Here is a 461,373-nt window from a genome sequence, read left to right as displayed (position 1 = left end):
CCAGACGTTGCATCTCGCCGCCGGACAGCCCTGAGGTCTCGCGCATGCCCATGCCCGCGAGTCCCACCTCGGCCAGCAGTGCATCGACGTCGGGATGCGACTCGGGCGGAAGCCCCCAGACGACGTCATCGGCGACGCGGGTTCCGAGGATCTGGCTCTCGGGACGTTGGAGGACGACGGCGGTTCCGCCGTGTCGACCGAGACCGGCGGACCCGGGCCTCGTCAGGGTCCCGACGGTCGGTGCGCGACCGGCGAGCAACCGGGTGAGTGTGGACTTGCCCGAGCCGTTGTGGCCGACGACGGTGACGAACTCTCCTCGTCGGACCGTGAAGTTGACGTCGACGAGCGCCGGCGTCGATGCACTCGGATAGGTGAAGCCCACGTGATCGAAAGTGACCGGTAGCGGGTCGATCGGACGGTCGTCGGGAGCTGTCTGGAGCGGGTCGGCCGAGGGGAGTGCGGCCAATCGATCGAGGACGGCACCGAGGACAAAATAGGAGACGACGGTGCTGAGGACGATTCCGGAGCTGATCGACAGGCCGATCCACAACCACCAGTAGTCGATGATCGAGCCGATGCTGTTCTCGATCCATTCGGCTGCGCCGACCAGCGTCGGGGCACGCTTCAAGATTGCGGCCACGCCCAGCGCGGTGTTCTCCAGCGAGGTCAACAACAAGGTGCGCAGGGGCGCGAGAACAAGCAACAGGACTATGGAGAACAACGCCAGCGCGGGTCCGATGACAAGCGACGACAGCAACGCGGAGATGAAGCCGAGACCGCGCCGCTTGACCGTACCGATGATTCCGCCGAGGAGAGCGCTCAGCGCGACCGCCGCCGCAGATCCCGAACCCGCTGCGACGAAAGCGACCGCAGTAGCCGAGACGCCGGCCGTCATCACGGCGCGGACTCGAAAGCGCTGGGCAACAATTCCCATCGGAACGGCGGCCACGAGGTTGAGGGCGCTGGCCATGGGGATGACCGTGGCAATGACGGACAACGCGACCGTGAATCCGGCCATGACGGCACCCGTTGCCAACTCGAGTGGTCGAAGGTTGCCGGTTTCGCGGACTTGCGGACGGTTGCTCACTACGTCCAGTGTGCCAGTGGTGACATAACTCCTGCCCGACTGATGGTGAGCGCATCGGCACGATTGCGTAGGCTTCACCTCAAACAATGCATCGGACGGAGCGTGGAAGACGTGAGTGCAGCACCCATCAGGGTCGGGGTTCTGGGAGCCAAGGGCAAGGTCGGTCGAGCGATCTGCGAGGCAGTGGAAGCTGCTCCCGATCTGGAACTTGTCGCTCAGGTCGATACCGGTGATCGCATCGAGACGTTCGTCGACACCCGCACTCAGGTAGTCGTCGATTTCACGCACCCCGACGTCGTCATGGGAAATCTGGAATTCCTCGTGGCCAACGGAATTCACGCCGTGATCGGCACCACCGGTTTCGACGAGTCCAGGCTTGCGACTGTGCAGTCCTGGCTCGACGAGCAGCCTGCAACGGGTGTTCTGATCGCCCCGAACTTCGCCATCGGTGCTGTGTTGTTGATGCGTTTCTCGGCTGCCGCGGCGCGCTTCTTCGATTCCGTCGAGGTCATCGAACTTCACCACCCCAACAAGGCAGATGCTCCCTCGGGCACCGCATACCGAACGGCCGCCATGATCGCCGAAGCTCGCGCGGAAGCAGGCGTCGGACGCAGCCCTGACGCCACCACGACCGAGCTCGAGGGTGCGCGCGGAGCCGACGTCGACGGAGTCCGGGTTCACTCCGTGCGGATGGCCGGACTGGTCGCGCATCAGGAAGTGATTCTCGGAACTCAGGGCGAGACGCTGACCATTCGCCACGACTCGATCGACCGGAATTCGTTCGCGCCGGGCGTTCTGCTCGGTGTCCGCCAGATCGGGTCACGTCCGGGCCTGACGGTCGGTATCGATTCCTTCCTCGATCTATGAACAAGACCACCCGCACCCTCGCGCTGATCGTTGCGATCTGTATCGCGCTCGCGGTGTACTTCGTATTGCTCGGCCAGCGCGGAATCCAGCTCATCCAAGACGGAGGCGGCGCCGCGATCGGTCTCGGGATCGGCGTGCTGATCCTGCCGTTCCTGGGGCTGTGGCTCGTCATCGCCACCCTTCGTGCCGGCTTCACACACCAACGCCTCGCGCAGCAGATTCACGACGAGGGCCTCGCTGTCGATGCGTCTTCACTTCCGAAATTGCCTTCGGGCCGGATCGAGCGGGCGGCTGCCGACGAGTTGTTCGCTCAGATCAAGGTCGACTGGGAAGCAGACCCGGACAACTGGAAGCAGAACTTCCGACTCGCTCGCGCCTACGACTATGCCGGTGACCGAAGCCGGGCGCGGGAAACCATGCGCCGCGCAGTGGAACTGGAACGTCGGTCGCGAGGCAAGTAGTTTCTCCCTGCTGTGAACAGGGGTCTGCTGGGATGCTACCGCTCCGGAACTGTTGCGGGAGAAGACGGATCCGGAGTGGTGGGGTCGAATGGCGGCGGGTTGTTCGGGTCGAAGCTAGTCATCGGCACCGAACACGTCGCGCCCACTTCGGGATACGTGTTCGGGTTGACTCGTAGCGCCGAGACGAATTGATCGATGCGAGCGTCCTCAGCGTTGTCGAGTTTGAGTTGACGGCCCCAGGACTGCAGCGAGATCGGCGAATCCAGGGTCGGATACGGCGACATCAAGGTGTAGCTCATGCCTTCGACTCGCTGTGCCAAGCGCGCCTGATCCTCACTCGAGACCAGGTCGGGGTTGTACGTGATCCACACTGCCCCGTGCTCGAGGGAATGGACCGCATTCTCGGTTCGAATGGCTTGCGGGTAGACAACTCCGGTGCAGTTTGCCCAGACCGAATCATGGCGACCACCGAAGGGCGGTGAATGTGTGTACGCCACACGTTCGTTCGGCCGTACGTGTTGAGCTGCCGGGTAGTCGACCGTGACAACTCCGTCGATGGATTCGGACGGATCCGGATTGTCGACGCTCGGAACAAACGCATCCGGTCGAGGTGTTCCTTCGAGAGAATTCGCGCACGAAGCCAGCGCGAGAACTGTCGAGATCGCCACTGTTGCTCGAAGTTGTTTGTTCACTCGGCCATGATAGCGGCGCCTGTCCGCTTTCCCGAGAGGTGAATCGACTACGACCCGAGAGAGCTTGTGGTTCCGCCCGAGTGCGCGATGTCACTGGCGCCTCGAAGAATTCGGAGCGGAGGCAGCGGCCCTTGGTATGCCTCGGAGCCACTGATCAGATCACCGGCCGCGTCGAACGCGATCGCTTCACCTTGTGGCTCGTCGGGAAGGGGCACACGAATAGGCGTGGTGGTCAAGGCTTTCGCGACATCGCCGTCGGGAGCTGTGTAGAGGTAGACATCGGTGTAGGTGCGCAGCGCTACCACCGTGCCGTCTTTGCTCACGGCGCCTCCGGTGACAGCCATCGTTCCGGCGTGGGGGACCGGCCCACCGGAAGTGAGGGTGGGAGAAAATCTGAGCTGACCTTCCTTGGCCAACATGGTCGGCGACGCCGTCCTCGGATCCTGAACCTGCTGTCGCTCAGCGGTTGTGTAGACCACGCTTGCGCCCAGGTAATCCTTGGTGACGATGACGGGAAGCCCGTTGCTCTGGATCAGCAGTGTCTCGGCATCGTGCGCCCCGTCCGGATAAACCAGGGGGTAGGGGGTCGCGGCACCTGAAGTCGGATCGAGTTCGATCAGCCCGATCGACGTTCGTACCGCGTTGTTGTCGCCGATGTCTGCCAGCCACAGGTGGCCGTCGGGAGTCGACGAGAGATCCTCGACATCGACACGAGGGGTGCCCACGCTGATCCAGCGCTGAACGTGGCAGTTCGAATCGAGTTCGGCGACTCGATCATCGGAGCCGCTGTCGCCGATTGCGTATATCCCGGCCGCGGTGACGGTGAGTCCGGACAGCTCGGAAAGGCCTTCATCGGTGGGTGTGCACAGTACGTCGAAGACGCGCGGGGCCTGTTGCGCCGCCGCCGGAACAGTGTGAACGCCGACGACTGCGGCGGCGAGAAGAACCGATCCGGCAGCCGCAGCGACTGAATGGGCAAGCGGGCGATTCCACATCACGATGCAGTCCTCCGGGCCGAAGAATCGGGACTTAGTGCCCAGAGAATACTGGACGTCCGTCTCACTTTGTCCGAATTCCAAGAAATCGCGCTTGCCGAGACGTCGTGATGCGTCAGTGATTCGCTGAGTGAATGTTGGTGCAGGAGGGGATACTCGACTCACCGGAGATCGGCGGCAACGAGCAGGAAGTGACGAAGCGATGGCGAAGCGTGATTCCGAAAAGCAAGGCGCAGATTCCCCGTCTCAGTTGATCGACCAGCGAATCGAGGAACTCGGAGACTGGCGGGGCGAGATGCTCTCCCGGATACGAACTCTGATCAAAGAGGTGGATCCGGATGTGGTGGAGGAATGGAAGTGGCGAGGAGTTCCCGTGTGGTACCACGCTGGAATGATCTGTACCGGTGAGACTTACAAGAGTGCAGTGAAGGTGACTTTTGCCAAAGGCGCATCACTCGACGACGCCTCAGGTCTCTTCAACTCCAGCCTCGAGGGCAATACGAGACGGGCGATCGATTTTCACGAAGGTGAAGCCGTCGACGAAAAGGCGTTCAAGGCACTCGTTCACGCCGCGATTGCCCTGAACACCTCGAAGAAGTAATGCCTGGTCAGAGCTGATGTTCAGCGAGGTCGAACGCACTGAGTAACGTGCGGAATTTTGTACTGGTCTCTATCAGCTCGATTTCCGGATCGGAGGAAGCGACGATTCCGCCGCCTGCGTACGCCCGCGCCGAGAGGCCGTCTGCTGCAATCTCGGCGCAACGAATAGCCACCATCCACTCGCCGTCTCCGGTTCGGTCGCACCAGCCCACGGCACCGGCGTAGAACCCGCGGTCCCCTTCGGTCGCGGTGATGTGCTCGCGTGCGGCGCCCGTCGGTGTTCCGCAGATGGCGGGGGTCGGGTGCAGCGCCATTGCCAGCTCGAGCGAGGTCAGGTTCGGATCGGTCAGGACACCTTCGATCTTGGTCCCGAGGTGCCACAGTTGCGGTGTCCGAAGGAGTTCCGGTGCGCTGGGTGCATTGAATGATGTGCACAGTGGTCCGAGTATCGCGCTGATGGAGTCGACGACAAACGCGTGTTCGGCGAGATCTTTGGTCGACGCGCGGAGTTGCTCGGCATTCGCCTCGTCCTGATCCGAATTCGGGTGCCGTGCAATCGAGCCCGCCAACGGGTGGCAGGTGACGACGTCGCCTCGCCGTTCGATCAGAACCTCGGGCGTCGAGCCGACCAGCGAACGCCCGCGGTACTTTCCTCCGGCGGGGGACAAGTCGACGCAGAAACCGTTGTGCGCGTGATCGAGTGCAATCAGTTTCTCGGCCAGATCGGCGGGAAAGATCGTGGACTCGGCCTCGATGGTCAGGGAGCGTGCGAGGACAACTTTGTCGAGTTCGCCTGCTCGAAGACGTTCGATGGCGCCGCGGACCCTGTCGGTGTGGATCTGCGGGCTGGGTTCGAATCCGGCTACCCGCGAAGTGGGTAGCGTCGGCACGTTCGAGTGATATAGATCACCGCGGACTCGTGTGAAACTCAGTGGCGCGGTGAGGGCGGACGGCGTCTCCGGGGAGAACGGCAGGGCGCCGACGACCGAGTCGATGCGGCCCGTTTTGAGGGCTTCAGCGGCGTCGAAGGCCGAGTCGAATTCTTCGACTACTCCCGAAGTGCGGATCGACGTTTGCCTACGTGAGAGCAGGAAAACGGAGTCCGTTTCATCGTCAGTCCGGTTGTTGCGCAACGGGAATTCGGAGACTTCGGCGAGTGCTGACATGGACACCCTTCCAGTTCGACAGGATTACTTGCTATGTTGAGGCTAGCCTTAGTTTGGGTGAATTTGTGTCCTGAGCATCCGGGTTGTGTACTTCCGTACCGTTATGGTTAGGCTGGCCTAAAGTAAAGGCGTGCGGACGGGGTCGACACGAGGGGTGGGTTGGCTCGATCTGAGCGCGTCGACCACTACTCGAGGAGACCGATGAGCAACACCGTGGACCGTGACCAGATCGTGCGCGACGTCGCCGAGGTTCTGTCGATGAGGGCAGAACAACTCGGCGACGACGCGGACCTGGGTGACGAAGGCCTGGACTCGGTTCGCTTGATGACGCTCGTCGAACGTTGGCGAGGAGCGGGCGCGGATGCCGACTTCGCGGAGTTGGCAGAAGAACCGACGATCAATGCCTGGGTTCAGGTGCTGTGCCCGCAGTGAGCGATCGCCGAATTGCCGTAGTCACCGGTGCGGCGGCGGGGATCGGCGCCGCAGTGGCCCGGACTCTTGCGCGCGACGGGTATTCGCTGGCACTTCTCGATCGCGACGACGTCGAATTGAAGCGGGCAACTGCGGAATTGGCAGAAACAATCGTCGAAGGCGCCGATATCGAGAGTCACGTCGTGGACGTGACCGATCGGCAGGCAGTCGACGCTGCAGTGGCCTCCACGATGGACACGTTCGGCCGGATCGACGCGCTCGCGCACGTCGCCGGAATTCTCGACACCGGATCGGTGCTGGACTCCGATCCAGACCAGTGGCGGAAGATATTCGGCGTCAACGTATTCGGATTGCTCAACGTTCTGCAAAGTGTGGGACTGGAAATGCGTCGCCGGCGGGCTGGGTCGATCGTGGTGGTCTCGTCCAACGCGGCCGGTGTCCCACGTATCGGGATGGGTGCTTACGGTTCGTCCAAAGCTGCTGCCACCATGTTGGTTCGAACCGCGGGCCTGGAGTTGGCTGTCGACGGGATTCGCGTCAACGTTGTCGCTCCGGGTTCCACAGACACAGCGATGCAGCGGTCATTGTGGTCGGACCCTTCCGACGATTCGGGTGCCGACGCTGTCATCGAAGGCGATCTGGCGGGCTATCGCCTGGGCATTCCGCTCGGAAAACTTGCCACCGCAGACGATATCGCGGACTCGGTGCACTTCCTGCTGTCCGACCGGGCGGCCCACATCACCATGCAGGCGCTGTACGTCGACGGCGGAGCGACGCTAAAAGCGTGAGATGTATTTGCTGACAGTACTTTCGAAGAGGAGTCACTTGCATGACATCGAGGATCGCTCGCGAGCCCTTGGCGCCCGTCGCACAGTATCCACCCGAATTGGTGACGCATTATCGGGAACGAGGCTACTGGACTGACGAGACGCTGGCCGGATTCATCACGGCCGCGGCCGCACGGCATCCCGACAACGAAGCGGTAGTAGGCAGCGATGCCACCGGGGCACAAACACGGCTGACGTATTGCGACCTCGATCGTCGCAGCTCGGCAGTGGCCGGAGGCCTGTCCGGGTTGGGTGTTCGCGCCGGTGACCGTGTGCTTCTGCAGCTACCGAACATCGTGGAATACGTCGAAGCATTGTTCGGTGTGTTGAAGCTCGGCGCCCTGCCGGTATTCGGGCTGCCAGCGCATCGCCGAACCGAAATCGGATACTTCTGCCAGTTCGCTGATGTCGCTGCCTATATCGTCGCCGACCGTCATGGCGGGTTCGACTACCGCGCACTGGCGCGTGAGGTGAACGAAGGCCTCGAAACTCCGCCTGTTGTGATCGTGGCCGGCGACCCCGAAGAGTTTGTCGGTTTCGATTCGCTACGCGGATACGAGATTCCCGTTCTTGCCGACGTCGATCCGTTGTCGGTCGCCTTTCTTCAGCTTTCCGGTGGCACGACCGGTGTTCCGAAGCTGATTCCGCGAACGCACGCCGACTACCTCTACTCGGTGCGGGCATCCAACCCGATCTGCGGCGTCGACGATTCGACGCGCATGTTGGTGGTTCTCCCTGCTGCGCACAATTTTCCGATGAGTTCGCCGGGCATTCTCGGTGTCTTCCACGCGGGCGGCACCGTGGTTCTGGCGCCGGACACCATGCCGTCCACAGCTTTCGGTCTGATCGAATCAGAGCGAGTCACGCACGCGTCGCTGGTTCCGCCGATCGCATTGGCCTGGATGGCCGCCCCCAGCAAGGCAGATCACGACCTGTCGAGCTTGCGGGTTCTCGGCGTCGGCGGAGCGAAGTTCAGCGCCGAAGCTGCCGCACGCGTACCCACGGAGCTGGGCTGCACCCTTCAGCAGGTGTTCGGCATGGCTGAGGGTTTGGTCAACTACACCCGCCTCGACGACACGCAAGAATTGATCGTCAGCACGCAGGGCCGGCCCATTTCACCGGACGACGAGGTTCGTGTAGTCGATGACGATGGCGCGCTCGTCGAGCCCGGAACCACGGGGCACTTACTGACTCGGGGGCCGTACACGATCCGTGGCTATTACCGGGCGGATGCGCACAATGCCGAGGTCTTCGACGCCGAAGGTTTCTATCGCACCGGCGATCTGGTCAGCGTCACCGATACGGGACACCTGATTGTCGAGGGCCGCGCAAAGGACCAGATCAACCGCGGCGGCGAGAAGGTGGCCGCCGAGGAGATCGAGAACCACCTGCTCTCGCATCCTGCTGTCCACGATGCGGCCGTCGTCGCTGTTCCCGACGAGTACCTGGGCGAGCGAACCTGCGCCGTTCTGGTGATTTCCGGAGATGCACCGACCGTCGGCGAGATCAAGCGATACATACGAGGCCGAGGCGTTGCGGCGTACAAGGTTCCGGATCGAGTGGAGTTCGTGACCGAGTTCCCCGTCACCGGCGTCGGAAAGACCAGCAAGGCGGCCTTGCGCCGTGTTCTCAGCGAATCGATTGCCGCACAGACTCTGTCGAGTTGATCGGTTCCCACCCCCACATTTTCGAGGAGATTCATCATGGCGCTACCCACAGCAGTGCGATACGAGATGCCCACCGAGTTTCCGCAGAATCGGGTCGACTGGACTCTCGATCCTTCCCGAGCGGTGCTGCTTCTGCACGACATGCAGGAATATTTCGTGAACGCGTACGACCGAAGCGTCGACCCGCTCCAAACCGTGGTTCCGAACATCGACCGGCTTCGTTCGTCGGCGCGAGCTGCCGGAATCCCGATCGTCTACACCGCGCAACCCGGTGATCAGGATCCCGAGGAGCGTGCGTTGCTGTCGGATTTCTGGGGACCGGGTCTGAAGGCAGATCCCGCTCACACCGACGTGATCGCCGAGTTGGCTCCGCATCCGGACGACGTGATGCTCACAAAATGGCGCTACAGCGCCTTCATCAAAACGGATCTGCGTGAGCGGCTGCGCGAGAGTGGGCGTGACCAGCTGATCATCACCGGAATCTATGCCCACATCGGTTGCCTGACTACCGCTTTGGACGGGTTCATGCAAGACGTGCAGATCTTCTTCGTGGGCGACGCGGTGGCCGACTTCTCCCTGGGCGAGCATGTCGGCGCCCTCGAGTACGCGGCCGGGCGCTGCGCCTCGGTCACCCGAACCGATGACCTGGTCAAGGCGATGAGCGCGGAAACGGTTTCGGCGTAGGCGTGAACGGCGACGGGTGCGCCGCCCGTCGCCGTATTGTCAGGTGTGTGAAGACTTTGTTGGTGGTTCACCACTCGCCCTCGCCGACAACCCACGAATTGTTGGATGCAGTCCTTGCCGGTGCTCGCGATCCGGAGATCGAGGGTGTGGAGGTGAAGGTGGTGCCGGCGTTGGCGGTGACGGTGCCCGACGTCCTCGCTGCTGACGGCTATCTTTTCGGTACCACCGCCAATTTCGGATACATGTCGGGTGCGCTCAAGTACTTCTTCGACACCACGTACTACCAATGTCTCGGTGCGGTGTCGGATCGGCCGTACGGCCTGTGGGTTCACGGCAACAACGACACTGCTGGTGCCGTGTCGTCGGTGCGCAAACTCGCGACAGGGCTCGGGTTGGTCGCGGTGGCGGATCCGCTCGAAGTGACTGTGAGCGTGGACAAATCTGTCCGCGATGGTTGTTATGAACTGGGCGGAACCGTCGCAGCAACGCTGATGGACTAGCCTTCACTTTCTCGTTTCGGTTCACGAAAGAGACTGTCCCGCAAGCGGTTGTAGAAGCGCGTGTCCTCTGGTGAACGCGTCGGGAGCCGTCGGTTTTCGGGTCACCGGCGAGGCGGATTCCCCGATTCATTGACATTTAGTTTAGGCTACCCAAAACGACGTTAGGTCACCCTTGGGTGACGTGTGTCCACAGACGAGGGGATCAGTGTGAGCGTTCTTCCAGGTTCGAACTCCGGAGCGGCAAACGAAGCTACGTTTGCTCTCACAGGAGCTCAACTCGGGATTTGGAACGCACAGAGGCTTGATCCCGAATCTCGGAGCTATCTCGTCGGTGAGGTGCTCGAAATCTCGGGCGACGAACCGATCGACACCGAAGTTCTGACGGCCGCCATCAGGGCGACGATCGGCGAAGCCGAAACCATGCGGCTGCGGATGATCGAGACGGCGGACGGCCCGCGTCAGTACATCTCCGACGAGCCGGTTGGTGTCATCCCGATCACCGACGTCCGTGACGAGCGCGATCCCGTAGCCGTGGCGCACGCATTGGTCGACGCCGAGCGCAGCCGGGCGTCCGAGTACTGCCGCTTGATGGTGGAGCGCCCGCTTTACACGTACTCGCTGATCAGGCTGTCCGATCGCGAGATCTGGTGCATCCAGCTCTATCACCACCTGATCGTCGACGGATACAGCGCAGCCATGATTTCGCGTCGTGTCGCCGCGCACTACACGGCGGCGAAGAAGGGAACCGACGTCGCACCAACGCGATTCGGTTCGATGAGTGCGTTGGTCGCCGAGGACGAGGCGTACCGGGCGGGCAACCAGTTCGTCGAAGATCGTGACTACTGGCGTGATGTCCTGACGCCTTTGCCCGCGTTGGACGGACGGGGCCAGCAGGTCACCGGTCCAGCGGAACGAACGATCCAGGTTCGCGAGGTCATCAGTGCCGACGCCCTCGGCCGCCTCAAAGCGGTGGCAGACGCGACGGGAACAACGTGGGCCGAGGCACTGATCGCCTGCTACGGCGCGTTTCTCCACCGGTTGCTCGGCGAGACGGATGTTGTCATCGCGATGCCACTCATGGCGCGCGTAGGCCGCACGGCACTCAAGACGCCGGCCATGGCAGTCAACGTTCTGCCTCTCCGGTTGACGATTCGCAGCCACGATCGACTCGGTGACCTGAGCAAGCAGGTGGCCGCCACGATGAAAAGCCTGCGCGCACACCAGCGCTACCGCGGTGAGAATCTTGCTCGGGACCTGGGCGTCGCCGGCACCGGCGCACTGCTTCACGGGATCGGAATCAATCTCAAGGCTTTCGACTTCGCCCTCGATTTCGCCGGCGCTGTGGGTGTACTACGTAACGTCGCCGGAGGTCCGCCCGAGGACCTGGGTTTGACGGTCACCCCCATCGCGGACGGCGAAGTTCTCCTCGGGTTCGAAGTGGACGCGCGCACCAACACTCGGGATTCGGTTCAGCGTCGCCTCGCTGGTTTCGTGAGCATCGTCAACGCGATGGTGGGGGAGGGAGACCCTGCCGTCGGACAGGTGCAGATGATGCCGGCACCCGAAGCTGCGCGGATCCTTGCCGGCCGTGAAATTGAACCTGTGCCTGGCTCCGTCGCCCTCGTCCCGGACGTCTTCGACCGCATCGTCGCCGATCATGCGGATGACACGGTCCTGGTGTGCGGTGAGGAACGTCTGACAGGCGCAGAACTCGGTGGCCGCGTCCGCAAACTCGCCCGGTTGCTTCGGGCTCGCGATGTCGGCCCGGACGACATTGTCGGACTTGCGCTTCCGCGTACCTCCGAGATGGTGGTGGCTCTGCTCGCGACACTGAACGCGGGCGCAGCGTACGTGGCCCTGGATCCGCAGCACCCGGCCGAGCGGTTGCGGGATCTGATCGACGACGCGCAACCGAAGGTGGTGCTCACCACTTCCGCGCTGGCCGAGCAACTCGTCGGAGATTCTCGACCCGACCCGCTCGTACTCGATTCCGACGAAGTGCGCGAAGAACTCCGTGCCCATTCCGAGTTTCCACTCGAACTCGGTGAACTGGCGACGGCGCGGCATGGCGATCACCTGGCGTACGTCATCTACACCTCGGGATCGACAGGCAAGCCGAAGGGCGTGTTGGTCAGAAGCGGTGGATTGGCGCACCTGCTTCACCATCACCGCGCCACCATCTACCGGGACACGGCCGCGCGCGTCGGAAACCGGCAACTGCACACCGCGCATACGGCGTCGTTCGCCTTCGACGCGTCTCTCGATCAGCTGTTGTGGCTGCTGTGTGGTCATCGGGTGCACGTATACGACGAAGAACTGCAGAAGGACGCCGTTGCCCTGGTCGCGGCGTTCGAGCGAGATTGCGTCGACGTGGTCGACACGACGCCGTCGATGGCGGCAGCGATGGTGGACAACGGATTGCTGCGCACGCAGCGGCTGCACCTGCTTGTCGTGGGCGGCGAGGCGGCACCGCCCGCACTGTGGGACGCGATCATCGAATCCGGTGTTCCCGCTCGAAACCTGTACGGCCCCACCGAAACGACGGTCGACGCGATCGCGACCACGGTCGAAGGTGCCGGACCGCGTATCGGGTACCCGCTCGCGGGAACCCGCGCGTACCTGCTCGACAGCGCGCTCGAACCGGTCGCCGACGGCGAACGAGGTGAGCTCTATCTGGCCGGACCGCAATTGGCCAGGGGATACCTCGGTCGCGCCGGAGCGACCTCCGAGCGTTTTGTCGCAGATCCCTTCGGGGCTCCGGGAGATCTGATGTACCGCGCCGGGGACGTCGCGCGCTGGGTACCCGGGCGGGGATACGACTTCATCGGTCGTAGCGACAAGCAGGTGAAGATCCGCGGACATCGCGTCGAGTTGAGCGAGGTCGAGGCTGTTCTCGGATCGGTGCCCGGAATCGGCGCGGCCGCCGCGCTGATCCGTACGGATGGAGGACGGCCCAGCCTGGTCGGCTACGTTGTAGCCGCCGCCGGTACGACGCTTCCGCCGCAGGAAGAATTGCGCCGAGACCTCGCCGGTCGCGTACCGGATCATCTGGTTCCCGCCGCAATCGTCGTTCTGGACGAACTACCCGTCACGGTGAACGGAAAGCTCGATCGTGCGGCACTACCTGCGCCGGCTACCGAATCGGAAGGTCGCGCTGCATCCACACCACACGAGGAAATCCTCTGTGACGTGGTGGCCGAGGTGCTAGGCCGCGAGCGCGTCGGTGTGGACGAGGATTTCTTCGGCCTCGGTGGTGACAGCATCACGGCAATCAGTGTCAGCAGTCGCCTGCGGGTGCGCGGACTGGTCGTCGCTCCGAAAGAGCTACTGGCACAGCGAGATCTGGGAACCATCGCCGCTGCGGCGCGTGAGATTGCCGATGACGCCGACGCCGTAGCCTCGGTTGCGGACGTGGCGACCGGCACCGTGATCGCTCCGCCGATCGTTCGGGCACTGATCGACAAGAATCCGACAGACGAGGCAATCGCGGGCTACACGCAGTGGACCGCAGTGCGCATCGACGACGGCCTCTCGCTTGGCGACCTGCAGTCCGGCGTGCAGACGATCCTCGATCACCATGACGCTCTACGTCTGCTCCTGCGCCGTGACAATGACAGCGGCACTACCGAATTGATCGTCCGAGACGTCGGCGCGGTGCGCAGCGAGGGGCTCGTTCACGAGGTGTCCGACACCTCCGAGCCGTCCCGGATCAGAGAGCTCGCGGAGGCGTCGGCGGCGAGTCTCGACCCACGCGCCGGTGAACTCCTGCGAGTCGTACTGGTCAATACCGAGGCCGGTCGACCCGACCACTTGATCGTCGTGGCTCACCATTTGATCGTCGACGGTGTGTCCTGGCGAATTCTGCTTCCAGACCTCCACGAAGCTACCGATGCAGCGCGCGAGCGTAGGTCGGCCCGGCTGGGTGCGGGCGGAAGTTCGTGGCGCCGATACGCGGGGTTGCTCGCAGAATTCGGGACCTCGGGCAGCATGGCATCGGAGCTCGAGTACTGGAAGTCCGCGTCGGTACAGGCGGACGACGAGCCGATCGGCAGTCGTCGTCTCGACCCGAAAGTCGACCTCACCGCAACCGCCTCTCGCACGACAACTGTTGCACCCCCGGCTGTCACCGACGCGCTGTTGACCACGCTTCCGGCGGCGTATCGAGCCAAGGCCGACGAAGTGCTTCTCGCGGGTTTGATGCTTGCCTTGCGCTCATGGCAGCACGGCCGCGGCCTCATCGGCCTGCCCGCGCAGACAGTCACCGTCGAAGGCCATGGCCGCGACGCGCTCACCAGCGACACCGACTTCGCCGGAACCATCGGGTGGTTCACCAGTGAGTTCCCCGTCCGGGTTCCCACCGATGCACTGCTCACCGCAGACGATCTTGCCGACGCACTGAGCGGCGGAGCAGCTGCCGGGCATCTGCTTCGTGCGGTGAAGGAAGCAAAACGCGCCGTACCCGGAGGTGGAGTCGGCTACGGAGTTCTGCGGCATCTGGATCGCGACACCGCACGTGACCTTTCCGCGTGCGCTACACCTGAACTGTTGCTCAACTATCTCGGCCGCTTCCCGTCCCTACCCGGAACCGGATGGCGATTGCCGGAGCAGGATCCATTCGCGGTCATCGAACCGGCGAGCAAGGCAATGTCGGAAGTGCTGGCGCTCAACGCATTTGTCCGAGAGGACGACTCGACGACGCTGGCAGTCGAATGGACTGCGGCGGGTTCAGTGCTCGACGCCGCGACGATCGTCGAGCTGCAAGAGCATTGGGAACGTGCGCTCGCTGCACTGACCGCGCATGCCGCGCTCTTCGAGGGTGGTTTGACGCCTTCCGATTGCTCGGCGACGATCTTCGGCCAGGGCGCGGTGGTCGATCAAGCCGGGATCAACGAACTCGAAGCCGTCCACGGACCGCTTGCCGATGTACTTCCGCTCTCGCCGCTACAAGAAGGCCTCCTGTTCCACGCGGTCCGTGACGGCGAAGCAGACGTCTACACACTTACTGCACGCTTCGACCTCTCCGGCCCGTTGGACGAGGTGAAGTTGGCCGACGCGTTCGAGACCGTGATCGACAGGCACCCGAACCTACGCGCAGCTTTCCACTACGAGCAGTTCGAACGGCCCGTTCAGATCATTCCGCGCGGTGCAAAAGTCGAGTGGCGTTCGGTCGACCTGACCTCCGTTCCAGCTGACACTGCATTCCGCTCTGCAGATCAGCTCGAGGACGAGGCCGCCGATTACGTCTTCGATGTCAGTACACCGCCTCTGCTGCGTGCGCTGCTGATTCGGCTGCCCGGCGGGGTGCACCGTTTGGTCCTCAATGCGCATCACCTGCTCACCGACGGGTGGTCGACTCCGATCGTCCTGCGCGAGCTGATGAACGTCTACCACGACGGCGATGCGCACCTTCCTGCGCCGACGCCGTATCGCGACTACTTGGCATGGATCGCCGGCCGTGATCAGGACTCTGCCCGCGCAGTGTGGAGTGAGCGTCTGCGTGGGCTCACCGCGCCGACTCTCGTTGCCGACGCAGGGGCGCCGCGAAGTGTGCCCGTCGCGCTCGAGGTTCCTCTCGCGACATCGGACGCCGAAGCGCTGATCGAACTCGGTCGTGCGCGAGCGCTGACGGTCAACACCCTGGTTCAGGGTGCGTGGGCGGCGGCGCTCGCCGAAGCGACGGGACAGTGGGACGTCGTGTTCGGGGCCACGGTGTCCGGCCGACCTGCCGAACTCTCCGGGGTGGAGGGAATGGTCGGGTTGTTCAGCAACACGATTCCGGCCCGCCTCGACATCGTCGCGGATCAGCCCTTGCTGGATCAGTTCGTCGGTCTGCAGAACGCGCAGTTCGACATCGTGGACGTCGAGCACACCAGTTTGGCCGAGATCGAACGCATCGCCGGGATCGGTCAACTGTTCGACACGCTCCTGGTGTTCGAGAACTTCCCGAACTCCGGTGCGGGACAGCCTGCATCGCACACACTTCGAGTCGAGGGATTCACCAACCGCGGAGTCACGCACTATCCGATGACGTTGATGGCGCCGCCGAGCACCGGTCTGGATCTGGTCCTGTACCACGATCCGGCAGTTGTCTCCGAAGCCACGGCGCAGCGAATGGTCACACGGCTCGCGGAGATCCTGCGTGGGTTGCTGACCGAGCCGACAGCTCCCGCATCCGCGGTGCTCTCGGTTGTCCGACAGACCCGCCGCGTTGCCGATGCGGTGGCTGTCACAAAAATGGTGGCTGTCACGAAAAAGGCGGCCGCGTCTGATCAAGCGATCGATGTCGATCCAGCGGTCGTCGATGCAGTGTGCGCCTGTGTCGCAACGGTGTTGGAGATTCCCGACGTCGATCCGGGTGACAATTTCTTCACTCTCGGCGGTCACTCGCTCACAGCGATGCGGTTGGTGGGAAGTCTGCGGAAGCTGGGAATACGCGTCGTCGTCTCCGATGTCTTCGACACCCCGACCCCCCTCGGTCTTGCAATGGCCGCACGCGTCGATCAGAAGAAGTTCTCGCCGGATTCGGTTGCTGTCGTCGATCGACCCGCCGTGACCGTGGCGACGTTCCGCGCCCCGGCAGTGGCGGGAAATCCTGATCACGAGCGGTATTGGGTTCGCACGCTCGCGGGCTTGCCCCTCGAAACGGACCTTCCCTACGATCGCCCGCGCGGCGAAGAGTGCCGCCCGCACACCTACGTTCGTCAGCTACGCGATGCTCGGTTCGGTGACGGATCAGGATTCGACGCGGTGCTGTTGGCCGCAGTGGCGGCGACGCTGAACGGCTTCGGTGGCGGTCGGGACCTTGCGGTCGGACTGTTCTCGGAAGGGACTGACAGCCTGATTCGGGTCGATCTGTCCGGTCGGCCGAGAATTGCCGATGTCGTTCGACGAGTCGAAAACGCTGTCTCTGAGGCACTTGCGCATTCCGATGTCAGCCTGGACCGAATCGCCGATCTACTCGGGCGTCCCACCAGCAGTCTGTTCGCTGCCCGTGTCGGTCACTCGCCCGGAAATAGCGTCGACCTCGAATTCGTCCGAACCGCAACAGAACTTCGATTGACGGTTGATGCCGGGCTGTTCGACGCCGCGACTGCGGACGCATTGCTCGACGGTGTGATCGCGGTCCTCGGTCACGAAAACAGCACTGTCGTCGCGGATCTGCGATTGTCGGAAAGCAAGTGGGATCGCGATCCGGGCCGACGCGCGACGCCGCCGTCGGGGATCTCGCAGTTGTTCGCTCGACACGTCAGCCGTCACCCCGACGACGTCGCGGTGATCTCCGGCGAGGTCGGAATTACCTACGGGGAACTGTCGGCGCGCGTCGACGAGCTGGCCCGCGAACTTCTCGCGGCCGGCGCCGGACCCGAGAAGGTAGTCGCCGTCGCGCTCGATCGAGATGCGGATCTGGTGGCCGGACTGCTCGCGGTACTGCGTATTGGTGCGGCGTACCTGCCACTCGACGTCGACTACCCGAGTGAGCGGCTCGAGTTCATGATCGAGGACGCGGCCCCGGTGTGTGTCCTGACCAGTATCGACAGCGCAGGGCAACTTCCGTCGACGGTCGCCACGAGTGTCTTCGTGGACGGTGAGTTCACCAACTCGGGCGTTGTGCTTCCTTCACCGCCCGCGGCGGGTGATCACCTCGCATACATGATCCACACCTCCGGTTCGACGGGTCGCCCCAAGGGCGTGATGGTCTCGACGGGCAACCTCGCGGCCTTCGCGGACACGGTACTCGAGGATTGCTGGATCAGGCCGGGCGATCGCATCGTCGCGGTGACAACGGTGTCGTTCGACATCGCCGCACTCGAGTTGCTGTGCCCGCTCGCAGCGGGCGCGACTGTCGTGATCGCAGACCGCAGGACGGTTCGCGATCCGGATGCGTTGTCGGCGTTGATCATCGCAAGCGATGCGACAGTGATGCAGGCAACGCCGGCGCTGTGGCGAGTGGTCACCGAACACGAGAACGCAGTCGGACTCGCCATGGTGCGAGCCCTGGTGGGAGGGGAAGCCCTCCCTCAGGATCTGGCTGACGATCTGGTGGCCAACGCTGCTTCGGTCCGGAATGTCTACGGACCCACCGAGGCCACGGTGTGGGCGACATCTTCGGTCATCACGACCGGCGACCGAGTCACGATCGGTCAGCCCTGGACCGACGTGCACGTGCGAATCCTCGACGACGACCTGCGTGAGGTTCCGGAAGGCGTTGCGGGCGAGCTGTATCTGGGTGGTGCGCAGGTGGTCCGCGGATACCTGAATCGCCCCGATCTGACCGTCGCTCGGTTCGTTGCCGATCCTTCTCTGCCGGGGGCACGTCTCTACCGCACCGGCGATCTGGTCCGACGCAGGCGAGGGGTTTTGCACTTCCTTCGTCGTGCGGACGATCAGGTGAAGGTTCGCGGTTTCCGTATCGAGCTCGGCGAGGTCGAAGGCGCGCTCGGATCGGTGGCCGGTGTGTTCCGCGCGGCAGCCACCGTCCGTGTCGATGCGGCGGGCACCGGAAGTCTGCACGGATATGTGGTTCCCGAAGGTGGAACCACGCTCGATTCGGTACTGGTGCGCAAGGAGATTGCGCGGCTGCTCCCTGAGCACATGGTGCCGCAGAGCATCACGGTGCTCGAAGCACTCCCGCTCACCCTCAACGGCAAGGTGGACCGAAAGGCATTGCCCGACACCGCGCCGGATCGTGTGCCGAGCCCACTCGTAAACGTCGATGCGGATCGTCGGGCACGGCTCGAGTCGCTGAGCCCGGGCTGGCAGGACGTGTTGCCACTCGGTCCCTTGCAGGAAGGCATGTACTTCCAGTCGGTTCTCGACGGCGCGGGCGGTACGGATGTCTATCACATGCAGCCGCGATTCGAGTTCTCCGCCGATGCTGCCGTCGACGTTCGCTCACTCCGAGCAGCGGGGGATGCGCTCTTGCGGCGCTATCCGAACCTGCGGGCCGGCTTCACACACGCCGGTTTCGACACTCCGGTGCAGTTCGTGCCCAGGGCAGCCGAAATGCCTTTCCGCGAGATCGATCTGAGCGCAGTTGCGACCGAGGACATCGATCGCGAGGTTCGCGCCGTCGACGAGGCCGAATTCGGTACGCTCTTCGACTTGAGTGCACCACCACTCATTCGAATGGTGCTGGTCTGGTTACCGGGTGGGGGAGCGCATCTCGTCTTCACTCAGCACCACCTGCTGACCGACGGTTGGTCGCAGACCTTGATGTACGCGGAGTTGTTTGCGCTCTACGAGTTTGCTCGCACTCACGGCACGGACCCGGTTGGACTCGACGGCGCGCTCGACAAGCCTGCGGACTTCCGTGATCACCTGCGATGGATCGCCGAAGCGGATCGCACGGACGCCCTCTCGTCCTGGAAGGACTACCTCGCGGATCTCGGGCAACCCACACTCGTGGGTGGTACGGGATCAGGCGGACGCGCTCCGTTGCCGGTGTTCACCCGGGTTCAGCTCGAACAGAGCATCACCGAGCACGTTCGCGAGCTGGCCAGACGTAGCGGAGTGACGCTGTCCACCGTCGTCTCTGCGGCGTGGGGCCTGGCATTGCGCGCCGTGACGGGGCGTGACGACGTGGTCTTCGGATCGACGGTTTCGGGACGTTCACCCGAGGTCGAGGGCGCCGACCGCATGGTGGGCTTGGCGCTCAACACCATTCCCGTGCGTGTCCGGGTCCGGCCAGGCGAGGAGATCTCGGCGTTGCTCGGACGCCTGTTCCGTGAACAGGGTTCGCTGCTGGGGCATCACCAGCTCGGGCTCGGCGACGTGCAGCGAAGCGCTGGGTTCGCAACACTGTTCGACACGCTCTACGTCTTCCGCAACACGCCTCGTGACGAACAGGCACGTCGAGACACGTTCGGGCGCAGTGGAATCGTCGGGTTCGACGCAGTGGACGGCACCCACTATGCGCTCACGCTCGACGTGGATCCGGGGGTCGGGGATGCGCCGATGGCGCTCACTCTCGAAAATCGTCCCGACCTGATTCCCCACGACGTGGCTCGGGACGTTCTTTCACGCACCATCACGATCCTCGAAGTGATGGCGAATTCCGATACCGCCACGGTGGCGGACACGGCGGTTCCGCTTTCGCACACCCCCGCGGAATTCGCTTCGGAGCACATTGTGATGCCGCGGCCGGACCAGGCAGGCGGTAGCGTGGACGCCTTGCTCCGCGAAAGGGCAGCGGCAACTCCGGACGAGACGGCGCTGGTCTTCGGAGACGTCACACTGAGCGCAGCCGAGATGAACACTCGAGTGGACAGGCTGGCACGGATACTCGCTTCGGCGCTGGGGCAGTCGGTGCCAGGCGCGGGATCGACCCGTGTTGTGGCGCTCGCACTTCCGCGTACCGCCGATCACGTCGTAGCGATCTTCGCGGTCATGAGAACCGGAGCGGCATACCTTCCCTTGGATCTGGCTCACCCGCCGGCACGCCTGCGCGAACTGATCCTCGACAGCGATGCGGCGCTGGTGATCACCACGACTCAGACGCGTGACCTTGTTGTTCCGGACGGACAGGTATGTCTGGTCCTCGACGACCCGGACGTAACCGGGGTACTCGACGGGCAGTCCCCGGCACCTGTAGTCGACGAGGCCGCAGTGTGCGGGCCGACCTCACCGGACCAGCCTGCCTACGTCATCTACACCTCGGGCAGTACCGGAAAACCCAAGGGCGTCGTGGTGGGTCACCGCGGGTTGACGACGATGTATCACAATCACAAGGCCGAGATCTTCACTCCGACCGAAAACAGTGTGGGTGGCCGACGTTTGCGCATCGCGCACACAGTCTCGTTCTCGTTCGACATGTCGTGGGAGGAACTGTTCTGGTTGCTCGCGGGGCATGAAGTTCACGTGATCGACGAGCAGGCGCGACTGGACCCCGCGTCTCTGGTGAAGCATTACCGCGAAGTCGGTATCGACGTCGTGAATGTAACCCCCTCGTATGCACGGGAACTGATGGCCGCCGGTCTCCTCGACGGGGAGCGGACGCCTGTGTTGGTGATGCTCGGAGGAGAAGCTGTACCTGCCGAACTGTGGTCGCGATTGCGCGATCAGGACGGTGTCGACGGGTACGACCTTTACGGGCCGACGGAGTTCACGATCAACGCGATGGGATCCCCGGTTCAGGGGAGCGAGACACCGTGCTTGGGTCGTCCGATTCTGAACGCGTCCGCGCGGGTACTCGATTCGGGGCTGCGGGAGGTTCCGATCGGAGCGGCGGGCGAGCTGTACATGTCCGGTGACGGAACGGCGATGGGTTACCTTCACCGGACCGCGCTGACATCTTCCGTATTCGTCGCTGATCCCTACTCGGTCGGTCACCGCATGTACCGCACGGGTGACGTCGTTCTGCGTCGCCGCGACGGCGAACTCGAATATCTGGGTCGCGCAGACCATCAGGTCAAGATCCGAGGCATTCGGATCGAATTGGGTGAAGTGGAATCCGCGCTGGCGTCGTTGCCGGGAGTGTTGAGAGCGGCAGCGTCAGTCCGTAGCGAAGGCGGTGGGCCGCCGCGACTGGTCGGGTACGTCATCGAAGAACCCGGCGCTGATTCAACCGATCTGCGAGCTGCGTTGCGGGAACGCGTACCGGCACACCTGGTTCCGTCGGACATCGTCGTCGTGGATTCGATTCCGCTGACGCCCAACGGAAAACTGGACCGCGGTGCGTTGCCGGCACCCCCCGCCCGAGCAGCGGCCCGAGCACCGCGAACCGAGATGGAAAGGCAACTGTGCCAGGTCTTTGCGCGGGTACTCGGCGTCGAGGCCGTCGATCCCGACGAGAGCTTCTTCGATCTCGGCGGCGACTCGCTTCGAGCCATGCGACTGGTGGGGGAGATGGAGCATGACCTGTCGGTGAGCGTCGGTGTGGGAACGCTGATGGCCCGTCCGACAGTTGCAGAACTTGCAGCACACCTTGGCGAGTCGGCGTCCGAAATCGATTTAAGTCGCGATCGCCTTCTGACACTCCGAGCCGAAGGCAGCGAAGAACCACTGTTCTGCGTGCATCCGGCCGGTGGATTCGCTTGGCCCTTTGCACCTTTGATCGGTGTCCTCGAGGCTGACCGTCCACTGTTCGGCCTGCAACTTCCCACAGTTGCCGGTGAGCCACTCGAACCGACGAACGTGGACCAACTGGCAGCGATGTACGTCGACACGATTCGGGGCGTTCAGCCGAGCGGGCCGTACCACCTGCTCGGCTACTCGTTCGGTGGCAACGTCGTTGCCGCGATGGCGGCTCAGCTGGTCGGTATCGGCGAGAGGGTGGAGTTCGCCGGTCTGATCGATACTCATCCACTGGGAGATCGTGACGATCGCGGTCGCGACGATGCCGACGACCGAGATCTGGCCGCCGCCCTGCCACCCGAGATCCTCACTCAGGCAACGGGACTGGTCGAGGATGTTCGGGCGGGTTTTGATGCCACTCGTTTGCTCGTGGCCCGCTCGACTGACACAACCTACGACGGACCGGTTACTCTGATCACCGCCGACGCCGAGGCGTCCGGACAGCTGCTGGCCGATCGCTGGCGCAGAGTCCGCGGGGACCGGGACATGGCAGTACACCATCTGCCGTACGACCACGCCGGATTGGTGACCCCAGCCGGGTGGGCGGCAATTGCCCCGCTGCTCGACAGCCATTTGTCGAAACGCACGGCCACATAGTTTGAAAACCACACAGTTGAAACACAATGGGAGCTCAATGATGAAGTCCACACCGCCCCTCGCGATACGGAGTTGGCGACGATTCGTCGCCATCGCAGGGTTGCTGATCGTCGCACTCGTGGCGATGATCGGTTGCAGTAGCGATTCGAACGACGAACCGACCAAGGCTGCAGAGCCCACGACGCGCGTGATCGAAACCGAAAAGGGCTCGGTCACCGTGCCCGCGTCGGCGGAGCGCATCGTGGTTCTGAGCGGCGGTCTCGCCGGATACCTGTACGCCCTGGACGCACCGGTGGTTGCCACCGATACCCGCGTCCTCGGTGTCACGAACCTCGACGGTGGATTCCCGCCGGCATGGTCGGATGCCGCAAAGGCGCAGGGCACCAAGGAATTGCCGGCCGGCGAGCAGCTCAACATCGAAGCCGTCGCGGCGGCTGAACCCGACCTGATCATCGGCGGTGGACAGGGCATCACCTCGGTTCAGGCCGAGGAACTCTACGACCAGCTGACTGCTATCGCACCCACCGTGTTGGTCCCCAAGACGGTTGCCAACTGGGACAAGCAGCTCGAGATCGTCGCCGATGCCGCAGGTCGTTCGGACAAGGTTCCGGCACTGATCAGCGCGTACGACGACAAGGTCAAAGAGGTCAAGGGCAAGATCAAGGTTCCCGAGGGCAACGTCGTCTACATTCTCTCGCTCGCCAACAACAAGCCGTACCTCGTGCCGCCGACGGCAGCGCTCCCCGCAATGCTCGCCGAGCTCGGTTTCAAGGCCGACGACGTCATGGCCAAGGCCGGCAACCCGCAGCTCTTCGGCTCGGGTGACTCGTTCGAGGTCAGCCCGGAACTGCTCTCGCAGGTCGCCGATGCTCCTGTCGCCTTTGTGATTCCGGTGTCCGGTCGCCCGATGGCCGAACTTGCCACCGATCCGCTCTACTCGCAGCTGCCGTCCTTCAAGGCAGGCACGACGTTCGAGCTCCCCGCCACCAGCTACCGTCCTGACTACGACGGCGCAATGGCTACGCTCGACCTGATCGGCCAGACCTTCGCATGACTCGATTCGGTGGGCTGGTGATCGATGTTTCACCGTTGCGGACCAGCCGTCCATTCAGGTACGCGTTTTCCGCGCGATTGATCTCGCTGCTCGGGATCGGACTGCTCGTCGTAGCCGTTCCCGCACAGACGTACCAGCTCACCGGCTCGACCTTGCAGGTTGCCGGAGTGTCCACGGCGATGGCCATCGCCATGTTCTTCGGCAGCCTGTTCGGCGGTGTGCTCGCTGATCGTTACGACCGGCGACGCACCATCCAGTTGGCCCGCAGTGCTGCGGGTCTCGGCTTTGTCATTCTCGGGTGCAATGCGCTCTTGCCACACCCGTCGATGTGGGTCATCTACGTCGCGGCAGCCGTCGACGGCTTGGCCGGCGGTGTCAGCAGCTCGGCCTTGATGGCTTTGATGCCGACGTTGTTGCCGCGCAACAAGATGGCTGCGGCCGGCGCTTTGGTAGCGCTGACCACCGACATCGGGACGATGATCTCGCCGGCAATCGCCGGCGTGATCATCGCCTCCGGCGGCATCCCCGCGACACACTTTGTTGCTGCGGTGGCCACCGCAGCAACTGTCACGTTGTTCCAAGCCATCGGCCCTTCCCCTGCACCGGGCACGAATCACGAAAGCCCGATGCGCGCGCTTGTGACCGGCGTGAAATTCGCCGGCACGCACACAGTCATTCGCGGCATCCTGATCAGCGGACTGTTGGTCATGTTCGTCAGCGGGCCTATGGTGTTGCTGCCTGCCTTCGTCGACCAGGTTCTCGGCGGCGGACCCACCATGCTCGGTCTGCTCTACGGCGCCCCCGCTGTCGGCGCTGTGGTCGGTTCCCTCACCAGCGGGTGGACGGGACGAGTCCACCGCAACGGCGCCGCGATGTTGATCTCTGTTGCGCTGATGCCTCTCGGCCTGGTGGTACTGGGTGCGTCGGGAGCAGCGATTGTCGCGTTCCTGGGCCTGGCCGGATTCGGCCTCGGCCGCGCACTCAACGACATTCTGAGATTTGCAGTCCTTCAACAGAACACGCCGGACGAATTGCGCGGACGCGTGTCCAGTCTGTGGATGGTGCAAGCCGTCACGGGTACGGCGATCGGTTCGATGGCAGCCGGGTTCCTCGGGCAGTGGCTCGAGCCTGGCGCCGCGCTACTGGTCTTGGGGCTCGCCGGTGTGACACTGGGCCTGGTGCTCCTGGCAGCATTGGGTTCGGTGCGCCGGGTAACTTCGGAGATCAACGAAGTCGATCTCTCCGAAAACACTGTGCCGGTGGGGAATGCTCCGCCGGAAAAGGAAGGTAGTTCATGAACCGAGGAGACCACCTCGCGACCATCGCCGAAGTTCTGGCGGGAACCACCGGCGCAAAAGTGCCGTACCCCATCGGCATTCGCGAACTCGAAGTTGTTCGCAGCGAAATGGTCGGGACCGGACTGTTGCGTCTGACCTTGGGTGGACCGGAGTTGGCGGGCTTCGAATCGCACGCTCCCGACGAGCATGTCCGCCTGGTGTACCCGGATGCAGACGGAACTTTGCGTCTACCCGAACGCGACGGATTCAGCCTGAAGTGGCCTCGTCCATTGCCGATCTCGCGTGAGTACACCGTCCGTCGATACGACGCCGAGGCGGGGGAGCTGGACCTCGACTTCGCGCTCCACGAAGGTGGGTACGCCTCTGATTGGGCTCAGGCGGCCACCGTCGGCACTCGGGTGCACGTGGCAGGTCCGCCCGGCGGCGTCGTAGTTCCATGGACGTACGATCGCTATCTGCTGGCCGGTGACATCACCGCCCTTCCTGCCATTGCTCGTTGGCTCGAGATGATGCCCGCTGCTGCCGCCGGGTGGGTGTTCGTCGAGATCACCGACCCTTCACAGGAAATCGAACTCACTGTTCCGGAAGGAGTCGAGGTGCGATGGTTGCACCGTGGTGACGTCCCAGCCGGTCACTCGGATCTGCTCGAGCAGGCAGTCCGGACGGTCACCGTGCCCGAAGGTGAGCGCCTCTACGCCTGGATCTCCGGTGAGGCCACCAGTCTCAAGCCGATTCGCAGATTCGTACGCGACGAACTCGGCCTGAGTTCGGGCGACCACCTGATCACGGGCTACTGGAAGCGCGGAGTCGCAGACTTCGACGAGGACGACGACGACCACTGAACATCGGTTGACGCCGGTTTCGGCATCGTCACCGCGACAACGAGTCCGACAATCGCAACGATTGCCGCCACTCCGAAAGCCGTGGCGAATGCCGAGTGCTGGGGAAGGCCGCCGGATGAAGTCGCGCTCGCGATGATCCCGGCGGCAATTTGGGTTCCCACAGCAGAACCCAGCGATCTGGCGATCGTGACTATTGCCGTCGTGACACCTACGCGGTCTGCCGGTGCGCTGTCGGCGGAGATGACGAACACTGCCGTCGACGCGGCGGCAACGCCGGTACCCGCAAGGATCAGCACCACAACGATCTGCCACATCGTGGTTGCAAAGACCCCGGCGGCGCCGCTGAGGCCGAGAGAGGCAACTCCCGCTACCGCAATGGCTTTCGTGCCGACCCGTTGCGCGAGCTTTCCGGAGATCACCGACGCGATGACCGCTGCGCCGTAGCCGACGCACAGCAGGAAGCCGATGGCGCTGGTCGACGCACCGCGGCCGAATCCGCTCTCTGCCGGCACGGCGAGTTGCTGCGGAAGTAGATAGACAACAGCGCCGTAGGTGAACCCGAAAACCACGCCGACGACCACGGCGCTCCACATCGAACGATGCCGCATCATCGTCAGGTCGACCATCGGCTCGGTTGTCCGGCTCTGATACCTGGCCCAGATCGTGAACACGGCAGCGGAAGCGAGAAGCAGCAGCATCGACGTCGGTGCGCCCCACCCGTTGCTCGATGCGCTCGCCAGCCACGCCGTCAGCGTCAACAAGCCCAGAGCCAATCCGGCAGCTCCCGGCCAATCGAGTCGGCCGCCGACGTTCGACATATGATCTCGTGGTGTGCTCACGGCAAAAGCAATTGCGCCGAGCAAAACGAACGCGGTCGGAACTGCATACATCGCGGTGCGTGAGACGTTTTCCGCGACGGGTCCCGCCAGCACGACTCCCAGAGCGCCGCCGGCCACGACGACAGCCCCGAGCAAACCCGTGGCCGTCTTGAGTCGGTCCGAGGACAAAGTGCGTCGTAGGACCACGAAGCTCACGGGCAACAACCCGAGCCCGAATCCCTGGAGAAACTGGCCGAGGACGAACAGCGGGAAGATCGTTGCAAGAGCGGACACGCTGCCGCCCAGGACGACGATTGTCGTGATCGCGAGCAAGGTGGGGCGGGCGCCGTACACGTCGGCTATTCGCCCGGCCATCGGCGTGACGAGAACAGTGCTCAACGTCAGAGCGACGGATGCGAGCGCTCCGACGTCGGCCGTCACTCCGAAGTCTCTCTGTATCAGGGGGAGTGCGGGGACGATGATGCTTTCGAGCGCGGCGACGGCAGCGATCAGCAGGGTCAGGCTTGCGATAGTTGCTACCGGTCGCGGCTGATTTCCGGAGATGCTCTCTGTGGTCATCGTGCTCTCTTTCGATCGGGGAGTGAGGGGCTTCTGGACACGACGAAGCGCCGCCCCAGCAAGAGTCCGGAAGGGTTGTGGCACTGGGTATATAGGTCAGTGCGGTAGAGCGTCTTGTTATTTCGTTACGCGTACCGATATTGTGGAGAAATGTAATCGGATTCAGCGCACAAAGCAAGAGCCGGATGGGGCGGAATTGGCGCGAAGTATCGCGAGACCACAACCGGCAGACTTTCGCTGTTGTGGTCGGTCAGGGTCAGGTGATGTGACGATGAGGCGTATTTCTCGTCGAACATGACGCTGGTCACCAAAAGGGCTCTGCCAGCAGGGAGTTCATCTGCCGGACACATCCAAGGTCCCCGTTTGCATGCCGGGTTTGTTAGCTTTCTGCCTGTGACGCGACGTCACGGAAAGTTCACGAATCACGGAGGATCATCATGGGTTCTATTTCAACGATCATCGGCATCTTCGAGCTCTACAAGCTGCTCGAGCCGCTGCTGAGTTCGCTGAGCTGATTCAGGTGTGATTTCGCTGTCGAGCCGGGGCGCCGAGGGACTCGGCTCGGCAGCGGATCTCGAGGATCCGGCGCGATCAGGACCCGTGGAACGGATGTCGGCACCGGCAGAATTCCATCGCTCCGGTGTAGTGGTCCATCACCAGGATTTCTGCGCACCGAGCGGGCTGCGGTGCGAACCTGAGGCAGCGCTCGATCCAGCCGCGCTCGAGCGAAGGGGCCGGGTGCGCGCAGTTCCCGCATCGGCCGGGACGTTCGGCGACACGTACGGAACCGTGGTGCTCCGGGGGCATGCCAAACATCTTGGTGGTGCGATGTTTCCAGGGCAATGGTTCGGCTCGAGCGGAAGCTATGTCACGAAAGCGCGACGGCGATATGCGAGGACCGAACCCGATGAGGCTGCCCTACCTAGCTACCTGATAGATCCGATTGTCCAGACTGAGTTTTTTGGTGCAAGCTGCGGCTACTGCGCTGACGCCCAGAAATTCTCGGACTATCTGGGCAACGATCATGTGGTTGTAACCGCGAACAGAATCCGATCCGGCTCGCGTTGCATACGGGTGATCGCGACGCGGCCCCCGATCCAAGCACCAAGTGCACCAATCGCAACAGCGACAGGGATGGCGAAATAGTTCACCGGGTTCGGTAGCAGCGCCCCGAGTAGAACGCCGGGCGCCGTTGTCGCGGCGAAGATGACGATGGCGAGGATGATCAGTCCGAAGGACGAGCCGTTGAAGGACCCGCGGGTGTTGAAGGAGAACGTCTTCTTCATCTCCGGAACCGGGTAGGGCGCTTTGGCGGATATCGCCACTACCAATCCTGCACCGACTCCCATCATCGAAATGCCGACGGCGATCGGCACGGCCAGTCGGTCGGTCCCGAGGTCCCCGAAGATCCGTACAGCAGCTGTTGCGACGACCACGAAGGGTGTCATCACGATTGCCCACGCGATTTGTCGGCCCCGGACGTCAGCGGCAGCGGCTTCGGGGATCATCACCAGATGCCAGATCGATGCGCCGTCGAATCCGTACAGATTCGATCCGGCTGCCAATGCCAGGTAGATCAGGAACCAGGCACCCCATGCGGCGGAGAAGGGGATCGATGACGAGATCAGCGGTCCGAAGCCGGAGACCAAGGTCATGATGGCAACGGAGAGCAGTTGTGTTCGTCGGCGCATGTCTCCGTGCCAGAGCGAAAGCTCGCGAGAGATGACGGTGCCCAGTCGGGATGCGCGCCAACCGGTTCGAATGTCGCGGCCCTGGTTCTTCAATTGCACGGAAGTGGCGCCCGCTGATTCTGCGACCTTCCCGTTGAAGTAGCGAACGACCAGGCGTTGCCATGACCACAGCAGTGCGAGATCGACCAGCACCAGGGCGAGGACTGCTCCGGCGGCGAGGAGCCAGGCGCCTCCTGCTGCTGCGTCGACACTGGTGATTCCCCACGCGAACGGTATCGAATGCGCGACCGTGAGCGGCCACGTGACGTCGCCGTCCACGACCGTGCCGAGGCGACTCTGCAGCGGAAATTGCAGCAGATACAGCCCGCCGAAGAACGTGCCGAATGCCAACAGTCCCAGTTCGCGGCTGCGACGACTCCGCAGGAGCTGCGACATCGCCAGCATCGCGACCCGTGAGGTGCCGACAATGAGCAGGACCGTTGCGGGCCAAGCGATAATGGCCAATGGCAGTGCGGCAAGGTGGTGTGTAGCGGCATAAATTGGAATCGCTGCTGCAGCCAACGCGGTAATCGGCACGGTCATACCGACCAGCGACGTCGAGAACAGTGCTCTGGCGAGTCGGACGGGTTTCAGGGGGAGTAGTTGGAAATGTCTGGGGTGAAGATTGTCATCTGACAGACCAGACATGATCGGCATCAGGATCCACATCACGCCGATAGCCGACAGTGCGAGACTGGTTGTGCCGCTGACGAGTTCGGAAGAGCTCGCGCTCGTCCCCGAGGCTTGCAGGCACAGCAGAGCTGCCCCCATAACGCCGAAGAGTGCTGCCACGACTTTGATGACGGCTCTGCCGCCGGTGAATTGACGTTTGTAGAGGGTCACGCGCATGCGGAGAACAGTGCGCCACAGTGAGGTTGGGGCGCTGCGCGTCGTCGGCAAGCTCGTAATGCTCATGCGCGCATCCATGACAGTCCGTCGGGATTGGGACTGCGGCTGCCGACAAGGCGAACGAATGCCTCGTCGAGTGTGCTGCCTGCGCGCACCTCGTCGACCGTTCCTGAAGCCACGACGCGACCGTCTGCGATGACTCCGATGTGAGTACACAGTTGTTCGACAAGGGCCATCACGTGACTGGAAAGAATGACCGAGCCACCTGAGTGGACGAACGAGAGCAGAATGCTCCGAATTCCGGCCGAAGAAATGGGGTCGACAGCTTCGAACGGCTCATCCAGTACCAGTAAGCGAGGGCCGTGCAACAAGGCCGAGGCCAACCCGATTTTCTTCGTCATGCCCGCTGAATAATCGGCGATGACCGTTCCACCTGCATCGGCGAGATCGAGCGCGGCCAACAGTTCGTCGCGTCGTGACGCGATGACGTCCTCTGGCATGCCGCGCAGGCGTCCGAAATAGGTGAGTAGTTCATGGCCGGTGAACTGGGCGGGTAGCGCCAGACCGTCGGGTAGAACGCCGAGCAGACTCTTCGCTGCCACAGGGTCGTTCCACACGTCGTAGCCGTACACCAGGCTGCGACCGTAGTGCGGGCGAAGCAATCCGACAGCCATCGACAGTGTGGTCGTTTTTCCCGCACCGTTAGGGCCCACCAGGCCGAACAACGAACCTGAGGGCACCGCGAGGGAAAGGTCGTTCACAGCAACTTTCGCGCCGAACGCCATGCAGAGGTGTTCCACCTGTAAGGCCATCGGTCCGGGAGGCAACTGGCCTGTCTCGGGGAGAGGGTGCATCGATCGAGGGTAACTGTCCGGAGCCCTGTGCGCGGAGACAGAGCGGAGCGATGCAGGCTGCGTGCACCGAATGTCATTGGTAGGTGGTTGGTCGCGGCATGAGTCGCTGGTTCGCAAGCTGAGCGGATGGCAGGAGTCGAACCTGCGTGGACGGTTTTGCAGACCGCTGCCTTGCCGCTCGGCCACACCCGCATTGATCCAATTATGTTCGTAGTGAACAACAGTCGCCAGGATTGTGATCAGGGTGAATTGATCGCCATGTGACGGATTGTAGGGAAGGCGGTGAACTGGCGGGCTAGGCGCGGGAGAACACCGCGACCAGGAATTCGGAATTGTCCTTGAACGGGCGCAGGTCCCACGTGGACAGCAGCAGATCAGCCTCGAGGCCACTCGCGGCCGCGTCGGCGAGAAACTCGGGGAACTCGTAGCCACGGCCGGCACCGAATCCGATGACCACTCGGCCGCTCGGAGCGAGATGACGAGCAAATCCTGACAATACTGCTTGCCTGGTTGACGGAGCGAGAAACGCCATCACGTTGCCTGCCGACACGATGACGTCGAAATTCGCCTCGACACCGCGGGCCGGTAGATCGAGCTCGGAGAGATCGCCGACAAGCCACGTCGGGCCTGGGTGGTCCTCCTCCGCGGCAGCGATGAGAACCGGGTCAACGTCGACTCCGACAACCACATGCCCGACGTCGTGCAGATAACCGCCGAGTCGGCCCGGCCCGCACCCTGCATCGAGAACCCGGCCACCGCGTCCGAGCATCGCGTCGATCAAACGTGCTTCCCCGACAATGTCCTTGCCGTCCGCTCTCATGGAACGGAAACGCTCGACATATCGTGTGGAATGCGTCGAGTCGGCTGCAGTGATCTCTTCCCACTGGCTGGGGATGCGCTCGTTCGGGGCCTGTGCAGTCATCTTTCGAGGGTACCGACAGCTCACCGGGTGCCGACGACCGTCCCGTCTGCGGCATATCCGACGAGAGTTGGACGCGGGAAGGTGAGCGAGAGGGGAATCCATCCGTAGAAGCGGTCTTCGGCAAGAATTGTCGGATAGATTTGGCCGTCTGCGGTGTGAAGTTCGGCCCGAACGGCACCTCCCGCCCCTGCGTCGTAGGTCGCCTCGTGCGAACCGGCCTCGTACCCGGCGCCGCCCCCGAATGAATCTGCGCCGTACAAGTCGTCGTTCGATCTGCAGCCGTGTCCGAGGCTGATGAATTTCGACGGACCAACCTTGTCGGTCTCGGATGACGTCTCGAAAACCGGGGCGACGCACCTCCAGCCATCAGCGCCGTGGGCAACGAAGACGCTGAACACGGTTCCGTCAGGTCCGGGGATGGACCCGACCCGCTCGGCGGTGGACGGATCTATTCCGCCGTTGGTTCCCGGCATGGTCTGCCAACCCGAGTACATATCCGTAAACGGTTTAGGCATCATCGCCGTGGCAGCAGCGCAGCCCACCATTCCCGCTGCACAGAGCATCGCGACGAGAGCTACGGCGCCTACCCGGCGGCGTGGAACTCTGGGTGTTCCAATGTTGTTTTCGTCAGCGATGATTCGGATGCGAGCGGCAACCTGGACGTTCTCGGGCCAGAGTTCGGCGGAAAGAGAATCGGTCGGCCGCAGCTTCTCGAGGGTGGTCAGCAAATCTTTGCTCATGGAGTACTCCCGTGTTCGGCGGCAGCGCAAGGTCGGGCGGTGTTCATCGGGATCGCGGTGTCAGGTTCTGAAGCCAACCCGGTGCTCAATCGACGCCGAGCGCGAAAGAGTCGAACATGCATGGCTGGAACCGAACACCCGGCGACCCGCGCTGCTTCGGTGGCGGTCAATCCGTCCCAGGCAGTCAGGAGTAGGGCTTCACGCTCGGTGACGGTGAGTGTTGCCAGTGCTTCGAGCAGTTCCGTGCGGTCGGTGACAGTAACGTCGGCGCCCGGCGTCGATGCCGCGATCTGCTCGATTCGTCGCATCTTCTCGGTCAACGCATCGTGGCGCCGAACACTTCGACGGTTGTTGTTCAGGGTGTTTCGAGCCACCACCAACAGCCATGGAAGTGCCTGTTCGGGCACCTCGTCCAAGCGTCGCCAGACAACGAGGAACGTCTCGGAGACAACTTCCTGTGCGCTGTGATGATCAACGTGGCGGCAGGTGTACGCGAACACCCGACCGGCGTAGGCGTCCCACAGGACGGTGAAACGCTCTTCGTCGCTCGGTGGTGGCCCGTCCTCGGATTTCGGCGTCATAAGAAGAGATGTCCGGCTGGTTGCTGATCCTTACAGCGTGGGCGCCAATGGACGGTATGCCGTGTTACTCCGGCCGAGGATTCCGACGGTCAGGAGCAACAACGCAAGGATGTACAGCGTCATGATCCAGATGCCGGCAGCGGCAGGCTGCCACTTGTTCGCCTGACCGAGCAGGATCAGGGCGTCAGAGGTGAGGAACAGTGCGCCGCCGATACCGGTGATCGTGTTGTAGGCCAGTGCGGTGGACGCGGTTCCCACCAGGATTGCGGCGTACACAGGGACGGCAATCCGAAGTGCCGGTTCGAGACCGGTCCAGGCGTACGACACAAGGGCAATTCCGGCAACGGCGTACGCGCACAAAAACCATGGCCGCCTTCGTATCTCCCGAAGCGCGCCGTGCGAGAGAAAGAATCGGATGAAACAGACGTGACCGATCGCGAAGGCGGCCATCCCGATGACAAACGTGGAGTCCCAGATCAGGAACAGGTCTCCGAAAGCGCAGGCAATCAGCGCAGCAGCAACAATCCTCGGCCCGCCTTGGTCGACAACCCAGGCAGCCAGAATCGGCGCGAGCATGACCTTGGTGATCCCGTCCCAGGGCGCAGCATCAGCGGCATTGACGATCAGATGAAGAATCGCTACCGCGGAAAATCCGACAAACCATGGCGACCGGAAGGTACTCGGCAGTCCGGCGTCGCCAACAGATTCACGCATCGGCTCAGTGCACGAAGTCCGCTGCACGCTCGGCGAGATCGAGCGCCGGCTGGGGGAGTATGCCGAGGATGAGCGTTACACCGGCGCCGAGGCCGATCACACTGCTGGTCAGTGCACTTGGCACCACGACGGTCGGTGCGTCTTCCGCCGATTCGGTGAAGAACATCAACACGATCACTCGCACGTAGAAGTAGGCGGCGATCGCGCTGCACAGGACGCCGACGATCACGAGAGGCGCCGCCCCACCCTCGGCGGCCGCGCTGAACACCGCGAACTTTCCGATGAACCCACTGGTCAACGGAATCCCGGCGAAAGCCAGCAGGAACAGTGCAAACACAACGCCGACCAATGGTGAGCGTCTTCCCAATCCGGCCCAACGCGACAGCGCAGCGACCTCACCGTCAGCGTCCCGGACCACACTGACGACGGCGAACGCACCCACGGTGCTGAATCCGTAAGCCAGAAGATAGAACATCGCCGAGGCGAGGCCGGCATCCGAGTCCGCCACCACGGCGGTCAGAATGAATCCGGTGTGCGCGATAGCCGAATAGGCCAGCATTCGCTTCATATCGGTCTGCGTCACGGCAACGATCGATCCGACAACCATCGTGAGAATCGCGACCGCCCACATCAGCGGGCGCCAGTTCACGTATTCATTGGGCAGGGCCACGTAGAAGACGCGAAGGATGGCGCCGAACGCGGCAATCTTGGTCGCAGTCGCCATGAAACTGGTGATCGGCGTCGGCGCCCCTTGATAGACGTCGGGAATCCACGAATGAAACGGAACTGCACCGACTTTGAAAAGCAACCCCACTGCCACCAGGGCCGTTCCGAGCCAGAGGAAGGCGTCGGTGCCCGACCCGATGCGTGCTGCGTCGGCGATACCGGAGAGCGTGACCGTCCCGGCATAGCCGTACAGCAACGCAATTCCGAAAACGAAGAACGCCGACGAAAATGCCCCGAGCAGAAAGTACTTGAGCGCAGCTTCCTGGGAGAGCAGGCGACGTCTGCGTGCCAGACCGCACAGGAGATACAGAGGCAGTGAGAACACTTCGAGCGCAACGAACATCGTCAGTAGATCGTTCGAAGCCGGAAACAGCAACATACCGCCGACCGCAAAGAGCGTGAGCGGAAAGACTTCGGTCTGGGCGATACCGACCTTCACTGCTTCTTGCTCCGCAACACTTCCCGGGACGCTCGACGCTTGAGGGGTGAAACTGCCGAGCGCGTCATGTTGCGCAATCACTTCGGCAGTGTTGCCCGAGCCTCGCTCGGCAATCAGCAGTACCGCGGGGATCGACACAAGAAGGATCGTGGCCTGCAAGAACAGCGTCGGTCCGTCGACCGCAACAGAACCCATCATCGCCGTCGACCGCGTGCCGGCGAGCAGAAGCACTGCCACGAATGCGGCCGCCAAACCTCCGACACCGAGAACGAGCTGCACTGGGTACCGAATACGCCGGGGTGCAAAGGCTTCGATGAGTACCCCGACCACCGCAACACCGAACACGATCAACATCGGCGCGAGCAGGCTGTATTCGATACTGGGTGATGCCGCGTCGGCCGAGCCGAGGATGGTCACGTCGTTGAAGGAACTCATTTGTGGGCACCTCCTTCGTGGTCGGCGACGAGCGGCGTCGGTGCCTCGTAGACGACGGTGTGGCTCACTGCAGGAGTGATGACGTCCAAGGCAGGCTTGGGGTAGATGCCGAGGAGCAGGAGGAGTGCGATCAGTGGGGCGACCACCACGAGTTCGCGTCGCGCGAGGTCGCGGATCGTTCCCTGCCCTTCCTTCACCGGTCCGCCCATCATGCGCTGATAGAGCCAGAGTATGTAGATCGCGGACAGTACAAGCGCGACAGTCGCCGCGATAGCGGCCACGTGGTAGCGCGAGTACGTTCCGATCAGCACCAGGAATTCACTGATGAACGGAGCCAGACCCGGCAGCGACAGCGTTGCCAACCCCGCAACGAGGAATGTGCCGGCCAGGACGGGTGCGACTTTCTGAACGCCGCCGTACGCTGCGATCGATCGTGTACCTCGCTGCGAGACGAGGAATCCCGCGATCAAGAACAGCGCGGCAGTGGAGATTCCGTGATTGACCATGTACAGCGCGGAACCTGCCTGGCTCTGGCTGGTCATCGCGAAGATTCCGAGAATGATGAAGCCGAAGTGTGAAATCGACGTGTAGGCGATCAGTCGCATGACGTCTGTCTGCGCGATCGCCAGTATTGCGCCGTAGACGATCCCGATCACGGCGAGCGTGATGATCCATGGTGCAAAAGTCGACGACGACTCCGGGAACAGTTGCAGGCAGTAGCGAATCATCGCGAAGGTGCCTACCTTGTCCACGACCGCCATCATCAACACTGCTGTCGACGGAGTCGATTCCACCGCGGAGTCCGGCAACCAACTGTGCAGCGGCCAGAGCGGTGCCTTGACCGCGAACGCGAACATGAATCCGAGGAACAAGGCGTTGAGCACCCCGGGTCCGACGCCGAGTTCACCGCTGCTCGCCGCGGACGCGATCGCTCGGAAGTCGAAAGTGCCGCTGGTGAAGGGACTCTCGTCGCGCGTGGTGACCACGTACAGGCCGATGACCGCAGCGAGCATAACCAGGCCGCCGAGGAGGTTGTAGAGCAGAAACTTCACGGCGGCCCGCGATCGGCCAACTCCACCGAACCCGCCGATGAGGAAATACATCGGTATCAGCATTGCCTCGAAGAAAATATAGAACAGGAGAATATCCAAGGCGCTGAACGAAATCATCACCATGGACTCGACAACAAGGATCAGCGCGAAATAGGTGTGCGGCATCCGCTTGGGTGATGCCGGGTCCGCGGGGACGTCGTTCCAGCCCGCGATCAGTAGTAATGGCACCAGCACTGCGGTGAGAAGAACCAGAACGAGTGCGATGCCGTCAAGCCCGAGTGTGTAGCTGGTACCGAAAGCCGGTATCCAGCTGTGGCTTTCGACGAACTGATACTGCTCGCCGCCGCGGTCGAACGCAACTCCGAGACCGGCGGCGATCACCAGGACTGCCACGGACACTGCCAGCGCGAGAGATTTGGCAAATTGGTACGAACGTGCAGGCAGAGCGAGGACAACACCCGCTCCGATGAGCGGAAGCAGCCAGAGCGCCGTCAGCGCAGGGAAGCCGGCATTGGTCACAGAGTCGCTCACCGCCGCTTCGATCACCACAGTGTCACCGCCATCATTGTCGCGACCACGAGTGTTGCTCCGACAAACATCACCAGCGCGTACGAACGAACGAACCCGGTCTGCAGCTTCCGCGTGAGCGTGGACAACCCGGTGACGACCACCGCAAAGCTACCCACGACGCCGCCTATTCCCTTGGTGTCGACCACTTCCAGCGACTTGGTGAGTTGTTGTCCCGGCTTCATGAACACCGCCTCGTTGAAGGCGTCACCGTACAGATCGCGGCGAGCCGCAACGGTCAACGGTGAAACCGGAGTCGGTGCCACCACGGGAATCTCCCGGGTGGCGTACTCGCGATAAGCAATCGCGACGCCGGCGGCAACTGCGAGCAGCGCCAGCGCGGTGATCGACCATGCGGGTATCGGCGGTTCGACGTGATGGGAGCCGACTACCGGTTCCAGCCAGTTCTGCAAGCTGGACCCGATGGTCAGGAGCATGCCGGCCCCGACGGATCCCACCGCCAGAATGATCATCGGAGACGTCATCACCGCCGGAGATTCGTGAGGTTTCTGGTTCTCCCAGCGGGCCTTCCCGAAGAAGGTCATCAGCATCACGCGGCTCATGTAGAAGGCAGTGAGCGCCGCACCCAAGAGCGTGACGATGCCAAGCACAACACCCTTGACGCCGCCCTCGCCGATTGCAACCTCGATGATCTTGTCCTTGGAGAAGAACCCGGCAAACGGCGGAACACCGATGATGGCAAGATATCCGAGCCCGAACGTGACAAAAGTCAGTGGCATGAACGCTCGGAGTCCGCCGTAGCGCCGCATGTCGGTTTCGTCGTTCATCGCGTGCATCACGGAGCCGGCGCCGAGGAACAGGCCCGCCTTGAAGAATCCGTGGGTGATCAGATGAAGGATTGCGAAGGCGTATCCGGCTGGTCCGAGACCCGCGGCCAGGACCATGTATCCGATCTGACTCATGGTCGATGCGGCGAGCGCTTTCTTGATGTCGTCCTTCGCACAGCCGATGATCGCACCGAACAGGAGCGTCACGGCACCGACGATGACAACCACGAGTTGAGCGTCGGGCGCGAGATCGAAGATCGGATTGGAGCGCACGATCAAGTAGACGCCGGCGGTGACCATCGTGGCCGCGTGAATCAGAGCCGAAACGGGGGTGGGGCCCTCCATCGCGTCGCCGAGCCACGACTGCAGCGGCACTTGCGCCGACTTCGCGCACGCAGCGAGGAGGAGCATCAGACCGATCGCCGTCAGGACACCTTCGCTTGCGCCGGACGCGTCGCCGAAGACATTGCTGAACGAGAGCGAGCCGAACGTGCTGAACATCAACATCATCGCGATCATCAATCCGATGTCGCCCACCCGATTGACGACAAAAGCCTTCTTGGCAGCGGTCGCCGCCGACGGCTTGTGCTGCCAGAAACCGATCAGCAGGTACGACGCCAAACCGACGCCTTCCCAGCCGACGTAGAGCCCGAGGAAGTTGTCGGCGAGCACGAGGAGCAGCATCGCAGCGAGGAAGAGATTGAGGTACGCGAAGAACTTACGACGCTCGGGGTCGTGCGCCATGTATCCGACCGAGTAGATGTGGATCAGCGAACCTACACCGGTGATGAGCAGAACGAAACACATCGACAGTTGGTCCAGTTGCAGTCCGAACTCGACCTGAAGACTGTCGACCGGGACCCAACTGAACAGGTGCTCGGTGACGGTGCGGTCGGCGGTGTCGCGGCCGAGCATGGCGATGAAAAACACCACTGCGACGACAAACGACGCGATAGCCATGACGCAGGCAAGCAGGTGACCCCACGCGTTCGTGCGACGACCGGCCAGCAAAAGAACAGCCGCGCCGCACAGCGGCAGGGCGGGGAGCAACCAGATGGCGGACGTGATTCCTCCTGACATATCAGTACTTCAGCAGGTCTGCGTCGTCGACGGATACAGAACGCCGAGATCGGAAGATGATCATGATGATTGCCAGGCCGACGACTACTTCGGCCGCAGCGACCACCATCGTGAAGAAGGCGAAGATCTGGCCGTCCAGATTGCCGTGCATGCGCGCGAAGGTCACGAACGCCAGGTTGGCGGCGTTGAGCATCAATTCGATACACATGAACACCACGATGGCGTTGCGGCGCAGGAGGACTCCTGCAGCTCCGATCGTGAACAACAGGACGGACAGATACAGATAGTTCTCGGGATTCATCGCTGAGTCTCCTCACCGGTGCTCGGATCCGGGGAACGTGGAGTGAGCGCGCTGCTGACCGAGAGCGTCGAGAATGTTCCGTCCGGCAACAAGGCCGGCATGTCCACTGCGTTGTGACGTGCGTACACGCCGGGACTGGGGAGTGGAGTGGCCGAGCCCTTTTCGGGATTGTCTTCATCGCTGCCCAGGTACGCGAATCGTTGCTTGGAGAGTTCGCGTTGGCTGAGTGTGGCTCCGATCTTCTCCCGGTGTGCGAGCATCATTGCGCCGAGTGTCGCCGTGATCAGCAGTGCGCCGGTCAGTTCGAAGGCCCAGACGTAGCGGATGAAGATGAGATCGGCGAGTGCGTCGATGTTGCCCTGGTCGAGTCCGGTGAATCCGGTGAAGCCCGAGATCGACGCATTTCCGAGGCCGCCGATAAGGAGTAGCCCGAATCCGACGCCGATCACGATCGCGCTGACTCGTTGTCCGCGTAGCGTTTCGACCAGGGAGTCCGAAGAATCCACGCCCACCAGCATCAGGACGAACAAGAACAACATCATCACCGCGCCGGTATAGACGACGATCTGGACGACACCCAGGAACAGCGCGCCCTGGACGATGTAGAACACGGCCAGAATGATCATCGTCATCGCAAGGAAGAGTGCAGAGTAGACGGCCTTGGGAGCGGCGACGACACCCAAAGCGCTGATCACCGCAAGGGTTCCGAGGATCCAGAACTGCACCGCCTCGCCGGTGGAGGTCGATGTCATCGTTCCCTCCGCCAGGATCGTGGTCGTGACCGCCGCGATCATTTCTCGGTCTCCGGGTTCGGCTCTCGCTCGGGTGCTGGCTGTTCGGGTGCTGTTTGTTCGGGTGCTGCTTGTTCGGGTACTGCTGTGATGTCGCCGCGGTAGTAGTCGTCCTGAGTTGTGCCGGGACGCAGCGCGTGTGGTGGCGCTGTCATGTCGGGTTTCAGGGGCGCGAGCAATCGGTCCTTCTCGTAGATCAATCCAGCTCGATTGTCGTCGACCATCTCGTACTCGTTGGTCATCGTGAGGGCCCGAGTGGGGCAGGCCTCGACGCAGAGGCCGCAGCCGATGCACCGCAGGTAGTTGATCTGATACACCTGCCCGTAGCGCTCTCCGGGGGAGAACCGTTCTTCTTCGGTGTTGTCAGCACCCTCGACATAGATCGCGTCGGCGGGGCAGGCCCAGGCACACAGTTCGCAACCGATGCACTTCTCGAGTCCGTCCGCATACCGGTTGAGTTGATGGCGACCGTGGTATCCGGGCGCGGTGGGGCGCTTCTCCTCCGGATAGAACTCGGTCTCGGCTTTCTTGAACATGGTCGAGAGCGTCACTCCGAAACCCGCGATAGGTCCGAGGAATTCAGGCATGGGAGTCCTCCGATGTGTCGGAAACATCTGTGCGTCGAGGCGGTGGCACGTTCTGACCAGGCAGTTTTTGACCAGGCAGTTTTTGACCAGGCAGTTTTTGACCAGGCAGCGGTGGAACCGGGAAGCCGCCCGACATTGCATCGAAAGGCAAGGTCCCCGAAGCGGTGACCAACGCGGCAGTTCGGCGTCGGCCGCGGTAAGTCCCGGCCAACACGATCAGGAGCGCAGCTCCGAGAACCAGTGCGACGCAGAGAAGTACGACCCAGGTGTTGTAGCCCTCGTTGCGGAACGCACGAACGGTCGCGATCACCATCACCCATACCAAAGCTGCTGGGATCAGAACCTTCCAGCCGAGATTCATGAACTGGTCGTAGCGCAATCGAGGAAGCGTGCTGCGCAACCAGATGAATACGAAGAGGAAGCCCCACACTTTCGCGACAAACCACAGCACCGGCCACCAACCGGAATTGGCGCCGTCCCAAAGATTGAACGGGAACGGTGCGTGCCACCCGCCCAGAAACAGCGTGGTGGCCAGTGCGGATACCGTCACCATGTTCACGTACTCGGCCAGCATGAACATCGCGAACTTGAGGGAGGAGTACTCGGTGTGGAACCCACCTACCAGCTCACCTTCGGCCTCGGGAAGGTCGAAGGGAGCCCTGTTGGTTTCGCCGACCATGGCTGTCACGTAGATCAGGAAGGACGGCAGGAGGAGAAAGACGTACCAGGCTCCCTGTTGGGCGTCGACGATGCCGGACGTGGACATCGTGCCGGCGTAGAGGAAAACGGCAGCGAAAGACAGGCCCATCGCTACCTCGTACGAGATGACCTGCGCGGTCGATCGAAGTGCGCCCAGTAGGGGATACGTCGATCCCGAAGACCAGCCGGCAAGGACGATCCCGTACACACCGATAGAAGTGACGGCCAGGATGTACAGAACGCCGACCGGTAGATCGGTCAGTTGCAGGGGTGACCGGGTTCCGAAAATCGACACCTGTGGACCGAACGGGATGACAGCAAAAGCCATGAAGGCGGGCACGACCGCGATGACGGGCGCGAGGAGGTAGATCGGTTTGTCGGCGCCGGTCGGTGTGATGCCCTCCTTGAGGGCGAGCTTGATTCCGTCAGCGAGGCTCTGGAGCATTCCACGGGGGCCGACGCGGTTCGGTCCGACACGCATCTGCATGCGTGCCATGACCTTTCGTTCCGCGTAGATCGCCACCAGCGGGGTGAGTACGAGGAACACGAAGATTGCGAGAGCCTTGCCGATCACCAACCACCACGGGTCGTGCCCGAACGCCGACAGGTCGACCGGAGCTGCGACCGTCCCGTACTCGTGGGTGTTCATTGCGCTCCCGCCTTCGCAATCTTCACCACGGACCCCGCGGTGACGCAGAGCGTTTCGTAGATCGTGCTACCCGGTGAATTGAGCGGGAGCCAGACTGTTCGAGGCGGGAGGTCGGTGATCTCCAACGGTAATGTGATGGAACCGGATTCAGTCGACACCGCAACGTGATCGCCGTTGTCGGCGCCGATCTCGGCAGCGGTCTCGGCCGACAAACGCACGAGCGACGGCCGTGCCGTACCCGCCAGGTTGGGCTCGCCGTCTTGCAATCGGCCGTTGTCGAGCAACATTCGCCAACTCGACAACACTGCCTCGCCCAGTGCCGGTGTGGGCATGGTGCCTGACGGGACCTGAGGCGAGGTGGGGCGCGATCCGGACCAAGCTCCGAGGCGGTGTATCTCCGAGCGTGCGGAATCTGCGTCGGGTAGGCCCAGATCGATGCCCATCTCGGCTGCGATCGCGTGGAGAACGCGCTGATCCGGCATTACTCCTGTCGTTCTCAACGCGGTGTCGAACACGCGCTCGCGGCCTTCCCAGTCGAGGAAGGTTCCGGGCTTCTCGGCGACCGGTGCCACCGGGAAGACGACGTCGGCGAGTTCGGTGACTCCGCTGTGACGGACCTCCAAACTCACAACGAACCCTGCGGCTTCGATCGCGGCCCTTGCCTTCGCCGGGTTCGGGAGATCACTCAACTCGACGCCGCCGACAAGAAGCGCAGCAGTCGTCTGCCCCGGATCCAGCAGACTCGCGGCGTCGCGACCGTCGGATGCCGGGATGGAGGCCCCCCACACTGATTCCACCTCCTGACGTGCTGCCGGGTCCGCAACGGGGCGTCCGCCGGGAAGCAATCCCGGTAGCGCGCCGGCCTCGACGGCGCCGCGATCACCAGCGCGGCGTGGGACCCAAGCGAGAGATGCTCCCGTCGATTCGGCGAGTCGCAGCGCCGCGGCGAAGCCGCCTACTACCGCACTCAGTCGCTCACCCAGCAGGATCACAGCACCGGGCTGCCGGAGGAGCTGACCCTCCTCACTGCTGGGGTGGGACAACGAATCCATCAGAGCTGCTTCACTTCCGGGTACGGTCCGAAGTAGACCACCGCCCATCTTCTGCAGGCCGCGCGTAGCGAATGGCGCGCTGGAGAGCACCGCCGTCTTGCCGAAACGTGCGGCCTTGCGCAGTCGCAGGAAGATGATCGGTGACTCCTCCTCTGGCTCGAGAGCTACCAGCAACGCGGTCGGGGCAGATTCGAGGTCCTGGTACGTCACCGACCCTTCAAGTGTGCGGCCAGCGACGTGAGCTGAGAGGAAATCTTCCTCTTCGGCTGAGTGAGCGCGGATTCGGAAGTCGATGTTGTTGGTAGCGAGAGCAACTCGCGCGAACTTACCGTAGGCGTAGGCGTCCTCCAAGGTAGAGCGTCCGCCGACGAGTACGCCTGCGTCACCGCGGGCCTGCGCGAAGGATCGCGCAACGAGGTCGAGTGCCATGGGCCACGACGCCGGAATCAATTCGCCGTCAGCATTGCGGATCAGGGGAGTGGTGATCCGATCACCTTGGGTCGTGTACGTGAAAGCGAAGCGCCCCTTGTCGCAGTTCCATTCCTCGTTGACGTCGGGGTCGTCCCCGGCGAGACGACGGAGAACCTTTCCGCGACGGTGGTCGGTGCGCTGAGCACATCCGTCGGCGCAGTGTTCACACACGCTGGGGCTGGACACCAGATCGAACGGTCGCGCCCGGAATCGGTATGCCGTACTGGTGAGCGCGCCGACCGGGCAAACCTGGATGGTGTTGCCCGAGAAGTAGGACTCGAAGGGCTCGTTGGCGTAGATTCCGACCTGTTGAAGCGCGCCGCGCTCGAGGAGATCGATGAACGGGTCGCCGGCGATCTGACTCGAGAATCGCGTGCACCTGGCGCAGAGGACACAACGCTCGCGGTCGAGGAGGATCTCGGACGAGAGGGGGATGGGCTTGGGGTAGGTCCTTTTCTCCTCACCGAACCGGGATTCGGTGCGACCGGTCGACATCGCCTGGTTCTGGAGCGGACACTCGCCGCCCTTGTCGCACACGGGGCAGTCCAGAGGGTGGTTGATGAGCAGGAGTTCCATCACCCCGCGTTGCGCCTTCTCGGCCACAGGCGACGTGAGCTGTGTGGTGACGACCATTCCGTCCGCAACCGGTGTCGTGCAGGACGCCACCGGCTTGCGTTGACCCTCGACTTCCACGATGCACTGGCGGCAAGCACCGACCGGGTCCAGAAGAGGATGATCGCAGAACCGCGGAATCTGGGTGCCGATCATCTCCGCAGCGCGAATGATCAACGTGCCCTTGGGGACCTGGAGTTCCCGGCCGTCGATGGTGAGGGTGACGAGATCGGTCGGCGGTGCCGCATCGGTTCCAGTGGCGGCGTCGGCTGCAGTCATGAGACGAACGCTCCTGTCGCGAGAACGGACCGGTGAGGATCGAACGGGCATCCGTTACCGTCGAAATGCGCTACGTATTCCTCGCGGAAGTACTTCAAGGAAGACATGATCGGGCTGGTCGCTCCATCACCCAACGCGCAGAAGGACTTTCCGAGGATCGTGTCCGAGATATCGAGAAGTTTGGTGAGATCGGCCTCGGTTCCTGTTCCGCCTTCGAGCCGACGCAAGATCTGCACCAGCCAGTACGTGCCTTCGCGGCACGGCGTGCATTTACCGCAGGATTCGTGAGCGTAGAACTCGGTCCATCGCAACACCGCACGCACGATGCAGGTTGTCTCGTCGAATATCTGCAAGGCCTTGGTACCGAGCATGGATCCCGCGGCGCCGACGCCCTCGTAGTCGAGTGGGACATCGAGATGTTCGTCGGTGAAGATCGGTGTCGAGGATCCGCCGGGAGTCCAGAATTTGAGGGTGTGTCCAGCGCGGACCCCGCCTGCGTATTCGAGCAGCTCGCGCAAGGTGATCCCGAGTTCAGCCTCGTACTGGCCGGGGGTGGTGACATGACCCGAGAGCGAATACAGCGTGAATCCCGGTGACTTCTCACTTCCCATCGATCGGAACCACTCCGGGCCGCCCAGGACGATCGACGGAACACTCGCGATGGACTCGACGTTGTTGACGACGGTCGGGCAGGCATAGAGACCGGCGACAGCGGGGAACGGCGGCCGCAGTCGAGGCTGACCGCGTCGTCCCTCCAACGAATCGAGGAGGGCCGTCTCTTCCCCACAGATATAGGCGCCGGCTCCGGCATGGACGACGAGATCCAGATCGAAACCCGAACCGAGGACGTTGCGGCCCAGATATCCGGCCGCGTAAGCCTCGGCGACAGCGGTCTGCAGGCGTCGCAGAACCGGGACAACCTCACCTCTGACGTAGATGAACGCCTTCGCTGCTCGAATTGCGTAGGCCGCGATGATCACTCCCTCCACCAACGTGTGTGGGGTCGCCATCATCAACGGCATGTCCTTGCATGTGCCCGGTTCGGACTCGTCGGCATTGACGACGAGGTAGTGAGGCTTGCCGTCTCCTGGCTTGTCTGCGGAGACCTGGGGGATGAAGCTCCACTTGAGGCCTGTCGGGAAGCCCGCGCCGCCACGTCCGCGCAGGCCCGCGTCCTTGACGGTTTCGATCACGGCGTCGGGGGGCGTGGCCAGCGCTTTGCGCAGCGCCTGGTAGCCGTCGCGGCGAAGGTAGCTGTCGAGGGTCCATGAATTCGGTTGATCCCAGTATCGACTCAGGACGGGGGCGAGTGTCATGTCACTTCCCTTCGCCGGGAGCGTCGGCCGCGGAAGCCGAGCCGGGTGGATTGTCGTCGAGAGATCGGCTGATACGTAGTCCGGCAAGAGTTGCATCGCCGACGGTCTGCGCTTCGGCTGCCTCGATTCGCGTATCCGGAAAACCAGCCAGAGTGCGCGCAGTCTGCCGGAACGAGCACAGCGTGGCACCGCGATCGGGTGTCACGCGCTCTCCGGCGCGGAGCGCATCGACGAGTGAGCGCGCCGATTCCGGGGTCTGATTGTCGAAGAACTCCCAGTTGATCATCATGACGGGGGCGTAGTCGCACGCCGCATTGCACTCGATGTGTTCGAGGGTGATCTTACCGTCGGACGTCGAGATGGAGTGTCCACCTTCATCTCTGGAGCCTGTCGAGCCCAGGTGCTCTTCGAGTGCCGCGAGGATGTCGTCGCCGCCCATGATCGCGCACAGCGTGTTGGTGCAGACTCCGACCAGATACTCACCCGTCGGCCCCCGGCGATACATGGAGTAGAAGGTGGAAACTGCGGCGACCTCGGCGCCCGTCAAACCCAGCTTGGCACTGCAGAAATCGATCCCAGCCGGGGTGATGTACCCGTCCTCGGATTGCACGAGATGAAGGAGCGGCAAGAGGGCGGATCGACTGGTGGTCGCGGCGGCGTCAGGCTCACGGTAGCGAGCGATGACGGTTTCGGCGTCGGCGTCGAGTCGGGCGAGTACGTCGGGTGGATAGCTCGATCGTGCGCCATGGCGTACCAATTGCGTGGGCTCCTCCGGGCGCGGCCCGAGTTCGATGAACACGCGTGACGAGCTGTTCGGGCCGGTCATCGGTCCACTCCGCCCATGACGGGATCGATACTGGCAACCGAAGCGATCACGTCGGACACCATGCCTCCCTCACACATCGCGGCTACTGCCTGAAGGTTGGTGAACGACGGGTCCCGGAAATGGACGCGGTACGGCCGGGTTCCCCCGTCGCTGACCATGTGCACCCCCAGTTCGCCACGCGGAGACTCGACGGCGACGTACACCTGACCTGGCGGCACGCGGATACCCTCGGTGACCAGTTTGAAATGGTGAATCAGACCTTCCATGGAGGACTCCATGATCTTGGCGATGTGCTTCTGCGAGTTGCCGAGGCCATCCGGTCCCACAGCGAGATCGGCAGGCCAGGCGATCTTCTTGTCGTCCACCATGACCGGGCCCGGTTGTAGCTTGTCGAGGCACTGCTCCACGATCTTGAGGGACTCCTTCATCTCCTCGACGCGGATGACGTACCTTCCGTAGCAATCGGATCCGTCGTGTGTCACTACGTCGAACTCGTAGTTCTCGTAGCCGCAGTACGGCTGCGCTCGACGCTGATCGTGGGGGAGACCTGTGGCGCGAAGGACCGGCCCCGTCACCCCGAGCGCCATACAGCCGGTGAGATCGAGATATCCGATTCCCTGGGTACGTGCTTTCCAGATGGAGTTGTCGCTGAGCATCAGTTCGACGTCACGTAACCGTTTCGGTAGGACCTTCAACAATTCCCGAACCTTCGCGACCGACCCGTCGGGTAGATCCTGAGCGAGACCACCAGGCCTGATGTAGGCGTGATTCATCCGCAGTCCGGTGATCGTCTCGAACACGTCCAGAATCAATTCGCGTTCGCGGAATCCGAACAGCATCGCCGTTACGGCGCCGAGTTCCATTCCGCCGGTCGCCAGGGCCACGAGATGTGAGGAGATCCGATTGAGTTCCATCATCATGACGCGAATGACGGTGGCTCGCTCGGGAATGTCGTCGGTGATGTCGAGAAGTTTCTCGACTCCGAGGCAGTACGCGGTTTCGTTGAAGAACGGTGACAGGTAGTCCATTCGAGTAACGAAAGTGACGCCCTGCGTCCAGTTCCGGAATTCGAGATTCTTCTCGATTCCGGTGTGCAGGTAGCCGATTCCACATCGAGCTTCCACGACCGTCTCACCCTCGATCTCGAGAATGAGGCGCAAGACCCCGTGAGTGGACGGATGCTGTGGGCCCATGTTGACCACGATCCGTTCCGCCTCGCCGGTTCGCTGGCGGGCGGCCGCGGTGACGATGTCGTCCCAGTCCTGACCCGATGCCGTGACGACGGTTTCCGTCGTGGCACCGGAGTTGCTTCCTGTCGTCTCGTTCATCAGTTGTACGACCTACGCTCGTCGGGAGGCGGAGTCTGGGCGCCCTTGTACTCGACCGGGATACCGCCGAGCGGATAGTCCTTCCGCTGGGGGTGGCCTTTCCAGTCGTCGGGCATCTCGATGCGGGTCAGGGCCGGATGACCGTCGAAGACGATCCCGAAGAAGTCGTACGTCTCGCGTTCATGCCAGTCATTGGTCGGGTAGATCCCGACGATCGACGGAATATGCGGATCGGAATCCGGCACAGATACTTCCAGCCTGATTCGGCGGTTGTGCGTAATCGAGGCAAGTGGATACACGGCGTGCAGTTCACGACCGGTGTCCTGCGGGTAGTGCACTCCGTCGACACCCAGGCAGAGCTCGAAGCGAAGGTCCGGTTCGTCGCGCAGTCTTCGCGCAACCTGCGGCAAGTGGGAGCGTTCGACGTGCAGCGTCATCTCGTCTCGAAAGATCACCACACGCTCGACTGCAGCGGTGAAAGTGCCACCCGCGCTGCTCAATGCCGCGTCCAACGAATCCGCGACTGCATCGAAATAACCGCCGAAGGGTCGAGAAGCCTTGTCCTCTAGAGAGATCGGAGGGGCAAGCCTGCTGTAGCCCGAGGTGTCGCCAGTGCCGCGGACCCCGAACATCCCTCTCGCGCCGGTGTTACCCGAGGTCATCGCAGCAGCCCCTTCATGTCGATGGTGGGGGTGGATGCCAGTGCGGCGCGCTCGGCTGCCGCGCGTGCCTCTTCGCGGTTCACGCCGAGGGGCATTTCCTGGATCTTTCGGTGCAGTTCGATGATCGCGTTCAGGAGCATCTCCGGCCGCGGCGGACAGCCGGGCAAGTAGATGTCGACCGGCACGATGTGGTCGACGCCCTGAACCACTGCGTAGTTGTTGAACATTCCGCCGGACGACGCGCATACACCCATGGCCAGAACCCATTTCGGCTCGGCCATCTGGTCGTAGACCTGACGAAGTACCGGGCCCATCTTTTGACTGACCCGCCCGGCCACGATCAGAAGGTCTGCCTGTCGCGGCGACGCGCGGAATGCCTCCATACCGAACCGCGCCAGGTCGAAGCGACCCGACGTGGTTGCCATCATCTCGATGGCGCAGCACGCGAGCCCGAAGGTGGCAGGCCACAGTGATCCTTTGCGGGCATAACCTGCCAGGCCCTCGACCGTGGTCAGTAGAAATCCGCTGGGGAGCTTTTCTTCGAGACCCATATCCGACTCTTTTCAGTCGTAACAGCTGCGGTGTGACCGGTTTTGTCTGACTCGTGTGTGCTGTTCCTGTGTTCGCTGAGCTAGTCCCAACCGAGACCGCCTCGTCGCCATTCGTATGCGTATGCCACCGAGACGTTGACTATGAAAAGGCCCATCGCCGCGAGGCCGAACAAACCGAGCGAATCGAAATGCACCGCCCACGGATAGAGGAAAACGATCTCGATGTCGAAGATGATGAACAGCATTGCCGTCAGATAGAACTTGACGGGAAACCGTCCGCCACCAGCGGTACGGGGTGCCGGTTCGATTCCGCATTCGTAGGCTTCGAGTTTCGCCCTGTTGTACCGCTTCGGGCCGACCACGGACGCGAGAACAACCGACACCACAGCGAAGGCCATCGCGATGACCCCGAGAACGAGAATGGGGATGTAAGCGTTCATCTCACCCGAACTCCTCTCCGCTGTGCGGATGTCCGCCTAGCCCGAAGGTGCCGTTAACCCGAAGGTGCCGTTAACCCGAAGGTGCCGCTCGATTTCGATACTGCCAGCAATTCGACACTTATGTGACCTGCGACACCCACACTAGGGGAGGCCTCCGACATTGGGTTGATTTTCGAGGTGCCGAGTTTCGCTCTCGAAAGTCCGAAGTAGTCGGCGCCGCAACGAATCACCGCTGCAACGGGTGCTCACCGGCTCAGTTGCCGACGCAGAAGCGCGATGACGGTGGAAGAGAGTTCCATCGGATCTATCGGCTGCGGCACTGAGGCTTCCGCTCGCGACCACGACGCCAGCCACGCATCGTCGGGTCGACCGGTCAGTACGAGGATCGGCGGACAGTCGACGATCTCGTCCTTGAGTTGTTTCGCGACGCCCATGCCGCCCGCCGGACTCGCCTCGCCGTCGAGGATGGCGAGATCGATTCCGCCGGCATCGAGCTTGTCGACGACGATCGGCGCGGTCGCGACCTCGACGTAGTCGATGGTGGGCATCGAAGGATGTGGGCGCTCTCCGAGAGCGAGCCGAACTTGCTCGCGGGTGTGTGCGTCGTCGCTGTAGACGAGGATGCGCACGGGTGCCATGGAGTTGGGCTCTGCGGTCTCGGCGGACACGCGGCCGACGTTACTCCGGGCGGTCCACGGCTACCGGCGAATGTTCAACATCGGCAAGAACTTCCGAGAAATCGCAGCTGGGCTTCACAGCAAACGGCCCCTACCCGGCGATGAACGCCGAAGTAAGGGCCGCCTGAATTGCGTGTGCGCTCAGAAGTTTTCGACGAACTTCGTCAGGCCCTTGCTTGCAGTTTCCAGGGCCGTCTTCTGCGCCTTCTTCACCAGGAAGCCCGGCAGCGGGATCTTGGGATCGATGGTCAGTTCGAAGGTGACCTTGGTTCCACCGTCGGTGGGAGTCAAGACGTACGAGCCGTCCTGCTGGTTCTGCTGGCCGCTCTCGACGAGTGTCCAGGTCACCTTGTCGTCGCCCTCGAAGGTGTAGTCGACTACCTGCTCGTCGTTGATTCCCAGAATGGACACGGCCATGCGAACGCGATGGGGTCGACCGTCGTCGTGGGTGCTCTCGATGGTGATCTTCTTGTGCGCAGACGACCACTCCGGCAGCCGATCGACTGCAGCTACGGCCTTCATCACCGTCGCCGGATCAGCCTTGATCTCGAATTCCTTGACGCCCGAAACGGCCATGAACGTGCTCCTTCTCGCCTTGCGGCAACGGTTCGTGATTACTGCAGTTGCGCAATTAGATCATCGGCGATCAGGGTGGCGTCGAACTAGTCCATGCCGTTCTTGCGCATCTGGTCCCGCAATGCGCCCTGAACGGCTTGTGAAACCCACGAGTTGAGGGAGACTCCGTTCTGATTGGCTGCCTCCTCGGCGCGGGCTTTGATCTGCTCCATCATCCTCAACGTCACTCGGCTGATATCGCCGCTGACGTCGTCGAACGAGTAAGTGGAGTCCTTCTTCTCGTCGTCTGCCTTCTCGTTTCCGCCCTCGCCGCCGGTCGAATTCGTCGGGCGGACGACGTCGGTCACGATCTCGTTGCCGTCGAGATTGACCCTGACCTCGCGGCCGTCGAGTTTGGTCCCGATCTCCTTGGCCAACTCCGTCGCCGCGGCCAACAAGACCAGGCGGACCGAGGGTTCGATGGCGGCGGACAACGACGCCGCAATCCGGCGCGTGTGATCGTCGCCGAGTTCGGCTGCGGTGACGAGGTCATTCTGCAGCTTCGCGGTGTACTCCGAAATGTCCATGACACCAGAGTGGCGTCAAAAGTGACGTCAGTCAAGGGTGTGGTGACGTCACTCGATCTCGGGGGAGCGCAACCGCTATAGAGTTGCCCAGCACCTGAGGCGAACGGCGCCCGGGTTTCGTGCTGGTCGTTTCGTGCTTGTCGAGGAGTGGGTTGTGCCGAACACGGTGTCGCTGAAAGTGCAGTTGGTGGCGAAGTCCGAGTTCTTCCCGCCCGAGGACATTCCGTGGGAGACGGACGCGGACGGCGGCGAAGCGCTCGTCGAGTTCTCCGGCCGAGCCTGCTACCAGAGTTGGTCCAAGCCGAATCCGCGAACCGCAACCAACGCCGGCTACCTCAGACATCTGCTCGAGGTCGGACACGTTTCGGTGCTAGAGCACGCGACGGTGAGCTTCTACATCACTGGTATCTCGCGCTCGTGCACTCACGAATTGATTCGTCACCGGCACTTCTCGTACTCGCAACTCTCGCAGCGATTCGTTCGCGAGAATGATGCGAACGTTGTCGTGCCTCCCGCGGTCGAAGGTGATCCCGAGCTCGAATCACTGTTTCTGTCTGCCACCGACGAGAGCCGTCGCGCTTACGGCGAACTGCTGACCGCCCTCGAGGGGAAATTGCAATCAGTGCCCGGTGCCCCGATGCGTGGGAAGCAAGCCAGGCAAGCTGCGCGCTCGGTGCTGCCCAACGCAACCGAGACGCGCTTGGTCGTGACCGGGAACTATCGGGCCTGGCGGCACTTCGTCGAGATGCGCGCCACCGAACATGCCGACGTCGAGATCCGGCGAGTCGCGATCGAGTGCCTACGTCAGCTTCGTGACGTCGCCCCAAATGTGTTCGGGGACTACGAGATTCTCCGCGGAAGCGACGGATCGGAAATCGCCGTCAGTGCATTTGCGGCCGAGTCGTGACTCGTGTGCAGAAGTAAGAGCTGAACCGGGTAACCTTCTGACCATGACCTACGGTGATTCCGCTTCTCTTGTCGAGCGTCCGTTCGGCACCATTTCCGTTGCGATGGTGACCCCGTTCACTGCCGACGGGAAGTTGGACGTCGACGCGGGAGTGCGCCTCGCAGCCCATCTCGTCGACAACGGCTGCGACGGCCTCGTTCTTGCCGGCACGACCGGTGAGTCTCCCACCACCACCGAGTCCGAGAAGCTCGACCTGCTCCGCGCAGTGATCGACGCCGTCGGCAACCGCGCGAAGATCGTTGCAGGCGCCGGGAGCAACGACACCGCCCACAGTGTCGAACTCGCCCGTGACGCGGCTCGCGCCGGTGCGCACGGTCTGCTCGTCGTCACCCCGTACTACTCGCGTCCGCCCCAGGCCGGACTCTTTGCACACTTCACCGCCGTCGCCAACGCGACCGACCTGCCCGTCATGTTGTACGACATTCCGCCCCGCTCCGTCGTCCCCATCGAGACCGAAACGATCCGCCGACTCGCCGAGCACCCGCGGATCAAGGCCGTCAAGGATGCCAAGGGTGACCTCAACGCCGGCGCAGAGTTGATCGGCACCACCGAGCTTCAGTTCTTCTCCGGTGACGACCCGCTGAACCTGCCGTGGCTCGCTGTCGGTGCTACCGGCTTCGTCAGCGTCATCGGCCATCTCGTTCCGGGTCGCCTCCGCGACCTCCACACCGCGTTCGTGTCCGGCGACATCGCCCGCGCACGCGAGATAAACCTCAGTTTGATCCCTGTGATTCGTTCCGTTGCCCGCCTCGGCGGTGTCAGCGCTTCGAAGGCGGGTCTGCGACTCATCGGAATCGATGTCGGAGAACCACGCCTTCCGCAGGTTGCACCCACTAAAGAGCAGATCGACGGTCTTGCCGCCGATCTGCATGCGGCAGGAGTTTTGTAAATGACCCGTCCCCCCCGACGTCGTAGTGCCAGTCGTCAAGCCGGTCCGCCTTCGCCTCCGGCTCCCGAGACGGCCGCGAAGGCCGCACCGGTAGAGGCACCAGCTGCGCCGGCGGCAGAAGCGGCCCCCGCCGCAGCCGCCCCGCCCAAGAAGGCCGCAGCAGCCAAATCTGCAGCGACCAAGTCCGCCGCCACCAAATCTGCTGCACCCAAGAAATCGACCGAAGACAGGTCGCCACGCAAATCTGCCGGCGGCAACCGTCCGGCAGCGTCGAAGGCGGGCAACGGGCGCGGAAACAAGCGCCCCGAGAACCGTCCGGCCGTCGATCCCACCGGTCGCCTCGGAACACCCCCGAAGGCGCCGGCATCAGGTCTGCGCATCGTCGCTCTCGGTGGCATCGGCGAAATCGGTCGCAACATGACGGTGTTCGAGCACCGCGGCAAGTTGCTGATCGTCGACTGCGGTGTGCTGTTCCCCGAGGACCAGCAGCCCGGCGTCGACCTGATCCTCCCGGACTTCCGCTACATCGAAGACCGTATGGACGACGTCGAAGCCGTCATCTTGACTCACGGCCACGAGGATCACATCGGTGCTCTGCCGTTCTTGCTGCGCCTGCGCGCGGACATTCCGGTCATCGGCGCGAAGTTCACTCTCGCCCTCGTTGCCGCCAAGTGCCGCGAGCATCGCCTGCGACCGAACCTCGTCGAGGTCGTCGAAGGAAACACCACCACTCACGGCCCGTTCGACTGCGAGTACTTCGCCGTCAACCACTCGATTCCCGACGCGCTCGCGATCGCGATTCGCACCGACGCCGGAGTTGTACTGCACACCGGTGACATCAAGCTCGATCAGCTGCCTCTCGACGGCCGCTTGACCGACCTCGCCGGTTTCTCCCGCCTGGGCGACGAGGGTGTCGACCTGTTCCTCGTGGACTCGACCAACGCCGAGGTCCCGGGATTCGTCACGCCCGAGCGTGAAATCGGGGGAGTGCTCGACAACGTCATCGGCAAGGCGAAGCAGCGCGTCATCGTGGCATCGTTCGCCAGCCACGTGCACCGCATCCAGCAGGTCGTCGACGTTGCCGCTCGGTACAACCGTCGCATCGTCTTCGTCGGCCGCTCGATGGTCCGCAACATGCAGATCGCCCAGGATCTCGGCTACCTCACGGTGCCAGACGGACTGGTCGTCGACATCGACACCGCCGCCACCCTTCCCGACGATCGCCTGGTGCTCATTTCGACGGGTTCGCAGGGTGAGCCGTTGGCAGCGCTCTCGCGGATGGCACGCGGCGAACACCGCCAGATCAACATCCGTGCCAACGACCTGGTCGTTCTCGCATCCTCGCTGATTCCGGGTAACGAGAACTCCGTTTTTGCCGTGGTCAACGGCTTGGCCAAGCGCGGTGCCACCGTCGTGACGCAGCAGAGCGCCAAGGTTCACGTCTCGGGCCACGCGTCCGCCGGTGAGTTGCTCTACCTGTACAACGCGGTTCGGCCCACCAACGCCATGCCCGTCCACGGTGAATGGCGGCACCTGCGTGCCAACGCCGCCCTTGCCAAGGCCACCGGCGTTCCGGAAGAGCGCATCGTGCTGGCCGAGGACGGCGTCGTGGTCGACATGGTCGACGGCCTCGCCGAGATCGTCGGACGCGTACCGGTCGGACACGTCTACGTCGACGGTCTTTCAGTCGGTGACGTCGGCGAGCCGACGCTCTCCGATCGACTCGTACTCGGTGAAGGCGGCTTCATCGCCATCACCATCGTCATCAACGAGTCGACAGGACGCGCAGTCAGCACTCCCGAGGTGTCCGGCCGCGGTTTCTCCGACGATCCGACGGCACTCAAGGCCGCCGCGGATCTCGTGGAATCGGACCTGGCCCGATTGGCGAGCGAAGGCGTCATCGACGCTCATCGCATCGCGCAGTCCGTGCGCCGCGTCGTCGGACGCTGGGTCGCGGACAAGTACCGCCGCCGTCCGATGATCATTCCGACGGTCATCGCGGTTCCGTAGATTCGGCACAGCAGGTCGCTTCCGCTCGAACCCGGTCCGGTTCGAGTACTTTGGCGAAGGTGACCTTCGCTCATGACGAACGACTCGCCCTGGTGGACAGCATGGTCGAGTTCGGCCCCGATGCTCCGACACTGTGTGGGGAGTGGACCAATCGTGACCTGGCAGCACATCTGATTGTCCGGGAGCGGCGTCTCGACGCCGCTCCCGGAATCATGTTGAGCCCTCTTGCCGGTCACACCGAGAGCGTTCGAAAGGCCGCAGCGGCGCGTCCGTGGGAGGAGATCCTCGACGACGTTCGGAGCGGGCCGCCGCGATGGTCGCCGATGTACTGGCTCGACGCGCAGGTCAACACCACCGAGATGTTCGTTCACCACGAAGATGTACGCCGCGCACATCTGAACTGGGCGCCGCGTCCGTTGTCGGAGGGTCGGCAGGCTCAGCTGTGGAAGTACGCACGCCAGATCGGCAAGATGGGCTACCGCAAGGCTGCTGTCGAGGTAATTTTCGAACTTCCCTCCGGCGAGAGTGCGGTCGTCCATAAATCCGGCTCTCGCAGTGTTGTCTTGCAGGGCGAACCCGCCGAGTTGCTGCTGCACGCATTCGGTCGCAACGAAGTGAAGATCGAAGCCAAAGGTGAACTGGCCGACGTCCAATCCGTGATGGCGCTCGATCGCAGTTTCTGATTGCCTTTTTCTACCTGAGTGGCGCTCGAACGACGGGTTGCGAAGATCACGTTTCGCACTCGCGACCAGTGTTGCTGGTGTTGCGGATGGTCCAGATGGGGTCGCACAGACTAGCCTGAACTCCATGGCAGGTAAGTCGAGCGCCCGGGGATCCAGTACAAGCACGTCCACGTCCAGGGCATCGACCAGGTCGTCAGCCTCCACTCCGAGTGCGCGCACGACCGCAAAACCTCGCACCTCGCGCACCACACGGACCGTGTCGACTCCTCGGAACGTCACGACTTCGGCCAGGGCTGGTGGGCGCCCGGCCTCGGGCAAAGGCTCCAAGCCAGCGCCCAAGAAGGCCTCCGGTACGTCGTCGGCCGCGCGCCGCCCGGTATCGAAAACGTCTCAGCGGGCCAGCCCGTTGGCGGCTGTCGGCAAGGGAATCGGAGCCGGGTGGTCCCTGGCTGCCCGCGGCGTCGGCGCCACCACACGCACCGTCAGTAAGGTCGGCGAGATCGAAGCCGGCCACCGCCGCGACGGAATAGCGCTCGGCCTGATCGCATTCAGCGTCGTCATCGCCGGCGGCGTCTGGTTCAAGGCCGGTGGTCCGATCGGCGGCGGCATCGACACCCTTGTGCGCGCTATCTTCGGCGCGGCCTCGGCCGTGCTCCCCATCGTCGGCGTCGGCCTCGCGATCCTGTTGATGCGCACAGAACCGAAACCTGAGATCCGCCCCCGACTGATCATGGGATCGTTGCTGGTCGGTCTGCCGGCGCTCGGCCTCTGGCACATCATCTCGGGTTCACCGACAGACTCCACCGGTCGCTCCAACGGAGCAGGGTTCGTCGGGTACGTCGTGGGGGGCCCGCTCACCAACGGGCTCACCGTCTGGCTGTCTGCGCCGCTGCTGGTCATCGCCGCCGGATTCGGAATCCTCCTTCTGACCGGAACCACGCTGCGTGAGGTGCCGAGCAAGTTCCAGTCCTTCTTCGGTGCCTCGTATCGCTCGGACGAATACGGCGACTACGGATCCGAATTCGACGAGGATGGCGAGCACCACTACGGCGAATCTGCTTACGATCCTTCACTGTTCGACGCCGACGGCTACCCGGTCGACACCTACGCCGAGCCACCGCTCAAGCCCGCCAAGCGGACCAGCCGACGCGCACCGATCGACAACTACCCGACGGACGAGTTCGAATCCGGCGACAAGAAGACCGAAGTACTCGGTCTGTGGAACGCCGACGACACCGCAGTACCCGACGAGCCCGTCGTGGCTGCTGCCGCGCCCGTCGTGGAGACTCCGGCGCCGCGCCCCAAGGTGCCGGCCCGTTCCGTCCCTATCGCCAAGCCTGTGCCGAAACCCGAACCGGAGCCGGAGGAGAAGGAACACTTCGTCACCGATCGGGTCACCGACGGCGACTACAACCTCCCTCCGACGACGTTGCTGATCGAAGGGGACCCGCCCAAGCTCCGCAGTTCTGCGAACGACGCGATGATCGAAGCGATCAGCGAGGTCCTCGAACAGTTCAAGATCGACGCCGCCGTTACCGGATTCACCCGAGGCCCGACAGTGACGCGGTACGAGGTCGAACTCGGCCCAGGCGTGAAGGTCGAGAAGATCACCGCGCTCGCCCGCAACATCGCCTATGCAGTGGCTACCGACAACGTCCGTCTCCTGGCCCCCATTCCGGGTAAGTCCGCGGTGGGCATCGAGGTACCGAACTCCGACCGCGAAATGGTTCGCCTCGCCGACGTGCTGAACGCGCCGAGCACCCGACGCGATCACCATCCACTGGTGATCGGTCTGGGCAAGGACATCGAAGGTGACTTCGTCAGTGCCAACCTCGCGAAGATGCCCCACCTTCTGGTGGCAGGTTCGACCGGCTCGGGTAAGTCGAGCTTCGTGAACTCGATGCTCGTATCGTTGCTCACCCGAGCAACGCCGGAAGAAGTACGGATGATCCTCATCGACCCGAAGATGGTCGAGCTCACGCCGTACGAAGGTATCCCGCACCTGATCACGCCGATCATCACTCAGCCGAAGAAGGCCGCGGCAGCGCTGGCCTGGTTGGTCGAGGAGATGGAACAGCGTTACCAGGACATGCAGGCCAACCGGGTGCGTCATATCGACGACTTCAACTCCAAGGTCAAGTCCGGCGAAATCACCGCCCCGCTGGGCAGCGAGCGCGTCTACCGTCCGTACCCGTACATCCTGGCAATTGTGGACGAGCTGGCCGACCTCATGATGACCGCTCCCCGCGACGTCGAAGAAGCGATTGTCCGCATCACGCAGAAAGCCCGTGCTGCCGGTATCCACCTGGTGCTGGCAACGCAGCGCCCGTCCGTCGACGTCGTCACCGGCCTGATCAAGACCAACGTGCCGTCTCGTCTGGCGTTCGCGACGTCTTCACTGACGGACTCGCGAGTCATCCTCGATCAGCCAGGCGCCGAGAAGCTCATCGGTATGGGTGACGGCCTCTTCCTGCCCATGGGTGCGGGTAAGCCGACCCGTATGCAGGGCGCGTTCATCACCGACGAAGAAATCTCGGCGGTCGTCGACTTCGCGAAGAACCAGGCGGAGCCCGAGTACACCGAAGGTGTCACCGCGCAGAAGGCCGGGGAGAAGAAGGACGTCGACCCCGACATCGGCGACGACATGGATGTCCTCTTGCAGGCCGTGGAATTGGTGATCACCAGCCAGTTCGGTTCGACGTCGATGCTTCAGCGCAAGCTGCGAGTCGGGTTCGCCAAGGCCGGCCGACTGATGGACCTCATGGAAAATCGTGGCGTCGTCGGACCCAGCGAGGGCTCGAAGGCCCGCGAGGTACTCATGAAGCCTGAGGAACTCGACGGTCTGCTGTGGTCGATTCGCGGCGGCGACCCGGATGAGGCACCCGCAGACGAGTAGGGACACCTCGGCGGACAAGCCGTCGACAGACGACCGGAGGAACCCGTGCATGTGACGCCGTTGGCTTGGGGAATCACGATCGTGGTGATCCTCGGCCTGTTCGTCTTCGACTTCTTCGCCCACGTCCGCACGCCGCATGCGCCGACCTTCCGGGAGTCCGCATTCTGGTCGACGGTCTACATCTCGATCGCCATCGTCTTCGGCCTCGTCGTGATGTGGATCTGGGGCACCACGTACGGCGGTGAGTACTTCGCCGGCTATGTCACGGAAAAGGCGCTCTCGGTCGACAATCTGTTCGTCTTCGTGATCATCATGTCGACCTTCGCGGTGCCACGAGAGTTCCAGCAGAAGGTATTGCTGATCGGCATCGTCCTCGCGTTGGTGATGCGCGGAATCTTCATCGGTGTCGGTGCCGCCGCCATCAACGCATACAGCTGGGTGTTCTACCTCTTCGGTGCGTTCTTGATCTACACCGCGTACACCCTGATCCGCGATCACGGGCATGAGAAGGAAGCCGAGGAGAAGCGCGACAGTCGCATCATCTCGCTCGTGAAACGGGTGCTGCCGACTACCGAGGAATACGACGGCGACAAGTTGATTACCCGGATCGACGGCAAGCGCGTCGTGACTCCGTTGTTGTTGGCGCTCATCGCAATCGGCTTTGCCGACGTGCTCTTCGCGCTCGATTCGATTCCGGCGATCTACGGTCTGACTCAGGAACCGTATCTGGTGTTCACCGCCAACGCCTTCGCGCTGATGGGCCTACGGCAGCTGTACTTCCTGATCGGCGGGTTGCTCGAACGGCTGGTCTATCTCTCGTACGGGCTCTCGATAATCTTGGCGTTCATCGGTGTGAAACTGGTACTTCACGCGTTGCACGAGAACACCCTCTCGTTCGTCAACGGAGGTGAACACGTCTCCGTGCCGGAGATCTCCACGGCACTCTCACTCGGAGTGATCATCGGAGTATTGGCGGTGACGACGGTCGCGAGCCTGTTGAAGACTCGCGACCGGGCCGGGGAGTAGGCCGACGCTCTCAGGCGCTGAACTGACCCAATACCGGAACCCACTCGGTGATCCGGACCTTCTCGATCAAATCGGCGATCGCGAACGGATCGTGGGTGAAGAGGAGTGAAACGGTGTCGGCGTCAGCGGCGTCGACGATGATCAGCGCGCCGTTTCCATCTGCAAACGGGCCAGATGACAGAACGATCGAGCGGGAAACCAGATCCGCGAGCCAGGCGCGGTGATCGCTGCGGACTTCGTCGCGCTGAGGGTTCTTCTCGGGTGCGTAGGTGTATTCGACGAGGAACAACGACATCGTGAACCGCTTTCGGAGGCTGGTGATCGAGACGGGTGTGTTTGAAGAGTCTGAACGGTTCAAAGTGTCAGGAGCATGCGAGTATTGCCGAGTGTGTTGGGTTTCACATAGCTCAGATCGAGGAACTCGGCGACGCCGGCGTCGTAGGACCGACACATTTCCGCATAGACCTCGGCGGTGACGGGAGTGCCGTCGATCTCCGCGAATCCGTGACGGTGGAAGAACTCGGTCTCGAACGTCAAAACGAACAACCGTTCCAACTCCAATTCCTTGGCGACCTCGATGAGTTTGTCGACGACGTGGAAACCTGCGCCCTGCCCTTTCGCAGTCGGATCGACTGCTACGGTGCGGATCTCACCCAGGTCCGCCCACAGCACATGCAGTGCGCCGCAAGCGATTACCTGGTCACCCCGCTCGGCGACCCAGAACTCCTGGACTGCCTCGTACAGCGTCACGAGATTCTTCTCGAGGAGGATCTTGCCGGCGTAGATGTCGATCAGACGCTTGATTTCGGGGATGTCCGACGTTCGCGCGCGACGCACGATCAACTGGCTCTCGGTATAGGTCGGCGCGGTCGAAGTCATGTGGTGCACATTAGTCAATGGCCCTACCGATATTCTAAGTCGCGTGCCTGTCCGCCCCACGCAATTCCCGCGCCGCTCGGCTGTATCCCGGGTTCGGCTCACCGCCTGTGCGGTGATCCGATGAGTACCCCGCGTGATCAGACCGACGCCCATCGCGCCGCCGTCGGCCCGTCCGACGGCACACCTGTCGCGGACAACCCGGTTCCGTTGCTGAACATCGCGAACATTCTCACGATGATCCGAATGGTTCTCGTTCCGGTGTTTCTCGTTGTTCTGTTCGTCGACGGCGGACACTCGACGTGGTGGCGTCTCGGTGCGATGGGCGTGTTCATCGTCGCCGCGATCACGGATCGGATCGACGGCCAATTGGCTCGGAAGTACGGTCTGGTCACCGATTTCGGGAAACTCATGGACCCGATCGCGGACAAGGCGCTGATCGGAGCCGCGCTGATCGGTCTCTCGGTTCTCGGTGATCTGTCGTGGTGGGTGACCGGAGTGATCATCGCCAGGGAACTCGGAATCACGCTGCTGCGGTTCGCGGTTCTGCGGCACGCGGTCATCCCGGCGGGCAAGGGCGGCAAGCTCAAGACCCTCGTGCAGGCCGTTGCGATCGGGTTCTACCTCTGCCCGCTGCCGAGCAGTTGGGACATCGTCAGCGGGCTGCTGATGGCTGCTGCCGTCGTGCTGACGGTGGCGACGGGAATCGAATACATCGTGCAGGCGATCAGGCTTCGCGCCGGAGTTCGCGCAGTCGAGTCATGACCGACCCGCTGCTCGGACTCGGAGTGGTCGAACTTGTCGAGGCCCTCGGCGCCGCGAAGCAGACTGTCGCCGCCGCCGAATCTCTGACAGCAGGGTTGTTCACGGCTGCAGTCGCGTCGGTGCCGGGGTCGAGCGTGGTGCTGCGCGGGGGCCTGGTCGTGTACGCGACCGACCTGAAAGCAACGCTGGCTGGTGTGGATCCAGGCCGCCTGGCAACGGACGGCCCCGTGTCCGAGAGCACGGCGGTGGCATTGGCGCTCGGTGCCCGGACGAAGTGCGGTGCGGACTGGGGTATCGGTCTGACCGGAGTCGCCGGTCCGAGTGAGCAGGACGGACACCCGGTCGGAACAGTGTTTCTCGGTATCGCCGGCCCTGACGGAACCGAATGCGAACCGCTCGCGCTCGGCGGCGAACGGTGGGAGATTCGGACAACCGCGGTCGCGACTGCCGTGTCGCGGTTGCGTGATCGTGTCGTAGAGCGTGCGGCACGATAGGCTCGGGAACCAATCGGATGTGTTCGGACGTTGACGATTGTGAAGACGTACGACCATGCACGATGAGGTCACGGATGAAGGAGGAGCGAGATGGCGCTGCTATTGCGTGAGGCAATCGGTGACAGTCTCCGGCGTACGCGCGTTTCGCAGAGCCGCACGCTACGTGAGGTGTCGAACAGCGCGCGTGTGAGCTTGGGCTATCTGTCCGAAGTGGAACGTGGACGTAAGGAAGCATCGAGCGAATTGTTGGCGGCGATCTGTGATGCGCTCGCAGTCCCACTGTCCGACGTGCTGGTCGACGTGAGCGAGACCCTGGCCAAGAAGAAGAGCGCTCCGGTAGCTGGTCGGCAGGTTGCCGAACCGGCCGTGTCTGCTTCCGGCTCTGTCTCGGCTTCCGGTTCGCCGACTATCGCACGCGACACCCGCGTCGTGATTCCGGCACCGAACGCTCGAAGGTTGGCGGCGGCGTAGCCACTACCGGCCGTAACCGATAGATTTTGTACGTAACCGCCGGTTTCCAGCAGGTGGGGTCAGAGCAGATAGGGCGCAGCCCTTGTTTCGGTGCGCGACGGTCGCGCTCCGGGTCGCGTTCGGCGCGGCGCATCAGATGGAGGCAGGATCAAACCAATGGCTAATCCTTTCGTCAAGGGCTGGAAGTACCTGATGGCGCTCTTCAATTCGAAGATCGATGAGAAGGCAGATCCAAAGGTTCAGATTCAGCAGGCGATCGAGGACGCACAGCGCCAGCATCAGGCGTTGTCCCAGCAGGCTGCGTCGGTGATCGGTAATCAGCGTCAACTCGAGATGAAGCTCAGCCGTCAACTCGACGAGGTCGAAAAGCTCAACGCCAACGCGCGCCAGGCAGTCAACCTCGCCGATCAGGCCGCTGCTGCCGGCGACAACGACAAGGCGATTCAGTACACCAACGCTGCAGAAGCTTTTGCGGCCCAGTTGGTGACGGCCGAGCAGGGCGTCGAGGATCTGAAGGCACTGCACGACCAGTCCTTGCAGGCAGCCGCTCAGGCCAAGAAGGCCGTCGAGCAGAACGCGATGACTCTGCAGGCAAAGGTTGCCGAGCGCACCAAGCTGCTCAGCCAGCTCGAGCAGGCCAAGATGCAGGAGCGCGTGAGCGAGTCCCTTCGTTCCATGGACAGCACGCTGTCGGCTCCGGGCAACACACCCAGCCTCGATGCTGTGCGCGACAAGATCGAACGTCGCTACGCTGACGCACTCGGCTCGGCCGAGCTCGCCCAGAACTCCGTTCAGGGCCGCATGATGGAGGTCCAGCAGGCCTCGGTCCAGATGGCAGGGCACAGTCGCCTCGAGCAGATTCGTGCATCCATGAAGGGCGAGGCGCTGCCGTCCGGCGGCGCAGCAGCCACTCCCGCGACTCCGTCCGTCGAGAAGCAGCCCCCGGCTGCCGGTCAGACCGGGCAGTAGCCGAATCCTCGATGTCGGCAGTGATGCTCTGATGTTTTCTTCACGAGACGGTCGATCTGGGCGTGAGCCCCGGTCGGCCGTTCCCGTTTCCGTATCCGGCGCTTTCGGAGCCTTGGGACGCACCGCGGATACATTGCGCGAGGTCGGGCTTTCGGCGGCGGATGCCGCTCGGCGGTGGCAGGACCCGCGGGCCAAATTCGAGCGCAAGCGTGCCCGTGCGCGCCGACGCGCTCAGCGTTGGGGTTTCATGTCCGGCGGATCCGTGGTCGGCACGGCCGGCCTCGCCGTCGCGTCGGCTCCCGAGTGGTCGGTGGTCGTGGCAGGCGGGGGAGCGGCACTGTTCGCGGTTCCCGCCGTGATCGCGGTCGGCCGCTACCGTTCGATGAGTTCCGGCCCACCGCCGTCCGCGCCGATTCGCAGGCGGTTGCCACCGTCGTCGTCTCGCGCGTTCATCCCGATGTCGCGCCTCATCGGCGCCGAGACTTCGCTGTTCGAGATCTTGAGTGTGCTCAGACGCGCCGACACCATCGACCCCGGTGAGTTGGACGAAATCACTGTTACCGCCGATTCGGCACTGAGAGCGATGTTCGCGGTGTCTTCGGATGTCGTCGCGATGGAACGCGCCGTGGCCGCGACGCCGAAGGTAACCGAACCTCTTGATCCCACCATCGACGGCGCAGTCCGTGAGTTGCAGTCGGGCTTGGATCAGTACGAGGATCTGGTGACCTCGGCAGCTGCTCTGACAGCGCCTCACAGCCCGTCGGCGCTCGTGGGATTCAACCGAGAGCTTTCGGCGCTGCACGCGGCCGCCGAGCGGCTCTCGGCGCTTGCCGACGCCATCGGCGAGGTGGACGACATCACCCGCAAGTACAACTGATCGGCCCTCGCGCCGGGTCAATGCTCCCTGTTCGACGTCTCAGTCGTCGGCGCCGCGGGCCGCCAATGCTTCACCCATTGCGTCCGCGGTCATCAGGGTGCCGACGATGACCGGCACTGCGAAGGATCGCAGCGAGAATCCGAGCCCTCGCGCCTTGCGTGCCTCGGACACCTGTGTGATGACCTCGAACATCAGCGGGATACACCGGATCGTCATTGCGAGGAGCAAGGCGATCCGTTCGGGATTGACGCCGAAGCGTCGCAAGGGTGTCAGGAATCTGGTGATCGCGTCGAGCATCTCGGAGATCCGTGTGGTCAGACCCATGATCGCCGCGAAGGCGATCGAAATGATCAGAACCCCGCAAACGACGGCCGCTCGCTGCCATCCCGCGACTACCAGCTGAAACGCCCCGATGAAGAGCAACATCCACAGCGCTGGACGCAGCTGCCGGATTGCAGTCATCGGAGGAATGCGCGCAATCGCGTACAGGGCCACAACGACGATCGTGGGAGCAGCCAGTTGCCACGGCTCACGCACGAAGATCGAGACGGCGAGGATGGCCACGACCAAGGCGAAGAGCTTGATCCCCGTCGGCATCCGGTGCAGGAGTGAGCAGCCCGGTCGGTAGACGCCGAGAGTGGTCACGAGACCAACGACCGGTAGTGATCGATGGAGTCGGCGGGGGAGCCGTCAGCGACGACGCGGCCTTGGTCGACGACCAACACCCGTTCGAAGGATTCGAGGAGATCGAGTTGGTGGGTCACGACGATAAGTTGCTGATCGAGTGACTCGAATACCGAACTGATCAGCCGAGAGTTGCGAAGGTCGAGGAGCGTGGTGGGTTCGTCGGCGACGAGTACGTTCGGTTCCGTCACCATGATGGCCGCGAGCGCGAGGAGCTGTTTCTGCCCGCCGGAAAGCTGGTGGGTGGGATGGTCGGCGTGCCCGGCGAGGCCGTAGCGTTCGAGCACCGAGGCCACCTTTGCGGCGCGCTCGGCTTTGCCCAATCCGCTACGGCGGAGCGAGAATTCGATGTCCTCGGCAACCGTCGGCATCACGATCTGGTGGTTGGGATCGGTGAAGACGAATCCGACCTGCTTGCGTACGTCGCGGCCCTTCTTCGCCGTGTCCAAGCCGTTGACGTGGACGCGTCCTTCCGTTGGAACGACCAGTCCGTTGATCATGCGAGCGAGGGTCGACTTGCCGCTTCCGTTCGCACCCACGATTCCGATTCGCTGCTCGCTCAGTCGCAGATTTATCTGCTGCAGGACCGTTCGTTCACCGAAGCTGTGTCCGACGTTCTCGAAGACGATCTCACTCATCGGAGATTAATTCGCCACCACGGTCTTGTTCGACGAGATCACCGAGTCGCGCAGTAGTGCCGGGTATGCCCGATGGACCTGGGACGCGACCAACGCGGTGACGACCGCTTTTGCGGCGTCGAGAGGAATGAAGGCGGCGTTGGCCGACCATGCGGCAACGAAGCTCATGTGTCCGCGGACCATCATTCCGACGATGCCGAACGCGTAGAGAATGACGACGCCGCCGAGAAGGTTGATGCCGATGCCCGCGATGATCCGGTACTTGGGCAGCATCTTGGCAGTCAGCCATCCGATGACAAACGCCGTCGGGATCCAACCGATGAGGAATCCGGCCGTCGGGCTGGAGAGGGACACGAGTGCGGTGCGACCGCCGGCAAGGACCGGTAGCCCGACCAATCCCAGGGCAATGACCGTCAGGACGGCGAGAACACCCTTGCGCGGTCCGAGTAGAGCGCCGGCCATCATGACGCCCATGGACTGAAGTGTGATCGGCACGCCGGAAATGCCGATGTTGATCGACCCGGGTAGGCCCAGCGCGATGATGAGTGCGGCGAAGACGGCTACATGCGCGAGATCGCGAGCGGGGAAACGGGTCGTAGACACTGCGGACGTGCTCCTTCGGCATACGGGATCGAACTTCGCGAGTTTACGCCAGGAGCAAGCTCCGATGGGTTGGACACCTGACCTGCGTGAGGGCCGGTCTCGGGGTGAACCCTGATCTTTACCTGAACTTGCCGCTGAGCTGCTGCTTTGTCACGCCAGACCTGTCAGGCTGGTTCTACGGACGACGCAGCACCTGTCCGATTCGACTGATTATTCAACGGCACGTTGGAGGTAAGCATGTTTTGGAAGATCGTTTTAGCCGTCGTCCTGGTGTGGGTCGCACTCGCGGTGGTCGGTGCCCTGATCAAGGGGCTTTTCTGGGTTTTGGTTGTCGGCGCCGTCGGCTTCGGAATCTATTTCCTGGTGAAGGCGATGTCGGGAAGTGACGACAATTCGCCCGCTTCGCGGTTCTGACGGGCAAGATCTGCCCTATGGAAAACTTCCCCGAGGACTGGCAGCGCGCGATTGTCATCGTGGCGCATCCCGATGACATCGAATACGGCGCAGCCGCAGCAGTGGCGCAGTGGACCGATCGCGGCAAAGACGTGCGATATGTCCTGGCCACGCGCGGCGAGGCCGGAATCGCCGGTCTGTCGCCCGAGGAGTCCGGCCCGGTCCGCGAGGAAGAAGAGCGTCGCTCGGCCGCGATCGTCGGTGTCAGTGAGGTGGAGTTCCTCGGCCTGCCCGACGGTCGTCTCGTGGAAGGCTTGGAGTTGCGCTCGACTCTCGCCGCAGCAATTCGTCGTCACCGCCCGGAATTAGTGGTGACGATGAACTTCTCCCATACCTGGGGGCCTGGCTACCTCAACAGCGCGGATCACCGAGCGCTCGGGATCAGCGTCCTGGACGCGACCGCTGATGCGGCGAACGAATGGATCTTTCCGTCATTGACGGCGCAGGGACTGGCGCCGTGGTCCGGCGTTCGGTGGGTTGCGGTCAACACGATGACTCCTACACACTGCGTCGACGTGACGTCGACGGTCGATCGCGCCGTGGATTCGCTCGCGGAACATGCGCGATATCTGGCGGCGTTGAGTTCCACGCCGATCCGGGAACAGGCGCGCGCACAGATCGACATGGTCAGCGGACCGAAGCCTGGATTCGACGCCGAGCGCGCAGTTGGTTTCGAGTTGTACTATTTCTGATGATCTCTGAGCGAGAGAACTCGCAAGTCCCGACGGGATTACCGGTGACTTGTCCGGTATTGTGTTACACACGATGGTAATCCGTAACGCAGATGGCCCAATTGTCCCTCGCAAGGCAGACGGTCAGCGCATCCCCAGCCGCGAGATCGACGACGTGATTCTCGACGCAGCAAGGTCGTGTGTCCTCGATTTCGGAATGCAGCGAACCACACTGGCGGAGATCTCGCGTCGCGCCGGCGTGAGCCGGCCGACCGTCTACCGGCGATGGCCGGACACGCGAGCCGTCGTCGCGGATCTGCTCACCCGGGAGATTCGATCGGTGCTGCCCGAGGTGACCTTCACCGGGTCTGCGGCCACATTGCTCGTGGAAGCGATCGGGGACGTCGTCGGCCAGATTCGCGACCATCCGCTCTTCGTGAAGATTCGGCACGCTGATCAAGAGTTGCTCACCACCTACATCGTGGACCGACTCGGCGCGAGCCAGAAGTCGATTCTCGAACTGATCACTTCCGTCGTCGCTGCCGGTCAACAAGACGGTTCGATTCGCGAGGGAAGCGTCAACGAGATTGCGGCGATGGTTCTACTGATGGCTCAGTCCGTCGTCATCTCCGCACCGACTCTCGCGCCGGAACTTTCCGCCGACGCGTCGGTCGAGCAACTCAGACATGCGGTCGCTGCGTATCTGGCACCTGCAAAGAATTCGGGAGAATAGCTGTGGACCCTCGAGATTCAGCAGGCAGTGATTCAGCAGGCGGCGATTCAGCTCTCAATGCACAGAGGCGTACTCGTGAGCTCGAGCAGTTGGCGAACGGCGATTCGGTTGACGTCCTGGTCATCGGCGGCGGAATCACCGGTGTCGGTGTCGCTCTCGACGCCGTGACTCGTGGGCTCAGTGTTGCGCTGGTCGAAAAGCACGACCTCGCGTTCGGCACCAGCCGCTGGAGTTCGAAACTGGCACACGGCGGCCTTCGGTACCTGGCTTCCGGCAATGTCGGTATAGCGCGTGAAAGTGCGGTCGAGCGCGGCATTCTCATGACGCGCACCGCGCCGCACCTCGTTCGCGCCATGCCTCAACTCGTACCGCTGTTGCCCGAAACGTCGTTCTTCGGGAAGGCCCTGGTGCGTACCGGTTTCCTGGCCGGTGACGCTCTGCGCATGTCGGCGCGAACCCCAGCTTCGGTTTTACCCAGATCACGGACGGTCAGCGCTGCGCGAGCGCGCGAATTGGCTCCCGCGGTCAAGCAGGAGAACTTACGCGGCGCCTTGACCGCGTTCGACGGGCAGCTCATCGACGACGCCCGCCTCGTCGTCGGCATCGCCCGAACCGCAGCGTCCCACGGCGCGCGAATCCTGACCCGCGTCGGTGCATACGACGTATCCGGAACGTCGGCCACCTTGCGCGACGAGTTGACCGGGTCCGAGTTCTTGATGCGTGCCCGCGTCGTGGTCAATGCGACCGGTGTCTGGGCTGATCAGGTCGACTCCAGCATCACCCTGCGCCCCAGCCGCGGGACGCACCTGGTGCTCGATGCAGCGCGATTGGGGAACCCCACGGCAGCACTGACCGTGCCGATTCCCGGCGAGACCAACCGTTTCGTCTTCGCGCTGCCCGCGCAGCTCGGCCGGATCTACCTCGGGTTGACCGACGAAGCAGCGCCGGGACCGGTGCCCGACGTACCGACGGCGTCCGAGGACGAGATCGACTTCCTGCTCGACACCGTGAACACGGCGTTGGAAGTTCCGCTGACCCGTGAGGACGTCTTGGGGACCTTCGCGGGTCTGCGTCCGCTGCTGGACACCGGTGAAGGCTCGACGGCCGACCTCTCGCGCAATCACGCTGTAGTCCGTTCGGACTCGGGCTTGGTCACGGTGGTGGGCGGAAAACTCACGACGTACCGCAAGATGGCCGAAGACGCCGTCGACGCCGCGGTCGAGGTCGGATCGCTGAGCGCCGGGGCGTGTCGGACACGCGCGTTGCCGCTGGTAGGCGCTGCATCACCGGTGGAATTGAAAAAGATCAAGGCACCGGCGTCGTTGGTGGTGCGATACGGCACAGAGGCCGAGGTCGTGGCCGCGGCGAGCAGCGATCGACTCCGATCGGTTGCGGACTTGGAGATCTGCGGCGCCGAGTTCGATTTCGCGGTATCGCATGAAGGCGCACTCGACGTCGACGACGTCCTTGATCGCAGGACGAGAATCGGATTGGTGGCTTCGGATCGCGAACGCGCACTGGGTGCGGCGGAACAGGCCTTTCACTCGGTGTGACACTCTGATCCGGTGCGTGTAGCCGTTGTTGCCGGGCCGGACCCGGGTCATGCTTTTCCCGCAATAGCGTTGTCGCTGGCGTTGATCCAGGCCGGCGACGACCCGATTCTGTACACGGGGACCCGGTGGGTCGAGGCAGCGCGAGCGGCCGGCGTGGAAGCCGAGCCTCTCAAGGGCTTGGCCCCGCGGCCGGGAGACGACGATCTTGATGCAGGCGCTCGGATTCATTCGCGCGCCGCCTATATTTCCACCGAACTGCTTCCCGACCTGAAATCCGTCTCCCCGGATCTCGTCGTCTCCGACATCCTCACTGCCGGAGGCGGATTGGCCGCCGAACGGCTCGGCGTCCCCTGGGTGGAACTTTCGCCTCACCCGCTGTACTCACCGTCGCGGGGGTTACCGCCGATCGGCAGTGGGCTCGCGCCCGGCATCGGAATTCGTGGTCGACTTCGCGACACCCTGATGCGCGCCGCAACAGGACGTTCGATCAAGCAAGGGTTGGCGCAGCGCTCGCAGGCCCGTGTCGGCATCGGGCTACCCGCCCTGGATCCAGGCCCGCATGCTCGCCTGATCGCAACACTTCCGGCACTGGAAGTGCCACGTCCCGACTGGCCGGAGCACGCTCACGTCGTCGGCCCGCTTCTCTGGGAGCCGACCGAGGTGATTCTGGACCCACCGCCAGGTGACGAACCGCTGGTCATGGTGGCGCCGTCCACGGCGCACACCGGCGCAGTGGGAATGTTCGAGGGCACGGTCGAAGGACTCGGCGGCGCCGGTGTGCGACTGATCGCGTCGATGCTCGACGGAGCCGAAGGCGAGCATCCCGATTGGGTTCGTGCAGGTCTCGGACGCCAGGACGCGATGCTGCGTGACGCGTCGGTGTTGGTGTGCGGCGGCGGGCACGGCATGTTGGCGAAGGCCTTGCTGGCCGGCGTGCCGACGGTCGTCGTTCCCGGGGGTGGGGACCAGTGGGAGTTGGCCAATCGCGCTGCGCGGGCAGGGACGTCGGTGATCGTGCGGCCCGCAGATGCCCGCTCGATTCGCGATGCCGTACTGCAGGTGCTCTCCGACAAACGATTCGCGGAAGCTGCGATGTCCGCTGCCGCGACTGCGTCGCAGGTCACCGATCCGGTGGCGGTGTGCCGACAGGTGGTCAACGGCGGTGTGACGGCGTGAGCATGTTGCGCCTGAATGCAGGTGCACCGTTCTGTGGACTACGGTGGCGGCTGTGCGGTTGACCGAATTTCATGAAATGGTGCGCGAAGAGTTCGGGCAGGTACGAGGCGACTCGATGCTGATCGACCATGTACTCCAGAGTCTCGACGGAATGACTGCTGCGGAGGCCGTCGAAGCAGGTTGGGAGCCTCGCGAAGTGTGGCGTGCGCTCTGTGTGGAGTTCGACGTACCGCCCGCCCGCCGCTGATTTTTTCGGCGTGTCGAACGTCTCCCATCTTCTGTTCGAACACGTGTTCGTCTATGCTGAAGCTGTTCGGTGGTGACGCTCCTTTCGTAACTGCGAACTTTCGGTTATCGACAAGCACGGTTATCGACAAGCACAGTGATCGACAAGCACAGTGATCGACAAGCGCGAAAGCAAGATCGAAAAGTCTGTCGGTGGCCGGATCTACTCTGATCGCAACACACCAACAGGGTCGGCTCAGGCAGGCGCTGAAGAGACGGAGTCTGCTCAGGCAGGCACTGAAGACTGAAACAAGGATGGGGATCACGATGGCACCACAGGCACCTGATCGGGACAAGGCACTCGACCTCGCGTTGGCGCAGATCGACAAGAACTTCGGCAAGGGTTCGGTGATGCGCTTGGGCGAGGGTGTTCGTCAGCCCATCGCCGTCATTCCCACCGGTTCCATCGCGCTCGACGTCGCGCTGGGTATCGGCGGACTGCCGCGTGGCCGCGTCATCGAGATCTACGGCCCGGAATCTTCGGGTAAGACCACCGTGGCACTGCACGCAGTTGCCAATGCTCAGGCCAACGGCGGCATCGCGGCGTTCATCGACGCGGAGCACGCACTCGATCCCGACTATGCAGCCAAGCTGGGCGTCGACACCGATGCACTCCTGGTCTCGCAGCCCGATACGGGTGAGCAGGCCCTCGAAATCACCGACATGCTGATCCGTTCGGGCGCCCTCGACATCGTCGTGATCGACTCCGTGGCCGCTCTTGTTCCTCGCGCCGAGATCGAAGGCGAGATGGGTGACAGCCACGTCGGTTTGCAGGCTCGACTGATGAGCCAGGCACTGCGCAAGATCACCGGTGCCATGAACAACTCGGGCACCACCGTCATCTTCATCAACCAGCTTCGCGAGAAGATCGGCGTGATGTTCGGTTCTCCCGAAACCACCACCGGTGGTAAGGCACTGAAGTTCTACGCTTCGGTCCGCCTCGACATCCGTCGTATCGAAACTCTCAAGGACGGTACCGACGCAGTCGGTAACCGCACCCGAGTCAAGGTCGTCAAGAACAAGGTCGCGCCGCCGTTCAAGCAGGCCGAGTTCGATATTCTTTACGGCCAGGGCATCAGCAAGGAAGGCTCGCTCATCGATATGGGTGTCGAGCACGGGTTCATCCGCAAGTCCGGCTCCTGGTACACCTACGAAGGTGACCAGTTGGGTCAGGGCAAGGAAAATGCTCGTAAGTTCTTGCTGGAGAACACCGATATCCGTGACGAGATCGAGAAGAAGATCAAGGAAAAGCTCGGTATCGGTGCTGACGTCACTGCAACCGACGAAGCTCCCGCCGACTTCTGAGTTCAGTCATGAGCTTCGACGACGGTGACAACGGCGAGAATGCTCGTGAAGAGTACGGCGCTCCTCGGCGTCGATCCCGTCAACGATCCGAGATGCCGTCGCAACGCGCAGAAGGCGGGACAGAGGCGCAGGCCAAAGATGCTTGCCTGCGCCTTCTGACCGACCGGGCGCGCAGCCGCTCCGAACTGGAAACCAAGCTGAGCGGACGCGGCTTCGAACCCGAGATCATTACCAAGGTCCTCGATCGACTCCAGGAAATCGGGTTGATCGACGACGCGGACTTCGCGAACCAATGGGTTCATTCGCGGCATACGTACTCGGGCAAGGGAAAGCGTGCGCTTGCAGTCGAGTTGCGGCTCAAAGGAATCGACCAGGACGTCGCTTCCGAAGCGTTGTCGCAGATCGATCCGGAAGATGAGCGCGAGCGAGCAGCGGAGCTGGTTCGGCGGAAGCTGAAGAACAAGCCCGTCGATGATCGTGACAAGGTCACGCGTCGACTGGTCTCGATGCTGGCACGCAAGGGATATTCAGCTGGGATGTCGTACGAGGTGGTCAAAGCCGAGATGGCGGCGGTCACCGACTCATAGCGAAGTGCAGCATTCAGAACAACAGGGCGGGGGTACCACCGAAATTCGGTGGTACCCCCGCCCTGTTGTGTATTCGCGCTAACGCGGCTGGATTCGACTCACGGCTCCATCTGATTCACGGCTTGGTCAGGTCCATGCCCGGAACCGAAACGGCTGGGTCGGCGGACGGAGCCGCGATGGGGCCCTTACCCTTTCGCTTTCCGGAACGCAGGCGCTTCTCCACCTTGGTTGCCAGGAAGGTCAGAGCCGAGTTGAGAGCGATCATAATCGCGGCGACCACGATGAGCGCCGGCAGGAAGTTTCCGTAGAAGGTGCCGAGTTGTTGGGCCTGACGCACCAGTTCGACATACCCGATCAGGTAACCGAGGGCGGAGTCCTTCAACGCCACGACCATCTGTGAAATCAGTGCCGGGAGCATGGCGGTAACCGCCTGGGGGAGCAGGATCGTCACCATGATCTGCGTCTTGCGCATGCCCAGTGCCTTGGCGGCCTCACTTTGCCCTCGTGGGAGTGAGTTGATTCCGGCACGGACGATCTCGGCGATCACTGACCCGTTGTACAGAGTCAGACCCACGACGACTGCCGCGAGTGCGAGGTACTTGGACTTGAAGACCTCGTATTCGGCGAACACCTGATACGAGAAGATCATCAGAATCAGAACCGGTACTGCTCGGAACAATTCGACGATGACGCCGCAAATCTTCCGAATGATGTTGTGCTCGGAGAGTCGGCCGATACCCAGGGCAGAACCGAGGATGAGCGCAAAGACGATGGACATCGCAGCCGCGATCAGCGTTCCCCGGATGCCGGGTATCAGATACGTTGTCCACGACGTGGATTCGAGGAACGGATCCCACTTCGCTGCTGTCAGCTGGCCCTTTTCGTCGAGTGCGCGGTAGATGACGTAACCGATTGCGACCATGAGTGCAGCGACGACAAGGGACGCGAATCGGTAGAGATTTCGCGCTCTGGGGCCGGGCGCGTCGTAGAGGACTGTTGCGCGGTTGCTCATCGTGAAACCTCGAATCGCTTGCTCAGCTTGCCGAAGATCAAGCCCATGGGAAGTGTCAGGATCACGAAACCGACAGCGAAGATTCCACCGACGACGAAGATCGCCGCTTCGTTTTCGATCATCTTCTTCATCAGCGCTGACGCTTCGGATACGCCGATCACCGCGGCGATGGTCGAGTTCTTGGTCAGTGCGATCAGCACGCTACCCAGCGGTGCTGTGACCGCGCGAAATGCCTGAGGCAGGACGATCAGCCGAAGATTTTGTGCAAACGACAGACCGAGTGATCGGCCCGCTTCGGCCTGGCCGACCGGAACGGTATTGATTCCCGATCGAAGTGACTCACACACGAACGCGGCGGTATAGACACTGAGGCCGAGTACTGCGAGTCGGAAGTTGTTGTCTGTCAAGAACGTCGGTGAGTCCGACTTGGCGAGATTGACTCCGAGCGTCTGCGACAGACCGAACAGACAGAACAGCAGAATCAGTGTCAGGGGGGTGTTGCGGAACACGGTCACGTACGCGGTACCCAGGAATCGGGCGACCGGAACCGGTGACACGCGCATGGCCGCGATCAGGACACCGATGATGACGGCGCCGATCGCGGAGAAGAACGTCAGCTGGATCGTGGTCCAGAAGGCTTCCAGAATCTGGTCGCCGTACTTGCTCAGAAGGTTCACTTGCCGTCTCCCCAGATCACGGGATCTCCGTTGGTGGCGTCACGCGCTGCGGCTCCCGAAGTGGGGAGCCGCAGCGCGATTGACGGTGAAAAAAGCAGGTCAGTAACGATCAACGGTGGGCGGGGCCGGGATGGGGTAGCCCGAAGCACCAACGGTGTTGTTGAAGGCTTCTTCCCACGCGCCGGTGGAGATCATCTTCTCGATGGCATCGTTGATCTTGCCGCGACCCTCGGAATCGTCCTTGGCCAGGCCGACACCGTACTTTTCGGTCGTGAACGGTTCTCCGACGACCTTCAGCTCGCCCGGGTACTGGGCAGCGTAGCCGGCGAGGATGATGTCGTCGGTGGTGACAGCGTCGACAGCGCCGTTGCGCAGAGCCTCGACACAAGCGGAGTAGGTGTCGAGCGGCTGGAGCTGGACGTCCTTTGCGTAGTTGTCCTGGATGTTCTGCGCCGGAGTCGAACCCGACACCGAGCAGAGCTTCTTGCCGCCGGTCAGGGAATCGGGGCCGGTGATGTCGGTGTTGTCGGAGCGAACGAGCAGCGACTGGCCTGCGATGAAGTACGGGCCGCCGAAGCTGACCTTTTCCTTGCGCGTGTCGGTGATCGAGTATGTTGCGACGATGTAGTCGACCTCGCCGTTCTGGATCAGGGTCTCGCGCTGGGCTGACGGAGATTCCTTGAAGGTGATGCCTTCGGGCTTCACGCCGAGTTCGTTTGCGATGTAACGGGCTACCTCGACGTCGAAGCCGGAGAAGGTGCCGTCAGGGTTGCGCTGACCGAGGCCGGGCTGATCGAACTTGATGCCGACGGTGAGAGTGCCGTCGGAAGCGCTCTCGGTGATCGACTTGTTCTCCTCGCCGCCGCCACAGGCCGTGGCAGCGAACGCAATGGCCATGATTCCGATTCCGAAACGGACGGAACGATTGATCTTCATGAAGATCCTCTCAGTTGTCGACACACGAACAGTGCAGTCGAGATGAACGGTGCAGCCGAGGTGAACGGTGCAGTCGAGCAAGTTGTCTTGTGGACGAGGACAGGACTGTCGGAGGGGAGACTGTAATCAGTGCGTGAGGATCTTGCCGAGGAAGTCCTTGGCCCGATCCGACTTGGGATGGGTGAAGAACTCTTCGGGCGTGGTGTCTTCGACGACCTGGCCGTCAGCCATGAACAGCACACGATCGCCGGCTTTGCGCGCGAAGCCCATCTCGTGCGTGACCACGAGCATGGTCATGCCTTCCTTCGCGAGGGAGGTCATGACGTCGAGGACTTCGTTGACCATCTCGGGGTCGAGAGCGGAGGTGGGCTCGTCGAACAACATCACCTTCGGCTGCATCGCGAGAGCGCGAGCAATGGCGACACGCTGTTGCTGACCGCCGGAAAGCTGCGCCGGGTACTTGTCGGCCTGATTGGCGATACCGACACGTTCGAGCAACGCCTGCGCGGTCTTCTTGGCTTCGTCCTTTTTTGCCTTGCGGACCTTCATCGGTGCGAGCATGACGTTCTCGAGGATCGTCTTGTGCGCGAACAGGTTGAAAGACTGAAAGACCATCCCGACGTCGGCACGAAGTGCGGCAAGTGCTTTGCCCTCTTCGGGGAGCGTCTTTCCGTCGACGGCGATGGTGCCGGAGTCGATGGGTTCGAGGCGATTGATGGTGCGGCACAGAGTCGACTTACCGGAGCCCGACGGACCGAGGACGATCACCACTTGGCCCTTGGGTACCTCGAGATTGACCTCTTGCAGGACGTGAAGTTCCCCGAAGTGTTTGTTCACCGAGGTCATCGAAATCATGGATGTGGAATCGCCGGAGGTGGTCGGCGTCGTCGCATCGTCGGCTTGGGTCATAAACGAGAACCTTAGGCGTAGTTTGCGTCGACGCCCGTGATTTCGCCATGGTTCTTGTCATATGTAATGGAAATTTTACTGTGACGACGTTTATGTCGCGTTTCGGCTGTTTATCAGGGCGTTATTACACGTCGTAGTGGACGTGAGCTAGGCTGAAGCGTGTCACTGATCGACGAAATGTCCCCTGCACTTCCGGAGCCGACTGCAGTTCCGGAGGCAACTGCTACGCCTGTTCGCACTTACGAGGTGCGGACGTACGGCTGTCAGATGAACGTCCACGATTCCGAGCGACTGTCCGGTCTGCTCGAGGACGCCGGGTATTCGAAGGCGGAGACCGGAACCGATCCTGATCTTGTCGTCTTCAATACGTGTGCGGTCCGCGAGAACGCGGACAACAAGTTGTACGGCAACCTCAGCCAGCTCGCCCCGAACAAGGAGGCGAACCCCGACATGCAGATCGCGGTCGGTGGGTGCCTGGCGCAGAAGGATCGTGACACCGTCGTCAAGAAGGCGCCGTTCGTCGATGTCGTCTTCGGCACTCACAACATCGGCTCGCTTCCCGCGCTGCTCGACCGCGCGCGTCACAATCAGCGCGCCGAGGTCGAAATCCTCGACGCACTCGAGGCGTTTCCGTCGACACTGCCAGCCAAGCGCGAATCTGCTTATGCAGGTTGGGTTTCCATCTCGGTGGGCTGCAACAACACATGCACGTTCTGCATCGTTCCGGCCTTGCGTGGCAAGGAAGTGGATCGACGTCCCGGCGACATTCTGGCCGAGGTGCAGGCACTCGTCGACGAGGGTGTCTCGGAAGTGACCCTGCTCGGACAGAACGTCAACGCCTACGGCGTGTCGTTCGCCGATCCGGAGCAACCGCGCGATCGCGGAGCCTTCGCTTCCCTCTTGAAGGCATGTGGACACATCGACGGCCTCGAACGGGTCAGGTTCACATCGCCGCACCCGGCAGAGTTCACCGATGATGTCATCGAAGCGATGGCAACCACTCCCAACGTCTGCCCACAACTGCACATGCCGTTGCAGTCCGGTTCGGACAAGGTTCTCAAGGCGATGAAGCGCTCGTACCGCAAGTCGAAGTACCTCGGGATCATCGAGAAGGTGCGCGCCGCAATGCCGCACGCCGCCATCACCACGGACATCATCGTCGGGTTCCCGGGGGAGACGGAAGAGGATTTCGAGGAGACGCTGGACGTCGTGCGTAAGGCGCGATTCTCCAACGCCTACACCTTCCAGTACTCCAAGCGCCCGGGCACGCCGGCGGCGGAGATGGCCGATCAACTCCCCAAAGAGGTTGTCCAGGAACGCTACATGCGATTGCTCGCGGTTCAGGAAGAAGTGAACATCGAGGAAAATCGCAAACTCGTCGGCACCGAGGTAGAACTGCTGGTGGCTGCGGGGGAGGGCCGCAAGAACGCAGCGACTCACCGTCTCAGCGGTCGCGCGCGAGACGGCCGCCTGGTGCATTTCCGACCCGAGGGAAACCTCGACGGCACAATCCGACCCGGCGACGTGGTGACGGTCGTCGTCACCCACGGAGCCCCCCATCACCTCGTGGCAGATGACGGAGTGCTCACACACCGTCGGACCCGCGCCGGTGATTCGTTCGAAAAGGGCATCACACCCAAGACCCCGCCCATCGGCGTAGGTCTCGGACTACCGAAGATCGGTGCCCCAGCCCCACAACCCGTCCAGATGGGATGCAACGCATGACCTCGCAACACGAGAACAAGACACCTCAGCCGGGCGACGACGCCTTCGAGGGCTACCGCAAGGACCTCGACGACGCGGAACGCAAGGTCGCGGGAGAAATCGATCCGGGTGCGCGCGCCATGGTTGTCGCGGTTGCGGTGCTCGTGCTGGTCGGCACCCTTGCACTGCCCCATGCGGGAGTGGCGAACGGTTGGGATGTGCTCGCGTACAACCAGGACGCGGAAAGTGAACGGATTGCACTGTTCTCACGCTTGTTCGTGTGGTTCGTTGTCATCTTCGGCATCGGATTCTCGATGCTCGCACTCGTGACGCGGCGCTGGAGTCTGGCGTGGGTCGCGCTGGCCGGTAGTGCCGTGGCGAGTGCGCTGGGAATGATGGCCGTCTGGTCACGTCAGACCATTCCCGCCGGATTCAACGTGGCAGGACCGTCGATCGGGCTGGTCATCGGATGGTTTGCCGTCGTGTTCTTGACGTTCCATTGGCTCAAGGTGGTCTGGACGCGAACCAACATTCAGCTCGCCGCCGAGGAGCAACGCCGGATCGCTGCGGCTGAAGCCGAGAAGCATCAGGAATGGAACGTCGGCTGACACGGAAGTTCTCTTAGCCAATAGCGCAAGACAACGCCGGCTGACTCCTTTCGGAGTCAGCCGGCGTTGTAGTCGTACTCGTTTGTCGTCTGCTACTCGCTGACAGCGCTCTCGGCTGCTTCGGCCCACTCACGCCACTGCTTTGCCTGAGCGAGAGCCTTCTCGGCGTCCTTCGTCTTGCCGGCAGCCTGAGCCTTGGCGGCCTGCTCCTCGAACTGGCTGACCCGCTCCTTGAACTGCGCGACCCGGGCAAGTGCTTCCGGATCGGTACGACGCCACTCGGCGTCGACGGCGTCGCGCACCTTGGTTTCGATGGCCCGGAGCTTCGCTTCGAGTTCCTGCATCCGGTCGCGCGGCACCTTGCCGATCGCGTCCCACTTCTCCTGCAGGTCGCGCAGCGCTGCACGAGCGTTCTCGAGTCCGTGTGCCGGATCGATGTTCGCGTTCGCAGCGAGCAGCTCTTCCTTCGCGACTGCGTTCTGCTCGAATTCGGCGTCGCGCTCGGATGCAGCAGCGTTGCGTGCGGCGAAGAACACGTCCTGAGCACCCTTGAAGCGCTTCCACAGGTTGTCGTCGGCCTCGCGCGGTGCGCGGCCGGCAGCCTTCCACTCGCTGAGAAGATCGCGGAATTCTCCAGCGGTCTGTCCCCATTCAGTGGAGGTCGACAGCTTCTCGGCGCGCTCGACCAGTTCTTCCTTCGTCGAACGGGCGCTCGCACGATCACGATCGAGTTCGGCGAAATGCGCTCCACGCCGTCGGTTGAAGGACTCGCGAGCCTTGGAGTACCGCTTCCACAGTGCGTCGTCGACCTTGCGGTCGATTCCGCGAATCGTCTTCCACTCGTCGAGAATCTCGCGCAGACGATCACCCGCGGTCTTCCACTGGGTCGACTCCGAACCGATCTGTTCGGCTTCGACTGCGAGGGCCTCCTTGCGGGCGGTGCTCGCGGCGCGAGACTGTTCCTTCTCTTCCTTCGCGTGCGCTGCGGCCTCGTCGGACCCGGCAACGATCACGTCGAGTCGGCGGGCCAAAGCGTCGAGGTCACCGATCACGGCAGCGGTGGAGAGGGATTCGGACAGAGCGATGGCGGCAGCCTTGGTCTTCTTGGCGTCTCCGGCGCCCGACGTCAGACGAGCCTCGAGTAGCGAGACCTCGGTCGCGAGGTCGTCGTAGCGACGACCGAAATGGGCGAGGCCCTCGGTGGCGTCGCCGGCCTGCCACGAACCGATCTGGCGTTCACCGTCAGCGGTCTTCACCCAGGCGGTTCCGTCTTCCTCGACGCGGCCGAACTTGCTCGGGTCGCTGGCCGGCGCGGCGGTGACGGCATGCGAGGCTGCCGGGCCGGGGCGAGGTGCTCCGGGGCGGGGCGCACCGGGGCGTGGTCCACCAGGTTTGGGAGCACCGGGTTTGGGTGCTGCCGGGCTCGGGCTGGCCGAACTGCTGTCGGCGCCGGTGGTGGGTTCACTGTTCTCGGTCATCGGTCCTCGTCTCTGCCGCGCGTCACGGCTGCCTGATCGCATTCCTGGTTCCATTGAACCCGGTACTCACGTTCTCCGACTATTGAATCAGGTAAGAGGGTGTGAGGTCGCCACCTCGGGGTCGACTAGCGTGGCAACTGTGTTGACTTCCGCTGTTCTCGTCCCCTCGGCGCCGTTACTCGTGCCGGAATTGTCCGGTGATTCGGCCGAGTCCGCTCAGGTGCGCGCCGCGGCGACGGCCGCCGTGCGCCGGCTCTCTCACGAGGCGGTTCACTGGGTGGGCGTCGGTGTCGGCCCCGAGAATGCAGAACCCGAGAATGCAGCAGGTGAACTCTGGCGATCGGGCGTCGGACGTGGGCAGATCGGTACTTTCGCGGGATTCGGCGCCGATGTCCGGACGTCCCTGAACGCGGATGCGGCAGGCGAACCGCTGCCATCTCTCGAACTGTGCGCCCTGGTTGCCGGCTGGCTGCGTGCCCGAACGGACGTGGAGATCACCGTCGACATGCACGTCGTCAGTGCAGAGGCGTCGGCGAATGAATGTCGTGAATTCGGGCAGCAGCTGCGCAAGCAACTCGACAGCGACAACCGACCGCAAGGGCTTCTGATCGTGGCTGACGGTGCGTCCACGCTGACGGCCAAGGCGCCCGGAAGCTTCGACGAGCGCGCCGCTGGCGTGCAATCAGCCATCGACGATGCCCTGACCACCGGTGACCCGGAGGCGCTTCTTGCTCTCGATCCGCAGCTCTGCCGGAGTGTCGGAGCCCAGGGACGCGCGGCGTGGCAGGTCCTGGCCGGTGTCTTCATGGACTCGTCTCGGTCAACCACGACACGTTCGGTGGTCGACTACAGCGATGCGCCGTTCGGCGTCGCTTACCACGTCGGGACGTGGCGGCCGTGAACGTCCCTGAAGAACTTCGCCCGATCGCAGTTGTCGGTCCGACCGCGTCGGGAAAGTCCGATCTCGCGTTGGCACTGGCCGAGGAATTCGGCGGTGAGATCATCAACATCGACGCGATGCAGCTCTATCGCGGCATGGATATCGGGACCGCCAAACTGACGCCGGCCGAGCGTCGCGGGATTCCGCATCACCTGCTCGACGTTCTCGACGTGAAGGAGACCGCCACCGTCGCGCGTTATCAAAGCGACGCGATCGCGATCGCCGAGAATCTGATCGCGGCGGGCAAGGTTCCGGTGATCGTCGGCGGATCCATGATGTACGTCCAGTCCCTACTCGACGAATGGTCCTTTCCGGCAACGGATCCCGAAGTTCGTGCGAAGTGGGAGGCAGTGCTGGCCGACGGTGGGGTCGGTGCGGTGCATACGGCGCTTGTTGCTGCTGATCCGGTAGCGGCGGCGTCGATACTGCCGACGGACGGTCGGCGGATGGTTCGGGCGCTCGAGGTCGTCGAGCTGACAGGTCTGCCGTTCGCGGCCTCAGCTCCGCAGATCGGTGACCCTCGTTGGGGAACCCGCATTCTCGGCGTGGATCGGGATACGGAAGAACTCGACGCCCGGATTCGGTTGCGAACCGAGCTGATGTTTTCAGGCGGACTTGTCGACGAAGTCGCCGTACTCGTCGAGCAAGGATTGCGTGAGGGCGTCACAGCGCCGCGAGCCATCGGCTACGCACAGGTGCTCGCACATTTCGACGGTGAATACGATCTGGCCGAGGCACTCGAACGGACGTTCATCGGGACGCGGCGCTACGTTCGCCGCCAACGATCATGGTTCCGTCGTGACGCACGCGTGCACTGGCTCGACGGTGCCGATCCGGAGCTGGCTCGCTCGGCCTTCGCTGCCCTTGCAGATCGCGGCCTGTAACACGATCGGGCCGATCAGCTATCTTACAGTTAGCTCGATCGCGATCCATTCGTTCGCGATCGACGGACTGGAGGACAACGAACATGGCGCAGACCGGGACACACGCGCGACCGAGAGGCCGACGCGCGGGTCGGCTGCCGCTTCTCCTACTGCTCGTCGCATTTCTCGCGGTCGGCGGGGTGCTCGTCTATTTTGCGGTGAGTGCGGCCGGGAAGCCCATCAGCGCACCTGTTCCCGAAGCACCCTTCGACGTGGGAGCCCCAACCGATCCAGGGGCGAGTTGGGCGCCTGCGCCAACGGATCTGCCGCCTAACATGCTCGCGATTCCCGATCTGGATGTGCGAGCCGACATCGTGACCAGTGGGTTCGGCGCCAACCGCGGAATGATCCTTCCGCATCCTGACAAGGTTTCGCATTTCACCAACGGTGTGCAGTTCGGATCTTCGGAGGGCACCAATCTTGTTGCCGGCCACGTCGACGACGGTGATCGCACACACGGCGCCTTGTGGGCGCTGCACCAGATGAAGCCCGGAACACCGATCTACGTGAGCGACGACACCGGAACGATGTTCACCTATCACGCAGCGAGCCTGAAGCTGTACGAAAAGGTGGCTTTGCCGGCCGAGTTCTTTTCCGAAACGGGTGCGCCCAGGCTGGTCCTCGTGACCTGTGGCGGCGCAACCGTGCCCGACCCCTCGTTGCCGTCTGGATTCACGTACGAACAGAACGTCGTGGTCACCGCGTCACCTGCGTGAGTCGGTCGGTAGGTCCGGATAGGATGGCGACCATGGATTTCAGTAAGGGCCACGGCACGCAGAACGACTTCGTTGTTCTCCCTGACCTCGACGTTCGGGTCGATCTCGAGCCGGCGCGAGTTTCAGCGTTGTGTGATCGTCAGCGTGGCCTCGGCGCCGACGGCATCCTTCGTGTCGCCCGGGCAGGCGCACTTGCGGACGCGGGCGTGCTCGGTGCGCTGCCAGATGGCGTCGCTGCCGAAGACTGGTTCATGGACTACCGCAACAGCGACGGCTCCATCGCGGAGATGTGCGGAAACGGAGTTCGCGTATTCGCCCACTATCTCAAGGCCTCGGGCTTGGAGAGCAAGGACGAGTTCGTGGTCGGCAGTCGTGCCGGAGCGCGTCCGGTCGTGGTGCACGGCTACGACGCCACACATGGTGACGTGACCGTGGCGATGGGCCCGATCAAGGACCTCGGCACCAGTTCGGCAACAATCGACGGCCGTGTCTTCGCCGGCGTCGGCATCGACGTCGGTAATCCGCATTTGGCGTGTGTCGACGAGCACGTGACGGCAGAAGTTTTGAGTGCGCTCGATTTGAGTGTTTCTCCGGGCTTCGATCCCGGGTTCTTCCCGCACGGGGTCAACATCGAGATCGTGACGCCGATCCACGACGGTGGGGTCCACATGCGCGTACACGAGCGTGGTGTGGGCGAGACTCGTTCCTGCGGAACCGGAACGGTCGCAGCTGCGGCCGCGGCGCTGAAGTTCGACGGCCGCGACGAAGGCTCGGTGCTGGTGCGCGTGCTCGGCGGCGACGTGCAGGTCACCGTCGAAGGCGGCGAAGGGTCGTTGCGGGGGCCCTCGGTTCTGGTGGCGAACGGGACGATCAGCGATGCCTGGTGGCAATCGCTCGTGTGATATCGCCCGCGGGAAATACGCCTGCAGGAAATACGGATGCACCGTGGCCAGGTTTCGTGGGACCATGGATCTTGTATGACGAACACACATGAAAACGAAGAGTCCACCGCTCACGAGCAGTCCGAGTACGCGCAAGCCGAATACACGACAGCGTCCGCATCGGGCAACCCGTCGACCGGTGAGATGCAACTCGCAGATCGCGGCGCCCTGCGCCGCGTGGCTGGTCTGTCGACCGAGCTCGAGGACGTCACCGAAGTCGAGTACCGCCAGCTTCGACTCGAAAGAGTTGTCCTGGTCGGTGTCTGGACGCAGGGAACTGCCGAGCAGGCCGAGGCGAGCATGACCGAGCTGGCCGCACTGGCCGAGACGGCGGGCTCCGAGGTCCTCGAAGGACTGGTTCAGCGCCGCGACAAACCCGACGCTGCCACCTACATCGGTTCCGGCAAGGCCCAGGAACTGCGCGAAGTAGTCCTGGCGACCGGCGCCGACACCGTCGTCTGCGACGGTGAGCTGACGCCGGCGCAGCTCACGGCGCTGGAGAAGATCGTCAAGGTCAAGGTCATCGACCGGACGGCTCTGATTCTCGACATCTTTGCTCAGCACGCCACGTCTCGTGAGGGTAAAGCCCAGGTGGCTTTCGCTCAGATGGAGTACATGCTCCCGCGTCTGCGTGGTTGGGGCGAGTCGATGTCGCGCCAGGCCGGTGGCCGTGCCGGCAGTAACGGAGGTGTGGGCCTGCGTGGTCCCGGTGAGACGAAAATCGAGACGGACCGTCGCCGTATTCGTGAGCGCATGGCAAAACTGCGCCGCGAGATCAAGGGCATGAAGGCCGCCCGCGACACCAAGCGCACACGTCGACTGCAGAGCGACATCCCGTCGATCGCCATCGTCGGATACACGAACGCGGGCAAATCGAGTCTTCTCAATTCGCTCACCGGATCCGGTGTGCTCGTGGAGAACGCGTTGTTCGCCACCTTGGACCCGACAACTCGCCGCGCCGCACTCGACGACGGCCGCGAGTACGTACTCACCGACACGGTCGGCTTCGTGCGACACCTTCCGACTCAGTTGGTCGAGGCATTCCGGTCGACTCTCGAGGAAGTGACCGACGCGGATCTGCTTCTGCACGTCGTCGACGGTTCGGATCCGTTGCCGACAGAACAGATCAAGGCTGTGCGGGAAGTCGTCACCGATGTTCTGCGCGAGACGGATTCGAAGGCTCCGCCGGAGTTGATCGTGGTCAACAAGATCGACGCGGCAGATCCGGTTACCTTGACGCAACTACGTGGTCTGCTGCCTGGTGCCGTGTTCGTCTCGGCGCGGACCGGTGAAGGAATCGCTGAACTACGAGCACATCTCAGCGAGGTGCTGGTTCGGCCGGAGGTCGAGGTCGACGTGCTGGTGCCGTACACGCGCGGTGATCTTATGGCTCGAATCCACTCGGACGGAACGATTTTGGAATCGACTCACGAAGAGGCGGGAACGCGGGTGCACGCACGCGTTCCACAGATGTTGGCCTCGGCATTGGTGGAGTACGCACCTAGTGCGTAGTTTCGGGGCCGTGGTCGCGGTGCTTGCTGCGACTACGGCAACCGCACTGCTTCCCGGAGCGCTCGCACAGGCGTCGTCGTTCGAACCGAGCGAGTTCGCCCCACTCTGTACACCTACCGATCCTGCGCTCCAGGAGTTGTCGGGGATGGTCGTCGTCGACGATCGGATCTACGCGATGGGTGACGGCGGCAGTGACGACTTCGTATTCGAAATGGACCTGAACTGTGTTGTCCAGAAACAGATTCCGGTCCCGATCGATCCATACGACGTCGAAGATCTTGCGGTGAGTGGTCGAACGCTCGTTCTGTCGGATACCGGCGACAACCTCCGAACCCGCGACACGGTGGCGTTCATCACGATGGACCTCGATTCCGGTAACGGTACGTTGCACCGCCTCACGTACCCGGACGGCGCGCACGACACCGAATCGATTCTGCTCGACCCTGACGGCCATGTGTTTGTCGTGACCAAGGAATTGTTCGGCTCCAGCAGTGTCTACACACCCGTCGGGGATCAGAAACTGAGTGACTTGGCGCAACCCGGCCCGACGCCGCTCGAGCGCGTCGGAGCCGTATCTCTCGGACCGGAGAAGCCCGTCTCGGTGATGTTCACCGGGGGAGCGGTGTCGTCGGACGGTTCGGCGATCGCGCTTCGGAGTTACTCCGATCTGTACCTGTACGAGGTCGTGGACGGCGGAATCGGCGCGACGCTCACTGATACCGAACCGTTGCGGATCCCGCTCCCGACGGAGCCTCAGGGCGAGGCCGTGGCGTTCAACGACGCGGGCGATGTTCTGATCGGATCGGAATCTGCGGGTGGAGCTTTGCCGCCGGTTCACGTGATGCGCGCGCTCGTGGAAGCGACCGAATCGACGGCAGTCTCGTCTGGCGATTCGGTCGGCGTCGGGGTCGATCCATGGACATTCGTGTGGGCCGGATTGGTCGCGGCAGGATGCGCGCTCGGGGGCGCGGCGTTCGTGAGATCTCGACGACGCCGCTGATTCCCACCAATTCCACGAATTCGCAGACCGCCGGTAGATGTGGATACTGGAACGAATGCACGGGCATCAACTCCTGACGCGGCTCTCGCGTATGTCACTCGAGCACGGACACATCACCGCAGCGCTGCTCGTTGGTTCCGTCCTCGTCGGCGTCGGCACGCTGCTTTTGCTTCGGTGGTTGCCGCGTCGGGCCGTGCTTGTCGCACTGGGCTTGTCAGTGGTCGGGTCCGCCGGCGGCGCGATGTTCGTGTGGCTCAGCTTTCGGCCGTTGCCCGCGCAGCTACCCCTGTCGAGTTTTGTGTGGATAGCGTTGGCGATATTCGGAGTCATCGGCGCGGCGCTTGTTCTCCTTCGGCGTCCAGGACTGGCCCGCGGCCTTTCGGTGACGGTGTTGGCCGGTCTGGCCGCGATCGTCGCGGTGGGTCAGGTCAATGCCCAGACCGGCACTTACCCCACGCTCGGATCACTGGTCGGGCACTGGCCGGTCGGCTCGGTCGAGCACGTTGCTTTCGATTCGCTCCCCGGGGCCGAATCTTGGCTACAGCGGGGACTTCCCACCGAAACTCATTGGGAGGTTCCGGTGCGGATGCCGAGCAACGGCGTCGTGACGGAAGCGTCGATTCCGGGAAACATCTCGGGTTTCGACGCGAGGCCGGCGACGTTGTATCTCCCGCCTGCATATCTTGCCGATCCACGTGCGGAGTTGCCCGTACTGGTGTTGGTGGCGGGTGAGCCCGGCAGCCCCAGCGACTGGCTGGACAGTGGCCGTCTCGCGACCACAGTCGACGCCTATGCGTCGAGGCATTCCGGGCTTGCTCCCGTGGTGGTGGTGCCCGACGCGTTGGGGGACTACGACGCCAACCCCGGCTGCATGGATTCTGCGCTCGGCAACGTCGCGACGTATCTGGACCAGGACGTCCCGAACTGGATCGAATCGAACCTTCAAGTGAATCCGGACGCTGCGCAATGGGCTATCGGTGGGTTCTCCTACGGCGGGACGTGCGCGATCGAGATGGCCGTGAACTTCCCGGACCGATACCCGTCGTTCCTGGACTTCTCCGGCCAGGACGAACCGTCGACCGGTGACCACGAGGACACTGTGGCTGCGATGTTCAACGGTGACGAAGACGCTTTCGACGCGGTCAACGCCCGAGACCTGATGGCGCAGAATCGGTATCCGCAGTTGTCTGGTGTATTCGTCGCGGGTGAAGACGACGACATCTACCGCCCTCAGCAGGAGATCATGTTCGAGGCTGCGCGCGCCGCCGACATGAACGTGGACTACTACACCCTTCCCGGCGGGCACTCGGGTGATGTGTGGGGCACTGCTCTGGAACTCGAAATGGACTGGCTGGGCCGGACACTCGCACTGACTCCGTGAGAGTGTCCGGCCCGCTACACAGCACCGACTGACATCAGGTCAGGCGTCGAGATCAGCGGCTACCAGTTCGGCGACCTTGGCGAGTGCGTCGGCGTCGTCGGACTCGATGGTGACTTCGGTGTCCTTGGCGGCTCCGAGCGTCATGATCATCAGTGCCGAACCTGCATCCACCGGTTCGCCGTCGGCGACTGCGAGGGTGACCGTGGCGCCGGAGGCTCCGACTGCTTCGGCGATGAGAGCGGCGGGGCGGGCGTGGAGGCCGACTGCGGAACCGACGGCAACTGTCTTGCTGGGCATGGGATCTCCTCGTTGTGGATCTATCGGTGCGGACGTTGTGGGGTCTTTGGGCGGATTTGGTGACAACAGTGGTGACTGCAGCGTTGCTTGCGGTCGATCATGCCGCAGCGGGCACGATTTCGGGGTCGAGTTCGGCATCGGACGGCCCCTTGCGGAAGAACTCCTTGGCTCCGACGACGGCGAGCGCAGCTACCACGGTTCCCGCGGCGAGCGAGACCAGGAACCAGCCGATTCCGCCGACTGCGAAGAAGACGAAGATCCCGCCGTGCGGGGCGCTGAGAGTGACGTCGAAAGCCATGATCAGCGCACCGGTGACGGCGCCGCCCGCCATCATCGAGGGGATCACGCGAAGCGGGTCGGCAGCGGCGAAAGGAATCGCGCCCTCGGAGATGAATGCCGAGCCCAGCAACCAGGCAGCCTTTCCGTTCTCACGTTCGGCTTCGCTGAAGAGCTTGGGACGCAGCACCGTCGAGGCAAGTGCCATGGCCAGTGGCGGAACCATACCGGCAGCCATGACTGCCGCCATGATGCGCAAAGTGGCCGGGTCGTTGACGTTGAGTCCGGCTACAGCGAAGGCGTAAGCCGCCTTGTTGACCGGTCCGCCGAGGTCGAAGCACATCATCAGGCCGAGAATGATGCCGAGGAAGATGGCCGAGCTGCCGGAAAGTCCGTTGAGCCAGTCGGTGAGACCGGAGGTGATCGCGGCGAGCGGACGACCGAGGACGATGAACATCAGTGCTCCGACAACCAGCGTCGCGAACAGCGGAATGATCACCACCGGCATCAGGCCCCGCAGCCACTGCGGGACGGCGATCCGGCCGATGTAGAGCGCGACGACGCCGGCGATGAGACCACCGACCAGGCCGCCGATGAATCCGGCACCGACAAACACGGCGACCGCGCCGGCTGTGAAGCCGGGAGCGATGCCAGGCCGGTCGGCGATAGCGAAGGCGATGTAGCCGGCCAACGCGGGAACCAGGAAGCTGAATGCCAACGAACCGATCTGGAACAGCACTGCGCCGAGATAGGTGGCCAGACCACCGTCGGGAAGGTTGGTGATCGAGTTGTTGAGAACGATGTCCTTGGCAGGACCGGAGATCTCGTATCCGCCGAGCAGGAAGCCGAGTGCGATCAGCAGACCGCCGGCCGCGACGAACGGGATCATGTAGCTGACACCGGTCAGGAGGACCTGACGGAGGTGGGTGCCGAACCCTACGGAACCGGCATCGGAATCCGCGGCCGCGGCGGCGGTGCCGTCCACGGTGGCGGCGGCGGGATTCTCGGAGGCGCGCAACGCTTCTGCAAGCATCTTGTCCGGCTCGTTGATCGCCCGCTTCACACCGGAAGCGACAACGGGTTTGCCGGCGAATCGTTCGCGGCCCTTCACTCCGACGTCGGTGGCGAAGATGACCGCGGCGGCTCCGGCGATGACGGAAGGGTCAAGGGGGGTGCTTCCGCTCGAGCCCTGCGTTTCGACGTGAACCTTGACCCCGGCGCGTTCACCCGCGGCGACGAGTGAGTCCGCAGCCATGTAGGTATGAGCGATTCCGGTCGGGCACGCGGTGACCGCGACGATGTGACGCTCCGCGGGCGTTGGAGCCGGGGCCTCCTCGGTGGAGTGTTTCCCAGTGGAAACAGGAGGGGTGGGTGTGGCTGCCGCAGCTTTTGCTAGAGCATCCTTCGGCGCGGGATTGAGTACCTCGTCGACCAGTCTCACGATCTCGTCCGGCGTCGACGCCTCACGAAGCGACGTGACAAACGCGGGTCGGACGAGCGCTCGGGCCAAGGACGAGAGCAGCTTCATGTGCTCGGCTCCGGCGCCTTCGGGTGCCGCGATCAGGAACACCAGATCGGCGGGGCCGTCGGGTGCACCGAAATCGACCTTCGGATCGAGTCGAGCAAATCCCAGGGACGCGGACGAGACGGCCTCGGCGCGGCAGTGGGGAATGGCGATTCCGCCCGGCAGTCCGGTCGCGGACTGCGCTTCGCGAGCGAGTGCGGCATCGACCAGCCCCGCGGCGTCGCTCGCCCGTCCCGCTGCAGTCAATCGCGCTGCGAGAGAACGAATGACATCTTCCTTGGTCGTACCCAGGTCGGTGTCGAGTGAGATCAGTTCGGGACTGATGATCTCGGGGCCGGAACCGCCGGCTGCGTTGGTATCGGACATGTCAGGTTCCTTAGGGCGTCAGGCGAGTTCGGTGGGGACGGGGATGGGAGAGGAGGCATCGGCTGCAGATACCGAAACCGCTGCCAGATTGATCTGTTCGGGCGTGGGAAGGGTTGTGCCGGGAAGGGATGCAGCGGCGCTTCCGTAGGCGACCGCGTGACGTAACCGCTCGGATTCCGAGCCGCCTCCCGCTTCGGCGAGGATGTAGCCGGCCAGCGAAGAATCGCCTGCGCCGACGGTACTGACTGCGACAATCGGGGGAGCGGTGGCGATCCACGCGCCGTCGGCGGTGACGAGGACAGCACCTGCTGCGCCGAGCGTGGCGAGCACACTGCCGACGCCGCGGTCGACCAATCGCTGCGCCGCCGTGATTGCAGGCCCGGGATCACCGTTCTCGGCAGCACGTTCGAGGACGTGGCCGTCGACGCCGGTCAGTTGTGCGAGTTCCTCGCCGTTGGGTTTGAGCAGGTCGGGTGCCGAGCCGGGGAACGCTTCGGCGAGTGCCGTCAGCGGGGCGTCCGAGGTGTCGACCGCCACCTTGCACGGGTGATCGCGCAGCGCCGCGACAAGCTCGCCGTACCACCCGAGCGGAACGCCGGGGGGCAGTGAGCCGGACAGCGCGAACCACAGTGCGGTATCGGCGCGGACAATCAACTCCTGTGCCAGGGCGTCGAGCGTCGAACCGGACAGCGTTGCGCCGGGTTCGTTGATCTTCGTCGTTGTCCCGTCCGGTTCCGCGATGGTGATGTTGGTGCGAGCCAGACCCGTTGTGGCGACACCGATGTGGGGAATCCCACCGGCTGCCAGCGCCGAGAGCAGAGGGTCCCCACCGTTTCCCGGTAGAACCGCGAGAACGTCGAGGTCGGCGGCGGCGAGAACACGCGCGACGTTGACCCCCTTGCCGCCGGGGTCGCTGCGAGTGGAGTGGGCGCGTAGGACGGAGCCTCGTTCGAGCCGTTGCTCGAGTTGCACGGTCCGATCGATACTCGGGTTGGCTGTCAGTGTGACGATCATGCGATCACCACCTCGATTCCGTGGTCGTGGAACTCGGATGTGTCTGTGGGACTGATCTCTTCGTCGGTGATGAGGACGTCGATGCTGTCGAGCGGGGCGAAGCTGATCAAGTGCTCGCGGCCGACTTTGGTGGAATCGGCCACCACCACAACGTGATTGGCGGCTTTGACCATTGCTCGTTTGACGGCGGCCTCTTCGCTGTCCGGAGTGGAGAGTCCGTGCCCGACGCTGATCGCGTTCGTTCCGATGAAGGCGACGTCGACTCGCAACGTGCTCAGCAGGCGTAGGGCGTCCTCGCCGACCACGGCTTGAGTCACCCCGCGTACTCGACCGCCGAGCAGTATCAGGGAAATCGAGTTCATCGATGCCAGGCGTGCGCCGATCGGGACGGAATTGGTGACGGCTGTGAAGTCGTTCTCGGTCGGCAGTTCGGGGATCATGCGGCCCGTGGTCGTGCCCGCGTCGAAGATCACGCTGCCGCCGGTGGGAGGGAGGTAGGTGACCGCGCAGCGGGCGATCCGGTCCTTCTGTTGCGCGCGGGTCTGATCGCGTTCCGCCATGCCCGGTTCGGTGACGTGGAGGGATCCGGTCGGAACGGCGCCGCCGTGTACACGCCTGATCTGTCCGATCCGCTCGAGGAAGGCCAGATCGCGACGCACGGTCTCGGTGGTCACACCGAAGGTCTCCGACAGAGCCGCCACGGACATGCGTCCGCGCTGCGACACCATGGTGCCGATCGCTTGTTGGCGTTCTTCCGCGTACACGTGCTCTCCGATTCCGAAGTGTGATCCGACGGTGCGTTGTGGATCACAGTGAATGTTGCTTTATGTTGTTTTACGCCCGAGTGTGTTGACATGTCAAGACTTGGGAGTAATCTTCGTCACAACGAAGGTGAGGGCTTTACGCGCTCGAGGTGATCCGGTGTGACACCGGGCCCATCGCTCAAGGAGGACAGATGACCGAACAGCTCAACCGAATCACCGTGCACGGCACCCCCGTGGTGCCTGGAATCGCCTACGGCCCGGCGATCTGGCCGTCCAGCCGACCAGAACTCGTCACCGATGCGCCGGCACTCGACGAGGCCGATCGAGAGGCCGCCGTGGACGCCTTCGTCGCAGCGGCGAAGGCTGTCGAGAACCGCCTTCTCGGACGGGCCGCCGAAGCTACCGGCGCGGCCGCAGAGGTTTTGCAGGCCAACGCGGCGATGGCAGCTGATCGTGGCTGGATCGGGGCGGCCAAGAAGTCGATCGCCGGCGGAGTGCCCCCGGTGCAGGCTGCGATCGCGGCGACGGAGCAGTTCGTGGTGCTGTTCACCAAGGTCGGCGGTTTGATGGCCGAGCGCGTCACCGACCTCGAGGACATCCGCGACCGCGTGATCGCCGAACTCTCCGGATTACCCGAACCTGGAGTTCCGATGCCCGAGACACCGTCGGTGCTGTGCGCGGACGATCTGGCTCCTGCAGACACCGCGGGCCTCGATGCATCCAAGATCATCGGACTCGTGACCATCTACGGCGGCCCGACCAGCCACACGGCAATCATCGCGCGGCAGTTGGGCATCCCGTGCATCGTCGCCGCGAAGGAATTGGAATCCATCTCGGCAGGAATACCGATTCTGATCGACGGAACAACCGGCGACGTGATCGCGGAGCCGGATCCCGGGCACGCGCGTGAACTGGTCGAACAATCCCGGATCGATCGCGAACGCGTCAGCACCTGGACCGGACCGGGCCAGACGGCGGACGGCCGGCCGGTAGACGTTCTCGCCAATGTTCAAGACGGCGCGGGCGCTCGCGCCGCGGCGTCGACTGCTGCGGGGGGCATCGGGCTCTTCCGGACCGAACTCTGCTTCCTCGGCCGTGAGACCGAACCGACCGTAGACGAGCAGGCGGCGATCTACGCCGAGGTTCTCGAGGCCTTCGCAGGAAAGAAGGTCATCATTCGCACGTTGGACGCGGGTTCGGACAAGCCGCTCAAATTCGCCAACCATCAAGAAGAAGCGAATCCGGCACTCGGCGTTCGTGGGGTCCGAATCGCCTGGCAGGACATGGGAATTCTCGACCGCCAGCTCGACGCGATCGCGGCAGCCGCGGCGTCGACCAACTCGTCCCCGTGGGTCATGGCACCGATGATCGCCACCCCGGCCGAGGCGAAACGTTTTGCCGATGCGGTGCGGGCACGCGATCTTGTTCCCGGTGTGATGGTGGAGATCCCGGCGGCGGCGCTGTTGGCCGACCAGATTCTCGAACACGTCGAATTCCTCTCGATCGGTACCAACGACCTCGCTCAGTACACGATGGCCGCTGATCGGATGTCCTCCGAACTCGCCGACCTGACCGATCCATGGCAGCCCGCGGTGCTCGCCCTTGTCGCACGTACGGCCCAGGCAGGTCAGGCGGCAGGCAAGCGCGTCGGCGTCTGCGGTGAGGCGGCCGCCGATCCACTGTTGGCGTGTGTTCTGGCCGGACTCGGAGTTTCCTCGCTCTCCTGTGCTGCGGCGTCGGTCGCGGGTGTGGGCGCGAAGGTCGGATCCGTCACCATGGCGCAATGTGAGGCGGCTGCGGCAGCGGTGCTGGCAACCGGTGATCCGGTGGCAGCGCGCAAAGCGGCGGCTGACGCAATCAGCTGAACTGGTTTGATCGGTCTCGGTCGGAGACCGAGCGCCTGACCTCTAGTATTTCGACCTGTGATCGAACGAGAAACAATGACCGGGGCCGGCGGAATCGGCTGGACTGTCCACGGAGACGGCAAGCGGATCGCCGACGGAGCCGTCGTGGCGCCGGACGAACGACTGAGTTGGCCGCGCACCATCGGAATCGGGATGCAACACGTCATCGCGATGTTCGGAGCGACACTGCTCGTTCCGACCATCACCGGCTTCCCCGTCACGACGACGCTGCTGTTCTCGGGTATCGGCACCGCGCTGTTCCTGCTCATCACCCGGGGCCGGATCCCGAGCTATCTCGGTTCGTCCTTCGCGTTCATCGCCCCGCTGACAGCGTCGGCAGGATCGGGCCCGGCCGCGCAACTCGGTGCCGTCATGGCCGTCGGCATCGTGTTGATGTTGATCGGCGTCGCCGTACGTCTGATCGGCAGCCGGGTCATCGACGCCGTCATGCCGCCGGTGGTGACGGGCGCTGTCGTCGCGCTGATCGGTCTCAACCTCGCTCCGACGGCGGTCGGCTCCTTCGAATCGCAGCCGCTGATCGCCACGGTGACGCTCGTTTCGATCCTGCTGGTCACGGTCGTCGGTCCCGGGTTGCTCGGCCGGCTGGGCATTCTGGTCGGCGTCGTGATCGGCTGGGTTTTCGCCGCGGTCATCGGCGGACTCGACAGTGAACGAGTGTCCGCTCTGCGCGAAGCGGACTGGTTCGGGCTGCCGAGTCTGCACGGACCGTCGTTCGACTGGTCGGTGATCGTGCTCGCGCTCCCCGTGGTGATCGTTCTGGTCGCCGAAAACGTCGGACATGTCAAAGCGGTGTCCGCCATGACTGGTAAGTCCCTCGACGATCTGGCCGGCAATGCACTGTTTGCCGACGGTCTCGCCACTACCTTGGCGGGCGCCGGTGGCGGATCCGGAACCACCACGTATGCCGAGAACATCGGTGTCATGGCAGCGACGCGTGTGTACTCGACCGCCGCGTACTGGGTAGCCGCCGCTACCGCTGTGATCCTGGCATTTTCGCCCAAATTCGGCGCACTGGTCTTCACGGTTCCGAACGGCGTCATCGGCGGCGCAACGATGGTTCTCTACGGCCTCATCGGCATTCTCGGTGTGCGCATCTGGATGGAAGCGAAGGTCGACTTCACCGATCCGGTCAACCTCACGGTCGCCGCGGCAGCGTTGGTCGCCGGCATCGGGAACTTGACGCTGACCATCGGTTCGGTCGAGTTGGGCGGCATCGCCTGGGGATCGATCGGCATCCTCGTCGCGTACCCGATCATGCGATATCTCGCCAAATTCCGTACTTCAAGTAACAGATAACCGCTACAGTCACGAATCGTGATCGTTCGGGTCATCGACGGGTATCGCAACAGGTTCTACCGTCGGAGGCAGTGACGTGGGCCCGCGCACTTCGGCGTGCCCAGTCTCAGCGAATACACCCCAGCGGGTATATCCCCAGCGGGTACATCACTGAAGTGCCATATATCGAATTGCAAGGAGTCGGCGTGGAGCGCACCCTGTTCGAACCGGAACATGAACTCTTCCGGGAGTCGTACCAGAAGTTCTTGGCACAGCACGTGGCACCGAACCACGAGAAGTGGGAAGAGCAGAACATCGTCGATCGTGACGTCTGGGTCGAGGCCGGAAAGCAGGGCTTCCTGGGAACTGCGGTCCCTGAGGAATTCGGCGGCGGCGGTGTCAAGGATTTCCGCTACAACGCGATCATCACCGAGGAAACCACCAAGGGTGGGTTCAGCGGTATCGGCTTCACGCTGCACAACGACGTCGTGGCACCGTACCTCCTGGAGTTGAGCAACGAGGAGCAGAAGCAGCGTTGGCTACCCGGATTCGCGTCGGGTGAGCTGATCTCGGCGATCGCGATGACCGAACCGGGTACCGGTAGCGACCTACAGGGCATCAAGACGAAAGCGGTTCGCGACGGGGACCACTGGGTCCTCAACGGTTCGAAGACCTTCATCACCAACGGAATCAACGCCGACATCATCATCGTTGTCGCGTGCACCGACCCGGACAAGGGTGCTCAGGGCTTCAGCCTCCTCGTGGTCGAGCGGGACATGCCTGGCTTCGAGCGTGGACGCAACCTCGACAAGATCGGCATGAAGGCTCAGGACACCGCCGAACTCAGCTTCACCGACGTACGCGTTCCCGCTGCCAACCTGCTGGGCGAAGAGGGAATGGGCTTCTTCTACTTGATGAAGAACCTTCCCCAGGAACGACTCTCGATCGCCGTCGTTGCCGCTGCCGCAATGGAATCGGTTCTCGAGAGCACGATCCAGTACTGCCGCGACCGCAAGGCATTCGGCAAGTCGATCGGTAGCTTCCAGAACACCCGATTCGTACTGGCCGAATTGGCAACGGAGACCACGGCAGTGCGCATCCTGGTGGACAAGTTCATCGAGCAGCTCAATGCCGAGAAGCTGACCGTGCAGGAAGCTGCGATGGCGAAGTGGTGGACCACCGAAGCTCAGGTCAAGCTCATCGACCGCTGCCTCCAGTTGCACGGAGGCTACGGCTACATGAAGGAATACCCGGTTGCCAAGGCGTACATGGACTCTCGTGTGCAGACCATCTACGGTGGCACAACCGAGATCATGAAGGAGATCATCGGACGTTCGCTGAATCTCTGATTCGGGTGATGGACCGCTGATCGTCACGAAAAGACTTTGGGCCCCGGCTGATGCCGGGGCCCAGAGTTTTGTGATCGAGGGTGCGAGCGAATTCAGATCTTCCGCATGACGGTGACAACCTTGCCCAGGATGACGGCGTTGTTGCCGGGAATCGGCTCGAAGAGTTCGTTGTGCGGCATCAGCCACACCTCCTTCTTCGTACGCTTGAACGTCTTCACGGTGGCTTCGCCGTCGATCATGGCGGCCACGATGTCACCGTTCTCCGCCACGTTCTGCTGACGGACCACAACCCAGTCGCCATCGCAGATCGCTGCATCGATCATCGACTCGCCGACAACCTTGAGCATGAAGAGCGAACCCTGGCCGACGAGTTCGCGGGGGAGTGGGAACACGTCCTCTACCGCTTCCTCGGCAAGGATCGGTCCGCCGGCAGCGATGCGACCCAGGATGGGGACGAACGCCGGCTCCGGTAGCGGGTCGGCACTGTTGTACTCGCCGGAATGCTTCGACACCGACGCGATGGCGGTATCGGCCGCAACCTCGTCGAGACCTCGAACATCGACTGCACGAGGGCGATTGGGATCGCGTCGAAGGAAGCCCTTGCGCTCCAACGTTCGCAGTTGATGTGCGACCGACGACGTGGAGGTGAGCCCCACCGCATCACCGATCTCGCGGATGCTCGGCGGATACCCGCGCTCCGTCACCGAATCGCGGATGACTTCGAGAACGCGCCGCTGACGCTCGGTGAGCGTCTCGCTCGACGGAGACGGAACTGCAGAAGCTCCTGCCTCCGCGGCTGTGCTGGAGCGATCGTCCTTCATGGCCTGTTGCCTCCGTGTCTGAAGAAGTCGTGTCTGTAAAGGCTGTGTCTGAAAAAGTGCCTGGTGCAAATCGCGCAGAAACCTGTCGGTGCCTCCTGCCAACATTCGAGCTGTCGACAAACACGGAGGCTTTCGCAATTCCCGCTGTGTGGTCTGACACGAATCTAGCCGGATTTGCTCGCGGTTTCAAACATCTGTTCGATTCGTGTCGCTTGAAGTAGAGACATTGTCGGCCAGGCGTGGTAGAAATTCGAACATGCGTTCCATCGAACGCATGATCGAACACATCGATCGGTGTCGACCAGCGGAGGTCACGATGGGTAACGCAGCACTGAGAAGCAACAGGGTTTTCGACGACGCGATTGGTGACGACGCGATTGGTGATGACGCGATTGGTTTCGACGGCACGTCGGCGTTGAAGTACCACCCCTCGTTCTATGGGCCCGATGGTGGATCCGACGCTGACGGTGTGTCGTTCGAACGGCGCGGCACGGCCGAAATGCGGGGCGTGGCCAGGTATGTCGACAACGACCCGCAGGCGGCCGTCGTTCGTCGTGTTCCGGCGGTGGGCGCGGTTTCAGGTTCGCGTTCATTGCGTGAATCTCCTCGCCGGTGGGACGGCGAGCACGATTCGTCACGCCCGTACGGAGGAAGTTTCGCGCACCGAAACAGAGTCGGTGTCTCACGGGTCGAACATGAAGTGGCTGCCGAGGACGTCAGTTGGAAGACAGTGTTCCTTGGCGCCGTAATCACTGCACTGGCAGTGTTGGCGTTGGTGGGGATCGGCGCTTTGTCGAGTGGTGATGGCGCTGCGACAAACGGTGCGACCGAAGTGGTTCGTGTTGCTGCGGGTGAATCCCTCAGTGATATTGCTGCCAAGGTTGCGCCTGGCCAGGCTGTCGGCTCGGTGATCGAGCAGATCATGGATCTCAATGCGATGTCGAGTTCCGGACTGTCCGTTGGGCAAACGCTGATCGTGCCGGCCTCGGGCCGCTGACCGTACCCCGTGCCAGGCGGGGGCGTACCGAGCGTGAGAGCAGTCGGTTCACAGCGAGTAAGCTGTCCACTTGACAGTCCCACCACCTCGGGTGGTCGCGTTGAGTACGTGGATCTGCTCTGTAAATCGTCGGAGGATTTGCAGTCGGTAGCGAATCTGAGTTGCGGCCATTTCGGCGACAACGAAGGAACCCCGATGCATTGCCCGTTCTGCCGGCACCCTGATTCCCGAGTGGTCGATTCGCGCGAGGCCGACGAGGGCCAGGCGATCAGGCGGCGCCGTTCGTGCCCCGAGTGTGGCCGCCGATTCACCACGGTTGAGACGGCAGTTCTCTCGGTTGTGAAGCGCAGCGGCGTGACGGAGCCGTTCAGCCGAGAAAAGGTGGTCAAAGGAGTGCGTCGCGCATGCCAGGGCCGCCAAGTGGACAACGATTCGCTGAATTTGCTGGCCCAACAGGTCGAAGATGCCGTACGTGCTTCGGGTTCTGCCGAAATTCCCAGCAACGAGGTAGGGCTCGCGATTCTCGATCCGCTTCGAAATCTCGACGAGGTTGCATACCTGCGATTCGCATCGGTGTACAAGTCCTTCAGTTCTGCCGCGGATTTCGAACGTGAGATCACCGACATGCGCGAACATGCCGAGACCCGTGCTGCCGACAAGGCTTCCGGCGCCGAGACCGTTTCCGTCGACTGAGGCCTTTGCCTTAGATAACGCTGAGAGCACAAAGCGGCCGTAGGTAACGCTGAGAACACAAAGCGAACAATCGAACAAATCGGGCAAGTTATTCGCTTAGTGTCGACCAAGTACGTTCGTCCGCATCTCGGATCTTCACGGAGGCGTTATGAACTTAGTTGCAGTTCTCGGAGTCGTGAACAGCCTGGTAACCCTCGGGTTCGCCAACACTGTTGCCACCTTTGGTGGTTTCCTCACCAACGTCAACATTCAGACAATCTACTGATCGCGCAATTCTCGCCGAACGTCAACGCTTGATCGCTTCGATAGCTTTCAGGACTCGCTTTTCGGAAATCGGTGTGGGTGTACCGAGGGACTGCGCAAACAGGCTCACGCGCAGTTCTTCGATCATCCAGCTGATCGAGTCGACATCTCGAGCAGTGCGACGCTCTTCGGGAAGTGAACTCAACAACCGGTCGTACGCTGCGTACACCCGGTCGAGGACGTCCATCGCCTGCTGATCTCGTTGTGCACTTGCGGGTAGAGCTTCGAGACGGAATTTTGCTGCGGCAAGATACCGCGGCAAATCGCGTAGGCGGGCCGAGCCCAATTCGGCGACAAATCCCGGAAACAGCAGTGAGGTCAACTGTTCTCGGACGTCGTCTGCTGCTTCGCCGCGGGAGCGGTCCAGAACGACGCTCAGTTGGTGTGCTTGTTCGAGGATCGGAACAATCATGCGCAGGATCGCGGAGACGCGTCCGGCCAGTTCGGAGCGTGCGATCTTCACCAGGGCGTCGAACGCCTCAGGCGTGCGTACCGGTCCGCCGTGGGCAGCTATCACTTCGTTGGCAGCTGCCACCCGGCAATCTTCGACGAGGGCCTCCAAGCCGCCGTCCGGATTCTGGCCGAGAGCCAGACGCTGAGTGTTCGACAAGCCGGCGGTCACGGCCTTGAGTTGGGTGGGAACGGCCGCGAGAAGAAGCGCCCGAGTGCCTTCCCGCATCGCCTGCGCCTGCGCAGCCGGCGTACTCAGGACACGAACGGCAACTCCGCCGTTTTCCGGCACCAGTGCTGGGTAGCCGGTTACCTGCTGTCCGCCGATGGAGCGAGTGATGGTCGGTTCCAGTGCGCCGAGCGTTTCGGATGTCCAGACGGTTGCCGCTGCCCGTTCGGTACCGGTTGCCGCCTTGGCCACTTCCTTCTGTACGCGCGGGGCGAGCGTGCGTCGTAGCTGCGCCAGATCCTTACCCTTCGCGAGAACCGTGCCCGATTCGTCCTCGACGACAAATGTCATCCGAAGATGGTCGGGCAGCGCGGCGGGATCGAAGTCCTTGGCGTCGATCTGGATCCCGCCCAAGTGCGAGAGTTCGCGGGCCATTGCGGTCATCAACGGCTCGGATCGAGGTTTGACTGCTGCCAATGCTGCGGCGGCGTAGTCGGGTGCGGGCACGACAGCGCGTCGGATGTTCTTGGGCAACGTCTTGATCAGAGCAGTAACCAGATCGACGCGCATACCGGGGACCAACCAGTCGAAGCCGACCGGCTGAAGTTGCGCGAGCAGGCCGACCGGGATGTGCGCGCTGACGCCGTCGTCGTCCTTTCCGGGCTCGAATTGGTAAGTGAGCGGAAACTGCATGTCGCCCTGGCGCCAGGCGTCCGGGTACTCGCCGCCCAGTACTGCAGCCGCGTCGGAGTTGACCACCGTTTCCGGCGTGAAAGTCAGCAGACTCGGATTCTTGCGCCGCTCGGTCTTCCACCACTGGTCGAAATGCTTGGCGGATACGGCTTCCTGGCCGATACGTTCGTCGTAGAACTCGTAGAGAGTTTCGTCGTCGACGAGGATGTCGCGGCGGCGCGCGCGGTTCTCGAGTTCCTCGACGTTGTCGAGCAGTGCACGGTTCTCGTGGAAGAACTTGTGGTTCGTCTGCCATTCGCCCTGCACGAGCGCATGGCGGATGAAGAGATCGCGAGAGGCCTCGGGATCGATTCGTGAGTACGTCACTGCGCGGCCCGTCACCAGAGGAACTCCGTAGAGAGTGACCCGCTCGTATGCCATCGCCGAGCCGCGCTTGGAGGACCAGTGAGGTTCGGAATAGGTCCGTTTCACCAGGTGCGGGGCGAGCTTTTCAGCCCACTCGGGTTCGATGCGCGCGGACATGCGAGCCCACAGTCTCGACGTTTCCACGAGTTCGGCGGCCATGACCCAGCGTGGTGGCTTCTTGAACAGTCCTGATCCGGGGAAGATCGCGAAGTGGCTGCCCCTGGCGCCCAGGTAGTCCCGCTTCTCGCCCTCGCGTAGCCCGATGTGCGAGAGCAAACCGGCGAGGAGTGACTGATGGATCGCGTTCTCGCTTGCGGGTGTCTCACCCACCGTCCAGCCGAGGCCGCGGGTGATCTGCCGGAGTTGCCCGTGCAAATCCTGCCATTCGCGGATGCGGAGCCAGTGCAGGAACTCGTTCCGGCACATCTTGCGAAACTGGTTGGAGGACAGATCGTTACGTTGTTCGCGTAAGTAGTCCCACAGTTTCAGGTATGCCAGGAAGTCGGAGTTCTCGACGTTGAACCTGGCGTGCTTTTCGTCGGCGGCCTGCTGGAACTCGGCGGGCCGCTCGCGAACGTCCTGGATGGACAACGCCGCGACGATGACAAGGGTTTCGTGAAGGCAACCGTTGTTCTTGGCTTCCACCAGCATTCGTGCCATCCGCGGATCCACCGGAATCTGGGCCAGCTCGCGGCCGACCGGCGTCAGTTCGGGGTGGCTTGCCTCGGAACCTCGCGCGATGGCGCCGAGTTCTTCGAGCAGTCCGATTCCGTCCTTGACGGCGCGCTGGTCCGGCGGTTCGACGAAGGGGAAGGCAGCGATGTCGCCCAGACCGAGGGCCGTCATCTGCAAGATGACGGATGCGAGATTGGTCCGCAGGATTTCCGGCTCGGTGAACGCCGGCCGTGACTCGAAGTCCTCCTCGGAATACAGGCGGATGCAGATTCCTTCGGCGACGCGGCCGCAACGCCCGGAACGTTGACGAGCTGACGCCTGCGAAATGGGCTCGATCGGCAATCGTTGAACCTTGGTGCGCACCGAATATCGCGAAATGCGCGCGGTTCCCGGATCGACGACGTACCGAATGCCGGGAACGGTCAACGAGGTCTCGGCCACGTTGGTGGCAAGGACGACGCGTCGGCCGGTGTGCGGCGAGAACACTTTGTGTTGCTCGGCAGCAGACAGTCGCGCGTACAGCGGGACGATTTCGGTGTTGCGAAGACGCCGATCGCGTAAAGCGTCTGCGGTGTCGCGAATTTCGCGTTCGCCGGAGAGGAAGACCAAGATGTCGCCTTCGCCCTCCGCGCTCAGCTCGTCGACCGCCTCGCAGACCGCGTCGACGGGATCACGGTCGAAGGTGATGTCGCCGGACTCGACGGTCAGTGGCCGGTAACGCATTTCGACGGGGAATGTTCGACCGGATACCTCGACTATCGGCGCGGGCTTACCGTCGACAGCGAAGTGCTTGGCGAAGCGTTCGGGATCGATGGTCGCCGACGTGATGATGACCTTGAGATCGGGTCGGCGGGGGAGCAGCTGAGCCAGGTAACCGAGGATGAAGTCGATGTTGAGGCTGCGTTCGTGCGCTTCGTCGATGATCAGCGTGTCGTAGCGTCGGAGCATACGGTCGCGCTGAATTTCGGCGAGGAGAATGCCGTCGGTCATGAGCTTGACGTAGGTGCGGTCCGAGACCTGGTCGGTGAACCGCACGGTGTATCCGACGGCGTCGCCGAGTTCGGTGTCGAGTTCTTCGGCGATACGTTCGGCAACGGTGCGTGCTGCCAGTCGGCGAGGCTGTGTATGTCCGATCAGGCCGCGGACGCCACGTCCGAGTTCGAGACAGATCTTCGGGATCTGAGTTGTCTTACCCGAGCCGGTCTCGCCGGCGACGATGACAACCTGATTCTCCGAGATCGCGGTCGCGATGTCGTCCTTGCGCTGACTGACGGGCAGAGCTTCCGGATACGAGACTGCGGGAACATTGGCGGAGCGTGCCGCCAACCGTGCGCGCGCCGTTTCAATTTCCTCGGCCAGCGCCACCAAAGCGTCTGGTGTGCGGGCACGGTCGAGTTTGCGACGGAGTCGACTCTCGTCGCGGAGTGAGACCTGCGCCAGCGCGCTCTTCAGGTCACTCCGCTTGGGGGAGAGTGGGGCCGGTGGTGTTGTAGACATGCTGATGACAGCCTATCGAACGCGTTCACAACTACCGCTCGCAGATCGTTTTGATGTGCAAATATCGACCAGTGACGACAAATACCGCAAATGAGGCAGTTACACCGGTCGCGTCGACGCCTGTTGCCGTGCGAGTACTTCGCTTGTTGTTCGCGATCTACGGACTCACGGCGCTGCTGTGGATTCCGATTCGAAACGCCGACGGATTCTCGTTGTCGAACTATCTGAGCTACTTCACCATCGAGAGCAACATCCTTGCGGTGATCGTATTGCTGGTCGGCGCCCTTCGGGATCCGCAGTCTCGGACATGGCAGTCGGTTCGCGGTGCGGTGACGCTCTACATGGTGATCACCGGAATCATCTACGCCGTTCTACTGGCCAATATCGACGTCAATTTGAACGACGCGTGGATCAACTCGGCGCTCCACCGCATTCTTCCGCTGGTGATGCTCCTCGACTGGGTGTTCTTCGCTTCGAGGCACAGGATCTCCGAAATCCGCTCGCTGCAGTGGCTGCTGTTTCCGGTGATCTACGCGGTGTACACGTTGATTCGAGGGCCGATCGTCGACTGGTATCCGTATCCGTTCATGGATCCTCGCCACCAGGGCTATGTGGCCCTGTTCATCGGATTTGTCGTACTGGGCATCGCGATGGCCCTGATGGCGTTGGCGGTCAATGCCGTCGGACGGCTGGGAGCCGGGCTACGCGGACGGAACGCTGCGAAGTCCTAGTGGATTGCCGGAGGCGAGCACCTGCTCGAGGCGGTCCACGTTCGGGTGCTTACCGGGGTTCGCCCGCGCGTCCTCGGTGTGTTCGGCAAAGATCGTCAGTCCTGCCGAGGCGGCTTCGGGTGTGAGCGCGCCGTAGACCTGAGCGAGATGGTTGTACACCTTGACCGAGCCGGACTTTCCGGGCTTGTTCTCGACGGTGTCGATGACGGTTCCGTCGGCGTCGAGTACCTCGATGGCGGCCAGATGATCGATGGTGGGCAGTGCGGCGAGATTGTCGGCAAAAGTCATGGTCGACAGATTACGTGTGTACCCGGAAATGCCGGTGCCCGGCGAGCGCCGTCGTCCGCCGATTCCCGGTGTCGATATAGTCGCAGCACATCGTTTGCACACCAGCATCGTTTGTATTCGAAGGGGACAATGATGGCTTCGGCATTGTGGCACGGGTTCGCGGACATGGGCGCTGTGGAGAAGAACGGCGCGTTTGTCGTCTCTCGCGGTGAGGGCGCGTACATCTGGGACCGCGAGGGCACTCGGTATCTGGATGCGACGGCGGGCCTGTGGTTCACCAATGTCGGGCACGGGCGCACGGAGATCGCGGATGCGGTGGCGGCTCAGTTGTCGAAGATCGCTCATTTCTCGAATTTCGGTGATTTTGTTCCCGAGACCACGCAGGTGTTGGCGGAGCGGTTGGCGACGATCGCGCCGGTTGCCGGGAGCAAGATCTTTTTCACTTCGGGTGGTTCGGATTCGGTGGACACTGCGGCGAAGCTCGCTCGCCGGTACTGGCACGAGGTGGGGCAGCCGGAGAAGGTGATCATCGTCGGTCGTCAGAAGGCGTACCACGGAATGCATGTTGCGGGAACGGCTCTGGCGGGTATTCCGGTGAACCGTGAGGGTTACGGCGAGTTGATGGCGGATGCGGCCACGGTCGGCTGGGATGATGCGAAGAGTCTGCTCGAGTTGATCGAGAGGATCGGTGCGAACAAGATCGCCGCGTTCTTCGCGGAGCCGATCATCGGTGCCGGTGGGGTGTATCTTCCGCCGGAGGGGTACCTGGCCGAGGTGCGCGACATCTGCCGCGAGCACGACATTCTGTTTGTCGTCGACGAGGTCGTGACCGGTTTCGGTCGTATCGGCGGCGAGTGGTTCGCGTCTACTCGTTTCGATTTGCAGCCCGACATGATGACCACGGCAAAGGGTTTGACGTCCGGTTACGTTCCGATGGGTGCGGTGTTCATCGCGCCGCGGGTGGCGGAGCCGTTCTATGCGGGTTCGTGGTGGCGTCATGGTTACACGTATGGCGGGCATGCCGGTGCTGCTGCGGCGGCGATGGCGAACCTCGACATTCTCGAGCGTGAGAATTTGCTTGGGGAGTCGAAGCGTCTGGAGGCGTCGTTGCATACGCATCTGCAGCCGTTGGCGGAGCATCCGCGGGTGGCGGAGGTTCGTAGTGGACTGGGTGCGGTCGCTGCGGTGCAGTTGGCTGATCCGGCGGAGGCGTTGCCTTTCGTGAAGACGTTGCGTGAGCACGGTATTTCGGGTCGTGCGGCGGGTCAGGGTGCGATGCAGATTTCGCCGACGTTCGTCATGACCGACGATCAGGTCGCGGAGATGGCAGCAGGGATCCTCGCAGCTCTCGGATGAGTTCAGTTGCGGCGCCGGAAGAGTTTCTCGATTCGGCGCCGCACAGCGTTGGGTGCAGGTTCGAGTTCCAGAACCTCTTGTTCCGACTGCTTGGCGTAGGCCTGGGTGTACCGCTCGTGCAGTACCGAGCGAATTTCGTCCGGAGAGTAGGCCCGACGCTGGCGTTCGCCGCGCGCAACGAGAACCCCGGTGGCGGCAACGCCCATTGCACCGGCGAGGCCGACCAGTTTCCAAACGTGCGAGGCGCGCAGAGGAGTAGGGAGTTTCATCCCTCTACGCTAGAGGCATGGACCGACGATTGCTTTCGCAGGTGAGTCTCGAGGAGGCCGCCGCGGCGACCCGCACGGGCGACATCTGGATCTTCCGCGGAGAGTCGACGGCGGACCGGGCCATCCAGACGCTGACCAACAGCCCGGTCAACCACGTCGGAATGTCGGTCGTGATCGACGACCTTCCGCCGCTGATGTGGCATGCGGAACTCGGTCACTCGCTGCAGGACATGTGGACCGGACGCTTCCAGCGTGGTGTCCAACTGCACGATCTGCGATCGGCGGTTCAGGTCTGGGGCGCCAAGTACGGGCAGCGTGGATGGTTGCGCCAGCTCGACCACGAAGTCACCCGGGAGCAGGAAGACGCTCTGCTCAAGACGATCGCACGGCTGGACGGTACGCCGTTCCCGTCGACGGCCAAGCTTGCCTCACGCTGGTTCGGAGGCCGAATCCCGAAGCTGCGCAAGAAGTCCGACGTGTCCGCAGTGGCCGTCGAGAGCGCCTACTGCGCCGAAGTGGTTGCCAAGACCTATGAGGCGATGGGTCTGCTTGTCGGTAACCGTCGTATCAACTGGTTCGATCCGGGCAAGTTCTGGAGTGGAGATCAGTTGCCCCTCGCGCCGGGAGTTGCGCTCGGTGACGAGATCTCGGTGTCACTCAGCGCACGTGACCTCGAGGCCGGACGCAATCCCGCCGGGTACTCACAAGGTTCGTGACGGCTCGGCGACGACGCGGCCGCCGACTTCGAGCCACCCTTCCGGAGAGAAGGTGGTGTGAAGCACCGATCCGCGTCCCTGGGTGATGAGCAGTGATTTCCTCAATCGGTCCGTGATGCGCAGCGCTGCAGATCCGGTCGCCTCGTCCTCGGCGATTCCCATCACCGGTGCGAACATGCGTGCGCGGATGGCAGCTTCGAGCTTGTCCTGCCATGCCCACAGATACGAATGATCCGCCTCGTAGTCGGACGGATCTGCGTCGATGACGTCGTCGACCGTGTCCATCGGATAGATCGCGAATTCCGGTGCCCATTCGGCACGCGCGCGTACCCACGTCAAAGCGCCGGATTGGCGGACGTCGACACTGCCGGCAGGAACGTCGAGGGCGCTCACGCGACGGCCCTGTTCGCCCAGCCACCACGTGGCACCGACGGTCGGGTGTCCGGCGAAGGGGAGTTCTGCTGCCGGAGTGAAGATCTGGACCCGCGCACGCGAGGCGCCGTCATCCGGAACGTCGATGAAGATGGTCTCGCTGTAGTCGAGTTCCTTCGCGACGGCTTGTCGATCCGATTCTGCAACCGTGGACGCGTCGACGATTCCCAACGGATTCCCGTGCTTGCCGTTCTCGTCCGTGAAGACCCGGACCACACTCACCTCGATACCCATCGGTCCACCCTAGCGCGCGAAAAGCCCTCCCCACCTTCACGGTGGGGAGGGCTCGTCGAACTGCACTCAGGTCCGAGTGATCAGACCTGTGCGGCAGAGAGGATCTCGTTGGCTTCGACAGCCTGTGCGACGCCCGCGACGATGGAACCGGCGCGGATCGCTTCGAAGATGACCTCGCGGTCGACACCTTCCTGGCGGAGGGTGTTCTCGTGAGCTTCGAGGCAGTGGTTGCAGCCGTTGATCGCGGACACTGCAAGCGACCACAATTCGAAGTCGGCCTTGTCGACGCCCGGGTTGCCGATGATGTTCATCCGCAGGCCGGCACGAAGGTCGTCGTACTTACCGTCGAGGTAGCCCTTGGTGCGGTAGAAGACGTTGTTCATGCCCATGATCGACGCTGCGCCGAGAGCGGCGTTGTACGCCTCTGCCGACAGGTTGTCGGCAGCCTCGGAAGCAATCTCCTTGAGCGTGGACGCAGACTTGGTGGCTGCGGCCGTTGCGAGGAGCGTTCCCCACAACTGCTGCTCGTTCAGGACCGTCGTGCGCGCAATGGAACTCAGGTTGAGCTTGAGGTCCTTCGCGTACTCGGGAAGCGAGTTCTTGAGGTTCTCGACGCTCATACTCAGACGCTCGCAGTCAGGAGCTCGCCGGCGTTGATGGTCGGGTCGCCCTTCTTCCAGTTGCATGCGCACAGCTCGTCGCTCTGGAGAGCGTCGAGGACGCGGAGAACCTCGTCGACGTTACGGCCGACGGAACCAGCTGTGACGGAGACGAACTGGATCTCGTTGTTGGGGTCGACGATGAACGTCGCGCGGTCTGCAACGCCGTCGGCGTTGAGGACGCCGGTGGCCTCGGCAAGCTCGCGCTTGAGGTCCGAGAGCATCGGGAAGGGGAGGGTCTTGAGCTCTTCGTGCTGTGCACGCCACTGGAAGTGCACGAACTCGTTGTCGACGGAAGCGCCGAGAACCTGAGCGTCACGGTCTGCGAACTCTTCGTTGAGCTTGCCGAATGCAGCAATCTCGGTGGGGCACACGAAGGTGAAGTCCTTGGGCCAGAAGAAGACGATGCGCCACTTGCCTGCGTAGTCGTCACTGGTGACGGTGGTGAAGTAGTCATCGGGCTGCTGGGCATCGACCTTGGACAGGTCGCCGCCGATGACAGCCGTGAGGTTGTAAGCGGGGAACTGGTCGCCGATTGTGAGCAGAGCCATGTGTCTCATTCTCCTACGTGTCTCGTGAACAGGAATTTCTTGCGCACACGATCCGGCTGTTCGGACTGTGACGGCCGAACGTGCTGGATCGAGAGGGTTTGTCACCGTCAGCGGGTCGGACGGTTTCGACTGGAGTGTCGAGGTTGTGACCGGCGCTTTTTGGTATGAGTCCATTCTGCATCAAACCGTTCAAAAGGTAAAGGTGATGGGTGGCACTACACTGATAGGCATGTCTGATCAGACTTATCAACCTTCCTTGTCACAGCTGCGTGCCTTTGTGTCGGTGGCCGAGTACCGGCACTTCGGTACTGCCGCAGCACGTTCCGGTGTGAGCCAACCCACACTGTCGCAGGCGCTGGCGGCTCTCGAGGCGGGACTAGGGGTCAAACTGATCGAACGTAGTACGCGGCGCGTGCTCGTGACCGCGGACGGACAGCGCTTGCTCGGTCAGGCGAAGCAAATCCTCGAGGCTGCCGACGGTTTCGTCGCGAGCGCGGCCGGCTCCGGCGACTCTCTGACCGGACCGCTACGCATCGGGTTGATCCCGACCGTTGCGCCGTACATTCTTCCGGGGTTGTTGCCGGAGCTGCGCGAGAAGCTACCGTCGTTGGCGCCGCAAATAGTCGAGGATCAAACGGCGCGCTTGCTTGATGCCCTGCGATCGGGAGCGCTCGACGTCGCGGTGTTGGCGCTTCCTGCCGGAACACCTGGCCTGGTGGAAGTTCCTGTGTACGAAGAGGATTTCGTGATGGTCGTGCCGAACGATCATTCCTTGGCCGGACGTGTCGATCTCACGGCGGACGTGCTCGACGCGCTGCCGTTGCTCTTGCTCGACGACGGCCACTGCCTGCGTGACCAGACGTTGGATCTGTGCCGTTCGGTAGACGCCCATCCGCTTGCCGGCGACACGCGGGCTACCTCTCTCGCGACAGTCGTGCAATGTGTGGCCGGGGGACTCGGGGTGACTTTGGTCCCGGAATCGGCTGTTGCCGTGGAGGTTCGACGCGGGGACTTGTCGACGGCGCATTTCGCCTCGCCGGCTCCAGGTCGCACGATCGGCGTCGTGTTCCGCTCGTCGAGTGGCCGAGCAGAAGGATTCCGTCAGCTGGCCGAGCTGGTCCGTTCGGTCAGCCCGACGGTTCCTCGATGACGTAACTCGTTCGACGTCGACGTGAAAGCTAGTCGAGAGAGCCTTCTTTCACGGCAATGACGGCTCCGGGATTGAGAATTCCCAGCGGGTCGAGCGCATCCTTGACCTTGCGATTGAGGGCCATGACGTCTTCACCCAACTGTGACGGCAGCCAGTCGCGCTTGAGTCGACCGACCCCGTGTTCGCCGGTGATCGTGCCGCCGAGCGCGATGGCGAGATCCATCACCCGTCCGAATGCGATCTGTGCGCGTTCGGACATGTCCGGGTCTGCGGGGTCGAAGACGATGAGCGGGTGTGTGTTTCCGTCTCCGGCGTGCGCCACCGTGCAGATCAGGACGTCGAGGTCGTCGGCGATGGCTTCGACCCCGGTTACCAGCTGCGGGAGTGCGCGCATGGGAACGCCCACGTCTTCGAGAAGCAGACTTCCCATCGCGAGCACTGCCGGGAACACTGCCCGCCGTGCCGCCGCAAAAGCGTCACCTTCGGCCTGGTCATCGGTGGCGAATACTTCGGTGGCTCCGTTGTTTTCGCACGCCTGAACAATCGTCTCGATTTCCAGCACGCCGGCCGCGCCGGGTGCGTCGGACTGCGCGAGCAGCAGGGCGTGAGCCTTGCGGTTCAGACCCATGCGTACCGAATCCTCGACGGCATTGATGCTGGCATGATCCATGAACTCGAGCATCGCCGGACGCATGTTGCTGGTGATCGCCAAGACCGCGTCCGCAGCTTCTTGTACCGAGTCGAACGACGCGACGACGGTTGATGCGGGCGGCTGCGCGGGAATCAAACGCAACGTGATTTCCGTGATGATGCCGAGAGTTCCCTCACTGCCCACGAACAGTTTGGTGAGGGAGAGTCCGGCGACGTCCTTGAGAAGGGGACCTCCGAGGCTGACCGCTGTCCCGTCTGCCAGCACGACCCGGAGTCCGAGAACGTAGTCGGTGGTAACTCCGTACTTGACGCAGCAGAGTCCGCCGGCGTTGGTTGCTGCATTGCCGCCGATGGAACAGATCTCGAAGGACGACGGGTCAGGTGGGTACCAGAGTCCGTGCTCTGCGGCGGCGTTCTTGACCTCCGCATTCATCAAGCCGGGCTGAGTAACCGCCACACGGGCGACCGGGTCGATCGTGATCTGTCGCATTCGCTCGGTGCTGACCACTATGCAACCGTCGACGGCGCTGGATCCACCGGAAAGGCCCGAGCCGGCACCTCTGGGAACCACCGGTACGCGGTTGGCGGTTGCCCAGCGCATCACTGTTTGGATGTCTTCGGTGCACGTTGCGCGAACCACGGCAGCGGGATGGCCGGCGGTCGGGTCGGCGGCCCAGTCCTGGCGGTAGCCCGCGGTCACATCCGGATCCAGCAGGACGGCTCCCTCGGGGAGTGCCGCTACAAGTTCGTCCAAGGCGTACGAATTTTCGACCGTCATCACTCCATCATGCGTCCGGCAGCGCCGCTGAGGTCCTGACTTGGTCAGATTTGGGCGCGGCACCGTTGCCCTGGCCCCTACCGGGCCGCATCTTCTGGCCAGCCGGGGTAGTTGGGGAGGACGAGGGGTGGGGCGAAGTCGGTGCTCATCCGGAGTCGATTCCCGTCGTGACGCGATTTGAACCAGTCAGAGCAAGTCTCCTGTTGCACACGGTCGCTGGTGGAGCTGGTGAATTTGTCGACGATCCAGCCGCCGAAGACGTCCCCTTCCGGTGCATTGCGGGGCCCTTCGAATCGAGGGTAGGGGGTAGCTGTAGAAGCGGTGTTGTGCATCCAGATCTCGTAACTACTGCTCGGGAGTCGCGACGAATCCGGTTTGCGGCCGTCGTAATCGGTATCGTAGGCGTCGGAGCAGGCGTAAGCGACGACGGTCGAATCGCCAGGGTATCCGGCGGGAATTGTTTGAATACTCAAGATCCGGTTGATGCTGGTACCTCGGTAGACGCGTGGTGGTGTGTCTGCGGGTTCTCCGTAGCGGCGATCGCGCGAGACCGTTCCACGAGTGTTCGCAGTGATTCTCGAGAACCCGTGGTAGGCGTCGCTGCGATCGCCACCACTGTCAACGATGTAGTCGGATTCTATGAATGCTCGGATTATGGTGGCCTCTTCGCTGAAGAGGTCGATGCCGGGGTCTGCGAGCCATTGGTTGTGATAGTCGGTCATGTAGCTCGGTAGTACATAGACGTTTGACGCGGCGGGCGTGGTTGTGGCGCTGACGTTTTCGGTTGAGTTGGGTGCCGCGCAACCCGCGATACATGATCCCATGCTGAATGCCAGTGCAAGAGCGGTTGCGGCGCGGTGGTTTCGCCTTGTAAACGCAGGAAATCTATCCGACATCGTCGAGTCCGTCTCTCATGTTGGTCATGAACGTATCGCGATTGAATCCCCGAAACGTCAAATAGTCCTGCAGCGTGCTGTCGAATTTGCCGTTTAGACCCAGGGTCTCCAGATCGACTGGTCTGAGGGATTCGCTCGGATCGCCATTGACTCGAAAACCGTTCAGTTGCTCGAAGTCTTTTCTTCCGTAGGCGTTGTCGAGTGCCTGAACCAATCGGTAATCGAGAAGGGTCGTCGAAGCCGAACTCTGGTCCGTGAAGTTGAGTTGTGCCGGAGGAACTTCGACCGGGGAGCCCAGGACGTGATCTTTGAGTTCGACTCCCAGCATGCTGACTGCAACGCTGGTCGGTGGTCCGAAGCCTGGGATCATGGCGGCACCGCCGGAAATCAGCCAACCGAGTTCGTCGTATGTTTTCCCACGTCTGCTGATGATGTCCTGTTGCGCCGCCGCAGCGTCACCGGTTCGGTTGAAGGCTTCTTCCTCCAGAGCGCCGTCCATCAGTGCCTGGACGCGTCCCGCATATATTGCATATTGCGAAGAACCCGCGGCGATGTCTCCGCTCATGCTGGTTTCGACGAAGATCCCTTGGAGTTGGCCCGCGGCTCCGAGCATGTTCGCATTGAAACTTGCGGCTGCGTGGGGGTCGCTGTCGATGATCGCGATCACCGATTTTGCATTGGCGAATCTGTCGTCGTAGGCATCGAGATTTTCGAAACCGAGGGTACCGGTTTGATCGGGTTCCAATCCGGCGAGATTCCCGATGTACGGGGTCACCGCGGAACCAATGGATTGCGTCAACGCGGGATTCACTTCTCCGATGGATCTGTTGTCCAGGCCGGCGATGTCGAGGTAGGCACCTTTGTTGTCGGCGAGATTGTGGGCGAGTGCAAGGGCAGAGGCGCCGGCCCGTTCGGCAACAGCTGGGTTGGAGTTGGTGGCGTCGGGTCCGATCCAATCGGTGAGGCCGCTGACGGTTCGTCCGTCATCGTTCCATTCGCGGGTGAACAGATTCACCACGTCGTCCTGATGAGCAGGGGTGGTGGGGAAGTCGGCGTTCGAAGGTATGTCCCGAGTGGCAACGTCGAGGGCTTTGGTGAGGCTGGAGTCGAGCTCATCGTTGCTGACGGGCTGGCCGTCGTCGTCGAAGACCAATCGCATCGGGGCGCTCGATGAAGTTTGCGATTGGAGAGGGGCGAGATCTGCGCTGCGATCGAGCAGTGCAGAACTCAAAGCGCTGCCGGATTGTGTCGCGGGGTCTGCATTTCGAAGTATGTCCGTGAGTGCATTCGAATCGTCGAAATGGTTGACGTTCACGGTGGTGGAGTACCCACCGGGTTGGAGTTGCGAGCTGTACGCGGGGTCGCTGAAGATTCTGCGGACGTCTGGCGGAAGGTTGTCGAGGCTGCCCGCGTTGCCGTTGCCGTCGGTGACGTTGGGATTGGAGACGGTGAACATGCCCGAGGCGAGGGCGCTGGGGATTCGCGCGTCGGCGGGGACATTCGCATCGGGGAAGTTGACCGTGCGGAATCCTTCGGCTCCTGCACCGATATTCTTCAGCTCGTCGAGGTTGGTATCGGCGTAGAACTCACGTAGGTAGGCGAGTTGTTCCGGGTCGACGACCACGGGCCCGCCGGCAGCAAGTTGCGCTTGTTGTTCCGGAGTGAAAGTCGTCGCGGCGATCAACCGTTGCTTGGCCGCCTCGCTCTCGGGTGTTGCGCCCGGGGACTGCGCGAGAATGTCGGAGTCGTGGGCTCCCTGACCATCGAACCGAACGTGATGTGAAGGGGTGGTCGACGCTGCATCGGGGATCCCGAAATCGGCCTTGCGGTCGATGAGCGAGGTGCCTGCGGCGGTGATCTCCGTGAAGATTCTGGCGGCGCTCGCGTCAGTCTCGTCGACGTCCGTGAGTGCCGTGCCGATGCGCCACGAGTGATATTCGAGGCGGGCTTCTACCCCGCGCGGATCTGTGCTCGCCAGAGTTGCGGGCGTCGCGGTGACGGAACCGTCGTCAGAGACGGTGAAACCGTCGGCGCTCGCGTCGTCGACGCGGCTGACCAGTGTTTCGCGGGTGTACCGGAGGTTTGCCGATTGCGCTGCGACACAGCGCCCGGCGTCTCCGACTATCGCGACGGCGTCTCGCCCGAAGGCATGCTGCTGGGTTGCCGAATCCCATGCTGCGGTCGCCGCGCTGCCGCTCCAATCGCTGGTTGCGGTGTCCATGATGCGGTGCGCGATGTCGACGTTGCTGTCGAATACGTCATGTCCGCGGCCCAGGGAGCCGGCATAGTTGTCGAGGGCGTCCAGATTCCAGGATCGGATCTGCGAGATCGACAGTGTCATCGCACGTCTCCCGAATCCTCGATCCGTGCGCCGTTGGCGATGTCGACCCGGGCGAACACTCGTGCGGAGTTTTCCAGTTTCGTGCGGGTAGCAGTGATCCCCGCACCGATCGCGCGGCCGAGTTCGTCGACGGTGACGACGTTGTCGGCTATGGCTGCAGCGAACGCCGACCCGGCGGCTCCGGCCGATGCGGCGGTAGCGGCCTCCGAAGCCGAGAATCCACCGAGTTCCTCGGCAGATGCCGTCAGCCCCTCCGCAGCACTTGCCAATTCGGCTGGATCAGCTGAAAAAGTATCCACACCCATGAACGAATCCCCCGAATTCATCTGCGAGATCACAGTGAATCGAGGATAGAGCATGCCAGATGACCCGACCTCGAGGGCTGCGTCATCGTCCTCGCGGTCGAGGGGGTTGTGTGAAAGCCCTAGCGGCCCTTCTGCTTTCCGGAGAACCGGCCACCCGAACTCTTGGTCCCACCGGACTTGCCGCTGCCCGATTTGCCGCCGGCCTTGGCCTTACCGGAACCGGCGTTGCGTCCGGATATGTTCTTTGCGGTGCCGGCGCCCTTAGCTTTCTGCCCGTTCTTGGCAGCTTCTGCGCGACGCTCGCGGGCCGCGATCTTGGCCTTGACGGAGCCCTTGATCTTCTCCGCCGGCTCACCGTTTCGGCCGCGGGAACTCTGCGCCGTTCGGCCCCGCACGATGCCGATAAGTTCCTCGACCAGATCTGTGGTCTTGGACTCCATCCATGCCAAAGCCACAGGAGCCTCGGGCGCACCGTCCACCGGACGGAAGGTCAGGTCCTTGCGATGGTGGAACCGCGCCAGCGAATGGGGAACCACGACAACTCCGACGCCGGCGGCCACCAACTCGATGGCGTCGGCGATGGTCGCGGGTCGCTCGGCGGCGGTCTTTCCGGGACGGGTCGGCCAGTCGAGTCTGTCGTCGAGAGGATCGAGCACTATCTCGTCGGCCAGATCGTCGACGGAAATCTGATCGACAGTAGTGAACACGTGATCTTTCGGTACCACCACCACCGGGGTTTCCGCATACAGCGAGATGGCGCTGATGCCGGTCCGGTCGATCGGCAGGCGAACCAACCCTGCATCTGCTTCACCTGCGCGAAGTGCAGCTTCGAGTTCGAGAACCGGGAACTGAACAAGTTCCAGACGCACCTCGGCGAGCCGCTCGTGCCACACCCGGACCCACTTGGTGGGCGTCACCCCCGGGGCGTACGCGAGTCGAAAAATTGCCTGACTATCCGCGTCTGTCACCAGGCAAGGCTACCGCCTTGGTAAAAGCACCCGTATCGGCTGGTTACTCTTGTTGCATGACGTCGAACAAAACTCCCCAGACGATGAAGCCGACGACGGCTGCCAAGAAGCTGGGTGTGTACCTGGAAGCAACACCTGCGCAGTTCCAGGAAGGCGACGTGACTCGTGACGAGCTGACCGCTCTGCAGACCGATCCGCCGGAGTGGCTGCTGGAGCTGCGACGCACCGGACCGCACCCTCGCCCGGTCATCGCCGCCAAGCTGGGCGTATCGATCGCCGGCCTGGCCCGCGGCGGCGTCGAAGAAGCACTCACCACGGATCAGATCGCCGCACTCCTCGAAGAGAAGCCTGATTGGCTCGAAAAGGAACGCGCTGTTCAGGCCGACGTGCGGGCCGAAAACGTTCGCATCAAGGAAAAGCGCGCTGCGCGTCGTAACCAGCCGCGGAAGGCTCGAAGGGGCTGACGCCCCCTGTGCGCCTTTCCGGTAGCGATGACTACCGGAAAGGCGCACAGGCGCTAGCCTTCTACGACGCTCAGTTCGTCGAACACGATTTCACCCGCGGCATCCGATTCCGGGATGTCGACGACGGCAAGCAGCGCCCATCCGTGATCGCCCTCCGGATCCTCGAGCACCTGCCGCACCCGCCAGAACTCTCCGTCCTCAGTGACCTGGAAGAGCGCCGGACCGCGCGCCGACGGCCCGGTTCCGATGGTTGCGTACTCCTCGAAGTACGGCAGTAGTTGCTCTTCCCACTCGGCGGCCTCGATACCGTCCTCGAGGTTTTCCAGCTCGTTCCACTGTCGACGCGACGCGAGATCGATGCGTCGGAACATCGCATTGCGCACCATGACGCGGAATGCGCGCGGGTTCGCCGAGATGGGACGGGGAATGTCGGCGCCGAACGCAACCTCTTCCGTGTCTGCCTCGGCTCCGGGGTCGGTGAGTGACTCCCACTCGTCGAGCAGGCTCGAGTCGACCTGACGGATCAGCTCGCCCAACCACTCGATGATGTCTTCGAGTTCCTCGGTGCGCGCTTCGGTCGGGACGGTTTGCCTCAGCGCGCGGTAGGCGTCGGCGAGGTAGCGCAGGACGAGGCCCTCGGACCGGGTGAGTCCGTAATGGCTGATCAATTCGGCAAACGTCATGGCGCGTTCGATCATGTCGCGCACCACGGACTTGGGGGAGAGGGCGAACTCGGTGATCCACGGGTGGCCACCCCGGTACATTTCGAAAGCCGGGAACAGCAAGTCCGACAATGGTTTCGGCCAGGTGACCTCTTCGAGAAGCTCCATGCGCTCCTCGTACTCGATGCCGTCCGCCTTCATCTGCGCCACCGCTTCGCCGCGCGCGAAGTGCTGCTGCGCCATCAGAACCTGACGCGGATCGTCGAGCGTCGACTCGATGATCGAGACGACATCGAGTGCGTAACTGTCGGATTCGACGTCGAGAAGTTCGAATGCCGCCAAGGCGAACGGTGACAGTGGCTGGTTCAAGGCGAAGTCGCGTTGCAGGTCCATCGTCAACCGAGCCATGCGGCCGTACTCGTCGGGTTCGTCGAGGCGTTCCACGATGCCGGCGCTGAGCAATCCGCGATACAGCGAGATCGCTTTGAGGATGTGCTTGCGTTGCGCCGGACGCGATTCGTGGTTGTCCTCCAAGAGATGCCGCATTGCGTCGAAGCAGTTGCCCGGGCGGGCAATGACATTGAGCAGCATCGAGTTGCTGACCGAGAATCGCGACACCAACGGTTCGGGCGATGCCGCGACCAAGCGGTCGAACGTCGCTTCGCTCCAGGACACAAACCCCTCGGGAGCCTTCTTGCGTTGAATCTTCTTGATCTTCTTCGGATCGTCGCCGGCCTTGGCGACAGCCCGCAGATTCTCCACTTCGTGTTCCGGTGCCTGGACGACAACGGTGCCCATCGTGTCGTAGCCTGCACGACCCGCGCGGCCGGCGATCTGATGGAACTCGCGGGCCTTCAGATGCCGTGTGCGGACGCCGTCGTACTTGGCGAGACCGGTCAGCAGCACTGTGCGGATCGGGACGTTGATTCCGACGCCCAGAGTGTCGGTACCGCAGATCACCTTGAGAAGCCCGTCCTGCGCGAGAACTTCGATGAGCCGTCGGTACTTGGGCAACATGCCAGCATGGTGAACGCCAATGCCGTGCCGGACCAGGCGCGAGAGTGTCTTTCCGAACCCCGTGGTGAAGCGGAAACCGCCCAGCGCTTCGGCGATCGCTTCCTTCTCGGCCTTGGAACAGAAGTTGACGCTCGTCAGTGCCTGGGCGCGCTCGAGCGCGGCCGCCTGCGTGAAATGCACGATGTAGACAGGGGACTGGTTGGTGGTCACCAGATCTTCGATGGTTTCGCCGACCGGCGTGGTCGCGTACGAGAACATCAAAGGCACAGGGCGTTCCGTGCCGGAGACGACGGTGGTCGGCTTCCCGGTGCGACGCGTCAGATCCTCGGAGAAGAAGTCGACCTCACCGAGAGTTGCCGACATCAAGAGGAACTGCGCGTGCGGCAACTCGATGAGCGGAACCTGCCACGCCCAACCTCGATCGGGTTCGGAGTAGAAATGGAACTCGTCCATCACGACTTGGCCGATATCGGAGTTCGGGCCCTCTCGCAGTGCGAGATTCGCGACGATCTCTGCCGTCGCACAAATGATCGGCGCCGACGAGTTCACGGCGGCGTCGCCGGTCATCATGCCGACGTTCTCGGCTCCGAAGACTTCACACAGCGCAAAGAACTTCTCGCTCACCAAGGCCTTGATCGGCGCTGTGTAATAGGTGCGCTTGCCGAGCGACATCGCATAGAAATGCGCGCCGATCGCTACCATCGATTTGCCGGACCCGGTCGGCGTCGCAAGGATCACGTTTGCACCCGAGACCAACTCCATGACGGCCTCTTCCTGGGCAGGATAGAGCGTCAAACCTCGTTCGAGGGTCCACGAAGAGAAGGCGTCGAAAACGGAATCAGGATCCGCGTTGTCGGGGAGAAGTTCCGTCAGCAGCACTCGTACAGGCTAGCCGCAACCGCGGATCAGGTTGCGCTTCGCTCGTCCGAGCCCATGGCGTCGAGCACTGCCATGCGGGTGGACGACGTTCCGGTGATGGTGTTCTCGCCGACGCCGGAGATCAGCATGTGACGCCAGCGGGCCTCGTCGAAGACGAGTGGTGCGGTGCTGGAAAGAAAATCTTCGACGATCTGCAGGAAACGCATCGGATCGTCGCGGAACGGGAAGTGGCCCGAGCCGCGGAAGATTTCGAGACGTGAGTTCGGCATCGCTGCGTGCGCGAGGTGAGCGTGGGAGACGGGAATGACGGAGTCGTCGTCGCCCCAGATCAGTTGAACCGGCAGATTCTCGGTCAGATAACAGCGGTCGAGCATCGTGACGACCTGCCCGCGCCAGTCCACGACTGCCCGCAGCGTACGAAGGTAAGCCTCGTAGGCAGTGGGGTCGGGGAGATCAGCGAGCACTCGAATCAGGTCCGGCGTGTCGTGCAACATGGTGCCGGGGCGCAGATTCGAACCGTGGACGACACCGGCAAGGTTTCCGGCCATCCGGACGAGCGGCATCGCGCCAGGTATCCGGAGCAGTTTGACGACCTCGTTGACCACCGGAACGGACATGAGGCGCAGCAGTGGGTGGACGTCCTTGGTGACGCCACCGGCCGAGACCAGCACGAGGCGATCCACCATGTGTGGGAATTGGTAGGAGAACTGCATCGCGACGCCGCCGCCGAGCGAATGCCCGATGACGGTGACGTGCTCGATGCCGAGCGTCGACAGAAGATCACGCATGCCGTTGGCATACGCGGCTACCGAATAATCGGCGCGCGGCTTGTCGGAGCGGCCGTGACCCAACAGGTCAGGTGCGATGACGGTGTACTTCTTGGCGAGGTGGGGAATGATCTCGGTCCACGTCGACGAGTTGTCGCCGATTCCGTGCAGGAGCAGTACTGCCGGACCCTCGCCGGCTATCCGAAATGCGCGTCGGTAGCCGTGAATCGTCCGGAACATCATCCGCGGTTCCTCGTCGGGGACCGGTCGGAGCTGACGGTTCCGTGGTCTGCTCATGTCGCCTCCTGGCTCGGCGTGTGACCACGTTGACTGTCTGCTCCAGTTGTTGAGCCGTCAACGAAAATCACACAGAGTTTGAGGCTATCCGACGGATGTGTCCTGAACAACAGCCCAGGTAACGGAGGGGTTGCGGAATGCGCACAATGTCGAATTATGCGCCCCCGCCCGTCACATTTTCGTCAGTTGTCGCCTCGATCGAGGTCTCCAGCTGAGCCGAAGTCGTCATTTCCTGCCTGTTCGGCCAGGAACTTTTCGAACTCTGCGCCGATCTCGTCACCGCTGGGAAGGTCGGCCTCGCCGGCCAGAAGGGACGACTGTTGTTCCTGCGCGGCGACAAAAGTGTCGTATTGACGCTCCAAAGCGTGGACTACAGTCTGAACTTCTTCGTTCCCGGCTATGTGCTCGTTAACCTGTTCCCGAACGCGCGCCGCGGCCTCACCCAGTGCAACCAAGGGCAATTCCAGATCCGAAACCTCGGAAACGTTTTCGAGCAAAGTTTCTGCGGCGCCCGGGTAGTCCGTTTGCGCGAGGTAGTGGGGGACATGCACCGAAAAGCCCATCGCCTCGTGCCCGTGCTGAGACATACGAAGCTCGAGGAGTGACGATGCGCTGCCGGGAACCTGCAGTTCACCTGACCAACGCTGATGGTCCTGGATCAGGTCCTTGTTGGTCGAATGTGCTGTCACACCCAGCGGTCGGGTGTGCGGAATTGCCATCGGAATCGCGTTGAGCCCGATGGTTCGACGAACTCCCAGCTGTTCGGACAACAGACGAACGGCCGTGGTGAACCGCTCCCACTTGAGGTCCGGTTCCATCCCTGCGAGCAGCAGGAACGGCGTGCCGGCCGTATCGCGCAGTGCGTACAGATTGAGCGCCGGAGCGTCGTAATCGGAGAAATGATCGGCCTTGAACGTCATCGTTGGTCGACGTGAGCGGTAGTCGATCAGCTCGTCGACAGCAAACGACGCGACAAGCTCGGTTTCCAGGCTTTCGCGCAGATGCGTCGTCGCCAACTTCACGGCGTGACCGGCGTCGGAGTAACCCTCGAGTCCGTGAATCAGGATCGGTCCCTGGCCGTCGGCAGCCGCCAACTGGGGCGCCGGAAATTCCAGCTCGTACATCCTCGACTGTTCGTCCATCGCAGTCCCCTTCGCTCTTCGGTCTTGATCTCAAGTGTCCACTATCGGCGCACGCTCGACAGCATCGGAGTCAGGTGCCCGACAGCACTGGATCAGACGTTCATCGGTAAGAACACCGAGTCGGTGACCGATCATTCCCGATCCGACGAGACGGACGTTCGCCGAGAGCGAAGCCGAGCGGTATCTTTCGACACTTGGCCTGGGCGTTCGCTAGATGTCGGGTGCGCGGCTTCGGACATGGCAGAGTGGAAGACAAGGTCGGCACGGCCGATTTGTCCGAAATGCATTGGTCGATTGTCGGGATCGGTCGAGGTCGAGTGCGGAGGCTTACATGCGGGTGTGTCCACGATCGTCCAGGCGAGTGGCCGCATGCTCCCTTGCTGCGGTGGCCGCCGTTGCACTACTCGCGGGCTGCTCCGGGTCGGTCCAAGGTGCACCCGTTCCGGACTCCGCGCCGGCGACTGCCGGTGCGACCGACAGCGGCTCGGCGGCGCCGAGTACGACGACTGCACCCAAATCCTCGACGCCGAAATCCACCTCTCCGAAAACGGCGGCACCGTTGTCCGAACTGCTGCTGACTCCCGAGGAATTTCCCGAGCCCTTCGGCGCTGTTGTGCTGCCCCCGCAGGCCGTTCCGATGGCAGCGCCGGATCTAGTCGGCGTCCCACGCGGTGCCACCGTCGATCCATCCGAATGTGAGCCACCGGAACAGGATTACGGTCCGAACGGGACCGTGATGGCGGTCGGGACCGACAATGCGACGAGGGCAACGATTTCGGTCGAACTCACGAAGGTCGATGCACCACTGGACGAGTTGGAAGCGCAAACGCGCCAGTGCCCGTCCATGACGGTCACTGCGAACGGCGTCACCACTACAGTGACGACGGAAATTCTTCCGCCGTCGCCGATCGATGCCGACAAGACGATGTCACTTCGCCGCACCGTCGTGTCCCCCAAAGCCGCAGCCGGCGATCAGACGATGCTGACATTGATCGCGCAGGTCGGCGACGTACGGGTAGCAACAACACTGATGACGTTCGGTTCTGCGACGCCCTCGACGGCACCTCTGGATCAAGCGTTCACCGCAGCCGTACAGAAGGTCAAAGCAGGCAAGTGATTTCGCAGCACACGGGTCCGACACAGAGCGGACCTTTTCGGTGCGGCGCGATCATTCGTCCCCAACTGACTCGATAATCCACAGACGAATTCGGCGTCGCTGTTTTCCCTGGTCGAGCGGATGGCGGCATCGGGGCGATCGACGAGGGTCTGTGCATGACCACATCACCTCTTCCAGGAGAATTCGAATTCTCCGACGACGACCTGGCCCTTTTCGGACGCGTTGAACGTGTTTCCGATCCAGGCGAATTGATCGCGGCAATACCCGCCCTCCTGGGATTCCATCCGTCCAACTCCGTCGTTGCGCTGTCTTTGATGGGCGCTTCCGCCTCGACGCTCGGCCCGGTAATGCGACACGACTACTTTCCCAGCGTCAAGGGAAAGCCTGCGAGGCAGATGAGCGCGGCGCTGCGCCAGTTCGCCGCCGTGTGTGACGGGGAAGGGGCGCGTGCGGTCGTTCTCGTGGTGATCACCAATTGCTCGACAGCTGAAACTCTCATCGACGAAACCATCGAGCTGGCCGAGGTATTCGAAGACATGCTCGGCGGAACCTGCGTCGAGCTGGCTGACGTATTGTGCACGGCCGCAATAGAATCTGGCCAGCCGTGGACGAGCGTCACGCGTTCGATTCACCGCGGCACCCTGCCAGACCCGGCATCTTCGTCGGTCGCGGCGGCGCAAGTGGTGGGCGGGAGGGTCATTCGCCGTTCGCGCGAGGAACTGGTCCGGTGGGTACACGGTGCCGCTCGCAATCACGACGCGATTGCCCGACTGATCGCGAGCCGCCGAGAATCGAGTGAGTACAGCGGGGGATCGGCCGGTGATGCCGCAGTTCAGCGCCGGGTGGATCTGGTGTTGGAACATGTCCGCCGTGTGGAGGCAGGCACTTACTGCCCTGACCCGCAGGAATGCGCCGATCTGGTGGTCGCTTTGACGGACGTTCACGTGCGCGACGTGGTGTTGGGTCTGGCGATCACGTCGGTTGCCGCACATGCCGAGCAATTGTGGCTCGTACTTACCCATGAAGTACCGTCTCCCGAACGAGCTTGGCCGGCAACACTTCTCGGGTTCTTTGCATACGTGCGCGGCGACGGGCCCCTGGCAGGTGTTGCGCTGTCGGCCGCACTGTCGGCCGATTCGGAACACACTTTGGCCGGATTGCTGGATTTATCGCTCCAATCCGGTGTGCACCCCGATGGGATCCGTGACCTTGCGGCCGTCGGATTGTCCATCGGCGAATCGCTCGGAATTGCCGGCTTGCCGCCGGCGCTGCCGAGTGGAAGCTAGCGAGCAGCGTGTGAGCGGTCGCCCAGATCCTGGAGGAACTGCCATGCATCGGCGACTATGACGTCGAGATCGGTACGCGTGGGCGTCCAACCCAACTCGGCAATCGCCTTGTCGCTCGATGCGATCAGTACGGCCGGATCACCCAGCCGTCGTGACGCGTCTTCGACGTTGATCGGCAGGCCGGTGACCCGCGCACAGGCAGCGATCACCTCGCGCACGCTGAAGCCGGCACCACTTCCGAGGTTGTAGATGCGGTGCTCGCCGGGAACCGAGGATTCGAGCGCCAGCAGATGCGCTTCGGCGAGGTCAAGCACGTGTATGTAGTCGCGTACCGCGGTGCCGTCCGGCGTGGGCCAGTCGGTTCCGAATACCGAGATCTTGTCTCGCTGCTCGAGTGCGACCTGAAGGACGAGCGGAATCAGGTGGGTTTCGATCACCCGGTTCTCGCCGGCGGACTTGTACGCACCCGCGACGTTGAAGTAGCGCAAGCTGGTAGCGCCGAGGCCGTGGGCGATCGAGTACGAGGTGATCGCATGATCGATCGCGAGCTTGGTCGCGCCGTACGGATTCGTAGGGCGGGTCGGAGCGGTTTCCACGATGGGGGACTGCTCCGGCTCGCCGTACGTTGCGGCGGTGGAAGAGAACACGAGCCGGGGAGTGCCGGAGACACGAATCGCCTCGAGCAGCTCGATGGTCGTGACGACGTTTCCGCGCCAGTACTTTTCGGGGTGCAGCACGGATTCGCCGACCAGCGACTGCGCAGCGAAGTGAAGTACGCCGTCGAAAACCGGAGAACCCGCATTGCCGAGGATGTCGGCGGCCAGCGCCCCCACATCCCCTTCGATGAACTCGGCACCGGCAGGCACCGCGTCGGCATTTCCGGTGGAGAGGTCGTCGATGACGACAACTTCGTGTCCACGCTCGAGCAACACAGTGCTGCACACACTGCCGACGTAACCGGCGCCGCCGGTGACTAGGAGTTTCATCTAGTTCCTCAGACCTGCTTGACCTGAACGGCGTGAGCCATTTCCTCGGACAGGTCGAACCCGCTGTGGCCCGGCACGATGATGGTCACCGAGCCCGGACGGGTTTCGACCGTCACCCTGGCGTCGGGAACGACGCCGGCGTCACGCAGCTGCGCGATCACCTCGGGATCGGACTGCACGTGCTCGGCGAGTCGCCGAACGACCACAGCTGTCTGTGCGCCGTGCGGAATATCGGTCAGGCGCACCAACGTTTCGGTGGTGGCAACCGGGCCGTCGAGTCCCAACTGGTCCAAGCCCGGAATCGGGTTGCCGTATGGCGACGTCGTGGGGTTGTTCAGAACGACGACGAGCCGACGCTCGACCTCCTCGCTCATCACGTGCTCCCAACGGCATGCCTCGGCATGTACGTCTTCCCATTTGAGACCGATGACGTCCACCAGTAGGCGCTCTGCCAACCGGTGCTTACGCATGACAGAGATCGCGAGATCGCGACCCTTGTCGGTGAGTTCCAGATGTCGATCGCCGGCGACCATCAGCAAGCCGTCGCGCTCCATACGCGCAACTGTCTGGCTGACGGTGGGTCCGCTCTGTTCGAGCCGTTCGGCGATCCGCGCCCGGAGTGGGACTACGCCCTCTTCTTCCAAGTCGTAGATCGTCCGGAGATACATCTCCGTGGTGTCGACTAGATCCTTCACACTCAACCCCTTCGTCAGTTGATCATTCTACCGTTCAGTTCGTGGTTCCGGTGCCGCCTCCACTGCGGCGAGTCCAGCGCGTGTCCGAATTGGATTCGTGTCACTCGATCTCGGTCTCCGAAGCGGGCCGCGAGTGTGGTGTGCGGCACGAAACGAGAAGGAAGTAGCGTGATCCCATGACCGCGTCGATCAGATCTGACGGGGACCCCGCGGCGTCTCGAGCGAATCGAGTCGTGGTGTGGAGTCCGGAGTACCTGAGCTATCGGTGGAGCGCCGATCACCCGATGAATCCCACTCGCCTCGATCTCACGATGGCACTCTCGCGAAGCCTCGGACTTCTCGAGGGCATCGAATTTCTCGAACCGAGTGCCGCGTCCGATGCCGACCTCCTCAGAATCCACACACCGGCATATCTTGCAGCGGTCAAAGACGCGGGTAACTCTGCGAACAACGGTGTGAGCGGCCAGGATGTTCCCCACGGGCTCGGTACCGAGGACAACCCGGTCTTCCCGCACATGCACGAAGCAAGTGCGATCCTCGCCGGCGGCTCGCTGGCCGCAGCGCAGGAAATCGCTTCGGGACGTACGCGTCGCGCGGTCAGCATCGGCGGCGGCATGCACCACGCGATGGCGGATTGGGCTTCGGGATTCTGCGTCTACAACGATGCGGCTGTGGCGATTTCGTGGCTGCTCGACAACGGCTACGACCGCATCGCCTACATCGACGTCGACGCTCATCACGGCGACGGAGTGCAACATGCGTTCCTCGGGGACCCCCGGGTGCTCACGGTCTCGCTGCATCAGCACCCGGCAACCTTGTGGCCGAACACCGGATGGTCGAGCGAGGTCGGCGACGGGGCCGCTGAAGGCACTGCAGTGAACATCCCGGTGCTTCCCGGGACCGTCGACGCGTTGTGGCTGCGCGCATTTCACGCCGTCGTCCCGGGAGCCATTGCAGCCTTCCGCCCGCAGATCATCATCAGCCAGTGCGGAGTCGACTCGCACCGCGAGGACCCGCTCGCGGACCTCGCTCTGACCGTCGACGGCCAGCGAGCAGCGTTCCTGGCAATGCGCGATCTTGCCGACCGCTACTCCGAGGGCCGGTGGCTGGCAGTCGGCGGCGGCGGATACGGACTGGTTCGCGTCGTGCCGAGGGCATGGACTCACCTGATCGCTGCCGCGCTCGATCGCGAGGTCGACGTCGACACAGCTGTGCCTGACGAGTGGAAGGAATCGACGAAGCTGCGAGCGCCGAGCGTCGACCTCCCGCCGACCATGGGCGACGGCGGAGATGTCGCATACACCCCGTGGGACGGCCCGGGTGGTACACCGGAGACAGGTGTCGCCTCGGTAGATCGTGCACTCACCCGAATCGACTCGGCGATCATCGCCACACGCCGCGCTTCGTTCCCGCTACTCGGACTCGACCCGGAGGATCCCCGTGACTGAACAGTCCGATACCGATGCCGGCGGCGCGAGCGACCAGGCGCCGAACACCGACCCCGCTCACACCTATCCCCATTCGTGGGTAGTCGATGTTCTCGCCTCCGACGGCGGCGCGGTGGCGTTGCGACCCATCGTTCCCGAGGACGCGGACAAGCTCGTCGAATTCCACGGCAAACTCTCCGAGCGCACCCGGTACCTGCGCTACTTCGGCCCGTACCCCACGATGTCGGCGCGCGACGTGAAGAACTTCACGACGGTCGACCACCACAACCGCGTCGCCTTCGTGATGATGCTCGGCGACGAGATCATCGCGGTGGGTCGCTACGAACGACTCCTCGACGTCGGTGACGGAAAGTCTGCCGAGGTCGCCTTCGTCGTCGCCGACGCACACCAGGGGCGCGGCCTCGGCCCGATCCTGCTCGAATACCTGGCAGCAGCAGCGGCTGAGAACGGCCTGACGATGTTCGTCGCCGAGGTCCTGTCCGAGAACCGCAACATGGTGACGGTGTTCCGTGAGGCGGGGTATCAGGTGAGCCGCTCGTTCGACGGTGGCGTGCTGCGACTCGAATTCGCGATCGACCCGACGGAAGCGCTTGTTTCAGTGCGTAATTCGCGTGAGCGGGCAGCTGAGGCCCGCAGCATGGGAAACGTGCTGAGTCCACGATCGGTGGCAGTGATCGGCGCATCAGCGGACCCCGCCAAGGTGGGTAACGCGGTGTTGACCAACCTGCTGCGCGGCGGATTCACCGGACCGGTCTACCCCGTCAACGCTGAGCATCGTTCGGTTCACGGGGTGCGGGCGTACCCAACTGTTCGTGACATTCCTGACGACGTCGATCTCGCCGTCGTGGCTGTACCTGCGGAATCGATCAATTCGGTACTCGACGACTGCCTCGACAAGGGCGTCAAAGCGCTGGTGGTGGTCTCGTCGGGCTTCAGTGAGAGCGGTCCGGACGGACGCTCGTCCGAACGCAAACTGGTCCATGCAGCACGCGCTCACGGAATGCGCCTCATCGGTCCGAATGCGCTGGGTGTCGCGAACAACGACCCCGCGATCTCGTTGAATGCGACTCTCGCGCCGGTCTTGCCGGTGGCAGGCAACGTGGGTTTCTTCTGTCAGTCCGGCGCGCTCGGTATCGCCATTCTCGACGAAGCCGCGCGCAGCCGAATCGGGTTGTCCGCCTTCGTTTCTGCCGGCAACCGTGCGGACGTCTCGGGCAACGACCTTCTGCAGTACTGGGATTCCGACCAGTCCACCGAAGTGGTCCTTCTCTACCTGGAGAGCTTCGGCAACCCGCGAAAGTTCTCCCGGATCGCCCGCCGAGTTGCGCGGAAGAAGCCGATCGTCGCGGTCAAGAGCGGTCGGCACGCGGTTCCGCCGGTTCTCGCCGCCACCGGAGTCGAGATCGACGATTCCATCGTCCGCGCCCTCTTCGAACAGGCGGGCGTCATCCAGGTCGGCTCCATTTCACAATTGTTCGACTGTGCCTTGCTCTTCGGATACCAGCCGTTGCCGGCCGGTCCACGGCTTGCTGTCATCGGCAACTCGACCGCGCTCGGTGTCCTTGCCGCGGACGCCGCCCGCAGTGAAGGTTTGCAGGTCAGCGACCCGGTCGACCTTGGCGCCCAGGCGAGTCCGGAACTGTTCGCCGCTGCCGTGCGCGACGCGTTGGCGTCGTTCGACGTCGATGCCGTCATCGCCGTCTTCGTTCCTCCGGTTGCCATTCCGGTCGAGCCGTTCGCGAAAGCACTCAAAGACGCCGTCGCCGGCTCGGACAAGCCGATTCTCACGACGTTCCTCGCAGCCGAGGGTGTGCCGGACGTCCTGGCGGTCCGCGACGAAGTCGGAAACCCGACCCGCGGTTCGGTGCCGTCCTACCCAGGGCCGGAGCGCGCCGCACTGGCGTTGGCGAGGGCCTGGCGTTACGCGGAGTGGCGCAGCAAGCCTGCGTCGAAGGTTGTTCGCCCCGCGGGAATCGACTCCGAACGAGCCCAGAAGATGGTGGCCGCCTGGCTTGAAAACTCGCCTGGCCGTTGGCTTTCGGACGTCGAAGCAGCAGCTCTTCTCGAGTGCTACGGGGTTGCAGTCGTCGAATTCCGTTCGGTCCTGAGCGAAGACGAAGCTGTAGAGGCAGCGGATGCTGTCGGCTACCCGGTCGCGGTCAAGGCAACCGGCGAAATGTGGCGCCACCGACCGGATCTGGGCGGCGTCAGGCTGGATCTGAGTGGACCTGAATCGGTGCGCCTCGCTTACCGAGATCTCGCGGCCGCGTCGGGTGAACCGCTGCTGCACGTGCAGAAAATGGCAACCAAGGGCATCGGGTGTGTGGTTGGTGTCCAAGACGACCCGTCGTTCGGTTCGCTGATCTCATTCGGTCTCGCCGGTGTGATCTCAGATCTCCTCGGGGACCGTGCCTATCGCGTACTGCCGCTCACGGAAGACGCTGCTACGGAGTTGATCGACGCACCCAAGGCAGCGCCGCTGCTCTCCGGATATCGAAATGCCGTTCCGGTCAACAAGGGTGCCTTGGTCGATCTGGTCCAGCGGATCTCGGCGCTGGCCGACGACATTCCGGAAGTCCGCGAACTGGCCTGTGAGCCGGTACTTGCTTCGGCTACCGGCGCGGAGATCACCGATTCGCGAGTACGCATCGGGCCCGAGCCGAGCGCAATCGACCTGGGGCCCAGGCGTCTGCGGTAGATACAGCGTCTGCGGTAGACGCTGCGGTTGCGGTAGACACAGCGAACAACACCGGCCACCGCACATTCCCGAGGGGGAGGGAATAAGCGGTGGCCGGTGCTTTGTGCGGTGCGTCAGCGCGAGTGGTGTGGCGCGCTGACGCACGTGCTGTGTTGTTTGATCAGCTCGCGTAGGAACGCAGTTTCTCGGCGCGATCGCCGACGCGGAGCTTGCCCATGACCTCACGCTCGATCTGACGAACCCGCTCACGCGAGAGGCCGAAGAGCTTGCCGATCTGATCGAGTGTGCGAGGCTGGCCGTCGTCGAGACCGTAGCGAAGTCGGATGACCTGCTGCTCGCGCTCGTCGAGCGTCCCGAGCACGCTGCGCACATCGCTGTGCAGCAGACCGGCGATGACGGCGTTCTCCGCCGAAGTTGCCTCGGAATCTTCGATGAAGTCGCCCAAGGGAGCTTCTTCGTCGTTGCCGACTGGCATGTCCAGGCTTACCGGGTCGCGGCTGTGGTCGAGCAGGTCCGCGATCTTGTGGGCGGGAATGCCCGACTCTTCGGCCAACTCGTCGTCCGTCGCTTCGCGCCCGAGCTGCTGGTGCAGTTCACGCTTGATGCGGGCGAGCTTGTTGACCTGTTCCACGAGGTGGACTGGGAGCCGGATGGTGCGGCTCTGATCAGCCATTCCGCGGGTGATCGCCTGACGGATCCACCAGGTGGCGTACGTCGAGAACTTGAAGCCCTTGGCGTAGTCGAACTTCTCCATGGCACGGATGAGTCCGAGGTTGCCTTCTTGAATGAGATCGAGGAGCGGCATTCCACGGCCGGTGTAGCGCTTGGCCAGCGACACGACGAGTCGCAGGTTCGCTTCCAGGAGGTGGCTACGCGCCGACTGTCCCTCGCGAACGATCGTTGCGAGATCCCTCTTCTTGGTGACTGTCAGGCGCTTTCCCGTGGCAAGGACGTGGCTGGCGTACAGCCCCGCTTCGATTCGCTTCGCCAGTTCGACCTCGTCTGCTGCTGTCAGCAGTGCAGTACGACCGATCCCGTTCAGGTAGACGCGGACCAGGTCTGCGGCCGGGCTCTGGGCGTCCAGATCTGCGGCGCTCGGACGAATGCGAGTAGTGGTGCTGGGGCTTGTCATGACTTGCCTCCCTATCGGCGGTCTCTCACACAGTTCAACGTGTGAGAGTTCCGGGAAAGTTCCCGCGCCGATTTCCGCTAAAACGCCGTGACCTGCAGTTATTTCCCAGTCGTCCTGAGAAGTTGCTGAGAACACAAAAATCTGCAACTCACCGGGAACTCAGTTCGTGACGGGAAGCACCAACCCGTGCCGAACCAGCGAGACCAGCAATGTGACGACGGCCTCACGTAGCTGGTCCGGGTCTTCGCCGTTCGCCGCGGCAAGAAGTTCGACCAGTTCGTCGACCACCAGTCCGTCCGCTCGGAGCCCGGCCAGCAGCGCAGCACCGAGCTCGTCGATCTCGTGCTGCCAGTGCGGTCCGTTGCCGCGGTGTACACGCGTGACCACTTGCTGCCATCCCTCGTCGCCGGGGAGGTAGACGCGTTCGAGAGCCGTGTCCGGATCGAGGACGAATCGCTCCTCGAGGACGTCGTGTTCACGCAACCAGGCAAGACGGTCGAAGTAAGCGAGCGCCTCGGCCCCGAGCGGGTCCGAGAAGCCGTGCATGAGGTCCTCGGCCATCAGGTCGGTGGGGGAGTCGGTGCGGCGAAGGAACACGAAACCGAAGCCGACGCCCTCGACATCGGCTTCTTCGAGGTGATCCAGCCAGGCGTTTGCTCTCGATGCCGATTCCGGATCTCGCGGATCCTGCCCGCCGTCCTTGAGCCACGTGCCGACGTACAGAGCTGGGTCCGCCACGTCGCGCTGCACCACCCAGGCGTCGACGCCGCGCGCCGGCAGCCATGACGCGATCCGCGAACGCCAGTCCTGTCCTTCGATGTGCACCCACGAGGCCAACAGTGCTGCCGTGCCGCCGGGGTTCAGATAGTCGATCGAGCGCGAGATCATCAATTCGCTCGCACCGTCGAGATCGAGGCCGGAATCGCGGTACGTGTGATGGACGCGTGCCTCGCCGACGACAAACGGGGGATTGGCGACCACCTGGTCGAAGGTTCGACCCTCGACGGGTTCGAACCAGGACCCCTGAAGCAGTTCGACGTCCAGTCCGTTGAGCGCCATGGTTGCGGCCGTGAGGTCGACGGCGCGTTGATTGATGTCGGTTGCGGTGACCGAATCCGCGTATGTGTTCGCGTGCAGGGCTTGGATGCCGCATCCCGTACCGAGGTCGAGCACGCTGCCGACCTTCGCGGTGGGCGTGGCCTGCAGCAAGGACAGTGACGCATGTCCGACTCCCAGCACGTGATCGGCCGTGGCCTTCTTGGGACGGATTCCGCCGTCGAGATCCGAGATCACCCAACGGTCGCCGTCGCCGACGTCGATGGGGCGAAGATCGACCGCGGCCCGCACGAGCGGATTCTCACTGTCGAAGTTTTCACCTTCGAGCAGGCCGGCGTCGACGCACTGCGCAATTGTCAGCGGAGTCAACGCCGCGGCGACGTCGCCTGCTGCGCAATCATCGGCGAGAAGGAACAGTCTGATGAGAACGCCCAGGTCCCCGAGTTCTCGGGTGGCGCGGCGCACGGGTACCGGCTCACTTCGGCCGAGAGCGGCGTGAACTTCGGGACCCAATGCCTCGAGCATGGTTCCCGTGTCGAATCGATTGCGAAGCAGGGCCTCACGCAGCGCAGGGGTGATGGACAGGAGCGTTTCGCTTCTCACCCCGTCATTCTCGCAGGCGGAACTTGTCAGCCTTCGATGGTGTGGTGCGTCGCGGATTCGATCTCGCCTGCCGTCTTCTTTCGTCCGTCGTATCGGCTCGGTTCGTCCTTGGTGCGCGGTGGTCGGTCGTTGGCGATCAGGACGGCGATCCAGGGAAGCGGAATGGATGCACCGATGATGAGCATCGAGATCCAGGCGTTGGCCCAGATGCCGTACGCGATCGCCGCGAGGATCAACGCCGGGAACCGGAAGGACATGATGATCATGTACTTGCGCACTCGGGCTTTGTGCTGTTCTTCGACGGACTTCTGCGCTTCGGTGATCAGTACGGGATTATCGGGAGTCCCGGCCTCGTCGGACCTGCCGAACGCGCCATTTCGTGCCATGACTCCACTGTTCCACTCTCGGCCGACAATTGCACACGACCCGTGGGTCGCACCGCTGTGACGGAGACGGCATTATTGGAGGGGTGAGCACTCAAACCAAGGAACGTCCCGACGTCTCCACCGACGAAACGACCGACGACGACACCCCGAAGTTCTTCCACTACGTGAAGAAGAACAAGATCGCCGAGAGCGCCGTCATGGGAACCCATGTCGTCGCGCTGTGCGGCGAGGTGTTTCCCGTGACGAAGTCCGCCAAGCCGGGATCGCCGGTGTGCCCGGATTGCAAGAAGATTTACGAAGGACTCCGTAAGGGCGACTGACCTCGGGTCACGCGAGGGGGAGTACTTCCGGAGCTCGGCGGATCGACAGCCTCGACGCAGTCGGCCGCCGGGCTCTTCGCGTCTGCCTGCGGTTCATCGCAGGGATCTTGGTCGGCGCACGAGTTCTGGCGCGACTCCGTTTGTCTGCTGCGGGGCCGCCCGTACGAGGGGACCGTGGCCGGATCCGCTTTGTCGCCCGAGATGCGGATCGGGCTGGTGGCCAGGTGCCAGGTCAGGTTGGTGACCGGACCGGTCTCGTCGTCGGTGTTCTGAGCCGCAAGCCACTCTCGCATCTGCTCCATCCGAGTGGCACGAGCCGGCCAGAACTCCTGAACCGTCGCGTTGAACTCGGCGCCGAGGACGACGGCAAAACCGAGGAAGAACGTGAAGAGCAGAAAGGCGATCGGCGTTGCCAGTGCGCCGTACGTGTAGCCGGTGCTGGTGACAAATCCCAGGTACCAGCGCAATCCGGTACTGGCGGCCATGAAGAACACACCGGCGACCAGCGCGCCCGCGAGCAGCCGATGCCACGGCAGCGACTTCGGTAGAGCGACTTTGTAGAGCGTCGTGAGGCCGATGATCACCAGCAGACCGACAGCGGGGTAGTAGAACGTGTCGACCAGATTCGAGCCGACCACGTACCAGGAGGCCGGCAGTGCTCGCCCGACGAGCGTCGGCCCGAGAGCTACCAGCGGCAGGATGAATACCGCCATCACCAGGAACATCACGTAGAGCAGCAGGGCGAAGATGCGCTGCCAGATGGGATTGCGCGCATCCTGCTGACCATGTGCTTCCACGATCGAGTCGACGAACGTACTGATCGCCGATGATCCCGCCCACAGGGAGAGCAGGAAGCCCACCGAGATGATCTCCGGTCGTCCGCGCTGAAGGACGTCCGTCACCGTCGGGCGGATGATCTGGTCGACGACGCTTTCACTGAAGATCGTTCCGCTGAACGTGACGATCTTGGATTCGATGATCTCGACGGTGTTGGGTCCGAACCACCCACCGATGTAGCCGATCATTCCGAGAAGGCCCAGCAGCAGGGGAGCCAGTGACAGCGTTTGCCAGAACGCGGCCGTAGCCGCCTTTCCGAAGATGGAATCGTCCCAGGCCTTGCTCAGTGTGCGACCGATCAACTGCCCGGTGCGGCGTAGCGGATGCCATCTGCGGTGGCGCAGATCACTTCCGCTCGACTTCTCGCCTCGCGCTTCACTCATGATGTCTCCAGCATCCCTGACGACACACCCGGTTGCCCAACCATGGCGCCGACGTGTCGCACATTTCTGAGACAATTCGCGTGCAGGTCGGCAGGATGCGAGAGCAGCGAAACCTCGCCGGCCGGAGTGAGAACGGCCATGAGTACGCGCTTCGAGTGCGGCTTTCGTCGGTGGCGGCGGCTAGGCTCGTCGCCGGACATTGATGAAAATTCGAGGAGCGCGAGACAACAGTGCGATTCCAGTGGAGGCGCGGCCTATGACGTCTGAGACCGTGGCAGCCGAGTTCGGCAATTCGCCCGAACCCGCCGGAGCTCTATCCGCGGGAACCCAACCTGGCGCCCCTACCGGTTCCCTTCGTGCATGGCAGCGCCGTGCACTGACCAAGTACCTTTCCAGCAGTCCGCGTGACTTCCTTGCGGTCGCAACGCCGGGAGCAGGTAAGACCACCTTCGCTCTGCGGGTAGCTTCGGAATTGCTCCGTGACCGGACGGTCGACCAGATAACCGTCGTGGCGCCGACCGAGCACCTCAAGCACCAGTGGGCGGAGTCCGCTCAGCGATCCGGCCTGGCATTGGACTCGCGGTTCTCCAACTCGACCGGCCAGACCTCGAGTGACTATCACGGCGTCGTGCTGACCTACGCCCAGGTCGCCTCGCACCCGTCGAAGCACCGTGTGCGCACCGAGGGCCGCAAGACGCTGGTCATCCTCGACGAGATCCACCACGGCGGCGACGCCAAGAGCTGGGGTGACGCCATTCGTGAGGCGTTCGGCGACGCGACTAGGCGTCTCGCACTGACCGGAACTCCGTTCCGCAGTGACGACAGTGCCATTCCTTTTGTCGAGTACGAGCCGGACAAGGAAGGTCTGCTCCGCTCGAAAGCCGATCACTCCTACGGATATTCGGATGCCCTCAAGGACGGCGTGGTTCGCCCCGTCGTGTTTCTCGCCTACTCGGGCGAGGCACGGTGGCGAAACAACGCCGGCGAGGAATTCACCGCTCGGCTCGGCGAGCCGCTGAGCGCCGAGCAGACGACTCGGGCATGGCGTACGGCCTTGGACCCTGCCGGCGACTGGATTCCTGCCGTGCTGCAAGCAGCAGACACCCGTTTGGCGCAGCTGCGCAGTACGGGTATGCCCGATGCCGGCGGACTTGTCATCGCGACGGACCAGACGGTGGCCCGCGAGTACGCGAAGGCGTTGACAGCGATCACCGGCGAACAGCCGGCCGTCGTGCTGTCCGACGACCCCACCGCGTCCAAGCGAATCGCCGAATTCGGTGCGAGCGACCAGAAATGGATGGTCGCGGTCCGCATGGTGTCCGAGGGCGTCGACGTTCCCCGTCTGGCGGTCGGTGTGTACGCGACCAGCGCGTCGACCCCGCTGTACTTCGCTCAGGCGATCGGGCGCTTCGTGCGTTCGCGTCGTAAGGGCGAAACTGCCAGCGTCTTCCTGCCGTCGGTGCCGGTGCTTCTCGACCTTGCTGCACAGCTCGAGGCTCAGCGTGACCACGTACTCGGCAAGCCGCATCGTGAGAAGGACGGCCTCGAAGACGACCTGCTCGCCGATGCGAACAAGCAGAAGGACGAGCTCGGCGAGGAGGAGAAGGCGTTCACGTCCCTGGGCGCCGATGCCGAACTCGACCAGGTGATCTACGACGGATCGTCCTTCGGTACCGCGACATTCGCCGGAAGTGACGAGGAAGCCGACTACCTCGGTCTGCCAGGCCTACTCGACGCCGATCAGATGCGGGCATTGCTGCGTCAACGCCAGCAGACACAGGTCGAGGCCAACTCGGCCAAGGCCGCCGCACCGCAACCCACGGCGGCAGTGGTATCCGATCGAGCGGCCACGGCAGATCAGCTCGGAGCGCTCCGCAAGGAGCTGAACGGGTTGGTGGCGATGAACGTTCACCGCACCGGCAAACCACACGGCATCATTCACGCGGAACTTCGCCGAGTGTGCGGAGGCCCGCCGACGGCCATCGCGACTGTCGATCAGCTGACCGAGCGCATCGCGATCCTACGCAGCTGGTAGCAGCCGATACCGGTCCCGCACGCTTCGCGTGCTTGCCGGCCCCGGAACGGCAGAACGGGCGATCACAGTGAATGTGATCGCCCGTTCTGGCGTTCATGGCGCGCCTCGTGAAGAGGCCACCCCCGGCTGACAGGTCAGATTGCGGGTTCGCTTTCGGAGACGACGGCATTCATCTCGCGAAGTCGATCCGCGTGTTCGGTTGCGTGGTGTCCGCAGAAGAGAAGCTCGCCGCCGGTGGGAAGCACGGCGCGTACGCGTGCTCCGGCACCGCACCGGTCGCACCGGTCGGCAGCGGTCAACTGTGGGCTGGTCAGTGTTCCGGGCATGACTCCTCCGTACTGGCTTTGCGGCATTCGGGCCGCGTGCCTGGGGCCTGGTCCGCCGCGTCGGAATGGCGCGGTAGATCCACTCTTACAGACGTTTGGGGTTTACGGGTTGTTCCCGAAGGCGTTTCTTAGTGTTGTGTCTCACTGGAAATGCGCTGGGCAGGCATTCTCGGGTGAAGATTGTTCGCTGACAGCTGATTCGAATCGCCGACCTCAGCCCGATATTCTGGGCGGATGAACCCGGGACGCGAACCACTTGTCGACGAGAGCGTCGAGTTGCTCCACATGTGCACGCGCGAGGAATGGGCGCGGGCACAACAGCACGGCGAACGTATCCCCGACGGATTCGAGGCGGAGGGATTTGTTCACATGTCGACTCCGGCGCAAGTTCATCTCCCGGCGAATCGGATCTTCGCCGGCCGCGATGACATAGTCCTTCTCGCCATCGATCCGGCCCTGCTCGGTGGTCAGGTCAAGTACGAACCGGGCGTCCCTTCTGACCCGGAATCGATGCGATTCCCGCATCTGTACGCCCCGATTCCGGTCGCAGCCGTCACCGCTGTCGTCGAGTATCTTCCGGACGAGAACGGCGTGTTTTCGCCGGTTCGGTAGGTCGCCGGTTCGCTCGCCGCGAAGTGCTCCCGGCGGATTGTGGCCCTCACGCGATGCAGGTCGCCGATCGGCGCTACCGTTGGTATATGAACGTAGAAGTCACCCCACTACCGGGGATCGGGACGCGCAAGGATTTTGTTCTGTCTTCCGGTCGTCGCGTGGGTGTCGTCACCCATCGGGACGGTCATACCGACCTCATCGTGTCCAAGGCAGACGACCCTGACGCGTGTGCTGCCTCGCTGCCTCTGACCACAGAGGAAGCGGCAGCGCTCAGCAATCTCCTGGGTGCCCCACAGCTCGTTGCGCAGCTCGAAGAAGAGCACCGTGACCTTCCGGGCATTCGAACCAAACAGCTCTACATCAAGGACGGTTCGCGCTACGACGGGCAGACCCTCGGGGACACCGGCATGCGCACGCGTACCGGAGTCTCCATCGTCGCCGTCATGCGTGCCGGACAGGTCAGCCCGTCCCCGAACCCCGACTTCACCTTCACCGGGGGAGATCTTCTCGTAGCAGTCGGAACGCCGGACGGTTTGGCCGCAGCGGCAAAAATCTTGGCCAACGGCTGACTGGCGCGTGGACACAACCACCCTCGCACTGATCGAACTCGGCGCGGTCTTCTTCGCGCTCGGACTGCTCGGACGACTCGCTGCTCGCGTGGGGATGTCGCCGATCCCGTTCTACCTGATCGGCGGCCTGTGCTTCGGACAGGGCGGTTTCATCCAACTCGGAGACATCGGCGAGTTCTCCCATCTGGCAAGTGAGATCGGGATCGTCCTGCTCTTGTTGCTGTTGGGGCTCGAATACACCGCGGCCGAGCTCGTGACCGGTCTCAAACGCTCACGCGTAGCGGGCATCGTCGACATCGTCCTCAACGCGACTCCCGGCGCGGTGGTCGGCTTGATTCTCGGCTGGGGCGTCGTGGGGGCGACGGTCATGGCCGGCGTCACCTACATCTCGTCTTCGGGAATCATCGCCAAGGTGCTCAGCGACCTGGGGCGCCTCGGTAACCGCGAAACACCGGTCGTGCTGTCGATTCTGGTGTTCGAAGACCTGGCGATGGCGCTGTATCTGCCGATTCTGACCGCGATGCTTGCGGGCGTCAGCTTCATGGGCGGGCTCGAAGCGGTCGGGATCTCGTTGTTGGTCATCACCGTGGTTCTTGTTGTGGCCCTGCGATACGGGCGGTACGTCTCCGCGCTCCTCGACAGTCCCGACAGTGAGACGCTCCTGCTCAAGCTGCTCGGTGCCGCACTGTTGGTTGCCGGCATCAGTTCGGCGATGCAGGTGTCGGCGGCTGTGGGCGCGTTCCTCCTCGGGATCGCGATCTCGGGGTCGACGGCGCACAATGCCAGTCGCGTGCTCGAGCCCCTTCGAGATCTGTTCGCTGCAATGTTCTTCGTGGTCTTCGGTCTCAACACCGATCCCAGTTCCATTCCGCCCGTCCTCGGGTGGGCTGCGATCCTGGCCGTCGTCACCGCGATCACGAAGCTGATCACCGGCGCCTGGGCGGCCAGACGTCAGGGTGTCGCGCGAATGGGTCAAGCGCGCGCCGGTGCCGCCCTGATCGCCCGCGGTGAGTTCTCCATCATCATCGCCGGGCTGGCGGTGTCCGCGGGTGCGGTCGACGCCGAACTGGCGGCATTGGCAACGGCTTACGTGCTCCTGATGGCGGTCATCGGTCCAGTGGCGGCAAGAGTTATCGAACCGGTTGCCTCGTTGTACATCAAGGTTCGTACGAAGTCCTGATTGCGGCCCTATTCTGTCCGGATGTCGAACAGAATCGCCCGTCCCGCCGCGACAGTCCTGTGCGCGGTGATCCTCTCGTGCGGTCCGGTGCCGGCGCTCGCCGGGGGAATACCCGCGCTCGAACAAGCCGGACCTGCAGTTGCGCAGGTTGCCGCAGACCGATCGCTGCATCTCGAGGGTGCTTCGAACGCGCGTGACATCGGCGGCTACGTCACCGAGGAGGGGCGGACCGTTCGGTGGGGGAAGGTGTTTCGCTCGAATGCCCTCGACAAGCTGACGCCGTCGGATCTCGCGTCGTTGAGCGAACGCGGAGTGGAATCGGTGGACGACTTCCGCACGGTCGTCGAACGGACGCTCTCGCAAGACCGCATTCCGAACGGGGCACGAACCAACTGGTTCGACGTCATCGGAACCAACCCCGCCAACCTCCCGGCCCTGGTGGACATGCCCACGATGTACGCGTTGATGGCGACCGATCCGGGGGCGAGCCGCGCATTCCACGATGCTCTGGTGAACGTCGCGAACACCGAGGGTGCAGTCCTCTACCACTGCTCGGCGGGCAAGGACCGTACCGGCTGGATGACTGCGGTTCTTCTGACCCTCCTCGGCGTGAGCCGCGCCGACGTGAACGCCGACTACATGCTCAGCAACCAGTACCTCACCGGACCTCGCACCGGGAGTGCGTTCATCGACGGCGTCGAACAGTCGTGGCTGGACACGTCTTTCGCCACGGTGGATCGGGTGTACGGCAACTTCGACAACTACGTCCGGGACGGCCTGCAGTTGAGCGACGGGGACATCGCACAACTCCGGGACACACTCTTGGCCTGAGGCGGCAAACGAAGAAGAGCCGCTCTCCGGAAATCCGGAGAGCGGCTCTTCTGCGTATAGCTGGTGTGACTAGTCGAGGTAGTCGCGCAGAACCTGCGAACGCGACGGGTGGCGCAGCTTCGACATCGTCTTCGATTCGATCTGACGGATACGCTCACGCGTGACGCCGTAGACCTGTCCGATTTCGTCTAAAGTCCTCGGCTGGCCGTCGGTGAGGCCGAAGCGCAGGCGAACCACGCCGGCTTCGCGCTCGGACAGCGTCTCGAGTACCGACTGCAGCTGATCCTGCAGCAAGGTGAACGAGACGGCGTCGACTGCGACAACAGCTTCGGAGTCCTCGATGAAGTCACCGAGCTGGCTGTCGCCCTCGTCGCCGATGGTCTGGTCGAGAGAGATCGGCTCACGCGCGTACTGCTGGATTTCCAGCACCTTCTCCGGCGTGATGTCCATTTCCTTGGCAAGCTCTTCCGGCGTGGGCTCACGGCCCAGGTCCTGGAGCAGCTCACGCTGGATACGGCCGAGCTTGTTGATGACCTCGACCATGTGCACCGGGATGCGGATGGTGCGAGCCTGGTCGGCCATCGCACGGGTGATGGCCTGTCGGATCCACCACGTGGCGTAGGTCGAGAACTTGTAACCCTTGGTGTAGTCGAACTTCTCGACTGCACGGATCAGACCGAGGTTGCCTTCCTGAATGAGGTCCAGGAACGCCATGCCGCGGCCCGTGTAGCGCTTGGCCAGCGAGACGACCAGGCGGAGGTTGGCCTCGAGGAGGTGGTTCTTGGCGCGGTTGCCGTCGCGGCAGATCCAGCTCATGTCGCGTCGCTGAGCCGCAGGCAACTTCTCGCCCTTGTCAGCAAGATCCTGCATGATCTGCACGGCGTAGAGGCCGGCTTCGATGCGCTTGGCCAGTTCGACTTCCTCTTCGGCGTTGAGGAGTGCGACCTTGCCGATCTGCTTGAGGTAAGCGCGAACCGAGTCGGCGGACGCCGTCAGTTCGGCGTCCTTGCGTGCCTGGCGGAGAGCCTCGGACTCTTCCTCGTCCCAGACGAAGTCGCCGGAAGCCTTGTCCTTCTCGGACGGCTCTGCAGCGGTCTCTTCGTCTTCGCCGACTGCTACGACCTCGACGACATCGGACTCGACCTCGGCAAGGTCGCCGTCCGTGATGTCGATGTCTTCCAACTCGACATCGCCGTCTTCGGCATCAGGATCGCCGGCCTTCTTGGGGCTGGCCTTCTTAGCTGCTGCCTTCTTGGCCGGAGCTTTCTTGGCCGGAGCTTTCTTTGCTGCTGCCTTCTTGGCGGGAGCCTTTTTCGCCGGAGCCTTCTTGGCTGCCGGAGCGGTGACGGTGGCCGCCTCCACGGCTGGAGATTGTGGCTCTGACTCTGATGGAGAATCAGCAGTCTGACGTGTATCGGTGGCTGCCACGTACGCCCTTTCGTGACGGTGTCGTGCGGCGTCACGCCAGAGTGGTGATCCGGCGGAGAGGTCAATGGTTGTTGGCCGGCGCGCAGCCGGACTTCACCATTGTAACGACTCTCAGGAAACTCTTACGTCACGGCGGGCCGTAACAGGTAGATTTCCCGCTTTTCACGTGCAGGTTTTCTCATCCGGCGACGGGGGCCGGCCTGGTCAGTCCGACCGACGCGAGCGCAGCTCCGGCGATTCCCGCGGTGTTGAGGAGGGTGGCGGGGACGACCTTCGTGCGGTTGGTCAGGTGCGGAATCCACTTCTCGTGCTTGCGGCTGATTCCGCCTCCGGCGATGAAGAGATCAGGCCACAGCAGGTTCTCGAAGGTGGTCAGAACTCGGGAGACCTCGACCGCCCACTCCTTGTAGCTCCAGTCCTTTTTTTCCTTCACCGACGACGCCGCTCGATGCTCGGCTTCCTTGCCGTCGACCTCGAGGTGGCCGAACTCGGTGTTGGGCAACAGAACTCCGTTGTGCAACACGGCAGATCCGATTCCGGTGCCGAAGGTCAAGAGGATCACGACGCCGGAGGTGTCCTTGCCCGCTCCGAACGAGTCCTCGGCAATTCCGGCGGCGTCGGCGTCGTTGAGGACGGTGACTTCGCGCCCGCCCAGGGCCTTGCCGAAGAGCGCGGCCGCGTCGGTGTCGATCCAGGACTTGTCGATGTTCGCGGCGCTGCGCGCGACGCCGCCGGTCACGACAGCGGGCAACGTGATGCCGACCGGCCCGGTCCACTTTGCCTGCTCGACGATCTCGGCCACAGTGCCCGCGATCGCATCGGGAGTCGAAGGCTGCGGGGTCAGGATCTTGATGCGGTCACCGATCATTTCCCCGGTGCTCAGGTCGATCGTGCCGCCCTTGACGCCGCTGCCGCCGACGTCGATCCCGAAACCTGTGGTTGTCATCGTCCTGCGCTCCTGAGTGTCGAATTCGAGGTCACGATCTACCGTTGCAAACACTAACCCGAACGAGGACTCGGGCGCGTGCGACTCCAGGCGTTCGAGTGGTGCCCCTCGGTAGAGATGTGTTGCGATGGTCCGGTGCGCCCTTCAGAAAGAACGTTGCCCGACTTTTCCGCCGATTCTCTGGACCCCGCACAATTGCGGGCAGTTGCCGTAGCCGTCGCCGAACGCGCAGCCGAACACGTCCGCGTGCGTCGGCCCGAGGTATTCGGCCTGGTGGGTTCCGGTGCCTCCGAGGGTGGTTCGGTTGCTGCGAAGAGCACGCCGACCGATCCCGTCACGGTGGTCGATACCGAAACCGAACAGGTGATTCGCGACCTTCTGGCGCAATTGCGCCCTGCAGATTCGATCTTGGGTGAGGAAGGTGGCGGAGACACCGACGATTCCGCGGGAGTTCGATGGGTTGTCGATCCCATCGACGGCACGGTGAATTTTCTCTACGGAATCCCCGCGTTCGCCATTTCGGTGGCCGTACAGATCGACGGGATCTCAGTGGCCGGGGCTGTCGTCGACGTGTCGCTGGAAACAACGTATTCCGCGCACCGGGGCGGCGGCGCAACCATGGCCACGGCCGACGGCGTCGTCAGCGAACTGCACGCCAATGAGGTGACCGAACTGTCAATGGCTCTGTTGGCCACCGGTTTCGGCTACGGAGCGGATCGCCGAAAGGTGCAGGGCACCTTGATCGGGCAGATCCTGCCGCAGGTTCGCGACATCCGACGCATAGGTTCGGCTGCTTTGGATCTGTGCATGGTTGCCACCGGCCGGGTCGACGCTCACTTCGAGCACGGGCTGAGTCCGTGGGACTGGGCCGCGGGCTCCCTGATCGCTTCCGAAGCGGGCGCCGTGATCAACGTCCCGGCGCCCAATTCCACTTCGGCCGACGGAGATGTCGTCTATGCGGTGGCTCCGGCGATCGCCGAGCAGTTCGCGCACATGCTCAGTTCGATCGGCGCAGATCAGCCGATTCCGAGCTGAGGCCGAACCGGGTTTGTCAGCAGCGCGCCGTGCGCGCTGCTTTGAGCAGTGCGATGTCCATCGGAGCGACTTCGGCGTTTGCGGGCTGCTCGGCCAGAGCATGCAGGATCGCGGTGGCGTCGGTGTTAGGGGTCAGGGCGCCCTTGTTGTAGGTGCCGAGAGCCAGGTCGACGGTGTCGTCGCCGCGGCCGTCCTGGACCAGTTCGGCGCAGGGGGCGACCAGCCAGACGGAACTGGCGGCGGCGAGGCCGTTCGCTCCGAAGCGGATCTGACCCTGGCACTCCATGTTCTGGTCGACGTAGACGGGGTCGTTTCCGACCTGGACGTCCGGCGCGCTGGAGAAGCCGAACTCGCTCAGTTGCGCTGCCACCTGGGCGGCCTGACCGTGTTCGCCGTTGGCGTTGAACACACGAACCTTGGTGGCCGCCAGGGGAGCGGGATCCACGTCGAGCAGCTTCGAGCGGTCGACGACGGTTCCCAGCGGTAGTGGCGCCGCTGCCGAGGGATCGGAGGAAGGCTGCGGGAGGTTGCAGGCGACGGTGTCACTGACTTCTGCCTCGGCGCTCAGGATGCGGACCCACAAGACACTGCCGATCAATGCGAGTACCGCGAACACGGCGATCACCGGCCACGCGCGCCGACGGCGGAACGGACGTCCCTGGTCATCGGTAGAGCTGCCTTCGGTGATCAGAGAAACCACGGTATCCCTCGACTTTCTTGACGAAACTTCTACTTCGCCATCGGGCCGAGCGGCGCCGGCATGACGTTCGGTGCCTACCTTAGAGGGCTTGTGTGACGACACAGCCGAGGCGCGGCTCGACGCGTCGGGCCGCTGGCGATCGCCCAACGGTAGTTGGGCAACTAGCGGGCAGTTTCTACCCGGATCCGGTCTGAAAATGTCGCCGAAAGGTCACAGCTTGCTCTTGCCTTGGTGACAATTCGCAGTCATTTTTCGGAAATTTCCGATTCGGTTACTACTTTCGTGCTCACGTCGGCTACTGTCTGGCGGCCCAGGTCGTTCAACTGGGCATCGGCCGGACGCCGAAATGACAACCAAATGAGGCGCAGATCACGTTCTCGGAAGGAACTTCCGGGCACTAATTCCAGTCCTGCAGCGTTATGCAGCGACAGGGAATGATCTGGATGCCACGGCGGTTTCCATGCGCATCAAGGATCTACCGGATTCTCGGCGCACACGGGACCGGGATACACGAAGAGGATGGGGTAGACGAGATGGCAACTGACTACGACGCACCGAGGCGTACAGAGTCCGACGAGGTTTCGGAGGACTCTCTCGAGGAGCTGAAGGCGCGACGCAACGAAGCGCAGTCAGCCGTCGTCGACATCGACGAGACGGACACCGCGGAGTCCTTCGAGCTGCCGGGTGCCGACCTTTCCGGCGAGGAACTCTCGGTTCGAGTTGTTCCGAAGCAGGCAGACGAGTTCACGTGTTCGAGCTGCTTCCTGGTTCATCACCGCAGCCGCCTGGCCAGTGATGCCAACGGGCAGCTCGTATGCATGGACTGCGCTGCCTGATCTCCCTTCCCGGTGGTCGACCCGTCAGCTCGCGGGTCGACCAAGGGTCGGGAAGTACTGCTTTGCTGTGACCGCGCTGGTCAGCGATCCAGCGCAGCCAGCAGATCAGCGGGACGACGTGTGCTCACGAGCCAGTACGGCGTGGGATCCTCCGGGTCGTCGAGCACGATCAACACCATTGTCTTGACCCATGGGCGATGTTGGACGAACGCCGACGGATCGAGTTGGCGCCCCATCGCCGCACTCTTTGCGGAAGCCGGCACTGCTGCCGCCCGCGAAATCAGTTCGACCGGCAGGTGGGCTCGACCCACGTGCAGTTCTTTCACCCCTGCTGTCTCCACCACCTCGACGCGCATCCGACTGAGCCAGAATGCCGCCCAGATCGGGATGGGGAGCAGCACGACGTACGCCAGGTACGAGAGAAGCCCCGGGCGGCCCATGTGGACCTCGGCCGCGAGGAGTCCGGCTACGGCCAGCCCGGCGATCCACCACCAGATCGGCACCCACAGGCGCTCGGAGAACAGCGTCGTGGACGGGGGCGTTGTGGTGGCGACGTCAGGTCGAGATGTTTCGGGCACCTGTCAAGGATAGTCCGTCGCTACGAGTAGTCTTGGCCCACGTGAGCGACCATCTCTCCATCGCCTTGAAGCGACTGGATCCAGACCTGCCCGTTCCACAGCGTGCGCATCCCGGAGATGCGGGTGTGGATCTGTGCTCCACCAGCGACGTCACCATCGAACCCGGCCATAGAACACTGGTCGGAACGGGGATCGCGATCGCGTTGCCGGTGGGCACCGTCGGGTTGATCCATCCGCGTTCCGGACTCGCAGCCAAATCGGGACTGTCGATCGTTAATGCGCCCGGAACCGTGGACGCGGGATACCGGGGCGAACTCAAGGTCTGCTTGATCAATCTCGATCCGGCCACAGCCATCGACATCCGCCGCGGTGACCGAATCGCTCAGCTCGTGGTTCAACGAGTCGAACTTCCGGTTTTCGAGGAAGTCGAGTCGCTGGACGACACGACCAGAGGAACCGGAGGCTACGGTTCCAGCGGCGGTCACGCGATACTCGATACCGATGCGCCTGGCGCGGTCGTCGGAGAGGGAGTCTGAATCATGTTCGGACGCAAGAAGAAGACAGACGTCGACGAGGAACCCACCAGCTTCTTCGGTGACGAGAACGACGAGTCGGTGGAGATCGACGAGGTCGAAGACGATCTCGACGTCGCCGGCGACGAGTTCGGTGACGAATCGGAAGGCCCTTACGACATCACGGAGATCGATTCCGACGATCCGACGGCAGGCCGTGACGGTCAGCGCCTGGATCTCGGTTCCGTTCTGGTGCCGATGCCGACCGGCGGACAGTTGCAGGTCGAGATGGCACCCAACGGTTCGCCGCAGGCCGTGCACCTGGTCACCGAATATGGCCGCATCACGGTTGCTGCATACGCCGCCCCGAAATCACCCGGTCAGTGGCGTGAGGTCGTTGCCGAGCTCGCGCAGTCGCTTCGCGACGACAATTCTGCGGTGAGCGTCGAGAACGGCCCTTGGGGCCGGGAACTGGCTGCCGTGACGGCCAACATGGACCTGCGGTTCATCGGCGCCGACGGTCCGCGGTGGATGGTCCGCTGCGTGGTTGCGGGTCCGAGCGGATCCACCGCCGCGAACACCCCTTTGGTGGCAATCGCACGCGACATCCTGCGCGACACCGTCGTCAACCGAGGATCGGAGCCGCATCCGGTGCGGACACCGCTGCCCGTCGTGCTCCCGCAGGTACTCGCCGAGCAGCTGGCGGCCGCACACGAGCAGCAGTTGGCAACAGCGCAGCAGCAACAAGTCGCCGCCCAGCAGCAACAGCAGTCAGCTCCGCCCGCTCCGCCGTCACCTCCAGCGCGACCGACCCCGCCGCCGCGTAGCGGCGAATCCGGTTCTGCCATGCAGCAATTGGGTCAATAGCAGGTTTTCTTTCAGGCGCTCGCGGTGGTATCGGATTCGATCGCCGCGAGCGCTTTGATGCAGGTGGACCCGAGAACCGCGGGGTCGCGCCCGATCATGTCGAGCGTCGTCGTGGCGACTGCGCCGCGGGGGAGTGCATTCGCCCAGGCCTGCGCCACTGCCGCGGGATGAACCGGATCGTCCACCGCCGAAGCGATGCCGACCGGAATGCCCACCGCCTGTAACGCGCTCTCGCTGAGCGAGTGGTACGACGCCGCCTCGTCGAGCGCGGCCGGGAGATCGGGCCATTGAGAGCGCCAGGAGCGCTCGAGTTCGGCTCCGAGCCACGCCGGACTCGACGCGAGCATCGCTGCGATCACCGCCTCCAATCCTTCGGAGCGCAGTTGTGCTGCGGTGAACCTCGCGCTCGCTGCAGCGGGTGCGTCGTCCGCCGACCCGATCCAGGCCGGAAGCGCTGCCAACACACTCACGGTTCTATCGGGGTTCTCGGCGGCCCACTGGAGCGCCACGGCGGCCCCGATCGAGACGCCCCCGACGATGATTCGGCCGTGCGTGTCCGCGGCTCGGTCCATCGCGTCCAGATAGCCGTCCACGACACGCCGAGGGTCCGGTTCAATTGCGACGATGCGCACACCCAGAGCCGCTAGCGGCGCCCGGAATGCGCGGTCTGCGAAGTGGGCGTCAGACCCTGTACCTGGGAGAACGACGGCAACGGTCGCCGATTCTGAGTTCTGCATCTTTTGATCTTGCCCGGTGCCCCCGAGACGCGGACTGACCGGTGTGGTTACACGCTCGTAATGGGTCTACAGTGGCGATCACACAGCCCTTCACGTGACGCGAAACCCTTGCGTCATACATGTTCGCAGGAGCGCGCAATGGCACCCGCCGCCGCAGGATATTTTCGTCGACTGACCCAGCGTCTGACCGAGGACGTCGACCAGTTGGACGCCCAGGAGATGGCCGAGTCCAACAAGGCTTCCGGAGGTCAGAAGGCCTGCGATTGTCGTCGCGGTGAAGAAGTCACGATGGTGGGCCGACTCCGCAGCGTCGACGCGTGTCCCAAGTCGGGAAATGCCAGCATCGAGGCCGAGTTCTTCGACGGCACCGAGGTGATCAATCTCGTCTGGATCGGGCGTCGCCGGATCCCGGGAATCGAGACCGGTAAGACCCTGCTGATCCGCGGTCGTGTGGGCGAGCGTGACGGTCGCAAGGCGATCTTCAACCCTTACTACGAACTGCGCGGCGAATAGGCGCGTTTCCCGCATTTACCGTGCAACTCGGTGACTGTGGCACCCTCGACAGGTGACTGAAACACAACAGCGATCGGTAATCGACCAACTCGGCGGGCTGAGTGGTCTGATCTATTCGTCTTTGCCGATTCTGATTTTTGTCCCGGTCAACAGTATCTGGAACCTCACCGCGGCAATCTGGGCCGCATTGGGCGTCGCTGTCGCTATCGCGGCCTGGCGCCTTTTCCGCAAGGATTCCCTCCAACCCGCAATTTCCGGGTTTCTCGGAGTCGGAGTTTCCGCGTTCATCGCCTATCGCACCGGCGATGCCAAAGGATATTTCCTCTTCGGTATCTACACGAGCCTCGCCTACGGTGCGGTCTTCCTGATTTCCATCCTCGTGCGCTGGCCCCTCGTCGGAATCATCTGGGGTTATCTCAACGGGCACGGCAATCTCTGGCGCAAGCACAGCTCCGCCGTCCGGCTCTACGACATCGCGACGGCGGCGTGGGCGCTGGTCTTCGGTGCACGGTATCTCGTTCAGTCACAGCTCTACGACACCGACCACACTGGATGGCTCGCAGTCGCGCGTATCGGCATGGGTTGGCCATTGACCGGTTTGGTGCTGCTCGTGACGGTCTGGGCTGTGCGGAAGGCCGATCGCATCGTCGAGCCGGAACCGGTTGTGGAGCCCGAAAGCAGCGAGCCCACCGCAACGGACGCAGGGTCCGAAGAGGTGGGCTCGGTGAATTTGACGAAGCCGCGCGAAGACCGCGATCTCAGCTGATCAGGTCCTGGTACTCGGGGTGCTTGTCGAGAAACTTCACGACGTACGGGCAGACCGGGTGAACCTTGAGGCCACGGGCGCGTAGGTCGTCCAGAGCCTGGCGGACCAGAATCGCGGCCAGCCCGAAACCTTCGAAGGCCGGGTAGATCTCGGTGTGGTTGAACGAGACGACGTCACCGGACGTGGTGTAGTCCTCGATGCCGGCGAGGTCGCCGTCTGCATGGATCTCGTACCGGCTCTGGGCTGGATTGTCGGTGACTACGGTGTTTTCGGGTGCTTGTGCCATGTGATTCCCTTTCGTCGTCAGTGTGTTCGTCGGTCAATTCTCCAGGCGGAGTGCAACGCGCAACTGATCCTCGGCGTCGACGGCCGCGACGAACAGGAGTTCGTCTCCACCTTCGATGGGATCGTCCATCTGCGGGACGATCACACGCCCACCCCGCAGAATGGTGACCAGTGCGCAGTCCCGCGGAAGTTCGAGCTTCTTGACGGCTTTTCCGGCAAGAGGTGTGTTGTCGGGCAACGTGATCTCGACGAGATTGGCCTGCCCCTGCCGCAGTGTCATCAGTTTGACCAGGTCACCGACGGAGACGGCTTCTTCGACGAGCGAAGCGAGCATCCGCGGTGTCGAGACGGCGACGTCGACGCCCCACGACTCGTCGAAGAGCCATTCGTTGCGGGGATCATTGACGCGGGCGACAACTCGGCGAACGCCGAACTCGGTTTTCGCGAGCAGACTGAGGACCAGGTTGGCCTTGTCGTCTCCGGTTGCGGCGATCACGACCTCGTAGGACTCCATCGACGCGTCCTCGAGGCGGCTGAGTTCGCACGCGTCCGCGTGTACCCACTTCGCCTCGGGCACCGACTCCGGTTCGATGTGATCGAGTTTGCGCTCGATCAGCATGACGTCGTGTGAGCTTCGAATCAGCTCTCGCGCAATGGAGCGGCCTACGGCGCCGGCTCCGGCGATGGCGACCTTCATCGAGAACTTCCAATCACGTTGTAGTGCAACACAGTCGCAGGCTTGTTGTGAGGGGCGGCGTTCGGATCAGTCATCTGCGGCCTCCGTCAGTCGTCACTCGGCGGCGGGTTGCCGGCCAGTGCGATCGCTTCGGCGACAGTTCCCGATACCGCGGCGATGTAGACCTGGTCGTCGGCCTGGATGACGGTCTTGCGATCGGGGAGCACGCCGGTTCCGAATCGGATGATGAAGGCGACTCTCGAACTGGTCGCGCTCTCGAGTAGTGCGATCGGCTTGCCGGCCCAATCCTCGTGCAGGGCAAGTTCGGTAATCGCAACAGTGCCCGAAGGATCGCGCCACTTCGCGGTCTGACTTTCCTTGGTCAGCGTGTGCAGGAAGCGATCCGTCGACCACGGCACGGTCGCGACGGTGGGGATGCCGAGGCGCTCGTAAACAGCGGCACGCTTGGCGTCGTAAATACGCGCGACGACGCGTTCGACGCCGAAAGTCTCGCGTGCGACTCGCGCCGCGATGATGTTGGAGTTGTCTCCCGAGGACACCGCAGCGAAGGCGTCGGCCCGCTCGATGCCCGCCCGGACCAGCACGTCACGGTCGAACCCCATTCCCAGAACCTTGGTTCCCGGGAAGTCGAGATCGAGACGCAGAAACGCACTCTGATCGCGGTCGATGACGGCGACCTCATGTCCGATCCTGGTCAGAGACGCGGCGAGGGAAGAACCCACTCGACCGCACCCCATGATGACGACATACACGCCCTACTCCGTTCATGGACCCTCATGGCGCGATTGCACGCCGAATCGAACGGTACAGCCCCTCACGGGAAGAGCAAGTACAACGGTCGCCTGCGTGCCGGGTGTCACGACAAAAGGTGAAGTTGGGGCTCTGATGACTCCGAATCGGGCGAGACGGCTTACGCTTTGCACGTGTCTAAGCTCTCGACCGCTACCAAGCGGCTCCTGCTCGGTCGGCCGTTCCGAAGCGACAAACTCGGGCACACGCTGCTACCCAAGCGAATTGCACTACCGGTCTTCGCGTCCGACGCGATGTCGTCCGTCGCGTATGCCCCCGAAGAAATCTTCCTGGTTCTCTCCGTCGCGGGTATTTCCGCGTATGCGTACACACCCTGGATCGGATTGTCCGTCGCCATCGTCATGGCTGTGGTGGTGGCGAGTTACCGCCAGAACGTCCATGCATACCCGTCCGGTGGCGGCGACTACGAGGTCGCGACGGTCAACCTCGGCCCGACCGCCGGTCTGACCGTCGGTAGTGCGCTGATGGTCGACTACGTGCTGACGGTCGCCGTGTCGATCTCGTCGGCGGCGTCGAACATCGGCTCGGCTCTGCCGTTCGTCGCGCAGCACAAGGTGTTGTTCGCGGTTGCGGCGATCGTGTTGCTGACCGCGGTCAACCTTCGCGGTATCCGTGAATCCGGTACCGCGTTCGCAATTCCGACCTACGCATTCATCGTCGGCATGTTCCTGATGCTCGGGTGGGGATTCTTCCGGATCTACGTTCTTGGTGAAGACGTGCACGCGGAATCGTCGTCGTTCACACTCAACGCCGAGGATTCGCATCTGTACGGAATTGCCTTCGCGTTCCTGATCGCGCGTGCCTTCTCCTCGGGCTGTGCTGCATTGACCGGCGTCGAGGCCATCAGTAACGGCGTACCGGCGTTCCAGAAGCCGAAATCGCGCAACGCGGCCACGACCTTGCTGCTGCTCGGGTCGATCGCCATCGTCCTGTTGATGGGCATCATCATCCTGGCTCAGAAGATCGGCATCGTCTACGCACACAATCCGCAGGAACAGCTGGTCGGTGCGCCGGAGGGTTACCACCAGAAGACCTTGATCGCGCAGATCGCCGAAGCCGTGTTCAGTGGTTTCCCGATCGGATTCTTCTTCATGGCGATCGTCACGGCACTGATCTTGGTTCTGGCCGCGAACACCGCGTTCAACGGATTCCCGGTACTCGGATCGATCCTGGCGCAGGACCGGTACCTACCGCGTCAGCTGCACACGCGCGGCGACCGACTGGCATTCAGCAACGGAATCCTCTTCCTCTCCGGTGCTGCGATCGCATTCGTCGTGGTGTTCGGCGCCGAGGTCACCAAGCTCATCCAGCTGTACATCGTCGGCGTCTTCGTCTCGTTCGTGCTCAGCCAGACGGGCATGATCAAGCACTGGACTCGGCATCTGAAGTCCGAGACCGACAAGGCACAGCGGGCCCGGATGCAGCGCTCGCGAGTGATCAATTCGATCGGTCTCGCAATGACCGCCACCGTCCTGATCATCGTTCTGATCACCAAGTTCGCTGCCGGCGCCTGGATCGCCATCGTCGCGATGGTCGCGATCTTCATCGTGATGAAGATGATCCGCAAGCACTACGACAGCGTCGCAGCCGAGCTCGAGGAGCAGGAGTGGGACGGCGTACTTCCCAGCCGCACGCACTCGATCGTGCTCGTCTCGAAGTTGCACATGCCGACGATGCGAGCTCTCGCCTACGCGCGAGCCACGCGACCGGACACCCTCGAAGCCATCACGGTCAACGTCGACGAGCCCGACACCCGTGCACTCGTGCGTGAGTGGGAGAAGAGCGACGTGACGGTTCCGCTCAAGGTGATCGAGTCGCCGTACCGCGAAATCACCAAGCCGGTTCTCGATTACGTCAAGCGTGTACGACGCGATGCTCCGCGTGATGTCGTCACCGTCTTCATTCCCGAGTACGTCGTCGGACACTGGTGGGAGCAGATCCTGCACAATCAGAGCGCGCTTCGTCTGAAGAGTCGTCTGCTCTTCCAGCCCGGCGTGATGGTGACCAGCGTTCCGTGGCAGCTGAGTTCGTCGGCAAAGGCAAAGCCGCTGGACATCGAGAAGACCGCAGGCGCCACGCGTCGCGGTTACGACACCGGCGAGAAATGATCACCGGCGAAAAATGATCGGCAACATCGAAATGGCAGGCGTAGTTCGTTGAGTGAGAATTGGACCGGGCAGACCTTCGAGGTCGATCTGGGCAACCCCGGTCACGGCGGGTTCGTCGTCGCCCGGCACGAGGGACGGGTCGTGTTCGTCCGTCACGGTTTGCCGGGGGAGCGGGCGCTGGTCCGGGTGACGGAGGACAAGGGCGGATCGTTCTGCCGCGCCGACGCGATCACAGTTCTCGACGCATCTCCGCATCGCATCGATCCGACATGCCCGATCTCCGGCCCGGGCGGGGCGGGCTGCTGCGACTACTCGCATGCGGATCTGAGTGTCCAACGTGAGATGAAGACCTCGGTCGTGCGTGAGCAGCTTCTGCGACTCGCTCGTGTCGAATCGGACGTCGCGGTGGAGGAACTACCTGGAACCGGAGACGGGACAGGGTGGCGCACGCGAGTCCGGTTGGCGGTGGACGGGCACGGGGTCGCGGGATACCACGCGTACCGGAGCAACCGGATCGTCACGGACCTGCGCTGCACCCAGATCGATCAGAGCGCGTACGACGGTCTCGGCGGTGCGCAATGGGCGCCAGGGAGCGAGCTGCAGGTCGTTCTCGACGCTGCCGGTCAGCGGCACGTCGTGGAAGTTGCCGCACCCGCGGTGTCCAAGACGGGACGGCGGACGCCGGGGCGTCGCGGCGCGATGGCACGCCGAGCGGCGAGCGGCGGCCCGCGAAAGACCCGAGTGGCCATCGGATCGGACACAGTGATCGAGCGCGTCGGCAATCGAGAATGGGAGCTGGCCGCGACCGGTTTCTGGCAGGCCCATCGCGGCGCTGCGAACGCGTACTCACAGGTGGTCGGGGAGTGGGCCGACGCCGCTACCGCGGACACGGCGTGGGATCTCTACGGCGGAGTCGGGGTTTTCGCATCCGTGCTCGCCGACCTTGTCGGGCCGTCCGGCGTGGTGGAGTCAGTCGAATCTTCGGCGCGCGCAGTCGCGGACGGGCGGGCAGCTCTGTCCGATCTCGGTCACGTGCGCTTCCACAGCGCCCGCGTCGAGAACGTCATCGCGGAGCTGGAGCGTTCGCCTGCCGTCGTCGTGCTAGACCCGCCACGTGCGGGAGCCGGCCGTCCGGTCGTGGAAGCTCTCGCCGCAACGGGCGCTGAACGGATCGTGCACATCGGATGCGACCCGGCGTCGTTCGGCCGCGATATCGGTCTCTACCTGGAGCAGGGCTTCAGAATCGGCGGCCTCCGGGCGTTCGACGCCTTCCCTCAGACACACCACATGGAGTGCATCGCGCTCCTAGAACGCTGACGCGTCCCGAAATCTTTCCCTGAAACGGTGTGACGCTTCTCGCGTTCAGAACAGTTGCTTGCATTACGCAACTAATCGTATAGTTTCGTTCTGCAAGTAGTTTTCCGTTTTCAAGTCACGGCTCGTTCGAGCCACTCGAATTCAGGGGTAGGCAATGTCGGTACAGCCGGAGACGGCCCAAGCGCTCGTCGACACGATCTTCATGTTCGGCAGATCGCTGCGAGCCGCGGTCACCACCGGTGCAGACAGCCTGCTGCCGCCTGCGCTGGTCAGTGTGTTGTTCATGCTGGCAGCGCGTGGGGAGTGCCGACAGAACGAATTGGCCGTCGATCTGTGTGTCAGTCAGTCGTCGCTCAGCCGGCAAATGTCGGATCTGGTCGACGCTGGGTATGTCGAGAGAAATCCCGATCCGGCTGACAAGCGGGCGTTCCGCATCCGAGTATCGGAAGAGGGACACGACGTTTTACGGAGAACCACGCAGCGGCGTGCGGCGCGTTTGCGCAACATGCTCGAAGACTGGAGCCAGGAAGAGGCCATGGCCGCAGTGACATCGCTGCAACGTCTCAACGAGACGTTCGGCGCATCGAATCGGCAGGCCTCACCGGCAGTTCCGCACACGGGCGTAGAAAGTATTGGGAGATAAGGCACATGGCAGCAACAGTAGGAGAAACCCGGGCAAGTACCGGAGGTGACGGATCGGCTCGCGAAGCGGGCGCGATGACTCACCGCGAAATTCTCGAAGCACTCACCGGACTCATCGCAGCGCTGTTCACCGCGCTGCTCAGCAGCACCATCGTTTCGACAGCGCTTCCCACGATCATCGGTGAACTGCACGGAACTCAGACGCAGTACGCCTGGATCATCACCACGGCACTGCTCGCCACTGCGGCATCGACGCCGATCTGGGGCAAACTGGCCGACCTTTACAACAAGAAGGTCCTGGTCCAGACCGCGATCGTCATCTTCGTGATCGGCTCGGTCATCGCCGGCGCGGCGCACAATGTTCCGTTGCTGCTGGGTGCACGTGTCATCCAGGGCATCGGCATGGGCGGCCTGACTGCTCTCGTCGTAGCCATCATCGGCACGATCATCCCGCCGCGAGATCGTGGTCGCTACTCCGGATACATGGGTGCGGCAATGGCCGTCTCGATGTCCGGTGGACCGATCCTCGGCGGCGTCCTCGTGGACACTGCCGGCTGGCGCTGGTGCTTCTACGTGTGTGTTCCGTTGGCAGTCATCGCACTGTTCCTGCTTCAGCGCACACTGCACGTCGAGACCGTGAAGAAGGACAACGTCTCCATCGACTGGATGGGCGCCACCTTGCTCACCGCCGGTGTCAGCGTCCTGCTGATCTGGGTTTCGTTTGCCGGTCAGGACGACTACTACGCCTGGTTCTCGAAGGAGTCGGCCTTCTTCGTCATCGGTGGTCTGGCCCTGCTCGGCCTGACGATGTTCGTCGAATCCAAGGTCAAGGATCCGATCCTGCCGATCAAGATCATCACCGAGCGCACAACTGCTCTCGCGATCATCGCCTCGATCGCAGTCGGTGTCGGCCTCTTCGGTGCGACGACCTTCCTGACGCAGTACTTCCAGACCGCACGCGGATTCGATCCCACCGAAGCCGGATTGCTCACCATTCCGATGGTCGCAGGCATGCTCGTCGCCTCCGTCGGCTCGGGACAGCTGATCACCAAGTTCGGTCAGTGGAAGCCCTTCATCGTCGCCGGCGCAGTTCTGCTGCTGGTCGGTTTCGGGCTGCTGTCGACGATCGACCACGCCACCAGCCTCTGGACCATCGGAATCTTCATCGCCATCGTCGGTCTGGGTACCGGAATGTTGATGCAGAACATCGTGCTCGCGGTGCAGAACACGGTCAGCGTCGAGAACATCGGTGCGGCCAGCAGTATCGTGGCGTTCTTCCGCACGTTCGGCGGCGCGATCGGCGTGTCGGTGCTCGGTTCGATTCTTGCGACCCGCGTCAAGACACTGACAGTCGATTCGGTCTCCACCTTGCCGCCCGAGCAGCAGGCAGTAGCTGGAAAGAGCCTCCAGGACGGCCTCGACCTGAGCAATATGCCTGACTTCGTCTCGCAGATCGTTCGGTTCGCCTACGGCGACGCAACAGGACGGATCTTCCTGGTCGCAGCCGTCGTCGCTGTGGTCACGCTCGTGTCGGTCATCTTCATCCCGAACCGTCCGCTGCGCACCACGATCGACATCGCGACTCCTGACGCCGAGCAGAAGTACGAAGAAGAGCGCGAAGAGAAGAACCTCACTCGCTGATCCGCATGCCCGGCTGGTCTACCGCCGGCCGCGTCTTCTGAACAGTTCTGTCACGCCATAGCCCATCGAACGCGGACAGAGATCGATTCTTCGATCTCTCCGCGTTCGACGGCTATCGGGGCCGAATCCGCTTTCATCGCCGCGACACGTCCGCGCATCGGCACGATCTGGTCGAAGTCCTCGAGCACCTCGAGAACTTCGACCAGATCTTTGTCTGCCAGGTCTGCGAACTGTCTGGCTTTCGATTCGGCTGCCGTCCATGCCAATTCGCGTGCTTTTGTCGCCAGATCGCTGCGGTCGTCGAGGTCGAACTCGAGCCCGTCGAGCCGAATCGCGTCGCCGCCCACCGATACACACGCCGCGATGACGGCGGCGGGGGAGTTCGCCGCTTCCGGCTCCAGCTCTCGCAGTACGACTCGGAAAGTTGTCGATGCGGTGAATCCTGTTGTCTCCTGGCGGCCTCCGTCACTCCAGTGAGTCTGCGGATGGACGCTCAGCCCGGCGGTGGTGAGGTCCGCTCCGCGCACACCGCGCGCGTGCAGGGTCTCGGTCAGAGCAGTGGACAGACGCGCGACGGCGTCGAATGCGTCGGAAACGGCCGTCTGCGTCACCGATACTCCGATCGTCAGCCGCACGATGTCGGGAACAGCTGTTGCAGTGGCAGTTCCGGTCACCGTGACAGTGGACGGCTCCGAGGTGAGGGCGGTGGTCGGCATGTGTACTTCCTATCCGATTCGTCCGGCGGATATGACACTCCGCAACATCAGGTCCAATTGCTCGTAGGCTCCCGCAGCCAGTCGTTCGAGCAGCGCAAGTTTCAACTCGGGTGCCTGCGCGGTCAGTTCTGCATATCGCTCCGGAGTCAGCACGGCCACGGTGACCGTGGAATCGGCGCGGATGTCGTTGAGGAACGGAGTGTCGAGGAACATCGTCATCTCGCCGAACGTCATTCCGGCGGAGAGCGTCGTGATGCGGTGCTCGACCCCGTGTGCGTCGGTGAACATGGTGCTGACCTGGCCACTGAGAATCAGGTAGAAGCCAGACGCCGATTCACCTCGGCGGGCGATCTTCTCGCCGCGGGCATAGGTACGAGTCTCCAACTCTGCCGAGAATCCCTCGATCTGTGCCGCTGACAGAGCATCGAGAACTGGGTGGTCCTCGATCGAGATCGTCGACGCCTGCCGTTCGGCCTCACAATGCACCGCAAGCAACGTGTCTTCGCACCACTGCATGGCGGAATCGAGATCCGCAAAAACCCGACCACTTCTTCTGGCGGGGTCGATGCTCGAACTTCGTTGTCCCAGCAGTCCTTGCGGATCGACGACGGCCACCGCACAAGCCTGCTCGGCCAGTTGAACCTGCAGCGCAGTGATCATGCGTACTGCGACGTCGCTGGCGTCGTCGACACGGCGGACGTCGATGACGACAACTTCGAGGCCCTCGTCCACCGAGCCGATTTCGCGGACCGCCGATTCGGCACCGGTGAAGAGGAGATCGCCGTGCAGTTCGTAGACCCGGCTGCGCTTGCCGACGTCGTCGAGCACAGCCTGTTCGGTCGGGGTGCGTCGTACTCGCGACGGTGCTTCGATGACGCTGTATCTGGCCCGGATCGACGAGCGTGACGCCCGCGTCACGTGGAGGAAGTGCAGTTCGAGTTCCTTCGACAGTGCACGGGCAGACGCAACTCCGCGAACGCTGTTTCCGTGAACGTCGAGCCTGGGGGAGTACACCGCGATGCCGATCTGGCCGGGCAGAACCGCCAGGACTCCGCCGCCGACGCCGCTCTTGGCCGGCAATCCGACCTCTACCAGCCACTTGCCGGCGCCGTCGTACATGCCGCACGTAGCCATGACGCTGAGGACCTGTTCGACGCCCGCGGGAGCCAGCGCGCGCTCGTGGGTGAGCGGATTGACACCGTTGTTCGCCATCGTCGCAGCCATCAGACTCAGGTCGCGGCAGGTCACGTCGATCGAGCATTGACGGAAATACAGGTCGACGGCCTCGTCGGGATTGCCGGTGATGACGTCGAAGGATCGCAGCATGTGTCCGATCGCGCGGTTGCGGTGACCGGTGCGCGCCTCGGAGGTGTAGACCGACTCGTTGAATGCCAGTTCGCGGCCCGCGTACCTCGAGTACGCCGAGCGGATGCGCTCGAAGCGGGCCTCGGGATTCGGGCCGGCGACCAGTGATGCAGCGGTGATCGCCCCGGCATTGATCATGGGGTTTCGTGGCCGTTCGGTGAGCGGGTCGAGGCTGATTTCGTTGAACGGCTCGCCGGATGGTTCGACGTCGATTTTCGCGGCAACCGCCTCGCTTCCCCGATCGGCGAGAGCCAAGGCGTAGGTGAAGGGTTTCGAGATCGACTGAATGGTGAACGGGATTCGCGAGTCGCCGATCTCGTAGACGTAACCGTCGACGGTGGCGATGCAGATTCCGAACGAATCGGGGGCGACCGCCGCGAGTTCGGGGATGTAGTCGGCCAACTCGCCCTCGTCGAGTGATCGGACTTCGTCGAACACTCGCGTTATCAGGTCTTCGACCACAGTTCCCATATGTCGACCTTAAGCCGACATGGCGGTCGTTTTGTGGAACAAGAGTTGTCGAGTCGATTGCGACGGATCCCATTTGTCTGTGATTGCGATCACGAGCGATCCGTGAGATTTCGCTGTTACGCGAAGTCACACCGGATTCGGGCCGAGTCCGCGTGTCGGTTCGCCGGAACGCTCCGTAGACTGGCAGCACTGTCGCGAAGACAGCCGCGGCGCGCACCGGTGCAGCTGTGAAGCACGGAGGGAGCGATCTCGTTGGGTGTTCTTGCCCGCATTCAGGGTCCTGACGATCTACGTCAGTTGAGCCACGCCGAGATGACGGAGTTGGCCGACGAGATTCGTGAGTTCCTCGTGCTGAAGGTCGCTGCGACCGGTGGTCACCTCGGGCCCAACTTGGGCGTCGTGGAGTTGACCCTCGCACTGCACCGAATTTTCGACTCGCCGCAGGACGCGATCATCTTCGACACGGGCCATCAGGCCTACGTGCACAAGATCCTCACCGGTCGTCAGGATCAGTTCGACACTCTGCGTAAGCAGGGCGGACTGTCCGGGTATCCGTGCCGCGCCGAGAGCGAACACGACTGGGTCGAGTCCTCTCACGCTTCCGCCGCGTTGTCCTATGCCGACGGCCTCGCGAAGGCCTTCGCGCTCACGGGCCAGAATCGCCACGTTGTCGCCGTCGTCGGTGACGGCGCCCTGACCGGCGGAATGTGTTGGGAAGCCCTCAACAACATCGCAGCCGGAAAAGACCGTTCGGTGGTGATCGTCGTCAACGACAACGGCCGCTCGTACGCGCCGACCATCGGCGGCCTCGCCGACCATCTTTCGGCACTGCGCACCGCGCCGAGTTACGAGCGCGCCCTCGACAGTGGCCGACGCATGGTCAAGAGACTGCCCTGGGTGGGGCGCACCGCGTACTCCGTCCTGCACGGAATGAAGGCGGGTCTCAAGGACGCTGTCAGCCCTCAGGTCATGTTCACCGATCTGGGTATCAAGTACCTCGGACCGGTCGACGGACACGATGAAGCCGCCATGGAATCGGCGTTGCGCCGGGCGAAGGCCTACGGCGGACCGGTCATCGTGCATGCCGTCACTCGTAAGGGCAACGGTTACGCACACGCCGAGAACGACGTGGCCGACCAGATGCATGCCACCGGCGTCATCGATCCCGTCACCGGTCGCGGCACCAAGTCGTCCGCGCCGGACTGGACGTCGGTCTTCTCGGCCGCATTGATCGAGCAGGCTTCACGTCGTGAGGACATCGTCGCCATCACCGCGGCGATGGCCGGGCCCACCGGCCTCGCGGCCTTCGGTGAGAAGTTCCCCGATCGGATTTTCGACGTCGGTATCGCCGAGCAGCATGCGATGACCTCGGCCGCCGGTCTTGCACTTGGCGGCCTTCACCCCGTCGTTGCTATCTACTCGACCTTCCTCAATCGGGCTTTCGACCAGTTGTTGATGGACGTCGCACTGCTCAAACAACCGGTGACAGTCGTGCTCGACCGCGCCGGGGTCACCGGAGTCGACGGTGCCAGCCACAACGGCGTCTGGGATCTTTCGCTGCTCGGAATCATCCCGGGGATTCGCGTCGCGGCACCGCGTGATGCAGACACACTGCGGGAAGAGTTGGACGAGGCGCTTCTCGTCGACGACGGTCCAACGGTCGTACGGTTCCCGAAGGGTGCTGTACCCGAAGCGATTCCGGCAGTGAAGCGACTCGACGGAATGGTCGACGTCCTCAAGGCCAGCGAGGGTGAGCGCGGCGACGTGCTCCTCGTCGCGGTGGGCCCGTTTGCATCCTTGGCGCTCGAGATTGCCGAGCGGCTCGACAAGCAGGGCATCTCGGTTGCCGTCGTTGATCCGCGTTGGGTTCTGCCGGTCGCGGATTCGCTGGTGAAGATGGCGGACAAGTACGCCCTCGTGGTCACCATCGAAGACGGCGGTCTGCACGGCGGCATCGGTTCGACGGTCTCGGCCGCGATGCGTGCCGCCGGAGTGCACACGTCGTGCCGCGACATGGGCGTTCCTCAGCAGTTCCTCGATCACGCCAGCCGCGAAGCCATCCACAAGGAACTCGGACTCACGGCTCAGGACCTCTCCCGCAAGATCACCGGCTGGGTGGCGGGGATGGGCAGCGTCGGCGTCCACGTCCAGGAAGACGCGTCGTCGGCTTCGGCTCAGGGCGAAGTCGCGCAAGGCTGACGGCTCGTCTCACGATAATCTCGAAAAGCGGTGGCCCTCGGATCAATCCGAGGGCCACCGCTTTTCGGTGTGAAACCGTGAGATCTCGCTACTGGACGGATTCGAGTGTGCTGCCTCGCGTTTCCTTCACGAATCGCAGGACGACGAACAGTGACAACGCTGCCATGACGGCGTAGCCGGCGTAGGTGTACGACAGATTCCAATCGGCCAGTGCCGGGAACGTCCAGGAGACCAGGAAGTTCGCGACCCAGTTGGTGGCGGTCGCAATTCCTACTGCTGCAGCACGCACGCGATTGGGGAACATTTCGGAGATCAACACCCAGACCACCGGGCCCCAGGACAGAGCGAAGAAGAACACGAATGCGTTCGCACCGATAAGTGCGATAGTCGCGTTGGCTCCGGTCAGCGTGGCCACAGATTCGCCGATCTCGTTCTTGGTCACTGTTGCCGAATGGAAACAGAATGCCGCGGTGCCCAGTGAGATGGCCATACCGGCGGAACCGACCAGCAACAGCGGTTTTCGACCGACCCGGTCGATGACGGCGATGGCGACAAACGTACCGACGATGTTGACCAAGGCGCTCACGACGCTGATCAGAAGGGAGCGGTCGGCGCCGAATCCCACCGCCTGCCACAGGGTGCTGGAGTAGTAGAAGATCACATTGATACCGACCAGCTGCTGCAGTGCGGCCAACGCGATACCGACCCACACGAGGTGGGAGACGCCGAGCCGCTTCGAGAAGAGTTGGCGGACCGTGGTTTTGGCTTGCTTCTCGCTGAGCGAGTCGCGGATCTCGTTCATCCGCTCGGTGACGGCGTCGTGATCGCCGCCTTCCAGGTCGGAGATGATCTTGCGAGCGCGATCGTCCTTGCCCTGCGCTACGAGGAATCGCGGCGACTCGGGAATCGTGGTCGTCATGATCAGATACAGAACTGCGGGAACGGCTTCGAGCATCAACATCCACTGCCAGGCCTCGAGGCCCGCGATCTGATTGCGATCGCCACCGGCCGCGGCCTGGAGTGCGTAGTTGACCAACTGCGACACGGCGATTCCGAGAACGATCGCCAATTGGTACATCGAACCGAGACGGCCGCGAATCGCAGCGGGAGAGATCTCCGCGATGTACGCCGGAGCGATGACCGATGCGAAACCGACGGCCAGGCCGCCGACTACGCGCCAGAACGTGAGGTCGTAGACGCTGAACGGAACTGCGGAACCGACGGCGCCGATTATGAACAACACCGCGGCTATTTGCATGACGCGGATGCGGCCGAGGCGATCTGCGAGTGTGCCTGCGATCCAGGCGCCGAGTGCTGCGCCGAGCAGAGTCAGTGAGACCGTGAGCCCGGTGCCCGAGGCGCCGATGTCGTACTTGTCTCGGATCGCACCGACTGCCCCGTTGATGACAGCGGTGTCGTATCCGAACAGAAAACCGCCGAGCGCGGCGGCGCCGGCGAAGAGCACTGCATGTCCGACGTCGGCGCGAGTAGCGCCGGATCCACCGCCGGAGGCGGTTCCGCTGAATGCCATTCCTGCCCCCTCAAAGGCCCTACGGTCGACACCCCGATGCGTCGATCCATCCGCGAGCACTCTGCACGCTACGCCCACCGGACGAGATTTGGCGGGGACTCACGCGCCGTTATCCAGCTGAGTCCATTCCCAGGTCGAAACAACCGGACGCAGAGACAAGGTATTGATTGCAGTGATTATGCAAACAATAATGTCGGTGCAGGTGACGGCGGTTTACTTACCCGCGCGACGCTCGGCTTTGGCTGCGATGTCCTCGAGATCCTTTGCCATGAATTTCCGGTCACCCGCGCGCCCAATCGACCGAATACCGCTGTGAAGATCTTCGAGATACGTGAAGTGGATTCGGATTCCCCGGAGAAGTACATCTCGAGGATCGTGCCTGTGGCGTCAGGCTTCAGAGTGAACCCGCTCGTGTAGTTCATGCCGTGGGAGTTGGCTTTGAGGGTGTCGTGAAAATCCCGTTTCTAGGCGGTCGCGCGCTTTGCGGCTTCACTCAACGTCGGTGTGATCTGGCCGAGGACCCAAGGCGTGCTCAGGACGTTGACGTTGCTCAGTCCGCCGATGACGCGGGTGTCGCTGAGGAATGCGGTGGATCCGCGTTTGACCGCGTCGAGTCCACCGACTGCGGGTACGCCGGACGGATCGCCGGAGCCGTCGGTGAAGCCGACGATCACGTCGGCGTCGATGTCGGCGATGTTCTCGTAGGAGATCGTCTTGAAGAACGATCCACCTGCATTGTCCGCGGCGAGCTTCTCGACGCCCGGCGCGTTGACGAATCCGAGTTCCGTCAGCACCTGGACCCGCGGGTCGGTGGGCAGATAGACGTTGATGTTGCTCGAATCGGTGTCGAAGTTGACCACTGCCAATGTCTTTCCGGCGAACTCCGGGTGGGCTGCGGCGGTATCGGCGAGAGTCGCGTCGAGGCCGTCGACGAGCTTCTCGGCCTCTTCGCTCTTGCCGACTGCCTTGCCGACGATGCGGGTCTGGTCCTGCCAGGACGTCTGCCACGCTGCGCCGGGATAAGCGGTCGTCGGTGCGATCTTGCTCAGTTGGTTGTAGACGGATTCCTCGAAGCCCTCGTACGGCGCCAGGATGACGTCGGGGGTCAACGACGCGATGGACTCGATCGGCGGTTCTCCGCTGGCCGGCATGTCGAAGAGCGTTGTCTTGTCCGCGTCGAAGTAGTCCTGGGCCCAGGGCATGACGCCGTTGTCGTCCGCACCGTAGGTGTACTTGGGCTGTCCGACCGGAGTCAGATCGAGTGCGTACAGGATGTCCTGCGCGTTCCATCCGAGGGTGACGAGGCGCTCGGGCTTCGAGTCGATGGTCGTGGTGCCGAAGGTGTTCTCGATGCTGACGGGGAATCCGTCCGTACCTTGGGATGTCGTGGATGTGCCTGAATCCGAGGAGCACGAGACAAGTGCGGTGACCGCGATTGCAGCCGCACCGAGGGCAGTGAAGCCCTGAAGAGAAGTTTTCATGAAGGGCAGCCTAACCTACTGAATTTCGGCAGCCAAACGAAACCGATTGTGCCGTTTATGCAGGTGGGGGTCGGATCTGGACCGCGTTTCTCAGGGCGCCGTTTCGGTGGGCGATACTTTCCTCGTGCGATCTCAGCAGAAGATTCTCGGCGCCGCCCTCGGACTGATCGAAGGTGGCGGATTCGAGGCTGTGAACATTGCCGCAGTTGCCACCGCGGCCGGTGTCTCGCGCCAGACGGTGTACTCGATTTTCGGTACACGTGAAGAGGTCGTCTCCCAGGCGATGGGCGGTCTCGCTGTCGAGGTTCTCGGGGAGATCACGGCGCAGGTGGAGTCGGTCGACACGGCGTGCGACTACGTCGTCGAATTCATCGTTGCCGCGCGAACTGCCGTGCGTGCTCACCCGGTGCTCGCGACTCTGCTCCTCGCCGAGCGGGGAAACCCTGTCTTCGATCTCGAAATGATGAGTCGAGCAATACCTTTCGCTGGTCAGATGCTCGCCCCTATGGTCGAACGTGGCCTGGCCACGGAGGCGGAGTTGGATGAGATAGTGGAAATTGCCGTGCGACTGGGGCTTTCGGTTGTTGCATTCGACAGTGACCTCGTCCATTCCGATGACTCCTTGCGGGCCTTTCTCTCGAGGTGGCTCGGGCCCGCAATCCGGTCGACCTCGTAGTTCCTCGCCTGCTCCGCCAAAACCTTGACACTCGAGCGTCAGAGTGTCTAGTTTTGGCGTGCCCGGAATTCTCTGGCGACATTCTTCGAGGGAGTACCAGTCATGTCCGGAGTGAAACGTAGATCGTTCTTGGCCGGTACGGCCGCCGTGGGAGTCGCGATGATGGCGCCACGCACTGCCAAGGCTGCAACAGGGATTCCGCTGACACGTGAAGTGCACCGTGTCGTGGTTATCGGTTCGGGGTTCGGCGGAGGGGTGACGGCACTTCGCTTGGCCGAGGCCGGGGTTCCGGTCACCCTGCTGGAGAGAGGGATTCGGTGGCCGACCGGGCCGAATGCCGAAACTTTTCCGCATCCCGCCAGTCCGGACAAGCGTATCCTCTGGCATCAGTCCAACCCGACTCTGTTCGGCAGGCCGGCGATCTTCGAGCCATACGCGGGTTTGTTGGAGACGGTGACCGGTGAGAACATGACCGCGATCTGCGCAGCCGGTGTGGGCGGCGGATCGCTTGTGTACCAAGGGATGACGCTGCAACCGGAAGAAGCGGTCTTCAACACGCACTTTCCGGAGGAGCTCGATTACGCACGAATGGACCGCGTCCATTACCCGCGGGTGGCGCGGATGTTGCAAGTGGAAACTGCACCCGACGAACTGATTTCCAGCCCGAACTACGAGGCGGCACGTGTATTCGCGCGTAACGCAACGCGTTCCGGTCTACCCGTGTCGAAAATTCCGATGCCGATCGACTGGAACTACGCGTTGGCCGAACTGCGGGGTGAGATGAAGCCGTCGTACACCAACGGTGACGGCGCGCTCGGTGTCAACAACGGGGGCAAACATTCGGTGGATGTCACCTACATTGCGGCAGCGGAAGCGACCGGATTGGTGAATGTGGAGACTCTGCACCAGGTCACCGATGTCGAGCGGGCGGCCGACGGACGGTGGCGTGTGTACGTGGACCGGACCGACATTTCCGGCAACATTCTCGAGAACAAGATTTTGACGACGGATGCGCTCGTGATGGCTGCCGGCAGCATGAACACCACCAAACTCCTGGTCCGCGCCGCGGCAACGGGGCGGATCACGGATTTGCCCGACGAACTCGGCGCGGGGTGGGGGACCAATGCCGACCGGATCTACATCTGGTCGGATCTCGCGGAGAATTTCGGCGCGACGCAGGGCGGGCCGGTCGTCTACGGCAGCCGGAACTGGGACGACCCGCATAACGCGTTCACTGTCATTCAGGCGTCGTTCCCGCCGGTGGCGTTCGACGCTCACAGCACGGTGATGGTCGGATTCGGGGTCAGCAGCGACCGGGGTCGGTTCGTGTACGACTCAGCGCGAGGCGAGGCGGTGCTCCGTTGGCCGAGAGATGGCGACTCTGCGATCCAGCAAGGCCACATCGGACCTGCGGCCCAGCAGATCGCGGCAGGAGGACTGCTCACCGACACCAACGCGTTACTGCCGTCCACCTGGCATCCCCTCGGCGGTGCCTGCATGAACTCGGTGTGCGATCTTGATGGTCGGGTTCTGGGCCAGCGGGGGTTGTACGTGCTCGACGGCGCTCTGTTGCAGGGCAACTCCGCTGCGTGCAATCCGTCGATGACTATCGCCGCCGTCGCGGAGCGTGCGCTCGAGAACATCGTGAAAGACGATGTGGGAACCCTATTCTGAACCTGCGCAAACGCCACGGACGGCGTACCCGAAGGCACGCCGTCCGTGACGGGTCGATCGACTGACTCAGACGCTGGCAACACCAGGCGCGAGGAAGCGCTTGCCGTTGACAGCCTCGGAGGTACCGGTCCGGTCCAGGTACGGCGTGATTCCGCCGTTCCAGAATCCGAACCCGCCGCCGAGCAGCAGGCAGAGGTCGATGTCCTCGGCTGCCGCTACGACGCCCTCGTCGAGCATGATCTGAATTTCCTCGGCAAACGCACGACGTGTGCGCTCGAGGACCTCTTCCGAAGTGGACACCTTGTCACCCTGCGGCCACAGTGCGGCGACCTCGGGATCGACGGCCTGACCGTTCTCGCCCCAGGTCCACACGCCGGGCTTGCGAGCCTCGACGAGTGCTTCGAGTCCAGGTGAGCTCTTGAACCGGTCCGGGTACGACTCCTGCAGGGTCTCACCGGTGTGCAGAGCCACTGCGGGTCCGACGAGGGCCAGCAAGGTGAACGGCGACATGGGCATGCCGAGTTCGGCTATGGCATTGTCCGCGACGTCGAAGGGGGTGCCTTCGTCGACGGCGGACATGACCTCACCCAAGGTGCGGGTGACGAGGCGGTTGAAGACGAAGCCTGCTTTGTCGCCGCAGAGGACGGCGGACTTCTTCAGCGACTTCGCGGTGGCGAAAGCCGTTGCGAGAGTGGCATCGTCGGTCTTGCTGCCCTTGATGATCTCGAGGAGGGGAAGAACGGCAACCGGGTTGAAGAAGTGGAAGCCGACCACGCGCTCGGGATGCTCGAGGCCGGACGCCATCTCCGTGATGGAGAGCGAGGAGGTGTTGGTGGCGAGGATGGTTTCGGGAGCGATGAACTGCTCGAGTTCCGCGAAGACCTTCTTCTTGACGTCCATGTTCTCGAAGACGGCTTCGATGACGAAGTCGGTCTTGGCGAACGCGGCCTTGTCGAGGGAACCGGAGACGAGCGCCTTGAGGCGGTTCGCAGCGTCGGGGGACAGGCGCCCCTTGCCCTGGAGCTTCTCGATTTCGGTGTGGACGTAACCGACACCCTTGTCGATGCGCTCCTGGTCGATGTCGGTCAGGATGACCGGCACCTTGAGCTGGCGGACGAAGAGCAGCGCGAGCTGGCTGGCCATGAGACCGGCACCGACGATGCCGACGCCGCTGACCTTGCGGGCGAGCGAGCGGTCGGGTGCTCCGGCGGGGCGCTTGGCGCGCTTGTTCACCAGATCGAAGGCGTACAGACCTGCACGGAGTTCGTCGGTCAGGAGGAGGTCGGCAAGAGCCTCGTCCTCGGCCGCGAAGCCCTTGTCGAGCGAAGCGGCATCGGTGATGTCGGTACTGCGAGCCAGTTCGAGCAGCTCGACGGCCTTGACGGCGCCGGGAGCGTTGCCCTTGGTCTTGCCGTCGACGATCGCCTTCGCACGAGCGATCGCGTCGTCCCAGCCCTGGCCACGATCGATCTCGGGGCGAGCGGGGGTCACTGTGCCGGCGAGGACCTGCGACGCCCAGGCGAGGGACTGCTCGATGAAGTCGGCAGAATCGAGAACGACGTCGACGACGCCGAGTTCGAGTGCCTTCTTGGGGGAGAGCACCTTGTTCTGGTTCATCGAGTTCTCGATCACCACGGTGACGGCGTTCGACGGGCCGACGAGGTTGGGGAGCAACTGCGTTCCGCCCCAACCGGGGACCAGACCGAGGAATGCTTCCGGAAGACCCAGTGCGCCCGCATTGGCGGCAACCGTGCGGTAGTGGCTGTGCAGGCCGACCTCGAGGCCGCCGCCCAGAGCGACACCGTTGATGAAGGCGAACGTGGGAACGGACGACTCACGCAGGCGTCGGAACACCTTGTGACCCAAGCGGCCCAGCTCGAGTCCCTGCTCGCGAGAGGTGATCGCGGGAACACCCTTGAGGTCTGCGCCGGCGGCGAAGATGAACGGCTTGCCGGTGACGGCGATGGCAACCGGGTTGGCTGCGAAGGCTTCGTCGAGGGCGGCGTCGAATGCTGCGAGTCCGCCGGGACCGAAGGACGACGGCTTGGTGTGGTCGAAGCCGTTGTCGAGGGTGATCAGTGCAAACGGGCCCTCGATGCCGGGGACCGAGATGATCTTCGTGTAGGCGTTCGTCACGACCTCGTCGGCGAATGCTGTTGCAATATCAGACATTTAGTTAACCCCTGCCTGGTAGTCAGCGTGGTTCGGGTTCTCCCAGATGACGGTGCCGCCCATGCCGAGTCCGATGCACATGGTGGTCAAGCCGTAGCGCACGTCGGGACGCGTCGCGAACTGGCGGGAGAGCTGCGTCATCAGGCGAACGCCCGAGGAAGCGAGGGGGTGGCCACACGCGATGGCGCCGCCCCACTGGTTGACGCGCGGGTCGTCGTCGGCGATTCCGTAGTGCTCGAGGAACGCGAGGACCTGAACGGCGAACGCCTCGTTGATCTCGAAGAGTCCGATGTCCTCGATCTTCAGGCCGGTGCGTGCCAGGAGCTTCTCGGTGGCGGGAACCGGGCCGATACCCATGACGGCGGGGTCGACGCCCTGGTAGGCGAAGCCCACCATGCGCATGCCGACCGGCAGGCCGAGCTCGGCTGCGGTGTCCTCACCGGCGAGCAGTGCTGCGGTGGCACCGTCGTTGAGTCCGGCGGCGTTACCGGCGGTGATGCGTCCGGCCGGGCGGAACGGCGTCTTGAGCTTCGCGAGATCTTCGACGGTGGTTCCGGGGCGCGGCGGCTCGTCTTCGGTGGCCAGACCCCAGCCCGCGGAACTGCGGGTGGCGACGGGGACCAGGGTGTCGGCGATGAAGCCGGCCTTCTTGGCAGCGTCGTACTTGTTCTGGCTGTTGACGGCGTAGGCGTCCGTGCGGTCCTTGGTGATGGTCGGGAACCGGTCGTGCAGGTTCTCGGCGGTGTTACCCATCACGAGGGCGCTCGGGTCGACCAGGCGGTCGGCGAGGAAGCGCGGGTTGGGGTCTGCGCCCTCACCCATCGGGTGGTGGCCCATGTGCTCGACGCCACCGGCGATCACGACGTCGTACTGGCCGAAGCCGATGCCCGACGCGGTGGTGGTGACGGCGGTCATCGCGCCGGCGCACATGCGGTCGATGGCGAATCCGGGAACGGTTTCGGGGAGACCGGCGAGGATCGCAGCGGTGCGGCCGATGGTCAGGCCCTGGTCACCGGTCTGCGTGGTGGCTGCGACAGCCACTTCGTCGATCCGTGCGGGATCGAGCTGCGGGTTACGGCGAAGCAGCTCACGAATCGCCTTGACGACGAGATCGTCTGCGCGCGTGTCGGCGTACATGCCTTTCGGGCCGGCCTTGCCGAACGGGGTGCGAATGCCGTCGACGAAGACGACGTTGCGTTGGTTGTTTGTGGATGGAGCCACGCGAATTCCTCCTGATGGAGCTGCCCACCACTCCGAAGTGCGGTGAGACGTTGGTTCGGCGATCACGGCCAGGCGTCCGGCCTCGTATCGAGCGTACTACTGCCCATTACTGACCGGTAACTTAACGTGCCGAATTGCTCCAACCTCACACCGGGGTCAGGTCAGGATTCAGGCTCTTCCGCTTCGGGCTCGGCCGGGACCACGGAGTTCAGTGCCTCGGCGAGGACGGGAACCGTCAAAGTGCGTTGCCAGCCACGTGCGCCACCGGAAGTGAGCTTGGTCTCGATTGCGCTCTCGACTTCGGTGATGTCCGAGTCGGGTTCCAACTTCCAGTCCCAGCACAGGCGCCTGACCAGGTCGGGTTGGAGCAGATTCTCCACGGGCACCGACACTTCCTTGCTCAGGTCCGACAGTGCTGCCCGAGCCGCCGTCAGTCGGTCCGCGGCCGCCGGGTCCTGGCGAGCCCAGCGGCCGGCGGCAGGGGGTCCGACGATCGGCGGGGTCTTCGGCGGAAGCTCGCTGTCCGGGAGCCTGCGCGCAGCTTCCAGCGCGTCCATCCACACACGCGAATACCGGCGTTGACGTGGTCCGCCGAACACGGGAAGCGAACGGAGTGCATCCAGCGACTGAGGATCTTTGAGGGCGGCATCGATGATGGCGGAGTCAGGGAGAACCCGGCTCGGCGACACGTCGCGCTTGCGCGCGAGATCCTCACGCGCCTGCCACAGCGCCCGTACTGCCGCCAACTGTCGAGTGGTCTTGAGCGAGGTGATGTGCGATGTACGACGCCAACGGTCGGGCTTGGGCTTGGGCGGGCCGGCCAGACGGATGTACTCGAACTCCTCCTTCGCCCACTCGAGCTTGCCCTGGGATTCGAGTTCGGCTTCCATGGCGTCGCGCAGTTCGAGAAGCACTTCGACGTCGAGGGCGGCGTAGTTCAACCAGGCGTCCGGCAGCGGACGTGTCGACCAGTCCGCGGCCCCGTGACCTTTGCGAAGTTCCACCCGAAGGGTTCGTTCCACTATCGCGGCGAGTCCGACTCGTTCGAACCCGGCCAGTCGACCGGCCAGTTCGGTGTCGAACAGCTCGGCCGGTGTCAGGCCCAGTTCGGCGAGGCCGGGGAGATCCTGATCGGCCGAGTGCAGCACCCATTGCAACGGGTTGATCGCCTCGGCCAACGGCTGCAGGTCCTGCGCTGTCGGGATCGGGTCGAGCAGGAACGATCCCGCTCCTTCGCGTCGGAGCTGGATCAGGTACGCCCGTGCCGAATAACGGAATCCGGATGCTCGCTCGGCGTCCACGGCGAGCGGACCGTGGCCGGAGGCCAGCGCGGCCGCGGCGTCGGCGACACCGGCGGCAGTGGTGATGACGTCCGGAACTCCGTCACGCGGAACGAGCAGCGGAACTACGTCGGAGGTGGGCTCGGTTGCATCATCGGTGACTTCGGACATGGTCACTGACTCTACGTCGCAGTCGGGGCCGGGGTTGTCACCTCAGCGTCGAACAGTTCGTCGAGTGCGGCTCCGAAACCTTGCGCGAGCTGGTCCAATTCGGGTGCCAGATCGGAGCAACTGACGATGCCGACGTCGAGTTTTCCGTCGAGTGACATCACCGTCACGTTGAGTCCTGCCCCGTGAAAGATCGGGCCGAGCGGGAACATTCCCTTGATCTGGGCGCCGAGGAAGTAGAGCGGGACCGGCGGCCCGGGCACGTTCGAGACGACCAGGTTGGACACGACGGGGTGACGCTCGGCGAGTTTGAGCGACGAGTACACCCGCATGGCGGCGCCGAACACCGCTGGTGATGCGAACTGGGACCAGTCCTGGAGCATGTTCGCACCCAGAGCCTCGTTGTGGTTCTTCGAGGTGGCGTTGTAATCGCTGATCGCGTGCAGACGCTCGACCGGATCGCCGATCTGGGTGCCCAGCTGCGTGAACATGCCCGAGATCTGGTTTGTGCCCGGCCGATCGGATTTACCGTGGACCGATACGGGGACCATCGCGACGAGTGAGTCCTCCGGCAGTTCGTCGCGGTCCTCGAGGTAGGTCCGCAAAGCACCCGCGCACAGCGCGAGAACCACATCGTTGACCTTCACGCCGTGACGGTCTTTGACGGCTTTGACCTTCGCGAGATCGAGCTGGCTGAAGGCGACGTTGCGGTGACCGGTGATAGCGCCGTTGAACGAGGTCCGCGGCGCGGTGAACGGAGCAGGCATCGCTTCACCCTTTCGTGCACGCGTCACCCACTTGGGGAGCATCGCGATTCCGCCGGGGACCAGACGGGCAATTCTTGCGGGTCGGGCGATGACGGCCATGAGTCCGCCGATGGCGATGTCCAGCGTTCCCGCGTCGCCCGCACCCTGTGCGGTGGGATCCACGAGCGCCGGTGAATCCGGTTCGAGACTGCACAGCTGAGCGAGGATGTTCGCGCCGGTGACGCCGTCGGCAGCGCTGTGATGAATCTTCGACATGACGGCGATCTGTCCGTCGGCAAGTCCCTCGATGACCCACATCTCCCACAGTGGGCGGGAACGATCCAGCGGTTGGCTCGCGATGTGTCCGGCGAGTTCTGCCAGTTCCGCGTGTGTGCCCGGAGCAGGTACCGCGGTCCGGTGGCAGTGCCGCTCGATGTCGAAATCGTGATCGTCGACCCATACCGGGTAGTCGAGATTGAGGCGGGAATCTTTGAGTTTGCGCCGAAAGGTCGGCATCGTGGCCATCCGCGAGTCCAACTCGCGAAGCAGCTTCCGGTAGTCGTAACCGCCCGGAATGGTCGAGGGGTCGAGCAGTACGAGTCCACAAACGTGCAATAGCTGGGTCGGTGTTTCCAAGTAGAGGAAGGTCGCGTCGAGTCCGCTGAGACGTTGCATGACTCATTTTAGAACAGGTTCTAGTATTTTTCCGGGGGAATGCGTAAACGAGTAGTGGAGTTAGTCGCCCTGCCGCGACAGCGTGGTTATCCCGGCAGGCGGAAGTCCTGCCGCGTACGCGAGAACTTCACAGAAAGCCTCGACATGGTGAGCCAATTCTGATGACGTTGCAGTCCAGGATGCACGTAACTCGAGTTGGTGGGCTCGCGGCGGACCCGCGATGTCGCCGTATCGCACGGAAGTTGTGGCTGTGACCGTACCGCCCAGGGCCACAAAAGGTTCCGGTCCGGCTTCGAGTGCGTCCACCAGCCAACTCCAGGCTACTTCGGGAAGTAGTGGATCCGCGGCGACGGCTTCGTCGAGATCGGCCTGGATGTAGGCCACCAACCGCATGGTGCCGTTCCACGCCTCGTCGCCGTCCGGATCGAACAACAGGATCAGGCGGCCGAAAGCGTCGCCCTCGGACTGCTCGGCCACGACGTCGGAGTCCGGGTGCAGAACCTCGGCTCCCACTGCGTGGCTGTACGGAGCGAGACGCTGCGGCGGACGGATGGGACCGACCTCTATCTCGGGCCGAACCCGCGCAGCGGTCATCGCCTCCACGGCGGCACGGAACTCGGCCGGGTCGGCTGTCGATCCGGATGTCGTCACAGGTCAGGACGTTAGTCGGGGATAAGGGCGGGTAGGTGGAGGCGCGCCGACCGAGTGTGGTTCGGGTGTGTGGCCGCTCACGAACCGCTCGGGTGTCCGATCCCGAGTGTGGGACATGGCAGCATTGAGTCGATCGAAGACACACGTTGGCGGAGAGCGCGAGGACTGATGAGCGGGTTGGACAACATGAATTCAGGCATGACCGGGTCGGCGGAATACAGCGCTCGGCGAGTTTTGCCCGACGCACCGTTGCTCGCCGCGGCGACCGGACGCACTCCGAGTCGACGGCCGGTGTGGTTCATGCGCCAGGCCGGACGTTCATTGCCGGAGTATCGCGAGATCCGCGCGGGGATCGGCATGTTGGAGTCGTGTTTCGATCCGGCGCTGGTCTGTGAGATCACGATGCAGCCGGTGCGTCGTCACGATGTAGACGCGGCAATCCTGTTCTCGGACATCGTTGTTCCGCTCAAGGCTGCGGGAATCGATCTCGACATCGTTGCCGGCGTCGGACCGGTGGTTGCCAATCCGATTCGCTCCATCGCCGACGTCGCGGCCCTCCCTCGATTGGTTCCCGAAGAGGTCGGGGCGATCGCGCAGGCCGTTCGACTTCTCACCACCGAGTTGGGCTCGACTCCGCTGATCGGCTTTGCCGGAGCGCCGTTCACCTTGGCGTCGTATCTGGTCGAGGGTGGTCCGAGCCGGAACCACGAGAAGACCAAGGCGCTCATGCACTCCGATCCGAAGACCTGGCACGCGTTGCTCGGAAGCCTGGCAGACACCACGATCTGCTTCCTGCAGACGCAGCTCAAGGCGGGTGTCGACGCGGTTCAGCTGTTCGACTCGTGGGCCGGCGCGCTCTCGCTGGCCGATTACCGGGAATTTGTTCTCCCACATTCCGAACGGGTGTTTGCCGAGGTTGCAGCTGCCGGCGTTCCGCGTATCCACTTCGGTGTCGGAACCGGTGAACTTCTCGGCGCGATGGGGGAGGCAGGTGCCGACGTCGTGGGTGTCGACTGGCGGATTCCGCTCGACGTCGCGGCCGGTCGTGTCGGTCCGGGCAAGGCGCTGCAGGGCAATCTCGATCCCGCTGTACTGTTCGCGGGCCCCGAGGTGATCGATCGTGAGGTGCGCCGGATCGCCGCTGAAGGTGACCGCGCGATCGAAGCCGGTGCCATCGGCCACATCTTCAACCTCGGCCATGGAGTTCTTCCCGACACCGATCCCACGGCGATCACCTCGGCGGTGGAGCTGGTGCACTCGCTGTGACAACCACTCGGCCGTCGGTCGCGGTGATCGGAGGCGGAATCTCCGGTCTGGTTGCCGCGTACCGGCTTCGGCGCAGTCTGGGCTCCGTTGCCGACATCACGGTCGTCGACGACTCTCCGCGACTGGGCGGGAAGCTGCGAACGATTGATCTTGGCGGTGGCCCGATCGACATCGGCGCCGAGGCGTTCATCGCCCGTCGGCCCGAAGTCCCTGCGCTTCTCGCCGAGCTGGGACTGACCGATCAGATCGTTTACCCAGCGGGGTTGAGCCCGTTGATCTGGTCCCAGGGCTCACTGAATCGACTTCCTGCCGGAACCCTGATGGGAATCCCGGCATCGTCCGAGTCGGTGAGAGATCTAGTCGACGAGCAGACACTGTCGCGCATAGCTGCCGAACCAGGCGCTCCGTTCGAGTGGACCCGCGGTTCCGATTGCAGTGTTGCCGAACTGGTTTCACAGCGATTCGGTGATCAGGTGGTCAGCCGATCGGTGGATCCGCTTCTCGGCGGGGTGTACTCGGGCCTGGCGGAGACCATCGGAGTGCGTGCAGCTTTGCCGACACTCGCTGCGGCGCTCGATGCGGGCGCTCAGAGCCTCACGGATGCAGTTGCAGCCGCAGTGCCGACACCTGCACCCGGACCAGTGTTCGGAGCGCTCAGGGACGGTTACGGCATCTTGCTCGATGCGCTGCGGCAGGCCGCCGACGCGACGTTCGTCCGCGGCGAGGCTTCCGGGTTACGCAGGGACGGGAAAGGTTGGAACGTCGATCCGCTCGGCAGCGTCGACGCGGTGATTCTGGCTGTTCCGGCGCCGCGCGCAGCGGTGCTGTTGGCCGGCGTCGATGCGGATATTGCGCGTATCGCGTCGCGGATCGAACTGGCGTCGTCCGCGGTGGTGGCGCTCCGCCTGCCCGGTCAGGCCGACCTTCCGCAGAATTCGGGGATCCTGGTTGCCACCGACGCCGACCTGACCGCCAAGGCGTTCACGCTGTCGAGCCGAAAGTGGACGCACCTCGCTGATCGCGGCGAGCATCTCGTTCGGGTGTCGTTCGGTCGATTCGGCGCATCGGAGATCGTCGACCGGCCGGATGGTGAACTGATCGAACTTGCGCGCGCCGATCTCGAGACCGTGACCGGAATCACCGAGGAGCCAGGAGCGAGCTTCGTACAGCGGTGGCACGGCGGTCTTCCCCAGTACTCCCCAGGTCACACGGAAATCGTGGCTGAAATCGAGTCCGGGATGACGCAGTTCGACGGCCTCGAAGTGGCCGGGTCGTGGCTGCACGGCGTCGGGGTTCCGGCGTGTGTCGCAGTCGGCACGACGGCGGCTACACGGATATTCGAGCGAGTGGCACGATAGACCCATGGCACGCCTTGATTTCGACAAACTGAACTCTGAAATCCGTTACCTCATGTTCTCCGTGTTCCAGGTGGAACCCGGTGTGCTGGGCGATGATCGGGAAGCTGCGGTCAAGGACGCCCGCTTGTTCTTCGAGGGTCTCGAAGACAAGGGCGTCGTGGTTCGCGGCGTCTACGACGTCGCCGGCTTGCGCGCCGACGCGGACTTCATGATCTGGACCCACGCGGCCAGCATCGAGGAACTTCAGGCCGCGTACGCGGATTTCCGCCGCACCACCGTCCTCGGACAGGCCAGTGCTCCCATCTGGAGCAACTCGGCGGTGCACCGCCCCGCGGAGTTCAACAAGAGCCACGTGCCCTCGTTCATCGCGGGTGAGGATCCGGGCGACTACATCTGCGTTTACCCGTTCGTCCGCTCGTACGAGTGGTACCTGCTCCCCGACGAGGAGCGTCGCAAGATGCTCGCCGATCACGGTATGGCTGCTCGTTCGTACAAGGACGTTCGCGCCAACACGGTCCCGGCCTTCGCTCTGGGGGACTACGAGTGGATTCTCGCGTTCGAAGCGCCTGAGCTCATCCGTATCGTCGATCTGATGCGCGATCTGCGTGCCACCGAAGCTCGCTTGCACGTTCGCGAAGAGGTGCCGTTCTTCACCGGGCCGCGCGTGGACATCGAGAAGCTGGTCCTTTCCCTACCCTGATCTACTTCGAAAGTAGTTTCTGTGACAACTGCACCGAACCGGCGTCGTCAACACATGTCCCATTGGGGAATGTTCACCGCCGAATCGGTCGCCGGCGAGGTGACCGCCGTGCATCCGTACGAGGGTGATTCGAATCCCTCGCCGATGCTCGGGAACCTCGCCGGTTCGGTGCGCAGTCGGGCTCGCGTTTCGGGCCCGGCGGTGCGCCGCGGTTGGCTCGAGAACGGGCCTGGTCCCAGCGACCGACGTGGAGCGGACGAGTTCGTCTCGGTCTCGTGGGACGAACTGACCGAACTCCTCTCCCGCGAGTTGCGTCGCGTGGTCGACACGCACGGGAACAAAGCGATCTTCGGCGGCTCGTACGGCTGGGCCAGCGCCGGTCGATTCCATCACGCGCAGAGCCAAGTTCACCGATTTCTGAATCAGCTGGGTGGATACACCAAGTCGGTCCACAGCTACTCGCTCGGTGCCACCGGTGTCATCATGCCGCGTGTGGTCGGAACACACTGGAAGTTGTTCGCGCGCTCCACGTCGTGGCACGTCATCGCCAAGCACTCCGATCTTCTCGTCTCGTTCGGGGGAGTACCGATCAAGAACACCGGCGTCAATGCCGGTGGTACGAGCGATCATCCGACGCGCGGGGCGCTCGACGCATTTCGTGCCCGCGGCGGAAAGATCGTCTCCTTCAGTCCGTTGCGCGACGACGTCGATGGCGACTGCGAGTGGATCGCACCCGTTCCGGGAACCGACGTGGCAATCATGCTTGCCCTGGCGTTTGTCCTGGCGTCGGAGGACCTGCACGATCGCGATTTCCTGAACCGCTTCTGCGTCGGCTACGAACGCTTCGAGGATTACCTGCTCGGACGTGCCGACGGTGTACCGAAGGATCCGCGCTGGGCGCAGAAGATCTCCGGGGTGCCGGCGGAGTTCATCACCGACCTGGCTCGGAGAATGGCGTCCGGCCGGACGCTGGTGACCGTCACGTGGTCGTTGCAACGCATCAAACACGGTGAACAGGCACCGTGGATGGGCGTGACACTCGCCGCGATGCTCGGCCAATTCGGGCTTGCGGGTGGCGGTTTCGGCCACGGCTACGGTTCGATGAACGAGCCGGGTCTGGCTCCGGTGCCGTATCCGTTGCCGACCTTCTCGCAAGGTGTGAATCCGGTGCCCGATTTCATTCCGGTGGCCGCGATCTCCGATCTCTTGCTCTCGCCCGGCGAGGAGTTCGACTACGACGGCAGGCGCCTGACCTATCCGGATATTCGGTTGGTCTACTGGGCCGGTGGCAATCCGTTTCACCACCACCAGGATCTCCCGAGGCTGAGACGAGCATTTGCGCGTCCGGACACGATCGTCGTTCACGATCCCTACTGGACGCCGATGGCTCGCAATGCCGACATCGTTGTCCCGTCGACAACGTCGCTCGAACGAAATGACCTGAGCTGCACACGAAATGATCCACTTCTGGTCGCGATGCAGCAAGTAGTTCCACCTTTCGCGAATTCGCGAGACGACTACGACACGTTTGCCGCTCTGGCTTCTGCGCTCGGATTCGGGGAGCAGTTCACCGAGGGGAGATCCTCACAGGAGTGGATCGAGCATCTCTACGGTCAATGGCGGCCGTTCGTCGATGCAGACGGCGGCAACACACCGACGTTCGAGGATTTCTGGTCGGACGGGCACTACCGGATGCGAACCGAAGACAACCTCGTGCTCTTCGGTGACTTCCGCGAGGACCCCGAGAAGTATCCGCTCTCGACTCCGAGTGGGAAGATCGAGATCTTCTCCGAGACCATCGAGTCTTTCGGCTACGACGACTGCGCCGGCCATCCGCGCTGGTACGAGCCCGACGAGTGGCTGGGTGGACCACGGGCCACGCAATTCCCGCTTCACTTGATCGCCAACCAGCCCAAGACGCGCCTGCACAGCCAACTCGATCACGGCGCTGCGAGCCAGGCATCGAAGATTCAGGGACGCGAGCCGATTCGTATGCACCCCGATGCAGCTGCCGCGCGCGGCGTGTCGGCTGGGGACGTGGTGCGCGTATTCAACGATCGCGGGGCGTGCCTGGCTGGTGTGATCGTCGATTCGGATTTGCGGAGCGACGTCGTCCAGTTGTCGACCGGGGCGTGGTACGACCCGCTCGATCCTGCCGATCCCGATTCGCTGTGTGTTCACGGAAATCCCAACGTTCTTACGCCGGACGTCGGCACGTCTTCGCTTTCGCACGGGTGCACCGGCCAGCACGTTCTGGTGCAGATCGAGAAATTCGAAGGTGTTCTGCCGCCGGTCAAGGCGTTCGATCCGCCCGTGCTTCGTTCGCGCTGACGGAACCGATCGGCCACCTCCCGCGTCGAACCTCGTGAGCGCCTGAATCAGGTGTCACGATCTATCGAAGGTGGGGGCCATCGTGAGTGGGGCGGATGTTGGTTCGATGAGGGGACACGTCGAAGTTCTTCGGGCTCAGATCGATTCGATGCAGGTTGATCTGTTGGAGCGAACGCGATCGCTGGCGGATATGCAGGAGAAGATCGCACGAGCAACGGCGAGCGCGCGCTCGAGTGATGGCAGCGTGGAAGTCGTCGTAGACGCTTCGGGGGCGACCGTGGGAGTCACCCTCTCCGGGAGCGCTTACGGCAAGCATTCGCCGGTGGCGTTGGGAAATCTGATCCTGGCCACGGCCACATCTGCGGCGGAGGACATGCGCCGACAGATTGCCGAGATGTCGAGGCCGTTCACCGAAGCGGCCAGGATCGATTTGCCTGACCTCGTTCCCGGTGTGCTCGGATTGCGTGAGATTCTCGCGCCTCGTCCGGCGTCGGTGCCGGTCGGCGGCGACGAGCACTGGGACCGCACCGTTCTGAGGAGCTCCGGCAATGTCTGAACTGGACGTGGACGTGGCCGCGATGGGAAGTGCTGCACCAGCATTCGAGGTGGTCGCTGCCGATCTCGACGAGGCGCGGAGTGCTCTGGAAACAGTGGCCGGCGCCGAAGAGGGGTGTTGGGGCGCTGACCAGTTCGGAACCGCATTCTCGGACGCGTATGTTCCCGGTGCGGAGTCAGCAGTCGGCGGGATGACACTGGTCGCGGGCGCGCTCCGCGAATTGACTGCCACGCTGATCGAGATCACCGATCGTTTCGAATCGATCGACACCTCGCTTGCCGACGACATGGCGGGTGGGCTCTGATGGGACTCGAGATTCCAGGCTGGTTACAGGCGGTTGCGTCGGTTGCGGTGGGCAGTGACTGGCCGCAAGGAGACGAAACGGCACTGTGGAGGTTGGGTGATGCCTGGTCAGGCGCGGCTGATCGGATCGAGGCTTCGGCCGCTGCCGGTGGTTACGGATTGCAAACAGTACTGGCATCGATCGACGGTCGAGCCGGCGACTCGTTGTCTCGGTATTGGTCGGAGGCCGGGGGAGTTGCGGAGGTCTTCGAGCGGTTGTCCTCTGCCGCGGCCGAACTGGGTCAGTCATGCACCGATACCGGCACGGACATCGAGTACACCAAACTGTCGATCCTCGCGGCGCTGGGCGCACTTGCGCTCGAGATTGCCGCCATGGTGGCGGCGGCTGTCCCGACACTGGGTGCGAGTACCGCCGGAATCGTGGCGGCTGAGGTGGCAACAACACTCACGGTCCGAATGCTGTTGCAGCAATTGTTGATACGAGTGATCGAGGCTGCAGCAGTGGAAGCTGCCGCTGCCGTCTTCTCCGGCCTCGCCATTCAACTCGGGCAGATGACGATGGATCATCGCCAGTCGATCGACGGTGGCAAGGTCGTGACCGAGGGGCGCGACGGTTTCATCAAGGGACTTGCGAACGGAGGGTTGAAGACGACGCCGGATCGTGTCGGCCCCGACCCGAACCCGCTCCCGACCGGTTCGAGATTGCAGCAGATCGCGCGGGGGGCTTTCGACGATGCGGTATCGGGAGCGTCCGCTGCGATCGTGACGAAGGAAGTCACGGGCGGCGATGCCTCGTTGACGGACATCACGTCCGGCGCGATCGGTGGTGGGATCGGGTCAGTCAAGGACGGTCTTGTCGCTCGAAACGAGGGCCTGAACGCTGCTGGTCTGAGCCCGACTGCGCTGAACTGGGACTTCTGAGTTGAAGTCTCGAATCGTGGGCTACCAGTGACACGGGGTAGCCCACGACCTGGCTACTGAGCGACACGGGGTAGCCCACGACCTGGCTACTGAGCGACACGGGGCAGCCCACGACCTGGCTACTGAGCGACACGGGGCAGCCCACGACCTGGCTACTGAGCGGGCTTGAGAACCAGCGAGATCGAGTTGATGCAGTACCGCTGATCGGTCGGCGTCGGGTATCCCTCGCCCTCGAAGACGTGACCGAGGTGGCTGTGGCACTTCTTGCAGATGACCTCGACACGGCGCATCCCGAGTGAGCTGTCTTCCTTCAGGATCACGGCATCCGAATCCGCCGGATCGAAGAAGGACGGCCACCCGCAGTGCGATTCGAACTTTTCGGTGCTGCGGAACAGTTCGGCTCCGCACGCACGGCAGGAGTAAACGCCTTCCGTGGTGGTGTCGGTGTACTCGCCGACGAAGGGGCGTTCGGTGCCGGCTTGGCGCAGGACGGCGAACTCCTCCGGAGTCAGCTTTTCGCGCCACTCGCTCTCGGTGTACGTGACCTCAGGTGTGCTGTCGATGCCATCGTGTGAAGAACTCATGCCTCCACGCTAATGCTTTGTCGCCGTTTCGGCTTCGTCGGCAGGTGAGACGGTATCGAGCGGGGGATCGAGGAGGTAGGCGGGATCGATTCCGCGATCCAAGCGGCCCTCGCGACGCGCGACCAGATACCGGTATCCGAGGACACAGAAGATCACGATCAGCAGAAGGCTCCAGCCGAGGGTGCTCTTGGTGTATTCGGCTGCCCGGCCGAAGGTCGGCCAGCGGTTCGACCACCAGCTGTCGAATGTCATGAAGCCGTAGACGGCGAGCCACGCCGGCCAGTTCCGCATGACCGAGTTCTTGAGCACCACGGACATCAACAGCGGCAACAGCATCATCGAGTAGTACATCTGGCCGAGCGATGGCAGCAGGAACGACGCGGTCATGATCACACCGGTCGCGGTGGTGAGGAAGAAGAGTTCGTCGTTGCGGTAATAGCGGTACAGAAGCCACAGAGAGACGACGACCATGGCGGCCAACACGACGCGCAACAGCAGGATCAACCATTCGGGCAGACCGAAGTAAGCGCCGTTTCCGACAATCGAACTGTTGAAGTAGTCACGAGATTCGAGCAGGTACGGCACGGTGCGGCGGACGAAGTCCATCGGATCCGACGCAAGCGGCCATGCCACGACCGTGAGAATGAACGGGATGCCCAGGGCGGTGACGAGCACCTTCCACTGACCGCGAACGAGCGGCAGCAGGAGCAGTGGCGCGAGAGTGGGTTTCACTGCGATGGTGAGACCGATCGCGGCGCCGGCCCACAGATCCTTCTTGCGCATCAGCAGCAGGAGGAAGGCAACTTCGCCGAGCAGTACGAGGCCGTTGATGTTGGTGAACACCAACGTGTTGGTGACCGTCTCCGACATGAAAGCGCCGAGCACCAGAATCGGCGCCGCGATGGAACTGATCGTCAGGTCGAACAAGCGCAACAGCAGGTAGAGAGCCACGAGAATGGCGACGGCATTGACACCGATGAACAGCCACCGCGAGCGCTCGGGATCGAGGATCGCCAGGGGTGCCATCAACAAGGAACCCGATGGTGGGTACAGATAATGGGGGTCTACGGAGTTGAAATCTGCGGTGTAGACGTCGCGCCCGTTCCAGAACGCCAGCGCGGCGTTGTAGACCGGTCGGAAGTCATCGGTGATGGCGCCGTTGACTGCTGTGACGATGACACGATTGAGCACGGTCATCACGGCGATCGGCCACAAAACGAAGTTGACGACTTGTTGGGTTGTCCGCCCGGTACGCGGCTCGAGCTGTCGAAGGAACACTTCGGCACGGTACACCGGAGCAGGGTGTGATCGGGGGATGCACCCCTTTTCGGTCGTGGTGGACAAGCGCCCGAGTCAGGCCGGGCACACGCTTCCGTTGCTGGGCAGGGAGGCGTCGGTGAGGTATGCCCTCATCGCCTGCTGCGCGCAGGTGGATTGTGCCGCGGGGTGACCTGCACCCTGCCAGTCCAGGGTTGCGAAGCGCGACCCCGCGTTGGTCACGACGCCGGTGACGGTCGAGAGTCCGGAGTTCCCGACGGCCGGGTCGCCCTGACCGCTCAGCACGAGGACGGCGGGCTTCAACTGATTCGGCAGGGGAGAGTTGGCGGTCGACGGCCAGCTGGCGCACGCGAGCAAACCGAGCGCGGCTTCTCGACCGAATACCGGATAGTTGGTGCCCCAGGTGTCCGCCAGTTCGCGGACGCGCCCGATCCCCGGCCACTGCATGCCGTCGGTGCATCGTCCGATGAACTGGCCGTCACCGTCCACCTCGTTCTCTGCCCGGGCGGCGCGCTCTCGAATCGGCGAAGCGTTGCCGGTACCGAGCGCGGACAGAGCGTCTGAGAGCGAGCGGGTCTCTTGCTCTCGGTTGGTTCCGGCAGTCCACAGGCTCGCCGAAATCGCGTTCGACACCGCAGCGGCGGACAGCGGCTGGAATTCATCGGCCCGAGCGCGCTCCATCAAGTCCGTGACCGCCTTCTTCGGATCAGGTCCGAGCGAGCACCCCAGCGCCACACATCGCTGAGCGAATGCGGTCAACGCCGCTTCCTCGCCCTGCACGCGGCTCTCTGCCTCGGTGGCAGCGTCCGTGGCCACCGGAGCGGGAGAATCGAGGATCAACCTCGCGAGGTTGTCGGGGTGGGCTGCCGCGTAGCTCAGCGCGATGTCCGAGCCGGACCCTGCCGACCACAGAGCGATGGTCTCGACGCCCCACCGCGTACGTAGAGCGTCGATGTCCTCGGCCGCGGAGTCCGCGCCGAACTTCAGTTCTTGAGGATCGAGATAGTCGGTACAGGCGATGGTTGCATCGTGACCGAGAGCGGCGACCGCGTCGGCGGCGTCGCCGGTGGAGTCCGCGTCGAACTGGCCCAGATCGTGAAGGCCGCGCCGAATCTCCGGCGTCATGCAGTCGATTGCGGTGGACCTGTCGATTCCGCGTCGATCCAGGGCAACGACGGGGTGGTCCGCGAGCACCGTCGTCAAGCCGGACGTAGCGAGCATGGCCAGAGAGTTTCCCGACGAACGGTCGGTGCCGGATGTGAACACGATCGGATACGCGTTGGCAGGCGTCGAGGACGTCCGAGCGCGGGTCAAGCCGGCAGTGAAGTTGCCGTCGATGGCGCCGGTCACGTCGATGGGGGCACTGAATTCCGCGCATTCGAGGATGACGCCGGCGCTCGACGCTGCGAGAGCCTGGTCGGCGAGTGACGTGCCGGTGCAGTCTCGCCACGGTATGTCGTCGGTCGGGACGCCGGGGTCAACCGGCGGCGCATCGGGTGACGGTCCCTCGCTCTGGGCAGGGCTGCCGTCGGTGCGGCCTTCGACCGCGACGGCGGGCCGAAGCGACGGCCCGGCGCCGCACGCACAACACGTCGCGAGGACGACGGCCATCAAAGCAACTCTGCGCATGCCGACCAGAGTGCCAGGTTCACCGACGTGGCTGCTGACGAACCCATCGAGTGAGGATCGTGCCGTCCGAATCGCCGAGAATGTGAGCGGGATGCATCGACGTGGGCATTGCATTGGGGGAGAGCGAGATTCGGCCGACTTTGCTCCCCACCAGTTGAGGTGAAGTGGTGATGCAGAGTTCGTCGACGGCATTGTCCTCGATCAACTGCCCGAAAAGTGACGGCCCTCCCTCACACAGCACGCGACGGAGCTTGCGAGCCGACAAGGCCCTGTCGATGTCGCCGCTGCTGACATTCGGTGAGTCCGTCACCTCCACCTGCGCTCCGGCCGACCTCAGCGCTGAAATCGCTGCGCTGTCCGCGGCGCTACCGACAACAAGAATCGGCGGAATTTCGGTATCTCGCAGGAGCCGGCTTTCAGGGTCGATCGACGCGTGCGCCGAGACGACGAGGATCTGTGGGACCGGAGCGAGGCCGCCCGCCTTTCGTCGCGCCCGGGCTGCGTCCGAGATCTGCACACCCCCGTAGTTCTCGGCTCGCGCTGTGCCTGCGCCGACCACGACGACGTCACAAAGTTCGCGCAAGATCCCGAATACCGACTTGTCCGCAGGTGTGCCCAGTCCATGGCTCACTCCGTCGACGGAGACGCACCCGTCGATGCTGGAAACGAAGTTCACGCGCATCCAGGGTTGGGAGAGGTTCTCCGGATAGGCGTACAAGCCGCGGAGTTCGTCTTCGTGGCCTGGTGTGAAGTAGGTCGCAATATCCATACGGTGCACATGAGAGATCACATCACGTAGATACCCTTGACGGATGCATGAACGTCTTGTCGATCGCAGCCCGGTGGTACCCGCCGATCAACTGGTAGCTCAAATGGTGCCTCCCGCAATGTTCGACGAGGTGAGTTTTGCCTCCTACATTCCTGATCCGAAGGAACCGAGCCAGGCAGCTGCTGTCGCCAAGGCCGAGGAATTCTCCAAGCGCGTAACCAAGATCCGTAGTGGTGGACGCCGCGGACTGTTCGGCAAGAAGACCCAGGCGACCGGCGCCGGCCTGTACCTCGACGGCGGGTTCGGTGTCGGTAAGACTCACTTGCTGGCGTCGATCTTCCACAGCGTTCCGTCGCCGAAGGCTTTCGGAACCTTCGTCGAGCTGACACACGTCGTCGGCGCTCTCGGCTTCAACAAAGCGGTCGAAGCGCTCGCCGACCACAGCGTTCTCTGCATCGACGAGTTCGAGCTCGACGATCCGGGCGACACCATGCTCGTCTCTCGCCTCCTTTCGGAGCTTTCCGCGCGCGGCGTGTCTATCGTCGCGACGTCGAACACGCTTCCCGGCCAGCTCGGTGAGGGTCGCTTCGCGGCTCAGGACTTCCTGCGTGAGATCAAGAAGCTCGGCTCGATCTTCGAGACGATTCGCGTCGACGGCCCCGACTACCGTCACCGCGATCTCCCGCCCGCACCGGAGCCCATCTCCTCGGAGGAATTGGTCTCTCGGGCCGAGGCGATCGACGGCGCCACGCTCGACAACTTCGACGAGCTGTGCAAGCACCTCAGCACACTGCATCCGTCGCGCTACAACAAGTTGGTCGAGGGGGTGAAGGCGGTCTTCATCGACGGCGTTCACCCGGCCACGGATCAGTCTGTTGCACTGCGCATCGTGGTTCTCGCCGACCGCTTGTACGACGCGAGCATCCCGGTCACCGTTTCCGGCGCACGCCTCGACGAGATCTTCACCCCCGAGATGCTTGCCGGTGGGTACAAGAAGAAGTACCTGCGCGCGACCTCGCGTCTGCTCGCACTTTCTCGTTTCGAGGTCGCGGCCGGCTGATCAGCAGGCCTGTCAGCTGACGGGGCGCTCCATCACGAAATCGTGGTGGAGTTGTGCCCCCACGAGAAACGTCTTCGTGCCGACCTGGGTGAAGCCATGTTTGGCGTAGAACTTCTGGGCGCGCAGATTTTCCTGATTGACACCCAGCCAGATCCCGGCACTTCCGCTGCGTCGTGCATGGTCGACAACCGCGTCCATCAGGGATGCTGCCGCGCCGGTTCCGTGGTTTCCCGGAAGCACGTACAACTTGCTAAGTTCCGTCGTCGGGCGAAGTGTCACAGCAGCTTTGACGTCCGGGTCGGCGGGCTCGTCGTCGACGAGCATCGCGTAGCCGACGATCGCGCCGTCGCGAATGACCTTGAGAACGGTTCGTGTCGGGTCCGTCAGATACTCGGAGAACTTGTCGACGGATAGGACGTTGTCGATGAAGGCACTGATGTCGTCGTCGGATGCGCCCGGCGGACAAGCCAGCGGAAACGTCACCGCTGCCACGTCGGCGATTGCTTCGGAATCCCAGATTCCGGCCCGGTCAACGGTGATCGTCACGTCAGTTTCTACCTCTCGCGCACATGATTCGGTTGATCAAGTACACCACCTTCGTCGAGCGTGATGCTCAAGCGGCGTTCTCGGCGACCGGCGTCGTGGCTCGTTTCGGTGCGAACGCGGGAGCAAGAACTATCAAGATCGCGCAGAACGCCAGCGGAATCAGGAACCCGATTCGAAGGTCACTGAAGGCAGCGACCGCGCCGACGATGCCGCCGCCGACCACCGTGCCGACGTAATTGAAGAGGTTGATTCGTGCGATCACCGCGTCGACCTGATCCGGGGGAGCCATCCGTCCGGCGGCGCTGAAGCAGATCGGGGCGATCACCGGTACGCCGAGGCCGACGATCAGGAAGCCGGCGATGGCAACGGCGGGAGATTGCGCGAGGACAACGATCGTCATGCCGACCACGCCGATGAGAGAGCCGATCCGCACGACGGTGGTCTCACCGAACTTGCCGACCCAGTAGTCGCCGGTCAGTCGTGCGACCAATGCCGCGATTTGGTACGCCGCCACGGAAAGGGCGGCCGTCCCGGCGTCGGCGAGCAGTTCGTCCTTGACGTACAGCGTCGACCAGTTTCCGACGCTGAAGTCGACCGCATAGAACAATGCCATCGCGACGCCGAGCAGGACGAAGGCGCGGGTGGGTACGGTGAATTTCGCGGTGCTCGTGATGTTTGCATCGGCAACCGGAGACTCGGAGCGATCGAGCAGTTGCGGGCCGAAGGCCAGAAGCATCAGTCCGACAACAACTCCCGCGATCACCTGCGTTATGCGGATCGAGATGTCGAGGCTTGCGGTAGCAGAGATGAACAGAGCGCCGACAATCGCTCCGACGCTCCAGGAAGCATGGAACGAGGAGAGGATGAAGCGGCCCTTGGCGTGTTGGATCGAGACTGCCTGCATGTTGGCGGCGGCGTCGACCATGCCGAGTCCGATGCCGTAGATCGCCAGGAAGACGAAGAACATCGCCGCGTTGGGCGCGATTCCGGTTGCCCCGCCGAAGACTGCGATGACGGCGAGTCCGGTTCGCAGAGTCACCTTGCTCGACGTTCTCACGGCCAGAATCTCGGCGAGCACGCTGCCGAGCCCGGCGATGGCGGACACGGTGACAACCGCAACCACAACCAGTGTCTCGCTCAGCTCGAACAAATCCTTGTACTGCGGCAGCTGCGTCAGAATGGCGGCGAGCAGAAATCCTTGAAGTCCGAAGGCCACCGAAGTGGCGATCCGAGCCCTCGTCAGGGTGCGGGTGTTATCCGTCATCAAGCAGGGCCTTTGTCTCGTTCGTTCGGTTAGGCCGAACGGTACTGGATCTTGATACTGGTCGAGTGTCCAACAAAGCTGCGTGTTTTGCACGGTTCTTTGATTAACTGACCGACATGACTCGGCAGCCGACACCAGAATTTCCGTCTTCCTTCGTCTGGGGAACCGCCACCGCGGCCTACCAAATCGAAGGAGCTGTGGCCGAAGACGGTCGCGGACCGTCGATTTGGGACGAGTTCTGTGACCGCCCCGGTGTAGTCGTCGGGGGCGACACCGGAGCGGTTGCTGCCGATCATTATCACCGCTGGGAATCGGATATCGAGTTGATGAAAGACCTCGGGCTCGACGCTTATCGGCTGTCCCTGTCGTGGTCGCGAATTCTGCCCACCGGATCGGGAGCCGTGAATGCGAAAGGGCTCGACTTCTACGACCGCCTGATCGATCGACTGTGTTCGGTGGGAATTACTCCTGCCGTCACTCTCTTTCACTGGGATCTGCCCCTCGCACTGCAAGAGCAGGGCGGCTGGATGAACCGAGACACCTCGTACCGGCTGGGGGAGTACGCCCAGGTCGTCGGCGAACGGTTGTCCGATCGCGTCGGAATGTGGATGCCGCTCAACGAACCGGTAGTGCACACGCTCTACGGTCATGCCCTGGGAGTTCATGCCCCCGGCCTGGCCTTGGGGTTCGAGGCTTTCCAAGCCGCACATCACCAGCTGCTCGGGCACGGCCTCGCTGTCGAAGCGCTTCGGGCAACCGGATGCACGAACATCGGAATCGCCTCGAACCATGCACCGGTGCGGGCCGCTTCCGATTCCCCGGAAGACGTGATGGCTGCCGACATCTACGACCACGTCGTCAATTGGATGTTCGCCGACCCGGTATTGGTCGGAAAGTACCCCGCCGACGAATTCGCCCAGCTGCTCAGCGGTCCCGTCGACGAGGACTTGAAAATCATCGGGGCGCCGCTCGACTGGTACGGGATCAACTACTACGAGCCGACGATGATTGCCGCTCCGGTGGAAGGCCAGGGGACCGAAGGTGTGCTCGAGGTCGACCTACCGCCGGGCCTGCCCTTTGCGCCTGTCGCGATTACCGGTTATCCCACAACCGATTTCGGATGGCCGATCGTTCCCGAAGGGCTGGGTGAGATCCTGCGGACGTTCCGAGCTCGGTTCGGTGACGCACTGCCGCCGATCTACATCACGGAAAGCGGATGTTCATTCCACGACACACCGGATGCCGCAGGCGTCGTCGAGGACGAAGCGCGAATCGACTACCACGATGCGCACCTTCGCGCCCTCCGATCGGCAATGGACGACGGTGTCGACGTCCGTGGCTATTTTGTGTGGTCACTCCTCGACAACTTCGAGTGGGCAGCCGGCTACCAGGAACGATTCGGCCTGGTCCACGTCGATTTCGATACCCAGAAGCGCACACCGAAGACCTCGTTCGAGTGGTATCGCGCCCTGATCGCCGGGCACAAATCGGCTCAGGTCTGACCTGTGCGGAGGCGGTCCGGGTTGCATTCTCGAACCGGGCCGCCTAGCCTCGTCTCTCATGAAGCGAATTCTCGTAGTAAGCCGCCGTAGCGGGGTCTGAATCGGACCGACCCCTCGCTGCGGGTCGTCTTGCTACCAGTTGGTCCTCCACTTCATTCCAGGAAGACCACGATCATGACTTACAACTTCGCCTTCGCTTCTGATTCTGCCTTCGCTTCTGATTCTTCTTCTACCGCTGCTGATCCTTTCGCGACGCGTCACGGAAAATCTCTGCCAGCCGGCCTGCGCGCCGAATGCTCAGCGATGTCTTGGACCGAGTTCGAGTCCACGTATGCGGCTATGAGCGGCCCGATCCGTTTGGGCGCGTGGTCCTCCGAGAAGATTGCGCCGGGTCGTTGGACTTTCGAAGCGACTCTCGGTCTGGGGGAGCGCATCCAGAAGGCTTCCGCCACCTCGACTGGCGCGATCTCGGCTATGACGTCGATGCTGCACGACGCGGGAATCTCGCTCGAGATCCTGTCTTTCCATCAGCACCAGATCGGCCACCGCACGGCGACGTTCATCTTTACCGAGTGCGACGGCCGTCGGAGCTGGGCGATGGGGATTGCGGAGTCGTCGACTGAGTCCTCGCTGCGCGCGATGACTTCGGCAGCGAACCGCTTCTCTCACTGATCAGCTACATCAATCTGATCAGCTACATCAACCGCAGTACTGACGTGGATTCCCGAGAGGGCTTGCGTCTGTACTGCGGTTGATGTGTTCGGCGCTCGAACGCAAAAAGCCGGAACCCTGAGGTTCCGGCTTCTTGCAATTTCAAATGGTGCGCGATACTGGGATTGAACCAGTGACCTCTTCCGTGTCAGGGAAGCGCTCTCCCGCTGAGCTAATCGCGCGGGTTCTGGAGAAAAATGGAGCGGACGACGGGATTCGAACCCGCGACCCCAACCTTGGCAAGGTTGTGCGCTACCAGCTGCGCCACGTCCGCATGAGCAATGAACTCCGTTACCGGAACTCAGTACTTTTCTAACTTATCAGACCTTCAAGCAGGTCTTGACCATCAGGCCCGAGGGCCTGACGTGGTGCGCGATACTGGGATTGAACCAGTGACCTCTTCCGTGTCAGGGAAGCGCTCTCCCGCTGAGCTAATCGCGCGAGGTGGAGACGGGAATCGAACCCGTGTGCACGGCTTTGCAGGCCGTTGCCTCACCACTCGGCCACTCCACCGTAAAAGGTTGAGTCACACCTCTCGAGCGGACGACGGGATTCGAACCCGCGACCCCAACCTTGGCAAGGTTGTGCGCTACCAGCTGCGCCACGTCCGCATCGCACCGTGTTGCTTGGGGAGCTTCTCGCTCTCCTCGGTGCGTTGGAAACATTAGCCGACCGTGTCGGATACACACAAATCACCAGCTCAGTGGCGTGTTCGGAGTCGAATTGGCCCGTCGCGCGCGTTGCAACTGTCCGTCTTGGCGATGAATACGGTCTGAAATCAGCTCGAATTCGTAGATTTCGGGGTCGCCTGGAGCAAAACGAATGCCAACCTGGTGATTCGTATTCATCGCGCAGCCGTGTTAATGTTCCAACTCGTTCGAGCGCATGCGTTCGGATGACTTACGGTCCCGTGGCTCAGTGGGAGAGCGTCCGCTTCACACGCGGAAGGTCGCTGGTTCGATCCCAGCCGGGACCACAGAAAAGCACTGAAGGCGTTCCCGATCATCGGGGACGCCTTCAGTCGTTTGAGAGCACAGCTGTTTGAGAGCACAGTCGTTCGAGAGCACAGCTGTTCGAGGGCACGGTTGTTTCGGCATGCAGACCGTCGTCGCAGGTCGCCGGCCGATGATTTCGGTAGCCTGGTCGAAGAGACATTTCGCGACCGAAAAGGTGACCGACTTGAGTACCGAAAAGGTCGATTCTCCCGTCGACGATTCAGACCTGTCCGTCTTCCAAGACGCAGAGTCCCGCTGGGAGCGGTGGCGCGCTGGAATCGCCGCGCGGCCCACCCTCAATCTTGCGTACCGCATCGGTGTGGGAGTCGTGGGCACGATCGTGTTCGCAGCAGGCATCGTGGCTATTCCGTACCCCGGGCCCGGTTGGCTCATCGTCTTCGCCGGCCTCGGCATACTGGCGTCGGAGTTCGCGTGGGCACATCGACTCCTTCATTTCGCGAAGGCTCGATACGACAGGTTCATGGAATGGTTCGGCAAGCAGTCGCTGTTCGTCAAGGGGTTGGGCGTTCTGTTCACCACAGTGATCGTCCTGGCGACGTTGTGGGTGCTCGGCACCTTCGGCCTGATCGGGACATGGGTGGGCCTGGACTACTCGTGGCTCGAGTCGCCACTGTGAGCTGAACGCGGCCCGGTTTCCTTCACTCGGTTGTCTCACCATGTCGGTAGGGCCGATAACATGATCGTGCGCGTGCTCGCAGTGGGTACGACGCCTGTCTAACTTGTCGCAATACCTTTAGGAGCACATCGCCGTGACCAGTCCCGCGCCAGAGCACTCAGCCGCCCCACTTCGGGTGCCCGCGGGGACGACCGCCGGGACTGCAGTGCGCGAAGCCGGATACCCCACGAAGGGGCCCGACGTGATCGTCGTTGTCCGCGATGGCGAGGGAACGCTCAAGGATCTGTCGTGGACACCTGAGGTCGATGTCGACGTCGAGCCGGTGGCAGCATCCACCGAGGACGGCCGCAGCGTCATCCGGCACTCCGCGGCCCACGTCCTCGCGCAGGCGGTCCAGAAGGAATTCCCCGACGCGAAGCTCGGGATCGGTCCGCCGATCAAGGACGGCTTCTACTACGACTTCGCAGTGGATCGTCCGTTCACTCCGGAGGATCTGGCCAAGCTCGAAAAGCGTATGAAGCAGATCATCAAGGGATCGCAGCGTTTCTCGCGTCGGGTGGTCGATTCGATCGAGGACGCTCGGGTCGAGTTGGCCGACGAGCCTTTCAAGCTCGAACTGATCGACGACAAGTCCGGTATCGACGATCCCGAGATCATGGAGGTGGGCGGCAACGAGCTGACCATCTACGACAATCTCGATCCGCGCACTGGCGACAAGATCTGGTCCGATCTGTGCCGCGGCCCGCACATTCCGACCACCAAGCACATTCCGGCCTTCAAGTTGACCCGAAGCTCCGCCGCCTACTGGCGTGGCAACCAGGACAACGCCGATCTTCAGCGTGTCTACGGCACCGCGTGGGAGTCCACCGAGGCTCAGGACGAGTACCTCGAACTGCTCGCCGAGGCCGAGCGTCGTGATCACCGCAAGCTCGGTACCGAACTGGACCTCTTCAGCTTCCCCGACGAGCTCGGTTCGGGTCTGCCGGTGTTCCACCCCAAGGGCGGCATCATCCGCACCGAGATGGAGAACTACTCGCGCAGCCGCCACATCGAGGCGGGCTACGAGTTCGTCAACACTCCGCACATCACCAAGGGACATCTGTACGAGGTTTCCGGTCACCTCGACTGGTACCGCGACGGAATGTTCCCGGCGATGCACGTCGACGAGGAACTGAACGAGGACGGCACCGTGCGCAAGCCGGGCCAGGACTACTACCTCAAGCCGATGAACTGCCCGATGCACAACCTGATCTTCCGTGCTCGCGGACGCTCGTACCGTGAATTGCCGTTGCGGCTCTTCGAATTCGGCTCGGTCTACCGCTACGAGAAGTCCGGCGTCATCCACGGCCTGACCCGCGTGCGCGGCATGACCCAGGACGACGCTCACATCTACTGCACCCGTGAGCAGATGCGCGACGAGCTGACCACCACGCTGCAGTTCGTGCTGAACCTGCTCAAGGACTACGGCCTCGACGACTTCTACCTCGAGCTGTCCACCAAGAACCCGGACAAATTCGTCGGTAGCGACGACGTCTGGGAAGAGGCAACTGCAACCCTCGCCGAGGTCGGTGAAGCTTCCGGCCTGACGCTGGTGCCGGATCCGGGCGGAGCCGCCTTCTACGGTCCCAAGATTTCCGTTCAGGTCAAGGACGCCCTCGGCCGCACCTGGCAGATGTCGACCATCCAGCTCGACTTCAACCTGCCCGAGCGGTTCGAGCTCGAATACACCGGCAACGACGGCGTCAAGACTCGTCCGGTCATGATCCACCGCGCGCTGTTCGGCTCGATCGAGCGGTTCTTCGGTGTCCTGACCGAGCACTACGCGGGCGCTTTCCCGGCGTGGCTGGCGCCGGTGCAGGTCGTCGGAATCCCAGTGGCCGAGGCGTTCGCCGATCACCTGTTCGACGTCACGAAGAAGCTCAAGGCAGCCGGTGTTCGCGCCGAGGTCGATTTCAGTGACGACCGGATGCAGAAGAAGATCCGTAACCACACCACGCAAAAGGTCCCGTTCATGCTCCTCGCGGGCGAGCGTGACGTGGAGGCCGGCGCGGTCAGCTTCCGTTTCCGCGACGGCACCCAGATCAACGGAGTTCCCGTCGACGACGCCGTCCGGATCATCACCGAGTGGATCGGCCGCCGCGAGAATGCCTCGCCGACAGCCGAACTGGTGCAGCCAAGCGTGGCGCAGTGAGCGCCCCCGGTGACGATGGTCCGGGTTCGCTGATCGACCACGGCGTCGGCGATCCTGATCATTTGCAGCGTATTTGGTCGCCACATCGGATGTCGTACATCACCGAGGCGCCCAACACCCCGGGTACGACGGGTGAACCGTTCATCGACATTCCGAAAATGTCGGACGAGGAAGGGTTGATCGTCGCCCGCGGTGAACACGTCTACGCGGTCTTGAACCTGTACCCGTACAACCCGGGTCACCTGATGGTGGTGCCGTACCGCAAGGTCGCGGCCCTCGAAGACCTCACGCCGGAGGAGAGCGCCGAGTTGATGGCGTTCACCCAGCGTGCGTTGCGGGTGATCAAGAGCGTGTCGAATCCGCACGGATTCAACGTCGGTCTGAATCTCGGTGCTGCCGCGGGCGGTTCGCTGTCCGAGCACCTTCACCAACACGTAGTCCCACGTTGGGGCGGCGACGCCAACTTCATCACCGTGCTCGGTGGGGTCAAGGTGATGCCGCAATTGCTGCGGGAGACCAGGGGACTACTCGCCGGTGCCTGGCAACAATAGGTTGATGCATCCGGCTTCATGGCAGGATGCATTGCTGCAACGAGTTCCGAACCGGAACTCACGACGGGGAGGGTTCCTGCGGTGTTGAGCTTCTTCGGGCGCGCATCGGTGTCCAAGGTGACGGCACCTATGGGGAAGGCGCTGGTCAAGACCGGTCTGACGCCGGACTCGGTGACGGTGATCGGCACGGTGGCAAGCGTCGCCGGTGCGGTGACGCTGTTTCCGTCCGGACATCTGCTCTGGGGAACCTTGTTCATCTGGTTCTTCGTCATGTTCGACATGCTCGACGGCGCAATGGCTCGTGCTCGCGGGGGCGGAACGCGGTACGGGGCGGTACTGGACGCGACCTGCGACCGCGTGGCCGACGGCGCGATTTTTGCCGGCCTGGCCTGGTGGGCGGTCTACCACGAGAACAGCAAGTGGCTGCTCGTCGCGACTCTCATCTGCCTCGTCACCTCGCAGGTCATCTCGTACGCGAAGGCGCGCGCGGAGGCGAGCGGGCTGACTGCGGACGGCGGGTGGATCGAGCGCCCGGACCGACTGATCATCGTGTTGGTCGGATCTGGCCTGACAGGTATGGGTCTACCGTGGGCGATTCACATCGCGATGTGGGTACTTGCCGCCGGAAGTATCGTGACGGTCTTCCAACGAGTGCTCGCGGTGCGCAATTCGCCTGGCGCCCGGGAACTTCTGCCGATCGCCCCGGCGGCATCGACGGTCGAAGGCGCGGCGGGCACCGAGGGCGATCCCAAGCCTGAAGGTGAGGCCGAGCAGTGAGTTTTTCCGAGCGCGCAACCGATCTGGGATATGCCGCGGGTTGGCGGCTGGTGAGAAGCCTGCCGGAATCGGTGGCGGTCAAGCTGTTCGACGCCGGAGCGGATTTCGCGGTACGCAAGGGCGGACCCGAACAACTCAGGAAGAACCTCGCGAGAGTTCTGGGCACGACGCCGGAGGAAGTTCCGGATCAGTTGATCAAGGATTCGATGCGCTCGTACGCCCGGTATTGGCGTGAGGCGTTCCGTCTACCGTCGATGGACCTGGTTGCGACAGGTAAGGCGTTGCATGCGCTGGTCGAGGGCCAGGATCATCTGGAAAAAGCAATGGCAGCAGGTCATGGCGCGGTATTGGCGCTGCCGCACAGTGGCAACTGGGACATGGCCGGCGTGTGGTGTGTTCAGCAATGGGGTGGGTTGACCTCCGTTGCCGAGCGGCTCAAGCCCGAATCCCTGTACGAACGGTTCGTCGACTATCGCGAGAGTCTCGGTTTCGAGATCTTTCCGCTCAGCGGCGGGGAGCATCCTCCATTCGTCGAACTGTCCAAGCATCTGCGCGAGAACAAGATCGTGTGCCTGCTGGGGGAGCGCGATCTGGCGAAGAAGGGTGTGCCCGTCACCTTCTTCGGAGAACCCACTCGCATGCCCGCCGGCCCGGCGAAGCTCGCGATCGATACCGGCGCGCCGCTACTTCCGGTCCACTGCTGGTTCACTCCCGACGGTTGGGGTTTCAAGATCGACCCGCCGATCGACGTATCCGGCGGAGTCGGCCCGGCCACGCAGGCACTTGCCGACCGTTTCGCGGTCAACATCGCAGCGCACCCCGCTGACTGGCACATGCTTCAGCCGCTGTGGCGCTCCGACCTCTCCGAATCGCGGCTCGCCCGCATGGAGGGTGAATGAAGATCGGCATGATCTGCCCGTACTCCTTCGACGTCCCCGGTGGCGTGCAGGCGCACGTGGTGGATCTGGCCGAGGTGCTGATCGAACGTGGTCACAAAGTGAGTGTGCTTGCGCCGTCGTCCGATGACGACGAGTTGCCGGATTTTGTGGTTTCCGCAGGTAAAGCCGTCGCGATTCCCTACAACGGTTCTGTTGCGCGGTTGTCTTTCGGCCCGACGGCGAACAACCGCCTCCGCAAGTTCATCGCGGAAGGTGACTTCGACGTTCTACATATCCACGAACCCAATGCGCCGAGTCTGTCCATGCTCGCGTTGCGTATCGCGGAAGGCCCGATCGTCGCCACCTTCCACACGTCGACTACGAAGTCGTTGGTGCTGAGCACTTTTCAGGGTGTCTTGGCTCCGTATCTCGAGAAGATCAGTGGCCGGATCGCAGTCTCGGAGTTGGCGCGTCGGTGGCAGGTCGAGTCCCTCGGATCCGACGCGGTCGAAATTCCCAACGGCGTCGATGTCGCAGCGTTTGCCGAGGCCGATCTGTTGCCCGGCTACCCGCGCGAAGGTGGAACCATTCTGTTCCTCGGTCGCTACGACGAACCGCGCAAGGGGATGGCTGTACTACTCGGCGCACTGCCGGAGTTGGTCGAGCGTCACCCGGATCTCGAAGTGATCGTGGTCGGACGCGGCGACGAGGAGAAACTCCGCAAAGAGGCGGGCAAGTACTTCAAGCATCTCCGCCTGCTCGGGCAGGTCAGCGATGAGGAGAAAGCGTCGGCGCTTCGCAGTGCGGACGTCTACTGTGCGCCCAATCTCGGCGGTGAGAGCTTCGGGATCGTGCTGGTCGAGGCCATGGCGGCTGGCACTGCCGTCGTGGCCAGTGAGTTGGACGCTTTCCGCCGTGTTCTTCGCGACGGTCAGGCCGGCTTGCTGGTCCCCATCGGGAACTCCGATGCCTTGGCCGAGGCAATCGATTCCGTTCTCGGTGACCCGGATCGACGACGCGCGCTGGTCAACACCGCGACAAGTGTTGTTGCCGAATACGACTGGCCGGTGGTGGCCGAACAGATCCTGCGTGTCTACGAGACCGTCACGGTTGGCGGCACCGGCGTACGCGTGGTGGGTTCATGACCTTCTCCGCTCTGACGATCTTCATTCTCGGGCTCGTCGCTGCCGTCGTCCTGGTCGTCGGACTGTGGGCGTACGGGACGGCGAACCGACTCGATCGACTGCATGTGCGTTCGGATCAGTCGTGGTTGGCGCTCGATGCGGCTCTGTCCCGTCGTGCCGCGGTTGTCCGCGCGGCGGCTGTGGACATGAGCGCCGACGACGCCCGCAGATTCGTCACCTTGGCGGACGCCGCCGAACGGGCGGATCGTCAGGATCGCGAGCTTGCCGAGAACCGGCTGTCCAATGCTCTCGCTGCCTACGGCACGACGTCGCTGCGACCTCAACTGGTGGCCGAGTTGGCCGATGCCGAGGCGCGCGTGCTGATCGCCCGGCGGTTCCACAACGACGCGGTGCGAGACACTCTCGCGTTGCGTACCCGACGACTTGTTCGATGGCTACATCTCGGCGGAACGGCGCCACTGCCTCAATACTTCGAGATCTCTGAGCGCACGACCGCGGCGGCGGTGCCCGAGGGAATCACCGTGGATACGTCACGGACCTCTGCCCGCGTGGTGATGCTGGACGAGGAAGATCGGGTGCTGCTGTTGCGCGGGCACGATCCCAAGATCCCGAACACTTACTTCTGGTTCACCGTCGGCGGCGGGCTCGAACGCGGCGAACATCTGCGAGCGGCCGCGGTTCGTGAGATCGAGGAGGAAACGGGGTTCAAGGTAGCGCCGGAGAATCTGCGAGGTCCGCTTTGGCGTCGGGTGGCGATCTTCCCGTTCGACGGTGAGCTGATCCGTTCGGAAGAGCTGTTCTTCGCTACGCGCACTCACGGCTTCGAGCCGGTCTTCCAAGGCCACACGGAATTGGAACAGCGTGCCATCACCGGCCATCGCTGGTGCAGCGCCGACGAGATCCGCCGACTGGCCAAGTCCGGTGAGCCCGTCTACCCGTTGGATCTGGCAAACCTCCTGGTGGAGGCCGCGACGATTGCGGACGGTTCCGAGGATCCGGAAGTGCGTTCCATCCGCTGATCGTTCGGTCGTTCAGTGCTCGCGGCCGTTTAAGGCCAGCAATGGCAAATTGGATACGGAATCGAAGGCCGGTTCGTCCTAGAGTTCTGGCCAGAGGCCTCCGAGCGTATGAACTCGTGTGTTCGCCGTGCCTTGTTTCTTTCGTCACGCCACTACTGCAGGAGTTTGCTGTGAGCACCCCCGACTCTGCCCCCACCACCGCCATCGGCACCGCCCGCGTCAAGCGCGGCATGGCTGAAATGCTCAAGGGCGGTGTGATCATGGACGTGGTCACCGCTGAGCAGGCCAAGATCGCCGAAGACGCCGGCGCCGTCGCCGTCATGGCACTCGAGCGGGTCCCCGCAGACATTCGCGCACAGGGCGGCGTCTCGCGCATGAGTGACCCGGACATGATCGACAGCATCATCTCCACCGTCAGCATCCCCGTCATGGCGAAGGCACGCATCGGTCACTTCGTCGAAGCTCAGATCCTGCAGAGCCTCGGCGTCGACTACATCGACGAGTCCGAGGTCCTGACCCCGGCCGACTACGCCAACCACATCGACAAGTGGAAGTTCACCGCTCCCTTCGTCTGTGGCGCCACCAACCTCGGTGAAGCGCTCCGTCGCATCAACGAAGGCGCGGCCATGATCCGCTCGAAGGGTGAAGCCGGCACCGGAGACGTCTCCAACGCCACCACTCACATGCGCACCATCCGCGGCGAGATCCGCCGGTTGACCTCGCTGAGCGAGGACGAACTGTACGTAGCCGCCAAGGAACTGCAGGCCCCCTACGAACTGGTCGTCGAGGTCGCCAAGGCCGGCAAGCTGCCTGTCACCATGTTCACCGCCGGCGGCATCGCCACCCCGGCAGACGCTGCGATGATGATGCAGCTCGGCGCCGAGGGCGTGTTCGTCGGATCGGGCATCTTCAAGTCCGGCAACCCGAAGCAGCGCGCCGAGGCAATCGTCAAGGCCACCACGTTCTACGACGACCCGGACGTGCTCGCCAAGGTCTCGCGCGGACTCGGCGAGGCAATGGTCGGCATCAACGTCGACGACCTGCCCGTCGGACACCGCCTCGCAGAGCGCGGTTGGTGACAGCAGGTTCGACGACCGGGCTCAGTGCCTGAAAGTCTTTACACAAGAAGGGGCGGCGGTTGCATTGGCAACCGCCGCCCCTTCGGGGTGTGGCGGACCGTCAGATGCTGTCCGATACCTCGAACACGAACTCGACCTCGACGGCACTGTTTCGGGGGAGTTCGGCCACGCCGATCGCAGAGCGGGCGTGCTGTCCAGCGGTACCGAAGATCTCGGCCAGCAGGTCGGACGCACCGTTGATCACCTGGGGTTGCTGCGAGAATCCGGATCCCGAAGCAACAAATCCAACGACCTTGACGACCCGAACGATGCGGTCGAGACCGACCAAGGCATCAACGGCCGCGAGTCCGTTGAGAGTGCACAACCGCGCCGCCTGGGCGGCGTCTTCGACGGAGACGCCCTCGCCCAACTTGCCGATGCACGTCGTAGTGCCCTCGACGAGCGGCAATTGCCCCGACGTGTAGACGTATGACCCCGTCTGAACGGCGGGAAGGTATGAGCCTGCGGGGGTGGCAACAGGCGGGAGGGTCAGGTCGAGTGCGGCGAGTCGTGCGGTCCAGGTACTTGCGTCGTTCATCGGTTCCTCAATGGGTTCTTTTGTCCGGGAATGGTGTTCGAGTCTGTCATCGGGAGTCTCGGCAAGTCCAAGTCGTATTTGCGCCCACCCCATCACTTTTGGTGATATTCGCCGTCGTCGGATTCAAATGGTGTTCGAGTTGGCCACCTAAACTGTGTCGTATGTCGTCAATTCGTAACATCTCACTGGGGATACCTGTCCGTTCCGGTCACGTACTCATGCTCGACGGCACGGACTCTGTCACGGGGGAGAACTTTCATCGATTGATCGGTGGCGGTATCGAGTTCGGTGAGACGGCCGAGGCAGCGCTGCGACGCGAGTTCGCGGAGGAACTCGGTGTCAGGTTGGGAAGCGTCGAGTTGCTCGAGGTCGTCGAGAACATCTTCGAGTACGAGGGGCGACCTGGGCATGAGATTGTCCATGTCTTTGCAGTCGACTCAACTGACATCGATGCGTTTCCGCTCGACGTGCAACTCCGAGTCCTCGACGAAGGTAGTCCAGTCCACTGGGTATTGAGTGGTGGGTCCGACCGCCTTATCTACCCGGCCGAAGCTGCCCGCATTATCAACGCCCTGGTTCAGTAGGGGAATCCGTTGCCGGAACACGAGTGGCCGCAAAGGTTGCTCCGCAACAATTTTCGGTCAATCGGGATTGTTCGGACTGATTCCTGGAAATCATGGATATCGAACGTATATTCGAATAATGTTGAGGAATGTTCGATGACGGAGTAGGAAGTTCGGGTACCGCAGCGCTGCTGTCCGGTGCCGAATCCGACTGCGCCCTCATCGATCTCATCGCCGATCTGCATGCGCGCGAATCGATGCTCGTGGAACGGAAACTGGCTGCCATTGCCGAGTTTTTCGAGCGTCGCAGCGCTGACCACACCGATAATGGTGCTTGGTCGTCTACCGCTCACGAACTGGCTGAGGCCGAGCTCGGCGCGGCATTGACCATGGGCCGTGCCGCAGCGGGAAAGTTGATCGGTCTCGGCTTTTCTCTCAAGTCTCGGCTCCATCGCACGCGTGCCGCCATGGCGCGCGGAGAACTGGATCTGTATCGAGTCGGATTGATCGACTCCGCTACGGCCAACGTCGCTGACGATTTGATCGACGAGGTGGAACGGCAACTCCTCGAAAAGATCTCGGCGCCACCGATGCCTGGCGGTACTGGCTTGACCGGTCGCCGATTGACAGCGGCTATCGACCGGATCGTCGCCGTGGTGGATCCCGAGGGGATACGCGAACGTCGACGCCGCGCCCTGGCTGATCGGTTCGTGGGTGTGAGCGCTGCCGAGGACGGAATGGCGCGGATATTGGGGAGTATTCCGGCGGAGGAAGCACGGGCTTTCGACCGTCGGTTGCGGGAGTTGGCAATGTCGGTGTGTCGACACGATTCCCGTAAGTACGAGCAACGACGAGCTGACGCATTGGGAGCGTTGGTATCCGGGTCGACGATTCTGCCGTGTGATTGCGGCCTGGACGATTGCCCACAAGATCGAAGCGGGATTGTCGTGGTGCGTCGGCCGTTGGTTCACGTGGTCATGCTGGAATCAACACTTCAGGGCGGTGACGCACCAGGTGCAGACGAACCCGCTCACCTTGACGGTTATGGAGTGATCAATGCAGAGCATGCGCGTGACATCGCCGCGGGTGCGCTGATTCGGAAGGTGAAAGTACCAGTCGATGCCGCGCTCGAGTCTTCCGGTGAGGGCGAGCCAGTACCTCCGCCCGTTGTTCCTTCGGCGTCGGTCTACCGCCCAGGCACTGTCCTCGACACCTGGGTGCGGGTGATCGCAGGAAGCTGCCAGTGGTTGCACTGCGATGTCGCTGCATGGAATTCAGATCTTGATCACACTGAGCCCTTTGATCATCGCAATCCCGCTCGTGGTGGAAAGACCGTGGCGTCGAATCTGAGTGCGTATTGTCGAAACCATCACCGCCTCAAGCATTCCGGTCAGTGGCTGCACATCTCGAACCCGGACCGGAGTGTCATGCTGACCTCGCCGACCGGACATTGCTACCGAACCAGGCCGTCAGGTCTGCTGGCGGGAATGCTCGAGCCTGTACTGCCCGAGGGTGGTCGGCGTCGGCGCACACGTCTGGAGAACAAGGCCTCTCGTGTGCGGGGTGAACGCCGGCGTCAGCGGATACGGATGCACCGGCGGATGAAGAAGGCACAGAGGAGGACCTTCGACGGCGGAGACGATCCACCGCCATTCTGAGTCGATGCGCCCCGTCGCTCAGTGTTTTCGGATGCCCACTTTGGTGGCCGGGGGTGCGTCAGGCATTGTGTGAAGGTCGGTAGACGTCGGTACACGGGAAGATGTGGAGCATCGATGGCGAGGATCGAAGAAATTCTGGAGTTGGAACGCCTCGAGCGTGACATCTTTCGAGGAATCATCGCGGAGACCACCCTGACCCGCACTTTCGGCGGCCAGGTCGCCGGCCAGGCATTGGTGTCGGCGGTACGCACGGTCGATCCGGCCTATTCAGTTCATTCGTTGCACGGATACTTCCTGCGTCCGGGCAATCCGATGGAGCCGACCGTTTTTCTGGTCGATCGTGTTCGGGACGGTCGATCGTTCGCGACCCGCTTGGTCACCGGAATTCAAGACGGGCAAGCCATTTTCACGATGTCGGCATCCTTCCACGTCCAAGACGAAGGCATCGAGCACCAGGACGAGATGCCACCGGTCCCTGACCCCGAGACCTTGGCCATCGCCCAGGATTCGGAAGATCCCGAGACTGCGTGGTTGGCTCGCGAGTGGTCCGATTGGGACCTCCGGATGGTGCCGAAGGCCGACATCAACAAACGTCCAGGCGCTGCCGCACAGCAGCAAGTATGGTTCCGTTCCCGCGAGGCTCTCCCGGACGACCCGGTATTTCACGTGTGCACGCTTGCGTACATGAGCGACATGACGCTGCTCGGATCTTCCCGAGGCCCTCACATGGACGTCGCCATGCAAAGCGCCTCGCTCGATCACGCCATGTGGTTCCTGCGGCCGTTCCGGGCCGACGAGTGGCTGTTGTACGACCAGACGTCGCCGTCAGCGGGCTTCGGTCGCGCATTGACGCAGGGACGAATCTTCGACAGCCGAGGAAACATGGTTGCTGCAGTCGTCCAGGAAGGCCTGACCAGGCTGTATCGCCCGAAGTGAGGTAGGCCGAAGTGAGGTCGCCTGAAGTGAGATCAATCGCAGTGAGACCTTCACGGGCGAGACCGCACCGCAGGCCGGGCCGGATGGTCGTACCTGACCTCGAAATCGACCTTCTCGGACACCTCTGATCGGTGTTCGAGGAGTGCGTCGACGGTCCACAGATCCGCCTCCGGTGTGTGCCGCCGCATGGCAGGTTCGCTCATGTCCAGGCGGACGCTGACGTCGAACTCCAGCCCACGCCCGAGCAACATCGGACCGGCGATCACGATGACCGCGCGCTCATGGACGGGGACGCGGGTCGAGCGAGCCGATCGATCGGTGGGTTCGTCCCAGAGTTTCGGCAAGAACGCTCGTTTGGTGCGGGCAGCGGTAATCACTTCACGATCGAGTGCCGGATAGTCGAACCAGATGGTGCGGTAACTCAGCGCATCCTCGTGACCGAACTCGTATCGCAGCGAAGCCGGCCGCACGTAGTCGTGTAGTGACACAACAGCACTCGGCCTGCTGTGCGACTCGACGGCGGCCCGGACCAGTTCCGCGAGCCGAGACGGCTGCGCACAATCAGGTCCGTCGATCGCTACTACCGCCACCGACGGAAATGATCCGCTCAGCGTTGCGATCTGCTCGGCCAGGGCGAGGGGAGTGGACGGGATGAATGTGCTCACGCCCACCATGGTGCCGTGCCCGCTCGCCGAGGCGATATTGTGAACCGTCATCGCGCCCACTGCGGCGGTCTATTTCCGGAGGACTCATGGTTGGTATCGAGGAGATCCTCGCGCTAGAACACCTGGAGAAGGACATCTTCCGTGGTGCGGTCCATCCCACTGCACTTCAGCGGACGTTCGGCGGGCAGGTTGCCGGGCAGTCTCTGGTTTCTGCCGTGAGCACCGTCGACGAGAGCTACCACGTGCACTCGTTGCACGGATACTTCCTGCGCCCGGGCAACCCGAAGATTCCGACGGTCTACCTGGTGGACCGCATCCGCGACGGGCGCTCGTTCTGCACCCGCCGGGTGAACGCAGTCCAGGACGGCAAGACGATCTTCACGATGTCGGCCTCGTTCCACGTCGAGGACGAAGGTATCGAGCATCAGGATCGGATGCCTTCCGTTCCGGCGCCGGAGGACTTGCAGGACGCGCAGACCGTTCCCAAGTTGGCGGAATCGCAGTTCTACCAAGAGTGGAAGAACTGGGACATCAGAATTGTGCCGGCCGAGCAGAGTGCGTCAGCGCCGGATCTCGCCGCACAACAGCGCGTGTGGATGCGCTACCGCGAGCCTCTGCCGGATCGTCCGCTGCTGCACATCTGCACGCTTGCGTACCTCAGTGACATGACCCTGCTCGGAACTTCGAAAGTCCCGCACCGGGGCGTGAAGACGCAGACTGCTTCGCTCGATCACGCGATGTGGTTCCTGCGTCCGTTCCGGGCCGACGAGTGGTTGCTCTACGACCAGACATCGCCGTCGGCAGGTTTCGGTCGCGCGCTCACTCAGGGGCGTATCTACGATCGCGATGGCAACATGGTGGCAGCGGTGGTTCAGGAGGGTTTGACGCGTCTGGAACGCGAACCCGACAGCCGTGAGAACAAGACAGGAACTGTGTGATGACGCGTCCGCTGATCGGTGTACTCGCCCTCCAGGGTGATGTTCGCGAGCACCTTGCTGCACTTGATGATTCGGGTGCGGATGCCGTGGGTGTCCGACGGCCGGAGGAGCTGGACAAGGTAGACGGAATCGTGATTCCGGGTGGCGAATCCACCACCATGAGCCGGCTTCTGCAGGTGTTCGAACTGTTGGATCCGCTGCGTGAGCGTCTTCGCGGCGGGCTGCCGGCCTACGGTTCGTGTGCCGGCATGATTCTGCTGGCGAGCGAGGTACTCGACACCCGGCCGGACGCCGAACATCTCGGCGCCATCGACATGACGGTGCGCCGCAACGCTTTCGGCAGACAGGTCGATTCTTTCGAGTCCGACCTGGAGTTCGAGGGCATCATCGGAGATCCCATCCGCGCCGTCTTCATCCGCGCGCCGTGGGTGGAGCGAGTTGGACCGGGCGTGGAGGTCCTTGCACAGGTTCCCGCCGCCGCGGGGGAGGCCGCGGGCCGGATCGTCGCGGTTCGGCAGGGCTCGGTGATCGCCACTTCTTTCCATCCCGAGGTCACCGGGGACCGTCGAGTGCACGAGATGTTCGTCGATCTGGTTCGCGGATAACTCGAGTAGTCAGCCTCGGCCGAACCTACAGCTCCAGTTCGCGGGCAAGGATCGCCGCCTGGACGCGTGAGGTGAGGTGCAACTTCGACAGAACTCGTGACACATGAGACTTCACCGTCGGAGCACCGACACCGAGTTCACGCGACAGTTCGGCATTGGACATACCCGTCCCAAGCAGCGCGAGCACCTCGCGTTCACGATCGGTGAGCTCGCTCAATCCCAGCGGTTCGGTGGGTTTGGGTGCACGCTGAACGAACTCGCCGATCAGTGCACGCGCCGCGCGAGGAGCGAGCACTGCATCTCCAGCCGCGACGTTGCGGATAGCGCTGGTCAGCTCGTCCGCGGTCGCAGTCTTGAGCAGAAATCCCGACGCGCCGGCGCGCAAGGCCGCGAAGACGTATTCGTCGAGGTCGAAGGTGGTCAACACCAGAACCCGGCTGCGGGTCGTCCCGATGATCTGACGCGTCGCCTCGATGCCGTCGGTGCCTGGCATCCGGACGTCCATGAGTACGACGTCGGGTTGATGCGTGCGGGTGACGGTGATCGCCGACGCTCCGTCACCGGCTTCTGCAACGACATCGATGTCGTCGTGCTGCCGCAGGATCATCGCCAGGCCGGAGCGGATCGCGGCGTGGTCGTCGACCAGGGCGACGGTGATCACCGATCCGTTCCGTTCGGTGCGGGGACCGGTAGCTGTGCGCATACCGTCCATTCTCCGTCGACCGGAAGTGCGTCGAGTGAACCGCCCAGCAGCTCGGCGCGGTGACGCATGTTTGCAAGTCCGCGCGTTCCTGCTCGCGGATGGGATGTGTCGGGACCGACGGGGTTTCGGATCTCGATCTGTAATGCATTGTGCTGGAGAGAGATCGACATCGAGATCGGCGCACCGGGCGCATGTTTGAGTGCGTTGGTCAAGGCTTCCTGGGTGATCCGATACGCCGTGTGATCGACCACGCTCGGCAAGGCGGCAGCATCGACGTCGATCGCAACGTGCACAGTGCCGCCGGCTGCCCGAACTGCGTCCAGGACGACGGGCAACTCGGTCAGCCGCGGGGGAGAGGAACGCGGGTCCGGGGTCTCGTCGTCCCCGGCGTGGAGCAGTTCGATCATCGACCGCATCTCGGAAAGGCCCGCGAGACTGCTCGATCTGATCGCCCCGATCATCTCCCGCAAGCCGTCGTCTGGTTCGCCCCGTTCACCGGAGAGAGCTGTGGTGGACAGTGCCGCCTCCGAATGGATTGCAATGGCGGAGAGGTGGCTTGCGATGACGTCGTGCAGATCGCGCGCCATGGTTGCTCGTTCGTGAGCGACTGCGGCCTCGCGGTCTAGAGCGGCGAGTGCTTCGTGGACTCTGGAACGCTCGCGTTCGGCCTCGGTCAGTTCGACTTGTCGACGGATGACCAGTGCCCACCACACCGGCGTACCGAAGAACAGTGCCGTCACCACGCCTGCCCCAGCCGCAGCGCGGACGTCCTGGGTGGACAGGTAGACGAGTGCGGTGAGCGCGGCAACCGTCACCGCGGTCAGAGAACACACCACTCGGCCCAGCCGCGCCGTCCCGTACAGAACTGCGGCGTAGGTGAGATCCGAGAGGACCAGCCACATCGGCAGAGTGGGTCCCAGGGCAGCGTCGACCGCGACGATGACGGCCCCCGCCGCCAAAGCTGTTGCCGGACGCACCCGCCGGAACGAGTCGATCGCACACAGCAGAGCCAGCATCCCGATCCGAACCCCGGCGGGAACCTCGGCGACACCTCCGACATCGGTCCACATTTGGTACAGGCCGACCAGGTAGAGGAGTACCCCGATCGCGAACAGGCCGAAGGCGATGAGCGGATCGTTCCACTTGCCGACACTCCGACTTCTGGTCACCACAGACTTATCAGAGCACATCGGGGCGCCTGACTTGTCATACCAAATGATGAGGTCGGCGTTGTTCCGATGGCTGATGTGCGGATTCGATAGAGAAGACAGGCTCGACGTATGAAAATTCGCTTCGAGTTGATGATCGGCATTCTCTTGGTCGTCGGTGGCGGCTGTCTGTGGCTGTTCGCGCGTGACGCCGAGTTCTTCTGGTTTCGCGGCGGACCACTCGGCGTGATCCTCGCGATCATCGGTGCCTTCGACATCGTGAATGCAGTCCGAACGAGGGAGGCAGCGATACCCGAGCGCCGAAACGACTGACGTGGAACTCGTCCTGCTCACCACGCTGGGCGGGCTCGCCCTGCTGGACAGTACGAGCATCGGAACTTTGGTCGTCCCGGTCTGGATGTTGTTGATGCCGGGACGACCGCAGGTTCGCAGGCTGCTGACGTATCTGGTGGTCATCACGACGTTCTATTTTGTTGTCGGGGTGGCAGTCTGGACGACGGCACGGGCAGGTATGCCTGTCGTCGCCCCGCTGCTCGAAACCCCCGCCGCCCGCGGTGCGCAGTTGATACTCGGTATCGCGTTGTTCGCGTGGAGCTTTCGATTCGATTCCGAGAAGAGGCGCACATCCGGTCAAGCCGATCGAACCCATGTTTGGCGAGAGCGGGTGCTCGGCTCGGCCAGTTCCGCGAGAAGTGTTGTACTTCTGGCAATTGCTGCCGGGACCGCCGAATTGGTGACGATGCTGCCCTACTTGGCGGCGATCGCGATGATCACCGCTGCTGGGCTGTCCGCAGTCACGTCTGCGTCGATACTTGCCGGATACTGCCTGATCATGGCCACTCCGGCAGTGCTTCTGTTGTGCGGGCGGATCGTGGCCGGCGACCGACTGGACAAGCCGCTGAGCGGGGTGGACTCCTTCATCTCACGCCACGGCGACAGCGCGATGGGTTGGGTGTTCGGCATTGCCGGCTTCTACCTCGCCGGCAATGCCGCTGCCGTGTTGTTCGTGAATTGACGTTGTTCGTGAATTGACGTTGTTCGTGAATTGACGTTGTTCGTGAATCAACCAGCCTGAACCAACGAATTGATCAGCTTCACACCGTCTTCCGGGTGATCGACGGTCACGGCGAACAGTCGTCCGTTCTCGAGAGTGACCACGATGGCCTCACCCGAGCGGAGAGTGACGGCTGTTCCGCGCGGTGTCATTCGGTAACCCCATCCGCCCCATTCGGCCGGACGTATCGCGTCGACTGATGCGGACTTCACCTTCGAGATGGGGATCTTCTTCCATCGAACGCCCCAGGAACTGATGCCGACACCGTGACGGTCGACGCGCACGGTGACCGACGCGAATGCTGTGACGGCGAGGGTGGACACACCCAGGATCACGGCAACCCACCAATCCGAGTACGCGGCAGTCGCGATCACGAGAACTACGAGACCGGCGGTAACGATCCACGGCCAGACGCTGCGGACCTGCCCGACCCACACTGCACGTTCGGAGGCCGTCAGCGGAGTGTCGAGCGTCGGGGTCGGCAGTGGCGACTCCGGGCCGTTTCGTTGCTGGTCAGGCAGCGCGTATGCCAGAACTCCTACGAGTACCGCCGCGATCGGCGCAAGAATCCACCAGCCGATACGCGCGTCTTCCGGCGACCCGGCGTCGATCGTCAGGGCGACGCTCAGAATCCAGATCGTCGCCAGTGTCGCACTCGAGATCGAGGTTACGGCGAGAAACAAGGGCGCGTTGTCGCTCGAGCGGGCCGCGACGACACAGGCGCAAACGACAGCCACCAGTGAAATCACCAGCGCGATGGCGAAAAACGTCGTCGTGGTGCTGAACCCGTCCGGGGTCGATCCGGACCAATGGCTCGCGACGGTCTCGGGTAGGCGGTCACCCCACGCGAAGCGTGCGAACACCAGAATCAGGGTCGGGATCAGAGTCAGCGAAGCTGCTGTCCAGAGTCGGATCTTGCTGGTCGTCATTGTGTGCTGGTCTCCTTGATGAGGTCGAGCATGTGCGCAGTGTCGAGTCCGAGATTTCGGGCCTGCCGTACGAACTCGCGCGCAGATTCGTTGAGAGCTGTTCTTCCCGAGTCGAATTCGGCGCGAATGACGGCGCCACGTCCGCGTCGGAGGTCGATCAGGCCTTCGTCGCGGAGTGTTGCGTACGCACGAAGAACCGTGTGGAGATTGACGTCGATCGACTCGGCGAGAGCGCGAGCGGACGGCAGGCGGTCACCTGGTCCGATCTCACCGCGGATGACCGAGCCACGAACGCCGGCTGCAATCTGCTCCGCTAGTGGAGTTGTGGAGGCGTGATCTATTCGGACCAACATGTTTGTATTCTATGCAAACAATGCGCGGTTTGACTAATTCGTGTCGGGGGATGCAGCGAGTTGTGACGTGGGACGGGTAACATCGGCAGAGCTGAAAGACGCGCATTCGGCGTGCGCAACGCAGCAGGAAAGGGGCTTGAATCGCATGAGCGGCCACTCAAAATGGGCCACCACCAAGCACAAGAAGGCTGTGATCGACGCACGTCGTGGCAAATCCTTCGCGAAGCTGATCAAGAACATCGAGGTGGCGGCACGAACCGGCGGTGGCGATCCCACGGGCAACCCCACCTTGTACGACGCCATCCAGAAGGCGAAGAAGACGTCTGTTCCCAATGACAACATCGAGCGTGCGCGCAAGCGCGGCGCCGGTGAAGAAGCGGGCGGCGCAGACTGGCAGACCATCATGTACGAGGGCTACGGACCCAACGGCGTCGCCGTTCTGATCGAGTGCCTCACCGACAACCGCAACCGCGCAGCCGGTGAAGTTCGCACCGCGATGACCCGTAACGGTGGCAACCTCGCTGACCCGGGTTCCGTCTCCTACCTGTTTGCTCGCAAGGGCGTCGTCACGCTCGAGAAGAACGGCCAGTCGGAGGACGACGTCCTGATGGCTGTGCTCGACGCCGGTGCCGAGGAAGTCACCGATCTCGGTGAAACCTTCGAAATCGTCAGTGAGCCACAGGATCTGGTTGCCGTCCGTTCGGCACTTCAGGAAGCCGGCATCGACTACGACTCCGCTGAAGCCGATTTCCGCGCTTCCGTCGAGGTTCCCTTGGATGTCGACGGCGCACGCAAGATCTTCAAGCTCGTCGACGCGCTCGAAGACTCTGACGACGTGCAGAACGTCTACACCAACATCGATCTGTCCGACGAGGTTCTCGCGGCTCTCGAAGACTGATTGCTTTTCAACTCAACCCGGCCCTGACGTCCGCGTCTCGGCCGGGTTGCGTGTTGATGCGGGGCAGTACGCCCGCGCACCGCTAAGCTATCGAACAGCTGTTCGGTATGGAGAGGTGTGACAAAGTGCGCGTGCTCGGAGTGGACCCAGGCTTGACTCGCTGCGGGTTGGGTGTGGTCGACGGGAGCAACGGCAGGAAAGTGCGCCCCATTGCCGTCGACGTGGTGCGGACCCCGCCCGAGATGGACCTCGGGTCTCGGCTACTGCGGATCTCCGATGCAGCGGAACTGTGGATCGAGCAGTACAAGCCGGAGGTCGTCGCGATCGAGCGTGTATTCGCGCAGCACAACGTCAGTACCGCGATGGGCACGGCGCAAGCAGGCGGAGTTGTCGCGCTCGCTGCCGCCAGACGCGGCATCCCGGTGTGTTTCCACACGCCCAGCGAGGTGAAGGCCGCCGTTACCGGCAGCGGTAACGCCGACAAGGCGCAGGTCACCGCGATGGTGACGCGAATCCTGAACTTGAAGACGGCGCCGAAACCGGCTGACGCCGCTGACGCTCTGGCGCTCGCGATCTGTCACTGCTGGCGAGCACCGATGATCGAGCGAATGGCCCGCGCCGAGGCGATGGCCGCTGAACAAATGCGTAAGTATCAGGCAAAATTGGCCGAGATGAAGAAGGCAGGTTCACGATGATCGCGTCGGTACGCGGCGAGGTACTCGATATTGCACTCGACCATGCGGTCATCGAAGCGTCAGGTGTCGGCTATCGGGTCAATGCCACCCCGGTGACTCTCGGTGCACTGCATCGGGGAAGCGAAGCGCGACTGTTCACGACGATGATCGTTCGCGAAGACTCGATGACGCTCTACGGTTTTTCCGATACCGAGTCGAAGGACCTGTTCAGCCTCTTGCAGACGGTTTCCGGAGTCGGACCGCGCCTGGCGATGGCAACTCTTGCAGTGCTCGAACCGGACGCATTGCGGCGGGCACTCTCGGAAGGCAACCTGACGGCGTTGACGAGGGTCCCCGGTATCGGGAAACGCGGCGCCGAGCGCATGGTCGTCGAACTGCGCGACAAGGTCGACGCCGTCGCGACGACGGCCGGCGCGGCGTCCGGTGTCGTCGTCGGCAGTTCGATCCGTGATCAGATCGTCGAGGCTCTCGAAGGTCTGGGCTTCCCGATCAAGCAGGCCGAGCAGGCCACGGATTCGGTCCTGGCGGAATCGCCCGAGGCCACTACGTCGGTAGCACTGCGTTCTGCTCTGTCGCTGCTCGGTAAGACTCGATGAACTTCGACCCGATCGACGATTTCGACGACGAGTCGCAGGTCTCTGCCGAATTGGTGGCGGGAGACGGCGATGTCGAAGCGAGTTTGCGCCCCAAGAGTCTCGACGACTTCATCGGGCAACCCCGTGTTCGCGAACAACTGCAGCTCGTGCTCACCGGAGCAAAACTTCGCGGCAGCACACCTGATCACATCCTGATGTCCGGTCCCCCCGGACTCGGAAAGACGTCGATGGCGATGATCATCGCGGGGGAGTTGGGCTCTTCTCTGCGGTTGACGTCCGGACCGGCGCTCGAACGCGCCGGAGACCTGGCCGCGATGCTGAGCAATCTCGTCGAGGGTGACGTGTTGTTCATCGACGAGATTCACCGAATCGCTCGTCCGGCCGAGGAGATGTTGTACCTGGCGATGGAAGACTTCCGTGTCGACGTCGTCGTCGGTAAGGGGCCGGGTGCCACGTCGATTCCTCTGGAGGTTGCACCGTTCACGCTGGTCGGTGCGACTACACGGTCAGGTGCGCTGACCGGTCCGTTGCGCGACCGCTTCGGGTTCACCGCTCACATGGATTTCTACGAACCCGAAGAGCTGCAACAGATTCTGATGCGTTCGGCCGGAATTTTGGGAGTCAATCTCGAAGTTGACGCCGGGGCCGAAATCGCACGACGCTCGCGGGGGACACCGCGTATCGCGAACCGATTGCTGCGCCGGGTTCGCGACTTCGCCGAGGTGCGCGCCGACGGAATCGTCACCATGGACGTCGCTCAGGCGGCCTTGGCTGTCTACGACGTGGACCAGTTGGGCTTGGACCGTCTCGACCGATCCGTACTGAGTGCATTGGTGCGGTCGTTCGGCGGCGGGCCCGTCGGCGTGTCGACGCTTGCGGTGGCCGTCGGCGAGGAACCGTCGACGGTGGAAGAAGTGTGCGAGCCGTTCCTGGTTCGGGCCGGGATGATCGCCCGGACGCCGCGAGGACGCGTGGCTACCGCCGCTGCCTGGACTCAACTCGGAATGACACCGCCGCCGGATGCCGCAGCGGGCGGTATCGAGGTTCGTGTCAACGAACCGCAGGCCACGTTGTTCGATCCGAACGGAGAGTGAATTTCGACTGGAAAGGCCTACTTGAACGGCCGATCTGTCAGGAATCCTCAGCAACTAATGGCACACTGGTGTATTGCGTAGGTCCATCCGGGACCATCGCGGCGTAAAACGTGCAACACAACCGAGGTTGATCAACACATGTCGAGTTTGCTTTTCCCACTCTTGATCCTCGCACTGCTGGTGCCCATGTTCCTGGGCATGCGCAAGCAGAAGAAGGCTTTGGCTGCCACTTCCGAGATGCAGGACTCGCTGCAGGTCGGCGATCGAGTGCAGACCACGGCCGGGCTCTATGCCACGATTGCTTCTCTGGACGACGACACCGTGGACCTCGAGATCGCCGACGGTGTCATCACCACCTGGTCGCGTCTGGTCATCCGTGAGCGCGTTGTCGAGACGGCCGAAACCGACGAGTACGACGACGACTCGGTTTCCGAGATCGAAGAATCAGCTGCTGACACCGAAATCCGGCTCACCAAGGAGTCCTGACTTCGTCGACCTGGCACGTGTTCTAGAGTTGTGAACTCGGACACACGTCCAGATCGGTTGGTCTGTAGTAGTTCTTTCATCGGAGTAGTTCTTTCACCAGCAGCTCAGTTCATCCCGTTGATCAATCGTTGCAGTTCGAACGCCGCAGCTCGGGTGGTCGTCGACCGCCCGAGCCCTGCATTTACTGAAGCTCTGCACCTACTGAGGAGACTTAAAGATCGTGGCACCTTCCACCGGAACGGTGCATCCGGTCCGCTACCTGGCCCTTTTCGGGGTCCTGGTGGTGGCACTGTATGCCCTGGTGTTCTTCACTGGAGACAAGTCGGCCACGCCGAAACTCGGCATCGACCTGCAGGGTGGAACGCGCGTCACGTTGACCGCTCGTACCCCGGACGGCAGCGCTCCCAGTCAGGACAGTCTCAAGCAGGCTCAGGAAATCATCGAGACCCGCGTCAACGGTCTCGGCGTTTCCGGCTCCGAGGTCGTCGTCGACGGTGACAACCTCGTCATCACCGTTCCCGGCGACGACAGTGCGCAGGCTCGCTCGCTCGGCCAGACCGCCCGTCTGTACATCCGCCCGGTGACGGGTTCGATCGACGTCGCCACCCGTGACGCGAACCGGACAGCTACCCCAGAGGTGCCAGCGGCTGAAACTCCGGCCACTGATGCTCCGGCTCCCGAGGCGCCGGCCGACGGGACCCCGACGCCGCAGAACCGCCCGTTCCTGGCTCAGGACCCGACCACTCCGGAGGCAACCCCGGCGCCGGAGACGACAACACCGGCTCCCCCCGCGGACGCATCGAGTGACGGCACCGACGAAGGCGACGCAGCAGCAGCGGAAATCGCCGCAGCGCGCGCCCTCCGACAGAGCAGCGATCCGACGGTGCAGCAGCAAGCAGTGGCGAACCTCGACTGCTCCGTCGCGGATCCGCTCCGTGGAAACGACGACCCGACTCTTCCGCTGGTCGCGTGCTCGCAAGACGGACTGAACATCTATCTTCTCGGTCCTTCGATCATCGACGGCCAGGAGATTGCCGACGCGTCTTCGGTCTTCAACTCGCAGCAGTCGCGCCACGAGATCAGCCTCTCGTTCAAGACGACCGGCAGCAACACCTGGGCCGAGTTCACCTCAGCCAACATCGGCAAGCAGGCAGCGTTCACGCTCGACTCGAAGGTCGTCAGCGCTCCCACGATTCAAGGTGCAACGCCTGCGGGTAGCGCGACCTCGATCACGGGCAGTTTCACTGCGGAGAGCGCCAAAGAACTTGCCAACACTCTGAAGTACGGTTCGCTTCCGCTGTCGTTCGCAGCCTCCGAGGCCGAGACGGTCTCGGCAACGCTCGGACTGGCCTCACTGCAGGCGGCATTGATTGCCGGCGCGGTCGGTCTCGTTCTCGTGCTGCTGTACTGCCTCGTCTACTACCGGATGCTCGGCGTCCTGACGGCGTTGTCGCTGATCCTCTCCGGAGTCATGGTCTACGCGATCATGGTTCTGCTCGGCAGATACATCGGCTTCACACTCGACTTGGCCGGCATGGCTGGTCTGATCATCGGTATCGGTATGACCGCCGACTCGTTCGTCGTGTTCTTCGAACGCATCAAGGACGAAATGCGTGAGGGCCGTAGCTTCCGCTCCGCGGTGCCACGCGGTTGGGCGCGAGCGCGCCGAACAATTCTTTCCGGCAACGCGGTGAGCTTCATCGCCGCTGCAGTTCTGTACGTGCTGGCGGTCGGACAGGTGCGAGGCTTCGCCTTCACCTTGGGTCTGACCACCATCCTCGACGTGATTGTCGTGTTCCTCGTGACGTGGCCACTGGTCAGTATGGCGTCCCGTTCGGCGTTCTGGTCCAAGCCCAGCGTCAACGGTCTCGGCGCAGTGCAAGAGGTTGCCCGCGAACGTAAGGTTGCCGCCGCTGCGTCGGCTAAGGAGACACGAGCATGAGCGAGTCCAACAACTCCCCGGTGGGGTCCAACAACAGTTCCTCGGCCGAGTCCGCCGACGCCGCAGCCCGGTCGGAGATCACCGACTCCGGCGTCGATCAGGGCGCGATGCCCAAGCACAGTTGGCTCTCGCGGCTGTACACGGGAACGGGTGCGTTCGAGGTCGTCGGCAGGCGTCGTTTCTACTACGGACTGACCGGCGCTCTGGTCGCCATTGCGCTGCTCAGCATCATCCTGCGCGGCTTCACCTTCGGTATCGATTTCGAGGGCGGATCGCGCATTCAGTTCCCGGCCGAGGGTGGAGTCGAGACGTCGGAGGTGGAAACCGTCTACTCCGACACACTCGGGTTCGAGCCGGTCAGCGTGCAGACGGTCGGCTCGGGTGCCAGCGCCACCGTACAGATTCGGTCGGAGACGTTGAACGCGACGCAGATCAACGATCTGCAGTCGGCGCTCTTCGACGAGTTCCAGCCCAAGGACAAGAACGGGAACCCGTCGGCGCAGGCCATCAGTTTTGCGGACGTGAGTGAAACCTGGGGCGGCCAGATCACCAAGAAGGCGCTGATCGCGCTGATTGTGTTCCTGGTGATCGTGAGTATCTACATCGCCATCCGCTTCGAGCGGGACATGGCGGTAGCCGCGATCGTCGCGTTGTTCTTCGACATCATCGTCACTGCCGGCGTCTACTCGCTCGTCGGTTTCGAGGTGACGCCCGCGACGGTGATCGGTTTGCTCACCATTCTCGGCTTCTCGCTGTACGACACAGTGGTGGTGTTCGACAAGGTCGAAGAGAACACACGCGGTGTTCTGCATCTGACGCGCCGGACGTACGGCGAGCAGGCCAACCTCGCGGTGAATCAGACCTTGATGCGATCGATCAACACGACCGTCATCAGTGTGCTCCCGGTGATCGCTCTGATGGTTGTCGCGGTCTGGATGCTCGGCGTCGGCACGCTCAAGGACCTTGCGCTGGTTCAGCTCGTCGGCATCATCGTGGGTGCGTACTCCTCGATCTTCTTCGCGACGCCGCTCCTGGTGTCGATGAAGGAACGCTGGGGACCCGTTGCCGCGCACACTCGTAAGGTGCTCTCGCGCCGGGCTACGCTGGCCGAGAAGGGTACGCAGACGGTTGCCGTCGGCGCACCAGTTGCACGCCGTGCGCCGGTTGCTCCGCAGCCGGGTGTGCGGCCGACCGGAAAGCGAAACAAGAAGGGGCACTGAACATGCTCCCAAGAACACGCACACTGGTTCGATCGATGGCGTTCGTTGCGGCCACCGCTGTGGCTGCCGGTTCGTTGGCGGCCTGCTCGGAAAGCGCCGAGCAGGTTCCGTCCATCGGATATGCCATCGACAACTCCATCTCCACGTACAACGCCAACACGACAGCTGGATCGGTGTCCGGGGCGATGGCCGCGTTCGGCCGGGTGCTTCCCGGCTTCACGTTCACCGGCCCGGCCGGAGCACCTGTGTCGGACACCGACATCGGAACGGCGTCGGAGTTGCCCGGTGACGTGCTCACGGTCTCGTACAAGCTCAATCCGGCGTCGGTGTACTCCGACGGGATTCCGATGTCCTGTGACGATCTGGTCCTCACCTGGGCGGCGTCGAGTGGCAAGTTCACCAAAGACGTCGATGGTGCTGCGAAGCCCATGTTCGACACGGCGAACAATCTCGGTTACGCGGACATCGACCGGATCGACTGCCAGAGCGGGTCGAAGGACGCGACTGTCTTCTTCAAGCCCGGGCGATCGTTCACCGATTGGCGGTCGTTGTTCGGTGCGACTGCATTGATGCCTTCACACATCGTGACGCAGCGCGCCGGAGTCGGCGACGTGGTGAGCGCGGTGAATGCCGGTGACACCGACGCGTTGTCGAAGATAGCGGACTTCTGGAACACCGGGTGGAACCTGACTCCAGGTCAGGTGGACACCTCCGTACTGCCTTCCGCTGGTCCGTATCGAATCGACTCGTACAGCGCCGACGACGGCCTGGTGCTGGTCGCGAACGAGCGGTGGTGGGGCAACAAGCCCGCGACCGATCGCATCGTCGTCTGGCCACGTGGTGTGAATCTGACCGAGGATCTCGACAAGAACTCGATCGAGGTCGTCGACGTCGCTTCCGGGTCGGCCGGCGAGCTCGGTACTCCGTCCGGGTTCGACGTCCAACAGATTCCGTCGCGGTCGATCGAGCAGTTCGTTCTCGCGACGTCTGGTTCGCTGGGCGACGAAGCCGCCCGTCGAGCGTTCGCGCATTGTGTTCCGCGGACAACTCTGTTCGAGAAGTTCGGGCAGACGGAGAATGCGCCGCAGGCTGGTCTGGGTTCCGGCGTGGTCGATTCGCGACTGATGGCGCCGGATTCACTCGTGTACAGCGACGCCGCTGCGGTCGACGGTGACCGGTACGCCAATGCCGACGTCGATGCCGCGAAGACGTCGTTGTCGGAAGCCGATCTCGACCAGTTGACCGTCCGGGTCGGGTACCTCGCACCGGACCCGGTGCGGGCGCAGATCGTCTCTGAAGCGAAAGCCGCGTGTGCTCCGGCGGGAATTACGATCGAGGACGCGAGTACCGACAGCTTCGATCCTGCGCGTCTGCAGTCCGGGGGAGTCGACGCTGTGCTTTCCGGCATGGCAGGCAAAGTCGGGGCAGGCGGAACAGCGAGCATGATCGACGCGCGCGGAGCGTTGCGATCGGGCAACGGCGCAAACCTCGGTATGTACGGAAATGCACGGATCGATCAGATCATCGATCAGTTGAACGTGGATGCGAGCACCAGTGCGCAATTGGGACTCTCGGTGGAGGCGGAGAACATCCTGTGGACCCAGGTGCCTACGATTCCACTGTTCAATCAACTACGAACTGTCGCTGTAGCTCCAGGCATGTCGGCAGTGTTGGTCAATCCGACTCGGGCCGCTACCGGCTGGAACATGGACAGATGGGTATTACGCAGATGAGCGTCTCGAATGGTGTTGCCTTGCACACGCCTGAAGAATTGATCGCAATCCACCGGGCTGCCGGAGACGCCGTTGTTCGGCTGACCCGTTGGGCGGACAACTTTCCCGGGCCCGGGGTTCGGTTCGCCGATCTGACTCCGGTGTTCGCCGACGCCGAGGGGTTCGGGGCCGTGCTCGACGCCCTTGTCGCCTGTGCTCCGGACGCCGACACGATTGCCGCCGTCGATGCTCGCGGGTTCCTGCTCGGTGCCGGCGCGGCTGCGAAGATGGGTGCTGGGGTGGTGGCCGTGCGGAAGGTCGGCAAACTGCCGCCGCCGGTGCTCTCTCGTTCGTACAGCCTCGAGTACGGATCTTCGACGCTCGAGATTCCTGCAAACGGCTTCGATCTCACCGGGCGGAATGTTCTGGTGATCGACGACGTTCTGGCTACCGGAGGGACACTCGAGGCGGCTGTACAGTTGGTTGAGTTGGGTGGAGCGAACGTCGTCGGCGTCGCAGTGGTGCTCGAGATCGAGGAACTGCGCGGTCGAGATCGCTTCTTGAAGTACCCACTGACATCCCTGGTGAAGGTCTGAGTATTAAAGTTGTCTCCTGGGGGTCGAGTTAGACCTCCAGGGCAATTACCCGATGCAGGGCGGTTGCCTCAACCAACTCGGTGGTAGGAGGTGGCGACATGACGTCGAATCTTGATCGATCACAGAACTCGGGTGCAGTGTCGCAGGAGACGGGTGCAGATCCGGCTCCGGAGACGACACCATCGAAGTCCGCGGTGCCCGACGATTCGGGATCTGCGCAAACTGCCGGCAATCGGGGTGGGCAGAACCTGGCCGTGCCCGCTTCCGCCTCCCGTAGGGTGCGCGCTCGGCTTGCTCGGCGCATCACCGGTCAGCGCAACGCCACCATCCGCCCGGTGCTCGAGCCGTTGGTCAGCCTCCACCGTGAGCTGTATCCGAAGGCCGACCTCGCGCTGCTCCAGCGTGCGTACGACGTCGCCGAGGACAGACATTCGAGCCAGCGTCGCAAGTCCGGCGATCCGTACATCACGCATCCGTTGGCCGTCGCAAGCATTCTGGCCGAGTTGGGTATGGACACCACCACCCTCGTCGCAGCCCTGCTGCACGACACCGTCGAGGACACCGGGTACTCACTCGAAGAGTTGACCAAGGACTTCGGTGACGAGGTTGCTCACCTCGTCGACGGCGTCACCAAACTCGACAAGGTCGTTCTGGGCACCGCCGCCGAGGGCGAAACCATCCGCAAGATGATCATCGCGATGGCGCGGGACCCGCGCGTGCTCGTGATCAAGGTCGCGGATCGTCTGCACAACATGCGCACGATGCGATTCCTGCCGCCAGAAAAGCAGGCACGTAAGGCGCGAGAGACTCTCGAAGTCATTGCGCCACTTGCACATCGACTTGGAATGGCGACCGTCAAGTGGGAACTCGAGGACCTCTCGTTCGCCATCTTGCACCCGAAGAAGTATGACGAGATCGTTCGACTGGTCGCCGATCGCGCGCCTTCTCGTGACACCTATCTGGCCAAGGTTCGCGCCGAGATCAACTCGACCCTGTCCGCCTCGCGGATCAACGCCATCGTCGAAGGCAGGCCCAAGCATTACTGGTCGATCTATCAGAAGATGATCGTCAAGGGCCGCGATTTCGACGACATCCACGATCTGGTCGGCGTCCGCATCCTGTGTGAAGAAGTGCGTGACTGTTACGCCGCGGTCGGCGTTGTCCACTCACTGTGGCAGCCGATGGCCGGACGCTTCAAGGACTACATCGCACAGCCGCGCTACGGCGTCTACCAGTCGCTGCATACCACCGTCGTGGGACCGGAAGGCAAGCCCCTGGAGGTCCAGATCCGGACCCAGGACATGCACCGGACCGCGGAGTTCGGTATCGCCGCGCACTGGCGGTACAAGGAGACCAAGGGCAAGCACGCGGGCGACATCGCCGAGGTCGACGACATGGCGTGGATGCGTCAGCTACTCGACTGGCAACGTGAAGCGGCCGATCCGGGGGAGTTCCTCGAATCGTTGCGTTACGACCTCGCGGTCAAGGAGATCTTCGTCTTCACGCCGAAGGGTGACGTGATCACGTTGCCTGCCGGATCGACTCCCGTCGATTTCGCGTATGCGGTGCACACCGAGGTCGGGCACCGATGCATCGGTGCCAGGGTCAACGGTCGGTTGGTCGCGCTGGAACGAACTCTCGAAAACGGCGAAGTGGTGGAGGTCTTCACGTCGAAGGCTGCCACCGCCGGGCCGAGCCGAGATTGGCAGACGTTTGTCGTCTCGCCGCGTGCCAAGGCGAAGATCCGTCAGTGGTTCGCGAAGGAACGCCGCGAAGAGGCGCTCGAGTCCGGCAAGGATCAGATCGCGAAGGAAGTCCGCCGTGTGGGACTTCCGTTGCAGCGGTTGATGAATGCCGAATCGATGAGCACGATCGCGCATGAACTTCGCTATCCCGACGTCTCGGCGTTGTACACGGCGGTAGGCGAGAGCCAGGTGTCAGCGCACCACGTCGTGCAGCGACTGGTTGCTCATCTGGGCGGCGTCGGCGCCGTCGAGGAGGAACTGGCCGAGCGTTCGACGCCGTCGACCATGCCGGTGCGCACCCGCAGTACGGGTGACTCCGGAATTCTGGTTCCCGGAGCACCCGGTACGGTGGCAAAACTCGCAAAGTGTTGCACGCCGGTTCCGGGCGATTCGATTCTGGGCTTCGTCACGCGCGGTGGGGCGGTCAGCGTGCACCGTACCGACTGCACCAACGCCAACTCGCTCCACGATCAGTCCGAGCGAATCATCGACGTCGAATGGGCACCGTCAGCGACGTCGGTGTTCCTGGTCGCGATCCAGATCGAGGCGCTCGATCGTCATCGGTTGCTTTCCGACGTCACCAAGGCGTTGGCCGACGAGAAAGTGAACATCCTATCGGCCTCGGTCACCACCTCAGGTGACCGAGTGGCGATCAGCAAGTTCACCTTCGAGATGGGCGACCCGAAGCACTTGGGTCATGTGCTCAACGTGGTTCGCAATGTGGAAGGCGTCTACGACGTCTACCGCGTGACCTCTGCTTCGTAAACTGCTGTGCGCCTTTATTAACCGCGGGCGGTTAATAAAGGCGCACAGCAGGGTTAGGCGACTACTGCAGTCTCGATGGTGATCGGGGTGTTGGGTGCGCCGCCACCGGTTGCGCCCATGCCTCCGTCGTCGCCGTCGGCTGCGATCTTCTCGATCGTCGCCAGGCCGGCGTCGTCGATCTTTCCGAAGACCGTGTAGTTGGGCGGCAAGACCGAATCCTCGTAGACGAGGAAGAACTGGCTGCCGTTGCTGCCCGGTGCACCCGAGTTGGCCATTGCGAGCGTGCCGCGAGGGTAGACGGCAGGCAAGGAGAGCGCCGGATCGTTAGCGGAGTACGCAGTGGTCGGGTACTCGTTGTCGAATCCGTAGCCCGGTCCGCCCGTGCCCTTGCCCGAGGGATCGCCGCACTGCAGGATCTGAAGACCGGGTGTGGTGACCAGTCGATGGCACGGGGTGTCGTCGAAATACTTCTGCTCGGTCAAGCTCACGATGCTGTTGACCGTGCATGGGGCTTCTGCCCGGTTCAGTTCCATCCCGATCGGGCCGGCCGTAGTCGTGAGCGCGACGTTGACGGTTCCCTCGGTGGACACGCCCGTGGAGTTCGGCGGATTGACGGTCTTTGCAGCGCCCGCTGCGCTCGGGTACGAGCAGTCGACGGTCGCCGACGCCGGAGTCGGGACAGGCGGGAGTGCGTCGAACTGTGACATGTCGAGCGGCGGCATGGCAGCCGTTGTCGTCTTCGCCTTGGAGGTACTGGACGGCGAGTCCGAGCTACCGGAATCACTGGAACAACCAGCCAGAAGCAGCGCTGCGGCGCTTGCGGCGGCAATAACTACAGGAAAGCGCATCACAGGATTACGTCGCATCAGTCGAGCCTTACTGTCTTGATGTCGGTGGTCAGATTCGGCTTGCCGTCGCCCTCTGGTGTCGATCCGCCGGCCGCGACCTTGTCCAAAGTGGCGAGACCGGTCTCGTCGATCGTGCCGAAAACCGTGTACTGCGGCGGGAGTTGTGAGTCGCCGTAGACGAGGAAGAACTGGCTGCCGTTGCTACCGGGTGCCCCGGTGTTGGCCATCGCAACCGTGCCGCGCGCGTAGGTGACTGGCTCTTGCGCTGCCGGGTCGGTGGTGGCGTACGCCGTGGTGGGGAACTCGTTGTCGAATCCGTAGCCCGGTCCGCCGGTGCCGGTGCCCGACGGGTCACCGCACTGCAGAACCTGGAGCGAGGGGCTCGTCGTCATGCGGTGGCAGGTGGTGTCGTTGAAGTAATCCTGCTGCGCCAAGCTCACGAAGCTGTTGACCGTGCACGGAGACTTCGTTCCGTCGAGCGTGAGCCCGATGTTTCCCTGCGAGGTCTCGACGCTGATGCTCGGCGTCGCGTCCGGCGCGGTGGTGGGAATCCCGTCGGTACGAGGAGGGTTGTTGGCCTTGGACGCGGTAGCGCCGTCAGCCGGGTACGAGCAGGAAACCGTGTCGGCCAGCGGCGTCGACAGACCGGCCGGCATTGCACCCGCAGTCTGTGGCGTGAGGCTCGAATCGTCGGCAGCAGTGTTGGTGGTGTTCGCGTCGTCGTCACTGCGATTGCTGAACCAGATGAGTCCACCGACGACGCCGACTACGACGACCACGCCGAGCGCAGTTCCGGCTATCGTCATCTGCTTGCGCTTGCGGGCACGTTCTGCGCGACGTTCGAGCTGACGCTCGAGCTTGCGTTTCGCCGCCTCGCGGCGTTGCTCGTTACTCGGCACTGCTGTAGTCCTCCGTATCGCGGGTGGATCGTGGTCGGCCCGCCGAGCGACACCCTGGGGTCGGCTTCGGCAAGCGGCTCTACTCGTCGTCAGAGTCTCCCATTGCAACCTGAGAACTTACTGGCGGGGCAGCAGCTTAGGCTGTAACCGACAGCGTGTTGTTCGTTTCCACCCTTCGAAGAGGAGTTGCCCCCGTGCTCGTCACTGGTTTTCCGGCCGGGATGTTCCAAACCAACTGCTACATACTCGCTCAGGACGACGCGTGCGAATGCGTAGTCGTCGATCCGGGTCAGGATGCAGCCGAGCCGCTCTTCGAATATCTCGACTCCAAGGACATGTCGGTCAATGCAGTACTTCTGACCCACGGTCACCTCGATCATGTGTGGTCGGCCCGCGAGGTCTGTGAGCGGTACTCCGTGCCCGCGTACATCCATCCCGAGGATCGCTACATGCTCAGCGATCCGGCACGGGGGATCGGCCCGACGATGAAGGAATTCATTCAGGGCATGACGTTCGTGGAGCCGGACGAGGTGATCGAACTGAGTGACGGAGACAAGATCACCGAGGCCGGAATGACGTTCGTCGTGGACCACACGCCCGGGCACACGCAGGGATCGGTGGTGTTCCGCACCCAGGCGAACACCGAGAGCGGGCCCGCGGACTTGGCGTTCACAGGTGACACCCTGTTCCAGGGTTCCATCGGGCGCAGCGACCTGCCAGGCGGAAATCACGAGCAGTTGCTCGCTTCGATCGCCCGCAAGCTACTGGTGCTCGGTGACGAGACCGTGGTCCTGCCCGGGCACGGTGGCAACAGCTCGATCGGCGCCGAGCGAAGCTCGAACCCGTTTCTCGTTGGACTCAGCGCACAGAAATAAGGAAAAGTACCTCTCGTGAGTAAAGCCAGCACCTTCTCTGCACCCAAGGGAATTCCGGACTACGTTCCGCCGCAGTCAGCCGAATTCGTCGCCGTTCGTGACGGTTTGACGCGCGCCGCCAGGTTGGCCGGGTACGGCCACATCGAATTGCCGATCTTCGAGGACACCGGCCTGTTCGCGCGCGGTGTCGGCGAGTCGACCGACGTCGTCAGCAAAGAGATGTACACGTTCGCCGATCGCGGTGACCGTTCGGTGACGTTGCGTCCCGAGGGAACCGCCGGTGTCATGCGTGCCGTCATCGAGCACAGCCTCGATCGTGGACAGTTGCCGGTCAAGGTCAGCTACGCGGGCCCGTTCTTCCGCTACGAGCGCCCGCAGGCCGGCCGCTACCGCCAGTTGCAGCAGGTCGGAGTCGAAGCCATCGGGATCGACGACCCCGCGCTCGACGCTGAGGTCATCGCGATCGCCGACGCCGGATTCCGGTCGTTGGGGCTCGACGGCTTCCGCCTCGAAATCACCTCTCTCGGCGATGACACCTGCCGACCGCAGTACCGCGAACTGCTGCAGGAGTTTCTCTTTGCACTCCCGCTCGACGAAGACACGCGTCGACGCGCCGAGATCAACCCGCTCCGGGTGCTCGACGACAAGCGCCCAGATGTACGCGAGATGACGGCCGGCGCACCGCTCATGCTCGATCACCTCTCGGAGAGCTGCAAGGCCCACTTCGACGAGGTGCTTGCGCACCTCGACGCCTTGGGAGTTCCCTACGTCGTCAACCCGCGCATGGTCCGCGGCCTCGACTACTACACCAAGACGACCTTCGAATTCGTCCACGACGGACTGGGTGCCCAGTCCGGAATCGGTGGTGGTGGTCGTTACGACGGACTGATGGAACAGCTGGGCGGACAGCCGCTCTCGGGGATCGGGTTCGGAATCGGCGTCGACCGCACGGTTCTCGCGCTCGAGGCCGAGGGTAAGTCGGTTGCGCCACCGGCACGTGTCGACGTCTTCTGTGTACCGATGGGAGCCGAGGCGAAGGCGGCACTGGTGAAGATCGCACACCAGTTGCGTGCCAATGGGATTCGCGTCGACCTGGCGTACGGAAATCGTGGCGTCAAGGGCTCGATGAAAGCGGCCGATCGCTCGGGCGCCGCAGTCGCGTTGGTTCTCGGCGAGCGCGAGCTCGAAGAGGGCGTTGTCGTTGTCAAACAATTGGCGACGGGTGAGCAGGAGACGGTGCCGCTCGACCAAGTTGTCGACAAGCTCGGGGATCTCGTTGAGCACTGAGGCTGAACCGGTTTCGCTCGATCTGGTTCCCGTGGCGTTGATCGCGCCGCGGCTGAAGAAGTTTGCCGTTGTTGTGGTGGTCTTCGGTGTGGTCGTCGGGTTGATCGTCAGTGTGTTCTCGACGGTGACGGTCGGAGTGATCGTCGGTGCCGTCATCGCGGTTCCGACGTCACTGGCGATTCTGATGACGCTGCGCCGGCATATCACCTTGTATGGCAACAGGATTCGAGCACAAGCTGGTTTTCGCACCAACGACGTCGACGTGGCCGAGGTGCTCACGGCGGCGTTGACGGTGCGATCCGGCCGGATCAGCGAGGTCAGCCTGACACTCGGTGACGGTCGGTCCACCGTGCGAATACCGCTGGCGCTCTACACGGCAGGGGGCGGGCGCGAGTTGGAGATCCTTGCACTCCGCAAGCTCGCCGACGCCCTGGCGGCCAGTGAGTTGGTACCGGCTGCCGCGTTGTCCTCGGTGCTGATCGAACAGTTGCGTGCCGAAGCCCGCGGCGCCGGACTGGCCGAGCGTCCGCTCTACCGCGCCGTCGAACTCGTGACGGCGGAGGGACGAGTGCCGAGAACCACACTGACGGACCACGAAGTGGCCGGATTACTCGACTAGCGTGGAAACCGTTCTTACAGCGTTGTAGAACGGACAGTCGTGAAAACGGCAGGTGAGGAGTCGGCAATGAGTATTGCGCCCGTAACCGTCACGGTGACCGGAGCGTCGGGTCAGATCGCCTACGGCATGCTTTTCCGCATAGCTGCGGGGGAGATGCTCGGCGCTGACGTACCGATCAAACTTCGACTGCTCGAGATTCCCGCCGCCGTGTCCGCTGCCGAAGGCGTCGCGATGGAGCTCGAAGACGGCGCATTCCCCTTGCTGAGCTCCATCGACATCACCGACGATCCCGATGTCGCCTTCTCCGGCGCGAACGTCGGGATGCTGGTCGGTGCACGTCCGCGGAGCAAGGGGATGGAGCGCGCCGACTTGCTGAGCGCGAACGGCGCTATTTTCACAGCGCATGGGAAGGCGATCAACAACAACGCAGCCTCGGACGTCAAGGTGCTGGTCGTCGGAAACCCGGCCAACACCAACGCTCTCATCGCGATGAACAACGCGCCGGATGTACCCGATACTCGGTTCAGTGCGCTGACGCGCCTCGACCACAACCGAGCGATTGCGCAGGTGGTGAAGAAGACCGGCGTTCGTGCGTCGTCGGTGCGCAAGGTGTCCGTCTGGGGAAACCATTCGGCGACGCAGTACCCGGACCTGTCCCACGCGACCGTCGCGGGTGAGCCTGCGCTCGCGGTGATCAACGACCGAGACTGGGTGGAGAACGATTTCATCCCGACTGTGCAGGTGCGAGGCACCGCCATCATTGCTGCGCGTGGATCGTCCTCTGCGGCAAGTGCGGCCAGCGCGTCGATCGACCACGTCCGTGACTGGGTGATCGGAACGGCCGAGGACGACTGGGTATCCATGGCCGTCTGTTCGGACGGTTCCTACGGGGTGCCCGAAGGATTGATCTCGTCCTTCCCGGTGACCTGTGCCGATGGTGAATTCGCTATCGTTCCGGATCTCGCGATCGACGACTTCTCACGCGAACGGATTGACCTGTCCGTCAGCGAATTGGAGCAGGAGCGTGCGGCGGTACGGGAGTTGGGCTTCGTTTGAGGTTGTAATGCCTCCCCGGCCGGGGAGTCCCGATCAGAGATCTCGGAACAGGTACTGATCGGGATTCTCGGCACCGAGCACGGGCGGTGACACCATCGGTAGATCGTCGACCATCGAGTTTTCGTCACCGGCGCTGACGAGATACCCCGGAGTCGTGCGTGACGACTCGTCGTCCCGCGTTCCGCGAGGACCGCCGCCCATCATGCCGCCCGGCGATATGCCGCTACTGCCGACCGCCGAAGATGGTGCACCCAGGCCGGGCGTTGCTACCGGAACCGGTTGAACTGCAGCAACTCCCGCTGCGCCTCTCATCGTTCCACCGGTAGTGCCGCTTCCACCCACCCATGCTCCGCCGGAGCTCGCTGTCGCACTGGGCGACGGCGACCCGCCGGCTGCGAGTGACGTCGATGAATTGCCTGCGCCCCACAGCTTGTCGACGCCGGTCGGAAGTCCGGCGCCTGCCTGCGCTGCCGCGGTCCGAACGGCATCGGTTCCTGAGTGCGCGGATAACGGTGCGTCGCCGGCATCGGTCGATCCAGACAGCGGCGATCCAGACAGCGGCGATGCCGACGCGGCTGATGCCGCCAGAGGTTGGGCGATCTGACGGGCGGCGTCGGCGAGCGCCCCCGGAGTGGCAAGGTTGGCGAGAGCCTCACCGATCGGTGGAGTCGGCACGGGGATCGACCCGGCAAGGGCGTTCATGGCAGCGGTGTGCCCGAGCATTTCCCCGCGAGTCTGTGTCACCGCCGCGACGGCTGCCTGCATGTGTTCGGCTGCGGAGGCAATCAGCATCGCCTGTCCTGGTGGTGTCCACGCGATCGGTGCAGCAGCTGCAACCGTGGTCGCGAAGGACTGCGCGATCGCCGCGAGATTCGCGTTGCCTCGCTGCACCGATTCCGCGGCGGCAGCAGCGGTTTTCGATATCGCGGTTCCGCGTTCGCTCAATTCTGCGCCGCTGTTCTGGGCGGATCGCGACAGTTCGGTCGCGGCTTCACTGCCGGTGCTGTTCCAGGTCTGGCCCACCTCGGCGACCGCCCTTTGGGACAATCCCATGGCTTGGTCGATGAGAGTGGACGCCTGGTTGAAGATGCCGACGGGATCGGTGCCGGCAAAAGTGCCGGTGCCGAGGCTCTTCCCGAGTTCGATCAACGGCGCGAACAGATCTTCGATTCCGGGTAATGCCGGAACCGGTATGCCGGCGAGCATCGATTCGACCGTGTTGTTCGGCAATGCCGGGGCCGGAGCACCACTTTGAAGGAATTCGAGGACCGTCGTCGAGTCGTCTTCGGTGTTCATGCGATCGGTGTCGACGCGATCGCTGTTCACGCGGTCACGTCCGTCGATCCAGCGATGCCGGCGAGATCTGACGCGGTTGAAAGATCTGTGGTGTCGTAGGCCTGAGCGGCTGCACTCGCCGTTGCTGCGTTGCCGGCGTAGAAGGTCGCCAGTGCTGCAACATCTTTGGTGTGAGTTGCCTGGGCGCGCGCGAATGCCGCGAGAAACTCGATGCCGACAGGACCGACGGCTGGTGCGACTGCCGCGATGTTGGCGCCCAGATCGACGGCGGCGGCCTGCGCGATGTGTCCTGCAGCTTCGGCCGACGTCGAGCCGTACCTTCGGATGTCGTCAGTGACGACAGTCAATTCGCTCATCATTACCCCCCAGTTGGTAAGCGTCGTGAGAACTGTAACGGACGGAATCGGCGCCGGAGGGGAGTGGACACGGCTCACCCTGCGCTTTCCGGACAACCTGGACGAAGTGGCAGAGATTACATTCTGATCCGGTGTTGGTATTGCGGGTGCGATCGATTTGGCACACTCGAACCATGCGAACCGCTTCGGACGTCATCCTCCGACTCACGTCCGATCCAGCTCGCTGTGGGCTGGTGATGGATTTCGACGGTGTGCTTGCACCTATCGTCGACGATCCGTCGGCCAGTGCGCTCCTGCCCGGTGCCGAGGAGGTGCTCGCGACTTTGTCGAGGCACTTCGGCGTGGTGGGCTTGCTCTCGGGACGGCCGGCGTCGTTCTTGCGAGAACGACTGAGTCTGGATTCGGTTGTTCTCATGGGTTCCTACGGCGTCGAGACCTGGACGGAGAACGGAATCGAAGTGCTTCCGGCCGTCGCTGCGTTCAGTGATGCCGTCGCCGAAGCAGAAGCCGAACTGCGTCGCCTGTTCGACTCTCAGTCAGTTCCTGGCATCCACGTCGAGAGCAAAGGCCTTGCGGTGGCTGTGCATTGGCGTCGGGCCGCGGATCGAGCGGTCGCGCAGCGCCTGGTGGAAGCAGCGACGACAGAAATCGCGAGCCGGACCGGGTTGCGGCGTGAGCCCGGCAAGTTGGTCGAAGAATTGCGTCCACCCGTTGAGGAGGACAAGGGGACAGGCCTCCTTCGCGCGATCGCCACCGCAGGCGTCGACGTCGTCGCGTACGCGGGCGACGACCGTGGTGACCTACCTGCCTTTGCTGCTGTCCTTGCCTCGGGTGGAGAAGCGTTGGTGGTCAAGGGCGATGACATTGCACCGGAAGTGGCTGCTGTCGACGGCGTCCAGTTCGACGGCCCGCCGGCATTCCTCGATTGGATGAAAGAGCTTGCCGCGCACCTGGAACGCTGACACGTGAGGTCAGTCTGCCAAGAACTCGACCAGCGCGCGGTTGACCTCTTCCGGATTGTCCTGTGTGCATTGATGTCCGACGCCGGTGATCACCACCCGGCGAATCAGGTCCGGTAGTTGATCGCTCAGGGCGTCGTAGATTCGATCGAGTTGGCGCGGCATGTCGACCTCTCCCCGCATCAGGAGGGTCTCCTTTCGGGGTGCCGTATCCACCGGGCAGAGTGACGCGAACCCGCTTGTTCCCAGATCCAGCCAGGTCTGCCGTCCGGCGGCCAGCATGCAGTCTGCAACGTATCTGCGAGTTGCGGGATTTCGACTCGACCACCGGCCACTGTAAAAGGCAAAGGAACCCCACGGAATCCGTCGATACAAATGCGTGCCGATTTTGATTGCCGAGGCAGCGGCTCCACTCATTTCCCGGTGCTGGCCAGGGCTGCCGATCATGACGAGCTTGTCTACTCGATTCGCATGACGATGGGTGAACTCCTGCGCGATGTTTCCGCCGAACGAGTGTCCGACGATGCTTGCGCGATCGATTCCGAGCGAGTCGAGCATGACCTTCACGTCGTCGATCACAGTGTCGAGAGTGGCGCGGTGGCCTTCCTCGAGAATCGACAGCCCTTGACCGCGTAGGTCGGGCAGCACCAGGGAATAGGCGCCCGCGAGTTCCGCGACCTGGTCGTCGAACATTCGATGATCAACTCCGGCGCCATGCAGAAAGACCACGCATTTCCGATCGAGCGCCGGCGTGCGCCACACACGCATTTCGGTGCCCGGAGTGGAAATAGTCTGGGTTGTCAGAGTCTGCATCGCTGTCCGTTGCCTCAGTTCGTTGCCAAATCAGATGGAAGTGAGCCTATCCTAACTTCTATTGACCGCGGTTGTGGCAACAAGAAACTGGCCGCACCGGAACATCTCCGGTACGACCAGTCTTGGTGTTAGGTCAGGCGTCGCGCTTGTTGACGACGGCGATGCTGATTCCGAAAACCACCAGCACAAATGCTGCGAAGTAGAACAGGCTTCCCCAAGGGCCCCAATGGAAATTGGTGCTCGAACCCGAAGAGAGGAAGTGGTCGGCGTTGGCGAACGGGAGGAACGGTGTGACGTTTCTACCGAAGGATCCGAACATGCCGAACAGGCTCTCGATGAGCAGCGGCCAGAGCAGGAGCAATGCAATAGCGCCGGCAGATTGCCGGAGGAGTGCTCCGACGGCGATGGCAAGGACAACGCAGAGGAAGGCGAAGATCGGTACGCCGTAGACGGCGCGCCAGGCATCGGCGTTGTCGAGTGCCAGATTGGTGGAACCTTCAGAGCCTGCAGCAGCTTTGGTGATGAATACCGCGCCGAGCATGAGAACGAAGGACAGCGCCGCGCCGAAGGCGCCGATCAGGCCGGCTTTGGCGATCAGGACCGAAGCCCGGCTCGGGATGGCCTGGAAGGTGGTGCGGATGATGCCGAAGCGGTATTCGCTGGTAATCGCGAGGGCCGCCATGATCATCAGGACCATGACGCCGAAGCCGGAAACTCCTAGTCCCGCTTCATTGAACGTGGGGAGGAACTTCTCGAAATCAGGAGTTCCTGATGCGGCTTCGTCGTTGTACGCCTGAATGCTCGAACTCGACGAACGCCCGATCATCCAGGCGACGCCCAACCCTAGGACGATGATTGTGATCGTGCACCACAGCGGCGACTTGGTCGTGGTGATCTTGATACGTTCAGCACTGAGAACAGCCATTACAGTGCACCTCCCATAGCGTGCTGTGTGTTTGTGTGGTGGGCTCCGGCACCCGGATCGATACCGGATGCGTGGTACTGGACATCGTCTCCGGTCAACTTCATGAACGCGTCCTCGAGCGATCCCTGCACAGACGCCAACTCGTGCAATACGATTCCCTGCGAACCAGCCAGACCGCCGATCACATCAGTGGTCGAATCCACGACCACCAACACCGGCTCCGATCCTGAATGCTCCTCGCGGACAGTCAGTCCGTGGGCAGTCAATGCGGCATGGAGAGCGTCCAATTGTGGGCTGCGCACGCGCACCGTCGACTCCGACGAGCGATCCACGAACTCCGCGACCGTCGAATCCGAAATCAACCGACCCCGACCGATCACCACCAACTGCTCCGCCGTCAACGCCATCTCCGAGAGAAGGTGACTCGACACCAGCACCGTGCGGCCCTCGGCCGCCAACCGCTGCATGAACTTACGAATCCAGACGATGCCCTCCGGATCGAGACCGTTGACCGGCTCGTCGAACAACAACACCTTCGGATCACCCAACAACGCACCCGCCAACCCGAGACGCTGCGACATACCCAACGAGAACCCGCCGGCCTTCTTGCCCGCCACCTCGGACAATCCGACCAACCCGAGCACCTCGTCGACGCGGGACTTCGGGATCCCGTTCGAAGCGGCCATCCACTGCAGATGCGCCCGCGCACTGCGATTGGGGTGCACCCACTTCGCATCCAACAACGCGCCGACAGTCCGCAGCGGTGTCTTGAGCTCGCGGTACGGCTTGCCGTCGATCAACGCCGCACCCGACGTCGGCTGATCCAAACCCAGGATCATCCGCATCGTCGTCGACTTACCCGCACCGTTGGGGCCCAGAAAGCCCGTCACGATGCCCGGCTTGACCGTGAACGACAAATCGTCCACCGCTTTCGTCGGTCCGTAAACCTTGGTCAATCCCCTCAGTTCAATCATGAGGAGAACTGTGCCTTACGGCGCTGACCAGCACATCGGTCCGGAGGATGACATGGACTGCCCTGTCAACGAAATGCCGGGGTCTGCTGATATCTGACAGAGAATTGGATATTGACAGTGACTGTCACAATAGGTGAGACTCGCATTATCGAGAATGGCCGGATCTCGGCCGAGGCGGGAGGACGTTGCTGATGTCACTACGGGAGAGACAACGGTTGCAGGTGCGAGCAGACATTCAACGTGCGGCATTCGATCTGTTCGCGCGTGACGGTTTCGAGGATGTGACCACCGAGCAGATTGCGGCAGCAGCGGGGGTGTCGGCGAGTACGTACTTCCGGCACGTTCGTAACAAGGAGGATCTGCTGTTGGACCCGGTCAGGCAGGGCGGTGCCGGGATCGTGACACTGCTCGAGGATCGCCCGGCATCTGAGTCGGCTGATCTTGCGATCTCGCGGGCAATCCTCGAGCGTTCCAATGCTTTCGAGTCCGCGGAGATCGATCAGTGGCGAGCAGCGTTCCGCACCGCGCCGCACCTGATGGATCGAGTCGCGCTGATCGCGCCCGAGCATCGTGATCGGTTGGTGGAGTTGGTGGCACAACGAATGCAACTCGATCCTGAAAATGACAGCCGACCAGGACTACTCGTTCACTTGATGTTGGCGGCGGCGGAGTTCGGCTATCGGCAATGGATACGTAACCCCCAGAAGCGTGGGGCATCACTTCCCGTGTGCGTCGAGGGGGCACTCGACGCGGTTCAGGGATCCCGGTGGCGCACGCAGGATGACGATGACACGAAAGGTCGTGACCAGTGATGAACGAGAACTCTCGAAACTCCGAGCTCTCGGTAGTGGATGTACCAGCGGTGGATGTGATCGTTGTGGGATCGGGGGCTGCCGGCATGTCCGCAGCCATCACTGCAGCACGCAACGGACTCTCGACAATTCTCGTGGAGAAGTCGGAGTACTGGGGCGGTTCGTCGTCCCGGTCCGGGGGCGGAGTGTGGATTCCGGGAAACTCGATACTTCGCCGCGAGGCGCCGGCGGATGATATCGACTCTGCGCGAACATATCTGAAGAGCATTGTCGGAGAGGATGCAGACACCGACCGTATCGACACGTATATCGATCGAGGCCCGGAAGCCCTCGATTTCCTGATTCGGCACTCCGCACTCGAGCTCGAATGGGTGAAGGGTTACTCCGACTACTTTCCGGAGGCACCTGGCGGACTTGCAAGCGGCCGCTCGTGCGAGCCGCGCCCGTTCGACGCGCGAGCTCTGGGCGACGATCTCGCGACCCTTCATCCGCCGTACATGAAGGTGCCACTCAACATGGTTGTCCAACAATCTGATTACCGTTGGCTGAGCACGGGGGTTCGGCATTGGCGGGGGCCGGTGCGAATGCTTCGGGTGGGAATGAGATCCCTGGTCGCAAAAGCTCGGAAGAAGAAGCTGATCGGGCTCGGGCCGGCGCTCATGGCGGAACTGATGCTCGGAGTTCGGGACGCCGGAGTGACGGTCGAGCTCGGAACGAGGCTTGTGGATTTGGTTACCGACAATGATCGTGTCGTGGGTGCGCGACTCGAGTCCGGGGGAGTGCAGACAACCATGCACGCTCGATGCGGTGTAATCCTCGCGTGCGGCGGGTTCGACAACAACGACGACATGCGAGGCGAGTACCAGCGCCGGCCGAGTAGTGCGCAGTGGACTCTCGGGGCACCGACCAATACCGGGGATGGTATCCGTGCCGCTCTGCGCGTCGACGCGGCAATTTCGTACATGGACGACGCGTGGTGGGCCCCGTCGATTCCGCTGCCCAAAGGCCCGTGGTTCGCCTTGGCGGAACGCTCGTTGCCTCGAAGCCTGATGGTCAACGCCAGCGGTCAGCGCTTCATGAACGAGTCGCTTCCCTACGTCGAAGCCGCGCACGCCATGTTCGGCGGAAAGTACGGCCGAGGTGAAGGACCCGCTGAAAACATCCCCGCTTGGCTGATCTTCGATCAGACGTACCGTGACGGTTACCTGTTCGCGGGAGTGCCGGCGCGCAGGCCGATACCTCGGTCGTGGATCGAATCGGGTGCGATCGTGCGAGCTGGATCGATCGCCGAACTCGCTGCCGAGATCGGAGTGCCGGGCGATGCGCTGTCCGCGACCATCACACGATTCAACAGTCACGCGCGCGACGGAGTCGATCGCGACTTCGGCCGTGGGACAAGCAGATACGACCACTACTACGGCGACTGCACCAACAAGCCCAACCCCAGCCTCGGAGAACTCACGAAGGGTCCGTTCTATGCCGCGAAGATGGTGCCCGGAGACCTGGGGACCAAGGGCGGCATCAACACGGACGCTCGCGCGCGAGCGTTGCGCGCCGACGGTTCGGTCATCGACGGGCTCTACGCAGCAGGTAATACCAGCTCGCCGGTCATGGGTCATACCTATGCCGGTCCAGGTGCAACTATCGGTCCCGCAATGGTTTTCGGATATCTGGCCGCGCTCGATGCGGTCGGACGATCCCATGACGGTCGTGAACTCGACACCGAAGGCAGGAATAATGGTTTGGCAGATCGCCGTGGGTAGGGTTCCCTTGAGAGCGTGACCCACCTCAACATCGCCGACGTCGATTACTTCCTTCCTGATGGTCGACAACTGCTCAGCGGTGTCAGCTTTCGGGTCGGAAACGGTGCAAAAACTGCACTGATCGGGCCCAACGGGACTGGTAAGACGACATTGCTTCGCATTGTCGCCGGAGACGCCGTCGCTGACGAGGGAGCTGTCACTCGATCCGGAACACTGGGCGTGATGCGGCAATTCGTCGGCCAGGTTCGCGACGAGTCCACCGTGCGCGATCTTTTGTTGTCCGTCTCTCCGGCGAGGATCCGGGATGCAGCACTGGCGCTCGATACGGCAGAAAACGCGATGATCGAGCGCGACGAGGAATCAACTCAAATGAAGTATTCGCATGCGCTGGCCGATTGGGCCGATGTGGGCGGCTACGAGACCGAAGACTTCTGGGACAAGGTCACTACCGCGGCTCTCGGTGTTCCTTATGACCGTGCGAAGTGGCGCGCGGCCAACTCGCTCAGCGGTGGCGAGCAGAAGCGGTTGGTTCTCGAAGCACTGTTCGCTGGGCCCGACGACGCACTCCTGCTGGACGAGCCGGACAACTACCTCGATGTTCCGGGCAAGCGATGGCTGGAAAAGACGATCTCGGAATCGTCGAAAGTGGTTTTGTTCGTCAGCCACGACCGCGAACTGATCGCCAACGCGGCCACCCACATCGTGACGCTCGAGCCCGGAATCAGCGGCGCAACGTCGTGGACCCACGGCGCTGGGCTGGCCAGCTACCACCAGGCCCGCGAGGATCGCAACGCTCGATTCGAAGAACTGCGTCGACGCTGGGACGAGGAGCACGCGAAACTGCGTGCCCTGGTTCTGCGATTGCGTGAAAAGGCCAAGTTCAACGACGGCGTCGCTGCGCGGTATCACGCCTCGCAAACCAGGTTGGCGAAGTTCGAGGAGGCAGGGCCACCCGAAGCGATTCCACTTCAGCAGAAGGTGACAGTTCGGCTGGCGGGCGGGCGAACCGCCAAGCGCGCGTTGGTATGTCAGGATCTCGAGCTGACCGGATTGATGAAGCCTTTCGACACCGAGATCTGGTACGGAGATCGGGTTGCCGTGCTGGGCTCCAATGGATCCGGGAAGTCACATTTCCTTCGTCTCTTGGCGGGTGGTGGGACCGATCCGGGGACCGAGCATCTGCCCGTCGAGGCGCTCGACATCGCGCCGGTCGAGCACGGGGGTACTGCGACGCTGGGTGCCCGGGTACGTCCCGGATTGTTTGCGCAGACCCATTCCAGGCCTGATCTGACCGGGAACACGCTGCTCGAGATCCTGCACATGGGCGACGAACACCGAAACGGAATGGGGCGTGAGGCGGCGAGCCGCGCGCTCGACCGTTACGGATTGTCCCAAGCAGCCGAACAGAAGTACGACGACCTGTCCGGCGGACAGCAGGCGCGCCTGCAGATTCTGCTCCTCGAGCTTTCCGGCGCCACGATGTTGCTGCTCGACGAGCCGACCGACAACCTCGACCTTCATTCGGCTGACGCGCTCGAACAGGGCATTGCACAGTTTGCCGGCACCGTCATCTCGGTAACCCACGATCGTTGGTTCGCGCGCGGGTTCGACAGGTTCCTGGTATTCGGATCGGACGGGAACGTGTACGAGAGCGAGTCTCCGGTGTGGGACGAGGCCAGGGTCGAACGAGCGCGCTGAGATCGAGCAGCCGCTTGCTACGTGGGGAGTGGCGGCAACTCGTTGATCATCGCGCGCAGGAGGCCCGGATCGCTGCGATCCGATCGAGGTGGGGGACAGCGCGAAAGATCGAGCAGTGTCGGGAAGCCCCACAGAACGCGACCTGGATCCACCCTGTCCACCGCCGAGTACCAGTGGGTGAGCGGCTCGGCGAGCGCCGCGTGAAGCTCGAAATGCCGTCGTCGGCGGCTGGGGTCTCCTTCGCGCTGCAGTCGAAGTTGCTTCGGTGACGGTATCGAGATGACGGTCAGATCCGCGAGACCCAGTTCGAGGCGCGCAAAAGCCGTCTCGACTGCCTCGAGCTCGTACTCGAATCGCTCCCGAGGTGCGGCGCCCACCGCGGCGAGACACCAGCTGTAGTGCAGTTTCAGCGGGTCGCTGTCGCAGAGCGCGATCCCGGTTCTCGATTCGAGTTCTTCCGCTTGCGACCATCGCTTCGAATTGACCGTTGCCCAGTAACTTGCCTGGATGTCGAGATCCGTGCCGTCCGGCTCGCGCCCCGTGGGCTGATACTCGGCGACGAATCCTTCCGCTGCGGTTTGTCCACCGAGTTGGGTTCGGCACCAGGTGGTCTTGCCGGCGGCGCTGGGTCCTTCTACTGCGACGATCACCAGTTCATTCTCCATAATGATTGGGGCGGTTGGTTTTTGCTCGTTGCCAGGACTCTCTTAACATTTGAATGGGGCTGTTTTGCGTTCCGACACGCCCGTTTCGGTGCGGTGGGTCACAAAATCGCAGTGACGGTTGCCACATAACGGACGGATAACGATCGGTATGGTTGAAGCTCGAATCAACTAGTTGACCTGTGGTTATTTCTTGAATCTCGACTGAATCTGGTACGGCAGTGCCGGAAAACTGCCCCGTGACCAATCCGTGACCATCGCCTACGGTCGTTGACAGCCCGAAACTACCGGGCAAACACCGACCCGCAACTGCGTGCTTCTGCCCCGCGGGTCCGGTACTCCCGAAACCTTCGCGGGGCAGGAGTGAAACAGGCGAGTCGATCGACGAGACGTGAAAGCGTCCGGGCCGACCTCGTCCGCGGTAGCGGAGAGGATTTACCCAATGACCAGCATCACCTTCAAGCGCGCCCTCGGCGCAGTTGCAACCGCAGGCGCAGTCGTCGCAATCCCGCTCGCCATGAGCACCGGCACCGCTTCGGCAGCCGGCCACGACTGGTCCGGAGTCGCAAACTGCGAGTCCTCCGGTAACTGGGCCGCCAACACCGGAAACGGCTTCTACGGCGGACTGCAGTTCACGCAGAGCACCTGGAACGCATTCGGTGGATCGGGCAACGCTGCCAACGCCAGCCAGTCTGAGCAGATCCGTGTCGCCGAGAACGTTCTCGCAGGCCAGGGCGTCGGCGCATGGCCCGTCTGCGGTCAGTACCTGACCACCGGCACCACCGCAGGCAACTACGAGGCCGCAGCAGCCCCCGTCACCGCTGAGGCTTCCGTCGAGTCGGCTCCGGCAGCAAGCACCGGAAGCGGCAACTACGTGGTCAAGGCAGGCGACACCCTGTCGAAGATCGCTGCTGCACACGGCATCTCGCTCGAGAACCTCGCCAGCCAGGTCCCGAACATCAACCTGATCTTCCCGGGACAGTCCCTCTCGGTCTAGTCTCGTGGCCGTTTAGGTCCTCATTGCGTCGAAATTGTCCGGAGCTGATGCAGCCCCGGACAATTTCGACGTTTCTGCGTTCGCAATGAGCTCTGCTGCTTCCGTGTGGATGGGATCAAGATCCTGGCGCCACCCCAGAATGTGCAGTGCCGACCCGGCGATGACGGCGGCGTCGGGGATCGGGGTGCCTTCGAGTGCGTCGGCTCGCGCGCTGATCACGCTTTCCACCAGGCGAAACGGAAGCTCGGCCAGGTGAGTTGATGCTGGATCGTCAATCGCGTCGAGCACTGTCTGGGCGAGGGCCCGGTATTGCTCGCGAAGCCGATCGCGATCGGCTCGGAACGACATGAACCTGTCGCTTCTCAGTTCCGGCAAGAGATAGAGGACACCGAGGTTCCACCGTCCGGTGATCAGTTGGGCCGCGTCGATGTACGAAAGCGCGTACAGCTTCACCTCGGGTGAGGTGCCGAGTGGCCTGAGATTCTCCGCGAAGTCGAGCGCCGGAGTCACGGTGTCGGCGAGCAGTGCAACCAGGATGTCGTCCTTGGTGGCGAAATGGTTGTACAGCGACGCCTGACGCATTCCGACTGCTTCGGCGATGTGGCGTGTCGACGTCGCGGCGAAGCCTCGGGTGGTGAACAGTTCAGCGGCTGCATCCAAGATCTCCGCCCGGGCAGTCCCACCCGGGCGTCGGCGAGCGGTCAGGCGGGGTCGTCCGGGGCCGGAGTTGGTCACGCCTTCCATAGTGGCAGGCTCTGGCCTTACATGCGGGGTGGCCGTCGCTGTGAGCATTCGGTCACGTGCTCGAAACGTACTCAACGAGCCTGTTACAGAATCAGGCGAATCGTATACGCGGGCGTCACCTGCGGCGAGTGGATTTCGCGAAAACTATCAATCGACAGTTATTCGCCCCTGAATCGCTTCGCCGAAGGAGTACGCCGTTGAGTGCAACCACCCCGGCTGCGCAGCCCACCACCGCATCCGCACTCGCCTCTTCGCCTCACGACGACGGTGACCTCGCGGAGTTCGGCTACGAGCAGCAGCTGCATCGATCGCTGGGAAAGTTCGCGTCGTTCGCCGCGGGCTTCTCCTTCGTTTCCATCCTGACCACGATCTTCCAATTGTTCGGCCTCGGTTTCGGTTTCGCGGGTCCGGCGTTCTTCTGGACCTGGCCCGTCGTCTTCATCGGTCAGTTCATGGTTGCTCTCAACTTCGCGGAACTTGCTGCCAGATATCCGATTTCGGGCGCCATCTACCAGTGGTCGCGGCGGATGGGTGGTGAAATCGTCGGCTGGTTCGCCGGTTGGTTCATGATTCTCGCTCAGATCGTCACCGCGTCCGCCGCCGCGATCGCCTTGCAGGTCGTGCTCCCCAATGTGTGGAGCGGGTTCCAGATCATCGGCGAGGACAGTGCACTCACCTCCTCGAGCGGTGCTGCCAATGCCGTACTGCTCGGTTCGGTACTTCTGGTTCTGACCACCTTCATCAACTGCATCGGCGTCAACTGGATGTCGCGTATCAACAACATCGGCGTGACCTGCGAAATCGTCGGTGTCATCGCGGTGATCGGGATGTTCTTCACCCACGCTCAGCGCGGACCGGACGTCGTCCTCGACACCGGCAGTGCCGGCGGTCAGCCCGGATACGCCTGGGCGTGGATCATGTCCGGACTGATGGCTGCCTACGTCATGGTCGGCTTCGGTTCGGCAGGCGAACTGGCCGAGGAGACCCGCAACCCCCGACGCGTCGCACCTCGTACGATCCGCCTTGCACTCTCCGCTTCCGCGCTCGGCGGCGGCTTGATGATCCTCGGCGCGTTGATGGCAGCGCCCTCACTGACCGACGGACGCCTGGCCACGGAAGGTTTGCCGTACGTACTGACCTCCATTCTGAGTTCGCCGTGGGGCACGGTCTTGTTGATCGACGTCTCGATCGCAGTGTTCGTGTGCACCTTGGCCATTCAGACTGCTGCTTCACGGCTGATGTTCTCCATGGCCCGCGACGGGCGGCTTCCTGCCTCGCAGGTACTGGCAAAGGTCAACCCCCGCACCGGAACACCTATCGCGCCGTCCGTCCTCATCGGTCTGGTCTGCATTGCCGTCCTGGCCGTCAACGTAGGCAACTCGGCAATTTTCGCAACCCTGTCCAGCGTATGCATCATCTTGATCTACTTGGCCTACCTCATGGTGACGGTGCCGCTGCTGGTTCAGCGTCTCAAGGGATGGCCTCGCACGGCAGTCGGCCCCAAGTTCGACGCCGAAGGCAAAAAGCTTTTCTCCCTGGGCATCTGGGGAGTTCCGGTCAACATCGCCGCGGTTGTGTACGGCGCGCTGATGGTGATCAACCTGTCCTGGCCACGAGCCGAGATCTTCAACCCTACGGGGGAGTACCCCATTCTGCAGTGGGCCGCGCCCATCACGGTAGCGCTGGTCGTGGGGCTGGGAGTCGCTTGCTTCCCACGTGGCCGCGCCACCCCGAATCCCGTCACGATCGGAGCCTGACCATGAGTACTCAGACCACCGCCGGAGCGCGTGAGCATGCCCGTTCTCAAGCCGGAACGATCACCGATTCCATGCCGGTGTTGCCGGCCACCCGCTGGCCGAACCCGCCCGAGGACGTCGCTCCCGAACGTCTGACCTGGGCTGAAACAGTGCCGGGTGGGCGATACACGACCAAGGTTCTCGCCCGTGGAACCCGATTACGACTTTGCGACATCGTCGGCAGCGCCTGTGCAAACATCTTGCTCTACCGCGCCGACGCCCCCTGGGAGCGTCTCAACGTCGCCGATACCGTCAAGGTGCCATGGCAGGCCTATCTCGGTGTCGGGCACCCGTTGCTCTCCGATCAGGGGCGAGTACTCGCGACGGTGGTCGCCGACACGTCGGGGCACCACGACGCGTTCTGTGGAACGACGTCACGCGCTACCAACGAGGCGAAGTACGGGCAGGGTTCGCTGCACAGTGCCTCACCCGCCGGTCGTGAACTGTTCACCGTCGCTGCCGCGAAGAACGGACTCGGGCCGCAGGACATAGCGCCACCGTTGTCCTTCTTCCATGGTGTCCGCGTCGAGGCGGACGGCGCTCTCACCAGTACGGGTTCCGCCGGCGCCGGCGCGACGGTCGACCTTCTGATCCACCTGCCGGTCATCGTGATGATCGCCAACACCGCGCACCCACTCGATCCGGCGCTGGAGTTTCCCACCACGTCCCTCGAAGTGCTCGCGTGGAACGCGGCCGACGAACTCGGCAGCCTTGACGATCTCGGGCCGGAATACCAACGCGCAGTGCTCAATACCGAAGATGCCTGGACGGCTTCGAACCTGGAGGAGATCGCATGACCACCACCTTGGATGTCCCCGCCCTCGTTCCCGGAACGGTGATCCTCGACGAGATTACTGAAGCGTTCGGGCCGTGGTCCGCAGTTGTCCGCGCCGGCGACGTCCTGACCATCGTCGATCTGCACGGAAATCAAGCCGTCGACACACTCGTCTACGCCAGTGACGATCACAGCGTTCGGTACTCGGCAGCAGCGACGGTCACAGCGCAGCAGAATCTGTTTCTGACCACAGGATCCGTGCTCCGCAGTGACGACGGAACTCCGCTCATGACCCTGGTCGCGGACGAGGTCGGAAACCACGACACCGTCGGCGGCGCGTGCTCACAGGAATCGAACACCCTGCGATACGGCCACCACACCAAGCATCAGCACGCGTGCGTCGAGAACTTCCTCGTCGAGGGCGCCAAATGGGGGCTCGGTAAGCGGGACCTGGTGTCCAACATCAACTTCTTCATGAACGTCCCGGTCGACCCCGACGGCACACTCGGAATCGTCGACGGACTGTCTGCGCCAGGCAAGCGGCTCGCGTTGCGTGCCGAACGCGACGCGCTCGTCCTCGTGTCCAACTGCCCGCAGATCAACAACCCGTGCAACGGCTTCGATCCGACGGCCGTCCGCATGATCGTCACACGGCCGGAGGCAGACGAATGAACGCAAAACTGACCATCGTGCGTCCCGGAATGTTGACGACGGTTCAGGACTATCCAGGGCGCGTCGGGTACTGGCAGATCGGTGTCCCACCGTCGGGCCCGATGGACGACCTGTCGTTTCGGTTGGGAAACACCGCACTCGGAAATCCCGAAGGCGCACCCGGCATCGAATGCGCGATGGCCGGACCTGCGATGACGTTCGACGAGGACACCACGGTGTGCGTCACGGGCGCTCCAGTGTCTGTGACCGTCGACGGCATCGCCCACGGTCAGTGGCGTCCTGTTTTCGTCCCCGCTGGAGCGGTGCTCGACGTCGGGACGCTCAGCGGCCCAGGACTGCGCATCTACGTACTCGTACAGGGCGGAATCGAGACCGACGACTATCTCGGCAGTGCGTCGACCTTCACCCTGGGCAGGTTCGGTGGACACGAAGGTAGGACTTTGCGGGCGGGGGACGTTCTCAAACTCGGACAGGCGACCGGGGCAGCGGGAGGTGTTCCCGCCGAGCATGTTCCGGCGATACACACGTGCTGGGAACTTGCGGTGACCGAGGGCCCGCACGGGGCGCCGGAGTTCTTCACCCGCTCCGACATCGACACGCTGTACGCGACCGAGTACGAGGTCCACTTCAACTCCGACCGCACCGGAGTCCGGTTGATCGGTCCGAAACCTGACTGGGCCAGAACCACCGGCGGCGAAGCGGGACTTCACCCTTCGAACATCCACGACAACGCGTATTCGATCGGTGCACTCGACTTCACCGGCGACACGCCCATCCTCCTCGGACCCGACGGACCGAGCCTCGGCGGCTTCGTCTGCCCGATCACGGTGGTGTCTGCTGATCGCTGGAAGCTTGGACAGTTGTCTCCCGGGAACAAGATTCGCTTCGTGCCGGTCCGCGCCGACCGGGTAGCCTCCCGCCGTGACCTCGGAGTATCGCGTCGAGCGTCCAATTCGGTTGTGCATTCCTCCGGTGGTGACGGCGACGACGGCGTCATAGCCCGCCGTGACGGCGACACCGCGGTCACGTACCGGCGCTCAGGCGATGACAATGTGTTGGTCGAATACGGCGACATGAATCTCGACCTGGCGCTACGTGCGCGTGCACATGCACTGCATCAGCGACTCGAAGCCGAGAAGCCGGCCGGACTACTCGATCTCACCCCGGGAATCCGTAGCCTGCAGGTCCGCGTCGACCCGGACGTGCTGCCCGTCGGCAAACTGATGGGAATGCTCGCCGAGGCGGAGGACACCTTGCCTGCTGCCAACGAACTTGTTGTGCCCAGTCGCACTGTGCGGATGCCACTGTCGTGGGACGACCCGGCTACGCGCGAAGCGATCCAGCGGTACATGCACGGAGTGCGCGCAGACGCGCCGTGGTGCCCGTGGAACATCGAGTTCATCCGCCGGATGAACGGTCTCGAATCCGTGAACGACGTGTTCGACACCGTTTTCGGCGCAGAATACATGGTGCTCGGGCTCGGCGACGTCTACCTCGGAGCTCCGGTCGCGACGCCGCTCGACCCACGTCATCGCCTTGTCACGACCAAGTACAACCCCGCCCGCACCTGGACCCCCGAAAACGCCGTCGGGATCGGTGGGGCTTACCTCTGCATCTACGGCATGGAAGGCCCGGGCGGGTACCAGTTCGTCGGGCGTACGACGCAGGTGTGGAATCACCGTCACCCCGCGAAGTCGGGCCCGTTCGAGGAGGGCACTCCCTGGTTGCTGCGATTTTTCGACCGGATCTCCTGGTACCCCGTCGAGCCGGAAGAGCTGATGGATCTGCGCGCGGACACTGCGGCCGGCCGCGGCGGGGGAGTCGAGATCGAGGACGGCAGCTTCTCGCTGGCTGAGCATCAGGAGTTCCTCGCGTCGAACTCGCGCTCGATCGAGGAGTTCCGCGCGATGCAGTCCGTCGCATTCGGAGCCGAGCGTCAGCGCTGGTCCGACGCAGGAGAGTTCGCGCTGCCCGGTTGATGGTCGAGTGAGCACCCTTTTCTTCGAGTGAGCACCGCTTCCAGCGTGTCGGAAGCGGTGCTCACTCAGCAGTAACGGTGTTCAGTCCGCGGTGGTTGTCATCATTGGTCATTCATGGGTTGGTCATTGTGGAGGTCGACGAGGTGAGCGACACTCAGCCATGCGATTCGTGACACTGCCCCAAGGAAGCCTGGACGCCGACGAGTACGGCAGCCGGAACATCACCATGATGCAGCTCGCCCGTTCGGTGGACGGTGGAGAATTCAGGAGTCACTTCGCGTGGTGTCGGCCGAACAGCCTGTTGGGGAAGCACTCTGCGAACCTCTGGCAGCTGTACGTCGTCGTGGACGGCTCGGGCTGGGTAGCCGAAGACGACGGTCGACGGGTCTCGATGGCGTCAGGCGAGGCAGTGTTGTGGAGCCCTGGCGAGATCCACGAGTCCGGTTCGGATGACGGGATGCTTGTGGTGATAGTGCAAAGCGGCGCTCCGTTCACCGGGCTCGTCAGCGAGTCAGCGCGCGATTGAACAGATCGATGAACGGGCGAGGCGACGGGGTCCCGGTGGGCCGGAAAGGCGCAGAATCCCTCGACGCGGATACCCACTCGGTTCTGCTCACCCGCGACAAGTCGAGCTGATATCGGGTGTCGGCGGCGAGTCGGTGCAGGAAGAGTGTTCCGGTTCGCCCGTTTCCTTCCCGAAACGGGTGGGCATGATTGAGCGTCGAGTACACCGATGCGAGCGCGAACGACGCAGCGCCGTGATCGAGCGCTACCCAATCGACGGCGGCGATGATCTCTTCCACCTCGGACAGGTAGTTCCGAATCGCCGAGACCGGAGCAAACGTTGCCGCACCTTTCCTGATGTCGACGGTTCTGATGTGTCCGGCCCACTGGTACAGATCTTGGAAAACGTGCTGGTGAAGTAGGAGAAGTTCGGCTGTGTCTCGCGTGTGCGGTACGAGGTCGCCGCCGAGATGCGCCTCACCCAGACGAAGCGCGGTCGCCGCGAACTCGAGTGATTGCAGTGCGGCGGGATCTCGCACGTCGAAATTGTTCTCGAGCACCGATGTACCGCGATAGACGTACGGCGCTGATCTTCGCCAGCGGATCCGCGGGGGAATTGGTGACGACAGGCCGACGGCTCGCGCCAATTCCTGCTCGAAATACTCACGCCGAGAGAGCATCCCGATCATGACGGCCTCGAGTTCCGCGATCTGCTCGTTACTCGGATCCCAGCCTTCGAGGCGCTCCGCCGCCAGAACCTGTTCGAGCGCAGTGCGATTCACGGGTCGATGTCGGGTAGCGCCGACGCGGACGCGGCATATTCGAGTCGTCGTTGCACACCTGCGACCTCGCGCACTGCATTGCTCAGCAAGCTCCGCGAGAGCGGAGTGAGTTCGGAGATCACGACTTCGTCGGTCGGTGGCCGACCTGCCGCGAACTGATCGGTCTGGTGGCGGACACGAATCTGCTGCAACACCTCGAAAGATTCGATCAGTACCTGGGCGTCGTCGTCGAGTAGGAAACCGCTTCCCGCTGCAGCCTTGAGACGTTCGAGTGTCGAACTCGTGCGGGCGCCCACGGAAATCCCCGCCCATCGAGCGATGTTCACGATCGGTTGGACGGCGCTGGCTTTGAGGTCGACGGTTCCGGTCCGACGCGTCATCACGTCCTTGAACGAATGGAGCTTTGCCTTGTCTCCGACCGCTTCGCGAAGGAGCAGTCGCATGACGGCCGGGTGCAGTCGCAGTTGATCCAACGCCGCAGGGCGTGGATCCAACGCCGGATCGCCTGCGACGACGCGGGCATCCGCCAGCATCGACAACATGACCAGGGCTTGGTCCTGGTACGGATTGGATACCCATTTCCGCAGCGCAGTGCGCCATTGTGGGAGCGTCCGAGCAAACCTGGCCTGGGTCGCGACGGCGTTCTTGGTGTCGCGAGGGAACCCGCAGAGATCGAGGATGTCGTGGATGGTCTTCGCGGCGTCGGCTCCCTCGTGATGAGATTCGCCGCCCCACACCAGCGCACTGTCGATATCCGAAGAGGGGAGCGCTTCACGCCTGGCGACGCTGCCGAGCGACAGCCACGCGAAATCCGGTCGCTCGTCTCCGCCCACCACCAATTCGATGGCTCGCCTGACCGTCACGTCGATCAGCACGGCCAGCGTCGCGCCGATGTCGAGCGGTGAGACCCGTGAGGCCACCAATTCCGTCACCAGAACAGGGACCGCGCGGGCTGTTTCGACGAGGTGGGCGTCGTCCTGTGCTGTGGCGAGCGCTGCGCGCAGTTCGAAACCCTGATTGGTGGCCGAAGTCAGGAGGTCGCTGAGTTCGAGCACACCCATCAGTGCGCCTGCCTCGGTCACGACCGGGAGATGGCGCAATCCGTACTCGAGCATGTCGGTCACGGCGTCGGCGCCCAATCGATCCGGATCGACTGTCACTGCTGACGGCGTCATCACTGTTGATACCGGCTGATTGCTGTCGATACCACCGACTACCACGCGAGCGCGTAGGTCACCTTCGGTGAAGATTCCGAAAGCGCTTGTCTCCGTCGGGATCACAACAGCACGGCGGCCCGCATCGGTCATCAACTTCGCGGCCTCGCGGATGGTTGCCTGGCCGTCGCAGACAATTGCGGGCCCGCGCAACAGGTCTCGCACCCGGCGCATGGCGGGACTCTGGATGCCTTGCCCCGCCGAGTGCCCCGTCATGGGGTCATTGTCGCAGGTGTGTCCGTTTCAGGCAGCGGAGGGTGAGATGTCAGAGACCGCCGAGTCGCGAGAGTACGTCGAGAGCGGAATCCGTAGTACGCCAGAGTGCGTCGATCTCCTGTTCTGCGCCGGGACGTGTCTGCGGATTCTGGAGGGCGAATCCGTTGGCCAGTGTGATGGTGTTGTATCCGCTGTCGGCGGCGCGGAGCAGCAGTTCCGAGGGCTGCGAGTTTCCGGCCAATCGGTCGAGTCCTTCGCCGACGAAGTAGAACCGCCAGAGCGGCCCCAGATCGGCGTCGTACTCGGCCTTGGTGAGGGTCACGATCGAACCACCCTTGACGGCAATGGAATCGACGATCTTGTAGAAATCCGTGACATCCTCCGCAGTGGTTCCGGACGTGGCGACGGCGTGAGCGAGGTCGACGGTGAGATGCGCGTTGTAGCCGGCCATGGCAACCCGTGCTGGACTGGCGTCGCACTGACGTGTCAGGGCGAAGTAGTTGGTCCACGCCGGATCGGTGGGAGTACCGGTGAACTCCGCATGGACGTTCACCAGGTACCTGCGCAGCAATTCGAAGCTGACGGAATGGGCCCACTCGTCATCGGCGAAGGCCGCAGGGTCTCGCTGCAGCGGCATCACCGCCTCGTGTTCGACAGCGTCGAGGCCGATGGAGAACAAGCCTCGCCAATCGTGGTGTGAGACGAGGATCGACGTGATCTCACGATGACGTTCGACAGCGGTCTCGAGCCGAGGCAGTCCGGCACCGTTCAGCGTCGTGACGTCGCTGAGTTCGGCAATCCGGCCCACCTCGGCATTGCTCAACTGGCTGCCGCAAGCCGTCGAAAGACTCTCGCCCGGATCTGCGAGTGCAGAACCGGGCGAGAGGAAAGCGGCGGTGATGCCGAGCGCGAGCGTCAACGGATACAGCCGCATCGGTTTCATCGGCTCAGACTAGGCGCCCATTTCACAAATGTCCGGATTGGCGATCAGCTGAGAACCGCGTCGGCCTCGATCTCGATGAGCAGAGCGGGGTCGATCAGCGAGCTGACCTCGAGGATGGTCGTGGCGGGACGAATCTCGCCGAACACTTCACCGTGCGCGAGAGCGGCCTGCTCCCACTGCGTCATGTCGCGCAGGTACATGCGAGTGCGGATGACGTCGTCGAGCGAGGCGCCGGCCTCGGCAAGTGCTGCCTTGATAGTTTCGAGCGCTGCGCGGGTCTGATCTGTGAGGGTCTCACCAGGAGCGGTGGTGCCAGAGACTGCGATCTGGTTACCGATGCGCACGGCACGGGAGTAACCGATCTTGGGTTCCCATTCGGAACCGGAGGAAATATTGATTCTGTTCGACATGCACCGAATTCTGCCAACAACTTCCCGGCCGTGGTGAGGCACGGTCGGGTATTCGCTCCATCTTGACATACCTTAGAACAAGTGTTCGACTTGGGGCCATGAGGTGGTCGGGTCAGGCATTGGATGCAGATGACGGAGCGCTACCCGGACTCGAACGGGCCGGGTTGGTTCGCTCCGTGCAGACTCCCGAGTTCGAGGGAATCACGTTTCACGAGGTGCTCTGCAAGAGCGCGCTCAACAAGATGCCCGAAGAGTCGACGTTGCCGTTCAGCTTCACCGTCAACGCTTTTCGTGGTTGCTCGCACGCATGCCGATATTGCTTCGCGAGACCGAGTCACGAGTACCTCGACCTCGACGCCGGCGCGGATTTCGATTCCCAAGTGGTCGTGAAGACGAACATTGCCGCGGTGCTCCGCAAGGAATTGGCGCGAAAGTCCTGGAAACGGGAGGCAGTGGCACTGGGTACCAACACTGATCCTTATCAGCGAGCGGAGGGCCGATACCGCTTGATGCCCGGCATTATTCGCGCGTTGACCGAATCGGGAACTCCCTTCTCGATCTTGACGAAGGGAACTCTGCTCCGACGGGACCTGCCGCTGTTGAAGATGGCGGCGGCGCAGGTCGACGTCGGAATCGGAGTGTCGTTGGCGATCAACGACGCTGCACTTCAGAAGCAGATCGAGCCTGGTACCCCGTCACCGCGGGCGCGTCTCGAGATGATCCGGGCCATCACCGACGCGGGATTCTCGTGCAATGTCATGGTGGCGCCGGTCATTCCGTTCCTCACCGATTCCACCAGTCACCTCGACGGTCTGTTCGAGGCACTGTCCGAAGCCGGTGCGACGAGTGTGACGGTCTTCCCGATGCACCTGCGGGGGAGTACTCGGGGTTGGTTCATGAATTGGCTTGCTCAGGAACATCCGGCACTCATCCGTCGCTACCGCGAGCTGTACGGGCGGGGTGCGTATGTCACTCCCGAATACAAGCGTTGGCTCGCAAGCCGTGTCGAGCCATTGGTCGAGCGTCATGGGTTGGGTGGTCGTTCGGAGCATCGAGATGTCAGTGCGGCTGGCAGTGAACCGCGTGAGGCGCCTCGGGAACTGGTGGGTGCGGGAGCAGCTCTCACTTTGTTCTGACGGCCGCGGGCGCGTAAATCGGAGGCGCCCCGGACGTTTGCCGGGCTACATTCGCCTGGTGCTACTCACACTGACGTCCACCCCGACCCCGCAGACTCCTGATGCGACCGCGTTGAGCTACCTGCTGCACAAACATCCCGACCGCGTGCAAACCTTCGACTTGGCGATCGGCACCGCCACGGTTCTGTACCCGGAGGCCTCGGCCGAAAAGACCACGGTGGCAGTGATTGTGGACGTCGACCCCATCGAACTTGTGCAGAGTAGGTATCGACGAGGCAAGAGTGGCGACAACTTTTCGCTGGGGGAGTACGTCAACGATCGGCCGTATGCGGCGTCGTCCATACTCTCGGTTGCTCTGTCGAAGCTGTTTCGCACCGCGTTGACGGGAACTTGCAAGTCGCACCCGGAACTCGTCGGAGCCGAACTCGCGTTGACCGTCGCGATTCCGGTGGTTCCGTGTGGCGGCGATGCGGAATTGCCTCGTCGGCTGTTCGAGCCGCTGGGCTGGGACGTGACCGCGATACCGGTGCAGCTTGATCCGCACCTACCGATGTGGGGAAACTCCGACTTCGTGTCGCTGACACTGACCGGGGAACACACGGTGCAGAGTGCCCTACGGCACCTCTACGTGCTGTTGCCCGTCCTCGACGATGTGAAGCACTACTGGGTGGGACCTGACGAGGCAGACAAATTGATCCGCGTCGCTGGAGAGTGGTTGGCGTCGCATCCGGATTCCGCGCTGATCATGTCCCGCTACCTGGCTCGTCGACGCGACCTGGTCGAATCGGTGGTCGATCGACTGATTCCCGAACAAGCTGAGGCGCAGATCGAAGCCCCGAGACCGGATCCGCCGCTGGCACGCCTTCGCGTCGACGCAGTTTTGGCGACGCTTCAGCGACTGCACGTGAGAACAATTGTCGACATCGGTTGTGGCGAAGGTAAATTGCTCGAGGCGCTGATGCCGCACGCTCGATTCGACAAACTTGTCGGCGTCGATGTGAGCGCGCGCGAACTGACCCGGGCGCAACGCAGATTGAAGTTCACCGAAATGTCCGACGTCCAGCGTGAACGTGTGTCTTTGATGCAGTCGTCCGCGACGTACCGCGACGCACGCTTGAAAGGCTTCGACGCAGCCGTGCTGATGGAGGTGGTCGAGCACGTCGACACGGCGCGCCTGCCGGCGCTGGTCAGATCGGTCTTCGTGGACGCAGCACCGCAGTATGTGCTGCTGACTACTCCGAATGCCGACTACAACGTGCTGTATCCGGCATTGGCCGCGGGAGAGTTCAGGCACCCCGATCACAGGTTCGAGTTCTCACGGACCCAATTCGACGACTGGGCAACCGAAACGGCCCGAGTCCACGGCTATTGCGTGGAGTTCGAATTTATCGGAGCAATTGATCCGGTCCTCGGCGGGCCGACACAGATGGCAATCTTCACGAAGGAGGCACGAACGTCATGACGGTGTACGAGATTCCAGATCTCGCCCTGGTAGTACTCATCGGCGTCAGTGGCTCGGGAAAGTCGACCTTTGCGGCGCGCCACTTCGGTGAGTACGAAACCCTCTCGAGTGACACATTCAGAGGGTGGGTCAGTGACGATCCGAACTCACAGGAGTCGACGTCCGATGCTTTCGAAGTGCTGGAGTTCGTCGCGGCCAAGCGTTTGCGACGCGGACGCCTCACGGTGGTCGACGCGACCAACGTCCAGCCCGCTGCGCGCAAGCGACTCGTTGCGTTGGCTCGCGAGCACGACATACTGCCGGTGGCAGTCGTGCTCGATGTTCCGGAATCGGTCTGCTCTGCACGAAACGACGCTCGCTCTGACCGGACGTTCGGACGCGACGTGATTCGCCGCCAGCACCAACAGTTGACTCGCTCGCTCCGCGGGTTGGGTAAGGAAGGTTTCCGTTCGGTTCACATCCTCAGAGGTGAGGACGCGGTTTCCGAAGCCACATTCTTGCGCCACCCGCTCCGCAGCGATCTGCGTGTCGAGCGTGGTCCGTTCGACGTCATCGGTGACATCCACGGATGTCGAAGTGAGCTCGAGACGCTCCTCGTGAAACTCGGCTACACCGTCGACTTCGGGACGGATGGCAGAGCTGTCGATGCGGTGCCGCCGGACGGGCGAACTGCCGTCTTCCTCGGTGACTACGTGGATCGAGGTCCGGATTCGGTCGGTGTGCTGCGTCTGGTCATGGGGATGGTCGCGGCGGGACATGCGATAGCGGTTCCGGGTAACCACGAGAACAAACTCGTCAAGGCGCTGCGCGGTAAGAAGGTCACGCCGAGTCACGGACTCGCCGAGACCCTCGAGCAGATGGCCACCGAGTCGGCGGAGTTCCGCGAAAGCGTCGTCGACTTCTGTGACGGTCTCGTCGCGCACCTGGTCCTGGACGACGGCAAACTCGTTGTCGCGCACGCCGGTCTCAAGGAGGACTACCACAACAGGGCGTCCGGCCGAGTGCGAAGCTTTGCGCTCTACGGTGAAACCACCGGTGAGACGGACGAATTCGGCTTGCCCGTTCGGTACCCGTGGGCGCAGGACTACCGAGGATCAGCGATGGTCCTCTACGGTCACACTCCGGTGCACGAGGTGGAATGGATCAACAACACCGCGTGCCTCGACACCGGCTGTGTGTTCGGTGGATCCCTCACCGCCCTTCGATACCCGGAACGAGAGATCGTGTCGGTTCCGGCGGAGCAGGTTTGGTACGAGCCGGTGGTACCGCTGGCACCGCCGACTCGCGATCCGGACGTGCTCGATCTCGCCGACGTCCTCGAAACGACAGGCGTCGACACCGAACTGCGCGGTCGAGTGTCCGTTCGCACCGACAACGCTGCCGGCGCCTTGGAAGTGATGAGCCGATTCGCCGTCGCGCCGCAATGGCTGCGGTACCTACCGCCGACCATGGCGCCCTGCGCGAGCGCCCAATCCGATGATTATCTGGAACACCCGTCGACCGCGTTCGACGCATACCGGGCCGGCGGAATCGGAACAGTGATCTGCGAAGAGAAGCACATGGGTTCGCGGGCAGTGGTGCTCGTGTGCCGTGATCGATCGGTTGCTCAGTCCCGCTTCGACGCACCGGATGCGCTCACCGGGATGGTGCACACCCGCACCGGCCGCCAGTTCTTCGACGACGACCTGACTCAGCAGTTGATCGACGACATCGCCGCCGCAGTCACCTCCGCTGGGTTGTGGGAAGAGTTGGGCACCGACTGGCTGCTCCTCGACTGCGAACTGTTGCCGTGGAACGTCAAAGCGGAAGGTCTGCTGCGCTCGCAGTACGCGTCGGTCGCGGCGGCCGGGCGATCAGACCTCACAGCTCGCGAGGCCGTGTTGGCGCAGGCCGGGGCGCGGGGCCTGGACGTGGCGGAGATGTTCGAACAGACAACTGTTCGGGCCGCCAGTATCGAGCGCTTCGGAGAGGCGTACCGACGGTACGTGTGGCCGACGAACGGACTGGACGGCGTCACCATCGCGCCGTTCCAGATTCTGGCGGCCGAGGGCAAGTCGTACGGGGAACGGGATCACGAATGGCACCTGGGTATTTCGGACCGCCTGGCCGCGGCCGACCCGAGTCGATTTACCACTACACGTCGCCTGGTGGTCGATCTCGGTTCCGAAGACTCGGTGTCCGAAGCGACGAAGTGGTGGGAGTCACTCACCGGTGACGGTGGTGAGGGGATGGTCGTCAAACCGCTGGCGAATCAGATTCACGGACCGCGGGGGTACAACGCGAAGGTTCAGCCGGGGATCAAGGTCCGCGGCCGGGAGTACCTGCGATTGATCTACGGTGCCGACTACCTCGAACCGTCGACTCTTGCGAGATTGCGTAACCGCAACCTCGGACACAAGCAGTCGATGGCGCTGCGCGAGTACGCGCTCGGCATGGAGGCGGTATCCAGGCTCGTCGACCGTGAACCATTGTGGCGAGCGCACCAGGCCGTGTTCGCAGTGTTGGCTCTCGAATCGGAGCCGGTCGACCCGCGGTTGTGACGGCCGGTGCCCGGGCTCGGATTGATACCGTCGGGTATGGGTGTGATTGCGCGCTTGGACGGTTTCAACCGACGCCATCCGTGGAGTCACAACGATCACTACGGCCGGTGGGTTCTACGTAATCTGCGCGGGGTCAGGTCCGGTCGCGCTCTCGACGTGGGGAGCGGGACCGGCAATCTGATCGACCTCTTGCGGCGGCGGTTCGACGTGGTGGTCGGTGTGGAACCCGACCCGACGACGTCGGCCGCCGTGCGCGCAAGGTTTGTCGACGACGAGAACGTGATCATCGAAGCACGGCGGATCGAGGACTTTGCATCCGAGGCGAAGTACGACGCGATCACAGTCGTCGCGGCGTTGCATCATCTTCCACTCGAAGAGTCGATGAAGCGGCTGAGCGGCCTGCTCGAATCGGGCGGGCGGCTCGTCGTGGTCGGGTGTTATCGATCGACCACAGCAACCGACGTACTCCTGTCGGTGTTGGCGACCGTGTGCAATCCCGTCGTCGGCGTCGTCAAGCATCGACGGGTTGCCTCCGAGCCACTGAAGGCGATGACGGCTCCCACCGCGGAACCGGGTGAGTCGATGGCTGACGTCCGACGCGCGGCCGCGTTGTGTTTGCCAGGTAGCCGGATCAGGAGACGACTGTTCTGGCGATACACCCTGATCTACGACGCGACCGTCGCTGCCGCGTCGGTGGGGGAGTGAGTAGACCGCTGCGGTTCGCGGGGAAATGCGCGTCGGCCGAACCCGACTATCACCAACGAACCGATCATCAGAGTCGCCCCGATGCCCGCCAGATGTGAGAGCCCGCCACCGTCGACGACGGCCGCACCGAGCAGAGCGCCCGTTGCAATCGCGATCTGGAACACGACGACGTAGATGGCCGAGGCACGGTCGGTCCCGATCGGAACGGCGCGCAGAACCGAGGACTGGAGGCAGATCGGAACGGTGGTGAACGCCGCACCCCACAAGATCGTGGCGACAACTGCGAACGCTCCCATCGACGGCGCCAAGAGCCAGAAGATGGCCAGCGCGCCTGCCACCGTCGCGATCGAGATGAGCGTGAAGAGACGCGGTCGGCGGTCGTAGTACTGGGCGGCGACCCACACTCCGACTGCGCCGGCGGCGCCGTAGACCAGAAGCATCGCGGCACGGATGCCACCGGACGAGCCGAGGCTTTCCTCCACCAGAAGTGTGAAGAACGTGTACGAAGCGAACTGCCCCAGGGCGGCAAACAGCGTTGCCGCGCAGATGACGGCGAGTGCCCGTTTCATCGCCGGTGTCGGCTTCGGTTTGCCTCGCTTGCTCCGATGGTGTTGATCGACCGGCATTTCGGGCAACGCACGATGCAGTGAGAAAGCAATGACCACTGCCACCACACCGATTGCCGTCGACGCAGTCCTCCAACCCCAGGATTGGCCGATCGCCGAAGACAGTGGACCTCCGAGAACAAAAGCGAGAGACGTACCGGCATACACCATCGCGATTGCCTTGCCCTGTTGTCCGCGCGGAACCAGAGTGGCTGCGACCGGGGCAACGACAGCCCAGAACACTCCGTGCGTCGCAGCGCAGAGCAATCGTCCGATCACCAGCATCGGATAGTTGACGGCCAATGCTGCGACCAGTTGCGACACCGCGAGGGTGGCCACCGTCAGAACGACAACACGTCGGCGCGGCCAGGTTTTGACCGCTCCGATCAGCGGAAGCGTCAAGACCGCGACACCGTATGCGTAGAAGGTCAGCAGTAGGCCGACACGCCCTTCGGTGACGTCGAGGTCCGTCGAGATTTCGCTGAGCAGTCCGACGGGGAGCATTTCGGCCGTCACGTAGGCGAAGGCTGCTCCGGCCAGTGTCATCAGCCGTAGCGTGGTTGCCTTCGGCAGTCGAGCAATCATGTTGTGTAACGATACATGTATCGATACACACCTGCGCAATGGATATTTTGCACTCGCTATGCTGATGCTCATGGCCATACGTGCGCAGCGTTCGAGTCGACCGACGATGGCCGACGTCGCCAAGGCCGCAGGCGTGTCGGTGATGTCGGTGTCGTACTCCTTCGCACAGCCCGAGCGCGTGTCTGAATCAACGCGAGCCAAGGTGTTCGCCGCCGCCGAAGAGCTCGAGTACGCGGGCCCTAACCGGGCGGCGCAGTCCTTGCGGAGCGGGAAATTCAATAACATCGCGGTCGTCTTCAGCGAGAAGCTGACGTATGCCTTCGAAGACGCAGTAGCTCGGCGATTCCTCTCGGGAGTCGCCGAAGCGTGCCTGGATGCGAACGCCGGATTGATGATGCTGCCGAACTCGGGGAAACCGGGAGACGTCGACAGAGTTCGCGACGCGGCAGTAGACGGCTTTGTCGTCTGGACCACCGTCTTCGACGATCCCATCCTTGACGCGATTGTCGGCACCGGAAAACCCGCATGCATCCAGGGTGGGCCGTTGCACGAGGGTGTGGATCTCGTCGGGATGGACGATGTTGCCGGCGCCGTTGCGATCGCGGCAGTCGGGTTGTCGGGGGCGCAGCGGCCCGCGGTGATCAGCCTTCCGTGGGATCGTGAGCGTCGGTCCGAGATTCGGATGGACGTGGATCCAGGTGAAGCGTTCTTTCCGGTGTCCCGCCATCGGCTCGAGGGCTACGAGCGCGCCGTCCGCGACGCGGGCCTCGATTGGCCCTCGGTGCGGGTGGGGGTCGTCACCGTCAACGAGCGGAGCGAGGGTGCGCGGATGGCTCGGTCCCTTCTCGACGTTCCCGAGAGCCGAAGGCCCGATGTCATCTTGGCGATGAGTGACGAACTGGCTCTGGGGGTTCTGGACGCGACCCGTGAACTCGGCCTCGCGCTGCCCGACGATGTCGCAGTCGTCGGATGGGACGACACAACAGCCGCATCGGACGCAGGCTTGACCACAGTTCGCCAGTCCCTGTTCGATCAAGGGCGCAATGCAGCTCGCGTGGTTCTCGGGCTGGACGATGCGGTGGAGCCGGTCGAGTGGTCGGTGCGTCGGCGAACTTCGACGCGATGATCACGCCGGTAGTGGTCGACGCTCTGCGTCTTCGGTGGTTCGTTCCTCCGGAATTGGGGGAGACCGTCCGGTGGGGACTTTCCTGGAATGTCGACAGCCCGAGCAGGTGGGCGGTAGTCGAGCCGGCGTGGGTCTTGACGGCGGAAGTGCGCACGAGTTCGAAACCGTTGATGTGGAGACTGCCTCGCGACGGGTCAGACATCCGGGAGCCGGTCCAGCCGGCGATCGCTCGCGTCGGCGCACTGCAATTCATGTTCGACGCCGAACCACCGTTGCCTTCTCGGATCGAAGCCGCGGGCGCTTTGCAACTACGCGCCGGAACTCCTCGTGACGACACAAATGCCCGTCAGGCGTGGACCGATTTCGACGAGAATGCCTCAACTACCGGAGTGGTTCGCCGTCTACGGCTGATGTCGATGGAGTCCGACATGCTGCCCGACCCGAAGTTTCCGCACGGCCCGAACTGGGGTTGGGCATCGAGGCAGTTCGTGTCCGGGTCCGAGCGGTTCTACGAGTTGGCCCGCGCGCCTCGCGCGTTGCGCTCGTATCAGCTGACCGATTGTGAATACGGGCCGCGGCGCGAGGACTTCCTCCTGGTCGACCTCGAGACGGCTGCTTGATCGTTGGGACCTGACACCGTTTTCATTCAGTGGACACAGACTCCAGCTGATCGGAACCAGTGTCTGCTCGACGAAACCGGTGCCAGGTGCTTCGACTAGCGCGCTCTGCCGACCACGTTCAGTGCGTATTTACCGGGCGGCGCCCCGACATGCTTGACGAAGTGCCGCGACAGGTGGGATTGATCGTGGAATCCGACGTCGACGGCCACGTCCGCCAATTCGCGCCCGGCGAGGATTGCGCGTCGCGCCAGATCGATTCGACGGCCCGTCACGTACTTGTGAGGCGGAAGCCCGAAATGCTTCGCGAAGTTCTTGATCAGATACGTGGGGTTCCGTTGCAGGATGTTCGACGCTTCCCGCATCGTGATTCCCGTTGTGAGTCGCGCATCGAGCAGGTCCCGAAGTTGACCGGCAACGCGTTCGTCAACGGTCGGCGTGTGACGGGATCGACCTGTGGCCGGTGTGAGGATCTCGTTCAATCTTTCAGCGAGGAACCCCAGGCGACTTTCGGCTTCGAGTGATTCGCCGTCCGGGCCGAGTGCAGAGTGCAGTTGATCGATGCGGTGGCGCAGTAGAGGGTCTCGAATCTCGGGGCTGTCCACCGCCGGGCCTATGAGGACCTCACCGAGAACTGACGTGTCGAGGTAAAGGATTCGTTGACGAAATCCGGCCTCGGTGACCGGAACTCCGTCGTGTGCGATGCCTGGCGGCAACAGAGTCACGATCTCGGGTGCTGCGCCATGAGCGCGATGATCGAGGTCGTATGCAATCGTGCCCCGGTCGACGAGCATCAGAGACCACTGATCGTGCGTGTGTTTGGGATAGGCGTGTCCGACGAAATCGGCATGGAAGACCTCGGTGATTCCCGCGAGGCCCGGTGCCCACGCGGTGATCTGTGCGCCGCGGGGATCCATGTCAGAAACGTACAAGACGCAGCTGCCGCGGGTGACGAAGAGTGGCGGGGTCGTCATCGCGGTGGTGGCGCGCCCGAGGGAGGAACAACATGAACAGTTCGGCAACAGCGGTATCGCTCCGCGAGAAGTTCGGTCAGTTCACCGAGCACTGGTCGCCCAAGAAGATTGCGGTCCTCAATGATTACGAGATCAAGATCGTCAAGATCAAAGGTGAATTCGTCTGGCACTCCCACACCGACACCGACGAAATGTTCCTGGTGACGAAGGGGCAGATTCGAATCCAACTCCGAAACGGAGATGTTCCACTGGGGCCCGGTGAACTGTTCGTGGTACCTCGCGGAGTCGAACATTGCCCGATCGCCGAGGAAGAAGCGGAGGTGATGTTGATCGAACCCGTCGGCGTGGTGAATACCGGGAACGTCGGAGGGCCGCGAACTGCAGTGCTCGAGGACTTTTCGTAGTTACCGGCTCTTCCAATCCAGGGGATTGGTACGCAACGGCAGGGCCATTCCCGATCTCCAGAGCGTCGCCGCGCGAGAGTGCGGACGGAGCTCGACCTCGCGCCGCATCGATTGCGCGAACTCGTCGGTGAACCCTGTTCGCGGGTACTCCGCGATTGTTGCATCAACAGTTGCTCGCGGAATTTCGGGCGCACGCCGACCGGCAACGTCGAAATGCGCTGCGGCATGCAGTAGATAGGCGTCAGCGCCCGCGCCGCGGTCGACGGTCAGATCCATGTGTAGACGGATCGCTTCGCCGATTCGCCGTACCGACCTCTCCGAAGTTCCCACTCGGGTCGCGAGTTCTTCTGCGTCTGCGGCACTGATGTAGGTGAAACACCCGTGCTCGGCCGATCCTTCTGCGCCCAGTCCGACATCGTGAAGGGCGCACGCAGTGAAGAGATCTTCGGGGTCGTACTCGATCGCATCGATCTGCGCGAAGGCGTCGGCCCAGATCCAGCAGCGCAGGCTGTGGTTCAAGACCGCGGGGGAGAGGGTTCCTCTGGCGTGATCGAGCGCTTCGCTGCACAGCTTGGTGTCGGGGAGTGGGCGTTTGCGCAGTTCGGGTGTGCGAGTGGGGTAGCGGCCGAGCCGCAGCCGGAGCATCGACGGCGTGCTCATGGCCTGCGCAGCAGCCGCGCGGGCCATGAGCTGTATCTGCTCGAGGGTGGTCAGCTCACCAGGGCGCATCGAATTCCTGTCTGAGGTAGGGGACAGCTGGATATGAATCTAGTTGCCAGGTCTGATACTTCGTTCGATATGAATATCTGTCGACGACGGAAACGCTGAATTATCCGAACAATGTCGATCAGTTTGCACCAACCAACGGTTGAACCAATTCGGAAATCTCACCGCTCGCAACAATCAAGTTTCATCACGCAAAGACGGCGGGGGTGGCTCAGATGACGCCGAACCCGACGATCCCCGGGACTTCCGACGGGACGATGCGATGGAGCATGACCTTGTTGTTCTCGTTGCCGCCGACGGTCGTCAGAGTGCCGCCGTCGTTGACCAGAACGACGTTGACGTGTTGGCCGAAGGGGCTCGAGTCGCCGTACAGGATCGTGTCGCCGACCTTGGGCTGGTAGTCCTGACCGTAGGGGACAAACGCGTCGACCGACTCGTAATACTCCTGCAGCGTGTACACCCCGGGGATGCGCCACGACCCTGAGTTGGGGTTCGAGAACGGCGTGCCGATCTGGTTCATCGACCAGCTCACGAAATCGGCACACCACGATTCTTCGACACCCTCGGCGTATTTGGTGCCGGGACTCCCTGACTCCCACTCCTGCTCGAGGACGCCCAGTAGCGCACTCTGCTGAGCGCTGAGAATGCTGTGGTCGACGGCCGGGAACGAATCGAGATTCTCGCCGGCAAGAGCGTCGTCGCCGCGCGCGAACCACCACAGTGCGCCGGCGACAACTACGACCACCACAACGCCGAATACGCCCAGAACAGCGAGAGTGCGTCTGGGCGTATTCGGTGCGTGCGACATCACGCCACGATAGTCAATTACTCGAGCGGGGGTGCCGAGCGATCGATCGTTGTCGCGAGTGGCTTCTCCTTGACGAAGAGCAACAGGACAACTGCCGCGATGACCAAGGGGACGAGGTACAGGAAGATCGGCGCCAGCGCGTCGTTGTACGCACCGACGATGATCTCGCGAACCTGGCTGGGCAACTTCCAGAGGATTCCCGGGGTCAAGGAGTTCTCGTCACCACCGACCGCGCCGCCATTCGCCGGGAGTCGCTCGGCCAGGAGATTGGTCAGACGCGAGGCGAACAGGCTGCCCACGATCGCGCTGCCCAACGACGCACCGATCTGACGAAAGAAGTTGTTCGACGCGGTGGCCGTTCCCACTTCGGCCGCGGGGAAGGTGTTCTGCACGATCAAGATCAAGATCTGCATGACGAGGCCGAGGCCGATACCCATGAGTGCGATGTAGCAACCGAAGACCAGCAGTGAGGTCGACGGCGTCAGACGTGAGAGCAGGACCAGAGCGACTGCGACGATGGATGTTCCGACGATGGGGAAGATCTTGTAGCGGCCGGTCTTGCTGACGAGCTGACCGGATCCGATGGAGGCGACCAGCAGGCCTGCCATCATCGGAATCATCATCAGTCCTGCTTCGGTGGCGTTCTTGCCTGTCACCATCTGGATGTAGGTCGGCAGGTAGGCGAGCGCACCGAACATCGCGATGCCGATGATCAGACCCGCGACGGTGGTCAACACGAAGTTTCGTTGAGCGAACAGGTGCATCGGAATTACCGGTTCGTCAGCACGCTTCTCGACGAAGACAAACGCCACTGCGGTCACGATGCAGCCGATGATCAACCCGATGATGACGCCTGACCCCCAGGCGTAGGTGTTGCCGCCCCAAGTGGTGAACAGGATCAGACAGGTTGCGGCCGTTGCGACCAAGACCATTCCCAGATAGTCGATGCGAGGCTTGCCGAGGTTCGGCTTCCGCAGGTGAAGGAATGCCATTGCGCTCGCGATTGCGAGGAGCCCGAGGGGGATGTTGATCCAGAATGCCCAGCGCCAGCCGATGCCCTCGGTGAACCATCCACCGAGAAGGGGGCCGGCAACCGAAGCCAGTGCGAACACGCCGCCCATCGCACCCATGTACCGGCCGCGTTGCCTGGCGGGGACGACGTCGGCGATGATCGCCTGGGACAGCAGGATCAATCCGCCGCCGCCGAGTCCTTGCACGGCTCGACCAGCGATGAGTGTGGTCATGTCGTGGGACAGGCCGCCGATCACCGAACCGACGATGAAAATGCTGATGGCGCCGATGAAGAGGCCCTTGCGGCCGATCAGGTCACCGAGTTTTCCGTACACCGGCATCATGACGGTCGAGGCGAGGATGTATGCCGTCGTCACCCAGACCATGTGGTTGACGCCGTTCAATTCGCCCACGATGGTCGGGAGCGCGGTGCTGAAGATCATCTGGTCGAGCGATGCCAGAAGCATCGTGATCATAAGCCCGACAAAAACGAGGATGATCGACCGTTTGTCCGGCGCGGCCTCGGTATCGGTATGCGTGCCGTCGGGTTCGACGGTCGCAGCTTCTCGAGTGGACATGTAGTTCCTTAGTTGAGTGACAGCTGGTGCGAGAGAGTTGGATCAGCTCTCGGACCTGAGTATTCGAGCCATCAGGAGTAGTGCCGGATCAAGCAAGTCGGTTCTGGGGCTTGCCCGTTCACTGTTCTGCCATTTTCGGAAGACGTAACGCATCGCGGCGCCTGCGGTGATGACCGTTGCCGTGGCTTCGTCGGCAGCGGCTGTATCCGAATGCAGGCGGCGATACTCGGTTCTGTGCGACAACTCCCGCGTGAGGATCCGGGTGAGCGTGTCTTCAAGATCGTGGAAGGTGGCCAGATGTTGTTGCAACAGCGTGGGATGACGTTCGAACAATTCGCGTCGATGCGCGAGCAGATCGGGTCGCTCGTCGACGATCTGCATCGCCGCCTCGAATACCGCGAGGGCGCCGCGCAGCGGATCGTCCGGGTGCTCGCCGATGAGCGTGAGCATGGTTGCCTCACTTGGCACGACGAGCATGAGCCCACCGATCGCTGCGTCCTTGGTGGGGAAGTAGTTGAAGAACGTGCGGGTCGACAGATTGCAGGCCTCGCAGATCTTCTCGACAGTCACTTCGTCGTAGCCGAGGTCGAGGACGAGTTCGACGGCAGTGTGCTCGATCAGCTGCCTCGTCGCAATTCGTTTTCGTTCGCGCAATCCGAGAGTTTCGGTTCCCATTTCATCCATAATTGCACAGAGTGCAAAGTTTCATCGAATGCAATATTTCGCCCAAGAATGCCTCATGAAATGCAAAAATGGGGATCGGGTGCCTGGTGGATAGGATGAACCGCGTGGAAGAAACCTTGCCCCCTTGCCCCGAATGCGCCGGCGAATACACCTACGAGATGGGCGCGTTGATGGTCTGCCCGTCCTGCGCGCACGAGTGGGCGCCGACCGATAGTGCCGGCGAGGACTCGGGTGTGGTGAAACTGGGTGTGGTGAAAGATGCCGTAGGAAACATCCTTGCGGACGGAGACACGGTGACGGTCGTCAAGACACTCAAGGTGAAGGGCAGTCCGACCGGCATCAAGTCAGGTACGAAAGTGCGCAACATCCGCCTTGTCCAGGGCGTTGGCGACCACGACATCGACTGCAAGGTCGACGGCATCGGACCGATGCAATTGAAGTCGAGTGTCGTCAAGAAGGTGTGACCGGACAGCGATAGATGTCGGCTCGAAATCCTGTTCAGTTTCGACGGTTCGATAGCCACAATCGAGGAGATCTTCGACCGCTCGAACGAATGGACCGAACTGTGCCGAACTCGATCTGCCTGGCGCCCGCACTCGACAGCACCGCACTCGATACAGACGAGCAGTGGGAACGCATCGTCGATGCGCTGACACGCAGGGGATTCCTCGGCGCCGGGCTCGGTGTCGCGGCTGCGACATTGCTGGCAGCGTGCAGCAGCGACGAAAACGGCTCGGCGCCAAGTGGTCTCGTCACAGTGCAGGATGAGACGGGCAGTGTCGAGATTCCGTCGGATCCGCAGCGAATGGTCATCGCCCACGTCAGCGCCATGGCGACGGTCCTCGACCTCGGTGTGCCGCCGGAGAAGATCGTCGGCGGCTTCTTCGGTCTCGAAGGGGTGGGCGGCGACGCGGTGTTGCGCACGATGCCGGAGGCGGCGAACATCCCGAACCTCGGCACGGCGGGAACGTGGAACAAGGAAGCGATCATCGGCGCGTCGCCAGATCTGATCGTCATGCTCCTGACCGCCGGAAATGCTTATGCGGCAAAGTCCTACGACGAACTCTCTGCGACCGGTGTTCCAGTGTTCGCCGGCTTCAACGGGTACCTCACGTGGGACGAGATGAAGAAGTTGGTCACCTCGATGGGCGTCGCGGTCCGACGCGAAGAAGCTGCTGCGGAATTGAACGCGAGAACGGAAGAGCGCCTCCTCACAATCAAGGATCGGCTCTCGGCCCTCGGCTCGCTACCGTCGGTGACGCTGCTGCGTACCGGCGAAAACGGTGTCGTCTACAACCAGGTCGACGCTCTTCTCGATGCTCTCGGTTTCCCGGGCGATCGAGCTACATCGGAGGAGTTCACCCGCACACTCACAGCGGAGCAACTCGATCAGGTGACCAGCGACGTGATCATCGTGGGTGCATTCCAGGACCAGCAGGACGTCCGCGCGCAGTTGGCAATGAACCCGCTCTGGGAGCGTCTTCCCGCTGTCCGCTCGGGGAACGTCCATTACGTCGACGACAGCCTGTGGGGCTCGGGCTATTCTCCTCGCGCGACCGAGCTGCGACTCGACGACATCGAGCGGATCTTCAGCTGACTCCGTCGTGTCACCTCGACTTATCGGTGCATTACCTCGAGAATCATGATCATGGACAAAATCAGGTTCTTCGAGCTTGTCACCGAATGGTTCGAAGTACTCGGTGTTGTCGCCATGGTCCTCGGGTTCGTGTTCGCATTCGTGATCGCGGGGCGCGCCTGGAGTCGAACGCGCGACGGTAGTTCAGCGTTTCGCACTCTGCGCGAGACGATGGGTGCGGTCATCCTTCTCGGGCTCGAGATCCTTGTCGCCGCTGATCTGGTGAAGACTGTGACGTCTTCACCGTCGCTGACCGACGCCGCAGTTCTGGGCATGATCGTTCTGATTCGGACCGTGTTGAGCCTGTCGATTCAGATCGAGATCGACGGGGTACTTCCGTGGCGCAAGGCGTTGGTGTCAAGTCCGGAACTCCTGGTACGCGCAGCGCGCGGATCAGGAGGCCGAACGACGCCCGACGCGTCGAGTTCGTAGCGATAGCCGTTGCGAGTGAAAGGTCGGGCAGATGACAGCAGTGCGTACCGAGCATCCCACTGTCGACGAGAGGCGGGCGCGCGGCCGCCAGGCGCGTAGAGATACGCCATTGGCCGCGCTCGCGGATCTGACAGAGAGTGACCGCGATCCGATATCACTGCTGGAATTGCAGGCGAAGTCGCGGGTACAGGACCTGGTGCCCATCCGATACGGGCGCATGTCGGCGTCCCGGTTCTCGTTCTTCCGTGGTGCTGCCCTGGTGATGACGGACGACTTGTCCCGAAGCCCTGATTCCGGCCTGAACAGCCAACTCTGCGGCGACGCACACCTGAGCAACTTCGGTATCTATGCGACGCCCGAGCGAAAGCTCGCGTTCGACATCAACGACTTCGACGAAACGTACCCGGGGCCGTTCGAATGGGACGTGAAACGGCTGGCCGCCAGTTTGGCGATCGCAGCGAAGGACAACGGATACTCCGGCAAAGAGCGTAAGAAGATCGTTCGCGGGTGTGCGGCCGAGTATCGCGAAACCCTGATCGCTCAGGCAGGATTGGGGAACCTCGCAGTTTGGTACGCGCACATCGCACCCGAAGACGGACTGGAAGAACTTCGCGTCGATTTGAAGAAGCGAATGCTCGAGCGGACCCAGGCGACGTTGGACAAGGCTCGTCGCCGAGACAGCGCTCAGGCTGCCGGCAAATTCACCGAAATCGTCGACGGGAGAAGGCGGTTCATCAGTGACCCGCCGCTGATCGTGCCGGCAGAGGAATTGTTCGCGGGCACCGACCTCACTCAGATCGAGGAGTTGCTACGTCAGCGCGTTCGTTCCTATCGAAGCACGTTGCAGTGGGACCGTCGGGTGTTGCTCGAAAGCTTCGAGATGACGCACATCGCGCGGAAAGTTGTCGGTGTCGGGAGCGTCGGAACGCGCGCGTGGATGATCCTGATGAAAGGCGTCGACGACGACGATCCGTTGATCCTGCAGGTCAAGGAGGCGCAGCCGTCCGTTCTCTCGGCGTACGTCGATGGCCCCACCTTCTCCAACGAGGGCGAACGAGTAGTGAACGGGCAGCGCCTGATGCAGGCCACCAGTGACATCTTCCTGGGGTGGGAGCGCGGACCGGGACTCGACGAGGATGAGCACGACTTCTACATCCGCCAACTTCGGGACGGCAAGGGATCAGCGGTCATCGAAACCATGAAACCTGAAGGGATGGAACTCTACGGGCGACTATGCGCGAGGGTCCTGGCCTATGCGCATGCTCGCTCGTCCGATCGGATTGCGATCGCCGAATATCTCGGTGACGGAACCGAATTCGATTTCGCGATCGGGGAGTTCGCGGCTGCCTACGCCAAACGCAACGCACGCGATCATGCCGCTTTGCTGACCGCGATCGACGACGGTCGCGTGTCAGCAGAGCGGGGAGTGTGACGACTCAGGCGAACACGCCGTCGAGCCAGGCCTGCCACGCTGTCGTTGCTGATCCACCGTCAGCGCCCTCTGCGAAGAGGTGATGGGCCGCGTCGACGGTGCCGCCGAAGGCGTTTCGTCCGTAGAACCGCAGCAATGCGTCCTCGGTACGCAAGCCGATGAACCAGTCGTTGATGTAGTCGACAATCGCGTCGACGGTTCCGATTCCGGGGACTTCCACCGACGTGGCGTCACCGACAGCGGTGCCCGAGGTGATTCCGAGGGCGCTGCGAAGCGTTCCCATCGCTTGCGGCGAGGACGAGGATTCCGGGCCTTCGGCCGAGACATAGGTGACGGGTTTGCCGGCGAAGTACCGCACGTATTGGCCGAGACTGTGCAGGTAGAAGTCCGTGTGCTTACTCGCGCCGTCGTACTGGTTGTCCCAGTCCTCGGCAAACACTCCGGCGTGGACGTAGCGGACAACGGCGGTGCTCTCGTCGCGGGCCTCGACGACGTACTCGAGGTTGTTGAACCAGCCGTCGGGGCCTTGCATGTGGATGGCTAGCTCGCGGGGCGGCTCCCACGTCGCGATGATCGGGCTGTCCGGACTACTGCCGTCCGCAGGGATTTCGATCGGAGACGGTAACATCCAGCCGGCCGTCTCTGCCGAGATCGCGGCCCAGATCTGCTCGGGAGTTCCGGGGACGACCACCTCGCGGCGGATTTCGAATTTCTCGGACATCGCTACTGCTCCGTTTCGGGTGTGGTGACGTGGGGTGTGGTGAGACTGGGATGCAGGGCGACAACCAAGCGGTGTTTGCGCCCGGCTTCGGAATTGCCGTCGTGGTATTTGGCCACGAGTGAGTTGATCGACTCGCCGAGTTCGCCGGCGAAGGCGGCGCGGTCGGCCGCCGTGGCAAAGGTGATGTCGCTGTCGATGGCAAAGGACGCCAACGGTTTTCCGGCCGCAGTTGCGCCGGCGATCAGTTCGCCGACCTCTCGGACGATCCGCGCCGCGAGAGTGACGAGCCAGCGCGCCGAGAGCTGATCCGGGAACCGGCTCGGGTCCGGCGCGAGCGCCGACATTGCAGCGGGGGAGATGACGTACGACGCGGCGCTGGCCTGCATGATCCGCTCCGTCATGTTTCCCCGCTTGCGCTCCTCGACGAGTTCGACGAGTCCGTGTTCCTCGAGAGTGCGCAAGTGGTAATTGATCTTCTGGCGCGTCAAGCCCACTCGGGGTGCCAGCGAGGATGCTGATGCCGGGACTGCCAGTTCAGCCAGAATCCGTTGGCGGATCGGATCGAGCGAGGCCTCGGCAGCTGCGGGACGATCGATGACTGCTACTTCCAACATGAGAAAACCATCCCACCGACAACCAAATCTGTCAAGACAGAAAAAATTGTCGGCGGGATGGTATTTCGGAGGTTCTCTACCGCTTCAGATCGGCCGGATTGTTCAGATCCCGCGCCGAGTACGTGTCACACGACGAGATCTGGCCCGTCTGATATCCGGTCATGAACCACGCCTGACGCTGTGCCGACGAACCGTGTGTCCAACCTTCAGGGTTGACCCGACCGGTCGTGGACTTCTGGATACGGTCGTCGCCCACCGACGAGGCGGCGGACAACGCGTCGCGAATGTCGTCTTTTGACAAGGGCTTCAGGAACGGTTGACCGGTCGCCTGATCGGGAATCGTGTCGGCAAAATGCGCCCACACGCCTGCGTAGCAATCGGCCTGGAGTTCGGTGCGAACCGCACCCGACTGCTCACCCTGCGGGTCGGCCTGCGCGCGGCCGATGTCGCCGAGCTGATTCTGGATGTGATGTCCGAACTCGTGAGCGACCACGTACTCCTGTGCGAGCGGTCCGGCACTGGAACCGAAACGGTCGACGAGCAATTGGAAGAAGCTCGTATCGAAGTACGCCGTTTGGTCCGCCGGGCAGTAGAACGGACCGACATCACTCGACGCCTGGCCGCAACCGGTGTTGACCGAACCGCTGAACAGAATGACTTCGGGTCGCACGTACGCCGTGCCGGTCTGCTTGACCAACTGCTGTTCCCAAACGTCGTCGAGGCTTCCGACGGTCAGTGTGACGCGGCAGTTCACATCGGCGTTTGCCTGAGCGCCGGTGCACTCGTCGACCGACGACAGTCCGGTCGACGAACTCGAAGTTTCGGTGGACGTGCCCAGTAGTGAGCCGGGGTCACCGCCGAACAACAGCGCCAGGATCAGAACGATGATGCCGCCCGCGCCACCGCCGATCGCGATTTTGCCGCCGCGGCCTCCGCCGCCCCCGCCGCCTTGAACCTGAACGCGTCCCGCTTCGCCGCGGGCCCCCTCGTTGAAGGTCATCTATGTCCGCTTTCTGCTGTCGTGAACAAGTGCTTGCCGTCACTTCTGGAGATAGCTTCGCATGCGATGCGGGTCCGCGTTTCCGCTCTGCGCAGTTCGCTCCGTAGGATCGCAGGCAAAGTAGTCGGTCATCGGTTATTGGAAGTAGTTCGAAAGGAATCCCGTGCTGCGCACACATCTCGCCGGTTCATTGCGACCCGAGCAGGCAGAGCAGACCGTAACGCTCACCGGTTGGGTAGCCAGGCGTCGTGATCACGGCGGAGTGATCTTCATCGATCTCCGTGATGCATCCGGAGTTGCGCAGGTAGTTTTCCGGGCAGGTGACGTGGCCGAGCAGGCGCACCGTCTGCGCGCGGAATACTGCGTTCGCGTAACCGGAACGGTCGAGGTTCGCCCCGAGGGCAACCAGAACTTCGAGATCCCCACCGGAGCAATCGAGGTCAACGCCACCGAACTCGAGGTTCTCAACGAAAGCGCACCGCTGCCGTTCCAGCTCGACGATCAGGTCGGCGAAGAAGCACGCCTCAAGTACCGATACCTCGACCTGCGTCGTGAAGGGCCCGGATCCGCAATTCGCTTGCGTTCCAAGGTAAGTGCTGCAGCGCGCGGCGTTCTCGCGCACCACGAGTTCGTCGAGGTCGAGACTCCGACGCTCACGCGTTCGACGCCAGAGGGTGCCCGCGACTTCCTCGTACCGTCACGCCTGCAGCCCGGTAGCTTCTACGCACTGCCGCAGAGCCCGCAGCTGTTCAAGCAGCTACTCATGGTCGGCGGCATCGAGCGCTACTACCAGATCGCGCGTTGCTACCGCGACGAGGATTTCCGCGCCGATCGTCAGCCCGAGTTCACTCAGCTCGACATCGAGATGGCTTTCGTCAACCAGGACGACATCATCCTGCTTGCCGAGGAAATCCTGACGGCGCTCTGGAAGCTCGTCGGCCACGAGATCAAGACGCCGATCGACCGCATGACCTACAACGAGGCAATGCGTCGTTACGGCAGCGACAAGCCGGACCTGCGTTTCGGTATCGAACTCGTCGAGTGCGCGGAGTTCTTCAAGGACACGACCTTCCGCGTCTTCCAAGCCGAATACGTTGGCGCCGTCGTGATGCCCGGTGGTGCAAGCCAGCCGCGCAAGCAGCTCGATGCCTGGCAGGAGTGGGCGAAGCAGCGCGGCTCCAAGGGCCTGGCGTACGTGTTGGTCGGTGAAGACGGCACTCTCGGTGGTCCCGTTGCCAAGAACCTGACCGACGCCGAGCGCGAGGGCCTGGCCGCTCACGTCGGAGCCCAGCCGGGTGACTGCATCTTCTTCGGAGCGGGCGCGACCAAGTCGACGCGCGCTCTCCTCGGCGCTGCCCGTGGTGAGATCGCCCGCAAGAAGGATCTCATCGATCCCGACGCGTGGGCCTTCGTGTGGATCGTCGACGCTCCGATGTTCGAGCCGACCGCCGACGCCACTGCATCCGGTGACGTTGCTCTCGGCCACTCCGCCTGGACCGCCGTGCACCATGCGTTCACGTCGCCGAAGCCGGAGTTCTTCGACACGTTCGACACCGATCCGGATTCCGCTCTCGCCTACGCCTACGACATCGTCTGCAACGGCAACGAGATCGGCGGCGGCAGTATTCGTATCCACCGCAAGGACATTCAGGAACGAGTGTTCAAGGTGATGGGTATCTCCGAGGAAGAGGCGCAGGAGCAGTTCGGCTTCCTTCTCGACGCCTTCGCCTTCGGCGCGCCTCCGCACGGCGGAATTGCTTTCGGCTGGGACCGCATCACCGCTCTCCTCGCCGGCATGGATTCCATCCGTGAGGTCATCGCGTTCCCGAAGTCCGGTGGCGGCGTCGACCCGCTGACGGATGCTCCGGCACCGATTTCTGCGCAGCAGCGCAAGGAATCGGGTATTGACGCGAAGCCCGAGAAGAAGTCAGAGGACAAGAAGTCCGAAGGCGACACCGCCGAAGCCAAGTAGAGCCGACACCGGATCGCCATGCTGCATTTGCGGGTGATCTGCCCGACCGAGCGCACCGAGCAAGTTCTCGGTGCGCTCGCGTCGCAGCGGGGCGCGACACACATCGTCGTATTACGTGATGTCGCGGTTCATCCCGCCGGCGACATGGTGGAGGCCGACGTCGCCCGTGAGGCGGCCAACGACGTCGTCGATGCTCTGACGGCTCTCGGCGTCGCCGAGGACGGCGGAATGACGCTCGTACCAGTCGAGACGGTGTTGTCGGCGGCGGCGCGCAAAGCTGAGCGCGACGTGCCGGGTGATCCCGCGGATTCCGTCGTGTGGGAGGAATTGCTGTCCCGCACTCGGGAAGAATCAACTCTCAACGGATTGTTCGTCGCGTTCCTGACGATCGCATGTCTGCTCGCGGCAATCGGCGTTGTCACCGACTCTCAGATCACGATCGTGGGCGCCATGGTCGTCGGCCCGGAGTTCGGGCCGCTGGCCGCGCTGGCTGTGGCACTCGTACGGCGGGATCGACGGTTGCGTCGACGTTCGATTCTCGCGCTCGCCGTCGGATTCCCCATCGCGATGGGGGTGACTCTCGCCGCAACGTTCGTGGTGAAGTTCTTCGGGTGGATGGACGTCGTGAGTCTCGAATCGCTCCATGAGGTCGATTTCGTCTACAAGGTCGGGCCCATCTCGTTTGTCGTCGCGCTTCTTGCCGGTGCGGCTGGGATGCTGGCACTCGTCTCGTCGAAGTCCGCTGCCTTGGTCGGAGTGTTCATCTCCGTCACCACGGTTCCTGCCGCCGGTTTCGCGGTGGTTGCGGCAGCAAACGGAGAATGGCGGATCGCCGGGTTGTCGTCGCTGCAACTGGCTGTCAACCTGGTCGGGATCGTCACTGCCTGCGTGCTCGTCCTCTGGGTCAGAACCCGGGCCGACGAGGAATTCGAAGCAGCGTTGAAAGGCATTTCTCGATTTGTCGACGAGGACAAAACTCCATGACATCGCCGGTTCGGAGTTCTGCCCACCGACAGCAGAATTCTCGCGAGAACTGTGTGCCGGTGTGGCGATTAGGGACTTTTGTCATCGCCGCAGGTAGACGGCAATTTCTGTCGCTGTGAGGGCTTGAATTCTCCGCTGTGAGTGGATGAGCTGGGCATGATCGGAGTCACTAACGGGTAAGTTGGTCGGTGATGACCGCATTACTGGCAGACCCCGTTTCCGAAGTCGTCGCAGCTGCTGAGCAGTTGCTGACACGCCGCACAGGGGCACCCGTAACCCTGGTGGATCCAGTCGATCTCGGGGGGAGTGGCCGCACCGTCGTGCTGCGCGTACGTGTCGCCGAGAACCCGTTCTCCCTGCCTCGAACGCTGGTGATCAAGCAGGTCCGCGACAACTTTCAGGGAGCCACCAAAACCGCGATTGCGCTCCCCGCCGCGTCCGAAGGTGACTTCGACGTCGAGACCGCTTTCCTTCGTGAAGCGGTGTCGTATCAGTTCGCCAACGCGCTTGCCAAGGACGCACGCCCCGGCGCCGAACTGTTGGCGTCCGACCTCGATGCTCGCCTCTTGATCCTGAGTGATCTCGGCGACGCCACTGCCATCAGCGTCCGACTCGAAGACTCCGACCCGGACACCGTCACTCACACGCTGATGGCCATGGCGCAGGCCATGGGGCGCATGCACGCCGCGACCGTCGGCCGTGAGGACGACTTCACCGCACTGCTGCGTCGAGCCGAGGTCGCCCATTGCTCCGATGAAGTGGCGGATCAAGTGGGACGCGCAGTGGCCGGTGTTCCCGCGATGTTGGTGGAAAGTCTCGGCATCGATGTGAGCTCGGACATTCTCGAGCAGGTTCAGCACGCGCAGACACTGTTCAGTGGCGGTCGATTCCGCGCCTTCAGTCCGTCGGACCTGTGCCCAGACAACATCATCGTCAACGACGACGGCGTGCAGTTCCTCGACTACGAGTGGGGTGGCTACCGCGACGCCCTCCTCGACATCACCTACGCGTTGGTGTCGTTCCCCGGTTGCCTGTGCAACATCGACCTGACCGAAGAGCGGGCGTCGGCGATGGTCGATGCCTGGCGGGCCGAGGTCGTCGGGATGTGGCCGGCCCTGGCCGACGAGGCCGAATTGGGGCGCAGGATCGTCGAGGCCCAACTCATCTGGGTCTGGCTCAGCACCTATCTGTACCTGCCCGAGGATCATTCACGTATAGCCGCTGTCCGCGAGCACTATCTCTCGATTCCACGCGCCGACGCACTGGTGGGACGCTGGGCAAGGCTCGCGCGTTCGGCGAAGCTCGCCGGCAACGACGCCGTCGAGGCACACGCCCGCGACGTCGTGGCGGCGCTGCGCACCGAGTTCAGTTGAGTCTCTGACTGATCACACGCAGAAGGGCGCCCGTGCATGCAGCACGAGCGCCCTTTTTCGGTCGAGTCCGCTCAGTTGTCGGAGACCAGATCGTTCTCGGACAGGTCCGTCGCCGCGAGCGCCGTCGCCAGATCAGGATGGCGGAACGTCGACGTCACCTGGTCGGCCACGACTCGGAAAGCCGAGGCCAGGGTCGCGGACTTGTCCGGTTCGGCCGCCCACGTTGCGGTCTGTTCGACGACGACCACGCCATGGTGGACGTACATCTTCCCGGGGACGAGCGTGATGCCGGCGTTGGTGGCCCACTCGCGCAGGGCAGCGAGTCCCTGGCTCGCGCCCTTGGGGCCGCCTACCTCGATGTCGTCACTCGACAACTGCAGAAGCGTGTCGATGTCTTGGGAGTTGAGTGCATCGTGCCACGCGAGGACGGTGGCGATCTCGGAGGTGCTCATGGCGACAACGCTATTACAGCGTCTTTGCCGAGGACGTGAGGGCTGGCGGAACTGCGGGTTGTGTCAAGCGTCGGTGGTCTCTAGTAGCGTCGATTCGTGAGCGATTGGCAAGCGGAAGACAGTGTGGGGGCGAAAGACGGCGTGGTGGCGGAAGACGGCGTGGCGGCGGAAGACGGCCTGTTCGAGGCAACTCCGGAGGAATCCGCGATCGTCGACGAACCCGATGTCGTGTCTGTCGCCGAGCGTGCATTGTCCTCGGTGCCGCCTGGTGCTCCTCTAGCTGTCCGCATGCGCCCCCTCACTCTCGGTGAAGTTGTCGGTCAACAGCACCTGCTCGGCCCTGGTGCTCCGTTGCGCAGAATGGTCGAGGGGTCCGGCGCTGCATCGGTCCTCCTGTACGGACCTCCCGGCACCGGCAAGACCACGCTCGCCTCGTTGATCTCGGGCGCGACCGGCCGCCGGTTCGAGGCTTTGTCTGCCCTGTCCGCCGGCGTCAAGGAAGTCCGCGGTGTCATCGAACTTGCCCGCCGCCGTCTGCTGAACGGCGAACAGACCGTCTTGTTCATCGACGAGGTCCATCGTTTCTCCAAAACCCAGCAGGACGCCTTGCTCGCCGCGGTCGAGAACCGGATCGTGCTCCTGGTCGGCGCGACCACCGAGAACCCGTCGTTCTCGGTCGTCTCCGCGCTGTTGTCGCGTTCGTTGGTCCTGCAACTGCAATCGCTCACCGCTGCGGATGTCCAGGAACTGCTCGAGCGCGCGGTGGCCGACGAGCGCGGGTTCGGGGGAGCGATCGCGATCGACGACGACGCGATGGAACACCTCGTTCGTCTGGCCGCCGGTGACGCACGCCGAGCCCTGACGGCACTCGAGGCCGCTGCCGGAGCTGCACTGGATACGGCCGGCGACTCTTCGGGCCCGGTGGTGCTCGACCTGGCGACCGTCGAGGCCAGTGTCGACAAGGCCGCGGTTCGGTACGACCGTGCCGGAGATCAGCACTACGACGTCATCAGCGCCTTCATCAAGAGCATTCGCGGCTCCGACGTCGATGCCGCCCTGCACTACCTTGCTCGGATGCTGACCGCGGGCGAAGACCCTCGTTTCATCGCGAGGCGTCTGGTGGTTCATGCCAGCGAGGACATCGGCATGGCGGACCCGATGGCGCTGCAGACTGCCACCGCCGCTGCCCAGGCAGTGCAGCTGATCGGTATGCCGGAGGCTCGTCTGGCGCTGGCACAGGCCACCATTCATCTGGCGACGGCTCCCAAATCGGGTGCGGTCATCGCCGCTCTCGGTGCAGCCATGGCCGACGTGGCCGCCGGAAAATCCGGACTGGTACCGCCGCATCTGCGTGACGGGCACTACAAGGGTGCCGAGCAATTGGGCAACGCAGTCGGATACAAGTACCCGCACGACACACGTGATGGTGTTCTGCGGCAACAGTATCCACCGGACGATCTGGTGGGTGTCGACTATTACCAGCCCACCGCACACGGCAACGAGCGAGAGATCGCCGATCGGGTGAGCAAACTCCGCCGAATCGTTCGTGGCTGACGCCTGCCAGGTTCCACCGGTCGACGCGTTAGTCTGGACACCCATAGCTCGACGCTCTTGAAGGTAAGGACCGGTTAGTGCAAACCCACGAGATCCGCAGGCGATTCCTCGACCACTTCGTCAAGGCCGGCCACACCGAGGTGCCCAGCGCCTCGCTGATTCTCGACGACCCGAACCTTCTGTTCGTCAACGCGGGCATGGTTCCGTTCGTGCCGTTCTTCCTCGGGCAGCAGACGCCGTCCTACTCGCGCGCGACGTCTGTGCAGAAGTGTGTCCGCACCCTGGACATCGAAGAGGTCGGCATCACCACCCGCCACAACACCTTCTTCCAGATGGCGGGCAACTTCTCCTTCGGCGACTACTTCAAGAAGGAAGCCATCTCCCACGCCTGGCAGTTGCTGACAGGTTCGGTCGAGGACGGCGGATACGGCATCGATCCCACGCGCTTGTGGGCAACCGTCTATCTCGACGACGACGAAGCGTTCTCGATCTGGCGCGACGAGGTCGGTGTGCCCGAAGAGCGCATCCAGCGCCGCGGCATGAAGGACAACTACTGGTCCATGGGCATTCCCGGACCGTGCGGCCCCTGCTCCGAGATCTTCTACGACCGCGGCGCCGAGTACGGCGTCGAGGGTGGCCCGGAAGCCGACGAGGATCGCTACATCGAGATCTGGAACCTCGTGTTCATGCAGAACGAGCGCGGCGAGGGCACCAACAAGGGCGACTACCCGATCCTCGGACCGCTGCCGAAGAAGAACATCGACACCGGCATGGGCGTCGAGCGCGTTGCGTTCCTCCTGCAGGGCGTCGAAAACGTCTACGAGACAGACCTTCTCCGCCCCGTCATCGACAAGGCCGCCGAACTGACCGGCAGCGTGTACGGGACCGATCACACTTCTGACGTCCGTTTCCGCGTCATCGCCGACCACGCACGCACCGCCGCGATGTTGATCGCCGACGGTGTGAACCCCGGCAACTACGGCCGCGGATACGTCCTGCGCCGGTTGCTGCGTCGTATCGTGCGCTCGGCCAAACTGCTCGGCAGCGAGCAGCCCACCATGCGCGAGTTCATGATCGTCGTCCGCGACACGATGGCGCCGTCGTACCCGGTTCTGGAAACCGACTTCACGCGCATCGAGAACGTTGCCGTCGGTGAGGAGACCGCGTTCCTCAAGACGCTGGCGTCGGGTTCGGCCCTGTTCGAGAATGCTGCCGAGACGGTCAAGTCGTCCGGAAAGTCGGTCATCGCCGGCGATCAGGCGTTTGCACTGCACGACACCTACGGCTTCCCGATCGACCTCACGCTCGAAATGGCGTCCGAGGCCGGTCTCACCGTCGACGAAGACGGTTTCCGCACGCTCATGGCCGAGCAGCGCAAGCGCGCCAAGGACGACGCTCAAGCGCGCAAGCACGCGCATGCGGACCTCACGGTCTACAAGGAACTGCTCGATCGAGGTGCCACCGAGTTCACCGGTTTCGACGAGCTCGTCTCCGAGGCTCACGTCCTCGCACTGATCGTCGACGGCGTCCGTGTCCCGGTAGCGAAGGCCGGTCAGGACGTCGAGGTAATCCTCGACCGCAGCCCGCTCTACGCCGAGTCCGGTGGACAGATCGCCGACATCGGTTCGCTCACCGCGCCGGGCCTCGAAGCCAAGGTCAACGACGTGCAGAAGATCGCCAAGAAGGTCTGGACGCACAAGGTGACGGTGCAGAAGGGCGAGATCACCGAGGGCGACGTCGTGCTCGCGCACGTCGACGCCGAGTGGCGCAAGGGTGCAACCCAGGGGCACTCCGGTACCCACATGGTGCACGCGGCGCTGCGTCAGGTGCTCGGCCCCAACGCGGTGCAGGCGGGCTCGCTCAACAAGCCGGGCTACCTCCGCTTCGACTTCTCCTGGCAGGGTGCGCTGTCCGACTCCCAGAAGCAGGACATCGAGGCACTCACCAACGAAGCCGTGGCGTCCAACTACGCGGTCAACACATTTGTCACGGATCTCGACAAGGCCAAGGCGATGGGTGCGATGGCACTCTTCGGTGAGAACTACGGCGACGAGGTTCGTGTCGTCGAAATCGGCGGTCCCTTCTCGATGGAACTGTGCGGCGGTACTCACGTCGGAAGCTCCGCCCAGATCGGTCAGGTCACGCTGCTCGGTGAGCAGTCGGTCGGCTCCGGAATCCGACGCGTCGAGGCGTACGTCGGTTTGGACTCCTACCGCTACCTCGCCAAGGAACGCGCTCTCCTCGCCGGACTCTCCTCCTCACTGAAGGTTCCTTCGGAAGAGGTACCCGCCCGCGTCGAGGCGCTCGTCGAGCGACTCAAGGTGGCCGAGAAGGAACTCGAGCAGACCAAGGCCAAGGCTGTGCTGGCGTCGGCAGGCGAGTACGTCGCCAAGGCCAAGCGCATCGGTAGCGTCCTGGTCATTGCCGAGCCTGCTCCCGCGGGAGTCGGCGGCAACGATCTGCGCAGCCTCGTCACGGACATCAAGGGCCGACTCGGCTCCGAACCCGCCGTCGTAGCTCTCCTCGGTGACGTCGACGGCAAGGTCCCGTTCGTGGTCGCATCCAGCAAGGCGGCCCAGGGTCTCGGTGTGAAGGCCGGCGAGCTTGTCGCGTCCTTCGGTCCCAAGATCGGTGGCCGCGGCGGCGGAAAGCCCGACATGGCCCAGGGCTCGGGTTCGGACTCTGCCGGAATCCCGGCGGCGCTCGATGCGATCCGGGACAGAGTCGGAGAGCTGGCGGGCGGCAGCTGACGGTGGTGGCTACGCAGCAGGGTCCCGATCGCCCCGGCATCGACGACCCTGGTCGCGGGCGGCGCATCGCCATCGACGTCGGCAGTGTTCGCATCGGCGTCGCGTCCAGCGACCCAGACGGCATCCTCGCGACACCGGTGGAAACGGTTCCACGCTCGAAGGAGCGTGGGCCCGACGCGCCGGATATCCGGCGCATTATCGCCATCGTGTCCGAATACGAGGCCGTTGAGGTTATCGTCGGACTGCCACAGACGCTGCGCGGTGAGCAAGGTAAAGCCGCCGGTATCGCGACTGCATTCGCCAAACGACTGCAGCGGGCCGTCGAACCGATCCCGGTGAGACTGTCCGACGAACGACTGACGACCGTCACGGCTGCGCGCAACCTCCGCGAAAGTGGAGTCAAGGCACGCGGCCAGCGGCCGATGATCGATCAGGCTGCGGCGGTGGAAATCCTGCAAGGCTGGCTGGACGAGCGGAGTAGAGCTGTGAAACCAGGGGAGTCGTCGAAGGACGCTGCACTGGAGGGCGATCTGTGAACGCGCGGTGGGATGAGGGCGGCGGAAGCCGGCCCACCAGTTCGTTCGACTTCGACAACGACGAGACCATGGTCATGCGTGCGTTGCCGCAGAACATCGATCCGCCGCATATGTCACGAGCGGAGGCACGCAAGCAACGCGAAGCGCGCAACAAGCGCGCCAAGCGAGGTAAGAAGGTTGGTGTTCTCGCTCTCCTGGTGTTGGTGATCGCGGTTCTCGGTGTCGGTGCCTACGGTGCCCTCTGGTACATGGATCGCAACAAGGCCGCGGAGGACTTCGCCGGCCCGGGCGGCGCACCCGTGGTCATCCAGATCAACAGTGGAGAAACCGCATCGGAGATCGGTGCGACGCTGGAGGCGAAGAACGTCGTCGCGAGTTCCGCTGCTTTCTACAACGCTGCGATCGCCAATCCGTCGGAGATCCAGAAGGTACAACCCGGCTTCTACCAGGTGCCGGTGCAGAGTAGTGCCGCGAGCGCACTCGACAGTTTGGTTGCCCCGGACTCCCGAGTCGGCAGTGTTGTCATCGCCGAAGGGCGTCAGCTGCACGACAGTTCGGACGCGCAGACGGGCTCGCTCAAGAAGGGCATATACAACCTCATTTCCGAGGCGAGTTGTGTCGGCCCGGTTTCCGCTCAGAAGTGCGTCTCGACGGACGAATTGAACACTGCGGGAGCATCTTCCGATCTGGCTTCGCTCGGTGTGCCGGACTGGGCGATGTCGTCGGTCAAAAGTGTTCCGGACAAGGATCGTCAGCTCGAAGGTTTGATCGCCGCCAGCAGTTGGGATTTCGATCCCACTGCGACGCCCACCGAGATCCTGCGTTCGTTGGTCGAGGGCAGCGCCGCCAAGTACGAGGCCACCGGGATCCTGACAGCAGGCAGCGGAGTCGGAATGTCGCCGTACCAGTTGTTGGTTGCAGCGTCGCTGGTCGAGCGTGAGGCATTGCCTGGCGACATGGCCAAGGTCGCGCGGGTGATCGTCAACCGACTCGCAGTCGATCAGCCTTTGCAGTTCGACTCCACGGTCAACTACTCACTCGACACCACCGAAGTTGCCACGACGGATGCCGACCGTGAGCGCGTCACCCCCTGGAACACGTACGCAATGCCCGGTCTGCCTGCGACGCCTATTGCTTCGCCGAGCATCGACGCGCTGAAGGCCGTGGAATCGCCGGCGGCCGGTGACTGGTTGTACTTCGTCACGATCAACAAGGAAGGCCAGACGCTCTTCACCAAGAGTTACGAGGAGCATCTGGCCAACATCGAACTGGCACAGCAAAGTGGGATTCTCGACAGTGGACGGTAGTACCGCAACAGCACTCGAGACGCCGCGTAAGGCGGCAGTTCTCGGAAGTCCGATCGCTCACTCGAAGTCGCCGTTGCTGCATCTGGCCGCGTACGAGGCTTTGGGGCTGAGCGATTGGACTTACGAGCGGATCGAATGCACCGGCGAGCAGTTGCCTGCCCTCGTTGACTCACTCGGCCCCGAATGGGTCGGCCTCTCCGTGACGATGCCGGGCAAGATCGCGGCACTCGAATATGCCACCGAACGCACACCGCGAGCGGTGACCATCGGCTCGGCCAACACCTTGGTTCGCATCGAGGGCGGTTGGCGTGCCGACTGCACGGACGTCGACGGAGTCAGCGGTGCGTTGATCGCCGGCGGTGTCGGCGATCTCAGCGGGACTTCGGCGGTAGTTGTCGGCGCGGGAGGCACCGCGCGTCCGGCGCTGGTCGCGTTGGCCGACATGGGAGTTCGGGCAGTCACCGTGGTCGCGCGTGATCCGGGACGTGCGTCCGGGGCCGTCGAATGCGGCGGCGCGGTCGGGTTGGACATTGATCTGGTCACCTTCGACGCCGCACGGCTGGGCGGGATCTGTGCCGAATCCTCGGTCTTGGTCAGTACCGTTCCCGCGGATGCGGCAGCGCCCTTTGCCCAGCAATTGGGGAAGGCGCGATTTGTCCTCGACGCGATCTACAACCCTTGGCCGACGCCACTCGCTTCGGCTGTCGAGGCGGCTGGTGGCACAGTGATCGGTGGCCTCGAGATGTTGCTCAATCAGGCCTTCGGGCAGGTAGAGCAGTTCACGGGCAAGCCCGCTCCGCGAGAGGCGATGGCAGCCGCTATCGCTTAGCTCTGTTCACAGTGTCGAGGTAGTCCACAAGACGATTCGTAGTGTGCCGCTGGTGAACGGCAGACACCAAGCTCGAAACCATGTGGACGTTGGTGGTCTTGGCAGGCTCGGGGGTAGTCGCTGGCGCCGGTGCTCGGGCGATCGTTGACAGTTGGTTGCGGCGACACGGTTATCGACCATCCGTGACTCGCTGTTGTGCGCCGCAGTGCGCTGTCGCCACAGGTTGGGTGGTTGTCGGCGCACTGAATACCTCGGTGGTGCAACTGATCTCAGGTCTTGCCGTGGTGTGGTGGTGCGTCGCAATCTCGACTGTCGACCTGGCTGTGCGCCGGCTGCCCAACAGTTTCACGCTGCCGAGCTACGTCGTCGTGATGGTCTACGCGGCGGCGTCGGGAACGGTGTGGGTTGCTGCAGTGGGATCGGCACTGCTCGCCGGAATCCACCTCCTGGCGCACGTGATGTCGCCTGGTTCCATGGGTCTCGGCGATGTGAAGCTCTCTCTTCCGTTGGGCGCTCTGACCGGATTGGTGGGCGCTGACGCCTGGCTGTGGTCGTTGGTGTCTGCATCGGTGCTCACCGCAACCCTGGGTGTCGTGATCGAACTGCGAAAACTGGGCCGGCGACAGTCGGGGCCGGTAGCCCACAATTCGCCCATCGCGCACGGTCCCTCGATGTGCCTGGCAGCCTGCGGTTCGACGGCGTTTGCCTGGTTGACGTGACGAGTGCAACATCCGCGGAAAACCTTGCGTTATTGACTATTCAACGACGGACCGTGATCTGCAGGAAAGACGTAACCGTCGGTTTCATAAAGGCGAGTATCGCAGGCGCGCAGTCCCAGCATGCGGCGAGTCGGACTTGCCGAATGTCCACTCCCTGACGTTGACTGAGGCTTCGGAAATGGGACAAAACGAATCTCGTTTCGCACTCGATTATCGGGGGAACCTATGCGCACAAGGCTTTTCGTCGCTGCGGCAGCCTGTTTGGCGGCTGTGGCTGCAGGGGCGGGCGTCGCCGGCGCCGCGCCTGCACCTTCGTCGGTGGCACTGGGCGGGGGCTCAGGAATCCTGCTGCCGGACGTGGATCATTCCGATCCGGAGCAAGTTGCTGCCTGCACATTGACCGCGGTCGGATACGACAACGCCGGCTCGCTCGTGGCACTCACCGCCGGACACTGCGGAGTTGTCGGGGACCGGGTGTTCGCCGAATACCTGCCCGAAGCGGGCCCCATTGGTCGGTTCTCCTACTCGAGTCCGGTCTCGGATATCGCGGTGATCGATCTCGACGACGCGAAGGTAGCCCCGCTACGTACCGTCGGCGGCACGACGATCAACGGAATCGGCGCTCCGCCGGCACCGGGCACGATCGTGTGCAAGGAAGGCCGTTCGACCGGCAACACGTGCGGTATCACCTGGGGCTACGACTCCGTCTACGGTGAAATTGTCGAGCACACGTGCTCGATTCCCGGAGACTCCGGTGGACCACTCGTCGTCGGCGATCGCCTGGTGGGCTTGATCAGCAACGGCTTCCCGCCGTACTGCTTCGAGCCGCTTCCGCCGCCGTTCCACGCTCCCGACAACTCGGCGGACATCAACATCGGTTTGGCTGACATCAACGCCAACGGTGGAGGATTCCGCCTTCTCTAGACCCACAGGTACTGCTGAGATGGCCCACACGCATCGTGCGTGTGGGCCATCTGTGTTCACCGGGAGGGCCACTGTGACAACTGAGGTCCGCGACGTGGAAAGATGGTCGGCGTGCTGCGTTGGATAACTGCCGGAGAATCCCATGGTCCCGCCCTCGTCGCGATGCTCGAGGGCATGGTCGCGGGGGTCGAAGTGACCTCTGAGGCCATCTCGTCCGAACTTGCCCGTCGTCGACTCGGTTACGGCCGTGGCGCGCGGATGAAGTTCGAGGCCGACAAGGTCACCATCATCGGTGGTGTTCGCCACGGATTTACGCTCGGTGGCCCCGTGGCCATCGAAATCGGCAACACCGAGTGGCCCAAGTGGGAAACCATCATGTCCGCCGACCCGGTCGACCCGGACCTGCTCGCCGATCAGGCTCGCAATGCCCCGCTGACGCGCCCGCGTCCCGGTCACGCCGATTACAGCGGCATGCTCAAGTACGGCTTCAACGACGCGCGTCCCGTCCTCGAGCGCGCCAGCGCTCGCGAGACCGCAGCCCGTGTAGCCGCCGGAACAGTCGCACGGTCGTTCCTGCGTCAGGTATTCGGTGCCGAGGTCGTTTCACACGTTATTTCCATCGGTGCTTCCGAGCCTTACGTCGGGCCCGTGCCGGATGGCAAGGACCTGGACGCGATCGACGCGAGCCCGGTCCGCGCATTCGACAAGGCTGCAGAAGAGTCGATGATCGCCGAGATCGAATCGGCCAAGAAGGACGGCGACACCCTCGGTGGCGTCGTCGAGGTCGTCATCCACGGCCTGCCGGTCGGACTCGGCACTTTCGTCAGTGGCGCCGAGCGTCTCGATTCACGACTTGCCGCAGCTCTCATGGGAATTCAGGCCATCAAGGGTGTCGAGGTTGGTGACGGCTTCGAGACCGCGCGTCGTCGTGGCAGCGAAGCTCACGACGAAATCCGCCCGGGCCCGGACGGCATCGTGCGCTCCACCAACCGCGCAGGCGGTATCGAAGGTGGCATGACCAATGGTGAGGCCCTTCGAGTTCGCGCCGCGATGAAGCCGATCTCGACGGTTCCGCGCGCTCTGGCGACGGTCGACATGGAGAGCGGCGAGGAAGCGGTTGCCATCCACCAGCGCAGCGATGTGTGCGCGGTTCCGGCCGCCGGCGTCGTCGCCGAGTCGATGGTTGCACTTGTCGTCGCTCAGGCCGCACTCGAAAAGTTCGGTGGTGATTCCATTGCTGAAACCACTGCCAACTACCGTCGTTACGCCGAGGGCATCGCAGCCCGACCGCCTCGATAGGACTCACGTATCGATGAAGCCGAAGGCTGTACTCATCGGTCCGCCCGGCGCCGGCAAATCGACCATCGGTCGACGTCTCGCGCAGGCACTCGAACTCGAATTGGTCGATACCGACGCCGAGATCGAACGGACCACGGGTAGAACGATCCCGGAGATCTTCACCCACGACGGAGAGCCTCGGTTTCGTGAGATCGAGGAATCGGTGGTTCGCGACGCGTTGCAGGCCACCGACGGAATCGTCTCGCTCGGCGGTGGTGCGATCCTGTCCGATCGCACGCGCGAACTGCTCCAGGGCCACACGGTCATCTACCTGGAGATCAGTGTCGCCGAAGGGCTTCGCCGCACGGGGGCGAACAATCATCGTCCGCTGCTGGCCGGCGGAGATCCCAAGGTCAAGTACCAGGAGCTGATGAGGCGTCGTCGTCCGCTGTACCGGCGTTCGGCCACGATTCGGATTCGGACCGACGGCCGAAGCCCGGCGCGTGTCGTCGGGCAATTGGTGTCGAAACTTCAAGACAAATGAACAACCGGAGCGGAGTAGTGGAGCAGTGACCGAACCCGTACGTGTAGAGGTGAAGACCGCAAGTCCCTACCCGGTCGTGATCGGCCGCGGCCTGCTCGGTGACCTTGTTGCCGAGTTCGACGGCGCGCGCACTGTCGCGATCTTCCATCAGCCGCCGCTGGCGGAGACCGCGGAGGCTGTACGGGCTGCATTGGCGGAGAAGGGAATCGACGCTCACCGCATCGAAATCCCCGACGCCGAGGACGGTAAGGATCTTGCCGTCGCGGGCTTCTGCTGGGACGTGCTCGGCCGGATCGGCCTGACTCGCAGCGACGCGATCATGAGCTTGGGCGGGGGAGCGGCGACCGACCTCACCGGCTTCGTAGCGGCTACGTGGATGCGTGGTGTCAAGGTTGTTCACGTCCCCACCACTTTGCTCGCGATGGTCGACGCAGCAGTGGGCGGCAAGACCGGTATCAACACCGAAGCGGGCAAGAACCTCGTCGGTTCGTTCCACGAGCCGGGAGCGGTGTTCATCGATCTCGCGACGCTCGAGACTGTGCCGCACAACGAGATCGTTGCAGGCATGGCCGAGGTCATCAAGACCGGATTCATCGCCGACCCGGTGATCCTGGACCTCATCGAAGCCGATCCCAAGGCTGCTCTCGATCCGTCGGGAACTGTTCTGCCCGAGCTGATTCGGCGCTCCGTCGAGGTCAAGGCCAAGGTCGTGGCCGCGGATCTGCGCGAGTCGGATCTGCGCGAAATCCTGAACTACGGCCACACCCTCGGCCACGCGATCGAACGTCGTGAGCGCTACAAGTGGCGCCACGGTGCCGCTGTCTCCGTCGGCCTGGTCTTCGCTGCCGAACTCGGACGGCTCGCGGGCCGACTCGACGACGCCACCGCCGATCGTCACAAGTCGATCCTCGATCTCGTCGGGCTGCCGACGTCGTACGACGGTGATGCGTTCGGCGATCTGATGAAGGGAATGCAGACCGACAAGAAGAACCGTGCCGGGTTACTCCGTTTCGTGGTCCTCGACGGCCTCGCCAAGCCGGGCCGCCTCGAAGGGCCGGATCCGAGCCTGCTGGTCGCGGCATACTCCGCGATCGCCCGTGATCCTCGGCCGGCCGGCGGAACGGTCCTGCTGTGAGGATCAACGTCGTCAACGGACCCAATCTGGGGCGTCTGGGTAAGCGTCAGCCCGAGGTCTACGGCGCGACCACACACGACGATCTGATCGAATTGTGCGTCGCGGCAGGTAAGGACCTCGGCGTCGAGGTGATCGTCCGTCAGAGCGATCACGAAGGCGATCTGCTCGGTTGGATCCACGACGCGGCGGACGCGGGGGAACCGGTGATCCTCAATGCCGGTGGCTTGACGCACACGTCGGTGGTCCTGCGAGATGCATGCGCCGAACTGACCGCAGGTCTCGTCGAGGTGCACATCTCGAACGTTCATGCGCGAGAAGAGTTTCGGCACCATTCCTACCTGAGTCCGATTGCGACCGGCGTGATCGTCGGACTCGGCGTCGCCGCGTATCCGCTGGCGATCAGGTTCCTCGCCGAGCGAGGCTGAACGAGGGAAGTCGAAAAGCCGACCACACAAATGCGGCCCCGAGGAAAATTTCCTCGGGGCCGCATTCGGTTGTGTGGACGGCGGGCGTTACTGCTCGCGCTTGCCCAGATCGATCGCTGGGAAGACCGCGGTATCGGCGTCGGATTCCTCGACGGACATGGCGGCTCCGCTGTATGCGTGCTGCTCGGTGGGGGAGTCGTAGCCCTCGCTGACGGGCACCGGTTCGTGGTGACGCTCGTGGGACGGGGTCTGCGGAGCGGTTCCGTTCTTGCGCTGCTCACGACTGACGAAGAAACGTCCGACGGTGATGGCGATCATGGCGGGGACGAAGATGAGAAGGATCGTGAACGCCGCACCGGAGGTCACCTCGAAGAACAAGCCCTGCTGAGTGAGTTCGAGGGAGGGGACAAGGCTGAGTGCCCAGCTGGCAGCGCCGGCGACGAATCCGCCGACCAAAGCAGCTTTGAGCCACAGCATGGTCAGATCGGCGCCGTCCTCGGGTTCGGGGAAGTTTCGGCGGTCGCGAATGCCGTCGATACCACCCCAGATCGCGGCGAAGACGATGACGATCAACAGGGACAGCCAGCGCAGGGTGGACCCCTGAAGTGGCCACTGTGCGATTGCTGCACCGAGCAACGCACGAAACACAACATGTATCAGGGCCATGCCGAGGCCACGTACCAACCACGCATTCATGGGTACAGCCTAACTAGAACCCATTACACCTTGTGGCCTAACCCACACTTATTGCTGTAACCGTGAGTTTCGAGTTGATCGGCAGGTCTGCCAGGGCGGTAGGTTCGAGGGATGCCGGTCGACTTCAGAACACGCCGTGAATCCCTCAGACGCCTCCTCGCGGAGCGCGAACTCGACGCGATTCTCGTCACAGATCTCCTCAACATCAGGTACCTCACCGGTTTCACCGGTTCCAATGCTGCGCTCGTCGTCAGTGCGTCCGATTCGGCGTCCGACGAACGCGCGACGGTGATCTGCACCGACGGTCGTTACGTGACGCAGGTGGCGGAGCAGGTTCCGGACCTGCGCGCTGAAATCGCCCGATCGAGTGCTGCGCACTTGATCGAGAAGTCGACGATGCCCGTTCTCGCGTTCGAGTCACACGTCGCGACGTTCGCCGAACATCGCGCATGGACCGAGACAGCACCGAAGATCCGGTTCGAACCGGTGAGTGGACTCGTCGAACAGTTGCGCATGGTCAAGGACGAGCACGAGGTGGAGTTGTTGCGCGCCGCATGCACTTCAGCCGATGTCGCGTTGGCGCAGTTGATCGCTCGCGGCGGTCTGCGACCTGGCCGAACCGAACGAGAGGTCGGTCGTGAACTGGAAAACCTGATGCTCGACAACGGCGCAGACGGTATTTCCTTCGAGACGATCGTGGCGGCAGGCGTCAACTCGGCGATTCCGCATCACCGACCGACCGACGCGATCCTGGCGTCGGGCGACTTCGTGAAACTCGACTTCGGCGCACAGGTCGGTGGGTACCACTCGGACATGACCCGGACGTACGTGCTCGAGTCCGTTTCCGATTGGCAACGGGAGATTTACGAACTCGTCGCGCGGTCACAAGCTGCCGGTTGCGATGCCCTCGCTCCGGGTGTCGAATGTGCGGCCGTGGACGCCGCCGCCCGTTCGGTGATCGACGATGCAGGCTACGGCGAGTTGTTCCTGCACGGCCTCGGCCACGGTGTCGGCCTCGAAATCCACGAAGCACCGGGAATCGGCAAGCTCGGCACCGGTACACTTCTTTCCGGCGCGGCGGTGACCGTCGAGCCGGGCGTGTACTTCTCCGGGCGCGGAGGTGTACGGATCGAGGACACGCTCGTTGTTCGTGAGCAGGGGCCAGAGCTGCTCACACTGACCGCAAAAGACCTTACCGTCGTCTGAGACGGTTTCCCGACCCCTAGGAGACGCGAAGCAAGTGGCTTCCACCAGTGATTTCAAGAATGGTCTGGTTCTGCAGATCGAAGGCCAGCTGTGGACGATCATCGAGTTCCAGCATGTCAAGCCCGGCAAGGGCCCTGCCTTCGTGCGCACCAAGCTCAAGAACGTGCTCTCGGGCAAGGTAGTGGACAAGACGTTCAACGCCGGTGTGAAGGTCGAGACCGCCACGGTCGACCGTCGTGACATGACCTACCTGTACCACGACGGCAGCGACTACATCTTCATGGACGGCGACACCTACGACCAGGTGTCGATCAGTGAATCCACCGTCGGCGACCAGTCGCGTTTCCTGCTCGAGAACATGGCCGTCCAGGTCGCGACCCACGAAGACGTTCCCCTCTTCGTCGAGCTTCCGGTCACGGTCGAGCTCGTCGTCAAGCACACCGATCCGGGCCTGCAGGGCGACCGCTCCACCGGCGGCACCAAGCCTGCCACCCTCGAGACCGGTGCCGAGATCAACGTGCCGCTCTTCATCAACACCGGTGACAAGCTCAAGGTCGATTCCCGTGACGGCAACTACCTCGGGCGTGTGAATTCCTGAGTGTCCGGCACACATAAGAAACTCGGTGCACGCCACAAGGCGCGCAAGCGTGCCGTCGACTTCCTCTTCGAAGCCGAGGCACGTGACCTCGATCCGGTCGCGCTCGCATCGGAGCGTTCCGATCTGTCCGTCAAGGACGACGCGGTAGCACCCGTCGCGGCCTACACCGTCACGTTGGTGTCCGGCGTTGCGGAGAATCTGGACCGGATCGATCAGGTCATCTCCTCGCATCTGCAGGATTGGACGCTCGAGCGTCTGCCCGCCGTCGACCGTGCGATTCTGCGTATCGCCGTGTGGGAGCTCTTCCATGCGACGGACGTTCCGCCGGTTGTCGCCGTGGACGAGGCCGTCGAACTCGCGAAGCAGCTCTCGACGGACGACTCTCCGGGATTCGTCAACGGAATCCTCGGTCAGGTCGTTCTCGTTGCGCCGCAGGTTCGATCGGCTGCAGCTGCGACCTCGCAGCGCGCGCAGGAATCGGATTCGGGTACCGAGTAGCAAGTTCTGTTCCACCACCGCCGTGCGAGTGTCACCGTGCGCGTTGTGTGTCTGCACACAACCGGTCGAAGTCGCTGCTCGCACGGCGGGATCAGGTCTGTCGGCTGATAGGGTGGGGACCGTCAGACATCCTTTAACGATCCGTCCAGTGAGGCGGAGAAGGAGGTCGCTGTATGAGCGTGCCCGAAGGGTCTCGCCCATCCGATCTTGCAGGTCCAGGCAGCGCCAAGGCATCCGCTGGTGCCGAGGCAAGTAGTGAGACCCGTGAATTGTTGTCCGCCCAGGATGTGGGCCGGACCATCGCGCGGATCGCTCACGAGATCATCGAGAAAACCGCACTCGACGGACCCGAGGGAACAGCCCCTCGTGTGGTCCTGATCGGCATACCGACGCGCGGAACCACCCTCGCCACGCGACTGCGCGCCAAGATCGAAGAATTCTCCGGTGTGCGTCTTCCCATCGGATCTCTCGACATCACGCTCTACCGTGATGATCTCCGCACCAAGCCGCATCGCCCGCTCGAGCGCACGTCCGTCCCCGAAGGTGGCGTCGACAATGCTCTGGTCGTCCTGGTGGACGATGTCCTCTTCTCCGGTCGCACCGTGCGCTCCGCCCTCGATGCGTTGCGCGATCTCGGTCGCCCCCGGGCCGTCCAACTCGCAGTGCTGGTCGATCGCGGTCATCGCGAACTGCCGCTGCGCGCCGACTACGTCGGCAAGAACGTCCCGACCGCGAGGTCAGAAGACGTCAAGGTTCTCCTCCAGGAACACGACGGCAGGGAAGCGGTAGTCATCTCCGGAGGTAAGAGCGCGTGAAGCACCTTCTTTCCATCGCGGACCTCGATCGTGAGTCCGCGGTAGAACTTCTCGACGAGGCAGAACGCTTCGAGCAGGCGCTGCTGGGCCGCGAAGTACGCAAACTCCCGACGCTGCGCGGACGCACGGTCATGACGGTGTTCTTCGAGAACTCGACGCGCACCCGGGTGTCCTTCGAGGTGGCCGGTAAGTGGATGAGCGCGGACGTCATCAACGTCAGCGCATCGAGTTCCTCGGTGTCCAAGGGCGAATCTCTGCGCGATACCGCGATGACCCTGCGCGCGGCCGGTGCTGACGCCCTCATCGTGCGGCATCCGGCTTCGGGTGCCGCCCATCAGATCGCCAAGTGGACCGGAGCGGCCGACGACGGTGGCCCGGCAGTCATCAACGCAGGTGACGGCACGCATGAGCATCCAACTCAGGCGCTTCTCGACGCTTTGACCCTTCGCCAGCGCCTCGGCGACATCGAGGGCAAGCGGATCGCGATCGTCGGCGACATTCTGCACAGCCGTGTGGCCCGGTCCAACGCGCTGCTGCTCTCGATGCTCGGCGCGGAGGTCGTCTTGGTGGCGCCTCCGACACTGCTGCCGGTCGGCGCGCACACGTGGCCGGTCACGGTCTCGCATTCGCTCGACGCCGAACTGCCCGGACTCGACGCGGTGCTGATGCTGCGGGTCCAGGCCGAACGCATGAACGGCGGCTTCTTCCCTTCGCAGCGCGAGTACTCGATCAACTACGGCCTGTCCGAGAAGCGACTGGCGATGCTGGCCGACCACGCGGTGGTCTTGCACCCCGGTCCGATGCTGCGCGGCATGGAGATCGCATCCGCCGTCGCTGATTCCTCGAAAACTGCTGTACTGCAACAGGTTACCAACGGCGTACACATGCGCATGGCTGTCTTGTTCCGACTGCTGGTCGGGTCGGAGGACGGTGCGCTGTGACCAGAAACGAGAACGGAGAATCACCCGTGAGTGTCCTGCTCCGCGGAGTCCTGATCTACGGAGAAGGTGAGCCCACCGACGTACTCGTCGGCGACGGCACGATCCTCGAGATCGGCGTGGACCTCGATCCGGCCACGGCATCCGAGGTGATCGATGCCGGCGGGCAGATCCTGCTTCCCGGCTTCGTGGACCTGCACACCCATCTACGTGAGCCTGGTCGCGAAGACACCGAGACCATCGAAACCGGAAGCTCCGCGGCCGCTCTGGGTGGATACACCGCGGTCTTCGCGATGGCGAACACGAGCCCCGTCGCCGATTCGGTGGTCATCACCGATCACGTCTGGCGACGCGGACAGGAAGTCGGCCTCGTCGACGTCCACCCCGTCGGCGCAGTCACCGCAGGCCTGGAAGGCAAGCAGCTCGCCGAGATGGCGACCATGGCCGCAGGCGTCGGCAAGGTCAAGATGTTCTCCGACGACGGTCACTGCGTCTACGACCCACTGATCATGCGTCGCGCGCTCGAATACTCCAGCTCACTGGGCGTCCTGATCGCGCAGCACGCGGAAGAACCGCGTTTGACGGTCGGTGCGGTCGCCCACGAGGGCCCCACGGCCGCGCGTCTCGGCCTGGCCGGATGGCCGCGAGCAGCCGAAGAATCGATCGTGGCCCGTGACGCACTGCTCGCGCGTGACGCCGGCGCCCGCGTTCACATCTGCCACGCATCCACCGCCGGAACCGTCGAACTCGTGAAGTGGGCTCGCAGCCAAGGGATTTCGATCACCGCCGAGGTCACCCCGCATCACCTGCTCCTCGATGATTCACGTCTCGAGACGTACGACGCGATCAACAAGGTCAACCCGCCGTTGCGTGAGGCCAGCGATGTTGCTGCCCTGCGCAAGGGTCTGGCCGAGGGCATCATCGACTGCGTCGCGACTGACCATGCACCGCACGCCGAGCAGGACAAGTGCTGCGAATTCGCGGCCGCCCGCCCCGGAATGCTCGGCCTCGAGACCGCGCTCTCGATCATCGTGCAGACGATGGTCCAGCCCGGCCTGTTGGACTGGCGCGGTGTTGCCCGGGTCATGAGCGAGCGCCCAGCGGCGATCGTCGGACTCGACGATCAAGGCCGTCCCATCGAGGTGGGGGAGCCCGCCAACCTGACATTGGTCGATCCGTCGGCCGAGTGGACGGTCCACGGCCCAGACCTGGCGAGTGTCGCGCATAACACTCCGTACGAGTCGATGACATTGCCCGCACGGGTCACGACCACACTGTTACGTGGCCGCATCACCGCACACGACGGGAATGTGCGGCTGCGGAGTAGCGAGGAGTAGCGCGTCATGGACAGAGCACTGTGGATCATCGGTCTGGCGATCTTCTGGGTCGCAATGATCGGCCTGATGTACGTCGGTTGGCGTGGACGCGCTCGACGCCAGAAAGACAAGATCGGCGAACTGCCGACGGTACCGGCAACCCTGGGTGAACTGCTCGTCCTGCCGACCACCGGCCTGTACGTCGGTAGCACCATCGCACCCAGTTGGCAGGACCGCATCGCCGTCGGCGACCTCGGTTTCCGCGCCACCTGCGAGATCAGCCGCTACAGCGGCGGAATTCTGGTCGAGCGTGACGGTGCGTCGGCCATCTGGATTCCGGAGAAGTCGATCCGCGCGATCCGCACGGAGAACGGTCTTGCCGGCAAGGTCATGAGCAAGGACGGCGTCCTGGTGATTCGCTGGGAATTGCCGAGCGGAACCGAGATCGACACGGGCGTGCGCGGTGACGACAAGACGGTTTATCCGGACTGGGTCAAGCCGGTAACTGCTTCGAACAAGACTGCTTCGAACAAGACTGCCTCGAACAAGACGAATGACAACGAAGACGCAAGCTCTGGCGACATCGAGCAGAACGGAAAGAACGCATGAGCGGCTTTGGCAACAGCCCCGCAGTACTGGTCCTCGAAGACGGACGGGTGTTCCGCGGAACCACCTTCGGTGCGGTTGGACAGACCCTGGGCGAAGCGGTGTTCAGCACCGGCATGACCGGCTACCAGGAAACGCTCACCGATCCCAGCTACCACCGCCAGATCGTGGTCTCCACCGCGCCGCAGATCGGCAACACCGGCTGGAACGACGAAGACGACGAGTCGGTCGGACCGACCGGCGAGCGTGCCGGCGCCAAGATCTGGGTTGCCGGGTACGTCGTTCGTGACCCCTCACGCGTCACCTCGAGCTGGCGTGCAACCGGTTCGCTGCAGGCCAAGCTCGAAGAGCAGGGCATCGTCGGAATCGCCGGGATCGACACTCGTGCCCTGGTTCGCCACCTGCGTACTCGCGGCTCGATGAAGGCTGGTGTCTTCTCCGGTGAAGCCATCGCCGCCGATGACGAACTGGTCCGACGGGTTCAGGATCAGCCGACCATGCTCGGCGCCGATCTTGCCGGTGAAGTCAGCACCACCAGCGGCTACGTCGTCGAGCCGAAGGGCGGGGAGGCGCTGTACACGGTTGCCGCGATCGACCTCGGTATCAAGACCAACACCCCGCGCATGTTCGCCGAGCGCGGTATCCGCGTCCACGTGTTGCCGTCCAACGCGAGCCTCGAACAGATCCTCGACCTGAAGGCCGACGGAGTGTTCCTCTCCAACGGTCCCGGTGACCCGGCCACCGCCGACGGCGCAGTGCACCTGACAAAAGAGGTCATCGGACAGGGCTTGCCGCTGTTCGGTATCTGCTTCGGCAACCAGATCCTGGGCCGCGCCCTCGGCCTGAGCACGTACAAGATGAAGTTCGGCCACCGCGGCATCAACATCCCGGTGATCGAGCATCAGACGGGTCGCATCGCGATCACCGCTCAGAACCACGGCTTCGCACTCGAAGGTGAAGCCGGCCAGGAATTCGACACCCCGTTCGGTCGCGCCGTGGTAAGCCACACCTGCGCCAATGACGGAGCCGTCGAAGGTGTTCGCCTGCTCGACGATTCGGCCTTCTCGGTGCAGTACCACCCGGAGGCGGCAGCCGGCCCGCACGACGCTGCGTACCTCTTCGACCGCTTCACCAGCCTGCTCTCCGCACGGAAAGAAACCGGAGTCAAGAACTAATGCCACGCCGTACAGATCTCAAGCACATCCTGGTAATCGGCTCCGGTCCGATCGTCATCGGTCAGGCCTGCGAGTTCGACTACTCGGGCACCCAGGCTTGCCGCGTCCTCCAGGAGGAGGGCCTGCGCGTCAGCCTGGTCAACTCCAACCCGGCCACCATCATGACGGACCCCGAGTTCGCCGACGCCACGTACGTCGAGCCGATCACGGCCGAGTTCCTCGAGAAGGTCATCGCCAAGGAAGCGTTGCAGGGCAACAAGATCGACGCCGTCCTCGCGACGCTCGGCGGTCAGACCGCTCTCAACGCCGCTGTGGCGCTGCACGAGCAGGGCATCCTCGAGAAGTACGACGTCGAGCTGATCGGCGCCGACTTCGACGCCATCCAGCGCGGCGAGGATCGCCAGAAGTTCAAGGACATCGTCGCCAAGGTCGGTGGCGAATCCGCGAAGTCCGCAGTTTGCTACACGATGGACGAAGTACACGCCACGGTCGCCGAACTCGGTTACCCGGTCGTCGTGCGTCCGTCCTTCACCATGGGCGGCCTCGGTTCCGGCATGGCGTACGACGTCGACGATCTCAACCGCATCGCCGGTGGCGGTCTGGCCGCGTCGCCGACGGCGAACGTCCTGATCGAGGAATCCATCCTCGGCTGGAAGGAATACGAACTCGAGCTGATGCGCGACAGTCGCGACAACGTCGTGATCGTCTGCTCCATCGAGAACGTCGACCCGGTCGGTGTCCACACCGGAGACTCGGTCACCGTCGCTCCCGCGATGACGCTGACCGACCGCGAGTACCAGGCGATGCGCGATCTCTCCATCGATATTCTGCGTGAGGTGGGCGTCGACACCGGCGGCTGCAACATCCAGTTCGCGATGGACCCGGCCGACGGCCGCCTGGTTGTCATCGAGATGAACCCGCGCGTTTCCCGCTCGTCGGCGCTGGCGTCGAAGGCGACCGGTTACCCGATCGCCAAGATGGCCGCCAAGCTTGCCATCGGCTACACGCTCGACGAGATCGTCAACGACATCACCAAGGAAACCCCGGCTTGCTTCGAGCCGACACTCGACTACGTCGTCGTCAAGGCTCCGCGGTTCGCTTTCGAGAAGTTCCCCGGTGCCGACGGAACCCTGACCACCACGATGAAGTCGGTAGGCGAGGCCATGAGCATCGGCCGCAACTTCACCGAGGCTTTCGGCAAGGTCATGCGTTCACTCGAGACCAAGCGTGCGGGTTACTGGACCGGCGCCGACATCGAGACGGAGAGCCTGGACGCCCTGCTCGCCGATCTGAGCGTTCCGCAGGACGGCCGCATGTACGGCATCGAGAAGGCATTCGCCCTCGGCGCAACTGTCGAGCAGCTCTTCGACGCCACCAAGATCGATCCGTGGTTCCTCGATCAGTTCCAGCAGATTCACGAGCTCGGTGAAAAGCTTCGCGCTGCAGAGTCTTTCGACGAGGCTGCCCTGCGTCAGGCCAAGTACCACGGCATCTCGGACCGCCAGATCGCGGCTCTGCGCCCCGAACTCGGTGGTGACACGCACGCAGGTGAGGACGCCGTTCGCGCTCTGCGTGATCAGCTTGGCGTGCGCCCCGTCTACAAGACCGTCGACACCTGCGCCGCAGAGTTCGAGGCCAAGACGCCGTACCACTACTCGACCTACGAGCTTGATCCCGAGGCCGAGTCCGAAGTGGCTCCGCAGACCGAGCGACCCAAGGTTCTGATCCTCGGATCCGGCCCCAACCGCATCGGCCAGGGCATCGAGTTCGACTACTCGTGTGTCCACGCTGCCCAGACGCTGTCCGAGGCCGGGTACGAGACCGTCATGGTCAACTGCAACCCCGAGACCGTCTCCACGGACTACGACACCGCTGATCGCCTGTACTTCGAGCCGCTGACATTCGAGGACGTCTTCGAGGTCTACCGCGCGGAGGCGCAGTCGGGCACCGTTGCCGGCGTCATCGTCCAGCTCGGCGGCCAGACCCCGCTCGGATTGGCGAAGCGCCTCGAAGCTGCCGGCGTTCCCATCGTGGGAACCAGCCCCGCAGCCATCGACCTGGCGGAGGACCGCGGCGAATTCGGTCGCGTGCTCACCGAAGCCGGTCTGCCTGCCCCGAAGTTCGGTACCGCCACCACGTTCGACGGCGCCCGCGAGATCGCAGCAGGCATCGGCTACCCGGTGCTGGTGCGTCCGTCGTACGTGCTCGGTGGACGCGGTATGGAGATCGTCTACGACGAGGCTTCACTCGCCGACTACATCTCGCGTGCCACGGAGATCTCCGACGACCGCCCGGTCCTGGTCGACCGCTTCCTCGAAGACGCGGTCGAGATCGACGTCGACGCTCTGTGCGACGGCACCGAGGTGTATCTCGGCGGCGTCATGGAGCACATCGAGGAAGCCGGCATTCACTCCGGTGACTCGGCGTGCGCACTCCCGCCCATCACTCTGGGCCGTGCGGACCTCGAGAACGTCCGCCGCTCCACCGAGGCTCTCGCAAAGGGCATCGGCGTCAAGGGCCTGCTCAACGTCCAGTACGCCCTCAAGGACGACATCCTCTACGTGCTGGAAGCAAATCCCCGCGCCAGCCGTACGGTTCCGTTCGTCTCCAAGGCGACGGCCGTCCAGCTGGCCAAGGCATGCGCCCGCGTCATGCTCGGCGAATCCATCGCCGACCTGCGCGCAAGCGGCATCCTGCCGGCGACCGGCGACGGTGGAAACACCCCGGCCGGTGCACCGATCGCGGTCAAGGAAGCTGTGTTGCCGTTCAACCGCTTCCGCCGCGCCGACGGTACCGGCGTGGATACCTTGCTCAGCCCGGAAATGAAGTCCACCGGTGAAGTCATGGGTATCGACTTCGACTTCGGTACGGCTTTTGCCAAGTCGCAGACGGCCGCCTACGGGTCGTTGCCCACCACAGGCGCGGTGTTCGTCTCGGTCGCCAACAAGGACAAGCGTTCGCTGATCTTCCCGGTCAAGCGCCTGGCAGATCTCGGATTCACCATCCTTGCCACTGAAGGAACCGCAGATGTGTTGCGGCGCAACGGTATCGAGTGCAAGCAGGTGTACAAGCAGTCGGGTGAGGATGTTCCGGCCGGTGCCGAGACCATCGTCGACCAGATCCGCAGCGGTGAGGTCGCCATGGTCATCAACACCCCGTACGGCAACAACGGTCCGCGTGTCGACGGCTACGAGATCCGAAGCGCAGCAGTCGCGTCGAACATCCCGTGCATCACGACGGTCCAGGGCGCCTCGGCAGCCGTGCAGGGCATCGAAGCGGCCATCCGTGGCGACATCGGAGTTCACTCCCTGCAGGAACTGCACGCAGGTCTTCGTCAGCCGGCACAGCAGTCGTGAGTCACAGTTGGGGGCATCGTCTCCGGTCCGCGATCGCGGACCGGGGGCGGCTGTGCGTCGGTATCGACCCGCATCCCGCGCTTCTCGACGCGTGGGGACTGCCACGTACCGCCGAAGGTCTGGAGACTTTCGCCGAGATCTGCGTCGAGGCCTTCACCGGTGAGGTTGGACTCGTCAAACCTCAGGTTGCGTTCTTCGAGGCGTACGGAAGCGCCGGCTTCGCCGTGTTGGAGCGGACCATCTCGGTTCTTCGCGATGCTGGAACGCTTGTCGTCGCGGACGCCAAGCGCGGTGACATCGGTTCGACGATGGACGCGTACGCGCAAGCCTGGTTGGGTGATTCGCCGTTGGCCTCCGACTCGGTCACCGTTTCGCCGTACCTGGGATTCGGGGCGTTGGCTCCGACACTCGAACTGGCAAGGCAGAACGCACGCGGGATCTTCGTGCTGGCACGAACCTCCAATCCGGAAGGCGGCGTACTTCAACAGTCGTCGGCTGACGGTGTGAGCGTGGCTCAGTCGATCGTCAACGCTGCGGTCGACGCGAACGCCGACGGACGCGACACCGTCGGACTGGTGGTCGGTGCAACTCGGGACCACGGTCTGGACCTGTCGCAGTTCAACGGCCCGATTCTCGCTCCGGGGCTCGGCGCGCAGGGTGCGACGGCAGCGGATCTCGCAGACATCTTCGCGGGATCGACCGAGCTCCTGCTGCCGAACACTTCCCGTGGGGTGCTCAAGCATGGTCCTTCGGTATCGGCACTTCGGGAGGCAGCAATGCGTGACCGAGACGAGATCGAAGCCGCATTGGCGCACTGATCCGTGAGTGACCTCGAGGCTCGTTCGAGCGGTGGAACCCGGTGGTACCGTCCGTCGGTGAATCGTTGGTGGCAGATCGGACTTCTCGTCGCGGCGTGCGCGCTGCTCGCCACCGGGTTCCAATCCGTCACCGGCGTACACGGCGACGATCTCGCCGTGTACCGGACGGCAGGTCAAGCCGTCCTCGACGGCTCGAACCTGTACGACGAGTCGTTCAACGCGAGACTGCCGTTCACTTATCCGCCCTTCGCTGCGCTCGTCGCCGTTCCGGTCGCCTTGGGTTCCTGGGGGGCGGTCCAGTGGGGATGGAGTTTCGTGAGCCTCCTGATGCTGGCCGCGATCATCGTGCTCAGCTATCGCGAGGTCCCGTTCACACGTAGGCGGCCCGTCGTCGTCTACGTGGGTTTCCTGGTCCTGTGGACGGCGGCATCGCCGATCTCCGATCACCTCGGGTACGGGCAGGTCGGGTTGTTCCTGACACTCCTGTGCCTGATCGACGTGCTGGCTCGACCACGGTGGATTCCCGAGGGTGTGCTGGTGGGGATCGCCGGGGCCGTCAAACTGGTGCCTCTCGTCTACATCGGTTACTACGTGATCACCGGGCGTTGGAAAGCGGTTGCGGGCGCCCTCGCCGGCTTCCTCGGCGCCACGGCACTCGGCTTTGCCGTTCTCCCGCGCCAGACGATCGACTACTTCGGTGACATCGCCTCACTCTCGGGGCGCGTCGCGGTCGGTGACCCGTCTGTGTTCGGTAACCAGTCCGTGCGTGGAATGGCCTTACGGCTACTCCCCGAGGGCCTGGTGGGTCCGGCATGGCTCGTCGCCTGTGCAGTGTTGGGTGTCCTCGGAATTGTCGCGACGCGGCGCGCTCAGCGCCTGCGAGGTGATCTTGCCGGTTTCACGGTGGTGGCTCTGCTGGCGGCAATCGTGACTCCCATTGCCTGGACCCACCACTTCGTGTGGTTGGTGCCGGCGGTGGGTGTGCTCCTCGTTCCGATCAAGTCGGGCGTGGGGGAGGACACCCGATCGGTACCCGCGTGGTCCTGGATCGCGATCGGCCTCACCGCTGCGGTCGTGCTGTTTCGGCTTCCTCGGGTCGGCGCGGACATGGATATCCCGGTCGTCGGCTTCGTCCTGGAGAATTCATTGCTCTGGGCGAGCCTCGCGGTAGTACTCGCTCTGGCCGCCCCCGGCGTGAGCCGCACCGAACCGGACACGGTCGATGCCGACGATCCGAAATCGTCGATGCCGACCTGAAAACAGGCCGCGACACGCGCATGGGCGTCGAAAATGCTCGAAATTTTTGGATGTGTCGGCGACCACGTTCATTCCCGCAGGTAACGATTTCGCACACACGCATGGGGACGTCGCACCCGATGTATCGAAATGCTTTGTGTTACAGTCTATTTCGGTACTGTACGCACGTTCGTGTTGCGTCGAATCCGTCTCGATCCAGCCGAAAACGGCGACGATGTGTGACATCGATTCGACGCGCATAACCCACCGCGATCTGCATCGGACCGCGGGGGGTGGGTTAGCAATTCGCGCCAGGCGTGAGTACGGTCGCTATCGCTGCTGGTTATCAGCGGAATAGACAAAATTTGCACACGACGAGACGGAGGAACCGTGGCCCTTCCCCAGTTGACTGATGAGCAGCGCGCTGCTGCTTTGGAGAAGGCAGCTGCTGCCCGCAAGGCCAGGGCTGAGCTCAAGGAGCGCCTGAAGCGTGGCGGCACCGACCTCAAGCAGGTCCTCAAGGACGCCGAAGACAACGAAATCTTGGGCAAGATGAAGGTTTCGGCACTGCTCGAGGCGCTGCCCAAGGTGGGCAAGGTCAAGGCTCAGGAGATCATGACCGAGCTGGAGATTGCACCGACCCGTCGCCTTCGTGGCCTCGGTGATCGGCAGCGCAAGGCTCTGCTCACCAAGTTTGACTTCGAGGCCTGAGCCGACAAGTGATGATTGCTGACGCGGCAGTGTCTGATGATTGCTGACGCAACAGTGTCAGAGAGCAAGACCGCAGTGCGGAGGGGTCGGCTGGTTGTACTGGCCGGCCCTTCGGCTGTCGGTAAGTCCAGCGTCGTTCGCGAGCTGAGAACTCGGTTGCCTGAACTCGTTTTCAGCGTTTCGGCGACCACTCGCGATCCCCGTCCCGGTGAAGTGGACGGCAAGGACTACCGATTCACCTCCCGTGAAGAATTTCAACGGATGATCGACTCCGGTGAACTTCTCGAATGGGCGGAAATCCACGGCGGTCTACAGCGCTCCGGCACCCCCGCAGCTCCGATCGAAGAAGCGCTCGAAGCTGGAAAGCCCGTACTCGTCGAGGTCGATCTCGCCGGAGCACGAGCTGTCCGCCAGGCGATGCCCGAAGCTCTGTTGGTGTTCATGGCTCCACCGAGCTGGGACGTTCTGGTGCAACGGCTGACCGGACGGGGAACCGAAACGGAAGACGTCGTGGCACGCCGACTCGAGACGGCCCGAGTGGAATTGGCCGCACAGGACGAGTTCGACACGGTCATCGTGAACGAGGATGTAAGCCGTGCTTGCGATGAGTTGGTATCCTTGTTGGTTGGGAACTGATTCCGCACCCTTCGGGAACCGATTTCCGCCCCGTTTCTCAGATATCCGGATCGATAAAACTAGTTCTTCAATGAAGATCTAATTCAGGAGACACAAGAGTGAGCAGCACTTCAGCCGCGTCCGCAGCAGGTCAGGGCGCTCTGCCTGCCTACGACACCCCGCTCGGCATCACCAACCCGCCGATCGACGAGTTGCTCGAACGCACCTCTTCCAAGTACGCCCTGGTCATCTACTCGGCCAAGCGTGCGCGCCAGATCAACGACTACTACAACCAGCTCGGTGACGGCATCCTCGAATACGTCGGACCTCTGGTCGAGCCCGGTCTGCAGGAAAAGCCGCTGTCCATCGCGTTGCGTGAAATCCACGCTGATCTCCTCGAGCACACCGAAGGCGAGTGAGCACCACGTCTGCCGCACCCGAACCTCGTTCGGGTGTCGGGGGAGTGTCCGACACGCCCACATCGATACGTAAGCGCATTGTCGTCGGTGTCGGTGGGGGTATCGCCGCGTACAAAGCGTGCTCGATCATCCGCAGCTTCACCGAGAGTGGTCATCACGTCCGCGTGATTCCGACCGAATCCGCTCTGGAGTTCGTCGGCCGCGCCACGTTCGAAGCACTCTCCGGCAACCCGGTTCACACCGGCGTCTTCAACGACGTCCCGCAGGTTCCGCATGTCCGCCTCGGACAGGAAGCCGATCTCGTTGTCATCGCGCCGGCAACCGCTGATCTGATGGCGCGAGCTGTCATGGGCCGCGCAGACGACCTGTTGACAGCCACCTTGTTGACCGCACGCTGTCCGGTCGTCTTCGCCCCCGCAATGCACACCGAGATGTGGGAGCACCCCGCAACGGTGTCCAACGTGGCGACACTGCGCTCGCGCGGCGTCCACGTGATCGAACCTGCCTCCGGGCGTTTGACCGGAAAAGACACCGGGGCCGGTCGACTTCCCGAACCCGACGAGATCGTCGGGTTGGCATCGTTGCTCCTCGAGCGCTCGGACGCGTTGCCGCGCGACCTGGAAGGTCGCCGCATTCTGGTCACCGCCGGCGGTACTCGCGAGCCGCTCGATCCGGTGCGCTTTCTCGGTAATCGCAGCTCCGGCAAACAGGGCTACGCGCTCGCCCGTCTGGCCGCCCAACGCGGCGCTCACGTCACGCTGATCGCCGGTTACACGGCCGATCTTGCCGACCCCGCCGCTGTCGACGTCGTGCACATCAAGACGGCCGAAGATCTCCGGTTGGCAGTGGAGAAGCACGCACCGGGACACGACGGAGTCGTCATGGCTGCAGCTGTCGCGGACTTCCGCCCCACCACCGTCGAAGGCAGCAAGATCAAGAAGGGCGCAAACGAACCCGACTCGATCAGCCTCACCAGAAACGCCGACATCCTCGCCGGTCTCGTCGAAGCGCGTCGTGACGGCGATCTGGACGCTCGAACGGTGATCGTCGGATTCGCCGCAGAGACCGGTGACGCCCATGGTGACGTTCTCAGTTACGCCCGCTCCAAGCTTGCCCGCAAAGGTTGCGACCTCCTCGTGGTCAATGCGGTCGGCGAGGGCAAGGCGTTCGAGGTCGATCACAACGACGGTTGGCTGCTCGGTTCCGACGGCTCGGAGTCCGCGCTCGAGCACGGATCCAAGGCTTTGATGGCCAGTCGAGTACTCGACGCCCTGGTCAAGCTCTTCCCCGAGTAGCGACACGCGCCCGGTGGTGAGAGTTACCCCACGATAATCGGGTGAGCACAAGGGTGTTGCGCAGGCGGTCCAACCGTTATCGTCGGCTCAGCCCCCAGCTAACAAAGCATGACAAAACGGTCACCGAACGGTGATTCGGATACTTCAATAAGCTGTAGTCAAGAACTCAGTCGTCGAGAGGGAGATCTGTGAGCAAGTCCGGCAGTCGGCTATTCACCAGCGAGTCCGTCACCGAGGGGCATCCGGACAAGATCTGTGACGCGATCAGCGACTCGATCCTCGACGCGCTGCTCACCCAGGACCCGCGCGCCCGCGTGGCCGTCGAAACTCTGGTCACCACCGGCCAGGTTCACGTAGCCGGCGAGGTCACGACCACTGCGTACGCAGACATTCCGAAGATCGTGCGCGACACGGTCCTCGAGATCGGCTACGACAGCTCGGCAAAGGGCTTCGACGGTAACTCCTGTGGCGTCAACGTCGCGATCGGCGCGCAGTCGCCCGAGATCGCGCAGGGCGTCGATCACTCGCACGAGGCTCGCGTCGACGGAATCAGCGACGACGAGATCGACCGTCAGGGTGCGGGCGACCAGGGCCTGATGTTCGGCTACGCCACCACCGATACGCCGGAACTGATGCCGCTGCCCATCGCGTTGGCTCATCGTCTCTCTCGCCGGTTGACCGAGGTCCGTAAGTCCGGCGTGCTGCCGTACCTGCGCCCGGACGGCAAGACCCAGGTCACCATCGAGTACGACGGTGACAAGGCTGTCCGTCTCGACACCGTGGTCATCTCCACCCAGCATGCCGCTGACATCGACCTCGACAACCTGTTGACGCCCGATCTTCGCGAGAAGGTGCTTCACTCGGTGCTGACCGACGTGAACCTCACCGATCTCGACACCTCCGATGTTCGTCTGTTGGTGAACCCGACGGGCAAGTTCGTCCTCGGTGGCCCGATGGGTGACGCCGGTTTGACCGGCCGCAAGATCATCGTCGACACCTACGGCGGAATGGCTCGCCACGGCGGCGGCGCGTTCTCCGGCAAGGACCCGTCAAAGGTCGACCGAAGCGCTGCCTACGCCATGCGTTGGGTGGCCAAGAACGCTGTTGCCGCAGGTCTGGCCGACCGCATCGAGGTTCAGGTCGCATACGCCATCGGTAAGGCAGCTCCGGTCGGACTCTTCGTCGAAACCTTCGGCACCGAGAAGACCGATCCGGCACGGATCCAGAAGGCGATCACCGAGATCTTCGACCTGCGTCCGGGAGCGATCATCCGCGACCTCGACCTGCTGCGTCCGATCTACGCGCAGACGGCGGCATACGGTCACTTCGGTCGCACCGACATCGACCTCCCGTGGGAGAGCACCGATCGTGCCGACAAGCTGCGTAGCGCAGCTGGTCTCTGATCACTGACGTACAGACGGGGCGCGGGTGGGCGCGGAAAGAGTAGCGGCAGAAGTCGATCCGGTCGCCCGGGTGCTGCCGATGCTCCCGCTCGCTCACCTCGACCGTGAATTCGACTACCTCGTTCCTCGTGAACTCGAAGCGGATGCGCAGCCCGGAGTCCGGGTGCGCATCCGCTTCGCTGGTCGTCTGGTGGACGGTTTCATCGTCTCGCGCGAGGCCACCAGTGACCATCAGGGGAAGTTCGGCTGGCTCGAACGCGTCATCTCGTCCGAGCGGGTCCTGACGGCCGAAATCGCGCAAGTCGTCGATCGTGTGGCGGAGCGTTATGCCGGAACCCGCGCCGATGTTCTCCGTTTGGCGGTACCGCCGCGCCACGCGAAGGTCGAGGCGGAACCGTGGGAGCCCGCCGAGCCGCCGCCCGCTCCTGAACCGATCGAAAATGGTTGGCATCTCTACAGATTCGGTGACGCCTTTCTGTCCGCGATTCGCGAGTCGAAAAGCCCGCGTGCGGTCTGGCAGGCGTTGCCTGGTGAAAACTGGCCACTGCGCCTGGCCGAATTGGCCGGGGCTGTAGCGGCAAGTGGTAAATCCGCGATCCTGGTTGTGCCCGATCAACGCGACCTGGACCGCGTCGTCGCCGCATGTACCGAACTCTCCGGAGCGGATGCAGTGGTGGGTCTGTCCGCAGGCCTGGGGCCGGCCATGCGATACCGAAGGTGGCTCGCTGCACTGCACGGGACCGCCCGGATCGTCGTCGGCACGCGCAGTGCAGTTTTTGCGCCGACGCCCGAGACCGGTCTTGTCGTCGTCTGGGACGACGGCGACGACAACTTGTCCGAGCCGCGGTCGCCGTATCCACATGCCCGCGAAGTTGCCGTCCTGCGTGGCTACGTCGCCGAGTGCGCCGTCGTGATCGGTGGGTTCTCCCGTACGGCAGAAGCGCAGGTACTCGTCGACTCGGGATGGGCGCACGATCTGGTCGCTACGCGGGACGTCGTTCGTGCTCACGCACCCAAGATCACCGCGCTCGCCGACAGCGATCAAGCCTTGGCCCGCGATCCGGGAGCCAGAGCGGCTCGTTTGCCCGCTATTGCATTCGCGGCCGCTCGGCGCGCTCTGGGTGAGGGCAACGGAGTCCTGGTGCAGGTGCCTCGGCGGGGGTACGTACCGACCCTGGCCTGCGGAAAGTGCCGTGCCCCGGCACGGTGCCGTCGGTGCAACGGTCCACTGGCTCTTCCCGCTGCGGCAGGTCCCGACGGCGCCGGGACACCGGCGTGCCGCTGGTGCGGGGTTGCCGATGCCGCCTACCGATGTCACGCGTGCGGGGCGAAAGCGTTGCGCGCGGTGGTGGTCGGTGCCGGCCGGACCGCCGAAGAACTCGGGCGGGCGTTTCCCGGTGTGAAAGTTGTTCTGTCCGGGGGCGGTGATGTGGTCAAGGAACTGCCACACGGGCCCGCGTTGGTGGTCTCGACAGTGGGTGCGGAGCCGGTGATGACCGGCGGCTACGGCGCCGCGCTCTTGCTCGACGGTTGGGCACTGCTCGGCCGGCCCGATCTTCGCGCCGCCGAGGAAACACTCAGACGCTGGATGTCGGCTGCTGCCATGGTGATTCCGCTGTCCGAAGGCGGTGAAGTTGTGGTTGTCGCAGACTCGGGTATCCCGACGGTGCAGGCGTTGGTCCGATGGGATCCAGTGGGGCACGCACAATCTCAATTCGAGGAACGGGACGAGGTCGGCTTTCCTCCGGCCGTTCACATGGCTGCGATCGACGGTGGATCCGCAGCAATTGCGGAGTTGGTGGACTCAGCTGATCTGCCGGCAAGTGCTGTACTACTCGGACCAGTGGAATTGCCTGCGGGGGAGAGGCTTCCGTATTCCGGTGAGGACGAGAGCGGTGTCGCGCCGGAGCGAATGCTGGTCCGCGTTCCACGCAAGGACGGTCGCGGCCTTGCGGACGCTCTGGCACATGCGAGGGCCGCGCGCAGTGCGCGGAAGTCATCGGGTCCGGTCCGCATTCAGATCGACCCACGCCGCATCGGCTGATTTTCGAGTTCTCCAAGGCATGCTTGTGTGCAGCAAAAATCTTGCGCAACCCGATATGGCGATATATCGTCGAACTATCAACGATAGTGATGGAGGTTCGACGATGGATGCAAGTTTCCCGAACGAGGGGATGTTCGGCCGACGCGGTTTCTTCGGCGGTTTCGGCCGTGAGCAACGGCCACCATTTGTGATGTGGGTGCCGACGGACGACGGCGCGCCGGGCGATGGTCCCGGCGATCGAGACGGTGGACGACGCGGTCGACCGCACGAGCGGCCGGGCTTCGGTGACATGCCACGCAGAGGCCATCGGCGGGGGCGTTTCGGTCCAGACGGCGGACCCGGCCCCGGCTTCGGTCCGGGCGCTCAGTTCGGTCGCGGGCGAGGACGTGGCGGACGAGGTCGTCGTGGAGATGTGCGCGCTGCGATTCTGTTGTTGATCGCGGAAGAGCCGATGCACGGCTACGAATTGATTCAGCAGATCGTCGAGCGCAGCGGCGGCGTCTGGAAGCCGAGTCCGGGTTCCATTTATCCCGCGCTGTCCCAACTCGAGGACGAGGGACTGGTGATCATCGAAAAGGTCGCCGGCCGCAAGACCGCCAAGCTGACCGAGGAAGGCCTCGCGTACGTCGAGGAGCATCGCGCCGATCTCGGGGCACCGTGGGATGACGTTCGTCTCAGCGTAGGGGAGCCGGAGCAGGACCTTCGTGAACTGATCGGCCAGCTGATGGGCGCGGCCGGTCAAGTGGCTGCTGTAGGCACACCAGCGCAGGTCAAGGCCGCAGCCGACGTGCTTGTCGAGGCGCGCAAGTCGCTCTACCGAGTGCTTGCCGGTGATGACGCCGATGAAGGCGGCAATTGAGACGTCGGATACCTACTGTTCGGTAGGGTATGCGCCCCGAAGTTTCTGGTGTTACGGTCAGCTCCCTCGTAGGATCAGAGCAGGAGCAGGAACAATGGCTGGCGTCAAACGGTCTGTGGGACTGACATTTTCGGTAGCAGTGGCGCTGCTGATCGGAGCACCGCCGGCGATATCGGCTGCCGCACCGACGCTCCCGTCTGCGAGTGCCGACGCGATGGACGTTCCTCTCGACATCGGTCCGGGTCAGGCGACTCGTTCCGTTGCCACGGCATATGCGCATGCTCATCCAGGATCCGCGCCTGCCGGGTCGAACGATTTCGGCTGTGAGCCTTCCGCCACGCATCCCCGACCGGTTGTACTCGCCCACGGAACCGACACCGAGGCGTACGCGGATTGGGCGGCCCTGTCGCCGGCACTGGCAGCTGACGGCTATTGCGTCTTCGCCCTCAATTACGGCGGTGCGATCAAAGAAGAAGACGGGGACGTCGCACACGAGACTTACGGCGTCGGCGACATAGTCGGTAGTGCGACCGCATTCGGTTCTTTCGTCGATCAGGTGCTGACCGCGACCGGAGCGGACAAGGTCGACGTGATCGGCTACTCCCAAGGCGCGACGGTGACGCGGTACTACGTCAACAAAATGGGCGGCGACGCCTACGTCGATCATTGGGTCGGCTTGGCTTCGCCGACCTACGGCGGGGTGATGTTCGGGTTGGTTCCCATCGTCCGTGCGATCCCCGGCGGAGAAGACTTTGTCGAAGATGTCTTTTCGCGAGCTGTCCGCGAGCAGATGCAGGGGTCGGATACGTTGAACGCCCTCAACGACGGCGGCGACACCGTACCCGGAGTGCGCTACACGACTATCGGGTCCACTGTCGACGAGATGATCCAGCCGTCCTCGAACATCGCGCTCCGCGACGCCGGTGCAGAAAACATCGTCCTCCAGGATCTGTGTCCGTCGAACCTGACCGGCCACTTCCGCATGCCGTACGACCCCTACGTGATCGACGTCATCCGGACGGTCCTCGACCCCGATGCCGAGCGGCACGCTTCGTGCAGCGCGGTGCCGCTCGGCACGGATATTCCGCAAGTGGTCATCGACGCAAATTCGTGAGCTGCAAATTCGTGAGCTGCTAACTCGTGAGCACCGAGACCACGTGGGTCGGGATGTTTACTCGGCGAGCTTGGCAGTGGCCTGCGCCCACAGGAAGAACTTGTTCGTTCCGAGGTCGCGGACGGTCTTGATGTTGAACGCTGCCTTCAAATGTTCTGCGTCCGAATCGCTTACGCCGTTGAGTGCCGCGACCGGGGCGTCCGCCAATTCTTCGACGGACTTTCCTGCGTAGGCCTTGTCGAACTTACTGTCGATGCCTGCCATCTAAGTTCCTCCGTGTGATCGGTGTATCCCGTATCAGCCTCCGCCGAGTGGCGACGACAGAGACAGTCAATACCGAGGACCGGTGAATCTGCAGGGTTCTGATCAAAGAAATTGCTGAGAAAGTGGTTCGGTGTGGCGCGAGGTAGGTCGTAGCTCCCGCAGTCCTTAGACTGACAGTTCCACCCACCGACACATCCGGGAGCATTTTCGTGAGTTGCAGTCCACCGCGTTCGACAGGCCGATCGGCTGATCAGAGTCCGAAGAGCCCAACGAAACGGGAGAGCTGACATGCGCGTCGTGTTCGCCGGAACGCCCGAACCCGCGGTTCCTTCGCTGCGGCGTCTCATCGAGTCCGCCAACCACGAAGTGGTAGCCGTCGTCACGCGTCCGGACGCTGTGGCGGGCCGCGGTCGCAAAGTCACCCGCTCGCCGATCGGTCTGCTTGCCGACGAGCATGGCATCCCGGTCCTGACCCCGGTCAAGGCGTCCGATCCCGACTTCGCAGCCGAACTCGCCCGCCTCGAACCGGACTGCGCACCCGTCGTCGCCTACGGAAACCTGTTGCCGCAGAACGTCCTCGACATTCCGAAATACGGTTGGGTCAATCTGCATTTCTCGCTGCTTCCGGCGTGGCGCGGCGCCGCGCCGGTGCAGGCTGCGATCAGTGCCGGTGACGAGGTGACGGGCGCCAGTGCGTTCCGTTTGGAAGCCGGCATGGATACCGGCCCCGTGTACGGAGTGATGACCGAGCGGATTCGCGACACCGATACGGCAGGCGACCTGCTCGGGCGTCTGGCGGAAAACGGCGCTGCCCTGCTCGAATCGGTACTCGACGGCCTGGAGGCCGGAGAGATCAACGCGGTTCCGCAGTCTGCCGACGGCGTCTCGTACGCCCCCAAGGTGACTGTGGACGCGGCCCGCGTGCGGTGGGAATTGCCCGCTCGCACGGTGGACCGGCACATCCGAGCAGTCACACCCGCGCCTGGGGCATGGACGATGATCGGTGATCTTCGAGTCAAGGTCGGCCCGGTCACCGTTACGGACGAGACCCTGGCAGTCGGTGAGATCTCGGTACGCAAGGATGGTCTGTACATCGGTACCGCGACCACCGCGGTACGACTCGGGCAGATTCAGCCCCCGGGCAAGAAATTGATGTCGGCAGGGGACTGGGCACGCGGTGCCCGACTCGACGCGGAGGTACGAGCACAGTGACCGAATCACGACGACCGGCACGGCGGACACAGGGTCCCGGAGCCAAGAATGCAACCGGCGGCAAGAACACCAAGCCGAAGCAGGCCAAGCGGCCGGATCCGGCAACCGCCGGGCTCGATCAGCCGCGACTGGCTGCGCGCGACGTCCTGCGCGCGGTCCGTGAACGTGACGCATACGCGAACCTGGTTCTGCCAGGGCTCCTGCGCGACCGCAAACTCGACGCACGCGATGCGGCGCTGGCAACCGAACTCGCGTACGGCGCGGCACGTGCTCAGGGCCTCCTGGATGCGGTGATCGCGCATGCGGCGGGTCGGCCGATCGAAGAGATCGACGGAACCCTGCTCGATGTTCTTCGACTCGGCTCGTACCAACTGCTGCGTACTCGTGTCGCACCGCACGCTGCTGTTGCCACCTCGGTCGACCTCGTCCGCGCCGAAAACAGCCAGGGCCGAGCAGGATTCGTCAACGCGGTCCTGCGCCGTGTCTCCGAACGCACCCAGGACGAGTGGGTCGAGCTGCTGGCGCCGAAGGACCCGGTCGGCCGACTCGCCTTCGAGCACGCGCATCCCCTGTGGATCGCGCAGGTATTTGCCGACTCGCTCGGCGCCGCAGCCGGAGAGCTCGAAGACGTCCTGATCGCCGACGACGCCCGCCCCGCCGTGCACCTCGTCGCCCGCCCCGGTGAGATCTCCGCCGAGGAGCTCGCACTGGTGACCGGCGGCGAGATCGGGCCGTACTCGCCGTACGCCGTGCATCTCGACGGCGGTGACCCCGGACAACTCGAGGCGGTCCGCCAAGGCCTGGCAGGAGTGCAGGACGAGGGCAGTCAGCTGGTTGCCCGCGCCCTCAGCATTGCTCCTCTCGAAGGTGAAGACTCCGGACGCTGGCTCGACCTCTGTGCAGGTCCAGGAGGAAAAGCGGCACTTCTCGGTGCTCTTGCCGGCATCGAAGGTGGTCGACTCGACGCCGTCGAGCCGGTCGAACACCGTGCCGAGTTGATTCGCAAGACCACTCGCGAGCTTCCCGTGGACGTACACGTGGCGGACGGCCGCGAATCCGGGCTCGAACCCGGATACGACCGCATCCTCGTCGACGCTCCCTGCACCGGGTTGGGTGCGCTGCGTCGGCGCCCGGAGGCACGTTGGCGTCGCCAGCCGTCCGATGTGGCTCCGCTCGTGAAGTTGCAGCGTGAATTGCTTGCTGCCGCAATCGAACTGGTTCGCCCCGGCGGAGTGGTGCTGTACTCCACGTGCTCGCCGCACTTGTCGGAAACGCTGGCAGTGGTCGCCGATGCGGTGCGGCGTCATGGCGTCGTGGAACTCGACACCAAGGAATTGGTGCCAGGTGTCCCGGACGTCGGAGACGGATCGTCGGTTCAGTTGTGGCCGCATCGACACGGCACGGACGCTATGTTCATGGCCGCTTTGCGCAAGCCGCTGGCCTGATCGGATGACTTCTGGGCATCGGTAGTCGTATGGTGCCTACATGGTTACGTGGGAACAGGTTGTAGTACTGGGTTCGGCTCTTCCCTCCGTGGAAGAGTCGACCTCGTACAACACCCCGGCACTCAAGGTGGCAGGTAAAACTTTTGCGCGGCTCCGCACCGAAGCGGAGGGCGCTTTGGTCGTGATGTGCGGTCTGGACGAGAAGGAGGCGCTACTCGCCAGTGGCGAGGCGGCTTTCTTCACCACAGATCACTATCACGGGCACGGATCGATCCTCGTGCACCTCGAACTGATCGACGAGGTGCAGTTGGGCGAGATGCTCGAAGATGCGTGGCGGATCAAGGCGCCCGCCAAGGTGCGAAAGCTCCGCACCGTCGTCAAGAACTGATCGGATTTCACCGGCTCCGATGTGCATGCACGGTCGGCGATGAAGCACAGCCGATGTGCATGCACGGTCGGCGATGAAGCACAGCCGATGTGCATGCACGGTCGGCGATGAGTCACAGCTAAACTCGGCGGCGTGGCTTCCCCGATGATTGCACCGTCCATTTTATCCGCAGATTTTGCTCGACTCGCCGATGAAGCGACTGCCGTGTCCGGCTCCGACTGGCTTCACGTCGACGTGATGGACGCGCATTTTGTTCCCAATCTCACGCTGGGTCTGCCGGTGGTCGAGAGTCTGCTGAAGGCGACGGACATTCCGCTCGACTGCCATCTCATGATCGAGAATCCGGAGCGCTGGGCGCCGCCGTACGCCGAGGCCGGTGCGTACAACGTCACGTTCCACGCCGAGGCCACCGACGACCCGCGTTCGGTTGCCCGCGATATTCGTGCAGCTGGTGCCAAGGCGGGGTTGAGCATCAAGCCTGGAACCCCGATCGACGACTACCTGGAAATCCTCAAGGACTTCGACACCCTCTTGATCATGAGCGTCGAACCCGGATTCGGTGGTCAGTCCTTCATGCCTCAGGTGCTCGACAAGGCACGCGCAGTTCGAAAGCTCGTCGACTCGGGTGAGCTGACGCTCCTCGTCGAAATCGACGGCGGCATCAACGCTTCCACGATCGAGCAGGCCGCTGAAGCAGGGATCGACTGCTTCGTCGCCGGTTCGGCGGTGTACGGGGCGAGTGATCCCGGTGAGGCGGTGCGCAAGCTACGCGCGCAGGCCGCCTCGGCGTCGCCGCACCTGACGCTGTCGGTCTGAGCCGCTCGATGGCAAAGGGTGGACAGGCGTCGACGGCTGATCTTGACGCCGCGATGCAGATCGCGCTGGCCGCAGCGGATTCTGCGCGCGGATTCACCAGCCCCAACCCGCCGGTCGGCGCTGTCATCCTCGCCGCCGACGGCACCATCGCGGGCGTCGGTATGACGCAACCGCCCGGTGGACCGCACGCGGAGGTCGTGGCTCTCGACGAGGCCGGCGATGCGGCACGTGGCGGTACGGCCGTGGTGACACTGGAACCGTGCAATCACCAGGGGCGAACCGGGCCCTGCTCGCAGGCATTGATCGACGCCGGAGTCTCGGCGGTCGTCTACGCAGTCGGTGATCCCAATCCCGAGGCTTCCGGCGGCGCAGCGACGCTCATGCGCGCTGGAATCAGCGTCACCGCCGGACTGCGAGCACCCGAGGTGGAAGCTGGTCCACTGCGAGCCTGGCTACACAAACAGCGCACCGGTCGCCCGCACATCACGTGGAAGTACGCGGCCAGTCTGGACGGGCGCAGCGCCGCCGAGGACGGAACGAGTCAGTGGATCACCGGTCCGCAGGCGAGGGCGCGCGTGCATGCTCAGCGGGCGCAGATCGATGCGATCGTGGTCGGCACCGGCACCGTGTTCGCCGACGATCCGTGGCTGACGGCGCGTCAGCCCACCGGTGAGCTAGCGGCGCACCAGCCCGTACGCGTCGTCGTCGGAAAGCGTGAAATACCTTCGACGGCAAGCGTTCTCGATGACACCGCACCGACTCTGGTGCTCAACACCGACAACATCGACAAAGTAGTCGAGGCGTTGGGGGAGTACACAGACGTACTGCTCGAGGGTGGGCCCCGTCTGGCCGGAGCATTCCTCGCCGCCGGATATGTCGACGTCATCGAGGCGTACATCGCTCCGATACTGCTCGGCGCGGGCGCTTCCGCGCTCGTCGATGCCGGAGTGCACACCATCACCGACGCCCACCGATTCCGTTTGGAGTCCGCGGTAACGATCGGCCCCGATATTTTGTTGAGTCTGGTTCCGGAGAGTTCTGCTCCGGGGAACGAGGAGTAGGGCGCGTGTTCACAGGAATTGTGGAAGAACTCGGCGAAATTGTCGCCAAGGAAGAACTGGTCGATGCTGCACGCTTCACGGTGCGCGGGCCACTGGTCACCTCCGACGCCGGTCACGGCGATTCGATCGCGGTCAACGGCGTGTGCCTGACGGTCGTCGATGTGCTTGCCGACGGTTCGTTCACCGCAGACGTCATGCAGGAAACGCTGAACCGCTCGAGCCTGGCGAAGTTGGACGTCGGCTCTCGCGTCAACCTCGAGCGCGCCGCGGCGCTGAACAGTCGACTCGGCGGCCACTTGGTTCAAGGGCACGTCGACGGAACTGGCCACGTCATTTCCCGCTCGCCTTCCGAGAACTGGGAGGTAGTGCGGATCGCACTGCCGGACTCCATTTCCCAATACGTGGTGGAGAAGGGTTCGATCACTGTCGACGGAGTCTCGCTGACGGTCTCCGCGCTGGGTGGCGACCGCGGGTTCGAGTACTTCGAGATCTCGCTGATCCCGACAACGCTCGAGTTGACGACGCTCGGAACCGCTGGGGTCGGTACGCCGGTCAACCTCGAGGTGGACGTGATCGCCAAGTACGTCGAGCGGCTTCACTCTGCCGGTCGGTAGGACCAGGCTGATCGGACCCGTCCGATTGGTCGTAGGGTTGTCAGTGCATCCGTCGGATGCACTTGTTGTATTCGATGATGTTAAAAGTCAAGACTTTGGAGTGCGAGCACGTGACCAGGTTCGACAGTATCGAGCGCGCAGTAGCAGATATCGCTGCAGGTAAAGCTGTTGTCGTCGTGGACGACGAGGATCGCGAGAACGAGGGCGACCTCATCTTCGCCGCCGAGAAAGCCACCCCGGAACTGGTGGCGTTCATGGTCAGGTACACCTCCGGCTACCTGTGCGTGCCGCTCGACGGTGACGATTGCGATCGGCTGGGCCTGCCCCCGATGTACGCCACCAACCAGGACAAGCACGGCACCGCCTACACCGTGACCGTCGACGCCCGCGAAGGAATCGGTACCGGCATCTCGGCATCGGACCGCGCTGCGACGATGCGTCTGCTCGCCAACCCCGAATCCGGTGCCAACGATTTCACTCGTCCCGGCCACGTCGTTCCGCTCCGCGCGAAGGAAGGCGGAGTGCTGCGTCGTCCGGGCCACACAGAAGCTGCAGTCGACCTCGCCCGCATGGCGGACCTGCGTCCCGCCGGCGTCATCTGCGAAATCGTCAGCCAGAAGGACGAAGGCGCGATGGCTCAGACCGACGAGTTGCGAGTCTTCGCCGACGAACACAACCTTGCTCTGATCTCGATCGCGGACCTCATCGCGTGGCGTCGCAAGCACGAGAAGCACGTACTGCGCATCGCCGAGGCCCGCATCCCCACCCGCCACGGTGAGTTCACCGCTGTCGGCTACACCAGCATCTACGACGAGGTCGAGCACGTTGCGCTGGTGCGCGGCGACATCGCAGGCCCCGACGGAGACGGTAGCGACGTACTCGTCCGCGTTCACTCCGAGTGCCTCACCGGCGACGTCTTCGGTTCGCTGCGGTGCGATTGCGGCCCACAGCTCGACGCCGCACTGGACATGGTCGCCCAGGAAGGCCGCGGCGTTGTCCTGTACATGCGCGGACACGAGGGTCGTGGCATCGGGCTCATGCACAAGCTGCAGGCCTACCAGCTCCAGGACGCCGGTTCCGACACAGTCGACGCCAATCTCGAACTCGGGCTACCGGCGGACGCCCGCGACTACGGCATCGGTGCGCAGATCCTCGTCGATCTGGGGATCTCGTCGATGCGTCTGCTGACCAACAACCCGGCCAAGCGTGTGGGTCTGGACGGCTACGGCCTGCAGATCACCGATCGCGTTCCGATGCCGCTGCGCGCGAATGCGGAGAACCTCACCTACCTGCGCACCAAGCGCGATCGGATGGGTCACGATCTGATCGGACTGGACGAGTACGAGGCGAACCAGAACACCGCACAGCCGGGAACCGCACTGTGAGCGGCGAAGGTCAGCCGCAGCTCGCGATCGCCGAGGCCAAGGATCTGAAGCTGGCGATCGTTGCCGGGCAGTGGCACGCGACGATCTCCGAGGCTCTGATCGCCGGCGCGCAGCGCGTCGCGCAGGAGGCACAGATCAAGGACGTGACACTGGTCCGTGTCGCTGGTGCGATCGAACTGCCGGTCGTTGCGCAGGCATTGGCTCGCACGCACGACGCCGTCGTCGCACTCGGTGTTGTCATCCGCGGCGGCACGCCGCACTTCGAGTACGTGTGCGACGCGGTCACCGCGGGCCTTACACGCGTCTCGCTCGACGAAAGCACTCCCGTGGGGAACGGTGTCCTGACCACCGACACCGAGCAGCAGGCTCTTGACCGTTCGGGGCTGCCGGGTAGCGTCGAGGACAAGGGCGCACAGGCCTGCGCCGCCGCACTGGACACCGCAGTGACCCTGCGCCATCTCCGAGCACCATGGACCGAGGATTCGTTTCGATGAGTACACCCGGCGACAACGAGAACTGGGAACTGATTGCGTCACCGCGTAAGTCGACGCGATACGCGATCGGAGTTGCTGTCCTCCTGGTGATCGTTCACGTCACACTTGCACTCCTGCTCCGCCAGGGGTCCACCGGCGTGTACTTCCGCGCCGCGGACCAACTTGCGATGGCAGGCATCGGCACCATTCTGGCTCTCGGTGTACTGATGTTGACGCGGCCCCGGGTCAAGGTGGGCAAGCAGGGAATCGCCGTACGAAACATCTTGGGCGAGAAGATCGTCGACTGGGATCTGTTCGAGGGACTCTCGTTCCCCGACGGCGCCGCCTGGGCACGCATCGAATTGCCCGACGACGAGTACATGGCAGTGATGGCGATCCAGTCCAACGACCGTGAGTACGCCGTCGACACGGTCGGCAAGTTCCGCGAACTGGCCGACCGCTACGCACCGGTCGCGCACAAGAGCAACTGACGTCTTCCGACCGGTTCGGTGCCCGCATCCTGCGCGTTTCCGAGTCGGTCGGTGGCGGCGACTAACCTGAAACCGTGCCGGATCCCTCGACTTACCGCCCCGCTACCGGAACCATTCCGGCTGCGCCGGGCGTCTACAAATTTCGCGATCCGCATGGTCGGGTCATTTACGTCGGAAAGGCGAAAAGCCTCCGTTCACGTTTGAACTCGTACTTCGCGGACGTCACGACACTTCATCCCCGTACTCGGCAGATGGTGACCACCGCCGGCAGCGTCGAGTGGACCGTCGTCAGTACCGAAGTCGAAGCGCTTCAGCTCGAGTACAACTGGATCAAGGAATTCGATCCGCGGTTCAACGTGCGGTACCGCGACGACAAGACGTATCCGGTTCTCGCCGTGACGCTCAACGAAGAGTTCCCGCGGCTGTTCGTCTACCGCGGTCCGCGGCGCAAGGGCGTCCGCTACTTCGGTCCCTACTCCCATGCCTGGGCCATCCGCGAAACACTCGATCTGCTGCTGCGAGTGTTTCCCGCACGAACGTGCTCGTCCGGAGTCTTCAAACGACACAACCAGATCGGCCGGCCGTGTCTGCTCGGCTACATCGACAAGTGCTCGGCGCCCTGCGTCGGGCGAGTCAGCGCCGAGGAGCATCGTCAGATCGTCGAAGATTTCTGCGACTTCCTCGCCGGCCGCACGGACAAGCTGGTCAAAGATCTCGAAAAGCGCATGCAGCAGGCTTCCGAGGACCTCGACTTCGAGACCGCGGCCCGTCTGCGTGACGATATCGGCGCTTTGCGCAAGGCGCTCGAGAAGCAGGCCGTCGTACTCGGTGACGGCACCGACGCCGATCTCGTCGCCTTTGCCACCGATGATCTCGAAGCCGCCGTTCAGGTGTTCCACGTGCGCGGCGGACGCGTGCGGGGTCAGCGTGGATGGGTCGTGGAGAAGGCAGGCGATGCCATCGACTGGGCCGCACTCGACGCCGAGTCCGACCTGCCGATCCTGGTCGAACAGTTCCTCACCCAGTTCTACGGTGAGCAGGCGGCACTCGACCCGGGAGCGGGCTCCGAGGCCGAGATCAGCGCCGTTCCCAAGGAAGTTCTCGTGCCGGTCCTGCCCGCCAACGCGACCGAGATCCAGGCGTGGCTGAGCAAGCTTCGGGGATCGCAAGTGCAACTGCGGGTTCCGCAACGCGGCGACAAGAAAGACCTCGCCGAAACGGTCCAGCGAAACGCGAAAGAGGCTCTGGCGCAGCACAAGCTCAAACGCGCCGGTGATTTCACTTCGCGTTCTGCGGCGCTTCAGGGCATCCAGGAAGCACTGGACCTGGACTCGGCTCCGCTACGAATCGAATGCATCGACATCAGTCACGTCCAGGGAACCGACGTCGTGGCGTCACTGGTCGTGTTCGAAGACGGGCTCCCGCGTAAGTCGGACTACCGCCATTACGCGATCAAGGAAGCTGCCGGCGACGGTCATTCCGACGACGTGGCGAGTATCGCAGAGATCACTCGCAGGCGGTTCCTCCGACACAACCGCGACCTGGGCATTCTCGCTGCTTCGGCGTCGACCATGGACGCGGACGGTGGGGATCTGGCTCCCGAAGCGGCGATCGACCCGGCGACGGGCCGGCCTCGGCGGTTCGCCTATCCACCCAATCTGTTCGTCGTGGACGGCGGCGCCCCCCAGGTCACGGCCGCAGCGGCGGTCCTCGACGAGCTGGGGGTCACCGACGTTGCGGTAGTCGGCTTGGCCAAGCGACTCGAAGAGGTATGGGTACCGGGAGAAGAAGATCCGGTCATCCTTCCCCGAACGAGCGAGTCGTTGTACCTCCTGCAACGCATCCGAGACGAAGCCCACCGCTTCGCGATCACGTTCCATCGCAGCAAGCGCTCGAGGCGGATGACGGCTTCGGCTCTGGACTCGGTCAAGGGGCTCGGTGAAACTCGCCGTACTGCTCTGGTGGCTCACTTCGGTTCCGTGGCGAAGCTGAAAACGGCAACGGTCGAGGAGATCATGCAGGTCCCCGGTATCGGTGAGACCACAGCCACAGCAGTTCTGGCCGCACTCGGCACGGATTCGGCTGCAGCCGATGCGGGTGCTGAAGCTCGAGCGCTGCCAGCCGCGGTAGGGGATGATGAGCTGGACAAGGAATCCGAATCGTCTGTTACCTCTGCTGACGCGCCAAGCGCCGAATCCGGTAGCGGTGACGAGGGCTCCGAGTCGCGAGAATTGTCCATGCCGACGACGGGGCCGAGTGCACAGTGACTACCGACAGCGCCAAAGACAGTCGAACGATGGATTTCCTGCTGGTGACGGGATTGTCCGGAGCTGGTTTGAGTACCGCTGCCAAGGTGCTCGAAGACCTCGGCTGGTATGTCGCGGATAATTTGCCACCTGAGCTCATTTCCCGGATGGTCGGTCTGAGCTTGACCTCCGATCCGCCGGTCGATCGTCTCGCCGTCGTGATCGACGTGCGGAGTCGACTCTTCACCGGCGATCTCGGGTGGGTGCTCACCGAACTCGAGGCGGAGCCGATCCACACTCGGGTGCTGTACCTCGAAGCATCCGACGACGTGTTGATCCGACGGTTCGAACAGGTGCGCCGCAGTCATCCGTTGCAGAACGACGGCATCGACGGCACGTTGTCCGAAGGGATCGCAGCCGAGCGTCGGCAGTTGGCCGTGGTGAAGGCGGCCGCCGATCTGGTCATCGACACGTCGGCGCTGAAGGCACATCAGTTGCGTCAGAAGATCGAAACGGCGTTCGGGAACGATGCCAACCGCACGATGAAGGTGACGGTCCAGTCGTTCGGATTCAAGTACGGCCTGCCGATGGACGCCGATCTCGTCTGTGACGTTCGATTCCTGCCCAATCCCCACTGGATCCCGGAACTTCGCCCGCACACCGGTCAGGATGCCGACGTCCGCGACTACGTGTTGTCCCGCGAGGGTGCGGAAGACTACCTAGACACCTACCGACATCTGGTGGATTTGACGATCGCCGGATATCGGCGAGAAGGAAAGCGCTACATGACAATTGCGGTCGGGTGCACCGGCGGTAAGCACCGAAGCGTGGCCATGTCCGAAGCTCTCGCGAGGCGTTTGGGTTCCGAGGACGACATCTCGGTCAGCATCGTGCACCGGGATCTGGGGCGCGAATGAGTGAACCGACACATAGCTCGCGGGAGAAGCCAGATGGGCCGGCCATCGTCGCGCTCGGCGGCGGGCACGGATTGTTCGCCACGCTCCAGGCCGTCAGACGCCTGACGGTCGACGTCACCGCAGTGGTCACGGTCGCCGACGACGGTGGTTCGTCGGGCCGGCTGCGCGCCGAACTCGGCGTCATCCCGCCCGGTGACCTCCGGATGGCGCTCGCGGCTCTCGCGTCGGACGAACCCGAGATAGTCGACTGGACTCGGACCATTCAGCATCGCTTCGGCGGTGTCGGCGCACTTGCCGGGCACTCGGTGGGCAATCTCATCCTGGCCGGACTCACCGAGGTGCTCGGCGATCCGGTCGTCGCGCTCGACGAGATGGCGCGACTGCTGCGAATCCGTGGCCGCGTGCTGCCGATGTCGCCGATCGCGCTCGAGATCGAAGCCGACGTTCAAGGACTCGAAGAGGACCCACGCGTCAGCCGCTGCATTCGTGGACAGGTCGCCGTCGCGACCACGCCGGGCAAGGTTCGGCGTGTGAGACTGCTCCCGTCCAACCCGCCCGCGTGTCCCGAGGCTGTGACTGCGATCGATCGTGCCGATCTCGTGGTTCTCGGCCCGGGATCGTGGTTCTCGAGCGTGATCCCGCACGTACTGGTACCCGAACTTGTCGAATCACTGTCGTCGACGAATGCTCGAAAGGTGCTGGTGCTCAATCTCGCACCCGAGCCGGGGGAGACCGCCGGATTCTCCGCAGAGCGTCACCTGCACGTACTCTCCCAACACGTGCCCGATTTTCGGGTCGACTACGTGGTGGTCGACTCGGCGTCGGTACCGGCCGGGCGTGAACGTGAACATCTGCAGCGTGCGGCGGATCAATTTTCAGCCGAAGTCAGGTACGCGGATGTCGCGGACACCTCACCGGGCGCAGCGCATGTACACGATCCGGCAAAACTGGCCGATGTACTGGCTGAACTGTCGAGCAGTGCGGCAGTAGGGGATTCGACACAGTCATCCCTGCAAGAACAGCAATCCGAAGAACAGAGGGAGAACGCTTCGTGGCAATGACAGCGGAGGTCAAGGACGAACTGAGCCGGTTAGTGGTGACTCAGGTCAGCTGCCGCAAGGCAGAGGTCTCCGCGTTGCTGCGCTTTGCCGGTGGGCTCCACATCGTCGGCGGCCGGGTGGTCGTCGAAGCAGAGGTGGATCTGGGCTCCACGGCGCGACGTCTGCGCCGGGAGATTTTCGACCTGTTCACCTACAGTGCCGATGTTCACGTACTCAGTGCGGGCGGGCTTCGAAAATCCGCTCGCTACATCGTGCGTGTGGCGAAGGAGGGTGAGGCCCTCGCGCGCCAGACGGGACTGCTCGATCTTCGCGGGCGCCCGGTTCGCGGCTTGCCTGCGCAGGTCGTCGGCGGAAGTGTCGGCGACGCCGAAGCAGCTTGGCGCGGTGCGTTCCTCGCGCACGGTTCCCTGACCGAACCCGGCCGTTCGTCGGCGCTCGAAGTGAGCTGCCCCGGCCCGGAAGCTGCACTTGCTCTGGTCGGAGCTGCGCGGCGTCTGGGGATCTCGGCGAAGGCACGTGAGGTTCGCGGAACGGATCGTGTGGTGATCCGCGACGGTGAGGCCATCGGCGATCTCCTGACCCGAATGGGAGCCCAGGACACACGCCTGGTGTGGGAGGAGCGACGGATGCGACGCGAGGTCCGCGCCACCGCCAATCGTCTCGCCAATTTCGACGACGCAAACCTGCGACGCTCTGCTCGCGCTGCCGTTGCGGCTGCTGCGCGCGTCGAGCGTGCGTTGGAGATCCTCGGCGAGGACGTGCCCGATCACCTCGCGGCGGCGGGCGCACTGCGCGTCGAGCATCGGCAGGCGTCCCTCGAAGAACTCGGCCAGTTGGCCGACCCGCCGATGACCAAGGACGCCGTTGCCGGACGTATCCGTCGCCTGCTGTCCATGGCTGATCGCAAGGCCAAGGAAACGGGCATACCCGACACCGAATCCGCAGTGAATGTGGAGCTACTCGAAGAGGGGTGACCTGCCCTCCGTCAGGGTGGGCTGCGCACGTTCGGGCCACGCGCATTAGGGTATGAGTCACATCGACCGATGAACCCCACGTCCGCGTCGTGCACACACGGATTCGGAGTATGCGTGGGTCAAGTTGCACACCAGAATCATGGTCAAAGGAGCGAATTGTGACTGTCCGGGTTGGCGTAAACGGTTTCGGCCGTATCGGACGTAACTTCTTCAGGGCGGTGGATGCGCAGAAGGCGCTCGGAACCACCGATATCGAGATCGTGGCAGTCAACGACCTGACTGACAACGCGACGCTCGCTCACCTGCTGAAGTACGACTCCATCCTCGGCCGTTTGCCGTACGACGTGTCGCTCGACGGTGACGACACGATCGTCGTCGGCGATCAGCGCATCAAGGCCCTCGCACACCGCGGCCCGTTGAACGAGCTTCCCTGGGGCGAGCTGGGCGTCGACGTCGTCGTCGAGTCCACCGGCATCTTCACCGACGCCGCAAAGGCCAAGGGACACCTCGAAGCCGGCGCCAAGAAGGTCATCATCTCGGCTCCGGCCAAGGGTGAAGACATCACCATCGTCATGGGCGTCAACGACGACAAGTACGACGGCAGCCAGAACATCATCTCCAACGCGTCGTGCACCACCAACTGCCTCGGCCCCATCGCCAAGGTTCTCGACGACGAGTTCGGCATCGTCAAGGGTCTGATGACCACGATCCACGCGTACACCCAGGATCAGAACCTGCAGGACGCTCCGCACGCAGACCTCCGTCGCGCCCGCGCAGCTGCCCTCAATATCGTTCCCACCGGCACCGGTGCAGCCAAGGCAATCGGCCTGGTTCTCCCGCAGCTGCTCGGCAAGCTCGACGGCTACGCACTGCGCGTGCCGATCCCCACGGGCTCGGTCACCGACCTCACCGCGAACCTGAAGAAGTCGGCTACCGCCGACGAGATCAACGCCGCGATGAAGGCCGCTGCCGAAGGACCCCTCAAGGGCATCCTGAAGTACACCGACGCACCGATCGTCTCCTCGGACATCGTCACCGACCCGCACTCGTCGATCTTCGACTCGGGTCTGACGAAGGTCATCGACGACCAGGTCAAGATCGTTTCCTGGTACGACAACGAGTGGGGCTACTCCAACCGCCTCGCCGACCTCATCGGCCTCGTCGCCAAGTCTCTCTGAGCGGAGTTTCGATAACAGTGGCAGTTCAGACGCTGAAGGATCTGCTGGACGCTGGGGTCGAGGGGCGCACCGTACTGGTGCGTTCCGACCTCAACGTCCCGTTGGATGGCGGAGAAATCACGGACCCGGGCCGCATCGTCGCGTCCGCTCCCACCCTGCGGGCACTTGCCGAGGGTGGAGCGAAGGTCATCGTGACCGCGCACCTCGGGCGCCCCGACGGTCAGCCCGATCCCAAGTTCTCCCTCGCACCGGTTGCCGCGAAGTTGGCCGAAATCCTCGGTCGCAACGTGCAACTCGCCGGTGACGTCGTGGGACAGGACGCGCTGGCTCGTTCCGAAGGACTCACCGATGGTGACGTCCTGATGCTCGAGAACATCCGTTTCGACCCTCGCGAGACCAGCAAGGACGAAGCCGAGCGGGTCAAGCTCGCCAAGGCTCTCGTCGAGCTGGTCGGTGACGACGGCGCATTCGTCTCCGACGGATTCGGTGTTGTTCACCGTAAGCAGGCGTCGGTCTTCGACGTCGCGAAGCTGCTCCCGCATTACGCCGGTTACCTGGTCGGCGCCGAGGTCGAGGTGCTCGCCAAGCTCACGCAGGACGCTGCGCGTCCGTACGCGGTGGTGCTCGGTGGCTCCAAGGTCTCGGACAAGCTGGCCGTCATCGAGGCACTGGCACCGAAGGTCGACACTCTGGTGATCGGCGGCGGAATGTTCTACACGTTCCTCGCGGCTCAGGGTGTCTCCGTGGGCAATTCGCTGTGCGAAGAGTCCATGATCGAGACCTGCAAGGGTCTCCTCGACCGGTACGCCGACGTCATCCACATCCCTCAGGATGTTGTCGTCGCGGACTCCTTCTCGGCCGATGCCGAGTCGAAGATCGTTCCGTTCGACAAGATTCCCGACGGCTGGATGGGACTGGACATCGGACCGGAGTCGGTCAAGCGCTTTGCCGCGATCCTGACCGGCGCCAAGACGGTGTTCTGGAACGGCCCGATGGGCGTGTTCGAGTTCCCGAAGTTCGAGGCAGGCACCCGCGGTGTCGCCGAGGCAATCGTGGAGGCAACCGAGAAGGGCGCCTTCAGCGTCGTCGGCGGCGGCGACTCCGCAGCAGCCGTTCGTCAGCTCGGTATCCCGGACGAGGGCTTCTCGCACATTTCCACCGGTGGTGGCGCTTCCCTCGAGTACCTCGAGGGCAAAGAGCTGCCTGGCATCGCAGTACTGGAAGGCTGATCCGACATGGCACGTAAGCCGTTGATCGCCGGCAACTGGAAGATGAATCTGAACCACCTCGAGGCTATCGCCCTGGTGCAGAAGATCGCTTTCTCCTTGCCTGCGAAGTACTTCGACAAAGTGGACGTCACGGTCATCCCGCCGTTCACCGACATCCGTAGCGTCCAGACGCTGATCGAGGGCGACAAGCTCCTCCTCACGTACGGCGCGCAGGATGTCTCGGCTCAGGACTCGGGTGCGTTCACGGGCGAGATCAGCGGCTCCATGCTGGCCAAGCTCGGATGCACCTTCGTCGTGGTCGGCCACTCGGAGCGTCGCACCCTTCACGGTGAGACCAACGAGACCGTCCTCGCCAAGACCAAAGCCGCTCTCAAGAACGGCCTCACGCCGATCGTGTGCATCGGTGAAGGCCTCGAGATCCGCGAAGCGGGCGATCACGTTGCCTACAACGTCGACCAGCTCAAGGGTTCACTGGCGGGCCTGAGCGCGGAGGAGATCTCCAAGATCGTCATCGCGTACGAACCTGTTTGGGCCATCGGCACCGGCCGTGTCGCTTCTGCCGCCGATGCACAGGAAGTGTGCGCTGCGGTACGAGCAACAGTTGCCGAACTTGCCGACGCCGAGGTCGCAGCCGGCGTTCGCGTTCTGTACGGCGGCAGCGTCAGCTCCAAGAACGTCGGAGAGATCGTCGGCCAGACCGACGTCGACGGCGCTCTGGTCGGCGGCGCGTCGCTCAAGGCTGACGAGTTCGCGACACTGTCTGCGATCGCTGCAGGCGGTCCACTCCCGTGATGTGATCGGGTAGTGAGCTGGAAACTGCAGGACACTGTCACTGCATGACACTGAACTGCGGGCGTGTGACCGAGTAGGTCACACGCCCGCAGTTTTTTGATTCGCCGGATTCAGCGCACGAGTTTGGTTTCCAAAGCGCCGACGAGTTCGGGAGCAAGGTCCAACCCGGTGGTCAGATAGTTCTCGACGGTCCCGTAGTGGTGCTCCACCTGCTCGAAGGCGGCGCCCAGGTAACTTGCGTCGACGGACAGCAGCAACCGGATCACCTCGCCCTTGTCTGCATCTGTGGCGGCGGCGATCGTTGCGACCGTCGCATCGATGTACTCGGCCGAGTACGTATTCGTGAGCAGGTAGTCCGCCATGATCGTTTCGCGCGGTACGCCGGCGAGTGTTTGCAGTAGTGCTGCTGCCCAGCCTGTTCGGTCCTTGCCTGCCGTGCAGTGGAAGAGTTGCGGCCCGGCGGTAGTGGCCAGGGCGGCGAACAACTGCGAGAATCCGCTGCGAGTGACGGGGTCTGCGACAAAGCTGCGATTGATGTTCTGCATGAAAGCTGTTGCAGCGTCCGCTGTTCGGAGAGCCATCGCTTCGGCGTGGATGTTGCCGGACAGGATGGGAATGTGGGCGTACATCGCCGGCGTAGGCACGGTGTCGGGAGTTTCGTTCGCTTCGGTTTCGGAGCGCACGTCGTAGACGGCGGTCAGCCCCAGCGATTCCACGATTGCAAGATCCTCAGGCGAGGGCGTCAGCGCGTTTGCGCGGTAGAAAACTCCGCGGCTCATCGCCTGTCCGCTGGTCGTGACGTACCCGGGGCCGGCCACGTCGCGGAAGTTGTGAATCGAAGCCAGACGTGGTGTGTCAGGCAGGGGTATGTCTGACAGGGCAGTGTCGGGCAGGGCAGTGTCGGAAAGCATGGAGCCGGCCTTTCGGAGGTAGAGTCGCGTCAACTGAAAAACTACTGAATCGGTATCTCGACAGTGTGATCGATGCCACTGACCAAGAGTCGTGCCTGGCCGGGTGCAAAGTCATGTGCGAGGCGGGTATGTGGTCAGGCTATCTGTGCGCGCCTGTATGGTGTTATCGGTTGTAGTTGTCCCTATTGGATTGGTGGACGTAGACAGACATGAAACTGTTCCTGGATATCCTGCTGGTCATCACCAGCTTGCTCCTCATCGCCTTGGTGCTCCTGCATCGCGGTAAGGGCGGCGGTTTGTCGAGTCTGTTCGGTGGCGGTGTCCAGTCCAGCCTGTCCGGATCGACTGTTGTCGAGAAGAACCTCGACCGGTTGACGGTCTTCACCGCGTTGATCTGGCTCATTTCGATCGTCGGCATCGGCCTGGAGATCAAGTTCGCCTGATTCTCGGCTCATGACTTGCAGACGGTAGTTTTTCACACACGAATTTCAGACACGGAACCCCGCCTATCGAGCGGGGTTCTTTGTTTCGGTCGATAATTGAGTGATGACTGAAACCGCGTCGCATCGAGAAACACCGCGAGAGGCCACCGAGCCGCTGCGCGAAGACATCCGGCTTCTCGGCGGAATACTCGGACAAATAGTGCGAGAGCAAGCCGGCGACAATGTTTTCGATCTGGTCGAGCGAGCCCGTGTCGAGTCGTTCCGAGTCCGTCGGTCGGAGATCGACCGCGCCGAACTGGTGTCGCTGTTCGCCGAAATCAGTACGGACGACGCCATTCCCGTCATTCGTGCGTTCAGTCACTTCGCGCTGCTCGCCAACCTGGCCGAGGACATCCACCGCGAGCGTCGACGGGCCATCCACGTCAACGCGGGTGAACCGCCCCGCGACAGCACTCTCGCCGCCACGTACACCAAACTCGATGCAGCCGATATCGATTCGGCTACCGTCGAAGAAGCGCTGCGGGGCGCCCTGGTCTCACCCGTCATCACCGCTCACCCGACGGAGACTCGACGCCGCACGGTGTTCGAGACGCAGAGTCGGATCACCGAGTTGATGCGATACCGCGAGCGCACGGCGCTGAGCGTCGCAGAAACCGCTGATGTCGATCTGCAATTGCGCCGTCAGATCCTGACCCTGTGGCAGACGGCTCTGATCCGGCTCAGCCGCCTCCGTATCCAGGATGAAATCGAGGTAGGCCTGCGCTACTACGACGCGGCGTTGTTCGAGGTGATTCCGAAGATCAATGCCGAGGTCCGCAAAGCTCTACGAACGCGTTGGCCGGACGCCGGGCTCCTGCCGGAACCGATCCTGAGGCCGGGTTCGTGGATTGGCGGTGACCGGGACGGCAATCCGTACGTGACCGGCGAAATCGTCCAGCGCGCAACGTCGCGCGCTGCGGCGACTGCTCTCGAGCATCATCTCGAGGAACTCGAACATCTCGAGCGTGAACTGTCGATGTCGGCGCGGCTGGTGTCCGTCACGCCCGAACTCGATCTGCTGGCGTCTACCTCCGGCGACGATTCTGCATTCCGGGCCGACGAGCCGTACCGTCGCGCGATTCGCGGCATCCGCGGGCGATTGAGCGCAACCGCACTGACGGTGCTGGGGGAGTTGCCCGCCCACGGCTCCGACGACGGACTCGAGGCGTACACCGACCCGGCACAACTGCAGCGGGATCTCGGAATCATTGACACCTCGTTGCGTCGTTTCGGCGACGAGACCATCGCCGACGATCGACTCGATCGGCTCCGAGAAGCGGTGGAGGTGTTCGGCTTTCACCTGTCCGGTCTGGACATGCGGCAGAACTCCGAGGTACACGAAAGCGTCGTCGCAGAACTTCTGGCGTGGGCCGGAGTTCACCCGGACTACACGTCCTTGCCGGAAGCCGATCGAGTCGAACTGCTGTCGGCCGAGTTGACGACGCGGCGACCACTGACTTCGCCGGACGCCGAGTTCAGCGAATTGACCACCAAGGAACTGGCCATCATGGCTGCCGGCGCCAAGGCAGTGCGGGTTCTCGGAGCGGGCGCAGTACCCAACTACATCATCAGCATGTGTACCTCGGTCAGCGACATGCTCGAAGCTGCGGTGCTGCTCAAAGAGGTCGGGGTGCTCGATCCGGGCGTCGGTAGCGAACCCTCCTGCCCGATCGGCATCGTCCCGTTGTTCGAGACGATCGAGGATCTGCAGGGCGGCGCCGACACATTGCTGGCGACGCTCGACATCCCGATCTATCGTGCGATCGTCCGTTCGCGCGGTGACAGTCAGGAAGTGATGCTCGGGTACTCCGACTCGAACAAGGACGGCGGGTACCTGGCCGCCAACTGGGCGCTGTACCGTGCCGAACTCGACCTCGTCGATGCCGCGCGTAAGAGCGGAATCAGGTTGAGGCTCTTCCACGGCCGCGGCGGAACCGTCGGACGTGGCGGCGGACCGAGCTACGAAGCGATTCTCGCGCAGCCCCCCGGCGCAGTCGCTGGTTCTCTGCGAATCACCGAGCAGGGTGAGGTGATTGCGGCCAAGTACGCCGAACCGCGTCTGGCGCACCGCAACCTCGAAACACTCATCGCCGCGACTATCGAGTCGACGTTGCTCGACGTCGAAGGTCTTGGCAGCGACGCAGATGCGGCCTACGCGGTGTTGGACGAGTTGGCGGCACTCGCCCGTACCGCGTACAGCGAATTGGTGCACGACACACCAGGATTCGTGCAGTATTTCGAAGCGTCGACACCGGTCGCCGAGATCGGAGCACTCAATATCGGCTCTCGTCCGGCCTCTCGCAAGCAGACCAAGGCGATTTCCGATCTGCGTGCCATTCCTTGGGTGCTCTCGTGGAGTCAGTCTCGCGTGATGCTTCCGGGTTGGTACGGAACCGGCGCCGCGTTCGAAAGATGGATAGACGGAGACGACACTCGGCTTGCCACGTTGACGGGCCTGTACGAGAAGTGGCCGTTCTTCCGAACCGTGCTCTCGAACATGGCCATGGTGATGTCGAAGTCTGATCTCGGTTTGGCGGCCCGCTACGCGGACCTCGTGCCCGACGCCGAACTGCGCGATCGAGTCTTCGGAATGATCACCGACGAGCACGAACGCACAATTCGCATGTACAAGGCAATCACAGGCAACGAGAACCTCTTTGCCGACAACTCGGGCCTCGAGCGTTCGGTTCACAACCGGTTCCCGTACCTCGAACCACTCAACCATCTACAGGTCGAGCTGATCCGTCGGTACCGTTCCGGCGACGAGAGCGATCAGGTGCGTCGGGGTATCCAGCTGACGATGAACGGCCTGGCCACTGCGCTTCGTAACAGTGGCTAGGTAACAGCGGCTGGTTCTGCAGGTTTACCAGGGTGTGCGTGCGGCGACTCTAGAGCTGTCGCACGCACACCCAACGCTGCGCACCGGACCGAACGGGGACCGCAGTGGATCTGCAATTGGACGGACGAACTGCCGTGGTTACCGGCGCGGGAAAAGGTATCGGGTTGGCGATCACTCGGGCCTTGGTGGCCGAGGGAGTCCACGTCGTCGCGGGCTCGCGGACGCTCTCGCCGGAACTCGAATCGCTGCAGTCCGGCGGCGCCGTCTCCTTTGTCGGCGTCGACCTCGCGAGTGTCGAAGGATCTACCCGACTGCTCGAGGTTGCAGCAGCGAGGGGCGGCGTCGACATCTTGGTCAACAACGTCGGCGCCGTCACTCCGAGAACGAGCGGCTTCGCGGCTATCACGGACGAAGAGTGGGCGTCGTCGTTCAATCTGACGTTCTTGTCGGCTGTACGCACTGTTCGCGCTGCGCTGCCGGAGTTGATCCGCCGAGGTGGCGGGAGCATCGTGACGATCAGTTCGGTCAACGCATTCTTGCCTGACCCCACGGTGATCGACTACAGCGCCGCCAAAGCGGCGTTGACCAACTTCTCGAAGTCGTTGTCGAAAGAACTGGGCGGGAAGGGGATCCGCGTCAATACCGTCAGCCCTGGTCCGGTGCAGACGGAGTTGTGGCTCGGCAAGCACGGAGTGGCCTCGACGCTGGCGAAGGCGAATGGTTCAGCCGCCGACGATATCGTCGAGAGTGCGGCCGCCGGCGCCGAGACGGGCCGCTTCACCTTTCCCGAAGAGGTGGCGGACCTGGTGTTGTTCCTCGCCAGCGATCGCGCGGGGAACGTGACGGGCGCGGATTTCGTGATCGACGGCGGTCTGATCAAGACCTTGTGATCATTGCTGCCTGAAACCTGATCATGTGCGCGACGGACGACGACATGATGCACAGGATCACTGCGGACGCGATGACCACCCACAGTCCCCACCCGATGGACGGTCCGGCGGTGTGCCCTGCGACCTCAGTACTACGTCGCACAATGGACGCGGCGTTTCCGACGGCAACGATCAAGACGGCGATTCCCACCAGCGGTCCCGTGCAGTGATTCTTCATCTCGGGCGTGACGTCCCGAACCATGAGGGTGATCAGCGCGGTTACCGCGCCCAGAGCGAGGACGAGTGTGATCACTCCGCATTCGTCGATACCACTGTGGTCGAGGGCGGAGGACGACGTCCACGGGCCGAGGCTTCCGGCGACGATCCCGGCGCACGCCCACAGCGATCCGATGAGGCTAGGTCCGAAACGGTCGGGCATGAGGGAGGGAATCGTGCGGGTCGACGGCGGCTGAAACCCGAAGGCGCGTTGGTGATCCGGCTGATTGGGTGTGAACGTCACGCGACGGACCACCTTTCCTCCGCGCCGTCGTGGCGCCCAATCCAATGCTTTTTTCGGAGTCTAGGGCCGCCCACTTCACTTTTTGCCGAATCGAGCGAAATTGATCGAACCGGCAGTACCAGTCAGTGCACGAAGTCCAGAGCTTCCTTGATCCACGCATTGAACTCGACGTTCGAACTCGTCCCGGTTCGGTCGACGACGATCCATCCCTTGCTCATCGGCTTACCCCGCATCTCGGGCCAACTTGCACCCTTGTGCGTCAGGAGTTCGTCAACTCGATCGGGGTCACACCGAACCATGATGTTGCCGTGTGAGTTCGCACTGGCGGCCAGCTTCCCGTTCACCATGAAGCTCAGCCCACCGAACATCTTTACTTCTTCGACGTCGCTCTCGCCCGAGAGCGCATCGCGGATACGCTCAGCCAGCGCCTTGTCGTATGCCATGGAGGCCTCCTGGGGTGGAGTTCCAGGTTAGATCAGGTGGCGCAGGTACGTCTGCGGGTCGTGAAGGAACCGCTGCCAGTTCGAGACCAGATCGAGGTCCTCCCAGCTCGCGGCTCGGATTCCCCATTCGCCGATCTCGAGGAGATTGGCGTTCGGCAGTGCCGCGATGATCGGCGAGTGCGTCGCGATCACCGCCTGCGCGCCGGATTCCACCAGCTCACCGAGCAGCGCGACCAGCGTCAAGGTCCCTTGGAAAGAGAGTGCGGCATCGGGTTCGTCGATGAGATAGAAGCCGCCGTCGGAGGTCCTCGACGACAAGATCTCGAGCAGCGCCTCACCGTGGGAAAGGTGATGGTAAAGCGGTTCAGGTCGCCTGGGGTTGGGGTTCTCCTCCAAATACGTGTACAACCCGTGCAAGGTTTCGTCTCGGAGGTAGTACGCCCACTTCGACGCGCCGGGGCTCCGCTCGACCACAAGGTCGAGGCCGCTCGGTTCACTCGATCTGGTCTGATATCGCGTATTGGTAGACCCGCCTTCGGCATTGAGACCGAGAACGGCGGCAAGAATTTCGATGACGGTCGACTTCCCCGCTCCGTTTTCGCCGACCAGAATGGTGACACCCGGTGGAAGTTCAAGACCGTCCCGAACGATCTGCGCAACCGCGGGCACCGTCATCGGCCAGCTGCCTACGTCAGCGCCCGACGATGTCCCGGCCTTGATGCGTCGGATGGGTTGTCTCTGCACGGCCATACGCTCTCACAAGGCTCCGACGGGAACTGAGGTTAGTGGCGCTGCGCGAGCAATTCGACGATTCGAGCCACGAGATCGAGGCGGATCGGTTTGTTCAGCGGGAACCTCACGGTTGATTTCGCAGCCCGGTACGGGTCGACGGACTTCTCGAACTCTGCGTCACCTGCGGGGAGTGGGTACATCGAGATGTGGTGTTTCCAGCCTGCGAAGTGAACCAGGTTCTTCCCATTCACCGTCATGGTCGGCATCCGATAGCTGATGGTCTCATCGAGGCCGGGAACAGTGCTGTGGATCGTCTCGCGGATGCTCCCGAGGGCTCGCTGCACGCTGGTGGGAAACGACGCGATGTATTCGTCGATCGTCGCGAATTCGGCCATGAAACGGATCTTAATCACTGTCGGATTCAGTTGGCTCGCCAAAAATCGGGGCGGCTGCCGTCGGTGTCGGTGAACCCGTATGCCGTTCCGAGTTCGCCTGAACTGACCGAACGCTGATTCCATCGCTTCCGATTCGAATCGGCGGCGAGGGCGGCGATCGCACGTCCTGTGAATCTTGGTGACTCGGAGCGGGCAAAATCCGGAGGTGCAGTCGGCCCATCCCGCTCCGGCGACAAAGCGTCACGCCAATTCGATTCGCCGACACCAAAATTGTCGAGCATCATCTCCGATCGCAGGAACCCCGGAGTGATGGCGACGGCAGTACAGCCGAACGGGGCAAGTTCGTGGCCTTGCGAAAATGCAAGCCTGTTCACGGACACCTTCGCCAGGTCGTAGAACACCGAGATGCGATAGTTCGATGCGTTGTATTCGGTAGTGCCGTCGGTTATTTCGGCGACCAGTCCGCCTGGCCGATCGATCATCAGCGGCAGGAGGTGGTGCGACGTGGTGATGTGGGTGTCGATCGCCAGGCGCAGAATGTGAAAGCCCTTGTCCAGATCGTGTTCCCATACCGGCGTGTTCCACTCCGCCGGCCCACCCTTGAGTAGTTCCGCGCCCCAGATGTCATTGACCAAGATGTCGATATGTTGATAGTCGGCGCGCAAGCGTTCGGCGAGATCAGCCACTTGTTTGCTCTTGAGATGATCGACGGCAATCGGCACGCCGACGCCGCCCAGTTCGGTGACAAGCTCTGCCGTCTCCTCGATGGTTTCGCCGCGCGGATAGTCCGACTGAAGTATTCCGGCACATGTGCTCCGGCCAGTGCAGATGACGGTTGCACCGGCCTCACCCAGGGCTGCGGCGATTCCGCGTCCGGCGCCCCTCGTCGCCCCGGCAACAACAGCCACTCGCCCGCGAAGTGCATCCGGATTCGGTGTCCACGACATTGTTCGATTGTTCTCGCCTGGATTGATTCGTTCAAGAGTGAAGCGATCTACGGAACCGAACCCTACTTCGCGGCGTCCAAGGTAGTAATCGCTCGAAAGAACGAGACAGGGGGAGAGATGAATCGTTGTGCAGGGCAGAGTGCCCGTTGGAGACAAGGGATCTCGGGATTGAGTTCCGTTCCGTCAAAAGGAAATTCGCATCGGCTCCGGACTCAGCGGGTAGTCATGACTCGCCACTGTGAAAATGTCCTCGATGTACCACCGGGCCGGGAATCGCCTGAAGACGATTCCCGGCCCGGTGTGAAATCAGATCCGTGAAATCAGATCAGAGCTGCGAGGCAGCGTCCGTATCGAGGAACCAACGCGTCGCCACCAAACCGGTGGCGCCGGCGGACGGCCAGTCCTCGGACGAAGCACCTCCGACGGCTTCGGCAACGGCCTCGGCCTTTGCAGCACCCGAGACGAGCAGCCAGACCTCTTTGGCACGCCGAACAGCAGGCAGCGTCAGGGTGATCCGTACCGGTGGCGGCTTGGGGGAGTCCGTCACCGCGACAACGAAACGAGCTTCTTCGCGAACGGCGTCGGTATGCGGGAACAACGAGTTGACGTGTCCTTCTCCACCCATGCCGAGCAGGTGCACGTCGAACGTCGGAACCTGATTGCCGTGTGCCTGAGCGCCCAGCAGTTGTTCGTATGCCGTCGCCGCCCCGTGCGGATCACCGTCGTAGATACCGTCGGATGCGGCCATCGCATGCACCCTGTCGGGATCGACCGGCACATGATCGAGAAGCGCCTCACGAGCCTGGACTTCGTTCCGCTCGGGATCGCCGGACGGCAGGAACCGTTCGTCGCCCCAGTACAGATCGATCTGCGACCAGTCGATGTCGCCGGGAGCGTCACGCAACTTCTCGAGAAGTGCGATCCCGGTTTCGCCACCCGTCAGCACGATGGATGCGAACCCGCGAGCCTTCTGGGCATCAACGATTGTCGTGACCAGGCGTGCGGCAGCGGCATCGACCAGTTGGCCGGCGTCGGAAAACTTCTCTACGACAACATCACTCATAGGTCACCTTCTCCAATCCAGCCAGCGCTTCTTCGTAGATCTCGTCCGGATCGAGCCGACGCAATTCCTCGGCGAGGCAATCGCGCGTCTCTCGACGACCGAGCGAGACCAGCGAGTCGGGCTGACCGGTGCGGATCAGGGTTGCGGTCGTACCCTCCTGTGGGCGGCTGATGGAGATGCTGCGAGTCTCCAGCTTCAGCTCGACGGTGAGCTCACCCGTACGTCGGATGACCGGACCGTCGATCTTGGCTGCCAACCAACCGGCGAGAATATCCAGTGCCGGTTCGGTTTTGAGACCGGAGACCACCGCTGAGGTGATCTTCTCGTGCGGCGGCTGATCGAGAGCCGACGCGAGCAGTGCGCGCCAGTAGGTGACGCGACTCCAGGCGAGATCGGTGTCACCAGCGGTGTACGACGCGAGTCGTCCCTTGATGGTGGCAGTCGGATCCGGGGCACCGGTGGCGTCGGTGATGCGACGGATCGCAAGCTTTCCGACGGGGTCCTTCGCCGGAATCTCGGGTGCCTCGAGGGGCCACCACGCGACTACCGGTGTGTCGGGGAGCAGGAACGGGATGACGACGCTGCTCTCGTGGTCCGCCAGGGGACCGTAGAGGCGCAGCACCACGACCTCAGAGGCGCCGGCATCCCCACCGACGCGGATCTGAGCATCGAGCCGAGGCTCGCTCTGCTCGTCGCCACGCAGAAGCACGATGACGCGGCAGGGGTGCTCGCGGCTTGCTTCGTTGGCGGCCTCGATTGCGGCCTCGGCGTTCCCGGTGTCCCTGGTGCAGACGACAAGCGTGAGCACACGTCCCAAGGTGACAGCGCCGCCGGTCTTACGTACCTCGACCAGTTTCTTGCTGACCTGGACCGTGGTGGTGGAGGGCAAATCGAGAATCACTAGGGTCGCCTCCATTCGCGTCCGGTGCGTTGCATCATTTCGTCCGCAGACGGTGGTCCCCACGTTCCAGCCTCGTAGGGTTCCGGCTTGCCGCCGGCTGCCCAGTGTTCGAGGACGGGATCGAGGATTTCCCAAGACAATTCGACTTCGGCATTGACGGGGAAGAGAGACGGCTCGCCGAGCAACACGTCGAGGATGAGTCGCTCGTACGCCTCCGGTGACGACTCGGTGAAAGCCTGACCGTACGAGAAGTCCATGTTGACGTCACGGACTTCCATGCTCGATCCGGGAACCTTCGAGCCGAACCGCATGGTGACGCCCTCGTCAGGCTGCACGCGGATCACGAGTGCGTTCTGGCCGAGATCTTCGGTCATGGTCTTGTCGAACGGCAGGTGTGGTGCGCGCTTGAAGACCACGGCGATCTCGGTGACGCGGCGGCCGAGACGCTTGCCCGTGCGCAGGTAGAACGGCACGCCCGCCCAGCGACGGGTGTCGACCTCGAGGGTGATGGCGGCAAAGGTCTCCGTTGTGGAGTCCGCTGCGAAGCCCTCTTCTTCGAGGAGTCCGACTACCGGCAACCCGCCCTGCCAACCACCTTCGTATTGTCCGCGGGCAGTGGTCTCGTCGAGTGGTTCGGCCAGACGCGTTGCCGAAAGAACCTTGATCTTCTCCGCCTGCAGATTGAGCGGTTCGAAGCTGATGGGTTCTTCCATCGCCGTGAACGCGAGCAATTGGAGCAGGTGGTTCTGGATCACGTCACGGGCCGCGCCGATGCCGTCGTAGTACCCGGCACGGCCACCGAGGCCGATGTCCTCGGCCATCGTGATCTGGACGTGGTCGACGTAGTGCGCGTTCCAGATCGGATCGAACAACTGGTTCGCGAAGCGCAGAGCCAGGATGTTCTGGACCGTTTCCTTGCCGAGGTAGTGGTCGATACGGAAGACCGTGTCCTCGGGGAACACCTTGTTGACGACGGCGTTCAGTTCGCGAGCGCTCTCGAGGTCGTGACCGAACGGCTTCTCGATGACAACTCGTCGCCACTGACCGTCCTCGGCCTGCGCGAGGCCTGACGCCGACAGTTGCTCGAGCACCTGAGGAAACGCGTTGGGCGGAATCGCAAGGTAGAACCCGTGATTGCCGCCGATACCACGTTCGTTGTCGAGCGTGGCCAACGTCTCGGACAGGTTCTGGAAGGCCTCGGCCTCGTCGAAACTGCCCTCCACGAACCGGATACCTTCGGCGAGCCTCTCCCAGACGTCCTGACGGAACTTGGTGCGAGCACCGTCCTTGACTGCTTCGAGGACGACGTTCGCGAAGTCCTCGTCCGTCCATTCACGCCGGGCGAACCCGACCAGAGCGAATCCGGGCGGCAACAGTCCACGGTTGGCGAGGTCGTAGATGGCTGGCATGAGCTTGCGCCTGGCGAGGTCGCCGGTAACACCGAAGATCACCAGGGCGCAGGGCCCCGCAATGTGCGGAAGCCGTTTGTCGGTGCTGTCCCGAAGGGGATTCACCCAATCTGATGCCGCCGCGGAATCGCTCACAGGCTCAGCTCTTCTGGGTTGCTGCGCGAAGCTGCTCGGCAGTTGCGTCGAGCAACTCGTTCCAGGACACCTCGAACTTGTCGACGCCCTCGGTCTCGAGGACCTTGAACACGTCCGCAAGATCGATGCCGACAGCTGCGAGCTGATCGAAGACGACCTGCGAGTCCTGAGCGGTGCCCGAAATCGTGTCGCCCGTGATCTCACCATGGTCGGCGAGAGCGTCGAGCGTCTTCTCCGGCATGGTGTTGACCGTGTTGGGCGCAACCAGCTCGGTGACGTAGAGCGTGTCCGGGTAATCCGGGTTCTTCACGCCGGTCGACGCCCACAGCGGGCGCTGAGCCTTGGCGCCATCGGCCAGGAGAGCCTGGAAGCGCGGCTGCACCTCGAAGATCTGCTGGTACGCGTTGTACGCCAGACGAGCGTTTGCGAGTGCAGCCTTGCCGCGAAGCTGGAGAGCTTCTGGCGTGCCGATCGCCGTGAGGCGGTTGTCGATCTCGGAATCCACACGGGAGACGAAGAACGAGGCGACCGACTCGATGGACGAGATGTCGCGGCCGGCAGCCTTGGCGGTGTCCAGACCGTCGAGGTACGCGCCCATGACAGCTTCGTAGCGCTCGACCGAGAAGATCAAAGTGACGTTGACGCTGATGCCTTCACCGATCACCTTGGCGATGGCGGGGATACCGGCCAGCGTTGCGGGGATCTTGATGAGGACATTCGGGCGGTCGACGATCTTGTGCAGCTCGATCGCCTGCGCGACAGTCGCGTCGGTGTCGTGCGCCAGACGAGGATCGACCTCGATGGACACGCGGCCGTCGACGCCGTTCGATGCCTCGAACTGCGGGGCCAGGATGTCGCACGCAGCGCGCACGTCGTCAGTGGTGACGGCCGTGATGGTGGCGTCGACATCGGCGCCGCGCTCGGCCAACTCGCGAACCTGAGCGTCGTAGGCCGAGCCCTTGGACAGTGCCGCCTGGAAGATCGACGGGTTGGTCGTGACACCCACGATCGACTTCGTGTCGATCAGGTTCTGCAGGTTGCCGGACTGGATGCGATCTCGCGAGAGGTCGTCGAGCCAGATGGAAACGCCTGCAGCGGAAAGCTTTTCGGTATTCACGTTCTGTGTCATCGAGATCATCCCTTCACAGCTGCGAGGGAGCGCTGCGCGGCTTCGACAGTCGCGTCGGCGGTGATGCCGAACTCCCGGTACAAGGTCTTGTAATCGGCGGAAGCGCCGTAATGCTCGAGCGAGACGGCCTGACCGGCGTCGCCGAGGATGCGCCACCACGGCATTGCGATACCGGCTTCGACGGACACGCGTGCGCGGACGGCGGGCGGAATGACCTCGTCGCGGTACGCCTGATCCTGCTCGAGGAACCAGTCGAGGCACGGCACGGAAACGACGCGGGTTGCGACGCCCTGAGCTTCGAGGGTCTCGCGAGCCTCGGTGGCCAGATGCAGTTCGGAACCGGTCGCAAGCAAGATGACCTCGGGCGAACCGTTGGCAGCGTCGACGAGGACGTAAGCGCCGCGCTTGACGCCTTCGGCAGCCTTCTCCTTGGTGCCTTCGAGAACCGGGATGTCCTGGCGGGTGAGCGCCAGAGCCGTCGGGCCCGTCTTGTTCTCGAGTGCTGCCTGCCATGCGAACGAGGTCTCGTTGGCGTCACCCGGGCGGACGACGGCGAGGTTCGGGATCGCTCGAAGAGCAGCGAGGTGCTCGACCGGCTGGTGAGTCGGGCCGTCTTCGCCGAGACCGATGGAGTCGTGGGTCCAGACGTAGGTGACGGCAGTCTTCATCAGTGCAGCCAGGCGAACCGCCGGACGCATGTAGTCGGAGAAGACCATGAAGGTTCCGCCGTACGGGCGGGTCGGGCCGTGCAGCGCGATGCCGTTGAGGATCGAGCCCATCGCGTGCTCACGGATACCGAAGTGGAGCGTGCGGCCGTAAGGCTGCGCAGTCCAGTCGCTCGTGGAGATGGAGAAGGGGCCGAACGAATCTGCGCCCTTGATGGTGGTGTTGTTGCTGCCGGCGAGGTCGGCGGAACCGCCCCACAGCTCGGGCAGGATCGGTCCGAGCGCGTTGAGAGCCGAACCGGAGGCCTTGCGAGTCGCAACGCCCTTGGCGTCGGCCTCGTAGGTCGGGAGAGCGTCGGCCCAGCCGGCAGGGAACTCACCGGCGAACAGGCGGTCGAAGAGTTCCTTGCGCTCGGACTCACGTGCGGCCCACGCGTCGAACTCGACCTGCCATGCCTTGTGTGCGTCGGCTCCGCGCGAGACGACCTCACGGGCGTGAGCCAGAGCGTCGGCGTCGACGTCGAAGGACTTGCTCGGATCGAAGCCGAGGGCTTCCTTGACCGCAGCGACCTCGTCGGCACCGAGTGCGGAGCCGTGAACGTCGCCGGTGTTCATCTTCTTCGGCGCCGGGAAACCGATGATGGTGCGGAGCAAGATGATGGACGGACGATCGACGACGGCCTTGGCAGCGGCAACCGCGTCGAGGATGCCGGAGACGTTCTCGCCACCCTCGACGTGCTGAACGTGCCAGCCGTATGCCTCGTAGCGCTTTCCGACATCTTCGCAGAGAGCGATGGCGGTGTCGTGCTCGATGGAGATCTTGTTGTCGTCGTAGAAGACGATCAGGTTGCCCAGTTCCTGGACACCCGCGAGAGACGACGCCTCGGAGGTGACGCCTTCCTCGATGTCACCGTCGGACGCGATCACGTAGATGTGATGGTCGAAGGGGGAGGAGCCGACCGGGGTCTCCGGATCGAACAGCCCGCGCTCACGACGCGCAGCCATGGCCATGCCGACTGCGGACGCAAGGCCCTGGCCGAGCGGACCGGTGGTCATCTCGACGCCGACGGTGTGGCCGACCTCGGGGTGACCGGGGGTCAGTGCGCCCCATGTGCGGAGAGCTTCGAGGTCAGCAAGCTCGAGACCGTACCCCGAGAGGTAGAGCTGGGTGTACAGCGTCAAGGACGAATGGCCACAGGAAAGAACGAAGCGGTCACGGCCGACCCATTCTGCATCCGAAGGATCGTGGCGCATGATGCGCTGAAAGAGGGTGTATGCCAACGGCGCCAAGCTCATTGCAGTTCCGGGATGGCCGTTGCCGACCTTCTGAACCGCGTCGGCGGCGAGCACGCGGGCGGTATCGACAGCCTTGGTGTCCAGGTCGGTCCAGTCCGAGGGGTGGACGGGTTGCGTGAGGACGTGGATCTCGTCTGTGATCGACACTGGCAGATGTCTCCTGACATGGTGTACGTGGATTGCGAGGGTGGGGTGTCCCTCCACTGCGTAACCCAGCCTAATGGTCCTGGCTGTCCGGGTCGATTCGGTTCCTCAATGGCTGCGGTCTACCATCGTTCGTAGTAGAGGACAGTGTCAGCAGTGTGTCGTGAACAGTTAGTGCGGTAACGCGTGGTGCAAGGAGAGAACGTGCGGACAGGGCAACAGCCGAGCGGACATGGCTTCGGCAGCCCAGGTGCCGCCCCGCGGGCGACCAATACCGATACGGTGTGGGGTCGCGCAACGGGCAAGGTTCTGGCTTATATCGCGCTCACGAAGCCGCGAGTTATCGAATTGTTGTTGGTGGCAACCATTCCGGCAATGCTGCTGGCAGATCGCGGAACGGTCGACATCGTTCTGATCCTCAGCACCCTCTTCGGTGGCTGGATGGGCGCGGCGAGTGCGAACTCGCTTAACTGCGTCGTCGACGCCGACATCGACAAGGTCATGAAGCGCACCGCGAAGCGTCCGTTGGCCCGCGAGGCGGTGCCGACCCGTAACGCACTCGTCTTCGGACTTCTTCTCGGACTCGCGTCGTTCCTGTGGCTGTGGTGGCGAGCCAACCTCCTGGCCGGCATCCTCGTCGTGATCACGATCGCGTTCTACGTCCTCATCTACACGATGGTTCTCAAGCGTCGTACCTGGCAGAACGTCATCTGGGGTGGCGCAGCCGGATGTATGCCCGTCCTCGTAGGCTGGGCCGCTGTCACCGGGTCGCTGAGCTGGCAGCCCGTCGTGCTGTTCCTGATCATCTTCTTCTGGACGCCGCCGCACACCTGGGCGCTCGCGATGCGATACAAAGAGGATTACAAGGCGGCAGGTGTTCCCATGCTTCCGGTGATCGCCACCGAGGAGCACGTCACCAAGCAGATCCTGTTCTACAGCTGGGCGATGGTCGTCACGACGCTTGTCCTCGTCCCCGCGTCGGGCGTCATCTACGCCGCCATCACCATCGTCGCCGGTGCGTGGTTCCTGCTCATGGCTCATCAGCTGTACCGCAGCGTTCGCGGCGGTGCGCAGGTCAAGCCGCTGCGCCTGTTCCTGCAGTCGAACAACTATCTTGCGATCGTTTTCGTCGGCCTCGCTGTCGACTCGGTTCTCGGACTCCAGACGATCAGCGACATGCTCTGCTGATTCTGCTGTGCGCCTTTATTAACCGCGGGCGGTTAATAAAGGCGCACAGCACTTCGCTAGGGAATCAGAACGATCGACCCGGTCGTTGCTCGACCCTCCAGATCCCGATGCGCTGTTGCCGCATCGGCGAGCGGATACTCGGCGCCGACGCGAATATCGAGATTCCCGGCCGCAATGGCGTCGAAGACATCGCCGGCACGCCAGGTCAGTTCCTCACGAGTGCGAATGTGATGTGCGAGCGTCGGACGCGTCAGGAACAGCGAACCCGATGAATTGAGCCGCTGCGGATCGACGGGCGGAACCGGGCCACTGGCCGCACCGAACAATGCGACAGTGCCGCGAATACGGACGGAAGCCAGGCTCGAATCAAAAGTTGTCGCGCCGACGCCGTCGTATGCCGCCGCTACTCCTTCGCCGCCGGTCAACTCCCGGACTCGCGCTGCGATGTCCTCGTCGTACCGCAGGACCTCCGAGGCACCGGCGCCGCGCGAGAGTTCTTCCTTCGCATCCGACGACACAGTCGTGATGACCTTCGCCCCGAGGCTGACGGCCATCTGCGTCAGGATCAACCCGACGCCGCCCGCGCCTGCGTGCACGAGCACGGTGTCGCCGCTCTGGATCGGATACGTCGACTTCGCGAGGTAGTGCGCCGTCATCCCCTGCAGGAGCGCCGACGCTGCGGCCGATGCCGGGACACCGTCAGGCACTTTCACGGCGACTGCGGCGGGAACAGCCACCTTCTCGGCGTAGCTGCCCGTGGCGGCCGCCCACGCGACACGGTCACCAACGGCGAATTCGGTGACGTCGGAACCGACAGCTTCGACGACGCCGCTGCCCTCGTCGCCGGGAATGTAGGGGAGCGGACGCTTGTACTGGCCCATTCGGAAATACGTGTCGATGAAATTGATGCCGATCGCTTCGGTCCTGACGAGTAGATCGCCTGGGCCGGGTGTCGGTTCGGGTTGTTCGGTCAGAGTCAGAACCTCTGGTCCGCCGGTCTCGGTCACGTAGATGGCTCGCATGGTTTCTGTTCTACACCCGAGACGGCCGACGCTCAGTCCATGCCTGGTGTCGCTTCCGGGCTACCGACCAGTATTGTCGAGTCATGAGCACCGATACCGAGAAGTCGGACGCCACCCCGTCCGCGCCGGAACTGCCGAAGTCCACGGTGAACGCCATCACCAAGTTCGTCGCCGAGCACGGCGGCACCGCCAGCGCCGTCATTCAGCCGGTCGGCCTGGCCGGCGTTCGCATCACTCTCGTGGGTGCCGACGGCATCCTCGGTGATCAGGTCGTCGAGGACCTCGCCACGGCCAATGCCGTCGTTGCGTCCTTCGACACCGTCACCGTTGCCGAGTGGGAGCGTGAGCTGACGAGCATCGTCACCCCCCAGGAAGGTCACTTCAAGAAGATGGCCGGTTGGGTCGCCAACCAGACTCGGTTCCCGAAAGCACGCAACGAAGCCTGAAATGACGTGTGGGGCGTAGGAACACTTCTTGGTGTTCTACGCCCCACACGTGTCTTGAAGCGTCAGAGAGCCGGTATCGGCGAATCGGTCGGCGTGTGCTGGCGGGTCTTACCCGCAGCCCAAACTGCTGCGGTCGCAGCCGTGCACAGTCCCGCACCGGCGACGTGCATGATCACCAGAACTTCCGGCACATCGGTGAAGTACTGCACGACCCCGATGAGCGCTTGGGCGAGGATCAGTCCGAGCAGGACCTTCAGACGGATCTTCACGGCCGCAGATGTCCCGACCGCATATAGACCGAATGTCAGACCCACGACCAGCGCGAGATATCCGACCAGCAGCTGTGAGTGCAGATGAACAAGCGTCACGATCTCGACCTCCAGGCGCGGAACCGTGCGCTCCAGGCCTTTGTCGCCCGCGTGGGGACCTGCACCCGTCACGAGAGTTCCGGCGACCAATACGCCGGCGAGCGCGACACCTGACAGCGCGGTAAGCCAGCGCAGCGGCTTCGGCATCACGACCAGAGTTGTTGCCTCGTCGGGTTCCGCGATCTTCGCGTACATCACCGTGGCAACCCAGACCATCAGCATCGACGCAACCAAGTGAATGGCGACCGTCCACCACAGGAGACCTGTGAGGACGGTGATACCGCCGATCACTGCCTGAACGACAGTGCCGAGCGGCATCATCCAGGCGTAGACAAGCACCTCTTTGCGGCGGCGAGCGCGAGTCACCGCGAGCACGATTGCGGCAGCGACGATGACGACCAGGAACGTGAGTAGGCGGTTGCCGAACTCGACGGCTTGGTGAATCACCGCGACCTGTCCGTGGCCGACCGGGACGAAGCTACCGGGGAAGCACTGCGGCCACGTCGGGCAACCGAGTCCCGAGTCCGTCACGCGCACCACCGCGCCGGTGACAGCGATGCCGCCCTGCGTCAGGATCACGATGAACGCGATGATTTTCTGCGTTTTCAGCGAGGGGAGAGGTAGTCGATCCACCAAGCGTAAAAATCCGGCATACACACGATTCACCACGCCAACGATCGTAGTTCCCCATCAACTACACAGTGTCGTTGGGGGCTTGCCGGGTGACTGCTCCGATGTGAGGAGTGGAAGTGTCAACTACAACGATTCTCGACGTTGCCCAGCAGAATCTTGCCAACAAGCAGGTGAAGGCATCAACCGTCTACCACTATCTGAGCACTCTGCGATGCCTCGACCTGTGTGAGGTGCCGATCGAACAGGCAACGGTGGGTTTTCTGCACAACCGTCTGCAAACCGTGCTGAACCAATCCACCCGCAACAAGCATGCGATTGCACTGCGTTCGATGCTCGGTGTGCAGCTCAAAGTGTCCAAGGGGCAACCACGGATCTACACACTTGCTCCGCTGACGACCATTCACCAGGCAATCGAATCGTCACGATACAAAATGTACGGCTTCTCGATGCTCTACGCAGGGCTCCGTTTGGGCGAATCTGTTGTGAAGCAACGTATTTCAGGAAATGTCATGCTCGTAGATCGGCAATTGCTACCTAACGGAACACTCAGTTCAGCCAAGTCATCCGGTCCGGTCGTAGTTCCCGAGTGGTTTGCAGCGGAGTATGCGCAGTGGAATCCGAAGGTCACCCGAAACACTGTGTATCTCGGTCTGCAACGAGTAGGGCGCAACGCAGACATCGAAGTCACTCCGCATGCACTACGGCACAAGTTCGCAACTGAACTGGTCAACAACGGCTGTTCACCGGAGATTCTGCGTAGACAGCTACGACACCACAGTGTGCAGACTTCGTTGACCTTCTACGTGCAAACCACAACCGATGACGTAGAAACCCAGGTCAAACGAGCATTCGGGTAGATACGGGCAACGGCAGACAGATCAGTCTGTCTGCCGTTGCTGTGTGGCCAGTATTTGGGCTGTAATCCTTTCTCTGATTGACTCAATTGGCTGTCTGGTCAATCTGTACCCGGCAGAAAATCTGATTAATCTGAACTGCTCTCCAGAGTTGTAGAACGAAATTGTAACGACTGGTCTGTTCCGGCGATATATGGACAAACCTAACGAAACGGAGCAGCAACATGGCAAAGAAACTTCTATCTGTACTCGGTGTTCTGGCGTTCGTTGGACTGGTGGTCTTCGGTGCATCCTGGTTGTACCGCGACAACGATGCAGATCAGAACACTGTCTACATCACTCGTACAGTGCAACCGACTCAGGCAGCAGCTGACAATGTTGAGTTTCTTGAATGTGTAAAGACTGCCAGCAAGCATCTTGAGTCAATTGGTATTGAACGTGAACAGGCTATTGCGCAGGCAAAGACCAGCCCTCGTTGCTCTCCTCTTCGCTAACAGCGGAAATCAGTCAATTGAGATATAATAGAGGGGTGGGAAAGCACAAAGTTCCCAGGAGTCGAACTAATTGAACATCTTCAATTCGGATAGTTGAAAGGACGGCAAGTTGGGCATTCTACAGACTTTTTGAAAGGAGTTACACAGATAAATGGCATATACAGTAGATAACATTATTCAGGGCGCAGCAGCACTTTACTTCGCACCTGTTAATACGTCTCTACCAAGTTTTACTTCCGGACAGCCAGCTAGTGAAACACAATTCACTACAGGTGGTTGGAAGCACATCGGTTTCACATCTGAAGGTGTGGAGGTCGAATACTCACCTGAGTACACTGACGTAGAGGTTGACCAGTTGCTTGACGCGGCGCTTTTGTTTAAGACAAAGCAGTCTGTATCGGTTAACACAACTTTGACAGAAGCTACACTTGAAAACCTTTTGTTCGTATGGGGTTTGAAGGCAACAGCTTTGAAGTCAGCGGGCACAGCATGGGACGGTGACACTCTGGCAGCAGGCGAATCTGAGCTAGGTCTCGACGGTGGTTCTCTAAACGAGTTCCCTCACGAGCGTAGTCTTTCATTCGTTGGTCCAGGTCCACGTACCAACAGCCTTGTAACAAAGGAAAGAGTATACTTGCTACGCAGAGTTCTACAGACCGAAGCTTCAACTCACGGTCTAAAGAAGGCTGAAGCAACTACACTTCCAGTTTCCTTCCGTTGCTTGCCTGATCCAAGTAAGACTGGTTCAGGTTACGGTATCATCCGTGATCGCAAGATCGCTTGATAACCAATAGCTTATAAAAGAGGCAAGTTAGAGCAATCTAACTTGCCTCTTTTGCTATGTACTAGTTTAGTTTCTCGATTGACTAAACCGCGCAAATCTGTCAACATAGATGAATCGCTAATGAACTCAGGCTTGCTGACAAAAAGTTTGACTTCATTAGCAGCTAATGTCGTTCAATTTGCTAAATAGTGCGAAATATGACATAATATACATAGAGACAAGACAATATCCACGCCAGGATGAAACAGGGTCTTCCTAAAGTTTACCGATATAGATAGACGAAAAGGCAATCACATTTTTTCCTGGCGGGGTGTGATTGCCTTTTCTTTTGTCTAAGTGCCAGAAGTTTGAAGCTCACTGGAACAACACTTGGGTATACCTGTTAGTCAATGGGGTAGGGAGAGATTCTTAGCGTTGTCTTGCTGGTAGTTAAAGCCTTCGGGTAAAGGAACGGAAAGCGGTATTCTTCAAAAGGCCGCTGAATCTACACCTTTCTACGAGTTCAGACTAAAGATGTTAAGAGTGGTCCTACGTAAGAGCTGGGAATCCAGCAAGTGTGATGAGCATCGCCCAATGCAGTGAGACAGGTTGAACCCTAGCTATAAAAAATGACATTGCTACCCATGCTAGACCTATATCAAAAACAAGATGAAATCAAATATAATTAAACAGTTGAAAGTATTTTGATAGTAAATTTTGAAGAACAGAGACAAAGAGTCAGGTGTCGGGCACCTGTCGGTGCTTCGGAGACGCGCCTTCGGCTTGCTCCACCCTGGCTTTGTTCTTTATAGAGAAATTCCAATAAGGAAATTTGAGTTATAGAAGCAAAGAGAACAAACCAGAAGACTCAGAAGATACTTCAAGATAGGAAGAATCCAGGGGTTGAAGTTCAAAGAGTTTGCAGCTTCGCTGCCAGGACACTCACTGCGTTCGGTCCGACCCTAGTACTTTTCTTCTATAGAGAAATACTGTTCTAGTGGTTATGTAGTAATTGTGATCAACGAACTGTCAACCTAGCCCGGCTTTCGCCGGGTGCCTTGATGCTCTGTTTTTCCTATAAGACGGTTTGCCGCTGATGAGCGAAGCGAAGAAGCGGAACAGGTAAGAAGTTGCAAGACGCAAGACCATCCTATTCGGTTCGGAACGAACCATTGAGGATGAATTAAATAGAAAGTAGATGGAAGAATTGAATGAAAAACAAATGAAAGAATGGAATACGCTTGCTGAGTATCGACAACTAGTCAGCAGGCAACAAGGTGAAGAACTTTTAAGAGTTGCTGAGCCAGATTTGGCGGGTGATGAGATTGAATAAACATGATATGCAATCTTCTAAGAACGCTGAACAGGTCAGTCAGATATTTGAACAGATAGAACTGTTGTTGATTGAGGCAGTCAAGCTAGGGTGTTCCAATGGTCGGATGAAGCTAGGTCTGAGACACTTGCTAGGAAAGTTCACAAGAGACAGAGTGCAGTAATTAGAAAGAGGTCAGCAATAGTTGGCCTCCTTCTTCTATTCAGATAGTAATTGCTGCATCGTAGTTTACGATTAGAGAGACTAAAGTCGGCGGTAGGTAAGAATCTATAGCAAGACAATTCCGATCGCTTAGATACGGGCTCTGAAACTAACAGCGAATCATGAGATAATATGATATAATGAATACAGAGAGTTCTGGTACGAAGTATCAAATTCAAAACTCTCGTAGGAGTTAAAATGTGCGAGGCACAGGATTCAAATTCGAAGTATATTACATGGTGTGACCAGTGCGCTGATGATGATTGTGATCACGATACTAGATGGTTCATTGGTGTGATCTGACATGGAATACGAAGAATCGAAAAGCATTGCAGCAGAAGAGAAGTCAGACGAACAGCTAGTTGCAGAGATGACACAGTACATACAAGAACTGTTCAGATCGGCAGATTGCAATGGGTGAGGCTGAGTTCAGGGAAATTGCTGAATTGGCAAGACGAATCATGCTTGAGGAGTCGGCAAAGTATGGCAGAGACGGTCAACTTTTGCCGGGTGCGATTGCAAAGTTCGATAGATGTGGTCGGTTGATTTATGAAGCGGATTAGACACACGGTTGTAGGTGAATGCTGGAAGTACGTTGGACCGTTGGACAATGACGGCTACGGGCGAATTTACTTCAATAGTAAGTCCTATCAAGTACACCGGGTCATCTATCAATTGTTTGTTGGGCCGATACCAGATAAGCGTGCAGTGAAAACAACGTGCGGTTCAAGAGACTGCATCAGAGTCTCACATCTGTTCATTTCTGAGAAGATGAAACGAGAACCTGTGAAGTTTACGCATTGCAAGCGCGGCCACGAGTTCAAAGACCCGAATATCCGGTATCAAAAATCGGGTCGAACATGCAAGATATGCGTAGCGCTAAGGCAAAGAGAAAGGAACAAAGCGAAGAAACAAAATGAATGATAAAGTTAAGAGTAGCGTGACTCGATCAACTAGTGAAACAGAAGACAAATATTCAAAGGTTCTTGAGTACTTTGTAAATGAAAACAACTGCCATATCTTCAAGCTATCTGCAAGAGATAGAAACGGATATGCAGTAGTAAAGATTGACGGTAAGAACTGGTATGCCCATCGTTACGTTTTTGAGCAGAAGAATGGTCCAGTTCCGGCCGGTATGGAAGTAATGCATCTATGCAAGAATCAACGTGATTGCATCAACCCAAATCATCTGAAAGCTGGCACACATGCTGACAACATGGCTCAGATTCCAGAAGACAGAAAGAACTTCTGTGCCGTAGGTCATGAACAGAACAGAACTAGTTCGTACTGGTTTGCTGACACGTTGATCTGCAAGATATGCAAAGCTGAGAAATTGGCGGTACGCAGAGATGAATGAACAAAACATTGCATACCGTAAATACTTGATAATCTCGAAAATTGCCGGGGTGCAAGTATCTATAGAGGAAACACCCAATAATATACAAAAAGTAGTAGATGAAATGAATAGAAAGTTCTGGGTAGACGACTTCAAGGCAATTAGGCAACCAAGCAAGAAAAAGGCATAATGCAAGGTTGGAGCAATATATAGGTATTGCTATCCGGCGTCTGTACTTAAAAGCAGTTGTTTTCTTTTTACACAACTCTGACAGACAGACACAAAGCTAGACCAAATCAAATAAGAAAAAGGAGATAGAAATGAAAGTCATAATCAATAAAGAGGTGCCGAATGGCGAAATATTCAGAGGCTGAACGCAGAGCATTCGCTGAACTGGCGGGTGATGTCGGTCTTGCCAGAGCAAAGCGAGAACTTCAATATCCGTCAAGCTGGTCAACAGGCAAAAAATGGTGCGAAGAATTTGGGATAGAAATTGAACTCGATGAGCTGAAATCCAAAGCAGCGCAGTTCAATTCGTTCTATGAAGAGACTGAGCTTCGGATCGCTCAACAGGACTTGCTCAGTCGTGCGTTGGAGTTGATGGACGATCCGAACCTGACACCTGCCGAACTCGACAAGATCGCTGCAACGATGAAGCGCGCAACCGACAGCATTCAGATGCTCAGAGGCAAGGCAACCAATCGAACAGCGGTCGAAGACACGACTGACGTTGAAGCGTTGAAGATGTACGACGAGTTCCAGCGAAGCAGAGCTGATGATGCGTGAATCCGTTGGAGTACATCAGTCAGTTTCCACGTGAACTGATTGCGTCGTCAGAGGGTAGAAGACTGCTGACCAGGGATGATCCTCTGTTGTTCAGTGTGGTCTATCTCAGTCATTCGATCAGGTTCGAAGGTCAAGAACCATCGTTCAGTCAGTTCCATCTTGACCTGGCTGAGTATGCCAAGTCTTGGATGCAGACCGATTCCCAACGAGACTGCTGGATTGCTCCGCGTGAAGCTGGCAAGTCTCAGTGGTTGTTCAAGATTCTGCCGTTGTGGGCAGCAAGTCATGGTCACCTGAAGTTCATTGCAGCCTTCTCGGATGCTGGCTCACAAGCGACTGATCATCTTGATTCGTTCAAGTTTGAACTAGATCACAACAACTTGTTGCGCAAGGATTATCCGGATTTGTGCAAGCCGATGATGCGCGGTGCAGTGAAGAGGTATGTCAGTCAGAGCAACGAGCAGATTCAGCAAGCCAATGGATTCAGCTTCTCGGCAAAAGGCATTGATGCAAAATCGCTGGGTATGAAGATCGGTGATCAAAGACCTGATCTGATTTTGTTGGATGACATTGAACCAACTGAATCCAACTACTCAGTCAATGAAGCAGAGAAGCGCAAGAGAACAATGCTTGATGGAATCTTCTATCTGGGATCAAGAGCCAAAATCGTCATAGTAGGTACGACCACCATGCCTGGATCAATCATCGACCAATGTCGCAAAGTTGCAGAGCAGAAATCGTTACAAACGAATCAGGATTCAAGTTTCCAAACTAGTTCGCAAAGCGAATCAAATAGAGCCGATAATATTGATTATGTAAGTCTGACTAAGGATAGCCTAACGACTTCCTATTCGGTTTCTAGTACTTCAGATCATCTAGAAACGATTGAACATGCTTTCGGGCAGTCAGTGACCGAACAGCCAATAAAGTCTCTAGAATCCAAAACTACGGCTTCAGTAGAAGTAGCTGAGCGTGATGGTTCGAATGAGCTTCATGGAGATTTGTCAAGTTCAGGAAATCGGAGCATTGATAGCCTAGATGGATTTATTAGCAAGAGTGTTAACGAACTCGTTGATAACGATTCTGAAGTTCGCTTGACTTCGGCTGAGAAAAGTGATCTTAAATCAGAACGCGATTTTCTAGGCACTTCTACATCTACATTTTCTATAAGTCAGCCAGACGATCGGACGCAACCATCATTTTTCGAAAAGCAACAAGCTGAGCTTGAAAAACTCAATATCAAGTCAGAACCTAATAGGGGAGAGGCTGATATTGAACGGACAGAGCTTGATGACTCGATTGACGCTGAGCTTCAATGGGTTCTGGATGAACGAATCAATGTTCATCACTACCCGGCGATTGTCGAAGATTCTGACGGCAACGAGCAGTCATGGTGGCCTGAGTTCAAGTCAATGCAGGTTCTGAATCGTGATCGTCATACCAGGGCATTCGCAATGAACATGATGAACAGACCGGTCAATGTAGACGCTCAGTACTGGAACGAGCAGGACATTGTGATTACGGAGGCTGAGACGTATCTCAGAACCCTGATCAGTGTTGACCCGGCTGTCAGTACCAAAACGTCAAACGACTACACAGCGTTGGTTGTGGTCTCGTTGGCTAGTGACGGAAAAGTTTACGTACGTCATGCGGAACAGCTCAGGCTTGTCAGCACGGAACTCAAAGAGCGTGTGAACGATCTGATTGAGCTTTTTGATGTTGGTCTTGTCTATGTAGAAACCAACCAGGGTGGCAACTTGTGGAAGTCAGTTTTCGACGGAGTTAAGGCCAATTTCCGGGCGGTACATCAGACTGAGCCGAAATCTTTACGAGCAGCAAGAGCACTGGACTACTACAGAAAAGACAAAGTTCGTCACACAAGGCACTTTGATCAACTTGAGGAACAGATGTATTCGTTTCCGAAAGTTGCGCATGATGACTTGATTGACGCAATGGGCACAGGTGTTCACTACTTTCTATCAGCTAGTAGTCAGCCTAAAGCAGTACGTAAAACATATATTTAGAAAATGAACTATCATTAGATGGTAGTTACTACAAAAAGGAGAGTTATTAACAAAGAATATGTCAGAATTAAAAACAGCAGTACAAACTATTTTAGATAGAGCGAAAGACTATCAAACGGCGCAGAATTATTATGACGGAACCGTTGACGAGATTTTCGCCAGCGCAAAGGTCAAACGAGCACTCGAAAAAACAGGCAATCAGTTCCGGGTGAACTATGCCAAAACACCTGTTGATGCAGTTGGATCACGACTGGAAATCACAGGTGTAGCGACACTCAGCGATCAGGCGAAGCAGCTTATTGACCAGGCATGGCAAGAGAACAATCTTGAGCTTGAGCTGTCTCAGATCATCACCAACACGTTGATCTACGGAGACGCATATGTGTGCGTGTGGCCTGACGAGCAGGATCAGACCCAGATTTACTACAACAGTCCGTTGTCTACCGTGGTGATCTACGACGTAGAGAACCCTCGTAAGCCTGCCTATGCAGCGAAGATGTTTCCGATTGAGCTGGAAGACGGCAGACAACGAGTCAGAGTCAATCTGTACTTTGCCGGCCGAATCTGCAAGTTCATCAGCAAGTCAGAATCTCTGCCAATGACAGTGCAGGACAGCGACTTTGAGCCATTTGTTGACGAAGACACTGACGAGCAAGGTCAGCTTGTCAACGAGTTCGGTCAGATTCCGATCTTCCACCTATCGACGGGTACGCCCGAGCACCTAGCGGCATACGGGCCACAGAACGCCATCAACAAGCTTCTGATCAGTCAGATGAGCAGTGTGGAGGCATATGGGTTCCCTACCCGTTACGTGCTGGCAGGAGAGCACACAGGCAGTCCAAGTGACTTTGGTGACGATGATGACAGCAACACGCTCAGCAACGAGCCTGGTGAAGTCTGGTGGCTTCAAAATATCGACAAGGTGGGTCAGTTTGATCCTGCCAAGCCAGAGACTCTGATCAGTCCGTATCGCGAGTATGTCCGTGCAATGGCGTCTGTGACGAGTACGCCGTTGAGCTACTTCGAGAACACACAGACGAACGTGTCCGGTGAAGCTCTCAGAGCTGCCGAAGCGCCGCTTGTGAAGAAAGCTCGTTTGCGTCAGCTTGCGATTGGTTCAGCTCTGCGCAAGATGTTCCTGTTTGTGTTGAAGCTCAATCAGATTGATGAAGATGTACAGCTTCAATGGCGACAGATCGAATCAATCGACACGTCAGAAACCTGGGACATTATCAAGAAAAAGCGTGATGCTGGTCTTCCAGCGGAACAAATTTGGCTTGAACATGGGTACGACACTGCTCTGATTGAGCAGTGGAAAAAAGCTGGCCTATTGGATCAGTCAGCAACAACAAATATTACAGAAAAAGAAAATGGAGATGAAGCAGCATGAACGAAGAAATTGAAACAAACGAGCTAGATCAGATTCGTGAGGCATTGAAGAACGCTAACGGCGAATCAGCATCCAATAGACACAAGGTGAAAGAGCTTGAACAGCAAGTGCAAGCATTGTCGGAGACGGCAGAGCGTGTGACTGCAAAGTACCGTCAAGTGCAGATTGATGCTGAGCTGGAACGCAACGGAATCACGAACACGAAGATCACGAAGTTACTTGATCTGGATCAGATTGAGCTTGATGACGAAGGCAATGTGACTGGTCTGGACGAGCAGATCGAATCAGTCAAGTCAGAGTTTCCTGAATTGTTCGAAACGAAGCGATCAGTACCAAAGGTTGATGCAGCCGATAAGCCAGCAATCAAGCGTCAGCTAACGACTGCTGAAAGGCTACTTGGAGCGAGTTAACGCAATTCTTGATATAATAGAATTAACATAGAGTGAGATGCTCGTTAGTTATGGAGTGAGATACGAAATAGCTTTAGTCTATGCGGGACGTTAAACCGTAAATTCATAATGAAAGTAGTTTTTTGAAATAGTAGCAATTAATGCAAATGCTTGGATTCCTGAAGGGTATGACTCAGAGGTAATCGCAGCAGCAGTACAGAATAGCGCCGTAGAAGCATACGGGCGCAAGGTAAAAATGAATACCAATACGGCTAAGGTTCCACGTATTGGAGAATCGGTAGTATCGGTTATTGGAAAGTCTCAACCGTACCCGGAAGATCCAGCAAATTTGGATCAGGTTTTGCTAGACACGATCAAGTTCGGTGGACAAAACGTCCTAGCTGAAGAAGATTTAGCGGATTCCAACGTGAACATTATCGCCGCGTTGCAGAAGAGTTGGGCGACTGGCTATGCCAAGACATTCGACAACGCGTGTTTGGGTACGACGGCAGTAAGTAATGGTGGAAATGTTCCATTTACTTCTGTTTACAAGGAAGTTAGCACCAGTGCAGCAGCTCACAAGATTGCAACCGCTGGACCAGTCACCTACGACAAGGTTTCGCAAACCTTCGGGAAGGTTGAGCAGGGCGGATACTTCTCCGATAGCGATATGCTCGTTATTGCGCATACCAGCTTGAAAGAGTCATTGCGTGGTCTTGTTGACGGCAACGGCAGACCTTTGTTCATCGAACAGGTATCGGCAACGCAGCCAGCAACCTTGTTCGGATATGCGTTGCGGTTCAGTGACGGAGCAAAGACAAGTGCAAAGAATGAGCAGAATCCAACTGGAAATCCACTGTTGATCGTTGCAAATCGTCAGCACTTGATCGTTGGCGTACGTGAAGAGATCGAATCAAGATTGAGCATCGAGGCTGGTTGGAACACTGACGAACCTCACTTGAAGATGCGAGCACGTAGAGCGTTTGCTGTTGGACGAGCAAAAGCCTTCGGTATCTTGGAAGTAACAGGAGCGTAAGAAATTCGAAGCGGCTCAGCGTTCAATGCGAGCGTTGGGCCGCTTTGTTTTACATATGAAGAAGTATGACTATGAGTTTCAACTGAGTTTGCCTACAATCGACTACTTTCACACGGTAGCCATGACTGTTGGTTTTAGCACCGCTGAAATGTACTTGCAACTAGGAAATTCAGATTTCAAGACGAAGCTGCGTGATCGAACATGAGAAAGTTCTATGTCGGTCAACGTCCAACAGGTTCAGTCTTGTTCAAGATCGTAGATGAGCACAAGCAGCCGATAGATGTAATGCGATACCTGACGGCAAAGGTGTTCATTCGTAGACCTGATGGTTCGATCTATTCGGAGGGTTCAGCTATTCCGGTCAATTCTCGGTATGACGCTATCGAATATGAGTTTGGCGAAAACAGTCCGTTTGTAGTTGCAGGTGAATATCAGATTCAGATTCGATTGAGTATGGACCTGGGAGACGGTACCGGACCGTTTGACTACACAGACATTATCGCTATCGACGTTATAGAAAGTTTGGAGGGAAGTTAAAAGATGTTAGCAACAGATGCAGATGTGCTAGATATGACTGGATATACAGTCAACGATCAGCAGATCAGACAAGCTCAGGGAATCGTGGAAGTGATTGCAGGAAAGCCGGAGAGCCTTGTCACGAATGAAACAGACAAGCATTGGCTCAAGTATGCCGTGTGTTGGCAGTCTGCCTATTTGGACAACTCAGACGTGTTCGCACAAGCGAATGTGGAGCAAGTAAAGCAAGACAAGACCACTGTCACCTATGGTGAAAAGACGTATGCTGTCAGTCCGCTGGTGGTTGAAGCAGTCAAGCAGCTCAGTTGGAACAAGTCTCGTTCGATCATGACCGGACCGAATACAGTCAGGGCAAATCGTATGCCTGATTGGTGGTACTGGTGATGCCTAGATTCATTGTTCGGTCATGGCCTAGCCTGGTTGATATTTACACTGAGACGATCAGCTATGACCCAGAGTCGTTAGAAACGATTCGTGTATGGAACTATCTTGATCCTGAGACAGTCGAGTGCAACGTAGTTGCGTTGAATCCAGAAGACAGCTTGGAAACCTTCGGGCCAGAGTATGTCAACAAAAAGTTCGTCAAGCTCGAAATTCCAACAGGTCAGTTCGACCTAGGTCAACAGGCTGGAAATTTGAGAAGCAAAGACGGCAAGCAGCGTTATTATCAGCGGTTCATTGACGGAGACTTCTATCCAGAAGTGTTCAACATCAGCAACATTGGCACTCGTATCGACTTGAATGGTCAGATTGACTGCTACGAGCTGTATCTAGAGCTGTATGCAACGACAATCAAAAAGATTGCTAGATAGCAGAATGGACCGGGCTAATTAGCCCGGTCCATTTGCATACGGTGACACTAAACAAAAATGTAACGTACGAAGGAGGAGTGTACGGAACACTTATATTATATCATTTATTGAGAGTTGATGGAAATGTTTCTAGGTACTCTTGAGATATTGGAAGTGAAGTATTTTCGAAGTTTTTTCTGAACAGTCGATATTTTTTGGATCGTTTCTTTGAGGTTAGTTGCTTAGCGATTTCAATAAGGTCTTCGTGAGCAATTTCGATCATTTTGTAATCCATCGTTTTGACGATGAAATTGTCTTTTGAGATATTATCGGTTGAGAAGCGGTTGTGCAGTTCGATGATTGCTTTCGCTGCATTCATCAGTTCTTCGCTGCCAATGATAGAAAATTGATAAGACTCTCTACGTAACTTTTCATGCTTTTCGGCTGATCCGATCGTGTGTTTACCCGTCCATGCTCCCATATTCAAAATCTTGAATTCTTGCAATAGGCCGGAGGTGGATATGAAGTCGCTAGTGGATTTCATGATCACATCTCGTTTCCACTTTTCCAGCTCTCGTTCATCAGTTCGTTTGATGTTGTACCACAAACTGAACCCTGAGACGCAAGCCGAAATGAACGCAACACCAGCAGTAACGATAAATGCCCACCAGGGTGCACCTGAACTCATGAGTTAACAACCTCTGTTTCGGATTTACCAATTTCATCGGTTTGAGTTCTAGATTCTATTTCACGACGTTGTTCGCCGGTAGGTGATCCTATGGCCTTTTTTATTTCTTTGGAGTTGATGTAAGTTCTGGTCATGATTAGCAGTTGATTGTGTCGGCGTTCGAGTTCTTTCTGATTTACGATCGCTTTGAGTAGATAAGGTTCTTTCAGGTGGAACCTAGCGTTCTCCGCTGCTAGGACGTGCATCTCTATGATTGTCATCGCTTGCTTGTAAAGTTCATCAGCGCCAGCGATCCAAAGTTGATTTCGGCACTGCTTCATCTCTTCCAAAAGTGACAGCTGTTCTTGGTTGAGTTGAGGTGTCCATGTTCTCAGGTTCAGCCCTATCGTTCGATTTCTCTTGCTTGATGCTTCGAGAAGATCGCTTGTTACCTTCAGCAATGTTGTTCTGCGCCAGTTCAGAAGGTCTCGGCTCTGACTGGTGCGGTGTACGACATACCAACCACCGATTGCGATCAGTCCAGCGAGTACAGCAGCGCCGTAGATGTGCCAAGGTGTGCCGGTCGAGAGGCTGATTTCATGAACGATCACGTTCTGTCTGAGCATGGGAACCATTGGCTGATCGTAGGTTCTGGCATCTGCGCAGGTCAGGCACGACACGCAGAGGTCAGATCAACTGCACAAATTTGTGGGTATGGAAAGCCGTCGAACACTCCGATCGACGCAGTGCGTGGTGTGCATGCATTGCGTGGAAATGTGATTGGCCGAGCTTGTTGCTAGTCGTTGCGAGGAGAATCCGAAACCCGCTGCTATTGTGCAGTGGAACGTACAACTACATGCGGTTATCCGGCATACACACGATTCACCACGCCAACGATCGTAGTTCCCCATCAACTACACAGTGTCGTTGGGGGCAGGCGTTGAAGCAGGCGCGAAGCGAGCTGCCCCGCGTCGTCGGGACCAGCTCGCGTCAGTTCGCGCGAACGCGCACGATTCCCGAGATCGTTCCCTGGAAGTACTCGCCCGACTCGGTGATGAGTGCCGACATCTGCAGGGTGTCGTTGAGGATCGTCGACGGCAGTGGAGTCGAACCGATCTGTGACCCGTCCTTCGAGTCGATCACCGCGAACGAGTACCCGTCGAGCGGAGAGGTGCTCGGATTACCGTCCCGCGTGACGGTGTAGATCGAGCCGTCCGCCGTCGAGAGGTGCGGTACCGCGGAGCTACGAATCGTGTTGTCCCACACGACATGGCAGCCGACCGGATCTATGTCGACCCGGGTCATTCCGCCGTTGAAGGGTGCCGTGGCGGGGACCGCTGGACCGGCACCTTCAGGAGTCGTGGGGTACGGGTATCCGTAAGTGCCGGCCACGTAGACCGAATGACCGATGCCGACGGGGGAGTTCTCGCTGCCACTCGGTGAGCCGTCCTTGCTGGCCGCGGACAACACCGGCTGCGTGCACACCTCGGCGCCCGTGTCAGCGCGATAGACATGCAAGCTCACCGTCGGGTGGGCGTTGTCGACGATGGTCAAGAAATCGCTGCCCGTCGACGGGCCGAAATATGTCGGCGTCGATCCGGTTCCCCAGCTGAGCTGACCCGGATTGCGGGCCGGCCCGCGGTCGTACGGCTGACGCCAGTCGATGACGACTTCGTCGCCACTTCGCTTCAGTTGGTAGAGCGCGTGGGTCGTTGCGACGGCAGTGCCCGTCGGGGAGGTGGAGATGCTGTTCTGCACCTGTTCACCCTCGGGAAGCGCAATGCTGTGCGCGATTCGATCCGCGCCGACGTACCCGACGGTGCCGTGCCCGGTGGCGAACCAGACATTGCCGTCCCAATCCGGGGCGAGGCCGGTGACGTTGTCGTCGGCGGCAACCGCACCACTGAGATCGATGACATCCGCGAGTTCCAGCCGCCAACTGCCGTCCGGATTCTGCGCATGGGAAATGCGGACCAGTTGACGGTTTCCGTCGACGGCTACGAGACGGTTCTCGTTGTCGAGGTAGGCGTAGACGCCGCCGAGCAGGCTGCCCTTCGCGAGCGGCAGTTGCGCGACCGACCGTCCCAAGGGTGTGGCGTCGGCCTTCGGATCGATCAAATGGATGGTCGGGATCTGGCCGATCATCGTCGTGCAGAGCGAGACGATCATGCCGTCGGAACCCTGGAGGACCGTCGGGCAGGCGGCCATCATCGGGAAAGCTGTCACCTCGTGTGGGCCGGTTCCTGGACCAGGCAGCGGCGTGACGTCGGACGAGCCCGCGTCACCGTGCATGGTGGAAGTACCGACGGGACCGAGGTGCGGATTTGCAGGTGCGAGTGGACCGGACACCGAAGGGGTCGCCGTTGCGGGTCCGGCACACAACATCACTGTTGCGGCCACACAGCCGACGATCTGAGCTGTCCGTCGTGTACTCACGTGAACTTGAACCACCTTGCTGCGCAGACTCCGGCCACTGCGGCCCAGACGAGAAGTACGAGAATCGAGAACCAGTCCATCGAGGTGTCGAGGGCCGCTTCGAGTGCGTGTGCGAGAGCGCCGGAGGGAACAATGCGCACCAGCGTGTGAACAGCGGTCGGAAGTTCGCCGCTGGCGAAGACGACACTGCCGATGCCCACCATGATGAACCATAGGACGTTGGCGAGAGCGAGAACGATCTCTGCGCGCAACGTGCCGCCGAGCAGTAGGCCAAGCGCGGCAAATGTGACAGTACCGATGGCAATGACCACTGCGCCGAGTACAAGTTCGACGAACGACGGACGCCACCCCAACGCCAAACCGATAGCGCCGAGCAACAGCGACTGCAGCGCCACGACGATGATGACGGCAGCGCTCTTGCCTGCGATGATTCCCCACCGCGGTAGCGGCGTTGCACCGAGTCGTTTGAGCGCGCCGTATCGGCGATCGAATCCGACGGCGATGGCCTGTCCGGTGAACGCCGTCGACATCACGGCAACCATCATGACACCAGGGAGCACGGTATCGACCCGAGAATCGCCCAAATCGCCGATCGGAAGCAGACACAGTCCGATGAGCAGGGTGATCGGGATGAACATGGTGAGCAGCAATTGCTCACCGTTGCGGAGCAGAAGAGTCAGCTCCAGTTTGGTCTGCGCCGCCAGCATCTTGGCCGCCGAATTGGGGCGGGGATCCGGCGAGAAGGTGCCTGGCTCGAAGCGGTTCTCGGCGAGCCGTCGGTCTCTGGCAACGCTGATGGGACTGCTCTGGCCGTTCGACGCTGTTTCGTTCATGACCTTGATCTCCGTCATCCCCTCAGTTCCCGGCCCGTCAATTCGAGGAAGACGTCTTCCAGACTCCGTTGATCGACGCGAATGTCGTTGATCAGCACGTCCTGATCGGCACACCACGTCGCAACTGTTGCCACGGTTGCCGGATCGATTGCACCTTCGACGACGTAGGTGCCTGGGTTGGATTCCTCGATGCGGAACCCGGCGAGTGAACCGGCCAGCGAATCGAGGCTCAAACCGGGAACCGTCGTCAGACGGAGTTGTCCTTCGGCGCCCTTGCTGGTGACCTCGGCCGGCGTTCCCGATGCGACGATCTTGCCGTGGTCGATGATGACCAGTTCGTCGGCGAGTGCTTCGGCCTCGTCCATGAGGTGTGTGGTGAGCAGGACGCTCACGCCGTCGCGTCGCAGAGCGTCGATGAGTTCCCACACGAGCAGGCGCGCCTGAGCGTCGAGTCCAGCGGTGGGTTCGTCCAGAAATACCAATTCGGGGCGGCCGACCAGCGCGCACGCCAGGGACAGTCGTTGCTGCTGGCCTCCGGAGAGACGGCGGTACGGGGTCTTGCGCGCATCGGTGAGGCCGAGTTTGGAAAGGAGCCAGGCGGGATCGAGCGGGTCGGCCGAGTATGCGGCCACGAGGTCGAGCATTTCCCCGGCCTTGGACCCGGGGTACGCGCCGCCGCCCTGCAGCATGACGCCGATTCGTGAGCGGACTTCACCGGAGTCGGCGATGGGGTCGAGACCGAGCACTCGAACCGTGCCGGCATCGGGGGTGACAAACCCTTCGCACATCTCGACGGTGGTTGTCTTACCGGCTCCGTTGGGGCCGAGCAGGGCAACGACCTGGGCCGTCACGACAGTGAGATCGATACCGTCGACGGCTCGAACACCGTCGAAGGACTTGACGACACCCTGGATCTGTACCGCCGGCGTCGACGATCTGGAGGCTCTCGAGGTCACGGGGAATCAGCGTAAGCCCCCGCCGAGTTGTCTTCGTCTACCGGTCCGCCTTTCGTGATCTCCGCTACTGGCTTGTCGCTACGCCAGGGGAGTGAATTGCGGGTGAAGACGATGAGCGTTCCGGCGGTGAGGATGGTCGCGATGACGGCCTGCACGATCATGAACGGAAGGTATTCGGCGCCGTTGGACATCAACATGACGCTGACGATCGAGGTGAAGACGACGGCAGGGATGCGGAAAATCGGTGCGGTGGCCCACGCCGCCAACGGAAGGATCGCCCACAGCAGGTACCACGGCTGAACGACGGGGAACAGGAGAACGATCGCTCCGAGTGCGATGCCGAGTCCACCGACCGGGTGTATGCGGCCCATGTACACCGAGATCATCATCCGTGCGGTGACGAGCATGGCGACGAGAGTTGCGATGGGCCGCGTGATCGTGAGGATCGCCGTCGTGTGATCGCCGAGTCCGAGTAGTACACCGGCCAATCCCGTGCCGACGCCCAGGAGCGTCGGGATGGACATCCAACTCCGGACTGCGGTGGCGGTGTCGAGGGTGTTGATCCAACCCATACCGAGCCCACTGGCCACGCTGATGACAAACGTGACGACAGCGGCAACGACGCCCAGGAGAATCGCGGCTCCCGCCAGGGCTTTCCAGGTTCCACCCCAACGCCGAGCCAAGGCCATGCCGACAAATCCCAGCGCAAGCAAGGACGGAATTTTGACCGTCGACGACAACGCGATCAATCCAGATCCCGCAATGAGATAGAACAGCGCTCGCCCACGGATCGGCCCGGACCCTTCGACTGCGCGGAGGGCGATCTCGATTCCGGCGAGCATCAACCCGAGCATGAGCGCTTCGTTGTGGATGCCGGCCACCAAGTGGAAGAGCAACAGCGGGTTCGCGGCACCGAGCCAGAGCGAACTGACGGCAGAGACACCGCATCGCTTGGCCAGTCGAGGTATCGCCCACACGATGAGCGCGACGCCGGCCAATGCGAGCAAGCGGTGCAAGAAGATTCCGGCCACGATGTTGTCGCCGGTCAGTGAGCTGATCCCGCGTCCCAGCCACAGGAAGAACGGACCGTACGGAGCCGGGGTGTCGCGCCAGATCGTCGGAACCGTGCGGGTGAGAACGTGGTCGACGCCCAGTGCCGCCTTGGGGCCGATGGCGTACGGATCGAGTCCACGGGCCGCGATTTCGCTTTGTGCCAGATACGAGTAGACGTCGCGGCTGAACATCGGCGGTGCGACCGAGAGCGGCAGGATCCACAGCAGGAGTGTGCGGTCCAACTGGGAACGGGTCATGCGCCGCGGTGCGCCGGAACGGCTGCGTATGTCCCCGACTGCAAATCGGCCCATCATCAGCCAGGCGAGAACGACGAGCACGGTTCCGGTCATCGTCATGGTGAGTGAGACCGTCGGCATACGTCCGGGAAGGCTGAGGACTCGAAGTCCTGCGGTCGGATTCTGCAGGACGGGTTGTGCGCCGGCGCCGAGCGCTCCGACTGCCATCAAGACCGCGCCGGTCGCGCCGAATCGGCGGATCCCTCGCAGTTGTGCGGTTTCCTTCGCGTTCAGGCCCGGGCGCTCGTCCTCGTCGCCGTGCAGCACCGCGGCCATACTCTGCCGGGGAGCGGATCCGAAAGGTCGAACGCCGATTGTGGAAAGCGCGAGTGCCTTGGGTTTTTCCAGCAGGATCGCGCGCGCCGATCGCGCGGTCGTCGTCTTCTCGGGGGTCTGCGGCACACCAGGCAGCGTAGCGGCTCCATCCAGCCGGACAGACAAGCACAAACAACGTACGTTGTCCGGATATTCCCGAATGTAATGCAGGTTGCCCTTAGTAGACCTGCGAAAAGAATTCCGTCACACTTGTGTTGTGAAAAGAAATGCGTCAGACCCACGAAGCAAGGAAGTTGCAGGTCAGCCCACTGTAGCGGCCTCGCCGAGTGCTGCCGCAAATCCGGTTACGGTGAGCGTCGAAGGTCAGACGCGGGCGGCAGTGGTCAAGCTGCTACTCGAAGAAGGCCCCATTACCGCCTCCGAAATCGGCACACGCCTCGGTTTGAGTGCCGCAGGTGTCCGACGTCACTTGGATGCGTTGATCGAGTCGGGCGAAGCCCGTACCGCTTCGGCGTCGTCGCTGCGTCAGCGCGGACGAGGTCGTCCCGCCAAGCAGTTCCAGATCACCGCGACCGGTCGCGGCCGCCTCGGCCACACCTACGACGATCTGGCGGGAGCCGCGATGCGGCAACTCCGTGAAATCGGCGGAGACGCGGCAATCGAGGAGTTCGCCAAGCGTCGGGTCCAGGCGATCGTCGGAGACGTCGAACCGGCTGATCCGACAGATGTCGACAACGTCGAGGCGACAGCGGACGCAATCGCCGAAGCCTTCAACGCGGTGGGGTTCGCAGCGTCGACCCGGCCGGTCGGCAACGGCGTGCAGATCTGCCAACACCATTGCCCGGTTTCCCATGTGGCAGAAGAGTTTCCGGAACTGTGCGAGGCAGAGCAGCAAGCATTCCGGCAATTGCTCGGGACTCATGTCCAGCGTCTGGCGACCATCGCCAACGGTGACTGCGCCTGCACGACGCACGTGCCCCTCGTGTCCACCGGGAGTAGATGACCGGACCACAGTGTTCTACCGAGCGTTGCCACCGTGCAGCGTTCGAATAGAGATTTTTCAGCTAGTTCTTCAAAGTCAGAACTGCTCGACCACAGCGACCAGCCCTCGCTGAACCCGAGCAGCCGTCAAGAAACAAGACTCCGGAAGGAGCTCGCATGACCGTCACATCAGACCAGGCGACTACCACTGCGGCAGCAGGCACCGAGCCGCTCACGCAGGAAGAGACCATCGCGTCCCTCGGTCATTACGGCTACGGCTGGTCCGATTCCGACGAAGCCGGAGCCAGCGCGCAGCGCGGGTTGTCCGAGGCTGTCGTGCGGGACATCTCCGCCAAGAAGAGCGAGCCCGAGTGGATGCTCGACATCCGCCTCAAGGCGCTGCGCACCTTCGACAAGAAGCCGATGCCGAACTGGGGCAGCGACCTCGAAGGTATTCACTTCGACAACATCAAGTACTTCGTCCGGTCCAGCGAGAAGCAGGCCGAGTCGTGGGAAGACCTGCCCGAGGACATCAAGAACACGTACGACAAGCTCGGCATCCCCGAGGCGGAGAAGCAGCGCCTCGTTGCCGGCGTCGCAGCTCAGTACGAGTCCGAGGTCGTCTACCACTCGATCCGTGAGGACCTCGAGGAGCAGGGCGTCATCTTCCTCGACACGGACACCGGTCTCAAGCAGCACCCGGAGCTGTTCAAGGAGTACTTCGGATCGGTCATCCCGGCCGGCGACAACAAGTTCTCCGCGCTGAACACCGCCGTGTGGTCCGGTGGCTCGTTCATCTACGTTCCGCCGGGAGTCCACGTGGACATCCCGTTGCAGGCGTACTTCCGCATCAACACCGAGAACATGGGTCAGTTCGAGCGCACCCTGATCATCGTCGACGAAGATGCCTCCGTGCACTACGTCGAGGGTTGCACCGCGCCGATCTACAAGTCCGATTCACTGCACTCGGCCGTCGTCGAGATCATCGTGAAGAAGGGCGGCCACTGCCGCTACACGACCATCCAGAACTGGTCCAACAACGTCTACAACCTGGTGACCAAGCGCACCAAGGTCGAGGCAGGCGGATCCATGGAGTGGGTCGACGGCAACATCGGCTCCAAGGTCACCATGAAGTACCCGGCCGTGTGGCTGATGGGCGAGTACGCCCGCGGTGAGGTTCTCTCCGTTGCGTTCTCCGGCGAGGGCCAGCACCAGGACACCGGCGCCAAGATGCTCCACCTCGCGCCGCACACGTCCTCGACCATCATCAGCAAGTCTGTCGCCCGTGGTGGTGGACGTGCGTCGTACCGCGGTCTGGTGCAGGTCAACAAGGGTGCCCACGGCTCCAAGTCGACCGTCAAGTGTGACGCTCTGCTGGTCGACCAGATCAGCCGAAGCGACACCTACCCGTACGTCGACATCCGCGAGGACGACGTCACCATGGGTCACGAGGCCACCGTCTCCAAGGTCAGTGACGATCAGCTCTTCTACCTGATGAGCCGCGGACTGACCGAGGACGAGGCGATGGCCACCATCGTGCGTGGATTCGTCGAGCCCATCGCGAAGGAACTCCCGATGGAGTACGCGCTCGAGCTCAACCGCCTTATCGAACTTCAGATGGAAGGGGCTGTGGGTTAGTGACCACGCCAGAGACCGGAGTCATCGGAGCTGTTGCCGGGGAGAACCCGACCGCTCCTGTAAAGGGTGCAGCCACAGGCTCACCTATCACGAACAAGGGCGAGCAGTTCTCCTCGTTCGACGTCAATGCATTCGAGGTTCCCGGCGGACGTGACGAGATCTGGCGGTTCACCCCGCTGCGTCGTCTCCGGGGACTGCATGACGGCAGCGCCGTCGCCAACGGACAGGTCACCGTCGAGGTCGACGGGGGAAGCGACATCACCGTCGAGACCGTCGGCCGTGACGACGTGCGTCTGGGCAAAGCCGGCGTTCCCGCTGATCGCATTGCAGCGCAGGCGTATTCGAGCTTCGAGACTGCAACGGTCATCTCGGTGGGCGCCGAGGTCGAGGTCGAGAAGCCCGTCGTGGTCACCATGACCGGCCCCGGAGTCGACAACGTCGCCTACGGACACACCCAGATTCACCTGGCACAGTTCGCCAAGGCGACGTTCGTGATCGACCAGCGCGGCAGCGGAACCTTCGCGGAGAACATCGAATTCGTTCTCGGTGACAGTTCGCAGCTGACCGTGGTGGCCATCCAGGACTGGGCGGACGACGCAGTTCACGTGACGTCACACCACGCTCGCCTGAACCGCGACGCAGTGCTTCGATACACCTCGATCAGCCTGGGCGGCGACCTAGTTCGCCTGTCCGCCACCGTCAAGTACGACGGACCGGGCGGCGACGCCGAACTGCTCGGCCTGTACTTCGCCGACGCCGGCCAGCATCTGGAACAGCGTCTGCTGGTCGATCATTCGCAGCCCAACTGCAAGTCCAACGTGGTCTACAAGGGTGCGCTTCAGGGCGATCCCGGATCCGGCAAGCCCGACGCGCACACCGTGTGGATCGGCGACGTTCTCATCCGCGCCGCAGCGGAGGGCACCGACACGTTCGAGCTCAACCGCAACCTGGTGCTGACCGACGGCGCCCGCGCCGACTCGGTTCCGAACCTCGAAATCGAGACCGGTGAGATCGTCGGAGCCGGCCACGCAAGTGCAACGGGACGTTTCGACGACGAGCAGCTGTTCTACCTGCGTGCTCGTGGTATCCCGGAGGATCAGGCTCGTCGTCTGGTCGTACGTGGGTTCTTCCACGAAATCATCAACAAGATCGCTGTTCCCGAGGTGCGCGATCGCCTCGAAGCCGCAGTCGAAGCCGAACTTGCAGCCGTCGGCTCCTGACCGCCCCGCCTGCGACACCACCCCGTCGCTACGCTCGCCCGCCTCATCTTGAAGGAATTTCATGTCTACCAGTGACAACACCACCACCTCGGTCCTCGAGGTTCGTGACCTGCACGTCGAGGTCGCCAACTCCGATGCCAACGCCGAGTCCATCCAGATCCTCAAGGGCGTCGACCTGACGGTCCGCTCGGGGGAGACCCACGCGATCATGGGCCCCAACGGCTCCGGCAAGTCGACTCTGTCGTACGCCATCGCCGGTCACCCCAAGTACCAGGTCACGTCCGGCTCCATCACTCTCAACGGTGAAGACGTCCTCGCAATGAGCGTCGACGAGCGTGCACGTGCCGGGCTCTTCCTGGCAATGCAGTACCCCGTCGAGGTTCCCGGCGTTTCCATGTCCAACTTCCTGCGCACCGCCGCTACGGCCGTGCGAGGCGAGGCTCCCAAGCTGCGCCACTGGGTCAAGGAAGTCAAGGAAGCCCTCAGCGAGCTCGAGATTGATCCCTCGTTCATCGAGCGCTCGGTCAACGAAGGCTTCTCCGGTGGCGAGAAGAAGCGCCACGAGATCCTGCAGCTGGGCATGCTCAAGCCGAAGATCGCGATCCTCGACGAGACCGACTCCGGCCTCGACGTCGACGCTCTGCGCACCGTCTCCGAAGGCGTCAACCGCTACAAGGAGCGCGAGAACGGCGGCGTTCTGCTGATCACGCACTACACGCGCATTCTGCGCTACATCAACCCCGACTTCGTTCACGTGTTCGTCGGTGGCCGCATCGTCGAGTCGGGTGGACCGGAGCTGGCCGACGAGCTCGAGACCAACGGCTACGTTCGTTTCACCGCGGACACCGCAGCTACCCAGGGAGCGTAATCACGATGACCACCTCGGTGCGCGAGCTCGACGTCACAGCGGTTCGGGCCGACTTCCCGATCCTGGCGCGAACCGTGCGCGACGGAAAACCTTTGGTGTACTTGGATTCCGGCGCTACCTCGCAGCGTCCGGTCCAGGTTCTCGATGCCGAACGGGACTTCCTGACCACGTGTAACGCGGCAGTACACCGGGGTGCTCATCAGCTCGCAGAAGAGGCGACGGACGCGTACGAGAATGCTCGCGCCACCATCGCTTCTTTCGTGGGCGCGGATTCGGACGAGTTGGTGTTCACCAAGAACGCCACCGAGGCTCTCAATCTGGTGACCTACGTTCTCGGTGACGATCGCTTCGACCGCCATGTCGGTCCTGGCGACGAAATCGTCATCACCGAACTCGAACACCACGCCAACCTCGTTCCCTGGCAGGAACTTGCGCGCCGAACCGGTGCGACGCTCAAGTGGTACGGCGTGACCGACGACGGCCGGATCGATCTCGATTCGCTGGAGCTGACAGACGCGGTGAAGGTCGTTTCGTTCACCCACCAGTCCAACGTGACCGGCGCGATCGCGCCCGTCGAGGAATTGGTGCGACGAGCACGCGCCGTCGGTGCACTCGTCGTGCTCGACGCGTGCCAGTCGGTGCCTCACATGTCCGTCGACTTCCACGAACTGGGAGTGGACTACGCGGCGTTCTCGGGCCACAAGATGCTCGGCCCTTCGGGGGTCGGAGTTCTCTACGGCCGTCGTGAACTGCTGGCAGCGATGCCTCCGTTCATCACCGGCGGGTCGATGATCGAGACGGTCACCATGGAGGTCAGCACCTACGCGCCGCCGCCTCAGCGTTTCGAAGCCGGCGTACCGATGACCTCACAGGTGGTCGGACTGGGCGCTGCCGTGGATTACCTGAACACCTTCGGGATGGACGCCGTCGCCGCGCACGAGCACGTGTTGGTGGAGGCTGCTCTCGAAAAGTTGTCGGCGATCGGAGGTCTGCGCATCATCGGACCGCAGACGTCCGAGAACCGCGGCGGAGCGATTTCCTTTGTCGTGGACGGTATTCACGCCCACGACCTCGGACAGATCCTCGACGACGAGGGCGTCGCGATCCGCGTCGGACACCATTGCGCGTGGCCGCTGCATCGTAAGTTCGGGGTCACTGCGACGGCCCGTGCGTCGTTTGCGCTCTACAACACCACCTCGGAAATCGATGTTCTCGTTGCAGCGATCAAGCGTGCGCAGGAATTTTTCGGTGTCGCAGGGGAGTTGAACTGAATCATGCGCATGGAGCAGATGTATCAGGAAGTGATCCTCGATCACTACAAACATCCGCACGGCCGCGGACTCCGTGAGCCGTTCGGCGCCGAGGTGCACCACGTCAACCCGACGTGTGGCGACGAGGTGACGTTGCGCGTCCAGATATCCGAGGACGGAACGGTCTCCGACGTCTCGTACGACGGGCAGGGTTGTTCGATCAGCCAGGCGTCGACGTCGGTGCTGAACGACCTCGTCATCGGGATGCAGGTCACCGACGCGCTGAAGACGGTGACGGCGTTCAACGAGATGGTGAGCAGTCGGGGCACCGTCGAGGGGGACGAGGACGTTCTCGGCGACGGCATCGCGTTCGTCGGTGTCTCGAAGTACCCGGCACGCGTGAAGTGCGCCTTGCTCGGATGGATGGCATTCAAGGATGCTGTAGTCCAGATTGTCGACGGCAGTGCTGTGACGACGGCGGACAGCAGCAGTGAATTGGTCGACACGACTGAAGGACAGGGATCATGACCGAGACACAACCAGTGCAGGACGCCGAGGTCGGCGCTCCGGTGAATCCGAATCCCGATTCCACTGCGGAATTCGGTGGCGCACAGGGCAGTGGCACTGTCCCGTCGCCTGAGCGACTCGACGAACTCGAAGAAGCGATGCGCGACGTCGTCGACCCCGAACTGGGAATCAACGTCGTCGATCTCGGCTTGGTCTACGGACTCTTCGAAGACGACGGTGTCGTCACGATCGACATGACTTTGACGTCGGCGGCGTGCCCGTTGACCGACGTGATCGAGGACCAGGCGCGCGGCGCACTTGTGCGTAGCGATCTGTGTACCGACATGAAGATCAACTGGGTGTGGTTGCCGCCGTGGGGACCGGACAAGATCACCGAAGACGGACGCGAGCAACTGCGCGCACTCGGCTTCACGGTCTGACAAGCAGCCTCGCTGCACGATCAACTGAATACATTTCACCGGAGCGTCGGTGCCCGTTCGTCGGGTACCGGCGCTTCGGTTTGTTATATAGGGCCGTTTTAGCCATGATATTCAGGACAATAGTCCCAAATGGTTGTTTGATGAATATTTGCTGGAAGCTGACTGATCGGTAACATCGCAGCTGATTGTCACGATGTGATCTCCGGCGGGCGATTTGCCAGTTTCCACCCGAGCTTTCCAATGTATTCGTCTCATTTCGAAGTGCCCCGATCAGTTCGAAGCGTCCAGCGGACGCATATACCTGTTTGCATCATGATCAAGTTGTAAGAGGGAGATTCGTGTGGATGGCAGTCCCGACCGAGGAATCGTTTCCGCAGCTCGTCCGGACGACGAACTCACCTTCCCTCTTTCTGCCGCGCAACTTTCCCTGCTTGTCGCACAACAGCTTCGACCCGAGATTCCCGTCAGCATCGCTCAGTACGTCGACGTGGACGGCCCGCTCGACATCGAGCTGCTGACCGCTGCCAGTAAACAGACCGGCCGTGAGATCGGCTCCGGATACCTGCGCCTGGTCGAGGTGGACGGGGTTGCGCGTCAGTGGCTCGATCTCGACATGGACGACTCCCTCGACGTGGTCGACCTGCGCGCCGAATCCGATCCGGAATCGGCGGCGCGAGAATGGATGCGCAAAGAGCACACTGCTGCCATCGATCCGTTCACCGATCGCCTGGTCAGGCTGGCAGTCCTGGTGCTTCGCGACGACCATTACTACTGGTACAGCCGTATTCATCACGTGGCGCTCGACGGTTTCGGCGCGATGTCGATGATGAACCGCACAGCCGAGATCTACACCGCCGCGGTGCGGGATCTGCCAGTTCCCCCAGCGGTAACTGCCCCCCTCCAATCGTTGGTGAAGGCAGAGGCCGACTATCTGGGCTCAACCCGGTGGGAACGCGATCGCGACTACTGGAACACCAAGATGGCCGACAAGCCGGGCGGAACCTCACTTGCGTCCTCGACTGCTCCGTCGCAGGCGTGGTCACGCCTACGGTCGGCGACGGTACCTACGGAACTGCGAAGCTCCCTCGAAAGGCTTGCCGTCGCTCACGACGTGACTACGTCGTCAGTGGTGATCGGTGCACTGGCGGCTTACCTCGCCCGGGCCACCGGGACCCGCGACGTGGTCCTCAGCTTGCCGGTCTCGGGGCGGACGACAAAAGCTGCTCGCAGGTCCGGCGGAATGATGTCGAACGTCGTCCCGATACGTGCGAGTGTCGATCCGCACTTCGCGGTCGGGGACTTGCTGCACGAGGTGAAGATCGAACTCACCGGCGCACTGCGTCATCAGAAGTACCGCCACGAGGACCTGCGACGCGACCTCAACGCCGGTGATCACAGCATCGCCGACGGACGAGGCTTCCACGGGCCGTTGATCAACCTCATGCTGTTCCACTCGGGAATCACTCTCGGGGACGCGCACGGCGAACTGAACGTGATCTCGACCGGGCCGATCGAAGACCTCTCGGTCAACGTCTATCAGACTTCCGCAGCCGAAGAGATCCAGATCGACTTCGCCGCGAACCCAGACCTCTACACCAACGAGGACATCACGCGTCACCACCGACGTTTCCTCGAATTCCTCGAATTGTTCTGCGCTGCGGAATCGGGAACCCGATTGATGGACATCGACCCGGACGCCGCGGGGAAGTGGATCGCCGAAGTTCAACACGCCCGCAACGTCGAGTACTGGTCTTCGACATTGTCGAACCCCGCCGAGGATCTGGGTTTGCCGGTCGTCGCCGGATCCGGTCGGACGTCCACGCCCCTCGAGATCGAGGCAGACCTCTGCCGCCGCCTCGAGACGATGGCGACGACGATGAACACGAGTCTGTTCGTGCTGTTCCAGTCTGCGATGGCCGGACTGCTGCGCCGCGTCGGTTCGGCTGACGAGGTGTCGATCGGCGTCTCGGTCCGCGGGTACGGCGCCTCGAACCCGGACGATTTCGTCTCGATGTTCGCCAACCAGTTGGTGCTTCGCTCGACGGTGTCGAACACCATGACGCTCAACGACCTGGTCGGTGCGGTGGACACCGTCGCAATCGAAGCTTTCGAACACGCAGACATTCTTCTGTCTTCAGTAACCGCCGCACTCGGTGACGGCCGCTGGGTGGAGACGGGCCCGTTGTTCCGGGCGATGGTCTGCTTCGAGGAGCCGCTGGATGCTCACCCGAGGTTTCCGGGGCTCATGGTCGGTGCGCCTATCGGATCGGATCTGGCCACCGTGCCGGAACTGTTTGTCTCCCTGGCGATTCCGACTGGTGAGCATGCCGATTTCGATCAGCCGATCTCCGGTGTTCTGGATTGGCTCGGCACGAAGGAGCAAGCCGAGGACCTCGCCGACCGTTATCTACGAATCTTGACCGCGATGGTCGGTGCTCCGCACTCGGCGCTCGGCTCAGTGGATCTACTCCGCCCGGACGCGCGCCAGGCGCTGGTGCCGCCCGTTCTGCCGATTACCCCGGTCCGAACGCTCTCCGACATCCTTTCCGGCCGCATTCGGGCGACCCCGGAAGCGATCGCCGTTGTCGCAGGTAGCGAGCGCGTGTCGTACCGCGAACTCGATCGACGATCGAATCAGTTGGCGCGCAAGCTCGTCGAGCATGGCGTGCAATCCGAGTCGTTGGTCGGAATCATGCTGCCGAAATCCGTGGACATGATCGTTGCCGCTGTCGCGGTAGTGAAGGCCGGCGGCGGATACCTCCCACTCGATCGTGCGCACCCCGCCGAGCGTTTGGCATACGTGGTCGAGGATGCGCAACCGGTGTGCGTCATCTCCGATTCCACTTTCCCGAACTCCGCCTTCCCGAACTCTGACGTGGTGGTCGTCGGGGTCGACTCCGACGAGTACTCCGGTGAGGGGCTGGAAACCGATGAGTGCCCGCGCGGGCACGGAGCCGACAATCTGGCGTACGTGATCTACACCTCGGGGTCGACGGGCCGACCCAAGGGCGTCTCGGTTACTCACGCCACCGTGGTGCGATTGTTCGAGAACACGCAGGTCGAATTCGGATTCGACGGCAACGACGTGTGGACGATGTTCCACTCGTTCGCCTTCGACTTCTCGGTGTGGGAACTGTGGGGCGCGCTGCTCCACGGTGGAACGCTGGTTCTGGTCGATCACGAAGTCTCACGCGACCCCGATGCCTTCCGCGCGCTCGTCGCCGCAGAAGGCGTCACCGTGCTCAATCAGACGCCCTCGGCCTTCTACCAGTACATCGAAGCCGACCTTCGGGCCGATTCGGCGACCCGGCTCCGGTACGTGATCTTCGGTGGCGAAGCCTTGGATCTTCGTCGCCTCGGGCGCTGGTATGACAATCACGCGGGCGACGACGATCACACGGAATCCGGGCCCGCACTCGTCAACATGTACGGCATCACCGAGACGACGGTGCATGTCACCCATCTCGAACTCGACCGGGCGAGCGCGAGTGCGGTTACCGGCAGCCGGATCGGTGACGCGATCGACGGACTTCGTGTGTACCTGCTCGACGAGCATCTCTCCCCGGTCCCGGTGGGGATTGCGGGGGAGATCTATGTCGCCGGCGGTCAACTCGCCCGTGGCTATCTGGGCCGACCAGACCTCACCGCGGGCCGGTTCGTTGCCGATCCGTTCAATGCCGGCGGACGACGGTTGTACCGGTCCGGTGACCGCGCACGATGGATTGCGCCTGGACAACTCGAGTACCTCGGACGCGGCGACGCGCAGGTCAAGATCCGCGGATTCCGGATCGAACTCGGCGAAATCGACTCCGTGATCCTCGGCGCGCCGGGAATCGACGACGCCGTGACCGTCGTGGCTCCGACGCCGGCCGGCGGCGCTCTCGTGACCTATGTGACCGCTTCGGACGCCGTGGACGCCGAAGCCCTTCGCGCGCACGCCGCCGAAGCCCTCCCGACCTACATGGTTCCCGATGCCTTCATGGTCATCGATTCGATTCCGTTGACCACCAACGGAAAACTCGACCGGCGTGCGCTGCCGTCGCCGATCCTCGCCTCCACCAGGGTCTTCCGGCCCCCGACGACCCCGACCGAGGGCAAGGTAGCCGCGGTTCTGGCTGACATCCTGGGTAGCGGACCGCTCGGGCTCGACGATAATTTCTTTCATTTGGGCGGAAACTCGCTGGTAGCGACGACGGCTGTGGCGCGCTTGACCGAAGCCACCGGAGTTCGTATGCCACTGCGTGCGCTCTTCGACCATCCCACGGTGTCCGGGATCGCGGCGACGATCGAGCGTGCCGCCCAGACCCCGGACGCCGACGGTATCCAGGTCGTGGCCCGGCCGGCGGTACTGCCTCTCGCTCCCGCGCAGCAGCGACTGTGGTTCCTGAACCGCGTCGCACCGGAATCAGGTGCATACAACATTCCGTTGGCGGTGTCGTTGCGCGGCGCCGTCGATCCCGACGCACTGAGTGCCGCGATCGTGGACGTCGTGACACGTCACGAGTCACTACGCACCGTGTTTCCTCAAATCGGGGACAACGCAACGCAGAAGGTTTTGGGCCTGGGCGAGGGTATCGCGGGGCTCGAGTCGATCGAAGTGAAACGCGAAAGCCTCGAAAGAGTGATCTTCGAATTCTCCTCGGCTGGTTTCGATCTGGTCCGCGAACGCCCGGTCCGCTACCTGCTGATCACTGTCGCCGACGATGAGGAAGGCGATGACAAGGACGGCGATGACGAGCAAGCAGTCCTCGTCGTAGTTCTGCACCACATGGTGGCCGACGGCTGGTCGCTCGCGCCGTTGGCTGCTGATCTCACCGGCGCTTACGCCGCCCGCGTCGGCGGCAACAGCCCGCAGTGGGCACCCCTTCCGGTGCAGTACGCCGACTACACGCTCTGGCACCGAGAACACCTCGGCGACGCGGCATCCACCGATTCGCTTGCCCACTCACAGATCGAGTTCTGGAAGCAGCAGCTGGCGGGAGCGCCCGAGCAACTCCACCTGCCGACGGACCGTCCGCGCCCACTCGACCCGACCATGCGCGGGGCCGGAGTCGACATCAGAATTGGCGCTTCCACTCATCAGAAGCTCGTTGTACTTGCCGGCGATCACGACGCCACGCCGTTCATCGCCCTGCATGCGTGCTTCGCCCTGCTTTTGGCCAGGTACAGCGGCACGGACGACATCGTCATCGGAACACCGGTGGCAGGACGAGGGGACAGATCTCTCGATCTGCTCGTCGGCATGTTCGTCAACACTCTGGCCTTGCGGACCGTCGTCGATCGGGACGCGACGTTCGCCGCACACCTGTCGCAGGTCAGGGCCGTCGACGTGGATGCCTTCGACAATGCGGACGTGCCTTTCGACGTCGTCGTGGACGCGCTCGAACTCGACCGCTCGCCTGCGCACCATCCGGTCTTTCAAGCTGCCATCACCTCTCGGATAACCACCGCTCACACAGCCGAACTGGCCGGGGTGTCGATGACGGCGCGGGCAGTCGAGACGGGGCTGACCAAGTTCGACCTCGAGCTCACCGTCACCGAACGTCACGAGTCCGGGGCCGCAGCTGGAATCGATGCCACGTTCACCTATTCCACCGACCTGTTCGACAACGCGACGGTCGAAGCGTTGGCTCGAAACTTCGTGACCCTCGTGGAATCGGCAGTATCGGAACCGACTGCACCGGTTGGTGATCTTCGTGTACTCGGATCCCGGGAGAGTGCCGCGATATTGCCGCGGCGCGGCGTGGCTTCGGTGGGCGAATCGACGCTGGCGCAGATCCTCGGGGCTACCGCGAGGACGTATCCCGACGCGATCGCCCTCGAAGACTCCGAGCGCTCACTCTCGTACGGGGAGCTGGAGCGTCGATCGAATCGGATCGCTCGATATCTCATGGACCTGGGCGTCGGCCCCGAGACACCGGTCGCACTGGCCGTCGCCCGATCGGTCGACTCCGTGCTCGCAGTCTGGTCGGTCACAAAAGCCGGCGGCGTTTTCGTCCCGGTCGATCCCCGTTATCCCGTAGATCGAGTTGCGCACATGCTCGAGGATTCGGGTGTGCGGATCGGAATTCGGTCCGCCGAGGTTGCGGCCGGTCCGGCAACCGGCGGGAACGTCGCAGTCTGGATCGACCTCGGCGACGCGGACACGGTTGCAGAATGTGCCGCCTACTCCGACGCTGCCATCGACGACGCTGACAGAACAGCGTCGATCACTGCGGCGTCGGCTGCGTACGTCATCTACACCTCCGGCTCGACCGGAGTGCCGAAGGGCACCGTCGTCACTCACGCAGGTTTGGCCAATCTCGCTCGCGAACAACAGGATCGGTACCGGATCACCGCCGGGTCGCGGACTCTGCATTTTGCGTCACCGAGCTTCGACGGCGCCGTACTCGAGCTACTGCTCGCCGGTTCGACCGGCGCGACGATGGTGATCGCCCCTCCCGACATCTACGGAGGGGAGGCGTTGAGCGAGTTCCTCCGAAGCCGCGAGGTCACTCATGCCTTCATCACTCCGGCTGCTCTGGCGACCGTCGATCCGGCGGGCGTGACGGCGCTGGAATGCGTAGTCGTCGGCGGCGACGTGTGCACCCCGGAATTGGTCTCGAGCTGGGGCAACGGGCGCAGACTGCACAACGGATACGGTCCGACCGAAACCACTGTCATGGTTGCCATCAGTGACCCACTCTCACCGGGCGATCCGATCACCATCGGCGGTCCCATCCGCGGAATCGACGCCGTGGTGCTCGACGCTCGGCTGCAACCGGTCCCGATCGGCGGCGTCGGCGAGCTGTACATCGGTGGGCCGGGGCTTGCACGTGGTTACCACCTTCGTCCCGCGCTGACGTCGGATCGTTTTGTCGCGCATCCGTACTCGACGTCCGGTGCCCGGATGTACCGAACCGGTGACCTGGTCCGCTGGACCAAGGACCTGACCCTCCGCTACGTGGGCCGCAGCGATCATCAGCTCAAGATCCGCGGGTTCCGCATCGAACTCGGCGAGATCGACGCTGCTCTGATGGATTCCCCTCTCGTTCACTTCGCCACGACGATTCCCGTCGAATCCGCCGCAGGCACCACTCTGGCGTCGTACGTGTTGCTCAGCGGCGACGCTGATATCGAGTCGCTCTTTGCGGCACTCGCCGACACGCTGCCGCGGTACATGATTCCGTCGTCGATCACCCCGATCGACGCGATTCCGTTGACTCCGGTCGGCAAACTCGATCGGAGAGCCTTGCCGACGCCGATACCGCGCGAAGTCCTCGGTACGGGTCGTGAACCCGAGGCCGGGCTCGAACGCACCGTCGCCGACGTGTTCGCTTCACTGCTCGACGTACCCGAGGTCCGGGCCGGAGACAGCTTCTTCGATCTCGGGGGCAACTCACTCGTCGCGACGCAGGTGTCCGCGCGGTTGAGCGCAGCGACGGGACTCGCTGTGGACGTGCGCTCGATCTTCGAAGCACCGACCGTCGAAGCGCTCGCTGCACGTCTGGCGGCGAGCGCCGAAGAATCAGACGATCGACCTGCCCTGAGCGCCGGTGCTCGCCCGGACCGACTACCGCTCTCCGCTGCGCAACAGCGGCTGTGGTTCGTCTATCGCTTCGACCCGCAGTCCGCGGTCTACAACATTCCGTTCGCGATCCGGATCACCGGAGACATCCACGGCGATGCACTCGAGGAGGCGCTTGCGGACGTCATTGCACGCCATGAGGTGCTTCGAACGATCTACGTCGACAGCGCCGACGGCCCGAGCCAGGTCATCCGAGCAATTTCCGACGTGCAGTTCTCCGTCGAGCGCTATTGCGGATCCGAAGGTATCGAATCCGCGACGACGGAGTTCGCGGCGCGTGGGTTCGATCTCGGTTCGGATCTGCCGATTCGGGCCATGCTGGTGCGCGAGGACACTTTCGCTCACGTACTGGTCGTCGTCATCCATCACATCGCCTTCGACGGCTGGTCCCTGACTCCCTTCGCGACAGATTTCGTCGCGGCGTACTCCGCACGCGTCGTCGGAGACGCCCCGGTTTTCATACCGCTCGACGTGCAGTACGCCGACTACGCGGTGTGGCTGCAAGACTCGCTCGGGCAGATCGACGACCAGAAGTCTCTGGTTGCCCGCGAGCTGACCTTCTGGACCGCTGCCATGGCTGGTGCCCCGGACGAGGTACTGCTACCGGTGGATCGCCCACGCGGATCTGTCACCACGACCGCCGTCGGATCGGTGCCGATCGTCATCGACGCGGCGACCGGGGAGCGGCTCGCCGCCTTGGCAAGGCGCAGTGGCACGACGCAATTCATGGTCGTACACGCGATCTTGACGGTTGTTCTGGCGCGTCTCGGTGCTACCGACGACGTGGTGGTCGGTACTCCGGTCGCAGGCCGCGGCCGACCCGAACTGGATTCCCTGATCGGGATGTTCGTCAATTCGCTACCGCTTCGCACACCGGTCGATCACCGAGCGTCGTTCACTTCCCTGCTCGAGGTCGTCCGTGAACGCGACCTTGCCGCCTTCGCGCACCCCGAGTTGCCATTCGAGGTGCTGGTCGACGCCCTCGATCTCGACCGGTCAACTACGCGACACCCGCTGTTTCAGGTCATGCTGTCGTACCACCAGAATGTGGTCTCGCCGCAGGTAACCGTCCACGACGCCCATCTCGAGGCGCAAGCGCTCGAACCGTCCGTCGCTAAGTTCGACCTCGAGTTCACCCTGCTGGCAGGCGATTCCGAGAACGCGGAGATCACCGGGTCGCTCAGGTTTGCCGAGGCGCTCTTCGACATTTCCACCGCGGAAACGATCGCCGCACGTGTGCAGTCGGTGGCCCGCGCCGTCGCCGCAGACCCGGACACCGCGATCGACGACATGGAATTCCTCAGCACCCTCGAGCGTGCGTCGCTGATGCCGGTACGAGGTCCGGCGTGGACCAGTTCGCGCACCTTGGCCGAAATATTGACGCGGACCGCCACCCGTTCAGGCGATTCGGTGGCCCTTCGATCTGGTGGCACCACCGTGCTCTACCGAGATCTCTTCGCCCGTGCATCGGCGCTTGCCCACCGTTTGACCACGGAAGGTATCGGCGCCGAAGACATTGTGGCGATAGCGATTCCGCGTTCGATCGACTCGATCGTCGCGTTGTGGGGCGTTTCCTTGACCGGCGCCGCGTTCGTTCCGGTCGATCCGCGATACCCAGCCGATCGCATTCTGCACATGCTCACCGACTCCGGAGCCACTCGCGGAGTGACAACGGAAGCGGTGATCGAATCACTGCCCCGTCCGGTTCCGTGGATGACGATGGACGACATCCACGGCGACGGTGTCTGGCAGCCGGTTCCTGCCGCGCCGATCCGAATCGACAACCTCGCCTACATCATCTACACCTCCGGATCGACGGGAAAGCCCAAGGGTGTCAGCGTCACTCACCGTAGCCTGAGCGCTTTGGCCGCCGAGCAGACGGCGCGCTACGGCATCTCGGCGCAGTCGAGGACGCTGCACTTCTCCTCACCGAGCTTCGACGCATCCATCCTCGAACTGCTGCTCGCCGTCGGTGAGGGCGCGACGATGGTGATCGCATCTCCCGATGTGTACGGCGGCGAGGACCTCGCAAAACTGATCACCGATCACCAGGTGAGCCACGCGTTCATCACGCCGGCAGCGCTGGCCTCGGTCGATCCCACCGGGCTGGACGTCTTGCAGTCGATCGTTGTCGGCGGCGAGGCCTGTTCACCCGAACTGGTCCGCAAGTGGGCACCGGGTCGCCGGTTGTTCAACGGTTACGGGCCGACGGAAACCACGGTCATGGTGTGCATCAGCGATGCTCTGACGGTGGGGGAGACCGTGACCATCGGCGGGCCCGTCCGGGGCGTGTCCGCGGTAATTCTCGACGGCTCGGCTCAGCCGGTACCCGTCGGGGTCACCGGTGAGCTCTACATCGCCGGCCTCGGACTTGCCCGCGGCTACCTCGACCAACCCGCGTTGACGGCGACGCGATTCGTGGCAGCGCCGTTCGGCCCGGCCGGCGCCCGCATGTACCGGACCGGTGACCTGGTTCGGTGGACGCCGCTCGAGACGATCGAATACGTCGGACGCTCTGATCACCAAGTGAAAGTACGCGGATTCCGCATCGAACTGGGCGAGATCGACTCCGTCCTCAGCGATTACCCCGGCGTCGAGTTCGCGGTCACCGTGGGCATCGACGCAGCTTCCGGTGAGACGATGTTGGCGTCGTACGTCGTGCTCGGCTCCGATGCGGTCGAGATGGACGAATTGCTGATCCATGCGCGCCGCTCACTGCCCGCCTTCATGGTGCCGTCGGCGATCACCCCGATCGAGCACGTTCCGCTGACCCCCGTCGGGAAACTCGACCGATCGGCGCTGCCGGCGCCGACACTGCGTTCGTCCGAGCGGAGTGTCGAGCCGCTGACCACCGCGACCGAACTCCAGGTTGCCGGCGTCGTGGCGGAACTGCTGGGTATCGAACAGATCAGTGCGTCGGACAGTTTCTTCGAACTCGGCGGCAACTCACTGCTCGCCACCAGACTTGCCCAGCGACTGGGCGAATCGTTGGGCAGGCAGGTACCTGTCCGAATGCTGTTCGAGCACCCCGAAATTCGGGAACTTGCCACCGTGCTCGACACATCCGCCGGGGCGAAGGCGCTACCACCGATCACCGCCGTCGACCGCCCCGAGCAAGTTCCGCTGTCCTACGCGCAGGCCCGCATCTGGTTCCTCAACCAGATGGATCCCGGCTCACCCGCGTACAACGTCCCCGCCGCGATCTCCCTCGACGGTGCACTCGACGTCCCAGCCCTCGAAGCTGCGGTCCTCGACGTGATCGAAAGGCACGAAATTCTGCGCACGGTGTTCCCCGACTCCGACACCGGCCCACACCAGGTGATCCAGGATGCATTCACCTCGCTGGAGTACGCAAATGCGGACACCCGTGAACCGGCAGAGCTCGCCAGAGAATTCGCGTCGCGTGGATTCGACATCACGACCCAAGCTCCCGTTCGCGCGCTCCTGCTCGAGTCGACGCCGCAGCACCACACACTTGTCATCGTGATCCACCACATCGCGGCGGACGGATGGTCGATCGCGCCGTTGATGAAGGACGTGCTCACCGCCTACGTCGCGAGAAGTTCGGGACGCGCTCCCGAGTTCACCCCGCTCGAGGTGCACTACGCGGACTTCGCCATCTGGCAGCGGGAAGCGCTGGGCTCTGTGAACGAATCCGAGAGCGTGCTCGGGGCACAGGCGTCGTACTGGCGGGAGACGTTGCGGGGAGCACCTGAGCTGATCGACCTTCCGAGCGATCGAGCGCGCCCGCTCACCCAGTCGTTGAGCGGCGCCCACACCGCGGTCTCGCTTCCGGCGCACACCCGGATCGCGGTCCAGGCGGTCGCCGGCTCGAATGCGGCGACGCCGTTCATGGTGTTGCACGCTGCCTATGCCGTGCTGCTGTCCAGGCTGAGTCGAAGCACGGACATCGTGATCGGATCTCCGGTCGCCGGGCGAGGACACCGAGTTCTCGACGACCTCGTGGGAATGTTCGTGGGCACGGTCGGACTGCGCACGACGGTCGATCCCGGGTCGACGTTCGTCGACGTTCTGCGTACTGTCCGCTCCGTCGATCTCGACGCCTTCGCCCACGCGGACATTCCGTTCGAGCAGGTCGTGGACGTTGTGGCGCCGACCCGGACCACCGACCGTCATCCGGTGTTCCAGACGATGATCTCGTTCCACGGCGCCCACCCGACGACGTGGGACCTGCCTGGACTTGCCGTTCGTGCCCACGAGATCACACCGGACATCGCCAAGTACGACCTGCAGTTCACCGTTGTCGAACAGACCGCGGAGGAAGGCGGCGGCTACGAGGCCTCCCTCACATACGCGAAGGATCTCTTCGACACCGATACGGCGGAGTCGTTTGCGGTGATGCTGGAAACGATCATCGAGACACTGACTGCCCAGCCCTCCGCCGTCGTCGGTGACGTGGATCTTGCGGGACGTGGCCTGCGTGCGTTGCCCGGACGTCCGGCCGGCGATGCTTTGACCTTGCCGGAGTTGCTGCTTCGCGGCGCGGCCGATCCGCATGCTCCGGCAATCGTCGACGTCGCGGCTTCCGCCACGCTCACGTACGGCGAACTCGACCGACGCTCCGACGCAATGGCGTTTGCGTTGATCGCTCGCGGGATTGCGCCGGAAATGATTGTGGCACTCGCGCTTCCGAGGTCGGCCGACTATGTGATCGCGCTCTGGGCCGTAGCGAAAGCCGGCGGAGTGTTTCTTCCCGTGGACCCGGCGTACCCCGCCGAGCGGATCGAGCACATGCTCACCGACAGTGGGGCGGTACTCGGTATCACCAGGGGTGAGTATGTGGCCGGCCTTCCGGGCGCCACGTCGTGGATCGAGCTCGACGCGGTCGAATTCACCACCGAAATCGAGGCAGCCCATTCCGAGACACTGCCGGACGCGCCACTCGAGTTCGACAACCCGGCCTACCTGATCTACACCTCGGGCTCGACCGGAAAACCCAAGGGCGTATTGGTCACTCACGCGGGATTGGCCGCGTTTGCCGACGAACAGCGGGAACGTTTCGGCGTCACCGCGCACTCTCGCGCTCTGAGCTTCGCCTCGACGAGCTTCGACGCGTCGGTTCTCGAGCTCCTTCTGGCATTCGGCGCCGGCGCAACGATGGTGATTGCGCCTCCGACGGTTCTCGGCGGTGTCGAATTGCACGAACTGCTCGACGAGCAGACGATCACCCATGCATTCGTGACTCCGGCCGCCCTGGCGACTGTCGATCCCGCCGGTCTCGACCATCTCGAGGCCGTCGTTGTCGGTGGCGACGCCTGCACCGCCGACCTCGTATCTCGGTGGGCGCCGAGGCGCCGAATGTTCAACGCGTACGGCCCGACCGAGGCCACCGTCGCAGTCACCATCAGCGATTCACTCGTCGCGGGGGAGACCGTGACGATCGGCGGTCCGATCCGAGGCGTGGATGCGATGGTTCTCGATTCCCGACTGCACTCGGTCCCCGGGCAGGTCGTCGGCGAGCTCTACGTCAGCGGCGACGGTCTCGCCCGCGGGTACCTCGGCAACCCCGCGCTCACGGCAGCGCGGTTCGTCGCCGACCCGCACGGACCCGAAGGCTCTCGGATGTACCGCACCGGGGATCTTGTGCGTGAAGATCGCGCACGGTCGCTTGTCTATCTCGGACGCGCGGACCACCAGGTCAAGGTTCGAGGGTTCCGGATCGAACTCGGTGAAATCGACGCGGTGCTGGCGTCGGAGGCGTCCGTGCATTCGGCTGTGAGCGTGGTCGTCGGCAACGGCGTCGACGCTCGGATAGTCGCGTACGTCGTCCCGGCACACGGGGACGTCGACGTCACCGCACTACGACGCCACGCAGGCACATCCCTGCCTGCGCACATGATCCCGTCCGCTTTTGTCACGATCGGTGCAGTCCCGACCACGCCGGCGGGCAAGCTGGATCGCGCAGCTCTGCCTGCGCCCCTCTGGGAGTCGCCGAGTGGACGCAGTCCGGAAGGCAGCGACGAGATTGCGATCTGCGCTGCTTTCGCGGAGGTCCTCGATCTCGCCGACGCAGACACGTACGCCGATTCGAGCTTCTTCGAACTCGGCGGAAACTCGCTCATGGCAACGCGTTTGGTCGCTGCCATCAAGGAACGCACCAGCATGACCGTCCCCGTCGCGTGGATATTCTCCGACCCGACGCCGGAGGCATTGGCGCGCAGACTCTTCGAACTCGAGGCAACAGTTGTGACAAGTAACGCGGATACCTCCGCACTTGCAGTAGTCCTGCCACTACGCCCGGAAGGCCGCGCCGAGCCACTGTTCTGCATCCATCCGGCCATCGGATTGGCCTGGTGCTACGGGGCACTCGATCGGTACGTCGATTCCAGCCGGCCGCTCTACGGCCTGCAGTCGCCGATTCTGACGGACCCCGAATTCCGGGCGGAGCTGATCGAGGATTTCGCGGCGCGGTACGTCGAGGAAATTCGCGGAGTTCAGCCGCACGGTCCGTATCACCTGCTGGGGTGGTCGATCGGGGGATTGATCGCCCACGCGGCGGCGGTGCAGTTGCAAGCAGCGGGTGAGAGCGTCGCTGACCTGATTCTGCTCGACAGCTTCGTTCTCGAAGACCCGACGATGGCGGGCGCGCAGCCTTCTCTCGCCGAACTGATCGGCGGGTTGGGGATCTCGGTCCCGGACGCCGACGAGCGTGATCTGACACCCGAGGACGCCGAAGCGCTCTTGCATGAAGCCATCGGCGATCACCCTTTGGTCTCGAGCGATCGGATCGAGCGACTGTTCGAGGAATACTCCGCAGGCGCGGAGCTTGCCCACCGGTACCGCCCGGGCAAGTTCGTGGGCGATCTGCTGTTCTTCTCGGCACAGACCGACACCTTTGACCCGCTGCGAACGGCGTCGGCGTGGCGACCGTTCGTGTCCGGGGTGATCATCGACCGTCCGGTGCCCACGTCACACGCCGAAATGTTCACCGAGGCAGGTCTGGAGGCGATCGGGCCCGTGATCAACCTGGCGGTCGGAACCGGTCGTCACGCGGCCCCGGACGTCGACGCTGAGTTGGACGCTCTGATCGAGATCCAAGACGTGCGCGGCTGACTCAGGCTCGTTTCTTCCTCGGCGCCGTCGACTTCGACGAGCCGGCCTTGGAGGCATTCGACTTCGCTTCGTCCACACTGCGCTGCAGTGCGGCAACGAGGTCGACCACCTCCGCATCGGTGCCCTCCTGGTCGACCTCGGCGGCGGGGATGACCTTCTTGCCGCCGTTCTCGATCATCTCGTCGAGCAACTGCCGCAGTTGGAGCTGGTAGTCGTCGGTGAACTCGGTCGGATCGAAATCGCCCGCCATGCTCTCGACGAGCGTCTGCGCCATCTTCAGTTCCTTGGCCTTCGGCTTCTCCACGTCGTCGAGCGAAGGGAACTCTGCTGCGCGAACTTCGTCGGGCCACAGCAACGTCTGGATCACGAGGACGCCGTCGCGAGCGCGCATCGCGGCCAGGCGCGTCTTCTGTCGCAGAGTGAAATGCACCAGTGCCGTTCGATCACTCTCGGTGAGCACAGTCGAAAGCAGGACGTACGCCTTCGGCGACGCCGAATCCGGTTCGAGGAAGTAACTCTTCTCGAACAAGATCGGATCGATCTGATCGTTCGGCACGAATTCCAGCACCGGAATCTCGTGCTTCTCCGCGGCCGGGAGTTTGTTGAAGTCCTCGTCGCTCAAGATGACGCGCGATCCGTCTTCCGAGTCGTACGCCTTGTCGATGTCCGCGAACTGAACCGTGTTTCCGCACTCGGAACACACACGGTTGTACTTGATGCGGCCACCGTCTTTTGCATGGACCTGGTGAAATCGGATGTCGTGGTCCTCGGTCGCCGAGTACACCTTGACCGGAACGTTGACCAGACCGAAGGCTATCGAGCCTTTCCAAATCGAGCGCATGCCTCCCATGATGGTCGCCCCCAGCCGATTGCGCGAGGCAAACGCTCACGGTTGATCCCGAACCGTTGCGTCCGGGTGGGCCGGTTCGAGGCGCGGCGAGCGGGTATCCGCTCCGAGAATCCGACTCGCACACCTGGGGGCATACTCCGATGAGTATCCGAACCTACCGACGACACCTAGCAGCAGCGCTGGCAATTTCACTGGTTCCACTGCTGTTTGCGCCCTGGCCCGCGAACGCAGATCCGGCACGCACCGTAACCATCAGCGTCCACTCCGATGCGATGGGCCGCGACATTCCACTCGAGGTGATCCTCCCCGCCGACACGAGCGCCCCACGGCCCACGTTGTATCTGCTCAACGGCGCCGGTGGTGGCGAGGACAGTGCAACGTGGGAAGGACGGACCGATGTCCTGGACTTCTTTGCCGACAAGAACGTCAACGTCGTGACGCCGCTGGAAGGAGCGTTCAGCTACTACACCGACTGGCAGAAGGACGATCCCGTACTCGGACGCAACAAGTGGCAGACGTTCCTCACTCGCGAACTGCCGCCAGTCATCGATGCGCAGTTCGGTACCAACGGGGTCAACTCCATCGCGGCGATCTCGATGACCGCGACCTCGGTACTCAATCTCGCGATCTCAGCCCCAGGGCTGTATCGGAGTGTCGGGGCCTACAGTGGGTGCGCGGAGACTTCCACCCAGCCGGGTCAGGACTACGTGCGACTGGTGGTCGGTGCGCGGGGTGGCGCTGATCCGACAAACATGTGGGGACCGTTCGACGGTCCGGGATGGCGCGAGAACGATCCCGTCGTGAACGCGGAGAAGCTGCGGGGGACCGAACTGTACGTCTCCACCGGATCCGGGCTGCCAGGTCCGCACGACAACCTTCAGGCGCCCGATGTGAACGGAAATCCCGGAGCGCTCCTGAATCAGATCATCGTCGGAGGCATCATCGAATCCGCGGTCAACGGGTGCACACACGGATTGGCGGACCGACTGAACGCACTGGGCATCCCCGCGACCTTCGACTTCAAGCCGAGCGGAACCCACTCGTGGGGTTACTGGCAGGACGACCTCCACAATTCGTGGCCGATGATCGCCAGCTCGATGGCAGCGCAGTAGTCGGTGCGGATCTAGTCGGTGCGGATCTAGTCACCGGAAAAACGGCGCGCGCATCAACGTCTTTCTCACGTGCCACGGTGACGATCGGAACAGTGTTGCCATCACCTTCGCCGTCGCGGCCGCGTCCCGCCGATCGGAAAGGTATGACCGCTGAGCCTCGACCGGTAGATCGAAGAACTTGTCGAAGAATGTGGTGACTTCGCCCGAGGCGAGGGTGAGAAGTGCGTTCAGACCAACGCGGCGGAGAGCGGATACCGCCTTGGCCGAGCGAGGCCAGAGTGCCGCGTTCGGATCCTCACCGTCGGCGATTGCTTTCGCGACAGTGTCGGCCTCGGCGAGTGAGGAGGCAACGCTGTATCCGGTTCCCGGATGCATCAGACCGCCTCGCCCGCCGAACCGGAGGACAGCGTCCGGGGACGAGTCCCTCGGGCCTTCGACTGCAAAACGGACTCGCTCGATCGGCGCGTCGTCGGGGACTTCGCAGCCCCGATTGTGAAGTCGGGTGCGCAGACGTGTTTCGAGTTCACGCAACCCCAACGCCGGCCGGCCGACGAGGCAGGTCTCCTCGAGGAGGACTCGCTCGTTGTCGAGCGGGACCGCGTAGAGAAACGACGGAGTGTCGGCGTCGGAGGTGCCGTTGTCTGTTCGCCAGTCCATGAACCAGGCCTCGCTGCCGCCCAGAATCGGATCGGCCAGAGCTCGGTCCACGATCATTCCGAAGGCCGTCTGCTGCGCGGTTGTCACTGCCAGATCGGTGCCTCGGGCGTCGACGACGACGGATCCCGTCAGCTGCGATCCGTCCACGCACACGACGGTGGTAGGGGACAGTGTTTGAGCACGTAAGCCTCTGACCTTTATGGATGTGCCGGTGAGAAATGATTGCAGTAAAGATGTATTCAATACGCAATAGATGCGATCAAGCGTTTTCTGCCCGCTGGTCCACACGCTCGGGCGCTCGATCCGGCTCGCGATCACCTCGCCCGGCAGCCACGACGGCAACTCGTCTGCCCACGCCGAGTACGTCGGCGTCCACACCCGATGAGGATGCGGATCGACAACGACAACGGTGAGTTGCCGGGCGATACAGCGCGTCGCGAGTGCCCGCCCCGCCGGCCCTCCGCCCACGATCACCACGTCGGCGGAGGAGTCGAGTGTGCTCATGATCGGCGCACTACATCGATCCCGTTGCGAGCAGACCGCCGTCGACCCGGACCGTTTCGCCGGTGATCCATGCCGCCGCGTCGGAGACGAGGAAGCCGACCAAGCCGGCAACGTCCTCGGGGGTGCCGAGCCGCTTCATCGGGTAGCCCGCCGACGCCTTGTCCTCGCCGGCAGCGACCAGGGCTGCCGCGAACTGCGTCTTGACGATCCCGGGAGCTACGGCATTGACACGAATCTTCGGTCCCAGTTGCCAGGCCAGTTCTTCCGTCAACCGGATGAGCGCAGCCTTCGACGCGCCGTACGCCGCGATGACGCCCGTCGACCGGATCCCGGCCACACTTGCCAGGTTCACGACGGCTCCACCGTGTTCGCCCATCCACGCCCGATGTGCTTGTTGGACGTAACCGAGGGCGGCAACCACGTTCACGTCGAAGATCTTGCGCACGGCGTCGAGGTCCGCCTCCATGAGCGAACCGAAGACGGGATTGATTCCGGTGTTGTTGACCAGAATGTCGAGCGAACCGAACTCGGCGACGGCGCGGTCGACGGCACCGGATCGGGCCTCGGCATCGGCTGCGTTGCCCGCGAATGCGACGACCTTGCCGCCGTGCCCCAGATCGGACAGTTCGGATGCAGCAGCCTCGAGGGGCTCCGGCTTGCGGGCTGTGATCAAGACGTCGGCGCCGCGAGCGAGGAGTTCGGCGGCGACAGCTTTGCCGATTCCGCGACTTGCGCCGGTGACGATGGCGGCGCGGCCTTCGAGGTCGCGAGGACGAGTGCTGTTTTCGCTAGTCATGTCCCGAACGTTAGCGGACTCACACGCTCCTGGTCGGAACGACCGTCAGGTCACGGTAAAATCGATAGTTCTTGTGTCTGTAGTCAGGCATTGTTTACCCGTATTCGTCGTTTTTCCTGAGGAGTTTGCTTGATTACCGCCACTGACCTCGAAGTTCGTGCCGGTGTCCGCACCCTTCTCACAGCTCCCGGGCCTTCGCTGCGCATCCAGCCGGGCGACCGGATCGGACTCGTCGGACGCAACGGAGCCGGAAAGACGACCACTCTGCGCATCCTCGCCGGTGAAGGTGAGGCATATGCGGGAAGCGTCGTACGCACCGGTGAACTCGGATACCTCCCGCAGGACCCCAAAGAGGGCGACCTGAGCATCCTCGCCAAGGACCGGGTTCTCTCTGCCCGCGGCCTCGACACGATGCTCCGCGAGATGGAGAAGCAGCAGATCCTGATGGGCGAGGTGCTCGATCAGGAATCTCAGGACCGCGCGGTCAAGAAGTACGGCCAGCTCGAGGATCGATTCTCGGCCCTCGGCGGCTACGAAGCCGAGAGCGAAGCCGCACGTATCACCAGCAGCCTCGGCCTCGAAGACCGTATTCTCGGGCAGCCGCTCAGCACGCTGTCCGGCGGTCAGCGTCGTCGTGTCGAATTGGCGCGAATCCTCTTTGCCGCCTCCGACGGCAGCGGCGCCCGCTCGGACACGACTCTGCTGCTCGACGAGCCCACCAACCACCTCGACGCCGACTCCATCACCTGGCTGCGTGGATTCCTCCAGAACCACGAGGGCGGACTGGTGGTCATCAGTCACGACGTCGACCTGCTCAACGACGTCGTCAACCGTGTGTGGTTCCTCGATGCCGTCCGCGGTGAGGCCGACGTCTACAACATGAACTGGAAGAAGTACCTCGACGCTCGTGCCACGGACGAGCAGCGTCGTCGCCGCGAGCGCGCGAACGCCGAGAAGAAGGCCGGTGCGCTGCGGATTCAGGCTGCGAAGATGGGTGCAAAGGCAACCAAGGCCGTCGCGGCTCAGAACATGGCCAAGCGAGCCGACAAGTTGATGGCGAACCTCGATGCCGAACGTGTCTCGGACAAGGTTGCGCGGATTCGTTTCCCCGAGCCCGCCGCTTGTGGCAAGACTCCGCTGATGGGCAAGAACCTCACCAAGGTGTACGGCTCGCTCGAGATCTTCACCGGTGTCGATCTCGCGATCGATCGTGGGTCTCGTGTGGTTATCCTCGGACTCAACGGTGCAGGTAAGACCACACTGCTCCGCATCCTCGCGGGCGCGGAGAAGGCGGACGCGGGTGAGCTGATCGCCGGTCACGGACTCAAGGTCGGCTACTTCGCTCAGGAGCACGACACCCTCGACGACGACGCGTCCGTGTGGGAGAACATCCGCCACGCTGCGCCGGATACAGGGGAGCAGGAACTGCGTTCTCTGCTCGGTGCCTTCATGTTCACCGGCCCACAGCTCGAACAGCCGGCCGGAACGCTCTCGGGTGGTGAAAAGACGCGTCTGGCTCTGGCCGGTCTGGTGTCGTCCGCTGCCAACGTTCTGCTTCTCGACGAGCCCACCAACAACCTGGACCCGATCTCACGCGAGCAGGTGCTCGACGCGCTCCGCAGCTACACCGGTGCCGTCGTCCTGGTCACCCACGATCCGGGCGCTGCCGAGGCACTCAACCCCGAGCGGGTCATCCTCCTGCCCGACGGCAACGAGGACCACTGGTCGCAGGAATACCTCGAGCTGATCCAGCTCGCCTAACCCCCTGTGAGTGGTTAGGGAGTCCCCGCACTCCTCAACCACTCACAGGGGCGAAGCCCCTCAATCTCGCCGCCGCACCGATTCCTCGACCAGATCGAGAACAGCTGACAGGTTGTCGACGCCGTGGCCGGAGGCGATTCTCGCGACCAGGCCGTCCATCACCAGATCCAGATACCCGATCAGAATCTCGGTGGGAACATCGTCACGGAGCCGCCCGGCCGATTTCTGCCTGGCGAGGCGCGCACTGGTCGCTTCCGTCAGTTCTACGGAGCGCTGTGACCACTTCTCGCGGAAGTCGGCGTCGTTGCGCAGTCGACGCGCTATCTCCAGTCGCGTTCCCAGCCAATCGAATTGATCGGGCTGCGCGAGCATGTCCCGCATGACCTGGACGAGGCCCTCTTCGGCGACGACATCTGCCATCCGGCTCGCATCCTCGCTTGCGAGAGCGAGGAACAGGCCGTCCTTGTCCTTGAAGTGATGAAAGATCGCTCCTCGGGACAAACCGGTGACTTCTTCGAGACGGCGAACTGTGGCGCCGTCGTAGCCGTATTCCGCAAAGCAGCGGCGGGCGCCGTCAAGGATCTGACTGCGCCGTGCCGCGAGATGGTCTTCACTGACCTTGGGCACGTTGTTGTCCTCGTCTCGCGCTTTCTTGTGCTCTGAACGCACGTGGCGGACTCAGCACCTCGCTGAGTCCGCCACGTGGGTTAGAGCAGGGCTCGGTTGACTAGCCCCGGATCATGTTGCGAAGCACGTACTGCAGGATGCCACCGTTGCGGTAGTAATCCGCTTCGCCGGGGGTATCGATGCGTACGACTGCGTCGAACACGACCTTCTCGCCGTTCTCGCGCGTCGCCGTGACCTTCATGGTCTTCGGGGTGACGCCCTCGTTGAGCTTCTCGACGCCTTCGATGTCGAAGGTCTCGGTGCCGTCGAGCTTGAGCGAACCTGCGGACTCGCCGACCGGGAACTGCAGCGGGACAACGCCCATGCCGATGAGGTTGGAGCGGTGGATGCGCTCGAACGACTCGGTGATGACGGCCTTGACGCCGAGCAGGCTGGTGCCCTTGGCTGCCCAGTCACGTGAGGATCCGGAGCCGTACTCCTTGCCGCCCAGGACGACCAGCGGGATGCCGGCTGCCTGGTAGTTCTGCGACGCGTCGTAGATGAATGCCTGCGGTGCGCCTTCCTGCGTGAAGTCGCGGGTGTAACCACCGGAGACGTCGTCGAGGAGCTGGTTGCGCAGACGGATGTTCGCGAACGTTCCGCGAATCATGACCTCGTGGTTACCGCGACGCGAGCCGAGGGAGTTGTAATCCGCACGCTCGACGCCGTGGGAGTCGAGGTACTGCGCAGCGGGGGTACCGACCTTGATCGGACCTGCCGGGCTGATGTGGTCGGTGGTGACCGAGTCGCCGAGCAGTGCGAGGACGCGAGCGCCCTTGATGTCCTTGACCGGAGCCGGATCCATCGTCATGCCGTCGAAGTAAGGTGGCTTCCGCACGTAGGTGGAGTTCACGTCCCACTCGAAGGTGTCACCCTTCGGGGTTTCGAGGTTCTGCCAGCGGCTGTCGCCCGCAAAGATGGTTGCGTACGACTTGCGGAACATGTCCTGGTCGATCGAGGACTTGATCGTCTCTTCGATTTCCTGCGTGGACGGCCAGATGTCCTTGAGGTAGACGGGGTTTCCGTCGGTGTCGTTACCGAGCGAATCGGTCTCGAAGTCGAAGTCCATGGTTCCGGCGAGGCCGTATGCAATCACGAGCGGCGGGGAAGCCAGGTAGTTCATCTTGACGTCGGGGGAGATACGTCCCTCGAAGTTACGGTTACCCGAGAGCACCGCGGTGACCGAGAGGTCGTTGTCGTTGATGGCCTTCGAGACTGCCTCGGGCAGGGGTCCGGTGTTACCGATGCACGTGGTGCAGCCGTAACCGCCGAGGTAGTAACCGAGCTTCTCGAGGTACGGCCACAGGCCGGCCTTCTCGTAGTAATCGGTGACGACCTGCGAACCGGGAGCCATGTTGGTCTTGACCCACGGCTTGGTGGCGAGGCCCTTTTCGACGGCGTTGCGTGCGAGCAGTGCAGCACCGAGCATGACCGACGGGTTGGACGTGTTGGTGCAGGAGGTGATACCTGCAACAACGACGGCGCCGTGGTCGAGAACGAACTCACCGGCGTCGGACTTGACGACGACCGGCTTGCTCGGACGGCCTTCTGCACCGTTGGCAGCAGAGAGAACGTCGACCGCTCCGTCGTCGGCAAACGACAGAACCGCGGGATCGGAAGCCGGGAAGGACTCCTCGACGGCCTCGTCGAGCTGGGTGTGCTCGGTCGGGTAGTTCTCTTCCACGTAGTTGTGGATGTCCTTGCGGAACGCAGTCTTGGACTCCGACAACAGGATTCGGTCCTGCGGGCGCTTCGGGCCGGCGATCGAGGGAACAACGGTTCCCAGATCCAGCTCGATGTACTCCGAGAAGACGGGTTCCTTGTCAGGGTTGTGCCACAGGCCCTGTTCCTTGGCGTACGCCTCGACGAGAGCGAGCTGCTCGTCGCTGCGGCCGGTGAGGCGCAGGTACTCGATGGTCTCGGCGTCGATCGGGAAGATCGCTGCGGTGGAACCGAATTCGGGGCTCATGTTGCCCAGCGTTGCGCGGTTCGCGAGCGGAACCTCGGCAACACCGTTGCCGTAGAACTCGACGAACTTGCCGACGACGCCGTGCTTACGGAGCATCTCGGTGGCGGTGAGCACGACGTCGGTTGCGGTGACGCCGGGCTTGATCTCACCGGAGAGCTTGAAGCCGACAACGCGGGGGATCAGCATGGAGACGGGCTGGCCGAGCATTGCTGCCTCGGCCTCGATGCCGCCGACGCCCCAGCCGAGCACGCCGAGGCCGTTGACCATCGTGGTGTGCGAGTCGGTGCCGACACAGGTGTCGGGGTATGCCTGTCCGTTACGGGACATGACGGTGGGCGCCAGGTATTCGATGTTGACCTGGTGAACGATGCCCATTCCCGGGGGGACGACCTTGAAGTCGTCGAATGCGCCCTGGCCCCAACGGAGGAACTGGTAACGCTCGCCGTTGCGCTCGTATTCGAGGTCGACGTTGCGCTCGAGTGCGTCGGCCTGGCCGAAGACGTCGAGGATGACCGAGTGGTCGATGACCATGTCGGCGGGGGAGAGCGGGTTGACCTTGTTCGGGTCGCCGCCGAGGGTGGTGACGGCCTCACGCATGGTGGCGAGGTCGACGATGCAAGGAACGCCGGTGAAGTCCTGCATGATCACGCGGGCAGGCGTGAACTGGATTTCGATGCTCGGCTCGGCTGAGGGATCCCAGCTCGCGATTGCGCGGATGTGATCCGCGGTGATGTTGGCACCGTCTTCGGTGCGGAGAAGGTTCTCGGCGAGAACCTTCAAGGAATAGGGCAATTTCTCGGTGCCAGGGACGGCCGAGAGGCGGAAGATCTCGTAAGAGTTCTCACCGACCTCGAGGGTTCCCTTGGCTCCGAATGAATCGATACTGGTGCTCACGTCTGCTCCACTCGTCTATGAGGGTCGCTACCGACGGGGCTGTGTCGGCAGCTGAAGCGAGGTACTTCGGCCGGGAAGACCCTCCGTAGCTCACGCCAATCGCACAGTTCGCGTGAGAACTGTCCGAACATCGGAGCTGCAGTAGAACCTGTCCTGACCGGTGGTACCTCTTGGTCCAAGTCTAACAGTACGCTTGTCCTGTGAGAATTCAGGGCAAGTTGACCGAAACAATCTTCATGCAGACTGCGGGCCTGCGCAACGCAGGCTTGGCTGGGTGACCACACCCACAGTTACCGCTCGGGCGGCACGCGCGGCGGTTGCGTGTGACGCCTGGTGGCAGTCGACCTGAAGTAGGCTGCATGCAGGCCCGTCGCGGGTCGGCCGCCGAAAAACGACCTCGGAAGAACTCCCCGCATCTCAGCGGTGGACGGAATCCGAACAGCACCCGGATGAGAGATGTCTGCTCCTACCAATCACGCTTTTGCGCCTGTGCACGTGAAGTCCCCGTTGCACGTCGCTGTTCCGTCGGATGTCGATCTCGACGACGTGCTCGCGGACCTTTCGACGGACGGCGTCTCCGCCCCGGAGTCCGATGTTGTGGGGCTGACTGCGGTGGTGACCGACGCCCGTGAACGTGGTGTCGACTTGAGCGTCGTAGTGGTCGACGCAAATCCGGGCCGGCCGTCCGATCTTCGCGACCTGGCCACGACGGTCGGCAAAACCGAAGGCGGCACGGTTCTCGTTCTGAGCCCAGACTGGATGGGTAGCTACAGCGACTCGATCAGTCGCGTGCAGCTCGAAACCGCGCAGGACCGATCTTTCGGAGAAAGCGCGAGCGTGACCGCGGACCGCTTCTCGCACGAGATCGTGGCGCCGGGTCCGCCGTGGACGCTTTACACGGTCCTTGTCATCGCACTGGTTGCGGTTATTGCCGGAATTACCTTTGCCGTCAAGTGGCGGCGAGAGCCGGAAAACGCGCAAACCAGACATATCGCTTCGACTTCAGAAACGGCGACATCTTCCGACCACCGGGCCGATTCCGTCTGACCTTGGTCCTTTTGCGAGATTTTCAGTAACTCGTCGAAAACAGGTACTCACCGCTGTTTGCGGTGAGTACCTGCCCTTTTTGGTACCTGCATGCCATTCGACCAGCTCAAATACCGTTTGTGTTATTTGTGGCTAAAGTTTCCAAAGAACGCTTGAGTGTCGTACGGTACAACTGGCACTTTTTGGGGAAGAAGTGTCGCAGACAGGCTGATGTTGTTCGACGCGTACTTGTCGGTTGCCTTGTTCTCGAGGTGTCGACGGTGGCGTTCGTACGGCACGTCCAGGTCGACGAGCAGCTCTCGGGCTGTGGGCGACCGGTGCTTGGTCTGCGCATTCCCTCCCCGCACGGATCGGCGACCCAGCGGGCCGTGGCGTTACACGCGAGGGAGAGTTATTTGTGAGGCAAGTAACACGTGGCGGCGAGTCCCGTCGTGGTCCTTCCCGTAAGTCGATGCGCCTGGCGCAACTGGTCATCGGATTCGGCATTGTCGGGTCCCTGATCGTCGGTACGCCCGCCATGTCCTGGGCCGTACCACCGCCGCCGCCGAATCCGAGTGACTCGGACATCGCTGCGGCCGATTCGCAGGTCTCGTCGAGCGTCGGCACCGTCAGCGCGCTCATCAATCAAGTCGCATCGGCCAACGAACAGTTGTCGGCACTCGACAACGAAGTTGCGATCAAGCGTGAAGACGTCAACAAGACGCTCGTGGATCTGCAGAACGCTCGCGGCGCCGCAGACACCGCAGCGCAGGCCGTCGGCGTCACCAAACAAGCTCTTAAGGACGCGTCGGCGCAGATCGAGGTCGCTCAGACGGACTTCGACAAGTACGCACGCTCGAGCTACGTCAAGGGCACCAACACCGCGTCCATCTCGTCGTTCCTCGACGCCAAGGGCCCGGGCGACGTCCTCGACCGCGCGCAGGTCCTCAAACTGCTCGCCAATACGCAGAGCGCAGTGCTTGACGGTCTCCAACGAGCACGTACCGAGCAGGCGAACAAGGACTCCGCGACCCGCCAGGCAAAGCAGCAGGCCGACGCCGCCGCCGAGGTCGCGGCACAACTGAAGGATCTGGCCGAGCAGGCGATTCAGATCGCGCGCAACGCTCTCGATCAGCAGGTTGCCAAGAAGGCCGCGATCGAAGCCGAGCGGAACTCCGCTCAGGCTCAGCTCGACGCCGCCCGCAATGCAGTCGCAGGTTTGCAGGGCCAACGCCAGGCGTATGCGACGTGGGACGAGCAGCGTCGCGCCGAGGAAGCTCATCAGAAGGCTCTCGAAGCTGCCGCCAAGGAAGCTGCCGCACAGGCTGCTGCCCGCGCAGCTGCCGACCAGGCCGCCAAGGATCGAGCTGCAGCACTGGCAGCGGCTCAGCGTCCGCACACCGCTGTGGAAGACCCGACTCCGACCGTCATCCCGGACGACGACGACACCTGGACTGACGAGGAAACCGGGACCGACGAGGAAACAGGCACGGACGAAGAGACCGGTACCGAAGAGGAAACGGTCACGACGCCCAAGCCCACCACCCCCAAGCCGACGACGCCGAAGCCCAGCACGCCGAAGCCTTCCGTTACCGGAAGCGCTGCAATCGAATCCGTCATCGACCGCGGAATGTCTCAGCTCGGCGTGCAGTACGCCTGGGGCGGCGGCGACGAAAACGGTCCGACGCGAGGCATCCGTGACGGCGGCGTCGCCGACAGTTACGGCGACTTCAACAAAGTCGGGTTCGACTGCTCGGGCTTGATGATCTACGCCTTCGCCGGCATCGGAATCTCGCTGCCGCACTACACCGGCTATCAGTACACCGCGGGCACGCAGGTTCCGTCTTCGGAGATGAAACGCGGCGACATGATCTTCTACGGCCCCAACGCCAGCCAGCACGTGGCGCTCTACCTCGGTAACGGGCAGATGCTCGAGGCACCACAATCCGGTTCGAGTGTCATGGTCTCCCCGGTTCGCTGGGGCGGAATGACGCCGTACGCCGTCCGACTGGTGTCCTGACCGTCAGAGGAAATGCCGCTGACACCCGCATTGTCAGGGAACTATCAAGTTCCCGACGTGGTGTTACGGCATCGAGCGCAACTACCTGGAATAGTTGACGGGGAACACGTTACTGTCGGTACTTTTTTAGGTGAAAGCGATGGATTCTTGGTGACCTCACGTGAAGATTCGGTCGGAACGGTCGACGTAAGCAAGGCGAGCGGAAGTGCGGACGGAGCAGCACCTTCCCTGGCAGCCGACGTTCAGACCTTGGAACGAGCGATCTACGAGGTCAAGCGAGTCATCGTCGGGCAGGACCGGCTTGTCGAGCGCATTCTCGTCGGACTTCTCGCCAAGGGGCACGTCCTCCTCGAAGGCGTACCCGGTGTCGCCAAGACGCTGGCCGTCGAGACTTTCGCGAAGGTCGTCGGCGGTTCATTCTCCCGCGTCCAGTTCACCCCCGACCTGGTGCCAACCGACCTCATCGGCACGCGCATCTACCGTCAGGGCCGCGAGGAGTTCGACACCGAACTCGGACCCGTCGTCGCCAACTTCGTGTTGGCCGACGAGATCAACCGTGCCCCGGCCAAGGTGCAGTCCGCGCTCCTCGAGGTGATGGCAGAACGCCACGTCTCGATCGGTGGCAAGCGGTACCACATGCCCGATCCGTTCCTGGTGATGGCGACGCAGAACCCCATCGAGAACGAGGGTGTCTATCCGCTCCCCGAGGCACAGCGCGACCGCTTCCTGTTCAAGATCCTCGTCGACTACCCGACAGTGGAGGAAGAGCGCGAAATCGTCTACCGGATGGGCGTGGCAGCCCCGGAGCCGCACCAGATCCTCGGTCCGGAGGAGTTGGTGCGGCTCCAACGCGTCGCCAGCAACGTCTTCGTCCACCACGCGCTCGTCGACTACGTTGTCCGGGTCATCGCCGCTACGCGTACGCCGCGTGAGGTCGGACTCGAGGACGTCGCGGGCTGGATCGCGTACGGCGCCTCACCCCGCGCGACGCTCGGCATCATCGCCGCGTCGCGGGCTCTCGCTCTCGTCCGCGGCCGCGACTACGTCGTGCCGCAGGACGTCATCGAGGTGATCCCGGACGTGTTGCGCCACCGCCTCGTTCTTTCCTACGACGCCATGGCCGACGAGGTGACTCCCGACGCGGTCATCGCCCGGGTGCTGCAGACCGTCGGACTGCCGCAGATCGCCGCGCGGCCTGTTCCTACCGTTCCCGGTCCGCCTCAGCAGGGCGCACCGCAGGCACCTCAGTTCAACGCACAGGGCACCGCGAATCCACAGGGCACAGTCGATCCACAGGGAAACGGCGCGCCGATCGCGACCGCTGAGACGATGAGTCGCCCGCAGTGACCGAAGGCCGCGACGGTGGCCAGGCGACACCCGCCGGATCCACCGGTTCGCCGCCGTCGTTCCGATCCGGCGAGCTCAGCGATCCCAAACTCACCGCTGCGCTGCGCACCCTCGAGCTGACGGTTCGTCGTCGCCTCGACGGTGTGCTGCACGGCGATCACCTCGGCCTGATTCCCGGCCCGGGTTCCGAACCGGGTGACGCCCGCGAGTATCAGCCGGGCGACGACGTGCGGCAGATGGATTGGTCCGTGACTGCACGGACGACGCACCCACACGTGCGCCAGTCGGTCGCGGATCGTGAGCTCGAGACGTGGCTTGTCATCGACCTGTCTGCAAGTCTCGACTTCGGGACCGCTGGATGCGAGAAGCGCGACCTGGTTGTCGCCGCAGCCGCGGCGATCACTCACCTGACCAGTTCGGGCGGTAACCGCGTCGGCGCCATCATCTCGACGGGCGCCCAGACAACTCGAATTCCGGCCCGCGGTGGGCGCATTCACGCACAGGCGATGCTCCGCAAGATTGCGACGACTCCGCACGCTCCGGACGGGGTACGCGGTGATCTGGTCGGCGCGATCGAAGCGCTCAGACGCCCACAGCGTCGGCGCGGACTCGCGGTCGTCATCAGCGACTTCCTCGGGCCGATCGACTGGGAACGCTCGCTGCGCGCCATTTCGGGACGTCACGACGTGCTCGGCGTCGAGGTGGTAGATCCGCGCGACCTCGAACTTCCGGACGTCGGCGACGTTGTGCTCCACGATCCCGAGTCCGGCCGAACGAGAGAATTCACCACGACGCCGCAACTGCGTGCCGACTTCGCCAGAGTCGCCGCCGAGCACCGCGTCGAGGTCAGGCAAGCTCTACGTCGCTGCGGCGCACCGCTCATGTCCCTGCACACCGATCGGGACTGGATCGCCGACGTCGTGAGATTCATCTCGGCACGCCGACACAGTTATGGTGCCGGCGCCGGAACTGGGGGCGTTCGTTCGTGAGTCTTTCTCAATTCACCGCACCGTGGTGGCTGCTGTTCCTCGCTGTCATCGCCGCGTTGGTGGTCGGTTACGTACTCGTGCAGAAGCAGCGAGCCAAGCACACACTTCGGTTCACGAACTTCGCACTGTTGGAGAAGGTCGCGCCTTCGCGGCCCGGGCGGTGGCGTCATATTCCGGCGATTCTGATGGTCATCGCATTGGTGTTCTTCACCGTCGCCCTTGCCGGTCCGACGGCAGACAAGAAGGTCCCGCGAAACCGTGCCACGGTGATCCTCGTGATCGACGTGTCGCTGTCGATGCAGGCCACCGACGTCGAGCCGACGCGATTGGCAGCAGCGCAGGAAGCTGCGAAGTCGTTCGCCGACGGTCTGACTCCCGGCATCAACCTCGGGTTGGTCGCATTTGCCGGAACCGCTTCGGTTCTGGTGTCGCCCACCACGAATCGTGACGCGACGAAGGTCGCCATCGACAACCTCAAGCTCAGTGAGCGAACGGCGACGGGCGAAGCGATCTTCACCTCGTTGCAGTCGATCGACACGCTGTCGGCTGTTCTCGGCGGCAGCGATCAGGCGCCACCGGCGCGCATCGTGTTGCTGTCAGACGGTAAGCAGACCGTTCCCGAGAACTCGGACGATCCGCGGGGCGGATTCACCGCTGCCCGTCAGGCCAAGGACAAGGGTGTTCCGATCTCGACCATTTCCTTCGGAACGACATACGGGCGAGTCGAGATCGAAGGAGACCGAATCCCCGTCCCGGTCGACGATGCGTCACTGAAGGAGATCGCCAACCTGTCCGGCGGAAGTTTCTTCACGGCATCGAGCCTCGAAGAACTGCGCCAGGTGTACGACACGCTCGAAGAGCAGATCGGTTTCGAGACGACACGAGGCGATGCGAGTCGACCGTGGTTGGTCCTCGGCGTCGTGTTCGCGACCGCTGGTCTGACGATTGCCCTGGTACGCAGGCAGCGTCTGCCCTGATCGAGAGCAGTTCCGAATTGTCCAAATACCGCTGGTACGCGGCCCGCAGAGAATTGATAGGTTGATCGCCATGTCTACCCCTCCCACGACAGTGGTTTCCGAACGGACCGTCACCACACCGCGCTCGGTGCTCGTCACCGGCGGTAACCGCGGAATCGGCTTGGCCGTCGCTCAGCGGCTCGCCGCAGACGGCCACAAGGTAGCCGTCACGCACCGCGGTTCCGGTGTCCCCGAAGGGTTGTTCGGCGTCGTTTGCGACGTCACCGACACCGAGTCGATCGACCGTGCATTCAAAGAGGTCGAAGCGCACCAGGGGCCGGTCGAGGTCATCGTCGCCAATGCCGGCGTCACCGACGACACACTGATCATGCGAATGAGCGAAGAGCAGTTCACGAGCGTCGTCGACGCGAACCTCACCGGTACGTTCCGCCTCTCGAAGCGTGCGACCCGGTCGATGCTGCGCGCGCGTTTCGGACGCTTCATCTTCCTCGGTTCGGTGGTGGGTCTGGCAGGACAAGCCGGCCAGGTCAACTACGCCGCGTCCAAGGCAGGCATCGTCGGTATCGCTCGTTCCCTGACAAGGGAACTCGGCTCGCGTTCGATCACCGCCAACGTCGTCGCACCGGGTTTCATCGAGACCGACATGACGGCAGCACTGGGCGACGACGTGAAGGACAAGGCCACCGAGTTCATCCCGTTGCAGCGGACCGGAAAGCCGGAAGATGTTGCAGCAGTTGTCAGTTTCCTCGCCTCCGACGATTCGGCATACGTCTCGGGTGCAGTCATCCCCGTCGACGGCGGACTCGGCATGGGGCACTGACCCGCTTTTCGCACACACACCTTTCTCGTACGTCTGAAATCAGGAGGACATCTCATGGGCGGTTTGCTCAAGGGTAAGACCATTCTTGTCACCGGCATCATCACCGATTCGTCGATCGCGTTCCACGTGGCCAAGGTCGCGCAGGAGCAGGGCGCGAAGGTACTGATCACCGGATTCGATCGTCTGCGCCTCATCGATCGCATCGCCCAGCGACTGCCGCAGCCCGTGCCGCCGGCAATCTCGCTCAACGTCCAGAGCTCGGAGGATCTCGCATCTCTCGCCGAGCGTGTGCGCGAGCTGGCTCCCGAGGGTATCGACGGCGTGGTCCACTCGATCGGCTTCGCTCCCCGCTCCTGCCTGGGAAGCCCGTTCATGGACGCGCCGTGGGAAGACGTGGCGGTCGCACTCGAGGTGTCCGCATACTCGTACAGCGCACTGGCCAAGGCCTTGCTGCCAGTGCTCAACGACAACGCGTCCATCGTCGGAATGGACTTCGATCCGGCACGCGCAATGCCCTTCTACAACTGGATGGGTGTCTCCAAGGCAACCCTCGAGGCCGTCAATCGGTACGTGGCCAAAGAGGTCGGCGTCCGCGGCATCCGCTCGAACCTGGTGTCCTCCGGCCCGATCAAGACCCTGGCCGCCAAGGCCATTGCCGGCGACAGCACCGGTCCGGGCGCGGAGTTGGACAAGCTGAACACCGCATGGGACGGTGCTGCGCCCATCGGCTGGGACGTCGACGATCGCGAGCCGGTCGCCAAAACGGTCTGCACCGTTCTCTCGGATTGGTTGCCCGGCACGACCGCGTCGATCATCTACGTCGACGGCGGCTTCCACGCGATGGTCGGCTAGTAGCACCCCTTCTACTACACAGGTGAGTACCCGGGTGACCCCCGCCGAACGGCATCACGCAAGATTGAACTCATGACCGCAAGTATGGACATGCAGTTCGATGCTCTTCTCGTTTTGTCGTTCGGCGGTCCCGAAAAACCCGAAGACGTACGGCCGTTCCTCGAAAACGTCACGCGCGGTAGGGGAGTGCCACCGGAGCGGCTCGACGCCGTTGTCGAGCACTACATGCATTTCGGTGGAGTTTCGCCCATCAACGCGCTCAACCGAGACCTGATCGAACGGGTCGAAGGTGAGTTGGCAGCAGCCGGCGTGGACCTGCCCGTGTACTTCGGCAACCGCAACTGGCACCCGATGGTCGAAGACACCGTCGCCAAGATGCGCGAGGACGGTGTCCGCAATGCCGCCGTGTTCGCCACGTCGGCGTGGGGCGGTTACTCGGGATGTCGGCAGTACCACGAGGACATCGTCCGTGCCCGTGAAGCCGTCGGTGACGGCGCACCGACGCTGACAAAACTTCGTCAGTACTACGACCATCCGCTCGTCGTCGGCGCGTTCGCCGACGGTGTGCGCGCGGCCCGCGCAGAGTTGCCCGAAGCGACTCGCGATACCGCGCGCCTGGTGTTCACGGCGCATTCGGTCCCGAGTGCCGCAGACCGCAATGCAGGGCCGCCGGCAGAGGGCGGAAACCTCTACAGCCGACAGGTTGCCGAGGCTGCGAAGTTGGTTGCCGAGGCCGTCGGCGTCGAAGATTTTGATCTGGTGTGGCAGTCGCGATCAGGCCCGCCGCAGGTTCCGTGGCTCGACCCCGACATCTGTGATCACCTGGATACGCTGTCCGCCAAGGACGTTCGCGCCGTGATCGTGTGTCCTGTCGGTTTCGTCTCCGATCACCTCGAAGTGGTGTGGGACCTGGACACCGAGGCCAAGGACAAGGCGGCCGAACTCGGTATGGATTTCGTGCGCGCAGCGACACCCGGCCGCGATCAGCGTTTTGCGCAGCTGGTGCCCACGCTCGTTCGGGAACTGGCCGACGCCGAGCAGCCACTGCGATTGGGGGTCGAGCCGCTGCTCGGCTCGACCACCAACGGTCTCTCGTGTGCGGTGAACTGCTGCGCGGCCGTTCAGCGCCCCCGCTGACGGAAGCTTTCCGACGCTCAGGAGTTCGGCTGCTTCAGCTTTCCGCAGGGTCCCGGAACGGTGGACGTGCTGCGTGAGGTGAGGAGCGTCTCGACGATCTGTCGATCCTCGGGGCTCAGTGACGGGTCGATGAAGTTGAGCTTGGGCGCCCCCAGTTCGCGGACTCGCCCGGCGAGGGTCGCTACAAATGACACTCGTTCTTCGTCATCGTCGTTGACGTCGTGGATCTGCAGCACCGACACCGGAAACTTGCGCAGCGTCACAGGCAGGAAGCGGGCGCCGAGCACATGGTCGACGTTGAATCCCGCCCACTGCCCCTGGTTGGCTTCCACGCATTCGGCGTCGGAGTGAATTGCGCTCTCGCCGATGTACTTACGGGCGGGGAGCATCTTCTTCGGTGCTAGTTCGGATGCACCTTGCTGCAGCACGGGAAAGTCGCCGTCCGAGTACAACCAGGGTTGGTTGGCCATCGAGATCAACCGGCCGGCGTCCAGATCCGGGAGATAGCGAGACTTGAGGAGAAACGCAACGCTGTCGACCGAGATGCCCAGCAGTTCGGCGGCCTTCTGTCGGCTCATCGCAAACGTCGGGGCATTCTTCGGGGCGATCTGGATCAAATTGACCATGCGAACTCCTGTAAGTGTTCAATTGTTGCGGGTTTGGTACAGCTGACATGACAATTCGCCGATTATCAACCTCTAGCTGATTTCCGACTTGTAGATGAGTCGGTTGTCACCATCCGAGTTCACGCAACCGGGGATCTCCGATCCCGAAGTGGTGGCCGATTTCGTGGATCACGGTTCGGCGAACTTGCTCGATCACCTCGTCTTCGGTGCTGCAGATCGCACAGATGGCCCTGCGGTAGATCGTGATGCGGTCGGGGAGGACGCCGGCGTACGTGGTGGTTCTCTTGGTCAGTGGGATGCCCTGATACAACCCGAGCAACCCCGGTCGTCCCCCTTCGAGTTGAACGGTCACCGCGACGTTGGCCATCTCCGCACCCAACTTCGGGGGCAGACTGTCGAGCGCCCGCTTGACCATGTCCTCGAACTGACTGTCGTCCACGTCGATCATCTGCCCATTGTGCGTGCGAGGGCGGGATCCGGGTGTGTCCATGTGGAAACAGTGCAGCTTACGGCTATGTTCATTGCGTGGCCGAAGACCTCTATCACCGTTACGAATTCACATTCATCGTTCAGATGCTGACAGTCTCGCAAGAGCAGGCGATCGAAGAGAGCTTGGGCGGAAAGGTCGAGGACCGGCGTGGACTGCAGTTGCTGACGCTCACCTCGGAAGGTATGCGAGCGGCGACGACGGCTATCACCGTGGTCGACCAGTTGGTGGCTGCAGGCGTGCGTCCCCAGCGGACGCATCCCGATTTGGTGTCACGTCAGGACATTGCCGACCGTGCGGGAGTGACGAGGCAGGCTGTCGGACAATGGGTGCGAGGGGTCCGGCAGGCGGCCACTCCCTTTCCGATTCCGTACAACTCGGTCGCCGGGGGGATCTGGTTCTGGGGCGATGTCCTGGATTGGTTGCGCCGTCAGGGGTACAGCCAGGACACCGGTTTGCGCTACCCGACGCTGGACGAACATATTCGCATCGACCGCCATATCGCGATCAATCACAAGACTGCGGGTTGACCGATCAATCGGTTTGCCTGAAAATAGCTATTGAAACAAACCGACGGTAGGTATAAAGTCCCTAAATACCTCAATCAATCTATCGGTGCGTCGGTCCTGCTCTGGGGGGAGTTCGGTCTGCGCTGCAGATACCCGAGCATGCGAGCAGGAATCCATGGTTTCGACCCCCGAAGTTAGACCGATGCCCAAATCGGCCGCACTCACGACTTCTGTGGCTATTTCCAGCGCTGGAGCAACGACGAAGCTACGCGAAGATGCAACGGGCAGGGGTCGTCTGCGAGCGGCGACGGCGGCGCTGTTCCGGCGCTCACGCCCACGCGCGGCTTCCGCGCCACCGTTGAGCGTGCTTCTTCTCGTCACCTCCGACAATGGTCTCTCGCAGCGGGCTGGTCTTGTTCTTCGCGAGGCGGGGCACCAAGTCCGCACCGCCGTCGTCGCCGACGCGGACGCAGTGCTGGCCGCGACGTCTGCGGGAGATTTTGATCTCATCATCTGCCCGTTTCTGAAAGCCTATGTACCGGAATCTATTTGGCAGCGGTGGACAACGATCATCATCCATCCCGGCCCGCCCGGTGATCGCGGACCGTCGTCGCTGGACTGGGCGATAACGGATGGCGAACCGATCTGGGGAGTGACCGCGTTGCAGGCCGCCGAGGAACTCGATGCCGGAGCGGTGTGGGCGTGGCGGACATTCGAACTCCAGAGCGGTGTAACCAAATCTTCGGTATACAACGAGGCAGTCACCGACGCGGCGATGGAGTGCATTACGGAGGTCGTCGAACATTTCCGTACTCCTGACTTCAAGGCGATCCCATCGGACCGAGTTGCGCGGCCCGTGGCATCGGCCCGATCGAGGCCCAGCATGAAACAGGCCGATCGCGTTTTCAGCTGGGAGGAAGACGCGTCGAGCATCGTCCGCGCCGTCAACGCCGCCGACGGGTTTCCCGGCGTCGCCGTTCAGTTGGGGCTCGACCGGGTCTACGTCTACGACGCTCACCCCGATACCCACGTCGATGCAGCGCCCGGCACAATTGTCGAGTACTTCCACCAGGCGATACGTGTCGCCACCGGTGCGGGCTCCGTATGGATCGGACATGCGCGGCTCGTCGGCGCCGGCAATGTCAAACTTCCGTCGACCGCGGTCGTACGTCCGGACGTGTTCGTTCCACAGGTCTGGGAGAGTCGTTACCCCGAGACCGACTATCACCGCGACGGCGAAATCGGATATCTCTCGTTCCGCTTCTACAACGGTGCTATGAGTACGAAGCAATGCGCCCGACTGGCCGCCAGGCTCCGCTGGGCGATCGCGCAGGACACCAAGATCCTTGTCCTGACGGGTGACTACGACAGATTCAGCAACGGTATCCACCTCAACGTCATCGAGGCAGCGTCGGATCAAGCCGGAGAAGCGTGGGCCAATATCAAAGCCATCAACGAGATCGCGAAAGCGATCGTCACCTGTACGGAACAGGTTGTGGTGGCGGCATTCACAGGCAACGCCGGTGCCGGCGGGGTCATGCTCCCGCTTGGAGCCGACGTAGTCGTGGCCAGGGACGGTGTGGTTCTCAATCCTCATTACGCCACGATGGGCCTGTTCGGCTCGGAACTGCACACGTACACATTTCCGGCTCGGGTCGGCGAGGAGCAGGCCCGCAGCCTGCTGGCCGAGTGCAGTGCGATCGGTATCCGTCGAGCCTTGGACATCGGACTTGTCGACGCGATCGGCCCCAGACGGCCGGATCTGTTCGAGGCGTGGTTGCTCGAGGTCGCCACCGACTTGCTCGAAGGAGATCGGATGGAATCGATGCTGGAGCGCAAACGTCTTCGACTGGAACGTGATCCGGTGGAGCCCTACGAGGAGCGTGAGCTCGAAGAGATGAAGATCGACATGTTCGGTGACCGCAACGGGTTTGCCGAGAAACGCCGGAACTTCGTGCTCAAGCTCTGATCGACACGCTGTTCGCCGACGCGACACGGGCAGTGCGAACGACGTCCCACAGTCGTCGCAGCAGGTCGTCACGCCTCTGCGCAGTGGACACGCTCGGGGCCTGATTGGTCGAGACCGACGCAGCGACGGTAAGAATGGCTGCCACGTTGTCGGCGGTGTCGATCACCTGTAGATGCCGAGGTGACAGTGTCGACGGCCAGCGGTACCCGGCCTGGGCCTGCAGCGCTTCGGCGACCAGCGTACGAGCGTCGCCCCCAGGCATTCCGGTGGCTACGGTCGGAAGCCCGCCGAGCACCTCCGCTGCGTCCCGAACAGCCTGGCGCAGTTCGTATTCGGCTTCACGGAGTCCGATCGATTCGGCGCTGCCCGCCACAGTGGGAATGGAGAAAACCGTCCACCGCAAGACGTCCGGACCTTCCTTCGACGGCACGAGGCCGACTCCCGGCTTGCCGACGGCGCCGATCTGTATGCCTTCACCCGTTGCGATCGCAGCGCGTGCGAACTCGGTGCCAGTGGGCAGGCCACGTACATCGCCGGCCGTAGGAAGGACCAGGCGGACTTCAGCAGCCTCCGAGCGGGCGATTCTCAACAGGGTGGACACACCCGAAGCCGTGACTCCCGGCCACTCGAGATCGTGGCGGACCGCGGTTTCCGCATCGGCAGCGCCGATCAGGTGCATCGGCGCCCACGCGGCAAGGGCGTCGATGACGTCGTCCGGCGCAGCGTCGCCGGCGAGCCATGACGCTGCCCACACGGTGAGGGTTGCGCTGGGAGAACTCATGACCGTGAAGTTTAGTTCGGCGTGGCGACATGCGCGGCCCCGGCGTTGTGACCTAGCGTGATCCGGCGTGAGCGGTGGCAACGGATACGGTGACATTTTTGCGGGTCATACCCGCAAACAGAAGCGCGTGACGCCTGAAGTGGCGGCCGAACGTGATCTTGTCGTCGAGGATGCGGCGACAGGATTCTGCGGTGCGGTAGTCGGTTTCGAGCGCACGTACGACGGCGATTTCGTGCGACTCGAGGACGGGCGTTCCCGGACGCGGTTGTTCGCGATGCGCGAGGCGGCCTTCCTCATCGACGGCTCACCGGTCACCCTCGTTCGCCCGGCCCCCAAGCCCGCGTCCACCAAACCCGCACGATCGGCTTCGGGTTCGACCCGAGTCGAAGGCTTACGTGCACGCACGGCACTGCCCAGCCGGATCTGGGTGGAGGGAGTACACGATGCTGCCCTCGTCGAGCGGGTGTGGGGCCATGACCTTCGCGTCGAAGGTGTTGTCGTCGAACATCTCGAAGGGCTCGACAATCTGGGGGAGCGGCTTGCCGAATTCGGGCCGGGCCCCGGCCGCCGTGTCGGTGTCCTCGTCGACCACCTGGTCACCGGTTCCAAGGAAACCCAACTGACTCAGGGCCTCGGCCCGAACGTGTTGGTGACCGGACACCCGTACATCGACGTGTGGGAGGCCGTTCGTCCCAAATCTGTCGGAATCGCCTCCTGGCCGAAGATTCCACGCGGCGAGGATTGGAAGACGGGAATCTGCCGCGAACTGGGCTGGGGGACACCTCAGGAGGGCTGGCGGCGGGTCTACAACTCGGTCGAGAGCTTCCGCGATCTGGAAGCTCCCTTGATCGGTGCCGTCGAACAACTTGTCGATTTCGTTACCGAGCCGAACTGACGTAGCGGCGGCCTGGGTCACACATTCTGGTTAGATGGTGTTGTGGCTGCACTTATTTGGCTGATCGGAGCACTGGTGCTCGCCGGGGCCGAAGCGCTGGTGGGGGATTTCTTCCTGCTGATGCTCGCCGGTGGGGCGCTCGCTACTGCCGGTGTCAGTGCTGTCACCGACTTCCCGGTGTGGGTCGACGCCGTCATGTTCGGAGTGTTCTCCGCCGCCCTCGTCCTGGGCGTGCGACCGATCATGTTGCGTCGCTTCGGTAGTCCGCCACCGACCCCGACCGGAATTCAGGCACTCGAAGGTAAGCACGCTCTGGTTCTGGAAGAAGTGGGCGAGCATTCCGGGCAGGTCAAGTTGGACGGCGAGGTGTGGACTGCCAGGCCGTACGACACCACCGAGGTGTACCCGCCGGGCACCAAGGTGACGGTGATGGAAATCAACGGCGCAACAGCAGTCGTCTGGAGGGGACCTTAATGGCAGCACTCATAGTGCTCGGTGTGTTGGTGCTATTCGTGATCTTGGTGGTCGCGAAGTCGGTAGCACTGGTACCGCAGGCAGAAGCCGCGGTGATCGAGCGGCTCGGTAGGTATTCGAAGACGGTGTCCGGTCAGCTCACATTCTTGATCCCGTTCGCCGATCGTGTGCGCGCCAAGGTGGATCTTCGTGAGCGGGTGGTCTCCTTCCCACCGCAACCGGTGATCACCCAGGACAACCTGACACTGTCCATCGACACGGTGGTGTACTTCCAGGTCACCAATCCGCAAGCTGCGGTGTACGAGATCAGCAACTACATCGCTGCCGTCGAGCAGTTGACAACCACGACGCTGCGAAACGTCGTCGGCGGAATGACCCTCGAAGAGACGCTGACCTCGCGTGATTCCATCAATGGTCAGCTTCGTGGTGTCCTCGACGAGGCGACCGGCCGCTGGGGCCTGCGAGTGGCCCGCGTCGAGCTCAAGAGCATCGATCCTCCGCCCTCCATCCAGGAGTCGATGGAAAAGCAGATGAAGGCGGACCGCGAGAAGCGCGCGATGATTCTGACGGCTGAAGGCCACCGCGAATCCGCTATCAAGACAGCCGAGGGTGCCAAGCAGAGCCAGATTCTTTCCGCCGAGGGCAACAAGCAGGCCTCGATCCTCAACGCCGAGGGTGAGCGTCAGTCCCAGATTCTTCGGGCCCAAGGTGACCGCGCGGCCAAGTACTTGCAGGCCCAAGGCGAGGCCAAGGCCATCGAGAAGGTCTTTGCTGCTATCAAGTCCGGTAAGCCGACTCCGGAATTGCTTGCATACCAGTATCTTCAGACGTTGCCGCAGATGGCGCAAGGCGATGCGAACAAGGTGTGGCTCGTACCCAGCGACTTCGGTGACGCACTGAAGGGATTTGCGAAAACGCTTGGCGCGCAGGGGCAGGACGGTGTCTTCCGTTACGAGCCGCCGGCCGCCGAAGAGAATCTTCCCAACCCTGAGGACGATTCAGCTGAGGTGGCGGAGTGGTTCGAAACGAAATCCGATCCGGCTATCGCAGAAGCAGTCCGTGCTGCTGAAGTTGCTGCACGTACTCCCGTCGAAGATCCGGCAGCTGCGGTCAGGCACCTCCGTGAAAGTGCGCCCGAGCAGCCCGGATTCGTAGATCCCGCGCTGCCGCAGCAGAGTGAAAATCCTTGGCCCGGTCAGCTACCGCTGCCGTCCGAACGCGAAGAGTTCCAGCAGAAGTACCCCTACCAGGATCAGCCGCCGGAGGGCGGCCAGCGCCGGTAGGCTCCTCTCGTAGTAATCGGGACGGGCACTCGTCACCTACGTGATGAGTGCCCGTCCCGTTCCGCATACAGCGATCGCCCAGAGGACACTGACGAAAGTTCCCATGATGAACTGCTCGGACGCGTGAGGTTCGCGAAGTTCCGGGTATCGTGCGAGCCCCTTGACTGCCAAGACGATCGCGATCCCCTCCGGCCAGGTTGCGAGAATCGACGCCGCCACCGCGAGCCGTTCGAGGATGCCGATCACACGTCCGCCGCGAAGAGGTCCGGCGTCCGGTGCCGGGCTCCCGTCCGGTTGGCGACGAGCGATCTTGAAGGTGGCAAGTACCAACGGTGCACCGGCCGTGGCGGCGGCAAGTACGCACAGGACAAGCGTCGCCCCGAGAGCGAAACCGGTGACCGGGGTCGTTCGGGTCGATGCCAGTGCGGCAACACCCAGCGCCGGAAGAGCCACCACGGACGACGCCCATTCGGGGACTTCCAGTCGACCACGACTGAGCGGTCCCAGTGCCGCTGCAACTGCTGGTGCCGCGGCGGCGACGGCGAGCGCGATCAACGCCAGAACGACCATGTATTCGAGCCCCCTGCTGTGTCGACGAGTTTGTACCGGTGCGAGCGTGAGCAGTCTAGGGCTGGAGTCTGACCAAAAGTCGTTCTGCGAGTCTGCGCCCCGCGAGTTCTGCGTGCCACCCGGCTGTCAGGAGTCGCTTGGACATGGCCTGTTTGGTGATTCCGAGGTGGGCCGCCGCGCTGACCTGAGTGAGTCCGCTGTCCATCAGAGCGATGGCTTCGCGTCCGTCCTTCGTCTGTCTCGTGACAATCGTTCCGAGCAAGGTGAACGCGGCATCGACATCGGCGGCGAGTTCGTCGCGTGAGCTGTCGGCCGGCGCCTGTTCGACGGCAATTCTGGCCGGAGCTCGCTTGGCTCGCTCGACGGCGATCCGAGCAGCTTCGAATGCCGGTCCGCGTCCGGCCCGGGTCTGCCGTGGGAGAGGCTGCTCGACGGGACCGATCCCGATCCCGACACTCCAGTGCTCGCGCCGAATCAGCTCGAGTGCGACGAGGACGAGTAGCGCCGGATCGTCTGTCACCGCTTGAATCTCGTCGCCCGCAGTGCGCTCGAACGGCCGCAGGAGCCTGCGATCGACCATGTCGTCGATGATGTCCCCGACGCGGTCGACATCGCGTCGGCTACCTCGCTGATCCACTGTCAGTACGAACATTAGTCAATGCTAGATAGTTGACTTTCAATAGTCAATCGTTTTGGGTTGACTCAATCAAATCAACCTCTTGAGGTTGACCGTTGTCAACGATGGTTTCGCCCGGTGAAGGCTGACGGCGAGCGTCGAACACCAGACCGGCGATGCCGATCGCAATGCAGATCCCGGACAGAATCAGGAGACGAGGATCGGCTTCGCCGGAGAGCGCATCGCCCAGAACGACAATCCCAACAGTGCCGGGCAAGATGCCGACGACGGTGGCAAGGATGTAGGGCACGATCCGGATCGACGAAATGCCGCAGCAGTAGTTCACCACCGAGAAGGGGACAAACGCGATCAAGCGCAGAGAGCCGACGGCCAGCCACCCCCGCTTTTCGATCCGCTCGTCCACCCGCCGGATCGTCGGACTCGAAATCCGTTGCCACACGACGTCACGGCCGATGGCGCGGACCAGGTAGAGGGCCAGAACGGCGCTCACAGTCGTTGCCGCCACGGTAAGAGCGATGCCGGTCACCGAGCCGAAAAGAACCCCCGCACTGAGGGTGAAGACGGTGCGCGGGAACGGCGCGACGGTGACTATCGAATGAACCAGGAAGAACACGAGGGGAAACGCCGGGCCAACCGAGTCCGCCCACTCTCGCACCTGGGACACCGTGGGATGTGGGGCGAGGAGGGCTGCGAGGAACAAAGCGAGCACTACCAGGACTATTGCGATCAATCTTCGGTCCAGCAGGCGTCCCATCACAGGTCACAAGGCTACCTGCGAACGGTGAACCGGGCCGACTGCCGACCCGCAATCGTGAGTCGAACATTGCCACGGGGGCGGGAAAGCGACGTGCTCCAGGCGACAATGAAACGGCGCTGTGACGAAAACCACTAGGCTTTCGGAGTGGCCTTCACCTGTAGTCCCGGCCAGTGAAACGAACTCGCGGGTAACCCGTAAACATGCTGAACAATCGCTAGGTAAGGGCCGGTCACACGTGCACGAACGACCGAATCTGCACGTCGTCTGACCGGTCGGAAAGTGGCCGCGAACAGCCCTGTGAAGAACATGACGTGATCCTCACGATATCTGGGCTCAACCGCGGGTTAGCATCACAGAACTAACGAACAAATCCGATTATCGGTAAAGCGCTCACGCAAAAAATGAGAGGGAGCGGACACAGTGTCATTAGCTTCAGAAGCCGAGGCTGTCGAGCAGGCGTACGCGGAGTGGCAGCGCTCCGTAGCCGGTGTGCTCGCCAAGTCCCGCAGAGTCGATGCGGCAGAGCTGGGCCCCGAGCCACAGAAACTGCTCGAAACCGTCACCTACGACGGTGTCACTGTCGCACCGCTCTACAGCCCACGCGACGAGCGTCCCGAGCAGAGCTTGCCGGGCACGTTTCCGTACGTGCGTGGCGTCGACGCTCACCGTGATGTCAATGCCGGTTGGTTGGTTTCCGCTGCATTCGGAACCGCTTCGGCGGCCGAGACCAATCGCGCCATCCTGGACGCCCTCGAAAACGGAGTCAGCGCACTCTGGTTGAAGGTGGGCGCCGACGGCGTTCCGGTCACCGACCTCGCCGCTGCGCTCGAGGGCGTTCTTCTCGACCTCGCACCGCTCACGCTCGACGCAGGCGCCGAGGTGAACGATGCAGCCCGCGCACTCTTCTCTCTCCTCGATGCTCGCGGCGAAGCCGGCGACGGCGTCAGTGATCGCAGCAGTATCCGAGTCCACCTCGGTGCAGCGCCGCTGACCAGTTCGTTCTCCGGCGCAGCCGACGTCGAATTTGCAGGCGCCGTCGAGTTGGCCGCCCTCGCTGCAGCTCGCGCGGAAACCGTGCACGCGATCACCGTCGACGGCACGGCCTTCCACAACGCGGGTGCCGGCGACGCCGAGGAACTCGGAGCCGCGATTGCCGCCGGACTCGAATACCTCCGCGCACTCACCGCAGAGAGCGGTCTGACCATCGGTGCTGCGTTGTCGCAGTTGGCTTTCCGCTACTCGGCAACCGACGATCAGTTCCAGACCATCGCGAAGTTCCGCGCCGCACGTCTCGTGTGGGCCCGCATCGCTCAGGTCTGTGGAGCTTCCGACTTCGGTGGAGCGCCGCAGCACGCAGTCACCTCCGCCGCGATGATGGCTCAGCGTGATCCCTGGGTGAACATGCTGCGCACGACCCTCGCCGCATTCGGCGCCGGCGTCGGCGGAGCAGATGCAGTGACTGTTCTTCCGTTCGACGTCGCCCTGGCCGACGGCACCCTTGGTGTCAGCAAGTCCTTCTCCTCGCGCATCGCGCGCAACACGCAGTTGCTTCTCCTCGAAGAGTCGCACCTGGGCCGCGTGCTCGATCCGTCGGCGGGCTCCTGGTACGTCGAGGACCTGACGCAGCAGATCGCCGCCACCGCGTGGGAGTTCTTCCAGGAAATCGAAGCAGCCGGCGGATATCTGGCGGCACTCGAAGCGGGAATCGTCTCCGGTCGTATCGCTGCCACGAAGGCCAAGCGCGACTCCGACATCGCACACCGTAAGACCACGGTCACCGGTGTCAACGAGTTCCCGAACCTCGGCGAAACGCCGCTGTCCGCCGAAGCCGTCGAGCCCGGCCAGTCCGTCGCCCGCTACGCAGCTGCATTCGAAGCGCTTCGTGACCGTTCGGACGCGTTCCTCGCCGCCGGCGGCGCCCGTCCCACTGCGCTTCTCGCGCCGCTGGGCTCGGTTGCAGAACACAACGTGCGCACCACGTTTGCGTCCAACCTGCTCGCTTCGGGTGGTATCGACGCAGTCAACCCCGGCCCCCTCGAGGTAGGCGCAGAAGCCATCTCCGCAGCCGTCAAGGCTTCCGGTGTCACCGTCGCGGTGCTGTGCGGCACGGACAAGCGCTACGGCGAGAGCGCCGCAGCGGCCGTCGCCGAACTTCGCGCTGCCGGCATCACCAAGGTGCTGCTCGCAGGACCGGAAAAGGCAGTCGCCGACGCGACCGGCGAGTCTCGCCCGGACGGATTCCTCACAGCCCGCATCGACGCAGTGTCGGCTCTGACCGAACTGCTCGACTTCATCGAGACGGGAAGCTCCAAGTGACGACACGAGAGGTCAAGCACGTGATCGGCAGTTTCGCCGAGGTCCCACTCGAGGACCCGCAGTCTCCGGCACCCACACCGCCGTCGGTCGAGCAGGCACAGGCGCTCATCGAAGAGGGCGCAAACGCCAACAACTACGCCGCCGAGCAGGTTGTCTGGTCCACCCCGGAAGGCATCGACGTCAAGCCGGTGTACACCGGTGCGGACCGCACGGCCGCCGCCGAGTCCGGTTACCCGCTCGACAGCTTCCCTGGCGCAGCGCCGTTCCTGCGTGGTCCGTACCCGACCATGTACGTGAACCAGCCGTGGACCATTCGCCAGTACGCCGGATTCTCCACTGCCGCGGAGTCGAATGCGTTCTATCGTCGTAACCTCGCGGCCGGTCAGAAGGGCCTCTCGGTTGCCTTCGACCTCGCTACACACCGCGGCTACGACTCCGATCATCCTCGCGTTGCGGGTGACGTCGGAATGGCCGGTGTCGCAATCGATTCCATCCTCGACATGCGTCAGCTCTTCGACGGAATCGACCTCTCGCAGGTGTCGGTCTCGATGACGATGAACGGCGCTGTGCTCCCGATTCTCGCGCTGTACGTCGCCGCGGCAGGCGAGCAAGGCGTCACCCCGGACAAGCTGGCCGGAACGATCCAGAACGACATCCTCAAAGAGTTCATGGTTCGTAACACCTACATCTATCCGCCCAAGCCCTCGATGCGGATCATCTCGGACATCTTCGCGTACTCCAGCGCGGAAATGCCGAAGTACAACTCCATCTCCATCTCGGGCTACCACATCCAGGAAGCCGGAGCGACGGCCGATCTGGAACTGGCGTACACCCTTGCGGACGGCGTCGAGTACATCCGCGCCGGCCTCGACGCCGGTATGGACATCGACAAGTTCGCACCTCGCCTGTCCTTCTTCTGGGCCATCGGCATGAACTTCTTCATGGAGGTCGCCAAGCTCCGCGCCGGACGCCTCCTGTGGGCCGAGCTTGTTGCCAAGTTCGATCCCAAGAGCGCGAAGTCGCTCTCGCTGCGTACCCACTCGCAGACCTCGGGCTGGTCTCTGACCGCGCAGGACGTCTTCAACAACGTTCCGCGTACCTGCGTCGAAGCCATGGCTGCCACCCAGGGCCACACTCAGTCGCTGCACACCAACGCACTCGACGAGGCCATCGCACTGCCGACGGACTTCTCCGCCCGCATCGCCCGTAACACCCAGTTGCTGCTGCAGCAGGAATCCGGCACCGTGCGTCCCATCGACCCGTGGGGCGGCTCGTACTACGTCGAGTGGCTCACCAACGAACTCGCCAACCGGGCTCGTAAGCACATCGAAGAGGTCGAGGAAGCCGGCGGAATGGCTCAGGCCATCAACGAAGGCATCCCGAAGCTGCGCATCGAGGAAGCTGCCGCCCGCACCCAGGCACGCATCGACTCCGGTCGGCAGCCGCTCGTCGGCGTCAACAAGTACGTTCCCGACGAGGTCGACACCATCGAAGTTCTCAAGGTCGAGAACTCCAAGGTCCGCAAGGAACAGCTCGAGAAGCTGGTTCGCCTTCGCGCAGAACGTGATCCGGAAGCCGTCGAGGCCGCACTCGCGAACCTCACCCGCGCTGCCGCATCCACCGAAGGCGGCATGGAGAACAACCTCCTCGCCCTCGCTGTTGTCGCCGCCCGCGCGATGGCTACCGTCGGCGAGATTTCCGACGCCCTCGAAAAGGTGTACGGACGCCACCAGGCCGAGATCCGCACCATCAGTGGTGTGTACCGCGACGAGGCAGGAACGGTGAGCAACATCAGCAAGGCGATGGAACTGGTCGAGAAGTTCGCCGAGGACGAGGGACGTCGTCCCCGTATTCTCGTCGCGAAGATGGGCCAGGACGGTCACGACCGTGGCCAGAAGGTCATCTCCACGGCCTTCGCGGACATCGGATTCGACGTCGACGTCGGACCGCTGTTCCAGACCCCCGAAGAGGTCGCCAATCAGGCGGCCGACAACGACGTCCACGTAGTCGGTGTGTCGTCGTTGGCAGCCGGTCACCTCACCTTGGTGCCGGCGCTGCGGGAGGCTCTGGCTGCGGCCGGTCGTCCCGACATCATGATCGTCGTCGGCGGCGTCATTCCGCCCGGTGACTTCGACGAACTCTACGAGGCCGGCGCTGCTGCCATCTTCCCGCCCGGAACCGTCATCGCCGACGCTGCCAGCGGATTGTTGGAGAAGCTCTCCGCCCAACTGGGTCACGACCACAGCTGAGAAGGGGGTCACTGAAGATGGCACGTCAGCCCATCGACATTGATTCCCTCGCCGAGGCGGTACGCGGGAATCAGCGTGCCGGCCTCGCTCGGGCGATCACCCTCGTCGAGTCCACTCGCGACGACCACCGGGCCCTTGCGCAGCAGCTTCTACTGAAGTTGCTGCCCGAGGCCGGGGGAGCGCACCGGATCGGCATCACCGGCGTTCCCGGCGTCGGCAAGTCGACCTTCATCGACACGCTCGGAATGTACTTGCTGGGCAAGGGGCATCGGGTTGCGGTGTTGGCGGTCGATCCGTCGTCCACCCGCACCGGCGGCTCGATTCTCGGCGACAAGACACGCATGGCTCGGCTCACCGTCGAACCGAATGCGTACATCCGGCCGTCACCGACGTCCGGCACGCTCGGTGGTGTTGCCAAGGCAACCCGCGAGACCATCGTGCTTCTCGAAGCTGCCGGTTTCGACGTCATCCTGGTGGAGACAGTGGGTGTCGGCCAGTCCGAAGTCACTGTTGCCAACATGGTGGACTGCTTTACGTTCCTGACCCTCGCTCGTACCGGTGATCAGCTCCAGGGCATCAAGAAGGGTGTCCTCGAGCTCGCAGATCTGGTGGCGGTCAACAAGGCCGATGGAAAGCATGAGCGCGAGGCAAAGGGTGCTGCCCGCGAATTGGCCGGAGCGCTTCGCCTGATCTACCCGCACGACGCCATTTGGAAGCCGCCCGTCATCACGATGAGCGGCCTCGAGGGTGTCGGGCTGGACGAGTTCTGGGGAACTGTCACCAAACACCGTGAGGTGCTCACCGAAGCAGGACAGTTCGAGGAGAAGCGTCGCAAGCAACAGGTCGATTGGACCTGGACGATGGTCAACGATCAGCTGCTACGCAGGCTCTCGAGCAACGATCGGGTGCGTGCGATCCGGGCCGACGTCGAGCAGAGCGTGCGTGACGGTTCGCTGACAGCAGCGTTGGCGGCGGGGCGAATTCTCGACGCGTTCGACGGAAGCAACTAGGGCGAAAAAACAAAATCCCGGGTATCCGAGCGCGGATACCCGGGATTTCTTCTGTGACGAGCTATCGTTCGCGTTTGACCGCAGGCTCGGTGAGTTCGTTCTCGACAGCGAGTTCGACTCCCGTGAAATCGCCTTCTGCCTCGGCTGGGGTGAGCGTGGACCGCTTCCACGCGTAGAACAGCAGCGCTGCCCACGCGCCGAGAATGGCCAGGTAGCCGGCCACTGTGACCGCCCCGGTGATGTCGAAGGATTTGAACAGCTTCTGTGCGTTGGTCAACACGATGACGCCGCCCACCGCCGTTCCGAGCAAGGTGGCAGGTACGCGGCTGACCAGCCACGCCGCGAACGGGGCAGCGATGACACCGCCGAGCGCGAGACCGGCGACAACGAGGAGGTTTCCAGCTGACTCACGACCCAATCCGACAAGAAATCCCAGCGACGCGGCTGAGGCGACCAGAAACTCCGAGGCGCTGACCGAGCCGATCACGGTGCGCGGCGCGGTCTTGCCCCGCGAGAGCAGCGTGCTGGTGGTGATCGGACCCCAACCACCACCGCCGGATGCATCGATGAAACCACCGAACAGGCCGAGTGGGGACAGGAAACGTGCAGTGTGCGGGGTGGTGCGAGCGTCCGCGACGGCCGGTGGGCGGACTGAGAAGCGAAGTGCCACATAGATACCGATGGCCAGCAGGATCGTCGCCGTGATGGGGACTGCCGCTTCGGTGGACAGACCCGATAGCACGGTTGCGCCGATGAATGCACCGACTGCGCCGGGCACACCGAGCTTGGCGACGAGCTTCCAGTCGATGTTCTTGAACTTCCAATGCGACACACCCGAAGCGAGGGTGGTGCCGACCTCGGCCAGGTGAACAGCGGCGCTGGCCTGAGCCGGACCGAGGCCACCGATCATCAACAGAGTGGTTGCGGTGACACCGAAGGCCATACCGAGGGCGCCGTCGACGAGCTGGGCGCCGACGCCGACAAGGGTGAACAAAAGAAGGTTGAACATGAGAAGACAGACTCCGAGCGAAGAAGCGACAAAGTCAGGGGTGCAGGCAGCGAGAATCGCCGCTCAGCAACACGCCTGATCGAAGCATGCGCTACGACGAGTGGGCCAGAACGCCATCAATCCGAGCGCAAATGCCGGGGAGGCATCGTGGCTGGAAATCTGCACGTCAGGTCCTTTGTTCTCGTTCGTTGGTGTTCTGTCCATGCGAGCATAGCCGGTGCCCGGCTCGGTCAACCCACGACGCGGGCGTAATTTCCCACTCGGTGGACAAGTCGATCAAAGAATTCCGCCGGATCGGTGCTGACCGCGATATCCGCGTTGGGCTCACGCTTCCAGTGCCCGACCCAGTCCGCGACCGTCGTTCCGATCAGCAGTGGACTCTCGGTTTCGACATCTACCGTTGCCGGCTTCAGCGTCGCCAAGCTCGGATCGAGCGCGACGGCAGCAGCAAAGGGATCATGCATGTGAGCAAGAAAGCCCTGGTCGTATTCACGATGGAATTCCATGTAGAACCGGATCGCGTCGGACATATGCCTGATCACGCTGTTGGACGCGGAACTGCGGACGTCGGGACCGTCGTCAGGCGAGATGATCTCTTCCGGCGTGCTCCCGGCAGCTTCGGCGAGCCGACGCACATGTTCGGGGAACATCTCGATGGATTCGGTGACGTTGAGGCCGCAGATGATCGGGCGCCGGTGCGCGGGTACGACGGAGAACGCGTCGAACACCTCCTTGGCGGCGTGCGGATCCACCGAGACGTTCCACTCCGCGGTCGGCGTCGTGTTGCCCGGATAGTTGAACGACCCACCCATCACGACCAGTCGCTTCAGCAGAGACGGCAGATCGGGTTCACGTCTGATCGCCAGCGCAAGGTTGGTGAGCGGCCCCGTCACCAATCCGGTGAGTTGTCCGGGGTACTCCCGGACGAGATCCACCCAGAGGTCGGTGGCCGTTCGGACCGAGCGCTTGCGACCCGAATCGGGGAGGACGGCATGGCCGATCCCTTGCGGACCGTGAGTCTCCTCGGTGGTGCGCAACGGGATGACCAGTGGCTCGCGGGCGCCGAGTGCAACCTCGATGTCCGGGGCGCCGCAGAGCGCAAGCCAGTTCAAGTTGTTGGCCGCGACCTGTTCCACCGGAACGTTGCCGGCGGTGCTCGCAATCCCCAGAATCTCGGCTTCGGGGCTGGCAAGGAGATAGAGAAGCGCCAACGAGTCGTCGATGCCGGTGTCGACGTCGACGATGAGCTTGTGCGTATCACTCATCGGTGGCCACCAGGATCGTCGGTGAATGCAGGACAGGGAAGTTGACCGACCGAGCGATGAAGCACTTCGTGTGTGCGGGGCCGTGAAGCTCCTCGGCCTTCTCGACCATCGACGCCTCCGCGACCAATACCGTCGGATTCAACGTCACTTCGATGAACTGGCCGCCGCCATCGGATTCCTCGATCATGCTGCCGACCGGCTGATCGCTGTAGTCGAGAACGACGACCCCAGCGGCAGCTGCCAGACCGAGGTACCAGAGCATGTGGCATTGGGCGAGGGAGGCAACGAGCAGTTCCTCGGGGTTCCATCGCTGCGCGTCACCGCGGAACGAGGGATCGGAGCTGCCGAGAAGTTCCGGCTTTCCGACCGCGGATATTGCATGATTGCGCGAATATCCCTGCGTGCTGGACGTTCCGGTTCCCAGATCGCCCGTCCACTGAAGGTCGAGTGTGTAGGTATGTGACTTCACAGGTCCATCTTGCCCTGAATGTGCCGGTCCCTCAGTGTGCCCACTCCGCCCGATCCGATCCCCACGGATGGGCTGGTTCGGGGTAGTCCTCGAACTCTGCCAGCGCGGGTCGTGCGGTGGTCACGTCGGCATGGTTGACAACAGCATTCAGGCCGGGAGCGGTCGGTAGACCGGGATGGACGGTTCGGCCGGGTGCGTCGAGAAGACGGGCGCCGGTGCTGGCCAATGACACGTCGACATCGCGGCCACGGCCGTCGTGCGAGCGCAGCGTCAACGCGTCGAGGATCCCAGCTGCCAAGAAGTATCCGGTCGAGTGGTCGAGGGCCTGCGCTGGAAGTGCGCCCGGTTTCTCGCCGCCCTCGAGGAACGAGATACCGGATGCGGCCTGCACGATGCTGTCGAAGCCGCGGCGATTCGCCCACGGACCTTTCCATCCCCATGCGCTGACGCGCCCGTGAATCAGGTGGGCGGGAAGATCCTGCCCGATGAGTGCTTCGAGTGCGCCCGGACGGTAGCCGGTGACCAGTACGTCTGCGGTGTCGAGGAGTTCGCGGAATGCTGCCGCTTCCGCCGAGGACTTCAGGTCGAGAAGCGCCGACCGCTTGCCCTGGCCACTGTCGAGGTGCTGCCATCCGATCTCGGGGATCGCCGGAGGGTCGATCCGCAGAACGTCAGCGCCGACCAGCGCGAGGGCACGGGTCGCGACCGGGCCGGCGATGACGCGGGTCAGGTCGAGAACACGTGGGCGCGTCGGATGCGTGCGGGGTTTTCCCTCGTCGCGTACTCGGATGGATACCAGAGGCTCAGACCTCGCAGCTGCGCACTGCTCACTCAGGCGCCACTCGGTCTCGGTACGAACACGGACCGCGATGGCGCCGATCTCGGCGGCCTGCTGCTCGATCTCGATGGCGCTGAGTTCGGATATCCGTTGCGCCACTGCATCTTTAGGTGATCCATGGTCGAGCTCGAGGATGGCGAGCAGGCGGTCGCGATGGTGTGGATAGTTGCCGTGCGTGCGGACCCAACCGTCGCGGGCGGCAAAGAACCCCGAGTATTCGGAGAATCCGTTGATCGGTTCGCCGCCGATCCGGAACAGTCGATCGCTCGAGAAGGACGCGGCGATGCGCTCGGGATCGAGGGTCCAGTGTCCGTCGCCCGGGCTGGTTGACCGATGAATTGCCGAGGCGAAGGCCGCGACTGAGCCTGCAGCGAGGTCGAACACCGGCAAGTGCGCCGCAAGGAAGCCCGCCGAGTCCGGGCATTCGATGTGGCCGCGTCGGTCGTCGGTGTGCACCCCGACGTCACGTTGGTATTCGTCGAGATAGAACCCGTACCCGTGATCCATGTGGCGCCTTTCGGCAGTTCAGTGGCCGAGAAGCTCCCGGCACTTCTCTGCCAGCGTATCGCGGAGCGGCGCAGCACGATCCGCCAACTGTTGTTGCTGACGCACGTATTCGGCGCGGCCCGCGGGAGTTTCGATACGAATGGGGGAGTACCCGTACTCGGCGAGGTCGTACGGGCTCGCGCGCATGTCGAGTTCACGGGCCAGGAGCGCGTGTTCGAAGCACCGCATCACCAGATCGGAATCCACGAGTGGCAACAACTTGAAGCTCCACTTGTACAGATCCATACCGGCGTGCAGGCAGCCCGGCTGTTCGTGATCGATCTGAGTTTCGCGTGCAAGCGGGAGCGAGTTCTTGGGGGCCGCGTCCGGTGTGAAGAACCGGAACGCGTCGTAGTGCGTGCATTTGAGTGGCAGGGATTCGACTACCGCGTCGGTACCGGCGAACCCGAGCCGCAGCGGCACTGACTGGTGACGGATCGCGTCCTCGCCGCCGCGATAGACCATCGCCCATTCGTGGAGGCCGAAACAGCCCAGCACAGCGGGCCGCGCCGACGTCTGATTCAACAGATTCCACACGAATTCGACTGTGTGACGCCGACGCTCCAGCACGGCGGCCTCGACCGTCGCGGTACCCGATTCGTCGACGCGGTAGCCGGAGAAGGCTGCGTATTCGCCGGCGTTCTCGAGTGCGACTCCGTACCCGGGGTGCCAGCGGCGCAGTTGGGCGGGCTTGAAGTTGTAGTACGTGAAGAGGAAGTCGTGCACCGGGTGAGAGATACCGGCGCTACGACGCGCTCGGTGCGGCTCGACGAGCTTCTCCACCTCCTCGAGGTGAAGTGCCCGCCGAGCCGTCCACTCGCTCTGTGCGAGTGCGAGTGAATGCACCGAACGTGTCATCGATCAGCTGTTTCTTTGTCCGGGAACAGCATCTGTGCCGCGGTGCGTGCCGTCGCGAACCGTTCCGACGTACTCCTCGAGCAGATCCTCGAGCGCGACGATACCGATCACGACTCCGTCGGCGTCCGTGACTGCGCCGAGGTGCGAGCTGGCCCGACGAAGGCCGGCCAACGCTTCGGCCAGCGGCGTGCTGAGCGGAACGATGGGCAACGGGCGGATATCCGATGTCGGAACGACGGTGTCCGGCCCGGCAGCTTCGTCGAGCACCTCGTCGAGCACATCCTTGAGGTGCACGTACCCGGCCAGCGATCCATCGCTCGCTCGGACCGGGTAACGCGAGTATCCGGTCTCGATGACCGCACGCTCGATCTCACCCAGTGTTGTTCCCGACGGCGTGAGGGGAATGGTCCGCACCTTGTCGAGGGTGATCAGGACCTCGGAGACGGTGCGATCTGTCGATTCGAGTGCCTGCTTCAAGCGCCGGTGTTCTTCGGCGTCGATCAGACCCTCGGACCGCGATTCACCGATCATCGCGGACAACTCCACCGCCGAGACAGTGACGTCGAGTTCGTCCTTGGGCTCGACGCGCAGGAGCTTGAGCACTCCGTTGGCGCAGAGGTTGTAGAACGCGATGATCGGGCGAGCGATCTTGATGAACGCCAGATGCACGGGAACGAGCAGCATGGCCGTCTTCTCGGGGCCCGCCAACGCGATGTTCTTGGGCACCATTTCCCCGAGGAGGATATGCAGCACGACGACCAGCGAGAGCGCGATCGCAAACGAAATCGGGTGTAGCAATCCGTCGGGAAGGCCGACGGCTTCCATCGGCACCTCGAGGAGGTGCGCGATGGCGGGCTCGGCGACCTTACCGAGCAGGATCGAGCAGATCGTGATGCCCAGCTGAGCTGCCGCAAGCATCAGCGAGAGGTTCTCACCGGCCTTGATGACCGTGAGTGCCCGCTTCTTACCCTGCGCGACAAGTGCCTCGAGGCGGTCGCGTCGTGCGGAGATCAGCGCGAACTCCGCACCGACGAAGAATGCGTTACCGGCGAGCAGCACGACGGTGAGGAGTACACCGAAGAGGTTATTCATCGTCGGACTCCTTCGTGTCGTCGTCTGCGGATTCGGGTTCGACATGTGCCGGGACCGGCGTGATGGTCACTCGGTCGATACGACGGCCGTCCATACTGGTCACTCGGGCGATCCACTTTCCGCGGGAATCACCGGACGAGTCGACGTCGGGCAATTCCACTTCGTCACCCTCGTCGGGGATTCGGCCCAGTTCGGTGAGTACCAAACCGCCGAGCGTGTCGTAGTCGCCTTCGGGTGCGGTGTACCCGGTTGCCGACGTGACCTCGTCGATGCGCAACAGGCCGGAGCACGACCATCCGTCGCCGACGCGCTGTACGTCGAGTTCGGGTTCGTCGTGTTCGTCGCGCACATCACCGACGATTTCCTCGATGAGGTCTTCCATCGTGACGATGCCGGCTGTTCCGCCGTATTCGTCGACGACAAGAGCGACCTGCATGCCGTCGGAGCGGATCCGCTCCATGACGGTGTCTCCGTCCAGGCTCGACGGCACGACGGGAACACGTTGAGCCAGACTGTCGACGCGCGTCGTGCGCCTGCGCTCGGCCGGAACGGTGAATGCGTGTTTGATGTGTACGACGCCGACTGTGTCGTCGAGATCGCCGCGAACGACGGGGAAGCGCGAGTAGCCAGTTCGCGACGCCGTCACGATCAGGTCTGCGACGGTGTCCGAGAGTTCCAGCGATTCGATCTTCACTCGCGGAGTCATCAGCTCTTCTGCGGTGCGGTCACCGAACTGCAGCGAACGGTCGACGAGCATCGCCGTGCCCTTGTCGATGGACCCGCGCTGCGCGGACGTCCGCACGAGGGACCCGAGTTCCTGCGGTGATCGCGCCGAGCGCAATTCTTCCGCGGGTTCGATGCCCAGGCGTCGCACGATCCAGTTGGCGGTTCCGTTGAGGCCGTTGATGGCCCACCGGAAGATCAGCGAGAAGCCCGCCTGCAGGCCCGCAGTCGCGCGGGCGGTGGGCATCGGCTTGGAGATTGCGAGGTTCTTCGGTACGAGCTCACCGAAGATCATGGAGAACGAGGTCGCAATCACGAGCGCCAGGATCAAAGACGTTGTCGAGGCAGCGGATTCGCTGAGCCCGACGGCCTTCGTGACCGGAGTGATGAACCGTGCCAGGACCGGCTCGGCCAGGTAACCGGTGATCAGGGTTGTGATCGTGATGCCCAGCTGAGCGCCGGAGAGCTGGAACGAGAGAGTCTTGTGCGCGTGTTGAACCTGCCGCGAGCGTCGGTCGCCGCCACGAGCAGCTTCGTCGACGGTGCTGCGTTCGAGCGCGGTCAGTGAGAATTCGGCCGCCACGAAGAGGGCGGTGCCTGCAGTCAGCGCGATGAAGCCGACCAAGCTGAGAATGGTGAAAACGATGTCCATGTGTCATCGCCACCTGAGGTGTGCACGGGGGCCGCCGGGTTTGTCTCCCGGCTCGCTAGAGGAGCCCTCCGAACCAGCGGAATCAGACGATTCCTCGGATAAAACGACGGGTGTAGCGCCGGGTAAGTGTGTGGGTGCCTCGGGCACCGGGTTCCTCTCGTCGGAGCCGAGTATTTCTCGGCTGTAGCGGGCTCGGTCGGGTCGCCGATGGGCACCCGACCGAGTTTTGTTTCCTGTTTACGGATCCAATGATACCGGCGGGTGCCCGGGAGTAGGGACCCGAGCACCCGCCGACTGTCATAAAACGTGGTTCACCAACCAGACGGAAGCGGCCGTCCTTCGGCGAATCCGGCGGCGGACTGCACTCCCAGAACTGCCTTCTCGTGCAGCTCCTCGAGTGAGCGCGCACCCGCGTACGTGCAGGTACTGCGTACGCCGGAACAGATCTGATCGATCAGGTCCTCGACTCCGGGGCGCTCGGGATCGAGACGCATCCGCGAACTGGAGATGCCTTCCTCGAACAATCCCTTACGGGCGCGATCGAAAGCCGTTTCGGTGGCTGTGCGAGCGGCAACAGCGCGCTTGGAGGCCATACCGAAGCTCTCCTTGTACGCGTTGCCCGCCTGATCGACTTTGAGATCGCCGGGGGACTCGTACGTGCCGGCGAACCACGAGCCGATCATGACGTTCGACGCGCCCGCTGCGAGGGCGAGTGCAACGTCGCGAGGGTGGCGAACGCCGCCGTCGGCCCAGACGTGCTTGCCGAGCTCGCGTGCTGCTGCAGCACATTCCGCGACGGCCGAGAACTGCGGGCGCCCGACGCCGGTCATCATGCGAGTCGTGCACATGGCTCCGGGCCCGACGCCGACCTTGACGATGTCCGCGCCTGCGGCGATCAGATCACGGGTTCCCTGTGCGGACACCACGTTGCCTGCAACCAACGGGACGCCGAGGTCGAGCGCCTTGAGGGTGGTGAGCGCATCGATCATTCTCTGCTGGTGACCGTGAGCTGTGTCCACGACGATCACGTCGGCACCGGCGTCGACGAGTGCCTTGGCCTTGGCGCCCACGTCACCGTTCACACCGACCGCCGCAGCGACTCGGAGTGCGCCGCGCTCATCGACTGCGGGGTCGTAGATGCCGGCACGAATCGCGCCGGTGCGGGTGAGGACGCCGGCGAGGGTTCCGTCCTCGTTGACGATGACGGCCAACGGATCGTGCTTGGTTTCGAGCAGTTCGAAGACCTCACGCGGTGTGGCGGTGACCGGGGCGGTGACGAAGTCGGTGATCGCTACCGTACGTAGGCGAGTGAACCGATCGACATCCGCGCAGGCAGCCTCGGTGACGACACCGAGAGGCTTGCCGTCCTCGACCACTACGACTGCGCCGTGTGCACGCTTGGGTAGCAGCGCCAGCGCATCGGAGACGGCGTCGTCCGGACTCAGCGTGACCGGCGTATCAGCGACGAGGTGGCGGCTCTTGACGAACGCCACGGTCTCGGCGACAGCGTCAGTGGGGACGTCCTGCGGAATGATGACCAGTCCGCCGCGGCGGGCGACAGTCTCGGCCATGCGGCGGCCGGCGACTGCGGTCATATTGGCGACGACGACGGGAATGGTCGTTCCGGATCCGTCGGAAGAATTGAGATCGACGTCGAACCGAGAGGTGACCTCGGTCCGGTTAGGGACGAGGAAGACGTCGTCGTAGGTCAGGTCGTATGGGGGGCGTTGCCCTTCGAGGAACTGCACGTTTCACGAGCCTACCGTCGATTCCGCCGTAGCGCCCTCGGTATCGCGCGCTTGTGAGCGGGAGAGGGCGATCGTGGTCATGATCATGACGGCGACGGCGCACCCGATGAGAGCAATTCCGGGACCGTCGACGCGGAGGCGTTCGTCGAGAACCGTCATCCCCAGGAAGATGGCCGCGATCGGCTCGCCGATCGTCAGGGCGGGTAGTGACGCCGACAGGGGCCCGACCTGGAACGCACGCTGTTGGAGGTAGACCCCGATTGCGCCCGAGGCGATCAGCGCCCACGTCTGCCATGCCGAAATCACCCCGACGACGCCGTGTCCGAGTAGGTCGGTGACGTACTTGGTGAATGCGACGGCCACGCCGTAGAAGATTCCGGCCGCGGAGCCGAGAAGCAGTGCGCGCCAGCCACCGTCGAGTTTGGACAAGCCGCCGATAGTTGCGACCACGGCCACTGCGACCGTGATCGTCAGGGGCACAGCCCAATCCGACCACGGAGCGTTGCTGTCTCCCTCGGTGGGATCGCCGACGACGAGGAAGATCGCCAAGGAAATCGCGAGCATGATCGCCAATGACCACGCAGAACGGGTGATGCGAATTCCCGAGAACCTGGCCGAAAGTGGCAGCGCGAACAGCAGCGAGGTCACGATCAGCGGCTGCACCACCAACACCGAACCTAACGACAGTGCAACGGCCTGCATGACGTAACCGCCGCCGTCACCGATCAGCCCGGCCCACCACCGAGGACTGCGAATCAACGACGCCACCAACGCCTCGCCCTCCGGAACCGCAGACGCGGCGCGCTGCTGAGCGACGGAGGCACACGCGAAGAGAAGCGCGGCGACGAGTGCGCAGAGAACAGAGATCAGTGGAAGATCACCCATTCCCTCAGTGTGCGCGCTTGCCCGCCCGATTTCCGGCAGACGGCTTTCCTGCGCCGGGTGCGCCGCGACGCGGGGTCAAGCCCTTGGACGCCAGACGCTCCGAACGGGTCGGGACCGGAGTGCCGTCCGCACGGATCTTCTTCACACTCTTCGGATCGGTGACGCGCCGCGAGGAAGCCGCGCGCTTGTCGCCGTCCTTCTTCATCCGTCCTCCGGCAGCGGTCCGGCCTGCAGTGTCGTGTTCCTGACGGCCGCGCTTGGCGGTGTGCTTGACGGCGACCGTCGTATCGGGAGCTTCGACCGGTATTCCCGTCGGCTCCATCGCGCCGGTGATGCGCGTGAGCTCCAGATCGTCAGGACGAACCCGCACGCCGTGAACCTTGATGCCTGCCTGCTTGGTCAACTTCTCGACCGAATCACGTTCGTCGTCGGTGACTATGGTGACGACGACACCCGATTCCCCGGCGCGTGCCGTCCGGCCGGCCCGGTGCAGGTAGTCCTTCGCCTCCGCCGGGGGATCGACGTGAACGACGAGCGTCACGTCGTCGACATGGATTCCGCGCGCGGCGACATCGGTGGCGACCAGGACCGGTGTCGTCCCGTCGGAGAACGACGCGAGGGTCTTGGTCCGATTGTTCTGCGTCTTGCCGCCGTGCAGGGCGCCGGCCGAGACACCGATCAAATGTAGTTGCTGCGCAAGACGATCCACACCGTGCTTGGTCTTGACGAACATGATGGTCCGCCCCGCCCGTGAACCGATATGTGCGACAACGGATCTCTTGTCGTCGCGGTCGACGAAGAGCAGGTGATGCTCCATGGTCGAGACGGTGGCAACCGGGGGAGCAGTCGAGTGCGACGCCGGATTGCGCAGGTAACCCGCGACCAGATCGTCGACCTTGCCGTCGAGTGTTGCCGAGAAGAGAAGGCGCTGACCGTCTTTCGGTGTCGTGTCGAGAATTTTCGCAACCTCGTCGATGAAACCCATGTCTGCCATGTGGTCGGCTTCGTCGATGGTCGTGATCACGACGTCGTCGAGAATCACCGACTTCTGCTCGAGTAGGTCGAGTAGGCGCCCTGGGGTCGCGATCAGCAGATCGACGCCGCGGGCAAGGATGTCGGCCTGACGCTTGATCGGAACGCCACCGACCGCATTTGCCACACGCAAACCGATCTCGGTAGCAGCGTCGTCGAGTGCCTTGTGGATCTGGATCGCCAGCTCACGGGTGGGAGCGAGCACCAAACCGCGCGGACGATTCCGCTTGCTCGCCCCGCCCTTGAGGCGCACCAGCATCGGAAGCCCGAAGGCCAGAGTCTTTCCGGAACCCGTCGCGCCGCGCCCGAGGACATCGCGGCCGGCGAGGACATCGGGGATGGTGGCCGACTGAATGGGGAAGGGGGCATCGATGCCGCTACGGCGCAACGCGTGCACCATCACGGCGGGGATTCCGAGGTCGACGAACGAACGCCCTTCGGTCGAGGTGGGCGAGTCGATCGTCGATTCCTGCATTTGTCCAGGCTACCGGGTATCGGTAGACGCAGATGACCGCATCTACCGATACCCGCTGTGAATCAGGCCTCGATTTCGCTGCGGTCACCGCTCCACAGTGTGTGGAACTTGCCCGGCTTGTCGATGCGCTCGTAGGTGTGCGCGCCGAAGAAGTCGCGCTGACCCTGAGTCAGGGCGGCCGGCAGACGCTCCGCGCGGAGACCGTCGTAGTACGAGAGCGAAGACGCGAACGCCGGTACCGGAATACCGAGCATCGTCGCGGTGGCGACCACGCGGCGCCAGCTGTCGATGCCTGCCTCGATGGCCTCGCGGAAGTACGGCGCCAGAATCAAGCTCGGCAGGCTCGGATCCGCGTCGAACGCGTCCTTGATGCGGTTGAGGAACTGCGCACGGATGATGCAGCCACCGCGCCAGATCGTCGCCAGGTCGGCAGGCTTGAGGTTCCAGTCGTACTCGGCGCTGCCGGCAGCGATCTGATCGAAGCCCTGCGCGTACGCCACGATCTTCGACGCGTACAGCGCGGCCTGGATGTCGGCGGCGAACTGCTCGGCGTCAGCAGGCTTGTCGCCGAGAGAGCCGGCAGCCAGACCCTGCGCCTGAGCTGCGGCGCGCTGATTGCGGCTACCGGACAGTGCGCGAGCGAAAACGGCCTCGGCGATACCGGTGACCGGCACGCCCAGATCCAGAGCGGACTTGACCGTCCAGCGGCCCGTGCCCTTCTGCTCGGCAGCGTCGACGATGACGTCGACCAACGGCTTGCCCGTCTCGGCGTCGACCTGGCGGAGCACCTCGGCGGTGATCTCGATCAAGTAGGACTCGAGCGTGCCCTTGTTCCACTCGGTGAAGACGTCTGCGACCTGACCGGCGTCGTAACCGAGTGCGTCGCGGAAGAGGTTGTACGCCTCGCCGATGAGCTGCATGTCGGCGTACTCGATGCCGTTGTGCACCATCTTGACGAAGTGACCGCTGCCGTCGGGGCCGATGTGCGTGCAGCACGGGGTGCCGTCGACGTGAGCGGAGATGGACTCGAGAAGCGGGCCGAGAGCCTCGTAGGACTCCTTCGGGCCGCCGGGCATGATCGACGGACCGTTGAGTGCGCCTTCTTCGCCACCGGAGATACCAGCGCCGACGAAGTGCAGACCGCGGGCGCGGATCGCTGCTTCACGACGGATCGTGTCGGTGTAGAGCGAGTTGCCACCGTCGATGATGATGTCGCCGGGCTCCATGGCATTCGCGAGCTCTTCGATCACGGCGTCGGTCGGGGCGCCGGCCTTGACCATGATCAGGACGCGTCGCGGCTTCTGCAGTGCGGCAACAAACTCCTCGACGGTCTCGGTGCGCACGAAATCGCCCTCGGAACCATGCTCGGCGATCAGGGCATCGGTCTTCGCGATGCTGCGGTTGTGCAGGGCAACGGTGTGACCGTGGCGGGCGAAATTGCGGGCAATATTCGAACCCATGACGGCCAGGCCGGTGACGCCGATCTGAGCTCGGGGTGATTCGGTGCTAGTGGTTGACATACTTACAGCTTTCCCTCTCGGTCCGCGGCTGTGAAATCCTGCGCTGTGCGCAGCCGAAAACGGTGCGGCCGCGACGCGCGTGAACATTCAGACCGTGCATACAAAACACGGATGCAGATCACTTTAATTGCAGTGACCTGCATCCGTCTCGATACAGCTTCCGGCACAGCCGGAAGGTTCTCAGTGTTCAGTTGTCGAGCCGCAGCTCAGCGCAGGTATTACCGCTGTTCGCGCTTCGGGCCGTCGAATCCGTCATAGCTACGACGGTCGGTGCGGCTGCGGAAGCCGCCACCGCTGGTCGAGGCTGCACGGTTGTCGCCGCCGTCGCGGTTGCCCTGGTATCCACCGGAAGAGCGATTGCCCTGGTAGCCGGTCGAGGGGCGGCTGTCGCGATCGCCGTACGAGCGGTTGTTGTCGCGGCTGCCCTGGTATCCACCACCGGACGAACGGTTGCCCTGGTATCCGCCGCGGCTCTCGCCGTCGCGGCTTCCCTGGTATCCGCCCGACGAGCGGTTGCCCTGGTAACCCGTCGACGGGCGGCTGTCGCGGTCTCCGTAGGAGGGACGGCTGTCACGGTTGCCCTGGTAACCACCGCTGGAGCGATCACCCTGGTATCCACCGGAAGAGCGGTTGCCCTGGTAACCGCCGCGGCTCTCGCCGTCGCGGCTTCCCTGGTATCCACCGGAAGAGCGGTTGCCCTGGTAGCCGGTCGAGGGGCGGCTGTCGCGGTTGCCCTGGTAACCACCGCTGGAGCGATCACCCTGGTATCCGCCGCGGCTCTCACCGTCACGGTTGCCCTGGTATCCACCCGAAGAGCGGTTGCCCTGGTAGCCGCCGGAAGAGCGGTTGCCCTGGTAGCCGCCACGGCTTCCGCCACGATCACCGAAGGAACGCTCGCCACGAGAAGAGCTCTCGCGCAAGGGTTCTCCGGTCGGCTTCTTGGCGCCGGTGATGCGAGCAAGTTCAGCAGAACCCGGGGTGACGGCAACGGCTGCGGCATTGACGCCGGCCATTCCGGTCAGACGCTTGAACTGACGCTTCTGGTTGGGCAGCACGATGGCGACAACGGTGCCCTTCTCGCCGGCGCGAGCGGTACGACCAGCGCGGTGCAGGTAGTCCTTGTGGTCGGCCGGGGGATCGACGTGAACGACGAGGTCGATGCCGTCGACGTGGATACCGCGCGCTGCAACGTCCGTTGCGACGAGGACCGGGGTGCGGCCGTTCTTGAAACGCTCGAGGACGCGGGTGCGCTGGTTCTGTGCCTTGCCGCCGTGAAGCGACTCGGCAGCGATGCCGACTGCGCGGAGGCGATCGGTGATTCCCTCGCAACCGAGCTTGGTGCGGGCGAACATGATGGTGCGTCCGTCACGGGCACCGATCTCGGCGAGGACGGAATCCTTCTGCCCACGATCGACGAGGAGGACGTAGTGCTCCATCGTGTCGACGCTTGCGCGGCCGTCTTCGGTGGAGTGGGTGACGTGGTTGGCCAGGAACTGACGAACCAGCGACTGGACCTCACGGTCGAGGGTTGCCGAGAACAGCAGACGCTGTCCGTCTGCGGGGGTCTCGCCGAGGATCGAGCGAACCTCGGGCAGGAAGCCCATGTCCGCCATCTGATCGGCTTCGTCGAGTGCGGTGATTTCCACCGAGTCGAGGATGCAGGTGCCCTGACGCAGGTGATCGCCCAGGCGACCCGGCGTTGCGACGAGGACGTCTACGCCGCGGCGAAGCTGATCGACCTGCTTGGCGAACGGCGTTCCACCGACAGCGGGACGAACCGTGAGTCCGAGTGCGCCGGCGTAGGAGTTGAGGGAGTCGACCACCTGGAAAGCAAGCTCACGGGTGGGGACGAGCACGAGTGCGCGGGGACGCTTTGCGGCCGGGCGATCTTCGTGGCGTGAGAGGCGGGTCAGCATCGGCAGGCCGAAGGCGAGGGTCTTACCCGATCCGGTCTGTGCGCGGCCGAGAACGTTGGTTCCGGCGAGCGCGTCCGGGATGGACTGCGCCTGGATGGGGGACGGGACGGTGATGGAGTTGCGCGCCAATGCGGCAACAAGCTGCTCGGGCAGGCCGATCTCGGCGAAGGTGATACCCGGCTCGGTGGCGACTGCTTCTTCGGCAGCGGGGGTGTTGACGGTGGGGTCTTCGATGTTCTCGGAAGACGACATTTGGACAGCGTTGGTCACGCGGAAACCTCTCCGGACTACGGGCACGTCGCGGAGCGGAAGAAGCCATGCTGAAATACACGACACAGTTCGCAAAGGGACGAGCCAGGGCACATGTCACCTGGCAATCCGAACGCATACTGCGGGGAATTGGGCTGTGTGCCGTTATATGTTGACGGACCACGATGGTGGCCGTGGTCCACTCTACGCCACCGGGGACACCGAAGTCAGGTAGCCCCGCCTGTGACCTGCACTACTACACGGGGTTGCGCAGGTCAAGACTCAGTATGCGTTGAAAAGCAGTCGAAGTTCGGTGAGCCAGGGCACAGCCACCGCAACCGTGGGAACCACGAGAATCGCGACCGCCCCGAGATACGCAAAAACTGCGATGCGGGGATCTGCATCGTCGGCCGAGAGGCGCTGCACTCGGATGAGCGTCGACGGGCCGCCCGCTGCCATCGCTCCGCGGGGTGCCGTCGATCCGGCACACGCGACAAGTGCCCGCGCGAGGGGAGTGGGACCGGTAGCCCGCACAGCTGAATCGTCGGCGAGCAACTCCACCAGCAGTTGTACCGATCCCAGAGCCGACTTGCTACGGACGAAACGGGGGAAGGCGTGGTTGACGGCCGTGAAAGCCTCGAGGACCAGATCGTGACGAGCTCGCAGGTGTGAACGCTCGTGCGTCAGGATCGCTTTGACCTCGGCATGATCGAGGTTCTGCAGAGTGCCTTGGCTGAGAACCACGCGTTGGCGCAGACCTGGCAGGCAGTATGCGATCGGTTCGTCCACGTCCAGCACCCGCAGATCGGGTGTGCGTTCCACCGACGCGGGCATGGCGCAGTCGTCGAGAAGGTCCACCAACACGCGGTGACGTGCACGGCGACGTCGGGTTCTCACAGCGACCTGGATTATCGAGAAGATCAGCTTCGCGCCGATCAGGAGCGTCAGGGCAAAAACAACCACGTACAGAATCCACAGCGGGAGCCCGAGTGCATCGATTTCGGCGGTCGGGGCCGTCGTCGGCCTACCGTCAGCGCCGGGAACGAGCAGCTGGCTGGCAATGGCCAGGCCCGAGCTGAATGCCGACAGCACCGCAGCAATTGCGACGGCTTGCCACAGAACCAACGCCGCGCGTGGAGCGCGGTAAGGCCACGTGGAGCGGCTCAGGAGTGCGGGAACCGGACCGGCCAGCAACAAGGCAAGCAGTCCGAAAACCAGTGCAGTAGTGGCGTTCATGTCCTACACATCATGCACGACGAAATCAGTTCGGCCTAGAAATTCCGGGCTGCGCAGCCTTTTTCGCGGACTCGCGCACCTCGAGGGCAGCGAGCGCTTCGCGGAGAGCATCGGCTTCGTCAGCATTGACCTGTCCCACGAAGTGGACGAGTGCCGCAGCGCGACCGCCGGACTCCGGAGCCTGGGCCAGAGCGTCGACCATCAGGCTCGCGACCAGTTCTTCGCGCTTGTTGACGGGAAGATAGCGATGGGCGCGATCGTCACGCTGCTGAATCACCAGATGCTTCTTCGCCAGGCGCTGCAGAACGGTCATTACCGTCGTGTACGCCAATTCGCGATGTGTCGCGAGTGCTTCATGCACCTGTCGCACAGTTTGCGGTTCCGATGTGGACCACAAATGATCCATCACCGCGCGTTCGAGTTCACCTAGACCTGCCATTCTTCGATTCTACGGACTTCCACGACGAAATACGTACTACTGGTAGTAGTAACCGCCTCGGTGGGGGTGTGGTATTGGCCATAGTGATCTGCGTGACGGTTACGGTGGTGTGAGACGACCAAAGTCCCGACAATGACGATGCCCGATAATTGCAAGCCAACAGTCGATCCGCAGAAAGTAGCCGCACGTAGATGACGATCGACAGTTCGCCGGGCACCGAAGAATCGACATCACGGGCGCGGGTAGTCACGCAGAAAGCTGCCGGCATCATCCGTTTCGGCATTCGCGACGCACCCTTGACGGTCGTCCTACTTCTCACCATGTGGATACTGGGCGCCGTAACCGGCAGCATCGTTCACGGACCGTCCCGCGATCTCGAGCACACGATCGGTGCGGGAATGGGCTCGATCCAGCACGGACATGTCTGGATTCCACTGAGCTCCGCGCTGTGGGCAGGAAACCTGCTCGGGTACATCGGCGCGAGCGTGCTCCTGATTGCGGTCGCTGCACCCCTCGAACGGCGGATGGGAACGATCAAGCTGGCGATCGCCGGCGCAAGCACTCAAATCTTGGGAGTTCTGCTCGGGCTCGGCTGGGCATCCTTCGTAAAAGTGTTCGACTCCAATTGGGGGTTCCGCCTCCATGTCGGCTCCGCTGTCGGCGCGAGCGCGTGGATCGTCGGCGCCGCGATGGCCGCCAGCTCGAACATGGGGACATTGTGGCGTCGCCGCATCCGCGTCGGAACCCTGGCTTTGACCATCACCTTGGCCTTGTTCAGTGGTCAGCTGCAAGATGTCATCCGATTTTTTGCCGCTGTGGTGGGTTTGGTGATCGGACAGTGGATCGTCGGACGATCGGCTCGCGGTGAACGCATCGCCGGGACACAGCGAGAGGGCCGTGTCCTGGTCGCCATCGTCGTCGCGGCAAGTGCGATCGGCCCGATGATCGCCGCGCTGTCCCCACAGGCGGTTGGCCCACTCGCCGTACTCCGCGATCTCTTCCGTGGTGTTCCCTGGACCGTCGCAGAAGTACGTGAGCTGTGCGCCGAATCCGCGTCGGATCCGGACTGCCGACGCGGCCTCCTCGAGCTGAGACTCTCGGGGATCGGGCCGACTCTGCTCTCGTTGATGCCGTCGATTTTTGTGCTGGTGTTGAGCGATGGGCTCCGTCGTGGCCGCAGATTCGCCTGGATTGCGACTGTCTGTGCTCAGGTCGTCTTACTCGTCCTCTCGATCGGGAACTTCGTCATCAGGTTCGTCGACGCAGTCGACAGTGACAGCTTGTTCTACGGAATCAGCGATCCGAACGTGTACCGAACTCTGGTGCCGTTCCTGACACCGCTCTTCGTGCTGATCCTGCTGATCGCCACACGTCGATACTTCGACGTCGCGGCCCCGGCCAAGACGTACCGACGTCTCGGTGCTGCGATCGTGGCCTTGCTCGCGGTCCTCGCCGTGATCTACGTCGGCGGCGGAATGCTCGCCAGGCACGGGTTCGACCGCGAGCCCACGGTCACGATGCTGCTCGCGGACTTCCCGCAGCGCCTTGTACCGCCGGTGTACCTGCAGTTGATCGACCCGCGCCTGCTTCCCGTGGACATCGAGTCGACGTTGCTCTTCGAGTGGACCGGCGTCGTGTTCTGGGGCGTTGCCGCCCTGTTGGTATTCGTGAGTTTCCTCAAGCCGGTCAAGACCGCCGATCCCACAGCCGCCGAACGAGCGCGATCCATGTTGATCGCCGGTACCGGCAGCCCGTTGTCGTGGATGACGACGTGGAAGGGGAACACCTACTGGTTCAGCGCGGACGGTTCGAGTTACGTCGCGTATCGCGTCATCGCCGGCGTTGCTCTCACCACCGGTGATCCGGTCGGTCCTCCAGATCGCATGCGCGCGGCGATCGAGGGGTTCGCCGAGTTCGCGTCGTCGAACGGTTGGATTCCCTGCTTCTATTCCGTGACCGACGACGCCCGAACCATCACCGATTCGATGGGCTGGAGCGGTCTACAGGTCGCCGAGGAAACCGTGCTCGACCTGGGACAAGTCGCGTTCACAGGAAAGCGGTTCCAGGACGTGCGCACAGCACTGAACCGGGCGAAGAAGTCCGGTATCACCGCCGAGTGGATTTCCTTCCCTCATGCACCTCTCGCGATCAAGGATCAGATAGTCGCCATCTCGGAGGAGTGGGTAGCGGACAAGGGGATGCCCGAGATGGGATTCACCCTCGGCGGACTCGACGAGGTCGAGGACGAACAAGTGCGGTGCCTGATCGCGGTCGACGAGGATCGCACCGTGCACGGTGTCACATCGTGGCTACCGGTGTACCGCGACGGCAAAGTCGTCGGGTGGACACTCGACTTCATGAGGCGACGCTCCGAAGGGTTCCGTCCCGCGATGGAGTTCCTCATCGCTTCCGCTGCACTGAAATTGGAGGAGGAGGGCGTCGAGTTCCTCAGTCTGTCCGGTGCACCGCTGGCAACAATCGCCGGTGACTCCGAGAGGAATGCGAACGAACCGGAGGCCACGACTTTCTCGGCGATGATGGACAGCGTGCTCGACCTACTCGGTCGCACCCTTGAACCGGTGTACGGATTTCGATCGCTGCTGGCCTTCAAATCGAAGTTCCAGCCGCGGTACGTGCCGATGCACATGACATTCGCCGATCCAGCCGCGTTGCCGAGCATCGGCAACGCGGTCGGACGGGCATACCTGCCGACCGTGACGATCGGTCAGGGATTCAAACTCGTTCGGACGATTCTGGGTCGCTGATTCGCGATCGTCACTCAGGCTTTGCCGGCCCGCCGACGGCACCGAACACGTGCCGGGTTCCGATCGGAACGATCAGCGGCCGATCCGAGACGGGATCGTCGATGACCGCAGCTTCGAGACCGAACACCTCGAGCAGAAGTTCCGCGGAAATGATGTCCTTGGGGACACCAGAAGCGACGACGGCGCCGTCGCGCATCACGATCAGATGATCGCTGTATCTGACCGCGAGATTGAGGTCGTGCAGAACCATCACCACGGTGCGCCCCATTTCCTCGTGGAGTTGATCCACCAGGTCGAGGACTTCCATCGAGTGTGCGAGGTCCAGATAGGTAGTCGGTTCGTCGAGAAGCAGGATGTCGGTTCCCTGGGCGAGAGCCATCGAGATCCAGGCTCGCTGACGCTGACCGCCGGACAATTGATCGACGGGCCGATCGGCGAGATCCGAGACACCGGTCAGCTCGAGCGCTTCGGCTACCTCGCCCTCGTCGTCCGCGGACCACTGCCTGATCCACGACTGGTGCGGGTGGCGCCCACGTGAGACCAAATCGGCGACGGTGAGCCCTTCGGGCGCAACCGGAGTCTGGGGGAGCATTCCGAGCACCCGCGCGACTTCCTTGGTCTTCATCGAACTGATCGCCTTGCCGTCGAGGATGACCGATCCACCCTTTGGCTTGAGCAGACGACCGAGCGCGCGCAAGAGCGTCGACTTGCCGCAACCGTTGGGTCCGATGACCGTCGTGATCACGCCGGTGGGGATCTCGAGATCGAGTCCGTCGACGATGATGCGATCCCCGTACCCGAGCGTCAGATTCTGCGCGACGAGACGCGAAGGAGCATCGGTGGACTGGGCGATGGTGGTCATGCTGTGACCTTCCGATTGTTACGAACCAACAGGTAGAGCAGGAACGGGCCGCCCAGTGCGGAAGTCACGATTCCGACGGGGAGTTCCACAGGCAGAATTGTTCGAGCGATGACGTCGCTGCCTACCACCAGTACAGCACCGGTCAGGGCGGAAGCCACGATGGGCGGGCCGGCGGAGCGCACCAGACGCATGGCGACCTGTGGCGCAGCCAGGGCGACAAAGCCGACCGGACCTGCTGCTGCGGTCGCGATGGCGGCCAGTGCCACGGCGGAAAGCAACAACTTGGCCTGTGATGATTGCAAGCGAACACCGAGTGAGGTTGCGTTGTCGTCGCCCAACCGCAGCGCTCCCATGGTGAAAGATGCGATCACCGCGTAGCCGCCGACTACTGCGACGGCGATTGCGACCGGCCACATCTGATTCCAGGTGGCACCGTTGAGTGAACCGTTGAGCCACACCTGTGCGCGAGAAGCGTCGTTGATGTCCGCCGAGATGAGGAGCCATCCCGTCGCTGCCACCAGCATGGCGTTGATGCCGATACCGATCAGGATGAGGCGGAACCCCTCGACGCCCTTGCGCCACGCCAAGGCGTAGATCACCACTGCTGTCAGTAGGCCGCCGCAGAGCGCAGCCAACGGAATCCCCAGTGTGGCAAGCAGTCCCACGAACGAGCCACCCCCGCCGAGTACGATGAGTGCCACTGCTGCGGCACTCGATCCAGCCGTGATTCCGAGGATGTCGGGGCTGGCGAGGGCATTGCGCGCAATCGTCTGGGTGACCGCACCGGCAATGCCGAGTGCCATACCGATGAAGAGCGCGGTGAGCGACCGAGGAAGTCGAAGGTCGAAGACGATCAGGTTCTGTGTCTTGCTGCCATTGCCGAGCAGGACCGAAATGACATCGGGGATCGAGATCGGATAGTCGCCCCGCCCGATGTTGATGCAAAGCAGAAGGAACAGCGCAACTGCGAGGGCAATGCTCACCGACACCGCGAGTGGGCGGTAGACCAGCGAGAATCCACCGAGGCGGATCGACTTACGTGAGGGGACGGTCCGGGGGAGTACCCGGAGTTCCTGCTTGAGCGTCACAGACTTGCCAACTTCCTGCGGCGTACGAGAGCGATGAAGAACGGAGCGCCGAACAGGGCCAAGATGATGCCGACCTGCAACTCACCAGGGCGCACGACCACGCGACCGATGATGTCCGCGGTGATCAACATGACCGCGCCGAGTAAGCCCGCGTACGGGACCAGCCAGCGGTAGTCGGGTCCGGTGATGGCCCGGGCTACGTGAGGGACCACCAAACCGATGAACGCGATCGGACCACACGCCGCGGTGGCGGCGCCGGTCAGCAGGGTGATCGCGACGATGCCGAGTGTGCGACTGAACGCGATGTTCGTTCCCAAGGCTTTTGCGACGTCTTCACCCAAGCTGAGGACGTTGAGCCCCGGCGTACTTGCCAAGGCGATGACCAATCCGAGTATCAGGAAAGGCAGGACCTGCCAGAGGACGTCGAACCCGCGACCGGACACCGACCCGACAACCCAGAAACGGTAGGCGTCCAGGCTCGTCTGGTCGAGGATTATCACGGCGTTGGTCATGGCTTGCAGGAAGAACGCGACGGCTGCGCCCGCCAGAGCCAGACTCAGAGGACTTGCGCCGCCGTTTCCGATGGAAGACAAGCCGAAAACGACGATGCTGGCGACGAAGGATCCTGCGAACGCGAACCAGAGGTACTGACTCGGCGCCGTAAAGCCGAAGAGGTAGATCGCCATGACCACGAAGAACGCCGCGCCTGCGTTGAGGCCGAGTAGACCGGCATCCGCCAACGGGTTGCGCGTGTGTCCCTGAATCAAGGCACCGGCGATACCGAGTGCAATTCCGACAACAAGACCCAAAATCGTTCGTGGGGCGCGCAACGTCCGCACGATGATGTCCGTTTGAGTTCCGTCCGAATTGAAGAGCGCGTGGAAGATCTCGGCGAACGTCAGTGGACGAGCACCCACCGCGATACTCGCGAGCATCACAAGCGCGAGCAGCACGGTGAGGACCGCGAGTCCGATCAGGCGGCGCCGGCGAGTTGCGCCGACACTGTTGTCGCGTGCGAGTTCTTCGAAGCCCTCGTCGCGGGCCGTGCTTTCTCGGACCACCTCGATGCCGCTTCGGTCGAACGGTCTGCGCAGAGCCCGGCGGACACCGATGGGCTGTTTGGTGGTCGCGTCACGCGTGACCAGGCCAACCCATCCCTTCCCCGAGGTCCGACCGGTGGCCCCCTCACGGAATCCGAGGTTCCACACAAGCAGACCGACGGCGATCGCTATTGCTGTCCCGCCGAAGACTGCTCGATCGGCCTCGCCGCCACCGTTGTCGTCACGGAGCGACTGGACGATGTACCAGCCGACGATCAACGGAAGTAGGAACACCGCCGCGTCGAAAAGTCCAGCCAGGACACGCATTCGGACAGGAGCGGGGCCGCGCGGCACGATGCGCCGTCCGTACGTCTCGCTGGGTCCTCGGGGATGTCCGTTCCCGAGAGATTTGATCATCGTCACTGGCGGTTCGAGCTCCTGGTCTTGGTGCGCAGGGAATTCGCATCTTAGGTTACGGAACCCTATGCGGGTGCGCTTCCTGCGGGGGACGTTCCTGTGAATATGCGGTGCCCAGCGTCACAGTTCTTTACTCTTGAATTATGGTGAGGCTAACCTACATTAAGAACCACAAGACAACTTCGGCCGATTGGAGTGCACGGTGACCATCACCTTGACCACCCAGCATGCGGATGTTCGTGAATTCGAACTCCGGTCGAACGCATTGAGCCGCACCAGCGTTCGCCTACGAGCACTCAACCCTGACTATCCGCGCGTCTACGCGGTTGCCGCCATGGCGGGCGAAGGTAAACGGCGTTGGTGGCAACTGAGCGAGGGCCTGTGCGGGGATCGGGTGCATCAGATGTTCGCCCGTTCACTTCAAGATCTCGACAGCGCCGAAGCTGCGGCGATCCAGGTTGCAACGTCACTTATTCATGCCGTGGTCGGCAGGGTGGCCGCGTCGATCGTCTCCGAGGGGTCCGCATGGGACCCGGGGCTCGAGAACCTGTTCATCCACATGGACAGCGACGGCGGGATCGACTGGGCCGGCGTGGTCGACGAAACGCTGCGCGTTGCGCCCAACGGACGGGAGTCCGGCAGTGACGGCGTCGTCGACATGCCATGTGAAGAAGCGCTCCTTGTCTGGACCGCGCACCGTTGCCTGACTTCACTCCGAGCGATCTATGACGCCGTCGCCAGGTGTGCGCCCGTCGACCAGTTCAGATTCTGGGGCCTGGTAGGGGAGTCGATCCTGGGTGCAGCGGCCTACGTCCCCATCTTGGCCGGTGAGGGCGAATCGGCCGCTCAGCGTCGAGGGCAGGGACTGCTGGACGCCTTTGTGGCCGCCGGGCTGCCGGTTCGTGCGCGCCGCAAGGTCTCGCTACGCCCTCGTTGGAACCAGTTCGACGAAGGGCTTGCTAAATTAGGTCAGCCTTGCCTATGATTGTGGAAGACCTCGCAGAGAGCTACACGACGCGAGAGTGACGAAACTGCCGGACCGCGCCGGAGTCCTGAGGGCTGCAGAGACTCCCGGTCCTTCCCACGGCGGGTTTCCCATCGAATGATGGGAAACCCGCCGGTTCTTTTTCCAGACCTGATTCCAAGCTCGAGTTACCTCTCGTGTAATCAGGTAGGGAGTGGCAGCCACACCGGCGCCAGAGAATCACAGATGGAGATGGCATGGTCGACACTGCTGAGACCGCAGAGATGATGAAACGGCTCGGGACGGGCTTCGACGCCACCATCGGCCTGGAATACACCGAACTGAGCCCAGACCGTGTGAGGGCGCAATGGACGGTCAAGCCCACGCTGCACCAGCCCGCCGGGATACAGCACGGGGGTGTGTACTGCTCGGTGGTGGAGTCTCTCGCCAGCGTCGGCGGCACCGTGTGGCTGGGCGAGCGAGGACACGTAGTCGGAGTCAACAACAACACCGACTTCCTGCGCGCAACGCGGGAGGGCACTCTCACCGCTGAAGCCACCCCGATTCATCGCGGACGCACCCAGCAACTCTGGGAAGTTCGCATCACCGACGAGAACGGCCGACTCGTTTCCAAGGGACAGGTTCGCCTCGCGAACATCACCGAGGTGGCGAAGATCGGAAACTGACCACGCGGCAGTCGATCAAATAACGAAGGGCGGCTGTGGAGTTGAACTCCACAGCCGCCCTTCGCTATTCGCCCAGGTACTGATCGATCAGCCGGCGGCCTTCTGCTGCTTGCCGGAAGCCTTCTTGGCTTCGCCATTCGAAGTGCTGCCGGACTCCGTCGCTTCCTTGTTCTTCTTCTCCAACTCGCCCATCGCGTTTCGCGCGAAGACCTGCTGCTCGGTGGACGCCATCTGAGCACGGCCACGCCCGAAGAACGTCACTGCCCACGACAAGAGCGTCGAGGCGCGTGAACGGAATCCGACGAGGTACAGGAGGTGAATTGCCAACCAGGCAACCCACCCGATGAAGCCGCTGATCTCGAGCTTGCCCACCTTGGCTACCGCGCTGAAGCGCGAGATCGTCGCCATACTGCCCTTGTCGAAGTACTTGAACGGAACTCGTTCCGACGGGGACTTTCCATCCAGTGACGCTTTGATCTGTTTGGCCGCATACTTGCCGCCCTGCATGGCGACCTGAGCCAGTCCTGGAAGCTTGTCGAGCGACATCATGTCGCCGATGACAAAGACGTTGGGGTGTCCGGGAAGCGACAGGTCAGGATTGACCATCACTCGGCCGGCGCGGTCGGTTTCTCCGCCGCTTTGCTCTGCAAGCTGCTTGCCGAGAGGGCTGGCCTGCACGCCGGCGGACCAGACCTTGCACTGCGACTCGATGCGGCGAAGGGTGCCGTCCTTTTCCTTGATGATCAGACCGTCGTTGTCGACGTCGGTGACCATTGCGTCGAGCTGGATCTCGACGCCGAGCTTCTCGAGCGTCTCGGCAGCCTTGCGGCTGAGCTTCCCGCCGTACACGGGCAACACGGCAGGGGCGCCGTCTAGGAGCACGACGCGCGCTTCACGAGGATCGATCTTGCGGAAGGCGCCGTCCAGCGTTCGACGGGAAAGCTCGGCGATCTGCCCGGCCAACTCCACCCCGGTGGGGCCGGCGCCGACCACGACAAAGGTGAGCAAGCGCGCGCGCTCGGCGGGATCGTCCGACAGTTCGGCCTGCTCGAAGGCCCCGAGGATTCGTCCGCGCAGTTCGAGGGCGTCGTCGATCGTTTTCATTCCGGGGGCGAACTCCGCGAACTGATCGTTGCCGAAGTACGACTGACCGGCACCTGCTGCCACGATCAGACTGTCGAACGGCGTAACCGTGACGCGTTCGAGCAGACGCGAGGTCACGGTCTGATTCTCGAGATCAATGGTCTCGACCTCACCGAGTAGCACCTGGGCGTTCTTCTGCTTGCGCAGCACCAGTCTCGTGGCGGGAGCGATGTCACCGACCGAGAGGATGCCGGTCGCAACCTGATAGAGGAGCGGCTGAAACAGATGGTGGGTTGTACGCGCGATCATCGTGATGTCGGCATCGGCTTTTTTGAGAGCCTGAGTGCCGAACAATCCTCCGAAGCCGGAACCGATCACCACTACGCGGTGGCGGTGCGGTTCAACCGACTGGATGCTCATTCCGTACTCCTCGAGTTCTAGGCGACAGTCCTACGGTAGTCCCACCGCGGCCGAGCTTCTCTGCGAGCAGTCCGACGCGCGCCGGTGTGTCCGAATCGATCAAGCAGCCTCCGGCGGCGATCACCCCGAGACGCGTGTCATCCTCGCGCCGGGGGTGTTCACCACTTTGTCGAGGTGTCAGCTACTGGCGGACCGACAAAATGAACAGTGCGATGCACCCGCCGACGAAAACCAGGATCGACAGAGCCACCGAGGCATACCCGACACCCACTCCAATTGCTGCCCAGTCCATGTGCTCAACCTCTCTTACGGTGTGATCCGGGATTCAGATCACATCTGCCTGAAGACATCACACCCTATTTATCCCTACTTCCGAAACCCGGCACGCCCAACCATTGACATGCAAGCAAATGCTTGCATATCGTGAAGTTGTGAACGACCGGATGAATGCAGCCTTCAAAGCACTTGCCGATCCCACGCGAAGACTTCTGCTGGACCGCCTGTTCGTAGCCAACGGGCAGTCGCTCGGTGAGCTGTGCGAGAGCCTCGACATGAGTCGCCAAGCTGTCACGCAACACCTCACGGCGCTCGAGGATGCAAATCTGATCAGCACGGTGCGGCAGGGGAGAACGAAACTTCACTATCTCAATCCCGTTGCGCTCGAGGAGATTCGAGAGCGATGGATCAACAAGTTCGAGGTACCGCGCCTGCATGCGCTCAGTGCCGTCAAAAAACTCGCGGAGGAAGCCATGACCGACAAGCCCAGTTTTGTATATGTCACCTACATCGCCAGTACGGCCGAGAACGTCTGGAAAGCACTCACGGACGCGGGGGCCACTGCAGAGTATTGGGGACACAGCAACGTCTCCGACTGGCAGCCGGGATCGACGTGGGAGCACCGCCGGATCGACGGATCGAACATCGCGGATGTAGTCGGCACCGTAGTCGAAAGCAGCCCGCCGTCCAGGTTGGTCACCACCTGGGCTGATCCGAACGGTGAACCGGGCGTCGATATCTCGCGGGTGAGTTTCGACATCGAAGCCTTCGGCGCGATCGTGCGATTGACCGTCAAGCACACCGATTTGGCAGACGAATCGGCTCGCATGGAGGTAGCGGGCGGATGGTCGGCCGTGCTGTCGAATCTGAAGTCCTACCTCGAGACCGGAAATACTCTTCCGGTGGCGCCGTGGGAGATGCCGGTCGGTTGACGGTTGTCGACCGGGACAAACGAGTCCCCTGAACAGGAGGAGATCGCCGTACTTCTGTCCGAACAGTCGGCGCAGTCCGGACTCAAATTCGCATACCCGTCAAATATCGGCGCGTTCAGTCTGTAAAGTTGCCGGAAGGATGCTAGCGTTTTGCCCGACATCGAGTGAGGACGACCTCGTCTCGGACGCATGGGAGAAACGCTATGGGCGGCGACGCTTTTCAGAATGTTCCGGTTGATCGACGCAAGTTCGTCAAGACAGTTCTAGCGGCCTCGGCGGTAACTGTTCCGGTCGTGACGTCGATCAGCCTCGGTGGTGCGGCACCGGCCTTCGCGGCCGGTGACACGCCGAACCTCTCCGGAGCTCCTACTCGTGGCCAGCAGAATCCGAATCAACCAGGCGGCGAGCAACCAGGCGGGAATCAGCCCGGTGGTAATACTCCGGGAGGGAATCAGCCGGGCGGAAACGAGCCGGGCAGCCCCGGATCGTCGGGAAGTTCGGGATCGTCAGGAAGTTCGGGTAGTTCCGGGAGTTCGGGATCGTCTGGAAGTTCCACAGGTTCCGGATCAACCGGTAGCTCGTCAGGTTCGGGTGGAACGACGACCGCCAAGCCCACCGGGCCGACGGAGCCGACAGAGCCGACCGTCCCAACTGTCCCAACTGTGCCGACCACTCGCACCGAGCCGACGTTCCCAACCAGCCCGACCAAGCCGACAGATCCCACGGAACCTGCGTAACCGACGTAATCGATACAACGCCACGGGTTCCCAGGGAGCACACCGATGCCCGAGTTCGACGACGCCCTGCACCGCGCTCTGAAGAGGCTTCAGAGCGCGGTGCCAGTACAGGTGAAAGAAACTCCGCCGCACGGAGAATCTGCCGACCTCACCATTGCAATCGCAACCTACGACGATTTCGACGGCGCATACTTCACGATCCACTCGATCTTGGTCCATCATCGCGAGATTCTGGACAGAGTCGAATTCGTCTTGTTGGACAACAACCCCGAGGGGTTGCCGGCGCCGATGCTCGAATCGTTTGCCGGTTACATCGATCGGTTCCGCTACATCCCGTTCACCGACGTTCGATCAACTGCGGTGCGGGACGTCCTGTTCCGCAAGGCCACCGGAAAGTATGTCCTGGTCCTCGACTCCCACGTGATCCTGGCACCGGGATCGTTGTCGGCGTTGCTGGCGTATTTCGATGCAAATCCGGAAACCGACGATCTGATCCAGGGACCGATGCTCTCCCAGGATTCCTCGCACATCGCGGCCACCCACATGGACCCCAAGTGGCGCAACGGAATGTTCGGCTCCTGGGGAGTTGATCCGCGAGCGAAGCAACACCCGGACGTGCCTTTCGAGATCATCATGCAGGGCCTCGGCTCATTTGCCTGCAGGCGTGAGGCATGGCCGGGATTGAACTCGCACTTCACCGGATTCGGCGGTGAGGAGGGATACATCCACGAGAAGTTCCGGATCAACGGCGGAAAGGTCGTCTGCCTTCCGACATTTGGTTGGCACCATCGATTCGAGCGCCCGGCGGGTGTCCCGTATCGAATAAATTGGGAAGATCGCGTTCACAATTACCTGCTCGGTTGGAGTGAGGTCGGATGGGATCTCGACTCACTCCATCGTCAGTTCTCCAGGTACCTCGGTGATTCGTATCCCGAGATTCGTCGCCGTGCCGAACTGAGCGTCCAGCGACCCGAGTTGGTCTTCGGCGGGGTGATCGTTCTCAGCGACGACGGCCGAGCAGCTCCGTGGCGTTCATGCCTGGCGGAGGCCGAGTCGATCGAACTGACCGTTCACCGTGCCATTCCGGCGGAGGACGACGGTCCGGATGGGTGGAGGACGGCCTCAGCGTTCGTCGCCGGACTCGACAAGGCGATTCTGCTGGGCTGGAAGTCGGTGGTCTTCCTGGACGAGGCTCGCGTGATCGAACCCGCGGTTATGTACAAGCTGCGGAACATAACCGACGACCTCCCCGCCGAAGCCGATGCGGCCGTCATCCACGCACACGGCGAAGACCTGGTCGGGGCTGCACTGATTGTTCGCGCCGCGGCATACCGAACCTTGCGAGACGAACTCTCTCGGAGCATGGACGGACCCGTGCGGTCCGACTTTTCACTGGCGACCTATCTGCTCGAGCGGGGCGCAGTCGACGTTGTGCTCGATCGCCCACTGTCGCCTGCCCGAGTAGGGGGAGAACCCACCCCGGCTGTCGAGGATTCGAAGTCGGACCGCGGTGTTGTCGTCGTGAATCTTGACCTCGATATCGACAGATGGAAGGCGTCCTGGCATCGATTCATTCGCTTACCGCGCGTAACAGCGGTGGAGAGAGAATCAGCTTTCGAGGACGTGATGAATCAGGAAGCGGCCTTTGCCGTCTCGTGGCGTCGCGCGGTTTCTCGGGCGACCGACAAGAGCTGGGATTCGGTCCTCATTGCAGCTGACGAACTGAGTTTGCTGGATGCGGCTGCGTCGATCCTGGACCACGCACGTGAAGACCTCGATCACCGCGATTGGGATGTCGTCCAACTCGGACACGACGCGAAATCGGCCGACGGAGCGCTGATCGACGGTTCGGCGCTCTTGCGCACCAGTCCCGAGAACCGTGGAGTTCACGCCGTCCTCGTTCATTCGCGCGCCTTCGAACGAATTCTGGACGCGATTGCGGATCCGGAGGTAGACCCCGAAGCATTCGAAAAATGGGCGGGCCACTACCAAACTTTGGGCAACTACCTGGTGGATGCGAACGCCGGGGGAGCGCTCACGTGTCTGACGCTCGCACCCGGCATCGCCTCCACACGCAGCCTGATTCGTTCGGGCGCAATCGAATCCGAATACTCACGACGCTTCTCGCTCTGACACCACCCCAAACGCAAATAGCTCAACACAAATATCGGACTCGTTGGAACAAGGAGATATCTTGACGGAACTACTCGAAGACGCGAGGCCTCAGCGCTCACAGACGGTGGAGAGCAATGATCTCACCGACGGTGTCGTGCTGTACGACAGTTCCAGCGAGGTTGCCCATCACCTCAACCCCGTCGCGACTTTGGTGTGGGAACTGTGTGACGGCCGGACCGTCAGTGACATCGTCCAGGCGGTGTCGGAGGTACTCGAGATCCCTGACCATGACGCGGAGTCGGTGGTCAGCGAGACCTATGGACAGCTGAGCGCCTCGCGTCTGCTGGTGTGAGAATCCCGTGACAGGCAGCCACGTACCACAATTCCGAACGCACTACCTGTGGGTTGATGCGATCGTGCGCGGCCCTGCCATACCCGAACTCGGTGTCATCGAGCATCGAATTGCCAGCCCCTGGCCTGCGGACCACAACGTCGAAGTTCGGATTCAGCGGAATCGATCGACGTTCGGTCGCTGGGACGCCACCATCGACTCGACCATCGGAGGCAGCAATGAACCGCTGATCGGTCTCGACGGACTCCACCTCGCGGAGAACGTTTACCGCACTGTGCACCGGGATGTCATGACGGCCGCAGATACCGAACTGTGGACACGCCTGCATGCCGCTCTGGTCGACTGCAACGGTGTGAGAGTGGCGATCGCCGGGCACTCCGGGGCGGGTAAAACCACCTTGGCGCTTGCCCTTGCCTTACGGGGTGCACAACTGCGAGCTGACGAAGGGGTCTTCATTCGCGGTACCGAAGCGGTGGGCTTGCCGCGCCGGGTCCACCTGAAAGCCGGTACGTTCGACGTTCTCCCGGACATCAAGGCGCACGATTCGCTGTATCTCCCGTATACCCCTTCGGTGTGGGCACTGGACCCGTCGACATTGCCCGCTACTCCCAACGTCGATTCGGCGGTTCGCGGAATCGATCTGGTGCTGATTCTCGATAAATGGGACGGGGGTCCTACTCGTATCGCGCCGATGCCCGCACCCCAGGCGATCCAGTCGCTGGCCGAGCAATCCGCTCTGTGGTCCGACAATCACGGACTGACCCTGAGAAACATCGCTGCCCTGCTCTCGAATGCCCCGTGCTACGGAATGATCCGGCACCACGGCGACACCGGCGCCGACACCGTGGAGGAACTGGTGGCGTCATGCGTGACAACCGGTACCTGATATCGATGTTGGAACCCGAGCACGGGGCCGACGTCATCCGTTCGTGTTCGCAGCAAGATTGGCCGCGAGTCATCGACGCCGCTGCCAGGCACAAGGTGCTGCCGCTGCTGGCCGCCCGCGCAGTCGATGCCGGCTTCGCATCGGTCCTGCCGGCGAGTTTCGCCGAAATGCTGTCGGAATCCGCAGCTAGCGCGTCGAGTCCGGAATTGACGCTGAGCCTTGTCCATCACCGAAACGCGCTTCGGATCGCGGACCTCGATGCGCAGCGCGTAGAACTGCAAGAGTTTTTACACAGCAGCGGATTTCCGACTGTCGCGCTGAAAGGTGCTGCCCTTCTCGAGCGAAGAATCTGGCCGAACCCGGCGGCACGACGGATGACGGACATCGACCTCTTGGTCGTAGATCCCGCACACGCCGTTCCAGCCAACGACGCGATCATCGACTTCGGATATCGAATGGTTCGCCCGGACGAGGTGGCGGGGGATTCCATCGATCACGACGATCATCAGGAACCAGCGCTCCTTCGCGACGACCGTCACGGCTCCGTCGAAATCCATTCACACTTGCTTCCGCGGTTCGCCCGTCACGCGTTGACCCGCGAGTCCGCGGTCCGAGGACTCAGCGCGGAGACCGAAGGATCCAGGCTTGCCCTTGCCGATGTCACGCTTCATGTCATCGCTCACGCGCGGCTTGCCGATCGCGCCTTGATTCGCGCTGATCTGGCGTTGAACAGCGTCTTCGACGTGGGGTACCTGTTCGACTCCGAGCCGTCACTCCCGGCGGTCCTCGCGCGACGCCGATTGCCACGCGATGTCCGTCGGGCGGTGAACGTCCACTGGGCTGCGGTGGAATCGATCTTCGGAGTGAGTACCGGGGTAACGACCACCTCGGCGCGTTGGTGGTGGCAATGCACGCTGTGGTTGGCCGATCGCCCACGCCTGCACTCGCTCTACCGCGATCTGGTCATGGTGCCGCTCTTTCTCGACCGTGATCGGCTTTCCATCCGGGACGGGCGCGACCTACGTGGATGGGACTTGGCACGCTCACGCGTGTCCCACTTCGTCCGTCGTGCGAGGACTGCCGTCGAAGATGCCGGGGGAGCAGCGTGAAAGTACTGATCACCGGCGGAGCGGGATTCATCGGAAGCACCGTGGCGTCGAAGTGCGTCGACGCCGGGATCGATGTCGTGATTCTCGACAACCTGCTGACCGGCCGTGCCGAATTTGCGCACAGTTTCCCGTTCTACCGCGGCGACATCGCGGACGAGAAACTGCTCGACAAGATATTCGCAGATCATCCCGATATCGATGCCACAGTTCACTGTGCGGCCTTGATCGTGGTCGGAGATTCCGTGAGTAGCCCGGCGCGGTACTACGAGAACAACGTATCCAAGTCACTGACGCTGGTATCGAGTGTCCTTCGGAACGGTTGTGAGCGCTTCTTGTTCAGTTCCTCTGCTGCGGTATACGCGCCGAGCGACGGTGGGTGTGTCGACGAACGTTGGCGGATCGCACCGCAGAGTCCCTACGCGCACAGCAAGGCTCAGTTCGAAACGATGCTTGACGACATCGTGGCGGCCACAGGATTATCGGCAATATCTCTACGCTACTTCAACCCTGTCGGGGCAGACCCGGAGCTGCGAAGCGGACCAGCGTCGGCGCGCCCGACCCACGCACTCGGAAAGCTGTTCGAATCAGCTTCGACAGGAACACCTTTCAGAATTACGGGGACCGATTGGCCGACGCGCGACGGATCGGGAGTGCGTGATTACGTTCACGTCTGGGACCTTGCAGACGCTCATGTTCGAGCACTCGAAAGGTTCGACCGGGTCACCGCTGATTCATCACGCATGACTGTGGTCAACTTGGGCAGCGGGCGGGGGACGACGGTGTGGGAATTGGTACACACATTCGAGAACGTGCTCGGCGAAGACGTCGACGTGGTCGCTGCCGACCGACGCACCGGTGACACTGCCGGCGCCTATGCGTCGAACGATCGTGCGTTACGACTACTCGGGTGGGTTCCGACGTTCACCTTGGAACAGGGGATCGAGGACACTGCACGGTGGCTGGTCGTACGGGCGCACCTGCTGAATTCGGTGTAGCTGAACGTCAGCTTGGTGGCTCGCCCTCGACGGTGATGTTGTTGCTTCGTAGCCAGAATGTGGCGTCCGGATCCCACCCGGCGAGCACGGTGGCCCCCGAGTTGGCCGACAACGGGATCGCGATGCCCGGCGTGGTCAGATAAGCCATCAAGGTCAGGTGGACGGCGTCGTAATCTGCGGCGACCGAAACCCAGTCCGGAATGAACCAGTCACGGTATTCACCGGTCGTGTCGTACCAAACGAAGCGACGTGAAGCGGGCACTGGCAGGGGATAGGTATCGACCAGATTCGCCCAGTCCTGCGGACCGGTGATCTCGTAGATGCGGGGCGCGCCGTAGATCCTTACCGGCTGCACCCGCGCCTCGTTCGAGGAGCTGTCTTCTTCGAGAAACACCCCGAGGGCCCCGATACCGTCGCGGGCCCTGGTTGTTTCGGTTGTACCGTTGGCAAAAGGGGTAGACCACCATTCGCCTCCGATGTTACGGTCCGGATCTTCGATCTGGTATTCCAGAAACCGGCGTTCCGTATCGAGTGCCTCGTCGCGCCACTGTTCGAGGCCGTCCTTCGTGGGGTAAATCCGCAGGGGTAGGCCCGACCAGCCGTAAATGGGGTTTCGCTTTTCAACCAGATTCTGGTTCAGGCGGTCGATCGGCTCGGTCCACCAGGCGGCGTGTGGCGAGTCGAGTAGTGCTCCGGCAATCGGTCGCAGCGCCGCTGCGACATCCGGCCGGACGAAGATCAGGTCTTCTTCGTCCGGCGGCTCCCAGTAGCGTGCGCAATCTACGGCATACGCAAGACAGTGCAGAATCTCGAGTTCGGACATCTCGGCGATTGCCCGGATATCAACAGCGCCGAGAATTTCGAGCGCATGTTCCGGCGATTGAGGCCAGTGTCCACCGGAGTTGCTTGCGCTGGCGCGGCACGCGCGCCCGACGTTCGCACAGAAGCGACGGCCACGTGGTGAACCGAGGACGAGTGCAACTGAATCCATGTGGGTAAAGCTAGCGGACAGGCTGACGGGGGACGTTCGAATAACCATTACTTGACATAATGTAGATTATCGGCAAATTGTCGACCTGGCGATATCGACTCATGATCCGTTTCCTGCGTCGTTGATCCGTAGATGTATCTGTCGACCGTTCGCGTGCTTCCGGCCTGAACCGCTGGACGCATTGTGTGAGCTGATCATCTTGGCGTGCCCGTCGCCGTCCGACCCCGGCCGGCCACCGAGCAGCCCTGCCGCTCAGGTGTCCAGGCCGCGCGGCAGGCCGCCTGACGCGGGTTGATGTTGATGGATGAGTCTCGCCCACTCCCAGCCACCCCGCCCCAATTCGTCACTGTGACGTATTGGGGACGACAGGCTGCCGAGCGGGTGCAGTTCCATTGTCATCGCCACGGACTACTATCGCCGCATGTGTTTTATTTCGACCGGCCGCTTCGAATGATCAGTGGCCGCGATGAGTGACACACCCAAGGTCGTGCACCGCTGGCTTGCAGTGCCAGACCAGTTCGACCGATTCACGCGATTCTTGCGCGACAACGGAATTCTGATGCCGACTCGGATAGGCATCGGCATATTGGTTTTCCTCCTGGGAGTCACGATTCTGCTGAAGCGACTGGGCACCCATTCGGTACAGACCATCGAATTTCCGTTGGACGTCGTCATCGCAGTGCTCGTGATGATCGGCGGAACAGCGCTGCCGTTCACTGCGACGACCCGGGAACGGTCGTACCTTTTTGTCATCGCGGGCGACCTCGCTGTTGCGGTGATCGTGCTGGCGGAGGCCAATCCGGATCAAAGGCTGCTGGGGTGCCTCGTCTTCGGACTCGTCGGCTCGTACATAGCGTTCTTTCACAATCTTCGAGCGCAGCTGTGGCACCTGCTGTTTTCCGGGGCGGTCATCGTTATCGCCAGCATTGGCGTGTTCACCGATATACCTTCCGGCCTCTCAGACGTCCTGGGACGCATTGCCTTTGCCATCCCTGTCATCACCGTCATACCGGTGGTCACGCAGATTGCTCTGGCGCTCCTGAGCAACGACGCTCAAAGCTCCGAACTCGATCCGTTGACGGACCTGCTGAATCGGCGCGGACTCTCACGGCGGACTTCCGAACTCCTGCAAGCGAAATCCAGCCTCGACCAGTCCTTGCTGGTGGTGGTGATCGACATCGACAATTTCAAACACTTCAACGACACCTACGGTCACGACGTCGGCGACCGCGTCATCCTGCGCACGGCGTATCGACTCCACGACTGGGCCAGATCGGACGCAGCGATCGCTCGTATCGGCGGTGACGAGTTCGTCGTCGTTCAGATCATGCCGTTGCCGTACGTCGGCGACTTGCTCGCACGGATCGCCCCCATCATGAACTCCCCTACGGGCGAACCACTCTCGACGACAAGCATCGGCATAGCCATACACAACGGCGGCTGGCCAGACGTGCAAGCAGCAGAAAGCGGCGTTCACGATCTACATCGCCTAGCCGATTCGGCGATGTACGAAAGCAAGAGGATGGGTGGAAATCACGTCCACTCCATCGTTCTCACCGATCAACAGGCGCAACAGTCAGGCGGTCGGTCAGTCGTCTGATTCTTCGATCAGATGCATCGCGGCTTCCTCCGCCGACGCTGCGCCGCCGTCGATTCCGACGTCTCCGGCAATGAGTTCGCTTTCCTCGTCCTCGTATCGGCCCTCGTCTTCGGCAACGAGACGCCCGACGCGGCGATTTCCGACTTCGTCACCGTTCGGGAATTCTTCTTCCCGTTCGAATTCGTCGGCATCTGCCGGATCCTTCAGGGGATCTCCCAGTGACGCGTACGGATCAGGTTCTTCCTCGGCCAGGCGCTCGTCGAGGGTCTCCCCCGCCGATTCTTCACTGCCGGTCAACCCGTGGGCGTCCAGGCCCAATGGGCGTTCCGGTGGTGAGATTCCCTCGTCGAGAATGTCGTCCACGCCTCGATCGATCAGGGTGTCTTCGGGTTGAAGCTGGTCGTCGGGATCGAGACTGTAATCGCCATTGCCGGCCGCGCCGGTGTCATCCGTGTCGCTCATACGATCAACGATGCCACGGGCACACCGAGTTGGCCATGTGCCGCGCCTGCTCGATACATCACTCCGGAGACATTCAGCACGAACGCGGGGCCGGCACTCCGTCGAACCGGTCCTGCAGGTACTCGAACGCGGTGGGCAGACCGAGGACCGCAGTGGTGAGGTGGTCCGGGCTGGGGAACAGCTGAGATTGAACCGTGGCTCCGGCGGCGCAGTACCGAGAAATCGTGTTCACCACCGAATCGATGGGGATAAGGACGTCGTCGGGCGTGTGCCATTCGAATACCGGGGCAGTCGGCACACCCGGATAAAGCTCGACGCTGTTGTCGTCCATAACCTTTCGCACTTCGGGGCTGGACAACAGGGAAGTCGACGTCGACACCTGGGAAGCGCTGCGTCCTGCGCCAACTCTCAGGATGTCGTTGGTGCACGCGTTGGTGAGTTCGGTCCGCATCGACCGACCGAGGTCGTTGAGTTGATTACTCAGCGGAAGAAGATCGGGGTACTCGCGTTCGAGGCCCATTGCTGCGGCGAACGCGAGGCCGAATGCCGGGTGCGGATCCTGTCCGAGGCCGTTGGCCATCTTGGACAGATTCATCGGAACGCCGCCCTCGGCTACACCGACGAGGTTGACCTCGGGTGCGTAGCTCGGGGCCAGTGCGGCCGCCCACGCGGTGGCCATGCCGCCGCCGGAGTAACCGGCAATACCGACTGGGCTGGCGCCACTACGCAATTCGGGGATTTTCTGAACGGCGCGGATACCGTCGAGCGTGATCTGTCCGCCCAGCCGCGCGGCGCCGTAGGCGCTGTTGGGTCCGAGATGGTCAGGAAGGGCAATGGTCCATCCACGTTGAAGCGCGACGTTGAGGATGGGCGCTTCACGGATGACGATGTTGGGATCCGATGCGTAAAGCGCGCGAGATGGCGCACATCCCGTTCCGAGTGCGTTGACGATGTGCTGATAGGAGAGCAACGGGCCGTCTTGCGCTTGATTCGGCGGGACCAGGATCGTGCTGACCGCGGCGATCGGCTTGTTCTCGGAGTTCGTGGACCGATAACTGACCTGCCAGATCGCGACGCCGGGAAAGGTCATCAGGTCAGGGGCCCGGCGCACAGAGATCGGCGTGCCGGCGGTCCCCTCGGCCGCTGCTTGCGAATAGAACGGGTCCGGGTCCGGTGCCGGATATGCGGGATCTGCTTGTGCAGTCCACCCGGAGAGAAGTGCGGCAGTCAGTGCAGCAGCAGTCAGCATCGATCCGGTAAACACGCGTCTGGTTCGCAGTTTCAACGTTTTCCCCTCGTCCGGACCCACCCGGGGTCCATCACCCTGTGTGTTTCACTCATACCCATGTCGAACCTGGTTCAGACACCCCACTGAGCGATAACTTCCCGCAATCGTACAGCTATGGTTGCCGCCGGACCCGGTTCGATCATCTGGTTGTGTTCACAATCGACTTCGGTGACTCGAATGTCGCCTTGCACAAACCTTCGCCATTCGGCCACGTCGTGTCCGTTCTCCGTAGATCTTCCGGCTACGAAGAACTCGATGGCTCCAAGGTGGACAGGCGGTTGGTGCCGATTCGTCAATTCGACGGAGTGGGAGTAACCGCGACTGATCCGCGCTAGATGCTCCGCTTCGATTCCGATTCCGGCGCCCAGAGTCTGCTCCAGCAATTCCGCCGCTTCTTCGAAGGTTTCGACGGTCTCGGATCCCGCCGGCATCGCGAGCCCGGCCAGTAGTTCGGAGACCGAGAGTTCCGCGGGCTGATCGGAATCCGACGACGGATAGCTGTCGAGGATCGACAACGTCACGTCACGTCCGCTCCGAGTGAGACTGTGCGCCACGGCGTGTGCGATGACGCCGCCGAGCGACCAGCCGGCCAGATGGATCGGGCCGGTCGATGCCACGGCTGCAATGCGATTCGCGTAGTCGTCGGCGAGTTCGGTCAGCGAGTCGAAGCTGGGTCCTCCGCTCAGGGACGGTAGCTGAAGACCGTATACGGGTTGATCCAGCTCGAGGTGCTTGACGAATTCTGCATAACCCCAGGACAATCCGATACCCGGATGGACGAAGAACAGTGGTGCTCGATCGGATCCGGCGCGCAGCGTGATCATCGGGGCGAGCAGATCCGAAGAATCGTCCGGCGAGTGTGCGTCCATTCCGTCGGCCGCACGGGCGACACCGGCCGGTGTCGGATCCAGGAAAAGCGACTGCAACGGCACTCGCATCCCGAGGCGCTTCTCGAGTTCGATGGTTATTCGAGTGGCGACGATCGACGTTCCTCCCAGTTCGAAGAAGTCGTCGTCGACACCGATGTGCTCGTGACCGAGCACTGCCTCGAAGATGTCGACGACCGTTCGTTCGGTGTCATTGGTCGGCGGCGCGTACGGGACTGTACGACGCTCGAAGCTCGGCGTCGGCAGTGCTTTACGGTCCAGCTTGCCGACCGGTGTCACCGGAATTCGGTCGACGACGACAATCGCGCCGGGAACCATGTGCGCAGGCAGGCGAGAAGACAGGTGGCGGCGAAGCTCCCAGTCGTCGACGGTCTGTCCTTCCACAGGCTGGATGTAGGAGGCGATCATCGTCTCCCCCGACGGTGCTTCGTGCCCAAGTGTTGCGGCGAAGTAGACGGATGGGTGTGCCATCAGGACTGAGTCGATTTCGCCCAGCTCGATGCGGAATCCGCGGACCTTGATCTGGAAGTCGCTGCGGCCGAGGTATTCGAGGGTGCTGTCGGAGCGCCAGCGCACCAGGTCGCCTGTGCGGTACATCCGCTGGCCTGGTTCGCCGAACGGATCGGCGACAAATCGGTCGGCGGTGAGGTCGGGACGATTGTGGTACCCGCGGGCGAGTCCGGGGCCGGTCACGTACAGCTCCCCGATGACTCCCACTGGCACGGGCTTGAGGTGCCCGTCGAGGACCAGGCCGGCAAAGCCGATGGCCGGTCGGCCGATGTTGATGTCCTTGCCCGGCCGCATGGGTTCACTGACGCTGGCCTGGATGGTGGATTCGGTAGGTCCGTATCCGTTGAACATGCGGCGGTCTCGGCCCCAGATGTCCACGAGTTCGGGTGGGCAGGCTTCGCCACCGACTGCGAGCACGCGGAGTTCTGGCAGCGCGGAGCTTTCGATGGAGCTGAGCGCGGTCGGCGTGATGAACGCGTGTGAGACGTGTTCGTCGGCAAAGATTTCGGCCAGTTCGGATCCGCCGAAGACCGTGGGTGGGATGACGACCAGGCAGGCTCCGCTGCCGAACGCCATCATGAGTTCGAAGACCGAGGCGTCGAAGCTCGGTGATGCCAAGTGAGAGATACGCGAATAGGGCTGGACGTTGAATCTCTGATGTTCCTCCGCGTTGAGGTTGGACAAACCGAGGTGGGTGACGATGACGCCCTTCGGCTTCCCGGTTGAACCCGAGGTGTAGATCAGGTACGCGGGATGCCCGTGATGCAAGGGGATCGTGCGGTCGAGGTCGGTGATCGCGGCGGCGCTCTGGCCGTCGATCTCGTCGACGGTCTGCGCTTCATCGAGGACCATCCACTCGACCGTGTCGGGAAGTTGACTGCGGTGAGCGTCGTCGGTGATGCCGAGTACGGCCCGCGAATCGTCGAGCATGTGGTTGATGCGATCGTCTGGATAGTTCGGGTCGACCGGCAAGAATGCTGCTCCGGTTTTCGTGACCGCCCAGATGGCGACGATCTCCGCCGTGGACCGCGGCAGACCCAGCGCCACAAAATCTTCGGGTCCGACACCGCGCCGGCACAACGCTCGAGCCAGCTTCGTCGATTCCTCGTCGAGCTCGCGGTAGGTCATCGACCCCTCGCGACTCGAGAGAGCTGGAGCATCCGGGTTCGAGGCGACTGCCTCGGCGAGGATCTCCGGCCACACCTGTACGCGAGTCGCTGCTGCACCGGATGCCGGCACCAGGGCTGCTGTTTCGTCGGCGGCGAGGATGCCGATGTCGGCGATACGTGTTGCGGGTTCGCGTCCGACAGTGTCGAGGATCAGACGCAGGCGGTCGGCAAAGCGCCGAATGGTGGCGGGTTCGAAGAGATCGGTTGCGAAGTCGAAGGCAGCGGACATCCCGGCCGGGGCGCCGGACTCGTCGAACTTCTCGTCGACGATCAGTTCGAGATCTTCCTTCGCGTATTCGGTTTCCACGGTGAGGCCTTCGATATCGAGGCCGGGCAAGTGGAAATGCGCTGGTTCGTTGTTCTGAAGTTCGAGGGCGACCTGGAACAACGGTGAGTACGACGTGGATCTGGTCGGATTAATGACGTCGACGAGCCGTTCGAATGGCAGATCCGAGTTCTGGAATGCGGCCAGATCGATTTCCCGGATGTGTTCCACCAGTTCGGCAAACGTGATGTCGGGGTCGACGCCTGTGCGCAGGACCAGCGTGTTGACGAACATTCCGACGAGGTGGTCGAGCGCTGCCTGACCGCGGCCGGCGATCGGTGTGCCGATGGTGACCTCTTCGGCGCCGGACAGTTTCGACATCAGCACGGCCAGTGCGCCGTGCAGAGCCATGAACATCGTGACACCGTTTGCCCTGGTGAGGTCCGCGAGGGCGCGGTGGGTGTTGGCGTCGATGTCGAAGGTGAATCGGTCACCGTGGAAGGTCTGTTGTACGGGCCGCGGGTGGTCGGTGGGCAGTGCGATGACGTCGTCGAGGCCGGCGAGTTGCTCACTCCAGTAGCGCAATTGGCGACTGATGACGGATTCCGGATCGTCTTCCGATCCGAGGACGCGGTGCTGCCACAACGTGAAGTCCGCGTACTGCACTTCGAGTGGCGCCCAGGTGGGTTCGGTTCCTGCCGTGCGCGCCAGGTAGGCCGTCATCACGTCGCGTGCGAGCGGCGCCATCGACGAACCGTCGGCGCAGATGTGATGGACCACGACAAACAGAATGTGAACGGGTTCATCGGTGTCGAGGCGGAAGAGCGCGACGCGCAGCGGCAGGTCCACCGACACGTCGAAACCGGTCGTGGCGAGTCGTTGCATGCGCTCTGCGAGTTCGTGCTCTCCCAACGTCATTTCACGGACCGGCGGTACGGCCTCGTCGGCGGTGAGCACTTTCTGAATCGGATCGCCGCCGACGGCGGGGAACACCGTCCGCAGGGTTTCGTGCCGCTCGACGACGTCGGCGATCGCCTGTTGCATGGCGGTGACGTCGAGGTCACCGGTGAGGCGAACAGCTAGTGGGATGTTGTACGCGGCTGAGCGTGTGTCGAACTGGTTCAGGAACCACATGCGCTTCTGCGCCAACGAGAGCGGGACGTTACCGTCGCGCTCCATGGGAGTGAGCGGCACAGTGCCGACGGCAGTGACAGCGTCGGAAAGCCGTTCGGCGAGCTGAGCTGTCGTCGGTGCCTCGAAGAGCACTCGCACCCCGACGTCGATGTTCAGTGCGGAGTTGAGCCGCGAGACCACACGAGTGGCGATCAGCGAGTTGCCGCCGAGTTCGAAGAAGTTGTCGTCGACGCCTACCTGCTCGACGCCGAGTACATCGATGAAGGCGTCGGCGATCCGACGCTCGAGGCTGGTGCCGGGAGCCCGGAATTCCACGCCGGTTCCGGTGAACTCCGGGGTCGGCAACGCTTTTCGATCGAGCTTGCCGACCGCGGTGCGCGGTAGCTCGTCGACGATCATGATACTGGCCGGAACCATGTGCGAGGGAACACGTCCGGCGAGGTGCGCGGTGATCTCTGCGCCGGTCAGCGTCGACCCTTCCTCGACGGTGAGGTAAGACGCGAGAACGGTTGCGCCGGCCGGTCCGTCGACGCCGAGTGTCACGCAGTTCGTGACACTTGCCATTGCAGTGATCTGGGCGTCCACCTCACCGAGTTCGATACGGAATCCGCGAATCTTGACCTGGAAGTCGCTGCGGCCGACGTACTCGATGGTGTGATCGCTTCGCCAGGAGGCGATGTCACCGGTGCGGTACATCCGGTCGCCTGGCTTGCCGAAGGGGTCGGCGACAAATCGCTCGCTGGTCAAGCCCGGACGCCGGTGGTATCCGCGAGCCAGGCCGATGCCGGCGATGTACAGCTCACCGGGAGCTCCGACGGGCACCGGTTGCAGCCGCGAATCGAGGATCATTTCGTGCACACCGCGGATCGGGCCACCGATCGTGATGGGTGCACCCACTGTCATGGGTTCGCTGATGTCTGCCATGACGGTTGTCTCGGTGGGGCCGTAGGCGTTGACGAATTCCCGCCCGGGTGCCCACAGACCGACGAGGTGCGGTGGCAGAGCCTCTCCCCCGACGACGACGTGCCGGAATTCGTCCAGGCCGGCCGGATCGACGGTGGCGAGTGCCGCCGTGGTGACGAACGCGTGAGTGACGTGTTCGCGGCGGATCAGACTTGCCAGTTCGGCGCCGCCGTAGATGTCGGTCGGGACGATCACCATGGTTGCTCCGACACCGAATGCCTGCAGGTACTCGAAGATGGCTCCGTCGAAGCTGGGGGTGGCGAAGTGCAGGGTCCGAGAGTGGTGATCGGCGTGGAATCGACGTTGCTGATCGAGCGCGAAGCTGTCGAGTCCGGTGTGGGTGACGACAACTCCCTTGGGTCGGCCGGTGGATCCCGAGGTGTAGACCACGTAGGCGGCGTTGTCCATGACCACCGGTGCAAGCCGTTCGTCCTGGGCGATCGGCAGCGTGCAGCTTGTGGCGACGTCGTCGTCGAATGCTTCCTCTCCGAGCACCAACCAGGACACGATGGGTGGCAATGTGTCGATGGCGTCGACGACGGTCAACCCGAACAACACCTCGGAGTCGCTGAGCATGTGTTCGATTCGGTCGGCCGGATAGGTGGGGTCGACGGGGACGAACGCTGCGCCGGTCTTGGCCACTGCCCACACCGCGAGTACTGATTCGACGGATCTTTCGATGCCGATGGCCACCGACGTCTCGGGCCCGGCGCCGCGGCGGATCATGGCTCTGGCCAACTGGTTCGAGCGTCGGTCCAGTTCGATGTAGGTCATGGAACGGCTGCCGGCCGAGAGCGCGATGCGGTCGGGATATGTGGCGGAGACGTCGGCGAGTATTTCCGGGAGCGTACGAGCGGAGCGACCCGGGGATCCGAAGACCGGCGCAAGATCACGGCTCTCGAACTCCGTGAGAACCTGCAGGCGGGCCAGCGGCTGATCCGGCGCCGACGCCAGCTGCTCGAGGACGATGCCCACGCGCTCGGTGATCTTCGCGACTTCGCGGGCGGAGAAGTGCGTCGGCAAGTATTCCATCTTCAGGTTCAGCGTGTCACTTTCCGACGCGACAACGGCAATCGGATAGTGCGCCGAGTCGCGTCCGTCGATGCCGAGGACGTGCATTCCCGCGATGTCGGTTTCGGCGGTCAGGGCTGCCTCGTCGACGGGATACGACTCGAATACCGTCAGGGTGTCGAATGAACCGGCGGCGCCCACTGCTCCCGCGATGTCCGACAGTCCGATGTGGTGGTGGTCGAGTAGTGACGCTTGCTCGGATTGGACGCGAATGGCCAGTTCCGCGAGGGTTTCTCGGGCGTCGAGGCGGATTCGGACGGGCACTGTGTTGATGAACAGGCCGACAATCGATTCCACACCGGACACCTGTGGTGGGCGTCCGGAAACGGTTCCACCGAATACGACGTCGTCGCGGCCGAGGAGTTCGGCGAGCACGATTCCCCAGGCCACTTGGACCAGGGTTGCCATGGTCAATCCGCGGCTTCGCGCGAACGCCCGAAGGGTCTCGGCTCGTTCGGTCGGCAGCGAGTACGAGTGAATGTCACTGGCAACGGTTTCGGCGGCGGTGCTCGCTTGCGAGAGTTGGGTGGATGAGTCCACTCCTCGTAGCGCTTCCTGCCAGGCTCGCAGAGAAGAGTCGGGGTGCTGCTTCGAGATCCAGGTGAGGTAGTCGCGATACGACTGAACTCTGGGCAGAATCTCGGGGTCGCCGTCGGTTGCGTAGAGAGTGAGCAGGTCTCGAAGTAACAGAGGGGTTGACCAGCCGTCGAGCAGGATGTGGTGGTTCGTCACGACGAAGCGTGCTGTGTCCGGTCCGAATCGTACGAGCATGAACCGGATCAGGGGTGCTGTTTCCATGTCGAAACGCTGAGCGCGATCACGCTCGAGCAGCTGAGCGAACGCGACTTCACTGTCCTCGGTCCCGGACAGGTCGATCTCGGCCCAGCCGATCTCGACACCGGAACGGATTACCTGCAGCGCCCGCCCTCCCGGCGCGGAGACAAATCCCGCGCGCAAGCTCGGATGACGATCAACCAAGGCCTGCGCGGCGCGACGCAGGCGCGGCGCCTCCACCCGACCCCCGAGTTCGAGGGTCAGTTGCACCATGTACGGATCGATTTCCGCTTCGTCGAACTGGGCGTGGAAGAGCATGCCCGACTGCAGCGGTGACAGTGACCAGATATCGGTCAGGTCGGGGAACCTACGCTCGAGCTGTTCGATGCTCTGCTGATCCGCGGTGACGAGATCGAGATCGGTGGGCGTGAGCTCGCGTTCGGAGTGTTCGTCCACGTATTCACTCAACGAGCCGAGTGCTCGGGACCAGAGCTCCGCCAGTTCCGTGACTTCGGCCTCGCTGAGAATGCCGCGGGGGAAAGACCACGTAGCGCGCAGAATCGGACCGTGCGCGGTGTCGGTGGTGACGGCATTGATGTCGAGCACCGACGCGGCGGCAAGATCTCCGCTGTGCGCTTCGTCGAGCGTCACTTCCGAGATCGGCAGCCACGGCACCTCGCCGTGCTCGGGATCCGAGCCGGCAAAACGTCCGAGGTAGTTGAACGAGATCTCAGGTGTGGGCAACTCCTGTAGTTCTTCGTTCCGGTCGAGGTACTTGAGCATCCCGAACCCGATGCCGTTGTCCGGCAGACCGAGCAGCGTTTCCTTGACGACTTTCACAGCGGAGGCCGCGGTTGATCCCCCGGACAGTGCATCGACGACATTGAGTCCGGTGAGATCGATCCGGACGGGGAACAAGGTGGTGAACCAACCGACTGTGCGCGAGAGGTCTGCGCCAGGCGCTGCGTTCTCCTCGCGCCCGTGTCCCTCGAGATTGACGAGCACTTCCCCGCTGCGCTGTCCGCGCGATCGACGCCAGGCGGTGACGGCGATCGCGAGAGCAGCAAGCAGCCCGTCGTTCACCGAGCCTCCGAAATGTCGTGGCACCGCCGAGATGATGTTCTCGGTCACCGAGGTCGGTACGTCGACGCTGACGCGGTCGACGGTGGCTCCGACGTCGACCGCGGGGTCGAGCCTGCGCGTTCCGAGCATTGGTTCGTCGGTCCGCATCCTCGACCACAGGTCGATCTCGTCGCGTCGATCTGCGGCGGTCTCGGCGAGCGCTGTCGCCCAGCGACGTATCGACGTTCCGCCGGGCGGAAGAATCGGTGTTTCGCCGTCGAACGCCGACGCATATGCCGTGACCAGGCCGGGGACGAGCATTCGCCAGGACACACCGTCTACCGCGAGGTGATGAAGGACCAGGAGCAACCGTCCCGCCTCAGGCCGGTTGCCGTTCGCGCTAACCGGATCCAACCAGACTGCGCTGATCATCTTGCCGTGCTCGGGATCGAGTCGGCTGGATGCGTCCTGCATCGCGGCTTCTGCCGCGCGCAGGAATTCTTCGCCGCCGGTGGACACGATGGGGGTTCGGTGCAAGATGTCGGAGGCTGCGACGGTGCCGGGTTCGCTGATCTCGAGTTGGTGAGTCGCGGCCTCCAGACGTGCCCGCAGTACGTCGTGGCGGTCGAGGATCGTTTGTAGTGCGCGCTCCAGCGCGGGGCCGGACACATCCGCGGGCAGTGCGATCAGCGCACTCTGGCTGTAACTGCGGATCGCGCTCAGGTCACCACGACTGCGTTCGACGAGCCACTCCATGATCGGTGTGAGCGGTAGCGGGCCGGCTCCCCCGCCGGGTAGCTCGGTGAGAACCGCTGCAGTTTCAGAAGATTCGATGAGGAGGACCTTGGTGAGGCCGGCCACGGTCTTCGCTTCGAAGACGTCCCGCGGAGTGAAGATGAGGCCTGCGGACTTCGCCCGTGAGACGAGTTGGATCGACATGATCGAATCGCCGCCGAGGCCGAAGAAGGAATCGTCCACTCCGATACCGCCCCGCCCCAGAACCTCTCCGAAGAGATCCGCGAGGACCGCTTCGGTGGCGGTGGCTGGTGCCCGCGTCGCCTCGGTTGTTCCCGTCACGGTGAAGTCCGGAGCCGGGAGGCTACGTCGGTCGAGCTTTCCGTTGACCGTCAGCGGAAGCGATTCGAGGACGACGATCGCGGTGGGCACCATGTACTCCGCGAGTTCGGCGGCGACGAAGTCGGTCACCGTCGCTGAATCGACGGTACTGCCTGTTTCGGCGACCACGTACCCGACGATCCGCGGTGACGCTCCCTCTGTGCGAACAAGTGCTACCGAGGCAGCGACGCCGGGGCAGCGGAGCATTGCGGCTTCGATCTCTCCGAGTTCGATGCGGAAACCACGCACCTTCACCTGGAAATCACTGCGGCCCACGTACTCCAACTGCCCCGCGTCGTTCCACCTCGCCAGGTCCCCGCTCCGATACATTCGATCCCCCGAACTACCGAATGGATCGGGAAGGAACCGCACCGAAGTCAATGCGGGTTTCCCGAGGTATCCCCGAGACACCTGGTCACCGGCGACGTACATTTCGCCGACAACACCTGGTGGCACCAGGTTCAGTCGCCGATCGAGTACGTAGACGGACAATCCTGGTACTGCTCGCCCGATGATGCTCGCCGACGCGTGCTCGCTGTCGTTGCGGTCGAGCGCGATTCGACTGACGTGCACTGTCGTCTCGGTGATCCCGTACATGTTGACCAGCGTCGGCGCCGTGTCGGCCCGCCGGTCGTACCACTTGCGCAATTGCCCGAGATCGAGCGCTTCTCCACCGAAGACGACGTAGCGCAGTGCAAGGTCGGGACCGGTGCCGTTCGGTGAGTACGCACGGTCGGCTTCGGCGAGTTGGTAGAAGGCGGTGGGTGTTTGGTTCAGCACCGTCACTCGCTCACGGCGGAGCAGTTCGTGGAACATGTCCGGCGATC

407 protein-coding genes and 7 tRNA genes (2 of these 414 only partly in view) are annotated in these 461,373 nt (G+C 62.7%); 237 read left to right on the top strand and 177 right to left on the bottom strand.

Annotated features, from left to right (window positions below; genetic code table 11):
• Positions 1 to 1,087: the 5' portion of an ATP-binding cassette domain-containing protein gene (locus tag EEB12_RS02815; protein ID WP_019748143.1), read on the bottom strand. Its footprint begins 953 nt before the window's first position; the window shows 1,087 of its 2,040 coding nt (coding positions 1-1,087); it begins with the start codon at positions 1,085 to 1,087; the stop codon falls past the left edge of the window.
• A gap of 102 nt (positions 1,088 to 1,189) precedes the next feature.
• Between EEB12_RS02815 and dapB the strand changes: the two genes are divergently transcribed.
• Together dapB and EEB12_RS02805 are read left to right on the top strand one after the other, a co-directional pair.
• Positions 1,190 to 1,954: a 4-hydroxy-tetrahydrodipicolinate reductase gene (gene dapB, locus EEB12_RS02810; protein WP_019748144.1), complete on the top strand. Its 765-nt coding sequence runs from the start codon at positions 1,190 to 1,192 to the stop codon at positions 1,952 to 1,954.
• Complete coding sequence (locus EEB12_RS02805) at positions 1,951 to 2,415, top strand: hypothetical protein (RefSeq protein WP_020907483.1); 465 nt, start codon at positions 1,951 to 1,953, stop codon at positions 2,413 to 2,415. The genes dapB and EEB12_RS02805 overlap by 4 nt, the downstream gene beginning before the upstream one ends.
• A 35-nt stretch (positions 2,416 to 2,450) precedes the next feature.
• Here the strand turns inward: EEB12_RS02805 and EEB12_RS02800 are convergent, their stop codons facing one another.
• Positions 2,451 to 3,107 carry a DUF3105 domain-containing protein gene (locus tag EEB12_RS02800; RefSeq protein WP_019748146.1) on the bottom strand — a complete coding sequence of 219 codons (657 nt, stop codon included), beginning with the start codon at positions 3,105 to 3,107 and terminating at the stop codon, positions 2,451 to 2,453.
• A gap of 47 nt (positions 3,108 to 3,154) precedes the next feature.
• Complete coding sequence (locus EEB12_RS02795; RefSeq protein WP_202023267.1) at positions 3,155 to 4,102, bottom strand: hypothetical protein; 948 nt, start codon at positions 4,100 to 4,102, stop codon at positions 3,155 to 3,157.
• Between the two features lie 202 nt (positions 4,103 to 4,304).
• On the opposite strand from EEB12_RS02795, the gene EEB12_RS02790 reads away from it, so the two are divergent.
• Positions 4,305 to 4,703: a DUF1801 domain-containing protein gene (locus EEB12_RS02790; RefSeq protein ID WP_020907486.1), complete on the top strand. Its 399-nt coding sequence runs from the start codon at positions 4,305 to 4,307 to the stop codon at positions 4,701 to 4,703.
• Between the two features lie 7 nt (positions 4,704 to 4,710).
• On the opposite strand, the gene EEB12_RS02785 is transcribed toward EEB12_RS02790, so the two are convergent.
• Positions 4,711 to 5,868: an isochorismate synthase MenF gene (locus EEB12_RS02785; RefSeq protein WP_141487374.1), complete on the bottom strand. Its 1,158-nt coding sequence runs from the start codon at positions 5,866 to 5,868 to the stop codon at positions 4,711 to 4,713.
• 201 nt (positions 5,869 to 6,069) lie between these two features.
• Between EEB12_RS02785 and EEB12_RS02780 the strand changes: the two genes are divergently transcribed.
• From EEB12_RS02780 to EEB12_RS02740, 9 genes are all read left to right on the top strand, one after another.
• Positions 6,070 to 6,300: a phosphopantetheine-binding protein gene (locus EEB12_RS02780; RefSeq protein ID WP_003942230.1), complete on the top strand. Its 231-nt coding sequence runs from the start codon at positions 6,070 to 6,072 to the stop codon at positions 6,298 to 6,300.
• Positions 6,288 to 7,088: a 2,3-dihydro-2,3-dihydroxybenzoate dehydrogenase gene (locus EEB12_RS02775; RefSeq protein ID WP_141487373.1), complete on the top strand. Its 801-nt coding sequence runs from the start codon at positions 6,288 to 6,290 to the stop codon at positions 7,086 to 7,088. The genes EEB12_RS02780 and EEB12_RS02775 overlap by 13 nt, the downstream gene beginning before the upstream one ends.
• Positions 7,089 to 7,129: 41 nt before the next feature.
• Positions 7,130 to 8,794, top strand: coding sequence for a (2,3-dihydroxybenzoyl)adenylate synthase (locus EEB12_RS02770; protein WP_141487372.1), 1,665 nt, complete (start codon positions 7,130 to 7,132; stop codon positions 8,792 to 8,794).
• A 36-nt stretch (positions 8,795 to 8,830) separates the two neighbouring features.
• Positions 8,831 to 9,478 (top strand): isochorismatase family protein, encoded by a 648-nt coding sequence (locus EEB12_RS02765; protein WP_019748152.1) that lies wholly within the window; start codon positions 8,831 to 8,833, stop codon positions 9,476 to 9,478.
• 47 nt (positions 9,479 to 9,525) lie between these two features.
• A complete protein-coding gene (locus EEB12_RS02760) occupies positions 9,526 to 9,978 on the top strand; it encodes a flavodoxin family protein (protein WP_141487371.1) in 453 nt (150 codons plus the stop codon).
• Positions 9,979 to 10,185: 207 nt separating this feature from the next.
• Entirely contained in the window at positions 10,186 to 22,647 is a 12,462-nt protein-coding gene (locus tag EEB12_RS02755) for an amino acid adenylation domain-containing protein (protein WP_258537430.1), read from the top strand.
• Positions 22,648 to 22,687: 40 nt separating this feature from the next.
• Positions 22,688 to 23,701, top strand: a complete 1,014-nt coding sequence (locus EEB12_RS02750) for a Fe2+-enterobactin ABC transporter substrate-binding protein (RefSeq protein ID WP_029538034.1) — start codon at positions 22,688 to 22,690, stop codon at positions 23,699 to 23,701.
• Entirely contained in the window at positions 23,698 to 24,999 is a 1,302-nt protein-coding gene (entS, locus tag EEB12_RS02745) for an enterobactin transporter EntS (RefSeq protein ID WP_141487369.1), read from the top strand. Before EEB12_RS02750 ends, entS begins: the two co-directional genes overlap by 4 nt.
• Complete coding sequence (locus EEB12_RS02740) at positions 24,996 to 25,841, top strand: siderophore-interacting protein (protein WP_060938466.1); 846 nt, start codon at positions 24,996 to 24,998, stop codon at positions 25,839 to 25,841. The genes entS and EEB12_RS02740 overlap by 4 nt, the downstream gene beginning before the upstream one ends.
• On the opposite strand, the gene EEB12_RS02735 is transcribed toward EEB12_RS02740, so the two are convergent.
• The 25 genes from EEB12_RS02735 to EEB12_RS02615 form a co-directional block, all read right to left on the bottom strand.
• On the bottom strand, positions 25,790 to 27,238 hold the full coding sequence (locus tag EEB12_RS02735; RefSeq protein WP_141487368.1) for an MFS transporter: 1,449 nt from the start codon (positions 27,236 to 27,238) through the stop codon (positions 25,790 to 25,792). The two genes, EEB12_RS02740 and EEB12_RS02735, sit on opposite strands and share 52 nt — an antisense overlap.
• Before the next feature lie 1,022 nt (positions 27,239 to 28,260).
• Complete coding sequence (locus EEB12_RS02730) at positions 28,261 to 29,883, bottom strand: ABC transporter permease (RefSeq protein ID WP_258537429.1); 1,623 nt, start codon at positions 29,881 to 29,883, stop codon at positions 28,261 to 28,263.
• Entirely contained in the window at positions 29,880 to 30,671 is a 792-nt protein-coding gene (locus EEB12_RS02725) for an ABC transporter ATP-binding protein (RefSeq protein WP_070385276.1), read from the bottom strand. Before EEB12_RS02725 ends, EEB12_RS02730 begins: the two co-directional genes overlap by 4 nt.
• Positions 30,672 to 30,792: 121 nt before the next feature.
• Positions 30,793 to 30,863, bottom strand: a tRNA-Cys gene (locus EEB12_RS02720).
• Between the two features lie 103 nt (positions 30,864 to 30,966).
• The gene (locus EEB12_RS02715) at positions 30,967 to 31,593 is read right to left on the bottom strand and encodes a class I SAM-dependent methyltransferase (protein WP_019748160.1); all 627 of its coding nucleotides are present in this window, start codon (positions 31,591 to 31,593) and stop codon (positions 30,967 to 30,969) included.
• Positions 31,594 to 31,613: 20 nt separating this feature from the next.
• Positions 31,614 to 32,333 carry a hypothetical protein gene (locus EEB12_RS02710; protein WP_080910511.1) on the bottom strand — a complete coding sequence of 240 codons (720 nt, stop codon included), beginning with the start codon at positions 32,331 to 32,333 and terminating at the stop codon, positions 31,614 to 31,616.
• Positions 32,330 to 32,914, bottom strand: a complete 585-nt coding sequence (locus EEB12_RS02705) for an RNA polymerase sigma factor (RefSeq protein WP_080910512.1) — start codon at positions 32,912 to 32,914, stop codon at positions 32,330 to 32,332. Before EEB12_RS02705 ends, EEB12_RS02710 begins: the two co-directional genes overlap by 4 nt.
• Before the next feature lie 30 nt (positions 32,915 to 32,944).
• On the bottom strand, positions 32,945 to 33,628 hold the full coding sequence (locus tag EEB12_RS02700) for a lysoplasmalogenase (protein WP_141487366.1): 684 nt from the start codon (positions 33,626 to 33,628) through the stop codon (positions 32,945 to 32,947).
• Between the two features lie 4 nt (positions 33,629 to 33,632).
• A complete protein-coding gene (gene nuoN / locus EEB12_RS02695) occupies positions 33,633 to 35,228 on the bottom strand; it encodes an NADH-quinone oxidoreductase subunit NuoN (RefSeq protein ID WP_029255227.1) in 1,596 nt (531 codons plus the stop codon).
• Positions 35,225 to 36,829 (bottom strand): NADH-quinone oxidoreductase subunit M, encoded by a 1,605-nt coding sequence (locus tag EEB12_RS02690; protein ID WP_141487365.1) that lies wholly within the window; start codon positions 36,827 to 36,829, stop codon positions 35,225 to 35,227. The genes nuoN and EEB12_RS02690 overlap by 4 nt, the downstream gene beginning before the upstream one ends.
• A complete protein-coding gene (gene nuoL, locus EEB12_RS02685; protein ID WP_021333588.1) occupies positions 36,823 to 38,715 on the bottom strand; it encodes an NADH-quinone oxidoreductase subunit L in 1,893 nt (630 codons plus the stop codon). The genes EEB12_RS02690 and nuoL overlap by 7 nt, the downstream gene beginning before the upstream one ends.
• Position 38,716: 1 nt before the next feature.
• Positions 38,717 to 39,016 (bottom strand): NADH-quinone oxidoreductase subunit NuoK, encoded by a 300-nt coding sequence (gene nuoK, locus EEB12_RS02680; RefSeq protein ID WP_003942238.1) that lies wholly within the window; start codon positions 39,014 to 39,016, stop codon positions 38,717 to 38,719.
• A complete protein-coding gene (locus EEB12_RS02675; RefSeq protein WP_019748167.1) occupies positions 39,013 to 39,810 on the bottom strand; it encodes an NADH-quinone oxidoreductase subunit J in 798 nt (265 codons plus the stop codon). The genes nuoK and EEB12_RS02675 overlap by 4 nt, the downstream gene beginning before the upstream one ends.
• Positions 39,807 to 40,394, bottom strand: a complete 588-nt coding sequence (nuoI, locus tag EEB12_RS02670; protein ID WP_141487364.1) for an NADH-quinone oxidoreductase subunit NuoI — start codon at positions 40,392 to 40,394, stop codon at positions 39,807 to 39,809. Before nuoI ends, EEB12_RS02675 begins: the two co-directional genes overlap by 4 nt.
• Entirely contained in the window at positions 40,387 to 41,742 is a 1,356-nt protein-coding gene (gene nuoH, locus EEB12_RS02665) for an NADH-quinone oxidoreductase subunit NuoH (RefSeq protein ID WP_070385267.1), read from the bottom strand. The genes nuoI and nuoH overlap by 8 nt, the downstream gene beginning before the upstream one ends.
• Positions 41,739 to 44,156, bottom strand: coding sequence for an NADH-quinone oxidoreductase subunit G (locus tag EEB12_RS02660; protein ID WP_141487363.1), 2,418 nt, complete (start codon positions 44,154 to 44,156; stop codon positions 41,739 to 41,741). Before EEB12_RS02660 ends, nuoH begins: the two co-directional genes overlap by 4 nt.
• On the bottom strand, positions 44,153 to 45,472 hold the full coding sequence (gene nuoF, locus EEB12_RS02655; protein WP_141487362.1) for an NADH-quinone oxidoreductase subunit NuoF: 1,320 nt from the start codon (positions 45,470 to 45,472) through the stop codon (positions 44,153 to 44,155). Before nuoF ends, EEB12_RS02660 begins: the two co-directional genes overlap by 4 nt.
• Position 45,473: 1 nt before the next feature.
• Complete coding sequence (nuoE, locus tag EEB12_RS02650) at positions 45,474 to 46,298, bottom strand: NADH-quinone oxidoreductase subunit NuoE (protein WP_019748172.1); 825 nt, start codon at positions 46,296 to 46,298, stop codon at positions 45,474 to 45,476.
• Positions 46,295 to 47,626, bottom strand: a complete 1,332-nt coding sequence (gene nuoD, locus EEB12_RS02645; RefSeq protein WP_019748173.1) for an NADH dehydrogenase (quinone) subunit D — start codon at positions 47,624 to 47,626, stop codon at positions 46,295 to 46,297. Before nuoD ends, nuoE begins: the two co-directional genes overlap by 4 nt.
• On the bottom strand, positions 47,626 to 48,288 hold the full coding sequence (locus EEB12_RS02640) for an NADH-quinone oxidoreductase subunit C (protein ID WP_019748174.1): 663 nt from the start codon (positions 48,286 to 48,288) through the stop codon (positions 47,626 to 47,628). Before EEB12_RS02640 ends, nuoD begins: the two co-directional genes overlap by 1 nt.
• Positions 48,285 to 48,839 (bottom strand): NuoB/complex I 20 kDa subunit family protein, encoded by a 555-nt coding sequence (locus EEB12_RS02635; protein WP_003942234.1) that lies wholly within the window; start codon positions 48,837 to 48,839, stop codon positions 48,285 to 48,287. Before EEB12_RS02635 ends, EEB12_RS02640 begins: the two co-directional genes overlap by 4 nt.
• 80 nt (positions 48,840 to 48,919) lie before the next feature.
• The gene (locus EEB12_RS02630) at positions 48,920 to 49,279 is read right to left on the bottom strand and encodes an NADH-quinone oxidoreductase subunit A (protein WP_003942165.1); all 360 of its coding nucleotides are present in this window, start codon (positions 49,277 to 49,279) and stop codon (positions 48,920 to 48,922) included.
• Positions 49,280 to 49,524: 245 nt separating this feature from the next.
• Positions 49,525 to 49,917 (bottom strand): response regulator transcription factor, encoded by a 393-nt coding sequence (locus tag EEB12_RS02625; RefSeq protein ID WP_044480360.1) that lies wholly within the window; start codon positions 49,915 to 49,917, stop codon positions 49,525 to 49,527.
• Between the two features lie 180 nt (positions 49,918 to 50,097).
• Positions 50,098 to 50,532 carry an SRPBCC family protein gene (locus tag EEB12_RS02620; RefSeq protein ID WP_019748176.1) on the bottom strand — a complete coding sequence of 145 codons (435 nt, stop codon included), beginning with the start codon at positions 50,530 to 50,532 and terminating at the stop codon, positions 50,098 to 50,100.
• A gap of 86 nt (positions 50,533 to 50,618) precedes the next feature.
• A complete protein-coding gene (locus EEB12_RS02615) occupies positions 50,619 to 51,098 on the bottom strand; it encodes a toxin-antitoxin system HicB family antitoxin (protein WP_019748177.1) in 480 nt (159 codons plus the stop codon).
• Positions 51,099 to 51,252: 154 nt separating this feature from the next.
• Between EEB12_RS02615 and thyX the strand changes: the two genes are divergently transcribed.
• From thyX to EEB12_RS02580, 6 genes are all read left to right on the top strand, one after another.
• Positions 51,253 to 52,005 carry an FAD-dependent thymidylate synthase gene (gene thyX / locus EEB12_RS02610; protein WP_029538044.1) on the top strand — a complete coding sequence of 251 codons (753 nt, stop codon included), beginning with the start codon at positions 51,253 to 51,255 and terminating at the stop codon, positions 52,003 to 52,005.
• 43 nt (positions 52,006 to 52,048) lie between these two features.
• Positions 52,049 to 52,954: a 4-hydroxy-tetrahydrodipicolinate synthase gene (gene dapA, locus EEB12_RS02605; protein WP_003942142.1), complete on the top strand. Its 906-nt coding sequence runs from the start codon at positions 52,049 to 52,051 to the stop codon at positions 52,952 to 52,954.
• A complete protein-coding gene (locus tag EEB12_RS02600) occupies positions 52,955 to 54,964 on the top strand; it encodes a ribonuclease J (protein ID WP_019748179.1) in 2,010 nt (669 codons plus the stop codon).
• 59 nt (positions 54,965 to 55,023) lie between these two features.
• Positions 55,024 to 55,647, top strand: coding sequence for a TIGR03085 family metal-binding protein (locus EEB12_RS02595; RefSeq protein ID WP_003942175.1), 624 nt, complete (start codon positions 55,024 to 55,026; stop codon positions 55,645 to 55,647).
• Positions 55,648 to 55,771: 124 nt separating this feature from the next.
• Positions 55,772 to 58,543, top strand: coding sequence for a DNA translocase FtsK (locus EEB12_RS02585; protein WP_019748180.1), 2,772 nt, complete (start codon positions 55,772 to 55,774; stop codon positions 58,541 to 58,543).
• Between the two features lie 45 nt (positions 58,544 to 58,588).
• A complete protein-coding gene (locus EEB12_RS02580; RefSeq protein WP_019748181.1) occupies positions 58,589 to 59,569 on the top strand; it encodes a TerC family protein in 981 nt (326 codons plus the stop codon).
• Positions 59,570 to 59,579: 10 nt separating this feature from the next.
• On the opposite strand, the gene EEB12_RS02575 is transcribed toward EEB12_RS02580, so the two are convergent.
• The gene (locus tag EEB12_RS02575) at positions 59,580 to 59,864 is read right to left on the bottom strand and encodes a YciI family protein (RefSeq protein WP_020907517.1); all 285 of its coding nucleotides are present in this window, start codon (positions 59,862 to 59,864) and stop codon (positions 59,580 to 59,582) included.
• A gap of 59 nt (positions 59,865 to 59,923) precedes the next feature.
• Positions 59,924 to 60,448 (bottom strand): amino-acid N-acetyltransferase, encoded by a 525-nt coding sequence (locus EEB12_RS02570; protein ID WP_019748183.1) that lies wholly within the window; start codon positions 60,446 to 60,448, stop codon positions 59,924 to 59,926.
• 120 nt (positions 60,449 to 60,568) lie between these two features.
• Between EEB12_RS02570 and pgsA (EEB12_RS02565) the strand changes: the two genes are divergently transcribed.
• The 5 genes from pgsA (EEB12_RS02565) (at position 60,569) to pspM (ending at position 64,021) form a co-directional block, all read left to right on the top strand.
• Positions 60,569 to 61,210, top strand: coding sequence for a CDP-diacylglycerol--glycerol-3-phosphate 3-phosphatidyltransferase (gene pgsA, locus EEB12_RS02565; RefSeq protein WP_019748184.1), 642 nt, complete (start codon positions 60,569 to 60,571; stop codon positions 61,208 to 61,210).
• The gene (locus EEB12_RS02560) at positions 61,207 to 61,704 is read left to right on the top strand and encodes a CinA family protein (RefSeq protein ID WP_141487361.1); all 498 of its coding nucleotides are present in this window, start codon (positions 61,207 to 61,209) and stop codon (positions 61,702 to 61,704) included. Before pgsA (EEB12_RS02565) ends, EEB12_RS02560 begins: the two co-directional genes overlap by 4 nt.
• A 90-nt stretch (positions 61,705 to 61,794) precedes the next feature.
• Entirely contained in the window at positions 61,795 to 62,175 is a 381-nt protein-coding gene (locus tag EEB12_RS02555) for a helix-turn-helix domain-containing protein (protein WP_141487360.1), read from the top strand.
• Positions 62,176 to 62,331: 156 nt separating this feature from the next.
• Positions 62,332 to 63,144, top strand: a complete 813-nt coding sequence (gene pspA / locus EEB12_RS02550; RefSeq protein WP_003942098.1) for a phage shock protein PspA — start codon at positions 62,332 to 62,334, stop codon at positions 63,142 to 63,144.
• Between the two features lie 31 nt (positions 63,145 to 63,175).
• A complete protein-coding gene (pspM, locus tag EEB12_RS02545) occupies positions 63,176 to 64,021 on the top strand; it encodes a phage shock envelope stress response protein PspM (RefSeq protein ID WP_020907518.1) in 846 nt (281 codons plus the stop codon).
• 39 nt (positions 64,022 to 64,060) lie between these two features.
• Here pspM and EEB12_RS02540 read toward each other — a convergent pair whose 3' ends face one another.
• The 3 genes from EEB12_RS02540 to EEB12_RS02530 are packed head-to-tail and all read right to left on the bottom strand — an operon-like array spanning position 64,061 to position 65,946.
• A complete protein-coding gene (locus tag EEB12_RS02540; protein ID WP_019748187.1) occupies positions 64,061 to 64,666 on the bottom strand; it encodes an energy-coupling factor transporter transmembrane component T family protein in 606 nt (201 codons plus the stop codon).
• On the bottom strand, positions 64,663 to 65,343 hold the full coding sequence (locus tag EEB12_RS02535) for an energy-coupling factor ABC transporter ATP-binding protein (RefSeq protein WP_070797201.1): 681 nt from the start codon (positions 65,341 to 65,343) through the stop codon (positions 64,663 to 64,665). The genes EEB12_RS02540 and EEB12_RS02535 overlap by 4 nt, the downstream gene beginning before the upstream one ends.
• Positions 65,344 to 65,349: 6 nt before the next feature.
• Positions 65,350 to 65,946, bottom strand: coding sequence for a biotin transporter BioY (locus EEB12_RS02530; protein WP_019748189.1), 597 nt, complete (start codon positions 65,944 to 65,946; stop codon positions 65,350 to 65,352).
• Positions 65,947 to 66,183: 237 nt separating this feature from the next.
• Between EEB12_RS02530 and EEB12_RS30405 the strand changes: the two genes are divergently transcribed.
• The 8 genes from EEB12_RS30405 to recX all read left to right on the top strand — a co-directional run bounded on the left by EEB12_RS30405 (position 66,184) and on the right by recX (position 72,709).
• On the top strand, positions 66,184 to 66,360 hold the full coding sequence (locus tag EEB12_RS30405) for a hypothetical protein (RefSeq protein ID WP_003942133.1): 177 nt from the start codon (positions 66,184 to 66,186) through the stop codon (positions 66,358 to 66,360).
• Between the two features lie 17 nt (positions 66,361 to 66,377).
• The gene (locus tag EEB12_RS02525) at positions 66,378 to 67,091 is read left to right on the top strand and encodes a PIG-L deacetylase family protein (protein ID WP_019748191.1); all 714 of its coding nucleotides are present in this window, start codon (positions 66,378 to 66,380) and stop codon (positions 67,089 to 67,091) included.
• Positions 67,092 to 67,164: 73 nt separating this feature from the next.
• Positions 67,165 to 67,803, top strand: coding sequence for a TetR/AcrR family transcriptional regulator (locus EEB12_RS02520; protein WP_069146049.1), 639 nt, complete (start codon positions 67,165 to 67,167; stop codon positions 67,801 to 67,803).
• Positions 67,804 to 67,805: 2 nt separating this feature from the next.
• Entirely contained in the window at positions 67,806 to 69,356 is a 1,551-nt protein-coding gene (locus EEB12_RS02515; RefSeq protein WP_141487359.1) for a glycerol-3-phosphate dehydrogenase/oxidase, read from the top strand.
• A 12-nt stretch (positions 69,357 to 69,368) separates the two neighbouring features.
• Positions 69,369 to 70,532, top strand: coding sequence for a glycosyltransferase (locus tag EEB12_RS02510; RefSeq protein ID WP_141487358.1), 1,164 nt, complete (start codon positions 69,369 to 69,371; stop codon positions 70,530 to 70,532).
• Positions 70,533 to 70,584: 52 nt separating this feature from the next.
• Positions 70,585 to 70,779, top strand: coding sequence for a DUF3046 domain-containing protein (locus EEB12_RS02505; RefSeq protein WP_003942185.1), 195 nt, complete (start codon positions 70,585 to 70,587; stop codon positions 70,777 to 70,779).
• Positions 70,780 to 71,084: 305 nt separating this feature from the next.
• The gene (gene recA / locus EEB12_RS02500) at positions 71,085 to 72,122 is read left to right on the top strand and encodes a recombinase RecA (protein WP_007735170.1); all 1,038 of its coding nucleotides are present in this window, start codon (positions 71,085 to 71,087) and stop codon (positions 72,120 to 72,122) included.
• Positions 72,123 to 72,130: 8 nt separating this feature from the next.
• Entirely contained in the window at positions 72,131 to 72,709 is a 579-nt protein-coding gene (gene recX / locus EEB12_RS02495) for a recombination regulator RecX (protein ID WP_141487357.1), read from the top strand.
• A gap of 115 nt (positions 72,710 to 72,824) precedes the next feature.
• Here the strand turns inward: recX and EEB12_RS02490 are convergent, their stop codons facing one another.
• From EEB12_RS02490 to gluA, 4 genes are all read right to left on the bottom strand, one after another.
• Positions 72,825 to 73,721, bottom strand: a complete 897-nt coding sequence (locus EEB12_RS02490; protein ID WP_007735172.1) for an amino acid ABC transporter permease — start codon at positions 73,719 to 73,721, stop codon at positions 72,825 to 72,827.
• Positions 73,718 to 74,398, bottom strand: coding sequence for an amino acid ABC transporter permease (locus EEB12_RS02485; RefSeq protein ID WP_019748198.1), 681 nt, complete (start codon positions 74,396 to 74,398; stop codon positions 73,718 to 73,720). The genes EEB12_RS02490 and EEB12_RS02485 overlap by 4 nt, the downstream gene beginning before the upstream one ends.
• Positions 74,399 to 74,497: 99 nt before the next feature.
• Complete coding sequence (locus tag EEB12_RS02480) at positions 74,498 to 75,334, bottom strand: glutamate ABC transporter substrate-binding protein (RefSeq protein ID WP_020907523.1); 837 nt, start codon at positions 75,332 to 75,334, stop codon at positions 74,498 to 74,500.
• A 126-nt stretch (positions 75,335 to 75,460) separates the two neighbouring features.
• Complete coding sequence (gluA, locus tag EEB12_RS02475) at positions 75,461 to 76,189, bottom strand: glutamate ABC transporter ATP-binding protein GluA (protein ID WP_007735175.1); 729 nt, start codon at positions 76,187 to 76,189, stop codon at positions 75,461 to 75,463.
• A gap of 231 nt (positions 76,190 to 76,420) precedes the next feature.
• On the opposite strand from gluA, the gene miaB reads away from it, so the two are divergent.
• Both miaB and EEB12_RS02465 read left to right on the top strand, forming a co-directional pair.
• Positions 76,421 to 77,968 (top strand): tRNA (N6-isopentenyl adenosine(37)-C2)-methylthiotransferase MiaB, encoded by a 1,548-nt coding sequence (miaB, locus tag EEB12_RS02470; protein WP_044480362.1) that lies wholly within the window; start codon positions 76,421 to 76,423, stop codon positions 77,966 to 77,968.
• Positions 77,965 to 78,555, top strand: a complete 591-nt coding sequence (locus EEB12_RS02465; RefSeq protein WP_020907525.1) for a hypothetical protein — start codon at positions 77,965 to 77,967, stop codon at positions 78,553 to 78,555. The genes miaB and EEB12_RS02465 overlap by 4 nt, the downstream gene beginning before the upstream one ends.
• 92 nt (positions 78,556 to 78,647) lie before the next feature.
• On the opposite strand, the gene EEB12_RS02460 is transcribed toward EEB12_RS02465, so the two are convergent.
• Positions 78,648 to 80,033: a DUF349 domain-containing protein gene (locus EEB12_RS02460; protein ID WP_019748202.1), complete on the bottom strand. Its 1,386-nt coding sequence runs from the start codon at positions 80,031 to 80,033 to the stop codon at positions 78,648 to 78,650.
• A gap of 139 nt (positions 80,034 to 80,172) precedes the next feature.
• On the opposite strand from EEB12_RS02460, the gene EEB12_RS02455 reads away from it, so the two are divergent.
• The 7 genes from EEB12_RS02455 (at position 80,173) to EEB12_RS02425 (ending at position 87,446) form a co-directional block, all read left to right on the top strand.
• Positions 80,173 to 80,934, top strand: a complete 762-nt coding sequence (locus EEB12_RS02455; protein WP_141487356.1) for a class III extradiol dioxygenase subunit B-like domain-containing protein — start codon at positions 80,173 to 80,175, stop codon at positions 80,932 to 80,934.
• Positions 80,922 to 81,857 carry a tRNA (adenosine(37)-N6)-dimethylallyltransferase MiaA gene (gene miaA / locus EEB12_RS02450; protein ID WP_070797205.1) on the top strand — a complete coding sequence of 312 codons (936 nt, stop codon included), beginning with the start codon at positions 80,922 to 80,924 and terminating at the stop codon, positions 81,855 to 81,857. Before EEB12_RS02455 ends, miaA begins: the two co-directional genes overlap by 13 nt.
• Positions 81,858 to 81,940: 83 nt before the next feature.
• The gene (locus EEB12_RS02445) at positions 81,941 to 82,612 is read left to right on the top strand and encodes a class F sortase (RefSeq protein WP_141487355.1); all 672 of its coding nucleotides are present in this window, start codon (positions 81,941 to 81,943) and stop codon (positions 82,610 to 82,612) included.
• Between the two features lie 32 nt (positions 82,613 to 82,644).
• Positions 82,645 to 83,514, top strand: a complete 870-nt coding sequence (gene dapF / locus EEB12_RS02440) for a diaminopimelate epimerase (protein ID WP_069147436.1) — start codon at positions 82,645 to 82,647, stop codon at positions 83,512 to 83,514.
• Between the two features lie 75 nt (positions 83,515 to 83,589).
• Positions 83,590 to 85,065 carry a GTPase HflX gene (gene hflX / locus EEB12_RS02435; protein ID WP_141487354.1) on the top strand — a complete coding sequence of 492 codons (1,476 nt, stop codon included), beginning with the start codon at positions 83,590 to 83,592 and terminating at the stop codon, positions 85,063 to 85,065.
• Positions 85,058 to 86,065: a hypothetical protein gene (locus EEB12_RS02430; protein ID WP_141487353.1), complete on the top strand. Its 1,008-nt coding sequence runs from the start codon at positions 85,058 to 85,060 to the stop codon at positions 86,063 to 86,065. The genes hflX and EEB12_RS02430 overlap by 8 nt, the downstream gene beginning before the upstream one ends.
• 55 nt (positions 86,066 to 86,120) lie before the next feature.
• Positions 86,121 to 87,446, top strand: a complete 1,326-nt coding sequence (locus EEB12_RS02425; protein ID WP_256065007.1) for an alpha/beta hydrolase — start codon at positions 86,121 to 86,123, stop codon at positions 87,444 to 87,446.
• Positions 87,447 to 87,485: 39 nt separating this feature from the next.
• Here the strand turns inward: EEB12_RS02425 and EEB12_RS02420 are convergent, their stop codons facing one another.
• The 4 genes from EEB12_RS02420 to EEB12_RS02405 all read right to left on the bottom strand — a co-directional run bounded on the left by EEB12_RS02420 (position 87,486) and on the right by EEB12_RS02405 (position 91,688).
• Complete coding sequence (locus EEB12_RS02420; RefSeq protein ID WP_003942144.1) at positions 87,486 to 87,743, bottom strand: HPr family phosphocarrier protein; 258 nt, start codon at positions 87,741 to 87,743, stop codon at positions 87,486 to 87,488.
• A 97-nt stretch (positions 87,744 to 87,840) separates the two neighbouring features.
• Positions 87,841 to 89,910 carry a fructose-specific PTS transporter subunit EIIC gene (locus EEB12_RS02415; RefSeq protein ID WP_141487351.1) on the bottom strand — a complete coding sequence of 690 codons (2,070 nt, stop codon included), beginning with the start codon at positions 89,908 to 89,910 and terminating at the stop codon, positions 87,841 to 87,843.
• A gap of 18 nt (positions 89,911 to 89,928) precedes the next feature.
• Positions 89,929 to 90,924: a 1-phosphofructokinase family hexose kinase gene (locus tag EEB12_RS02410; protein ID WP_141487350.1), complete on the bottom strand. Its 996-nt coding sequence runs from the start codon at positions 90,922 to 90,924 to the stop codon at positions 89,929 to 89,931.
• Positions 90,921 to 91,688, bottom strand: coding sequence for a DeoR/GlpR family DNA-binding transcription regulator (locus tag EEB12_RS02405; protein ID WP_020969481.1), 768 nt, complete (start codon positions 91,686 to 91,688; stop codon positions 90,921 to 90,923). The genes EEB12_RS02410 and EEB12_RS02405 overlap by 4 nt, the downstream gene beginning before the upstream one ends.
• Positions 91,689 to 91,879: 191 nt before the next feature.
• Between EEB12_RS02405 and EEB12_RS02400 the strand changes: the two genes are divergently transcribed.
• The 3 genes from EEB12_RS02400 to EEB12_RS02390 all read left to right on the top strand — a co-directional run bounded on the left by EEB12_RS02400 (position 91,880) and on the right by EEB12_RS02390 (position 96,237).
• The gene (locus EEB12_RS02400) at positions 91,880 to 93,553 is read left to right on the top strand and encodes a putative PEP-binding protein (protein WP_019748212.1); all 1,674 of its coding nucleotides are present in this window, start codon (positions 91,880 to 91,882) and stop codon (positions 93,551 to 93,553) included.
• 75 nt (positions 93,554 to 93,628) lie between these two features.
• A complete protein-coding gene (locus EEB12_RS02395) occupies positions 93,629 to 94,909 on the top strand; it encodes a uracil-xanthine permease family protein (RefSeq protein WP_020907537.1) in 1,281 nt (426 codons plus the stop codon).
• Positions 94,910 to 95,094: 185 nt separating this feature from the next.
• The gene (locus EEB12_RS02390; protein WP_019748214.1) at positions 95,095 to 96,237 is read left to right on the top strand and encodes an acyl-CoA dehydrogenase family protein; all 1,143 of its coding nucleotides are present in this window, start codon (positions 95,095 to 95,097) and stop codon (positions 96,235 to 96,237) included.
• Between the two features lie 92 nt (positions 96,238 to 96,329).
• Here the strand turns inward: EEB12_RS02390 and lexA are convergent, their stop codons facing one another.
• Positions 96,330 to 97,058: a transcriptional repressor LexA gene (lexA, locus tag EEB12_RS02385; protein WP_020723648.1), complete on the bottom strand. Its 729-nt coding sequence runs from the start codon at positions 97,056 to 97,058 to the stop codon at positions 96,330 to 96,332.
• 256 nt (positions 97,059 to 97,314) lie between these two features.
• Here lexA and EEB12_RS02380 point away from each other — a divergent pair, with 256 nt between their 5' ends.
• Both EEB12_RS02380 and nrdR read left to right on the top strand, forming a co-directional pair.
• Entirely contained in the window at positions 97,315 to 98,055 is a 741-nt protein-coding gene (locus tag EEB12_RS02380) for a LysM peptidoglycan-binding domain-containing protein (protein ID WP_019748216.1), read from the top strand.
• A gap of 195 nt (positions 98,056 to 98,250) precedes the next feature.
• Entirely contained in the window at positions 98,251 to 98,748 is a 498-nt protein-coding gene (gene nrdR, locus EEB12_RS02375) for a transcriptional regulator NrdR (RefSeq protein ID WP_020907539.1), read from the top strand.
• Between the two features lie 286 nt (positions 98,749 to 99,034).
• Here nrdR and hrpA read toward each other — a convergent pair whose 3' ends face one another.
• Positions 99,035 to 102,940, bottom strand: coding sequence for an ATP-dependent RNA helicase HrpA (hrpA, locus tag EEB12_RS02370; RefSeq protein WP_019748218.1), 3,906 nt, complete (start codon positions 102,938 to 102,940; stop codon positions 99,035 to 99,037).
• Between the two features lie 53 nt (positions 102,941 to 102,993).
• Between hrpA and EEB12_RS02365 the strand changes: the two genes are divergently transcribed.
• On the top strand, positions 102,994 to 103,671 hold the full coding sequence (locus EEB12_RS02365; RefSeq protein ID WP_019748219.1) for a Pr6Pr family membrane protein: 678 nt from the start codon (positions 102,994 to 102,996) through the stop codon (positions 103,669 to 103,671).
• On the opposite strand, the gene EEB12_RS02360 is transcribed toward EEB12_RS02365, so the two are convergent.
• Entirely contained in the window at positions 103,642 to 103,959 is a 318-nt protein-coding gene (locus tag EEB12_RS02360) for a DUF2322 family protein (RefSeq protein ID WP_020907542.1), read from the bottom strand. The two genes, EEB12_RS02365 and EEB12_RS02360, sit on opposite strands and share 30 nt — an antisense overlap.
• 132 nt (positions 103,960 to 104,091) lie before the next feature.
• Here EEB12_RS02360 and EEB12_RS02355 point away from each other — a divergent pair, with 132 nt between their 5' ends.
• Entirely contained in the window at positions 104,092 to 105,315 is a 1,224-nt protein-coding gene (locus EEB12_RS02355) for an aspartate aminotransferase family protein (RefSeq protein ID WP_187326674.1), read from the top strand.
• 2 nt (positions 105,316 to 105,317) lie between these two features.
• On the opposite strand, the gene EEB12_RS02350 is transcribed toward EEB12_RS02355, so the two are convergent.
• A complete protein-coding gene (locus tag EEB12_RS02350) occupies positions 105,318 to 105,584 on the bottom strand; it encodes a hypothetical protein (protein ID WP_007732799.1) in 267 nt (88 codons plus the stop codon).
• A gap of 17 nt (positions 105,585 to 105,601) precedes the next feature.
• Here EEB12_RS02350 and EEB12_RS02345 point away from each other — a divergent pair, with 17 nt between their 5' ends.
• Positions 105,602 to 106,300 (top strand): hypothetical protein, encoded by a 699-nt coding sequence (locus EEB12_RS02345; RefSeq protein WP_019748222.1) that lies wholly within the window; start codon positions 105,602 to 105,604, stop codon positions 106,298 to 106,300.
• Here the strand turns inward: EEB12_RS02345 and EEB12_RS02340 are convergent.
• The 3 genes from EEB12_RS02340 to EEB12_RS02330 all read right to left on the bottom strand — a co-directional run bounded on the left by EEB12_RS02340 (position 106,286) and on the right by EEB12_RS02330 (position 108,176).
• Positions 106,286 to 106,966: a PhzF family phenazine biosynthesis protein gene (locus tag EEB12_RS02340; protein ID WP_003942237.1), complete on the bottom strand. Its 681-nt coding sequence runs from the start codon at positions 106,964 to 106,966 to the stop codon at positions 106,286 to 106,288. The two genes, EEB12_RS02345 and EEB12_RS02340, sit on opposite strands and share 15 nt — an antisense overlap.
• Positions 106,967 to 107,046: 80 nt before the next feature.
• Positions 107,047 to 107,586: a carboxymuconolactone decarboxylase family protein gene (locus tag EEB12_RS02335; RefSeq protein WP_003942122.1), complete on the bottom strand. Its 540-nt coding sequence runs from the start codon at positions 107,584 to 107,586 to the stop codon at positions 107,047 to 107,049.
• Between the two features lie 2 nt (positions 107,587 to 107,588).
• Positions 107,589 to 108,176: a peroxiredoxin gene (locus EEB12_RS02330; protein ID WP_003942119.1), complete on the bottom strand. Its 588-nt coding sequence runs from the start codon at positions 108,174 to 108,176 to the stop codon at positions 107,589 to 107,591.
• Between the two features lie 229 nt (positions 108,177 to 108,405).
• Here EEB12_RS02330 and EEB12_RS02325 point away from each other — a divergent pair, with 229 nt between their 5' ends.
• Positions 108,406 to 109,326 carry a hydrogen peroxide-inducible genes activator gene (locus tag EEB12_RS02325; RefSeq protein WP_020907545.1) on the top strand — a complete coding sequence of 307 codons (921 nt, stop codon included), beginning with the start codon at positions 108,406 to 108,408 and terminating at the stop codon, positions 109,324 to 109,326.
• Positions 109,327 to 109,354: 28 nt separating this feature from the next.
• Here EEB12_RS02325 and EEB12_RS02320 read toward each other — a convergent pair whose 3' ends face one another.
• From EEB12_RS02320 to EEB12_RS02300, 5 genes are all read right to left on the bottom strand, one after another.
• Positions 109,355 to 110,755 (bottom strand): FAD-binding oxidoreductase, encoded by a 1,401-nt coding sequence (locus tag EEB12_RS02320; RefSeq protein ID WP_141487348.1) that lies wholly within the window; start codon positions 110,753 to 110,755, stop codon positions 109,355 to 109,357.
• A 77-nt stretch (positions 110,756 to 110,832) separates the two neighbouring features.
• The gene (locus EEB12_RS02315) at positions 110,833 to 111,477 is read right to left on the bottom strand and encodes a hypothetical protein (RefSeq protein ID WP_141487347.1); all 645 of its coding nucleotides are present in this window, start codon (positions 111,475 to 111,477) and stop codon (positions 110,833 to 110,835) included.
• A gap of 163 nt (positions 111,478 to 111,640) precedes the next feature.
• Entirely contained in the window at positions 111,641 to 113,992 is a 2,352-nt protein-coding gene (locus EEB12_RS02310; protein WP_141487346.1) for a hypothetical protein, read from the bottom strand.
• Positions 113,989 to 114,297, bottom strand: a complete 309-nt coding sequence (locus EEB12_RS02305; RefSeq protein WP_021334291.1) for a type VII secretion target — start codon at positions 114,295 to 114,297, stop codon at positions 113,989 to 113,991. The genes EEB12_RS02310 and EEB12_RS02305 overlap by 4 nt, the downstream gene beginning before the upstream one ends.
• Before the next feature lie 119 nt (positions 114,298 to 114,416).
• On the bottom strand, positions 114,417 to 115,265 hold the full coding sequence (locus EEB12_RS02300) for a LysR substrate-binding domain-containing protein (RefSeq protein ID WP_141487345.1): 849 nt from the start codon (positions 115,263 to 115,265) through the stop codon (positions 114,417 to 114,419).
• Between the two features lie 56 nt (positions 115,266 to 115,321).
• Here EEB12_RS02300 and EEB12_RS02295 point away from each other — a divergent pair, with 56 nt between their 5' ends.
• Positions 115,322 to 115,729: a DUF5997 family protein gene (locus EEB12_RS02295; RefSeq protein WP_019748228.1), complete on the top strand. Its 408-nt coding sequence runs from the start codon at positions 115,322 to 115,324 to the stop codon at positions 115,727 to 115,729.
• A gap of 53 nt (positions 115,730 to 115,782) precedes the next feature.
• Here EEB12_RS02295 and EEB12_RS02290 read toward each other — a convergent pair whose 3' ends face one another.
• From EEB12_RS02290 to EEB12_RS02280, 3 genes are all read right to left on the bottom strand, one after another.
• Positions 115,783 to 118,287: a DEAD/DEAH box helicase gene (locus EEB12_RS02290; RefSeq protein WP_020907550.1), complete on the bottom strand. Its 2,505-nt coding sequence runs from the start codon at positions 118,285 to 118,287 to the stop codon at positions 115,783 to 115,785.
• A 26-nt stretch (positions 118,288 to 118,313) separates the two neighbouring features.
• Positions 118,314 to 119,351 carry an alpha/beta fold hydrolase gene (locus EEB12_RS02285; protein WP_019748230.1) on the bottom strand — a complete coding sequence of 346 codons (1,038 nt, stop codon included), beginning with the start codon at positions 119,349 to 119,351 and terminating at the stop codon, positions 118,314 to 118,316.
• Positions 119,352 to 119,533: 182 nt separating this feature from the next.
• Positions 119,534 to 120,493, bottom strand: a complete 960-nt coding sequence (locus EEB12_RS02280) for a proteasome assembly chaperone family protein (RefSeq protein WP_003942198.1) — start codon at positions 120,491 to 120,493, stop codon at positions 119,534 to 119,536.
• A gap of 361 nt (positions 120,494 to 120,854) precedes the next feature.
• Here EEB12_RS02280 and EEB12_RS02275 point away from each other — a divergent pair, with 361 nt between their 5' ends.
• Both EEB12_RS02275 and EEB12_RS02270 read left to right on the top strand, forming a co-directional pair.
• Positions 120,855 to 121,610 carry a sensor domain-containing protein gene (locus EEB12_RS02275; RefSeq protein WP_029255254.1) on the top strand — a complete coding sequence of 252 codons (756 nt, stop codon included), beginning with the start codon at positions 120,855 to 120,857 and terminating at the stop codon, positions 121,608 to 121,610.
• Between the two features lie 155 nt (positions 121,611 to 121,765).
• Complete coding sequence (locus EEB12_RS02270; protein WP_141487344.1) at positions 121,766 to 122,896, top strand: DUF4192 domain-containing protein; 1,131 nt, start codon at positions 121,766 to 121,768, stop codon at positions 122,894 to 122,896.
• On the opposite strand, the gene galE (EEB12_RS02265) is transcribed toward EEB12_RS02270, so the two are convergent.
• Both galE (EEB12_RS02265) and EEB12_RS02260 read right to left on the bottom strand, forming a co-directional pair.
• Positions 122,893 to 123,882, bottom strand: coding sequence for a UDP-glucose 4-epimerase GalE (gene galE / locus EEB12_RS02265; protein WP_019748233.1), 990 nt, complete (start codon positions 123,880 to 123,882; stop codon positions 122,893 to 122,895). The genes EEB12_RS02270 and galE (EEB12_RS02265) overlap by 4 nt on opposite strands.
• Positions 123,883 to 123,890: 8 nt before the next feature.
• On the bottom strand, positions 123,891 to 124,577 hold the full coding sequence (locus EEB12_RS02260) for a metal-dependent transcriptional regulator (protein WP_003942150.1): 687 nt from the start codon (positions 124,575 to 124,577) through the stop codon (positions 123,891 to 123,893).
• Positions 124,578 to 124,753: 176 nt separating this feature from the next.
• Between EEB12_RS02260 and EEB12_RS02255 the strand changes: the two genes are divergently transcribed.
• A complete protein-coding gene (locus EEB12_RS02255) occupies positions 124,754 to 126,025 on the top strand; it encodes an acetoin utilization protein AcuC (protein ID WP_019748234.1) in 1,272 nt (423 codons plus the stop codon).
• A complete protein-coding gene (locus EEB12_RS02250; RefSeq protein ID WP_060938493.1) occupies positions 126,018 to 128,723 on the top strand; it encodes a bifunctional GNAT family N-acetyltransferase/acetate--CoA ligase family protein in 2,706 nt (901 codons plus the stop codon). The genes EEB12_RS02255 and EEB12_RS02250 overlap by 8 nt, the downstream gene beginning before the upstream one ends.
• A gap of 160 nt (positions 128,724 to 128,883) precedes the next feature.
• Here the strand turns inward: EEB12_RS02250 and EEB12_RS02245 are convergent, their stop codons facing one another.
• The 3 genes from EEB12_RS02245 to EEB12_RS02235 form a co-directional block, all read right to left on the bottom strand.
• The gene (locus tag EEB12_RS02245) at positions 128,884 to 129,855 is read right to left on the bottom strand and encodes a sigma-70 family RNA polymerase sigma factor (RefSeq protein WP_141487343.1); all 972 of its coding nucleotides are present in this window, start codon (positions 129,853 to 129,855) and stop codon (positions 128,884 to 128,886) included.
• 159 nt (positions 129,856 to 130,014) lie between these two features.
• Positions 130,015 to 131,514: a methyltransferase gene (locus EEB12_RS02240; protein ID WP_141487342.1), complete on the bottom strand. Its 1,500-nt coding sequence runs from the start codon at positions 131,512 to 131,514 to the stop codon at positions 130,015 to 130,017.
• A gap of 26 nt (positions 131,515 to 131,540) precedes the next feature.
• Positions 131,541 to 131,900: a DUF3099 domain-containing protein gene (locus EEB12_RS02235; protein ID WP_019748237.1), complete on the bottom strand. Its 360-nt coding sequence runs from the start codon at positions 131,898 to 131,900 to the stop codon at positions 131,541 to 131,543.
• Positions 131,901 to 131,983: 83 nt separating this feature from the next.
• On the opposite strand from EEB12_RS02235, the gene EEB12_RS02230 reads away from it, so the two are divergent.
• Positions 131,984 to 132,220 (top strand): DUF3039 domain-containing protein, encoded by a 237-nt coding sequence (locus EEB12_RS02230; protein ID WP_003942602.1) that lies wholly within the window; start codon positions 131,984 to 131,986, stop codon positions 132,218 to 132,220.
• Here EEB12_RS02230 and EEB12_RS02225 read toward each other — a convergent pair.
• On the bottom strand, positions 132,193 to 133,440 hold the full coding sequence (locus EEB12_RS02225; RefSeq protein WP_141487341.1) for a YihY/virulence factor BrkB family protein: 1,248 nt from the start codon (positions 133,438 to 133,440) through the stop codon (positions 132,193 to 132,195). The two genes, EEB12_RS02230 and EEB12_RS02225, sit on opposite strands and share 28 nt — an antisense overlap.
• 256 nt (positions 133,441 to 133,696) lie before the next feature.
• On the opposite strand from EEB12_RS02225, the gene EEB12_RS02220 reads away from it, so the two are divergent.
• Positions 133,697 to 135,475 (top strand): DEAD/DEAH box helicase, encoded by a 1,779-nt coding sequence (locus EEB12_RS02220; protein ID WP_141487340.1) that lies wholly within the window; start codon positions 133,697 to 133,699, stop codon positions 135,473 to 135,475.
• A 134-nt stretch (positions 135,476 to 135,609) separates the two neighbouring features.
• On the opposite strand, the gene EEB12_RS02215 is transcribed toward EEB12_RS02220, so the two are convergent.
• Positions 135,610 to 135,801 carry a hypothetical protein gene (locus EEB12_RS02215; protein WP_003942643.1) on the bottom strand — a complete coding sequence of 64 codons (192 nt, stop codon included), beginning with the start codon at positions 135,799 to 135,801 and terminating at the stop codon, positions 135,610 to 135,612.
• 234 nt (positions 135,802 to 136,035) lie between these two features.
• Here EEB12_RS02215 and EEB12_RS02210 point away from each other — a divergent pair, with 234 nt between their 5' ends.
• The 4 genes from EEB12_RS02210 (at position 136,036) to EEB12_RS02195 (ending at position 138,993) form a co-directional block, all read left to right on the top strand.
• Positions 136,036 to 136,413, top strand: coding sequence for a DUF952 domain-containing protein (locus tag EEB12_RS02210; RefSeq protein WP_020969495.1), 378 nt, complete (start codon positions 136,036 to 136,038; stop codon positions 136,411 to 136,413).
• Positions 136,414 to 136,499: 86 nt separating this feature from the next.
• Positions 136,500 to 136,982, top strand: a complete 483-nt coding sequence (locus EEB12_RS02205; RefSeq protein WP_021344116.1) for a cation:proton antiporter regulatory subunit — start codon at positions 136,500 to 136,502, stop codon at positions 136,980 to 136,982.
• Positions 136,983 to 136,989: 7 nt separating this feature from the next.
• Positions 136,990 to 138,162: a cation:proton antiporter gene (locus EEB12_RS02200; RefSeq protein WP_003943778.1), complete on the top strand. Its 1,173-nt coding sequence runs from the start codon at positions 136,990 to 136,992 to the stop codon at positions 138,160 to 138,162.
• Positions 138,163 to 138,183: 21 nt separating this feature from the next.
• Complete coding sequence (locus tag EEB12_RS02195) at positions 138,184 to 138,993, top strand: tyrosine-protein phosphatase (protein ID WP_021344117.1); 810 nt, start codon at positions 138,184 to 138,186, stop codon at positions 138,991 to 138,993.
• Positions 138,994 to 139,062: 69 nt separating this feature from the next.
• On the opposite strand, the gene EEB12_RS02190 is transcribed toward EEB12_RS02195, so the two are convergent.
• Positions 139,063 to 140,487 (bottom strand): RNA polymerase sigma factor, encoded by a 1,425-nt coding sequence (locus tag EEB12_RS02190; RefSeq protein WP_370333980.1) that lies wholly within the window; start codon positions 140,485 to 140,487, stop codon positions 139,063 to 139,065.
• Between the two features lie 112 nt (positions 140,488 to 140,599).
• Entirely contained in the window at positions 140,600 to 141,367 is a 768-nt protein-coding gene (ppgK, locus tag EEB12_RS02185; protein ID WP_007732834.1) for a polyphosphate--glucose phosphotransferase, read from the bottom strand.
• Positions 141,368 to 141,523: 156 nt separating this feature from the next.
• Here ppgK and EEB12_RS02180 point away from each other — a divergent pair, with 156 nt between their 5' ends.
• Positions 141,524 to 142,402, top strand: coding sequence for an inositol monophosphatase family protein (locus tag EEB12_RS02180; RefSeq protein WP_021344118.1), 879 nt, complete (start codon positions 141,524 to 141,526; stop codon positions 142,400 to 142,402).
• Positions 142,403 to 142,418: 16 nt separating this feature from the next.
• Here EEB12_RS02180 and cei read toward each other — a convergent pair whose 3' ends face one another.
• Positions 142,419 to 143,102, bottom strand: coding sequence for an envelope integrity protein Cei (cei, locus tag EEB12_RS02175; protein WP_003942618.1), 684 nt, complete (start codon positions 143,100 to 143,102; stop codon positions 142,419 to 142,421).
• Between the two features lie 533 nt (positions 143,103 to 143,635).
• Here cei and EEB12_RS02170 point away from each other — a divergent pair.
• Positions 143,636 to 143,938 carry a DUF4193 domain-containing protein gene (locus tag EEB12_RS02170; RefSeq protein ID WP_003942593.1) on the top strand — a complete coding sequence of 101 codons (303 nt, stop codon included), beginning with the start codon at positions 143,636 to 143,638 and terminating at the stop codon, positions 143,936 to 143,938.
• Positions 143,939 to 144,018: 80 nt separating this feature from the next.
• Here EEB12_RS02170 and EEB12_RS02165 read toward each other — a convergent pair whose 3' ends face one another.
• On the bottom strand, positions 144,019 to 144,516 hold the full coding sequence (locus EEB12_RS02165) for a DUF3093 domain-containing protein (protein ID WP_019748248.1): 498 nt from the start codon (positions 144,514 to 144,516) through the stop codon (positions 144,019 to 144,021).
• A gap of 41 nt (positions 144,517 to 144,557) precedes the next feature.
• Here EEB12_RS02165 and dut point away from each other — a divergent pair, with 41 nt between their 5' ends.
• On the top strand, positions 144,558 to 145,052 hold the full coding sequence (gene dut / locus EEB12_RS02160) for a dUTP diphosphatase (protein ID WP_003942635.1): 495 nt from the start codon (positions 144,558 to 144,560) through the stop codon (positions 145,050 to 145,052).
• A 3-nt stretch (positions 145,053 to 145,055) separates the two neighbouring features.
• The gene (locus EEB12_RS02155) at positions 145,056 to 145,895 is read left to right on the top strand and encodes a DUF3710 domain-containing protein (protein WP_021344119.1); all 840 of its coding nucleotides are present in this window, start codon (positions 145,056 to 145,058) and stop codon (positions 145,893 to 145,895) included.
• A gap of 11 nt (positions 145,896 to 145,906) precedes the next feature.
• On the opposite strand, the gene EEB12_RS02150 is transcribed toward EEB12_RS02155, so the two are convergent.
• Entirely contained in the window at positions 145,907 to 146,632 is a 726-nt protein-coding gene (locus EEB12_RS02150) for an alpha/beta fold hydrolase (RefSeq protein ID WP_042951781.1), read from the bottom strand.
• A 138-nt stretch (positions 146,633 to 146,770) separates the two neighbouring features.
• Here EEB12_RS02150 and EEB12_RS02145 point away from each other — a divergent pair, with 138 nt between their 5' ends.
• Positions 146,771 to 147,145, top strand: coding sequence for an OB-fold nucleic acid binding domain-containing protein (locus tag EEB12_RS02145; RefSeq protein WP_003942613.1), 375 nt, complete (start codon positions 146,771 to 146,773; stop codon positions 147,143 to 147,145).
• A 52-nt stretch (positions 147,146 to 147,197) separates the two neighbouring features.
• Positions 147,198 to 147,911, top strand: a complete 714-nt coding sequence (locus EEB12_RS02140; protein WP_019748252.1) for a DUF3159 domain-containing protein — start codon at positions 147,198 to 147,200, stop codon at positions 147,909 to 147,911.
• Here the strand turns inward: EEB12_RS02140 and EEB12_RS02135 are convergent.
• The 3 genes from EEB12_RS02135 to EEB12_RS02125 all read right to left on the bottom strand — a co-directional run bounded on the left by EEB12_RS02135 (position 147,904) and on the right by EEB12_RS02125 (position 149,645).
• A complete protein-coding gene (locus EEB12_RS02135; RefSeq protein WP_019748253.1) occupies positions 147,904 to 148,197 on the bottom strand; it encodes a GNAT family N-acetyltransferase in 294 nt (97 codons plus the stop codon). The genes EEB12_RS02140 and EEB12_RS02135 overlap by 8 nt on opposite strands.
• A 33-nt stretch (positions 148,198 to 148,230) precedes the next feature.
• On the bottom strand, positions 148,231 to 148,893 hold the full coding sequence (locus tag EEB12_RS02130; RefSeq protein WP_003942632.1) for a potassium channel family protein: 663 nt from the start codon (positions 148,891 to 148,893) through the stop codon (positions 148,231 to 148,233).
• Between the two features lie 86 nt (positions 148,894 to 148,979).
• A complete protein-coding gene (locus EEB12_RS02125; RefSeq protein WP_019748254.1) occupies positions 148,980 to 149,645 on the bottom strand; it encodes a potassium channel family protein in 666 nt (221 codons plus the stop codon).
• A gap of 171 nt (positions 149,646 to 149,816) precedes the next feature.
• Between EEB12_RS02125 and EEB12_RS02120 the strand changes: the two genes are divergently transcribed.
• From EEB12_RS02120 to EEB12_RS02105, 4 genes are all read left to right on the top strand, one after another.
• Positions 149,817 to 151,811 (top strand): APC family permease, encoded by a 1,995-nt coding sequence (locus EEB12_RS02120; protein WP_007732857.1) that lies wholly within the window; start codon positions 149,817 to 149,819, stop codon positions 151,809 to 151,811.
• A gap of 48 nt (positions 151,812 to 151,859) precedes the next feature.
• Entirely contained in the window at positions 151,860 to 153,128 is a 1,269-nt protein-coding gene (locus EEB12_RS02115) for a class I SAM-dependent RNA methyltransferase (RefSeq protein ID WP_141487339.1), read from the top strand.
• A 154-nt stretch (positions 153,129 to 153,282) separates the two neighbouring features.
• Positions 153,283 to 153,771: a MarR family winged helix-turn-helix transcriptional regulator gene (locus EEB12_RS02110; protein WP_003942624.1), complete on the top strand. Its 489-nt coding sequence runs from the start codon at positions 153,283 to 153,285 to the stop codon at positions 153,769 to 153,771.
• Positions 153,772 to 153,776: 5 nt separating this feature from the next.
• Entirely contained in the window at positions 153,777 to 155,411 is a 1,635-nt protein-coding gene (locus tag EEB12_RS02105; protein WP_021334295.1) for an MDR family MFS transporter, read from the top strand.
• Positions 155,412 to 155,461: 50 nt separating this feature from the next.
• On the opposite strand, the gene EEB12_RS02100 is transcribed toward EEB12_RS02105, so the two are convergent.
• On the bottom strand, positions 155,462 to 156,127 hold the full coding sequence (locus EEB12_RS02100) for an SIMPL domain-containing protein (RefSeq protein ID WP_019748257.1): 666 nt from the start codon (positions 156,125 to 156,127) through the stop codon (positions 155,462 to 155,464).
• Positions 156,128 to 156,136: 9 nt separating this feature from the next.
• On the bottom strand, positions 156,137 to 157,963 hold the full coding sequence (gene glsA, locus EEB12_RS02095) for a glutaminase A (protein ID WP_019748258.1): 1,827 nt from the start codon (positions 157,961 to 157,963) through the stop codon (positions 156,137 to 156,139).
• A 252-nt stretch (positions 157,964 to 158,215) separates the two neighbouring features.
• On the opposite strand from glsA, the gene dxs reads away from it, so the two are divergent.
• On the top strand, positions 158,216 to 160,162 hold the full coding sequence (gene dxs, locus EEB12_RS02090; RefSeq protein WP_019748259.1) for a 1-deoxy-D-xylulose-5-phosphate synthase: 1,947 nt from the start codon (positions 158,216 to 158,218) through the stop codon (positions 160,160 to 160,162).
• Between the two features lie 88 nt (positions 160,163 to 160,250).
• Here dxs and EEB12_RS02085 read toward each other — a convergent pair whose 3' ends face one another.
• Positions 160,251 to 161,693, bottom strand: a complete 1,443-nt coding sequence (locus EEB12_RS02085; protein WP_020907569.1) for a sugar porter family MFS transporter — start codon at positions 161,691 to 161,693, stop codon at positions 160,251 to 160,253.
• 464 nt (positions 161,694 to 162,157) lie between these two features.
• Positions 162,158 to 163,174, bottom strand: a complete 1,017-nt coding sequence (locus EEB12_RS02080; protein WP_133728001.1) for an iron-siderophore ABC transporter substrate-binding protein — start codon at positions 163,172 to 163,174, stop codon at positions 162,158 to 162,160.
• Positions 163,175 to 163,298: 124 nt separating this feature from the next.
• On the opposite strand from EEB12_RS02080, the gene EEB12_RS02075 reads away from it, so the two are divergent.
• Complete coding sequence (locus tag EEB12_RS02075; protein ID WP_029255269.1) at positions 163,299 to 163,850, top strand: TetR/AcrR family transcriptional regulator; 552 nt, start codon at positions 163,299 to 163,301, stop codon at positions 163,848 to 163,850.
• Between the two features lie 102 nt (positions 163,851 to 163,952).
• Positions 163,953 to 165,524 (top strand): GMC oxidoreductase, encoded by a 1,572-nt coding sequence (locus tag EEB12_RS02070; RefSeq protein WP_133728002.1) that lies wholly within the window; start codon positions 163,953 to 163,955, stop codon positions 165,522 to 165,524.
• A gap of 66 nt (positions 165,525 to 165,590) precedes the next feature.
• Here the strand turns inward: EEB12_RS02070 and EEB12_RS02065 are convergent, their stop codons facing one another.
• From EEB12_RS02065 to EEB12_RS02045, 5 genes are all read right to left on the bottom strand, one after another.
• A complete protein-coding gene (locus EEB12_RS02065) occupies positions 165,591 to 167,696 on the bottom strand; it encodes a 3-hydroxyacyl-CoA dehydrogenase NAD-binding domain-containing protein (RefSeq protein WP_141487338.1) in 2,106 nt (701 codons plus the stop codon).
• Positions 167,697 to 168,917 (bottom strand): thiolase family protein, encoded by a 1,221-nt coding sequence (locus EEB12_RS02060; protein WP_003942598.1) that lies wholly within the window; start codon positions 168,915 to 168,917, stop codon positions 167,697 to 167,699. It lies immediately after the preceding gene.
• Positions 168,918 to 169,078: 161 nt separating this feature from the next.
• On the bottom strand, positions 169,079 to 170,368 hold the full coding sequence (locus tag EEB12_RS02055; protein ID WP_020907574.1) for a ribonuclease D: 1,290 nt from the start codon (positions 170,366 to 170,368) through the stop codon (positions 169,079 to 169,081).
• 11 nt (positions 170,369 to 170,379) lie between these two features.
• Positions 170,380 to 171,786 (bottom strand): WS/DGAT/MGAT family O-acyltransferase, encoded by a 1,407-nt coding sequence (locus EEB12_RS02050; protein WP_019748265.1) that lies wholly within the window; start codon positions 171,784 to 171,786, stop codon positions 170,380 to 170,382.
• Between the two features lie 60 nt (positions 171,787 to 171,846).
• Positions 171,847 to 172,437 carry a DUF3000 domain-containing protein gene (locus tag EEB12_RS02045; protein ID WP_019748266.1) on the bottom strand — a complete coding sequence of 197 codons (591 nt, stop codon included), beginning with the start codon at positions 172,435 to 172,437 and terminating at the stop codon, positions 171,847 to 171,849.
• A gap of 168 nt (positions 172,438 to 172,605) precedes the next feature.
• Here EEB12_RS02045 and hemE point away from each other — a divergent pair, with 168 nt between their 5' ends.
• The 7 genes from hemE to EEB12_RS02010 all read left to right on the top strand — a co-directional run bounded on the left by hemE (position 172,606) and on the right by EEB12_RS02010 (position 179,872).
• Positions 172,606 to 173,703, top strand: a complete 1,098-nt coding sequence (hemE, locus tag EEB12_RS02040; RefSeq protein ID WP_021334677.1) for a uroporphyrinogen decarboxylase — start codon at positions 172,606 to 172,608, stop codon at positions 173,701 to 173,703.
• Positions 173,700 to 175,061, top strand: coding sequence for a protoporphyrinogen oxidase (locus EEB12_RS02035; protein WP_141487337.1), 1,362 nt, complete (start codon positions 173,700 to 173,702; stop codon positions 175,059 to 175,061). Before hemE ends, EEB12_RS02035 begins: the two co-directional genes overlap by 4 nt.
• 4 nt (positions 175,062 to 175,065) lie before the next feature.
• Positions 175,066 to 175,761, top strand: coding sequence for a hydrogen peroxide-dependent heme synthase (gene hemQ, locus EEB12_RS02030; RefSeq protein WP_141487336.1), 696 nt, complete (start codon positions 175,066 to 175,068; stop codon positions 175,759 to 175,761).
• A gap of 54 nt (positions 175,762 to 175,815) precedes the next feature.
• The gene (locus EEB12_RS02025; RefSeq protein ID WP_141487855.1) at positions 175,816 to 178,092 is read left to right on the top strand and encodes a molybdopterin guanine dinucleotide-containing S/N-oxide reductase; all 2,277 of its coding nucleotides are present in this window, start codon (positions 175,816 to 175,818) and stop codon (positions 178,090 to 178,092) included.
• 82 nt (positions 178,093 to 178,174) lie between these two features.
• The gene (locus EEB12_RS02020; protein WP_238076725.1) at positions 178,175 to 178,648 is read left to right on the top strand and encodes a YbaB/EbfC family nucleoid-associated protein; all 474 of its coding nucleotides are present in this window, start codon (positions 178,175 to 178,177) and stop codon (positions 178,646 to 178,648) included.
• On the top strand, positions 178,641 to 178,952 hold the full coding sequence (locus EEB12_RS02015) for a hypothetical protein (RefSeq protein ID WP_019748272.1): 312 nt from the start codon (positions 178,641 to 178,643) through the stop codon (positions 178,950 to 178,952). The genes EEB12_RS02020 and EEB12_RS02015 overlap by 8 nt, the downstream gene beginning before the upstream one ends.
• Positions 178,952 to 179,872 carry a hypothetical protein gene (locus tag EEB12_RS02010; protein WP_141487335.1) on the top strand — a complete coding sequence of 307 codons (921 nt, stop codon included), beginning with the start codon at positions 178,952 to 178,954 and terminating at the stop codon, positions 179,870 to 179,872. The genes EEB12_RS02015 and EEB12_RS02010 overlap by 1 nt, the downstream gene beginning before the upstream one ends.
• Before the next feature lie 152 nt (positions 179,873 to 180,024).
• On the opposite strand, the gene msrB is transcribed toward EEB12_RS02010, so the two are convergent.
• Genes msrB through EEB12_RS01990 form a run of 4 tightly spaced genes read right to left on the bottom strand, consistent with a single transcriptional unit; the run spans position 180,025 to position 184,132 of the window.
• A complete protein-coding gene (gene msrB / locus EEB12_RS02005) occupies positions 180,025 to 180,456 on the bottom strand; it encodes a peptide-methionine (R)-S-oxide reductase MsrB (protein ID WP_003942631.1) in 432 nt (143 codons plus the stop codon).
• A gap of 9 nt (positions 180,457 to 180,465) precedes the next feature.
• The gene (locus EEB12_RS02000) at positions 180,466 to 181,749 is read right to left on the bottom strand and encodes a glycosyltransferase family 87 protein (RefSeq protein WP_019748274.1); all 1,284 of its coding nucleotides are present in this window, start codon (positions 181,747 to 181,749) and stop codon (positions 180,466 to 180,468) included.
• A 60-nt stretch (positions 181,750 to 181,809) separates the two neighbouring features.
• Complete coding sequence (locus EEB12_RS01995; RefSeq protein WP_019748275.1) at positions 181,810 to 183,363, bottom strand: alpha/beta hydrolase; 1,554 nt, start codon at positions 183,361 to 183,363, stop codon at positions 181,810 to 181,812.
• Between the two features lie 19 nt (positions 183,364 to 183,382).
• Positions 183,383 to 184,132 carry a pyrimidine reductase family protein gene (locus tag EEB12_RS01990; RefSeq protein ID WP_020907585.1) on the bottom strand — a complete coding sequence of 250 codons (750 nt, stop codon included), beginning with the start codon at positions 184,130 to 184,132 and terminating at the stop codon, positions 183,383 to 183,385.
• 43 nt (positions 184,133 to 184,175) lie between these two features.
• On the opposite strand from EEB12_RS01990, the gene zapE reads away from it, so the two are divergent.
• The gene (zapE, locus tag EEB12_RS01985; RefSeq protein ID WP_019748277.1) at positions 184,176 to 185,192 is read left to right on the top strand and encodes a cell division protein ZapE; all 1,017 of its coding nucleotides are present in this window, start codon (positions 184,176 to 184,178) and stop codon (positions 185,190 to 185,192) included.
• Between the two features lie 12 nt (positions 185,193 to 185,204).
• On the opposite strand, the gene EEB12_RS01980 is transcribed toward zapE, so the two are convergent.
• On the bottom strand, positions 185,205 to 185,738 hold the full coding sequence (locus EEB12_RS01980; protein ID WP_019748278.1) for a GNAT family N-acetyltransferase: 534 nt from the start codon (positions 185,736 to 185,738) through the stop codon (positions 185,205 to 185,207).
• A gap of 67 nt (positions 185,739 to 185,805) precedes the next feature.
• On the bottom strand, positions 185,806 to 187,002 hold the full coding sequence (locus EEB12_RS01975; protein ID WP_141487334.1) for an MFS transporter: 1,197 nt from the start codon (positions 187,000 to 187,002) through the stop codon (positions 185,806 to 185,808).
• Positions 187,003 to 187,118: 116 nt separating this feature from the next.
• Here EEB12_RS01975 and EEB12_RS01970 point away from each other — a divergent pair, with 116 nt between their 5' ends.
• Together EEB12_RS01970 and EEB12_RS01965 are read left to right on the top strand one after the other, a co-directional pair.
• Positions 187,119 to 188,504 carry a GH1 family beta-glucosidase gene (locus EEB12_RS01970; RefSeq protein WP_141487333.1) on the top strand — a complete coding sequence of 462 codons (1,386 nt, stop codon included), beginning with the start codon at positions 187,119 to 187,121 and terminating at the stop codon, positions 188,502 to 188,504.
• Positions 188,505 to 188,678: 174 nt separating this feature from the next.
• Positions 188,679 to 189,176, top strand: a complete 498-nt coding sequence (locus EEB12_RS01965) for an alpha-isopropylmalate synthase regulatory domain-containing protein (RefSeq protein WP_070385159.1) — start codon at positions 188,679 to 188,681, stop codon at positions 189,174 to 189,176.
• Positions 189,177 to 189,322: 146 nt separating this feature from the next.
• Here the strand turns inward: EEB12_RS01965 and EEB12_RS01960 are convergent.
• The 5 genes from EEB12_RS01960 to EEB12_RS01940 form a co-directional block, all read right to left on the bottom strand.
• Positions 189,323 to 189,397, bottom strand: a tRNA-Val gene (locus EEB12_RS01960).
• Positions 189,398 to 189,413: 16 nt separating this feature from the next.
• A tRNA-Gly gene (locus EEB12_RS01955) sits at positions 189,414 to 189,489 on the bottom strand.
• Positions 189,490 to 189,581: 92 nt separating this feature from the next.
• Positions 189,582 to 189,656: transfer RNA gene (locus EEB12_RS01950), tRNA-Val, on the bottom strand.
• A gap of 1 nt (position 189,657) precedes the next feature.
• Positions 189,658 to 189,728, bottom strand: a tRNA-Cys gene (locus EEB12_RS01945).
• Positions 189,729 to 189,753: 25 nt separating this feature from the next.
• Positions 189,754 to 189,826: transfer RNA gene (locus EEB12_RS01940), tRNA-Gly, on the bottom strand.
• Between the two features lie 293 nt (positions 189,827 to 190,119).
• On the opposite strand from EEB12_RS01940, the gene EEB12_RS01935 reads away from it, so the two are divergent.
• From EEB12_RS01935 to pdxS, 9 genes are all read left to right on the top strand, one after another.
• Positions 190,120 to 190,191, top strand: a tRNA-Val gene (locus EEB12_RS01935).
• A 203-nt stretch (positions 190,192 to 190,394) separates the two neighbouring features.
• The gene (locus EEB12_RS01930; RefSeq protein WP_029255280.1) at positions 190,395 to 190,847 is read left to right on the top strand and encodes a TIGR02611 family protein; all 453 of its coding nucleotides are present in this window, start codon (positions 190,395 to 190,397) and stop codon (positions 190,845 to 190,847) included.
• A 133-nt stretch (positions 190,848 to 190,980) separates the two neighbouring features.
• Positions 190,981 to 193,038, top strand: coding sequence for a threonine--tRNA ligase (thrS, locus tag EEB12_RS01925; protein ID WP_141487332.1), 2,058 nt, complete (start codon positions 190,981 to 190,983; stop codon positions 193,036 to 193,038).
• Positions 193,035 to 193,589 carry an HIT family protein gene (locus EEB12_RS01920; RefSeq protein ID WP_019748284.1) on the top strand — a complete coding sequence of 185 codons (555 nt, stop codon included), beginning with the start codon at positions 193,035 to 193,037 and terminating at the stop codon, positions 193,587 to 193,589. Before thrS ends, EEB12_RS01920 begins: the two co-directional genes overlap by 4 nt.
• An 81-nt stretch (positions 193,590 to 193,670) precedes the next feature.
• A complete protein-coding gene (pgsA, locus tag EEB12_RS01915) occupies positions 193,671 to 194,366 on the top strand; it encodes a phosphatidylinositol phosphate synthase (protein ID WP_141487854.1) in 696 nt (231 codons plus the stop codon).
• Complete coding sequence (locus EEB12_RS01910) at positions 194,363 to 195,265, top strand: phosphatidylinositol mannoside acyltransferase (RefSeq protein ID WP_141487331.1); 903 nt, start codon at positions 194,363 to 194,365, stop codon at positions 195,263 to 195,265. Before pgsA (EEB12_RS01915) ends, EEB12_RS01910 begins: the two co-directional genes overlap by 4 nt.
• Positions 195,262 to 196,389 carry a glycosyltransferase family 4 protein gene (locus EEB12_RS01905; RefSeq protein ID WP_003943332.1) on the top strand — a complete coding sequence of 376 codons (1,128 nt, stop codon included), beginning with the start codon at positions 195,262 to 195,264 and terminating at the stop codon, positions 196,387 to 196,389. Before EEB12_RS01910 ends, EEB12_RS01905 begins: the two co-directional genes overlap by 4 nt.
• Entirely contained in the window at positions 196,386 to 197,408 is a 1,023-nt protein-coding gene (locus EEB12_RS01900) for an NUDIX hydrolase (RefSeq protein ID WP_042951805.1), read from the top strand. Before EEB12_RS01905 ends, EEB12_RS01900 begins: the two co-directional genes overlap by 4 nt.
• A gap of 170 nt (positions 197,409 to 197,578) precedes the next feature.
• Positions 197,579 to 198,487, top strand: coding sequence for a pyridoxal 5'-phosphate synthase lyase subunit PdxS (pdxS, locus tag EEB12_RS01895; protein ID WP_003943338.1), 909 nt, complete (start codon positions 197,579 to 197,581; stop codon positions 198,485 to 198,487).
• A gap of 100 nt (positions 198,488 to 198,587) precedes the next feature.
• On the opposite strand, the gene EEB12_RS01890 is transcribed toward pdxS, so the two are convergent.
• Entirely contained in the window at positions 198,588 to 199,064 is a 477-nt protein-coding gene (locus EEB12_RS01890; RefSeq protein WP_046379901.1) for a RidA family protein, read from the bottom strand.
• Positions 199,065 to 199,225: 161 nt separating this feature from the next.
• Here EEB12_RS01890 and EEB12_RS01885 point away from each other — a divergent pair, with 161 nt between their 5' ends.
• The 3 genes from EEB12_RS01885 (at position 199,226) to EEB12_RS01875 (ending at position 202,221) form a co-directional block, all read left to right on the top strand.
• Positions 199,226 to 199,648: an NUDIX domain-containing protein gene (locus tag EEB12_RS01885; RefSeq protein ID WP_141487330.1), complete on the top strand. Its 423-nt coding sequence runs from the start codon at positions 199,226 to 199,228 to the stop codon at positions 199,646 to 199,648.
• A gap of 128 nt (positions 199,649 to 199,776) precedes the next feature.
• A complete protein-coding gene (locus tag EEB12_RS01880; RefSeq protein ID WP_141487329.1) occupies positions 199,777 to 201,285 on the top strand; it encodes an HNH endonuclease signature motif containing protein in 1,509 nt (502 codons plus the stop codon).
• Positions 201,286 to 201,399: 114 nt separating this feature from the next.
• Positions 201,400 to 202,221 carry an acyl-CoA thioesterase gene (locus EEB12_RS01875; RefSeq protein WP_019748291.1) on the top strand — a complete coding sequence of 274 codons (822 nt, stop codon included), beginning with the start codon at positions 201,400 to 201,402 and terminating at the stop codon, positions 202,219 to 202,221.
• 50 nt (positions 202,222 to 202,271) lie between these two features.
• Here the strand turns inward: EEB12_RS01875 and EEB12_RS01870 are convergent, their stop codons facing one another.
• The gene (locus EEB12_RS01870; RefSeq protein ID WP_261989817.1) at positions 202,272 to 202,937 is read right to left on the bottom strand and encodes a hypothetical protein; all 666 of its coding nucleotides are present in this window, start codon (positions 202,935 to 202,937) and stop codon (positions 202,272 to 202,274) included.
• Positions 202,938 to 202,972: 35 nt separating this feature from the next.
• Here EEB12_RS01870 and tesB point away from each other — a divergent pair, with 35 nt between their 5' ends.
• Together tesB and pdxT are read left to right on the top strand one after the other, a co-directional pair.
• Positions 202,973 to 203,824, top strand: a complete 852-nt coding sequence (gene tesB, locus EEB12_RS01865) for an acyl-CoA thioesterase II (protein ID WP_019748293.1) — start codon at positions 202,973 to 202,975, stop codon at positions 203,822 to 203,824.
• Positions 203,824 to 204,429, top strand: coding sequence for a pyridoxal 5'-phosphate synthase glutaminase subunit PdxT (gene pdxT, locus EEB12_RS01860; protein ID WP_003943308.1), 606 nt, complete (start codon positions 203,824 to 203,826; stop codon positions 204,427 to 204,429). Before tesB ends, pdxT begins: the two co-directional genes overlap by 1 nt.
• A gap of 25 nt (positions 204,430 to 204,454) precedes the next feature.
• On the opposite strand, the gene EEB12_RS01855 is transcribed toward pdxT, so the two are convergent.
• Both EEB12_RS01855 and EEB12_RS01850 read right to left on the bottom strand, forming a co-directional pair.
• A complete protein-coding gene (locus EEB12_RS01855) occupies positions 204,455 to 205,132 on the bottom strand; it encodes a response regulator (RefSeq protein WP_046378508.1) in 678 nt (225 codons plus the stop codon).
• Positions 205,087 to 206,301, bottom strand: a complete 1,215-nt coding sequence (locus EEB12_RS01850) for a sensor histidine kinase (protein WP_258537317.1) — start codon at positions 206,299 to 206,301, stop codon at positions 205,087 to 205,089. The genes EEB12_RS01855 and EEB12_RS01850 overlap by 46 nt, the downstream gene beginning before the upstream one ends.
• Before the next feature lie 111 nt (positions 206,302 to 206,412).
• Between EEB12_RS01850 and EEB12_RS01845 the strand changes: the two genes are divergently transcribed.
• On the top strand, positions 206,413 to 206,613 hold the full coding sequence (locus tag EEB12_RS01845) for a hypothetical protein (protein WP_047269316.1): 201 nt from the start codon (positions 206,413 to 206,415) through the stop codon (positions 206,611 to 206,613).
• A gap of 1 nt (position 206,614) precedes the next feature.
• Positions 206,615 to 207,316: a GAP family protein gene (locus EEB12_RS01840; RefSeq protein WP_019748297.1), complete on the top strand. Its 702-nt coding sequence runs from the start codon at positions 206,615 to 206,617 to the stop codon at positions 207,314 to 207,316.
• Positions 207,317 to 207,363: 47 nt separating this feature from the next.
• Here the strand turns inward: EEB12_RS01840 and EEB12_RS01835 are convergent, their stop codons facing one another.
• Together EEB12_RS01835 and EEB12_RS01830 are read right to left on the bottom strand one after the other, a co-directional pair.
• Positions 207,364 to 208,284 carry a hypothetical protein gene (locus EEB12_RS01835; protein ID WP_141487327.1) on the bottom strand — a complete coding sequence of 307 codons (921 nt, stop codon included), beginning with the start codon at positions 208,282 to 208,284 and terminating at the stop codon, positions 207,364 to 207,366.
• Positions 208,281 to 208,637 (bottom strand): GntR family transcriptional regulator, encoded by a 357-nt coding sequence (locus tag EEB12_RS01830; protein ID WP_003943322.1) that lies wholly within the window; start codon positions 208,635 to 208,637, stop codon positions 208,281 to 208,283. The genes EEB12_RS01835 and EEB12_RS01830 overlap by 4 nt, the downstream gene beginning before the upstream one ends.
• Positions 208,638 to 208,782: 145 nt before the next feature.
• Here EEB12_RS01830 and EEB12_RS01825 point away from each other — a divergent pair, with 145 nt between their 5' ends.
• The 10 genes from EEB12_RS01825 to EEB12_RS01780 all read left to right on the top strand — a co-directional run bounded on the left by EEB12_RS01825 (position 208,783) and on the right by EEB12_RS01780 (position 220,386).
• The gene (locus EEB12_RS01825; protein ID WP_007732951.1) at positions 208,783 to 209,535 is read left to right on the top strand and encodes a YebC/PmpR family DNA-binding transcriptional regulator; all 753 of its coding nucleotides are present in this window, start codon (positions 208,783 to 208,785) and stop codon (positions 209,533 to 209,535) included.
• 125 nt (positions 209,536 to 209,660) lie between these two features.
• Positions 209,661 to 210,230 carry a crossover junction endodeoxyribonuclease RuvC gene (gene ruvC / locus EEB12_RS01820; RefSeq protein ID WP_020907638.1) on the top strand — a complete coding sequence of 190 codons (570 nt, stop codon included), beginning with the start codon at positions 209,661 to 209,663 and terminating at the stop codon, positions 210,228 to 210,230.
• Positions 210,227 to 210,826, top strand: coding sequence for a Holliday junction branch migration protein RuvA (ruvA, locus tag EEB12_RS01815; RefSeq protein ID WP_007732953.1), 600 nt, complete (start codon positions 210,227 to 210,229; stop codon positions 210,824 to 210,826). The genes ruvC and ruvA overlap by 4 nt, the downstream gene beginning before the upstream one ends.
• Positions 210,823 to 211,920 (top strand): Holliday junction branch migration DNA helicase RuvB, encoded by a 1,098-nt coding sequence (ruvB, locus tag EEB12_RS01810; RefSeq protein WP_019748300.1) that lies wholly within the window; start codon positions 210,823 to 210,825, stop codon positions 211,918 to 211,920. Before ruvA ends, ruvB begins: the two co-directional genes overlap by 4 nt.
• Positions 211,921 to 212,058: 138 nt before the next feature.
• On the top strand, positions 212,059 to 212,406 hold the full coding sequence (gene yajC, locus EEB12_RS01805; protein ID WP_047888383.1) for a preprotein translocase subunit YajC: 348 nt from the start codon (positions 212,059 to 212,061) through the stop codon (positions 212,404 to 212,406).
• Positions 212,407 to 212,626: 220 nt separating this feature from the next.
• On the top strand, positions 212,627 to 214,348 hold the full coding sequence (gene secD, locus EEB12_RS01800) for a protein translocase subunit SecD (RefSeq protein WP_020969530.1): 1,722 nt from the start codon (positions 212,627 to 212,629) through the stop codon (positions 214,346 to 214,348).
• Positions 214,345 to 215,568: a protein translocase subunit SecF gene (gene secF, locus EEB12_RS01795; protein ID WP_020907642.1), complete on the top strand. Its 1,224-nt coding sequence runs from the start codon at positions 214,345 to 214,347 to the stop codon at positions 215,566 to 215,568. Before secD ends, secF begins: the two co-directional genes overlap by 4 nt.
• 2 nt (positions 215,569 to 215,570) lie before the next feature.
• On the top strand, positions 215,571 to 217,301 hold the full coding sequence (locus EEB12_RS01790; protein ID WP_141487326.1) for an ABC transporter substrate-binding protein: 1,731 nt from the start codon (positions 215,571 to 215,573) through the stop codon (positions 217,299 to 217,301).
• Positions 217,298 to 217,876 (top strand): adenine phosphoribosyltransferase, encoded by a 579-nt coding sequence (locus tag EEB12_RS01785; protein WP_019748305.1) that lies wholly within the window; start codon positions 217,298 to 217,300, stop codon positions 217,874 to 217,876. The genes EEB12_RS01790 and EEB12_RS01785 overlap by 4 nt, the downstream gene beginning before the upstream one ends.
• Before the next feature lie 98 nt (positions 217,877 to 217,974).
• Positions 217,975 to 220,386 carry a RelA/SpoT family protein gene (locus EEB12_RS01780; RefSeq protein ID WP_029255290.1) on the top strand — a complete coding sequence of 804 codons (2,412 nt, stop codon included), beginning with the start codon at positions 217,975 to 217,977 and terminating at the stop codon, positions 220,384 to 220,386.
• A gap of 53 nt (positions 220,387 to 220,439) precedes the next feature.
• Here the strand turns inward: EEB12_RS01780 and EEB12_RS01775 are convergent, their stop codons facing one another.
• Positions 220,440 to 221,252 (bottom strand): peptidylprolyl isomerase, encoded by an 813-nt coding sequence (locus EEB12_RS01775; RefSeq protein WP_019748307.1) that lies wholly within the window; start codon positions 221,250 to 221,252, stop codon positions 220,440 to 220,442.
• On the bottom strand, positions 221,252 to 222,133 hold the full coding sequence (locus EEB12_RS01770) for a peptidylprolyl isomerase (RefSeq protein ID WP_047888380.1): 882 nt from the start codon (positions 222,131 to 222,133) through the stop codon (positions 221,252 to 221,254). Before EEB12_RS01770 ends, EEB12_RS01775 begins: the two co-directional genes overlap by 1 nt.
• Before the next feature lie 194 nt (positions 222,134 to 222,327).
• Between EEB12_RS01770 and EEB12_RS01765 the strand changes: the two genes are divergently transcribed.
• The 4 genes from EEB12_RS01765 (at position 222,328) to EEB12_RS01750 (ending at position 225,970) form a co-directional block, all read left to right on the top strand.
• The gene (locus EEB12_RS01765) at positions 222,328 to 223,008 is read left to right on the top strand and encodes an MBL fold metallo-hydrolase (RefSeq protein ID WP_141487325.1); all 681 of its coding nucleotides are present in this window, start codon (positions 222,328 to 222,330) and stop codon (positions 223,006 to 223,008) included.
• Between the two features lie 15 nt (positions 223,009 to 223,023).
• Complete coding sequence (gene hisS / locus EEB12_RS01760; protein WP_019748310.1) at positions 223,024 to 224,295, top strand: histidine--tRNA ligase; 1,272 nt, start codon at positions 223,024 to 223,026, stop codon at positions 224,293 to 224,295.
• Positions 224,285 to 224,914 (top strand): hypothetical protein, encoded by a 630-nt coding sequence (locus EEB12_RS01755; protein ID WP_020969537.1) that lies wholly within the window; start codon positions 224,285 to 224,287, stop codon positions 224,912 to 224,914. Before hisS ends, EEB12_RS01755 begins: the two co-directional genes overlap by 11 nt.
• A gap of 66 nt (positions 224,915 to 224,980) precedes the next feature.
• The gene (locus tag EEB12_RS01750; RefSeq protein ID WP_019748312.1) at positions 224,981 to 225,970 is read left to right on the top strand and encodes a malate dehydrogenase; all 990 of its coding nucleotides are present in this window, start codon (positions 224,981 to 224,983) and stop codon (positions 225,968 to 225,970) included.
• A 33-nt stretch (positions 225,971 to 226,003) separates the two neighbouring features.
• Here EEB12_RS01750 and EEB12_RS01745 read toward each other — a convergent pair whose 3' ends face one another.
• Together EEB12_RS01745 and EEB12_RS01740 are read right to left on the bottom strand one after the other, a co-directional pair.
• Positions 226,004 to 227,296 carry a hypothetical protein gene (locus EEB12_RS01745; protein WP_141487324.1) on the bottom strand — a complete coding sequence of 431 codons (1,293 nt, stop codon included), beginning with the start codon at positions 227,294 to 227,296 and terminating at the stop codon, positions 226,004 to 226,006.
• Entirely contained in the window at positions 227,293 to 227,622 is a 330-nt protein-coding gene (locus EEB12_RS01740) for a type VII secretion target (protein ID WP_029255293.1), read from the bottom strand. Before EEB12_RS01740 ends, EEB12_RS01745 begins: the two co-directional genes overlap by 4 nt.
• A 173-nt stretch (positions 227,623 to 227,795) precedes the next feature.
• Between EEB12_RS01740 and otsB the strand changes: the two genes are divergently transcribed.
• Positions 227,796 to 228,584 carry a trehalose-phosphatase gene (gene otsB, locus EEB12_RS01735; RefSeq protein ID WP_019748315.1) on the top strand — a complete coding sequence of 263 codons (789 nt, stop codon included), beginning with the start codon at positions 227,796 to 227,798 and terminating at the stop codon, positions 228,582 to 228,584.
• Between the two features lie 9 nt (positions 228,585 to 228,593).
• Here the strand turns inward: otsB and EEB12_RS01730 are convergent, their stop codons facing one another.
• From EEB12_RS01730 to EEB12_RS01720, 3 genes are all read right to left on the bottom strand, one after another.
• On the bottom strand, positions 228,594 to 229,394 hold the full coding sequence (locus tag EEB12_RS01730; RefSeq protein WP_141487323.1) for an alpha/beta fold hydrolase: 801 nt from the start codon (positions 229,392 to 229,394) through the stop codon (positions 228,594 to 228,596).
• A 133-nt stretch (positions 229,395 to 229,527) separates the two neighbouring features.
• Positions 229,528 to 230,319: an ABC transporter permease gene (locus tag EEB12_RS01725; protein WP_019748317.1), complete on the bottom strand. Its 792-nt coding sequence runs from the start codon at positions 230,317 to 230,319 to the stop codon at positions 229,528 to 229,530.
• Positions 230,319 to 231,293 carry an ABC transporter ATP-binding protein gene (locus EEB12_RS01720; protein WP_021332944.1) on the bottom strand — a complete coding sequence of 325 codons (975 nt, stop codon included), beginning with the start codon at positions 231,291 to 231,293 and terminating at the stop codon, positions 230,319 to 230,321. Before EEB12_RS01720 ends, EEB12_RS01725 begins: the two co-directional genes overlap by 1 nt.
• Before the next feature lie 191 nt (positions 231,294 to 231,484).
• Between EEB12_RS01720 and EEB12_RS01715 the strand changes: the two genes are divergently transcribed.
• The 3 genes from EEB12_RS01715 to EEB12_RS01705 are packed head-to-tail and all read left to right on the top strand — an operon-like array spanning position 231,485 to position 235,566.
• Positions 231,485 to 232,105 (top strand): TetR/AcrR family transcriptional regulator, encoded by a 621-nt coding sequence (locus EEB12_RS01715; protein ID WP_020907656.1) that lies wholly within the window; start codon positions 231,485 to 231,487, stop codon positions 232,103 to 232,105.
• Positions 232,105 to 233,868 carry a 3-oxosteroid 1-dehydrogenase gene (gene kstD, locus EEB12_RS01710; protein WP_141487322.1) on the top strand — a complete coding sequence of 588 codons (1,764 nt, stop codon included), beginning with the start codon at positions 232,105 to 232,107 and terminating at the stop codon, positions 233,866 to 233,868. Before EEB12_RS01715 ends, kstD begins: the two co-directional genes overlap by 1 nt.
• Positions 233,869 to 233,883: 15 nt before the next feature.
• Positions 233,884 to 235,566: an ATP-binding cassette domain-containing protein gene (locus EEB12_RS01705; RefSeq protein ID WP_020969548.1), complete on the top strand. Its 1,683-nt coding sequence runs from the start codon at positions 233,884 to 233,886 to the stop codon at positions 235,564 to 235,566.
• 17 nt (positions 235,567 to 235,583) lie between these two features.
• On the opposite strand, the gene EEB12_RS01700 is transcribed toward EEB12_RS01705, so the two are convergent.
• On the bottom strand, positions 235,584 to 236,231 hold the full coding sequence (locus EEB12_RS01700) for a hypothetical protein (protein ID WP_141487321.1): 648 nt from the start codon (positions 236,229 to 236,231) through the stop codon (positions 235,584 to 235,586).
• Positions 236,232 to 236,670: 439 nt separating this feature from the next.
• Between EEB12_RS01700 and EEB12_RS01695 the strand changes: the two genes are divergently transcribed.
• Positions 236,671 to 237,225, top strand: coding sequence for a transglycosylase family protein (locus tag EEB12_RS01695; RefSeq protein ID WP_019748325.1), 555 nt, complete (start codon positions 236,671 to 236,673; stop codon positions 237,223 to 237,225).
• Between the two features lie 12 nt (positions 237,226 to 237,237).
• Here the strand turns inward: EEB12_RS01695 and EEB12_RS01690 are convergent, their stop codons facing one another.
• Positions 237,238 to 237,969 carry a TetR/AcrR family transcriptional regulator gene (locus tag EEB12_RS01690; RefSeq protein ID WP_141487320.1) on the bottom strand — a complete coding sequence of 244 codons (732 nt, stop codon included), beginning with the start codon at positions 237,967 to 237,969 and terminating at the stop codon, positions 237,238 to 237,240.
• 197 nt (positions 237,970 to 238,166) lie between these two features.
• On the opposite strand from EEB12_RS01690, the gene EEB12_RS01685 reads away from it, so the two are divergent.
• From EEB12_RS01685 to EEB12_RS01665, 5 genes are all read left to right on the top strand, one after another.
• On the top strand, positions 238,167 to 239,726 hold the full coding sequence (locus EEB12_RS01685; protein WP_020907661.1) for an amino acid permease: 1,560 nt from the start codon (positions 238,167 to 238,169) through the stop codon (positions 239,724 to 239,726).
• A gap of 2 nt (positions 239,727 to 239,728) precedes the next feature.
• Entirely contained in the window at positions 239,729 to 240,562 is an 834-nt protein-coding gene (locus EEB12_RS01680) for an urea amidolyase associated protein UAAP1 (protein ID WP_141487319.1), read from the top strand.
• Complete coding sequence (locus tag EEB12_RS01675) at positions 240,559 to 241,212, top strand: urea amidolyase associated protein UAAP2 (RefSeq protein WP_113683600.1); 654 nt, start codon at positions 240,559 to 240,561, stop codon at positions 241,210 to 241,212. The genes EEB12_RS01680 and EEB12_RS01675 overlap by 4 nt, the downstream gene beginning before the upstream one ends.
• Entirely contained in the window at positions 241,209 to 243,191 is a 1,983-nt protein-coding gene (locus EEB12_RS01670) for a 5-oxoprolinase/urea amidolyase family protein (protein ID WP_141487318.1), read from the top strand. Before EEB12_RS01675 ends, EEB12_RS01670 begins: the two co-directional genes overlap by 4 nt.
• A gap of 160 nt (positions 243,192 to 243,351) precedes the next feature.
• A complete protein-coding gene (locus tag EEB12_RS01665; RefSeq protein ID WP_019748331.1) occupies positions 243,352 to 243,717 on the top strand; it encodes an AraC family ligand binding domain-containing protein in 366 nt (121 codons plus the stop codon).
• Here EEB12_RS01665 and EEB12_RS01660 read toward each other — a convergent pair.
• Genes EEB12_RS01660 through EEB12_RS01645 form a run of 4 tightly spaced genes read right to left on the bottom strand, consistent with a single transcriptional unit; the run spans position 243,695 to position 247,260 of the window.
• Positions 243,695 to 244,477 carry a Fic/DOC family protein gene (locus tag EEB12_RS01660; protein ID WP_021344194.1) on the bottom strand — a complete coding sequence of 261 codons (783 nt, stop codon included), beginning with the start codon at positions 244,475 to 244,477 and terminating at the stop codon, positions 243,695 to 243,697. The genes EEB12_RS01665 and EEB12_RS01660 overlap by 23 nt on opposite strands.
• Complete coding sequence (locus EEB12_RS01655; RefSeq protein WP_258537316.1) at positions 244,474 to 245,907, bottom strand: putative nucleotidyltransferase substrate binding domain-containing protein; 1,434 nt, start codon at positions 245,905 to 245,907, stop codon at positions 244,474 to 244,476. Before EEB12_RS01655 ends, EEB12_RS01660 begins: the two co-directional genes overlap by 4 nt.
• 49 nt (positions 245,908 to 245,956) lie before the next feature.
• On the bottom strand, positions 245,957 to 246,841 hold the full coding sequence (locus EEB12_RS01650; protein WP_020969555.1) for a DUF5995 family protein: 885 nt from the start codon (positions 246,839 to 246,841) through the stop codon (positions 245,957 to 245,959).
• A gap of 53 nt (positions 246,842 to 246,894) precedes the next feature.
• On the bottom strand, positions 246,895 to 247,260 hold the full coding sequence (locus tag EEB12_RS01645; protein WP_019748335.1) for a RidA family protein: 366 nt from the start codon (positions 247,258 to 247,260) through the stop codon (positions 246,895 to 246,897).
• A 98-nt stretch (positions 247,261 to 247,358) separates the two neighbouring features.
• On the opposite strand from EEB12_RS01645, the gene EEB12_RS01640 reads away from it, so the two are divergent.
• From EEB12_RS01640 to EEB12_RS01625, 4 genes are read left to right on the top strand one after another with little or no spacing between them, the layout of a single operon-like run.
• Positions 247,359 to 248,396: an Rv2578c family radical SAM protein gene (locus EEB12_RS01640; protein ID WP_003944842.1), complete on the top strand. Its 1,038-nt coding sequence runs from the start codon at positions 247,359 to 247,361 to the stop codon at positions 248,394 to 248,396.
• Between the two features lie 37 nt (positions 248,397 to 248,433).
• Positions 248,434 to 249,858 (top strand): 3' terminal RNA ribose 2'-O-methyltransferase Hen1, encoded by a 1,425-nt coding sequence (locus tag EEB12_RS01635; protein ID WP_019748337.1) that lies wholly within the window; start codon positions 248,434 to 248,436, stop codon positions 249,856 to 249,858.
• Entirely contained in the window at positions 249,855 to 252,398 is a 2,544-nt protein-coding gene (locus EEB12_RS01630) for a polynucleotide kinase-phosphatase (protein WP_141487317.1), read from the top strand. Before EEB12_RS01635 ends, EEB12_RS01630 begins: the two co-directional genes overlap by 4 nt.
• 36 nt (positions 252,399 to 252,434) lie before the next feature.
• Positions 252,435 to 253,103, top strand: coding sequence for a class I SAM-dependent methyltransferase (locus EEB12_RS01625; protein WP_141487316.1), 669 nt, complete (start codon positions 252,435 to 252,437; stop codon positions 253,101 to 253,103).
• Here EEB12_RS01625 and EEB12_RS01620 read toward each other — a convergent pair.
• The gene (locus EEB12_RS01620; RefSeq protein WP_141487315.1) at positions 253,064 to 254,293 is read right to left on the bottom strand and encodes an MFS transporter; all 1,230 of its coding nucleotides are present in this window, start codon (positions 254,291 to 254,293) and stop codon (positions 253,064 to 253,066) included. The genes EEB12_RS01625 and EEB12_RS01620 overlap by 40 nt on opposite strands.
• Positions 254,294 to 254,363: 70 nt before the next feature.
• Between EEB12_RS01620 and EEB12_RS01615 the strand changes: the two genes are divergently transcribed.
• The gene (locus EEB12_RS01615) at positions 254,364 to 255,419 is read left to right on the top strand and encodes a LacI family DNA-binding transcriptional regulator (RefSeq protein WP_258537315.1); all 1,056 of its coding nucleotides are present in this window, start codon (positions 254,364 to 254,366) and stop codon (positions 255,417 to 255,419) included.
• Complete coding sequence (locus EEB12_RS01610) at positions 255,386 to 256,039, top strand: hypothetical protein (protein ID WP_021344202.1); 654 nt, start codon at positions 255,386 to 255,388, stop codon at positions 256,037 to 256,039. The genes EEB12_RS01615 and EEB12_RS01610 overlap by 34 nt, the downstream gene beginning before the upstream one ends.
• A gap of 95 nt (positions 256,040 to 256,134) precedes the next feature.
• On the opposite strand, the gene EEB12_RS01605 is transcribed toward EEB12_RS01610, so the two are convergent.
• Positions 256,135 to 256,953, bottom strand: coding sequence for a helix-turn-helix domain-containing protein (locus EEB12_RS01605; RefSeq protein WP_021344203.1), 819 nt, complete (start codon positions 256,951 to 256,953; stop codon positions 256,135 to 256,137).
• An 89-nt stretch (positions 256,954 to 257,042) separates the two neighbouring features.
• Here EEB12_RS01605 and EEB12_RS01600 point away from each other — a divergent pair, with 89 nt between their 5' ends.
• Positions 257,043 to 257,414, top strand: a complete 372-nt coding sequence (locus EEB12_RS01600) for a cupin domain-containing protein (RefSeq protein WP_020969562.1) — start codon at positions 257,043 to 257,045, stop codon at positions 257,412 to 257,414.
• Here EEB12_RS01600 and EEB12_RS01595 read toward each other — a convergent pair whose 3' ends face one another.
• The 4 genes from EEB12_RS01595 to EEB12_RS01580 all read right to left on the bottom strand — a co-directional run bounded on the left by EEB12_RS01595 (position 257,415) and on the right by EEB12_RS01580 (position 261,212).
• Complete coding sequence (locus EEB12_RS01595) at positions 257,415 to 258,143, bottom strand: HD domain-containing protein (RefSeq protein WP_020907678.1); 729 nt, start codon at positions 258,141 to 258,143, stop codon at positions 257,415 to 257,417.
• 208 nt (positions 258,144 to 258,351) lie between these two features.
• Positions 258,352 to 258,948 carry a CHAP domain-containing protein gene (locus EEB12_RS01590; protein WP_180279591.1) on the bottom strand — a complete coding sequence of 199 codons (597 nt, stop codon included), beginning with the start codon at positions 258,946 to 258,948 and terminating at the stop codon, positions 258,352 to 258,354.
• A gap of 17 nt (positions 258,949 to 258,965) precedes the next feature.
• Entirely contained in the window at positions 258,966 to 260,537 is a 1,572-nt protein-coding gene (locus EEB12_RS01585; protein ID WP_020969565.1) for an MDR family MFS transporter, read from the bottom strand.
• 42 nt (positions 260,538 to 260,579) lie between these two features.
• Complete coding sequence (locus EEB12_RS01580; RefSeq protein WP_024487257.1) at positions 260,580 to 261,212, bottom strand: TetR/AcrR family transcriptional regulator; 633 nt, start codon at positions 261,210 to 261,212, stop codon at positions 260,580 to 260,582.
• Positions 261,213 to 261,316: 104 nt separating this feature from the next.
• Here EEB12_RS01580 and EEB12_RS01575 point away from each other — a divergent pair, with 104 nt between their 5' ends.
• The 4 genes from EEB12_RS01575 to EEB12_RS01560 all read left to right on the top strand — a co-directional run bounded on the left by EEB12_RS01575 (position 261,317) and on the right by EEB12_RS01560 (position 264,721).
• Positions 261,317 to 261,685, top strand: coding sequence for a zinc ribbon domain-containing protein YjdM (locus EEB12_RS01575; protein WP_167343323.1), 369 nt, complete (start codon positions 261,317 to 261,319; stop codon positions 261,683 to 261,685).
• Between the two features lie 101 nt (positions 261,686 to 261,786).
• Positions 261,787 to 262,818, top strand: coding sequence for an ABC transporter substrate-binding protein (locus EEB12_RS01570; RefSeq protein WP_258537314.1), 1,032 nt, complete (start codon positions 261,787 to 261,789; stop codon positions 262,816 to 262,818).
• A 51-nt stretch (positions 262,819 to 262,869) separates the two neighbouring features.
• Positions 262,870 to 263,289, top strand: a complete 420-nt coding sequence (locus EEB12_RS01565) for a DUF1622 domain-containing protein (RefSeq protein WP_007728052.1) — start codon at positions 262,870 to 262,872, stop codon at positions 263,287 to 263,289.
• Positions 263,290 to 263,320: 31 nt separating this feature from the next.
• Positions 263,321 to 264,721, top strand: coding sequence for a DUF2252 domain-containing protein (locus EEB12_RS01560; protein ID WP_019748352.1), 1,401 nt, complete (start codon positions 263,321 to 263,323; stop codon positions 264,719 to 264,721).
• 4 nt (positions 264,722 to 264,725) lie between these two features.
• Here EEB12_RS01560 and EEB12_RS01555 read toward each other — a convergent pair whose 3' ends face one another.
• The 3 genes from EEB12_RS01555 to EEB12_RS01545 form a co-directional block, all read right to left on the bottom strand.
• Positions 264,726 to 265,442 carry an SRPBCC domain-containing protein gene (locus EEB12_RS01555; RefSeq protein WP_141487313.1) on the bottom strand — a complete coding sequence of 239 codons (717 nt, stop codon included), beginning with the start codon at positions 265,440 to 265,442 and terminating at the stop codon, positions 264,726 to 264,728.
• Positions 265,443 to 265,444: 2 nt separating this feature from the next.
• Positions 265,445 to 266,056 carry an ArsR/SmtB family transcription factor gene (locus EEB12_RS01550; protein WP_141487312.1) on the bottom strand — a complete coding sequence of 204 codons (612 nt, stop codon included), beginning with the start codon at positions 266,054 to 266,056 and terminating at the stop codon, positions 265,445 to 265,447.
• 76 nt (positions 266,057 to 266,132) lie between these two features.
• Positions 266,133 to 267,056 (bottom strand): neutral zinc metallopeptidase, encoded by a 924-nt coding sequence (locus EEB12_RS01545; RefSeq protein ID WP_141487311.1) that lies wholly within the window; start codon positions 267,054 to 267,056, stop codon positions 266,133 to 266,135.
• A gap of 163 nt (positions 267,057 to 267,219) precedes the next feature.
• On the opposite strand from EEB12_RS01545, the gene aspS reads away from it, so the two are divergent.
• The 3 genes from aspS (at position 267,220) to EEB12_RS01530 (ending at position 271,385) form a co-directional block, all read left to right on the top strand.
• Positions 267,220 to 269,028 (top strand): aspartate--tRNA ligase, encoded by a 1,809-nt coding sequence (gene aspS / locus EEB12_RS01540; RefSeq protein WP_070796954.1) that lies wholly within the window; start codon positions 267,220 to 267,222, stop codon positions 269,026 to 269,028.
• Positions 269,029 to 269,046: 18 nt separating this feature from the next.
• Positions 269,047 to 270,012, top strand: a complete 966-nt coding sequence (locus tag EEB12_RS01535) for a DUF389 domain-containing protein (protein WP_019748357.1) — start codon at positions 269,047 to 269,049, stop codon at positions 270,010 to 270,012.
• Between the two features lie 191 nt (positions 270,013 to 270,203).
• Entirely contained in the window at positions 270,204 to 271,385 is a 1,182-nt protein-coding gene (locus tag EEB12_RS01530) for a kinase (protein WP_024487255.1), read from the top strand.
• Between the two features lie 71 nt (positions 271,386 to 271,456).
• Here EEB12_RS01530 and EEB12_RS01525 read toward each other — a convergent pair whose 3' ends face one another.
• Entirely contained in the window at positions 271,457 to 271,837 is a 381-nt protein-coding gene (locus tag EEB12_RS01525; RefSeq protein WP_019748359.1) for a nuclear transport factor 2 family protein, read from the bottom strand.
• A 207-nt stretch (positions 271,838 to 272,044) separates the two neighbouring features.
• On the opposite strand from EEB12_RS01525, the gene EEB12_RS01520 reads away from it, so the two are divergent.
• The 11 genes from EEB12_RS01520 to aroQ all read left to right on the top strand — a co-directional run bounded on the left by EEB12_RS01520 (position 272,045) and on the right by aroQ (position 283,838).
• Positions 272,045 to 273,391 (top strand): replication-associated recombination protein A, encoded by a 1,347-nt coding sequence (locus EEB12_RS01520; RefSeq protein ID WP_372436840.1) that lies wholly within the window; start codon positions 272,045 to 272,047, stop codon positions 273,389 to 273,391.
• 77 nt (positions 273,392 to 273,468) lie between these two features.
• On the top strand, positions 273,469 to 276,141 hold the full coding sequence (gene alaS, locus EEB12_RS01515; protein WP_019748361.1) for an alanine--tRNA ligase: 2,673 nt from the start codon (positions 273,469 to 273,471) through the stop codon (positions 276,139 to 276,141).
• Positions 276,142 to 276,143: 2 nt separating this feature from the next.
• Positions 276,144 to 276,677 carry a Holliday junction resolvase RuvX gene (ruvX, locus tag EEB12_RS01510; RefSeq protein ID WP_003944838.1) on the top strand — a complete coding sequence of 178 codons (534 nt, stop codon included), beginning with the start codon at positions 276,144 to 276,146 and terminating at the stop codon, positions 276,675 to 276,677.
• On the top strand, positions 276,674 to 277,984 hold the full coding sequence (mltG, locus tag EEB12_RS01505; RefSeq protein ID WP_019748362.1) for an endolytic transglycosylase MltG: 1,311 nt from the start codon (positions 276,674 to 276,676) through the stop codon (positions 277,982 to 277,984). The genes ruvX and mltG overlap by 4 nt, the downstream gene beginning before the upstream one ends.
• Entirely contained in the window at positions 277,974 to 278,813 is an 840-nt protein-coding gene (locus EEB12_RS01500; RefSeq protein ID WP_141487310.1) for a shikimate dehydrogenase, read from the top strand. Before mltG ends, EEB12_RS01500 begins: the two co-directional genes overlap by 11 nt.
• A 254-nt stretch (positions 278,814 to 279,067) precedes the next feature.
• Positions 279,068 to 279,532 carry a prepilin peptidase gene (locus tag EEB12_RS01495; RefSeq protein WP_258537313.1) on the top strand — a complete coding sequence of 155 codons (465 nt, stop codon included), beginning with the start codon at positions 279,068 to 279,070 and terminating at the stop codon, positions 279,530 to 279,532.
• Positions 279,533 to 279,757: 225 nt separating this feature from the next.
• On the top strand, positions 279,758 to 280,456 hold the full coding sequence (locus EEB12_RS01490) for a S1 family peptidase (RefSeq protein WP_141487308.1): 699 nt from the start codon (positions 279,758 to 279,760) through the stop codon (positions 280,454 to 280,456).
• Between the two features lie 111 nt (positions 280,457 to 280,567).
• The gene (aroC, locus tag EEB12_RS01485) at positions 280,568 to 281,755 is read left to right on the top strand and encodes a chorismate synthase (RefSeq protein WP_024487252.1); all 1,188 of its coding nucleotides are present in this window, start codon (positions 280,568 to 280,570) and stop codon (positions 281,753 to 281,755) included.
• A gap of 13 nt (positions 281,756 to 281,768) precedes the next feature.
• Positions 281,769 to 282,278 (top strand): shikimate kinase, encoded by a 510-nt coding sequence (locus EEB12_RS01480; protein ID WP_020907693.1) that lies wholly within the window; start codon positions 281,769 to 281,771, stop codon positions 282,276 to 282,278.
• 25 nt (positions 282,279 to 282,303) lie between these two features.
• On the top strand, positions 282,304 to 283,413 hold the full coding sequence (gene aroB / locus EEB12_RS01475; RefSeq protein ID WP_020907694.1) for a 3-dehydroquinate synthase: 1,110 nt from the start codon (positions 282,304 to 282,306) through the stop codon (positions 283,411 to 283,413).
• Complete coding sequence (gene aroQ, locus EEB12_RS01470; protein ID WP_020907695.1) at positions 283,410 to 283,838, top strand: type II 3-dehydroquinate dehydratase; 429 nt, start codon at positions 283,410 to 283,412, stop codon at positions 283,836 to 283,838. Before aroB ends, aroQ begins: the two co-directional genes overlap by 4 nt.
• 87 nt (positions 283,839 to 283,925) lie before the next feature.
• On the opposite strand, the gene EEB12_RS01465 is transcribed toward aroQ, so the two are convergent.
• Positions 283,926 to 284,534 (bottom strand): B-4DMT family transporter, encoded by a 609-nt coding sequence (locus EEB12_RS01465; RefSeq protein WP_019748369.1) that lies wholly within the window; start codon positions 284,532 to 284,534, stop codon positions 283,926 to 283,928.
• Between the two features lie 111 nt (positions 284,535 to 284,645).
• On the opposite strand from EEB12_RS01465, the gene EEB12_RS01460 reads away from it, so the two are divergent.
• From EEB12_RS01460 to EEB12_RS01365, 19 genes are all read left to right on the top strand, one after another.
• Positions 284,646 to 285,740, top strand: a complete 1,095-nt coding sequence (locus tag EEB12_RS01460; protein WP_141487307.1) for a M24 family metallopeptidase — start codon at positions 284,646 to 284,648, stop codon at positions 285,738 to 285,740.
• Positions 285,741 to 285,774: 34 nt separating this feature from the next.
• Positions 285,775 to 286,338, top strand: a complete 564-nt coding sequence (efp, locus tag EEB12_RS01455) for an elongation factor P (protein ID WP_003944958.1) — start codon at positions 285,775 to 285,777, stop codon at positions 286,336 to 286,338.
• Positions 286,339 to 286,836: a transcription antitermination factor NusB gene (gene nusB, locus EEB12_RS01450; RefSeq protein ID WP_007728014.1), complete on the top strand. Its 498-nt coding sequence runs from the start codon at positions 286,339 to 286,341 to the stop codon at positions 286,834 to 286,836. It begins immediately after the preceding gene.
• A gap of 173 nt (positions 286,837 to 287,009) precedes the next feature.
• Positions 287,010 to 287,651, top strand: coding sequence for a bifunctional pyr operon transcriptional regulator/uracil phosphoribosyltransferase PyrR (pyrR, locus tag EEB12_RS01445; RefSeq protein WP_020907698.1), 642 nt, complete (start codon positions 287,010 to 287,012; stop codon positions 287,649 to 287,651).
• Positions 287,648 to 288,592, top strand: a complete 945-nt coding sequence (locus EEB12_RS01440; protein ID WP_003944883.1) for an aspartate carbamoyltransferase catalytic subunit — start codon at positions 287,648 to 287,650, stop codon at positions 288,590 to 288,592. The genes pyrR and EEB12_RS01440 overlap by 4 nt, the downstream gene beginning before the upstream one ends.
• A complete protein-coding gene (locus EEB12_RS01435; protein WP_007728012.1) occupies positions 288,589 to 289,926 on the top strand; it encodes a dihydroorotase in 1,338 nt (445 codons plus the stop codon). Before EEB12_RS01440 ends, EEB12_RS01435 begins: the two co-directional genes overlap by 4 nt.
• Before the next feature lie 6 nt (positions 289,927 to 289,932).
• On the top strand, positions 289,933 to 290,514 hold the full coding sequence (locus EEB12_RS01430; RefSeq protein ID WP_020907699.1) for a hypothetical protein: 582 nt from the start codon (positions 289,933 to 289,935) through the stop codon (positions 290,512 to 290,514).
• Positions 290,511 to 291,686: a glutamine-hydrolyzing carbamoyl-phosphate synthase small subunit gene (carA, locus tag EEB12_RS01425; RefSeq protein ID WP_060938542.1), complete on the top strand. Its 1,176-nt coding sequence runs from the start codon at positions 290,511 to 290,513 to the stop codon at positions 291,684 to 291,686. Before EEB12_RS01430 ends, carA begins: the two co-directional genes overlap by 4 nt.
• The gene (gene carB, locus EEB12_RS01420) at positions 291,686 to 295,042 is read left to right on the top strand and encodes a carbamoyl-phosphate synthase large subunit (RefSeq protein ID WP_047888353.1); all 3,357 of its coding nucleotides are present in this window, start codon (positions 291,686 to 291,688) and stop codon (positions 295,040 to 295,042) included. The genes carA and carB overlap by 1 nt, the downstream gene beginning before the upstream one ends.
• Positions 295,039 to 295,860, top strand: a complete 822-nt coding sequence (pyrF, locus tag EEB12_RS01415) for an orotidine-5'-phosphate decarboxylase (RefSeq protein ID WP_021332968.1) — start codon at positions 295,039 to 295,041, stop codon at positions 295,858 to 295,860. The genes carB and pyrF overlap by 4 nt, the downstream gene beginning before the upstream one ends.
• A 57-nt stretch (positions 295,861 to 295,917) precedes the next feature.
• A complete protein-coding gene (locus tag EEB12_RS01410; protein WP_232816752.1) occupies positions 295,918 to 297,117 on the top strand; it encodes a glycosyltransferase 87 family protein in 1,200 nt (399 codons plus the stop codon).
• A 369-nt stretch (positions 297,118 to 297,486) separates the two neighbouring features.
• Positions 297,487 to 297,807 (top strand): integration host factor, actinobacterial type, encoded by a 321-nt coding sequence (gene mihF, locus EEB12_RS01405; protein ID WP_003944825.1) that lies wholly within the window; start codon positions 297,487 to 297,489, stop codon positions 297,805 to 297,807.
• Between the two features lie 36 nt (positions 297,808 to 297,843).
• Positions 297,844 to 298,443, top strand: a complete 600-nt coding sequence (gene gmk, locus EEB12_RS01400; protein WP_029255329.1) for a guanylate kinase — start codon at positions 297,844 to 297,846, stop codon at positions 298,441 to 298,443.
• A 98-nt stretch (positions 298,444 to 298,541) separates the two neighbouring features.
• Positions 298,542 to 298,841: a DNA-directed RNA polymerase subunit omega gene (rpoZ, locus tag EEB12_RS01395; RefSeq protein WP_003944996.1), complete on the top strand. Its 300-nt coding sequence runs from the start codon at positions 298,542 to 298,544 to the stop codon at positions 298,839 to 298,841.
• Positions 298,838 to 300,136: a bifunctional phosphopantothenoylcysteine decarboxylase/phosphopantothenate--cysteine ligase CoaBC gene (gene coaBC, locus EEB12_RS01390; RefSeq protein WP_141487306.1), complete on the top strand. Its 1,299-nt coding sequence runs from the start codon at positions 298,838 to 298,840 to the stop codon at positions 300,134 to 300,136. The genes rpoZ and coaBC overlap by 4 nt, the downstream gene beginning before the upstream one ends.
• A gap of 188 nt (positions 300,137 to 300,324) precedes the next feature.
• Positions 300,325 to 301,539: a methionine adenosyltransferase gene (gene metK / locus EEB12_RS01385; protein WP_003944827.1), complete on the top strand. Its 1,215-nt coding sequence runs from the start codon at positions 300,325 to 300,327 to the stop codon at positions 301,537 to 301,539.
• Positions 301,540 to 301,564: 25 nt separating this feature from the next.
• Complete coding sequence (locus tag EEB12_RS01380; protein WP_141487305.1) at positions 301,565 to 303,583, top strand: primosomal protein N'; 2,019 nt, start codon at positions 301,565 to 301,567, stop codon at positions 303,581 to 303,583.
• A gap of 190 nt (positions 303,584 to 303,773) precedes the next feature.
• Positions 303,774 to 304,442: a PadR family transcriptional regulator gene (locus tag EEB12_RS30725; protein WP_370671296.1), complete on the top strand. Its 669-nt coding sequence runs from the start codon at positions 303,774 to 303,776 to the stop codon at positions 304,440 to 304,442.
• Positions 304,443 to 304,536: 94 nt separating this feature from the next.
• Entirely contained in the window at positions 304,537 to 305,556 is a 1,020-nt protein-coding gene (locus tag EEB12_RS01365; RefSeq protein WP_141487304.1) for an esterase/lipase family protein, read from the top strand.
• A gap of 57 nt (positions 305,557 to 305,613) precedes the next feature.
• Here the strand turns inward: EEB12_RS01365 and EEB12_RS01360 are convergent, their stop codons facing one another.
• Entirely contained in the window at positions 305,614 to 305,820 is a 207-nt protein-coding gene (locus tag EEB12_RS01360; RefSeq protein ID WP_003944900.1) for a hypothetical protein, read from the bottom strand.
• 288 nt (positions 305,821 to 306,108) lie between these two features.
• On the opposite strand from EEB12_RS01360, the gene fmt reads away from it, so the two are divergent.
• The 16 genes from fmt (at position 306,109) to tpiA (ending at position 322,102) form a co-directional block, all read left to right on the top strand.
• Complete coding sequence (gene fmt, locus EEB12_RS01355; protein WP_020907709.1) at positions 306,109 to 307,032, top strand: methionyl-tRNA formyltransferase; 924 nt, start codon at positions 306,109 to 306,111, stop codon at positions 307,030 to 307,032.
• Positions 307,029 to 308,477, top strand: coding sequence for an RsmB/NOP family class I SAM-dependent RNA methyltransferase (locus tag EEB12_RS01350; protein WP_141487303.1), 1,449 nt, complete (start codon positions 307,029 to 307,031; stop codon positions 308,475 to 308,477). Before fmt ends, EEB12_RS01350 begins: the two co-directional genes overlap by 4 nt.
• A 40-nt stretch (positions 308,478 to 308,517) precedes the next feature.
• On the top strand, positions 308,518 to 308,865 hold the full coding sequence (locus EEB12_RS01345; RefSeq protein ID WP_019748383.1) for an MmcQ/YjbR family DNA-binding protein: 348 nt from the start codon (positions 308,518 to 308,520) through the stop codon (positions 308,863 to 308,865).
• Between the two features lie 132 nt (positions 308,866 to 308,997).
• A complete protein-coding gene (gene rpe, locus EEB12_RS01340) occupies positions 308,998 to 309,681 on the top strand; it encodes a ribulose-phosphate 3-epimerase (RefSeq protein ID WP_019748384.1) in 684 nt (227 codons plus the stop codon).
• An 8-nt stretch (positions 309,682 to 309,689) separates the two neighbouring features.
• Positions 309,690 to 310,742 carry a bifunctional diaminohydroxyphosphoribosylaminopyrimidine deaminase/5-amino-6-(5-phosphoribosylamino)uracil reductase RibD gene (gene ribD / locus EEB12_RS01335; RefSeq protein WP_141487302.1) on the top strand — a complete coding sequence of 351 codons (1,053 nt, stop codon included), beginning with the start codon at positions 309,690 to 309,692 and terminating at the stop codon, positions 310,740 to 310,742.
• A gap of 5 nt (positions 310,743 to 310,747) precedes the next feature.
• A complete protein-coding gene (locus EEB12_RS01330) occupies positions 310,748 to 311,356 on the top strand; it encodes a riboflavin synthase (protein ID WP_141487301.1) in 609 nt (202 codons plus the stop codon).
• Between the two features lie 110 nt (positions 311,357 to 311,466).
• Positions 311,467 to 312,741: a bifunctional 3,4-dihydroxy-2-butanone-4-phosphate synthase/GTP cyclohydrolase II gene (locus EEB12_RS01325; RefSeq protein WP_003944833.1), complete on the top strand. Its 1,275-nt coding sequence runs from the start codon at positions 311,467 to 311,469 to the stop codon at positions 312,739 to 312,741.
• Complete coding sequence (gene ribH / locus EEB12_RS01320; RefSeq protein WP_003944999.1) at positions 312,738 to 313,235, top strand: 6,7-dimethyl-8-ribityllumazine synthase; 498 nt, start codon at positions 312,738 to 312,740, stop codon at positions 313,233 to 313,235. The genes EEB12_RS01325 and ribH overlap by 4 nt, the downstream gene beginning before the upstream one ends.
• A complete protein-coding gene (locus EEB12_RS01315; RefSeq protein WP_007727982.1) occupies positions 313,232 to 313,705 on the top strand; it encodes a PH domain-containing protein in 474 nt (157 codons plus the stop codon). Before ribH ends, EEB12_RS01315 begins: the two co-directional genes overlap by 4 nt.
• A 74-nt stretch (positions 313,706 to 313,779) precedes the next feature.
• Positions 313,780 to 315,972, top strand: coding sequence for an excinuclease ABC subunit UvrC (uvrC, locus tag EEB12_RS01310; protein ID WP_141487300.1), 2,193 nt, complete (start codon positions 313,780 to 313,782; stop codon positions 315,970 to 315,972).
• Complete coding sequence (rapZ, locus tag EEB12_RS01305) at positions 315,969 to 316,868, top strand: RNase adapter RapZ (protein ID WP_003944872.1); 900 nt, start codon at positions 315,969 to 315,971, stop codon at positions 316,866 to 316,868. Before uvrC ends, rapZ begins: the two co-directional genes overlap by 4 nt.
• Entirely contained in the window at positions 316,865 to 317,929 is a 1,065-nt protein-coding gene (yvcK, locus tag EEB12_RS01300) for a uridine diphosphate-N-acetylglucosamine-binding protein YvcK (protein ID WP_019748388.1), read from the top strand. Before rapZ ends, yvcK begins: the two co-directional genes overlap by 4 nt.
• The gene (gene whiA / locus EEB12_RS01295) at positions 317,926 to 318,903 is read left to right on the top strand and encodes a DNA-binding protein WhiA (RefSeq protein ID WP_021344225.1); all 978 of its coding nucleotides are present in this window, start codon (positions 317,926 to 317,928) and stop codon (positions 318,901 to 318,903) included. Before yvcK ends, whiA begins: the two co-directional genes overlap by 4 nt.
• A gap of 158 nt (positions 318,904 to 319,061) precedes the next feature.
• Positions 319,062 to 320,081 (top strand): type I glyceraldehyde-3-phosphate dehydrogenase, encoded by a 1,020-nt coding sequence (gene gap, locus EEB12_RS01290; RefSeq protein WP_003944851.1) that lies wholly within the window; start codon positions 319,062 to 319,064, stop codon positions 320,079 to 320,081.
• Between the two features lie 17 nt (positions 320,082 to 320,098).
• Positions 320,099 to 321,310 carry a phosphoglycerate kinase gene (locus EEB12_RS01285; protein WP_019748389.1) on the top strand — a complete coding sequence of 404 codons (1,212 nt, stop codon included), beginning with the start codon at positions 320,099 to 320,101 and terminating at the stop codon, positions 321,308 to 321,310.
• Between the two features lie 6 nt (positions 321,311 to 321,316).
• Positions 321,317 to 322,102, top strand: a complete 786-nt coding sequence (gene tpiA, locus EEB12_RS01280) for a triose-phosphate isomerase (RefSeq protein WP_019748390.1) — start codon at positions 321,317 to 321,319, stop codon at positions 322,100 to 322,102.
• Between the two features lie 110 nt (positions 322,103 to 322,212).
• Here the strand turns inward: tpiA and EEB12_RS01275 are convergent, their stop codons facing one another.
• Positions 322,213 to 323,013 carry a tyrosine-protein phosphatase gene (locus tag EEB12_RS01275; protein ID WP_020969588.1) on the bottom strand — a complete coding sequence of 267 codons (801 nt, stop codon included), beginning with the start codon at positions 323,011 to 323,013 and terminating at the stop codon, positions 322,213 to 322,215.
• A gap of 209 nt (positions 323,014 to 323,222) precedes the next feature.
• On the opposite strand from EEB12_RS01275, the gene secG reads away from it, so the two are divergent.
• The 3 genes from secG (at position 323,223) to EEB12_RS01260 (ending at position 327,224) form a co-directional block, all read left to right on the top strand.
• Entirely contained in the window at positions 323,223 to 323,456 is a 234-nt protein-coding gene (gene secG / locus EEB12_RS01270) for a preprotein translocase subunit SecG (protein WP_003944946.1), read from the top strand.
• A gap of 103 nt (positions 323,457 to 323,559) precedes the next feature.
• Positions 323,560 to 326,334, top strand: coding sequence for a phosphoenolpyruvate carboxylase (gene ppc / locus EEB12_RS01265; RefSeq protein WP_020969589.1), 2,775 nt, complete (start codon positions 323,560 to 323,562; stop codon positions 326,332 to 326,334).
• A 104-nt stretch (positions 326,335 to 326,438) separates the two neighbouring features.
• A complete protein-coding gene (locus EEB12_RS01260; protein WP_141487299.1) occupies positions 326,439 to 327,224 on the top strand; it encodes an oxidoreductase in 786 nt (261 codons plus the stop codon).
• On the opposite strand, the gene EEB12_RS01255 is transcribed toward EEB12_RS01260, so the two are convergent.
• From EEB12_RS01255 to tkt, 10 genes are all read right to left on the bottom strand, one after another.
• Positions 327,211 to 327,723 (bottom strand): hypothetical protein, encoded by a 513-nt coding sequence (locus tag EEB12_RS01255; protein ID WP_258537312.1) that lies wholly within the window; start codon positions 327,721 to 327,723, stop codon positions 327,211 to 327,213. The genes EEB12_RS01260 and EEB12_RS01255 overlap by 14 nt on opposite strands.
• A 122-nt stretch (positions 327,724 to 327,845) precedes the next feature.
• Positions 327,846 to 328,166 carry a TfoX/Sxy family protein gene (locus tag EEB12_RS01250; protein ID WP_019748395.1) on the bottom strand — a complete coding sequence of 107 codons (321 nt, stop codon included), beginning with the start codon at positions 328,164 to 328,166 and terminating at the stop codon, positions 327,846 to 327,848.
• A 27-nt stretch (positions 328,167 to 328,193) separates the two neighbouring features.
• Positions 328,194 to 328,916 (bottom strand): AAA family ATPase, encoded by a 723-nt coding sequence (locus tag EEB12_RS01245; RefSeq protein ID WP_141487297.1) that lies wholly within the window; start codon positions 328,914 to 328,916, stop codon positions 328,194 to 328,196.
• 32 nt (positions 328,917 to 328,948) lie between these two features.
• Positions 328,949 to 329,293, bottom strand: a complete 345-nt coding sequence (locus EEB12_RS01240; protein WP_042951871.1) for an iron chaperone — start codon at positions 329,291 to 329,293, stop codon at positions 328,949 to 328,951.
• A gap of 26 nt (positions 329,294 to 329,319) precedes the next feature.
• A complete protein-coding gene (locus EEB12_RS01235) occupies positions 329,320 to 330,240 on the bottom strand; it encodes an SDR family oxidoreductase (protein ID WP_141487296.1) in 921 nt (306 codons plus the stop codon).
• A gap of 325 nt (positions 330,241 to 330,565) precedes the next feature.
• Complete coding sequence (pgl, locus tag EEB12_RS01230; RefSeq protein WP_141487295.1) at positions 330,566 to 331,303, bottom strand: 6-phosphogluconolactonase; 738 nt, start codon at positions 331,301 to 331,303, stop codon at positions 330,566 to 330,568.
• Complete coding sequence (gene opcA / locus EEB12_RS01225) at positions 331,296 to 332,204, bottom strand: glucose-6-phosphate dehydrogenase assembly protein OpcA (RefSeq protein WP_019748400.1); 909 nt, start codon at positions 332,202 to 332,204, stop codon at positions 331,296 to 331,298. The genes pgl and opcA overlap by 8 nt, the downstream gene beginning before the upstream one ends.
• Positions 332,204 to 333,748, bottom strand: a complete 1,545-nt coding sequence (gene zwf, locus EEB12_RS01220) for a glucose-6-phosphate dehydrogenase (RefSeq protein ID WP_020907722.1) — start codon at positions 333,746 to 333,748, stop codon at positions 332,204 to 332,206. The genes opcA and zwf overlap by 1 nt, the downstream gene beginning before the upstream one ends.
• A gap of 4 nt (positions 333,749 to 333,752) precedes the next feature.
• Positions 333,753 to 334,877, bottom strand: a complete 1,125-nt coding sequence (tal, locus tag EEB12_RS01215; protein WP_099697605.1) for a transaldolase — start codon at positions 334,875 to 334,877, stop codon at positions 333,753 to 333,755.
• Between the two features lie 5 nt (positions 334,878 to 334,882).
• Positions 334,883 to 336,985 (bottom strand): transketolase, encoded by a 2,103-nt coding sequence (tkt, locus tag EEB12_RS01210; RefSeq protein WP_141487294.1) that lies wholly within the window; start codon positions 336,983 to 336,985, stop codon positions 334,883 to 334,885.
• A gap of 201 nt (positions 336,986 to 337,186) precedes the next feature.
• Here tkt and EEB12_RS01205 point away from each other — a divergent pair, with 201 nt between their 5' ends.
• Complete coding sequence (locus EEB12_RS01205; protein WP_141487293.1) at positions 337,187 to 338,170, top strand: heme o synthase; 984 nt, start codon at positions 337,187 to 337,189, stop codon at positions 338,168 to 338,170.
• Between the two features lie 56 nt (positions 338,171 to 338,226).
• Here the strand turns inward: EEB12_RS01205 and EEB12_RS01200 are convergent, their stop codons facing one another.
• Positions 338,227 to 339,192, bottom strand: a complete 966-nt coding sequence (locus EEB12_RS01200; protein ID WP_141487292.1) for a quinone oxidoreductase family protein — start codon at positions 339,190 to 339,192, stop codon at positions 338,227 to 338,229.
• Between the two features lie 83 nt (positions 339,193 to 339,275).
• On the opposite strand from EEB12_RS01200, the gene EEB12_RS01195 reads away from it, so the two are divergent.
• On the top strand, positions 339,276 to 339,638 hold the full coding sequence (locus EEB12_RS01195) for a hypothetical protein (RefSeq protein ID WP_020969598.1): 363 nt from the start codon (positions 339,276 to 339,278) through the stop codon (positions 339,636 to 339,638).
• A 62-nt stretch (positions 339,639 to 339,700) separates the two neighbouring features.
• On the opposite strand, the gene EEB12_RS01190 is transcribed toward EEB12_RS01195, so the two are convergent.
• Positions 339,701 to 340,675: a COX15/CtaA family protein gene (locus tag EEB12_RS01190; protein WP_181447558.1), complete on the bottom strand. Its 975-nt coding sequence runs from the start codon at positions 340,673 to 340,675 to the stop codon at positions 339,701 to 339,703.
• A gap of 80 nt (positions 340,676 to 340,755) precedes the next feature.
• Here EEB12_RS01190 and EEB12_RS01185 point away from each other — a divergent pair, with 80 nt between their 5' ends.
• From EEB12_RS01185 to EEB12_RS01130, 13 genes are all read left to right on the top strand, one after another.
• The gene (locus tag EEB12_RS01185) at positions 340,756 to 341,496 is read left to right on the top strand and encodes a tyrosine-type recombinase/integrase (protein WP_141487291.1); all 741 of its coding nucleotides are present in this window, start codon (positions 340,756 to 340,758) and stop codon (positions 341,494 to 341,496) included.
• A 221-nt stretch (positions 341,497 to 341,717) separates the two neighbouring features.
• Positions 341,718 to 341,987: a hypothetical protein gene (locus EEB12_RS01180; protein ID WP_141487290.1), complete on the top strand. Its 270-nt coding sequence runs from the start codon at positions 341,718 to 341,720 to the stop codon at positions 341,985 to 341,987.
• Positions 341,988 to 342,138: 151 nt separating this feature from the next.
• Complete coding sequence (locus EEB12_RS01175; RefSeq protein ID WP_141487289.1) at positions 342,139 to 342,771, top strand: hypothetical protein; 633 nt, start codon at positions 342,139 to 342,141, stop codon at positions 342,769 to 342,771.
• Positions 342,772 to 343,948: 1,177 nt separating this feature from the next.
• On the top strand, positions 343,949 to 344,083 hold the full coding sequence (locus tag EEB12_RS30720; RefSeq protein WP_258537311.1) for a hypothetical protein: 135 nt from the start codon (positions 343,949 to 343,951) through the stop codon (positions 344,081 to 344,083).
• Between the two features lie 750 nt (positions 344,084 to 344,833).
• Positions 344,834 to 345,208, top strand: coding sequence for an HNH endonuclease (locus tag EEB12_RS31115; RefSeq protein ID WP_141487288.1), 375 nt, complete (start codon positions 344,834 to 344,836; stop codon positions 345,206 to 345,208).
• Positions 345,201 to 345,641 (top strand): HNH endonuclease signature motif containing protein, encoded by a 441-nt coding sequence (locus tag EEB12_RS01165; protein ID WP_141487287.1) that lies wholly within the window; start codon positions 345,201 to 345,203, stop codon positions 345,639 to 345,641. Before EEB12_RS31115 ends, EEB12_RS01165 begins: the two co-directional genes overlap by 8 nt.
• 330 nt (positions 345,642 to 345,971) lie before the next feature.
• Positions 345,972 to 346,406, top strand: coding sequence for a hypothetical protein (locus EEB12_RS01160; protein WP_141487286.1), 435 nt, complete (start codon positions 345,972 to 345,974; stop codon positions 346,404 to 346,406).
• Positions 346,403 to 348,430: a hypothetical protein gene (locus EEB12_RS01155; protein ID WP_141487285.1), complete on the top strand. Its 2,028-nt coding sequence runs from the start codon at positions 346,403 to 346,405 to the stop codon at positions 348,428 to 348,430. Before EEB12_RS01160 ends, EEB12_RS01155 begins: the two co-directional genes overlap by 4 nt.
• A gap of 58 nt (positions 348,431 to 348,488) precedes the next feature.
• Entirely contained in the window at positions 348,489 to 349,820 is a 1,332-nt protein-coding gene (locus EEB12_RS01150; RefSeq protein WP_141487284.1) for a phage portal protein, read from the top strand.
• The gene (locus EEB12_RS01145) at positions 349,817 to 350,230 is read left to right on the top strand and encodes a phage scaffolding protein (protein ID WP_141487283.1); all 414 of its coding nucleotides are present in this window, start codon (positions 349,817 to 349,819) and stop codon (positions 350,228 to 350,230) included. The genes EEB12_RS01150 and EEB12_RS01145 overlap by 4 nt, the downstream gene beginning before the upstream one ends.
• 127 nt (positions 350,231 to 350,357) lie before the next feature.
• Positions 350,358 to 351,245, top strand: coding sequence for a phage major capsid protein (locus tag EEB12_RS01140; protein WP_141487282.1), 888 nt, complete (start codon positions 350,358 to 350,360; stop codon positions 351,243 to 351,245).
• Between the two features lie 540 nt (positions 351,246 to 351,785).
• Positions 351,786 to 352,166 (top strand): hypothetical protein, encoded by a 381-nt coding sequence (locus tag EEB12_RS01135; protein WP_141487281.1) that lies wholly within the window; start codon positions 351,786 to 351,788, stop codon positions 352,164 to 352,166.
• The gene (locus EEB12_RS01130; protein ID WP_141487280.1) at positions 352,166 to 352,594 is read left to right on the top strand and encodes a hypothetical protein; all 429 of its coding nucleotides are present in this window, start codon (positions 352,166 to 352,168) and stop codon (positions 352,592 to 352,594) included. Before EEB12_RS01135 ends, EEB12_RS01130 begins: the two co-directional genes overlap by 1 nt.
• A 100-nt stretch (positions 352,595 to 352,694) precedes the next feature.
• On the opposite strand, the gene EEB12_RS01125 is transcribed toward EEB12_RS01130, so the two are convergent.
• From EEB12_RS01125 to mptB, 6 genes are all read right to left on the bottom strand, one after another.
• Complete coding sequence (locus EEB12_RS01125; protein ID WP_141487279.1) at positions 352,695 to 353,261, bottom strand: hypothetical protein; 567 nt, start codon at positions 353,259 to 353,261, stop codon at positions 352,695 to 352,697.
• Positions 353,258 to 353,875, bottom strand: coding sequence for a hypothetical protein (locus tag EEB12_RS01120; protein ID WP_141487278.1), 618 nt, complete (start codon positions 353,873 to 353,875; stop codon positions 353,258 to 353,260). Before EEB12_RS01120 ends, EEB12_RS01125 begins: the two co-directional genes overlap by 4 nt.
• Positions 353,876 to 354,230: 355 nt before the next feature.
• Positions 354,231 to 355,625 carry a hypothetical protein gene (locus EEB12_RS01115; RefSeq protein ID WP_021344236.1) on the bottom strand — a complete coding sequence of 465 codons (1,395 nt, stop codon included), beginning with the start codon at positions 355,623 to 355,625 and terminating at the stop codon, positions 354,231 to 354,233.
• 47 nt (positions 355,626 to 355,672) lie between these two features.
• On the bottom strand, positions 355,673 to 356,509 hold the full coding sequence (locus EEB12_RS01110) for an ABC transporter permease (protein ID WP_370333988.1): 837 nt from the start codon (positions 356,507 to 356,509) through the stop codon (positions 355,673 to 355,675).
• Between the two features lie 14 nt (positions 356,510 to 356,523).
• Complete coding sequence (locus tag EEB12_RS01105; protein WP_141487277.1) at positions 356,524 to 357,465, bottom strand: ABC transporter ATP-binding protein; 942 nt, start codon at positions 357,463 to 357,465, stop codon at positions 356,524 to 356,526.
• Positions 357,462 to 359,216, bottom strand: a complete 1,755-nt coding sequence (mptB, locus tag EEB12_RS01100) for a polyprenol phosphomannose-dependent alpha 1,6 mannosyltransferase MptB (RefSeq protein WP_080910404.1) — start codon at positions 359,214 to 359,216, stop codon at positions 357,462 to 357,464. Before mptB ends, EEB12_RS01105 begins: the two co-directional genes overlap by 4 nt.
• Before the next feature lie 130 nt (positions 359,217 to 359,346).
• On the opposite strand from mptB, the gene EEB12_RS01095 reads away from it, so the two are divergent.
• From EEB12_RS01095 to EEB12_RS01060, 8 genes are all read left to right on the top strand, one after another.
• The gene (locus EEB12_RS01095; protein ID WP_269455348.1) at positions 359,347 to 360,093 is read left to right on the top strand and encodes a helix-turn-helix transcriptional regulator; all 747 of its coding nucleotides are present in this window, start codon (positions 359,347 to 359,349) and stop codon (positions 360,091 to 360,093) included.
• Positions 360,094 to 360,248: 155 nt separating this feature from the next.
• Positions 360,249 to 361,709, top strand: a complete 1,461-nt coding sequence (gene sufB, locus EEB12_RS01090) for a Fe-S cluster assembly protein SufB (protein WP_003944799.1) — start codon at positions 360,249 to 360,251, stop codon at positions 361,707 to 361,709.
• The gene (gene sufD / locus EEB12_RS01085) at positions 361,709 to 362,929 is read left to right on the top strand and encodes a Fe-S cluster assembly protein SufD (RefSeq protein WP_019748412.1); all 1,221 of its coding nucleotides are present in this window, start codon (positions 361,709 to 361,711) and stop codon (positions 362,927 to 362,929) included. The genes sufB and sufD overlap by 1 nt, the downstream gene beginning before the upstream one ends.
• Positions 362,930 to 362,990: 61 nt before the next feature.
• A complete protein-coding gene (gene sufC / locus EEB12_RS01080; protein ID WP_141487276.1) occupies positions 362,991 to 363,797 on the top strand; it encodes a Fe-S cluster assembly ATPase SufC in 807 nt (268 codons plus the stop codon).
• Positions 363,798 to 363,802: 5 nt separating this feature from the next.
• A complete protein-coding gene (locus EEB12_RS01075) occupies positions 363,803 to 365,068 on the top strand; it encodes a cysteine desulfurase (protein WP_141487275.1) in 1,266 nt (421 codons plus the stop codon).
• A gap of 3 nt (positions 365,069 to 365,071) precedes the next feature.
• Positions 365,072 to 365,575 (top strand): Fe-S cluster assembly sulfur transfer protein SufU, encoded by a 504-nt coding sequence (gene sufU, locus EEB12_RS01070; protein ID WP_003944894.1) that lies wholly within the window; start codon positions 365,072 to 365,074, stop codon positions 365,573 to 365,575.
• Positions 365,572 to 365,994, top strand: a complete 423-nt coding sequence (locus EEB12_RS01065) for a metal-sulfur cluster assembly factor (protein WP_003944963.1) — start codon at positions 365,572 to 365,574, stop codon at positions 365,992 to 365,994. The genes sufU and EEB12_RS01065 overlap by 4 nt, the downstream gene beginning before the upstream one ends.
• Positions 365,995 to 366,334: 340 nt before the next feature.
• A complete protein-coding gene (locus EEB12_RS01060; RefSeq protein WP_141487274.1) occupies positions 366,335 to 380,635 on the top strand; it encodes a non-ribosomal peptide synthetase in 14,301 nt (4,766 codons plus the stop codon).
• 1 nt (position 380,636) lies between these two features.
• On the opposite strand, the gene EEB12_RS01055 is transcribed toward EEB12_RS01060, so the two are convergent.
• Positions 380,637 to 381,485 carry a Ku protein gene (locus EEB12_RS01055; protein ID WP_019748415.1) on the bottom strand — a complete coding sequence of 283 codons (849 nt, stop codon included), beginning with the start codon at positions 381,483 to 381,485 and terminating at the stop codon, positions 380,637 to 380,639.
• Between the two features lie 140 nt (positions 381,486 to 381,625).
• Between EEB12_RS01055 and EEB12_RS01050 the strand changes: the two genes are divergently transcribed.
• Entirely contained in the window at positions 381,626 to 382,597 is a 972-nt protein-coding gene (locus EEB12_RS01050) for an alpha/beta hydrolase (protein ID WP_141487273.1), read from the top strand.
• 30 nt (positions 382,598 to 382,627) lie between these two features.
• On the opposite strand, the gene EEB12_RS01045 is transcribed toward EEB12_RS01050, so the two are convergent.
• Positions 382,628 to 383,758 carry a lycopene cyclase family protein gene (locus EEB12_RS01045; protein ID WP_097387370.1) on the bottom strand — a complete coding sequence of 377 codons (1,131 nt, stop codon included), beginning with the start codon at positions 383,756 to 383,758 and terminating at the stop codon, positions 382,628 to 382,630.
• A gap of 10 nt (positions 383,759 to 383,768) precedes the next feature.
• On the bottom strand, positions 383,769 to 384,554 hold the full coding sequence (locus EEB12_RS01040; RefSeq protein WP_019748418.1) for an SDR family oxidoreductase: 786 nt from the start codon (positions 384,552 to 384,554) through the stop codon (positions 383,769 to 383,771).
• A 129-nt stretch (positions 384,555 to 384,683) separates the two neighbouring features.
• Here EEB12_RS01040 and EEB12_RS01035 point away from each other — a divergent pair, with 129 nt between their 5' ends.
• Entirely contained in the window at positions 384,684 to 386,315 is a 1,632-nt protein-coding gene (locus EEB12_RS01035; RefSeq protein WP_020907739.1) for an ABC-F family ATP-binding cassette domain-containing protein, read from the top strand.
• 60 nt (positions 386,316 to 386,375) lie between these two features.
• On the opposite strand, the gene EEB12_RS01030 is transcribed toward EEB12_RS01035, so the two are convergent.
• Together EEB12_RS01030 and acnA are read right to left on the bottom strand one after the other, a co-directional pair.
• Positions 386,376 to 386,942: a TetR/AcrR family transcriptional regulator gene (locus EEB12_RS01030; RefSeq protein WP_003944970.1), complete on the bottom strand. Its 567-nt coding sequence runs from the start codon at positions 386,940 to 386,942 to the stop codon at positions 386,376 to 386,378.
• Between the two features lie 100 nt (positions 386,943 to 387,042).
• Positions 387,043 to 389,844: an aconitate hydratase AcnA gene (gene acnA, locus EEB12_RS01025; protein ID WP_019748421.1), complete on the bottom strand. Its 2,802-nt coding sequence runs from the start codon at positions 389,842 to 389,844 to the stop codon at positions 387,043 to 387,045.
• A gap of 456 nt (positions 389,845 to 390,300) precedes the next feature.
• On the opposite strand from acnA, the gene EEB12_RS01020 reads away from it, so the two are divergent.
• The 8 genes from EEB12_RS01020 to EEB12_RS00985 all read left to right on the top strand — a co-directional run bounded on the left by EEB12_RS01020 (position 390,301) and on the right by EEB12_RS00985 (position 399,012).
• Positions 390,301 to 390,891 (top strand): DUF6676 family protein, encoded by a 591-nt coding sequence (locus EEB12_RS01020; RefSeq protein WP_020969605.1) that lies wholly within the window; start codon positions 390,301 to 390,303, stop codon positions 390,889 to 390,891.
• Between the two features lie 451 nt (positions 390,892 to 391,342).
• The gene (locus tag EEB12_RS01015) at positions 391,343 to 392,890 is read left to right on the top strand and encodes an NlpC/P60 family protein (protein ID WP_141487850.1); all 1,548 of its coding nucleotides are present in this window, start codon (positions 391,343 to 391,345) and stop codon (positions 392,888 to 392,890) included.
• 150 nt (positions 392,891 to 393,040) lie between these two features.
• Complete coding sequence (locus EEB12_RS01010; protein WP_141487272.1) at positions 393,041 to 394,237, top strand: AAA family ATPase; 1,197 nt, start codon at positions 393,041 to 393,043, stop codon at positions 394,235 to 394,237.
• Positions 394,234 to 395,226: a DUF58 domain-containing protein gene (locus EEB12_RS01005; protein WP_003944991.1), complete on the top strand. Its 993-nt coding sequence runs from the start codon at positions 394,234 to 394,236 to the stop codon at positions 395,224 to 395,226. The genes EEB12_RS01010 and EEB12_RS01005 overlap by 4 nt, the downstream gene beginning before the upstream one ends.
• Positions 395,223 to 396,203, top strand: coding sequence for a VWA domain-containing protein (locus tag EEB12_RS01000; protein ID WP_003944878.1), 981 nt, complete (start codon positions 395,223 to 395,225; stop codon positions 396,201 to 396,203). Before EEB12_RS01005 ends, EEB12_RS01000 begins: the two co-directional genes overlap by 4 nt.
• A gap of 70 nt (positions 396,204 to 396,273) precedes the next feature.
• Positions 396,274 to 397,023, top strand: coding sequence for a 3-oxoacyl-ACP reductase FabG1 (gene fabG1, locus EEB12_RS00995; protein WP_007727875.1), 750 nt, complete (start codon positions 396,274 to 396,276; stop codon positions 397,021 to 397,023).
• Between the two features lie 54 nt (positions 397,024 to 397,077).
• Positions 397,078 to 397,875: an NADH-dependent enoyl-ACP reductase InhA gene (gene inhA / locus EEB12_RS00990; RefSeq protein ID WP_141487271.1), complete on the top strand. Its 798-nt coding sequence runs from the start codon at positions 397,078 to 397,080 to the stop codon at positions 397,873 to 397,875.
• Between the two features lie 84 nt (positions 397,876 to 397,959).
• Positions 397,960 to 399,012, top strand: a complete 1,053-nt coding sequence (locus tag EEB12_RS00985) for a ferrochelatase (protein ID WP_021344248.1) — start codon at positions 397,960 to 397,962, stop codon at positions 399,010 to 399,012.
• 17 nt (positions 399,013 to 399,029) lie between these two features.
• Here the strand turns inward: EEB12_RS00985 and EEB12_RS00980 are convergent, their stop codons facing one another.
• Both EEB12_RS00980 and EEB12_RS00975 read right to left on the bottom strand, forming a co-directional pair.
• On the bottom strand, positions 399,030 to 399,638 hold the full coding sequence (locus EEB12_RS00980) for a hypothetical protein (RefSeq protein WP_019748428.1): 609 nt from the start codon (positions 399,636 to 399,638) through the stop codon (positions 399,030 to 399,032).
• A gap of 106 nt (positions 399,639 to 399,744) precedes the next feature.
• Positions 399,745 to 400,086, bottom strand: coding sequence for a metallopeptidase family protein (locus tag EEB12_RS00975; protein ID WP_003944783.1), 342 nt, complete (start codon positions 400,084 to 400,086; stop codon positions 399,745 to 399,747).
• A 77-nt stretch (positions 400,087 to 400,163) separates the two neighbouring features.
• Here EEB12_RS00975 and EEB12_RS00970 point away from each other — a divergent pair, with 77 nt between their 5' ends.
• Together EEB12_RS00970 and EEB12_RS00965 are read left to right on the top strand one after the other, a co-directional pair.
• Positions 400,164 to 400,655, top strand: a complete 492-nt coding sequence (locus EEB12_RS00970) for a hypothetical protein (protein ID WP_019748429.1) — start codon at positions 400,164 to 400,166, stop codon at positions 400,653 to 400,655.
• Positions 400,656 to 400,836: 181 nt separating this feature from the next.
• Entirely contained in the window at positions 400,837 to 402,603 is a 1,767-nt protein-coding gene (locus EEB12_RS00965; RefSeq protein ID WP_228118218.1) for an enoyl-CoA hydratase-related protein, read from the top strand.
• Here EEB12_RS00965 and EEB12_RS00960 read toward each other — a convergent pair.
• Positions 402,593 to 403,384: a hypothetical protein gene (locus tag EEB12_RS00960; RefSeq protein ID WP_019748431.1), complete on the bottom strand. Its 792-nt coding sequence runs from the start codon at positions 403,382 to 403,384 to the stop codon at positions 402,593 to 402,595. The genes EEB12_RS00965 and EEB12_RS00960 overlap by 11 nt on opposite strands.
• A gap of 67 nt (positions 403,385 to 403,451) precedes the next feature.
• Here EEB12_RS00960 and EEB12_RS00955 point away from each other — a divergent pair, with 67 nt between their 5' ends.
• Genes EEB12_RS00955 through EEB12_RS00945 form a run of 3 tightly spaced genes read left to right on the top strand, consistent with a single transcriptional unit; the run spans position 403,452 to position 406,036 of the window.
• Positions 403,452 to 404,279, top strand: coding sequence for a DUF3097 domain-containing protein (locus tag EEB12_RS00955; RefSeq protein ID WP_003944813.1), 828 nt, complete (start codon positions 403,452 to 403,454; stop codon positions 404,277 to 404,279).
• Positions 404,280 to 404,321: 42 nt separating this feature from the next.
• Positions 404,322 to 404,753 carry an NfeD family protein gene (locus EEB12_RS00950; RefSeq protein ID WP_003944877.1) on the top strand — a complete coding sequence of 144 codons (432 nt, stop codon included), beginning with the start codon at positions 404,322 to 404,324 and terminating at the stop codon, positions 404,751 to 404,753.
• On the top strand, positions 404,753 to 406,036 hold the full coding sequence (locus tag EEB12_RS00945; protein WP_003944935.1) for an SPFH domain-containing protein: 1,284 nt from the start codon (positions 404,753 to 404,755) through the stop codon (positions 406,034 to 406,036). The genes EEB12_RS00950 and EEB12_RS00945 overlap by 1 nt, the downstream gene beginning before the upstream one ends.
• A 36-nt stretch (positions 406,037 to 406,072) precedes the next feature.
• Here the strand turns inward: EEB12_RS00945 and EEB12_RS00940 are convergent, their stop codons facing one another.
• Genes EEB12_RS00940 through EEB12_RS00930 form a run of 3 tightly spaced genes read right to left on the bottom strand, consistent with a single transcriptional unit; the run spans position 406,073 to position 407,997 of the window.
• A complete protein-coding gene (locus EEB12_RS00940; protein WP_003944797.1) occupies positions 406,073 to 406,606 on the bottom strand; it encodes a hypothetical protein in 534 nt (177 codons plus the stop codon).
• Between the two features lie 55 nt (positions 406,607 to 406,661).
• Positions 406,662 to 407,258 carry a hypothetical protein gene (locus EEB12_RS00935; protein WP_020907749.1) on the bottom strand — a complete coding sequence of 199 codons (597 nt, stop codon included), beginning with the start codon at positions 407,256 to 407,258 and terminating at the stop codon, positions 406,662 to 406,664.
• Between the two features lie 31 nt (positions 407,259 to 407,289).
• On the bottom strand, positions 407,290 to 407,997 hold the full coding sequence (locus EEB12_RS00930; RefSeq protein ID WP_007727829.1) for a TVP38/TMEM64 family protein: 708 nt from the start codon (positions 407,995 to 407,997) through the stop codon (positions 407,290 to 407,292).
• A gap of 423 nt (positions 407,998 to 408,420) precedes the next feature.
• Between EEB12_RS00930 and mutA the strand changes: the two genes are divergently transcribed.
• From mutA to meaB, 3 genes are read left to right on the top strand one after another with little or no spacing between them, the layout of a single operon-like run.
• Positions 408,421 to 410,316: a methylmalonyl-CoA mutase small subunit gene (mutA, locus tag EEB12_RS00925; protein ID WP_020907750.1), complete on the top strand. Its 1,896-nt coding sequence runs from the start codon at positions 408,421 to 408,423 to the stop codon at positions 410,314 to 410,316.
• Positions 410,313 to 412,565, top strand: a complete 2,253-nt coding sequence (gene scpA, locus EEB12_RS00920; protein WP_019748436.1) for a methylmalonyl-CoA mutase — start codon at positions 410,313 to 410,315, stop codon at positions 412,563 to 412,565. Before mutA ends, scpA begins: the two co-directional genes overlap by 4 nt.
• Positions 412,566 to 412,582: 17 nt before the next feature.
• Entirely contained in the window at positions 412,583 to 413,575 is a 993-nt protein-coding gene (gene meaB, locus EEB12_RS00915; RefSeq protein WP_141487270.1) for a methylmalonyl Co-A mutase-associated GTPase MeaB, read from the top strand.
• A gap of 61 nt (positions 413,576 to 413,636) precedes the next feature.
• On the opposite strand, the gene EEB12_RS00910 is transcribed toward meaB, so the two are convergent.
• The 14 genes from EEB12_RS00910 to EEB12_RS00840 form a co-directional block, all read right to left on the bottom strand.
• Entirely contained in the window at positions 413,637 to 414,584 is a 948-nt protein-coding gene (locus EEB12_RS00910; protein ID WP_019748438.1) for a sulfite exporter TauE/SafE family protein, read from the bottom strand.
• A 230-nt stretch (positions 414,585 to 414,814) separates the two neighbouring features.
• Positions 414,815 to 415,849 (bottom strand): nucleoside hydrolase, encoded by a 1,035-nt coding sequence (locus tag EEB12_RS00905; RefSeq protein ID WP_020907752.1) that lies wholly within the window; start codon positions 415,847 to 415,849, stop codon positions 414,815 to 414,817.
• Positions 415,842 to 416,318, bottom strand: coding sequence for an OsmC family protein (locus tag EEB12_RS00900; protein WP_019748441.1), 477 nt, complete (start codon positions 416,316 to 416,318; stop codon positions 415,842 to 415,844). Before EEB12_RS00900 ends, EEB12_RS00905 begins: the two co-directional genes overlap by 8 nt.
• Before the next feature lie 31 nt (positions 416,319 to 416,349).
• Positions 416,350 to 417,663, bottom strand: a complete 1,314-nt coding sequence (locus tag EEB12_RS00895; RefSeq protein WP_141487269.1) for a CoA transferase — start codon at positions 417,661 to 417,663, stop codon at positions 416,350 to 416,352.
• 18 nt (positions 417,664 to 417,681) lie between these two features.
• Entirely contained in the window at positions 417,682 to 418,560 is an 879-nt protein-coding gene (locus tag EEB12_RS00890) for a hypothetical protein (protein ID WP_019748443.1), read from the bottom strand.
• A gap of 3 nt (positions 418,561 to 418,563) precedes the next feature.
• Entirely contained in the window at positions 418,564 to 419,652 is a 1,089-nt protein-coding gene (locus EEB12_RS00885) for a hemolysin family protein (protein ID WP_003944826.1), read from the bottom strand.
• The gene (locus EEB12_RS00880) at positions 419,645 to 421,027 is read right to left on the bottom strand and encodes a hemolysin family protein (protein ID WP_019748444.1); all 1,383 of its coding nucleotides are present in this window, start codon (positions 421,025 to 421,027) and stop codon (positions 419,645 to 419,647) included. The genes EEB12_RS00885 and EEB12_RS00880 overlap by 8 nt, the downstream gene beginning before the upstream one ends.
• A gap of 311 nt (positions 421,028 to 421,338) precedes the next feature.
• Positions 421,339 to 422,775 (bottom strand): GuaB1 family IMP dehydrogenase-related protein, encoded by a 1,437-nt coding sequence (locus EEB12_RS00870; protein ID WP_042919784.1) that lies wholly within the window; start codon positions 422,773 to 422,775, stop codon positions 421,339 to 421,341.
• A 3-nt stretch (positions 422,776 to 422,778) separates the two neighbouring features.
• Complete coding sequence (locus EEB12_RS00865) at positions 422,779 to 423,660, bottom strand: DMT family transporter (RefSeq protein WP_020907757.1); 882 nt, start codon at positions 423,658 to 423,660, stop codon at positions 422,779 to 422,781.
• A 4-nt stretch (positions 423,661 to 423,664) separates the two neighbouring features.
• Positions 423,665 to 425,167, bottom strand: a complete 1,503-nt coding sequence (locus EEB12_RS00860) for a DEAD/DEAH box helicase (RefSeq protein ID WP_097387365.1) — start codon at positions 425,165 to 425,167, stop codon at positions 423,665 to 423,667.
• 62 nt (positions 425,168 to 425,229) lie between these two features.
• Positions 425,230 to 426,687, bottom strand: a complete 1,458-nt coding sequence (gene gndA, locus EEB12_RS00855; RefSeq protein ID WP_007730904.1) for an NADP-dependent phosphogluconate dehydrogenase — start codon at positions 426,685 to 426,687, stop codon at positions 425,230 to 425,232.
• 218 nt (positions 426,688 to 426,905) lie between these two features.
• Positions 426,906 to 428,873 (bottom strand): DEAD/DEAH box helicase, encoded by a 1,968-nt coding sequence (locus tag EEB12_RS00850; protein ID WP_141487268.1) that lies wholly within the window; start codon positions 428,871 to 428,873, stop codon positions 426,906 to 426,908.
• A 261-nt stretch (positions 428,874 to 429,134) separates the two neighbouring features.
• Positions 429,135 to 430,088, bottom strand: coding sequence for a M56 family metallopeptidase (locus EEB12_RS00845; protein ID WP_003944922.1), 954 nt, complete (start codon positions 430,086 to 430,088; stop codon positions 429,135 to 429,137).
• A gap of 25 nt (positions 430,089 to 430,113) precedes the next feature.
• Positions 430,114 to 430,527, bottom strand: coding sequence for a BlaI/MecI/CopY family transcriptional regulator (locus tag EEB12_RS00840; protein ID WP_003944876.1), 414 nt, complete (start codon positions 430,525 to 430,527; stop codon positions 430,114 to 430,116).
• A 191-nt stretch (positions 430,528 to 430,718) separates the two neighbouring features.
• Here EEB12_RS00840 and EEB12_RS00835 point away from each other — a divergent pair, with 191 nt between their 5' ends.
• A complete protein-coding gene (locus EEB12_RS00835; protein WP_080910391.1) occupies positions 430,719 to 433,292 on the top strand; it encodes a bifunctional lysylphosphatidylglycerol flippase/synthetase MprF in 2,574 nt (857 codons plus the stop codon).
• 10 nt (positions 433,293 to 433,302) lie between these two features.
• On the opposite strand, the gene EEB12_RS00830 is transcribed toward EEB12_RS00835, so the two are convergent.
• From EEB12_RS00830 to EEB12_RS00820, 3 genes are read right to left on the bottom strand one after another with little or no spacing between them, the layout of a single operon-like run.
• Positions 433,303 to 434,154 (bottom strand): ABC transporter ATP-binding protein, encoded by an 852-nt coding sequence (locus EEB12_RS00830; RefSeq protein WP_080910390.1) that lies wholly within the window; start codon positions 434,152 to 434,154, stop codon positions 433,303 to 433,305.
• Positions 434,151 to 435,242, bottom strand: a complete 1,092-nt coding sequence (locus EEB12_RS00825) for a FecCD family ABC transporter permease (RefSeq protein WP_019748452.1) — start codon at positions 435,240 to 435,242, stop codon at positions 434,151 to 434,153. The genes EEB12_RS00830 and EEB12_RS00825 overlap by 4 nt, the downstream gene beginning before the upstream one ends.
• Positions 435,239 to 436,699, bottom strand: a complete 1,461-nt coding sequence (locus EEB12_RS00820; protein ID WP_019748453.1) for a FecCD family ABC transporter permease — start codon at positions 436,697 to 436,699, stop codon at positions 435,239 to 435,241. Before EEB12_RS00820 ends, EEB12_RS00825 begins: the two co-directional genes overlap by 4 nt.
• A 202-nt stretch (positions 436,700 to 436,901) precedes the next feature.
• Here EEB12_RS00820 and EEB12_RS00815 point away from each other — a divergent pair, with 202 nt between their 5' ends.
• Both EEB12_RS00815 and EEB12_RS00810 read left to right on the top strand, forming a co-directional pair.
• Positions 436,902 to 437,684 (top strand): hypothetical protein, encoded by a 783-nt coding sequence (locus EEB12_RS00815; protein ID WP_020907762.1) that lies wholly within the window; start codon positions 436,902 to 436,904, stop codon positions 437,682 to 437,684.
• A 236-nt stretch (positions 437,685 to 437,920) separates the two neighbouring features.
• Positions 437,921 to 438,349, top strand: coding sequence for a PaaI family thioesterase (locus EEB12_RS00810; protein WP_020969625.1), 429 nt, complete (start codon positions 437,921 to 437,923; stop codon positions 438,347 to 438,349).
• A gap of 87 nt (positions 438,350 to 438,436) precedes the next feature.
• Here the strand turns inward: EEB12_RS00810 and EEB12_RS00805 are convergent, their stop codons facing one another.
• Entirely contained in the window at positions 438,437 to 439,852 is a 1,416-nt protein-coding gene (locus EEB12_RS00805) for an NAD(P)/FAD-dependent oxidoreductase (RefSeq protein ID WP_141487267.1), read from the bottom strand.
• Positions 439,853 to 440,262: 410 nt separating this feature from the next.
• Here EEB12_RS00805 and EEB12_RS00800 point away from each other — a divergent pair, with 410 nt between their 5' ends.
• Positions 440,263 to 441,060: an ArsR/SmtB family transcription factor gene (locus tag EEB12_RS00800; protein WP_020907765.1), complete on the top strand. Its 798-nt coding sequence runs from the start codon at positions 440,263 to 440,265 to the stop codon at positions 441,058 to 441,060.
• Between the two features lie 451 nt (positions 441,061 to 441,511).
• Here the strand turns inward: EEB12_RS00800 and EEB12_RS00795 are convergent, their stop codons facing one another.
• Positions 441,512 to 441,784: a hypothetical protein gene (locus tag EEB12_RS00795; protein ID WP_021333470.1), complete on the bottom strand. Its 273-nt coding sequence runs from the start codon at positions 441,782 to 441,784 to the stop codon at positions 441,512 to 441,514.
• Positions 441,785 to 441,842: 58 nt separating this feature from the next.
• Here EEB12_RS00795 and EEB12_RS00790 point away from each other — a divergent pair, with 58 nt between their 5' ends.
• The 5 genes from EEB12_RS00790 to galE (EEB12_RS00770) all read left to right on the top strand — a co-directional run bounded on the left by EEB12_RS00790 (position 441,843) and on the right by galE (EEB12_RS00770) (position 447,254).
• Positions 441,843 to 443,930, top strand: a complete 2,088-nt coding sequence (locus EEB12_RS00790) for a glycosyltransferase (RefSeq protein WP_141487266.1) — start codon at positions 441,843 to 441,845, stop codon at positions 443,928 to 443,930.
• A 61-nt stretch (positions 443,931 to 443,991) separates the two neighbouring features.
• Positions 443,992 to 444,264 (top strand): PqqD family protein, encoded by a 273-nt coding sequence (locus EEB12_RS00785; protein ID WP_020969628.1) that lies wholly within the window; start codon positions 443,992 to 443,994, stop codon positions 444,262 to 444,264.
• A gap of 7 nt (positions 444,265 to 444,271) precedes the next feature.
• Positions 444,272 to 445,150, top strand: coding sequence for a hypothetical protein (locus EEB12_RS00780; protein WP_258537310.1), 879 nt, complete (start codon positions 444,272 to 444,274; stop codon positions 445,148 to 445,150).
• A complete protein-coding gene (locus EEB12_RS00775; protein WP_141487265.1) occupies positions 445,129 to 446,259 on the top strand; it encodes a nucleotidyltransferase family protein in 1,131 nt (376 codons plus the stop codon). The genes EEB12_RS00780 and EEB12_RS00775 overlap by 22 nt, the downstream gene beginning before the upstream one ends.
• Entirely contained in the window at positions 446,256 to 447,254 is a 999-nt protein-coding gene (galE, locus tag EEB12_RS00770) for a UDP-glucose 4-epimerase GalE (RefSeq protein WP_141487264.1), read from the top strand. The genes EEB12_RS00775 and galE (EEB12_RS00770) overlap by 4 nt, the downstream gene beginning before the upstream one ends.
• A 7-nt stretch (positions 447,255 to 447,261) precedes the next feature.
• On the opposite strand, the gene EEB12_RS00765 is transcribed toward galE (EEB12_RS00770), so the two are convergent.
• Positions 447,262 to 448,245: a hypothetical protein gene (locus tag EEB12_RS00765; RefSeq protein ID WP_141487263.1), complete on the bottom strand. Its 984-nt coding sequence runs from the start codon at positions 448,243 to 448,245 to the stop codon at positions 447,262 to 447,264.
• A gap of 466 nt (positions 448,246 to 448,711) precedes the next feature.
• Here EEB12_RS00765 and EEB12_RS00760 point away from each other — a divergent pair, with 466 nt between their 5' ends.
• On the top strand, positions 448,712 to 449,845 hold the full coding sequence (locus tag EEB12_RS00760) for a sensor domain-containing diguanylate cyclase (protein ID WP_141487262.1): 1,134 nt from the start codon (positions 448,712 to 448,714) through the stop codon (positions 449,843 to 449,845).
• Here EEB12_RS00760 and EEB12_RS00755 read toward each other — a convergent pair.
• The 3 genes from EEB12_RS00755 to EEB12_RS00745 all read right to left on the bottom strand — a co-directional run.
• Entirely contained in the window at positions 449,834 to 450,307 is a 474-nt protein-coding gene (locus EEB12_RS00755; RefSeq protein ID WP_019748468.1) for a DUF5709 domain-containing protein, read from the bottom strand. The two genes, EEB12_RS00760 and EEB12_RS00755, sit on opposite strands and share 12 nt — an antisense overlap.
• Positions 450,308 to 450,380: 73 nt before the next feature.
• Positions 450,381 to 451,556, bottom strand: a complete 1,176-nt coding sequence (locus EEB12_RS00750; protein ID WP_021344275.1) for a lipase — start codon at positions 451,554 to 451,556, stop codon at positions 450,381 to 450,383.
• A 110-nt stretch (positions 451,557 to 451,666) separates the two neighbouring features.
• On the bottom strand, positions 451,667 to 461,373 hold the end of the coding sequence (locus EEB12_RS00745) for a non-ribosomal peptide synthase/polyketide synthase (protein WP_141487261.1). Its footprint extends 16,870 nt past the window's final position; 9,707 of the gene's 26,577 nt are visible here — the last part of the coding sequence; its start codon lies beyond the right edge, outside the window; it ends in the stop codon at positions 451,667 to 451,669.

This window comes from Rhodococcus sp. WS1 (assembly GCF_003797745.1).
GTDB classification, from domain to species: domain Bacteria; phylum Actinomycetota; class Actinomycetes; order Mycobacteriales; family Mycobacteriaceae; genus Rhodococcus_F; species Rhodococcus_F erythropolis.
The sequence above is the reverse complement of the archived record's forward strand: the minus strand, read 5'-3'. Positions and strand labels throughout refer to the sequence as shown.

Bases quoted from the DNA above. Each gene is read 5' to 3' on its own strand.
- EEB12_RS30725 (WP_370671296.1), top strand. From the start codon at position 303,774: ATGTGGGTGCCGACGGACGACGGCGCGCCGGGCGATGGTCCCGGCGAT.
- EEB12_RS01315 (WP_007727982.1), top strand. From the start codon at position 313,232: ATGAGTACACCCGGCGACAACGAGAACTGGGAACTGATTGCGTCACCG.
- recA (WP_007735170.1), top strand. From the start codon at position 71,085: ATGGCACCACAGGCACCTGATCGGGACAAGGCACTCGACCTCGCGTTG.
- EEB12_RS01275 (WP_020969588.1), bottom strand. From the start codon at position 323,013: ATGCTTTCCGACACTGCCCTGCCCGACACTGCCCTGTCAGACATACCC.
- EEB12_RS31115 (WP_141487288.1), top strand. From the start codon at position 344,834: ATGAAGCGGATTAGACACACGGTTGTAGGTGAATGCTGGAAGTACGTT.
- EEB12_RS01700 (WP_141487321.1), bottom strand. From the start codon at position 236,231: ATGGAGAATGAACTGGTGATCGTCGCAGTAGAAGGACCCAGCGCCGCC.
- miaB (WP_044480362.1), top strand. From the start codon at position 76,421: ATGTCCCCTGCACTTCCGGAGCCGACTGCAGTTCCGGAGGCAACTGCT.
- EEB12_RS01630 (WP_141487317.1), top strand. From the start codon at position 249,855: ATGACGGTGTACGAGATTCCAGATCTCGCCCTGGTAGTACTCATCGGC.
- EEB12_RS02015 (WP_019748272.1), top strand. From the start codon at position 178,641: ATGTCTGAACTGGACGTGGACGTGGCCGCGATGGGAAGTGCTGCACCA.
- secG (WP_003944946.1), top strand. From the start codon at position 323,223: ATGAAACTGTTCCTGGATATCCTGCTGGTCATCACCAGCTTGCTCCTC.
- EEB12_RS00945 (WP_003944935.1), top strand. From the start codon at position 404,753: ATGGCAGCACTCATAGTGCTCGGTGTGTTGGTGCTATTCGTGATCTTG.
- EEB12_RS01605 (WP_021344203.1), bottom strand. From the start codon at position 256,953: ATGGATCCCCGCGGCGCACAGATCACCGCGTGGGCACCGGGCCTCGCG.
- pgsA (WP_019748184.1), top strand. From the start codon at position 60,569: ATGAGTACCCCGCGTGATCAGACCGACGCCCATCGCGCCGCCGTCGGC.
- EEB12_RS02145 (WP_003942613.1), top strand. From the start codon at position 146,771: ATGGCACCCGCCGCCGCAGGATATTTTCGTCGACTGACCCAGCGTCTG.
- EEB12_RS01150 (WP_141487284.1), top strand. From the start codon at position 348,489: ATGTCAGAATTAAAAACAGCAGTACAAACTATTTTAGATAGAGCGAAA.
- EEB12_RS01670 (WP_141487318.1), top strand. From the start codon at position 241,209: ATGAACGCAAAACTGACCATCGTGCGTCCCGGAATGTTGACGACGGTT.
- EEB12_RS01965 (WP_070385159.1), top strand. From the start codon at position 188,679: ATGACTTACAACTTCGCCTTCGCTTCTGATTCTGCCTTCGCTTCTGAT.
- EEB12_RS02010 (WP_141487335.1), top strand. From the start codon at position 178,952: ATGGGACTCGAGATTCCAGGCTGGTTACAGGCGGTTGCGTCGGTTGCG.
- EEB12_RS01065 (WP_003944963.1), top strand. From the start codon at position 365,572: ATGACCGAGACACAACCAGTGCAGGACGCCGAGGTCGGCGCTCCGGTG.
- EEB12_RS01995 (WP_019748275.1), bottom strand. From the start codon at position 183,363: ATGCGCAGAGTTGCTTTGATGGCCGTCGTCCTCGCGACGTGTTGTGCG.
- EEB12_RS30405 (WP_003942133.1), top strand. From the start codon at position 66,184: ATGTTTTGGAAGATCGTTTTAGCCGTCGTCCTGGTGTGGGTCGCACTC.
- sufU (WP_003944894.1), top strand. From the start codon at position 365,072: ATGCGCATGGAGCAGATGTATCAGGAAGTGATCCTCGATCACTACAAA.
- gmk (WP_029255329.1), top strand. From the start codon at position 297,844: ATGATTGCTGACGCAACAGTGTCAGAGAGCAAGACCGCAGTGCGGAGG.
- EEB12_RS00775 (WP_141487265.1), top strand. From the start codon at position 445,129: ATGCGTGACAACCGGTACCTGATATCGATGTTGGAACCCGAGCACGGG.
- EEB12_RS02170 (WP_003942593.1), top strand. From the start codon at position 143,636: ATGGCAACTGACTACGACGCACCGAGGCGTACAGAGTCCGACGAGGTT.
- EEB12_RS01465 (WP_019748369.1), bottom strand. From the start codon at position 284,534: ATGAATGCGTGGTTGGTACGTGGCCTCGGCATGGCCCTGATACATGTT.
- EEB12_RS01245 (WP_141487297.1), bottom strand. From the start codon at position 328,916: ATGGCCGTGCAGAGACAACCCATCCGACGCATCAAGGCCGGGACATCG.
- EEB12_RS01750 (WP_019748312.1), top strand. From the start codon at position 224,981: ATGAGTATTGCGCCCGTAACCGTCACGGTGACCGGAGCGTCGGGTCAG.
- pspM (WP_020907518.1), top strand. From the start codon at position 63,176: ATGTTTTCTTCACGAGACGGTCGATCTGGGCGTGAGCCCCGGTCGGCC.
- EEB12_RS01195 (WP_020969598.1), top strand. From the start codon at position 339,276: ATGAGCACCGATACCGAGAAGTCGGACGCCACCCCGTCCGCGCCGGAA.
- EEB12_RS02270 (WP_141487344.1), top strand. From the start codon at position 121,766: ATGACCACATCACCTCTTCCAGGAGAATTCGAATTCTCCGACGACGAC.
- EEB12_RS02790 (WP_020907486.1), top strand. From the start codon at position 4,305: ATGGCGAAGCGTGATTCCGAAAAGCAAGGCGCAGATTCCCCGTCTCAG.
- EEB12_RS01870 (WP_261989817.1), bottom strand. From the start codon at position 202,937: ATGACGGTTCACAATATCGCCTCGGCGAGCGGGCACGGCACCATGGTG.
- nuoN (WP_029255227.1), bottom strand. From the start codon at position 35,228: ATGAGTTCCTTCAACGACGTGACCATCCTCGGCTCGGCCGACGCGGCA.
- pspA (WP_003942098.1), top strand. From the start codon at position 62,332: ATGGCTAATCCTTTCGTCAAGGGCTGGAAGTACCTGATGGCGCTCTTC.
- fmt (WP_020907709.1), top strand. From the start codon at position 306,109: ATGCGCGTCGTGTTCGCCGGAACGCCCGAACCCGCGGTTCCTTCGCTG.
- entS (WP_141487369.1), top strand. From the start codon at position 23,698: ATGACTCGATTCGGTGGGCTGGTGATCGATGTTTCACCGTTGCGGACC.
- EEB12_RS01490 (WP_141487308.1), top strand. From the start codon at position 279,758: ATGCGCACAAGGCTTTTCGTCGCTGCGGCAGCCTGTTTGGCGGCTGTG.
- EEB12_RS01200 (WP_141487292.1), bottom strand. From the start codon at position 339,192: ATGCGAGCCATCTACGTGACCGAGACCGGCGGACCAGAGGTTCTGACT.
- EEB12_RS01845 (WP_047269316.1), top strand. From the start codon at position 206,413: ATGAAAATTCGCTTCGAGTTGATGATCGGCATTCTCTTGGTCGTCGGT.
- EEB12_RS02210 (WP_020969495.1), top strand. From the start codon at position 136,036: ATGAACCCGGGACGCGAACCACTTGTCGACGAGAGCGTCGAGTTGCTC.
- EEB12_RS01790 (WP_141487326.1), top strand. From the start codon at position 215,571: ATGCTCCCAAGAACACGCACACTGGTTCGATCGATGGCGTTCGTTGCG.
- EEB12_RS01550 (WP_141487312.1), bottom strand. From the start codon at position 266,056: ATGTTGGAAGTAGCAGTCATCGATCGTCCCGCAGCTGCCGAGGCCTCG.
- EEB12_RS00835 (WP_080910391.1), top strand. From the start codon at position 430,719: ATGACGATCGACAGTTCGCCGGGCACCGAAGAATCGACATCACGGGCG.
- nuoI (WP_141487364.1), bottom strand. From the start codon at position 40,394: ATGCCTGAATTCCTCGGACCTATCGCGGGTTTCGGAGTGACGCTCTCG.
- EEB12_RS02295 (WP_019748228.1), top strand. From the start codon at position 115,322: ATGACGTCGAACAAAACTCCCCAGACGATGAAGCCGACGACGGCTGCC.
- dapA (WP_003942142.1), top strand. From the start codon at position 52,049: ATGACCTACGGTGATTCCGCTTCTCTTGTCGAGCGTCCGTTCGGCACC.
- EEB12_RS01250 (WP_019748395.1), bottom strand. From the start codon at position 328,166: ATGGCATACGACAAGGCGCTGGCTGAGCGTATCCGCGATGCGCTCTCG.
- EEB12_RS02380 (WP_019748216.1), top strand. From the start codon at position 97,315: ATGCGTTCCATCGAACGCATGATCGAACACATCGATCGGTGTCGACCA.
- EEB12_RS02780 (WP_003942230.1), top strand. From the start codon at position 6,070: ATGAGCAACACCGTGGACCGTGACCAGATCGTGCGCGACGTCGCCGAG.
- EEB12_RS02785 (WP_141487374.1), bottom strand. From the start codon at position 5,868: ATGTCAGCACTCGCCGAAGTCTCCGAATTCCCGTTGCGCAACAACCGG.
- EEB12_RS01720 (WP_021332944.1), bottom strand. From the start codon at position 231,293: ATGATTGAACTGAGGGGATTGACCAAGGTTTACGGACCGACGAAAGCG.
- EEB12_RS02135 (WP_019748253.1), bottom strand. From the start codon at position 148,197: ATGGCACAAGCACCCGAAAACACCGTAGTCACCGACAATCCAGCCCAG.
- EEB12_RS01545 (WP_141487311.1), bottom strand. From the start codon at position 267,056: ATGACCTTCAACGAGGGGGCCCGCGGCGAAGCGGGACGCGTTCAGGTT.
- whiA (WP_021344225.1), top strand. From the start codon at position 317,926: ATGACAGCGGAGGTCAAGGACGAACTGAGCCGGTTAGTGGTGACTCAG.
- EEB12_RS02555 (WP_141487360.1), top strand. From the start codon at position 61,795: ATGGCGCTGCTATTGCGTGAGGCAATCGGTGACAGTCTCCGGCGTACG.
- EEB12_RS01695 (WP_019748325.1), top strand. From the start codon at position 236,671: ATGACCAGCATCACCTTCAAGCGCGCCCTCGGCGCAGTTGCAACCGCA.
- EEB12_RS01780 (WP_029255290.1), top strand. From the start codon at position 217,975: ATGACGTCGAATCTTGATCGATCACAGAACTCGGGTGCAGTGTCGCAG.
- EEB12_RS00800 (WP_020907765.1), top strand. From the start codon at position 440,263: ATGCTTGCATATCGTGAAGTTGTGAACGACCGGATGAATGCAGCCTTC.
- EEB12_RS02600 (WP_019748179.1), top strand. From the start codon at position 52,955: ATGACCCGTCCCCCCCGACGTCGTAGTGCCAGTCGTCAAGCCGGTCCG.
- EEB12_RS01165 (WP_141487287.1), top strand. From the start codon at position 345,201: ATGAATGATAAAGTTAAGAGTAGCGTGACTCGATCAACTAGTGAAACA.
- EEB12_RS01725 (WP_019748317.1), bottom strand. From the start codon at position 230,319: ATGGCTGTTCTCAGTGCTGAACGTATCAAGATCACCACGACCAAGTCG.
- EEB12_RS00860 (WP_097387365.1), bottom strand. From the start codon at position 425,167: ATGCAGGAATCGACGATCGACTCGCCCACCTCGACCGAAGGGCGTTCG.
- EEB12_RS01020 (WP_020969605.1), top strand. From the start codon at position 390,301: ATGTCTGCTCCTACCAATCACGCTTTTGCGCCTGTGCACGTGAAGTCC.
- EEB12_RS00820 (WP_019748453.1), bottom strand. From the start codon at position 436,699: ATGATCAAATCTCTCGGGAACGGACATCCCCGAGGACCCAGCGAGACG.
- EEB12_RS01715 (WP_020907656.1), top strand. From the start codon at position 231,485: ATGTCACTACGGGAGAGACAACGGTTGCAGGTGCGAGCAGACATTCAA.
- EEB12_RS01535 (WP_019748357.1), top strand. From the start codon at position 269,047: ATGCTGCATTTGCGGGTGATCTGCCCGACCGAGCGCACCGAGCAAGTT.
- EEB12_RS02730 (WP_258537429.1), bottom strand. From the start codon at position 29,883: ATGAGCATTACGAGCTTGCCGACGACGCGCAGCGCCCCAACCTCACTG.
- EEB12_RS02415 (WP_141487351.1), bottom strand. From the start codon at position 89,910: ATGTCCGATACCAACGCAGCCGGCGGTTCCGGCCCCGAGATCATCAGT.
- EEB12_RS00830 (WP_080910390.1), bottom strand. From the start codon at position 434,154: ATGACCACCATCGCCCAGTCCACCGATGCTCCTTCGCGTCTCGTCGCG.
- EEB12_RS01645 (WP_019748335.1), bottom strand. From the start codon at position 247,260: ATGTCGAACAGAATCAATATTTCCTCCGGTTCCGAATGGGAACCCAAG.
- EEB12_RS00965 (WP_228118218.1), top strand. From the start codon at position 400,837: ATGCCCAAATCGGCCGCACTCACGACTTCTGTGGCTATTTCCAGCGCT.
- EEB12_RS01970 (WP_141487333.1), top strand. From the start codon at position 187,119: ATGACTCGGCAGCCGACACCAGAATTTCCGTCTTCCTTCGTCTGGGGA.
- pyrR (WP_020907698.1), top strand. From the start codon at position 287,010: ATGAGCGTGCCCGAAGGGTCTCGCCCATCCGATCTTGCAGGTCCAGGC.
- EEB12_RS02625 (WP_044480360.1), bottom strand. From the start codon at position 49,917: ATGGCACCCGTGCGCATCCTCGTCTACAGCGACGACGCACACACCCGC.
- EEB12_RS02150 (WP_042951781.1), bottom strand. From the start codon at position 146,632: ATGCAGAACTCAGAATCGGCGACCGTTGCCGTCGTTCTCCCAGGTACA.
- EEB12_RS01875 (WP_019748291.1), top strand. From the start codon at position 201,400: ATGGCGAGGATCGAAGAAATTCTGGAGTTGGAACGCCTCGAGCGTGAC.
- zapE (WP_019748277.1), top strand. From the start codon at position 184,176: ATGCATGAACGTCTTGTCGATCGCAGCCCGGTGGTACCCGCCGATCAA.
- EEB12_RS01365 (WP_141487304.1), top strand. From the start codon at position 304,537: ATGGCTGGCGTCAAACGGTCTGTGGGACTGACATTTTCGGTAGCAGTG.
- EEB12_RS02310 (WP_141487346.1), bottom strand. From the start codon at position 113,992: ATGACACTGTCGATCTCGCAGATCCGATCCTGGAATCTGGACGCCCTC.
- EEB12_RS00980 (WP_019748428.1), bottom strand. From the start codon at position 399,638: ATGGTCAATTTGATCCAGATCGCCCCGAAGAATGCCCCGACGTTTGCG.
- EEB12_RS02425 (WP_256065007.1), top strand. From the start codon at position 86,121: ATGCACGGGCATCAACTCCTGACGCGGCTCTCGCGTATGTCACTCGAG.
- EEB12_RS02715 (WP_019748160.1), bottom strand. From the start codon at position 31,593: ATGACTGCACAGGCCCCGAACGAGCGCATCCCCAGCCAGTGGGAAGAG.
- nrdR (WP_020907539.1), top strand. From the start codon at position 98,251: ATGCATTGCCCGTTCTGCCGGCACCCTGATTCCCGAGTGGTCGATTCG.
- EEB12_RS00895 (WP_141487269.1), bottom strand. From the start codon at position 417,663: ATGGATCACGGGTACGGGTTCTATCTCGACGAATACCAACGTGACGTC.
- ruvA (WP_007732953.1), top strand. From the start codon at position 210,227: ATGATCGCGTCGGTACGCGGCGAGGTACTCGATATTGCACTCGACCAT.
- EEB12_RS02640 (WP_019748174.1), bottom strand. From the start codon at position 48,288: ATGACCTCGGGTAACACCGGCGCGAGAGGGATGTTCGGGGTCCGCGGC.
- EEB12_RS02065 (WP_141487338.1), bottom strand. From the start codon at position 167,696: ATGTCTGATATTGCAACAGCATTCGCCGACGAGGTCGTGACGAACGCC.
- EEB12_RS01690 (WP_141487320.1), bottom strand. From the start codon at position 237,969: ATGGAAGGCGTGACCAACTCCGGCCCCGGACGACCCCGCCTGACCGCT.
- EEB12_RS02400 (WP_019748212.1), top strand. From the start codon at position 91,880: ATGACCGAACAGCTCAACCGAATCACCGTGCACGGCACCCCCGTGGTG.
- EEB12_RS00940 (WP_003944797.1), bottom strand. From the start codon at position 406,606: ATGGTCGTTCTGGCGTTGATCGCGCTCGCCGTCGCCGCCGCGGCACCA.
- EEB12_RS01160 (WP_141487286.1), top strand. From the start codon at position 345,972: ATGGCGAAATATTCAGAGGCTGAACGCAGAGCATTCGCTGAACTGGCG.
- EEB12_RS01905 (WP_003943332.1), top strand. From the start codon at position 195,262: ATGAAGATCGGCATGATCTGCCCGTACTCCTTCGACGTCCCCGGTGGC.
- msrB (WP_003942631.1), bottom strand. From the start codon at position 180,456: ATGAGTTCTTCACACGATGGCATCGACAGCACACCTGAGGTCACGTAC.
- EEB12_RS02280 (WP_003942198.1), bottom strand. From the start codon at position 120,493: ATGGACGAACAGTCGAGGATGTACGAGCTGGAATTTCCGGCGCCCCAG.
- EEB12_RS01175 (WP_141487289.1), top strand. From the start codon at position 342,139: ATGGCATATACAGTAGATAACATTATTCAGGGCGCAGCAGCACTTTAC.
- lexA (WP_020723648.1), bottom strand. From the start codon at position 97,058: ATGAAGGACGATCGCTCCAGCACAGCCGCGGAGGCAGGAGCTTCTGCA.
- EEB12_RS01680 (WP_141487319.1), top strand. From the start codon at position 239,729: ATGAGTACTCAGACCACCGCCGGAGCGCGTGAGCATGCCCGTTCTCAA.
- nuoH (WP_070385267.1), bottom strand. From the start codon at position 41,742: ATGAACACCCACGAGTACGGGACGGTCGCAGCTCCGGTCGACCTGTCG.
- EEB12_RS01620 (WP_141487315.1), bottom strand. From the start codon at position 254,293: ATGATTGCTCGACTGCCGAAGGCAACCACGCTACGGCTGATGACACTG.
- EEB12_RS02225 (WP_141487341.1), bottom strand. From the start codon at position 133,440: ATGAGTGAAGCGCGAGGCGAGAAGTCGAGCGGAAGTGATCTGCGCCAC.
- EEB12_RS00935 (WP_020907749.1), bottom strand. From the start codon at position 407,258: ATGTTCGTACTGACAGTGGATCAGCGAGGTAGCCGACGCGATGTCGAC.
- pgl (WP_141487295.1), bottom strand. From the start codon at position 331,303: ATGAGTGATGTTGTCGTAGAGAAGTTTTCCGACGCCGGCCAACTGGTC.
- EEB12_RS01595 (WP_020907678.1), bottom strand. From the start codon at position 258,143: ATGCGCCCTGGTGAGCTGACCACCCTCGAGCAGATACAGCTCATGGCC.
- EEB12_RS02575 (WP_020907517.1), bottom strand. From the start codon at position 59,864: ATGTCGTTGTTCCTCGTCGAATACACCTACGCACCCGAGAAGAACCCT.
- yvcK (WP_019748388.1), top strand. From the start codon at position 316,865: ATGAGTGAACCGACACATAGCTCGCGGGAGAAGCCAGATGGGCCGGCC.
- EEB12_RS02340 (WP_003942237.1), bottom strand. From the start codon at position 106,966: ATGGGTATCGAGGTGAGTGTGGTCCGGGTCTTCACGGACGAGAACGGC.
- EEB12_RS01525 (WP_019748359.1), bottom strand. From the start codon at position 271,837: ATGAGCACCTCCGAGATCGCCACCGTCCTCGCGTGGCACGATGCACTC.
- EEB12_RS02585 (WP_019748180.1), top strand. From the start codon at position 55,772: ATGGCAGGTAAGTCGAGCGCCCGGGGATCCAGTACAAGCACGTCCACG.
- EEB12_RS02560 (WP_141487361.1), top strand. From the start codon at position 61,207: ATGACCGACCCGCTGCTCGGACTCGGAGTGGTCGAACTTGTCGAGGCC.
- EEB12_RS00890 (WP_019748443.1), bottom strand. From the start codon at position 418,560: ATGACACGTTCGGTGCATTCACTCGCACTCGCACAGAGCGAGTGGACG.
- sufB (WP_003944799.1), top strand. From the start codon at position 360,249: ATGACCGTCACATCAGACCAGGCGACTACCACTGCGGCAGCAGGCACC.
- EEB12_RS00905 (WP_020907752.1), bottom strand. From the start codon at position 415,849: ATGAGTGATACGCACAAGCTCATCGTCGACGTCGACACCGGCATCGAC.
- ruvB (WP_019748300.1), top strand. From the start codon at position 210,823: ATGAACTTCGACCCGATCGACGATTTCGACGACGAGTCGCAGGTCTCT.
- EEB12_RS01830 (WP_003943322.1), bottom strand. From the start codon at position 208,637: ATGTTGGTCCGAATAGATCACGCCTCCACAACTCCACTAGCGGAGCAG.
- EEB12_RS02050 (WP_019748265.1), bottom strand. From the start codon at position 171,786: ATGCAACGTCTCAGCGGACTCGACGCGACCTTCCTCTACTTGGAAACA.
- EEB12_RS01655 (WP_258537316.1), bottom strand. From the start codon at position 245,907: ATGACGGGGCACTCGGCGGGGCAAGGCATCCAGAGTCCCGCCATGCGC.
- EEB12_RS02365 (WP_019748219.1), top strand. From the start codon at position 102,994: ATGTGCAAATATCGACCAGTGACGACAAATACCGCAAATGAGGCAGTT.
- EEB12_RS02795 (WP_202023267.1), bottom strand. From the start codon at position 4,102: ATGTGGAATCGCCCGCTTGCCCATTCAGTCGCTGCGGCTGCCGGATCG.
- yajC (WP_047888383.1), top strand. From the start codon at position 212,059: ATGTCGAGTTTGCTTTTCCCACTCTTGATCCTCGCACTGCTGGTGCCC.
- ppc (WP_020969589.1), top strand. From the start codon at position 323,560: ATGACTGAAACCGCGTCGCATCGAGAAACACCGCGAGAGGCCACCGAG.
- EEB12_RS00810 (WP_020969625.1), top strand. From the start codon at position 437,921: ATGGTCGACACTGCTGAGACCGCAGAGATGATGAAACGGCTCGGGACG.
- EEB12_RS01110 (WP_370333988.1), bottom strand. From the start codon at position 356,509: ATGAACGAAACAGCGTCGAACGGCCAGAGCAGTCCCATCAGCGTTGCC.
- EEB12_RS02325 (WP_020907545.1), top strand. From the start codon at position 108,406: ATGTCTGATCAGACTTATCAACCTTCCTTGTCACAGCTGCGTGCCTTT.
- EEB12_RS02765 (WP_019748152.1), top strand. From the start codon at position 8,831: ATGGCGCTACCCACAGCAGTGCGATACGAGATGCCCACCGAGTTTCCG.
- EEB12_RS02085 (WP_020907569.1), bottom strand. From the start codon at position 161,693: ATGGCATTCAGCGGAACCGCCTCCGGCGGTGGATCCGGCGCTACTCGC.
- EEB12_RS00985 (WP_021344248.1), top strand. From the start codon at position 397,960: ATGGACATGCAGTTCGATGCTCTTCTCGTTTTGTCGTTCGGCGGTCCC.
- EEB12_RS01675 (WP_113683600.1), top strand. From the start codon at position 240,559: ATGACCACCACCTTGGATGTCCCCGCCCTCGTTCCCGGAACGGTGATC.
- EEB12_RS01885 (WP_141487330.1), top strand. From the start codon at position 199,226: ATGTCGTCAATTCGTAACATCTCACTGGGGATACCTGTCCGTTCCGGT.
- hemE (WP_021334677.1), top strand. From the start codon at position 172,606: ATGAGCGGGTTGGACAACATGAATTCAGGCATGACCGGGTCGGCGGAA.
- EEB12_RS01555 (WP_141487313.1), bottom strand. From the start codon at position 265,442: ATGTCCGAGAAATTCGAAATCCGCCGCGAGGTGGTCGTCCCCGGAACT.
- EEB12_RS01835 (WP_141487327.1), bottom strand. From the start codon at position 208,284: ATGACGACCAGCAAGATCCGACTCTGGACAGCAGCTTCGCTGACTCTG.
- EEB12_RS01145 (WP_141487283.1), top strand. From the start codon at position 349,817: ATGAACGAAGAAATTGAAACAAACGAGCTAGATCAGATTCGTGAGGCA.
- EEB12_RS01640 (WP_003944842.1), top strand. From the start codon at position 247,359: ATGAGGTGGTCGGGTCAGGCATTGGATGCAGATGACGGAGCGCTACCC.
- EEB12_RS00755 (WP_019748468.1), bottom strand. From the start codon at position 450,307: ATGAGCGACACGGATGACACCGGCGCGGCCGGCAATGGCGATTACAGT.
- EEB12_RS02770 (WP_141487372.1), top strand. From the start codon at position 7,130: ATGACATCGAGGATCGCTCGCGAGCCCTTGGCGCCCGTCGCACAGTAT.
- EEB12_RS02155 (WP_021344119.1), top strand. From the start codon at position 145,056: ATGTTCGGACGCAAGAAGAAGACAGACGTCGACGAGGAACCCACCAGC.
- EEB12_RS02535 (WP_070797201.1), bottom strand. From the start codon at position 65,343: ATGAGTGAGATCGTCTTCGAGAACGTCGGACACAGCTTCGGTGAACGA.
- EEB12_RS02305 (WP_021334291.1), bottom strand. From the start codon at position 114,297: ATGGGTGTGGATACTTTTTCAGCTGATCCAGCCGAATTGGCAAGTGCT.
- EEB12_RS02410 (WP_141487350.1), bottom strand. From the start codon at position 90,924: ATGATCGTCACACTGACAGCCAACCCGAGTATCGATCGGACCGTGCAA.
- EEB12_RS02710 (WP_080910511.1), bottom strand. From the start codon at position 32,333: ATGAGCAAAGATTTGCTGACCACCCTCGAGAAGCTGCGGCCGACCGAT.
- EEB12_RS01890 (WP_046379901.1), bottom strand. From the start codon at position 199,064: ATGAACGACGCAAGTACCTGGACCGCACGACTCGCCGCACTCGACCTG.
- galE (WP_019748233.1), bottom strand. From the start codon at position 123,882: ATGAAACTCCTAGTCACCGGCGGCGCCGGTTACGTCGGCAGTGTGTGC.
- kstD (WP_141487322.1), top strand. From the start codon at position 232,105: ATGAACGAGAACTCTCGAAACTCCGAGCTCTCGGTAGTGGATGTACCA.
- nuoE (WP_019748172.1), bottom strand. From the start codon at position 46,298: ATGACCGGCCCGAACAGCTCGTCACGCGTGTTCATCGAACTCGGGCCG.
- EEB12_RS02110 (WP_003942624.1), top strand. From the start codon at position 153,283: ATGTCGGTACAGCCGGAGACGGCCCAAGCGCTCGTCGACACGATCTTC.
- nuoF (WP_141487362.1), bottom strand. From the start codon at position 45,472: ATGACACTCGCCCCCGTCCTGAGTCGATACTGGGATCAACCGAATTCA.
- EEB12_RS01600 (WP_020969562.1), top strand. From the start codon at position 257,043: ATGAACAGTTCGGCAACAGCGGTATCGCTCCGCGAGAAGTTCGGTCAG.
- EEB12_RS01015 (WP_141487850.1), top strand. From the start codon at position 391,343: ATGCGCCTGGCGCAACTGGTCATCGGATTCGGCATTGTCGGGTCCCTG.
- EEB12_RS02620 (WP_019748176.1), bottom strand. From the start codon at position 50,532: ATGGCCGTTTCGGGCGTCAAGGAATTCGAGATCAAGGCTGATCCGGCG.
- glsA (WP_019748258.1), bottom strand. From the start codon at position 157,963: ATGGGAACTGTGGTCGAAGACCTGATAACGCGAGTGTTCGACGAAGTC.
- EEB12_RS01565 (WP_007728052.1), top strand. From the start codon at position 262,870: ATGGACAAAATCAGGTTCTTCGAGCTTGTCACCGAATGGTTCGAAGTA.
- otsB (WP_019748315.1), top strand. From the start codon at position 227,796: ATGCGAACCGCTTCGGACGTCATCCTCCGACTCACGTCCGATCCAGCT.
- EEB12_RS02320 (WP_141487348.1), bottom strand. From the start codon at position 110,755: ATGACGGTCGAAAATTCGTACGCCTTGGACGAACTTGTAGCGGCACTC.
- sufC (WP_141487276.1), top strand. From the start codon at position 362,991: ATGTCTACCAGTGACAACACCACCACCTCGGTCCTCGAGGTTCGTGAC.
- EEB12_RS02740 (WP_060938466.1), top strand. From the start codon at position 24,996: ATGAACCGAGGAGACCACCTCGCGACCATCGCCGAAGTTCTGGCGGGA.
- EEB12_RS02235 (WP_019748237.1), bottom strand. From the start codon at position 131,900: ATGGCACGAAATGGCGCGTTCGGCAGGTCCGACGAGGCCGGGACTCCC.
- EEB12_RS01050 (WP_141487273.1), top strand. From the start codon at position 381,626: ATGAGTATCCGAACCTACCGACGACACCTAGCAGCAGCGCTGGCAATT.
- EEB12_RS01665 (WP_019748331.1), top strand. From the start codon at position 243,352: ATGCGATTCGTGACACTGCCCCAAGGAAGCCTGGACGCCGACGAGTAC.
- EEB12_RS02285 (WP_019748230.1), bottom strand. From the start codon at position 119,351: ATGAGCAGACCACGGAACCGTCAGCTCCGACCGGTCCCCGACGAGGAA.
- gndA (WP_007730904.1), bottom strand. From the start codon at position 426,687: ATGTCAACCACTAGCACCGAATCACCCCGAGCTCAGATCGGCGTCACC.
- carB (WP_047888353.1), top strand. From the start codon at position 291,686: ATGCCACGCCGTACAGATCTCAAGCACATCCTGGTAATCGGCTCCGGT.
- EEB12_RS02350 (WP_007732799.1), bottom strand. From the start codon at position 105,584: ATGAAACTCCCTACTCCTCTGCGCGCCTCGCACGTTTGGAAACTGGTC.
- EEB12_RS00805 (WP_141487267.1), bottom strand. From the start codon at position 439,852: ATGAGCATCCAGTCGGTTGAACCGCACCGCCACCGCGTAGTGGTGATC.
- EEB12_RS02735 (WP_141487368.1), bottom strand. From the start codon at position 27,238: ATGACCACAGAGAGCATCTCCGGAAATCAGCCGCGACCGGTAGCAACT.
- EEB12_RS01900 (WP_042951805.1), top strand. From the start codon at position 196,386: ATGACCTTCTCCGCTCTGACGATCTTCATTCTCGGGCTCGTCGCTGCC.
- EEB12_RS02055 (WP_020907574.1), bottom strand. From the start codon at position 170,368: ATGTCCGAAGTCACCGATGATGCAACCGAGCCCACCTCCGACGTAGTT.
- EEB12_RS02080 (WP_133728001.1), bottom strand. From the start codon at position 163,174: ATGAAAACTTCTCTTCAGGGCTTCACTGCCCTCGGTGCGGCTGCAATC.
- recX (WP_141487357.1), top strand. From the start codon at position 72,131: ATGAGCTTCGACGACGGTGACAACGGCGAGAATGCTCGTGAAGAGTAC.
- EEB12_RS00845 (WP_003944922.1), bottom strand. From the start codon at position 430,088: ATGAACGCCACTACTGCACTGGTTTTCGGACTGCTTGCCTTGTTGCTG.
- EEB12_RS02490 (WP_007735172.1), bottom strand. From the start codon at position 73,721: ATGAGCAACCGCGCAACAGTCCTCTACGACGCGCCCGGCCCCAGAGCG.
- EEB12_RS00765 (WP_141487263.1), bottom strand. From the start codon at position 448,245: ATGGATTCAGTTGCACTCGTCCTCGGTTCACCACGTGGCCGTCGCTTC.
- EEB12_RS01235 (WP_141487296.1), bottom strand. From the start codon at position 330,240: ATGTCGTGGACACCGAATCCGGATGCACTTCGCGGGCGAGTGGCTGTT.
- EEB12_RS02255 (WP_019748234.1), top strand. From the start codon at position 124,754: ATGACCGCGTCGATCAGATCTGACGGGGACCCCGCGGCGTCTCGAGCG.
- EEB12_RS02480 (WP_020907523.1), bottom strand. From the start codon at position 75,334: ATGAAGATCAATCGTTCCGTCCGTTTCGGAATCGGAATCATGGCCATT.
- EEB12_RS01740 (WP_029255293.1), bottom strand. From the start codon at position 227,622: ATGAGCGAATTGACTGTCGTCACTGACGACATCCGAAGGTACGGCTCG.
- EEB12_RS02570 (WP_019748183.1), bottom strand. From the start codon at position 60,448: ATGACTTCGACCGCGCCGACCTATACCGAGAGCCAGTTGATCGTGCGT.
- EEB12_RS01530 (WP_024487255.1), top strand. From the start codon at position 270,204: ATGACCGCATTACTGGCAGACCCCGTTTCCGAAGTCGTCGCAGCTGCT.
- EEB12_RS01580 (WP_024487257.1), bottom strand. From the start codon at position 261,212: ATGGGAACCGAAACTCTCGGATTGCGCGAACGAAAACGAATTGCGACG.
- EEB12_RS00885 (WP_003944826.1), bottom strand. From the start codon at position 419,652: ATGAATAACCTCTTCGGTGTACTCCTCACCGTCGTGCTGCTCGCCGGT.
- EEB12_RS02105 (WP_021334295.1), top strand. From the start codon at position 153,777: ATGGCAGCAACAGTAGGAGAAACCCGGGCAAGTACCGGAGGTGACGGA.
- EEB12_RS30720 (WP_258537311.1), top strand. From the start codon at position 343,949: ATGGAAGAATTGAATGAAAAACAAATGAAAGAATGGAATACGCTTGCT.
- ppgK (WP_007732834.1), bottom strand. From the start codon at position 141,367: ATGACAACCACAGGTTTCGGGATCGACGTCGGCGGCAGCGGCGTCAAG.
- EEB12_RS02675 (WP_019748167.1), bottom strand. From the start codon at position 39,810: ATGATCGCGGCGGTCACGACCACGATCCTGGCGGAGGGAACGATGACA.
- hemQ (WP_141487336.1), top strand. From the start codon at position 175,066: ATGGCACGCCTTGATTTCGACAAACTGAACTCTGAAATCCGTTACCTC.
- EEB12_RS01615 (WP_258537315.1), top strand. From the start codon at position 254,364: ATGGCCATACGTGCGCAGCGTTCGAGTCGACCGACGATGGCCGACGTC.
- EEB12_RS00760 (WP_141487262.1), top strand. From the start codon at position 448,712: ATGAGTGACACACCCAAGGTCGTGCACCGCTGGCTTGCAGTGCCAGAC.
- EEB12_RS01130 (WP_141487280.1), top strand. From the start codon at position 352,166: ATGCCTAGATTCATTGTTCGGTCATGGCCTAGCCTGGTTGATATTTAC.
- EEB12_RS00790 (WP_141487266.1), top strand. From the start codon at position 441,843: ATGCCCGAGTTCGACGACGCCCTGCACCGCGCTCTGAAGAGGCTTCAG.
- EEB12_RS00865 (WP_020907757.1), bottom strand. From the start codon at position 423,660: ATGGGTGATCTTCCACTGATCTCTGTTCTCTGCGCACTCGTCGCCGCG.
- EEB12_RS01990 (WP_020907585.1), bottom strand. From the start codon at position 184,132: ATGGATATTGCGACCTACTTCACACCAGGCCACGAAGACGAACTCCGC.
- EEB12_RS01360 (WP_003944900.1), bottom strand. From the start codon at position 305,820: ATGGCAGGCATCGACAGTAAGTTCGACAAGGCCTACGCAGGAAAGTCC.
- EEB12_RS01650 (WP_020969555.1), bottom strand. From the start codon at position 246,841: ATGCGGCTGTATCCGTTGACGCTCGCGCTCGGCATCACCGCCGCTTTC.
- EEB12_RS01180 (WP_141487290.1), top strand. From the start codon at position 341,718: ATGGCAAAGAAACTTCTATCTGTACTCGGTGTTCTGGCGTTCGTTGGA.
- EEB12_RS02725 (WP_070385276.1), bottom strand. From the start codon at position 30,671: ATGCACCCTCTCCCCGAGACAGGCCAGTTGCCTCCCGGACCGATGGCC.
- EEB12_RS01975 (WP_141487334.1), bottom strand. From the start codon at position 187,002: ATGACGGATAACACCCGCACCCTGACGAGGGCTCGGATCGCCACTTCG.
- EEB12_RS02335 (WP_003942122.1), bottom strand. From the start codon at position 107,586: ATGAGCGTCGAGAACCTCAAGAACTCGCTTCCCGAGTACGCGAAGGAC.
- hrpA (WP_019748218.1), bottom strand. From the start codon at position 102,940: ATGTCTACAACACCACCGGCCCCACTCTCCCCCAAGCGGAGTGACCTG.
- EEB12_RS01120 (WP_141487278.1), bottom strand. From the start codon at position 353,875: ATGGTTCCCATGCTCAGACAGAACGTGATCGTTCATGAAATCAGCCTC.
- fabG1 (WP_007727875.1), top strand. From the start codon at position 396,274: ATGTCTACCCCTCCCACGACAGTGGTTTCCGAACGGACCGTCACCACA.
- EEB12_RS01625 (WP_141487316.1), top strand. From the start codon at position 252,435: ATGGGTGTGATTGCGCGCTTGGACGGTTTCAACCGACGCCATCCGTGG.
- nuoK (WP_003942238.1), bottom strand. From the start codon at position 39,016: ATGAATCCCGAGAACTATCTGTATCTGTCCGTCCTGTTGTTCACGATC.
- EEB12_RS02750 (WP_029538034.1), top strand. From the start codon at position 22,688: ATGAAGTCCACACCGCCCCTCGCGATACGGAGTTGGCGACGATTCGTC.
- EEB12_RS02805 (WP_020907483.1), top strand. From the start codon at position 1,951: ATGAACAAGACCACCCGCACCCTCGCGCTGATCGTTGCGATCTGTATC.
- EEB12_RS02395 (WP_020907537.1), top strand. From the start codon at position 93,629: ATGACCGGGGCCGGCGGAATCGGCTGGACTGTCCACGGAGACGGCAAG.
- EEB12_RS01585 (WP_020969565.1), bottom strand. From the start codon at position 260,537: ATGTCCACTCGAGAAGCTGCGACCGTCGAACCCGACGGCACGCATACC.
- EEB12_RS02100 (WP_019748257.1), bottom strand. From the start codon at position 156,127: ATGCCGACCACCGCCCTCACCTCGGAGCCGTCCACTGTCACGGTGACC.
- gluA (WP_007735175.1), bottom strand. From the start codon at position 76,189: ATGATTTCGATGACCTCGGTGAACAAACACTTCGGGGAACTTCACGTC.
- inhA (WP_141487271.1), top strand. From the start codon at position 397,078: ATGGGCGGTTTGCTCAAGGGTAAGACCATTCTTGTCACCGGCATCATC.
- EEB12_RS01115 (WP_021344236.1), bottom strand. From the start codon at position 355,625: ATGTTGTGTGCCGGACCCGCAACGGCGACCCCTTCGGTGTCCGGTCCA.
- EEB12_RS02630 (WP_003942165.1), bottom strand. From the start codon at position 49,279: ATGAACGCTTACATCCCCATTCTCGTTCTCGGGGTCATCGCGATGGCC.
- EEB12_RS01135 (WP_141487281.1), top strand. From the start codon at position 351,786: ATGTTAGCAACAGATGCAGATGTGCTAGATATGACTGGATATACAGTC.
- EEB12_RS02445 (WP_141487355.1), top strand. From the start codon at position 81,941: ATGGCGCAGACCGGGACACACGCGCGACCGAGAGGCCGACGCGCGGGT.
- EEB12_RS01240 (WP_042951871.1), bottom strand. From the start codon at position 329,293: ATGGCCGAATTCGCGACGATCGACGAATACATCGCGTCGTTTCCCACC.
- hflX (WP_141487354.1), top strand. From the start codon at position 83,590: ATGACGAACACACATGAAAACGAAGAGTCCACCGCTCACGAGCAGTCC.
- EEB12_RS00750 (WP_021344275.1), bottom strand. From the start codon at position 451,556: ATGCTGACTGCTGCTGCACTGACTGCCGCACTTCTCTCCGGGTGGACT.
- EEB12_RS01075 (WP_141487275.1), top strand. From the start codon at position 363,803: ATGACCACCTCGGTGCGCGAGCTCGACGTCACAGCGGTTCGGGCCGAC.
- EEB12_RS00880 (WP_019748444.1), bottom strand. From the start codon at position 421,027: ATGGACATCGTTTTCACCATTCTCAGCTTGGTCGGCTTCATCGCGCTG.
- EEB12_RS01430 (WP_020907699.1), top strand. From the start codon at position 289,933: ATGGACAGAGCACTGTGGATCATCGGTCTGGCGATCTTCTGGGTCGCA.
- EEB12_RS01480 (WP_020907693.1), top strand. From the start codon at position 281,769: ATGAAGCCGAAGGCTGTACTCATCGGTCCGCCCGGCGCCGGCAAATCG.
- tal (WP_099697605.1), bottom strand. From the start codon at position 334,877: ATGACACAGAACGTGAATACCGAAAAGCTTTCCGCTGCAGGCGTTTCC.
- EEB12_RS02360 (WP_020907542.1), bottom strand. From the start codon at position 103,959: ATGACTTTTGCCGACAATCTCGCCGCACTGCCCACCATCGATCATCTG.
- EEB12_RS02355 (WP_187326674.1), top strand. From the start codon at position 104,092: ATGGCTTCGGCATTGTGGCACGGGTTCGCGGACATGGGCGCTGTGGAG.
- EEB12_RS02130 (WP_003942632.1), bottom strand. From the start codon at position 148,893: ATGAAGGTCGCCATCGCCGGAGCCGGCGCCGTAGGCCGCTCCATTGCG.
- EEB12_RS00930 (WP_007727829.1), bottom strand. From the start codon at position 407,997: ATGGGACGCCTGCTGGACCGAAGATTGATCGCAATAGTCCTGGTAGTG.
- EEB12_RS01575 (WP_167343323.1), top strand. From the start codon at position 261,317: ATGAACCGCGTGGAAGAAACCTTGCCCCCTTGCCCCGAATGCGCCGGC.
- EEB12_RS02205 (WP_021344116.1), top strand. From the start codon at position 136,500: ATGAACGTAGAAGTCACCCCACTACCGGGGATCGGGACGCGCAAGGAT.
- EEB12_RS01590 (WP_180279591.1), bottom strand. From the start codon at position 258,948: ATGTCGCACGCACCGAATACGCCCAGACGCACTCTCGCTGTTCTGGGC.
- EEB12_RS02345 (WP_019748222.1), top strand. From the start codon at position 105,602: ATGGACCGACGATTGCTTTCGCAGGTGAGTCTCGAGGAGGCCGCCGCG.
- EEB12_RS00840 (WP_003944876.1), bottom strand. From the start codon at position 430,527: ATGGCAGGTCTAGGTGAACTCGAACGCGCGGTGATGGATCATTTGTGG.
- EEB12_RS02245 (WP_141487343.1), bottom strand. From the start codon at position 129,855: ATGACAAGCCCCAGCACCACTACTCGCATTCGTCCGAGCGCCGCAGAT.
- tesB (WP_019748293.1), top strand. From the start codon at position 202,973: ATGGTTGGTATCGAGGAGATCCTCGCGCTAGAACACCTGGAGAAGGAC.
- EEB12_RS02615 (WP_019748177.1), bottom strand. From the start codon at position 51,098: ATGGACATTTCGGAGTACACCGCGAAGCTGCAGAATGACCTCGTCACC.
- EEB12_RS02700 (WP_141487366.1), bottom strand. From the start codon at position 33,628: ATGCGTGAATCTGTTGGCGACGCCGGACTGCCGAGTACCTTCCGGTCG.
- EEB12_RS00975 (WP_003944783.1), bottom strand. From the start codon at position 400,086: ATGATCGACGTGGACGACAGTCAGTTCGAGGACATGGTCAAGCGGGCG.
- EEB12_RS01125 (WP_141487279.1), bottom strand. From the start codon at position 353,261: ATGAGTTCAGGTGCACCCTGGTGGGCATTTATCGTTACTGCTGGTGTT.
- EEB12_RS01055 (WP_019748415.1), bottom strand. From the start codon at position 381,485: ATGGGAGGCATGCGCTCGATTTGGAAAGGCTCGATAGCCTTCGGTCTG.
- EEB12_RS02635 (WP_003942234.1), bottom strand. From the start codon at position 48,839: ATGGGTCTCGAAGAAAAGCTCCCCAGCGGATTTCTACTGACCACGGTC.
- EEB12_RS02465 (WP_020907525.1), top strand. From the start codon at position 77,965: ATGACCTCGCAACACGAGAACAAGACACCTCAGCCGGGCGACGACGCC.
- EEB12_RS01345 (WP_019748383.1), top strand. From the start codon at position 308,518: ATGGTTACGTGGGAACAGGTTGTAGTACTGGGTTCGGCTCTTCCCTCC.
- carA (WP_060938542.1), top strand. From the start codon at position 290,511: ATGAGCGGCTTTGGCAACAGCCCCGCAGTACTGGTCCTCGAAGACGGA.
- EEB12_RS01775 (WP_019748307.1), bottom strand. From the start codon at position 221,252: ATGCGACGTAATCCTGTGATGCGCTTTCCTGTAGTTATTGCCGCCGCA.
- EEB12_RS02025 (WP_141487855.1), top strand. From the start codon at position 175,816: ATGTCCCATTGGGGAATGTTCACCGCCGAATCGGTCGCCGGCGAGGTG.
- nuoD (WP_019748173.1), bottom strand. From the start codon at position 47,626: ATGAACGAGACGACAGGAAGCAACTCCGGTGCCACGACGGAAACCGTC.
- dapF (WP_069147436.1), top strand. From the start codon at position 82,645: ATGGATTTCAGTAAGGGCCACGGCACGCAGAACGACTTCGTTGTTCTC.
- nuoL (WP_021333588.1), bottom strand. From the start codon at position 38,715: ATGTCAGGAGGAATCACGTCCGCCATCTGGTTGCTCCCCGCCCTGCCG.
- EEB12_RS00960 (WP_019748431.1), bottom strand. From the start codon at position 403,384: ATGAGTTCTCCCAGCGCAACCCTCACCGTGTGGGCAGCGTCATGGCTC.
- EEB12_RS02460 (WP_019748202.1), bottom strand. From the start codon at position 80,033: ATGACCGAGAACAGTGAACCCACCACCGGCGCCGACAGCAGTTCGGCC.
- pdxT (WP_003943308.1), top strand. From the start codon at position 203,824: ATGACGCGTCCGCTGATCGGTGTACTCGCCCTCCAGGGTGATGTTCGC.
- EEB12_RS02315 (WP_141487347.1), bottom strand. From the start codon at position 111,477: ATGACCGACTATCACAACCAATGGCTCGCAGACCCCGGCATCGACCTC.
- EEB12_RS01460 (WP_141487307.1), top strand. From the start codon at position 284,646: ATGCCGGTCGACTTCAGAACACGCCGTGAATCCCTCAGACGCCTCCTC.
- tpiA (WP_019748390.1), top strand. From the start codon at position 321,317: ATGGCACGTAAGCCGTTGATCGCCGGCAACTGGAAGATGAATCTGAAC.
- EEB12_RS01855 (WP_046378508.1), bottom strand. From the start codon at position 205,132: ATGCGCACAGCTACCGGTCCCCGCACCGAACGGAACGGATCGGTGATC.
- EEB12_RS02525 (WP_019748191.1), top strand. From the start codon at position 66,378: ATGGAAAACTTCCCCGAGGACTGGCAGCGCGCGATTGTCATCGTGGCG.
- EEB12_RS01730 (WP_141487323.1), bottom strand. From the start codon at position 229,394: ATGCAGACTCTGACAACCCAGACTATTTCCACTCCGGGCACCGAAATG.
- EEB12_RS01040 (WP_019748418.1), bottom strand. From the start codon at position 384,554: ATGACTAGCGAAAACAGCACTCGTCCTCGCGACCTCGAAGGCCGCGCC.
- EEB12_RS02660 (WP_141487363.1), bottom strand. From the start codon at position 44,156: ATGACTGCAGCCGACGCCGCCACTGGAACCGATGCGGCACCGCCGACC.
- ribD (WP_141487302.1), top strand. From the start codon at position 309,690: ATGGCAAAGGGTGGACAGGCGTCGACGGCTGATCTTGACGCCGCGATG.
- EEB12_RS00910 (WP_019748438.1), bottom strand. From the start codon at position 414,584: ATGTTCAACCTTCTTTTGTTCACCCTTGTCGGCGTCGGCGCCCAGCTC.
- EEB12_RS02420 (WP_003942144.1), bottom strand. From the start codon at position 87,743: ATGCCCAGCAAGACAGTTGCCGTCGGTTCCGCAGTCGGCCTCCACGCC.
- secF (WP_020907642.1), top strand. From the start codon at position 214,345: ATGAGCGAGTCCAACAACTCCCCGGTGGGGTCCAACAACAGTTCCTCG.
- EEB12_RS01825 (WP_007732951.1), top strand. From the start codon at position 208,783: ATGAGCGGCCACTCAAAATGGGCCACCACCAAGCACAAGAAGGCTGTG.
- EEB12_RS02215 (WP_003942643.1), bottom strand. From the start codon at position 135,801: ATGCCCGGAACACTGACCAGCCCACAGTTGACCGCTGCCGACCGGTGC.
- EEB12_RS02195 (WP_021344117.1), top strand. From the start codon at position 138,184: ATGTCGAACAGAATCGCCCGTCCCGCCGCGACAGTCCTGTGCGCGGTG.
- EEB12_RS01045 (WP_097387370.1), bottom strand. From the start codon at position 383,758: ATGAGCACACTCGACTCCTCCGCCGACGTGGTGATCGTGGGCGGAGGG.
- EEB12_RS02520 (WP_069146049.1), top strand. From the start codon at position 67,165: ATGGTAATCCGTAACGCAGATGGCCCAATTGTCCCTCGCAAGGCAGAC.
- EEB12_RS01785 (WP_019748305.1), top strand. From the start codon at position 217,298: ATGAGCGTCTCGAATGGTGTTGCCTTGCACACGCCTGAAGAATTGATC.
- meaB (WP_141487270.1), top strand. From the start codon at position 412,583: ATGGCACGTCAGCCCATCGACATTGATTCCCTCGCCGAGGCGGTACGC.
- EEB12_RS02220 (WP_141487340.1), top strand. From the start codon at position 133,697: ATGACGTCTGAGACCGTGGCAGCCGAGTTCGGCAATTCGCCCGAACCC.
- EEB12_RS01880 (WP_141487329.1), top strand. From the start codon at position 199,777: ATGTTCGATGACGGAGTAGGAAGTTCGGGTACCGCAGCGCTGCTGTCC.
- EEB12_RS01560 (WP_019748352.1), top strand. From the start codon at position 263,321: ATGACAGCAGTGCGTACCGAGCATCCCACTGTCGACGAGAGGCGGGCG.
- EEB12_RS02070 (WP_133728002.1), top strand. From the start codon at position 163,953: ATGTCCGGAGTGAAACGTAGATCGTTCTTGGCCGGTACGGCCGCCGTG.
- EEB12_RS02705 (WP_080910512.1), bottom strand. From the start codon at position 32,914: ATGACGCCGAAATCCGAGGACGGGCCACCACCGAGCGACGAAGAGCGT.
- EEB12_RS02330 (WP_003942119.1), bottom strand. From the start codon at position 108,176: ATGGCTCTGCTCACAATCGGCGACCAGTTCCCCGCTTACAACCTCACG.